The sequence below is a fragment of the Lysobacter sp. TY2-98 genome (assembly GCF_003367355.1).
GTDB lineage: Bacteria > Pseudomonadota > Gammaproteobacteria > Xanthomonadales > Xanthomonadaceae > Cognatilysobacter.
In genome coordinates, this window is the sequence record NZ_CP031413.1 from 1813234 (window position 1) to 2267657 (window position 454424).

Below are 454424 nucleotides of genomic sequence, written 5' to 3' on the forward strand. Positions count from 1 at the left end.
GGGGTCATGGCTCCAGTCAGCATGGGACCGTCGCCGAAAAAGGTGCGTGGAGGCCACGCCTGGCCCTTAATGGGGCTCGACAGGGGTGTTGCAAGCGTCATACCACGCCCCGATGCGGCAAACGTGGCTGATTGCTGAGCGCCATCGTCCAGCGGCCGGCGGATTTCTGTCGGCCGGTTCCCGTTGTCCCGCATCGTCACGCGACCGCTCGTCGCCCCCCGTAGCCGGCGCGCGACCCCGCAATGGACGGTGGTTCTTTGCGACGTCCTGAAACGCGAACGGGCGGCCATGGCCGCCCGTCGTGATGCCGAACCGCGATCCGGTTACTCGCCGGATGCGGCCTTCGCGGGCGGTGCAGGCGTCTGGTAGATCAGGTAAGGCTCGGCCTTGTGTTCGATGACCGTCTCGTCGACCACCACCTTGCTGACGTTCTCCTGCGACGGCAGCTCGTACATGGTGTCGAGCAGCACGGACTCGACGATCGTGCGCAGACCGCGTGCACCGGTCTTGCGCTTGAGCGCCTTCTTCGCGATCGCCGACAGCGCGTCCGGACGGAACTCGAGCTCGACGCCCTCCATCTCGAACAGCTTCTTGAACTGCTTCGTGATGGCGTTCTTCGGCTCGGTCAGGATCTTGATCAGCGCGGGTTCGTCCAGCTCCTCGAGCGTCGCAATCACCGGCAGGCGGCCGACGAACTCGGGGATCAGGCCGAACTTGATCAGGTCTTCCGGCTCGACTTCCGCAAGCACCTTGCCGATGTCCGCCTTGCGCTCCTGGCTCTTCACCTTCGCGCCGAAGCCGATGCCACCGGAATCGGTACTGCGCTGCTGGATGATCTTGTCGAGCCCCGCGAACGCACCACCCACGATGAAGAGGATGTTGCGCGTGTCGACCTGCAGGAACTCCTGCTGCGGATGCTTGCGGCCGCCCTGCGGCGGCACGCTGGCAACCGTGCCCTCGATGAGCTTGAGCAGCGCCTGCTGCACGCCCTCGCCCGAGACGTCACGCGTGATCGACGGGTTGTCCGACTTGCGCGAGATCTTGTCGATCTCGTCGATGTAGACGATGCCCTGCTGCGCCTTCTCGACGTCGTAGTCGCACTTCTGCAGCAGCTTCTGGATGATGTTCTCGACGTCCTCGCCGACGTAGCCGGCTTCGGTCAGCGTCGTCGCATCGGCCATGGTGAACGGCACGTTGAGCAGGCGCGCGAGCGTTTCGGCGAGCAGCGTCTTGCCCGAGCCGGTCGGGCCCACCAGCAGGATGTTCGACTTCGCCAGTTCGACGTCGTCGTTGCGCTGGCGGCTTTCGATGCGCTTGTAGTGGTTGTAGACCGCGACGGCGAGCGTGCGCTTGGCGCGCGACTGCCCGATCACGTACTGGTCCAGCACCTCGAGGATCTCGCGCGGCTTCGGCAGGTGACTGCGCGTGGACTGCGCCTTCTCCTGGAGTTCCTCGCGGATGATGTCGTTGCAAAGCTCGACGCATTCATCGCAGATGAACACGCTGGGGCCGGCGATGAGCTTGCGCACCTCGTGCTGGCTCTTCCCGCAGAACGAGCAGTAGAGAATCTTGCTGCTTTCGCCCGTGCGGCCCTGTCGGTCGTCGCTCATGTTCTGCCTGGCTTACCTTGGATCGCAGTGTGGGAGCACACCGCTGAATGGCGGCCCGAGGATAGCACGGCATCCCGCGGCCCTGCGGGGCCCGGGATGCCGGTATTTCGGGAGGATGTGAAGGCGGTCCGCACGCGTTGCGGACGGGTCCTCAAGTCGCCTGGATCGACTCGTCCGGACGACGCTCGAGCACCTGGTCGACCAGGCCGTACTCCTTGGACGCCTGGGCGCTCTTGAAGTTGTCACGCTCGGTGTCGCGGGCAATCGTCTCGATCGGCTGGCCGGTGTGTTTGGCCAGGATCTCGTTGAGGCGCTGACGCAGGGTGAGGATCTCGCGGGCGTGGATGTCGATATCCGTCGCCTGACCCTGGAAGCCACCCAGCGGCTGGTGAATCATCACGCGCGAATTCGGGAGCGCAAAGCGCTTGCCGGCCGCGCCCGACGCAAGGAGCAGCGCGCCCATCGACGCGGCCTGGCCGACGCAGATCGTGCTCACGTCCGGCTTGATGTACTGCATGGTGTCGTAGATCGCCATGCCCGCGGTGACCACGCCACCGGGCGAGTTGATGTACAGGTTGATGTCCTTCTCGGGGTTCTCGGCCTCGAGGAAGAGCATCTGCGCGACGATCACGTTCGCCATGTGGTCGTCGATCGGACCGACCAGAAAGATCACCCGCTCCTTGAGCAGGCGCGAATAGATGTCGTACGCGCGCTCGCCGCGGCTGGTCTGCTCGACCACCATCGGCACGAGATTGAGAGCGTGGGGGCGGTTGTCCATGGGTCCGTGGATCTCTGCTGTGTGTTCGGTCCGACCTAGCGTGGGGCCGGCCGGACCGTCGCACAAGGCCTTACTGGCGGATCGCCTCGGCAAAACTCAGCGACTGTTCGGTGTGCTGGGCGCGCTCGGCGATCCAGTCGATCACCTGCTCTTCCATGACGCGGTTCTGCAGGCTCTGCATCAGGTTCGCGTCGTTGCGGTAAAGCTCGATGACCTGCTGCGGCTCTTCGTAGGTCGACGCGATGAGACGCATCGTCTCGTTCACGCGACGCGGGTCGAGGCGCAGGTCGTTGCGACGCGCGATCTCGCCGACGAGCAGGCCGACCAGCACACGCTTGCGCGCCGGGTCCTGGACCTGCGCGATGACCTCATCGTTCAGCTCGGCCGGCTGGCCCTGGCGACGCGCGTTGTCGACCGCCTGCGCGGCCACGGCGCGGGCTTCGTTCTCGACCAGACGCGGCGGCAGTTCGACGTGCTCGTACGCGGCGATCAGCTGGTCGCCGACTTCGCGACGCAGGCGGTTCATCAGCGCGCCCTTGAGCTCACGCTCGAGGTTGCTGCGAATCTCGGCGCGGAACTGCTCCGGGTCACCGCTCTTCACACCGAAGCTCTTGATGAAGTCGGCATCGATCTCCGGCATCACCGCCTCGGCGACGCGGCTGACCGTGATGTTGACCTGCACGGTGCGCCCGGCGAACTCGGCGACGCGCCAGTCAGCAGGGAAATCGACGTCGAACTGCTTGCTCTCGCCGGCCTTCATTCCGGTGAGCTGCTGTTCAATGGTTTCGAACATCATGCCCGAGCCAATCACGTCGGCGCCGTGCTCGACGCCTTCCGCCGGCACGCGTTGGTCACCGGCCTGGGACCACGTCTGGAATTCGACGAGATCGCCGACCAGCGAACCGCGCTCGACGGTCTGCCAGCTGCGGCGCTGCATGCGCAGGTTCTCGATCATCGTGTCGATGTCAGCGTCGGTGACTTCCGCGGTGTGACGGATGACGTTGAGCTTGGCGACGTCGATATCGCCGAAGTCCGGCACCACTTCGAAATTCGCGACGAACGCAATCTGGCCGTCATCGCCGGTCGAGGGCTCGATGCGCGGCTGACCGGCGATCTGAAGCTTGTTGTCGCTGACGGCGCTGCGGAAGCTGTCGCCGAGCATGCGGTCGAGGATCTCCGAGCGGACCTGGCCGCCGAAACGCTGCTCGATGACCTTTGCCGGCACCTTGCCCGGACGAAAGCCCTTGAGCTTCGCCGTGCGGGCGATCTCGCGCAGGCGCGCGTCGACGGCCGAGTCCAGCTGGTCAGCCGGGAGGCTGAGGGTCATGCGGCGCTCGAGGTTGCCGACGGATTCGACCGAAACTTGCATATCCACTCCTGCGACCGCAGCTCCGCCGCGGCACGTGTCTGACGTTCGGGACGGCGGCGGAAGCGCCGGCCGTCGAGGTTAAGAACGGGATAGTTTGGCGGATCGGGCGGGGCGGCGCCAGCTGGGGTGGCGTTTTGCATGGACAGGCGCTGGCGTGTTCCATGGCCGCCAGGCCGGCCCCCGAGTTCCAACGCCCTGGGCGACACACGCCTCAGCGCTTCGGGATCGGCCAAGGATTCGCCGACGCGTCAGATATGCATCCGCCACTCGGAAGCGCACCGCGGCGGCGGGCGCGAACGCGAACGCGAAGCGGGTGTCATCCCGCGTGACGACGCATTGGCAGCTGTCGCATGCGCATTTCCGTACGGCGTGGTGCGAAAGGCGGGACTCGAACCCGCACGCCTTGCGGCGCTGGAACCTAAATCCAGTGCGTCTACCAATTCCGCCACTTTCGCAACAACGGCAGGCGTCACCTGCCGCAAAAGAAAAAAGCACCCGGCGAACCGGGTGCTTTTCAATTTGGTGGGCCGTCAAGGATTCGAACCTTGGACCTATTGATTAAGAGTCAACTGCTCTACCAACTGAGCTAACGGCCCGTGCTGCAAATCTTACCAGCTATCGCGATTCACGCAACCGCAACAGCGAAACTGGGGTGGCTGAGGGGACTCGAACCCCCGACATCTGGAATCACAATCCAGTACTCTAACCAACTGAGCTACAGCCACCGTAGAACGTTTTTAGTGGCTGCAAACCGCAACAGCTCACCGGCATCTCACTATCGTAACGCGCGGCAGCGCGTTCATCTGCGCCGACGCTGGAACATCACCGCTGCGTGGCGCGCCCGGCAGGAATCGAACCTGCAACCACCGGCTTAGAAGGCCGGTGCTCTATCCGGTTGAGCTACGGGCGCGTATTCCCGAGCAGTTCCGTGAGCAGGTCCGGCAGCGCCGGAATGGTCGGGGCAGAGGGATTCGAACCCCCGACCCTCTGGTCCCAAACCAGATGCGCTACCAGACTGCGCTATGCCCCGGCCGGACCTTCCGTCGCGCGCCAGCGCCGCGAAAGGGTGGGCATTCTCGACTGCGGCCGCCATCGTGTCAATGCGACCACTGGCGTGATCGCGACGCTATGCTCGCTCGATCCCATCCATGCGGAACGACCCGATGCGCAGCGGCAATCCAGCCCTCAAGCCATCCACCTTCCTCGACCTCGGCACCGGCGCACTGGTCGGTTCACCCGACCGCACGATGACGCTGAACGGCACCGTCCACCGGACGGCCATCCTCCTCATCCTTCTGGCCGGCGCGGCGATCTGGCCGTGGACGCGCTTCTTTGCCAATCCCGAGACCATGAACCCGCTGCCGTTCCTCGTCGCGGGCGGACTCGGCGGCTTCATCGTCGCGATGGTCACGATCTTCAAGAAGTCGTGGGCGCCGTACACGGCCCCCGTCTACGCTGTACTCGAAGGCCTGTTCATCGGCACGATCTCGGCGGTGTTCGAAGCGCGCTATCCGGGCATCGTGATCCAGGCGGTCGGGCTCACCTTCGGCACGCTCGCCGCGCTGCTGATGGCCTATCGCAGCGGCCTGATCCGCGCGACCGAGAACTTCAAACTCGGGATCGTCGCGGCCACGGGTGCGATCGCACTGCTCTACCTCGTCAACATCGTCGCGCGCCTGCTCGGCTTCTCGGGCCTCGGCTTCATCCACGAGAGCGGCACGATCGGCATCCTGTTCTCGCTGTTCGTCGTCGGCATTGCGGCATTGAATCTCGTGCTCGACTTCGACTTCATCGAGCAGGGCGTCGAACAGCGCGCGCCGAAGTACATGGAGTGGTACGGCGCATTCGGCCTGCTTGTGACACTGGTCTGGCTCTATCTCGAGATGCTGCGCCTGCTGTCGAAGCTTTCGCGACGCTGATCCACCGCGCATAAAAAGGGCCGCCTTTCGGCGGCCTTTTTCTTTGCGGCAACGACACGGTCAGATGCGACGCGCGATCGCCTCGGCGAACGTGGTCGTCGTGCCGGTCCCACCGAGATCCGGCGTCAGCGAGTCCTTCGCTTCGAGCGTCGCGATGATCGCCTTGCGCAGGCGTTCGGCCTCTTCGACCTTGCCGAGGTGGTCCAGCATCTGCGCGGCGCCAAGCAGCAGCGCGCACGGGTTGGCCTTGCCCTGCCCCGCGATATCCGGCGCGGTGCCGTGCACGGCTTCGAAGATCGCCGCGTCGGTGCCGATGTTCGCGCCCGGCGCAAGGCCGAGGCCGCCAACCAGGCCGGCGCAGAGGTCCGAAATGATGTCGCCGAACAGGTTCGTGGTGACGATGACGTCGAACTGCTCCGGCTTCATGACCAGCTGCATGCAGCAGTTGTCCACGATCATCTCGTTGCATTCGATATCGGGATATTCCTGCGCGACGATGCGGGCCGTCTTGAGGAACAGGCCGGACGTCGACTTCAGGATGTTCGCCTTGTGCACGACGGTCACCTTCTTGCGACCGGTGCGGCGGGCGAGCTCGAACGCATAGCGCACAATGCGCTCGGAGCCGCGGCGCGTGACCTTCTGCGTCAGCAGGGCGGTCTCGCCGTCTTCGCTCACCGACTGGCCTTCACCGATGTACGCGCCCTCGGTGTTCTCACGGACGGTGATCAGGTCGACACCCGATGCGAAGCGCGACTTGGTGTTCGGGAACGACTTGGCCGGACGCACATTGGCGTACAGGTCGAAGCGCTTGCGCAGCTCGACATTGATCGACGAGAAGCCCTCGCCGACGGGCGTGGTCAGCGGGCTCTTCAGCGCGATGCGGTTCTTGCGGATCGAGTCCATCGTGGCGGCCGGCAGCAGCTCGCCGGTCTTCTCGAAGGCGACGAGGCCGGCGTCGGCGAATTCGTAGGACAGGCCCAGGTTCATCGAGTCGAGAACCTTGAGCGTGGCATCCATGATTTCCGGGCCGATGCCGTCGCCGCGGATGACCGTGATCGTTTGCGTCATTTCTGATTTCCGGGAAATGGCGGCCGAACGTGGCTGTACGGCGCCGAATTGAGCCGCCCATTATGCCGAAGGCCCGGGTTCAGCGCCCGGGCCCTCGTCGCAAACGGCCGCCGTGCGCGGCTCAGCCGTGGTCGTGCGCGGCCGGTGCGCCCTCGCCCTGCTCCAGTCGGTCGAGGAAGTCGACGGCACGGCGCAGGTGCGGGATGACGATGGAGCCGCCCACCACCAGCCCGACCGAAAACGCCTCGAACATCTCGTCGCGATTGACGCCCGCTTCCTTGCACTGGGCGACGTGGTAGCTGATGCAGTCGTCGCAGCGCAGCACCATCGACGCGACCAGGCCCAGCAGCTCCTTGGTCTTCACGTCGAGCGCGCCGGCCTGGTAGGTCTGCGTGTCGAGCGCGAAGAAGCGGCGGACGACCTGGTTCGGCTCGGCGAGGATCCGCTCGTTCATGCGCTTGCGGAAGGCGGTGAACTCGGCGACGCGGTCCTTCTCGGTGCCGGTGCTCATGCGCGGCCCTCGAGCAGCGGCTCGAGCCCACCCTTGCGGTGCAGCGCGATCATGTCGTCGTAGCCGCCGACATGGGTCTCGTTGATGAAGATCTGCGGCACGCTGGTGCGGCCGGTCGTCGCCACCATCTTCTGCCGCTCGGCGGGATCCATGTCGATGCGGACTTCGGTCCACGTCTGGCCCTTGCTCTGCAGGAAGTTCTTCGCCGCCACGCAGTACGGGCAAACGGCGGTGGAATAGATGACGATGTTGGCGCTGCTCAAGACGGTTCTCCCGGAGATCGACCGAACTATGGCTGCCCCTTCCCGGCATTTCCACCCCGGGCACTGGAACACAGCGATGGAACGAACGGCCGTCGCGCGGGTCGAACCTGCGACTTAACACGCGATTCACGCCGTCCGGCCGCTACCGCGGCATGCTCGCGATGCGCGGCACGGGCCGCGCCCCCAGGGGACTTCCGCTTTGCGTCGCATCTCGCTGCTCACCGCTGCTCTCGTCGTCGCCCTCGGCGCGCTGCCTGTCGCCGCGCAGGAAAGCCGACTGCCGGACATCGGCTCGTCCGCGGGCGAACTGATCACGCCCGCACAGGAATCCGCCTACGGCGCGATGACGCTCGCACAGCTGCGTCATTACGACTACGTGCTGGAAGACCCACTGATCGACAGCTGGCTGGACACGCTCGGACACCGCCTTGCCGGCGCCAGCGATGATGCGAAGCGCAGCTATACGTTCTTCATGCTGCGCGAGCGCGAGATCAACGCGTTCGCGACGTTGGGTGGCTACGTCGGCGTCAATTCCGGGCTGGTGCTCGCCGCCGATCGCGAGGACGAAGTCGCCGGCGTACTCGCGCACGAGATCTCGCACATCACGCAGCAGCACGTGCTGCGCGCCGTCGAAAAGCAGAAGCAGGACCAGTTGCCGACCTTGCTCGCCATGCTCGGCGCGATCGTGATCGCGCAGCAGGCCCACGGCAATTCAGCCGATGACGCCGCGCAAGCCGCGATGGTGACGGCGATGGGCCTGGCGCAGCAGCGCGCGATCAACTACACGCGCGCCAGCGAATCCGAGGCGGACCGCGTCGGCATGCAGGTGCTCGCGCGCAGTCATTTCGATCCGCGCGGCATGGCGGATTTCTTCAGCAAGCTGCAGGCGCGCATGCGCACCAACGAAGCGACCGCCGACGGCGAGAGCTACGACTACCTGCGCAGCCATCCGATGACGCTCACGCGCATCACCGAAGCCAAGGAGCGCGCGGAACGCCTGCGCGCGCAGCCGACCTACAGCGGCAGCTTTGCCACGGACAATCCGCTGCTGCCCGGCGGTATGCGCGTCGACGCCAGCGCCGGTACCGGCCCGACCGGCCTGTTCGACTACGCCCGCGAGCGGCTGCGCGTCATGAGCGCGCCGACGCCGGTCGAGGCCGTGCACGAATACGACGGCCTGCGCCATTCGCGTGCGCTCAACGACGCCGAACAGTACGGGCTGGCTGTTGCCTATCTGCAGGCCGGTCAGGCGAAGTCGGCCCTGCCGCTGCTCACTGCCGTCACCGGCAAGCGTCCGGGCGACATCTGGCCACAGCTGGCCCTGGCCGAGGCCGAAGCCGCGACCGGCAACGGTGCCGACGCCGATGTGCGCTTCGAGGCGATGGTCAAAAAAGCGCCCACCAGCCCGGGGGTCGTGCTGACCTACGCCAAGGTGCTGGGCGAACGTGGCAGCGCGGCCGCCGGCAAGCGCGCGCAGGCGATCCTGCGGCCGCTGATGGCCACGCTGTCGGATGACCCGGTGTTCCAGCGCACCTTCGCGCGCGCCAGCGAACTGGCCGGTGACCCGGTCCGCGCGGGCGAAGCGCATGCCGAGGCCGCCTACCTCAGCGGCCGCCCCGAACTGGCGCTGGCCCAGCTGAACAACCTCAAGAAGCGCGACGACCTCGACTACTACGCCCGTTCGCGCATCGACGCCCGCATTGCGGCGATCACCCCGACCGTGCTCGAGCTCAAACGCCAGGGCGTCCGCGACGACGACCTCAAGCGCTGATCTCCGCCGCTGTCACAGCGATGTAACCAAACGGTAGTGTAGTGCCGGCATCCGATGGACTCCGGTGGCCGCGTGCACAAACGCATCCTGATCGTCGAAGACGAGCCTGCGATCCGCGACATGGTCGCCTTCGCCCTGCGCAAGGGCGAGTTCGATCCGATCCATGCCGGCGACGCCCGGCAGGCGCAGGAAGCGATCGCCGACCGCGTCCCCGACCTGATCCTGCTCGACTGGATGCTGCCCGGCACCAGCGGCCTCGACCTCGCCCGCCGCTGGCGTCGCGAGGCGCTGACCCGCGAAGTCCCGATCATCATGCTCACCGCGCGCGGCGAGGAGAACGATCGCGTCGGCGGACTCGAAGCCGGCGTCGACGATTACGTCGTCAAGCCGTTTTCCGCCCGCGAACTGCTCGCCCGCATCCGCGCCGTGCTGCGACGCACCCGCGAGGACGACGAGGACGGCTCGATCACGGTCGGCACGCTGCGCATCGACGGGGCGGCGCATCGCGTGCTTGCCCGGTCGGATGCCGGCGAACAGCCCGTGCAGATCGGCCCAACCGAATACCGCCTGCTGCACTTCTTCATGACGCATCCCGACCGCGTGTACTCGCGATCGCAGCTGCTCGACCACGTCTGGGGCGGCTCGGTCTACGTCGAGGAACGCACGATTGACGTGCACATCCGCCGCCTGCGCAAGACGCTGGAGCCGTTCGGCCTGGACGGCATGGTGCAGACCGTGCGCGGCGCGGGTTACCGGTTCTCCGCCTCGCCCGAACTCTGAGTCGTGGCGGCGGTGCGCCACGCCGCGGCCGGCCGACGGCCGTCGCCGTTTAGACTGCACGGCATGACGTCCAGCGCCCGCTCCGCGTGGTTGCGCACGCTCGGTCTGGTCGGTGTGCCGACCGGCGCGGGCCTGCTGTGCGGCGCGATCGCGCATCGTCCGGAGCTCGGCCTGGCGATCGGCGCACTTGCCGCGGTGGGCTGGCAGATGTGGCGCATCGCGAGCCTCGTCGCACGGCTGACGCAGGGGCGTCATGCGCGACCCGATGCCTCCGCCGACATCTACGGCGAGATCGAACGCCTGCTGCATCGTCGCCAGGCCAGCACGCGCCTGCGCAAGCGCCGTCTCGTCGGCATGCTGCGTGCGTATCGTGCCGCCGCGACCGTGCTGCCCGACGCGGTGATCGTCGTCGAGCGCGACAGCCAGCGCATCGTCTGGTTCAACGAGGCCGGCACGACGCTGCTGGGCTTGCGCTATCCGAACGACATCGACGCCTCCGTCGTCGAGCGCCTGCCCGGCCTGCCGATGGCGTCGTGGCTCACGCGCGGCCGTCATGCGGAACCGCTGGAGATCGCGTCGCCGCTCAACGGCAACATCACGCTGAGCCTGCGTCTGCTGCCCTATTCCGACGAGCTCTGGCTGCTGGTCGCGCGCGACGTCAGCCGGCTGCTGCAGCTCGAGCAGATGCGCCGCGACTTCGTCGCCAACGTGTCGCACGAACTGCGCACGCCGCTCACCGTGCTGCACGGCTACCTCGACATGCTCGATCCGTCCGAGCAGCCCGAATGGGCACCGATGATCGCGGAGATGCAGCGCCAGTCGTCGCGGATGACGCAGCTGGTCGAAGACCTGCTGACGCTGTCGCGCCTCGAATCGCGCGTCGACCTGCCGTCGGAAGAAGTGATTCCGATGGCGGGCATGCTCGCAGCGCTGCGCCGCGAAGCGCTGGCGCTGAGCCAGGGCCGCCACGAGATCGACGTCGACGATCGTGCGGACGTCGATCTGTTCGGGTCGCCGAAGGAACTGCACAGCGCGTTCTCGAACCTCGTCGCCAATGCGGTGCGCTACACGCCGGCGGGCGGTCGCATCCGCGTGACCTGGGAAACCGAGATCGACATGGACGGCGCCACTGGCGCCGCGCTGTCGGTCACCGACACCGGCTACGGCATTCCCGCCGCGCACCTTCCCCGCATCACCGAACGCTTCTACCGGGTGTCGACCAGTCGCTCGCGCGAGAGCGGCGGCACCGGCCTGGGGCTGTCCATCGCCAAACACGTGTTGAACCTCCACCAGGCGCGGCTCGACATCCGCAGCGACGTGGGTGTGGGCAGCACGTTCTCCTGTCATTTCGGCGCTGCGCGCGTGCGCGGGCGGCAGCCTCTGGAGCAGATCGCATGACCGATAACGAGGCCGCCGACGAGCTGCTGCGCGACCCGTCGCTGTACTTCAACCGCGAGCTGTCGCAGCTCGACTTCAACTTCCGCGTGCTTGCGCAGGCGCAGGACGAGTCGGTACCGCTGCTGGAGCGGCTGCGCTATCTGTGCATCAGCTGCACCAACCTCGACGAGTTCTTCGAGATTCGCGCCGGCACGCTGCAGCACGCGCAGGAACTCGGCCTCGCCGCCGGCCCCGACGGGCTGGTGCCGTCCGCCACGCTTGCACGCATCCACGAACGCGCGGCGCACCTCGTCAAGTCGCAGTACGAATGCTGGAACGACGTGCTGCGGCCCGCGCTCGACACCGCCGGCGTGCGCGTGTTGCATCGCGACAGCTGGACCGATGCGCAGACCGCGTGGCTGCGCGCGTACTTCCGTGACGAAATCCTGCCGGTACTGTCGCCGCTGGGCCTCGATCCCGCGCACCCGTTCCCGAAGATCCTCAACAAGTCGCTCAACATCGTCGTGGTCCTCGACGGACGCGATGCTTTCGGTCGCGCCGGCCATCTCGCGATCGTGCGCGCGCCGCGCTCGCTGCCGCGCATCATCCAGCTGCCGGAAGGGATATCCGGCGGCCCGAGCGATTTCGTGTTCCTGTCGGCGGTGTTGTCGGCCTTCGTCGACGAACTCTTTCCCGGCATGACGGTGAAGGGCGCGTACCAGTTCCGCGTGACGCGCAATTCCGAACTGCTCGTCGACGAGGAGGAAGTCGAGAACCTCGCACTCGCGCTGAAGGACGAACTGCTCGGTCGCGGCTACATGCGCGCGGTGCGCCTGGAGATCGCCGAGCAGTGCCCCGACGACATCGTCGGCCTGCTGCTGCAGAACTTCGAGCTGGACGATTCCGCGGTCTATCGCATCAACGGCCCGGTGAACCTCAACCGCGCGATCCAGGTGTACGACCTCGTGCGCCGTCCGGACCTCAAGTTCGCGCCGTTCACCCCGCGCATGCTGCCGGGCGTGGAGTCGATGTTCGAGACGATCGCCGCGCGCGACGTCGTGCTGCACCACCCGTTCGACTCTTTCATGCCGGTGCTCGAGTTGCTCCGGCAGGCCGCCGAAGATCCGAACGTCCTCGCGATCAAGCAGACGCTCTACCGCGCGGGCAAGGATTCACAGATCGTCGAACACCTGATCCAGGCGGCGCGCAACGGCAAGGACGTCACCGTCGTCGTCGAACTGCGCGCGCGCTTCGACGAGGAGGCGAACCTCGGCCTCGCCGATCGCCTGCAGGCTGCGGGCGTGCAGGTGGTGTACGGCGTCGTCGGCTACAAGACCCACGCGAAGATGATGCTGATCGTGCGTCGCGAAGGCTCGAAGCTCGCGCGCTACGTGCACCTCGGCACCGGCAACTACCACTCGGGCACGGCGCGCGCGTACACCGACATCGGCCTGCTGACGGCCGACGCGGACATCGGCCACGACGTGCATCTGATCTTCCAGCAGATTTCCGGCCTCGCGCCGTCGCTGGAACTTCGCCGAATGCTGCAGGCGCCGTTCACGCTGCACAGCGGCATGCTGATGCGCATCGAGCGCGAAGCGCGCAATGCGCGTGCCGGCAAGCCGGCGCGCATCATCGCCAAGATGAATGCGCTCAACGAGCCGCAGGTCATCCGCGAGCTGTACAAGGCATCGCAGGCGGGCGTGCGCATCGACCTCATCGTGCGCGGTGCGTGTTCGCTGCGCCCGGGCGTGCCGGGCGTGTCCGAGAACATTTCGGTGCGGTCGATCGTCGGCCGCTTCCTTGAGCATTCGCGCGTGTACTGGTTCGAGAACGGCGGCGAGCACGAACTGCTCTGCGGCAGCGCGGACTGGCTGGAGCGCAACCTGCTGCGCCGCGTGGAGACCGGCTTCGTGATCGTCGATGCGCGCGTGGCGCGTCGCGTGTTCGCCGAGGCGCTGGAGAATTACCTCGCCGACAACTGCAACGCCTGGGAGTTGCAGCCCGACGGCCACTACGAACGCGTGCAGCCTGCGGACGGCGAAGCGCCGTATTCGGCGCAGACCAAGCTGCTGTCGAAGTTCTGCGGGTGACGCGATGAACGGCCTGCTGCACACCGCGCGACTTCCGCTCAAGGACGGCGACCTGCTCGCCGCCGTCGACCTCGGCTCCAACAGTTTCCACATGGTGGTGGCGAGCTACGTGCTCGGCCAGCTGCGCATCGTTGACCGCATCAAGGAAACCATCCGCCTGGCCGAAGGCCTCACCGCGGCGGGCGAACTCGCGGCGCCCGAACGCGAACGCGCGCTCGAATGCCTGGCGCGCTTCGGGCAACGCGTGCGCGACATCCCACCGCAGCGCGTACGGGCCATTGCGACGAACACGGTGCGTCGCCTCGCGGTGCCGCAGTCGTTCCTGGCGCCGGCGGAAAGCGCGCTGGGCCATCCGATCGAAGTCGTGGCGGGCCGCGAAGAGGCGCGTCTGATCTACCTCGGCGTGGCGCACGAGCAACCGCCGAAGGCCGGCCATCTGCGCCTCGTCATCGACATCGGCGGCGGTTCGACCGAATTCATCATCGGCAGCGGCTTCGAAGCGATCGAGCGCGAGAGCGTGCAGGTCGGTTCGATCGCCACCACGCGGCGCTTCTTCGGCGACGGCAAGCTCTCGCGGAAGGCGTGGCGCGCGGGCGTGTCGGCGGTCAGTGCGGAGCTGCAGCAGTTCGCCGGCACATACCGATCGCTGGGCTGGAACGAAGCCTTGGGTTCGTCCGGCACCGCGCGGGCGATCGGCGAGATCTGCGCGGCGATGAAGCTCACCAAGGGCGCGATCACCGCCGAGGCGCTGCCGCAGGTGCGCGACCGCCTGCTGCAGGCCGAGCGCATTGCCGACATCAACCTGCCCGGGCTGTCGTCGGATCGGCAGCCGATCATCGCCGGCGGTCTGCTGGTGATGGAGGCCGCGTTCGAAGCGCTGGGCCTGTCCCGCGTGGCGGTCAGCAAGGCGGCGATGCGCGAAGGCATCCTCTACGACATGATCGGCCGCGGCGGCCTGGACGATCCGCGCGAGGGCTCGGTCATCGCGTTGATGGAGCGTTACGGCATCGACCGCGCGCAGGCCCAGCGCGTCGAAGACACCGCGATGCTGCTGTTCGAACAGGTGCGCGACGACTGGTCGCTCGATGACGACGACCGCCTCATGCTCGCCCGCGCCGCACGCCTGCACGAACTCGGGCTGACCATCGCGCACAGCAAGTACCACCTGCATGGTGCCTACGTGATCGAGAACTCGGACATCGCCGGTTTCTCGCAGCAACAACAGCAGTTCCTCGCTTCGCTGGTGCGCACCCACCGCCGTCGCGTGCACAAGAGCGATTTCGACGCCCTGCCCGATCGCCTGCTCGCGTCCGCACGCCGGCTTGCAGCGTTGCTGCGTGTTGCCGTGGTGCTGCATCGCGGTCACGATCCGGCGCCGATCCCGCAGCTCGACGCGCGCGCCGACGGCGATCGCCTCGTGCTTACACTGTCGGCCGACTGGTTCGACAGCCGTCCGTTGCTCAAGGCGGACGTGCGTGCGGAGCAGGACTACTTCAGCGGGCTCGGTATCGAGCTGGTGATCGAAGCCGCGTGACAACGGAAAGGCGCGGCGACCGTGGCCGCCGCGCCTTTTCGACGTCCCATCAGGCGGTTCGCGTCGATGCGACCTGTGAGCCGAGCCGGTACCAGTCGAGGCGGCGCGTCGCGATCATTACGGCGGCCAGGATCGCGAACAGCAGCAGCGAGCCGAGCACGAGGGCATTGTCCTCGGAGATCAGCAGGCCGTAGAGCGCGGCGTACAGCAGGCCGAGCGTCGCGCCGAATGCCGCCCCGCGCAGTGCACTGCGAAGGACGGCGCTCAGGTAGAAGCCGATCAGTCCGATGCAGCCGCCACTCGCCGCTGCATAGGCGACCGGGAACGGAACGTGCTCGCTGAGGCTCACCAGCAGCAGGAAGAAGATCACGAGCGCGAGTCCGACCAGGCCGTACTGGATCGGGTGGATCGGCAACTGGCGGATCACTTCGAACATGAAGAAGCCGACGAAGGTGATCGCGACGAACAGCACGCCGTACTTCGTCGCGCGGTCGGCCAAGGTGTAAGCGTCGATCGGATCGTCGAGCACGACGCCTAGGGTCGGTAGCGTGACGTCACGTGCCGCTGATGGGCCGGAGCCCGTGGTGGTGTTCTGCGGCAGACGCGCGAGGTACTGGCGTTGCGCGTCCGTCGCGATGGATGCCACCTGCCACTGCGCCGCGAAGCCGGTGTCCGAAATCTCGCTCTGCCACGGCGACAGGCCCTGGAAGCTCGGATGCGGCCACTTGGAACCGAGCGCGATGTGGTTCTGCTTGCCCAGCGGCACGAAAGCGATGGACTGCGTGCCCGCGAGCTTGAGCTGGAGCTGCGAGATCAACGCGAAATGCGCGCCCGGCGCGGGGACTGGGAGCGCTGCATGCATGCCGGCGTCGTCCTGCGTGCCCGCGCCTTCCAGCAGCGCGACTTCCCGACCATCGATCTGCAGCTTCGGCGCGCCGTGCAGGCCGCGCACGTCCGTCACGCCATAACCGAGCACCGGGGTGCCGATGACACGATCCGCACCCGCGACGTCCCCTGGAATCTGCACGTCGAAGTCCGCTTTCACCGTGCCCGCCCATTCGTAGACCGGCACGCGGTATAGCCCGCGACGGCGTGTCGCCGTGGCGACCGTGCCCGACGCGTCGAGGCGCGTTGGAAAGAACGTCCATGCCGAGGCTTGGCGCTTGCGCACGGTGCGCACCACGCCGTCACCACCGGTCTCCTGCAGATCGACCGATTCGGTGTACGGCACGGTGAGCACCGGGCCGAAAACCGTCTGGGGCGATGCATACATCCGCCCGATGTCGGCCACCGCCGCGTCGCGGTAGCGCTGTCGCTCGCCGATCAGCCCGTTCACCATCGCCAGTGGGATGAGGATCAGCATCGTCATCACCGCAACCAGCACCAGCTTGAATCCGATGCGCATGTCGTCCGCCCGCATGAAGGTGCGACGAGGCTCGCGCGGTCACGTGGTCCGGCGATGGCCGTACGGTGAAGTGAACATGAAGTCAGGCCGGCAGGACGATCGCGGCCTCGGCGCCGCCGCCGTCGCGATTGCGCAGCGACGCGCTGCCGCCGTGCAGGTCGGCGACCTCGGCGACGAAGCACAGTCCCAGCCCGCTGCTGCGGCTGGCACCGCCCGGGCGTGGCAGCGAGTAGAAGCGCTCGAACACGCGCTCGGCGGCGTAATCGGGCACGCCGTCTCCGCGGTCGAGCACGCGCAGCGCGACGCCCTCACCTTCGCGCGCGACCTGGAGTTCGATGGTGCTGCCGTCCGGTGCGAAGTCGGAGGCATTCTCGACGAGGTTGGCGAGCGCCTGACGCAGCAGAAAGGCGTCGCCCGAGGGCGCGGGCAGATCGGCCGCGAGCTTCACCTCGGCCGTTTGCCCCTTCGCGCGCAGACGTTCGCGGCAATCGGCCAGCACGGCATCCACCAGCACGGCGATATCCACCGGCTGCGGTGACTCGAGCCGCTGGCGATGCTCCACCGCCGCCAGCGCGAGCAGCTTGTCGATCATCTGCGCCATGCGTTCGCTCTGCGCCCGGATGCCCGCCGCGAACTGCGCCCGGTCGTGATCGGACAGGGGCTGTTCGAGCAATTCGGCACTGGCGCGGATTGCGGCCAGCGGGCTTTTCATCTCGTGCGTGAGGGAATGCACGTACTGCTCGACGTACTGCTTGCCTTCGAGCTTGGTGCGCATCGTTTCCAGCGCGCGCCCGAGCTCGGCGAATTCGCCTGCGGTCGCGGGCAGCGTCGCGCGCTCACCGGCGGTCACGGCCTGCGCGTAGCGACGCAGCAGCCCGAGCTGTCGCGACAGCCACCACGCTGCGGCGAGCCCCGTCAGCAACGCAACGCCGAGCAGTACGGCGCCCCAGCGCGTGATGATTCCCTGGCTGCGGTCGATGAAGGGCTGCAGCACGCGGTTGGGTTTGGCGACGGTGAGCACGCCGATCAGCCGACCCTGCGCATCGCGTACGGGTGCCGCGACGTGCATCACCGTCGACGTCGGATCGTTTGGGTTCTCCGCGGTCGAGCGCGCACCGTACTGGCCGCGCAGCGTGCGCAGCACGTCGTTCCACTTCGAATAGTCGCGCCCGACGTCGCGCCCGGTGCTGTCGAAGACCACGATGCCATGGGCGTCGGTCACGTAGATCCGATAGGTCGCGGCACGCTTCGAGAAGCCCCAGATCGCCGCACCCGGATCGCGCCCGTGCAGTGCGCGCACGTGTTGCGCGAAGCGGCCGTCGTTGATGTGGCCGGAGGCTAGGTCGTCAGCGGCCAGTTCGGCCAGCACGTTCGCGCTGTCGACCAGCGTGTCCTCCATCGCCTGCCGCACACCGGGCTTCACCTGCGCGACGAACACCTTCGTCACCAGCAACCCCGCGAGCGCGACGATCGCGAAGTAGCCGAGGAAGATGCGCAGACCGATGCGCATGTCAGTCGACGTACAGCGAATAGCCGAGGCCGCGCTGCGTGCGGATCGGGTCGGCGTCCGGATCGATGTCGCGCAGCTTGGCGCGCAGCGTCTTGATGTGCGTGTCGACGGTGCGGTCGGTGCTGTCGCTGTCCATGCCCCAGACGCGGTCCATCAGCTGCGCACGCGACAGGATCGCGCCCGGTCGCTGCAGCAGCGCGGCGAGCAGGCCGTATTCGTAGCGCGTGAGGTCCAGCGCACGGCCGCGCCAGGCGATGCGATGGCCTTCGGCGTCGTGCACGAACGTGCCGGTGGGCGCGGCGCCGCGGCTGCGTCGCAACACGGCGCGCACCCGTGCGGCGAGTTCACGCGGTGAGAAGGGTTTCGCGACGTAGTCGTCCGCACCAATCTCGAAACCGAGCACGCGATCGGCTTCGGCATCGCGCGCGGTGAGGAAGATCACCGGCAGCGCAGGCGCGTGGCGGCGAAGTTCACGGCACAGCGCGAAGCCGCCGATGTCGGGCAAGCCGACGTCGAGGATCGCGAGGTCGTGCATGCCGGCCGCGGCGAGCTGCAGTGCGTCGCCGCCGGTAAGCGCGTGCTCGACCTCGAAGCCCTCCTCGCGCAGCGCGAACTCGACCGTCCGCGCGATCGCGCTCTCGTCCTCGACCAGCAGGATCCGCCCCATGTGCCCCTCCGACTCGGCCGCCAGTGTGCCACCGCGTACCCTATCCCCATGAACTACCGACACGCCTTCCACGCCGGCAACCATGCCGACGTGCTCAAGCACGCCGCGCTGCTCGCGCTCTGCGATGCCCTCGTCGCCAAGCCGGCGCCCCTGTTCGCGCTCGATACGCACGCCGGGCGCGGGCTCTATTACCTCGACGCCGCGCAGGCGAAGCGCACGGGCGAGGCGGCCGGCGGCATCGAGGCGATCGACCGCCTGCAGCCGGGCACCGCACCGGCGCCGCTGCGCGCCTACGTCGATGCGATCTCCGCGTGCCGCCAGGTACACGGCCCGATGGCGTATCCGGGCTCCCCGTGGCTGCTCGCGCACGCGCTGCGTGCGCAGGACCGCATCGCCTGCTGCGAACTGCAGCCGGAGGAGGCGGACGCACTGAAGGCGTCGGTCGGTGCGGATCCCCGCGTGGCCGTGCACGCGCGCGACGGCTATACGGCGATGCACGCCCTGTTGCCGCCGCGCGTCGGCAACGAACGCTTCGGACGCGGACTGGTGCTGATCGACCCGCCGTTCGAGGCGCAGCTCGAGGAATTCACCACCGCGTTCCGTGCGCTGCGCGATGCGCTCGAACGCTGGCCGCAGGGCACCTACGCACTGTGGTATCCGATCAAGCAGCGACGTGCGCTGCAGCGCACCTATCGGTCGATGGCGACGATGCCGGCGAAGTCGGTGCTGGTCGCCGAATTGCTGGTGCGCCCCGACGATTCGCCGCTGCGCATGAACGGCAGCGGCCTGATGCTGCTCAACGCGCCCTGGCGTTTCGACGAACGTCTGCGCGAGCTGGTGTCGGCGCTCGCCAAAATCCTCGGCGAGCCCACCGGCGCGTCGTGGCGCGTGGAGTGGCTGAAGGCCGCCGACTGATCAGTCGTTGGTCGGCGCGCTGCCCTTGTCGGCCAGGTCCGGCTCGAAGAAGCTCCAGCGCACTTCCGGGAACGCTGCCTTCATTTCGCGTTCGACCGTGTTGATCGCATGCACCATCGCGACCGCGGACCCGGTTTCGCGCATCTGCGCCTGCACCGACACCACCGAATGATTGCCGAGCTGCACGGTGATCAGGCTGAGCACGCGATCGATCTCGGCGCGCGCTTTCAGGAAGTCGCAAAGTTCGCGTTCGCGTGCCGGATCCATGCTCTGGCCGATCAGCATCGCCTTGATGCCGACACCGACCATCGCCGCGACCACGATGAGCAGCACGCCGATGCCGATCGTGCCGATGGCATCCCAGATCGGGTTACCGGTGATCACCGACAGCATGACCGCGACCAGCGCGAGCACGAGGCCGGCCAACGCTGCGAGGTCCTCGCCGAAGATCACCAGCAGCTCGCCCTGGCGCGTTTCGCGGAACCACTGCGTCAGCGAGCGATCGCCACGGGCCTTGTTCACTTCCTGCATGCAGGCGCGCATCGAAATGCCTTCGGCGATCACGCCGAAGGTGAGCACGCCGGCAGCCCACCACCACTGCCTCAACGGCTCGGACTCGCCCAGCTTGTGGATGCCCTCGTACAGCGAAAACATGCCGCCGATGGTGAACAGCATGATCGCGACGAGGAACGACCAGAAGTAGATCGCCTTGCCGTAGCCCAGCGGATAGTTCGGCGACGGCGGCTTCTTGGACTGGTTGACGCCGATCAGCAGCAGCACCTGGTTGCCGCAGTCGGCCAGCGAGTGCACGGTCTCGGCGAGCATCGCGCTCGAGCCGGTGAAGAACGCCGCCACGCCCTTGGCGATCGCGATCGCAAGGTTCGCGCCAAGCGCAAAGAAGATCGCGCGAGTGGAATCGCCGCCGCCAGCCATGGACCGTCCCGTTTCGTGTGAAGCCGGCGAGTCTACCAATGCCGGTGCGATGGCCCGCGTCAGCGCAGCGCCATGTCCAGCAGCATGCCGATGACGCCGCAGGCCGGCACCAATGCGTACACCGCCATGCCGCGGCGCGTGCCGACGAACACGCCGGCCGCGAGCACCACGGCGACGACGCCATGCGCGACGTCCGATCGCGACAGCAGCGTCGCGCCGAACCACAGCGCCAACTGCGCGATCACACCGACCACCGCGGCGGTTATCCCCGACAACGCCGCCGCGGCCGCACGCCATCGCCCGACGCGATCCACCCAGGGCGCGAGCGTCAGCACCAGCAGCAGGCTGGGCATGAAGGTCGCCCACACCGCCACTGCAGCCGTGAGCAGCGCGGAGCCGGTGGTCGACGGCAGATCCGGATGCGACCAGCCCGCGGCGAAACCGACGTATTCGAGCACCAGCACCAGGGGTCCCGGCGTGGTTTCGGCGAGCGCAAGGCCGGCCATCATCCGCTCGGTCGACAGCCAGCCATAGGTGTGGACCGCCTCGCCGGCGACATACGGCAGCACCGCGTATGCCCCGCCGAAGGTGAGCAGTGCGGCGCGCGAGAGGAAGCTGCCGACCGCGGCGCTGGTGCTGTCGCGCCCCAGCCACGCCGCGAGTGCCGCGAGCGGTGCGAGCCAAGCGGTCGCGAGCAGCGCGAACACGCCGGCGCTGCGGGCGATCGAGGGGGACGGCGCGTCGGACGCGGGCGGCGCATCGACTTCCCGCTTCCGCCCCATCCACCAGCCGATCAGCGCGGCAGCGAGCATCACCCACGGAAACGCGACGTGCGCGGCGGCCACCGCGATCAGCGAGCCCAGCGCGACGAGACGCGACGTCGTCGTCTTCAGCACGCGACGCCCGAGTCGCTCGAGAGCGGCCGCCAGCAGGCCCAGCACCGCTGCCTGCAGACCGAATACGACGCCGCCCACGAGCGGGATCGACTGCCCCGCGAAATACATCCAGGACAGCCCGGCGAGCAGCAGCGAGGCCGGCAGCACGAACAGCCCACCTGCGACCAGGCCGCCACGCAGGCCGTGCAGGCGCCAGCCGATCCAGGTCGCCAGCTGCATGGCCTCGGGGCCCGGCAGCAGCATGCAGACGTCCAGTGCGCGGGTGAATGCGTGCTCGTCCACCCAGCGCCGGCGGTCCACCAGCTCCGTGTGCATGATCGCGATCTGCCCCGCCGGCCCGCCGAAGCTGATGCAGCCCAGCAACAGCCAGAAGCGCAGCGCGGCGGCGAAACGGGGGCGTTCGGGCGTGTCGCTCATGCGTCGCGATGCCGCACGGGCAAGCGGCAATATCGGGCGGCGTCGGGCACGCGGACTCCAGTCGACGGAAGGCTCACGCCCATTCTGGAATGATCGGCCGATGGCTGCGCGCGATCGTCTTCCCCCTTGGCATGAACGCCACCGTCTTCCGAATGGTCGCGAGGTGCTGATCCGGCCGATCCGCCCCGAGGACGCCGAACCGCTCCGCGCGGGCTTCGGCCTGCTCGAACCGGAAGCCGCGCGGGCGCCGCTGTCGGGCAACCGCGAGCTGTCGACCAACGACGCCGATCGCCTGTCGCGCCCCAATCCGCGCACCGAGTTCACCTTGGTCGCGACCGATCTCGATGCGCCAGGCGAAGCCGTCGTCGCGGCGATCGCCTACATCCATACCGACGCCGCCGCGCACGAAGGCGACTTCACCCTGCTGGTCAGCCGCTTCGTCGCGGGCATGGGCATGCGCCGCTACCTGCTGACCCGCGTGGCCAAATGGGCGCGCAGCCGCGGGCTGGGTGTGCTGCGCGGCGAGCTGCCGCAGGACGCGGACGTGCTCGCGCTGGCCGGCACGCTGGGCTTCCGCACCGTCGAGGGCGCGAACGATCCGTCGATGGCGCGCGTCGCCCTCGAACTGCCACGCCGATGACCCGGCGCAGGGCGTGCGACGCGGTTCAGTAGAATCGCGCGCCTCATGCCCGCCCCCCTTCTCCCCATTCCGCCGCTGCCCAAGGCCGGCCAGCAGCGCGCCTGGTGGCGCGCGCCGGCTTCGTCGTCGGCGCTCGCCTTCCACATCGCCGCCGCGGCCACGTCGCACGACGGCCCGCTGCTCGCGATCACCCGCGACAACCAGACCGCGCACCAGCTCGAAGGCGACCTGCGCACCTTGCTCGGCGCGCGCAGCGGCGTCGATGGCGACATTCCGGTGCTCGCGTTTCCCGACTGGGAGACGCTGCCCTACGACGCCTTCAGCCCCCATCCCGACATCGTCAGCCAGCGCCTGGCGACGCTGCATCGCCTGCCGCAGCTCACGCGCGGCGTGGTGGTGCTGCCGGTGCAGACGCTCATGCAGCGCCTGGCGCCGCCGAAGCATGTCGTCGGCGGCAGTTTCGATGTGCGCGTCGGCCAGCGACTCGATCTCGATGCCGAGAAGCGGCGCCTCGAAGCTGCAGGCTACCGCCACGTCCCGCAGGTGCTCGATCCCGGCGACTTCGCGGTACGTGGTGGCCTGCTCGACGTGTATCCGATGGGCGCGGACCAGCCCTTCCGCGTCGAAATGCTCGACGACGAGATCGACACCATCCGCGTGTTCGATCCGGAATCGCAGCGTTCGCTGGAAAAGATGGAACGGATCCATCTGTTGCCCGGCCGCGAACTGCCGCTGGACGACGCTGCCCTCAAGAGTGCGCTCGAACGCCTGCGCGATCGCTTCGACGTCGACACGCGCCGCAGCGCGCTCTACCAGGATCTGAAATCCGGCCTCGCACCGGCCGGTGTCGAGTACTACCTGCCGCTGTTCTTCGACGACACGGCCACGCTGTTCGACTACATGGTCGACGGCGTGCTGCCCATCGTCACCGAGGGCAGTTTCGAAGCCGCCGACCAGTTCTGGTCGCAGACCGGCGAGCGCTACGAGCAGCGCCGCCACGACGTCGAACGCCCCGTGCTGCCGCCGGCCGAGCTCTACCTCGCGCCGGACGCATTGCGCGGCATTTTCAACGAGACCTCGCGCGTCGAAGTCTGCGGCGCGAACCATGCGCAACTCGATCGCGCCCAACCGCTCGGCGATCAGCCCGCGATGCCGCTGCCGCTCGCGCCGCGCGACCCCGCCGCCAGCGATTCCCTGAAGTCGTTCGTCACTGCATATCCGGGCGACATGCTGATCGCGGCGGATTCCGCGGGCCGACGCGAGGCGCTGATCGAGCTGCTCGAAGCGGTCGAGCTCACAGCGACCGTGCTGAGTGACTGGACGACGTTCTACGAACGCGGGCCCGCCGCGCGAAGCGCCGCGAGCGGCAAGCTGTTTGCGATCGCCGTCGCCCCGCTCGACGACGGCTTCTCGATCTCGACGCCGACCTTCACCGTCCTCACCGAGCGCCAGCTGTTCCCCGAGCGCGCGTCCCAGCCGCGCCGCCGCAAGCGCGTCGGACGCGAGCCGGAAGCGATCATCCGCGACCTCGGCGAGCTCACCGAAGGCGCGCCGATCGTTCACGAGGATCACGGCGTCGGCCGCTATCGCGGACTGGTGACGCTCGACGTCGGCGGCACACCCGGCGAATTCCTCGACATCGAATACGCCAAGGGCGATCGGCTGTACGTGCCGGTCGCGCAGCTGCACCTCATCAACCGCTATTCCGGCGCGTCGGAAGAAACGGCGCCGCTGCATTCGCTCGGCGGCGAGCAGTGGCAGAAGGCGAAGAAGAAGGCGGCGGAAAAGGTCCGCGACGTCGCCGCCGAACTGCTCGAAATCCAGGCCAAGCGCCAGGCGCGCGCGGGCCTCGCGATCGATGTCGATCGCACCATGTACGAGCCGTTCGCCGCGACGTTCCCCTTCGAGGAAACGCCCGACCAGGCCGCTGCGATCAGCGCGGTGGTGCGCGACCTGCAGTCCAGCCAGCCGATGGATCGCGTGGTCTGCGGCGACGTCGGCTTCGGCAAGACGGAAGTCGCGGTGCGCGCGGCGTTCACCGCGGCCGCCGGCGGCAAGCAGGTCGCGCTGCTGGTGCCGACCACGCTGCTGGCCGAACAGCACTACCGCAACTTCCGCGACCGCTTCGCCGACTGGCCGATCCGCGTCGAAGTGCTGTCGCGTTTCAAGTCGAAGAAGGAGATCGCGGCCGAACTCGAAAAGGTCACGGAGGGCACCATCGACGTGATCGTCGGCACGCACCGGCTCTTGCAGCCGGACGTGAAGTTCAAGGACCTCGGCCTCGTCATCGTCGACGAGGAACAGCGCTTCGGCGTGCGCCAGAAGGAGGCGCTGAAGGCGCTGCGCGCGAATGTGCACTTGCTGACGCTCACCGCAACACCCATTCCGCGCACACTCAACATGGCGATGGCGGGCCTGCGCGATCTCTCGATCATCGCGACGCCACCCGCGCATCGCCTCGCCGTGCAGACCTTCGTCGTTCCTTGGGACGACGCGCAGCTGCGTGAAGCCTTCCAGCGCGAGCTCTCGCGTGGCGGCCAGGTCTATTTCCTGCACAACGACGTCGAATCGATCGGCCGCATGCAGCGCCAGCTGCAGGAACTCGTGCCCGATGCCCGCATCGGCGTCGCGCACGGCCAGATGCCGGAGCGCGAGCTCGAGCGCGTGATGCTCGACTTCCACAAGCAGCGCTTCAACGTGCTGCTGTCGACGACGATCATCGAGTCGGGCATCGACATCCCGAACGCGAACACGATCATCATCAACCGCGCCGACAAGTTCGGCCTGGCGCAGTTGCACCAGCTGCGCGGTCGCGTCGGTCGTTCGCACCATCGTGCGTATGCGTACCTCGTCATCCCGGATCGCAAGGCGATCACGGCGGACGCCAGGAAGCGGCTGGATGCGATCGAGGCCATGGACGAGCTCGGTGCCGGCTTCACCCTTGCGACGCACGATCTCGAGATCCGCGGCGCGGGCGAGTTGCTGGGCGAGGAGCAGAGCGGCCAGATGGCGGAGGTCGGCTTCAGTCTCTACACCGAGCTGCTGGAACGCGCCGTGCGCTCGATCCGCCAGGGCAAGCTGCCCGATGTCGACATGGTCGAAGCGCGCGGTGCGGACGTCGAACTGCACGTTCCGGCCCTGATCCCCGATGACTACCTGCCCGACGTGCACACGCGCCTGACGCTGTACAAGCGCATCAGCAGCGCGCGCAATGCGGACGAGCTGCGCGAGTTGCAGGTCGAGATGATCGACCGTTTCGGCCTGCTTCCGGATGCGGCCAAGAACCTGTTCACCGTCGCCGAACTCAAGCTCGAGGCGACACGCCTGGGCATCCGCAAGCTCGAGCTCGGCGAAAAGACCGGGCGCGTGCAGTTCGTCGAAAAGCCGAACGTCGACCCGATGGCGGTCATCAAGCTGATCCAAGGCCAGCCCAAGCTGTACCGGATGGACGGTCCGGACAAGCTGAAGCTGTCGCTCGATCTGCCCGAGGCGGCGCAGCGCGTCGCTGCCGCGCGCGGGCTGCTGATCACCTTGGCGGCGCGCTGACATGACCAGCTGCACATGCGCGACACCCGGCGGCACGCTGTGATGCGCCGATTCCGGTTAGGGGAAACCGTCGCCATGCGCAGCCTGTTCCTGCGGCTCGCCGCGTTGTCCATGCTCGCCGTGCTCGGCGCCTGCGCGACCACGCATGGCGACGACGCGATCCCGGGCGCGACCTTCGTGCTCGTGCGCCACGCCGAGAAGGCGGACGACAACGCGCGCGATCCGTCGCTCTCGCCGGCCGGGCAGAAGCGCGCCGAAAAGCTCGCCAAGCGCCTGCGCGATACGCCGCTCGTTGCGATCTACGCGAGCAATTTCCGCCGCACGCAGCAGACTGCCGCTCCGGTCGCGGCGTCGCAGCATCTGACGGTGACCACCTACGACGCCGCGCGCCCCGCCGCGGACTTCGCCGCCGAGCTGCGCCGCAAGTACATGACGGGCACCGTGCTGGTGGTGGGCCACAGCAATACGATTCCGCCGCTGGCGCAGGCGCTGTGCGGCTGCGACATCGGCCCCACCGCCGACAGCGAGTACGGCCGCCGCATCACCATCCACGTGCTGAACGACGGCCGTGCCACGGTCGACGATCGCCGCGAACCGTGAAGCGGCGACGACATGCGGCCGGCTAGGCTCGACGCCTTCCTTCGACCGGAGTCCGCCATGCGCCGTTTCGCCACCGCGTTCCTTCCGATGCTCCTGCTCGCCGGCTGCGCGTCCGCCGGCGCGGGCGGCGGCCGCAGCCTCGCCGCGGGCACGCCGGCCACGCTCGCGACGGGCGACACGGTGACGCTGCCCGACGCGAGCACCCTCACCTATGTCGGCGTGACCAGCGATTCGCGCTGCCGGCCGAACGTGCAGTGCATCCAGGCCGGTACCGCGATCGTCGCGTTCAAGCACGCGATGGGTGGGATGACCCATGACGTGGTGCTCGACTCGGGCAAAGCGCCCGCGGCCGATCTCGGCGACACCTGGCGGCTGGTGCTGGTCTCGCTGGATTTCGCCTCCCCGCCGAACGCGACGATCCGCGTCGATCGCCGTTGAGACGGGTTTTCAAGGCATGCGCGCCGCGGCCGGGTGACGCGGCGCGTCCCCTTGTGACGCAGTGCGCCATAGCGGCCTGAACAGGGCCCAGCCTGAAGCAAAGTCATTTGTCAAGCGCTCTGGAACGGACTATGTTCGGGCCGTGGTCGCGGTCGTCGCCGCGGCACGCAGGGGAAACACATGGTCAAGACCATTCGCGTATCGATCGGCTTCATGCTGCTCGCGATGGGGAGCTACGCGCACGCTCAGGCCGCTACGACCTGCCCGACGCTTCCCGCCGACAGCGGACTTACGTGGGAAACCAAAACCGCAGGCGGCACGCAGTTCTGCCGCGCCATGCGACCGGACGGCAGTGAAGCGTTCGGCCTGTACATGGCGGCGCAGAGCGCGTTCAAGCCGAACCGCGGCGATCGCGCCGAGGAAGCGCAGATCGACGGGCGTGCGACCTACTGGTACCGCAGCGAACTCGCGGGCCAGCCGGACGTGCAGGCCCGCGAAACGCTGATCCCGCTGCCCGACGGCCGTGTCGCCTACCTGTGGATCCAGGCCCCGTCGAAGGAAGCGCTGACGCAGGCGATCACGCAGACCAATGCCTTGCACTTCGGCACGGGCGGCAGCGCCCAGCTCACCAGCAAGTGATCGAACGGCCGGGCACACGCCCGGCCGTTTCATGTTTCAGAACCGGCCGGCCTGGTAATCCGCGAAGGCCTGCTCGAGTTCCGCGCGCGTGTTCATCACGAACGGCCCGTAGCGCGCGACCGGCTCACGCAGCGGCCGACCGGCGACCAGCAGTACGCGCGCCGCATTCTTTGCCTCGAACGACACCACCTCACCGTCGAGCACGCCGAGCTGCTTGACGCGCACGGTCTGGTCACCGACGTCGACATCGCCCTCATACGCGTAGACGAAACCCGCATGCCCCTCGGGCAGCGTGTACGACCACGACGCCCCCGGCTCCAGCGCAATGTCGAGATATACCGGCGACGTCGCCGGCTGCACGATCGGGCCGACCGATCCGTCGACTTCGCCCGCGATCACCTTCACGATCACGCCCGCGGCCGGCTGCGCAACCGGAATGCGCTCGGGCGCGAATTCCTGGTACTTCGGCTCGCCCATCTTGTCGCGCGCCGGCAGGTTCACCCACAGCTGGAAACCGCGCATGCGGCCTTCCTGCTGTTCGGGCATTTCCGAATGCACGAGCCCGCGACCGGCCGTCATCCACTGCACGCTGCCCGGCACCAGCACGCCTTCGTTGCCGTGGTTGTCGCGATGACGCATGCGGCCATCGAGCATGTAGGTGACGGTTTCGAAGCCGCGATGCGGATGGTCGGGGAAACCCGCGAGGTAGTCCTGCGGCCGGTCGGTGCCGAACTCGTCGAGCATCAGGAACGGATCGAGCGCATCGAGCTGTGGCGTCCCGATCACGCGCGTGAGCTTGACGCCGGCGCCGTCGGAGGCCGGCATGCCGGTGGAAAGACGGGTGACACGGGCGGGACGGGACATCGGAGACTCCATCGAATTGCGATGCGCAAAGAATGGCGACGTGGCGGCCGAACCGAAGTGCGCACGGAGCGCACGTTTCGTTCCATCCGTGATGCCGGGCAGTGTCAGCCGCGTGCCGTGATTTTCCAGCAGCGATGGATGCGCGCATCGCGCTCGAAGTCCGGCGGAATGGTCGATTCGCTAATGTCTTCGACGTGCGCGAATTCGCCCACGGCCGCTTCATCCATCTTGAAGCGACGGAAATTGTTCGAGAAGTACAGCACGCCGCCGGGCGCGAGACGCGCGACGGCCGCGCGCAGTAACCGGACGTGCGAGGCCTGCACGTCGAAGTCGCTGGCGCGCTTGGAGTTCGAGAACGTCGGCGGGTCGCAGAACACGAGGTCGTACTGGCCGGTGTCGCTTTCCAGCCATGCGATCGCATCGGCCTGCACCAGACGATGGCGCGAACCGCCGATGCCGCTTTCCTGCAGGTTGTCGGCGCACCACTGCAGGTAGGTCGCCGACAGATCGACCGTCGTCGTCGAGCGCGCGCCACCGAGCGCCGCGTGCACGGTCGCTGCACCGGTGTAGGCGAACAGGTTGAGAAAGCGCGCGTCGTTCGCCTCCGCGAACAGGCGCATGCGCATCGGCCGGTGGTCGAGGAAGAGGCCGGTGTCGAGATAGTCGAACAGGTTCACGCGCAGGTGCGCGCGACCTTCGCGCACGACGATGAATTCGCCGCGACGGTCGAAGTGCCCGTACTTGCTGCCGCCCTTGCCTCGCTCGCGCGTTTTCACCGCGACGTTGTCACGCGACACGCCGAACACCTCGCGCGCCGCGGCCAGCAGCTCATTGCGACGACGACGCGTATCGGCTTCGGGAATCTCCGCCGGAGCGGCGTATTCCTGCACGTGCAGGAAGGTGCGCGGCTCGTGTTCGTCAGTGGTGTAGACGTCGATGGCCGCGGCGTATTCGGGCAGGTCGGCGTCGTAGGCGCGGAAGCACGTGATGCCTTCGCGCTCGCGCCAGGCCTTCAGACGCTTGAGGTTCTTGCGCAGACGATTCGCGACCATCTCCGCGCCGGGCGTCAACACAGCCGGCGTTTCGGTGTTCGCGGCCTCGCGCACCGGCCCGATCGGATCGACGGTGAGCAAAACCGTCTCGATCGCGCCGTTGAACAGGCGGTAGGTCTTCTTCGCGCGCAGGCCAGTCGCGCGCGCCAGCGATTCGTCGCCGCAGAGCAGGCTCGCGCGCCATGTCGGCAGGCTGCGACGCAGCGCATCGCCGAGTGCGCGGTACAGCGCGGGATCGGCGGCGAGGCGCGCGTCGTACGGCGGATTGCAGGCGACGAGGCCGCTGCCGGCCGCGATGTCCCCAGGCAGCGCGAGATCGCGCACATCGCCCTGCTGCCAGTCGATCACATCGACCAGGCCCGCAGTGATCGCGTTGTCGCGCGCGGCGCGAACCGCCAGCGGATCGAAGTCGCGGCCAAAGAACACCGTACGCAGCGCGGCACGACCTTCGGCTTCGCGACGGATCGCATCCACGCGGATATCGGCCCACCTCGTCGCGTCGAAACCCGGCCAGCGCGTCGGCGCGGCATCGCCATGGCGCATCAGGCCCGGCGCGACGTCCGCGGCCATCAGCGCGCCTTCGATCAGCAGCGTGCCGCTGCCACACATGGGATCGAGCAACGCCCCGCCGTCGCGATAGGCGTCCATCCAGCGACCCCGCATCAGCACCGCAGCCGCGAGGTTCTCCTTCAGCGGCGCATCGACCTGCTTGCGACGCCAGCCACGGCGGTGCATCGGTGCGCCCGACAGATCGATCGACAGGATCGCGCGGTTCTTGCGCACGACCAGATTGATGCGCACGTCCGGCACGTCGAGGTCGACGTCCGGACGCGAACCGGTCTGCGCGCGCATCGTGTCGACGACCGCGTCCTTCACGCGTTGCGCGGCGTACTGCGCGTGCTTGAGCGCGGTACCGCCGACGTGCGCATCGACCGCGATCGTCGCGTGCGGCGGCACGTGCTGCGTCCAGTCCACCTTCGACGCGCCGGCGTAGAGCGCATGCTCGTCCGCGCAGTCGAATTCGGAAATCGGCCACAGGATGCGGCTGGCCAGGCGCGACCACATCACCGCGCGCTGCGCATCGGCGAGCGTGCCTTCGACGTTGGCGCCGGCGGTGGTCGCGGTCGCATGCGCGCAACCGAGCGCGATCAGCTCGTCGACGAGCAGGTATTCCAGGCCCTTGCCGCAGCTGGCGAAGAAGCGCATCAGTCAGAGTCCTTCGAGCAGCGCGGAGAACGCACGCGCACTCAGTTCGACGTGGTTCGACAGCCGATGTGCGTCGTCGACCATGAGCAGCGTGGCGCAGCGCGCCTTCGCCCAGCCGACGACGTCATCCGCCGGGATCAGCTCGTCACCCCAGCCGTGGACGATCGACGTCGGCACGTTGGCCGCCTGCAGCGGATGTGCGGCATCCAGCGCGACCGGCGGCGCCATCAGGAACAGTGCGCTGACGTCGAACTCGAGCGAGACGCGGCCGCTGATCCACGCGCCGAGGCTCGAGCCGGCGAGCACCACCGGACCACGCGCTGCCGCGGCACGCACGCGCTCGCGCAGGCGTTCGAGGCGCGCGGCGACATCGCCGAGCGGGCTGACGTCGCGCATCGCGTCGAGGTCGGTGTAGTCGGGGCGCTCGTGGCTGAAACCGAGGCGCTCGGCGACGTCGGCGAGCGCGGTCACCTTGGTGGCGTCCGGGCCGCTTTCGAAACCGTGGGAAAGGATGCAGTGGCCGCGCATGGCGCTCGGAAGGCAGGGAAGACGGCCATTGTCGCCGGTCCGCGCGTCTGGCGCGTCGCGGGCGGCCGTCGTCGCCCCGTCACGCTACGATCGCCGCATGCTGCCCGACCTGCCGCCCCTGCCCATCGACGTCGATCCCCTGCCCTACGAGGCGCGCCTGGAGGCGCGGCCGCTGTCGCAGGTCGACCTCGTCGTCATCCACTGCACGGAAGTGCCGACGCTCGCCGAGTCGCGGGCGTTCGGCGAGAAGGTGCTGTACGAAGGCAGCGGCACCGGCAACAGCGGGCACTTCTACATCGACCGCGACGGCTCGCTGCACCAGTACGTCGCCATCGAGCGCGTCGCCAACCACACGCGGGGCTACAACCCGCGGTCGATCGGCATCGAACTCGTCAACACCGGCCGCTATCCGCGCTGGCTGGACGCCGACCATCAGGCGATGGACGAGCCCTATACGCCCGCGCAGATCGACACGCTGGTTGCGTTGCTGAAGCGGCTCGCGGCGGACCACCCTGCACTGCGCTTCATCGCCGGCCACGAGGACCTGGACACCACGGTCGTCGCGGCCAGCGACGACCCGACCCGCCAGGTTCGCCGCAAGCGCGACCCCGGCCCGCTGTTTCCGTGGCCGCACGTGCTGACCAACGTCCGGTTGCAGCGCCTGAACGCGCCCGCGCCCTGAACCGGGCGGACGGGGACCGGCCGCTATAATTCGCGGCCATTCCGCAGGAAATCCGCGCATGACCTCCCCGGTTTCCGAGCTGGTCGACCTGCTCGCGGTCGAACGGCTCGAAGACAACGTGTTCCGCGGCCAGAGCCGCGACATCGGCACCAAGTACGTCTTCGGCGGCCAGGTGCTCGGCCAAGCGCTGTCAGCGGCGCAGAACACGATGGATTCGGCCAAGGACGAGCGCGGGGCGCATTCGCTGCACGCCTACTTCCTGCGTGCCGGCGACATCGAAGCGCCGATCCTGTACATGGTCGACCGCACGCGCGACGGTGGCAGCTTCTCGGTGCGTCGCGTGACGGCGATCCAGCACGGCCAGCCGATCCTGTTCCTGGCCGCGTCGTTCCAGCACCAGGAAGAAGGCAACGAACACCAGCTGTCGATGCCCGAAGTGCCGAAGCCCGAGGACGTCGAACACGATCACACCGTGCCGCCGGAAGTGCTGGCCAAGCTGCCGACCAAGGTGCAGCGCTGGCTGTCCCGCCAGGGACCGTTCGAGTTCCGCCACGTCTATCCGCGCGACGAACTGCGTCCGCCCAAGCGTCCGCCTTACCAGCAGGTCTGGTTCCGCCTGAGCGAGAAGGTCGGCGACGATCCGGAACTGCATCGCGCGCTGCTGACGTATGCGTCCGACTTCCATCTGCTCGGCACGGCAACCTTTCCGCACGGCATCAGCTACTACCAGCCGAACGTGCAGATGGCCTCGCTCGATCACGCGCTGTGGTTCCACCGCCCGTTCCGCGCGGACGACTGGCTGCTCTACACGATCGACAGCCCCAGCGCGCAAGGCGCACGCGGCCTGGCCCGCGGCATGATCTACGACCGTGAGGGCCGCCTGGTCGCCAGTACCGCACAGGAAGGCATGATCCGCGTGCTGCCCGAAAGCGCCGGCCGCGCGCCGCAGGTGGGCTGATGCGCCAGGTCTTTTCCAGTGCACGGCTCGAGAACGTCGAGCGCGTCGCCGAGATGCTGCGCGAAGCCGGCATCGAAGTTCGCATCACCGACGGCCGCTCGTACAAGGGTGGCCGTCGTTCGACCGTCAGCTATCGGGACAAGGGTGAAGCGTCCCGCCCGGCGGTATGGGTCGTGCATTCGAGCGACGGCAGCCGTGCGCGTGAAATCCTGCGCGACGCCGGCCTGCTCGATTCGACGCGTCCCTCCGACGCCAAGCTGAGCTTCCGCTCCGAATTTGGCGACGAAACCACGCGCACACCGGCGCAGCGCCGCGCGACCAAGGTCAAGGTCGCACTGCTGTTCGGCATCGTCATCGTGGTGGTGATGGCGTTCTTCCGCGCCGGCCGCACACCCGCACCACCGCAGCTCGCATCGGGCCCGTTCGACGGGCACGTCGCCGCAACACTGCTGCCGGTCGCACAGGCGGTGCTGCAGAAGGAGCTGCCTGATATCGATACGCCGGTCGCGTGTCTCGCCGTCGATCATGCCGACGCACCGCGCGAAGTGCGCGACGTGCTGCGCCCGCAGCCGGGCCTGACGCTGGTGCCGGCGTCGCACTGCGAGCGCATCGCCGACGAGGACACGGGCTCGGTACATCCGCCGTCGAAGAAGAAGGCGACGATGGTCGACGTCGATCATTTCCGCCCGACCGCCCCCGACGTCGGCACGATCGAATACAGCGCCTATCACCACCGCATGTGGGCGAAGTACAAGACGCTCGAGGTCAAGCGCGTGAACGGGGTCTGGCAGGTGACGAAGACACTGAAGGTCGTTGCGCCGTAAGCGGGTCGTTCGCACGGCGCGGCAAAGCAGGCGGCGTTGCAGCGTCCGCCTGTGGACGCACATTGCGCCGCGCGCCGGCGTCGTCACGACCGGCGGCTCACAGCATTACGCGAAAGTGGAAGCAGTTCACGCCTAGCCCTTCGCGGAAGTAGAACCGGTGCGCGCTTTCGCGCTGCACACCGGAATCGAGATGCAGCTGCGTGCAACCACTGCGCCGTGCTTCCGCCTTCAGCCAGTCCAGCAATGCCCGGCCGTGGCCTCGCGAGCGGACGCGTCCGTCGGTGCTGAGGTCATCGACGTAGAGAATCGGCCCGCCGGTGTAGAGCATTTCGAAGATGCGGAAGCCGGCCACCGCACGGACGTCGCCGTCTTCGACCAGTGCGACCTGACGATATCCGGCATCCATCATGCGGCGCACGGTGGTCACGTAATCGGCTTCGGCGACGCTCGGGCGCAGCTGCCGCATGACGTCGCGCGTCGCGAGAATCTCGGCATCGGTTGTGGCTTCGGTGATCGTCACGGTCATACCCGTCGCGTCGCGTTGTTCGCCCGCGACCGACGATAGGTCGTCCACGCAGCTTCACTCGCTGCCCGAACGGGCAATCGGATGAGCGGTGGACGACATGCGCGTTGTCGCCTCGAAAACGTCGCGAGATCGCCTGCGAGCGCAGCACGCGCAGCGTGCCCGACAAAAAAATGGCCCGCGTCGGAGAACGCGGGCCAGGTCATGCAACTTGGGGAAATCAGGAGCGGCCGGTGCCGCCGGAGCCGACGCCGTTGTCGCGCTGCGGATGCATGCGCTTGAACGCGGCGCGCATTTCCTCGCGGTCGACGAAGCCGTCCCTATTCGTGTCGACGTCGTTGAACTTCGCGGCGAACGGCGAGTTGGCGGCTTCCGCGCGGCTGAGGCGACCGTCCTTGTCGGCGTCAAGCTTGGCGAGGCCGCCGCGGCCTTCGTGCTGCGGGCGCTCGGAGGCGTCGATGCGGCCGTCGCGGTTCTTGTCGAGCTGGTCGAACTTCTGCGCGAACTGCGGGATCTTCGCGGCTTCGGTGCGATCGATCGCGCCGTCGCCGTTCGCATCGAGCTTGGCGAAACCGCCGCCGTGGCGCATGCCATCGCGGCCGCCCCACTGCGGGCGCTCCGACGCGTCGATGCGGCCGTCCTTGTTCTTGTCGAGCTGGTCGAACTTCGCCGCGAACTGCGGGATCTTCGCCGCCTCGGCGCGATCGATGGCACCGTCGTTATTGGCGTCGAGCTTCTTCCAGCCGCCTTCGTGGCCGCCGCGCATGCCGTCGTGGTGCGGACGCTCGCCGGCGTCGATGCGGCCGTCCTTGTTCTTGTCGAGCTCGTCGAATTTCTGCGCCAGGCGCGGATTCTTCGCCGCTTCGGTACGGTCGATCACGCCGTCGCCGTTGGCGTCGAGCCGGGCGTGCGGGCGCGCGCCGGTCGGAGCGGCGGTGGTGGTCGCCGGCGGGGCCGCGAACGCCGCGCCGGCGGCGAGCACCGAGGCCACGGCAAGGGCGAGGATCTGGGAATGCTTCACGTGCGTACTCCGGGATGCAGGCGTTGCCGCCGATGCAAGGGAAACGTCCGGACCGTTCGGCGGTTGACGTCGCCCCGTCCGCGTTCAGCCGCGGGCCAGCCGCAACGGGCGGTATGCTCCGGGCCATGGGCAACACCCCGTCGCGCGAAGGCGAAGACCTCCGCCTGTTCCACACGGGCCTGCACGAGTGCGGCTACTGGCCGGGCCGGCAGGCGCGCGACCTCGTGCTCGATCCGCGCGACCCGCGCCTGCCCGAGTGGTACGCGCTGGCGTTGGGCTGGGGATTCCGCCGCTCCGGCGACATCGTCTACCGCCCGCACTGCGCCGCCTGCCGCGCCTGCACGCCGGTGCGCATCCCAGTCGCGGGCTTCCGGCCGAACCGCACGCAGCGCAAGAACCTGCGTCGCAACAGCGACCTCGTCATGCGCATCTGCCCGGCCGAGCGCACGGACGAACACCTCGATCTCTACCGACGTTACCTGTCGACGCGCCACGCTGGCGGCGGCATGGACGGCCACGGCGCGCCGGAGTTCGACCAGTTCCTCGTCGGGCGCTGGAGCCGCACGCGCTTCCTCGAATTCCGCACCGCGACCGCCGACCACAGGTTGCTCGCCGTCGCCGTCACCGACATGACGCCCGAAGCGCTGTCAGCCGTGTACACGTTCTACGACCCCGACCACGCCGATCGCAGTCTCGGCACCTACGCCGTGCTTCGCCAGCTGCAATGGGCGATCGACGAAGGCCGCGACCACCTCTATCTCGGCTACTGGATCGCCGGTCATCCGAAGATGGATTACAAGCAGCGATTCCGACCGCTCGAAGCCTTCGACGGCCGCCAGTGGCTGGCCTTTCCCGACGAGACCCCATGACCCGATTCCTGACGACCGCGCTGCTGATCGCAGCGCTGATCCTGCTTGCCGCCTGCGTGCGCGTCCGCGTGCAGGGCGACCGCGACGCCTGGGCACGCGACGTGCGTGCGAACGGCACTGCCGCGGTACGCATCGCGACCTACAACACGTCGCTCAACGACGATCGCGCCAACGGCCTGATCGAACGCCTCGAAGCGGGCGATGCGAATGCGCGCAAGGTCGCGGCCGTGCTGCAACGCGTGCGTCCCGACATCGTGCTGCTCAACGAGTTCGACTACGACGACGCGCATCGCGCCGCGGATCTGTTCCAGCAGCGCTACCTCGGCGTCGCACAGCCGGGCGGTGGCGACGCGCTGACGTATGCGTATCGCTACCTCGCGCCGGTCAACACCGGTGTGCCGAGCGGATTCGATCTCGATCGCAATGGTGTGATCGGTGGCGAAGGCCGCAGCGCGGGCAACGACTCGTGGGGCTTCGGACTGCACCCCGGCCAGTACGGCATGCTCGTCCTATCGCGTTATCCGATCGACACGAACGACGTCCGCACCTTCCAGCACTTCCTCTGGAAGAACCTGCCGAACGCACGCGCGCCGCGCGATCCCAAGACGGGTGAGCCGTGGTATTCGGCCGCCGCGTGGGCGAAGTTTCCGCTGTCGTCGAAGTCGCACTGGGACGTGCCGGTCCGCACGCCGCCCGGTCGCATCCACGTGCTCGCCGCGCATCCGACGCCGCCGGTCTTCGACGGCACGGAAAACCGCAATGGCCTGCGCAACTACGACGAAATCCGTCTGTGGTCGGAGTACCTGTCAGGCGGCGACAAGCCGTGGCTCTGCGACGATCGCGGCCGCTGCGGCGGCCTCGCGCAGGACGCTTCATTCGTGATCCTCGGCGACCACAATGCCGACCCGGCCGACGGTGACGGCGAGCCCGGCGCCATCCTGCAGGTCGTCAACCATCCGCGCATCAACAACGCGGTCGCGCCGACGAGCGAAGGCGGCCCGGAACGCGCCGCGCAGTACGGCATCGCGCGCAGGGGCAACGTCGCGCAGCACACCGGCGATTTCGGTCCGCAGGCCGGCACGATGCGACTGGACTACGTGCTGCCGTCGAAGGACCTGCCCGTGCGCGGCGGCGGCATCTTCTGGCCGAAACAGGGCGCGCCCGGCAGCGAACTGCTCGACGCCAGCGATCACCACCTGGTCTGGTTGGACATCGCGCCGCGCTGACGCGGCTCAGCCTTCGGGGGGTCGACGGCGGTCGTCGTCGATCGCCGCATTCGCAGCCGGCGACTGCGCGGTATGCGGCATGGCCGCCGACGATTCCTGCGCCGGCGGCGCGTTCGGGCCGACCACGGGCAACGCGTTCTGGCGCGGCTCGCGACTGCGCGCGAAGCCGAACGCGATGTCGCTGTGCATCGACACGATCATGCGCACCATCGCCATCGGAATCATCAGCTCGACTTCGGCGGCCGCGCCGTTCTCATCCTTGGCCGGCAGCGTCATTTCGACGAACGCACCGCCGGTATCGACGATGTGACAGGGAATGTGCGGACCGCTCGGGCCTTCCTGCACATAGGGCTTGATCGCGTCGCCCAGCGCTTCCCACGCCTGTTCGAACAGGAAAACGGCGTAGCCGCTGGTGTGCTCGGTCATGCGCAAGTCCTCACTTCAGATCGATGGCGATGGCGGCGGCGGACTGTCGAGCCCGCTCGCGGGCATCCTCCACATCCGCGCCGAGAGCGAGTGTGACGGCCACGCGTCGCTGTCCCGCGACACGCGGCTTGCCGAACAGGCGCAGCGCGGTATCGGGATGCGACAGCGCGTCGCCGAGGTTGGAGAAGACCGGCACGCCGTGGCCCTCGGCCAGCACCGCGCACGATGCGGCGGGCCCGTACTCGCGGATCGCCGGAATCGGCAGGCCGAGGACGGCGCGCGCATGCAGCGCGAATTCGGACAAGTCCTGCGAGATCAGCGTCACCAGGCCCGTGTCGTGCGGGCGCGGGGAGACCTCGCTGAACCACACGTCGTCGCCACGCACGAACAGTTCGACGCCGAACATGCCCCAGCCGCCGAGTTCGTCGGTGATCGCGCGCGCGATGCGCTGCGACGTCGCCAATGCCTTGGTGCTCATCGCCTGCGGCATCCAGCTCTCACGATAGTCGCCATCGCGCTGCAGATGGCCCACCGGTGCGCAGAACGTGGTGCCACCGACGTGACGCACGGTGAGCAGCGTGATCTCGTAATCGAAGTCGATGAAACCCTCGACGATGACGCGCCCTGCGCCCGCGCGGCCGCCGGTCTGTGCGTACTCCCACGCCTCGTCGATCTCGCCTTCGATGCGAACCGTCGACTGGCCCTTGCCCGACGACGACATCACCGGCTTCACCACGCACGGCAGCCCGATGCGCGCGACCGCGGCGCGGTATTCCTCGATCGTGTCGACGAACGCGTACGGCGATGTCGGCAGCTCCAGCGTTTCCGCGGCGAGGCGGCGGATGCCTTCGCGGTCCATCGTCAGCCATGCGGCGCGGGCGGTCGGGATGATGCGCGTGGGCGTGCCGTCCTGCTGGTACTGCAGCTCCAACTCGACCAGCGTCGGGGTATGGATCGCCTCGATCTCCGGCACGACCAGATGCGGCTTCTCGAGGTTGATCAGCGCGCGGATGGCGTCGCCGTCGAGCATGTCCAGCACGTGGCTGCGATGCGCGACCTGCATGGCCGGCGCGTCGGCATAACGGTCCGCGGCGATCACCTCGCAGCCCAGGCGCTGCAGCTCGATCGCGACCTCCTTGCCCAGCTCACCCGAGCCCAGCAGGAGCACGCGCGTGGCGTAGGGAGAGAGCGGCGTTCCGATCGTGGGCATGGCGCGGCATCCTGCGGGAAACGCACAGTCTAGGCGCGCGCCGTGGCGTCGGCATCGCCGCCGCACCGCAGTGTGCGCGCGGCGTGGTCGAACGGCGGACGGGTGCATGCGATCCTTGCTGGGATGCATCGACCGGGGCTCCCCATCCGACTCCTTGCCGCCGTCGCCAGCGCGCTGGCGATCGCGCTCGCCGCGTGCTCGCAGCAGCCCGCGCACGGCGACGCGCGCGTGAGCGGCCTGATGCTGGATTCGCAGTTGAGCGAGATCAGCGGGCTCGCGGTGTCCAACCGCCACGACGACACGCTGTGGATGCATGACGACGGTGGCAATCCGCCCCGCCTGTTCGCGGTGGATCGCGAAGGCGAGCGCGTCGCGACCTTCCGCGTCGAAGGCGTGCCCAAGACCGACTGGGAGGACATCGCGGCGTTCCACCAACAGGGCCGCGACTACCTGATGCTGGCCGACACCGGCGACAACGGCGGCCTGCGTCGCACGCTGCAGCTGCACGTGATCGAAGAGCCGGCAAAGCTGGAGAACGCCCGGCTCAAGCCGGCGTGGTCGATCGTTTTCCGCTGGCCGGACGGGCCGCGCGACTGCGAGGCCGTGGCCGTCGACGAGCGCCGCGGTGAGGTGCTGCTGATCTCCAAGCGTCGACAGCCGCCCGAGCTGTTCCGGCTGCCGCTGACCGCGCAGATCGATCCGCCCGCCGTCGCCGAACGCGTCGCGCGGTTGCGCATGCCCGCCGCGCTCGCGCCGCAGAGCGGCACCGACGAGCGCGCACCGCTGTCGGCGCAGGTCACCGCCGCCAGCATTTCGCCGGACGGTCAGCGCCTCGCGGTCCTCACCTACCGCTACCTGCTGATCTACGCCAAGCACCCGGCCGAGGACTGGGCGCGCGCCGTCGTCCGGCCACCGCGCGTGCTCACGCTGCCGTGGCTGCCGCAGGCCGAGGCCATGGGCTGGGACCGCGACGGCCGGCACGTCTACACCACCGGCGAGTTCGTGCCCGCCCCGCTCTACCGGATCGACGTGGACGCCGATGCCGACAAGCGGTGATAGACGGTGATATCGATCTGATATCGTTTCCTCACCCTGGAGGAAACGTCCATGAAAGAGATCCAAGCCCGTTCGCTGCCCGGTATCCCCGTCCTGCTCGCCTTGCTGGTGGCCGGCCTTGCCGACGGTGCGTTCTTCATCAACGCCGCCGCGGCCGCCGAGCCCTCGCGCATGGTGATCGCCGCCGTCGTCGGCGCCCTGCTCTTCGTCTGCCTGTTCGGCCTGTACATGCTCGAGCCGAACCAGTCGGCGGTGCTCAGCCTGTTCGGCCGCTACGTCGGCAGCGACCGCCATAACGGCCTGCGCTGGAACAACCCCTTCTATTCGAAGAAGAAGGTCAGCCTGCGCGTGCGCAACTTCGAGAGCGGCAAGCTCAAGGTCAACGAGCTGGACGGCTCCCCGATCGAGATCGCGGCCGTCATCGTCTGGCAGGTCGCGGACAGCGCTGAAGCGGTGTTCAACGTCAACGACTACGAAAGCTTCGTGCACATCCAGGCGGAATCCGCGCTGCGTGCGATGGCGACGAGCTATCCCTACGACCAGCACGAAGAGGGCCAGCTCGCGCTGCGCAGCCACGCCACCGAGATCAGCGCGCACCTCGCGCAGGAACTGGCCGAGCGCCTCGCCGACGCCGGCGTGCAGGTGGTCGACGCGCGCATCAGCCATCTGGCGTATGCACCTGAAATCGCGCAGGCCATGCTGCAGCGCCAGCAGGCGAACGCGATCATCGCCGCGCGCACACGGATCGTCGCCGGCGCCGTCGGCATGGTGCAGATGGCCCTCGCCGAACTCGAGAAGAACGGCGTCGTGCACCTGGACGAAGAGCGCAAGGCGCAGATGGTCAGCAACCTGCTGGTCGTGCTCTGCGGCGAACGCGGCACACAGCCCATCGTCAACGCCGGTTCCATCTACTGATGGACGGCACCGGCATCGCGCTCGCCTTCGCGCTGACCAGCGTGCCGGCGTTCCTGGTCGCGCAGTCGCTGGCGAAGAGCAGCCAGCGGCGCGATCCGGATGCGCGCGAGTCGCACCTCGCACTGGTGCTGGTGCGCTTCATGCGCGTGGTCGGCATCACGATGCTGGTCGGCGCAGGTGCCATGCTTTGGGCGCGTGGCGACGTCAGTCGCATCGTGATGGTGGCGCTCGGTGTCGCGCTCGCGGTCAACGCGCTCGCGGTGGCGATGCTGGTCGCCGTGCTGCGCGGGCGCCGTCGATGAGCGAGAAAAAGGCCTATCCGCTGCGCATCAACGCCGAAGTGCTGTCGGCGGTGCAGCGCTGGGCCGACGACGAGCTACGCAGCCTCAACGCGCAGATCGAATACGTGTTGCGCGACGCCCTGCGCAAGGCCGGCCGGATGCCGAAAGCCGGCGTTCCTGAAGAGACGCCCGTGGAGGGCGATGAGACATGAGCGGTCGTCGCTGGTCGTACAAGGTCGTGCAGGTGAAGCCGCGCATGCTGGGGCTGCGCACGGAGGACGTCGAAGCGACGCTCGCGCAGCTCGGCCAAGCGGGCTGGGAACTCGTCAACGCCGTGCAGGCCGGTCTCTACACCTGGCTCTACATGAAGAAGGAGATCTGAGATGAAGCGTCGCAATGCATCCTTTGCCACCGTCGCGATCGTCATGTTGATCGTTCTCGCGGCCGCGATACACGCCGCCTGAGCGATGGACGCACCGCTGCGCACTTTCGAAGTCGAACCGCCGTCGCAGACCGCCGTGCTGCTGCTCGGCGCCACCGCGGCGCTGCCGGTACTGGCTCTTCTGGTCGCGCTGGCGCTGCTGGCGCACGCGTCTCGACCGGTTGAGGCAGCAGCGGCATTCGCGGTCGCGCTCGTGGTCGGACTGGTCGCCGCGTCCTTCATGCTGCTGTCGCTCCGACGTCGTGCGATCGAACTCACGTCGACGCAGCTGATCGTCAAGGCGGGCCCGTTTACCCGCCGCGTGCCGCGTTCGGATATCGATGTCGATGGCGCGCGCGTCTCGCCACTCGGCGAGCATCCGGACTCGCACGCTCGGCTCAAGCTGTTCGGCGCCGCACTGCCCGGCTATCGCGCGGGCTGGTTCCTGATGCGCGACGGCCAGCGCGCGTTCCTCATGACCACCACCGGCCGTGCGCTGCGCCTGCCGGTGCGCGATCAACCCGCGCTGGTGGTCACCCCGGTGCAACCCGAAGCCCTGCTCGACGCGCTGCGCGGCGTGGCGAGCGCGCAGGCGTCCCGCTAACCTGCCGCGATGCGCATCCGTCCGACCGTCCTCGTCAACACGCCCGAGATCGAACTCTGGCCCGCGCATCTGCTGCGCGCGCGTTCCAATGCCAACGCGCGCGTGATCGCACGCGCCACGCACGTGTTGCGACGCAAGCGCGACGGCCGCTTCCTCGCGGCGTCGACTGCAGCGGGGCTCGAAACACTCGCGTGGAACTGGCGACGCGAAGCCGGCGTCGACGCCGCCCTCCGCGCACTCGCCGCACCCGCGCACGGCACGCATGTCGACGATCACGACCTGCCGCTGGCACGCATCGAACATCGCCTGCATGCACTCGGGCTCGACGCCGAGGCCTACGGCGCGCGCACCGGTCTCGCACTCGTCGCCGAACCGGCCGCCCTCGCCTTCGCCGGTTTCGATCGCTATCGCCGCCCGCTCTGGCTGCGTCCCGCTGCCGCGCGCGCCTGGCACGTCATGCAGGACGCCGCGCGCCGCGATGGCATCGCGCTCGAAGCGATCTCCGGCTACCGCAGCCACGACTACCAGCTCGCCATCTTCGAGCGGAAGCTCGCACGCGGTCAGACCGTCGACGACATCCTCACCGTCAACGCCGCGCCGGGCTACAGCGAGCACCATGCGGGCCGCGCGCTCGATATCTCCTCGCCGGGCGAACCGCCGGCGGAGGAGTCGTTCGAACGAACCGCCGCGTTCGAATGGCTGCAGGCGAACGCGGGCGCGTACGGCTTCGTCATGAGCTACCCACGCGACAACCCGCACGGCATCGTCTACGAGCCGTGGCACTGGTGCCATCGCGGTTGAGCGCGCGCGGTGGAAATCATGTCGGTGCGCCGCTGTCGTCGCCGGCGATTCGCGCCGTGCTGTTCGACTTCGACGGCGTGCTGACGACGCATCCGACCGGCTCGTTCACCACCGTCGGATACATGGCGCAAGCGCTCGAGCTGTCCGAGTCCGTCATCCGCGAGGCGTTCGCGCCGTTCAACGAAGGCCTGCTCACCGGCCATACGACCTATGCGGCGATCTGGCCCGCGTTCTGCGCGCGGCTCGGTCGCGACGTCCACATGAGCGTCCTGCACGCCGCGTTCGACGCGACGCCGATGAACCATCCGATGTTCGCGCTCGCACGCCAGCTCGCGACGCGGCTTCGCGTCGGCATCGTCACCGACAACTGGCGGGAGCGCATCGACCATCTCGCCGCTGCGTGGAACCTCGCGGCGCTGTTCGATCCGATCGTGGTGTCCGCGTCTGTCGGCAGCGGCAAGCACGATGCGCGCATCTTCGAATTCGCCCTTCAGCAGCTCGCGGCGGCGCCCGCCGAAGTCGTCTTCATCGACAACAGCCCGCGCAATCTCCATGCATCGGCGATGCTCGGCATGCACGCGATCCATTTCGACGATGCACTCAACGACGTCGATGCGCTCGCGGCGACGCTCCGCACGCGATTCGGCCTCGACTGCGAGGGGTTGACGCTCAGCTCTGCGAGCGCTTGACCGGCGCGGACGCCGGCGTCGCGAAGTCTGCGATGCGCCAGAGATAGAAGCTCGCGTACGTGCGGTACGGCCCCCAGGCCTCACCGCGTTCGGCGAGTGCGCGCGGCGGCAGCATCGCGTCGAGTTCGTCGAGCACCTGCGCACCCTTGCGGATGCCGAGATCGTCGACGGGCAGCACGTCCGGCCGACCGAGACGGAACATCAGCATCATCTCGACCGTCCAGCGCCCGATGCCGCGGATCGGCACCAGCGCCGCGATGATCGCGTCTTCGTCCATCACCGACATCTGCCGCAGCGTCGGGATCTCGCCGAGTTGTTCGCGGCGTGCGAGATCGCGCAGCGCGAGCAGCTTGTTGCCGGACACGCCACAGGCGCGGAGCGTGGGATCGTCGCAGCGGCCCAGCGTGTCGAAATGCAGGCGGTCGCTTTCGATCGCCGCTTCGACGCGCGAGACGATCGTCGCCGCGGCCTTGCCCGACAGCTGCTGATAGAGGATCGCGCGGGCCAGCGCGTCCACCGGATCGAACGGACGGCGCCACTGCGGATTCGCCTCGATCGGGCCGATGCGGCGCATCCATTTGCCCAGCTCACGATCGGCACGCCGCAGATGTTTGGCGGCGGCGTCGACATCGAATCCCCGTGACCAACGCGGCATCTTCAGCGCCTCGACGAACGTTCGACCGCGGCGAACAACCAGCCCGCGATCAGGATCATGCCGCCTGCAGGTGCCAAGCGCGTCGGCCAACCCAGAACATGCGCGCCGACGAGGCTCCCGGAGAACAGCAGCACGCCGAGGGCGAACGCGAATTGCGCGAGGCTCCCCGCGCGCGAACGCCCCGGCGCATAGCTCACCAGCGCGACGGCATGCACCAGCGCCATCGCGGCCGCGGTGTAGAGCGCGTGCTGCGCGTCACCCGTGGCCGCGTGCGCGGCGTACGCCGACAGCCCGACACCGCAGGCGCCGTACAGCCCGCCGATGACGCCCGGCCAGCGCGCGTCGCGGCTCACGTCCGCACCTTCGCGCGCCCCAACGAAAAACGCGCCGCAAGCGGCGCGTTTTCGAAGTCGGTCGGGATTACTTGACCGCCCACTGCAGCGTGTACTGGCCCTGCTCGGTGAAGCCGGCATCGATGCCGCCGGTCCAGAGCTCGTACGGGCGGTCCACGGTGGCGTAGCCGTGGGTCAGCGACCAGGCGCGGATCGCGTCGCGCAGGCGCTGCAGGTTGCCCATGTCACCCGTGAACGTGGTGCCGACGACCTTGGACGCGTCGTTGTAGGCGACCTTCACCGGCGTACCCGAGGTGCTGATGTTCTCGATCTTGTCGCCCGCGCCGGCCTTCTTCACCGGAACCGCGACGTCGAACGAGTAGTTCGCCGAGCCCTGCTCGTTGGTGATGATGCGGACCGGACCGGCCTGTTCGAGACCGTTCGAGGCGATGACCTTCTTGATCCACTCGAGGTTCGAGTTCATCTGCGCCTTGATCTTGTCGCGATCGATCGGCACCACGGCGCCGACGGTCAGCAGCGTCTCGGCCGGGCGGTTGCCCAGGGTCGGCAGCGGCGACTTGTACTGCGCCGGCAGCTGGCTGTAGTCGATGTTCGGGACGCCGGCGAGTGCGTTGGTCAGGCGACCGAGGCCCAGCTTGATGTCCTCACCGACGCTGTTGCTCACGTACAGGCCGGCGTAGCGCGCGATCGGATTGAAGCCGTAATCGACGTCGTAGGTCTGCGTGATCTGCGTGTTGCGGCCACGGTTGCCGACGGCCTGCAGGGTGAACTCGCTGCGCTTGTTGCTGCCCGGCGAATCGGTGGTGATCGCGTACTCGATGCGCTTGTTCGGCTCGGCCTGGGTGATTTCCCAGCTGCCGTTGCCGACGCCCCGAACCTTCGACTGGTAGCTGATCTTCGCGCCGACGCCTTCATCCTTGCCCGAGGTCTGGATCGACGCCGCCGGGTCGTGCAGCAGGATGGGGTTCCAGTCGGTGAAGCGACGGGTGTTGTTGAGCAGGTCGTACGCGATCGCAATCTTGCGATTCGACTGCACCGACTCGGAAAGGTGACGACTGCTGGGCAGGAAAATGCCCACGATCACGAACAGTGCGAAGACGATCGCGATGGAAATCAGGATCTCGAGCAAACGGGTCATTCAGGAGTTCTCCGGGGCCTGGCCCGCGCCACCCGTTGGCAGGGCCGAGGCGCAGACCGCCAATCGTAGCAAGACAGCGGCACTGGCGTGAACGCCGACGGACGGGTGCTGCCCCACGGCGTGAAGCAGACCCCGGTTTCGTCAACTGGCTGGCCGGCCCTCCACGATTGGCGCGTTGACTCTGCTAGGGCTGCGGTGTCACGGCCGCCTTCACGCAGCACGGACTTGCCGGCGCGGGCCGGCCGGGCCCCGAAACCCCTTGGACCCGCTCAAGCGGGAACGCTTCCAGCGCGGCGCGTGCGCGGACGCGGACGCGGATGCCGAACTTCGACGGCGTGAATGGACACCGCTCTCGGTGCATCCCCGCGTGCACCCGCGGACGCCCGGTCCGCCGAGCGGAGCCGGGCAGCCTGCCTCTCAGACCAGTTGCAGTTCGAACGCCTTCAACACGGCGCGGGTGCGGTCGCGAACGCCGAGCTTGGACAGGATGTTCGACACGTGGTTCTTGATCGTCCCCTCGGCCACGCCCAGCGAATTCGCGATTTCCTTGTTCGAGAAGCCGCCGGCCATCAGGCGCAGGATCTCGGTCTCGCGCTCGGTCAGCGGATCCGGACGGTCCAGGCTCACGAAGTCGTTGCGCATGTGCTCCAGGCCCGACAGCAGGCGCTGAGTCACCGCGGGCTGCACCAGCGATCCGCCGTCCGCGACGGTCTGGATCGCACCGACGAGCTGGTCCAGCGAGACGTCCTTGAGCAGGTAGCCCTTCGCACCCGCCTTGATGCCCGCCAGCACGAGCTGGTCGTCGTCGAAGGTGGTGAGAATGATGGTCGGCGGCAGCTGGCCGAGGCGCGCGAGGGTCTGCAGCGCCTCGAGGCCGGACATCACCGGCATGCGCATGTCCATCAGCACGACGTCGGGATTGACCTGCGGGATCTGCTCGACGGCCTGGCGCCCGTCGGCCGCCTCGGCGATCACGTCGATGCCCTCGGCCAGCCCGAGCAGCGAGCGCACGCCCTGGCGGACGAGGTTCTGGTCGTCGACCAGCATCACGCGGATGCGGCGATCGGATGGCGCGGTCATGCGGCGACTCCTTGGACGGCCGGGGCGGCCGCGATGGGTAGGACCAGCCGGAGACGGAAGCCATCCCCGGGGCGAGTATCGATATCGAGGGTGCCGCCCTGCTGCGCGAGGCGTTCGCGCATGCCGCGCAGCCCGTTGCCCGCCACGAGCAGGTCGGCGCCGCGACCGTCGTCGCGCGCGGTGACGACGATCGCGCCGTTGTCGCGACGTGCGTCGATCCACAGGTGGCGCGCGCCGGAGTGGCGTACCGCGTTCGTGATGATTTCCTGCGTGCAGCGCAGCAGCACGTGCGCGCGCTCGGGGTCGTCGATCGTCAGCGGCGACTCGATGTCCATGTGGATGTCGAGCGACGGCACGTTTTCGGCGAGCGGGCGCAGCGCGACGGACAGGTCCATCGCCCCGCCCTCGCGCAGTTGACTGACCGCCTCACGCACGTCGGTAAGTAACAGACGCGCGAGGGTATGCGCCTGCGAAACGTGCTCTTTCGCGCGCCCTTCGGCGAGATGGCCCGCGACTTCGAGATTCAGGCTCAGCGCGGTGAGGTGATGGCCGAGCAGGTCGTGCAGCTCGCGAGAGATGCGCGTGCGCTCGTTGACGCGCGCGCTTTCGGCGAGCAGCAGGCGCGTCGCGCGCAGTTCGGCGTTGAGTCGACGCTGCTCCTCGCGCGCGTCCGCCTGTTGGCGTGCGATCAGGCTGGTCGCGAACACGAACACCGAAAACCCGGTGTACAGCAGCGACTGCATCAGCGCTTCGAACACCGGGAAATGCAGACCGTAGACGAAGACCGGCATCACGGCGAACTGGCTCGCGATCAGCCAGGCGATGCCCGCGCGCAGGCTGAGCAACCAGGGCAGCAGGCAGGCCGCGGTCATCAGCAGCACGCTGCCGAGGCCACTGCGGTTGTAGTAGCTGACGCCGATCGCACTCGCGGTCAGCAGGAGCAGGCCGAGGATCTCCACCGGTCGCGCGCTGCGCCGGCCCAGGCCGTGCGTCAGCCAGGCATAGCTGAGGCCGAACAGGAGGTAGGCCGCCCAGCCCAGATAGGACATCGACTGCGGGCCGAACGAGTCCTCGCTGAGATCGTCCGGCGAAACCCCTGCGCCGAAGGCGACGTAGAGGAGAGGCAGGCCGACCATCGCCCACGTGGACAGGCCCGCGTAGCGCAACAGTCGGGTGTGATTCAGTTGGACCGGCATTCGGGCATCGTACGCCCCGTTTTCGTGACGCCATCCCGCCGAAAGTCATGCCAAGCGGCGCTGGCCCCGCCCGGTCGCCATGCGATAATCGCGCGCCGCGCCGCACTGGCGGGCTGCACGACCCCGGGAGCCGGAAAGAATGTCGATCGTCGTCCGCGACGTGCGCGAGCACGAGCTGGATTCCGTCCTAGCGCTGAACAATGCCGCCGGCCCCGCGATCCTTCCGCTGGATGCGACCCGTCTCCAGCACTTCTACGAAACCGCTGAATACTTCCGCGTCGCCGAGCGCGACGACTCGCTCGCGGGCTTCCTGATCGGCGTGGGCGACTCCGCGGAGCACGACAGCTCCAACTTTCGCTGGTTCCGCGAGCGCTATTCGGAATTCTTCTATATCGACCGCATCGTCGTCGCGAGCCGTCGCCGTGGCGGTGGTGTCGGCCGGGCGTTCTATGCCGACGCGCAGACCTACGCCGAACTGCGCTATCCGCAGATGGCCTGCGAGGTGCTGATGCAGGGCGGCAACGACCCGGTGCTTCTGTTTCACGGCACCTTCGGCTTCAACGAAGTCGGTCAGCACGTCATGGAGGAAACCGGCCTGCGCGCGTCCATGCTGATGAAGCCGCTGTGCAGCTATCCGTGGGTGCGCGACACCTACGGCCGCGACCTGCCGGACCAACCCTGGATCCACACCCCGCGGACGCGCGACGTCGCCCGTTCGCGCGCCGCCGGAGGCCGCGCATGAGCGCGCAAATGGATTTCGAACCCGCGGGCGAGCTGAAGATCGGCCAGGTCGGCATCGCCAACCTGCGCGTGCGCACGCTCGACGTCGCCAGGCTCGCCGACGAGATGCGCGGTCGCGTGCAGCGTGCGCCGAACCTGTTCGCACGCGCCGCCGTGGTGCTCGATTTCGGCGGCCTGACACGCACGCCGGACGTCGCCACCGCGCAGGCGCTGGTCGATGCGCTGCGCGAGGCGGGCGTGCTGCCCGTCGCCCTCGCCTACGGCACGACCGAGATCGAGCGCCTGTCCGAGCAGCTCGGCCTGCCCCTCCTCGCCAAATTCCGCGCGCAGTACGAGCGCGCCGACGGTGCTCCGGCGGAAGCCCCACCGCCGCCGCGTCGCGAACGCGCAGCGGAGCCCGCACCCGCTCCCGCGCCGGTCGCTACTGCCGCAGCTGCGAGCACGAATGCGCAACCCGGCCTCGTGCAGTCCGCGCCGGTGCGTTCGGGTCAGCAGGTCTATGCCGGCGAGCGCGATCTCACCGTTCTGGCGACGGTTGGCGCCGGCGCGGAAGTGATGGCCGACGGCTCGATCCACATCTACGGCGCGCTGCGCGGTCGCGCGCTCGCCGGCGCGCAAGGTTACGAACAGGCCCGCATCTTCTGCCGCGAGTTCCACGCCGAACTCGTCGCGATCGCGGGCCACTACAAAGTGTCCGAAGACATCCCGGCCCACCTGCTCGGCAAACCCGTGCAGGTGTGGCTCGAAGGCGGCCAGCTGCGCATCGAAGCGCTGGACGCCTAATCCGTCACACATCCGCATGCTTTAGGGCATGCTGTCGCCCGCACCGGCCTCGCCGGGCGGGGGCCTGAGCAACGAATCCGGAGGAACCTCAGTTGGCCGAAATCATCGTCGTCACGTCGGGCAAGGGTGGCGTGGGCAAGACCACCACCAGCGCCAGTCTCGCCTGCGGGCTCGCACGCCGCGGCCACAAGGTCGCCGTCATCGACTTCGACGTCGGCCTGCGCAACCTCGACCTGATCATGGGCTGCGAGCGTCGCGTGGTGTACGACTTCGTCAACGTTGTGCACGGCGAAGCCTCGCTGAAGCAGGCGCTGATCAAGGACAAGCGGTTCGAGACGCTCTACGTGCTCGCCGCCTCGCAGACGCGCGACAAGGACGCGCTGACGAAGGAAGGCGTCGAGAAGGTGCTGAACGACCTCGCCGCCGACGGTTTCGACTACATCGTCTGCGACTCGCCGGCCGGCATCGAGAAGGGTGCGTTCCTCGCGATGTACTTCGCCGACCAGGCGGTCGTCGTGGTGAACCCGGAAGTGTCGTCCGTGCGCGACTCCGACCGCATCCTCGGCCTGCTCGCGTCGAAGACGAAGCGCGCCGAGAACGGCGAGCGCGTCAAGGAGCACCTGCTGCTGACCCGCTATAGCCCCAAGCGTGTGGAAACCGGCGAAATGCTGAGCATCGGCGACGTCGAGGAAATCCTCGGACTCAAGGCGGTCGGCGTGATCCCGGAATCGGGCGACGTGCTGAATGCGTCGAACAAGGGCGAGCCGGTCATCCTTGAAACCCAGTCCGACGCCGCGCAGGCGTATGACGACGCGGTGGCGCGCCTGCTCGGCGAAAACCGTCCGATGCGCTTCGTGCAGGTCGAAAAGAAGGGCTTCCTCAGCAAGCTCTTCGGGGGTTGATCCATGGGCATCTTCGATTTCCTGACCGTCAAGAAGCCGACCGCGTCGGTCGCGAAGGATCGCCTGCGCATCATCGTCGCCCACGAGCGCGTGACGCGCGGTGGCCCGGACTACCTGCCGATGCTGCAGCGCGAGCTGCTCGAAGTGATCCGCAAGTACGTCAACGTGGACGCCGAAGCGGTGAAGGTCGACCTGATCGGCGACGGCGACAACAAGGTGCTCGACATCTCCGTCGCGCTGCCGGAAAACGGCGCGCAGGCCTGATCGTTTCCATGTTTCACCTTCTTCGATGCCCTCGCCCGTGCGGGGGCATCGTCGTCTCACGACCATGCTGACGCTCGCCGACATCGATTTCGACGCCGCTGCCGCGCTGCTGGCGCGCTACGGCCTCGTACTTGCGCGCGTGGCCGACGGCGAGACGATTCCGGGCAGCTACTGGGGCGAGTGCGAAGCCGGCCTGATCGGCTCGACCGTCTACGTGCGCAGCGACACGCCGGTGCACTCGATGCTGCACGAGGCCGCGCACCTGATCGTGCTGCCGCCGGAACGTCGCGAAGCGGTGCATACCGATGCGACCGATTCGATCGACGAGGAAAACGCGGTCTGCGTGCTGCAGTCGCTCCTCGGCGATGAACTGCCCGGCGTCGGCGCCGATCGCGTGCTCGCCGACATGGACACTTGGGGCTACACGTTCCGCCTCGGCTCCGCCAAGGCCTACGTCGAACTGGACGCGGACGACGCCTGGGCGTGGCTGCAACGCGCGGGCCTCGCCGACGCCACCGCGCGGCGACTCGTTCCTCCGGCCTGAACGGCGCGCGCCGCAGTGCGCCTTGCACCGACCCGGGGCGGCCTCTAGCCTGCGACGACGCCCTTCCCCGGAGTGCCCGCCATGAAACCCGCCCGCGCCCTGCTCACCATGAGCATCGTCGCCGTCCTCGGCCTGTCCGGCTGCAAGGCGCCGCCCGGAGCGTCCACCTCGACCGGCACCACGCCGCCCACCACGGCCGCGACGCCGCCGGAAAACGAAACCGCCGACCAATTCGTCAAGCGCGTCAACGACGAATACCGCGCGATGTATCCGGAGCTGACGTCGGCCCAGTGGCTGTCGTCGACCTACATCAACGACGACAGTGAACTCGTGTCATCGAAGGCGAATGAGCGCTACCTCGCGCAGCTCAACGCGTGGATCGAGCAGTCGCGCAAGTTCGAAGGGCAGAAGATGTCGCCGGATACCGCACGCGCGATCCAGCTGCTGAAGCTGCAGGCCGCGATGCCGCCGCCGAAGAATCCGAAGGACCTCGCCGAACTCACGCAGATCGCGACGCGCATGGAAGGCGCGTACGGCAAGGGCACCTATTGCACGGGCGAAGGCCCGGCGAAGACCTGCCGCCAGCTCGGCGATCTGGAAGAGGTGCTGGCGAAGAGCCGCGACTACGACGAGCTGCTCGACGCGTGGCAGGGCTGGCATTCGACGGCGTCCGCGCAGCGCAAGGACTACACGCGCTTCGTCACGCTCATCAATGAAGGCGCGCGTGACATGGGCTATGCCGACGCCGGCGAGCTGTGGCGTTCGGGCTACGACATGACGCCAGCGGAACTCTCGGCAGAAACCGATCGTCTCTGGGGCCAGGTGAAGCCGCTCTACGAGCAGCTGCACTGCTACGCCGGCACCAAGCTCGACGCGAAGTACGGCGCGCAGCGCGGCCACGTCGCCGGGCACATGCTGCCGGCGCACCTGATGGGCAACATGTGGCAGCAGGACTGGGGCAACCTCTGGGACATGCTGGCGCCGTATCCGGGCGCGGGCAGCCTCGACGTCAATTCGTCGCTGCAGGCGCAGTACGACAAGAACCTTGCCGCCGAGACCGCGAAAATTCCCAGCGACCACTCGCCATCCGCGATGTCGCAGGCCGAGCAGGATGCACTGCTCGCCACGGCGAAGCAGATGAACGAGCGCGCGCAGGATTTCTACACGTCGATCGGCATGCCCAAGCTGCCCGAGTCGTACTGGGAGAAGACGCAGTTCATCAAGCCGCGCGATCGTGACGTGGTCTGCCATGCGTCCGCGTGGGACATGAACATGTCGGGCGACGTGCGCGTCAAGATGTGCACGAAGCCGACGGAAGAAGACTTCACGACCATCTATCACGAGATGGGCCACGTCTATTACTACCTGGCCTACAACAAGCAGCCGCCGCTGTTCCAGGCGGGTGCGAACGACGGCTTCCACGAAGCGATCGGCGACACGATCGTGCTGTCGATGACGCCGGCCTACCTGCACCAGATCGGTCTGGTCGACGCCCCGGCGCAGAGCAACGAAGCCCTGATCAACGCGCAGATGCGCATGGCGCTGGCGAAGGTCGCCTTCCTGCCGTTCGGCCTGATGATCGATCGCTGGCGTTGGGGCGTGTTCGACGGCTCGATCAAGCCGGAGAACTACAACACCGCGTGGTGGCAGCTGAAGGCGAAGTACCAGGGCGTCGCGCCGCCGACGCCGCGTAGCGAAACCTTCTTCGACCCGGCCGCGAAGTACCACGTGCCGGCGAACACGCCGTACACGCGTTACTTCCTCGCCGACATCTTGCAGTTCCAGTTCTACAAGTCGCTGTGCGATGCGTCGGGCTACAAGGGTCCGTTGTACGAGTGCAGCTTCTACGGCAATCCGGAAGCGGGCCGTCGCTACCTGACGATGCTGTCGCACGGCGCGAGCCAGCCGTGGCAGAAGACGCTCAAGGAAATGACCGGCAGCGAGAAGATGGACGCGTCGGCCGTGCTCGAGTACTTCGCACCGCTGCAGCAGTGGCTGAAGCAGCAGAACGAGGGCAAGACCTGCGGCTGGGAGCCGAATGCGGTGACGTCGGCGCCGCCAGCACCGGCAAAACCCGCCGCGCCCGCCAAAGCGTGATCGATCGAAGGGCCGGCACTGCCGGCCCTTCTTCGTTATGGCTTACGGCGTCGGTACGTCCGCACCTTCGCAACGCAGCGCGTTCTTTCGCGACATCGCGTTCTCCCAGCCCCAGAACGCGAAAGCGATCAGCGTCATGGCGGTGGCCGCAGCGGCGAGCCACAGCGTGTGATGCGACAGGAGCGGCGACAGCACACCGGCGACCAGCGCGTTCATCACCAGGCTGGTGAACGCCTGCAGCGACGACGCCGAACCGCGCTGGCGCGGATACATGTCGAGGATCGCGAGGGTCAGCACCGGAAACACCAGCGCGATGCCGAACGCATGCAACGTCATCGGCAGCACCGCCCACGGGATCTCCGGGATCGGCACGATCGCGTTGTAGGCAACGTTGAAGGCCATCGCGATCGCCGTCGAAACGAAGCCGATGCGCACCAGCCGATCGCCGCTGAGCTTCCCCGCCGCGCGTCCTGACACGAACGCGCCGAGGATCATGCCGCCGATGGTGGGCACGAAGAACCACGCGAACTCGGTCTGGCCAAGATGGCGGCCGTGCAATCGCAACATCTCCAACACGAACACCGGCGCCGACGCGATGTACAGGAACAGCGCGCTGAAGTTGAACGACGACGCCGCGGCGAGGCGCTGGAAGCGCGGGTTGACGAAGATCGCGGCGTAGTCGCGCAGTAGCGACTTGGGGACGAAGGGAAGTCGCGACGCCGGGGGATGCGTTTCCGGCAGCACGACCCACGTCGCGATAAGCAGGACGACGGCGAACGCGACCAGGAACCAGAAGATCATCGGCCAGCGACTCCAGCCCAGCAGCCATCCGCCGATGACGGGCGCGATCGCCGGTGCGATGCCGAAGATCATCGACACCTGGCTCATCAGGCGTTGCGCGTCGGGGCCGTGCAGCACATCGCGGATCACCGCGCGGCCGACGATGAGGCCGACACCCGACGACAGCCCCTGCAGGGCGCGGAACGCCAGCAGCGTCGGCAGGTCCTTCGCGAGTGCGCAGCCCGCCGACGCCGCGACGAACACCACCAGCCCGCCGAGGATCACCCGCCGGCGCCCGATCGCATCCGACAGCGGCCCGTGCACCACGCTCATCAGCGCGTAGGCGATCAGGTAGACGCTGATCGTCTGCTGCATCGCCACCGCGTCGGCGCCCAACTGCGCACCGATCTGCGGGAATGCCGGGAAGATGGTGTCGATCGAGAATGGGCCGAACATGGCCAGTCCGCCCAGCAGCAGGGCAAGGCGTCGCGTGGACGGGCGGAGGGTCGGCGTCATGGATCGGGCCGCGGCGGGGCGCACTAGGGTAATCGCTGCGGCCACCCGCTCTTGGCGTCGATGACGAACACCACGTTGCACGGGACATACGGCCGCTTCGTCATGACCAATGGAACGCGCCATCGGCCCGGCGACGGTTGTTCCGTCACGACCCCGGCCTTACGTTGGACGCATGGCCTCCCCCGATCCCCTGAGCGTCGCCGTGCGCGGCACGCAACGCAGCGATTTCGGCATCGTCCGCTCGCTGTTCCCCTACCTCAAGCCGCACATCGGCCGCATCGCGTTCGCGATCGCCTGCCTGCTCGTCGCCAAGCTGCTCGGCCTCACGGTGCCGATGCTGCTCAAGCGCATCGTCGACTCGCTCAACATCGAGGCGACGCTGCGTGTGCTGCCGGTTCTGCTGCTCACCGCGTACGGCGCGGCGCGCGTTGGCGTCAACCTGTTCACCGAATTGCGGCAGGTGGTGTTCGCCCGCGTCATGGCGCGCACGGCGCGCGAGGTCACGTTGAAGGTGTTCCGCCACCTGCATGCGTTGAGCCTGAAGTTCCATCTCTCGCGCCGGACCGGTGGAGTATCGCGCGACGTCGAACGCGGCGGCACCGCGATCACCGACCTGCTCGACTGGACGATCTACACCATCATCCCGACGATTCTCGAGGTCACGCTGGTTACGGGTTTCCTCGTCATCCATTACGGCTGGTCGTTCGGCGTGATCACGCTGCTGACGCTCGCCGGCTACATCGGCTGGACGTTCGCCGTCACCGAATGGCGCACGCGCTACTACCGGGCGAAGGTCGAAGCCGACACCAAGGCGAATGCGCGCGCGGTCGATTCGCTGCTGAACTACGAGACGGTGAAGTACTTCAACAACGAGGAACACGAAGCGGGTCGCTACGACGAGAATTTGCGCACCGTCGAGGAAGCGACGGTGATGAGCCTCAAGTCGCTAGCCGTGCTCAACGTCGGCCAGACCGCGATCGTGTCGCTGGGCGTGACCGCGCTGATGTGGCGCGCGGCGGCGGGCGTGGTGGCGGGGCAGTACACGCTGGGTGACCTGGTGCTGGTGAACGCGTACCTGCTGCAGCTCGCAGCGCCGTTGAACTACCTCGGCATGATGTACCGCGAGATCAAACAGTCGATCACCAACATGGAGCGCCTGTTCGGCCTGCTCGACGAGAAGCTCGATGTGCAGGACAAGCCCGGCGCGCTGCCGCTGCACACGCGCAAGGCGCACGTTCAATTCGAGGACGTGCGCTTCGCCTACGACCCGCGTCGCGAGATCCTCAAAGGCGTGAACTTCGAGATCCGCCCCGGGCAGACGGTCGCCGTGGTCGGTCATTCGGGCTCGGGCAAATCCACCCTCGCCCGGCTGCTCTACCGCTTCTACGACCCGGATTCCGGCCGCATCAGCATCGACGGCCACGACTTGCGCGATCTCACGCAGGGCTCCGTGCGCGCCGCCATCGCGACGGTGCCGCAGGACACCGTGCTGTTCAACGACACGATCTACTACAACATCCACTACGGTCGCCCCGACGCGACGCGTGAGGAAGTGGAAGCTGCCGCGAAGGCCGCACACATCCACGAATTCATCCTCGCGATGCCCGACGCGTACGAAACCGAAGTCGGCGAGCGCGGCTTGAAGCTCTCGGGCGGCGAGAAGCAGCGCGTGGCGATCGCGCGTGCTCTCTTGAAAAACCCCGCCATCATGATCTTCGACGAGGCGACATCCGCACTCGATTCACGCTCGGAGAAGGCGATCCAGGCCGAACTCGAACGCATCGCCGAAGGCCGCACGACGCTCGTCATCGCGCATCGCCTGTCGACGGTGATGAATGCCGACCGCATCCTGGTGATGGACGCCGGCCGCATCGTCGAACAGGGCACGCACGAGGAGCTGATCGCCTCGCTCGGCCATTACGCGCAGCTGTGGCAGCTGCAGTTGCAGGCGGCGGACGAGGCGGCCGTCGCCTGATCGCTAGTCGGCGGGAATACCGGGGTCGAACTCGTCGTTGACGGCTTCGAGGCACACGGGCGCGCGCGCCTTGAGCGTGTAGCGATGCTGCACCGACCCGTCGACCTCCATGTTGCCGATCGCGCGCGTCGCCTTGCGCGTGAGCAGGTTGACGCTGGTGTCGGTGGTTTCGCCGCTGCCGCGGTTCAGCACGCCTTCGTCGAATCCGATCAGGCGCATGCAGCCGTCCTGCCAGCGGAACCTGTAGGTCGTGTGGCTCGCGGTCCACGAGCCCGCGTTGGCGAAGAAGCCGACGGTGACCCCCAGGACGCGCTTGTCGAGCGTCAGCCCGCCGCTCTCGTACGCGTCGGACAGCGTGGGTATGTCGTTGCGGCGGATGACGGTGTCCGACTGCGCCACGCGTCGCCAGCCGCCTGCCGGATCGGCGAGGAGCACGACGAGCACGCGCGGATTGGTATCGAGCTCGGGCACGCCCAGCCCTTCGTTGTGCAGCACGTTGCGTGGATCGGCGTCGCGCAGCAGCAGGACGTCGTCCGGCTTCGCGTCGGCGTCGACCGCGCCCGTCAGGCGCTCCTCGATCGTCCAGCCTTTGGGTACGAACGCTTCGACGGTCGCGGCGTGCTCCGGCAGCTGCGGGGTCGGCACGTCGGGGACTTCGAGCTCCTGCGCGTGAACCAGCCGCGCGGCGGCGAGCAGCAGCAATGGCACGGCGGTGCGGATCATGTGCGTCTCCCCAGCGAGCGGCCGCCAGCCTAGCCGCCGGACGCCGCCGCGCCCACCCCACGGGCTACAATGCGCATCGAAGCACCGGTGGGAGAAGCGGGCCCCGGCCCGCTGCCGAAGGCGCAATCGCCCGGAATCGCTCAGGCCCCCATACCGCCGGCTGCACACACTCTGGAGAGACCGGTTCGATCCGGCGCCGAAGGGGCAAGAAGCGCATCCTCCCCCGCGCTTCCAAACTCTCAGGCAGAAGGACAGAGGGGCGAGCGGGGCTTTCGAGCAGCGCAAGCTGCGAGCCCGCGAGCGCCAGACGGCCGCGAGGCCGGCTGGCCGGGTGTTCGGTCGGCGACGCACGTCGCCGGAGCGATCACCACGCCGCCCTCCTTCGCCGCCAGAGTTCCCATGACCCAGCCTGCCGCTCCCTCCCTTCGCGCCCTCGAGCACCACGACGGCTTCATCGAACGCCACATCGGCCCGAACGACGCCGAGATCGCGCAGATGCTGCAGGTCGTCGGCCATGAGTCGCTCGATGCGCTGACCCAAGCGATCGTCCCCAGCTCCATCGCGTCCGGCAATCCGCTGGCGCTGCCCGAGCCGATCAGCGAAGTCGAAGCACTCGCGAAGATCCGCGCGATCGCGTCGAAGAACACCGTCGCGCGCAGCTTCATCGGCCAGGGCTACTACGGCACGCACACGCCGAACGTCATCCTGCGCAACATCCTCGAGAACCCTGCATGGTACACGGCCTACACGCCGTACCAGGCGGAGATCTCGCAGGGCCGCATGGAAGCGCTGATCAACTTCCAGACCATGTGCGCCGAGCTCACGGGCATGGAGATCGCAAACGCGTCGCTGCTCGACGAGGCCACCGCCGCGGCGGAAGCGATGACGCTGGCGAAGCGTTCGGCCAAGTCGAAGTCCAACACGTTCCTCGTTTCGGGCGACACGCATCCGCAGACGCTCGAAGTGCTGCGCACGCGCGCCGAGCCGCTCGGCATCGCGATCGAAATCGCGATGGGCGCCGACGACTGGAAGGCCGCGCTCGCCAAGGGCGACTTCTTCGGCGTGCTGATCCAGTACCCGGCGTCGAGCGGCTGGCTCGCCGACTGGTCCGCCGATGCGGAAACGATCCATTCACAGGGCGCGCTGGTCATCTTCGCGACCGACCTGCTCGCGCTGACGCTGCTCAAGCCGCCGGGCGAGATGGGCGCGGACATCGTGATCGGCAACAGCCAGCGTTTCGGCGTGCCGTTCGGTTTCGGTGGTCCGCACGCGGCGTTCATGGCCTGCCGCGATGCGTACAAGCGCTCCATGCCGGGCCGCCTGATCGGCGTGTCGATCGACAGCGAAGGCAAGCCGGCGTATCGCCTGACGCTGCAGACGCGCGAACAGCACATCCGCCGCGAGAAGGCGACGTCGAACATCTGCACCGCGCAGGTGCTGCTGGCGGTGATGGCGTCGATGTACGCCGTCTACCACGGCCCGGACGGCCTGAAGCGCATCGCATCGCGCGTGGCGCGCATGACGGCGATCCTCACCGCGGGCCTCGCGCAGCTCGGCTTCGATCGCTACCACCACGGCACCGCGTTCGACACGATCTGCCTGAAGACGGGCGACCGCACCGCCGAGCTCGCCGCGCGCGCCGCGAAGATGGGCGCGAATCTGCGCGTCGCATGGGACGAGTACCTGTGCATCTCGCTCGACGAAACGACGACGCGCGCCGACCTCGAACTGCTGTGGCGCATCTTCGGCGGTGACGACGCGAAGCTTCCCGACATCGACACCCTCGACGCCAGCGCGCCGTCGCTGATCCCGGCGGAACTGCAGCGCACCAGCGCGTTCCTGTCGCACCCGGTATTCAACACGCATCACAGCGAGCACGAACTGCTGCGCTACATGCGCACGCTGTCCGACAAGGACCTCGCGCTCGACCGCACGATGATCCCGCTGGGCTCGTGCACGATGAAGCTCAACGCCACCGCGGAGATGATCCCGGTGACGTGGCCGGAGTTCGGCAACATCCATCCGTTCGCGCCGGCCGACCAGGCCGCGGGCTACCAGGAACTGATCGCCAGCCTCGAGCAGATGATGGTCGAGTGCACCGGCTACGACGCGGTGTCGCTGCAGCCGAATTCCGGCGCGCAGGGCGAATACGCCGGCCTGCTGGCGATTCGCGCGTACCACCTGTCGCGCAACGAAGGCCATCGCGACATCTGCCTGATCCCCGAGTCCGCGCACGGCACGAACCCCGCGTCAGCGCAGATGTGCGGCATGCAGGTCGTGGTCACCAAGTGCGACGCGAACGGCAACGTCGACGTGAACGACATCCGCGCCAAGGCCGAGAAGTACAGCGACCGGCTCGCCGCGATCATGATGACCTACCCGTCCACGCACGGCGTGTTCGAGGAAGACGTCGTCGAGATCTGCGAGATCGTGCACAAGCACGGCGGCCAGGTGTACACCGACGGCGCGAACATGAACGCGCTCGTCGGCGTCGCGAAGCCGGGCAAGTGGGGCTCGGACGTCTCGCACCTCAACCTGCACAAGACGTTCTGCATTCCGCACGGCGGCGGCGGCCCGGGCGTCGGCCCGTGCGCGGTGAAGTCGCATCTCGCGCCGTTCCTGCCCGGTGCGCTGAGCAAGGACGGCGTGCGCACGCCGGGCCTCGGCACCGGTGACGTCGGCATGGTGTCGGCGGCGAGCTTCGGCTCCGCGTCAATCCTGCCGATCAGCTGGATGTACGTGACGATGATGGGCGCATCCGGCCTGCGTCGCGCCACGCAGGTCGCGCTGCTCAACGCGAACTACATCGCGAAGAAGCTCGCGCCGCACTACGAGACGCTCTACACCGGCCGCAACGGCCTGGTCGCGCACGAGTGCATCCTCGACCTGCGCCCGATCAAGGACGCGACGGGCATCTCGGCGGAAGACGTCGCCAAGCGCCTCATCGACTTCGGCTTCCACGCCCCGACGCTCAGCTTCCCGGTCGCGGGCACGCTGATGGTCGAGCCGACCGAAAGCGAATCGCTGCACGAACTCGATCGCTTCATCGACGCGATGATCCAGATCCGCGACGAGATCCGCGCGATCGAGGACGGTCGCCTGGATCGGGAGGACAACCCGCTGCGCAACGCGCCGCACACCGCGACGATGGTCGCTGCGAGCGAGTGGACGCACGCGTATCCGCGCGAACTGGCCGCGTTCCCGTTGCCGGTGCTCAAGCAGCACAAGTACTGGCCGCCGGTCGCCCGCGTCGACAACGTCTACGGCGACAAGAACGTGTTCTGTTCGTGCGTGCCGATCGAGGCCTTCGACGGCGAGCCGGAAGCCTTCAGCGAACCGAACGTGATGTAAGCCGGCCCTCGCGCCGCGACGAAGCCCCGCCCATGCGGGGCTTTTTCGTTGCAGGGATCAGTGCAGGTCGCCCATCAGCGGGTCGGCGTGACGCTCGCCCGTCGCGACGGCGACATCGGCCTCTTCGGCCGGGCGCCGGGCGCCGCCGTGGCTGGCCTCGCCGCCCAGGCGTCCGATATGCGCCATGTGCGCGCGATCGCGACTCACGGCCTCGCCGCCCTTGCGGCCGGCTTCACGCGCTTCGTTCGAGTCGAATTCGTGGGCGTGCCCGCTCTGGTGCGCGGCGCGTCCACCCATGGACGAAATCGCACGCTGCTTCGCCGGGTCCATGCTGCCGAAACCGCCCCCGTGGCGGCCGCCTCGGTTGCTGTTCGCCATGTCCGCTTCCTCCGTTGCGTCGGCGCCGCTGGCGGACGCCGTCCATCCTGTCGCTGCGCCAGCGCCGCTTGCAGCAACCGGCCCGCGCCCGGTGGCATCGTGCCCGACCGGAGCAACGCCAGATTACCGGCCGCCGTGTTATCAGAACGATAACCGGGCTCGGCGCACACTGTCGTCACACCGCGGGCGTTATGTGCGCTGGCGTACATACGGCCTTCGCGCGTGCGGTCGACAATCTTCCTGAATAGGGAGACCCCGTGCCCACGACAATCGCCACACCCTGGAGGGCCCGTAACGGGTTGCTCGAGACGCTCTCCGACGACGAGTGCGATCGCCTACGTGGCGATCTGCAAGTCGTCGAGCTCACGCAGGGCAAGACGCTCTACGCCGCGGGCATGCCGCAGACGACGATGTATTTCCCGCGCAGCGGCGTGGTGTCGATGACCTACAACACCCAGAACGGTGAAAGCACCGAGATCGCGATGATCGGTCGCGAAGGCATGGTGGGCACCTCGGTGTTGATGGACAGCATGACGACGCCGTCGAGCGCCGTGGTGCAGGTCGGCGGCGAGGCGCTTGCGCTGCGCGCCGACGTGGCCGATCGCGAATTCCGCAAGGGCGGGCACTTCCAGTTCATGGTCGTGCGCTACATGCAGGTGCTGCTCGCGCAGATGGCGCAGACCGCGGTGTGCAACCGCCATCATTCGGTCGAGAAGCAACTCTGCCGTTGGCTTCTGCTCTGCCACGACCGCATCGCCACTGACGAATTGCAGGTCACGCAGGAGACCATCGCGACGCGGCTGGGCGTGCGCCGCGAGGCCGTGACCGAAGCCGCGGGCCGCCTGCAGGCGCTGGGCCTCATCCGCTGCGCACGCGGGCGTATCTGGATCGTCGACCGCAAGGGACTCGAGCGCCAGTCCTGCGAGTGCTATTCGGTCGTGCGTCGCGAATACGATCGTCTGTTGCCGCCGCACGCCGGCTGCTGATCGATGGAACTTGCCATCTTCGCGTCCGCGAGTGGCGGCGTCGTGCTGGTGCCGACGCCGTTCCGTCCGCCCGATGACGCGATCACGTTGCATGGACCGCTGGTGCCGCGCGGCTTCCTGCGCGTGATCGATGCCGAAGCCGCACCGTGGCCCGAACTGGTGCTGCAGCTCGAGCGCCATCTGTTCGCGGCGCTCGGTGCCGCGGAAGCCGGCGTGCTGCTGGGCTCGTCGGCCGCACGCACCACGCTCTGACGGCACGAACGCATCGCCTCCACAGTCACCGGCTAGGCTGGTGATCGATCCGGAGGCAATGATGTCCCCCCGTCACAATCTCACCGAAGGCCCGATCGCCCGCACGCTGTTCCTGTTCGCGCTGCCCATCCTCGGCGGCAACGTGCTGCAGTCGCTCAATGGCTCGATCAACGCGGTGTGGGTGGGTCGCTTCCTCGGTGAGCAGGCGCTGACGGCGACGGCGAACGCCAACAACGTGCTGTTCCTGGTGCTGGGCGCGGTGTTCGGCGTCGGCATGGCGGCGAGCATCCTCGTCGCGCAGGCGATCGGTCGCAACGACCTGACGCAGGCGCGTTGCGTGATCGGTACCAGCGCGACGTTCTTCATCAGCCTGTCGGTGCTGATCGCCGCGGTCGGCCTGCCGTTCTCGCGCCACCTGCTCGCCGGGATGGACACGCCGCCGAGTGCGTTGCCGTTCGCCGAGGCCTATCTTCGGATCATCTTCCTCGCGTTGCCGTTCCTCTACGCCTTCACCTTCATCACCGCGATCCTGCGCGGCTCGGGTGACACGCGCACGCCCTTCATCTTCCTCCTGCTCACGGTGGCGCTCGATATCGGCTTCAATCCGGTGCTGCTGTTCGGCCTCGGTCCGTTCCCGAAGATGGGCATCGCCGGCGCCGCGACCGCGACGTTGATCGCGAATGCGACGGCGCTTTCCGCGCTGCTGCTGTGGCTGCGTCACAAGAAGCATCGCCTGTGGATCAGCCGCGGCGAGCGCCACCTCTACAGGCCGAACCTCACAGTGCTGAAGTCGCTGATCGGCAAGGGCATCCCGATCGGACTGCAGATGATGCTGATCTCGGTCGCCATGCTCGCGATGATAACGATGGTCAACAAGCTCGGTGTCGAAACCACGGCCGCATACGGCGCGTCTCTGCAGTTATGGACCTACGTGCAGATGCCGGCGATGGCGATCGGCGCGGCGTGTTCGTCGATGGCGGCGCAGAACGTCGGCGCAAACCGCTGGGATCGCGTGCATTCGATCGCAAAGTCGGGCGTACTGTTCAACTTCCTCATGACCGGCGCGCTCATCGTGCCGCTGGTCGTGTTCAGCCACGCGACGCTGTCGCTGTTCCTGCCCGCCACCAGCCCCGCGCTGGTCATCGCGCAGCACCTGGATCCGATCGTCATCACCTCGTTCCTGTTCTTCGGCGTGACGTTCGTGCTTTCGGGCGTGGTGCGCGCGACGGGCGCGGTGATCCCGCCGCTGGTCATCCTCGCGTTTGCCCTGTGGGGTGTGCGCGTGCCGTACGCCTCGTTGCTGCAGTCGCGAATGGGCGCGGACGCGATCTGGTGGAGTTTCCCGGTCAGCGCGGTGGTCGCGATGGCGCTGTCGGCGCTGTACTACGTCTACGGTGGCTGGCGGAAGGCGAAGATGCTTCCGGTCGCGCACGACGAGGTCGCGGTGCCGGCCGAAGTGCCCGCGATGCCGCCATCGCCGGTGGCCGACGTGGCGAGCTGCGATGAGGAGCGGACGGGCGTCGGCGGCCCCTGATGCTTGTCGCGAACGCGCGGCCGTCCTAGATTCGGCGCACCACAGGGGAATGGGGACGCCATGCGCCGTCTGTCGACGCTGCTGATCGCGGTCGCGCTGCTCGCGGGCTGCGCAACGACGGGGCCCGCGCCCACGCCTGTCCCGGGCGCGGAGGCGCCGCCTCCGCCACCGCCTCCTCCTCCCCCGCCCCCACCGCCTCCGCCACCTCCCGTGGCCACGACGGCGGTGCCGGTGCGTCCGAGCATCGATCCGAAGAAGAACTACGCGCGCGTCCGCGTGTTCTACGGCACCGATCGCGCGATGGCCGCGAACGCGCCGAAGCGCCCGCCGTCGGAACGCTACCTCGGTGGACGTGGCGCGCTGACCTATGGCATCGCGGACGTCAGCATTCCGCGCGGCCACGTCGCGGGCGAGCTCGAAGCGCCATCGTGGCTGAAGCTCGAGTTCCGCGAAGATCCGGCGCGCCACGTCGTGCTGCTGTCGACGGTGCCGCAGACGCGCGACGCCTTCCTGCAGGGCGTGCGCGCGCGCGTCGCCGCGTCGAAAGGACGTAGCGCGTTCGTGTTCGTGCACGGCTACAACGTTTCATTCGCCGACGCCGCACGCCGCACCGCGCAGATGAGCTACGACCTCGGCTTCGATGGCGCGCCCGTGTTCTACAGCTGGCCGTCGCAGGCGAGCCTGTCGGGCTACACGGTGGACGAAGCCAACATTGAATGGGCGACGTCGCACATCAAGCGTTTTCTCATCGACATGGCCGACCGCTCGGGCGCGGACAACCTGGTCGTGGTCGGCCACAGCATGGGCAGCCGCGGCCTGACGCGCGCGATCGCCGCGCTGATGCAGGAGCGCCCGGACCTGCGCGGTCGCTTCCGCGAAGTGATCCTGGCGGCGCCGGACATCGATGCGGACGTGTTCCGCAGCGACATCGCGCCGGCGCTGGCGAAGGCCGGTCGGCGCGTCACGCTGTACGCCTCGTCGAAAGACCTCGCGCTGCGTGCGTCAAAGGAAGTGCACGGCTATCCGCGCGCCGGCGATACCGAAGGCGGCGTCGTCATCGTGCCGGGCATCGACACCATCGATGCGTCCGCGGTGGACGACAGCATTCTCGCGCACTCGTATTTCGTCGAATCGATTCCGGTGATCCGCGACATCGCGATGATGATCCGCACGCGGCTCGCGCCGCAGCGGCGGCCGTCGCTGCAAGCGGTGAATGCGAACGGTGGCGTGTACTGGCGACTGGCGCAGCAGCCCTGACCGGCCATCGCCTGCGGCGATCGCGGGCCATGCGATGACAGCGCCGGGGCGCGCTCTGGTCTAATGCGGGCTCCCGGTTCACGCCCCGCTGCCATGCGCCCGCCCCACCGTGTTCTCGTCGCGCTGCTGTCGCTGCTGGTGAGCCTCCCCGCGTTCGCGGCGTCGCCGATCACGGTGTTCGCTGCGGCCAGCCTGAAGGAAACGCTGGACGAAGCCGGCGCGTTGTACCAGCGCGATCACGGCGCGCCGGTGCGCGCGCCGGTGCGCGCGTCGTACGCGGCGAGTTCTGCCCTCGCGCGCCAGATCGAGGACGGCGCACCGGCCGACGTTTTCGTTTCCGCCGATCGCGACTGGATGGACGCGCTGCAGGCGAAGCACCTTATCGATGCGAAGACGCGTCGTGACGTCGCCGGCAATGCGCTGGTGCTGGTCGCCCCCATCAAAGCAAAGACGCCCACGATCGTACTGAAGCAGGGTGTCGACCTGCGACCTGCACTCGGCGCCGACGGCCGCCTCGCACTCGCACTGACCGCGAGCGTGCCCGCCGGGAAGTACGGCCGCGCTGCACTGGCCTCGCTGGGCGCGTGGTCGGACGTGCGGTCACGTGTGGTGGAAGCGGAGAACGTGCGCGCCGCGTTGCAGCTCGTCGCGCGCGGTGAAGCCGTGCTCGGCATCGTCTACGCCAGCGATGCGCAGGCCGAGCCGCGCGTGCGCGTGGTGGCGCGCTTCCCGCCGTCGACGCATCCGCGCATCGTGTATCCGGCCGCGCGCGTCGCGGCGAGCACGAATCCGCAGGCCGCCGCCTTGGTCGCCTGGCTGTGTTCACCCGCTGGCCAAGCCGTGTTCCGCAAACACGGCTTTCTCCCTCCGAAATGAGTGCCCTCAGCGCCGACGAGCTGTCCGCGGTCCTGCTGAGCCTGAAGGTCGCGACGGTCGCGACGTTGGCGAGCCTGCCGTTCGCGATCGCCATCGGCTGGTTGCTCGCACGCCGACGTTTCCCCGGTCGCCTGCTCGTCGACGCGCTGGTGCACCTTCCGCTCGTGTTGCCGCCCGTCGTGACCGGTTACGCCTTGCTGGTGACGCTCGGACGTCGCGGCACCGTCGGCGCATGGCTGCACGACGTGCTCGGCATCACCTTCGCGTTCCGCTGGACGGGCGCTGCGCTCGCGTGCGCGGTGATGGGCTTCCCGCTGATGGTGCGTGCGATCCGGCTGTCGATCGAAGGCGTTGATCGACGCCTCGAAAACGCGGCCTCGACACTCGGTGCATCGCCGTGGCGTGTCTTCACCGGCATCACGCTTCCGCTCGCATGGCCGGGCATCGTCGCTGGCGCGGTGCTCGGCTTCGCGAAGGCGGTCGGCGAATTCGGTGCGACGATCACGTTCGTATCCAGCATCCCCGGCGAAACCCAGACGCTGTCGTCGGCGATCTACGGCCTGCTGCAGGTGCCGGGCGCGGAGTCGCGCGTCTGGCTGCTGTGCGGCGTGTCGGTCGCGATCTCGTTCATCGCTCTGCTCGCCGCGGAAGCGCTGGTGCAGCGGCGTCGCAGTGAGCCAGCGACATGAGCGACGTCGTGCATCGCATCGACGTGCGTTTGCGTCGCGGTGGCTTCGAACGTCGCATACGGGTCGAGAGTGCGTCGCGCGTGGTCGCAGTGGTGGGCGCGTCGGGCAGCGGCAAGACTTCGCTGCTGCACGCAGCAGCCGGCCTGGTACGCCCGGTGGAAGGCCGCATCGAAATCGCCGGTGACGTCCTGTTCGATTCTGCGCACCGCATCGACGTCCCGGCGCACCGCCGCCGCATCGGCTACGTGTTCCAGGATGGGCGACTGTTTCCGCATCTCGCTGTGCGCGCGAACCTGCTGTACGGCGCCGCCCACGCACCGCGTCCGACCGGCACGCACTTCGACGACGTGGTCGAACTGCTCGCACTCGAACCGCTGCTTGCGCGTCGCACTGCCGGACTCTCGGGCGGCGAGATCCAGCGCATCGCGCTGGGCCGCGCTCTGCTCGCACAGCCGCGCCTGCTGCTGCTCGACGAGCCGCTGTCGATGCTCGACCCCGATCGTCGCGACGAGCTTCTGCCCTACCTGCAGCGCGTGCGCGACGAGAGCGGCTTGCCGATGATCTACGTCAGCCACGTGCCCGCGGAGGTCGCGCGCATTGCGCAGGACGTGCACCGCATCGACGCGATCTAGCGGCGTTCGGCCTTGGAAAACAGGAACGCGATCGCGGCAACGAGGACGATGCCCGCGACGATCCCGCGGAACGTGTGCACGTCGAACAGCGCGCCCAGCATGTGGCAGCCCGTACACATCACTGGAACGCTCGCGGCGATAGCGGCACGCGGGAGGAAAGCCGGGAATGCGCGCATGGTCGAGGCGTCCGTGCGGGATAGCGACAGCCTAGTCCGGCCGCGTTAGCCGCGGGTGCAGGGGTCAGACAGGGTTCGTTGTCTTCGAAACGCCGGCGGCGCCAACGATGCGCTCGGCCTCCGCGAGCCGCAGCAGATCCCGCTTCTCGTCGACGATGCGCCGCCGCAGACCGGGCCACAGCGCGCGCGAATGCGCGAACAGCGTCTCGAGATGCGCGAGCTTGTAGTCCTGCACGGCGGTGACAATCTGCGTGTCGCTCAGGGTCGACGCATCGGCCGTTGCACCGAATGTGCCGTGGAGCGCCCTGCTGATGATCGACAGCGTCAGCGCGCCGTACTGCACCGCAGTGCTCCATAAGAGATCCTGCACGGCGCGCCCGGCGTGGCTGAGGTCGATACCGGCATCGCGCAGCCGTGCGAGTTGCGTGTCGTAGTGCGTGCGACCAATGAAGTCGTGCTGCTCGGCCGCGAAGGCCGCCTCGGTGCGCACGAGGCGCCGCCACATCGCGTCGAACGCGTGCGTCGCGGGCTTCATGCCGGCGAATCGCGACGCGAAGCGCGACTGCGCGAGGTAGGCCTGCAAGGTGCCGGCCTTCGATGAGAGCTGGTATTCCCCGTAGGACACGCCCCCGGGGTCGCCGTGCCCAGTGGAGATGGTCGCGGCGCCGCGTCCGCCGGATTCGTAGCGACTCGACGTGAGCCCGAGCCGCCATTGCGACAGACGCTTGCGGGCCTGCCGGAGTGTCATCGATGCCATGCGTCGCCTCCCTGCGTCTCAGCGGGCGGTCGTCTGCCGCCCAAGTCGTCTTCCTCGCACATCGCCTGTGCAGCCACCTTTCACAGAGTCGGCGGCTCACTCGATCACTCACCAATGCCGCGACGCTTGAAGAGATCCTGCAGCACGGTCATCAACACCGCCGTGGAGACGCCGATCATCAGCGCGCCGTTGATCGCTTCGATCGGGCCGAGCAGGCGACGGTGTTCGGACATGACGATGTCGCCGTAGCCCAGCGTCGCGAAGTTCACGCCCGAGTGGTAGACGGCGGTTTCGATGACGTCGAACTCGCCCAGCATCCGGAACACCAGCGCCCAGATGATGACCTGCGCGATGTTGCCGAGCACCAGCAGCGTCATCACCCCGTTGACCCGGCGCAGCTGCGCCCAGCCGATGCCGTGGACGCCGCCTTTCGGTACGTGGCTCATGTAGTAGCGCAGCGCCGCCACGACCAGCATGGACTGCAACAGCAGGCAGACCGCCATCGTCAGCAGGCCGATCACGATATTGCCGAGCATCGCGTACCTCCCCGCTATGCGGCGCTGGTGCGCTGCACGCGACGCGCACGCAGCCATTCCAGCACCAGGATTGCGCCCCACGCGTACAGCGTGACCAGGACGAACAGCACGAAGCGCTGCACGAAGGCCGTGTAGACGTCGCCACCCGAGCTGTCCTCGACCGCGGGGCCGATGAGAATCAGCATCGTCGTGCCGACGTTGAGCCAGAACGACGGCGGCTGGCGGCTGCGCGCCACCCCATACATGCGACGACCGAAGTGCATCCCGAACAGCAGCATCCACAACACGAACATCCACAGCGACGGCCACAGCGTCAGCCCGAACCAGAACGCGAACGCGTAGACGCCCGCGAGCAGCGTCGAGCCGATCAGCTGCTGGCCTGCCATCACCGCGCTGACGCGACCGCCCTGCTGCCCGAGCAGCGCCGCCTTCATGATGATCGCCATGTACGCGGAGGGATTGACGAAGGCGAGCAGCACCGGCGGCATGACAATCACCATCGTGCGCAGCGCGAGCCAGAGCGACTCGCGCGAGTCGTCCGGCGTTGGCTTCGCGGCGCGCGCGCCGATCGGATCCTCCGGGAACCACGGATACACGAGCCACTGCGCAACGATCGCGACGCCGAGGCCGATCAGCAGCGCCTGCACGACCGACACCGCGACCGTGTGGGCCATGAGCCCGGCCGCGGGAATCATGGTCAGGCCGATCGTCAGCAGGGTCGACACCGCAGCCTTGCCCTTTCCCACGCCGAGATACGTGCTGACGAACACACCGACGGCAACCAGCATCACGCCGGTCAGCGGGTAGTAGCGCAGCATCGGCGCCATCACGAGGCCGACGCCGAGCGTGATTGTCACGACGACGAGCAATCCGAGCAGCTGCTTCGTCCGCATGGGCGGGCTCGGCGTCGCCGTCATGATCAGCGCGAGCAGCGGCGCGAAGAACGGCAGCGGCAGGGCGAAGCCGTAGGCCAGCGCCAGCGCGACGGCCGCGACGGCGCCGAGTCGGAACGTGCGTCGTGCGGGCAGCGGCATCAGCGGGGTCGCGTGCATGCGGGCAAGCTCAGTACGCGTACGTCAGCAGGCTGGCAATGCGGATGTAGAGCTTGCCGAGCAGGCGCAGCACGCCGCTGCCCTCGCCGTACGCGAGTACCGCGGCTTGGCCGCCGACGCGCAACTGCGGCGGCAGGTCGCTGTCCTGCGCGGGATCGAAACCGATGATCACGGGGAAGCGCTGCGACTGCCGTAGCCAGTCGCGGTTGTTCTCGATCGACGGCAGCGAGCCTTCCGGCTGGTTGCTGCCTGCACTCACGCCAAGGCCGATGCTGCGCACGGTGCCCTTGAACACGCGACCCGGCAGTGCGTCGAACACGATGTCGACCGGCGTGCCGACCCGCATGTGGCCGAGGTTGTTCTCGGTGTACTCGGCGTTGATCCACACGTCGCGCACCGCGACCAGCGTGAGCACCGAGGAACCCGTGGGCGCGTACAGGCCGACATCGGTGCGCAGGTCGGTGATTACGCCGTCCGCCGGTGCGCGCACGACGGTGTTGGACATGTCGAGCTTCGCCTTGTCGACGGCGGTCAGCGCGGTGGCGAGCACGGTGTTGTGTTCGACGTCCTCACCGCCCATCGCGCCGATGGCCTGGCGGATGCCCGCCTCCGCAGCGACCACCTGCGCCTGCGCCGCTTTGAGGTTGGCTTCGGCGATTTCCTGCCGTCGCACCGACACCGTTCCAGGATCTTCTTGGCGGAGATGGACGAGTCGCGTCGCGTCCTGTCGCGCCGCCAGCTCCGCGGCCCGCGCCGCCTTGAGATTCGCACGCGCCGCATCAACCGCCGCGCCGCCCGCCCCGACCTGCTTGCGTGCATTGGCGACGTCGGACTCCGCCTTCGCCAGCGCGATGCGGTACTGCGAATCGTCGATCTGGATGAGGCTCTGTCCGGCCTTCACGGACTGGTTGTTGCCGACCTGCACCTTCGTCACCATGCCGGCGACCTTCGGCGCGACGCCGACGACGAAACCCTCGACGCGCGCCTGCGAGGTGTACGGCGTGTAGCGATCGGCGAGCAGGTACAGGACCAGGCTGGCGACGATCACGCCCGCCACGATGCGCCCGCCCTTCCTCGCGGACTTGCCCGCGGCGTCCGGCGCACCGGCCTTGTCGGCGGCAGACGCGTCGTCGCTCATCTGTGTTCCCCGGTCTTGTTGTCTTCCGGTGACGTGGATGCGGCCGCCGAGGGCAGCGGCGCGGTGAGCAGATCGCCCCAGTTCGTGCGTGACTGCATCTGCGCACGCGCCGGCGCGCCCACCATCTCGCCCATCGGCATCTCCGTCCAGCCGCCGCCGATCGCCTTGTACAGCGTGATCACGGCGCTGACGTGCGCGCTCTGGTTGAGCAGTTCGCGTTCGCTCTGCGAGAACATCACGCGTTGCGCGTCGAGTACGCGCTCGAAGCCGGCGTAGCCTTCGTTGTATTGCGTGTTGGCCAGCTGCAGCGAGCGCTCCGCTGCGCGCGCCGCCGCGCTGAGCGGCACCTGTTCCTCGCCGGTCTTGATCACGGTGATCGCGGCGTCGTCGATCTCCTGCGCGGCCACCAGCGTGCTGTTCTGGAAGTGCTCGATCGCCTGCTGCAGGCGTGCATCCTGCAGGCGCACGTTGTTGCGGATGCGGCCGTAGTCGAAGATCGGCCAGTTGAACGCCGGGCCGGCGCCGATGCTGTGGACCACCGGGCTGCCCTCCTGCGACGTCGTCGACCAGCGCAGACTTCCGAGCAGCGTTATCGCCGGAAAGTAGTCGGCCTTGGCGACACCGATCTGCGCCGACTGCGCCGCCACCTGCCACGCCGCGGTGCGTACGTCGGGACGGCGCATCAGCAGGTTCGCAGGCAATTCGCTGGTAATCGCCGTCGACGCGATCGTCGGCAGCGGCTGGTCCCGCGACGTCAGTTCCGGCACGTCGCCCGGCATGCGCCCGAGCACCACCGCCATCGCGTTGCGGAGTTTCGTGGCGTCGGCTTCGAGATCCGGGATCAACGCCAACGTGCCGAGGTATTGCGACTTCGCCTGCTGCAGGTCGAGTTCGGATTCCTCGCCGCTTTTGAACAGCCTCTCGGTGATTTCCAGGCTGCGCTTCTGGATGTCGGCGTTCTTGTGCGCGATGTCGATGCGCAGTCGCGTCGTCCGGTAGGCGTAGTAGAGGCTCGCGACCTGTGCGCTCAGCAGTACCTGCGCGTCCTGCTGATTGGTGATCGACGCGAAGAACCCGGCCTCGGCGGATTCGATGCTGCGACGAAACCTGCGCCAGAAGTCGAGTTCCCAGCCGAGGTCGAAACCGAAGCCGTAACTTGCGAAATGCTGATCGCGATCAGAGACCTTGCCGTCGGTGCGACTCTGCTCGACGTACGAAGCGCTGCCGCTGAGCTGCTGCACCTGCGGATAGAGCGTGGCACCCGCGATGCCGAGCACCGCGCGACTTTCGAGGATGCGCAGCCCGGCGATGCGCAGCGACGGACTCTCGCGGCGCGCCGTTTCGATCAGTCCATCGAGCACCGGATCGTTGAACGCCTTCCACCAGAAGCGCAGGTCGACCTGCGTCTGCTGGTCCGGACTTCCCGACAGGCCGTACAGATCGGACTGCCAGTCCTTGAGCCAGGCGACGTCGGGCTCCTTGTAATCGGGGCCGAGCGTCGCGCACGACGCCAGCAGCATCGCCGCCGCGAGGGCGGACGCGTGGACGAAGCGCCTTGTTATGCACCTGTCCATGGCGGACGCGCGCGCGTGTCAGGCAGTGGTGGTGTCGGTGGAGATCGCGGATGCAGGCGGCGGCCCCGCGGCAGGTCGGGTCTCGCCGCTGTCCACCCAGTCCTGGAAGATCCGGTAGAACACCGCCAGCAGCACCGCGCCGAGGAATAGTCCCGTGATGCCGGCGGTGGCCATGCCGCCGAGCGCACCGATCAGGATGATCAGCATCGGTGCCTCGACGCCGCGGCCGAGCAGCAGCGGCTTCAGCACGTTGTCCGCCATGCCGGCCACGATGAAATAGACCGTGAAGACCACCTTGATGACGGTCGAACCCTCGCCCATCCACCACAGGTAGCCGACGACGGGCAGCGAGATCAGCAGCGCCGGCAGCTGCAGGATGCCGAGGAACATCACCAGAAGCGCGAGCACGCCCGCGCCCGGAATGCCGGCGAGGATGAAGCCGACGCCGAGCAGCAGCGCCTGGATGAAGGCGACGCCGACGACCCCCGTGGCGACGGAGCGCACGGTCGCGACGATGAGCGTGAGCAGACGCGGCCCGTGCAGCGGATCGGTCAGGCGGATGAGGATGCGTTCCGATCCGCGCCTCAGGGTTTCCGCGAAGCACATCATCACGCCTGCCACGGCGATCGCCGCCAGGAACAGCAGCGCCGCGCCGGCACCGCCGGCGGCGATCGAGACTGCCTTGCCGGCCGCCTTGAGTACGAGCTGCTTGTTCTTCGCAAGGAACGCCGGAAGATCGTTGGCCGCCGCGCTCCACCCCGCATAGATCCGCTCACCGACGATCGGCCACTCGGCGACCTTCGGGTTCGGGGGTTCCAGGCCCAGCGTGCCGGCCTCGAGCGCGTCGTGGAAGCCGCCCAGCTGAGTCGCGACCGCACCGGCGAGCATCAGCAGCGGAACGCCGACCAGCACCAGCGTCACCAGCACCAGCAACGTGGCGATCAAGCCGCGCTTGCCACGGAAGACGCGCTGCGCCAGCCAGTCGAACATCGGAAACAGCGCGATCGCGAGGATCATTCCCAGCGTCAGCAGGCTCGCGAACGGCATGAACACACGCCCGCACAGGTACACGAGAACGAGGATCAGCCCGAGGCTGACCAGCGTTTCCAGCAGATCCTCGCGAACGATCCTGCGCAGCGTCGATTCGTCGGTGTCCATCTGCGGCGACCTCCGGGCGTTGGCGACGCCCATCAGTGGATCGGCCGGAACACGATGCGATCGCGTCCGGGCATGCCCCTGCTCGCTGCTTGGAGCTCGCGAGGCTCCGTGCGCCGCTGATCGGTTGCGGGCGTTGCCCGGCGACCTGCCTGCGCCGGGCTTCGGCCGACGGGCCGCATCCCGGATCCCGATCTCGCCTTCCGTAGGAGGCCATCCGGGAGGCGTTCGGACTCGCGCCGTCGTCACCATGCGTGATGGCGGGCGGCTAAGAAATTGCACCTTGGGGCAGCGCGGCGGTCCATGGGTTCACGTGGCGCCGTGCGCCGCCACGGGGCGTCCGGAAAGTCGGCTGCGGTTGCCGCTCGTCAGCATGCGGCCCGCGCATCGGTCGAACGCGTCGTCACAAAAGAAAAAGCCCCGCATTGCGGGGCTCTTTCGGGAACACGCTGCGCGCGAGATCAGGCGAACGGATCCTGCAGCACGATGTTCGCGTCGCGATCGGGGCCGGTCGACACGATGGCGATCGGGCAACCGGCAAGTTCTTCGAGCGAGCGCAGGTAAGCACGCGCGGCGGCCGGCAGCTTGTCCCATTCGGTGATGCCTGCGGTGCTCTCGTTCCAACCCGGGAACTCGAGGTAGACCGGCGTGCACTCGTCCCAACCCGCGGCGTCGAGCGGCGCGTACTCCGTGCGCTTGCCGCGGTACTCGTACGCGATGCAGATCTTCAGCTTCTCCATGCCGTCGAGGATGTCGAGCTTGGTGATGCACAGGCCGCTGATGCCGTTGATCGCCACCGCGCGCTTGAGCGCGACGATGTCCATCCAGCCGCAGCGACGCGGGCGACCGGTCGTCGCACCATATTCCTGGCCGCGATCGCGGATGCCCTGCCCGACTTCGTCGTCGAGTTCGGTCGGGAACGGGCCACCGCCGACGCGCGTCGCATACGCCTTGGCGATGCCGAGCACGTAGTCGATCGCGTCCGCACCCACGCCGGTGCCGGCAAGCGCGCCGCCCACCGTCGTGTTCGACGAGGTGACGTACGGATACGTGCCGTGGTCGATGTCGAGCAGCGAGCCCTGCGCACCTTCGAACAGCACCTTCTTGCCCTGCTTGCGCAGCTCGTGAAGGATGCCCGCGACGTCAGCCTTCATCGGCTCGACGTATTCGCCGAACGCGAGCGCCTCGTCGAGCGTCTGCTGGAAGTCGACGCCTTCGACGCCGAGGTACTTCGTCAGCACGAAGTTGTGATAGTCGAGTGCCGCGCGCAGCTTCTCGGCGAGTTCCTGCGGATAGTGCAGGTCCGCCACGCGGATGCCGCGACGCGCGACCTTGTCTTCATACGCCGGGCCGATGCCGCGCCCCGTCGTGCCGATCGCCTTGCCGCCCGCGGCTTTCTCGCGCGCCTGATCCAGCGCGATGTGGTACGGCATGATCAGCGGCGTCGCCGGCGAGATCTTCAGGCGCGAACGCACTTCGACGCCGTTGCCTTCGAGTTCCGCGATTTCCTTCTGCAGCGCGCCCGGATGGAGCACGACGCCGTTACCGATCAGGCACAGCGCATCGTCGCGCAGGATGCCCGACGGAATCAGGTGCAGCACCGTCTTCTTGCCGGCGATGACCAGCGTGTGGCCGGCATTGTGGCCGCCCTGGAAGCGCACGACCGCGCCGATGTCCTGCGTCAGCAGGTCGACGATCTTGCCCTTGCCCTCGTCGCCCCACTGCGCGCCGAGCACCACCACTGACTGACCCATCACCACTCTCCGAACCGGCTGCATGCGTAGGAGCGTCCGTCGCGACGACACGCGACATCGAGGGCGCACGGCAGCGCGTGCAGCGGCGCAGCAAGCGCCTCCATCGACCGCCCCGCCGTAGCGGAACGCAGACACGGAAAAAGCCGGAGGGTGTCCCCGTCCGGCTTTTGTGCATTATCCGGGTTTCGGTGCGGCGGGGCCACCCCGCCGGTCGCTTCGTTCAGGCCCGCACCGCCCATAGCGACACCAGACCGACCAGCACGATGACCGCGCCGAACGTGCGCAGCTGCGGTGTCGTGAGCGAATACAGCCGCTCGGCAGTGCGTTTCCAGCCGTCAGGCGTGAGGAACAGGAACAGCCCTTCCAGCACCGCCACGAGGCAGAGCGCCGACAGCAACTCCCGCGCCATCAACGATCCGACTTGAGGTACTGCAGGAACGGATCGTTCTTGTCGACGACGATCACGGTCTGGCCCGAACCGAACGCATTGCGATACGCCTCCAGGCTGCGCTGGAACGCATAGAAGCCGGCGTCCTTTTGCGCAGCGTCGGCATACAGGCGCGCGGCCGCGGCGTCACCCTGGCCGCGCAGCTGCTGCGCGTCCCGCTCCGCCTCGGCGACGATCACCGCGCGATCGCGGTCGGCGTCCGCCTTGATGTGCTGCGCCTGCTCCGCACCTTCCGCGCGCAGCTGGCTTGCCACCTGCTGGCGCTGCGCGCGCATGCGGCTGTACACGTCGCCGATGACCTTGCTGTCGGTCGGCAGGTCGATCTGCTTGATGCGGAGGTCGAGGATGCGCACGCCCAGCGTCGACGCGCCCTGGTTGATGGTGGCGAGCTGCGCCGCGACGATCTTGCTGCGATCGCCCGACACCACTTCCGACAACGTGCGCGCGTTGATCTCGTTGCGCAGTGCGTCCTTGATGATCGGCGCGAGACGCTCGATCGCGACCGATTCCTCACCGCCCGTCGCGCGATAGAACGAACGCAGGTTTTCGATGCGGCCCACCGCGAAGAAGTCGACGCTGATGTCCTTGCGCTCGGAGGTGAGGTAGCGCTCCGGCTCGGCCGGCAGCACGTCCAGGCGGCGATCGAACGTCAGCTGGGTTTCGACCAGCGGGAACTTGAAATGCAGGCCGGGGCCGAGGTCGGTGCGATCGAGGCGACCGAGGTTCAGCACGATCGCGCTGTGACCCTCGGGCACGACGAATATCGACCCCATCAGCGCGAGCAGCGTCGCGACGACCAGCGCGATCCAGGCGGGATATCTCATCGTTCGTCTCCTGCACTGCGCGGTGCCCGAGGCGCGCGCGGCCCACGCCCCCCGCTGTCACCCGTCGCGGTTACCGGCGCGAGCACGTCCGGGACGATCGCCGGCGCGTTCTGCGGCGCGGCAAGCAGCGGCGGCGTGACGGGCTGCGTCGCGGTCGTGGCGTCGTTCATCGGCACGTAGATCAGCTGACGCGAATCACCGCCGACGATCGTGCGGTTCTCCGACAGCACCTGCTGCACAGTCTCGAGCCAGAGGCGCTTGCGCGTGACCTCCGGCGCGGCCTTGTACTGCTCGACGAGCAGCGAGAAGCGCTGCGCATCGCCCGTCGCCCGTGCGATCGCCGACTCCTTCTCGCCTTCCGCGATGGCGCGAACGCGCGCCGCCTCGCCGCGCGCTTCCGGGATCACCTTGGCCGCATACGCGCGCGCTTCGCTGATCACGCGATCCTTGTCCTGCTGCGCACTGTTGACGTCGTCGAAGGCCGGTTTCACTTCTTCCGGCGGACGCGCGTTCGGCAGATTGAGCTCCGTCACCGTCAGGCCGGTGCGATACGCCTGCAGCGACTTCTCCAGACGCGTGCGCGCCGCCACCGCCAGCGCGTTGCGCGAGCCGAGCACGGTGTCGAGGTTGGAACGGCCGACCATCTCGCGCACCGTCGACAACGACGCTTCCTTCAGCACTTCGTCGGCGTCGCGCGTGCCGAACAGGTAGAGCTGCGGATCGGCGACGCGGTACTGCACGTTGAGGTCGACGTTCACGATGTTCTCGTCGGACGTCAGCACCGGCACCGTCTGCGTATAGGTCTTGATCTCGGTCGCGTTGACCTTGATCACGCGCTCGATCGGCCACGGCGCCTTCAGGTGCGGGCCGGGCGCCATGATCCGTGCGAACTGGCCGAAGCGCAGGACGACGCCGCGCTGCTGCTCGGACACCAGCTCGAACGTCGACCAGACCAGCCACAGACCCAGCACGAGCGCCAGCCAGCGCCACGGGCCGTTGCCGTCGGACATGTCCTTCAGGCGATCGAGCAGGTCGTTCGGCGCGAAGCCACGGCCCCGGCCGCGGGGTCGCGGTTCGCGGTCGCCGTTCTCACTGCCGGGCGTGTTCCAGGCCATGCGGACTCCTGAGGGGGCACCGTCGGCGGCCGCGGCGCGGATTTCGCGCCATTGCGGACGGCAGAAACGCCGGCGCGGGGGAAGTGTCGGGATTCTAGGTGGGGGGTCCGGCCGCCTCAACCAAGGGGCAGGTCGTCATCGGGCGGTGGCAGCAAGGACGTGAGCAGATGCCCGCCCGCCCCCGCCGCAATCCGGCGGGCGTCGGTCTGGGGGAGATCGACGTCGAGCCACCACCCGTCGTCCTCGGCGCGCTCGGCGCGAATCGCACCCAGTTCGTAGAGCCGGCCGCGCAGCCGCGCGGCGGTGGTCGGCAGGTGGATGCGTCCGGTCACGCGCTCGAGGCCGAGCATCTGGCCGAGCGCGTCACGCAGCAGGTCGAGCCCCGTCCCGTCGCGCGCCGACAGCCAGACGCGGGGGCGCTCCTCGACGAACCGATCGAACCGCGGCGCCGTGTCTTCGAGTCGATCGATCTTGTTGAAGACCAGCAGCTGCGGGATCTCGCTCGCGCCGATTTCCTTGAGCACCGCATCGACCTGCGCGATGCGATCGGTGCGCAGCGGATCGGCAGCATCGATCACGTGGATGAGCAGATCGGCCTCGCGCGCTTCCGACAACGTGGAGCGGAACGCGGCAACGAGATCGTGCGGCAGGTCGCGCACGAAGCCGACGGTATCGGCCAACACCACGCCGCCACCGGCGAGATCGATGCGGCGCACGGTGGGATCGAGCGTCGCGAACAACTGGTCCGCGGCGTACGCCTCAGCGCCGGTCATCGCATTGAACAGCGTCGACTTGCCGGCGTTCGTGTAACCCACCAGCGCCACGCGCGGCAGCTCGCCCTTCAGGCGCGCACGACGCATCTGCGCGCGCTGCACCTCGACCTTGTCGAGGCGCTTGGACAGCTGTTCGAGCCGCTTCTGCAGCAGGCGACGGTCGGTTTCCAGCTGCGTTTCACCGGGACCGCGCAGGCCGATCGAACCGCCGCGCTGGCGTTCGAGGTGGGTCCAACCGCGCACGAGGCGCGTCGCCATGTGCCGGAGCTGCGCCAGCTCGACCTGCAACTTGCCTTCGTGGCTGCGCGCACGCTGCGCGAAGATGTCGAGGATCAGTCCGGTGCGATCGACCACGCGACGCTTGAGCGTGCGCTCGAGGTTGCGTTCCTGGCCCGGGGACAGCGGGTGATTGACGATGATGAGGTCAGCGCCGCTCGCCTCGGCGGCGGCCTGCACTTCCTCGAGCTTGCCCGAACCGATCAGCGTCGCCGCATTCGGGCGGTCGATGCGCGCGGTCACGACGGTGGCGATGGTCGCCCCGGCGGACCGCGCCAGTTCCTGGAACTCCTCCAGCACCGACTCGTCGAGCGGGCCGGCATGCGGCTGGATCAGCAGCGCGTTCTCGCCCTTGCGTGAGCGTTCAAACACTCCGCACCTCCAACCACGCTTGCGTCATTCCGATACGGGCTCCGACGAGGCATCGCCGTCGCTGGGCTGCACGTAGCCACCGCCCGGCCCCACACGCACGTTGCGCGCCGGCACGACCGTCGAGATCGCGTGCTTGTAGACCATCTGGCTCACGGTATTGCGCAGCAGCACCACGAACTGGTCGAAGGACTCGATGGTCCCCTGCAGCTTGATGCCGTTGACGAGGTACACCGACACCGGCACGCGTTCGCGACGCAGCGCATTCAGGAACGGGTCCTGGAGAGATTGCCCCTTCGACATTGCGTGTTCCCCACCTTCTTGATCTTGTTGTTATGGGCGGTTCCGGCAGACCGGACCGTGTCGCCGCGGTTGTCCCCACGGCAGCGACGGCTCGATGTTAACGCAATGTGCCTGACTTCCCGTCGGGGCCGCGTCGATGAAAGCGATTTCAATGCGGTTCGACGAAATCCGTCACGAGTCGGTCGAGGCGGGCGCGGCCTTCGAGCGGGTCGCCCCACAGCGCATCGAGCTCCCCGCGCAGCCAGGTGAGCTGTCGCTTCGCCAGCTGGCGGGTGGCGAAGACGCCGCGATCGCGCAGCGTGGCGGCGTCGAACAGGCCGTCGAGGTGCTCCCAGGCCTGGCGATAGCCGACCGCGCGGATCGCGGGGAGGTCGAGGGGCTTGGGATGCGCAGCGAGTTGCGGCAACGCCCGCAGGCGTCTCACCTCGTCGAGGAAACCCGCCTCGAGCATCGCGTCGAAACGCCGCGCGATCCGTTCGTGCAACACCTCACGCGACGGCGGCGCGACCACCAGCTTCAGCACGCGGCACGGAAAGCGATGCACGGGGCGCTCGCGTCGCCAGTCGGAGATCGTGCGTCCACTCAGACGCCACACCTCGAGCGCACGCTGGATGCGTTGCGCGTCGGTCGCATGGATGCGTGACGCCGCTTCGGGATCGATCGACGCGAGTTCGGCGTGCAGCGCCGCCCAACTGCGCTCGCCCGCTTCTGCCTCGATCGCCGTGCGCGTGTCCGCATCGGCTTCGGGCATCGGCGCAAGGCCGCGCAGCAACGCGTGGAAATACAGCCCGGTGCCGCCCGCGAGGATGGGCAGGCGACCACGCGCGACGATGGCTTCGACCGCGGCGAGTGCATCCGTCGCGAACTCCGCGGCGGAATACGGTTGCCACGGGTCGCGCACGTCGAGCAGGTGGTGCGGCACACCCGCGCGTTCGTGCGCCGTCGGCTTCGCCGCGCCGATGTCGAGTCCGCGATAGACGAGCGCCGAATCGACGCTCACCACTTCGCCGTTGAATCGCTGCGCCCACTCCACCGCGAGCGCCGTCTTGCCCGACGCAGTCGGGCCCATCAACGCGATGGCGAGCGGGCGACGGTCGGCCATCGGCGGCGATGGGTGCCTCAGGCGTGCTGGCCGCGCGCCAGCAAGCTGCCGCGTCGGCCGAAGACCAGATAGACCACGATGCCGATCGCGTTCCACAGCAGGAACCACAGCTGCGTCTGGTGCTTGAGGCTGAGGAACAGATAGATGCAGCCGCCGATCGCGGCCGGGCCGACGACCCATGCCGCCGGCGTGCGGAACGTGCGCGGACGATTCGGGTCGCGACGTCGCAGCACGAGCATGCACACCGCGACAGCCGTGAACGCAGCGAGCGTGCCCGCATTCGCCAGCGAGGCGATCTCGTCGAGGCTCGCCACGCCGGCAAGCGCGGCGACGATGACTGCAGTGAACAGCGTCACCGCCGTCGGCGTGCCGCTGCGCGGATTCACCTTCGACAGTCCGTGTGGTAACAGGCCGTCGCGCGACATGACGAAGAAGATGCGGCTCTGGCCATAGAAGAAGGCGAGCAGCACGGTCGGCAGCGCGACCACCGCCGCACCCGCGACGATCTTCGCCGCCGCGCCCTGTCCCAATTCGCGCATGATCAGCGCGAGCGGCGCCGGGCTCTGCGCGAACACGGTGAAATGCATCGCACCCACGGCGGCGACCGCGACGAGCAGATAGATCAGCGTACAGCCGACCATCGAACCGACGATGCCGATCGACAGATCGCGCCCCGGGTTCTTCGCTTCTTCCGCCGCGGTCGAAATCGCGTCGAAGCCGTAGAACGCGAAGAAGATGATCGCGGCCGCAGCCATGACCCCATGCTCGACGCCGTCAGCACCCGTCGATTTGACGAAGCCGTACGGCATGAACGGATGCAGGTTGGCGGAATCGAAATGCGGCATGGCGATCGCGACGAACACGCCGAGTGCCACCACCTTCACCGTCACGAGGATCGCGTTGAGGGTCGCGCTCTCGCGCGTACCGAGCATCAGCAGTCCGGCGACGACGAACACGATCACCACGGCGGGCAGGTTCACCAAGCCGCCCGCATGCGGGCCCGCGACAAATGCCTGCGGCAGCGCGACGCCGAGGCCACGCAGAAATTCCACCACCGAGCCCGACCAGCCCACCGCCACCGCACTGACGACGAGCGAATACTCGAGGATCAGGCTCCAGCCGACGACCCACGCGATGCCTTCGCCGAGCACGGCGTAGCTGTACGTATAGGCGCTGCCCGCGGCGGGCATCATCGTCGCCATCTCGGCATACGCGAGCGCAGCGCACGCGCACACGACGCCCGCGACCAGAAACGACAGAAGCACTGCAGGCCCTGCGAGGTTCGCGGCGACACCGACCAGCGTGTAGATGCCCGTGCCGACGATCGCGCCGATGCCGAGCGCGACCAGATGCGGCCAGCTCAGCGTTCGCACCAGGCGCCGGCTCTCCTCGTGCTCGGTGATGCGGTCGATGTCCTTGCGACGGAGCCAGGTCTGCATGCGTCGGTCATCCGGAGGGCGGGGAGCGCGCAGTGTCGCTCATGTCGCCGGTGCGTGCGACGCACCCGTTTCGACCGCCGGGATCGCTGGCCAAAAGTTGGCCAGAACGTCGCGAATGCCCGGCCCGACGGGCATCGTGATCGTTATCCACATCGATTCCCCACCGGTTATCCACAAGCGCTGTCGATAACCCGACGATTGACGAGCCTGCCTGCGTTGTCGTAGCGCGTGTGCGACGCGCGACCGCGACGCGCACGACATGCACGCTCGTGTTCGTCTGTCGTCGAGTTCGATGCGACGCTCAGTCGTCGTCAGGCCAGCGGATCGTCGGCGCGGCATCGCGCGCTTTCGGGCGCGGTTGCGCATCGACCGCCGCCCACACCTTCAGTGCATCCACTGTCGCGGCCACGTCGTGCACGCGCACGATGCGCGCACCACGCTGCACCGCGATCAGGTGTGCGGCGACGGAACCGATCGCGCGTTCCGCCGGCTCCTCACGCCCGGTGATGTCGCCGATCGTGCGCTTGCGCGACAGCCCCGCAAGCAGCGGAACGCCGAGATCAGTGAAGCGATCGAGTCGAGCGAGCACCTGCAGGTTGTGATCGCGCGTCTTGCCGAAGCCGAAGCCGGGGTCGACCACGATGTTCTTCTTCGCGATACCCGCCATTTCCGCGGCGAAAATGCGCTCGGCGAGGAAGCGGTGCACATCGGCGACGACGTCGTCGTACTGCGGATCATCCTGCATCGAACGCGGCTCGCCGAGCATGTGCATCAGGACGACTGGGACACCGAGTGACGCCGCAGTGTCGAGCGCGCCCTCGCGCCGCAGGCCGTAGACGTCGTTGACCATGCCGGCGCCCGCCGCGACCGCGGCACGCATTACCTGCGGCTTGGAGGTGTCGATGCTCACCGCCACCGCAGTCTCCCGCACGAGTCGCTCGATCACCGGCACGACGCGGCGGATCTCCTCGTCGGCGTCGACTTCGTCTGCACCGGGTCGGGTGGATTCACCGCCGATGTCGAGCAGGTCGGCGCCTTCGTCGACAAGCCGACGCCCGTGTGCGACCGCGGCCTCGACGTCGAAATGGTCGCCACCATCGGAAAACGAATCCGGCGTCACGTTGACGACGCCCATCACGCGCGCACGATCGAGCACGAGCTCGCGGCCGTTGCAGTCGAGGCGGAGCGCGATGTCGAACATCAGCGACGTTCCCGCCGCGCCGCGAAGGCCATCAGGATCACGCCGAAGGCGACTCCGATCGCTACGCCGACCGCAACGTTGTGCAGCGCCACGCCGATCGCGACACCGGCACCGATACCGATCGCGAGAAACGCACCGCCCCCGTTCCTGCGCATGCCCACTCCAAAAGAAAAAGGCCAGAGCGAACTCTGGCCTTTTCGGGTGTCACTGGCAACGCGGGATCAGGTACCGGTCGGCTGCGGTCCGCCCAGCGTCAGACGCTTCGGCTCCTCCGCTGCCGGACCCCCGCGGCCCCAGCCGGTCGGCGGCGGCGGATCGCGACCCTCCATGATGGCGTCGATCTGCGTGGCATCGATGGTCTCGTACTCCAGCAGCGCCTTCGCCATCGCGTGCAGCTTGTCGATGTTGTCGGTGAGGATCTTAGTCGAGCGCGCGTAGGCACGGTCGAGGATGTCGCGCACGACCTCGTCGATCTTGCGTGCGGTCTCGTCCGAGACGTTCTTGTGCTGTGTGACTGAGCGGCCCAGGAACACTTCGTCCTCTTCCTCACCGAAGGTGATCGGACCGAGCTCGGACAGACCCCACTTGGTGACCATGTTGCGCGCCATCTTGGTCGCACGCTCGATGTCGTTCGACGCACCGGTGGTGACCTTGCCCGGCCCGAAGATCAGCTCTTCGGCGATGCGGCCGCCATAGAGCGAGCACAGCTGCGACTCGATGATCGTGCGGTTGTAGCTGTAACGGTCGCCCTCCGGCAGGTACATCGTTACGCCCAAGGCACGGCCGCGCGGAATGATCGTCACCTTGTAGACCGGATCGTGCTCGGGCACGAGGCGGCCGACGATGGCGTGGCCGGCTTCGTGGTACGCCGTGTTGGTCTTCTCTTCGAGGCTCATCGCCATCGAACGACGCTCGGCGCCCATCAGGATCTTGTCGCGCGCCTTGTCGAAGTGCTCCATGTGCACCTGCTTGGCGTTGTCGCGTGCCGCGAACAGCGCGGCCTCGTTGCAGAGGTTCGCGAGGTCCGCACCCGAGAAGCCCGGCGTGCCGCGCGCGACGACCATCGCGTCGACGTCCTCGCCCAGCGGCAGCTTCTTCATGTGCACCTTGAGGATCTGCTCGCGACCGCGCACGTCCGGCAGGCCGACGGTGACCTGCCGATCGAAACGGCCCGGGCGCAGCAGCGCGGGATCGAGCACGTCCGGACGGTTGGTCGCCGCGATGACGATCACGCCCTCGCCGCCCTCGAAGCCGTCCATCTCGACCAGCAGCTGGTTCAGGGTCTGCTCGCGCTCGTCATGGCCGCCGCCGAGACCGGCGCCGCGATGACGACCGACCGCGTCGATCTCGTCGATGAAGATGATGCAGGGCGCGTGCTTCTTGGCCTGGTCGAACATGTCGCGGACGCGGCTCGCGCCGACGCCCACAAACATCTCGACGAAGTCCGAACCGGAGATCGAGAAGAACGGCACCTTCGCTTCGCCTGCGATGGCGCGCGCAAGGAGCGTCTTGCCGGTACCCGGCGGGCCGACCATCAGCACGCCGCGCGGAATCTTGCCGCCGAGCTTCTGGAAGCGCGACGGATCGCGCAGGAACTCGACGAGTTCGCCCACTTCCTGCTTCGCCTCGTCGCAACCCGCGACGTCGGCGAGCGTGACCTTGACCTGGTCCTCGCCCTGCATCTTCGCGCGCGACTTGCCGAAGCTCATCGCACCCTTGCTGCCGCCCTGCTGCATCTGGCGCATGATGAAAATCCACGCGGCCACGATCAGAAGAATCGGCAGGAAGTTCAGCAACAGGCCGACGAACGAGAAGCCCGGCGGCGGGCGCTGCGTGATCGACACCTTGTGATGCATGAGGTCGTACATCATCCCGGCATCTTCGGGCGCATACGTCACGAACTTGGTGTTGTCGGTGCGCTCGCCGGTGATCGTCGTCTTGTCTTCGCTGATGACGACGTCTTTGACGCGATCCGCCTGCACCTGCTGGATGAACTGGTCGTAGGCCAGCGTTTCCGTCTGTCCGCTGCGCGGGCCGAAGGCCTGGAAGACCACCATCAGCACGACGGCGACCACCACCCACAGCAAGAGATTCTTGGCCAAGTCGTTCATCTTCATACCTTGTGATGTCATTGAAGCACGTACAGCCTGTACGCCCCTTCAAGCCGCGTGCCGGAAACATCCGGCCCGCCGCGGCGCAGCCGCTTGTGCGGTCGCCGCATCGCCGCGTCCTGGCGACGCTTGCACCTTACTTCATCTGCGCACGCCGACTCTGCGCGAGCGCATACACCTCGGGCGACCGTTTACGTGAAGCTGCCGGCTTACGGATGACGACCTTGTCGTATCGCCGCCGAAGCTCCTTCACGTACTCATCGAACCCCACGCCCTGGAACAGCTTGATCAGGAAATTGCCCCCAACCCGCAGGTGGTGGTCGGCGAAGTCCATGGCCAGCTCCGCCAGGTGCATGGCCCGCGGCAAATCGACCGCATCCATACCGCTCATGTTGGGGGCCATGTCGGACAGCACAAGGTCCACGGGCTGACCGCCGAGGCTGGCTTCGAGCTGTTTGAGAACTTCGTCCTCGCGGAAGTCGCCGAGCAGGAACTCGACGCCCGCCAGCGGCGGCATGGCGAGGATGTCGAGCGCGATGACCCGACCGCTGTCGCCCAGGTTCTGGCGGACCCACTGGGACCACCCGCCCGGCGCGGCGCCGAGGTCCACGACGACCATGCCGGGCTTGAGCAGCCGGTCACGCTCGACGAGTTCTTCGAGTTTGTACGCCGCACGCGAGCGAAGGCCTTCGGCCTTGGCCTTCTTCACGTACGGATCGGAGAAATGTTCCTTGAGCCAGCGATGGCTGGACTTGCTGCGCGTCGGCATCGGCGTGTGCACGCGCCGGAAAAGGCGGCGCAAGGCCGCATGATACCCTGCGCCTCCCCACGCTCCCGGAACGTCCGCTTGACTTCGCCCCGCCTCACCAACGCCCAGATCCGTTTTCTCCGCGGCCAGGCCCATGGCCTGAAGGCGATGCTGCAGGTGGGCGGCAAGGGCGTGACGCCGGCGGTGGTGGCGGAAGTCGGCCAGGCCCTCGAGGACCACGAGCTGATCAAGGTCAAGGTGGCCGCCGAAGATCGCGAGGCACGCGACGCGCTGGTCGACGAACTGGTCAAGGGCACCGACGCCGCGCTGGTACAGCGCATCGGCCACACCGCCGTGCTCTACCGCCAGAGCCGCGAGAAGCGGCAGATCGTCCTGCCCCGCGCCTGACGCCGCCCCGACGGCGACGGGTCGACACTCCCCGGCGAGGCGCCGACATGCAGCTCACGCTCGAGAACCCGGATCACAACTACGTACTGCGCGGCGCCGACGGCCGCTCGGCGCAGGTGAACGACCGTCGGCTGACCACGAGCTTCGTCGTCTCACCGGAAGCACTGGTCGAGGATTGGCCGGTCGCCGCGGTCGGCCTGCTGACGCCTGAACTGCTCGAACCGCTGCTTGCGCTCAAGCCCGATGTCATCGTGATCGGCAGCGGCGACCGTCAGGCCTTCGCGCCCGCCGTCACCCAAGCGGCCTGCCTGCAAGCGGGCGTGGGTTTCGAAGTGATGAGCAATGGCGCCGCGGCGCGTACGTATGCGGTGCTGGCCGGCGAAGGACGTCGCGTCGTCGCAGGATTCATTCTCGGCGGGTGATCGCGGCGAAGCGGCGCTTGTTCGCATTCTCGCTGCGGCGAAAAGCTGTCGCGCAGTGGAAGCGGCAGCAGAGATCCGTCGCGGATCGAGGCAGGCGTGCCGCCTGAGCGACATGGCATCGCGTCGTCGACGCATGGATGCCGAGCAACCGCCCTCGCGGATCGAGCGGGCGGCGCGCGCCGCCAAGCGTCTGCCCGCTGCGGCCGATCAGCGCGCCGGCAGATACAACAGCGGATCGACCGGCTTGCCCGCGTAACGGATCTCGAAGTGCAGCATGTCGCGCGGCGCGCCGCTGTGGCCCATCTCCGCGATCGCTTCGCCCGACTTCACGATCTGGCCTTCGTTCACCAGACGCTTGCGGTTGTGGCCGTACGCAGTGAGCCATTGATCGTTGTGCTTGATGATCACCAGCTCGCCGTACCCGACCAGGCCCGCGCCGGAATACACCACGGTACCGTCCGCGGCCGCACGTACCGGCGTGCCTTCGGTACCGCCGATGTCGATGCCCTGCTTCGTCGGCTCACCCGGCACGTAGCGCGACACCAGCCCGCCTTCGGCCGGCCAGCGCCACGCGAAGCCGCTCGCCGGCGGCGCGATGACTACCGGCGGCGGTGCAGGACGCGGAACGGTCGGTGACGTCGTCGTCCCGGTCGATGGACGCGGCGTCGACGTCGTGCCGTTGCGCGGGGGCGCAGTCGGCACCGATGTCACGCGGGCAGCGCCCGGATACAGGCGCAGACGCTGACCCGGATAGATCGTGTACGGCGGTGGCAACGCGTTCCACGACGCGAGATCGAGCACGCTGATGCCGTTACGCGTGGCGATCGAATACAGCGTGTCGCCGCGTTGAACGACGGTGGTCGCGCCCGGCTTCGGCGTCGACACGCGCACTGCCCCGGCGGTATGTGCCGACGGCTCGCGCACGACGGTGCTCGAACAACCCACGGTCAGCGCGAGCGCGCCGACCGTGAGCAGCGGAACGATGCGGTGCTTCGTCATCCCCCGTGCGCCCTCCACGCCAGCACGCCGATCCCGATCACCACGAGGCCGGTCGCGATCCAGCCGACCGGTTCGATGTAGCGACGCAGCGCGGCTTCCGCACGTTCGCCGCCGGCGCGGATCAGAAAGGCGAGCAGGAACACACGCTTTCCGCGTCCCACCGCCATCGCCAGAATGTATTGCAGCATCGGCACGCCGACGATGCCCGACGCCCACGTAAACACCTTCATCGGAATCGGCATGAAGCCGCCGAGCACCAGGAACGTGAAGACCGCCCACGGCGACTTCGCCATCTCCGCCTGCACGGTGCGGATGCCCGATTCGATCGCCGGCAGCATGCCCATCGCGGCAAACAGCGGCTTGACCGCTTCGAACGCGTAATGCCCGAGCGCGTAGCCGACCAGTGACCCGAGCAACGAGAACGCCAGGCTCAACGCCGCGAACCGGAATGCGCGACGCGGCTGGCCCACGCACATGGGTGCCAGCATCACCTCCGGCATCACCGGAAAGATGATCGCTTCGAAGAAGCTCAGCACCGCGAGATAGCGCACGGCGTGCTTGTGGCGGGCCCATCCGATGGCGCGGTCGTACAACGGGGCGAAAAGCTTCAAGCGGTTCTCCGTATCAGTCCACGATGCCCGACAGCAGCGGCACGAATACCACCGGCGCCAGCACCTGCTCGTCGAAGCTTCCGTCCTCGCGCTGGCGGATGCGTACCAGCGCCTGCGCGTTCGCGGGCCCGACCGGCGCGATCAACGTACCGCCCGGTGCGAGCTGCGCCTTCAAAGCATCGACCAGCGCGGGCGCCCCGGCGGTGACGAGGATGGCATCGAACGGTGCGTTCTCGGGCCAGCCGATGCGGCCGTCGTCGTGCTTGGTGCGAATCGTCAACCCGAGCTGGCGAAAACGCTTGCGCGCGGTGCGCAGCAGTTCGCCGATGCGTTCGACGGTGTGTACCTCGAGTCCGAGCGCGGCGAGCACCGCGCCCTGGTAACCCGACCCGGTACCGATCTCCAGCACCTTCTTCGGGTCGTTTTCGAGCAGCGCTTCGGTCATGCGCGCGACCACCCACGGCTGCGAGATCGTCTGCCCGTGCCCGATCGGCAGCGCCGTGTCTTCGTACGCGCGCGACGCCAGCACTTCGTCGACGAACATGTGGCGCGGCACGGTGCGGATCGCGTTGAGCACGCGCTCGTCGACGATGCCATTGGCGCGCAGCCGCTCGACCAGTCGATCGCGCACGCGCTGCGAGGTCAGGCCGCTGCCGGTCGCCTCGGGCTTCAGGTGCATGCGCATCAGGCGTCCGCCTTCCGGCGCAGCGTATCGGCCAGCCCATCGACCCAGCCCGCGACCTGCTCCAGCGCCTGGAAGCGCGTCAGGTCGACATGGATCGGCGTGATCGACACGCAACCGCGGCGCACGGCATGGAAGTCGGTACCGGGGCCCGCGTCCTGCTCCGCACCCGCCGCACCGATCCAGTACCACTGGCGGCCGCGTGGATCGACCTGCGAGACGCAGGCTTCGGCGCGATGTCGGTTGCCGAGCCGACCGACTTCGAAACCGGCCAGCGCGTCCCACGGCACGTCGGGCACGTTGACGTTGAGGATGGTGTCGGCGGGCAGCGGATCGACCGCCAGCCGCGCGACCAGTTCGACGGCCGCGCGCGCCGCAGTCTCGTAATGACGGCCGATGTGGTCCGCCGTCGCGAGCGACACCGCGATCGCCGGCAGGCCCAGGAAACGGCCTTCCATCGCCGCCGCGACGGTGCCCGAATAGATGACGTCGTCGCCGAGATTCGCGGTGTTGTTGATGCCGGAGACGACGATGTCCGGCTCTTCGTCGAGCATGCCGGTGAGCGCGACATGCACGCAGTCGGTCGGCGTGCCGTATACACGCCACGTGTTCGCGTCCTGCTGGATCACGCGGACCGGCATGTCGAGCGTGAGCGAATTGCTCGCGCCCGAGCGGTCGCGATCCGGCGCGACGGTGATGACCGTGTGGCCGGCGGCGCGCAGGTGGTCCGCGAGGACGCGGATGCCCGGCGCGTCGACGCCGTCGTCGTTGCTGATCAGAACTCGCATTCGAACTCGGAGCGCCGGGTGGAGGAACCGCCGGCGACGGCGGGGACTCATGATAGCCGAACGCACCCGTTGCCCATTCGCGTCATGAAGACGCCGTCGCAGCGAAGCCCGCGCCGGCCCGCTACGCTGGCGACATGGGCGAGCACGATCTACGCGACGACGACTCAGAGCTGTTCCGGCAGGCGATCGGCCCGGTGCGTCCGCTCGACGCCAAGCCGTTGCCCCCCGCCGCGCCCAAGCCCCGCCCACGCGCGCGCATGGCCGAACGCGACGAAGCCGCCGCCGCGCAGGAATTCCGGCTTGCACTCGATGAACAGCTGCTGGGCGCCGGCGACGTGCTCAGTCATCGCGACGAGCGCCTACCGCCGGCTGCGTTCCAGCGTCTGAAGCGCGGTGAACTGTCGGCGCAGGAAGAGATCGATCTGCACGGACTCGATGCGCGCCAGGCGCAGTCGCTGCTACGCGCGTTTCTGGCGGACGCGCGCAAGCACGGCGTCGGCTGCGTGCGCATCATCCATGGCAAAGGGCGCGGAGCTGCCGAACTCGACAGCAGCGGCGCGCCGGTGCTCAAGAACATGGTCGACCGCGTACTCCGCCAGCGCGCGGACGTGCTGGGCTTCCATTCCGCCCCGCCCGCTCAGGGCGGGACGGGCGCGGTCGTGGTCGTGCTCGCGAAGCGTTAACGCGGCGTCGGGTGCCGATGCTTGATCGGCGGATTGATCCAGGTCACGCCAGCGCCACGGATACGCGCCTGTTGCTCGACGCGGGCGATGTACTCGTCATCCTGCTGCACCGTGGCGACGCTGTGGGACGGCGCCGGAACGTAGGCAGCGGAGTCGTGCATGCTCGCGCAACCGGCAGCACTGCCGGCGAGGAGAACGACCAGAAATGCGGAACGCATTGCGGACATAAACCCTCCTTCGGACATCAACGCGGCGCCCGCCCCCGTGGCGAGCGTCGTCTTTGCTTATACGCCCGGCAGGTTCAGGTCGCGCGTGCAGAAGGTCCGACTTCGACGAACGGTCAGACGGAGCGACCGGCTGCCGACGTGACGTCGCCCAGGGCATCCAGAACGCAGGTGGCGTAGGCGCCCGGCGGTAGGCTGAAACGCAATTCCAGCGTGTATTCGGCCGGCCAGCGCCAGCCCATTGCATCGGGCCGCAGGCGCAGTGCGCGACGCTCCTGCTCGAGGCCCGCGCGCTCCAATCCCTGCTGCAGGGCCGGGCCGTTGTCGGCGTCGACGCAGGCGCGTTCGAGCTCGCGGCATGCGCCGGTCGTGCGCAACTCACCGCGTCCCCACAGCGGTCCGGTCGGATGGATATCGAACGCAGCCAGCCGCGCAGCGAGTGCATCGTCGAACGATTCGGGTCCGAACACGCTGCGACGGCCATCGAGCATCCAGACCTCGCCGTCGAGTGCGCCATCCCACGATCCCGTGCGCACGCGCTCGGCCAGTACGCGGTTGAAGAGTTCGGAGCGCGCCGCGGAGAGCAGCAGGCTGCGCTCCTCGCGGCGCACGCGCCGTCCGGCGAACATCGCCAGTGCCTGCGCGACGTTGTCGCCCGCGCGGCCGAATCGCTGCTCGCCGAAATAGTTGGGCACGCCGCGTTTAGAGATGCGGGACAGGCGCGCTTCGATCGCCGTGCGGTCGCCATCGACATCGCGCAGCGTGATCGTGAAGCGATTGCCGGCCAGCGCACCGCGCGGCAGTTTGCGCGCATGCCGCGTCGACGACAGCACGCGCAGCGATGCGTCCTCGAGAGCAGAGACGTCCGGCGATTCGCGTCCCGGCAGATGCACGGTGAATCGCTGTCGCGTCACCGCATGCCGATCCTTGAGCCCGGCGTAACCGATCGCGACTTCCTTGACGCCTGCCCACTCGGCGATGCGACGTGCGACGAAGGCGGTGTTCTGCCCGCGCTTCTCGATCTCGAGCAGCAGGTGCTCGCCGCTGCCCGTCGGTTCGAAGCCCGGGATCTCTTCGACGATGAAATCGTCCTGCTGCGTGCGGAACGTCGCCGTCAGTACGGGCGCGCCATGCGCCTGCGGAAGTGCGGTGGACATCAGACCGACTCGAGCAGGCAGACCGCCATGGCCGCGATACCTTCCTCACGCCCGGTGAACCCGAGGCGCTCGGTGGTCGTCGCCTTGACGCTCACCGCGTCGATATCGATGCCCAGGTCAGCGGCGATGCATTCGCGCATCGCCTGCGCGTGCGGCCCGACCTTGGGGCGCTCGGCGAGCACGGTGGCGTCCACATTCGCCACGCGGAAACCGCGCTCCGCCGCGAGTGCAACGCAATGGCGCACGAAGGCGCGGCTGTCGGCATCGCGCCAGCGCTCGTCACTCGGCGGGAAGTGGCGGCCGATGTCCCCCAGCGCAAGCGCACCGAGGATCGCATCGCAGAGCGCGTGCAACACGACATCGCCGTCGGAATGCGCGAGGACGCCGCGCGTGTGCGGGATACGCACGCCGCCCAGCATCACGTGGTCGCCGTCGCCGAATGCGTGAACGTCGAAGCCCTGGCCGATGCGCAGGCTCATTTGCTCAGCAACGCCTTGAGTACGCGCTTCTGGTCAATGCGCTCGCCCACCGCAGCCGAAGCCTTCGCGACGTCTGGATGGGTGAGGAAGTCCTGCATCGCGAGCTTGCCCAAGGCCTCGAATGCGGAACTGAAGCCATTGGTGCCGTCGGCCACCAACGCCGTCTTGACCTCGGCCGCGCAGTCGTCGGCGATCAGCCGCTCCATCACGCGCGCGGCGTCGGCTTCGAGCGTGGTGCGACGTTGCGGATCGATCGCGGAGAGGTCCGCGAGGTCCGGATGCGAAGACATCACGCTGTAGATCCAGCGCACCAGAACACGCCGGTCACCGGTGGAAGCCGAACGCCCGAGGCATTGCGAGAGCGCGTCGGACGTATCGCTCGCGAATGCCACGGAACTGGCCAGCAGCAGTGCGATACCCGCGATGACGGTCGTGATTTTCATGGACTCCCCTGATGTCCGTGTTGAAGCAGGAACTCGACCAGCGCCCGATCCCCCGGCGCGGTCAGCTTGATGTTGTCTTCGCGGCCTTCCACGAGGCGCGGTCGCAGGCCGGCGCGTTCGAGCGCCATGGCCTCGTCGGTTACGGCGACACCGGCGTCCCGCGCGGAACGTAGCGCATCGCGCAGCACATTCAAGCGCGCTGCCTGCGGCGTGAGTGCGCGCCAGAGCTGCTCGCGCGGGACGGTGCCTTCGCTGTGGCCGCTGGCATCGACGCGCTTGAGGGTGTCGCGTACGGGCGAAGCTAGCAGCGCGCCGTCCGACTCGTCGCAGGCGACGGCTACGAGACGATCGAGATCAGCGAACTGCAGGTTCGGTCGCGCTGCGTCGTGCACGAGCACCAGCGTGTCGTCGCCAGCGATCAGCGCTAGCGCATCTAGCGCGGCAAGCACGGACGCCGCACGATCGGCACCGCCAACGCATGTGAGCACCCGCTTGCCGCGCAGCCCCGTCCAACCTGGCCAGCGCGCGTCATCCGGGCCCAGCGCGACCATCGCGCCGTCGACGCGTGGATGCGCGAGCAGCGCGTCGAGCGTGTGCGCGATCAGCGGACGACCCGCGATCTCGACATATTGCTTCGGCACATCGCCGCCAAAGCGGCTGCCGGTGCCGGCGGCGGGCACGACGGCCCAGACGCGCGTCATGGCGCCGGAGGCGCCGCAGCGGTGTCGGCGGGCTTCTGCACCGGGCGCGTGTTCTCGACGACGCGGTAGAACACTTCGCCCGGCTTGATCATTCCGAGTTCGCTGCGCGCACGATCCTCGACCGCGGCCTCGCCGGATTTCAGGTCCTCGACTTCGGCCGCGAGCGCCGCATTGCGCTGCTGCAATCCGCCGTTCTCGTGCACCTGGGCATCGACCTGGCGCTGCAATGCATCGACCGCCTCACGGCCGCCCTCGCCGCGCCACAGCCGCGTCTGAAGGCCCACCAGCAGGACTGCCAGCAGGCCGATCAGGATCAGCAGGCCGTAGCGCGCTCGCGCCATCCGTCAGCGCGCCAGCGAGACGAACGCGTTGCGACCGGCGTAACGCGCGGCCGAACCGAGCTGCTCTTCGATGCGCAGCAGCTGGTTGTACTTGGCGACGCGGTCGCTGCGGCAGAGCGAACCGGTCTTGATCTGCGTCGCGGTCGTCGCGACGGCGATGTCGGCGATCGTGGTGTCCTCGGTCTCGCCCGAGCGGTGCGAGACGATCGCCGCGTAGCGGTTCGCATCGGCCATCGCGATGGCTTCGAGCGTTTCGGTCAGCGTGCCGATCTGGTTGACCTTGATCAGGATGGCGTTGGCGACGTGCTGGTCGATGCCTTCCTTGAAGATCTTCGGATTGGTAACGAACAGGTCGTCGCCGACCAGCTGCACCTTGCTGCCGATCTTCTCGGTGAGCAGCTTCCAGCCGGCCCAGTCGTGCTCGGCCATGCCGTCCTCGATCGTGATGATCGGGTAGCGCTGCGTCCAGTCGGCGAGGAAGTCGACGAACTGCTCGCTGGTCAGGCGCTTGCCTTCGCCGGTGAGGTTGTACTTGCCGTTCTCGAAGAACTCGCTGGACGCGACGTCGAGACCGAGCAGCACGTCCTCGCCCGCGCGATAGCCGGCCTTGCCGATCGCTTCGAGGATGGTTTCCAGCGCCTCTTCATTGCTGCGCAGGTCTGGCGCGAAACCGCCTTCGTCACCGACCGCCGTCGACAGGCCGCGGCCCTTCAGCACGCTCTTGAGCGCGTGGAAGATCTCCGTGCCGGCGCGCAGCGCCTCGCGGAAGCTGTCGAAGCCGACCGGAAGCACCATGAATTCCTGCAGGTCGACGTTGTTGTCGGCATGCGCACCGCCGTTGATGATGTTCATCATCGGCACCGGCAACACCGCTTCGCGACCGGTTGCAAGGTGCTGCCACAGCGGCATCTTCTTCGACGCCGCCACCGCATGCGCGTTCGCCATCGACACGCCGAGCAGCGCGTTCGCGCCGAGACGACCCTTGTTGTCGGTGCCGTCGAGATCGATCAGTCGACGGTCGAGGCCGGTCTGGTCATTCGCGTCGAAGCCCACGAGCGCCTGCGCGATCGTCGTGTTGACGTTGTTGACCGCGTGCGTCACGCCCTTGCCGAGGTAACGCGTCTTGTCGCCATCGCGCAGCTCCACGGCTTCCTTCGTGCCGGTCGACGCGCCCGACGGCACCATCGCGCGGCCGAAGCTGCCGTCGGCGAGCGTGACTTCCGCTTCGAGCGTGGGGTTGCCGCGGCTGTCGAGGATTTCGCGGGCGTGGATCTTGGCGATCGTGGTCATCGTTGGAACATCGTCCTTAGACAGTGGATTCGAGGAAACCGTTGCGCTTCGTCACTTCGTCGAGCGTCTTCAGCGTCTCGAGCAACGCGCGCATCTTCGGCAGCGGCCAGGCGTTCGGGCCGTCGGACAGCGCCTTCGACGGATCGGGATGCGTCTCCATGAAGATGCCGGCGATGCCCACCGCCATCGCCGCGCGCGACAGCACGGGCACGAATTCGCGTTGACCACCGGACTTTCCGCCCGCGCCGCCCGGCAACTGCACGCTGTGGGTGGCATCGAACACGACCGGGCACCCGGTGTCGCGCATCACGCTGAGGCTGCGCATGTCGCTGACCAGATTGTTGTAGCCGAAGCTCGCGCCGCGCTCGCACACCATGATGTCGCGATTACCGGTGGCCAGCGCCTTCTCGGCGACGTGCTTCATCTCCCAGGGCGACAGGAACTGGCCCTTCTTGATGTTCACCGGCTTGCCGGCGCGCGCGACGTTCTGGATGAAGTCGGTCTGACGGCACAGGAACGCCGGCGTCTGCAGCACGTCGACGACACTCGTGACCTCGTCGAGCGGCGTGTACTCGTGCACATCCGTGAGTACCGGCAGGTCGAGCTGGCGCTTCACTTCCGCGAGCACCTTCAGGCCCTCTTCCATCCCAGGGCCGCGAAAGCCGGAGATAGAGGTGCGGTTCGCCTTGTCGAAACTCGACTTGAAGATGAAGGGAATGCCGAGCTCGGAGGTGATCTCCTTGAGCCGGCCTGCCGTCTCCATCTGCAGCTCCATCGATTCGATGACGCAGGGACCGGCGATCAGGAAGAACGGCTTGTCGAGGCCGACCTCGAATCCGCAGAGGTTCATGGATAACTCCGGAACGTGGCGACGCGCGCATCGCGCATCGCACGGAAAGACGGAACGCAGGCGATGCGCATCAGTTGCGCACTTCCTTCAGCAGCCGGCCGCCGGCCTGCGCCTTGTGCTCGCGCGCGGCGCGGATGAAGCCGATGAAGAGCGGATGGCCGTCGCGCGGGGTGGACAGGAATTCCGGGTGCGCCTGGCAGGCCAGGAACCACGGATGACGATCCCGCGGCAGTTCGACCATCTCGACGAGCAGGTCATCCATCGACTTGCCGGAGATGACCAGACCCGCGTCCTCGAGCTGCGTGCGGTAGCGGTTGTTGAACTCGTAACGATGGCGGTGGCGTTCGCCGACCACGTCGCGGCCATACGTCTCGCGCGCCAGCGTGCCGGGCTTGAGGCGCTGGTCCTGCAGGCCCAGGCGCATGGTGCCGCCGAGGTCACTGCCCTCGTTGCGACGCTCGATATCACCCGCCTGCGTGCGCCACTCGGTGATCAGGCCGATCACCGGATGCGGCGACGCCTTGTCGTTCTCCGTGCTGTTCGCGCCGGCGAGGCCACAGACGTTGCGTGCGTAGTCGACCACCGCGGCCTGCATGCCGTAGCAGATGCCGAAGTACGGGATGCCGTGCTCGCGCGCGAACTTCGAGGTGATCACCTTGCCCTCGAAGCCGCGATCACCGAAGCCGCCGGGCACGAGGATGCCGTCGACGCCATCGAGCAGCGACACGCCCTCCTTCTCGATGTCGCTCGACTCCAGCCACTTCAGCTTGACGCGCGTGCGCTGGCGAATGCCGCCGTGCTTGAGCGCCTCGGCAACAGACTTGTACGCGTCCTGATGGTCGACGTACTTGCCGACCACGCCGATCGTGACTTCGTCGACCGGATGCTCGCTGGCATCCAGCACCGCATCCCATTCGGCGAGATTCGCCGCGCCCGCCTGCAGGCCGAGGCGCCGGATGACGATGTCGTCCAGCCCCTGCTCGTGGAAGAAGCGCGGCATCTTGTAGATGTTGTCGAGGTCGACGGCCGAGATCACCGCGCGCTCGGGCACGTTGGTGAACAGCGCGATCTTCCGACGCTCGGAATCCGGCAGCGGTTGTTCGCTACGGCAGAGCAGCACGTCCGGCTGGATACCGATAGAGCGCAGTTCCTTGACGGAGTGCTGCGTCGGCTTGGTCTTGAGCTCGCCGGCGGCGGCGATCCACGGCACCAGCGTGAGGTGCATGAACAGCGTCGACTCGGGGCCGCGCTCGCTGCGCAGCTGGCGGATCGCCTCGAGGAACGGCAGCGATTCGATGTCGCCGACCGTGCCGCCGATCTCGACCAGGCCGATGTCGTAGCCGTCGGTGGCGTCAACGATGCAGCGCTTGATCTCGTCGGTGATGTGCGGGATCACCTGCACGGTGCCGCCGAGGTAGTCGCCGCGGCGCTCCTTGCGGATCACGGATTCGTAGATGCGGCCGGTCGTGATCGAGTTCTTGCGCGACAGGCGGGTGCGGACGTAGCGCTCGTAATGCCCGAGGTCGAGGTCGGTTTCGGCGCCGTCGTCGGTGACGTACACCTCGCCGTGCTGGAACGGGCTCATGGTGCCCGGATCGACGTTGATGTACGGGTCGAGCTTCATCATCGTCACGCGCAGGCCGCGCGCTTCGAGGACGGCTGCGAGCGAGGCCGCCGCGATGCCCTTGCCGAGCGAGGACACCACGCCGCCAGTGACGAACACGAGCGGCGTTACATGGCTTGCGGAAGTCATGGGCAGAGGTGCGCTGGAAAGCCGTAGTTTACAGACGTCGCGCGCGGGGCGCGAACCGCCCGGCGTTGCGCGCAACGAAAAGCGCCCCGGACGAGCCGGGGCGCAGGGTGTCGCGGTGACTTCGGTTACTTGCGCTTGTGCGCGTCGCGCTTGGCCTTGCGCTCTTCGGCGGCCGCCTTCTTGTCTTCCTTGTCCGCAGCGATCTTGGCATCGGCATCGACGCTGGCGTCGACATCGCCGGTCAGCTGCCCGGTGCCCGCCAGCGCGTCGTCGGCCGCGGTCGTGCCGGCCGTGACCACCGAACGGGTGGCGGCCGTCGCGTTGCCGGCGACCGATTCAACCGCCTGCCCGGCCGCATTCACTGCGCCCTGAGCATTCGCACGCGCCGGCGTGGCGGCATTGACCGCGCCATTCGCGTTCGCGCCCGCCGCGACGTTCGCACCGCCGACCGCGGCCGAACCCGCGACGCTGCCATTCGCATCGACCGAGCCGGCGGCCGTTGGCGTCGTCGGCAGCGCAACCGGCAGCGGCGCCTTCGCGCCCTGCGACGTGCCGCGGGCGGCCTCACGGACGGCCGGGCCGACCTTCGAGCCGGTGGCCTGCGCGGTGTCACGCGCCGTCTTCACGGCGGTCGACCGCGCCTTGGACGTGGTCTTGTCGATCGCACCCGTGTCGACGCCCACCGCGCCGCTCACGCTGGCGCCGCCGTTGGCCGTTGCGCCCACCTGCGGCAATGCCGGGGTGCTGACCGGCACCTGCGGGACCGCCACGGGCGGCAGGCCGACCTGGGCGAACGCCGGAACGGCCAGCGCGGTGAGCAGCGAGAAGGTGAGAATTCGATAGGTCATGGAGCCTCCTTACATGGGGGATATCGAACGAGCGGCTGTGCACCGATCGTCGGCCGTGGACCGTACGTGCCGGGCCCGTTCCCGATCCGTGAAGAGTTTGGAAGGGCCGAGTGGGCCGATTCAGGCGCATCGCCTCAGTCCATGCGACGCGCTCTGTTAGCATTTCGACTAATGAACAAGCGATATAACGCCGCCGACATCGAGGTGCTCTCCGGGCTGGACCCGGTCAAGCGCCGCCCGGGCATGTACACGGATACCGCCCGCCCCAACCATCTGGCGCAGGAGGTCATCGACAACTCGGTCGACGAGGCCCTGGGCGGCCACGCGAAGACGATCGAGGTCACGCTGCACAGCGACGGCTCGTGCTCGGTGTCGGACGATGGCCGCGGCATGCCGGTCGACATCCATCCGGACGAACAGATTCCCGGCGTCGAGCTGATCCTTACGCGCCTGCACGCGGGCGGCAAATTCAGCGGCAACAACTACACGTTCTCCGGCGGCCTGCACGGCGTCGGCGTCAGTGTGGTCAACGCGCTATCGAAGCTGGTCGACGTACGCATCAAGCGCGACGGCAACGAATACCGGATGACGTTCAAGGACGGCTTCCGCGACTCCGCCCTGGAAGTCATCGGCACCGTCGGCAAGAAGAACACCGGCACCCGCGTGCACTTCTGGCCGGACCCGAAGTATTTCGACACGCCGAAAATCAACGCACGGGCCCTGCGCCATCTGCTGCGCGCCAAAGCCGTACTGTGTCCCGGCCTCACCGTGCGTCTCCTCGACGAAACCACCGGCGAGCGCGACGAGTGGTATTTCGAGGATGGCCTGCGCGATTACCTGCGCGGCGAACTCGGTGAGCGCGAAGTTCTGCCGCCGCAGCTGTTCGTCGGTTCGCTGGCGAAAGAAACCGAAGTCGTGGACTGGGCCGCTGCATGGGTGCCGGAAGGCGAGCTCGTGCAGGAAAGCTACGTCAACCTGATTCCGACGGCGCAGCACGGCACGCACGTCAACGGCTTGCGCACCGGGTTTACCGACGCGCTGCGCGAGTTCTGCGACTTCCGCAACCTGCTTCCGCGTGGCGTAAAGCTCGCGCCGGAAGACGTGTGGGATCGCGTCGCGTTCGTGCTGTCGATCAAGATGACCGACCCGCAGTTCTCCGGCCAGACGAAGGAACGCCTGTCATCGCGCCAGGCCGCGGGCTTCGTCGAATCCGCCGCACACGACGCGTTCTCGCTGTGGCTCAACCAGCACGTCGATCTCGGTATGCGCATCGCGCAGCTCGCGATCGAACGCGCAGCGGCGCGCCTGAAGAGCGAGAAGGTGGTGCTGCGCAAGAAGGTGACGCAGGGGCCGGCGCTGCCGGGCAAGCTCGCTGACTGCGCATCGCAGGATCTTTCGCGTACGGAGCTGTTCCTCGTGGAAGGTGATTCGGCCGGTGGCAGCGCGCGCCAGGCGCGCGAGAAGGATTTCCAGGCGATCCTTCCGCTGCGCGGCAAGATCCTCAACACGTGGGAAGTCGCGTCCGGTGGCGTGCTCGCCTCGCAGGAAGTGCACGACCTCGCCGTCGCGATCGGGTGCGACCCGGGCAAGGACGATCTCTCCGGCCTGCGCTACGGCAAGGTGGTGATCCTCGCCGACGCCGACTCCGACGGCCTGCACATCGCGACGCTGCTGTCCGCGCTGTTCCTGCGCCACTTCCCGGCGCTGGTGCGCGAGGGCCACGTGTTCGTGGCGATGCCGCCACTGTTCCGCGTCGACATCGGCAAGCAGGTCTTCTACGCGCTGGACGAAGAGGAAAAGCGGATCCTCATCGACCGCATCGAGCGCGACCGCGCAGCGAAGAAGAAGGGCACGCCGACCGGGGCCATCTCGGTGACCCGCTTCAAGGGCCTCGGCGAGATGAATCCCGACCAGCTTCGCGAGTCGACGATGCATCCCGACACGCGCCGCCTCGTGCAGCTCACCGTCGACGACAATGACGCGACGCTCGCGCTGATGGACATGCTGCTGGCCAAGAAGCGTGCGTCCGACCGCAAGGCATGGCTGGAGAGCAAGGGCGATCTGGCGACGCTGGAGGTTTGAGGCGAAGCCATCACGATCTCGAACCGGCCCGAGTCGCGCGGCCCTTGTCTTGAGGTGACCCATCGCGCGGAACGTTTTGCGATCGTGCCTTCCGTCTGCGTTTCGTTGGATGGACACCTCCGCGGCAGTCGCGCAGCCGGTAGTTCTTTGCTTCGTAGATCGACGTGAACGGTCCATGGTCCGTGCGCCGGACCATCAACATCCCGTCGCGGATGAGCCCGCCGTGTACTCCATCGTCATGCGCGGTCGTGGACGGTAGCGGCATGAACGCGAACCCGGATCTCGATGCTGTGCATGTTCACCGCGGTGATGCGCGCGTGTCGGCCGAAGCGCTGGCGCTTGACGCGCGGCGGGCGATCGCCGCATTAGGACTGCGCAGCGGCGAAGTGCGGGCGCTCGCCGGCACCGACGATGTCATGGCGTCGGGAATTCTCGCCGGCACCGCGCGCATCGCACCGACCAGCGAGGTCGCCCAACGCTTGCTGCTCCTCGTGCGCCTGCATCGCGCCCTCGGTGATGTCTACGGGTCGACCGACCGGATGGATCGCTGGCTCGACGCCGAGGAACCGGCGCTGCGCGCGCGGCCGCGCGATCTCATGCGTACATCCAACGGCCTCGCACGTGTGGTGGCGAACGTCGAAGGGCGGTGCAAGGACTGCCTCTGGTAGCGATCAGCCGCGCGCGAATTCGATCGACGCGCGAAGCAGGCGTTCCAGGACTGATTGCAGACCGGTGGCACGCGCGTGGTCGTACACGAAGCTCGCTTCATCCATGTAGGTGCGCTGGCTGGTTTCGAGCTGCACGGCGTGGATGCCGTCGTCGGGTCGGCCGTAGTGGCGGGTGATGTAGCCGCCCTTGAAGCGTCCGTTCGCGACCCAGTCGAACGCGGCTTGATCACCCAGCACCTGTTCCAGCGACCGCTGCAACGCGGGCGCGCAGCTCGCGCCACCGGAAGTACCGACGTTGAGGTCCGGCAGTCGCCCTTCGAAGAGGAACGCAAGGTCGCTGCCACGAATCGAATGCCCTTCCCACAGCACGACACGACCGTGCGTGTCGCGCAGGCGCACGAGTTCGGCCTGCAGCGCCTCGTGATACGGGCGCCAGTACGTTTCGACGCGCGCACGCACTTCGTCTTCGTCCGGCTGCGCGCCTTCGAGATAGACGTCGTCGCCGGTGAAGCGGCGTGTCGGGCACAGGCCGGTGGTGTTCTGGCCCGGATACAGCGAGGTATCGTCCGGCGGACGATTGAGGTCGACGACGTAGCGCGAGTAGCGTGGCACCAGCAGTGACGCGCCGAGCACGTCGCGCGCGAACGCGTAAAGGCGCGAGACGTGCCAGTCGGTATCGGGCGTGCGGCGCGCCTCGTTGGTCATGCGCGCGGCGAGCCCATCGGGAATCGCGCTGCCGTCGTGCGGCAGGCTGACCAGCAGCGGCGCGCGACCGCGATGCAGCGTGAACGTGTCGGTGGTGAGGACGTCGTCGGTCATGGCGTTCGCGCGATGCTCAACGCATCAGCACGACCTCTTCGGCGCTGGTCGGATGGATGGCGATCGTATCGTGCAGGTCGTCGAGCGTGAGACCGCGACGCATCGCGACGGCGAAGCCCTGCAGCATTTCGTCGGCGGCGTCGCCCAGCAGATGCAGGCCGACGACACGACGCTCCTCCCCAGTGCAGACGATCTTGAACAAGCTGCGCTGCGGCGATTCAGACAACGCATTCAGCATCGGCCGGAAGCCCGACCGCAGCACCTGCACGTCGTCGCCGTACATCGCACGGGCCGCACGCTCGGAGAGACCGACGCGGCCGATCGGTGGATGCGAGAACACCACCGTCGGAACGTCATCGAGCGCGAGCGCCGCGCGTTCGCGACGGCCGAAGACGCGATCCATCAGACGGCGCGCAGCGGCGATCGCGACGGGCGTGAGCGCGGGCGACGGCGTGACATCGCCGACGGCGTACACGCCCTCCACCGACGTGCGGTTGAACGGATCCACGGGAACGAAGCCCTGTAGATCGACCGCGATGCCGGCGGCGTCGAGCCCCAGCCCGGTCGTGTTGGGCTGCCGTCCCGTCGCAAACAGCACCTGCTCGACCGGCTCGCTCCATGCACCATCGGCACCGCGCAAGCGGATGCCACCCTCGGTGCGTTCGAGCGCGAGGGTCGGCGTCGACAGGCGCACGTCGACGCCCGACTGCCGGTAGTCGGCGACGAGTTGCGCCGTGATGTCGTCATCGAAACCCGTCAGCGGTTGCTCGCCGCGCACGCGCAGGCTGACGCGGCTGCCCAGCGCCTGCAGCACGCCGGCGAGTTCGACCGCGATGTAGCCGCCGCCCACCACCGCGACGCTCGCGGGCGGTGCGCGCCACGCGAAGAAGTCGTCGGAGACGCTGCCGAGTTCCGCGCCGGGTATCTCGGGTTTGATCGGATGGCCACCGGTCGCAATCAGCACGTGCGATGCACTGAGCGTGACGCCTTCGCTGGTGCGGACGCGGCGCGCATCGACGAAGGCGCCGCGCGTGGGCATCAATGCGATGCCGGCCTCGTCCAGGCGCCGCCGGTAGCTCGCATGGATGCCCTCGATGTAACGCTCGCGATGCGCGATGAACGTCGGCCAGTCGAGCGTGCAGTTCGCGGCGGGAAAGCCGAGCGTGCCGGCCTGACGCAGCTTTCCCGCGACTTCCGCCGCGAGCCACATCGCCTTCTTCGGCACGCAACCGACGTTGACGCAGGTGCCGCCGAGCGCGGATGGCTCGAGCAATGCGACACGCGCGCCGTGACTCGCCGCGCGGAACGCACCGGCCAGCCCGCCGGACCCTCCGCCGATGACGATCAGGTCGAAGTCGGTGCGTGTGTCGGACATGACGGGCTCGCTCCAGGGGGACGGTGCATTACGCCGTCGCGTGCGTTATGCGGCTGCGCTCAACGGACGAACCGGTCCGGACGGTAGGGCGATGGATCGATCGCGGTGGTGCGACCGCTGACGAGATCGGCGAGCAGCTGGCCGGTGCCCGCGCTCATGCCGACCCCCATCATGCCGTGGCCCGTCGCGAGCCAGAGGCCACGTCGACCCGGCACTGCGCCGATCAGGGGCACGTCGTCCAGCGACATGGGGCGCCAGCCGAACCAGCGTTCGCGCACGCGCGGGCCGACGGGATCACGCAGGTATTCACGCGCGCCGCGTTCGAGCGCGCCGAGGCGGCGTTCGTCGAGGGTTTCGTCGTAGCCGGAGAATTCCATCGTGCTGCCGAGTCGATACCCGCTCGCCCACGCCGTCACGCAGACCGCGCGTTCGCGAAGTACGAGCGGGCGTCGCGGCGCGAGGGCCGGCGGGTCGTAGGTGATCGAGTAACCCTTGCCAGGCTGGATGGTTTTCGCGAGCCACGAGAGGCCGAGCGCATCGGCGAGTCGTGGCGACCACGCGCCTGCCGCAACGATGACTTCGCGCGCGGCAATCGCACCACGCGGCGTGTGGACGACGTAGCCGTCGCGCGCGGTCGTCAGACCCGTGAACGGACGTTCCTCGTCGATGACAGCGCCACGTTCGCGTGCCACGCGCGCGAGTTCGTCGACATAGACATCCGGACGCAGCGCCGCATCACCCTGGAAGCGGATCGCACCGGCGACGCCGGATTGCATCGCCGGCTCGTCGCGCTCGTATTCGGCGCCGTCGAGCACCTGCACATCGACGCCGAATTCGCGCAGGAACGGGATCTCGTGCTGGCCGTGGTCGAAGCGGCGCGCGTCGCGGAAGACGTAGTCCTCGCCGACCGGCTGGAATTCGCAGGCCAAGTCGTACTGCGCAATCCACGCTTCGAGACGCGCGCGCGAATCGTTGAGCAGCGCGGCCTTGGCGATCGCGCTTTCGCGCCAGTCGCGTGCATTGCAGCGGCCGCGCAACGTCCACAGCCAGCGCCACAGCGCGGGATCGAAGCGCGGACGGATGTACAGCGGCGCGTCGGGCGTGAGCATCATCGACAGCGCGCGCGTCACCATGCCGGGCGCGGCCAGCGGCGGCGCATGGCTCGGGGTGATGGTCCCGCAGTTGCCGTGCGAGCTGCCGCTGCCGATGCGGCCGGCCTCGATCACCTGCACCGCGCGGCCCGCTTCGGTCAGCGCCAGCGCGGAGGCGAGCCCGATGACGCCGCCTCCGATGATGAGCACGTCCGTCGTCGGGTCCTGCGTCGTCGGGGTCACGGGTCGAACGTCCTTCGGGGTCGGGCCGCGCGTCAATGCGCGGCGGCGTGGACAGCCGCGGGCTGTCGTCCACGACGACAAGTCTCGCATGCGGACGACGACCGACTTGTTTCGGGCCGCGCATCGACGCGTTCCGTCCGGTCGTGACTCCCCAACGCAGACGTCCGATCGATGCTCGATGCCCGCCGGCCACTACTTCCGACGGACGGACGCGGAAATGCGCTTGCGCCCGGTTCGCGCCGTTGCAGAAGGGTTTATTTTTTGACGCGCGTCACACTCCCGGATCGTCTGGCGTCCGGGCCTGCCCGGACTGGAAGCACACGGACGTTCCCGGCAGGTCGCTCGCAGGATGCCCTCGGGACTGGGTCGCCGTGCCGGCATGAAGCCGGCGCGTCCCACATCGCGTCCGCCCTCCCCCGAACCCACAGGTGACCGTCATGTCGAACACCCGAACCTTCCTCAGCCTCGCCGTCGTCGCGGCGCTGGGCGCATCGGCCTGGGCCGTGATCGCGGCCGATGCCTCGCCGGCCGCCAGTCGCGCCCGCGCGCTGCTGGATGCGCACCACGCCGAACTCGCCGCGAACGACGGCGACACGTTCACCGTGCGCAACGTCGTGGTCGACCGCGACGGCACCGAGCACGTGCGTTTCACCCGCAGCTACCTCGGCCTGCCCGTCGTCGGCGGTGACTTCGTCACCCACTCGCGCAACGGCCTGCTGCGCGGCGCGACGTTGAGCCTGGCCACGACGCTGCGCCCCGACATCGCCGCACGCATCGGTCCGAACGACGCGATCGTCGCCGCCGGTGCGGACTTCGGGCCGGGCTTCCAGGGCATGCCGATGACGCGCAAGGTGGTGTTCGCACGCGACGCCGTGCCGGCACTCGCCTGGGAGGTGACGATGCGCGGCTTCAAGGCCGACCGCACGCCGACCGAAATGCACTACTTCGTCGACGCGCGCACCGGTCGGCTGCTCGATCGCTGGGACGCGATCCAGACCGCGGCTGCGACCGGTACCGGAAACTCACTGACGCTGGGCAGCGTCTCCATCGCCACCGATTCGGTCACCGGCGGCTTCGAGATGCGCGACACCACGCGCGGCAACGGCACCACGCTCGACAACCACAACGGCTCGACCAGCTCGACCACCGGCACGATCTTCAGCGACGCCGACAACCTGTGGGGCAACGGCGCGACCAGCGACCGCGCGACCGCCGCGGTCGACGCGCACTACGGCGTCGCGGCGACGTGGGATTACTACAAGACCACGTTCGGCCGGAACGGCATCAAGAACGACGGCAAGGGCGCGAAGAGCCTCGTGCACGTCGGCACGAACTGGGTGAATGCATCGTGGGACGACTCCTGCTTCTGCATGCGCTACGGCGATGGCGATGGTTCGACCTATCGCCCGCTGGTCGCGCTCGATGTCGCGGGCCATGAAATGACGCACGGCGTGACCAGCGCGGTGAATGGGCTTGCGTATTCGCGCGACGCCGGCGGCCTCAACGAAGCCTCGTCCGACATCATGGGCACGATGGTCGAGTTCTCCGTCGCCAATCCGAACGATCCGGGCGACTACCTGATCGGCGAGGAGATCTACAACTCGAATCCGGACAACACCAAGGCGCTGCGTCGCATGTTCAAGCAGGACATGGATGGCGCCTCCTACGTCTGCTATCCGCGCAACCGCCGCTTCAACTTCTTCGACGATCCGCACTACACCTCGGGCGTCGCCAACCGCTTCTTCTATCTGTTGGCCGAGGGCGCGGTGGTGCCCGCCGGGTTCGGCGCGGGCACCAGCTACAACCTCACCCCGGCGAACCTGGTCTGCAACGGCGATACCGGCATCGTCGGCATCGGCCGGACCAAGGCCGCGGCGATCTGGTACCGGGCGATGGACATCTACTTCACGTCCAGCTCGACCTACGCGCAGGCCCGCACCAGCACACTGAATGCGGCCAAGGATCTCTACGGCCTGAACTCGCCGGAGTACAACGCGGTCAATCGCGCCTGGGCCGGCGCGAACGTCACCTCGTCGACCCGCTGACTTCCTGAGCGGATCTGAACACCCGAAACGCGAAAGGCCCGCTTCGGCGGGCCTTTCGTTTGCACATATATATGTATGCGCGGCGGATCAGTGCTGGTGGCCGCCCTCGCCGTGCACGTGGCCGTGCTCGAGCTCTTCGGCGCTGGCTTCGCGCACGTCGTCGATCTCGATCGCGAAGTGCAGGTCCTTGCCCGCCATCGGGTGGTTCAGGTCGACGTCGACCACCGTCATGCCGACCTTCTCGATCGTCACGGCGCGCGGGCCGAAGTTCGTGTTGAGCACGACCTGCATGCCCGGCTGCAGCGGCTGGCCTTCGAAGTGCTTCTTCGGAATGCGCTGGCTCAGGCCGTCGCGGCGCTCACCGTAGGCCTGCGCGGCCGGGACGTCGACGTCGAACTTGTCGCCTGCTTCGTGACCCATCATCGCCTCTTCGAGGCCCGGGATGATGTTGCCGTGGCCGATGAGGATGGCCAGCGGCTCGCGGCCCTCGGACGACTCGATCGGCTCCTGGCCCTGCTCGGACACCGTGTAATGGAAGCGGACGACGCTGTTCTTTTCGATCTTCATGGGAATCCTGATGCCGCCGGCGGCGGATGAGCGATGCCGGCGACGCGCGGACGCAGTAGCTGGCGGGACGAGCGGCATTGAAGCGGCGTGATCGAGCCGTCAAGCTTTGCCGACATGGAACCGCGGCATTATCCCGACAAGCGTTTCCCCGCGCCAGCGAGCGCGGCGCTCGCGCTTTCGCTTCTCCTCACCGCCTGCGGCGGCAATGCGCCCGTGGTGCGGCATGCGCCGTCGGTCACGCACACCGTCTTTCCTGCGGTGTGGCCGGCGGTCACCCCGGAGAACCCTGACGCCGCGAACGCCGTGCTGATGCGTGCCCTCTCGCTGGTGGGCACCCCCTACCGTTACGGCGGCAACACGCCCGAATCGGGTTTCGACTGCAGCGGTCTGGTCGGCTACGTCTTCCACGACGTGCTCGCTCGCCAGCTGCCGCGCAACTCCGGCGAGCTCGCGCGCCTGGGCCAGGGCGTGGGCTTCGAACGCATGGCGACGGGCGATTTGGTGGTCTTCGGCGACGCCGCCGCCGTCAGCCACGTCGGCATCTACGTGGGCGAAGGGCGCTTCGTTCATGCGCCCAGCACCGGCGGAACCGTGCGTCTGGACCGCCTCGACGGCCCGTATTGGCGCGATCACTTCCGTGGCGCCCGGCGCGTCCTGATGTGACGACCCAGCGGCTGGACACCGATTTCCCGACACAGCCGCCGTCACAACGCTGAAGTCCGTTTCTGGGACACCGGCCCCGCGAATTAACGGTCACCTAACGTTCTGCTAACCAAACGCCTCCGTTCGGCGGGCATGATGCCCCCGTGACGAAATCGTGAGGCCCCGGTGATGACCGGCAAGAACTTCAACCGTTCCTTCATTCGCGCCGCTCTGGCCGCCGTTCTGGCGCTGGCGGCCATCCCGGCGTTCGCCGATCCGGCGACCACCGCGGGCATGGGAGCAGACAGCGCCGACGCGCCGAGCGACTCGCGCGCCGCGCTTCCCGAATCCATGAGCCTGTCCGACCGCGCGCTGATGCTGGCGTCGGACATCAACCGCCTGATCGTGCCGGGCAGCCGCCCGGCCAACGCCACGGCGACGCCGGTCACCGGTCGCGCCCAGAGCGTGCTGGCCCGCGCCTTCGCCCTGCTCGGCACGCCGTACCGCTGGGGCGGCACGTCGACCGAAGGCTTCGATTGCAGCGGTCTGGTCGGCTATGTGTTCCGCAACGCCCTGGGCGTCGAGCTGCCGCGCGTCGCTCGCGAGCAGGCGCAGACCGGCATGCAGGTCGAGCGCAGCCAGCTGACCGCGGGCGACCTCGTGTTCTTCAGCACCCACAGCAGCGGCGTCGACCACGTCGGCATCTACATCGGCGACGGCAAGTTCCTGCATGCGCCGCGCACCGGCCGCGACGTCACCGTGTCGCAGCTCGACTCGGGCTACTGGAACGGCAAGTTCGTGCAGGCGCGCCGCGTCGCCGGCATCTGAGTTCGACGCTTCGCTTCGGTGTTCGAAGGCCGCCTCCGGGCGGCCTTCTTCGTTTCAGCCGCGTGAGGCCTTGACCACGTCCTCGAGCAACGGCTCGATGCCGCGACTCAATGCCATCACCTGTTGCGCGTATTCGGCCAGGCGGCGGTCTTCCTCGTCGGTCGGCGTCCACGGGGGCACCGGCACCGGCTTGCCTTCCGGCTGGTCGAGGGCCACGAACACGATCACGCAGTGCGTGCACAGGCGATCGCCGGACTCGGGATCCTTCGGGTCGCGTGCGCGCACCTCGACAGCGAAATGCATGCTCGTCGTGCCCGTGTGCACCAGCGTCGCCGTCAGGGTGACGAGGTCGGAAATGCGGATCGGCGCGAGGAAGCGGATCCCGCCCACTGCCACCGTCACCGAGTAATGCCCGCTCCACGCGACCGCCGCCGCATAGCCGGCCTGGTCGATCCACTTCATCACGGCGCCGCCGTGGACCTTGCCGCCGTAATTGACGTCGGTGGGTTGCGCGAGAAAGCGCAGGGTGAGTTCGCGGTCGCTCATGCGCGACGGTGTACCACAGTCGAGACCGTCAGGCGGGCTCGGTTTCCGCGTCGAGACCGCCGACGTCGGTGCGGCCCGCGTTGTAGACCGCGGTATCGAGCAGACCGGTTTCGCGAGCGACCAGCACCGGCACGAGCACCTGCCCCGTCACGTTCGTCATCGTGCGCATCATGTCGAGCACGCGGTCGATCGCGTACAGATAGCCGATGACCTCGAGCGGCAGGCCCGCCGCACTCAGCACCACCGTCGCCATCACCACCGCCGTACCCGGCACGCCCGCGGTGCCGAAGCTGCCGAGCACCGAGGCGATCAGCACGATGAAGTACTGGTCGGGCGTCAGCGGCACGCCGGTGTACTGCGAGATGAAGATCGCGCACAGCGCCGGGTAGATCGCACCGCAGCCGTCCATCTTGATCGACGCGCCCAGCGGTACGGCGAACGCCGCGTAATCCTTGTCGACGCCGAGGTTGCGCGTCGCCGCATTGAGCGACGCCGGCATCGCCGCGAAGCTCGACGAACTGACGAACGCCACCTGCATCGCGGGGAACGCGCCCTTGAAGAAGCGCAGCGGATTCAGGCGATGCAGCAGCAGCAGGCCGCCGTAGCTCAGCACGATATGCAGGCCGCAGGCGAGGTACAGCGCGATCACGAACTTGCCGAGCGGCAGCAGCTTCTCGAAACCGAATTCGCCGACGAGTGCAGCGATCAGGCCGAACGTGCCGATCGGCGTCATCTCCAGCACGAAGCGCGTGACCTGCACCATCAGATCGCGGCCCTCGCCCATCAGCTCACGCATGCGCGGCACGCGATCGCCGAGCTTCACCATCGCGAACCCGAGCAGGCCCGCCCAGAAGATCACCGGCAGGATGGAGCCCTTGCCGAAAGCGAGCACCAGTTCGCCCGCGGCGTTCTTCTTTTCACCGATGCCGGTCATCGCCGCGAACGGGTTGTCCGGCACCACCGAGAGCAGCACGTTGGCCACGCTCGGTACGTACTTCGGCACGTAGTCCGGATCGACCGCCAGCCGCGCGACCCCCACGCCCGGCTGCAGCAGCGTGCCGACGCCGAGCCCGATGCCGACCGCGATCACCGCCGTCACCGCGAACCAGAGGAAGGTTCGCCCGCCCAGCGCCGCCATCGACTTCTGCCCGTGCAGCGCGCTCACCGCGTTGACCACGGCAAAGAACACCAGCGGCACCGCGATCATCTTGATCAGGCGAACGTAGAGATCGCCGAGCGGGCCGAACCATGTCGCCGCGGCGGGGCCCATCAGCCAGCCTGCCAGTGCGCCGAGCGCGAAGCCGAGCAGCACGCGCTTCCAGAAGCGGATCTTCAGCCAGGCGTGGACAAGGGACATGGGACGGGCCGGAAAGGTCAGACACGCACCATAGCGAAGCGCGCGTCATGGAACGATGCCCCGCGTGACGCCGCAGCGTCCCGCCAGCGTGACCGACTGCCCAGGTCCGAACGGCAGGCGCGAACGGTCAGATCGGATCGGCATAATCGGCCGCCTTCGCCCCTGCCGTGTCGTCCATGCATCGCCTTCTTCCCGCGGGCCTCGCGCTCGCCACCACGCTGCTCTGCGCGGCATGCGCCACGTCCGTTCCGACCGCTTCGCCCCGCTACGCCATCGACATCCCCACCATCGACCATCCGAGCGGCGAGACCACCGCCTGGTGGTTCCGCAACGGCGCCTCCCAGGCCGCCGCGCGCGGTGCGATGGGCGGCCACGCGAAGAACGTCATCGTCTTCCTCGGCGACGGCATGAGCCTGACGACCGTCGCCGCCGCGCGCATCCTCGAAGGCCAGCGCAACGGGCATCCGGGCGAGGAGAACCGCCTGAGCTGGGAGGACTTCCCGTACACGGCGCTCAGCAAGACGTACAACACCGATTCGCAGACGCCGGATTCGGCGGGGACGATGAGTGCGATCGCGACGGGCGTGAAAACGCGCATCGGCGTCATTTCGGTCGGCCCCGAAGTGCCGCGCGGCAATTGCGAACAGGCGAAGCTGCATCCGACCACGACGTTGTGGGAACTCGCGGCGTCGCAGGGCATGGACGTCGGCATCGTGACGTCGACGCGCGTCACGCACGCCACACCGGCCGCGACGTTCACCCACGTGCCCGACCGCAACTGGGAAGTCGACGAGGAGATGCCGGAGGAGGCACGCGCCGCGGGCTGCATCGACATCGCGCGCCAGCTCGTCGAATCGCCGCTCGCCGACCGCGTGAAAGTGCTGATGGGCGGCGGTCGTTCGAACTTCATGCCGGCCGCGGACGAGGACCCGGAATACGGCGACAAGCACGGCCTGCGACTCGACGGTCGCGACCTCATCGGCGAATGGCGCGCGAAGCATCCGGGTGGCGCATACGTGTGGAACGCGAAGCAGCTCGCGGACGCACCGGCCGCTGCGCCGCTGCTCGGTCTGTTCGATCCCAGCCACATGCATTACGTCGCCGACCGCGACACCGACAAGGGTGGCGAGCCCGATCTGGCGACGATGACGCGCGCAGCGATTTCGCGGCTGTCCAGGAGCGGCACCGGCTATGTGCTGCTTGTGGAAGGCGGCCGCATCGATCATGCGAACCACGAAGGCAATGCGTATCGCGCGCTCACCGAAACCGTCGCCTTCAGCGATGCCGTGCGCGCGGCGATGCAGGCGACGTCGGCCGACGACACGCTGATCCTCGTCACCGCCGATCACTCGCACACGCTGAGTTTCGTCGGCTATCCGCAGCGCGGCAATCCCATCCTCGGCAAGGTCAAGGGCAGCAGCGGCGAGGGCGACGGCAAGACCGAATACGCGCTCGACGCGACCGGTCGCCCGTACACCACGCTGAACTACTCGAACGGCCCGGGATACACGGGCGCGACCGACCAGCAGCCCGAGGGCACGAAGCACTATCCGCACCTCGTCAGCGGCGCGCGCGAAGCCGGCAAGGGTCGCCCCGACCTGACCCGCGTCGACACCACCGACAAGGACTACATGCAGGAAGCGCTGGTGCCGATGGCATCGGAAACGCATGGCGGTGACGACGTCGGCATCTGGGCGCGCGGTCCGGGCAGCGAAGCGGTGCGCGGTTCGCTCGAGGAGAATTCGATCTTCCACGTGCTGCTGCAGGCGACGCCGCGTCTTCGCAACGCGGTGTGCAAGGCCGGTGGCTGCGACACGCACGGCGTGCCGGTGACGATGCCGGCGACGATCGTCCCGCGACTCTGATGTTGGCTCCCGACCGCCTCGCACGTGCGTCGGCGGTGGGGCTCTGTGCGTTCGCGATCGCCTGCGTTTCGCACGAAGCGATCGGACACGGGCTGGCGTGCCTCGCCTCGGATGGCGCGATCGAACGGCTCAGCGCCGTTGTTTTCCAGTGCTCGCGCACGGCGTGGTGGATCGATCTCGGCGGTCCACTCGGCAGCCTTGCCTGCGCGGTGATCGCGCTCGCGATGTTGCGGCGGGGTCGCTCGTCACCGCTCATCCCTTTCGTGTTCGCGTTCGCTGCGCTGTGGTTCGCGGGCCAGCTCATCTATTCCGCGCTGGTCGACCGCGACGACTTCGCCTTCGTCGCCGACGCGATGCCGCCGTCGATGCAGATCGTCGTGCGCTGCGCGCAGGTGATCGCAGGTGCGCTGGTGTATCGGTGGGCACTGCGCGTCAGCGCCCCGTGGATGCCCGCGCGTCGCGAGCGCTTGCTCGCGTGGGCGACCGCCGGCATCGCCGTAGCGGCGAGCACGCTGCTGCAGGGTGTCGATGCTGCAGCGCTACGCGATGCAGTGCTCGAAAGCAGCGTCACGTCGGTCGGCCTTCTGTTGTCGTCCGCCGCGCGACGCGATGCGTTTGAAGGCGGCGCACCCACCGCGCTGTATGCGGCGGTGGGCGCCGCACTCCTGATCGCACTCGGACTGGGCGTCGCCTGATCAGAACGGCTTCGCGAGCACCAGATAGACGATCACGACGAGCAGCAGCACCGGCAACTCGTTGGCGATGCGCAGCGTGCGCGACGTCGGAATCGCTTCCCCACGCGCCGCGCGCTTGAGCCAGCGCCCGCTCATGATGAAGAACACGAGCATCAGCACGACCAGGCCGATCTTCGCGTGCAGCCAGCCGTTGCCCGGCGCGAACCACACCGGCATGCCGGCGATCACCTTGCCGCCGAGCGCGAGCAACAGGCCGAGCACGAAGGCGAAACCGAACATCATGTGACCGAAGCGGTAGAGCCGACGCCCCATCAGCACGAGGCGTTCGCGTACCGCCGGGACGTCGCCGGCTTCCGCGATATTGATGAGGATGCGCGGCAGGTAGAACACCGATGCCATCCACGCCATCACGAACACGACGTGGGCGGTCTTGATCCAGAAATAGGCCATGGCGGAGCGCGCGATGCGAAGAGGCCGGTAGGATGCCACGCGCCCCGCATTGCGTCCCTCGACACCATCGCCATGACCAAGCATTACGACCGCGACTATTTCGAACGCTGGTACCGCGACCCGGCGCTCAAGCGCGAAGCGATCGGCGGCACCGCGCGGCTGTCGCGCAAGGTCGCGATGGCCGTCGCGACCGCAGAGTACTGGCTGGAGCGTCCGTTGCGCAGCGTGCTCGACGTCGGCTGCGGCGAAGGTGCGTGGCAGCCCGCGCTGAGGAAGCTGCGCCCGAAGGCCACGTACATCGGTTTCGACAGCAGCGCCTATGCGGTGGAGCGCTACGGGCGCCGACGCAACGTGCACCTCGCGACGTTCGGCGACTTCGCCTCGCTGCGGCCCTGTCCGCCCGTCGATCTGCTCGTGTGCAGCGACGTCATGCATTACCTCGAAGCGCGCGAACTCGACGCCGGGCTGCCCGGCCTCGCCGAGCTGTGCGGCGGCGTCGCGTTTCTCGAAACGTTCACGCGCGAGGACGATATCGAGGGCGACACGGCAGGCTTCAGGCGTCGCCCGGCGCGCTTCTATCGCGCGCGCTTCGAGGCCGCGGGATTCATCGCGCTCGGCTCGCATCTCTGGCTGTCGCCGGCCCTCGGCGACGAGGCGGCCGCGCTGGAAATTCCCGCCTGAACGAGGCGGACGCGCTTCACATTCCGGCGTCGAGACCCTGCGTTATGCTGCGGTGCAACGGGGGATCCGAATGCTCTATCAGATGCATGAACTCGGCCGGGCCTGGCTCGCGCCGATGACCTACTGGGCCGACGCGATGAGCAAGGCCTTCGGCGCACCGGGCAGCTGGCTGTCGTCGATGCCGGGCGCGTCGCAGATGGCGGCGGGCTCCGAGCTGTTCTACCGCCTCGGCAAGGATTACGAGAAGCCGCGCTTCGACATCCGGGATGTCGAGGTCGATGGCCGCAGCTATGCGGTGATCGAACGCGAGGCGCTGCACAAGCCGTTCTGCCGACTACTGCACTTCAAGCGCTATGCGGACGACGCCGTGAGCGTCGAAGCACTGCAGGGTGCGCCGACGGTGCTCGTCGTCGCCCCGCTCTCCGGCCACCACGCCACGCTGCTGCGCGACACCGTGCGCACGCTGCTGCGCGACCACGACGTCTACATCACCGACTGGGTCGATGCGCGCATGGTGCCGGCCGCGGAAGGCCCATTCCATCTCGACGACTACGTGCTCTACGTCGAGGAGTTCATCCGCCACATCGGCACGCACAACCTGCATGTGATCAGCGTCTGCCAGCCGACGGTGCCGGTGCTCGCCGCGGTGTCGCTGATGGCCGCGCGTGGCGAGCCGACGCCGAAGTCGCTGGTGATGATGGGCGGCCCGATCGATACGCGCGAGAACCCGACGCAGGTCAACGATCTCGCCACGCACAAACCAATGTGGTGGTTCGAGACGCAGCTGATCCATCCGGTGCCGCTGCCGTATCCGGGCGCGGGGCGTCGCGTGTATCCGGGCTTCCTGCAGCACATGGGCTTCGTCGCGATGAATCCCGAGCGGCATTTCCAGTCGCATTGGGACTTCTACGAGAACCTGCTGAAGGGCGATCTCGACGACGCCGAATCGCATCGTCGCTTCTACGACGAGTACAACGCCGTGCTCGACATGCCGGCGGAGTATTACCTCGACACCGTGCGCATCGTCTTCAAGGAACACCTGCTGCCGAAGAGCGAGTGGGAAGTGCACGGGCAGCGCGTGGATCCGTCGAAGATCCACGACACCGCGCTGCTCACCATCGAGGGCGAACTCGACGACATCTCCGGCCGCGGCCAGACGCGTGCGGCGCAGAAGCTGTGCAGCGGTATTCCGGAGGCGGACCGCCAGCACCTCGTCGTCGAAGGCGCGGGCCATTACGGCATCTTCAGCGGGCGTCGCTGGCGCACGCAGGTGTATCCGAAGGTGCGGGACTTCTTCGCGACGTATTCGTCGAAGTGATCTGATCGACGCAACGCAAAACGGGCGCCTCGAAGGCGCCCGTTTCGTTTTGGTGCATCGCGTTACGTCAGGCCGGCGACGACTTCACCAGCATCGTCTTCGCGATCTGGCCGTGCAGCTTGCCGACGCCGCGGGCGAGGTGCAGCGTCGCGAACAGCAGCACGATGCCACCCACGAAGACGAACGGCAGGGCCCAGTAGTTGACGCCACTGATGGTGAACTCGTCGAACGGTGCCCAGCCGGCCCAGGCGAACAGTGCGAGCACCGGCGCGGCGATGAAACCGGCGGCGATCGACAGCAACGTCACCGCGACGGTGAAGTAGATGATGCCCAGCGGCAGCATCAGCAGCATGTAGAGCATCGAGCCCCACGTGCGCGGATCGACGAACAGCTCGCGCACGCGCTCCAGCAACGTACCGTCCTTCGCGACATAGGTCGGTCGACGCGGCATGCGTTCGCCGAGCATCACTTCGACCAGTCGTCCTTCGACCAGCGAGAGCACGCGTACCGAGCCGAAGAACAGGATCACGAACGGAATGCCGATGATCAGCACGGCGAGACCCGCACTCATCGAAAGCCCCGTCACCACCCACGTGAAGTAGAAGATGCCGGTGGCGAGCGAGAGCAGCATGTAGAACAGCGCGGCGTAGGTGCGCGGCTCGGCGGCGACCCCGAAGAAGCGCGCGAGCAGCGAACGGCCCGCAGGCCGTTTCGGCGGCTGCAGCGCGGTCTGCACGCGCACTTCTGTGTCGCGGTAGATGTCGGCGACCTCGTTCGGTGCGCCGTAGCTGCCGGCGACTTCCGCGATGACTTCGGCTTCCGAGCGACCCGGATTCGCCGCCATCTCCGAACGCAGGTAGTCCTCCGCGTCGTAGAGCGCATCCTGGATGAGCGCGGGATCCGCGCCGGTGAGGGCGACGCGCAGGCGGTCGAGATAGTCGGCGATCGTGGCCGGCGGGCGCGGCAGGTCGGTGAAGGACGTGACGGCGTTCATGCGAGGTCTCCCCGGGAGACGGACGAGTCGGTGGATGGGTGGGCGGCCAGCGGGCCGAGGACGGCGTCGACGGAGTCGCGCGTGGCGCGCCAGGCGTCGGCCCAGCGCGCGAGCACGACGCGGCCGGCGTCGTTGATGCGGTAGTAGCGGCGCGGCGGGCCGGAAACGGAGGGCTCGACGAAGCTTTCGAGCAGGCCGCTGCCTTCGAGGCCGCGAAGGACCGGGTACAACGCGCTCTGCTTGCCGGACAGCACGCCCTCGAGCTGCTCCAGCCGCTTGGCGATCTGGTAGCCGTACATGGGCTCGGTGGCGTCGCCCAGCACGGCCAGCAGCGCCAGCGAGACGGTGCCCGCGCTCAGCTCCTTCTGGAACTTGCGCAGCTGCAGGTCGAGGTCGGGTTCTTGCTCGGGTTGGGCGGACATGGCGGAGGCTCGTCCTAGGGTCGAGTTCACTCTAGTGCGAACTCCGCTATAGCGAACCTGCCGAACGTCATGGGGACCGTCGTCATGGCCGCTTTGCCGCGCCGGGCACGGCGCGGGCGCTATCCCGGAGGTCCCAAGACGGAGGCATCCACGTGACCCAGGGCGATAAATCCAGCTACACCGACAAGCAGAAGCGCCAGGCCGCGCACATCGAGTCCAGCGAGAAGAAGGAAGGCCGGTCCGAGAAGGACGCCGAACGCATCGCCTGGGCGACGGTCAACAAGCAGGACGGCGGTGGCAAGAAGTCGGGCTCCGGGCGCGAGCACCACTGACGTCGCGAAGAGCGCGCGCCGCGAAGCCTGATCGCATCGCGGCGTGCAGTGCGAGCGGGCGCTGCGCCAGAATCGGCGGACCACATAGGGGAAATCCGCCATGCCGACGCTGCGCCCGCTCGCCGTTCCGCTGTCCTGCGCCCTCGCTGGCCTCGCCCTCGCTGCGCAGGCCGCCCCGCCCAAGACGCCCGCCGCGCCAGCGAAGCCGCGCTCGATGCAGGAAATCATCGATGGGTCCAAGCCCACCGACTGGCGCCCGCTGGATCCGCAGAACACGCTGTACATGGACCTCGCGAACGGCCATCGCGTCGTCATCGAACTCGCGCCGCACTTCTCGCCGCAGCACGTCGCCAACGCGCGCACGTTCGCCAAGGAAGGGTATTGGAACGGGCTGGCGATCATGCGGTCGCAGGACAACTTCGTCGTGCAGTGGGGTGACCCCGAGGAAGACGCCGCGAAGAAGAAGCCGCTCGGCAGCGCGCAGAAGAAGCTGCCCGCCGAGTTCACCAGTCGCGATGCGTCACTGGCGAAGACGTGGACGCGCCTTCCCGACGTCGACGGCTGGGCGCCGCAGGTCGGTTTCGCCGATGGATTTCCGGCCGGCCACGACGCCAAGGCGGGCACCTACTGGATGGCGCACTGCTACGGCGCGGTCGGCGCGGGCCGCAACGAAGCCGCGGATTCCAGCGACGCGACCGAGCTTTACGTCGTGACCGGCCAAGCGCCGCGCCAGCTCGACCGCAACATGTCGATGATCGGCCGCGTCGTGCAGGGCATGGAATGGCTGTCGACGATTCCGCGCGGCGCAGGCGCGATGGGTTTCTTCGACAAGCCCGAACAGCGCGTCGCCATCACATCGATCAAGCTCGCCGCCGACGTGCCCGCCGCCGAGCGCACCAAGCTCGAACTGATGCGCACCGATTCGAAGGTGTTCAACGAGCTCGTCGAGTCACGCCGCAACCGTCGCGACGCGTTCTACAAGGTGCAGGCGCACCACATCGACCTGTGCAACGTGCCGTTGCCGGTGCGCGAGGCGAAGGGCTGACGCTCAGCGCGTGAGCATCGGCGGCGCGGTCGACGCACGCGCCGCCGGTTCCGCCTTCGCGTCCCTCGCGATCTTGAGCGCAGCCTGGGCGGCGGCGGCGGGATCGTTCTTCGCGCCACTCGCCGACTTGGCCGACGCCGCAGCAGACGGCATCGGCACGATGTCCGGTGTCACGTTCGACAACGCGACCGCCTTGCGTGTCACCAGCGGGCCGGCGTCCATCGATTTTGGCACCGGCGGCGGATCGTTCGGCTTGCCGTCGCCCGCAAGGCGCGGCTCATCGCTCTCGGCGGCAATGCGTTCGGCTTCCTGGCTCAGCACGACGAGACTGATGCGGCGGTTTTTCGGATCCGCCGGATCATTGCGATTGAACGGCACGGACGACGACAGACCGACGACGCGCGCGAGTTTCTCTTCGCGCATACCGCCCTCGATCAGCGCCCGACGCGCCGCGTTCGCGCGATCCGCCGACAGTTCCCAGTTGCTGTAGCCGATCTTCGCGGCATAGCGCGCGGTATCGGTGTGGCCGCTGATCGCGACACGGTTCGGCACCTGGTCGACGTACCTCGCCAGTTCCACCAGCAGCGACCGGGTATACGACTTCAGCTCCGGCGAACCCGAATCGAACATCGGCCGGTTCTGCGCGTCGATGATCTGGATGCGCAGGCCTTCCGGCGTGATGTCGATCAGCAGCTGGTCCTTGAACGGCTTCAGCGCCTGGCTCTGGCCGATCGCCTTCTGCAGGTCCTGCTTGAGGATCTCGAGCTTCTTCTTGTCGGCCTGTTCGAGCGATTTGCGCGCGGCTTCCATGTCGGCGTTCTTGCCGTTGCCGAGGCCCGGAATCTTCGCCGCGCCCGCGCCCGGCGGATTGCGCACCTGCTGGAACATCTTGATCGGCGTATCGCCGGCGCCGCCCGGGCCCATCTTGCCCTGCACCATCGTGCTGGTTCGGCCACGCACGGCGCTCGGATTCTTGAAGTAGTCGGCGATGCCACCGAGCTGCTCCTGCGGCATCTGCGCGACCAGCCACATCACCATGAAGAAGGCCATCATCGCGGTCACGAAGTCCGCGTACGCGACCTTCCACGATCCGCCGTGGTGCGCGCCGCTGCGCTTCCTGCGGCGCTTGATGAGGATGATCGGCGCTTGCGGCTGGGCAGCCATGGCTCAGCCCTTCGCGGCCTTGAGGTCGGCCTCGAGGTCCTGGAACGACGGACGCACGTCGGAGAACAGCAGCTTACGGGCGAACTCGATCGCCACGCTCGGCGCGTAGCCGCGAAGGCTTGCGATCAGCGCCATCTTCACCACTTCGAACGCCTTGCCTTCCTCGTGCGCGCGGTTTTCCATCGCGCTCGCGATCGGGCCGACGAAACCGTACGAGACCAGGATGCCGAGGAACGTACCGACCAGTGCCGACGCGACTTTCTCGCCGATTTCCGACGGCGATGCGCTGCCGACGATCGACATCGTGTTGATGATGCCGAGCACCGCGGCCACGATGCCGAAACCCGGCAGCGCGTCGGCGACCTTCTGCACGGAGTGCGCCGGTTCCAGCGTCTCGTGGTGGTGCGTTTCGAGTTCGTATTCGAGCAGCGACTCGAGTTCGTGCGGCGCCATGTTGCCGCCGACGATGAGGCGCAGGCAGTCGGTGATGAAATCCAGGATGTGATGGTCCGCGAGAACCTTCGGATACTTCTGGAAGATCGAGCTTTCCTGCGGCGCCTCGATGTGCGACTCGATCGCCATCATGCCTTCGCGCCGCATCTTGACCAGCAGCTCGTAGATGAGCTTGAGCAGGTCGACGTAGTCCTCGCGCTTGTACTTCGGGCCCTTGAGCACGCCCTTCATACCGGCGAAGGACGCCTTGATGACCTTGATCGGCGTCGCGACCACCCACGAACCCATCGCCGATCCGCAGATGACGATGATCTCGTTGACGTGCCAGAGCGCAAGGATCTTGCCGCCCACCATCACGAAGCCGCCGAGCACACTCGCGATGACGACGAACGCGCCGATGATCAGGTACATCCGTGTGCTCCAGAAACGCGGGGACTGCGGGACGCTTGTTCTATCGGCCCCGGGTCGGCGCGCTTGAGCCAGGCTTAACAGGGCGGCCATGCCCACGGCCGCTGGAGCGTGACCGCGGCCACGCAACGGCCGTTGCCGAATCGCTCACGGGCCGCGGCCGACGATCGTCGTCAGTCCCACGCAGGAGCCCGACCATGAACCGCCCCACCCCACACGGCCCCAACCGCGACGCCGGCGCGCGCCTTTACGAGGACATGCCATCGGTGACCGACCACGGCTGGGTGGGAAGCGGCCGCCCCGACGGCTCGTTCGGCCCGCCCGAGCTCGGAGGCCCCGAAGAGCCGCGCTACGGCCGCGACCTGCTCAGCCGCGAAGGCCGCGCGATCGATGCCTCGACCCGCCGCGCCATGCACGCGCGCCGCGCGCCGAAGAACGCCACCCGCTCCGATGCCCTGATTGCCGAGGAACTGAGCGAGCGGCTGCGCGACGACGAACTGCTCGATGCGTCCGAAATCCTCGTCGGCGTCAAGGACGGCCACGTGCTGCTGACCGGCGACGTGCCGAGCCGCTGGATGAAGCACCGTGCCGAAGACATCGCCGACGGCATCCGCGGTGTCGTCGATATCGAGAACCGGCTCCACGTCGACGACGGCATCGCCTGGTTGGGCAAGGGCGGAGCGGTGCGGACCGGACCGGGCGCGCCTGGCAGCGGGTTCTCCAGCGGATCGCCGAACGCGTAGCGCGAGGCGCGCGACACGCGCTGATCGCCCATCACCGGGAACGAAAACGAAAACGCCCGCATCGCGCGGGCGTTTTCGCATCACACGGGGCGATGTCGATCAGAAGCCGTACCAGAACCTCGCGAAGTACGCGCGACCGTTCAGGCCGAACTGCACGCTCTCGTAGATGTGGCCGTTGTCGGTCTCGTTGGGGTCCTGCCGCGTCGGGAACACGTCGAACAGGTTGGTGACGCCCAGCGTGAACTTGGCCTTCGGCGTGAACGCATACGTGCCACTGATATCGGCCGACGTCTTCGCGTCGTAGTGCTGGTTCGGCACGCCCGCGGCGGTGCCGGAGAACGTACCCAGTTCCTGCGGACCGAAGTGGATGATCTTCAGGTTCGCGTTCCACTGTGCACGGTTCCAGTCGAAGCCGAGCACGGCCTTGCGATCCGGCGCGCCGTTCTCGACGAACAGGCGATCACGTTCCGGCAGCAGTGCGTCCTCGCGGCCCGCCAGCGACGGCGGCGCGTTGACCTTCGTCACTTCGGTGCGGCCGAAGTTCGCCGCGAGGAACGTATCGAGCGAACCGCCCCACAGGCCCGAGTGGTAGGCCGCGGTGAGGTCGAGGCCCGTCGTTCTCGTGTCGACGGCATTGACGAAGAAGCGCGCGCTGCCGATGTCGCGTGCGGCGAGGATCGCGCCGATGTTCGGATCGTCCGTACCGAATTCACCGGTGAGGATGACGCGGTCGTTGATGTCGATGCGATACGCGTCCGCGGTGAACGTCAGCGCACGCGTCGGCGTCCAGGTGAAGCCCAGCGTCGCGCTCTTCGACGTCTCTTCCTTCAGCGCCGGAATGCCCGCGGCCTGCGCGAGCGCACTGTCGTTCGCCGCGATGACGATGTCGACCGGCTGACCCGAGATGAAGTCGGTGATCGTGGACGAGAAGTACTTCTGCTGCAGCGACGGCGCGCGGAAGCCGGTGCTGTACGAACCGCGCAGCAGGAAGGTGTCGGTGGCCTTGAACGCCATCGCGATCTTGCCGTTTACCGTCGAACCGAAGTCGCTGTAGTCCTCCCAGCGCGCGGCGAGATCGGTGGTCCAGCGTTCGGTCAGGTCGGTTTCGACGTCGACGTAGAGCGCATCGCTCGAACGGCTGCGGTTGGTGACGTCGCCCGGCTGGAAACCCGGGAAGCCCTGGCTGCCCGCGTTGCCGCCGGTGCCTGCACCGTCCGCGTCGATGTACGAATTCGGCTCGCCCGCACGGATGCGGTAGCGCTCCTCGCGATGCTCGGCGCCGAACGCGACGTTCATGCCCTGCAGCACGCCGTCGTAGAAGCGCGAGAGGTCGAGGTTGGTGGTGTTCTGCTCGAACGAGAAACCGCCCGCATCGAAGCGGTCCTGGCTGACCGCCGGACGGCCCGCAAGCGCGTTCGCATTCGCGATCGACGCATTGAGCGTGTGGTTGATGTCGTAGCGCAGCTCGTTGTAGCCGTGCGTCTGCGACACGTCCCAGTGCCACAGGCCGGCATCGCCGCGCAGGCCGAGGATGCCGTAGCGGTCCTGGATATTGCCGTCGATGAAGGGCACGAAGCCATCGGGGTACATGTCGGGCGAGTTGCGCGACGGGATGTCGTCGCTGCCGACGCCGCCACGCGCGAACGCGGCGGACGACGCGGCACGGCTCTGCATGCCGGCGGTGAAGTAGGCGGTCACCGACTCGCCCAGCGGCTGGTCGCCGTTGAGATAGAACGTGCGGTTGAGGACCTGCGAGTCACCGATGATGCGCAGCGGGTTCTCGGCGGTGGCGCGGTTCGAACGACCGCGGTCCTGCCATTCGCCGGTGACCGACAGCGTGCCGCCGGTGGCGAGCTTCATGCCGCAGTACGCCGACGCCAGCCAGTTCTCGCCATCGCCGCGCGAATACTGGCCCCAGCCCAGCGCGGTTTCGCAGCCTTCGCGGCGCTTGAACGCGATGTTCATGACGCCCGCGATGGCGTCCGACCCGTACTGCGCCGCGGCGCCATCGCGCAGCACTTCGACGCGATCGATCGCCATCACCGGGATGGCGTTGAGGTCGGTGCCGGTGTTGCCGCGGTCACGCGCGCCGTAGATGTTCACCAGCGACACCGTGTGGTGACGCTTGCCGTTGATGAGCACCAGCGTCTGGTCGGAACCGAGTCCGCGCAACGCGGCGCCGTCGACGAGGTCGGCGCCGTCCGCGCCGGTCTGGCGCGTGGAGATCAGGGACGGCACCGTGGCCTGCAGCGATTGCGCGAGGTCGAACTGCGCACCGGCCTCGGCCTGGCGCTGCATCGGCAGCACGTCCACCGGTACCGGCGTGGTCGTCTCCGAGGAGCGCTGCACGCGGCGCGAGCCGATCACCGACACGGTGTCGAGCTGCTTCGCGGTCGGCGCGCTGGTGGAGGTGGCGTCCTGCGCGTGGGCGCGCTGCGGCGCGGCGAGCACGAGCACGGCGGTGATCGCCGAGCACAGCACGGCCCGACGCGGTTGGTCGATTGGTCCCAGCATCTAGATGTCCCCGAAGAGTGAATCCCCCGCGCGAATCTAGCGGGACATCGCTCACGCGTCCACGCAATGAACGACTCAGGCGCCCTGCGAATCCATCACGCCGCCTTTGCCGTGGCCGGCCTAGCTTCGAATTCGCCCTACGAGAGGAAGTCCCCACCATGCCCGTGATGCGAATGCGAGTGACCGGAAGCGACCACCACGCCCGCGCCATCGGCAACCTGCTTTCGAGCATCGACGGCATCGAGCACGTCGAGGAGGTCGCCGATCTGACGCCGCATATGGACGACGAGGATTCGAGTTCCGCCGGCCTGCCCGACGACCAGGGCCCCGGCATCCACGAACTCGAGGTCGATGCACCGAACGACTACACCGTGCAGCGGGTCAAGAGCGCCGTCGAAGCGCTGGCCTATGACCTCGACGTACTGGTCGAGTTCGAGCACGACGAAGACTGGAACAGCTGAGGCCCGACGTGTACCGCGCACCCCGCCATTCGCCGCCCGACCATCGCCACCCGGCACGCGTGCCCGGGTCCGCGGAGGGAGCGTGACGTGCAAAGCCGACCGACCGAGATCCTGCTCTCCGACGGAACGCCACGGACCCGCGCGTTCCTCGCGAACGCACCGGCGGTGTTCGGCAGCGGCGTGCCGGCCGTGGACGGTATCCGCGTCGGCATCGGCGGCTGGACCTACGCGCCGTGGCGGCACACGTTCTATCCGCAGGGGCTGGTGACGCGGCGCGAGCTGGAATACGCGAGCCGGCGTTTCTCGACGCTCGAGATCAACACCACCTTCTACGGCGCCCGTCGCGCGTCCGAGTACGCGCAATGGCGCGAGCAGACGCCCGAGGGCTTCGTGTTCTCGGTCAAGGCGCCGCAGCACATCACGCAGCGCGGTCCGCTGGCCAAGTGCGGCAAGGCGGCCTGGGCGTTCCTCAACGGCGGCCTGGCCGAGCTCGGTGACCGCCTTGGCCCGGTGCTGTGGCACATGCCGCCCAGCCGCGTATTCGATGCCGACGACCTCACGGCCTTCCTCGACCTGCTGCCGCGCACGCTCGACGGACGCCCACTGCAGCACGTCATCGAGCCGGGCCATCCGAGCTTCGTCGACCCGCGCTACATCCAGATTGCCCGCGAGTTCGGCGCGGCCACCGTCTTCAGCGACACGCCGGATCTGCCGACGTTCGGCGACGTCACCGGCCACGTCCTCTATCTGCGGCTGATGCGCTCGCGCGTCGATCTTGCCGAAGGCTACGAAGGCGATGAGCTCGACGCCTGGCTCGAACGTGCGCGCCTGTGGGCGGAAGGCAACGCGCCGGGCGACATTCCGCGCCTGCTCGAGCCCGCTTCGCCGCCGCGCCCGCGCGACGTCTTCGTCTACTTCATCAGCGGTGCGAAGCAGCGCAATCCCGCTGCGGCGATGTCGATGATCTCGCGACTGTTACGCCGCTGACGCGACGCGCCTGTGCGCCTCGGCCACGACGCGCACGTTCGACAGCACCACCGACCCGACCATCAGCAGGCGCATGTCCTCGACGATGCGCTCGGCCAGCCACGACTCGTGGATCGCATCGCCCGGGATATCGAGGCGGAAATCCCAGCCGCACAGGCCGCCGCCGTTGCTGAAGGCGATTTCGAAGTCGAAGACGGCGCGGTGCTGGGCGTTGCTCATCTGGCCTCTTCGGCGGCCGCGAGGCGCACCGGGGCAGCGTGCGGGCGGCTCGCTATCGATGAGAGCGAACGCAACCGCGCACCGAAATTCTCGACGAGCCGCTTGCGACTGCTCGCCAGATACTCCGGCGGCGCGAACGGCATCGCAGCGTCTGCGTAGATTGCGAGCAGGGTCTCCAGCGGTGCGATGTCGCGCGCTTCGATGGTGGCGAGCGCCGCGTAACGCGTGAGGTGTTCCTGCAGCAGCTCCTTGCGCGCGATCGACGCCACCGAGCCGCAGTCGCGAACGCAGAGGCCGAAGGTGCCGTCCATGAGGGCGTTCCATGCCACGTCGCAACGCGACTGGATCGCTGTCGGGTTGGCCGTGCCGTCCGGTGCGAAACAGTCTTCGATGCGGAGCAGTTCACGATCGATGCGCCGCAGCACCGCCACGAATCGAACGTTGAAGCGACATCGCAACTCGACACCGGCATCCGCCAGGCCGACGCGCGCGATCACCTGCAGCGCACGCCGCAACCAGCGCGCCGTGGCCGGGTGGAAGTACGCGCCGGGTGCAGCGTCCGTATCCGCGAATTTCCCGAAGACCACCGACGTCAGCACACCCTGTGCGTCGACGTGATACGACGGTGCCGGTGCGAGTCCGGCATCGACCAGTGAAGCCAGCGTCGCTTCGCTGATGCCGCACGTGGCGGCGAATTGTCGCGACGTGCGGTAGTGCGCTGCGAGGTAGCGCGCGACCGACATGTCGATCACTTCGCGCGTTGGCTCATCGCGACGCTGCCAAGGATCAACGTGGCGGCGATCACCATGCGCAGCGTCGGCGCCTCGCCCAGCAACATCCACGCCCATGCCACGCCGAACAGCGGCACGAGATAGGTCACCGTCGACGCACGGCCCGCACCGATGCGCGCGATCAGCCGGTAATACATGACGAACGCGATGCCGGTGCACATCACGCCGAGCAGGGCGACCGACAGCCACGCATGCGCGGACGGCATCGTCGCCGGCCACTGCGCGATGCCGAACGGCAGCACGAGGATCGCGCTGCACAGCAGCGTGGCCGGCGCCACGGCGGTGGCGGGCAAACCGGTGAGATGGCGGCGCACGAGATTGATGCCGATGCCGTAGAGCAGCGCCGCGGCGGAACCTGCCATCACCGCGGGCCCGATGTCGGCGCCCGCGATGCGACCGCTCGCCAGCACGACCACGCCACCGAAACCCACTCCCAGCGTGACGCTGCGCGCGAGGCCGATCTTCTCGCCGAAGAACAGCGCACCGACGAGTGCAGTGAACAGCACGGTCATCGCATTGCAGATCGCGCCGACGCCCGCCGGCGCGCGTTCGGCGCCCCAGGCGAACAGCAGGAATGGAATCGCCGAATTGATCGCACCGATCACCGCGAGCTTGGGCCACAGGCGCAGCGGAAACGACGCGCGCGCCTTCCACAGGAACGGCAGCAGCACCAGCGCACCGAGCGCGAGGCGCAGTTCAACCAGCGCCGCCGGCCCGAACTCCGGCGCAGCGACGCGCATGAAGAGGAACGACGCGCCCCAGATCGCACCCAGCACGCCGATCTCTACGGGCGTGGCCCAGCGGGCGGTAGTCGACGGGGCGATCGGTGCATCGCAAGCATTCACGGCCATGGTCATCCTCCGGAAGACGCAGGCTCGGCCGGGCGCGCGATCGACGCTATCCGCATCATGCGCACCGTCGGCCATGAGCCAATTTGGTGTCGGGACCCATTGTCCGCACCGCCCGAGCCTGCACAAGCGCATACTTTCGCGGTCCGACACAAATCTGGCTTGAGGCTGCGATGAGCACCCGCGCGGAATGGCTTTCGGCGCTCGCCGCCTTCGAATCGGCGGCGCGCCACCAGAACTTCGCCCACGCCGGTGAGGAGCTGCACCTCACCGCCAGCGCGGTCAGCCACCACGTGCGCAAGCTGGAATCGCGGCTCGGCCTGCCGCTGTTCCAGCGTCATGCGCGCGGGGTCGCGCTGACCGCCGCGGGTCGCCAGCTCGCGGACGCCGCGAGCAGCTCACTGGCCGATCTCGAAGACGTGCTGCGCGCGCTCAAGGCCTCGAGCGAAGACCGCGATGTCGTGCGCATCGCCACCCTGCACTCCTTCACCTGTGCCTGGCTGATGCCCCGCCTGCCTCGCTTCGCGGCCGCGCATCCGGGCGTCCGCCTCAGCATCGAAACCGGCTTCGCCCTCGCCCGCTTCGATGACAGCGGCCCCGACCTCGCGATCCGCCACGGCGGCGGCGAGTGGCCCGGTACGCAGGCGACGCGGCTGCTCGACGAACATCTCTTCCCGGTCGCCGCACCGACGATGCCCGGACTGGCCGACACGAAGACCGCGCGCGACGTCGCCCGCCTCCCGCTGGTGGCCGACAACGCGCGTCAGGGCTGGCATGACTGGTTTCGCGCCGCGAAGGTGCTCGGCGTGACGCCGGACGAACGCTTCCGCTTCACCGATTCCACCGGTGCACTCGAAGCCGCGGCGACCGGCCTGGGCGCCGTGCTCGCGCGCGAGCACATCGTCGCGCCCTACCTCGCCAGCGAGCGTCTCGTGCGACTGCCCGGGCCCTCGCTCACTGCGCGCTGGTCGTACTACATCGCGGTGCCGACACACCGCCGCCTGCGTCCGGCCGCGCAGACCTTCGTCGACTGGGTGGTCGAGGAAGCACGCGCGCAAGTTGCATAGCGCGAATGTGCGGAGACAGGCCGCGTTCCGGCGTCGTTTCGAAGACGAAGCGACGCGATAATGACGCGATGTCGCCCCCCGAAACCCGCCGCGCGTTCCTGCAGATCCACGTCTGCGTCGCCCTCTGGGGCTTCACCGCGATCCTCGGCAAGCTGATCAGCCTGCGCGCGCTGCCGCTGGTGTGGTGGCGCATGCTGTTCGTCGTCGCGGTGCTCGCCTGCGTGCCGCGCGTGTGGCGTGGGCTGCGCGCCATGCCGATGCGGCTCATCGCCGCGTATTCCGGCATCGGCGCCCTGGTCGCCCTGCACTGGCTGACGTTCTACGGCTCGATCAAGTTGTCGAACGCCTCCGTCGGTGCGACCTGCATCGCGCTTGGCACGGTGTTCACCGCGATGGCGGAGCCGTGGCTGGCGAAGACACGATTCCAGCCCCGCGACTTCCTGCTCGGCGTCGCGGTGCTCCCGGGGGTTGCGCTCGTCGTCGGCGGCATTCCGCATGGCATGCGCGCGGGCGTTGCGGTCGGCACGCTGTCGGCGATCTTCGTCGCGCTGTTCGGCTCGCTCAACAAGCGCCTGGTCGAACATGGCGACGCACTGACCGTCACCGCGATCGAACTGGGCGCCGGTGTGCTCACGCTCACGCTGCTGTCGCCGCTGATGGCGATGGCGGCACCGGGCGAAGCGCTGACGCTCGCGCTGCCCTCGCTGCGCGACACCGGCCTGCTGCTCCTGCTCTCGATCGGCTGCACGCTGGTGCCGTACGCGCTGTCGCTGGTCGCGCTGCGTCACATGAGCGCGTTCGCGGCGCAGCTCGCGGTGAACCTCGAACCCGTCTACGCGATCGTGCTCGCCATCCTGCTGCTCGGTGAGCAACGCGAACTCAGCCTCGCGTTCTACGGTGGCGTCGCGATCATCCTTGGCGCGGTGCTCGCGTATCCGCTGCTGCACCGGCTGCGCCGCATCGAGCATCCGGAGATGCTGGCGGCATCGGAGTCGAAGGGCATGGTCGACTGACTGTTATTTCGACGCACGCTTGCGCCCCGGGCCTTTCGCGTCGCCATCGCGATCGAACGCCGGCGGGTAGTAGAAGTTGAGCGTGCGCAGCAGGCGGTCGCCCGTATTGCGCACCTCGTGGCGCTCGCCCTTCTCGATCACGATCAACCGGCCGGGTTCGAGTTTGACGCGACGCTTGCGTCCGTCGACTTCGACCGTCGCCACGCCGTGGCCGTCGACGACGTAGAGCCACTGGTCCGCACCGCGATGGTCATTGTCGTCGCCGCCTTCAGCGTCACCGGGTGGAATGACCATCTCCGCGCACTGCGCCTTGCGCACTTCGAACGCGACGCGGAAGCCCTCGCCGAACCTGAGTTTCTTGGTGTGCATCGCCGCCTCCTGCACGCAGGCTGGCACCGCCCACGTCGAGGTCCGGTCAGGCCCAAAAAGACGAAGGCGCCGCGGGTGGCGACGCCTTCTGCTCAACACGAGGGGCTGCGCGCGGTCAGGTCGGCGCGTGTTCCGACTGGTCGAACGTCATGTAGCAGATGTTGAGCTTGTTGCCGTCGAGGTCGCGGAAGTAGGCCGCGTAGAAGCCCGGGAACCGCTCGCCCGGCGCGCCCTCGTCTGTGCCGCCGAGTTCAATCGCCTTCGCGTACACGGCATCCACCTGCGCGCGATCCTTCGCTTCCAGCGCAACCATCGTGCCGTTGCCGACGGACGCGGCCTTCTTGTCGAACGGCACGGTGACGCCCAGGCCCGCACCCGGACCACCATTGCCGTAGGCGATGAAGTAGCCGGGCTGCTCCATCTCGCGCTTGCCGCCGATGAGGGCCAGCAGCGCGTCGTAGAACGCGGCGGCGCGCGGCAGGTCATTCGTGCCAAGGGTGGTGTAGGCGATCATCGATGGTGTCCGGAGTCGGAGTCGGGCCGGGATGCTAACCAATTCACACGATCGTGATGCCGCCGTCCGCCGGCGCAGACAGCGAAGCGACGTTGCGTCTATGCTCGCCGCGATCGACAGGGGGACGCCATGAACGCCAATACCCAGCACGACATCGCCAAGCTGCTGCTGCGCATCACGCTCGGCGTGCTCATCCTGTTCCACGGCCTAGCCAAGCTCAACGGCGGCATGGGCGGCATCGTCCACATGGTGGAGGCGCACGGCCTGCCCGGCGCGCTCGGCTACGGCGTGCTGCTGGGCGAAGTGATCGGCCCGCTGATGCTCATCGCGGGCTTCCACGCGCGCATCGGCGCGGTGCTGGTCTTCATCAACATGGTCGTGGCCGTTCTGCTCGTGCACATGGGCCAGATCGGCGCGTTCAACGACCAGGGCGGCTGGGCGCTGGAGCTGCAGGCGATGTACATGGCGTCGGCGCTGGCGCTCGCGCTGCTCGGCCCGGGCCGTTTCAGCGTCAACGAGCGTTGATCCGGATGCAGGTCGTCGACTTCGAACTCGAAGGTGATTTCGTCGAGCTCAACCAGCTGCTGAAACTGGTCGGCCTGTGCGACAGCGGCGGCGCGGGCAAGCAGCTCGTCGCGAGTGGTGCCGTCAACGTCGACGGCACCGTGGAGCTGCGCAAGACCGCGAAGATCCGCGCCGGCCAGGTCGTGCGCGTGGGCCACGTCGAAATCCACGTGGCCTGAAACTCAGCGCAACATCGGCGCCAGTGGGCGCCAGACGTGGTCGAGCAGGCGCGGCTGCACCGCCGCGGTCGGATGCAGGTTGTCGCGCTGGAATGCGGCGCGGTCGAGCATGATCGGCTCGAGGAAGAACGGCAGCAGCGTGACGCCGTTCGTACGGGCCACCGTCGCGTACGCGTTCGCGAAGCCCTCGGTATAGGCACGACCGAGGTTCGGCGGCATGCGCGTGCCGATCACCAGCACCTTCGCGCCCGACGCCTTCGACAGCTTCACCATGCGATCGAGGTTGGCCTGCATGTCGCGCACCGGCAGGCCGCGCAGGCCGTCGTTCGCACCGAGTTCGATCACGACCACGCCGGGCTTGGCACGCGCGAGCGCCGCAGGCAGTCGCGAAAGGCCGCCGGCCGTCGTCTCGCCGCTCACGCTGGCGTTGACCACCGCCCAGCGTGCGTTCGTCGACTTCAGCCGCTGGTCCAGCAGCGATACCCAGCCCTGGCGTACGTCGATGCCGTACCCCGCCGACAGTGAGTCGCCCATCACCAGCACGGTCTTCGTCGTTGCCGGCGCGCGCACGGGCGCCTTGGCCTGCACGGGCGCAACCAGTGCCATCGCGACCAGAAGTACCACCCACCAAAGACCCTGTTGAATGCGCGCGCTCACGCCGTCATATGCCAGTTTCATGCAGTCCTCCGGCCGGACGCCCGGCCCCTCTGGAGACATGATGCTCGACGCCACCGTGAACCCCACCGGAAGCCGCACGTCCAACGTGCCTTCCGCACTCGTCGCCGAGGGCCTCGGCAAGCACGTGCCCCTGCCCTCCGGCGACCTGGTGATCCTCCGCGACGTCGGCTTCGCGATCGCACCCGGCGAGGCGGTGGCGATCGTCGGCGCCTCGGGCTCGGGCAAGAGCACCCTGCTCTCCCTGCTGGCCGGGCTGGACGTCCCGTCGAACGGCCGGGTGATGCTCGACGGCGCGGCGCTGTCCACGCTCGACGAGGACGGCCGCGCGCGCGTCCGTGGCGAGAAGGTCGGCTTCGTGTTCCAGAACTTCCAGCTGCTGCCATCGCTCACCGCACTGGAGAACGTGATGCTGCCGCTGGAGCTGCGCGGCGATGCGCAGGCCGAACCACCTGCCCGCGCCATCCTTCAGCGCGTCGGGCTGGGCGAACGCCTGGGTCACTACCCGCGTCAGCTCTCCGGCGGTGAACAACAGCGCGTCGCGCTTGCGCGTGCATTCGTCACCCGTCCCGGCCTGCTGTTCGCCGATGAACCCACCGGCAACCTCGACACGCGCACTGGCGCCGCCATCATCGACCTGCTGTTCGAGCTCAACGCGCAGGCCGGCACGACGCTGGTGCTGGTGACGCACGACGACGCGCTGGCCGCGCGCTGCAGCCGTCGCCTGCGCCTCGACGCCGGCCGCCTCGTCGACGACTCGGCGACCGCCTGATGCCGACCGCGCTCGTTCTCGCCTGGCGCCAGCTCCGCCGCGACCTGCGCGCGGGCGAAGTGCGCATCCTCCTCGCCGCGATCGTGCTCGCAGTGTTGGCCGTGACCGCCGTCGGCTTCGTCACCGATCGGGCGGATCGTGCGCTCGCGATCGAAGCGAACCGCCTTGTCGGCGGCGACGCGGTGCTGCGCGGCGATGATCCGCCATCAGCGCGGCAGCGCGCTGCGTCCCGCGCCGGGGGACTGCGCTCCACCGAGACCCGCGAACTCACGACCATGGCGTCCGTCGGCGAGGGTGACGCACAGCGGCTCAAACTCGCCGACCTGCGCGCGCTCGGCGACGGCTTTCCGCTGCGCGGCAACTTCCGTCTCGTCGATGCGAAGGGACGCGAATCCACGGCGACGCACGGCCCCGCGGCGGGCACGGCGTGGATCACCCGCAACGGCGCGCAGGCGCTGGACGCGAAACTCGGCGACATCGTCACGCTCGGCGATGCGCAATTTCCGATCGCCGCGATCGTGGCGCAGGAGCCCGATGCGTCGACGGACCTGTTCAACATCGCGCCGCGCGTGCTGATCCCGCTGGGCGACCTCGCACGGACCGGCTTGGTACAGCCCGGAAGCCGCGTCGCCTACAAGCTCATCGTTGCCGGCGACGCCGGTGCGGTCGAACGCTTCACCGCAGTCGCCAAGTCTTCGCAACTGCGCGGACAGCGCCTCGACACCATCGGCAGCGCGCGTCCCGAGGTGCGATCGGCATTGGACCGTGCGGGCCGCTTCCTGGGTCTCGCAGCGATGGTGTCGGTGATGCTCGCTGCGGTCGCGGTCGCGATGGCCGCACGCCGACACAGCGAACGGCATCGCGCGGGTGCCGCGGTGATGCGCGCATTGGGCGCGACGCAGCGACGGATCGTAGCGATCCACGTCGGCGAATTACTGCTGCTCGGCCTGGGTGCGAGCCTGATCGGTGTCGTGCTCGCGTTCGCGATGCAGTGGGGTGTCGGCATCTGGCTCGCGCAGAAGCTCGCGATCTCCATTCCGCCGGCGAGTTTCATGCCGGCGCTGCAGGGCCTGATGCTCGGTCTGGTCGTGCTGATCGCATTCGGTGCACCGCCCGTGCTCGCACTGCGTCGCGTGTCCGCGCTGCGTGTGCTGCGTCGTGACCTCGACGCGGTCGAGCCGAGTGCCTGGCTGGTGGGCGCACTGGGTCTGGCGGCGCTGGGTGGCCTGCTGTGGTGGAAAGCAGGTTCGGCGACGTTGGGGGTCGCGATGCTGGTCGGTGTCGTTGCGACGCTGGCGGTGCTGGCCCTGCTGGCGGCCCTTCTGATTGTCGCCGTGCGCGCACTGCGGACGCGCCTGCGCGGCCCGCTCCGTTACGGCCTCGCGAATGTCAGTCGACGTGCCGGCGCCAGCGTCGCGCAGGTGTGCGCGCTCGGGCTCGGGCTGATGGCGTTGCTGCTGCTCACGTTCGTGCGCACCGACCTGCTCGATCGCTGGCAGCAGTCGCTGTCGGCGGATGTGCCCAACCGTTTCATCATCAACGTGCAGCCCGAACAGGTCGGCGACGTGCGCGCTTTCATTCGCGGCGAAGGCCTGGAAGCGCCGGTGCTGTTCCCGATGATCCGCGCGCATCTCGTCAGCCGGAACGGCACGCCTGTCGATCCGAAGACGTATGCCGACGAGGACGCACGACGATTCGCCGAACGCGAATTCAATCTCTCGGTCGCCGACAAGCCCGAGGCGAGCAACCGCATCGTCGCCGGGCACTGGTGGACGGGGGTGCCGCGCGCGCCTGAGCTGTCGGTCGAAAAGCGCTTCGCCGACCGTCTCGGCTGGAAAGTCGGCGACCGCGTCGGCTTCGACGTCGCGGGACAGCCGTTCGAGGCGCGCATCACTTCACTGCGCGAAGTCGACTGGGAAAGTTTCAAACCCAACTTCTTCGTCGTCGCCTCGCCGCATGCGCTCGATGGCTATTCGGCGAGCTGGATCACCGCCGTGCGCGTGCCGGCATCCCAGCCGCGCTTCACCGCGCGCATCGTCGACCGCTTCCCCAACCTCACCGTGATCGACGTCGACGCCGTGCTCGCGCAGGTGCGCGCCACTGGCGACCAGGTGTCGACCGTGGTGCAGGTGGTCTTCTGGTTCTCGCTCGCTGCGGGGGTTTTGGTGCTGATGGCGGCAGTGACGGCGAGCCAGGACGAACGCCTGCTCGAAGGCGGCGTGATGCGCGTGCTCGGCGCAAAGCGCGGTCAGCTGCGGCTCGCGCAGGCATCGGAGTTCGTCGCGATCGGCCTGCTGTCGGGACTCGTCGCCGCGGTCGCGGCCTCGGTGCTGTCCGGCGTCGTCGCCACGCGCGTATTCGACCTGCCGTGGCATTTCGATCCCACGCCCGCCATCGCCGGCGCGTTGATCGGCACCATCGCTGCACTCATCGCCGGCCTGTGGGCGACCCGCCGCGTGCTGGATGCACCGCCGTCGACGACGTTGCGGGAGTTGCAGGCCTGAGGTCGATTGACCCGCCTTCTCCCGGCCGCTAGCGTGGCGGCAGATCGTTTCGGGAAACAGGGAATGTTCCGGATGCCATCGGGCCGCGTCACGGCGACGCCCCGCTTCTCCCCAGCGATTTCTTTCGCGATCGACCCGGTCGCACAGGTGGCGGTCAGGCGCGACGCGCCCCTTGTTGCGAGGGTGCCGACCTCCGGGATTACCGCAATCCGTTTCCCGACGGCGAAGCGCCTGTGCTCCCCCGCGACGGGGATCGCAGCATGAGGTCGCTCCCGCAACTTCTCGCCTGCGCGCCCTTTCTTCTTGCCTCAGGATGCCTGCCTGTGCACGACGCGAATTCGTCCAACCTGCCGGTCGTCACCGCAGCAAACGGCCAGCACTTCCGCAACCACACGTTCGGCGCGTACTGCTACGACACCCGCAGCTGCAGCGTGACGTATGCCGGCATGGAACACGTCGTACCGAGCGAACGCGCCGCGACGCAGGCGTTCACGGGCGACGCCGACATCAAAGGCTGGGAAGCGAACGCGATCATCGACAGGACGTTCGGCGGCCCCGTCATCGTGCGCTGGACGTCGAAGGACGGCACGCCGCTCGAAACGACGGTCGATCTCGATCGCGTCTTCCCCGACCACAGCATCCTTCATCGGGTTCCTGCCGATCAGATTCCCCGGAACGCCGTCATCGGCGACCCGGGAATCATCGTGGTCGTCGACGACCGTACTGTCGCCGTCTACATGAAGGCGTTCGTCCCGACACGCGAGCCGCAGGTCGCGGGCAACCCTCACAGCAGTTTCCGTGCCGAACCCGTGCGCGCCTGGTCGCACACCTACTGAGGCCACGCTTCGATGACGGAACATCACAAGGTTGGCCAGGACGGCATTCTCGAGGACGGTGTGAGCTTCCGCCCCGCCACGCAGGCGGACATCGAGACCTATCACCGTGCGGAGCAGCAGCTGGCGTCGATGCGCACGCCACGCTTCCTCCCGACGGGAGATGCGAACGCGCGACTGTTCGTCGCGTGCTTCGACGGTACCGGGAACGACATGCGCCACGATCCCGAGCACGCTACCGCGGTCGCGCGCGTGTGGCAGGGCGTCGAGGACGCCCGTCGCCGCGACCCGCGCATCGGCTCGGGGTACGTCGAAGGAATCGGCACGCAGAGCAACGCGGTCATCCGGCTCGCCGATGGCGCTGTCGGGTTCACTTACGACGACCGTATCGAGCGCATGTACCGCCTGTTCACCGAAAAGGCGGCGCAGTGGAAAGCGGAGAACCCGAATGTCGAGGTCCGTCTCGCGGACCTCGGCTTCTCGCGTGGCGCCGAAGAGGCAGCCGCGTTCGCGCGGATCGTGCACGAACGCGGCATCCAGGATCCGCGCGGCCTGCGGCAGGAACGCGGTGAACTGCATTACACGCTTCCGCCGTTGGTTCCGCCGGGACGCGTGGCGCAAGCGCTGGACCTCATCGATCCCGTGGGCACCGGAATGCCACGACTCTCGGACCGGCGGCCACCCGCGTCGGTGATGACCGGTTTCCAGATCGTCGCCGCGGACGAGCGCCGCAATCTGTTCCAGTCGACGAGCATTCTCGATGCGGGCGCATCCGCGGATGGCCGCTTCCTCTCGGTGACCGTCGCCGGCGCACACTCGAACGTGGGCGACAGCTATCACCACGACGGGCTCGGCACGCTGTCGTACAACCTCGTCGTCGACTCGCTCAATGGCCTGTCCGACACGCCGCTCGCGCAGAAGCGCGAGCTGCCGGTGGATCCCGGCCGATACGTCATCCACCGCTCCGAAGAAGGCGCGTTCTTCTATCGCACCTCCGTGTTCGACCGACACGGGGAACGTGGCCGGGTCGATGAGCTCGCGCCTCGCGGCTCGCCGGGCGACCGCTTCCATGCCCAGCCGCGCGACGAAGCACTCGCGTCGCAGTTCGAATTCCGGCCGGTCGCCATCGAGCGCGTTCCTGCCCAGTCGAACGCGGGCCTGCAGGCCGGTGCGACGCTGCAATCGGAAGCAGAGCCGGCGATGCGCCCCGCCGACGCCGCATTGCTTGCCCAGGCGCTGGACGGCGTGCATCGCCTCGACGCGCAGTTCGGTCGCACGCCCGACGCGGTCAGCGAGCGCGTCGCGACGGCATTGCTTCCGGTCGCGCGCGAGGCCGGGCTCGAACGCATCGACCGCGTCGTGCGGAGCGATGACGGCCGCCACCTGTTCGCCGTGCAGGGCGAGCTGATCTCACCGACGAATCGATGGGCACGCGTGGACGCATCGATCGCGGCGAACACGCCTGTGGAAACAAGCCTGCAGGCGCTGCATACGTTGAACATCGAGCTCGATCGGCGACGCGCGCTCGCGCCCGAAACGCCGGAACGTACTGCATCGCAACAGACGCAGACCGCGCCCCTTCGCACCATCGGCGCGTTCTGACGCTCAGCAGGTCTGCATCGAGATCGCCGAGCGGATCAGCAACGCGTCTTCGCCGCGCGCGATCGCCCAGGCATCGAGGCCGATGCCGAGTACGAGATTGGGGCTGAGTTGCGCAAGGTCGACTTCGGCCACACCCATGTCGTGGGCGTCGAGCTCGCGGTGTGCGTCGAGTGTGGCGGCGAGGCGTTCGGCCACGACGTGCATCGTGCCGTCGGTCATCTGGAATGCATGAAGTCGCATGCATGCCTCGCGGGCGACGCGAGCCGCCGAACGCAGTCGCAGCGGGCGACCACCGATTCGAGAGCCACCTACGAGGAGTCCCCGGCCGACGACGCCGGGGACTCATGCCTCACAGGAGGCGGCATCCGCACGGGGGCGGATCTGCGACGGAGAGCCGCCGCGCCATCACGCTGCGCCCACATGCGTTAGCCGTGCGTGAGGGCAAACGCGCACAAAAAACCCCGCGCCAGACGGTGCGGGGTGGAGAGGAATGTCGCGACCACGGTGATGCAAACCACGATCGCAGGATGTGCGAGCAGCTGTGAGATCGTCGTGATGGCCGCTTGCGACATCGACAAAATCGGTGCCGCACTGCAAAAAAAAGAAAGCCCCGACAAGGCCGGGGCAGGCAAGCGTCGTCGCCGCGCGACATCGATGCACTGATGTGCGGGGGCCGCGGTCGGTGCCGAAGCTTTGCTTGTCGGCGGCCTTGCGGCAAAGGTGCGGCGTCGCGGATTAACCGCTCCTGATTCGAGCGCGCGATGACGGCAGCGCATCTGTCGGCCATCGTCATGAGGAGGCGTCCGCATCCTCTTCCCAATGGAAGCGGTGCAGCAGTCGATGCGCGATCGGCGCAACGATCAGCCCCGCTGCAACGATGAACACCAGCCCCGCGTACAGCGCATAGAAGCCGGCGAAGAGCTTTGCGTGCTCCTCGCTCAGCGTGCCCACCGGCCCCATGCCGCCCAGCAGCATCGACGAATTGAGGAACGCGTCGACTGCCGATGTATTCGGCTGAAAGCGCATGAAGCCGGCCATGCCGATGCCTAGCGACAACGCAAGCAGGGCGACTGCGGCCAGAACGTGGCGGGCCACGCGTTCAAGGAACTGCGCGCGGCTGAGGAGCGGGGTTCGGCGGCTTTCGTACATGGCGCCGATGCTAGCGCGGCATGATCGGCCCGCCTACGATCGCGGACCATGGCCGACGAACGCTTCCTGCTGCGCGACGTGCGCGCCGAGGATCACCCCGCCCTGCTTGCGCTCAACGCGGCGTCGGTCGCGGTGTTGAGCCCGATGGATGCCACGCGGCTCCGGACGCTGCTGGCGCAGTGCGCGCTGTGCCGCGTGGTCGAAGAAGCGGGCGCCGTGCGCGCCTTCGTGCTCGCGCTTCGCGAAGGTGCGCCCTATGGCAGCGTCAACTACCGGTGGTTCGACGCGCGCTATTCGCGCTTTCTGTATGTCGACCGCGTGGTGGTCGACGCCCGTACCCGCGGTGCCGGGCTGGGCCAGCGCCTCTATGCCGACGTGTTCGATCGCGCGCGCTGCGACGACGTGCCCTGCGTTACGTGCGAGTTCGATCTCATTCCACCGAATCCGGCATCCGAGCGATTCCACGCGCGACAGGGCTTCGTCGAAGTGGGGCGGCAGACATTGCCTGGTGGCAAGCAGGTGAGCCTGCAGGTCGCCGATGTCGCCGCTCAGTCGATGCGGTAGACACGCGCCTTCGGGTGGTCCTCGTCGAGCTCGAGGAACCACCGCCCTGCGATGCCGGGCACCAGGCGGACGCTCGGCGCGTCGACCGGCTTCCGCAACGTCACCGTGCCCTTGAGCACCTTCCACTGCTGGCCGTTGTCGAGTTCGAACACGGTGCCCGGCGCCCATCCCGCGACGCTGCCGCGCACCGTGGCCGTCATCGCTTCGCTGTCGAGGCCGATGTACTGCATCGTGGCGGCCAACGGCGCACTACTCTCGCTCACCGCACCGCCCTGCATTCCGGCGGACGCAGTCGCGACGACTCGGGCATCGGCCTCACGCAGCAGCGCGTTCAGGCGGGCGAGCTGTTCGGGCGTCAGTCCGACCGACACGAGCTCTTCAGGCGTCAGCCGCTTCTCGATCGCGACGTAGCGATCGGCGGCGAAAGACTGCAGCGGGAGGAAGGTCGCCAGCAGGGCTACAAGCAAGGCGCGGCGCAAGGTCATGGCGGTCGGACGCGAACGGGGCGGCGACTACGTTATGACCGTGGTGTTGCAGTTCGGCGACAAGGCCGCGCTCAGGCATCGACGGGAAACGCAGGTCCGCGGCGGAGGCGGATCGGTCCGGAGGCCATCAACACCTCGGCGGACGGCACCACGCGCTCGCCCTGCGTCGCGACGATTAAACGCGCTTCGGCCATTGCCGCCGCCACCTGACGCACCTGCGGCATCAGCGTCCGCCATGCGTCTTCGGTTGCCTCCAGCGAGCGCGCGACCTCGGACGGGCAGACCGACGCGTCAGGCGATCGCGCGGACAGCAACGCGACGATGCTTTCGCGGATCGTCGCGTCGCCGGTCACCTCAACGGCCCTGCATCGGCAGCTTCAGGCCCTGCTCCACCGCGCACTGCTGCGCGATCTCGTAACCGGCATCGGCGTGACGCATCACGCCGGTGCCCGGGTCATTCCACAGCACGCGCGCGAGTCGCTTGTCCGCGGCTTCAGTGCCATCGCAGACGATGACGACGCCCGAGTGCTGCGAATAGCCCATGCCGACGCCACCGCCATGGTGCAGCGACACCCACGTCGCACCACCGGCGACGTTGAGCATGGCGTTGAGCAGCGGCCAGTCGGACACGGCGTCGCTGCCGTCCTTCATCGATTCCGTTTCGCGGTTCGGCGACGCGACGGAGCCGCTGTCGAGATGATCGCGGCCGATCACGACCGGCGCCTTCAACTCGCCGTTGCGCACCATCTCGTTGAACGCGAGCGCGAGCTTGTGGCGCTGGCCGAGGCCGACCCAGCAGATGCGTGCGGGCAGGCCCTGGAAGCTGATGCGCTCGCGCGCCATGTCGAGCCAGCGGTGCAGGTGCGGATCGTCGGGGATCAGCTCCTTCACCTTGGCGTCGGTCTTGTAGATGTCCTCCGGGTCGCCGCTGAGCGCGACCCAGCGGAACGGGCCCACGCCGCGGCAGAACAGCGGGCGCACGTACGCCGGCACGAAACCCGGGAAATCGAACGCGTTCGTGCAGCCTTCGTCGAACGCCATCTGGCGGATGTTGTTGCCGTAGTCAAAGGTCGGAATGCCCTGCTTCTGGAAGGCGAGCATCGCCTCGACATGCACGCGCATCGACTTCTTGGCTTCGTCGCGCACGCGCTGCGGGTCGGTCTTCTGCGCGGCGAGCCACTCGTCGACGGTCCAGCCGATCGGCAGGTAACCATGCACCGGATCGTGCGCGGAGGTCTGGTCGGTCACGGCATCCGGGCGCACGCCGCGACGCACCAGTTCCGGCAGCACGTCGGCGGCGTTGCCGAGCAGCGCGATCGACTTCGCTTCACCGGCCTTCGTGTACTTCTCGATGCGTGCGAGTGCGTCGTCGAGATCGGTCGCCTGCTCGTCGACGTAGCGCGTCTTCAGGCGGAAATCGATGCTCTTCTGCTGACACTCGATCGTGAGCGAGCACGCGCCGGCGAGCGTCGCCGCGAGCGGCTGCGCGCCGCCCATGCCGCCGAGACCTGCCGTAAGAATCCACTTACCCGTCAGGTTGCCGCCGTAGTGCTGGCGCCCCATCTCGACGAAGGTTTCGTACGTGCCCTGCACGATGCCCTGCGAGCCGATGTAGATCCACGAGCCGGCCGTCATCTGGCCGTACATCATCAGGCCCTTCTTATCGAGCGCGTTGAAGTGCTCCCACGTGGCCCAGTGCGGCACGAGGTTCGAGTTCGCGAGCAACACGCGCGGTGCATCCGCATGCGACGGAAAGATGCCGACGGGCTTGCCCGACTGGATGAGCAGCGTCTCGTCGTCGTTCAACTCGCGCAGCGACTTCAGGATCGCGTCGAAGCAGTCCCAGTCGCGCGCGGCGCGGCCGATGCCGCCGTAGACGACGAGCTCGGCGGGGTTCTCCGCCACCTCCGGATCCAGGTTGTTCTGGAGCATCCGGTACGGGGCTTCGGTGAGCCAGGACTTGCAGGTCAGCTGCGTGCCGCGCGGGGCGCGGATCACGCGGGACGGATCATTGCGATTGGACATCGGCGCGTCGGCAGTCAGGCGAAGGCCCGATTATCGCCGCTCGCGCCGATCGGCGCCTCAGCGCTCGGCGACGCCACACTTGGCGCGGATCTCGGCGGCGCGCGCGAGTGCCGCGCTACTCGGACGCCGCGCGTCGTAGTAGTCGTGATAGAAGCGCGAGCCGTTCGACTCCGTGTAGCCGACGTGCGAGAAACCGTCGACCTCGAGGGCCGCACGTCCGCCCTTGGTGCCGTAGTCGCCTTTCCCGCCCACGACCTCGTAGGTGTCACCGCCGGCGCCGTCGTCCCCGCTGTCGGTGAAGTCGTAGAAGCGAAGGCTGCCGAAGACGACCGACGCCATGCGGTAGCCGCGCACGGTGGACAGCAGGCACCTCGATTTCTCGTCCTCCTTGTCGTACCACGCGCTCACCTCGCTTCGCGCCGGGTGGTAACCGCCGTCGGCCGACGCCTCGAGGAGCGCGAGCGCCTTCCTGTCGTCCTGCGGCAGTCCGCCGCTACCTGCGAGGTAGTGCATCCCGACGTGATACATCGACTCCGGATCCTTCAGATCCGCCGCGTACTGGAACCACTTCAGCGCCATCGCGTCGTGGTTCGCGATCGACGGCGTGCCTTCGTAGAGATGACCGAGCTTGTGGGCCATGGCGCCACTGTGGGCGGCCTGCGTGGCCTCGCCGAGGAGCTCGAACGCCTGGTCGTAGTGGCCCTCCCCCGCCGCGGCCTGCGCCGCTTCGACCTTCGCCTTGACGAGCGCCTCGACGGCGGGGCTGGGCGCGTCATCCGCAAGCGCGACGGCGGGCGCAACGGCGAGGCCGAGAGCAAGGGCGAGCAGGCGGGTGCGCATCATGCGGATCTCCGGGCGCCCGACGGCGCGTCGCCGGATTATCGGCGTGTAACGGCCGCTTCTTGAGCCGGACGCGAAGACGCCCGGCCGGAGCCGGGCGTCGGGTCACACGTCGAAAGCGGTCAGCGGATCGCCGGGTCGAGCATGCGCAGCGCGCTGGCGATGTCGGTCTGGCCGGTGCCGCGCAGGTCGTCCTGCGTATAGGACCGTCCATTGGCGCCGGGGATGCAGCCCCTGGCATCGCGCGAGGAACGGCTGCGGATCAGCGTGCCGGTTTCGCGCAGGCAGTAGCGGTCGGCGACCTCGTCGTGCGCCACCACCTTCCTGGCATCGGGGACGACTTCCGGCGCGGGCGCCGGTTCGGCGTCGGTCGCGGGTGTCGGTGCTGGGGCGGGTTCGGGCGTCGCCTGCTGGGCGAAGGCCGGCAGCGCGGCGAACAGGAGGGTGAGAAGCAGCGGTCGGGCATTCATGGCGGGTCTCCCGGACGGGTCGACACCGTCACGATACGCCCTGCGAACCGCGCCGACGCGAGCATTCGTCGGCGGGTTCAGGCCCGGCTTACGCGCCCGGGCAAGCGGCCGGGCGCGCCTTGCGGAAGGCGTCGGCCTCGGCGGGCTGGACCTCGTGCGGCGGCGTGCCGCCGTCGAACACGACCTGCCACGTGCCTTCGGCGTTGCGACGCCACACCGACTGGAACGTACTCAGTCTCAGGTGTGTCACGCCCTTGTCGGTTTCCTCGAACAGCGCGGGGCCGGTCGACCACGCGATGTCGCCCACCGCCGTCGTGCGCACCGGATACCACTCCAGGCGGATGCCCTCGCCCTTCACGATCGGCGCCCAGGCTTTGACGATGGCGTCGCGGCCACGTTGCGGACGCGGTGAGCCCGCGGCGAAGGCGGCATCCGGCGCGACGTGCTGCGCGAATGCCGCCGAATCATGATCGGCGACGGACTTCGCGAACGACAACTCGCGTGCGAACACCGCACATTCGTCCGCCGAGAACGGCGCGGGCGGCGGCGGGGTCGGCGCCGTCGCGGTGGCCGCGAGCAACGGGACGAGCACAAAGGCGAGGGCCATGACGGAACTCCGATGAAGTCCTGCGATGCTCGACGCATCGTGGGTTCATCGCGAGCGGCTAAAGTCACGGTTCCCTTCGACCTACGCGCCGTTCGTGATCCGACCGCTCGTTATCGCCCTCGCTGCGGCCACGCTGGCCGCCTGCGCTTCGACCTCCGCTCCGATCACCGCGCCCGCGACGGCGCCGGTCGCGACGATCCTGATCTCCCTCGACGGCTTCCGTCCCGCGGCGCTGCAGCGGGGCCATACGCCGAACCTCGACTCGCTCGCCCGCCACGGCGTGCGCGCCGAGTACATGCGGCCCTCGTACCCGAGCCTGACGTTCCCGAACCACTACACGCTGGTGACCGGCCTGCGTCCGGACCACCACGGCATCGTCCACAACACGATGGATGATCCGCAGCTCGGCCACTTCAACATGGACGACGACGTCGCCACCGGCACCGCCGCGTGGTGGGGCAGCGAACCGATCTGGGCGACGGTGGAAAAGGCCGGCCAGCACGCGGCGACGATGTTCTGGCCCGGCAGCGCGGCACCGATCGGCGGCGTGCGCCCCAGCGAATGGCGTCCGTTCGACGACAAATTCCCGGGGGAATCGCGCGTCGACACCGTGCTCGGCTGGCTCGACCGCCCGGAAGCCACGCGCCCCAAACTCGTCACGCTGTACTTCGAACATGTCGACCACGAAGAACACGAGCACGGTCCAGGCTCGCCGGAAGACATCACCGCGGAAGAGCGTGTCGATGGTTACATCGGTCGTCTGCGCGCGGGGCTTGCATCACGCGGCCTGGCCGATCGCGTCAACGTCGTCGTGGTCTCCGACCACGGCATGGCACCGGTTGCACCCCGTCATACGGTGACCATCGAAGCCATGGCCTCGCCGGACATCGCGACCAACATCACGACCGGCCAGTCGGTCGGTTTCCGTCCGCTGCCCGGCCGCGAAGCGGAGGCGAACGCGAAGCTCATCGGCCGCCATGATCACTACGAATGCTGGACGCGCGAAACGATTCCCGCACGCTGGCATTACGGCAGCAACGTGCGCGTACCGCCGATCGTCTGCCAGATGGACGAGGGTTGGGATGCGGTGGCACGCGCCAAGCTCGCGACGCGCAGCAAGGGGCCGCGCGGTTCGCACGGTTTCGATCCCGCACTGCCGTCGATGCGTGCGCTGTTCGTGGCTGACGGTCCGTCGTTCCGCGATGGCGTCGTGCTGCCGCCGATCGAGAACGTCGACGTCTATCCCATGCTCGCGCGCGTGCTCGGCGTGACACCGATGCCGAACGATGGCGATCCGGCGGCACTCGCGGGAGCGCTGCGCCCCGCGCCCTGAGCATGGACACCGCGCCCGCGAAACCGACACCGCGCACGGACGATCGCCGCGTGCGACGCATCGCGCTCGCGAGCTTCGTGATCACGTTCCCGATCGCGCGCCTGCTGGTCTACATGATCATGGCGCGCACGCTGCCCGACCTGTACCTGAATCTCGGCGGCACGCACGTCCACCATCTCAACTACGGCATCTTCGCGCTGGCGATCGTCGGCGCCGCGCTGCTGTTCTGGACGCCCGGCCGACGCGCGCGTCGCGTGCTCGCCGTGCTCTACGGCGTCGGCATGGCGTTGACCTTCGACGAATTCGGCATGTGGCTGCACTTGGGCGGCAGCTACTGGCAGCGTTCGAGCTTCGATGCCGTCGTCGTGGTGCTCGGGTTGCTCGCGTTGCTGGCGTATGGCGGCTCGCTGCGCAGCCTGCGTCGACGCTCCGCGCTGATGCTGATCACCGCCGCCTGCCTCGCCGTCTATTTCGCCTACGTCTACCGCGACTACGCGAACCTGCTTGCCGCGAGCAGTGCGCAGCGCCTGCATCGACTGGAAGCCGACGGGCCGCAGTGACGTCCGCTTACGCGAGCAGGCGGGACATCGCGAGCCTGTAGCGCGCGCCGATCGCTTCGGCATCGAGATGGCGACCGTCGCGCACCACGGTTCGACCTGCAACGTCGACCTCGCGCACCACCGGACGATTGCCCGAGAAGATCCAGCGATCGACGACGTCCTCTGCGGTCGCGCCGGCGAGGATGGGGGCGTCGGCGTCGAGCACGACGCGGTCCTGATGCGTGGCCTGCGCCGACGCATCGAATGCGGTTTCGAGCACACCCGAGAGTAACGTCTCGCCAACACTCGTTGATTCCCGCACCGCGACATTGCGGCGTCGCGTGACGAGGCGCTGTCCGTACTCGAGCCAGCGCAGCTCTTCGACCGGCGAGGTCGAGACATGCGAGTCCGAACCGATGCCGAAGCGTCCGCCCGCCTCGAGAAACGCACGAAGCGGGAACAGGCCGTCGCCCAGGTTGCCCTCGGTGGTCGTGCAGATTGCGACGGTCGCGCGTGAACTCGCGATGCCCGCGATTTCGCTTTCGTCCAGATGCGTGGCATGCACCAGCGTCCAGCGCGAATCCACCGGCGCATGGTCGAGCAGCCAGCGCGCCGGTCGCGCACCGCGCACCGCGACGCATTCATCGACCTCCGCCATCTGCTCGGCGATGTGGATGTGGATGCGCGCATCGACCGGCAACGCGGCCAGCACCTCACGCATCGCCGTCTCCGGCACCGCGCGCAGGGAATGCAGTGCGCAGCCGATATGCAGGCTGTCGTTGCGCATATCGCGCAACGTGTCGAGCAGGCGCAGGTAGGCATCGACGTCGTGACCGAAACGGCGCTGCCGCTCGGCAAGCGCGCGGCCGTCGAAACCGCCGGTCATGTAGAGCACGGGCAGCAGCGTCAAGCGGATGCCGGTTTCGCGCGCCGCGTCGATCAGTGCGCGCGACATCGCCGCGGGATCGTCGTACGGACGACCATCGCCGGCGTGGTGCACATAGTGGAATTCGCAGACCGCCGTGTAGCCGGCTTCCAGCATCTCGACGTAGAGCTGCGCAGCGACGTCGCGCAGCGTGTCCGGATCGAAGCGCGCGGCCATGCGGTACATGGTGTCGCGCCAGGTCCAGAAGCTGTCGGCCGGATCGGTCTGGCGCTCCGCGAGGCCGGCCATCGCGCGCTGGAACGCGTGCGAATGCAGGTTGGCGACGCCGGGGAGCTCCCAGCCGCGGGCGGTGCGCTGGACGGGCAGATCGGACATGGCGGGTAACGCACGCTTGGGGTGCGCTAGGCTACCGCGGTCGCCGGACGGAGGGGCCGCGCATGCGCATCGTCGAATTCGTGGGCCTCATCGTCGCGTTGATCGGCCTGTTCGCATGGCTGCTCGGCCGCCCGCATACGCTCGAATCCGTCGAGCGCGAGCGCGATGCCGCCGCGCGCGTGCATGAAGCTCCCGACGACAGCGACACCTGACCAGTCCGCACACGTCGCCATGCGAGAATGCCGCATGGGCCGATTCCATCACGACGAAGCCGGGCTTTCGGTGCTTCTCTCGGGCGAAGGCTGGTCGCGCCGCCTCGCGCTCTGGGGTGGCGGCATCGCCGTCGCACTTGCGGCGATCCTGTTCACCAAGGCGGCGGACGCGGCATTCGCCGTGTTCACTCGCATCCTCGCGTTCTCGCCGTGGCTCGCATTCGTCGTGACGCCCGCGGTGCTCGCGGGCTGCGCATGGGCGACGTCGCGTGGCCTGCAGGCCACACGCGGCAGCGGGATTCCGCAGGTCATCGCGGCACTGGACCTGCCGGACGAAAAACGCTCGCAGCACGTATCGTTGCGCATCGCCGCGGCGAAGTTGCTGTTGACTGTCGCCGGACTCGCCGGCGGTGCATCGATCGGTCGCGAAGGCCCGACGGTCCACGTGGGCGCAGGGCTGATGTACGCGATCGGTCGCGCGCTCGGCTTCCGTGATCCCGACCAGGGCGCGCGTTTCCTGCTCGCGGGCGGCGCCGCGGGGATTGCGGCGGCGTTCAATACCCCGCTTGCCGGCGTGGTGTTCGCGATCGAGGAATTGAGCGGGACGTTCGAGCATCGCTTCTCCGGCACGCTGCTCACCGCGGTGCTCGTCGGCGGTGTGGTGTCGCTTGGCCTGCTCGGCAGCTACACCTATTTCGGGCACGTCAGCACCGCCCTGCCGCTGGGCCTGGGCTGGCTCGCCGTTCTGGTGTGCGGTGGCATCTGCGGTCTTGCCGGCGGCCTGTTCAGTCGATTGCTGCTTGCCGCCGTCGATGGACGCCCGCGCTGGCTTGGCCATCTGCGCACGCGTCATCCAATCCTGCTCGCCGCGCTGTGCGGCCTCGCACTCGCCGGCCTCGGCGTCGCGTTCGGCCAAGGCATGTTCGGCACCGGCTATGCGCAGGCCCGCGCGCTGTTGCAGGGCGGCGCGGTCGACCACGCGTTCGGTCCCGCGAAGCTCGCGGCGAACCTCGTGTCGTACATCGCGGGGATTCCGGGTGGCCTGTTTTCGCCTGCACTGGCGGTCGGCGCCGGACTCGGCCACGACCTCACGCCGTTGCTTCCCGGCGTGTCCCCCACCGCGGTCGTGCTGCTCGGCATGTGCGCCTACCTCACGGGCGTTACGCAAGCGCCGCTGACCTCGGCGGTGATCTGCATGGAACTCACCGACAACCGGCTCATGCTGCTGCCCATCCTCGGCACGGTGCTCATCGCGCGAGCCGCGTCGTCGCTGGTGTGCCACGTGCCGGTGTACAAGGCGCTCGCGCTTCGACTGACCCATCCCGCACCCGCCGCGACATGACGACCGCACCGTTCGATCATCTGATACTGGGCGCATCGCTCGCGACGCTCGATGGCGCCGACTACGGCGCGATTCGCGACGGCGCGATCGCGTGGCGCGACGGTCTGATCGCCTACGTCGGTCCGCGCGCCGAGTTGCCGGGTGAACCGTCGTCGATCGCGCGCGTCGTCGAACGCGTGGAAGGCTGGATCACGCCCGGCCTGGTCGATTGCCACACGCACGCGGTATTCGCCGGCGATCGCGCCGTCGAGTTCGAGATGCGACTGCAAGGCGCGACGTACGAGCAGGTCGCGCGCGCCGGCGGCGGCATCCTGTCGACCGTACGCGCTGTGCGCGAAGCGTCCGAAGAGGTGCTGTATGCGCAGTCGAAACCGCGCATCGACGCGCTCCGCGCCGACGGCGTAACCACGCTCGAAATCAAATCCGGATACGGCCTCGACTTCGAGAACGAACGCAAGATGCTGCGCGTGGCGCGTCGCTTCGGCGACGAAAGCCTCACGGTTCGAACGACCTATCTCGCAGCGCACGCATTGCCGCCGGAGTACGCGGGGCGCGCGGACGATTACATCGACGCCGCCATCGACTGGCTGCCGAAGCTGCACGCGGAAGGCCTCGTCGATGCGGTGGATGCGTTCTGCGAAGGCATCGGCTTCTCGCCCGCACAGACACGTCGGCTCTTCGAGCGCGCGCGCGCGCTCGGGCTACCGGTGAAGCTGCATGCCGACCAGCTCAGCGACCTCGAGGGCGGTGCGATTGTCGCGGAGTTCGGCGGGCTGTCGGCCGACCACGTCGAACACACCAACGACGCCGCGGTGCGCGCGATGGCGCAGGCCGGCACCGTCGCCGTGCTGCTGCCCGGCGCGTTCCACGTGCTGCGCGAGACGAAGCTGCCGCCAATCGATGCATTCCGCGCGCATGGCGTACCGATGGCGATCGCGACCGACTGCAATCCCGGCACCTCGCCGCTGCTGTCATTGCGTCAGGCGATGCAACTCGCCTGCACACATTTCCGCCTCACGCCGGAAGATGCGCTGCGCGGCGCGACCGTGCACGCAGCGCGCGCGCTCGGCCTGGCCGATCGCGGCGTGCTGCGGGTCGGCCTTCGCGCGGATCTCGCGCTCTGGCGCGTGAACCACCCCGCCGAGCTCTGCTACTGGCTGGGCGGCGACATGCTCGACACGCGCTGGGTCGCCGGCCGGCCCCACTGATTCCGACACCGAAATGGAGCACGCCATGCGACGCACCGCCCTGCCGGTCCTCCTGCTGCTGCCGACGCTCGCGTTCGCCGCCCAACCGCGTCCCACTCCGGCGGAATTCGCGAACGATGCCGTCATCGTCGACACGCACATCGATGCGCCCAGCGAACTGCTGAAGTCGTGGCGCGATCTATGCAACGAAACACCGGATCGCGAATTCGATGCGGAGAAGGCCCATCGCGGCGGACTCGATGTCGCCTTCATGTCAATCTACACCTCGCCCGAGGAAGACACTGCCGGCACCGCCCGGCAGAAGGCGCACATGGAGATCGACGCGGTCGAAGCGATGACGGCGCGCTGCAGTTCGGAGTTCGCGAAGATCACCGAACCCGGCGACTACCTGCGCCTGCAGGAGCAGGGCCATCGCGTGCTGCTCGCACTCGGCATGGAGAACGGCGCACCGATCGGCGACGACCTGTCGCAGTTGCAGGTTTTTCATGACCGCGGCGTCCGCTACATCACCCTCGCACACAGTCACAGCAATCGCATCGCCGACGGTTCGTATTCGCTCGATCGACCGTGGCATGGGCTCAGCCCGTTCGGCGAAAAGGTCGTCGCGGAGATGAACCGACTCGGCATCATGGTCGACGTCTCGCATCTGTCCGACGAATCCGTCGAAGACGTGCTGCGCGTGACGAAGACGCCGGTGATCGCCAGCCATTCGGGGCTACGGCACTTCACCCCGGACTTCGAACGCAACCTCAGCGACGCGCTCGCGAAGAAGATCGCCAAGGCCGGCGGCGTCGTGCAGATCACCTTCGGCAGCGGCTTCATCGACGCACGCGCCGCCGCCGATACCACGGCTTACTTTCGTGAACTCGCGAAGTTCCAGCACGCGCAGAACGAGGCAAAGGCGCGCGGCGAAGCGGTGCAATCGTTCGAGGACTGGGACGCCGCTTGGGACAAGTCGCATCCGAAGTACGCGACGAAGCTGTCGCAGGTGGTCGATCAGATCGACTACGCGATCAAGCTGATCGGCGAGGATCACGTCGGAATCGGCTCGGACTTCGACGGCGTGTCGGGCGCACTGCCCGAAGGCCTCCGGAGCATCGCCGACTACCCCAACCTGATCCAGGCGCTGCGCGATCGCGGTTATTCCGACGCGACCATTCGCAAGGTGCTCGGCGGCAATCTGATGCGCGTGTGGAAGGACGTGGATATGGCCGGCGCAAAGCTGCGAGGGGAGATGCGCTGAGCAGTGGGCACGGTGGGGATCGCCGCGGTAGCCGGCGTATCCGCAGCGTCCGCGCTGCAAGCACGTGCCCGGCGGCCCGCGCCTCCGCCCTCCCCGGCCTGATCGACCTGGCACGCGGTCGTCGGCCGCATCCTGAGACCAAGTCAACCGCCGACGCGACCACGCGTTGGCGGTGACGGTTTCCATCGGTCGAGGTCGCCATGCGTCACTGGCGTTGGTTCGTAGTCGCGTTGCTGTTCGTCGTCGCCATCGATGTGCTCGCGCAGGTGCGCGAGGGCCGCTTCGCGCAGATCCTGCGTGCACGCGCGGCGCAGCGTCATGCGAATGCGGAAATGGTGACGGGCGGTGATCCGCGCGCGCCGATCACCGCACCCGGCGACTATCGATACGAGATCCAGCACGACGGCATCACGCGGTTGTATCGCGTGCATGTGCCGCACGGCTATCGCGCCGGCCAGCCGATGCCGATGCTCGTCGCACTGCATGGCGGCGGTGGCGATATGGATTGGCAGGCCGACGATTCCAAGTACGGACTCATCACCGCGTCTGAAGCGCATGGGTTTATCGCGGTCTTTCCCAACGGCTTCAGCCGCATGCCGGGCGGTCACCTCGCGACATGGAATGCGGGCCGCTGCTGCGCCGCCGCGCGCGATCGCAACGTCGACGATGTGGGCTTCATCCGCAGCGTCGTCGACAACGTCGAACACCAGCTCGACGTCGACCACTCGCGCGTCTACGCGACCGGCATGTCGAACGGCGGAATGATGGCGTACCGCCTCGCCTGCGACGCCGCGGATGTGTTCCGCGCGATCGCACCGGTGGCGGGCACCGACAACACCGCGCGCTGCGCGCCATCGCGTCCGGTCGCGATCGCGCATTTCCACGCGCGCGACGACGACCACGTGCTGTTCAACGGCGGTGCGGGCGCCGAGGCGTTCCGCGATCGGTCGATGGTCACCGACTTCACGTCGGTGCCGGCGACGATCGATCGCTGGACGCGTTACGACGGGTGCAGTGCACCGCCACGTCGCGTGCTCAGCGTGCCGGGCGCGTACTGCGAGCTGCGCGCGCCCTGCAACGGTGGTGCCCAGGTGCAGCTTTGCGTCACAGAAACCGGCGCGCACTCCTGGCCGGGCGGCCACAAGGATCGCGGCGAGCCGGCTTCGCAGGCGATTTCCGCGAACGACGTGATGTGGCGATTCTTCGAATCGCTGCCACCGCGGTCGTGACGTCAAGACGCGGGATGCCGCCGACTCCGTCAACGAAAAAGCCCCGCTTTCGCGGGGCTTTTCTGCATCAGCCGAAGCCGGTGCTTATTCCTTCGACGCCGCCTTCTTCACCGCGACCTTCTTGGTCGCCGGCGCCTTGGCCACGGTCTTGGTCGCCTTCTTCGCCACCGGCGCGGCGGCCGCGCCCGTGCTCACGGTCGTCGCCTTGCTGCTGCGCGCGTTGCCGTAGCTGGAGTTGTAGCGCTTGCCCTTGGCGGTCTTGCGGTCGCCCTTACCCATCGTGGTGCTCCTGGAATCTGAGAAGTGAATCGGCGCCGCGATCGCGGGCCTGCGGACGAGCCGCGTGAAAGATCGCGCCTGCGCGCGAGGCTGCGAAGCCTAGCACAGCCGGCGCCGCCGCCGGCCCGTCAGGGCGTGCAGCAGGTCGCGTCGTGGCGGTTCTGCAGGCGCAGGTTGAGCACGTGGGCGACACCCACCAGCGTGCCGCCGATGGTCATCGACACGGCGTGCAGCAGCGGCGATGCGTGCAGCGGGGCGTAGAGCACGCCCAGCCACAGCGCGACGAGGCCGGGCACCAGCAGCCTCAACGCCCGCAGCACGCCATGCCGGCGGTAGCCACGGATCAGGCTGTAGAAGCCCAGTGCGCTGGCGAACAACACGAAGCCCAGCTCGAAATCGTCGTCGAGCCAAGCCGCGAGCCCCAGCGACGGCAGCAGCGCGATGATCAGAGGCAGCGCCGCACAATGCACCGCACACAGCAGCGACCCCGTGGCGCCGATCCGGTCCAGGATCGGCGTTGCAGGGGGATGCGGAGTCGCGTGCGGAGGCGAGGCGGCCATTTGAAACACTATAACATTGCGGGGCGAACGCCCCGTCAATGCTCCAGCGCCACCGCCGCGCGGGCCGCATGCGCACGCCGCACCGACGGCACGGCCTGCGCCAGGATCGCCGCCACCGCCAGCATCCACACGATGAGCGCGCCGCTCGGCAGGTCGAGCACGGCCGAGACGGCGAGCCCGAGCACGTAACCCGCGATGCCGATCAGGTAGGCCGCGACGAGCTGTTTGCGCCCCACCATGCCCGCCGTCGCCAGCGCCGGCACGATCAGGCTCGCGAACACGAGGTAGACGCCGACCAGCTGCACCGACGCGGTGATCGCCAGCGCGAACAGCGCATAGAAGACGAGGCCCTTCAGCTGGCCGCGGCGCATCCACATGAAGGCGAGCAGCACGACCGACAGGATCAGCGCCGGGATCAGCTGCGCGTAGCTCACCCACAGAATCTGCCCGACCAGAAGATCCTTGAGGTGCTCACCGCCCTGCGGATTGTTCGCGAGGAGCAACAGTCCGCCGGTCGCGGCCAGCGCGAACAGCGTGCCGATCAAGGGCTCCTGGTACTGCGGCCAGCGCTTGTCGGTCCACGACAGCAGGCCCGCACCGAGCAGCGCCGCGGCCGCCGCCGCGGCCTGCACACCGTAACCGTGCTCATCGATGCCGAGGAACTGCGCGAGGATGACGCCGAGCCCCGCGATCTGCGCGATCGCGAGGTCGATGAAGATGATGCCGCGCGACAGCACCTGACGACCCAGCGGAACGTGCGTCGACAGCACGATCAGGCCCGCCGCACAGGCGGGCCCGAGGATGCTGAGATCGAGCCCTTCCCAGTTCAGCGTCACTTGGCGACCTTCAGCAGCTTGGAGATCGTCGAGTCGAACAGGCCGAAGAGATCCTTCGACTGGGCATCACCGCCCACGGTGAGCGGCAGCGTCACCGCCGGCACGCCGGTGCGGTCGGCCAGCCAGTCGGCCGGCTTCGGATCCTGGTAGGCCGCACGAACGATCGCGAGCGTGTTCGCGCTCTTCGTCGTCGCGATCAGGCTCGCGAGATGCGCGCTGGTCGGCGGCACGCCGGGCTTCGGCTCGAGTGCACCGATCTGCTGCATGCCGAGCCAATCCCACAGGTAGACCCAGCTGATGTGGTGCACGACGACCTTGCGACCCACGAGCGGCGCGGCCTGCGCCTTCCAACGCACCATCGCCGCTCTCCAGCGGTTCTGGAAGTTCGTCAGGTTCTGCTGGTACGCGGCGGCGTTCGACGGATCGAGCTGCGCGAGGCGCGCATCGAGGCGTTGCGCCACGATCAGCACGCGACGCGGATCCATCTGGATGTGCGGATTGCCGTCCGGATGCACGTCGCCGTTCGCCCGATCCAGTGCCGACGGCTTCTCGAGCGTCTTCACCTGCTTCGCCGCTTCGAAGTAGCCGGGGCCCGACGCCACCTTGGTGTTGCCCGACTGGCGGATCAGCTGCGGCAACCAGCCCACTTCGAGTTCGGCGCCGGTGCAGACGACCATGTCGGCCGCGCGCACCTTCGCGATCAGGCTGGGCTTCGCTTCGATGACGTGCACGTCCTGCAGCGCGGACGTGCCGACGTCGACGTCGACCTTGTCGCCAGCAAGCTCGTGCACCAGCGAACCCCATTCGGGCTCGCACGCGAAGACGCGCATCTTGGCCTGCGCGGGCGCGGCGACCGCACCGGCGAGCAGGACCGCGGACATCAGCAGGGACTTCATCGATCGAATCCTCAGAACTTGTGGGCGCCGTGGGCGCCGAGGCTGGTCTGGTACTGCACGGTCACGGCGTTGTCCGTGTCGACCGCATTGGGCTTGTCATGGCTCAACTGCAGCCTGAACAGGCTGAACTCGCTGTTGCGCCAGGTCGCTTCGATCGTGTGGCGGGTGGGATCGGTGTCGCTCGCGAACGGGCCGTCATTCGCCGCCCACAGGCGATCGAAGCGATAGCCGACGTCCCACTGGCGGTTGATGCGATACACGGCTTCGGCGTACGCACCCCGACGCTTGCCGCTCCAGTCGAATACGACCGACGGATCCGCCGCATCGACCACCGTGCCATCGCGGTGATCGATCATGTATTCGCTGCGCAGCGTCAGGCCGCCGTCCTTGAAGTTGCCCTGCGGGGCCCACTTCCAGGTGCCGTCGACGATGTACAGCGTGCCGTCGCCGGTGAAACCGTCTTCGCCGCCGATCGCGCTCGTGCGCAGCGCCGAAACGCCCGCGAGCCATTCGTTCTCGTCTCCGACGTCGCCGCCGACGTGCGCGAACAGCGTCTTGGTGCCGACGCCGCCATGGCCCGCGCCGGCGGCCGGGTAGCTCTCGCCGCGGAAGGCTTCACCACCGACTTCGAAGAACAGCGACGTCGGCGCGACCCAACGCACCTGCACACCGTCGTCGCCGTACTGGTTGCCGAGGAAGGCCTGGTAGGCGAGCGGGCGATCGAAGAAGTTGTCGGTGTGCGCGTGGTGGCTGTTGAGGTAGCCGATGTTCGAATAGAACCGGCCCAGGCGCATGTTCCAGCCTGCCGGCAGAGCGGTGGTGTCGATGAACGCTTCTTCGACGCCGATGTGATCCTGACCGTTCTCGCTCGCCGCGGTCAGCGTGAGCTGACCGTAGAACTTCTCGTCGATGTTCGCCGCGAACGAGATTTCGCTCTCGCCGAGCGAGAAGCCATCCGGTGCGGGACCACCCTCGCCCACGATCGGGAAACCCGCGCGGATGTAGTTCGCCGGATCGAGCGAGTGATGCGTGTAGCTGCCGTTGAGGATGATCGAGATCGCAGGATTGAACGCGTTCGGGTTCGAACTCGAGCCGCCGCCGTCCGCGCTCGCGACGTTGTCGTTGGACTCTCCGGTCGCGACGGGTGCAGGCGCGGCAGCGCTCGCGGTGTCGTCAGGCACGGCGAGGTCGTCGTTCGCGGCGAGATCCGACGTGTCGGCCGCGGCGGGTGCGGATGTCGCGGCACTGCCGCCGGGCGTCGGCGCGGCCGGCGCTGCGACGTTCGCGGTCGACGCGCCCTTGAGTCGCGCAACCTCTGCCTGAGCGGCCTCCGCTTCGGCGCGTGCCTTTGCAGCGTCTGCGCGCGCGGCCTTGGCGTCGGCTTCGAGCTGCGCCATGCGCGCTTCCAGCGCCTTGAACTGCGCCTGCGAGACGCCTTCGGCCGCGTGGGCGGTGCCCAGCGCGACGGCAAGCGCGAGGGCCAGGAGGGTTTTGGTCATTGAGGCCGGGTCCGAAGTTCGGAAGGTTATAACATTACGTTACGGGCCCGGCGGCCGCTCGCTCAATAGCCCGGAAGTCAGGGATTCAGTCGCCGTCCGGGTGGGCGGCGCAATCGGCGCAGAGGCCGTGGACCTCCAGCGTCTGCGCGCGCGGGGTGAAGCCGAGGGCACGGGCGCGAGCATCCAGCGCACCGACGATCTGCTCGTCTTCCAGTTCGGTCGCCGCGTGGCAGCGGTCGCAGATCAGGAACGGCACCGCGTGCTGCGCGCCACCCGGATGGTGGCAACCGACGAACGCATTGATCGACGACAGCTTGTGGATGAAGCCGTGTTCGAGCAGGAAGTCGAGCGCGCGATACACCGTCGGCGGCGCCGCGCCTTCGTGCGTCGCCTTCATGCGATCGAGCAGGTCGTACGCCTTGAGCGGTCGGTCGGCATCGGCGATCAGCCGCAACGCGCTCGCACGCAACGGCGTCAGGCGCAGGCCGCGTTGTTCACAGGCACGTTCGACCTGCGCGACGAACGCATCGCCCGTGTGGACGTGATGACGCGGATCGGTGCAGGTCTCGTGGTGTGCCATGGGGACCTCAGGCGTGCGCGGGCACTTTCGCGAGCGCCGCGTCGATGCGACGCAGTGCTTCGTCGTGACCCGCAAGGTAGATGGTGTGCGCGATATCCGGACTCACCTGCGTGCCGGTGATCGCAACGCGCAGCGGCTGCGCGACCTTGCCCATGCCGACTTCGCAGGCGGTGGCGACATCGTTCAACGTCGCGTGGATCGCTTCGGGCGTCCATGCGGCGAGCTGCGCGAGGCGCGAGCGTGCTTCTTCGAGCGGTGCGCGCGCGCCCGCGTTGAGATGCTTGGCGACGGCGGCGGCGTCATAGGTTTCGAGCGGCTGGAACCACACCGCCGCACGCTCGGCCATGTCGCTGAGCGTCTGCACGCGATCACGCAGCGCGACGACGATGTCGGCCGGCGCCGGACCGCGCGACAGGTCGTAGCCCTTGCGCTCGAGATGCCAGACGAGGTGCTTGGCGACGTCGGCCGCATCGTCGCTCTTGAGGTACTGCTGGTTGAGCCAGCCGAGCTTCGCCGAGTCCAGGCGTGACGCCTTCGGATTGACGTCCTTGAGATCGAACAGTCGCGTGAGTTCGGGGATCGAGAAGATCTCCTGATCGCCGTGCGACCAGCCCAGGCGCGCGAGGTAATTGAGCAGCGCGTGCGGCAGGTAGCCGATCTCGCGGTACTGCATGACGTCGGCCGCACCCGTGCGCTTGGACAGCTTGGCGCCCTGCTCGTCGAGGATCATCGGCAGGTGCGCGAAGTGCGGCACCGGCGCGCCGAGCGCCTTGTAGATGTTGATCTGGCGCGGCGTGTTGTTGACGTGGTCATCGCCGCGCACCACGTCGGTGATGCGCATGTCGATGTCATCGACGACGACGGCGAAGTTGTAGGTCGCGTAGCCGTCGGAACGGAAGATCACCAGGTCGTCGAGCTCGCTGTTGGCGAACTCGATGCGGCCCTTGACCTTGTCGTCCCACACCACCGTGCCGTCCTGCGGATTGCGGAAGCGGATCACGCGGTTCGGATCGTCGCGGTACGGCAGGTTGGCGTCGCGCGCGGCGCCGTTGTAGCGCGGCTTGACGCCCTCGGCCATCGCCTTCTCGCGCGCGGCCTCGAGCTCTTCCCTGGTCTCGTAGGCGTAGTACGCCTTGCCGTCGGCGACGAGCTGCTCGGCGACCTCGCGATACCGATCGAGCCGCTGCGTCTGATAGATCGGGCCTTCGTCGTAGTCGAGGCCGAGCCAGTCCATCGCTTCGAGGATCGCGTCGATCGCGCCCTGCGTGCTGCGCTCGCGATCCGTGTCCTCGATGCGGAGGACGAACGCGCCACCCTGGCGGCGGGCTTCGAGCCAGCAATAGAGCGCGGTGCGGGCACCACCGATATGGAGGTAGCCGGTGGGGCTCGGCGCGAAACGGGTACGCGTACTCATTGCGAAGCTCGGACGAACGTGGGGGCGATGATTTTACGCCTGCCGTCGAGCGGCCCGTTCAGCCGTCGGGCGTGATGTCGACCATCAGCCAGAAGCCGTCGTCGTCATCGGGTTGCCGCGGCAGTGCTTCGAGGCGTGTGGGCACCGGCCAGCCCGCCGTGCGCACGTGCTGCATGACGGCTTCGCGGACCGCGCGATTGAGCGCGACGAGCCGCTCGGCCTGCGCGCTGCAGCCCGGGAAGTCGGGCAGCGTGGCGTGATAGTGGCGCTCGGCGTCGCGCCGGACGAACGCGAAGTAACCGCGATTCAAGCGGGCACCCGGGCGTCCGCGCCCTCCATCTGCGTGTACATCCCCATACCGTCCGCCCCCCGGCCGTGATCGGTTCGGATCGACTATACGCCCGCCGGTCGGCGCGTCACCGGCGCGGCGTCGCGGACGTGCGGCCCGTCGCATTCGTAAAGGCCGCTTGAGGTGGAAGACGCCGTTTCGGCCCGGGCCGGCCGCGCGGAACGGCCGCCTACAATGAGCCCATGGCGACTCTCTTCATCTCCGACCTGCACCTCGACGCCGAGCGTCCGCAGGTCACGGACCTGTTCCTGCGCTTCCTGCGCGATGAAGCACGCGGCGCATCGGCGCTGTACATCCTCGGCGACCTGTTCGAGGCGTGGGTGGGCGATGACGATCCGTCGGAAACGGGCGCTGCCGTCGCGCGCGGCGTGCGTGAACTGGTCGACAGCGGAACGCCAACGCATTTCATCCGCGGCAATCGCGACTTCCTGCTGGGTAGCGAGTACGCGCGACGCGCCGGCATGACGATCCTGCAGGATCCGTCGGTGGTGATGCTGGACGGCCGTCCCGCACTGATCCTGCATGGCGATCTGCTCTGCACGGCGGACACCGGCTACATGGCGTTTCGCGCGCAGACGCGCGATCCCAAATGGCAGGCGCAGTTCCTGTCGCAGCCGTTGGCCGCGCGCATCGCTTTCGCGCAGCACGCCCGCGCGCAAAGCCGCGATGCACAGGCCGCGCTGAAGAGCGCCGGCACGATGGAAACGATTACCGACGTCGCGCCGTCGACCGTGAACGAATACTTCGTGCGCTACGGCGTCGACCTGATGATTCATGGCCACACGCATCGCCCGGCCATCCATCCGCTGGACGTGGGCGGTCGCGCGCGTCGTCGCGTCGTGCTCGGCGACTGGTACGACCACGGTTCGGTATTGCGCGTCGACGGCGATCGCGTGGAGCTGCAGGGCTTGGCGTGAAGCGGCGCGCTCGCGCGGACGTCAGTTCGCCAGCGTCTCCAGTGACGCGAGTTCCCCGGCGTCGAACCCGGCTTCCAATCGCGCCTCGCGATTGAACGGGCCGTAGAGCACGGCGCGGGCGTATTCGGCGAGCAGCGCCTTGAACGTCGCCTGCGGTTCGATGCCGCGTTGCGCGCAGTGCCAGCGGAACCAGCGACTGCCCGCAGCGACGTGCCCGACTTCCTCGCGCAGGATCACCTCGAGGATGTCGGCGGTGGCATCGTCGCCGCGGGCGCGCAGTTTCACGATCATTCCCGGCGTGACGTCCAGGCCACGCGCCTCGAGCACGCGCGGTACCAGTGCCATCCGCGCGAGGCCGTCGTGCGCCGTCTTCTCGGCCATTTCCCACAGGCCGTTGTGCGCGTCGAAATCGCCGTAGTCAAAACCGAGCTCACGCAGACGGCCGCGCAGCATCATGAAGTGGCGCGCTTCATCGTTCGCGACCGACGCCCAGTCGACATAGAACTGCGCCGGCATGCCGCGGTAGCGATACACCGCGTCCCAGGCCAGATCGATCGCATTGAATTCGATGTGCGCGATGGCGTGCACGAACGCGGCGAGGCCTTCGGTGGTGCCGAAGCCGCGCTTGGGCAGGTCGCGTGCATGCACGAGTCGCGGACGCGCGGGTCGGCCCGGCATACCGATCGGTTCAGGTGCATCGGCGTCATCGCGCGGCGTGAGTTCGCCGCGCGAGAAACATGCGAACACGTCGAACGTGCGCTCGACTTTGGATTCGGGGGTGGCCGCACGCAGGCACTCCCGCGCAGCAGCGTGCAGATCGCCGCGCATCACGCGACCGTGTCGTCGTCCCCGTCGACCGGACCCGCGGCGCGCGAGCACTCCCAGCCGTCGGGATAGCCGCCGAACGATTCCGCAAGCACCGTGAGTTCCTGCTCGAGCCGGGTGATATCGGCGTGCTTCGGCGCCATGTGGCGGCGCGCGACGACCTGCCAGATGCCTTCGTCGTCCACTTCCGGGGTGAACACCACGACCTCGGGCAGCGCATTCGCGCCCTCGACGAACGCCTTCGCCGCCGCCTCGTCGCCGAACACGAGCAGGAAATCGACATCGCGCGGAAGGGTTAGGTCGTCACCGTCCTCGAGCATCGCGCGCAGAACCTGGCCGTTCTCGTCGTCCGGCAGCATCGCGAATTGCAGCGACTTCATATCAGGCGACCTTGCGCGCCTGCTTGGCGGCATCCGAACGCAGTTGCTTGATGCGTTCGAAATAGCCGGGCTCGACGCCCGTCACGTAGTCGCCATTGAAGCAGGACGAATCGAAGGCTTCGATGCGGTGCTTCGGGCCCGACACGGCCTCTTCCAGGTCTGCGAGATCCTGGTAGATCAGCCAGTCACACCCGAGCAGCTCCTGTACCTCATCGTCGGTGCGATCGTGCGCGACCAGTTCGTCGGCCGAAGGCATGTCGATGCCGTAGATGTTCGGATACCGCACCGGCGGCGCCGCGGAGGCGAGATAGACCTTGTTGGCACCCGCATCGCGCGCCATCTGCACGATCTGCTTGGACGTGGTGCCGCGCACGATCGAATCGTCGACCAGCAGCACGTTGCGGTTGCGGAACTCGAGCGGAATCGGATTGAGCTTGCGACGCACCGACTTCGCGCGTTCGCCCTGCCCCGGCATGATGAAGGTGCGGCCGACGTAGCGGTTCTTGATGAAGCCCTCGCGGTACTTCACGCCGAGCACGTTGGCGATTTCCAGCGCCGCATCGCGAGACGTATCCGGGATCGGGATGACGACGTCGATGTCGTGGTCCGGCCGCAGGCGCAGGATCTTCTCGCCGAGCTTCTGGCCCATGCGCATGCGCGCCTTGTGCACCGACACGTCGTCCATCATCGAGTCGGGACGCGCGAAGTAGACGTATTCGAAGATGCATGGCGTCGGCTCGCGCTCACCGGCGCACAGGCGCGTGTGCAGCGTGCCGTCGGCGGTGACGACCACACCCTCGCCCGGGCGCACGTCGCGCAGGCGCTCGTAGCCGAGCAGGTCGAGCGCGACGGATTCGGACGCGATCGCGTATTCGTCGCGACCATCACGTACGCGCTTGCCCAGCACCAGAGGGCGGATGCCGTGCGGATCGCGGAACGCGACGAGGCCAAAGCCCAGCACCGTCGCGACCACCGCATAGCCGCCGACGCAACGACGATGCACGCCCTCGATCGCCTTGAAGATCGATTCCGGGGACAGCACGCCCTGCACGTCCAGCTCGTGCGCGAACACGTTGAGCAGCACTTCCGAATCGGACTCGGTGTTGACGTTGCGCTTGTCCTGCTCGAACACCTCGCGGCGCAGCGCATCGGTGTTGATGAGGTTGCCGTTGTGCGCGAGCGCGATGCCGTAGGGCGAGTTCACGTAGAACGGCTGCGCTTCGTCGCAGCCCGCGCTGCCGGCGGTCGGGTAGCGGCAGTGGCCGATGCCGAAATGGCCTTGCAGCAGCTGCATCGCCGCTTCGTCGAATACATCGCTGACGAGGCCGTTGCCCTTGTGCACGCGGATCTTGGAGCCGCTCGCGGTGGCGATGCCCGCGGCGTCCTGCCCGCGGTGCTGGAGCACGGTCAGCCCGTCGTAGAGCTGGCCGGCGACGTCGCTGTGGCCGACGATTCCGATGATGCCGCACATGGTTCGATGTCCTGCAGAAAAATCAGGCGGGGAGCTGCGGAAGTGGGGGCAGCGCGGGAAGATTTCGAGCGGGCGTAACGCCGTCGAGGTCGAGGTGGGCACGCACGCCGACCGGAAGCCAGGTCGACAGCCAGAGTGCGCCCGGCTTGAACACCGGCACGAGCGCCGAGGCCTGCCACGGCCGCTGGCGCGGCACGGGCGTGAAACCGAGCAGCAGCACGACCGCGCAGGCCATCGCGACGCCACGCAGGCCCCCGAGTGCGAGCCCGAGCATGCGATCGACGCCGTCGAGTCCCGCCGCCTTGAGCGCACGTCGCATCAGGTAGGCGATGACGGCGACGACGAGCGACGTCGCGACGAAACACAGCGCATAGCCCATCAACATCTGCACGGGCGACGCGTTCGGGCCGCCCGCGATCATGTGCGCCGCGCCGCCGCCGAACAGCAGCGCCGCGCTACCGCCCAGCAGCCACGCCGCGAACGACGCGACCACGCCGACGAAGCCGCGCATCAGGCCCGTCAGCGCGGAGACGCCGAGGATCGCGATCAGCAGCCAGTCGATCGGGCTCATCGTCGCCTAGGGATGCGGACGGACGATGCCGTTTACGCCGAGCTTGGCCGCCACCTGCGTGCGCAGCGTGTCGGCCGCCGCGCGATCCGGCACCGGGCCGACGCGCACGCGACTGAGATCGCCACGATCGGTGTGGACCTGTTCGACGAACGCAGCGAAACCGGCGGCGCGCGCGCGATCACGCAGGTGCGTGGCTTCGTTCGCGTCGGCGAACGCGCCCAGCTGCACGGCGAAGCCGACGTTCGATGCAGCCGGTGCGGCGGATGCGGTCGTTGGCGCTGGCGGTGCGGGCGGCGTCGCGGGCTTGGCGGGCGCGCTCGCGGCAGTTGCCGGGCGTTGCGTGCCTGCGGTGACAGTGGTGGTGGTTGACGCTGCGGGCTTCGGCACCGTCGCGACCGGGCCGGTCGGCGTCGAAGGCAGCGGCGCGACCGCAACGGCCGGCGCTGTGGGCGCCGCGGTCGTGCTCGCCGCGGGCTTGGCCGGCGTCGAGGCGTCGGCGTCGAGTACGACCACCTTGGCGTTGACATCGCTGCGCACGCGCCCCGCGGCAAGACGCGCGGCCTCGGCGTCGGCGGACGTGGCGAACGGGCCGATGCGCACGCGATGCACAGTGCGGACGCCGAGTGGCGCGGGTTCCTGGTACGCCGGCAGATGCGCGGCGGCGAGCGCTGCGATCACGCGTCCCGCATCCGACGGCGTCGCATAGCTGCCGAAATTCACCGCGTAATTGCCGGCGGCGGTGGTCGGGGTGGTCGGAACCGCAGGCGCGGGCGCGCTCGTCGCGGCGGCCGTGGTCGACGCCTCGACCGGCGCGGACAGCACCGGCTTGCCGGTCGGTTCCGGCGCGAGCGGCAGATCGAGCGTGCGGGTGTCACCCGCGGACGCTTCGGGCGCCGGCGGCACCTTGAGCGGAACGCGCGACGCGCCGCTGTCGGGCGCGGGATCCATCACAAGGAGGGGGAGGAAGACCACGGCCAGGGCAACAAGCACCGCCGCGCCGAGCAGCCGCTGTTTCAGGGCAGGTTCCATCGCGTCCGCATGCGGCGGGGGCGGCCCGCCTTGTCGCGGCGAATTATACCCGCCGGGTCGAATCGCCCCGCCCGGCGTGTTCCGCGTTCAGCGGCCGGTCGCTCCCAGCGCGTGCAGCGCGTCGGCGGCGGTGTGGAACGAGCCGAAGATCAACACGCGATCGCCCGCCTGCGCGTCGATGCCAGCAATCGCGCGGGCGACGTCGGGCCAGCGCGTGGCGACGGAAGCGGCGGTACCCGCCAGGCGGTCGGCGAAGGCGTCGACCTCCAGTGCTCGCGGCCCATGCCCCGGCAGGCCCGCGACGTGCCAAATGTCGACCGACGCCGCCACGGCACCGACCACGCCTGCCACGTCCTTGTCCCCGAGCGCGGCGAACAGCGCGATCGTGCGGCCGCGGACCGGCGTGCGAGCCAGCCACGTGGCGAGCTCACGCGCCGCCTGCGGGTTGTGCGCGACGTCGACGACGTAGTCGACGCCACCCCGTTCGATGCGTTGCAGCCGCGCGGTGATGCGCGCTCCGGCGACGCCTTCGGCGATCGCACGTGCGTCGATGTCGAGCGGACTCGAGCGCAGCGCGGCGATCGCGACCGCTGCATTGCGCAGCTGGGACGGAGCCGCCAGCGCGGGGCGCGGCAGGTCGTACTGCTCGCCGACCGCGCGCCATCGCCACGTGTCGGCGTCGTGCTGCGGGTCGAAGAAGAAGTCACAGCCGATCCGCAGCGCCGTCGCACCGATCGCGTAGGCATGCCGCAGCACGCTCGATGGCGGATCGTCGTCGCCGAGGATCAGCGGCGTCCACGCACGCGCGATGCCGGCCTTCTCGAAGCCGATCGATTCGATATCGGGGCCCAGCCAGTCCGTATGGTCGATGTCGACGGTGGTGATCACCGCGACATCGGCGTCGACGAGATTCGTCGCGTCGAGCCGGCCGCCGAGGCCGACCTCGAGGATCGCCAGATCGAGGTTCGCGCGCTCGAACAGCCATAACGCCGCGAGGGTTCCGACCTCGAAATAGGTCAGCGTCGTCTCGCCGCGCGCGGCTTCGATCGCCTCGAATGCCTCGACGATCGCCGCGTCCCCTGCGTCTTGGCCATCGATGCGGATGCGCTCGTTGTAGCGCAGCAGATGCGGCGAGGTGTACGCGCCGACGCGCAGGCCCTGCGCCCGCGCGATCGCTTCGATGAACGCGACTGTCGAGCCCTTGCCGTTGGTGCCGCCGACGGTGATCACCACCGGTGCAGGCTTCGTCAATCCAAGGCGCGCGTGCACGGCGCGGATGCGGTCGAGGCCGAGATCCACGCTGCGCGGGTGCTGTTGCTCGAGGCGGGCGAGCCAGTGGTCGAGGTCGGACGTCATGCGGAAATTGTAGGCGGCCCGTCACCCGCCATCGTCCCGGCCGGGACAACGACGGGTGCCCGAATCGACCTACAGCGCGCGGTGCACGGCTTCGCCGAACAGTGCGGTGTGGTGGCTGCAGTCATTCAGGCGAACGACGTCCAGATGATCGACGTCCGGGCCTTCGAGGAGGTTCAGCGTGGTCGGTGCCTGGCGGAAGCGCCAGAGGTTCGCGAGCGGCAGGCCGAGCACGCGGCACAGCAGCACGCGGTTCACCGCGTCGTGCGCGACGATCAGCAGCGTGTCGTCCGCATCGAGGCCTTCGCAGGCGCGCGCGAACGCGGGCCACGCGCGATCGAGCACGTGCTGCAGCGATTCGCCGCCGGGCATCAGCACGTCATGCGGCGTGTCGCGCCATGCGGTCAGGCGTTCGCCGTCGCGGTCGCGGATTTCGGCGGCGAGCAGGCCCTCCCACTCGCCGTGCGCGATCTCCATGAGGCCCGCGTCGGTGCCGAGCATCGGCGCGCGATCGCCGAGTGCGATTTCCGCGGTGCGACGCGCGCGCGTGAGCGGCGACGCGATGGCGCGCGTGATCGGCACGTCGTGCAGGCGCTGCGCGAGTGCGCGCGCCTGCCCTTCGCCGACCGACGACAGCGGAATGTCGACCTGTCCCTGGTAGCGACCTTCTGCGTTCCACGGCGTTTCGCCATGACGGGCGAGGATGATCTTCATGGGATGTCGTCCTGCCGCGGTCAGATCTGCTGGATCGACAGCACGCCCGGCGTCGCACGCAACGCGCCGAGCTGGGCGTCGTCGATTTCGCGATCGATGGTGATCGCGGCGCGCGCATAGCCGTCGCCCGCGGCACCGAGTGCGAAATTGATGATGTTGATGCCGGCCGCGCCGAGCTGCGACCCCACCGTGCCGACCATGCCGGGGCGGTCCTCGTTGCGCATGAGCAGCACGTGCGCGAGCGGGTCGAATTCGATTTCAACGCCGTCGAGCGCCACCACGCGGGGTGCGCGGTGCAGCGTCGCATCGATCTCGCGTCGCACGGCACGATCCCCGTTGTCGCCCTCGATCGTGAGTCGCACGAGACGGTCGTAGCCATCACCTTCGCCGCCGATCGTTTCCGACACTTCGAGCCCGCGCGCTGCGGCTTCCTGCAGCGCATTGACCGGCGTCACGCGTCCTGAAGCTGCACCGAGGAGTGATGCGACGAGCAGGCGCGTCAGCGGCCGCGTATCGAGTCCGTCGGTGCGGCCCGCGTAACGGATCTGCAGGCGCGTCGGCGCGGGGACGAGACGCGACGCGACGCGACCGAGCGCCGTCATCAGCGGCATCCATGGCCCAACTTCGCGTGCGGCTTCCGCGGTGAGTGGCGGCAGGTTGACGCAGCCGGCGACGGCACCGGTCGCGACGAAATCGATGATCTGGCGCGCGAGGATCGTGCTCACGGCCTGCTGCGCTTCACTGGTCGACGCGCCGAGATGCGGCGTCAGCACCAGGTTCGGATGCGCACGCAGCGACGAATCGGACGCGAGCGGCTCGGTCACGAACGTGTCGAGGGCCGCGCCGGCGAGGTGGCCCTCGTCGAGCAGGCGCAGCAACGCCGCTTCGTCGACGAGACCCCCGCGCGCCGCGTTGATCAGCATCGCGCCCGGCTTCATCGCGCGCATGCGCGCTTCCGACAGCAGGTTGGTCGTTTCCTTGGTGCGCGGGATGTGCAGCGTGATGATGTCGGCCCAGGCGAGCAGGTCGTCGAGCGCCATCAGCGGCACGCTGCCCTTGCCGGCCGCGGACGCCGGGAGGAACGGGTCGTACGCCGCGACCTCCATGCCGATGCCGCGTGCCTTGCGCGCGACCGTGCTGCCGATGCGCCCGAGGCCGATCACGCCGAGCCGCTTGCCTTCGAGTTCGAAGCCGGTGAGCCCCGCCTTCGGCCACTCGCCGGCCTTCATGCCGGCATCAGCGCGCGGGATGTGACGCGCGAGCGCGAACAGCAATGCGATCGCGTGCTCCGCCGCGGCGAGCGTGTTGCCGTCGGGCGCATTCATTACCGCGATGCCGCGTGCGGTGGCGGCGTCGACGTCGATCGTGTCGACGCCCGCGCCGGCACGGCCGATCACCTTCAGCTTCGACGCCTGCGCCAGGGCGTCGGCCGGCACTTTCGTGGCCGATCGCACGAGCACTGCATCGACGTCGGCCAACGCCAGCGCGAGCGTGTCGGTGTCCTTGATCGGTTCGGGGGCGACGAGAACGTCCCAGCCCGCATTGCGGAACAGGGTCAGGCCGTCGTCATGGATTCCATCGCATGCCAGCACTCGCATCGTCGTCGCGCTCCGTGTGTAGGGGATGCGCGGATGTCCTGCCAGCCGGCCGTCGGTTGCGTGAAACGCGCGACGGTAATGCGGTCCTGCGGTGCCACGTGCATGCAGCGCATGCGATCTTGCGGTCGGGAGACGGGGCCGGCTGGCATGGGAATCCGCGACGCGTTGGAGCCTAGCAGACGCCTCGTTATCGACAAGCGCTGGCCGACCGGCGGCATCGGCGCGATGATCGGACCTCGACTTCCACGGAGACCGCCATGCCCGTCGCCCACGGACGCTTCGACGTCAAACGCGCCCCGCAGGGCATGCTGGATCTGGGTGGCGACGCGCAGGCCATGCACCTGCGCTTCGACAAGACGTTCGAGGGCCCACTGCGGGCAACCAGCGTCGTGCACATGGTGGCGGTGGGAACGGCGGTCGAAGGTTCGGCCGGTTATGTGGCGGTCGAACGCGTCGACGGCACGCTCGACGGCCGCAGCGGCGCGTTCTCGATGATGCATGTCGGCGTGATGGATCGCGGGCAGCCGTCACTGCGTGTGGAGGTGGTGCCGGATTCCGGTATGGGCGAGCTCGCCGGTCTGCGCGGTTCCATGAAGATCGACATCACCAACGGCGAGCACGCCTACACGCTCGACTACACGCTGCCTACCGCCTGACCCGCTCACGTGACGCAATGAAAAAGGCCGGCGATTTCGCCGGCCTTTTCGCGTCCGAAGCCGTCACTTCTTCTCGGGAACGTTGAGCTCCTGCAACAGCTGCGGCGCCGGGTAGACCTCCTGCATGATCCAGCGCATGTAGCGCTGGTCGACCGAAATCATGCGCGTCATCGCGGGATCGAACACCCAGTTGCTGCTGACCGACTCCCAGTTGCCGTCGAACGCAAGACCGACGAGCTTGCCCTGCGCGTCCAGCACCGGTGAGCCCGAATTGCCGCCGGTGATGTCGAGGTCGGACAGGAAGTTCACCGGCACCGTGCCGAGGCGCCGATCGGCGAGCCCCCCGTAGTTCTTCGCGCGGATCGCATCAAGTTCCACCTGCGGCGCGTCGAACGGCTCCTTGCCCGTCGCCTTCTCCGCGACCTGCTCCAGCGTGGTGAACGAGGGCTGCTTGGCGCGGTCAGGCTTCGTGTAGCCCGTCACGTGGCCATAGGTGATGCGCAGCGACGAGTTGGCATCCGGATACACCGCCTGCCCGTGCGACTTGCGGTAGTCGGCAATCGCCTGCAGCACGGCCGGACGAGCGACCAACGAATCGCCCGCGCGCGTCTTGGCTTCTTCTTCCAGACGCAGCACGTCCGGCATCACCGCCACGGCGAACTGGATCGCCGGATCCTTCGACTTCTCCAGCGACGCGCGATCGGCCGACAGCAGCGCGACGCGTGCCTGCGTGTCGCCGAGGCGCGTCTTGGCGAGGCGGTCGAGCGCTTTGTCGACCGCCTTGGCATCCGTCCCGCCCAACCACTTGTCGAGCGAGGCGATGTGTTCCGCCGCCGGCAACTTCGCGTATTCGCGCAGCCAGTAGCCGATGAGCTCACGGTCCATCTGCGGCTGGTAACGACGCTCCATCTGCCGCAGCGCACCTTCCAGCGACGGCATGTCGCGCTGCATGTAGCCGGCTTCGCGATCGTTGTCGGGCTTCTCGCGTTCGATCGACGTGCGATAGATCTGCATCGCCGCGCCGAGGACGCCCGTGCTGCGCAGCTGGCCGAAGGCAATGTCGCGCTCGCGATGGGCACGCGCTTCCTCGCCGAGCTGCTCCAGACGCTCGTACGCGGCGAGACCCGCTTCGCCGCGCGCGCCCTGGCCGCGCAGCCATGCGAGCACCGCTTCGTCCTCGCGATGCTTGCGCGTGCCGGCGTCGATGCGGCGGAAGCCTTCGAGCTGGCCGTCGTAATTCTTCAGCGTGTTCTGCCAGCCGCGCACCGTCGCCGCGTACTTCACGGCGATATCCGGATTGCGGCGACCGGCGTTCTCCACCAGCGCGACGAGGTTCTTGTAGTGACGGCTGACGGTCGGATACGTCCAGTTCGACGTCGCATCGAATTCGCTCGCGAGCGCGTAGCGGCTGGTGCTGCCGGGATACCCCGCCACCATCACGAAGTCGCCCTCGCCCAGCGGCTTGTCGGCGATCTTCAGGAAATGCTTCGGCGTATACGGCACGTTGTCGGGCGAGTACGCGGCCGGACGACCGTCCTTGCCGACGTAAGCGCGATAGAACGAGAAATCGCCGGTGTGGCGCGGCCACATCCAGTTGTCGACCTCGCCACCGTAGTTGCCGACGCTGCGTGGCGGCGCGTAGACGAGGCGGACGTCCTTGATCTCGAGATTCTTGAACAGGCGATACGTGTTGCCGCCGCTGAAGCTGTACAGGCGGCAGCGGTACCCGGTCGGCGCTTCGCAGTCGGCGACAAGCTTCTTCTCGATCGCATCGAGCGCCTTCGTCCGGCCCAGCGCATCCGGCGCATCGGCGATCGCTGCCTTCACCGTCTTGGTCACGTCCTGTATCGAATCGAGCGCGTAGATGCGTGCGTTCGGGCCGGCGGAGAGTTCCTCGCCCGGCGTCGTCGCGTTGAAGCCGGTTTCGATGAGGTTCTTCTGGGCTGAGGAATTCAGCTGGATCGCGCCGTAGGCGCAGTGATGATTGGTGACGACGAGACCCTTCGGCGAGACGAAGCTCGCCGTGCAGCCACCGAGCGACACCACCGACGCCATCGGATCGCCCGTCAGATCCGCGAGCTGGCGCGCGTCGAGCTTCAGGCCCACCTTCTTCAGCTGCGCGGAGATTTCCGGCAATTGCTGCGGCACCCACATGCCTTCGACCGCGACCGCGCTCGTGGAAATGGCCGCGAGCGCGGCGAACGTGGCGAGGGCGAGGCGGTGCATGCGCATGAAGAAAACTCCGTTGATGCGTGTGGGCGGTCGAGTCTAGCCAATGCGTGCGCTGCAACACGCAGGACGCGTGTCACAGCGCGCGATGTTCATTCCGCGGGCAGGCCCATTTCCGCGAGGAGCTGCGGCGCCGGATACACCTTCGCCATCAGCCAGCGCATGTAACGCATGTCGACATGAATGGCGCGCTTGTAACGCGGGTCGTACATCCAGCTCGCACTCACCGCTTCCCAGTTGCTGTCGAAGTTCAGCGCGATGAGCTTGCCATCCGCGTCGAGCACCGGTGATCCCGAATTGCCGCCAGTTGTGTCGAGATCGGTCAGGATGTCGACGGTCTGCGTGTTCAGCTTGGGATCGGCGGTGCTGCCGAAATCGCCCTTGGCGATCGCGTCGCGGAGCGGCTTCGGCGCATCGAATGGCTTCACGCCGGTGTGCTTTTCGGTGATGCCGGCCACCGTCGTCACCGGGACGTAGTGCACGCCGTCGCGCGGATCCATGCCACGCAGGTTGCCGTAGCTGACGCGCAGCGTGGAGTTCGCGTCCGGATACACCGCACGGCCCTGCGACTTCCGGTACGCGATCAGCGCCTTCATGTACGACGGCCGCAGACGCAGCAGCTCGCCATCGCGCACCTTCGCCTCGTCCTCGATGCGCAGGAGCGCGGGCTGCAGCGTTGCCGCGGCGCGCAGGAGCGGATCGGGGTCGGTGGACAGCGACGCCGCGTCGCTCGACATCGCGGCCAGGCGTGTCGCCTCGTCGCCGAGCTTGGTGCCGGCGTAGAGGGCGTCGAGGCGCGTACGCAGCTCGTCCGGTGTACGACCGAATACCGCATCGACTTCAGTGACGTGCTGCGCCGCCGGCAGCGTCTGGTACTGCGACACAAGATACGTCAGCACCGCCTTCTCGACCGCCGGATCGAATCGACGCTGCACCTGCTTCATCTGCCCGGTAATCAGCGCTTCGTCGCGCTGCTGATAGCCGAGTTCACGTTGCGCGTCCGGCTTGGCGCGTTCGTGTGCGAGACGCTGCAGCGTGATGGCAGCGCGCATCAGCTGCGTCTGCGACCGGATCATGCCGAGCAGCTGGTCGCGGTCGCGCACGGTGGCGGCCTGGTCGAGCAGCGCCTGCACCGCGGCGATGTCGGCGCGCGTCGCCTTCGCGGAAGGCTGCTTCGCCAGCCACGCGAGCATCTGCGCTTCGTCGTTCTTGCGCACGGTGGCCGCATCGCTGCGACGCAGGCCATCCAGTTCGCCCTGCGCGCGCTTCAGCGTGTTCTTCAGGCTCTGCACCTGCGAGGCGTAGAGCACCTTCGCCTCGGGTGTCGCGGCGGATTTGTCGATCGTGTCGATGACGCCCTGGCTCAGCGCGACGCGCGTCGGCAGCTGCCAGCCGATCTGCTGCACGAATTCGCTGGCCATGCGATGGCGGTAAGTGATGCCTGGATAGCCCGCGAGCATCGCAAAGTCGCCCTCGCCGACGTTACGCGTCGACACCTGCAGATGCGCCGGCGGGTTGTAGGGCACGTTGTCCGCGCTGTAGTCGGCCGGCTTGCCGTCGCGACCGACATAGGCGCGCAGCACGGTGAAGTCGCCGGAGTGACGCGGCCACACGAAGTTGTCGACCTCGTCGCCGTAGTTGCCGATGGAATCCGGCGGCGCGTAGACGAGGCGGATATCGCGCAGCTCGAGCTGGCGGATCAGGTAGAAGTCGGTGCCGTAGTACATGTTGGCGACGCTGCAGCGGATGCCCGCCTCGCGCTCGCAGTCGGCGATCGCGGCCTTCGTCGCGGCGTCGACAGCGTCGTAGTACGCACGGCCGCTCTTGCCCTTCGCGCCGGCGAGGATGCGGTCGGTGATGCGATCGAAACCGGTGGTCACCAGCACACGGTAGTCCGGCGCGGCGGGCAGTTCCTCGGCGCGGGTCTTGGCGACGTAGCCGTTGCCGATCAGGTCGCGATCGGCTCGACTGTTGTACTGGATGACCGGGAACGCGACGTGGTGGTTGGTCAGCACCAGACCGTCCTTCGACACGAACGCGCCGGTCGCACCGCCCACCTTCACCACGGCACTGAGCGGCGGACGCGTGAGGTCGGCGAGCGCGGCGGGGTCGCCTTCGAAGCCGGCGGCCTTCAGCTGCGGTGCGAGGTCGGGAAGTTGTGACGGCATCCACATGCCTTCCGACGCGACGGCCGGGGCGATGGACAGGGACAGGGCGGTAGCGAGCAGACGGCGGCGCATGGTGGTTCCCTTCGATCGGCCGCCGACCATAGCGGCAGCGACGCGGGCGCGGCAATCCGGCAAGGCCTTCAGGCGGGCGTCCGTATAATTCGCGCTCCATCGCGCACCGCGCGTCGCAGGCCTTCCGCAATGTCCGAGACCGCCACCCTCTCCCCCACCGCGCCGACGATGCGCGCCCTCGTGAAGCGCGAAGCCGCCAAGGGCATCTGGATGGAGGAGGTGCCGGTGCCGGTGCCCAGCCCGAACGAGGTGCTGATCAAGTTGGAGAAGACCGCGATCTGCGGCACCGACCTGCACATCTACATGTGGGACGAGTGGAGCCAGCGCACGATCAAGCCGGGCCTGGTGATCGGTCATGAATTCGTCGGCCGCATCGCGGCGCTCGGCACCGGCGTGACGGGCTACAGCGTCGGCCAGCGCGTGTCGGCCGAAGGCCACATCGTCTGCGGCCACTGCCGCAACTGCCGCGCGGGCAAGCAGCACCTCTGCCCCAACACGGTCGGCATCGGCGTGAACCGCAACGGCGCGTTCGCGGAATACATCGTGATGCCGGCTTCGAACCTGTGGCCGATCCCGGACCAGATCCCGAGCGAGCTGGCCGCGTTCTTCGATCCTTACGGCAACGCCGCGCACTGCGCGCTGGAATTCGACGTCGTCGGCGAAGACGTCCTGATCACCGGCGCAGGCCCGATCGGCATCATCGCCGCGGGCATCTGCAAGCACATCGGCGCCCGCAACGTCGTCGTCACCGACGTCAACGACTACCGCCTGAAGCTCGCCGCGGACATGGGCGCGACGCGCGTGGTCAACGTCGCGAACACCTCGCTCAAGGACGTCATGAAGGACCTCCACATGGAGGGCTTCGACGTCGGCCTCGAGATGAGCGGCAATCCACGCGCGTTCAATGACATGCTCGACTGCATGTACAACGGCGGCAAGATCGCGATGCTCGGCATCATGCCCAAGGGCGCCGGCGCCGACTGGGACAAGATCATCTTCAAGGGGCTCACGCTGCACGGCATCTACGGCCGCCGCATGTACGAGACCTGGTACAAGATGACGCAGCTCGTGCTCAGCGGCTTCCCGCTCGGCAAGGTGCTGACGCATCAGTTGCCCGTCGACCGTTTCCAGGAAGGCTTCGACCTGATGGAAGCCGGCAAGAGCGGCAAGATCGTCCTGAGCTGGAACTGAGGACGCGACGATGGGTTTCGTGCTCATCGTCCTCGTCATCGTGATCGCGGGCTGGGTGTTCCTGGCCCGCAACGGCAGTACTGGCACTGGGACGTCGAGCTCGATGTCCGACGACTACGTGCCGGTGAACGCGTACGACAATCCGTACGACACCAACGAAAACAACGATCGGCCGTTCGAGCCCGATAGCTGCGAAGACACGTCCGACGACTCGTCGTCGAGCGACACGTGCGACAGCGGCGACAGCGCCAGCAGCGACTGATCCCATCGCCCGAGGGCAGGAACCCGCATGTCACTCACCGAACGCTACGAAACCACCCTCGACGAGATCCGCGACGCCGGCCTGTTCAAGTCGGAGCGCATCATCACGTCGCCGCAGTCGGCCGAGATCACGCTCGCCGACGGCCGCACGGTGCTGAACTTCTGCGCGAACAACTACCTCGGTCTCGCCGACCATCCGGACATCATCGCGGAAGCGAAGAAGGCGCTGGACACCCACGGCTTCGGCATGGCCAGCGTCCGCTTCATCTGCGGCACGCAGGACCTGCACAAGGACCTCGAACGGACCATCGCGACGTTCCTCGGCAAGGAGGACACCATCCTCTACGCCGCCTGCTTTGACGCCAACGGCGGCCTGTTCGAGCCGCTGCTCGACGAGAACGACGCGATCATCTCCGACGCGCTCAACCACGCCTCGATCATCGACGGCGTGCGCCTGTGCAAGGCCAAGCGCTACCGCTATGCGAACTGCGACATGGCGGATCTGGAGAAGCAGCTGCAGCAGGCCAAGGCCGATGGCGCGCGCACCATCATGATCACCACCGACGGCGTGTTCTCGATGGACGGCTTCATCGCGCCGCTCGACGAGATCACCGCGCTCGCCGCGAAGTACGGCGCGCTGGTGCACATCGACGAATGCCACGCGACGGGCTTTCTCGGCGCGACCGGCCGCGGCTCGGCCGAGGTGAAGGGCGTGCTCGAGAAGATCGACATCATCACCGGCACGCTCGGCAAGGCGATGGGCGGCGCGCTGGGCGGCTTTACCACCGCGAAGCGGGAAGTCATCGAGCTGTTGCGCCAGCGCTCGCGTCCGTACCTGTTCTCGAACTCGCTGCCGCCGCATGTCGTGGCCGCGGGCATCAAGGCGTTCGAGATGCTCGACGCCGCGGGCGACCTGCGCACGCAGCTGCAGGAGAACACGCGCTATTTCCGCGAGCGCATGACGGCCGCCGGCTTCGACATCAAGCCGGGCGTGCATCCGATCAGCCCGGTCATGCTCTACGACGCGCCGCTCGCGCAGCGCTTCGCCGAGCGCCTGCTCGAGGAAGGCATTTACGCGATCGGGTTCTTCTTCCCGGTGGTGCCGAAGGGCCAGGCGCGCATTCGCACGCAGATCTCGGCGGCGCATACGCGCGAACACCTCGACCGCGCGATCGACGCGTTCACGCGCATCGGTCGCGAGCTGGGCGTCATCAAGGCCTGACCGACGCACACGCCATCGGACGCAGCGTGCCGATGGCGTCGACGCGCGATCGGCCCCACCGCGCGTAGGCTCTGCGCACCGCGGCCGACGAGCCGCCGTTGCGCGGAGCCGCGATGAAAGCCCTCACGTTCGATCGCTTCGGCGGTCCCGACGTCCTCGTGTATCGCGACGTCGCGGATGCGACGCCGGGTGCGGGGCAGGCCCTCGTGCGACTGCGCGCGATCGGCCTCAACTTCGCCGACATCTATCGCCGGCAGGGCCACTACCACCTGGCCGGCGATCCACCGTGGATCGCCGGTTACGAAGGCTCGGGCGAGATCGTGTCCGCGCCGGAGGGTTCGGGTTTCGCCGTTGGCGATCGCGTCGCGTTCGCCGATGCGCCGTTCGCGAATGCCGAACTCGCCGCCGTCGATGTGGATCGCCTGATTCCCCTCCCCGACGACATCGAGCACGACGTCGCCGCTGCGCTGCTTCTGCAAGGCCTCACCGCGCAGTACCTCGTGCGCGACAGCTTCGCGCTGCGCAGCGGACACGTCGCGCTCGTGCACGCCGCAGCGGGCGGCGTCGGCCAGCTGCTCGTGCAACTTGCAAAGGCGGCTGGTGCGCGCGTGATCGCATTGGCATCGACGGCTGCGAAATGCGAAGTCGCCCGTCGTGCTGGCGCCGACGAAGCAACCACCTATGAGGGCGACTGGGTCGCGCGTGTGCAGGAGTTCGCGCCTGGTGGCATCGACGTCGCGTACGACTCGGTCGGCCGCACGCTGCACGATTCGCTATGCGCGCTGCGCACGGGCGGCGCCGTCGTGTTCTACGGCATGGCAGGCGGCGACCCTGACCCCGTCGATCCGCGCGTGCTCATGGACGGTTCGAAGACGATCACCGGCGGCGATCTGTGGAACGTCTTGCGCACGGCAGAGGATCGCCGCACGCGCGCCGCGGAGCTCTTCGACGCGGTTCGACGCGGCGATCTCAACGTCGCGATCGATGCGCGTTTCCCGCTCGCGGACGGCGCTGCCGCGCATGCGCTTCTCGAAAGCCGACGCGCGCTCGGCAAGGTGCTGCTGATTCCCTGATGCGCCCTGCCCTGCGCCGCCTGTTCCTGCTCGCGCTCGCCACCTATCGCGAGGCGCAGCTCGACGGCGAGGTGTGGAGCACGCGGTGTCTCCACTGCCGCACGCGTCTGCAGGTCGCAGTCGACGGTGCTGCACTCGGCGCGAGCTCGCTCGAACACGTCGTGCCGCAGGCATGGTTCGGCAAACGCGCGGCCGCGGGTCTCACCGCCCGTGTCGGCAACGCGCCGGACGACGCGCGCAATCTCGCCGTCGCGTGCGTGCGCTGCAATCAGGACAAGGGCAAAGGCCCGGACGCGCGCGGCCCCGCCGATGCGCGCGCGCACGACGTGGTCGCGTCGTTGCTCGACACGCGGCTCGCGCGCTGGCGTGCACCGTGCGGGGATGAGTGAGGAAACGGCGGCACGACGTGTCCCATGACGACCGCCGGAGCGGTCCTCACACCTTCACTTCGTCGCACGCTCGCGCGCGTCGACGGACGATCGCCAAACGGCGGCTCAGTACGAGCAGCGATTACCGCAGACGCGCGGCTTGGCGTCGGAGCCGCCGTCGCTGGGATCGGTGGTGCCGTCCGCGGTCAGCGCCGCCGTGGTCGGCGGCGCGCCGGTCGCGTCCGGCGATGGAATGAGCCCGAAGTACAGGAGGATCGCGAACAGGATGTCCAAGGTGGCGCTCCGTGGTGCGTAGCGGTGACCGCCGGGCGCACCGGCCGCGGCGGTCGACGGACGCTACGCCCGCTGGCCTGAAGACGGCGTCGACGCGGCCTTCACGTCGGCGGCCCGGCTCGGGCCGAGGGACGCCGCTTCGTCGGCGGTGAGCAGCCGCCATGCACCCTTCGGCAGATCGCCAAGCACCAGCGGGCCGATCGCGACCCGCACCAGTCGCAACACGCCAATGTCGAACGCCTCGAGCAGCCGACGGATGTGGCGGTTGCGACCTTCGTCCAGCACGACCTCGAGCCAGGCGTTACGCGCGCCCTCGCGCAGCAGCGCCACCGCCGCAGCGGCAAGGTGCTCGCCGTCGACCTCGACACCCACTTCCATCGCACGGAGCGTCGCCTCGTCCGGAATGCGATCGACCTGCACGTGATAGGTCTTCGGCGGGCCGGTCTCCGGGTCGGTGATCGACGCCGCCCAGCGCGGATCGTTGGAAAACAGCAGCAGGCCTTCACTCGCCTTGTCGAGCCGCCCGACCGGCGCGATCCACGGCAGCCCGGCGCCGTCGAAGCAGCGATACACGGTGTCGCGACCGCGCTCGTCGCGCACGGTCGTCACCAGCGCGCGCGGCTTGTTGAGCGCGAGGTAGATCGGCGTCGTCGCATCGACGTCGAGATCGCGTACATCGACGCGATCGACGTCCATGCGCACCGGAAATTCAGGGTCGCGAACGGTGCGGCCATTCACTGCGACGCGCCCGTCCCGGATCCACGTCGCCGCCTGCGTGCGCGAACACAGCCCGCGCTTGGACAGCACGCGCGCCAGCCCGTGCCGGGGCACCGCCGGCGGCATGCGCGATTACTTCTTGTCGGCGTCGGCCGGCGGAGGCGGCGGCGGAGGCACCGGCTGCGCGCCCTTGGCGACACGCACGCCGCGCGCCTTCATCCAGGCGTCGAATTCGTCGGCCGTCATGCGCTTGCCGTTCTGGTTCATGTCGAACCGCCACGGCGTGTTGTCGAACTGGGTCTGCGGCTTGTACGACGCCGGATCCATGCCCGGCACGAACTGCCCGGCGTTGCCGACGTTCGCCGTGGACCGGCACTTGTCTATGCGCATGCGCAGCAGCACGGCGTCGACCGTCTGTGTCTGATCGAACGCCTGCGCGAGCACGCCGCTGGGCGCGCCGAGTTGCGGCGCGGGCGCGACGAGTTCAGGTGCGAGTGCAGGCGCCGAAACGGGCGCCGTCGCCGAACGCGCGAGGCCGGTGCAGGCGTCCTGCGCGAACGCGCTTCCACTGGCGAGCACGAGGGACAGGAGGACGAAGCGACGCATGGCGATCTCCGACGGCCGAATTAGACGGACAGCATACGTCGCGTTTGGTGAAAGCGTGTATGCGGGCTCGATGGTTTGAAGCGGCACCTGCGTCGGTGCCGCATCGCAGGCGTCGTGGGCTGGTCAGAGCGCTTGCAGCGCTGTCGTCCTTCTTCGCGGAACACGGTGAAAGGTGCGACGCCACGGCTCGCGTGCGTGGTGCGTGGTGCGAAAACCTCACTCGCCCCAAGAAAAAACGAAGCCCGGCGCAAGGCCGGGCTTCGGATTACCGCAATGGAACCGAACGCTTACTGGTTCTGGACGTTCAGCTCGGTACGACGGTTGCGCTCGCTCTTGCACGCCGGCAGCGTCTGCGGCGTCGTCTCGAGCGGACGGCTCTCACCGTAACCGGTCGGGCCGACGAGGCGCGACGCGTCGATGCCGTGACCGGTCAGGTAGTCGTACACCGCGCGGGCGCGGCGCTCCGACAGCGACTGGTTGTAGGCGTCGGTGCCGCACAGGTCGGTGTGGCCGGCGACTTCAACCTTCAGCTGCGGGTAGCGGCCGAGGATCTGCACGGCCTCGTCGAGGATCGCGATCGAATCCGGACGCAGCGTCGACTTGTCGAAGTCGAAGTTCACGCCCTTCAGGTCGATCGTGAGCGGCACGGCGCAGCCGTCCGGACCCACGGCCTGACCCGCCGTCGAACCCGGGCACTTGTCGTCGCAGTTGTTCACGCCGTCGCCGTCGTCATCCTTGTCCGCGCAGGTCACGACCGGCGGCGGGGTGACCGGCGCAGCAGCGGCGCCGAGCGGGATGATCACGCCGACCGAAGCCAGCAGGTCACCGAAGCCGCTCTTGTCCGGAGCCGCGTGGCTCTGGTCGTCGAACGTCGTGCGCCAGGCGAGTTCGCCACGGATGCGGACCGGACCGGCGTCGGCCTCGAGACCCGCGCCCACCTTGGCGGCGAAGTTGCCGTCCTTACGCTGGCCCGGCGAGTTCGGGCTCGGGAAGGCGTCGTACTCTTCTTCCGACTCCTGCCAACCGGCACCGACCAGCACGTACGGGTTCCACGAACGGCCTTCCGCACGGAAGTGGCGACGGGCATCGAACGAGATGCCGTACTGGCTCCACCACAGATCCTGGTTCGCGTCGAAGCGCGGGTTCTGGTAGTTCAGCTGGGTCTCGAACGACCAGTTCGCGTTGATGGGCTTGCCGATGCCAATCGCGCCGAACGGCGCGTTGCGCGTGCCACGGGCGTTGTCCTGGATGTTGAAGCCAACGTCGCCGGACAGGTACCAGCGGTCGTCGAACGCCTGCGCCTGCGCGACTTGGGCGAAGGCGAGGCCGGCGAGCAGAGCGGTGCTCAGCATGCGGATCTTCATGTGCAACTCCAAAAGAAGGTCGGAAACGGCAGCCAGGCCGTAACGCTCCTGAACAGGCCGAGCTGAATGATTGCACGATCGTCAGGTTTTTTTAACAACCCTGAACGAAGTGCCGACCAGCGGCCGTAGATAAAGACGAAGCCCGGCGCGAGGCCGGGCTTCGAGGTACTGCGGGAAACCGAACGCTTACTGGTTCTGGACGTTCAGCTCGGTACGACGGTTGCGCTCGCTCTTGCACGCCGGCAGCGTCTGCGGGGTGTTCTCCAGCGGACGGCTCTCGCCGTAGCCATTCGGGCCGGCCAGACGCGAAGCGTCGATACCGTGGCTCGTCAGGTAGTCGTACACCGCACGGGCGCGGCGCTCGGACAGCGACTGGTTGTACGCATCGGTGCCGCAGAGGTCGGTGTGACCCGCGACTTCGACGCGCAGCGCCGGGTAACGGCCGAGGATCTGCACCGCCTCGTCCAGGATCGCGATCGCGTCCGGACGCAGCGTCGACTTGTCGAAGTCGAAGTTCACGCCCTTCAGGTCGATCGTGAGCGGCACGGCGCAGCCGTCCGGACCCACGGCCTGACCGGCCGTCGAACCCGGGCACTTGTCGTCGCAGTTGTTCACGCCGTCGCCGTCGTCATCCTTGTCCGCGCAGGTCGGAACCGGAGCCGGGGCGACCGGGGCCGCCGGCGGCGGGCCCAGCGGGATCACGACGCCGACCGACGCCAGCACGTCCTGGAACCAGTCTTCGCCGTCGTTGTGGTCGTTGTCCTGCAGCAGGGCGCCGACGCTGTCGTTGTCGGCGTCGAGGCGCAGCGCGAGCTCGGTGCGGATCTTGACGCGGCTACCGACGTCGCCCTGGAGACCGACGCCGATCTTGCCGGCGACGTGGCTGTCTTCGCGCTGGCTCGGCGCACCGTTACGCTCGAAGCGCGCCGGGATCAGCGGGTTGGACGGATCGAACTCCTCTTCCGACTTCTGCCAGCCCAGACCCATCACGACGTACGGGTTCCAGTTGCGGCCTTCGGCGATGAAGTGACGGCGAGCGTCGAACGACACGCCGTACTGGCTCCACCACAGGTCCTGGTTGTAGTCGGCACGCGGATTCTGGTAGTTCGCCTCGACGTCGAACGACCAGTTCGGGTTCCACATCTTGCCGAAACCGATGGTGCCGAACGGCGCGTTGCGCGTGCCGCGATCGTTGTCCTGCAGGTTGAAGCCAGCGGAACCGGTGATGTACCAGCGATCGTCAAACGTCTGGGCCTGAGCGGCCTGCGCCAGCGACAAACCGCCGAGCAGGGCGGCGCAGAGGAGTTTCTTGTTCATCTTGTACGTGCTCCTAGGGGAATCGGGAGAGGGGAATGCGCGTCAGCGTTTTTTCCGACCGTGCGAGACGGCTAACTGAACAAAGCCATCGGCGCGGAGCCTAGAAGCGGCGCTGTGAAGGCGCTGTTAACTACCCACTAACAATTTTCGAAGTTCCCGAAACGGCTTTTTTTAGTGGGTTTTGATTAATCGGCGTCGTTGGGGTGTCGACGCAATCGGGCTCCGGGCGCGTGGTTGCGTGACGCTCGGCGTCACCTGATGGCAGAGCCGCGCGCCGTTTCGCATGCCCAAGCGTCCCGCGACTTGCCGGCTGCTTCGATTCCCGGCATGGTGCGCCCACCGTACGCAAGCGTATCCACGCATGACTGCCGCGCCCCACCCGCGCTTTCCCCATCTTTTCGCCCCGCTCGACCTCGGCTTCGTGACGCTGCGCAATCGCGTGCTCATGGGATCGATGCACACCGGCCTCGAAGACCATGCGCGTGACTTTCCCAAGCTCGCTGCGTACTTCGCCGAACGCGCGGAAGGTGGCGTCGGGCTGATGGTGACGGGCGGCTTCGCGCCCAACGTGCGGGGTTGGCTGAAGCCGCTCTCGGGCACGCTGTCGATGCCGTGGCAGGTGCGACGCCACCGCCAGGTGACCTCCGCCGTGCACGCGAACGGCGGGCGCATCTGCCTGCAGATCCTGCACGCCGGTCGCTACGGGTATCACCCACTGCAGGTCGCGCCGAGCGCGATCAAGGCGCCGATCAATCCGTTCTCGCCGAAGGCGTTGTCGGCGTCCGGTGTCGAGCGTCAGATCCGCGCATTCGCGCGCAGCGCGAAGCTGGCGCGCGAGGCGGGGTACGACGGCGTCGAAGTGATGGGCTCGGAAGGTTATCTGCTCAACCAGTTCACCGCGTCGCGCACCAACAAGCGCAGTGACGCATGGGGCGGCGACGCGACCAAGCGCATGCGCTTCGCGGTCGAAATCGTGCGCCGCATCCGCGAAGCCTGCGGCCCCGATTTCATCGTGATCTACCGGCTTTCCATGCTCGACCTCGTCGACGGCGGCCTCGCCTGGGACGAGGTCGTACAGCAGGCGCAGGCGGTCGAAGCGGCGGGCGCAACCATCATCAACACCGGCATTGGGTGGCATGAGGCGCGCGTTCCCACGATCGCGACATCGGTGCCGCGTGCGGCGTTCGTCGACGTCACTGCGCGCCTGAAGCCGCACGTGAGCGTGCCGCTGGTGGCGACCAATCGCATCAACATGCCCGACGTCGCCGAGCGCGTGCTCGCCAGCGGCGCCGCGGACATGGTGTCGATGGCGCGACCGCTGCTCGCCGATCCGCGCTGGGTCGCGAAAGCGCGCGACGGACGCGTCGACGAGATCAATACCTGCATCGCCTGCAACCAGGCGTGTCTCGATCACGTGTTCGAGAACAAGCGCGCGAGCTGTCTGGTCAATCCGCGCGCCTGCCACGAAACCGAACTCGTCTATGCGCCGACGTCGGCGCCGAAGCGCGTCGCAGTCGTCGGTGCGGGTGTTGCGGGTCTCGCCTGCGCGACGGTCGCCGCACAGCGCGGCCACACCGTGACACTGTTCGAAGCAACCGACGACATCGGCGGACAGTTCAACCTCGCGCGTCGCATTCCCGGCAAGGAAGAGTTCAACGAGACGATCCGCTATTACCGCCGCCGCATCGAACTCGATGGCGTCGATCTGCGCGTGTCGTCGCGCGTCGACGACGCCACACTCACCGGCTTCGATCGGGTCGTGCTCGCTACGGGCGTGGTGCCCCGCCCCGTCGAATTCCCCGGCCACGACGATCCGCGCGTGTTGCGCTATGACGACGTGCTCGCCGGGCGCGTTGCGGTCGGTCCGCGCGTTGCGATCGTCGGTGCAGGCGGAATCGGTTGCGACGTCGCCGAGTTCCTCGCACACGAAGGCGTGTCGCCGTCGCTGGACATCGATGCGTGGCGCCGCGAATGGGGCGTCGATGTCGACTACACCGACGTGCCGGGCGGCCTGCGCGCGCCGGAGAAGCCGCCGGTCGCCCGCGCGATCTGGCTGTTGCAGCGCAGTGCGGGCAAACCCGGTGCGCGCCTTGCCAAGACCACGGGCTGGATCCATCGCGCCAGCCTCAAGACGCGCGGCGTGCAGGCGCTGGGCGGCGTGCAGTACGTGCGCTTCGACGATGCCGGCTTCCACATCACCGTCGACGGCGAACCACGCACGCTCGAGGTCGACAACGTCGTCATCTGCGCCGGCCAGCTGTCGAACAATCCGCTGGAAGCGCCTCTGCGCGCGGCGGGTCGCGACGTGCAGGTCATCGGTGGTGCGGACGTCGCGGCGGAGCTCGATGCCAAGCGCGCGATCGCACAGGGCAGCCGTGTCGCCGCCGCGCTCTGAGGGCCGTCGGCCCACGGATGGAACCCTCCATCGCAGCCATCGCGTCGCCGTGAGGCGGCGCGTGGCCCGATAGTCGCGCCTTTCGTCCGCCGGAGTCGTCCATGAAGCTCTACACCAAGCCCGGTGCGTGCTCGACCGCGTGCCACATCTCGCTGCACTGGTCCGGCGCGCCGTTCAGCGTGCAGGTGCTGACGGCGGACGAGATGAAGTCGCCGGCGTATCTGGCGATCAATCCGGTCGGTGCGGTGCCGGCGCTCGAGGACGGCGACTTCGTGCTGACGCAGAACGCTGCGATCGTCGGCTACATCGCCGACCTGTATCCGGCGTCGGGCCTTGGCGGCGACGGCAGCCCGCGCGAGCGTGCCGAAGCGAATCGCTGGCTCGCCTACTGCAATGCCGACCTCCACCCCGCCTTCCACCCGCTGTTCGGACCGGGCCGTTTCATCGCCGACGAGTCGCAGTTCGACGCGGTGAAGGCGATCGCGCGCAAGCGTCTGCGCGACATGTATGCGCGCGCGAACGCGCAGCTCGACGGCCGCGAGTGGATCGCCGGCTTCCGCAGCTACGCTGATCCGTATCTCTACATCACGCTGCGCTGGGCGGCGAAGACGGGCGTCGACCTGTCGGGCTACGACAACCTTGCCGCATTCGTGCGCCGCATGGATGCGGATCCGGGCGTGCAGGCCGCACTCGTCGCCGAGGGCCTGGCCTGATGTGAGCGCGACCGGTGCATCGTGCCGGTCGCTGGTGGATTCAACGGAGATCGTCGCGCCAGTGGCGCGACATCTCCATGAAGGCGAATGACGCGGACCAGGCGATCATCATCAGCCCGACCAGCGCTTCGGCGCCCGCCAGCCAGCGGATGGGACCTTTGGGCACCAGATCGCCGAACCCGACCGTCGAGTACGTCATCGCCGACAGATAGAACGCGTCGAACATGCCCGCGTGATGCGCGCCATCGATGCTGCCGGCTTCGGGCACCTGCAACAGCGCCCAGAAGCCGACGCCGAACACCAGCATCGATGCGACGTGCAGGCACAGCAGCCCGAACACCATATGCAGCATCGAGTGATGCCCCACCGGCCCGCCGACGCGCTCGCGGTGCCGGTTGTACAAGCCACCCAACCATTTCATGCCGACGAAGTTGAGCGAGACGGTGGCGACGATCGCGATGATCGCCGCCCCGATGGCGAGCGCATGGATGCCGTAGGGCGCGCCCGCCTGCATTGATCAGCGCTTGTCGATCGCCACGTACTCGCGATCTTCCGGCCCGATGTAGTTCGCGCTCGGGCGGATGATCTTGCCGTCCTCGCGCTGCTCGATGACGTGCGCGCTCCAGCCGGTGGTACGCGCGATCACGAACAGCGGCGTGAACATCGGCGTCGGAATGCCCATCATGTGATAGGCCGACGCGCTGTACCAGTCGAGGTTCGGGAACATCTTCTTGGTGTCCATCATCAGATTCTCGATGCGCTCGGACACGTCGAACAGCGTCATGTTGCCGCCGTCCGCGCAGAGCTTGCGCGAGATCTCCTTGATGATGGGATTGCGCGGATCGCCGATCGTGTAGACCGGATGGCCGAAGCCGATGACGATCTCCTTGCGCTCCATGCGCGCGCGGATGTCGGCTTCCGCCTCGTCCGGAGTCGCGTAGCGGCTGATGATGTCCATCGCCACTTCGTTCGCGCCGCCGTGCTTCGGGCCGCGCAGCGCGCCGATCGCACCGGTGATACACGAATGCAGGTCCGAGCCCGTGCCGGCGATGACGCGCGCGGTGAACGTCGACGCGTTGAACTCGTGCTCGGCGTAGAGGATCAGCGACTTGTCGAGCGAGTCGGCGTGCAGCGACGACGGGCGCTCGCCGTGCAGCAGGTGGAGGAAATGCGCGGCGACAGAATCGTCGTCGGTCAGCGTCTCGATGCGCTCGCCGTTGCGGGTGAAGTGCCACCAGTACAGCAGCATGGAGCCGAAGCTCGCGATGAGCTTGTCGGCGATGTCGCGCGCCTCCGACGCCGGATGACCTTCGCGCTCAGGCAACACGGTGCCGAGTACCGAGCAACCGGTGCGCAGTACGTCCATCGGGTGCGCATTGGCAGGCACGAGCTCGAGCGCTTCCGCCACGATCGCCGGCAGGCCGCGCAGGCGCTTGAGCTTGGTCTTGTACGCGCGCAGCTGGGCCGTGGTCGGCAGCGTGCCGTGCACCAGCAGGTGCGCGACCTCCTCGAACGTCGACTTGGTCGCGAGGTCGTGGATGTCGTAACCGCGGTAATGCAGGTCGTTGCCGCTGCGGCCGACCGTGCACAGCGCGGTGTTGCCCGCGGCGGTGCCGGACAGCGCGACGGACTTCTTGGCCTTGGGAAGCACTTGCTCGCTCATGTCATTTCTCTCATTGCGACTTCCGCGACGCGGAAGCGGAGTGCGCGGCCGTGTGGCCGCGCTGGATTCAATCGTTCTTCGACGACGCGAAGAGTTCGTCGAGCTTGTCCTCGTAGGCGTGGTAGCCGAGGAAGTCGTAGAGCTCCGCGCGCGTCTGCAGCGTGTCGACGATGTTCTTCTGCGTACCTTCGCGACGCACGGTCTCGTAGAAGTTCAGCGCGGCCTTGTTCATCGCGCGATACGCGCCGCAGCAGTAGAGCGCGATGTCGACGCCGGCGTCGCGCAGCTCGTCCGTGGTGAAGAACGGCGTCGAACCGAACTCGGTGAGGTTGGCCAGGATCGGCACCTTCACCGCGGCCTTGAACTTGCGGTAGTCGTCGAGCGAGTTCATCGCTTCGGGGAAGATCATGTCGGCACCGGCCTCGACGTAGGCGAGCGCGCGTTCGATCGCCGAATCCACGCCTTCGACCGCCGCGGCATCGGTGCGCGCCATGATGACGAACGACGCGTCGGTGCGGCCGTCCACCGCCGACTTCACGCGGTCGACCATTTCCTGCGTCGACACCACTTCCTTGCCGGGGCGATGGCCGCAGCGCTTCTGCCCGACCTGGTCTTCCATGTGCACCGCAGCCACGCCGACGCGCTCGAAGTTGCGGATGGTGCGCGCGATGTTGAACGCACCGCCCCAACCAGTGTCGATGTCGACGAGCAGCGGCATCTGCGTGGCGTCGACGATGCGACGCGCGTCGGTCAGCACGTCCTCCATCGTCGAGATGCCGAGGTCCGGCATGCCCAGCGAATTCGCGGCGACACCGCCGCCGGAGAGATACAGCGCCTTGTAACCCGTGCGCTTGGCCATCAGGCCGGCATAGGCGGTGATGGCGCCCATCACCTGCAGCGGAGTTTCCTCGGAGAGTGCGGCGCGGAAGCGCGCGCCTGCGGACTGTTGCGTCATTGCGGCCTCATCGAATGCGGCCCGCGACGTGCGCGAGCGATGGCGGGCTCATGCCTCGCCGGACCACCAAAGCGACGAAGGCGACCAAGGCCGCCTTCGTCATCGTGCGTGATGCGTTACAGCAGATGCGCGACGCCCTGCCGCTCTTCCTCGAGCTCGGCCAGCGTCTTGTCCATCGCGGCGCGGCTGAAGTCGTCGATCGGCAGGCCTTCGACGCGCGTGTACTCGCCGTTCGCGCAGGTCACCGGCACGCCGTAGATCACGCCTTCCGGAATGCCGTAGCTGCCGTCCGACGGCACGCCCATCGTCACCCACTTGCCGTTGGTGCCGAGCACCCAGTCGCGGATGTGGTCGATCGCGGCATTCGCCGCCGACGCCGCCGACGACAGGCCGCGCGCTTCAATGATCGCCGCGCCGCGCTTGCCGACCTTCGGAATGAACTCGTTCGCGTTCCACTCGGGGTCGTTGATCATGTCCTTCAGCGACTTCCCGTTGACCGTCGCGAAGCGGTAGTCCGGATACATCGTCGGCGAGTGGTTGCCCCACACGACGAGCTTGTCGATATCGCCGACCGGCACGCCCGCCTTGTTCGCGAGCTGCGACAGCGCACGGTTGTGATCGAGGCGCAGCATCGCGGTGAAGTTCTTCGCCGGCAGGTCCGGCGCCGACTTCATCGCGATGTAGGCATTGGTGTTCGCCGGGTTGCCGACGACCAGCACCTTCACGTTGCGCGAGGCGACCTTGTTCAGCGCTGCGCCCTGCGCGGTGAAGATCTTCGCGTTCTCGAGCAGCAGGTCCTTGCGCTCCATGCCCGGGCCGCGCGGACGCGCGCCGACCAGCAGCGCGATGTCGGCGTCCTTGAACGCGACTTCCGCATCATCCGTGCCGACCATGCCGGCGAGCAGCGGGAACGCGCAGTCCTCGAGTTCCATCATCACGCCCTTGAGCGCGGCCTGCGCCTTCTCCATCGGCAGCTCGAGCATCTGCAGGATCACGGGTTGATCCTTGCCGAGCATTTCGCCACTGGCGATGCGGAACAGCAGCGAGTAACCGATCTGGCCGGCTGCACCGGTGACGGCGACGCGGACGGGGGTCTTCATGTACGAACTCCGTGGATCAAGCGTGGGGTTGTCGGACGAATCTTCCTGGATGCCGTCGCGTTTGCCGGACGGCTTGGACGCGGAGCTGAGCGCTTCCGCGTCCATGGATCACACGAGCTCTGCGAAGAATTCGCGGAAGCGCTCGAGGCCCGGCTGCAGTTGCGGCGTCGGGCAGGTGTAGCTGATGCGCAGCGCGCGCGGCTCGCCGAATGCCGAGCCCGGCACGCAGGCCACGCCCTTGGCTTCGAGCAGCGCATTGCAGAAGTCGGCGTCGTTGCTGATCGCGAGACCCGTCGGGCCGTGCGTCTTGCCGAACGCGGCGCTGATGTCCGGGAATGCGTAGAACGCGCCCTGCGGACGCGGGCACTTCACGCCGGGGATGCTGTCCATCACCGCCATGACCTGGTCGCGCTTGGCCTGGAACTCGAGGTTCTTCTGCTGCGGCACGTCCTGCGGACCGGTGAGCGCGGCGATCGCGGCGGCGGTCGTCACTTCGGGCAGGTTGGTGATGTGGTTCGAGTTCATCGTCACGCAGGCCTGCGCGATGACTTCCGGCCCGGCCATGAAACCGACGCGCCAACCCGGCATGCCGTACGTCTTCGACAGCGAGTCGATGAAGATCACACGCTCGCGCAGTTCGGGGCGGGCATGCACGAAGTTGTGATAGCCGATGCCGTCGAACACCATGCGGTTGTAGATGTCGTCGGTGATGACCCACGTGTCGGGGTACTTCACCAGCACGTCGGCGAGCGCGTTGATCTCGTCCTTCGAATAGACCATGCCGGTCGGATTCGAGGGGTTGTTGAAGAGGAACACGCGCGGCTTCTTCGCGAGCGCGGCATCGAGCTGCGCGGGCGTGAGCTTGTAGTTCTGCTCGGCCGGGCACGGCAGCAGGTCGATCTTCGCGTTGACGATCTCGGCGATGTCGACGTAGCTGGTCCAGTACGGCGTCGGGAACGCGATCGTGTCGCCTTCGTCGAGCAACGCTTCGGCGAGGTTGTAGATGACGTGCTTGGCGCCGATGCCCGTCGCGCAGTTGGCGCGCGTGTAACCGGTCAGGCCGATCTCGGCCATGTGCGCGAGGAACGCATCGATCAGCGCGTCGGCGCCGCGGTTGCTGCCGTACTGGCCGCTGTCGTGCTTGAGCGCGTTGGCCGCCGCTTCGTACACATGCGGGCCCGGCAGGAAGTTCGGGACGCCGATCGAGAAGCTGATGATGTCGCGGCCTTCGGCCTTGAGACGCTTGGCCTTTTCGGCGACCTGCATGATCGCGGAGGGCTTGGCGCGACCGATGCGCGAGGCGAGACGGGGCATCGCGGAACCTCGAAAAATACGGCGGTGGAGGCCGGCCGAGGCGCAACGGCGCAGGGGCCGGAACAGGGCCGAAATGGTATCACGTGAAACTATCGGGCCGCGGCGGCCGGCCCGGACGCGACGACGCCCGCCGGATCCCGGCGGGCGTCGCGAAAACGAGTCGCTTACGGGCGCGCGTTGGCGTCGAGCGTCTTGTTCCACTCGGCGACGCGGTCGGCCTTGGCGGCCAGCACGGCGTCGCTGTCACCCTCGATCTTGACCGAGCGGATGATGTCGCCCTGCTTCACCGAGTCGACGATCTCCTGGCCTTCCAGCACCTTGCCGAACACGGTGTGCTTGCCGTCGAGCCACGGCGTGGCGACGTGGGTGATGAAGAACTGGCTGCCGTTGGTGTTCGGGCCGGCGTTGGCCATGGAGAGCACGCCGCGGTCGTGGGTGAGGCCGTTGCGCGCCTCGTCCTCGAACTTGTACCCCGGGCCGCCGGTGCCGGTGCCCTTGGGGCAGCCGCCCTGGATCATGAAATCGTTGATGACGCGGTGGAACGACAGGCCATCGTAGAAGCCGCGCTTGGCGAGGTTCACGAAGTTGGCGACGGTCAGCGGCGCCTTGTCGGCGGCGAGTTCGACGCGGATCGGGCCGCGGTCGGTGTCGAAATGGGCGACGAGGGACATGGAAGCTCCTGGGGGAGTGTTAGCGGGACGATTTTGACGCGTTCGCCGTGCGGACGAATCGCATGATCTGGATGGCGGTGCCCAGCATTGCAAGGCCACCGAGCGCGAAAAGCAGCAGGTGCGTGCCGGGCGGAATCCCTGGCAGATCGATCGCACCGGTGTGGATTAGCAGCCCGGCCAGCACGCACAGGGCGCCGGCAGCGTCGATGGCGATCAGCCACATCGGAAACGGCAGTACGGACGGCTGTTCAGACATGGCGGGCGTCCGCGGCGGCTCGCTGGCTATAATAGCCGGCTTCCCTTCCCTGCTTGCGCCTTAAGGCGTCTCTTCGCATGTCCATCGAACGCCTGCGCAACATCGCCATCGTCGCCCACGTCGACCACGGCAAAACCACTCTGGTCGACTGTCTCCTGAAGCAGTCCGGCACGCTCAACGAGCGCACCGTGCTCGCCGAACGCGTCATGGACAGCAACGACCAGGAAAAGGAACGTGGCATCACGATCCTCTCCAAGAACACTGCCATCACGTGGCAGGGCAACCGCATCAACATCGTCGACACCCCGGGCCACGCCGACTTCGGCGGTGAGGTCGAGCGCGTGCTGTCGATGGTCGACTCGGTGCTGATCCTCGTCGACGCGATGGACGGCCCGATGCCGCAGACCCGCTTCGTCACGCAGAAGGCGTTCGCGATGGGCTTCAAGCCGATCGTCGTCGTCAACAAGATCGACCGCCCGGGCGCGCGTCCGGACTGGGTCATCGACCAGGTGTTCGACCTGTTCGACAAGCTCGGCGCAACCAACGAACAGCTCGACTTCCCGATCGTGTACGCGTCCGCGCTGCACGGTTACGCGAGTCTCGACGACTCCGCGCGCAGCGGCGACATGACCCCGCTCTACGAAGCGATCATGAAGCACGTCGAGCCGCCGAAGGTCGACCTCGATGGCCCGTTCCAGATGCGCATCAGCCAGCTGGACTACAGCAACTTCGTCGGCCTGATCGGCATCGGTCGCGTGCAGCGCGGCAAGGTGCGCACGAACATGCCGGTGAGCGTGGTCGACCGCGAAGGCAAGAAGCGCCAGGGCAAAGTGCTGCAGGTGCTGGGCTTCATGGGCCTCGAGCGTATCGAAGTACCGGAAGCCGGAGCGGGCGACATCATCGCGATCTCCGGCGTGCAGGATCTGAGCATCTCCGACACGGTCTGTGCGCTCGATGCGCCGGAAGCGCTGCCGGCGCTCACCGTCGACGAGCCGACGATCTCGATGACCTTCCAGGTCAACAACTCGCCGTTCGCGGGTAACAAGGATCTGTCGGGCGGCAAGTTCCTGACGAGCCGCCAGCTGCGCGAGCGCCTCGAGCGCGAGACGCTGCACAACGTCGCGCTGAAGGTCGAGGAAGGTTCGGATCCGGACAAGTTCCTGGTCTCGGGCCGCGGCGAACTGCACCTGTCGGTGCTGATCGAGAACATGCGTCGCGAAGGCTACGAGCTCGCGGTGTCGCGCCCGGAAGTCATCATCAAGGAAATCGACGGCCAGCTCATGGAGCCCGTCGAGCAGCTCGTCGTCGACATCGAGGAGCAGCACCAGGGCGGCGTGATGGAAAAGCTGGGCACCCGCAAGGCGCAGCTCAAGAACATGGAATCCGACGGCAAGGGCCGCGTGCGCCTGGACTACATGATCCCGGCGCGCGGCCTGATCGGCTTCCAGAACGAGTTCCGCACGCTCACGCAGGGTTCGGGCCTGCTGTTCCACGTGTTCGACCACTACGGCCCGAAGGAACAGGGCGCGATCGCCAAGCGCATCAACGGCGTGATGATCGCCAATGCCGCGGGCGCGACGCCGGCGTACTCGCTCGGCCCGCTGCAGGAGCGCGGTCGCCTGTTCGCGGCGGAAGGCGACATGGTCTACGAGGGCCAGCTGGTCGGCATCCACTCGAAGGACAACGACCTCACCGTCAACGCGATCAAGACCAAGCCGCTCACCAACATGCGCGCTTCGGGCAAGGATGATGCGATCCAGCTGAGCCCGGCGATCAAGTACTCGCTCGAGCAGGCGCTGGACTTCATCGAGGACGACGAACTCGTCGAAGTCACGCCGAAGGAAATCCGCCTGCGCAAGAAGCTGCTCACCGAGAGCGAGCGCAAGACGGCGTCGCGTCGCGGCTAAGGCGTTAGACTCGCGCCGGTGACGGACCACCCCCGCCCGTACGACACGAATCCGCGCGCCCATCCCGGGTTGCGCGCGATCGCACTGGTCGAAGGCATCAAGGGCCTGCTCGCCCTGTTGGCTGCGAGCGGGCTCGAGATTCTCGGGCCCCTGCCTCTGCGCAATGCGGTGCATGCGCTGATCCGCCATTTCGAACTCAGCTCCACCGATGGCCCGCTCGCCTGGCTTGCCAGCGCGATCAGTTCGGGCACGGTGCATGCGACCGCCGCGATCGCCGCGGCCTACGGCCTGCTGCATCTCGTTGAAGCCTGGGGCCTGTGGCGCGACAAGGCTTGGGCGTCGTGGCTGGGCTGCATTGCCGCGGCGATCTATCTGCCCGCGGACGTGTTCGCGCTGTCGCGCCACTGGGGCTGGGTGACGATGACCGTGCTCGTCGTCAACGTGGTGGTCGTCTACGTGCTCGCACGCGATCTCCTGCGCCGTCGAGCTCGCTTGCCCGGCTGATCGCTTGGGCGGATGCTGGCGCGTCGCCCCACGGAAGACCGCCATGCGCCGCGCCCTGCCCGCCCTCGTCGCCGTACTGGCCGCGGCCGGTTGCGCAACGGTGCCTCCCGCCGAGCCCGATACGGGCGGCCCGACGATGACCGTCACCGCACCCTCGGCCATCAACTTCCACTTCCCGTTTGAAGACGCCGACATCGCGACGCTGTCGGCGCGCATGGCCGATGGCCAGCTCACCAGCCATTCGCTGACGCAGTCCTACCTCGACCGCATCGCCGCGCTCGACGACGGCGGCCCGCGGCTCAACGCCGTGCTGGCGCTCAATCCCCAAGCGCTGCGTGAAGCCGACCAGCGCGACGCCGAACGCCGCGAAGGCCACATCCGCGGCCCGCTGCACGGCATCCCGATCCTGATCAAGGACAACATCGACGCCACGCCGATGGCGACCACCGCCGGTTCGCTCGCGCTCGCCGACCACCGACCCTCGCGCGACGCCGTGCTCGTCGCACGCCTGCGCGCTGCCGGCGCGGTGATCCTCGGCAAGGCCAACCTCAGCGAATGGGCGAATTTCCGCTCGACGCGTTCGATCTCCGGCTGGAGCGGCGTCGGCGGGCAGACACGCAGCCCGTACGCGCTGGATCGCAATCCCTGCGGCTCGAGTTCGGGCAGCGGCACCGCCGTCGCCGCCAGCCTCGCCGCTGCGGCGATCGGCACCGAGACCGACGGCAGCATCATCTGCCCCGCGGCGGTGGCGGGCGTCGTCGGCATCAAGCCGACCGTGGGCCTGGTGAGTCGACGCGGCATCGTGCCGATCTCCTCCAGCCAGGACACTGCAGGGCCGATGGCGAGATCGGTGGCCGACGCGGCGACGCTGCTGTCGGTCATCGCCGCGGCCGACGCGAAAGATCCCGCGAGCGGCGGCAAGGCGCGACCGAAGCCGGTCGACTACACCGCGCATCTCAAGCCCGGCGCACTCACGGGTGCGCGCATCGGCGTGCTGCGCCGGACCGCGAACTATCCGCCGGAAGTCGACGCCGCATTCGATCGCGCGATCGAAGCATTGAAGGCCGCCGGCGCGACCATTGTCGACACCGCCATTCCTACCGCGGGCAAGTGGGACGACGCGGAAAACACGGTGATGCTGGCTGAGTTTCGTCCGAGTCTCGAGTCGTATCTCAAGGACACGGACGCGCCCGTGCGAACTCTGAGCGACATCGTCGAATTCAATCGCACGCACGAATCACAGGAAATGCCCTACTTCGGACAGGACCTGTTCGAGCAGGCGTTGAAAGCACCGGCGTTGTCGTCAGCGGCGTACAGGAAGGCACGCGACGCCGCGCGACAGCTCGCCGGTCCGCAGGGCATCGATGCCGCGCTGAAGAAGCAGAAGCTCGATGCACTCGTCGCACCGTCGACCGGCCCGTCGTGGCGCATCGACACCGTGCTCGGTGATCACTTCAGTGGCGCGGGCTACGGTGCGGCGGCGGTCGCCGGCTATCCGAGCATCAGCGTGCCGATGGGCGATGCGCACGGCCTGCCACTGGGCATCGTCTTCCTCGGCAAGAAGTGGAGCGAGCCGCGACTGATCGAACTCGCGTACGCGTTCGAACAGGCGACGCATGCGCGCACGCCACCGAAGTTCCTGCCCTCGGTCGACGACGCGATGGCGGGACGCTGAGCGGCATCATCGACGGCGCGATCTCCACATCGTTTTCGATCCGCGCATAAACGAACGGTCCGCGCTCTTTCGATCGCGGACCGCGTGATTCGTGTCGCCATTCGACAACCCGCGACTTACACCGGCGCCGTGATCTGCGTCTGCTTGCGCACGATCAGCATCGCGACTTCCAGCGCCTGCTCATAGTTGAGACGTGGATCGACGCAGCTGCGGTACGCGCGTTCAAGGTCGGTCTCGGTCAACTCGCGTGCGCCGCCGAGGCACTCCGTCACGTCCTCGCCAGTGAGTTCGAGATGCACGCCACCGAGGCGCGTGCCCGCCGCGGCATGCAGGTCGAACGCCTGCTCGACTTCGCCCGCGATGTTCGCGAAGCGACGCGTCTTGTAACCGTTCGCGGTCGACTCGGTGTTGCCGTGCATGGGATCGCAGACCCACAGCACGCGGCGACCGTCGCGACGCATCGCCTCCAGCAGGGGCGGCAGCTTCGTCGCGATCTGGGACGCGCCCATGCGATGGATGAAGGTGAGGCGTCCCGGCTCGTCTTCCGGATTCAGCACGTCGACGAGCTTGAGCAGCATGTCGGGCGTCACCGACGGCCCGACCTTCACCGCGATCGGATTGCGAATGCCGCGCAGGAATTCGACGTGCGCGCCATCGATCTGCGCGGTGCGCATGCCGATCCACGGGAAGTGCGTGCTGAGATCGAACCAGCCCCAATTGCGCGGCACCTGGCGCGTGATCGCTTCCTCGTAGGGCAGCAGCAGCGCTTCGTGCGACGTATAGAAGTCGACACGATTGAGGTTGTGCACCTCCTCGCCCGACAGCGTCTCCATGAAGCGCACGGCATCGCCGATCGCGGCGACCATGCGGCGGTATTCGTCGGCGAGCGGCGAGTGACCGACCCAGCCGAGATCCCAGTATTCCGGGTGATGCAGGTCGGCGAAACCGCCGTCGATCAGCGCACGGACGAAGTTCATCGTCATCGCCGAACGCGCATGCGCCTTGATCATGCGACGCGGATCCGGACGTCGCGCATCCGCAGTGAATGCAGGGCCGTTGACGATGTCGCCGCGATAACTCGGCAGGCTCACGCCCTCGATCGTCTCCATGTCGGCGGAGCGCGGCTTGGCGTACTGGCCCGCGAAACGACCTACGCGCACCACGGGCTTTCGCATGCCGTGCACGAGCACCAGCGACATCTGCAGCAGCACTTTCAGGCGATTGGAAATCACCTCCGACGAACACTCGTCGAAGCTCTCTGCGCAATCACCGCCCTGCAGCAGGAAGCGCTTGCCGTCCTGCGCCTCGGCAAGCTGCTGCTTGAGACTGAGGATCTCCCACGACGTCACCAACGGCGGCAGGCGACGCAGCTCGGCGAGTGCGGCTTCGAGCTCGCCGGCGTCGGCGTACTGCGGCATCTGCGTCGCGGCGCGCGTGCGCCACGACTGCGCGCTCCACTCACGTGGAAGCGTTACAGCCTGCAGGTTGGGATCATTCGTTGCCATGCATGTCACCTACGACGAAACGCTGCGAATGCGATCCACAGCGCGAGCACCACCAAACAGACCAGCGTCCAGACCGGCATCGACTGGCCGAGGAACGTCCACTCGATCTTCGCGCACTGGCCGTCGCCGGTCAGTACTTTGCGGATGAGCTTGATGAACGGCAGCGTCTCGCGCAGGAACGCGAACGGCGGGCCGCAGGACGGGATCTGATCCGGCGGCAGATGCTGGATCCACACGTGGCGTCCGGCGACACCGATGCCCGCCAGCGCCGGAATCAGCGCGAGCACGCCCCAGGCGCGACGTCCGCCCGGCCGCTTGGGTCCCACCAGCCCACCGATCAGGAAGACGACGCCGAGCGACATCACCGCGATGCGCTGGAAGATACACAGCGGGCACGGCTCGAGCCCGAGCACGTGCTCGGCATAGAGCGCATACGCCATGAGCGCGACGCAGGCGGCGAAGCCCAGCAGGAACTGGGTGCGGAATGACGCGCGGAACGGATTGAGAGTCATGTGACGACGTGAACCCCGGATGCGGCCATGGTCGCAGGGCGGCGCGCGCTAAGCAAAGCGCGGAAGGTCATGACGGTCGCGGATTTCGGCCGAGCTGGCGCAGACGAATGGCTTTCGACGCTGCGCATCACCAGTTCCGCGGCGCACTGCGCCTTCACTCGGTTCGCCGTCGTTCTGGCCACGGCATCCACCCAACAAGGCAACCGGCACGCATGCCCGGGAAACGAAAAACCCCGGCATCGGCCGGGGCTTCCGTGCGATCGGCAGCGCAAGCCACCGATCGAAAACTCAGCAACGCTTACTGCGCAGCGTCCGGACGGTCGACGAGCTCGACGTACGCCATCGGGGCGTTGTCGCCGGCGCGGAAGCCGCACTTCAGGATGCGCAGGTAGCCGCCCGGACGCTCGCGGTAACGCGGGCCGAGCTCGATGAACAGCTTGCCCACCGCTTCCTTGTCGCGCAGGCGCGAGAACGCAAGGCGGCGATTGGCGACGCCGTCGGTCTTGCCGAGCGTGATGAGCGGCTCAGCGACGCGGCGGAGCTCCTTGGCCTTCGGGAGCGTGGTACGGATCAGGCCCGTCTTGATCAGCGACGCGGCCATGTTGGTGAACATGGCATCGCGGTGCGCGCTGGTGCGGCTGAACTTGCGGCCGGCTTTCTGGTGGCGCATGGCGTTGGATTCCTAGTGAATGTTGGAACTGCTGGATTTCGCTGTCGCCATCCCGGCGCTGGAGCTGTGGACTGCGGATGGTCCGATTCCGATCGTCCTGACCGGATGGCCGCGCACTTCTGGGTGCGTCGGCGGGTGGTGCGGTGCTTCTGTGTCGACGCCACGACCGGTGAGGATCGTGGCGTCATTTCAAGCGAAGCGACTCGAAGCGCCTTGACGTTTCTCGTCGCCCTGCCCGCGCCAGCGGCGCGGGCCTGATCTCAAGCCGCGCGGCGGTGCCGCGCAAGCTTGGCTTGTGATCAGCCCATCATCCCGTGCGAGGCGACACCGGCCGGCGGCCAGTTCTCCAGACGCATGCCGAGGGCAAGACCGCGCTGCGCGAGCACTTCCTTGATCTCGGTGAGCGACTTCTTGCCCAGGTTCGGGGTCTTGAGCAGCTCGACTTCGGTCTTCTGGATCAGGTCGCCGACGTAGTAGATGTTCTCGGCCTTGAGGCAGTTGGCCGAACGCACCGTCAGTTCGAGATCGTCGATCGGACGCAGCAGCAGCGGGTCAACGCCACCGGTCGCCGGCTTCGCCGCACCGCGCTCGCGGTGGGTGAAGTCGCCGAACACCGACAGCTGGTCGGTGAGGATGTCGGCCGCGGTGCGGACGGCTTCCTCGGCATCGATCGTGCCGTTGGTTTCGATGTCGAGCACCAGCTTGTCGAGGTCGGTGCGCTGTTCGACGCGCGCAGCTTCCACAGCGTAGGCAACGCGACGGACCGGCGAGAACGACGCATCCAGCATCAGGCGACCGATGGCGCGGGTCTCCTCGTCCGGACGGCGACGCGCGGCGGCCGGCTGGTAGCCATAGCCACGCTCGATCTTCAGACGCATGTTGAGCGCGGTGTCCTTGGTCAGGTGCGCGACAACGTGTTCCGGATTGATGATCTCGACGTTGTGGTCGGTGCGGATGTCACCGGCGGTGATGACGCCCGGGCCCGACTTGTTGAGCGACAGCATCGCGCTGTCACCCGTGTGCATGCGAATCGCGACGTCCTTGAGATTCAGCAGAACCTCGAGCACATCCTCTTCGAGGCCTTCGACCGTGGTGTACTCGTGGAGCACGCCATCGATCTCCACCTCGGTAATTGCGAACCCGGGGATCGACGAAAGCAGGACGCGGCGCAGCGCATTGCCGAGGGTGTGGCCGTAGCCGCGCTCCAGCGGCTCGATCACGACCTTGGCGCGATTGCCGGTCAGGCGCTCGATCTGGGGACCACGCGGGCGCAATACCTGGTTGGCGGTAACCGTCATGTTGTGGCTTCTCCTGGGGGCCGACGTCGTCACGCCGGCCCGGATGAAATTACTTCGAGTACAACTCGACGATGAGCGCTTCGTTGATGTCGGCCGGCAGGTCTGCACGGTCCGGAACCGACTTGAAGACGCCGGCGAACTTCTTCGCGTCGACTTCGATCCACGACGGCGACAGGTCCATCTGCTGGGCGACCGTCAGGGCCTCCTGCACACGGAGCTGCTTCTGCGCGCGCTCGGCGAGAGCGATCGCATCACCGGCCTTCACCTGGTACGACGGCAGATTGACGATCTTGCCGTTGACGGTGACACCGCGGTGGCTGACCAGCTGGCGCGCGGCAGCGCGCGTCACGGCAAAGCCCATGCGGTAGATGACGTTGTCGAGACGCGTCTCGAGAAGCTGCAGCAGGTTCTCGCCGGTGTTGCCCTTCCGGTTCGAAGCCTTCTTGTAGTAGTTGCGGAACTGACGCTCCAGCAGGCCGTAAATACGCTTGACCTTCTGCTTCTCGCGAAGCTGGGTGGCGTAGTCGGACAGCTTGCCCTTGCGGGCGGTGGCGCCGTGCTGGCCGGGCTTCTGCTCGAGCTTGCACTTCGAGTCGAGGGCGCGGGCCGGCGACTTCAGGCTGAGGTCGGCGCCTTCGCGGCGCGCGAGCTTACAGGTAGGACCGATATAGCGTGCCATGTCTTATTCCTCCTCAGACGCGGCGCTTCTTCGGCGGACGGCATCCGTTGTGCGGGATGGGCGTCACGTCGATGATGTTGAGGATCTTGTAGCCGACGTTGTTGAGCGAACGTACGGCCGACTCACGACCCGGACCCGGGCCCTTGATGCGGACTTCCAGCGCCTTGACGCCGTAATCCATCGCGGCGCGACCGGCCTTTTCGGCGGCGACCTGCGCGGCGAACGGGGTCGACTTGCGCGAACCGCGGAAACCCGCGCCGCCCGACGTCGCCCACGAGAGCGCGTTGCCCTGGCGGTCGGTGATCGTGATGATGGTGTTGTTGAACGAAGCGTGGACGTGCGCGATGCCGTCGGTGACGACGCGCTTGATCTTCTTCTTCGGAGCTTTCGCGGCAGGCTTGGCCATGTCGGTTCCTTACTTCTTGATGGCCTTGCGCGGACCCTTGCGGGTGCGTGCATTGGTCCGGGTGCGCTGGCCGCGCAGCGGCAGGCCGCGGCGGTGACGGAGGCCGCGGTAGCAACCGAGGTCCATCAAGCGCTTGATCGCCATACCGATCTCGCGGCGGAGGTCACCCTCGACCACGAACTTGCCGATCTCGCCACGAAGGCGCTCGACTTCCGGCTCCGACAGGTCGCGGATCTTGGTCGTCGGCTTGACGCCGGCCGACTCGCAGACCTGCTTGGAACGGGTACGGCCGATGCCGTAGATGCTCTGCAGCCCCACCCAGACGTGCTTCTGGGCAGGCAGGTTTACACCTGCAATACGCGCCATGAGGCGATCTCCAAACTGAAATGCGCCAGGCTCGCGCCCGGCGGTGAACTCTCGAGAAAAACCCGAAATTGGTGTGTCCCGGCTTGCTTGGAGCCGACGCGATGACCCGCTTCGACCCGGCATGGGGAGTGTGCCCATGCTCCGGCGACGAACCCCGGCTGTACCGGACAGCGCGGCGAACCGCCCTGCCCGGCCCCGCGCGCTCCTCAGGCGCGCGTATGGCCAAGGGTCCACCCGTGCGCGGGACTGCCGCCCGGGTCGCCCATGTGCGGCCGCCGACTCAGAGGTCAACGCACCGCGTCGTGTTCCGTTTCGCCGTCCAGGCCGGGGTTCAAACCGATCGGCCGTCCTGGCCCTGAAGCAGCTGAGCGCTACTCAGCGCGCCATTATGCCACCAAAGTGGGGGCTGTGCAGCCCGCGTGACGCCGCCAGCCTCAGCGGCCGCGATTGCCGCCGCGCAGGTTGGCCTTCTTGAGCAGGCTTTCGTACTGGTGCGACATCAGGTGCGCCTGGATCTGCGCGATGAAGTCCATCACCACCACGACCACGATGAGCAGCGACGTACCGCCAAAGTAGAACGAGGTACCGAGCTGCGTGCGCATGATTTCCGGCAACAGGCAGACCAGCACCAGATACAGCGCACCGGCGGCCGTGAGGCGGGTCAGCACGCCATCGATGTAGTCGGCGGTCGAGCGACCCGGGCGAATGCCCGGAATCAACGCGCCGGACTTCTTCAGGTTCTCGGCGGTTTCCTGCGAGTTGAAGACGAGCGCGGTGTAGAAGAACGAGAAGCCGATGATCAGCGCCGCATACAGGATCATGTGCAACGGCTCGCCCGGCGACAGCATCTGGCTGACTTTGAGCAGCCACGACTGCGAATTGTTCTGGCTGAACCACGTCGCCGCGGTCGCCGGGAACATCACGATGCTCGACGCGAAGATCGCCGGGATGACGCCCGACATGTTGAGCTTGAGCGGCAGGAACGACGACTGGTTCTGGTACGCGTTGCGACCGCCCTGGCGGCGCGCGTAGTTCACCGTGATGCGGCGCTGGCCGCGCTCGACGAACACCACGAAGTACGTGAAACCGAGCACCAGCGCGACAGTGACCAGCGCGGAGGGCGCGCTCATGTCGCCGTCGCGGATCTGGCCGAGCATGTTGATCACTTCGGCCGGGATGCGCGACACGATGCCGGCGAAGATCAGCAGCGAAATACCGTTGCCGATGCCCCGCTCGGTGATCTGCTCACCGAGCCACATCAGGAACAGCGTGCCGGCGGTCAGTGCGACCACGGCCGTAATCACGAAGCCGGGACCGCCGGCATAGACGACCGGCGTGCCGCCCGGAGCCGTCGCGGTCTGCAGCCACGTGGCAATGCCCCAAGCCTGGAAGACGGCCAGCGGAATCGTGCCGAGGCGCGACCACTGATTGATCTTGCGACGACCCGACTCGCCTTCCTTCTGGATGGCCTTCAGGCTCGGCACGATCTGCGTCAGCAGCTGGACGACGATCGACGCCGAGATATACGGCGCGACGTTGAGGGCAAACAGGCTGAGGCGGTGCAGCGCACCGCCCGAGAACATGTTGAACATGTCGACGATCGTCCCCTGACGGGTCGACATGAAGTCGACCATCGCCTGGGGATTCACGCCCGGGACCGGGACGTAGCAGCCAATTCGGTAGACGATCAGCGCCGCGACGACGAACAGCAGTCGCTGGCGGAGCTCGGTGAACTTGCCGAGACCGCCACCGAGGCCGGCCATCGAATTGCTGCTACGCGCCATCAGGCCCTTACTCCGAGATCGAACCGCCAGCGGCTTCGAGCGCCGCCTTCGCGCCAGCCGTAGCCGACACACCCTTGAGGGTGAAGGCCTTGGTGACGTCGCCCTTCTTCACCACCTTCACCTTCTTCGCGTTCGGCGGGACGAGGCCCGCTTCCTTCAGCGAGGTGATGGTGATTTCGCCGGCTTCAAGACCGTCGAGTGCGTACAGCAGCACCTCGGCGGATTCCTTGGCCGTCGTCGAGCGGAAGCCGATCTTCGGCAGGCGACGCTGCATCGGCATCTGACCGCCTTCGAAGCCCGCCTTGATCTTGCCCTTGCCCGAGCGCGCGAACGAGCCCTTGTGGCCGCGGCCGCAGGTCTTGCCCAGGCCGGAACCGATACCGCGACCGACGCGCTTGGGCTCGGTACGCGCGCCCTCACCGGGCTGCAGAGTGTTGAGACGCATGGTCGATTACTCCTCGACGCGAACGAGGTAGTGAACCTTATTGATCAGACCGCGCACCTGCGGGCTGTCCTTCAGTTCACGCACATCGTTGAGCTTGTTGAGACCCAGCGCGCGCACCGACAGACGATGAATCGACTGCGTGCCGCGAAGACCCTTGACCAGACGGACCTTCACGGTGCCGCCCTCGACAGACTGGTTCTTAGCCATGGACCAGGTCCTCCACCTTCTTGCCGCGCTTGGCCGCGATCTGCGACGGCGACCGGATGTCGGTCAGGCCGCGCATCGTGGCGCGCACGAGGTTGATCGGATTGCGCGAACCGACGGCCTTGGCGAGGACGTTCTTGACGCCCGCCGCTTCGAGCACGGCACGCATCGCGCCGCCGGCGATCACGCCGGTACCTTCGGACGCGGGCTGCATGAACACGCGAGCCGCGCCGTGGCCGGCCTTGACCGTGTGCCACAACGTGCCGTTGTTCAGATCGACATTGGTCATCGACTTGCGCGCGTGCTCCATCGACTTCTGGATCGCGACCGGCACTTCGCGCGCCTTGCCGTAACCGAAGCCGACCTTGCCATTGCCGTCGCCGACCACCGTCAGTGCGGTGAAGGTGAACTGGCGACCACCCTTGACGGTCTTGCTGACGCGATTGACCGCGATCAGCTTCTCGATCATGCCGTCGTCGATTTCTTCGCGGTTGCGATCACGATCGCGGCCGCGGCTCTGACGCTCTTCTGCCATTTGAGTATCTCGGTAGTTGAAAGGACTTGCGGCTTTGCCGCTTATCGTTGTGATGTACCGCGGGCGTACCGACGGCGCGGAAATCCGCGCCGACGTCCGATGCTCAACCGCACCGGCGGGGTGAACGGCGAACCGTTCTTAGAACTGCAGGCCACCTTCGCGGGCAGCATCGGCGAGCGCCTTGATGCGGCCGTGGTAGCGGTAACCCGACCGATCGAACGCGATCTTCTCAATGCCTGCGGCCTTGGCCTTCTCGGCGATCGCGCGGCCGACCTTGGCGGCGGCGTCGGCGTTCTTGCCGTTCTTCAAGCCGTCCTTGATGTCCGACTGGAGGGTCGACGCCGAAGCGAGGACCTTCGACCCGTCGGCCGAGAAGATCTGGGCGTACAGGTGCTGACCGGTGCGCAGCACCGACAGGCGCGGCACGCCGAGCACACGGATGTGCGAGCGAGTCGACTTGGCGCGGCGAAGGCGGGCGATTTTCTTAAGCATGGTCTTGTCCTCGAAAGCTGAAGGCGGAAGGTCCGGCGCCGCGTTCGGCGGCGCCCGGCCGGATTAGGCCTTCTTGGCTTCCTTACGAATGATCACTTCGCCCGCGTACTTCACGCCCTTGCCCTTGTAGGGCTCCGGCGGACGGAAGCCACGGATCTTGGCGGCGACTTCGCCGACGCGCTGCTTGTCAGCGCCCGTCACCACGATTTCCGTCTGCGACGGCGTGGCGATGGTGATGCCTTCCGGCGCCGGGAACAGGACCGGGTGCGAGAAACCCAGCGACAGGTTCAGGTCCTTGCCCTGCATCGACGCGCGGTAACCGACGCCGACCAGCTCGAGCTTGCGCTCGAAACCTTCCGAAACGCCCTTCACCATGTTGGCGAGGATGGCGCGCAGCGTGCCGGTGAGCGGAATCAGCGCGGCGTCTTCGGTGGTGAACACGGCGGTGCCGTCTTCGACCTTGACCTGGATCGCGGCCGGCTTGGCGACGCTCAGCGTGCCCTTCGGACCCTTGGCGCTGATCGATTCGGCCTGGACATTGAGCTCGACACCCTTCGGCAGGGCGATCGGCTTCTTGGCAACTCGGGACATGTCTATTCCTCCCTTAGGCCACGAAGCACAGGACTTCGCCGCCGACGCCCTGCTGGCGCGCCTGCGAGTCGGTCATGATGCCCTTCGAGGTGGAGATGATGGCGACGCCGAGGCCGTTGAGCACCTTCGGCAGCTCCGACTTGCCGCGGTACTGGCGGCGGCTCGAACGCGAGAAGCGCTCCAGACGCTCGATCACCGGACGGCCTTCGTAATACTTCAGCGCGATCTCGAGCTCGGTCTTGCCGGCGCCCGCTTCAGCGGTACGGTAGTCGAGGATGTAGCCCTCGTCCTTCAGCACCTTGGCGATTGCGACCTTGACCTTCGAGGACGGCAGGGTGACCGACTGCTTGCGCACGGCAGCCGCATTCTTGATGCGGACCAGCATGTCGGCGATGGGATCAGTCATGCTCATGAGAGTTTCCTTATGAGAAGCACCGATATCCGCGGGATTGCGAATTTCAGTTGTAAGCCGCGGCGGATCGCTCCGCCGCGGTGAAGCCGGCTAGTTTACCAGCTTGCCTTGCGCAGACCAGGCACGTCGCCGTTCATGGTCGCCTTGCGAAGCATGTTGCGGCCGAGGCCGAACTTGCGATAGACGCCGCGCGGACGGCCCGACAGCTCGCAGCGGTTGCGCTGACGGCTCGGCGAGGAGTCACGCGGAAGCTTCTGCAGCTTGACGACGGCGTCCATCTTGTCGTCATACGAAGCGGTGGTGCTGGCGATGATCTTCTTGAGCTCGATGCGCTTCGCGCCGTAGCGCTTGGCGAGCTTCGCGCGCTTGATCTCGCGGTTGACCATGGAGGTCTTGGCCATGTGTGTCGTCCTGTGGGATCAGTTGCGGAACGGGAAGCGGAACGCTTCGAGCAGCGCCTTGGCTTCGGCGTCGGTCTTCGCGGTGGTGGTGATCGCGATGTCCATGCCACGCAGCGCGTCGACCTGGTCGAAATCGATCTCCGGGAAGATGATCTGTTCCTTGACGCCCATGTTGTAGTTGCCGCGGCCGTCGAACGACTTGCCCGACACGCCGCGGAAGTCGCGGACGCGCGGCAGCGAGATGTTCACGAGACGGTCGAGGAACTCGAACATCTTGGCCCGACGCAGCGTGACCTTGGCGCCGATCGGCCAGCCGTCGCGGATCTTGAACGAAGCGACCGACACGCGGCTCTTCGTCACGATCGGCTTCTGACCAGCGATCTTGGTCATGTCAGCGACGGCGTTTTCGAGGATCTTCTTGTTCGTGGCGGCTTCGCCCACGCCCATGTTGATCGTGATCTTGCTCAGGCGCGGCACTTCCATCGGGTTCTTGTAGCCGAACTTCTGGATGAGCTGCGGGACGACTTCGTCCTTGTAGAACTTTTCGAGACGGGTGGTCATTTCTGCATTCCTCAGGCGTCAACCGCCTCACCGCTGGAGCGGAACACACGCAATTTGCGTCCATCCTCCAGCACCTTGAAAGCAACGCGCTCGCCCTTGCCCGTCGCCGGGTTGAAGACCATCACGTTGGACGCGTGGATCGGCGCTTCGCGCTCGATCACGCCACCCGGCTGACCCGCCTGCGGGTTCGGCTTGGTGTGGCGCTTGACCACGTTGACGTTGGACACGACGACCTTGTCGCCGAGCACGCGGACGACTTCGCCCTGCTTGCCCTTGTCCTTGCCGGTAATGACGACGACCTGGTCGCCCTTGCGGATACGGTTCATGAGTCTTCCTCCGCTCAGAGCACTTCAGGGGCGAGCGACACGATCTTCATGAACTTTTCGGTACGCAGCTCGCGCGTGACCGGTCCGAAGATGCGGGTGCCGATCGGCTCCTGCTTGTTGTTGAGCAGCACGGCGGCATTGCCGTCGAAACGAATCAGCGAACCGTCGGGACGACGGACGCCCTTGCGGGTGCGCACGACGACGGCGTCGTACACGTCACCCTTCTTCACCTTGCCGCGCGGAATGGCGTCCTTGACGGACACCTTGATGATGTCACCGATGCCGGCGTAACGGCGCTTCGAGCCGCCCAGCACCTTGATGCACATCACTTCCTTCGCGCCGGAGTTGTCGGCCACGTCGAGGTAGCTCTGCATCTGGATCATGTTTCGCTCCTCCTCTTAGCCGGCCGCGCGGGTGACGATCTGCACCACGCGCCAGTTCTTGGTCTTCGACATCGGCGCGATTTCCTGCAGGCGAACGACGTCGCCCTCGTTGCAGGAGTTGTCAGCGTCGTGCGCGTGCAGCTTGGTCGAGCGGCGGATGTACTTGCCGTACAGCGCGTGCTTGACCTGGCGCTCGATGAGCACAGTGACGGTCTTGTCCATCTTGTTGCTGACGACGCGACCTTCGACCGTGCGAATCGCCTTCTCTGTATTGTTGTCGGTCATGGCGGGTCCTTACTTGTTCTGGCCCAGCAGCATCTTCGTGCGAGCGATCTCGCGACGGACGCGGCGGACGTCATGGCTCTTGGCGAGCTGGCCGGTGGCCTGCTGCATGCGGAGCGCGAATTGCTCCTTGTGCAGGTCGGTCAGGTGGGCATTCAGCTCGTCGGCCGACTTCGTGCGGAGTTCCTTGAGGTCCATTAGCGCACCGTGCGGGTAACGAAAGTGGTGGTCACGGAGAGCTTCGCCGAGGCAAGACGGAACGCTTCGCGCGCAACTTCCTCGCTGACGCCCTCGATCTCGTAAATCATGCGGCCCGGCTGGATCTGCGCGACCCAGTACTCGACGTTGCCCTTACCCGAGCCCATTCGGACTTCGATCGGCTTCTGGGTAATCGGCTTGTCGGGGAACACGCGGATCCACATCTTGCCGCCACGCTTCACGTAACGGCTGATCGCACGACGTGCCGCTTCGATCTGACGCGCGGTGAGCTGGCCGTGGGCGGTTGCCTTCAGACCGAACTCGCCGAAGCTGACAGCGTTGGCGCTCCACGCCAGGCCGTCATTGCGGCCCTTGTGCATCTTGCGGAATTTGGTTCGCTTGGGTTGCAGCATGGCGAATTACCTCTGCTCGCGGTCGCGACGATCACGACGATCGCCCCGGTCACCGCGCTCGGAGCGCTCGCCGCGCGGCGACGAGTTCTCTTCCTGCTTCTCCTGGCCCACCTGGGAGAAGTCGAACACTTCGCCCTTGTAGATCCAGCACTTGATACCGATGATCCCGTACGTGGTCTTCGCTTCGGCGAAGCCGTAGTCGATATCGGCGCGAAGGGTGTGCAGCGGCACGCGGCCTTCGCGGTACCACTCCGAACGGGCGATTTCCGCACCGTTGAGGCGGCCAGCCACGTTGACCTTGATGCCCAGCGCACCGAGGCGCATCGCGTTGCCGACCGCACGCTTCATCGCACGACGGAACATGATGCGGCGCTCGAGCTGCTGCGCGATCGATTCGGCGACGAGCTGCGCGTCGAGCTCCGGCTTGCGGACCTCGGACACGTTGATGTGCGCCGGAACGCCCATCACGTCGCTGACTTCCTTACGCAGCTTCTCGATGTCTTCGCCACGCTTGCCGATCACCACGCCCGGACGGGCGGTGTGAATCGTGACGCGCGCGTTGTTCGCGGGACGCTCGATCAGGATCTTCGAGATGCCGGCCGCGGCCAGCTTCTTGCGAAGCAGTTCACGGACCTTGAGGTCGGCGGCCAGGTAGCCGGCGTACTGCTTCTTGTTGGCGAACCACTTCGAGTTCCAGTCCTTGGCGATGCCGAGACGGATACCGGTGGGATGAACTTTATGACCCATAGTCAGTCTCCGCCTTACTTGCCCGCGCCCACGACCACAGTGATGTGGCTGGTGCGCTTGAGGATGCGGGTGCCGCGGCCTTTGGCCCGCGCCATGAAGCGCTTCAGCGTCGGACCTTCGTCGACCATGATGGTCTTGACGCGCAGGTCGTCGGCATCCGCGCCGAGGTTATTCTCGGCGTTCGAAGCAGCGGAGAACACGACCTTGTAGATCATGCCCGCGACCTTCTTGTCGGAGAACTTGAGGAGGCTGAGGGCGCGCTCGACCGGCAGGCCACGGACCTGGTCGGCGACGAGGCGGGCCTTCTGGGGGGAGATGCGCGCGCTGCGCAGGATGGCTTTCGCTTCCATGGTCATCTCCTTACTTCGACTTCTTGTCCGCGACATGACCCTTGAACGTCCGGGTCATGGCGAACTCGCCGAGCTTGTGACCGACCATGTTCTCGTTGACGAGAACCGGGATGTGATTCTTCCCGTTATGGACGGCGATCGTGAAGCCGATCATTTCCGGCAGCACGGTCGAACGACGCGACCAGGTCTTGATCGGCTTCTTGTTGTTACCCGCGGTCTCCACCTTCTTGATGAGGTGGTGGTCGACGAACGGGCCCTTCTTGAGTGAACGTGGCATGGCCGATTAGCTCCTGCGGTCGCGGACGATGAACTGCGCGGTCCGCTTGTTCTTGCGGGTCTTGTAACCCTTGGTCGGGACACCCCAGGGGGTGACCGGATGCGGATTACCCTGGCCTGCCTTCGCCTCACCACCACCGTGCGGGTGGTCGACCGGGTTCATGGCGGCGCCGCGGACGGTCGGCTTGACGCCGCGCCAACGCTTCGCACCGGCCTTGCCCAGCTTCTCGAGGTTGTGCTCGTCGTTACCGACTTCGCCGATCGTGGCGCAGCATTCGGCCGGCACCTTGCGCATCTCACCGGAGCGAAGACGCAGCGTGGCGTAACCCTGCTCACGCGCAACCAGCTGCACGCCAGCACCCGCCGCACGCGCGATCTGCGCGCCCTTGCCCGGCTTCATCTCGATGCAATGCACCGTGGAGCCGACCGGAATGTTGGTGAGCGGCAGCGTGTTGCCCGCGCGGATCGGCGCATCACGGCCCGCGATCACCTGATCGCCGGTCTTGAGGCCCTTCGGCGCGATGATGTAGCGGCGCTCACCATCGACGTAGCACAGCAGCGCGATGTGCGCGGTGCGGTTCGGATCGTATTCGATCCGCTCGACACGGGCCGGAATACCGACCTTGTCGCGCTTGAAGTCGATGATGCGGTAGTGCTGCTTGTGGCCACCACCGATGTGACGGGTGGTGATGCGGCCGTGGTGGTTACGACCACCGGTCTTGCCCTGCTTCTCCACGAGGCCCTGGTACGGGTCGCCCTTGTGGAGGCCGGGGGTCACCACGCGGACCGCGCTACGGCGACCGGCAGAGGTGGGCTTGAAGGTCATCAATGGCATCGATCTATCCTCAGGCCGTGGCCATCACGTCGATGGACTGGCCTTCGGCCAGCGTGACGTAGGCCTTGCGCCAATCGCTGCGGCGGCCCATGCGGAACTTGAAGGCCTTGTTCTTGCCCTTCACGTTGACCACGTTCACCGCACGGACATTCACGCCGAAAATCTTCTCGACGGCTTCCTTGATCTCGATCTTGTTGGCTTCCGTCGAAACCTCGAACACGTACTGGTTCGAGACTTCCTGCAGACGGGCCGTCTTTTCCGAGATGCGCGGCGCGCGGATGATGCTGTAGAGCTTGGCGTCGTTCATGCCAGCCACTCCTCGATCTTCTTGACGGCCTCGGTCGTGAACACGACGGAGTCGGCGCCGACGAGCGCGACCGGATCGAGGCCCTGGACATCACGGACTTCGACGTACGGCAGGTTGCGCGCCGACAGGTACAGGTTCTCCGTCGCGTCCTCGGTGACGATGAGCGGACGGCGGCCGGTGCCGAGATCCTTGAGCTTGGCGATCAGACCCTTGGTCTTCGGCGCGTCCAGCTCGAGCGTCTCGACGACGGACAGACGGCCCTGACGGTTGAGCTCCGACAGGATCGACGCCATCGCGGCGCGATACATCTTGCGGTTGACCTTCTGCGCGAAGCTGCGCGGCTTGGCCGCGAACGTCACGCCGCCGCCGACGAAGATCGGAGCGGTCAGGGCGCCGTGACGTGCACCGCCACCCTTCTGCTTCTTCGACTTCTTCGTGGTGCCGTTCACTTCGGCGCGCGTCTTCTGCGCCTTCGTGCCCGAGCGACCGGCGTTGCGGTAGGCGACGACGACCTGATGCACCAGGTCTTCGCTGAAATCACGGCCGAAGACGGCGTCGGAGACCGAGAGCGTCTTGCCGCTGTTGTTAATGGCGAGTTCCATCGTCTTCTCCTCAGCCCTTGGTGGTCGGGCGAACGATGACGTCGCCACCCGGAGCACCCGGGACCGCACCCTTGACGGCGATCAGGCCGCGCTCGGCGTCCACGCGGACGACCTCGAGGCCCTGCACGGTCTTGGTCTCGGCGCCCATGTGGCCGGACATCTTCTTGCCCGGGAACACGCGGCCCGGCGTCTGGCGCTGGCCGATCGAACCCGGCGAGCGGTGCGAGAGCGAGTTACCGTGGGTGGCGTCACCCATGGTGAAGTTCCAGCGCTTGATCGTGCCCTGGAAGCCCTTGCCCTTGCTGACGCCCTGCACGTCGACCATCTGGCCCGGCTGGAAGATGTCGGCCTTGATTTCGCCGCCGACTTCGAAGCCGTTGATCTGGTCGTTCTCGACGCGCAGCTCCCACAGGCCACGGCCGCCTTCGACCTTCGCCTTGGCGAGGTGACCGGCTTCCGGCTTGGTGTGCAGCGACGCGCGGCGCACGCCGGCAGTGACCTGCACTGCGGTGTAGCCGTCGGTATCGAGCGTCTTGATCTGGGTGATGCGGTTCGGCGTCGCTTCGATGAGCGTCACCGGCACCGACTTGCCGTCTTCGAGGAAGACGCGGCTCATGCCGGCCTTGCGACCGACAATGCCCAACGAATATTTCTTCGCGGTCATGGTGGGAGGCCTCAGGTCAGCTTGATCTGGACGTCAACGCCCGCCGCGAGCTCGAGCTTCATCAGCGCGTCCACGGTCTTGTCGTTGGGGTCGACGATGTCGAGCACGCGCTTGTGCGTGCGGGTCTCGTACTGGTCGCGCGCATCCTTGTCGGCGTGCGGCGAAACGAGAATGGTGTAGCGCTCGGTCTTGGTCGGCAGCGGGATCGGGCCGCGCACTTGCGCGCCGGTCCGCTTGGCCGTCTCGACGATCTCGCTGGCCGAGCGGTCGATCAGTCGGTGATCGTACGCTTTCAGCCGGATTCGGATCTTCTGGTCCGCCATGGCGGTGATTTCCTTCGTTTAAAGAGCGACGGGCACGGCGGCTTCATGCGCCGAACCCCACGGTGGCCACGTATCCACGCCTTGCGGCCGCTAACACGCGTAAAACAAAACGAGCCGGTTTCCCGGCTCGCCTGACAGAAAGTACAAAGCGCGTGCAGCACTGCGGCAAGCAGCGGTGGCTGCGGCCGGTGCGACACACGACGTTTCCCTGTCGGGCGAATACGAGGAGCGTCCTGCCCCACATTTCGCTGTCGATCCCCTCGACGGATCGAAGGGACCGCGATTCTAGCCTGTATGCGAAGACCGCGTAAAGGGCCGGGCTCCACAAATTCAGACCGGGCGACGTACGGCTGCGCCCGCCGGCTATTGCCGGCCGAGAGGCGACGTCCGTTGGAAGCCGTCGTACGGCCGCCGGAGGCGAGTGGACGTCCCTCATAAATAAGGAAAGGGCGCCGAAGCGCCCCTCCCTGAGCCAGCACCGCCCTCAGGCGATGGCGGCAGGTCTTACTTGATGATCTTCGCCACCACGCCGGCGCCGACCGTACGGCCGCCTTCGCGGATCGCGAAGCGCAGGCCCTCGTCCATCGCCACCGGGTTGATCAGCGTCACCACCATCTTGATGTTGTCGCCCGGCATCACCATCTCGACGCCTTCCGGCAGCTCGATCGAACCCGTGATGTCCGTCGTGCGGAAGTAGAACTGCGGGCGGTAGCCCTTGAAGAACGGCGTGTGGCGGCCGCCCTCGTCCTTCGACAGCACGTACACCTCGGCCTCGAAGTCCGTGTGCGGCTTGATCGAACCCGGCTTGCACAGCACCTGGCCACGCTCGACGTCGTCACGCTTGGTGCCGCGCAGCAGCAGACCGGCGTTGTCGCCCGCCTGACCTTGGTCCAGCAGCTTGCGGAACATCTCGACGCCGGTGACCGTCGTCTTCTGCGTCGGACGGATGCCGACGATTTCGATTTCGTCGCCAACCTTGATGATGCCGCGCTCGATACGGCCCGTGACCACCGTGCCGCGACCCGAGATCGAGAACACGTCCTCGACCGGCATCAGGAACGGCATGTCGATCGCACGCTCCGGCTCCGGGATCCAGGTGTCCAGCGCGTCGACCAGCTTGATGATCGCCGGCACGCCGATCTCCGACTGGTCGCCTTCCAGCGCCAGACGGGCCGAGCCCGCGATGATCGGGGTGTCGTCGCCCGGGAAGTCGTACTTCGACAGCAGCTCACGCACTTCCATCTCGACCAGCTCGAGCAGCTCGGCGTCGTCGACCATGTCGGCCTTGTTCAGGAACACGACGATGTACGGCACGCCGACCTGGCGCGAGAGCAGGATGTGCTCACGCGTCTGCGGCATCGGGCCGTCCGCGGCCGAGCACACCAGGATCGCGCCGTCCATCTGCGCCGCACCCGTGATCATGTTCTTCACGTAGTCCGCGTGGCCCGGGCAGTCGACGTGCGCGTAGTGACGATTCGCGCTTTCGTATTCCACGTGCGCCGTCGAGATCGTGATGCCGCGCGCCTTCTCTTCCGGCGCCGCGTCGATCTGGTCGTAACCCTTGAACTCACCACCGAAACGCTCCGCACCGATCTTCGTCAGCGCCGCCGTCAGCGTCGTCTTGCCGTGGTCCACGTGACCGATCGTGCCCACGTTCACGTGGGGCTTGGTGCGCTCGAACTTACCCTTGGCCATTGCAAATACCTCAGTCTTCAGTTGATCCGTGCCCCGGACTTGAGTCCGGGGCGATTGGTTTTTGATCAGTTCTTCTTGATCACCGACTCGGCGATGTTCGTCGGCGCTTCGGCGTAGTGATCGAATTCCATCGTGAAGGTCGCACGACCCTGCGACATCGAACGCAGCGACGTCGCGTAGCCGAACATCTCACCCAGCGGAATCATCGCGTTGATGATCTTGCCCGACGGGCTGTCGTCCTGACCCTGCAGAATGCCGCGACGACGGCTGACGTCGCCCATCACGTCACCGAGGTAATCCTCCGGCGACACGATTTCGACCTTCATCATCGGCTCGAGCAGAACCGGCGACGCCTTCATGAAGCCTTCCTTGAAGGCCATCGAGCCGGCGATCTTGAACGCCATTTCCGACGAGTCGACTTCGTGGTACGAACCGTCGACGAGCTTGATCTTGACGTCGACGATCGGGTAACCGGCAAGCACGCCATTGGCGACGGCTTCCTTGATGCCCTTGTCCACGGCCGGGATGTATTCCTTCGGAATCACACCGCCGACGATCGCGTTCTCGAACTCGTAACCCTTGCCCTGCTCGTTCGGCTGCAGCTCGATCCACACGTGACCGAACTGACCCTTACCACCGGTCTGGCGCGCGTACTTGCCTTCGACCTTGACGTTCTTGCGGATCGTCTCGCGGTAAGCAACCTGCGGCTTGCCGACGTTGGCTTCAACGTTGAACTCGCGCTTCATGCGGTCAACGATGATGTCGAGGTGCAGCTCGCCCATGCCGGCGATGATGGTCTGACCGGACTCTTCGTCGGTACGCACGCGAAACGAAGGATCTTCCTGCGCCAGGCGGCCCAGGGCGATACCCATCTTTTCCTGGTCCGACTTGGTCTTCGGCTCGACGGCCATCGAGATGACCGGCTCCGGGAACACCATGCGCTCGAGCGTGATGATCGCGTCCTGCGCGCACAGCGTGTCGCCGGTCGTGACGTCCTTCAGGCCGACCGCCGCGGCGATGTCGCCGGCGCGGACTTCCTTGATTTCGTCGCGGTTGTTGGCGTGCATCTGCAGGATGCGGCCGACGCGTTCCTTCTTCGACTTGACCGGGTTGTACACCTGGTCACCCGAATTCAGGACGCCCGAGTACACGCGGAAGAACGTGAGCGAACCCACGAACGGGTCCGTCATGATCTTGAACGCCAGCGCCGAGAACGGCTCGGTGTCCGACGCCTTGCGGCTGTCTTCCTTCTCGTCGTCGTCGATGCCCTGCACCGGCGGACGATCAGCCGGCGACGGCAGCAGGTTGATGACGCCGTCGAGCATCGCCTGGACGCCCTTGTTCTTGAACGCCGAACCGCAGAACACCGGCACGATCTCGACGCGCAGGGTGCGCTCGCGCAGGCCCGAGATGATCTCGGCCTCCGACAGCTCGCCCTCGGTGAGGTACTTGTCCATCAGCTCTTCGGACGCTTCCGCGGCGGCTTCCATCATGAAGCTGCGCGCTTCCTCAGCCTTGCTCTGCAGCTCGGCCGGGATGTCCTTGTATTCGAACTTCGTGCCCTGCGACGCGACGTCCCACTGGATCGCCTTCATCTTGAGCAGGTCGACGACGCCTTCGAAGCCGTCTTCAGCGCCGACCGGCACCTGCATCGGCACCGCGTACGCGCCAAGACGCGACTTCAGCTGCTCGACGACCTTGTCGAAGTTCGCGCCAGTGCGGTCCATCTTGTTGACGAACGCCATGCGCGGCACGGAGTACTTGTTGGCCTGACGCCACACGGTCTCCGACTGCGGCTGCACGCCACCGACGGCGCAGAGCACGAACACCGCACCGTCGAGCACGCGCAGCGAACGCTCGACTTCGATGGTGAAGTCGACGTGGCCGGGGGTGTCGATGATGTTGAAGCGGTGTTCCGGCAGGGACTTGTCCATGCCCTTCCAGAACGCGGTCGTCGCGGCCGACGTAATGGTGATGCCGCGCTCCTGCTCCTGCTCCATCCAGTCCATCGTCGCGGCACCTTCGTGCACTTCGCCGATCTTGTGGCTGACGCCGGTGTAGAACAGGATGCGTTCGGACGTGGTGGTCTTGCCGGCATCGATGTGGGCCATGATGCCGAAGTTGCGGTAACGCTCGATGGGAGTGGTGCGAGCCACGGGACCCTCTCGTATGTTTTCGGATTCTCAAATGGCCGGACGCCGCCCTTGAAGGCGGCCTCCGGTGGGAGGGCGGCCGGAGGCCGCCCCGTCAGCGCTCGAAGCGCTGGATCACCAGCGGTAGTGCGCGAACGCCTTGTTGGCCTCGGCCATACGGTGCGTCTCTTCGCGCTTCTTGATCGCGCCGCCGCGGTTCTCGCTGGCGTCGAGCAGCTCGGCCGCGAGCTTGCGCGGCATCGAGTTCTCGCCACGCTTGCGCGCGGAATCGATCAGCCAACGCATGGCGAGGGCCGAACGACGCGAAGCGCGCACTTCGACCGGCACCTGGTACGTCGCACCGCCGACGCGGCGGGACTTGACCTCGACCGCCGGAGCGACGTTGGTCAGGGCCTTCTCGACGAGCTCGAGGGCGTTCGGATTCTTCTGGCCGATGACATCCATCGCGCCGTACACGATCTTCTCGGCGACCGACTTCTTGCCGCTCTGCATGACCATGTTGATGAAGCGGGCGATCGTCTCGCTTCCGTGCTTCGGATCGGGCAGCACCGAGCGCTGCGGGGTGGAACCTTTACGCGACATTGGCGTGTACCTCTCGTATCAGTCGGCGGCGCGGAAAGCGCCCGCCGGAATCAGGACTTCGGACGCTTGGCGCCGTACTTGGAGCGGCTCTGGCGGCGCTTGGTGACGCCTGCGGCGTCGAGCGAGCCACGCACGGTGTGGTAGCGCACGCCCGGGAGATCCTTGACGCGACCGCCGCGGATCAGCACGACCGAGTGCTCCTGCAGGTTGTGGCCTTCGCCGCCGATGTACGAGATGACCTCGTAGCCGTTGGTGAGACGCACCTTGGCGACCTTGCGGAGGGCCGAGTTCGGCTTCTTCGGGGTCGTGGTGTACACGCGGGTGCAGACGCCGCGACGCTGCGGGCAATTCTGCAGGGCCGGGGACGTGCTCTTGTAGGTTTCAGGGCTGCGCGGCTTGCGCACCAGCTGATTGATGGTCGCCATCTGGAGCTCTTCGTGTGGGCCGAGGCCCGTGGAAAACGGAAGGCCAGCCCCGAGGGACCAGCCAAGACGAAAAAGCCTAGCCCGCGTCCGGATCGGCCGGTCGCGGGCTCGCTTTGTGCGTCGCGCAGATGCCCGGAGGCGCGCGCGTCGCGAGATCCCACCCTGCCTTGGGTCCAATACGAGGCACGTCCTGTGACCTCATTTGGTGATCTGGGGCTTGCCCGAAGGCCGCCCGGGTAATGCTTAGCCGGGAGAGTATAGCAGGGCGCGCCTGCCCCGAGGCAAGCGCGCCCGGCGCCTCACTCTTCCTCGCCGCCCTCGACCGCTTCGGCAGCGGCCGGAGCCTCACCGACCGTCGCGGGCGCCGAGAGCGTCTCGAGTTCCTGATCGGTCAGGCCCGAGGCGTTCTTGCGGCGCTGGCTGTGGTACGCCAGACCGGTACCGGCCGGGATCAGGCGACCGACGATCACGTTCTCCTTGAGCCCGCGCAGCGTGTCGCGGGTGCCGCGGACGGCCGCCTCGGTGAGCACGCGGGTGGTCTCCTGGAACGAGGCCGCCGAGATGAACGACTCGGTCGCCAGCGAGGCCTTGGTGATGCCGAGCAGCACTGGCTCGTACTTCGCCAGGATCTCGTTGCGCGTCGCGAGGCGCTGGTTCTCTTCGATCAGACGCTGACGCTCGACCTGCTCGCCGGCCAGGAACTTGCTGTCACCCGCGTCGACGATCTCGACCTTGCGCAGCATCTGGCGAACGATCACCTCGATGTGCTTGTCGTTGATCTTGACGCCCTGCAGGCGATAGACGTCCTGGATTTCCTTGGTCAGGTACACGGCCAGCGGCTCGACGCCGAGCAGGCGCAGGATGTCCTGCGGGTTAGGCTCGCCGTCGACGACCGTCTCGCCCTTCTCCACGTGCTCGCCTTCGAACACGATGATCTGGCGGTACTTCGGGATCAGCTCTTCGTGCTCGCTGCCGTCGGCCTGCTTGATGATCAGGCGCTGCTTGCCCTTGGTGTCCTTGCCGAACGAAACGATGCCGGAGACTTCGGCGAGAATCGCCGGATCCTTCGGCTTGCGCGCTTCGAACAGGTCGGCCACGCGCGGCAGACCACCGGTGATGTCGCGGGTCTTCGAAGCTTCCTGCGGAATCTTCGCGACCACGTCGCCCACGCCCACCGGCGCCCCGTCCTGCAGGTTGACGATCGAACGCGGCGGCAGCATGTACTGCGCCGGCAGGTCGGTACCCGGGATCTGCAGATCCTTGCCGTTCGCATCGACGATGCGCACCAGCGGACGCAGATCCTTCGCCTGCGTACCACGACGCTTCGGATCGGTGATCTCGCTCGATGCGAGGCCGGTCAGTTCGTCGGTCTTCTGGATGACGGTGACGCCGTCGACGAAGTCGATGAAGCGCATGAAGCCCTTCACTTCCGACACGATCGGGTGGTTATGCGGATCCCAATTGGCGACCTGCTGGCCCGCCTTGATCTCCGCACCGTCACGCACGGTGATCGTCGCGCCGTACGGCAGCTTGTAGCGCTCGCGCTCGCGGCCGTGCGCATCGAGCACCGACAGTTCGCCCGAACGCGACACCGCGACCAGGTGGCCGTTGGCGTGCTCGACGTGCTTGAGGTTGTTGAACTTGATCGAACCCGTCGTCTTGACCGTGATGTTGTCGATCGCCGCCGCTCGCGATGCCGCACCACCGATGTGGAACGTACGCATCGTCAGCTGCGTGCCCGGCTCACCGATCGACTGCGCCGCGACGACACCGACCGCTTCGCCGTGGTTGACGAGGTGGCCGCGGCCGAGGTCACGGCCATAGCACGATGCGCAGACGCCGAACGGCGTTTCGCAGGTGATGGTCGAACGCACCTTGATCGACTGCACGCTCGCTTCTTCGAGCTTGGCGACCCAGGCTTCGTCGAGCAGCGTATTGCGGGTGACGATCGGATCCTCGTCGTTGCCCGGCAGGAACACGTCCTCGGCGACCACGCGACCGAGCACGCGCTCCTTCAGCGGTTCGACGACATCGCCGCCTTCGACGATCGGGGTCATGGTCAGGCCTTCGAGCGTGCCGCAATCGCTCTCGGTGATGACCACGTCCTGCGCGACGTCGACCAGACGACGCGTGAGGTAACCCGAGTTCGCCGTCTTCAGCGCGGTATCCGCGAGGCCCTTACGGGCACCGTGGGTCGAGATGAAGTACTGGAGAACGTTCAGGCCTTCGCGGAAGTTCGCGGTGATCGGCGTCTCGATGATCGAGCCGTCCGGCTTGGCCATCAGGCCGCGCATACCGGCGAGCTGACGGATCTGCGCCTGCGAACCACGCGCACCCGAGTCGGCCATGATGTAGATCGAGTTCATCGACTTCTGCGCGACCGGCTTGCCGTCCGAACCTTCGACGGTCTCGGTGCCGATGGCGTCCATCATCGCCTTCGCGACGCGCTCGTTCGTGCGCGACCAGATGTCGACGACCTTGTTGTAACGCTCGCCGGCGGTGACCAGACCCGACTGGTACTGCTCCTGGATCTCCAGCACTTCGGCTTCCGCCTCGGCGAGGATGCCCTTCTTCTCATTCGGGATGGTCATGTCGTCGATGCCGATCGACACGCCGGCGCGCGTGGCGTACGCGAAGCCGGTGTACATCAGCTGGTCGGCGAAGATCACCGTGTCCTTGAGGCCCAGCTGGCGATAGCAGCTGTTGATCAGGCGCGAGATGTTCTTCTTGGTCAGCTCGGTGTTGGCGAGCTCGAACGACAGGCCTTCCGGCAGGATTTCCTGCAGGAGTGCGCGGCCGACGGTGGTGTCGACGATCGACGTCTGCTTCGAACGCGTGCCGTCTTCCGCGATCACGGTCTGCGTGATGCGGACCTTGACCTTGGCGTGCAGCTCGACGACGCGGTTGTCGTACGCGCGCTTGACCTCGGCGACGTTCGCGAACGCCATGCCCTCGCCCTTCTTGTTCACCAGGGCGCGCGACATGTAGTACAGGCCGAGCACGACGTCCTGCGACGGCACGATGATCGGCTCGCCGTTCGCCGGCGACAGGATGTTGTTCGACGACATCATCAGCGCGCGCGCTTCCAGCTGGGCTTCCAGCGAGAGCGGCACGTGCACGGCCATCTGGTCACCGTCGAAGTCGGCGTTGAACGCCGTACACACGAGCGGATGCAGCTGGATCGCCTTGCCTTCGATCAGGACCGGCTCGAACGCCTGGATGCCGAGGCGGTGCAGCGTCGGCGCGCGGTTGAGCATGACCGGGTGTTCGCGGATCACCTCTTCGAGGATGTCCCACACCTGGGCCTCTTCGCGCTCGACGAGCTTCTTCGCCGCCTTGATCGTCGTGGCGAGGCCACGGCGCTGCAGCTTGGAGAAGATGAAGGGCTTGAACAGCTCGAGCGCCATCTTCTTCGGCAGGCCGCACTCGTGCAGACGCAGCGTCGGGCCGACCACGATGACCGAACGGCCCGAGTAGTCGACGCGCTTGCCGAGCAGGTTCTGGCGGAAGCGACCCTGCTTGCCCTTGATCATGTCGGCGAGCGACTTCAAAGGACGCTTGTTGGTGCCGGTGATGGCGCGGCCACGACGGCCGTTGTCCATCAGCGCATCGACCGACTCCTGCAGCATGCGCTTCTCGTTGCGCACGATGATGTCGGGCGCATTGAGTTCGAGCAGGCGACGCAGGCGGTTGTTGCGGTTGATGACGCGGCGGTACAGATCGTTGAGGTCCGACGTCGCGAAGCGGCCACCGTCCAGCGGGACGAGCGGACGCAGATCCGGCGGTAGCACCGGCAGGACGGTCATGACCATCCACTCCGGGCGGTTGCCGGACTCGATGAAGGCCTCGATCAGCTTGATGCGCTTGGTGAGGCGCTTGAGCTTGGTCTCCGAACCCGTCGACGCGATGTCCTCGCGCAGCGTGACCATCTCCGACTGCAGGTCGATCGTGCGCAGCAGCTCGTAGATCGCCTCGGCGCCCATCGCGGCTTCGAAGTCGTCGCCGTGCTCCTGGCGTGCCTGCAGGAACTGCTCTTCGGTCAGCAGCTGGCCACGCTCCATCGGCGTCAGGCCCGGCTCCGTCACCACGAAGGCTTCGAAGTACAGGATGCGCTCGATGTCACGCAGGGTCATGTCGAGCATCAGGCCGATGCGCGACGGAAGCGACTTCAGGAACCAGATGTGCGCCACCGGCGACGCGAGGTCGATGTGGCCCATGCGCTCACGGCGCACCTTGGCCAGCGTGACTTCGGTGCCGCACTTCTCGCAGACCACGCCGCGGTGCTTCATGCGCTTGTACTTGCCGCACAGGCACTCGTAGTCCTTGATCGGGCCGAAGATCGCCGAGCAGAACAGGCCGTCACGCTCGGGCTTGAACGTGCGGTAGTTGATCGTCTCGGGCTTCTTCACTTCGCCGTACGACCAGGAGCGGATCAGGTCCGGCGAAGCCAGACCGATCTTGATCGCGTCGAAGTCGATCGTCGTGCGCTGCTGGTTGAACAGATTGAGCAGGTCTTTCATTTCAGTCTCCTAGGGAGCGATTCGCAGTTGAGAACGTTCCGTGCAGCAGGCCGGCGCGATGTGCGCCGGCCGCGCGGTTCTCAGTGCTCCTCAAGCTCCATGTTGATCGCCAGCGAGCGGATTTCCCTCACGAGAACGTTGAAGGACTCCGGCATGCCCGCGACCATCTCGTAGTCGCCGTCGACGATGTTCTTGTACATCTGGTTGCGGCCCTGCACGTCGTCGGACTTCACCGTCAGCATTTCCTGCAGGGTGTAGGCCGCGCCGTACGCTTCCAGCGCCCAGACTTCCATCTCGCCGAAACGCTGACCGCCGAACTGCGCCTTGCCGCCCAGCGGCTGCTGGGTGACGAGCGAGTACGGACCGGTCGAACGCGCGTGCATCTTGTCGTCGACCAGGTGGTTCAGCTTCAGCATGTGCATGTAGCCGACGGTGACCGGACGTTCGAACGCTTCGCCGGTACGACCGTCGTGCAGCACGGTCTGGCCGCTCAGCGGCAGCTCGGCGAGCTCGAGCATCTTCTTGATCTCGGTCTCGGCCGCGCCGTCGAACACCGGCGTCGCCATCGGCACGCCGTCGGTCAGGTTCTTGGCGAGGCGAATCAGCTCCTCGTCGGAGAACTGCGACAGGTCGACGCGCTCACCGACCACGCCGGTGTCGTGGTTGTAGATCTCACCGAGGAACTTGCGCAGATCCGACACCGCGGCCTGCGCCTGCAGCATGCGATCGATCTTCTTGCCCAAGCCCTTCGCCGCCCAACCAAGGTGGACTTCGAGGATCTGGCCGATGTTCATTCGCGACGGAACGCCCAGCGGGTTCAGCACGATGTCGACGGTGGTGCCGTCGGCGCTGTACGGCATGTCTTCGACCGGAACGATCGTCGACACGACACCCTTGTTGCCGTGGCGGCCGGCCATCTTGTCGCCCGGCTGGATGCGGCGCTTAACGGCGAGGAAGACCTTGACCATCTTGAGCACGCCCGGCGCGAGGTCGTCGCCCTGGGTGATCTTGCCGCGCTTGTCGGCGAAGCGACGCTCGAATTCCTTCTGGTATTCGTCGATCTGCTTCTGCGCGCGCTCGATCGCCTCGACCGCGTCGTCGTCCTTCATGCGCAACGTGAACCAGTCCTTCTTGGACAGGCTGTCGAGCACCAGCGACGTGACCGTGTCGCCCTTCTTGAGGCCGGCACCGCCGTTCGCCACCTTGCCGAGCAGCTGGCCACGCAGACGGTCGTAGATCGCCGCCTCGAGGATGCGGAACTGGTCGTCGAAGTCCTTCTTGACCCGACGGATTTCGCTCTCTTCGATCTGACGCGCGCGCTTGTCCTTCTCGATGCCGTCGCGGGTGAAGACCTGCACGTCGATGACGACGCCGTCCATGCCCGGCGGCACGCGCAGCGAGCTGTCCTTAACGTCGGACGCCTTCTCGCCGAAGATCGCGCGGAGCAGCTTCTCTTCCGGCGTCAGCTGGCTCTCGCCCTTCGGCGTGACCTTGCCGACGAGGATGTCGCCCGCGCGCACTTCCGCACCGATGTAGACCACGCCCGACTCGTCGAGACGGCCGAGCGCCTGCTCGGACACGTTCGGGATGTCGGCGGTGATTTCCTCCGGTCCGAGCTTGGTGTCGCGCGCCTGGACGGTCAGTTCTTCGATGTGGATCGTCGTGTAGCGATCTTCTTCGACGACGCGCTCGCTGAGCAGGATCGAGTCTTCGAAGTTGTAGCCGTTCCACGGCATGAACGCGACCAGCATGTTCTGGCCGAGCGCGAGCTCGCCGATGTCGGTCGACGGACCGTCGGCCAGCACGTCGCCGCGCTCGATGCGATCACCGACCTTCACCAGCGGACGCTGGTTGATGCAGGTGTTCTGGTTCGAACGCGTGTACTTGACGAGGTTGTAGATGTCGACGCCGGCGTCGAGGCCTTCGTTGACTTCACCTTCGTTGACCTTGACGACGATGCGCGCGGCGTCGATCGCTTCGATCACGCCACCGCGGCGCGCATTCACGGTCACGCCCGAGTCGCGTGCCACGGCGCGCTCGATGCCCGTGCCCACCAGCGGCTTCTGCGCACGCAGCGTCGGCACCGCCTGGCGCTGCATGTTCGCGCCCATGAGTGCGCGGTTCGCGTCGTCGTGCTCGAGGAACGGCACGAGCGCGGCCGCGACCGACACGGTCTGCATCGGCGAGACGTCCATGAAGTGGACTTCGCTCGGCGGCTTGAGCAGCGATTCGCCCTGGTAACGGCAGGCGACGAACTGCGCCGTCATCGTGCCCTTCTCGTCCTGCGGCGCGTTGGCCTGGGCGATGACGTACTCGTTCTCTTCGATCGCCGAAAGGAACTCGATCTCTTCGGTCACCTTGCCGTCGACGACACGGCGGTACGGCGTCTCGAGGAAGCCATAGCGGTTCGTACGTGCGAACACGGCGAGCGAGTTGATCAGGCCGATGTTCGGGCCTTCCGGCGTTTCGATGGTGCAGACGCGACCGTAGTGCGTCGGGTGCACGTCGCGCACTTCGAAGCCGGCACGCTCACGCGTCAGACCGCCCGGGCCGAGGGCCGACACGCGACGCTTGTGCGTGACTTCCGACAGCGGGTTGTTCTGGTCCATGAACTGCGACAGCTGCGAGGAGCCGAAGAACTCCTTGATCGCGGCCGCGACGGGCTTGGCGTTGATGAGTTCCTGCGGCGTGAGGCCTTCGGACTCCGCCATCGACAGGCGCTCCTTGACCGCACGCTCGACGCGCACGAGGCCGACGCGGAAGGTGTTCTCCGCCATTTCACCGACCGAACGCACGCGACGGTTGCCGAGGTGGTCGATGTCGTCGACCACGCCGCGACCGTTGCGGATTTCCGTCAGCACGCGGATGACGTCGAGGATGTCGGACGTCTGCGCGTAGATGCCGCGCAGGCGTGCGGACTCTTCGTCCTTGCGATCCTGGAAGTACTTGGCGTCGTACAGCACCGCCGCGCCTTCGGTTTCCTTGCGGCCGAGGCGACGGTTGAACTTCATGCGACCCACGCCCGACAGGTCGTAGCGCTCGAACGTGAAGAACAGGTTGTGGAATAGGTTCTGCGCGGCGTCCTTCGTCGGCGGCTCACCCGGACGCATCATGCGGTAGATCTCGACCAGCGCTTCGAGCTGCGTCTTGGTCGGATCGATGCGCAGCGTGTTCGAGATGTACGGACCGCGGTCGAGGTCGTTGACCCACAGCGTGCCGACCTGCGCGATGCCCGCCTTGCGGAACGCTTCGAGGTGCGCGTCGTTGAGCTCTTCGTTCGCGTTCGCGAGCAGCTCGCCCGTCTTCGGATCGACGACGTCGTGCGACAGGATGCGACCGGCGAGGTAGCTGTCCGGCACGGCGAGTGCGGAGATACCGGCCTGCTCGAGCTGGCGCACGTGACGCGCGGTCACGCGACGACCGGCTTCCACGATGACCTTGTCACCGTCGGCCAGGTCGAAGTCCAGCGTTTCACCGCGCAGACGCTCCGGCACGAGCTCGAGCTGCACGCCTTCCGGCTGGATGTGGAACGTGTTGATGTCGAAGAACGACTTCAACATCTCTTCGTTGTTGTAGCCGAGCGCGCGCAGCAGGATCGTCACCGGCAGCTTGCGGCGACGGTCGATGCGGCAGAACACCGCGTCCTTGGGGTCGAACTCGAAGTCCAGCCACGAACCGCGGTAAGGAATGATTCGCGCGCTGTACAGCAGCTTGCCCGAGCTGTGCGTCTTGCCACGGTCGTGGTCGAAGAACACGCCCGGCGAACGGTGCAGCTGCGAGACGATGACGCGCTCGGTGCCGTTGACGATGAAGGTGCCGTTTTCGGTCATGAGCGGGATCTCGCCCATGTAGACCTCCTGCTCCTTCACGTACTTGATCGCCTTGGTCGACGACTCGCGGTCGTAGATCACCAGGCGAACGGTCACCCGGAGCGGCGCGCCGTAGCTCATGCCACGCGTGCGGCACTCGCGCTCGTCGAACGCGGGCTCGCCGAGCTTGTAGCCGACGTATTCGAGTGCGGCATTGCCGCTGTAGCTCGCGATCGGGAAGACCGACTTGAGCGCGGCGTGCAGGCCCTTGTCCTCACGCTTGGCGGGGTCGGTGTGCTCCTGCAGGAACTCGCGGTACGAGTCGACCTGGATCGCAAGCAGGAAGGGCACTTCGAGGATCGCGCGGCGCTTGCCGAAATCCTTGCGGATGCGCTTTTTCTCGGTGAACGAGTACGTCGTCATGGGCTGCCTCTGAGAAGCTGGAATGCGGGACTCGGGATTGCTCATTCGCTACAGCCGCATGCGGCCGGACGTCGTCTACGCGAACGGTCAATCCCGAATCCCGGACTCCCGATTTGAATGAACTGTCAGTTGGAAGCCGCGGGTATTGCCGGCACCCGCACGCCTTCTGAAGCTGCTTCCAACTACCAACTCGGTTGGTTTTTTCTACTGCCGGATCCGGGGAACGGAAGAGGCTCGATGCCGCGATCGCCACCGGGGCGATGTTGGACAGCGGGCCGGTCGAAACGTTCCGAAGAACCGGGTCCGTCTACAACGACCAAAGGCCGGGGGCATTTCGCCCCCAGCCTTCAGTGGGTCGCCGATGAAATCCGGCGACGCAAAGCTGCTTACTTGACCTCGACGGTCGCGCCAGCTGCTTCCAGGTCCTTCTTCATCTTCGCGGCGTCGTCCTTCGACACGCCTTCCTTCACGGTGCCGCCGGCCTCGGTGAGGTCCTTGGCTTCCTTCAGGCCGAGGCCGGTGATGGCGCGGACCGCCTTAATCACTTCGACCTTCTTGTCGCCAGCCGACTTCAGGATGACGTTGAACTCGGTCTGCTCTTCGACCGGAGCCGCGGCGGCGGCCGGGCCGGCAGCCATGACCGGAGCGGCGGCGGAGACGCCGAACTTCTCTTCGATCGCCTTGACGAGGTCCATGACTTCCATCAGCGACTTGGTGGCGATGGCGTCGACGATCTGCTCGTTGGTAACGGACATTTGAAATTACCTCTGGAAATTGATTTCTAAAGCGGATTCAGGAAAGAACGTCGACGATCAAGCCGGTTCGGCTTCAGCCGGAGCTTCCTCAGCCGGCGCGGCATCGCCGCCACCCTGCTGATCGGCCACGGCCTTGACGGCGCGCGCGAACATCGCGGCCGGCTCGGCGAGCACGCGGGCGAGCATCGCCAGCGCCTGTTCGCGAGTCGGAAGCGAGGCGAGCACATCGACGTGGGCGGCCGGCAGCAGCTTGCCTTCCACCGAGACGACCTTCGCCTTGAGCTTGTCGTTACCCTTGGACGCATCCTTGATGAGGCGACCGGCCGCGCCGGGTTCCTCGAGCGAGAACGCGTACAGCAGCGGACCGACCAGGGCGTCCTGGACACACGCGAAATCGGTGCCTTCGACGGCACGCGACGCGAGGGTGTTCTTGACGACCCGGAGGTACACACCCGTTTCGCGAGCCTTCTTGCGCATCTCGGTCATCTGACTGACCGTGGTGCCCGCGTACTCGGCCGCGACCAGGGAGTGTGCCTTGCCGGCGATTTCCGCCAGCTCCGCGACGACTTCCTGCTTCTGGGACAGATTGAGAGCCATTGCACTCCTCCAATTGAACTCCGCGACCGGCTTGCACCGGGAGCGGGACGGGGCGGCGCCTGTCCATGGCACCGGGGATACGCGAGGTATCCCGGTGGTGGCCGTCCAGAAACGAATTTCCAGAAGGGCACCATCTACGCAGGCGGTGGATTAAGCAGCCCCGCTTCGACCGACGGCGATTCCCTTGCCGTGTTGAGCATCCATTGCCCGTCGCCGGTCGGCGCTGACCGCACCTGCGGTCTTTGACGGTCACTGCCGCCGAAGCGGCAGCGCCTTCAAAAGAGTCGGCCGGCGGCGCGAGCCACCGGCCTTGAAACGATTACTTCAGAGTGAGCGACGACTGGTCGACGATCACGCCCGGACCCATGGTCGAGCTGATCGCGATCTTCTGCAGGTACTGGCCCTTCGAGGTCGACGGCTTCGCCTTGATCAGGTCGAGCAGCAGCGCCTGGAGGTTGTCCTTCAGCTTGTCGGACTCGAAATCGGCCTTGCCGATCGTGCAGTGGATGATACCCGCCTTGTCGGTGCGGTAACGGACCTGGCCGCCCTTGGCGTTCTTGACCGCTTCAGCCGGATTCGCCGACACGGTGCCGACCTTCGGGTTCGGCATCAGGCCACGCGGGCCGAGCACCGTACCGAGCTTGCCGACGACGCGCATGGCGTCCGGCGTCGCGATCACGACGTCGTAGTTCAGCTCACCGCCCTGCATGCGCTCGGCGAGGTCGTCCATACCGACGGCATCCGCACCCGCGGCGAGGGCCTCGTCGGCCTTCGCACCGGCCGGCGCGAACACGGCGACGCGCACCGTCTTGCCGGTACCGGCCGGCAGCACGGTCGAGCCGCGCACCTGCTGGTCCGACTTCTTGGCGTCGACGCCGAGGCGGACGGCAACGTCCACGGACTCGACGAACTTCGCCTTGGTGGCGGTCTTGACGATCTGGATGGCGTCCTCGAAGGCATACGCCTTACCCGGGACGACGGCGGCCTGAATGGCCTTCTGACGCTTGTTCATTGCCATGTTCTTAGCCCTCCACCACGAGGCCCATCGAACGGGCCGAGCCCGCGATGGTCTTCACTGCCGCATCGAGATCCGCCGCCGTCAGGTCGGCTTCCTTCTGCTTGGCGATCGCCTCGAGCTGGGCGCGAGTGACCTTGCCCACCTTCTCGGTGTTCGGACGCTTGGAGCCCGACTGGATGCCGGCGGCCTTCTTCAGAAGCACCGAAGCCGGGGTCGACTTGGTGACGAAGGTGAAGGTGCGGTCCGAGTAGGCCGTGATGATGACCGGGGTCGGCAGACCCGGCTCGAGCTTGGAGGTCGCAGCGTTGAACGCCTTGCAGAACTCCATGATGTTGAGGCCGCGCTGGCCGAGCGCCGGACCGACCGGCGGCGAGGGGTTGGCCTGACCGGCCTTCACCTGCAGCTTGATGTAACCAACAACCTTCTTTGCCACGATCTTTCTCCTGGAGTTCGAACGTCAGCGGCTCGCGCCGACTCCTCCTTTCGTTGAAATGCGAAACAGGCCTTCGGCCTGTTTCGTTCCCCCGGCGTTATCCGGCCGCAAGGCCGGATGGACGGCGAGAGTTATCCGAACGGAATGCTCGGGTAACGCTTACTTGGCCTTCTCGACCTGACCGAACTCGAGTTCGACCGGCGTCGAGCGACCGAAAATCAGCACCGCCACGCGCAGGCGGCTCTTCTCGTAATTGATCTCTTCGACGACGCCGTTGAAGTCGTTGAAGGGGCCGTCGGTGACGCGGACCATCTCGCCCGGCTCGAACAGCACCTTCGGACGCGGCTTCTCGACGCCTTCCTGCACGCGCTGCAGGATCTGGTCGGCCTCGCGATCGGAGATCGGCAGCGGGCGATCGGCGGTGCCGCCGATGAAGCCCATCACCTTGGAGGTCTCCTTGATGAGGTGCCAGCACTCGCTGTCGATGCGCGGGATGCCGTTCTCGTCGTGGACCGCGATCTGCACGAGCACGTAGCCCGGGAAGAACTTGCGCTCGGAACGGCGCTTCTGGCCGGAGCGCATCTCCACCACTTCTTCGGTCGGCACCAGCACGTCGCCGAACTTGTCCTGCATCTCTTCGCGCGCGATGCGATCACGCAGCGCCTGCGCGACGGACTTCTCGAAGCCCGAGTACGCATGCACGACGAACCAGCGCTTGTTGACTTCAGTCATCTCAACGCCCCATCAGGAACTTGACGAGCCACTGGATCACCACATCGAAGCCGGCGAGCAGGAGGCTGAGGATGAGCACCGCGAGCATGACGACCCACGTGGTGCGCATGGCTTCCTGGCGGTTCGGCCAGACCACCTTGCGCAGCTCGAAACGCGATTCCGACAGGAATTCGCGCGTGCGACCGCCCTGTGCGGACGTGGCGAAAAGCACACCGCCAGCGAGGATGCCGGCCACGACCATCAGCGCGCGCACGCCCGTGGCGAGATCGGCGAACCAATAGAAGGCGAACACGCCGGCCGCCACCAGCAGCACGGCGACCACGTACTTGGCGACATCGCCCGCGGACGAGCCGCCGGCCTGTGCACCGCGATTTTGTACGACCTTGCTATTCACGTCCCGCGAGTCCCTCGCGAAAGCCCCTGCATCCCTGCGCGGACTTCGATGATGTTCGGATCGACGGGCATCCGGATGGCCGTCGAGGTGGCACGCCAGGAGGGACTCGAACCCCCAACCTGCGGTTTTGGAGACCGCTGCTCTGCCAATTGAGCTACTGGCGTATCGACTTGTAGGCGTTTCCCGAAAAGGCAACGGCGGCTTGCGCCGCCTGCCTTTCCCGCCCGGTTGTGCGACCCCGGCCAAGCCGGCTTCGCGTCCCGTGGGCCGGCATCGCGTGCCGGCCGCGGGTTGCGCCACCGCCCTCAGGCGATGGCGGCAGGTCTTACTTGATGATCTTCGCCACCACGCCGGCGCCGACCGTACGGCCGCCTTCGCGGATCGCGAAGCGCAGGCCCTCGTCCATCGCCACCGGGTTGATCAGCGTCACCACCATCTTGATGTTGTCGCCCGGCATCACCATCTCGACGCCTTCCGGCAGCTCGATCGAACCCGTGATGTCCGTCGTGCGGAAGTAGAACTGCGGGCGGTAGCCCTTGAAGAACGGCGTGTGGCGGCCGCCCTCGTCCTTCGACAGCACGTACACCTCGGCCTCGAAGTCCGTGTGCGGCTTGATCGAACCCGGCTTGCACAGCACCTGGCCACGCTCGACGTCGTCACGCTTGGTGCCGCGCAGCAGCAGACCGGCGTTGTCGCCCGCCTGACCTTGGTCCAGCAGCTTGCGGAACATCTCGACGCCGGTGACCGTCGTCTTCTGCGTCGGACGGATGCCGACGATTTCGATTTCGTCGCCAACCTTGATGATGCCGCGCTCGATACGGCCCGTGACCACCGTGCCGCGACCCGAGATCGAGAACACGTCCTCGACCGGCATCAGGAACGGCATGTCGATCGCACGCTCCGGCTCCGGGATCCAGGTGTCCAGCGCGTCGACCAGCTTGATGATCGCCGGCACGCCGATCTCCGACTGGTCGCCTTCCAGCGCCAGACGGGCCGAGCCCGCGATGATCGGGGTGTCGTCGCCCGGGAAGTCGTACTTCGACAGCAGCTCACGCACTTCCATCTCGACCAGCTCGAGCAGCTCGGCGTCGTCGACCATGTCGGCCTTGTTCAGGAACACGACGATGTACGGCACGCCGACCTGGCGCGAGAGCAGGATGTGCTCACGCGTCTGCGGCATCGGGCCGTCCGCGGCCGAGCACACCAGGATCGCGCCGTCCATCTGCGCCGCACCCGTGATCATGTTCTTCACGTAGTCCGCGTGGCCCGGGCAGTCGACGTGCGCGTAGTGACGATTCGCGCTTTCGTATTCCACGTGCGCCGTCGAGATCGTGATGCCGCGCGCCTTCTCTTCCGGCGCCGCGTCGATCTGGTCGTAACCCTTGAACTCACCACCGAAACGCTCCGCACCGATCTTCGTCAGCGCCGCCGTCAGCGTCGTCTTGCCGTGGTCCACGTGACCGATCGTGCCCACGTTCACGTGGGGCTTGGTGCGCTCGAACTTACCCTTGGCCATGGCTCTGTCTCGTTGGGGCGCTTCGCGAGAAGCGTTCGGTGGATTGCGAAATGGTGCTCACGAAAGGAATCGAACCTTCGACCTCCTCCTTACCAAGGAGGTGCTCTACCGACTGAGCTACGTGAGCGAAAACTTTGCGGTGTCTGTCGCGGCGTTCAATGGAGCGGGAGACGGGAATCGAACCCGCACCATCAGCTTGGAAGGCTGAGGTTCTACCGTTGAACTACTCCCGCGCCGGACGAACCGCTTGGGTATTGCGCCGCAGGTTGGTAACGCCCGCGGTGTGAAACGAACAACTGGTGGAGGGAGGTGGATTCGAACCACCGAAGGCGTGAGCCAGCAGATTTACAGTCTGCCCCCGTTGGCCGCTTGGGTATCCCTCCGGAGAGCCCGCAATTCTGGCGGACGGTTCGGGGCAAGTCAACGTTGCGTTCACTTCCCCGACCGGACGCCGAACCGGCGGTCAGACGTTGAAGCGGAAGTGGAGGACGTCGCCCTCCTGCACCCGGTACTCCTTGCCCTCCAGGCGCAGGCGGCCGGCGTCGCGGGCGCCCGATTCGCCCTTGTACTTGACGAAGTCGTCGAACGAGATCGTCTCGGCGCGGATGAAGCCCTTCTCGAAATCCGTGTGGATGACGCCCGCGGCCTGCGGGGCCGTGGACCCGGCCTTGACCGTCCAGGCGCGGACTTCCTTGACGCCCGCCGTGAAGTACGTCTGCAGGCCGAGCAGTTTGTAAGCGGCGCGGATCACGCGATTCAGGCCCGGCTCGTCGAGGCCGAGGTCCGTCAGGAACGCGTCGCGGTCGGCGTCGTCCAGCTGGCTCAGCTCTTCCTCGATGGCCGCCGACACCGGCACCACCTCGGCACCCTCGGCCTTGGCGCGTTCGCGCACGGCGTCGAGATGCGGATTGTTCTCGAAGCCGTCCTCCAGGACGTTGGCCACGTACAGCACCGGCTTGATCGTGATCAGGAACAGGTCGCGGACGGCCGCCTTGTCGTCGTCCGACAGGCCCAGGGCGCGGGCAGCCTTGCCGGCGTCGAGCCCCGCGCGAATGCGGCTCAGCACCTCGACCCGCACTTTCGCGTCCTTGTCGCCGGTCTTCGCCGAGCGCTCGGCGCGCTGAAGGGCCTTGTCGACCGACTCGAGATCCGCGAGCGCGAGCTCGGTATCGATCGTGTCGATGTCGGCGATCGGATCGACCTTGTTGTTGACGTGGATGACGTCGTCGTTCTCGAAGCAGCGCACGACGTGCGTGATCGCGTCGACCTCGCGGATGTGCGCGAGGAACTTGTTGCCGAGGCCCTCGCCCGACGCCGCGCCGGCGACGAGGCCCGCGATGTCGACGAATTCCACCGCGGTCGGGATGACCTTCTGCGGCTTCACGATGTCCGACAGCTGATTCAGACGCGGATCCGGCACCGGCACGACGCCGACGTTGGGCTCGATCGTGCAGAACGGGAAATTCGCCGCGGCGATGCCCGCCTTGGTCAGCGCGTTGAAGAGGGTCGACTTGCCGACGTTGGGCAGGCCGACGATGCCGCATTTGATGCCCATGGCGTGGCTCCGGTGATTCGAACGGTGATGCGGAAGCGGCCGTGGTGCAGCCGCTTCCGCATGCCCGCTCAGGCTTTGGCGGTGTTGAGGCGCTTCATCGCCTCGTTGATGTCGCCCGCGACGGCGAGCGGCATGACGTCGATCGCATCGTCGATCGAACGCAGGATCATCGATTCGTCCGCCGGCGACGGCTTGCCGAGCACCCAGCCGACGACCTTGTCCTTGTGACCCGGATGGCCGATGCCGACGCGCAGCCGATGGAACTTCGCGTGGCCGAGCAGTCGGATGGTGTCGCGCAGGCCGTTCTGGCCGCCGTGGCCGCCATCGAACTTGAGGCGCGCGATGCCCGGCGCGAGATCGAGTTCATCGTGCGCGAGCAGCGCTTCGTCCGGCTCGATCTTCCAGAACCGCAGCGCGGCCGTGACCGACTTGCCGGAGAGATTCATGAAGGTCGACGGCTTGAGCAGCCACACGCTCTGCCCTGCGATATCGATCTTGCAGACCTCGCCGAACAGCTTCGATTCGATGCGGAAACTGCCGCCGAACTTGCGGGCGAGCTCGTCCGCGAACCAGAACCCGGCGTTGTGCCGCTGGCGCGCGTGCTCGGCACCGGGGTTGCCCAGTCCGACGATGAGTTTCAAACCGGCCATTGCGTGGTCCGCAGACGCGAACGGGCCGGCCACGAAGGCCGGCCCGTCCGGATGACGCGATTACTTCTTGTCGCCTTCCGCGGCCGGCGTCTCGTCCTCGTCGGACGTGCGCGCTGCCTTGGCGATGACGACCGCGACGTCGTGCTCCTTGCCGAGCTTCAGTTCCGGGAGCTCGACGCCCTTCGGAAGCTTGATGTCGGACAGGTGGACGATGTCGCCCTGCTTGAGGTTCGACAGATCGATCTCGATGAACTCCGGCAGGTCCTTCGGCAGGCAGCTCACGGTGACTTCGTTGAGCTCGTGCGTGACGACCACTTCGGCCGACTTGCCAGCCGGCGACTTTTCCTGGTTCAGGAAGTGCAGCGGCACCGACGCGCGCAGCGTCTGGTTGGCGTCGACGCGCTGGAAGTCGAGGTGGACGATCTGCTGCTTGTACGGGTGGCGCTGCATGTCACGCAGCAGCACGCTCTCGACCTTGCCGTCGATGTCGAGCGACAGGATCGACGCGTAGAACCACTCGTTCTGCTGGGCCAGCCAGACCGCTTCGTGGTCGAGCTGGATGGACTTCGGCTCGGACTTGCCGCCGTAGACGATGGCCGGAATCGACGCTGCACGACGCAGGCGGCGGCTCGCACCCTTCCCTGCGTCATCGCGGCCGGTGGCCTTGATGGTGTGTTCGGACATTTGAATTACTCACTTCTGTTGCAAGAAATCGCCTCGCGGCGATGGTGTGACTCACCCGCGACCAGGTGAGCCGGAGAGCGGTCTTTCGACCGCAAAACTCAATCGACGTACAGCGAGCTGACCGACTCGCCGAACGCGACGCGACGGATCGTTTCCGCCAGCAATTCCGCAACGCTGAGTTGACGGATCTTGCCGCACTCGCGCGCGGCGTCCGACAGCTTGATGGTGTCGGTGACGACCAGCTCGTCGAGCGCCGAATTCGTGACGTTCTCAATTGCCGCACCGGACAGCACCGGATGCGTGCAGTACGCCACCACCTTCGTCGCACCACGTTCCTTGAGGGCACCCGCCGCCGCGCCCAGCGTGCCCGCGGTGTCGACGATGTCATCGACCAGCACGCAGGTCTTGCCGTTCACGTCACCGATGATGTTCATCACCGTCGCGACGTTCGCCTTCGGACGACGCTTGTCGATAATCGCGAGGTCCGCGTCGTCGAGGCGCTTCGCGATCGCTCGCGCGCGCACCACGCCGCCGACGTCGGGCGACACCACCACCATGTTGTCCGTGCCGTGCGCGCGCCAGATGTCGGCGAGCAGCAGCGGCGACGCGTAGACGTTGTCGACAGGAATGTCGAAAAAGCCCTGGATCTGGTCGGCGTGCAGGTCGACGGTCAACACGCGATCGGTACCGACAGCGCTGAACATCTTCGCCGCCACCTTCGCCGTGATCGGCACGCGCGAGCTGCGCGGGCGGCGATCCTGGCGGGCGTAGCCGAAGTACGGCACCACCGCGGTGACGTTGCTGACGCTGGCGCGCTTGAGCGCGTCGATCAGCACCAGCAGTTCCATGAAGTTTTCGGCCGTCGGCGCGTTCGTCGGCTGGATGACGAACACTTCCTGGCGTCGAACGTTCTCCTCGATCTCCACCTGCACTTCGCCGTCGGAGAACCTGCCGACCAGCGCCTTGCCCATCCGAACGCCGAGTTCCTTGCACACCGCGTCGGCGAGCGGACGGTTCGCATTACCGCTGAAGACGAGAAGATTTCGATCTTTGTGCATGGCGGCCGGCGTCGGAAGGGGTTCGGAATTCGGTCTGATGCACATCACACGCGTCGGCGCGCATCGCGCGGCCGTTCGCGTTCGTCGCTAATGGCAGGGGCGGAAGGATTCGAACCTTCGCGTGCCAGGATCAAAACCTGGTGCCTTAACCGCTTGGCGACGCCCCTGTCGTTGTCGAACGTGGCGACGCGTTTTAAGGCGACACCTGGAACCTTTCGAGTGCCCGGTGCAGCGGCGACATCGCGGCGCCGGCAACGATCCGGCATCGCAATGTCGACGGCAGCCGACGCAGCGCGGCCTCGGCGGATTCACGCGTGGCGAATTCGACGAAGCACCCGCTGCCCGAACCGGTCAGCCGTGCCGGGCCCACCTGCGACAGCGTTCGGAGCGTGGCGTCGACCACCGGCTCGCGCGCGCGCAGGACGGGCTCGAAGGCATTCCCGAGCCGGTCACTCCGGGGGTCGCCCCCCGCAACGAAGTCCGCCATTTTCAAGGGCGGTGAATCGCGCGTCAAATCGGGAGATGCGAAGAGAGCGGCAGTCGGGCAATGCACGCCCGGTTCCGCGATGAGGTACCAGGCGGGACGCAGGTCGAGCGGCTGCAGGATCTCGCCGACGCCTTCCGCCCACGCATTGCGACCGAGCACGAAAACCGGCACGTCGGCGCCGAGCGTCAGGCCGAGCTCGCACAACCGCTCGAGTGGCCAGTCGATGCCCCACAGCCGGTTGAGCGCGACCAGAACCGTTGCCGCATCCGAGGAGCCGCCGCCGAAGCCACCCCCCGCCGGGATCCGCTTTTCGATCGCGATATCAACACCTTGGGCGACGTTCGCAGACTTTTTCAGCGCGATCGCGGCACGGATTGCAAGGTCATTGGAAGGTTCGACACCCGGCAGCGACGTCCCCATACGCTCGATGCGGCCGTCGTCACGCAGCCGCAGTCGGATCGTGTCGCCCCACTCCAGCAACCGGAAAACCGTCTGCAGCCGGTGATAGCCGTCCTCGCGGCGGCCGGTGATGTGGAGGAACAGGTTGAGCTTGGCAGGTGCCGGCCAGACGCTCCACGCGACGGTCATGGCGCGTCGGCGCCGTCCGTCCAGCGGTCGACGACGAGGCGGACGCGCGCGTCGTCGCGGCGGGCCTCGATCCGCGACGGTCGCAATGCCGCGGCGTCGGCCGGCCAGGTGTAGTCGATGGTCCAGCCGCTTTCCGCGAGGCGCGCGAGGCGGCCGTCGGCGCCGAACTGGACGGTCGCCGCGCGCGGATCGGCACGCACGCCGCGCACCCACGCCGGCAGCGACGCCACGGGAATCGACCAGCCGGTCGCTTCGCGCAGCAGGCCTTCGGCGTCGGCGCCCTCGCGCGGGCCGCCGGCAAGGCCATCGAGAACCGCGCGGCCGGGCTCGCCGTGCAGGCGCCAGCCCTGATGCGTGATCGGCGCGGTCAGTTCGATGTCAAAGCGTGAGCCGTCCTGCCGCCATTCGATGCGGCCGCTGCCGGCATCGCGCGCATTGGAGATGGCGATCCGGCCGTCGAGGCCCCAGCGGGTCTGCGCGGCGAGGTCCTGTTCGCGCTGCGCGAGTGCGGCCTCTGCCACGCCCGCGGCGGCGGGCGTGACCGGCGTAACTCGCGTGGTCGCGCAGCCGGCGAGGAGCAGGAGCGCCAATACAGGCGCCATCAGGCCGACGCGTCGCCCGGTCGGCGCGCAAAACACGTTCACTACGGACCTCAACGTGTCGCCATCACCCGGGAAAATACTCGGAACGCACCGATCGCGAATCACGCGTCGCCACCCTTTCCGCCCGATCGCGACGGCGCCGCAGCAGGCGCGGGCGCGGCCACCGGCGCATCCGCGGTCGCGCCGGCAGACGTCGGCGCATGGGTTCCGACCGGCGCAACCGTCGTGCCTTCACCCGCCGGCTTGCCTGCCGCCGGCACTGGCGGCAGCGTCGCCCCGGTCTTCTGCAGCGCGCGGGCCAGTGAGCGATTTTCCGGATCGATGCGACGCGAATCCTCGAAGTAGCGGCGCGCCTCGTCCTTGCGGTCGAGCACCCACAGCACCTCGCCGACATGCGCGGCGATCTCGGCGTCCTTCTGCAAGGTGTAGGCGCGTTGCAATTCCGGGAGCGCGTCGGCGGGCTTGCCGAGGCGGTAGAGCACCCAGCCATAGCTGTCGACGATGGCCGCATTGTTCGGCTCGGCGGCACGAGCGCGATTGATCAGTTCCAGCGCCTCGCGGTAGCGCGTGGTGCGATCAGCCAACGTGTAGCCGAGCGCGTTGAGGGTGGCGACGTTGTCCGGCTGCGCGACCAGGATGCGGCGCAGGTCCGCCTCGGCGCGGGGGATGTCGTCGCGGCGTTCCCACGCGAGCGCGCGGGCGTACAGCAGGTCCGGATCGTCCGGGAACGCGCCGAGGCCGCGCGCGTAGGTGTCCATCTCGCGGGCGTCGTCCTTGTCCTTCTGCCAGAGACCCGCCTCGAGGTTGTAGGCCATGCGGCGCACGTCGTCGTCGGCCGAGGCGTCCTGCTGCAGATCGCGCAGGTTGTCGATCGCCTCCTTGCCGCGACCGAGCTCGTGCAGCACGTTCGACGTGCGCAGCTTCGCGGTCCAGCGCTGCGGGCCGCCCGGCACCGAGCGGTACCACTCCAGCGCGGCGTCGTAATGCTTGAGGTACTCGGCGAGCTGGCCGAGCAACAGGCGGCGATCGGGTTCCGGACGCTGCGCATTGCGCGAGAGCTCGTCGTAGAGCTGCTGCAGGCGGACCTTGTCGTCGACGCGCGCGTACAGCGACGCCCGCAGCATGTAGGTCTGGTCGTCCTGCGGACCCGTGGCGAGCGTGTCGGCGGCCGCGGCGCTGTCGCCGAGCGCGTCGTATTCGCGGGCGACCATCAGGCGCAGGTCGGCGTCCGTGGCGGCCGCCGACCGCAGGGTGTCGATCGTCGCCTTGGCCTCGGCGGTCTTGCCGTCGTCGCGCAACTGGCTGGCCTTGAGCAGGGTGACGCGCGGGTCGCGCGGGAAGCGCTCGATCACCTGCGCGACGATGCGGTCGGCCAGCGCGGATTCCTGCAGGCGCTGGGCGAGCCCCCCGAGGGCGAGCCACGCCGGCAGCTCGTTCGGCACGGCATTGGCGTCGAGCAGGCGTTTCACGATCGACGCCGCCTGCTTGGGCGTCTTCGCGCCGCCGGCCAACGCACCGATCGCAAGGCGCCAGCCGTCCTTGGGCTGCGCGAAGAGCGCAGTGAGCTCGCGCGTCGCCGCGGCTTCGTCGCCGCGGTGCAGGTCGAGCGTGGCCTGGGCAACGCGCACGTCGGGGCGGTCGTTGGCCTCGGGGCCGAGCAGGTCGCGCCAGAGCTTCAACGCCTCGGCGGCGCGGCGGTCGTCCTTGGCGACCAGTGCGATGCCGGTCGCGCGCTCGGCCAGCGCCGGATCGCGCGCGGCGCGGGCGGCGTCGACATAGCCCTTGGCGGCCTCGTCCAGCTTGCCGGCCTGCAGGGCGAACTCGCCGGACAGCAGCGGCTGCAGCGGCAGCGCTGCGGCGGTGGACGGCCTGGCCGCAGGCGCGGCCACGGCCGGCAGCGCGAGGGTGACCGCGAGCGCCAGGCTGAACCGCTTGATCGAACGCAAAACGTGAGGCATGCGCACCCGGGACAATGAGTTCTCGATGGTCGCGGCACCCGCACCGGTAGAATGCCGGGCCTGCCGCCGCAGCTTAGCGCACGCCCCTGTAACGAATGAGTTTCCACGTCATCGGCCTGAATCACGCCACCGCGCCCGTCGACGTGCGCGAACGGGTGGCGTTTGCCGGTGACGCGCTCAATGGCGCGCTCGACGAGTTGCGCGCGATGCCGACGGTGAACGAAGTCGCGCTCCTGTCGACCTGCAACCGCACCGAGCTCTACGCCGAGACCGACGACGACGGCACGTCGCTGGCCGACTGGCTGGCGCGTCGGTCGATGGTCGGCGCCGACCTGCATGCGTATCTCTACCGGCATGGAGACGCCGACGCTGTGCGCCATCTGTTTCGTGTCGCGACGGGTCTCGACTCGCTCGTGCTCGGCGAACCGCAGATCCTCGGCCAGGTGAAGGACGCCTGGGCGACCGCGCGCGCGGCCGGCACGCTCGGCACCCGCCTCGATCGCCTGTTCCAGCACGCCTTCACCACCGCCAAGCGCGCGCGCACCGATACGCGCATCGGGGCGAACCCGGTGTCGGTCGCGTCGACCGCGGTGAAGCTCGCGCAGGAATCGTTCGCGCCGCTCGATGCTTCGACCGTGCTGCTGATCGGCGCCGGCGAAACCATCGAACTCGCCGCGCGCCATCTGGTGCAGGCCGGCACGAAGCGCCTGCTCGTCGCCAACCGCACGCTCGGGCACGCGCAGGATCTTGCGCAGCGCCACGGCGGCTACGCACTGCCGCTCGCCGATCTCGACAAGCACCTCGCCGAAGCCGACATCGTGATCAGCGCGACCGCCAGCCGCGAACCGATCCTGCACGCGCCGCAGGTTGAGGCCGCGCTCGCCGCGCGCCGTCGTCGTCCGATGCTGTTGCTCGACCTGGCCGTGCCGCGCGACGTCGCCGCCGATGTCGGCGCCCTGCGCGACGTATTCCTGTACACGGTCGACGATCTCGAGCGCGCCATCGAAGACAACCGCCGCAGCCGTCGCGAGGCCGCGGACGAAGCCGAAGCGATCGTCGAGCTGCAGGTCGCGCGCTTCCGCGAAAAGCTCGATGCCAGCGCGCGCACCGAACCGGTGAAGCGCATCCGCACGCACGGCGAAACGGCGCGCGCCGACGTGCTGGCGAAGGCGAAGCAGCAACTCGCGGCGGGCATGGCGCCGGAAGACGCCCTGGAGTTCCTCGCGCACACGCTGACCAATCGCCTGCTGCACGCACCGACCGTGGCCGTGCGCGATGCCGCGGTGCAGGGCGATGCGGAGCTGGCGCGTGCGGTCGAACGCCTGTTCCCCGAAGCGCCGGGTAACGACGCGGAGCGTTAGCGACGCCGACGTCGCTTCGCACGATCGCGTTCTGCGATCGCCCTGCTCCGTCGTCCGGTCCGTCGCCATGAATCCTTCCCTGCGCCGCAAACTCGAAGCCCTCGCTGAACGTCGCGAGGAGCTGGAACGCCTGCTCGCCGATCCCACGCTCATCAACGACGCCGAGCAGTTCCGTCGCCTCTCGCGCGAGTTCTCGCAACTGGAGCCGGTCGCGAACGCACTGGCCGACGAGCAGCGCGCACGCGACGACCTCGCGGCGGCGCAGGCGATGCGCGATGACCCGGAGCTGCGCGAACTCGCGGACGAAGAGATCGATGCCGCATCGCAGCGTCTCGAACGGCTCGAAGGCGAGCTGCTCGCGCACCTGATTCCGAAGGATCCGCGCGACGAAGGCGATCTCTATCTCGAGGTTCGCGCCGGCACCGGTGGCGACGAGGCCGCGATCTTCGCGGGCGACCTGTTCCGCATGTATTCGCGCTACGCCGAGCGCCAAGGCTGGCGCATCGAAGTGGAATCGGCGAATCCCGGCGAGCACGGCGGCTTCAAGGAGGTGATCGCGCGCGTCGAAGGGCGCGGCGCGTATTCGCGCCTGAAGTTCGAATCGGGCACGCATCGGGTGCAGCGCGTGCCGGCGACGGAATCGCAGGGGCGCATCCACACGTCGGCGGCGACGGTGGCGATCATTCCGGTCGAAGCCGACGAGGCACCGATCGAGATCAACGCCGCCGACCTGCGTGTCGACACCTATCGCTCCTCCGGCGCGGGCGGCCAGCACGTCAACAAGACCGACTCGGCGATCCGCATCACGCACATTCCTTCGGGGCTCGTTGTCGAGAGCCAGACCGAGCGCAGCCAGCACGCGAACCGCGACAAGGCGATGAAGCGCCTGCGCGCGATGCTGGCCGAAGCGCAGGAAGCGAAGGCCGCGGCGGCGCAGGCGGAGACGCGCAAGCTGCAGGTCGGCAGTGGCGATCGAAGCCAGCGCATCCGCACCTACAACTTCCCGCAGGGCCGCATCACCGACCACCGCGTCGAAGGCCTCACGCTGTACGACCTGCCGAACGTGATCGAAGGCGCGCTGGATCCGCTGCTCGATCGCCTGCAGCAGGAACACCAGGCGGACGAACTCGCGCGGCTGACCTCCGCGGGCTGACAGGGTGTCGCACCGCGCGGCGAGCGGCGACAATCGGGAACGCCCGACTGGACGCCGCGCCATGGACTTCCGCATCCGCCCCGCCACGCCCGATGACCTCGACGCCGCCGCGGCGTTGTTCGATGCATACCGCCAGTTCTACGGGCAGCCGAGCGACATCGCCGCTGCACGCGCGTTCCTCGCCGAGCGCATCGCGCGGGGCGAGTCGACGGTCCACCTGGCCTGGCACGGCAATGACGCCGTCGGCTTCGTGCAGTGCTATCCGATGTTCTCGTCGGTGCGGATGAAGCCGATCCGCGTGCTCAACGATCTCTATGTCGATGCCAGCGCACGTCGCGGCGGCGTTGCGCGCGCATTGCTCGACGCCGCCGCCGACACGGCGCGCGATGCCGGCGCCGCCCGCATCGTGCTAGAGACCACGCGCGACAACATCGCCGCGCGCGCGCTCTACCGCGCCGCGGGCTGGGAAGAAGAATCGACGCAGTGGTACGCGCGGACACTGGTCTGACGTGTCGATCGACGAACGCCAGCTCGCGCGACAGCAGGTCCAGCGCACGCCGCAGGACGCGATCGCATGGGTCGTGCTCGCGGAAGCGGAACTCGACGCCGGCGACGCCGTGGCGGGCGAACTTGCCGCTCGACACGCGCTGACGCTGCGCCCCGGCCATCCGGAAGCGCTCGCGCGCTTGGGGCGCGCGCAATCGGTACTCGGTCAGGCCGAGGCGGCGGCTGAAACGCTGATGCAGGCCGCACGCGCCGCGCCGGGTCATCCGGGCATCGCCGTGTGGCTGGGTCATGCGCTTGAGGACGTACAGCGTGTCGAGGAAGCGGCCGACGCGTTCGCGCACGCGTATCGCGTCATGCCCGACGAACCGATGATCGCCTCCTATCTGCTGGCCGCGCGTCGTCGCCTATGCGACTGGCGCGATGTGGATGCGCTGTCGGCGCAGGTGCGCGACGCCGTGCGGCGTCGGCAGGCGCCAGTCGAACCGTTCGCGTTCCTCAGCGAGGACGCGACGCCGGCCGAACAGCTGCTATGCGCGCGGTTGCGGGCGGACGTCATCGCGAATTCCGTGCGTCCGATGCCGGCGGTCGATCGCGCGTCGCGCAGCGGTGAACCGGTGCGCCTCGGTTTCCTGTCCAACGGCTTCGGCGCGCACCCGACCGGCCTGCTGACCGTCGCGTTCTTCGAGGCGCTCGCGTCGATCGCGGGCATCGAAGCGCACACGTTCGCGCTGTCGCCCGACGACGACAGCCTGATCCGTCGGCGCCTGGCCGCGGCGACCACACTGCACGACGTCGCGCACCGCGCGCACGGCGACGTGGCCGGCGCCATCCGCGAGGCACGCATCGACGTGCTGTTCGACCTGCGCGGCTGGGGCGGTGGCGGCGCGCCGGAGGTTCTGGCGATGCGGCCCGCACCCGTACAGGTGAACTGGCTCGCGTATCCCGGTACATCGGGCGCGCCGTGGATGGACTACGCGCTGGCCGATCGGACGGTGCTGCCGGCTGCACTCGCGCCGCATTTCAGCGAGCACGTCGCGTGGCTGCCACAGGCGTTCCAGCCGTCGGATACGACGCGCGAACCCGAAGCCGCACCGACGCGCGCCGAATGCGGGCTGCCGGAAGACGGCGTCGTCTACTGCTGTTTCAACAACAGCTACAAGCTCAATGCTTCGAGCATGCGCCGCATGTTCGAGGTGTTGCGCGCGGTCGACGGCAGCGTGCTGTGGCTGTTGCAGGGCCCGGGTCGCGCCGACGATCGCCTGCGCGCCGCCGCGAATGCGGCCGGGATCGATCCATCGCGCTTGGTATTCATGCCCAAACAGCCGCAGCTGAAATACCTCGCACGCCTGGCCATGGCCGACCTGTTTCTCGACACCCTGCCCTACAACGCGCACACCACCGCATCGGACGCGCTGTGGGCGGGCTGTCCGGTGCTGACGCGCGCAGGTGACACGTTCGCGTCGCGCGTCGCCGCCAGCCTCGTTCACACGCTCGGGCTCGACGAGCTGATCGCCGCGGATGACGAGGCCTTCGTCGCGACCGCGATCAGCCTCGGTCGCGATGCCGACGCGCGTGCGGCAGTGCGCGATCGCCTGCACGCGGCACGCCGCACGTCGCCGCTGTTCGACATGCCGCGGTTCGCGGCGTCGTTCGCCTCGGTGGCGAGGCAGATGGCGACGCGCTGGCGCGACGGACTGCCCCCGCAGGCGATCGTCGACTAGCGCGCGTTCTCGCGTTCGACGAGGCGACGGTTGCGCCGGTAGATCAGCTGCCCGACGACGCCGGTGAGCAACAGCACCGCGTTCGTGAATACGAAGACGCGATTGCCGAGCATCCAGCTGTAGATCACGAAGCCGACGCTCGCCGCCATCTGGCCGATGAAGAGCCAGCGCGACACGCCTTCGGTCGTGCGTTCGCGCCACTCCGTATAGACCTGTCGCGCCAGCGTGGCGATCAACACGGCGGACGCACCCCAGCCGATGAAGTCGGCCGGGGTCATGGGCAACAAGTGTTCGTTCGCATGCCGCGAGCGTCGCGGTCGCGGCGTCGGAGCGCGGTGAAGCGACGTCAACCGATGGTGAAAATGTCGGGTGTGGACGTCGCGTCGTGCGACTCGCGGTGCACCGCGTCCACGCGTGCCAGCGCCGGGCCGTGCGCGAGCCATGCCGCGAACTCCTCGAGCACCGCTGCATCGCCATGCGCGATCACTTCCACGCGCCCGTCCGGCAGGTTGCGCGCGTGACCGGTCACGCCGAGATTCTGCGCCTCGTGCCGCGCATGCGCGCGGAACGCCACGCCCTGCACGTGGCCCGACACCAGGAAGCGCGCCGCACTCATCCCTTCGACCCCTTCACGACCTCGTCGATGGCGGCAAGCGTGACCGGACCGAGGAACTTCTTGGCGACGTGGCCATCCGGCGCGACGACCACCGTCATTGGCAGGCCCTGCGGCGCGTCGAAATCGCGCGGCGGGTTGAACGTGTCGAGGATCGCGATCGGATACGACGGCGTGTGCGTCTTGAGGAACGCCTGCATGTCGGCTTTGGTGATGTCCTCGTAGGCTAGTCCAATCACGTCGACGTCGCCGCGCTGCGCAAGCGTCGACAACTCGGGCATTTCCTTCAGGCACGGCCCGCACCAGGTCGCCCAGAAGTTCACGACCACCCACTTGCCGCGATGCTGCGTGAGGTCGTACCGCGCGCCATCGACGAGCTCGATCTGCAGCTGGGGATGTTCGCGATCGGGCGGCGTCGCCGCCGCGGGCTTCGCTGACGCGGGCGTCGACGGTTTGGATGGCGTCGACGCTGCCGTCGGCGTGGTCGCGCGCTCGCCACACGCAGCAAGGCCGAGCGCGAGCAGCAACGGGAGGAGGCGGCAGGTCATGTCGAGTCTCCGGACCAGACGGTGTTGACGCGACGCTTGAGCAGGTCGCGTACCGGAATGCGCAGGTCGTCGATGGTGCGCGTGACCTGCGCGCCCAGCGCGTCGTCCCGGCACGGCAGGTGCGCCTCCGCGATCGGAATGCGCAGGTGGCAGGCCTCGTACAGCTCGGCGAGCGTGAGGTGGTCGAGATCGCGCGCGAGCAGCCATTCGCCCGTCTCCGCGCGCTGCACGACGTTGATCGAACACAGCTGCGCGAGGAACTGCTGGATCAGCGCATCGGTCAGCATCGGCTCCATGCGCTGGATGCCGTCGACGTGCAGCCCCTGCCCCGCGTGCCGTGCCTCATCGAAGCGCGCGAGCATGCGCAGCAGGCCGTAGATCTCGTAACCGGGCGGTAGGCGCTGGCTGGCGGGCTGGTAGCGGAACGCGGATACCGACGCCGCGAACGACGCGCCGAGAAGGATCGCGACCCAGCCCACGTACACCCAGAGCAGGAAGATAGGGATGATCGCGAGCTGCTGGTAGATGCGCGCATAGCTGTTGAAGCTGGTCAGGTAGGCGCCCATGCCCCACTTCGCGAGCTCGAAGCCGAACGTCGCCAACGCCGCGCCACCGAGCGCGTGCCGCCATTTGACCGTGCGATGCGGCACCACACGGTACATCGTCGCGAACGCCGCCATCTCGATCAGCAGCGGCGTCAGCTGCAACAGGAAGGATTCGAGTACGTGGCCGGCGCGCGTCGCGAACATGGCCATCGCGAAGAAGCGCGCCGATACCGCGAGACTCGCGGCCGCGAATACCGCGCCCAGCGTCAGCACCGTCCAGTAGACGAGGAAGCGCCCGAACTTGGGACGCGCTGCCTTGACCCGCCAGATGTTGTTGAACGTCGACTCGACGCTGGTCAGCGTGACCAGCACCGACACCACCAGAGCGACCACGCCGGTGGACGTCAATTTGCCCGTGTTGGCCGCGGCGGTCTGCAGCAGGTAGGTCTGCGCCGAACGGGCGACACCGGGCACGTAGTTGGAGAACACGTAGTCGGCGAGCTGCTGCGACAACGGACGCAGCGATTCGAACGCCGACAGTGCGCCGAACACCACCATCGACAGGGGCAGCAGCGCGAACAGCGTGGTGAACGACAGCGCGCCCGCGGCCTGGAACAGCTCGTCGTCGAGGAAGCGGCGCCCGAGGAAGCGGAAAAACGCCAACGCCCGCGCGCGGTCGCGCAGGCGCGGGCTCACGAGACTCAAGAGGTAGGGCAGCTCCATCGCGGCGCAGCCTACCGGATCGGGCGACGCGGTGGCGTCGGCGTCGCGAAGTCGTGCCGGGCCGCGCGCGGGGACGCGTTATCCTCCCCGTCCACCCTCGTTTTCGAGCGCCGATGCCCGACGTCCTCATCGTGTACTACAGCCGCAACGGCGCGGTGGCGCGCCTGGCGCGTCAGGTCGCGCGGGGTGTCGAGGAGGTCGCGGGCATGCAGGCGCGTCTGCGCACGGTGCCCCCGGTGGCAGCAGTGACGACCACCGCGTCGCCGCCCGTGCCCGACGACGGCGCGCCCTACGTGGAATCGCGCGACCTGCAGGAATGCGCGGGCCTGCTGATCGGCAGTCCGACCCGTTTCGGCAACATGGCCGCGCCGCTCAAGCACTGGATCGACGGCCTCGGCGGCGACTGGGCCAGTGGCACGCTGGTGGGCAAGCCGGCGGGCGCGTTCACCTCGTCGTCGACGATGCACGGCGGCCAGGAGTCCACGCTGATTTCGATGATGTTGCCGCTGCTGCATCACGGTTGCGTCGTCGCCGGCATTCCGTACACCGAACCGCGTCTGAGCACGACGCGCACGGGCGGCACGCCCTACGGCGCGAGTCACGTCGCCGGTGTGCGCGACGACCAGCCGGTCGACGAGGACGAAGCGCACCTCGCACGCGCGCTCGGCCGACGCATCGGGACGCTCGCGGCGAAGCTGGCATGAACGCACGCCTGATTCTCGCCCTCGCGCTCACCGCGCTCGCGCTCCTGTTCGCGGCGTGGTTCGGCCTGCGCGCCGAATGGGTCGCGGTCGTCGTGTTCGCGCTGCCCGCGCTTGCGTGTGCCGCCGGCGTGTTCGCGCGTCGACGCACCGCGGGTTTCTGGTCCGGCGTGCTGGCGCTGCTGTGGTTCAGCCACGGGGTGATGGTGGCCTGGACGCGCCCCGGTGAACGGGGCTACGCGTTGGCGGAAGTCGTGCTGGCGCTGGTGATCGTGGCCGCATCGAGCGTGCCCGGATTGCGCGCCCGCTTCGGCGCGCGGAGCGGAAAGACGTCGTGACCGCCGAGCCGCGGATGGCGGGGCTCGACGCGGCGCAGGTCGCCGAGCTGCACGCCGCCGCGCGCGCGATCCGCGACAACCGACCCGACGAGGCACGTCGCCGCATCGACGCGGTACTCGCCGCGGTGCCGGGTCATGCCGAAGCACTGCGCCTTTCCGGCCTGCTCCACGGTCGACGCGGTGACCGCGGGAAGGCACTCGAAGTTTTCCTGCATGCGGTCGCGCTGCATCCCGACGACGCGCTGTTGATCTGCGATCTCGGCAGCGCCCACGCCGCGAGCGGTGATCCCGACGCCGCGCTCGCGAGCTGGCGTCGCGCCTGCGACCTCGCCCCGCAGGAACCGATGCCGTGGTTCAACCTCGGCCGCAGCCTGCAGCAGCGCGGCGACAGCGAGGAAGCGGTCGGCATCCTGCAGAAGGCCGCGTCGCTCGCACCGGCGATGCTGCCTGCGCGCATCCTGCTCGCCGATGCCCTCGTGCATCTCGGCCGTTTCGACGAAGCCATGGCGCAGTACCGCGACGTGCTGCGCCAGTACCCGGCCTGCGGCGACGCTTGGCGTGGCCTGTCGAGCATTCGCACGCGCGCATTGACCGACACCGAGGCGACGCAGCTGCAGGCTTTGCTGGCGCGGCACGACATCGCCGACACCGATCGCATCGCGATGGGCTACGCGCTCGGTCGTCTCGAGGAAGATCGCGGGCGCCATCCGCAGGCCTTCGCCGCGCTCTCGGCGGCGAATGGCGCGCTGCGTGCCCGCGCACCGTGGAGCGCGAACGCGCTGCGCGGCTACGTCGACGCTGCACTCGCCGCCACGTCGGAGCTGCCCGCGCCGCTCGACGCGACGCTCGGCCGCGAAGTCATCTTCATCGTCGGCCTGCCGCGCTCTGGTTCCACGCTGTTCGAACAGATCCTCGCCGCGCATCCCGAGATGGAGGGCGCGAGCGAATTGCCCGACCTCGGGCAGCTCGTGCAGGAGGAATCGTTGCGTCGCGGTCAGCCGTATCCGCAATGGGTGCCGCAGGCGACGGCCGAAGACTGGCAGCGCCTGGGTCGGGACTACCTCGCGCGCACCGCGCGCTGGCGCACGAGCCGCCCACGCTTCACCGACAAGATGCCGGAGAACTGGAAGCACGCCGGCATCCTGCGCGCGATGCTGCCCGGCGCCACCGTGCTCGAAGTGCGTCGCGATCCGCTGGAGACCGGCTGGTCGTGCTTCCGCCAGCAGTTCTTCCAGCTCCCGCACTTCTCCTGCGACCTCACGGACATCGGCGCCTACCTGCGCATCTGCGGTCGCGCCATGGACGCCTGGCGCGCGCGCGATCCGCAGCACATCCTGCTGCAGCGGTACGAGGACCTCGTCGCCGCGCCCGAAGCACGCATCCGCGCCCTGCTCGACGCCTGCGGCCTGCCCTTCGACGCTCGCTGCCTCGACTTCCACGCCGCGTCGCGCAGCGTGCGCACCGCGAGCGCCGCACAGGTCCGTCAACCCGTGCGGGGCGACACCGCGCGTGCGGCCGCTTACGGCGCGCTGCTCGACCCGCTGCGCCGGGCGCTGGCCGCGGACTGACCGGGCCGGCGCGACTTCGCGCAAAATAGCGGCATGGACCAGCTCTGCATCGTCACCACCGGCGGCACGATCGACAAGATCTACTTCGACGACAAGTCGGATTTCCAGGTCGGCGATCCGCAGATCGGCCGCATCCTCGAAGAGCTCGGCGTCGCGTTCCGCTTCAGCGTCATTCCGATCCTGCGCAAGGATTCGCTGCACATCACCGATACCGACCGCGAACTGCTACGCGCGACCATCGCCGCGCAGCCGTCGCGGCACGTGCTGGTGACGCACGGCACCGACAGCATGGTGCAGACCGCGCAGGTGCTGGCCACGCTGACCGACAAGACCATCGTGCTGACCGGCGCGCTGAATCCGGCGCGTTTCCGCGGTTCGGACGCCGAGTTCAACATCGGCACGGCGGTCGGCGCGGTGCAGTGTCTGCCGCCGGGCGTCTACATCGCCATGAATGGCCGCATCTGGGATCCGACGAAGGTGCGCAAGAACGTCGAGGCCAACCGCTTCGAATCGATCGACTGACGTTACCCGCGCTCGACCAAGCAATAAGCGTTACGCAATAAAAAAGACCCCGGCCGAAGCCGGGGTCTTTCGTTTTCTGCGTCCGTGCGGAAAACGCGCCGGGCGGACCCGGCGCGCATCACCATCAGTTGATGGTGCCCTTCAGCGAGACACCCGAGTACGCCGCGTAGGCGCGGACGTTCACGTAGTACGTGCCGGCGGCCGGCGCGTTGAACGTGCAGGTCTCGGCGTTGCCCGAGAGGTACGGACGGCAGTTGTACGTCGTCGTCGTCGGCGCGGAGCCGATGCGGACGTACATGTCGGCATCACCCGTGCCACCCGAGATCGTGAACACGACGCTGGTCTTGCCGGCCGGAACCGTCAGCGTGTAGTTCGACGACACACCACCGGTCGCCACGCTCGGCAGGGTCACCGGCACGCCGCTCGTCAGCACGGTGCCGCCGCCACCGCCGCCGGTCGTGTAGCTACCGGTCAGCGTCACGCCCGAGTACGCGGCATAGCCGTGCAGCAGGACGTAGTAGGTGCCGGCCGACGCCGTCGCGATCGAGCAGGTCTCGGCGGTGCTGCTGCCTTCGGACTTGCAGTCGTTGGTCGTCGTGGTCGGGTTCGAGCCGAGCTTGGCGTAGACGTCGACGTCGCCGGTGCCGCCCGAGGTCACGAACTTGAGGTTCGTGGCGCCCGCCGGAACCACCAGCGAGTAGTACTTGTCGCTGCCCGCGGCACCGGCGATGCCGGTGACCGGCGTGCCGTTGGTGAGCGCGGTCGTACCGCCGCCACCGCCACCGCCCGAGCACGAGACGCCGACGGCGTTGAACGCCGCGGTGACGTCCGCCACGTTCAGGCCAAGGTCGGTCGCCGCCGTCTGCACGCCGCAGGCGCCGGAGTTGAACGTGCTGCTCGCCGTCCAGTACAGGGCATTCGCGCGAGCGAACACCTTGAACGCCGTCGGCACGCTCCAGCCGGTGGTCTTGGCCAGGGTGCAGAACGCCTTGTTGTAGACGCCCGAGCTGTAGTGCACGTCGAGGCTCGACGTGTAGTTCGCGGCGTTGTCGATCGACGCGCCGTCAGCGGTCGGGTTGCACATGTAACGCAGCGCGCCCGTGTTCTTGAAGATCTCGGTACCGACGTTGAAGTCGGACGAACCCTTCCAGTAGTACTCGGTCGCTTCGCCGCCCATGTCGGAGAAGGCTTCGTTCATGCCGCCCGACTGGCCGGAGTACGTCAGGTTCGAGTGCTGCTCGGTGAAGCCGTGCGACACCTCGTGGCCCGCGACGTCGGCCGACACCAGCGGATAGAACGTGCTGGCGCCGTCACCGAAGGACATGGTCGAGCCGTCCCAGAACGCGTTCTCGTAGCTCGTCTTGTAGTGCACGCGCATGACGAGCTGGAAGTTCAGCGCGTTGTAGCCGGTGTACGCCGGATACATGTTGGTGATCACGCCGCCGAAGTAGTGGGCGTCGTTGATCGGCGAGTACGCGCCGTTGATGGCCTTGTACGTGTTGCGCGGGCAGGTGTACGAGTACGCCGTCGTGCCCGTCGTGCCACCGTTGAGGTTGACCGACTTCACGTTGGTGTTGTTCATCGTGCACGTGGTGCCCGACTGGGTGACGTCGAGGTAGCCGTAGCGGCCGCCCGAACCCCATTCGTACTGGCCGGTCTTGGCGTTGCCGCCCGGGCCCGTGCCGACGGCGGCGCTCGTGAGGCCTTCCCAGCGCTTCAGCACGGTGCCGTCGTTCGCGTCGACGATGACGAACGGACGCGTCGCCGCGACGCCGTTGCCGTCCGCGAAGTACGACACGACGTACGCGCGGTGCGCGTGGCCGGCGTCGTCGACGTAGATCATCAGGTCCGACTTCTCATTGCGCGTCGCCGCCTTTGCGATGCCCTGGCCGAGGCCGACGCGCTTGCCGACGTCGAGCGCCTGCGCGCTGGAGAGCTTCACGGCGCCGGCCGGGATTTCGGCGGCGAGGCCGTCGACCTTGCGGCCGAACATCGTCTTGACCGCGCCGTTGTTCTCGGCGACGGCGATGTTTTCACCGAACACCGGGATGCCGCGGAAGGTCTGCTGGTAGCGGTAGTGCTTGGTGCCGTCGCGATCCTGGGCGTAGCCGATCTGGTTCAGCGCCGACAGCGAATCCATGCCGATCAGTTCGGCGTGGCGATCCTTGGCGACCGAGGCGGCGCCGAGGCTGGCGACGGCGGCCTTGTACTGGCCCTGCGCCTTGTTGAGCGACATCTTGTTCAGATCGATGCGGGTCGCGGCACCTGCGCTGCCAGCGGCGAGCGCGAGCACCAGCGGGGACAGCGCCATGAAACACAAACGCGTATTCGAGTGCGACATCGAGAATTCCTTGACGTGGGAACGCCGGATAGGTGGACGGCGAAGCCCCGGGGTCACAGCTTGCGAAGCGACTGGGGCACGGTTGGACGCGATCCGTCTGCGTCCAGTCACGCAAGGTGGAACCCTGTCGGGCCCTTCACGCAAAATTTTTTGAAATTTTTTGGCCGGTCCGATGAGCGGTTTACGTTTACGGGTGTAAGCCGCTGATTTATCTAGGACTCAGCCAAGAGGCCGGTGCGGATGTCCTGTCCTGCCACCGGCATCTATGGCGCGGCGCAGCATGGAATTGCGACAGGAGCGTGTCCGGTGTCCACAAATTTTGCCGTTGCCATCGCATTCCGTTCGACCGCGCGTCCGGGCCCGGCGACCTGCCGACGAGCGGCAAATACAGCGTCGGTGCGCGTGCTGCCGAAGCCGCCCGAAACCCGGCATTCCGCGTCACGATGTCGTGGTTCCACCGCCGAACGCACGCGCGCGAACACCGTGCAGACAGCATGCGCCATCGCATCAGGGTCGAATTTCGGAAATGAGGAGAGCCCGGCCGGCGGAGTCGCGACGCGGGAAGAACCGCGCTTCAGAGCATCCCGGTCTCGAGGCGCGCCACTTCGGACATCATCGAACGGTTCCACGGCGGGTCGAAGACCAGTTCCACGTCCGCGTCCGCGACGGTCGGGATCAGCTCCAGCTTGTCGCGCACGTCGGCGACCAGCACGTCGCCCATGCCGCAGCCGGGGGCGGTCAGCGTCATCTCGACGCGCACCTGCCGCTCACCGGCCTTCTCTTCGTGGGCGAGCACATCGACGTTGTAGACGAGGCCGAGGTCGACCACGTTGATCGGGATCTCCGGGTCGAAACAGGTCCGCAGCTGCTGCCAGACCAGCTTTTCGACGGCCGCGTCGTCAGCGCCGGCCGCCAGCTCGAGCGGGGCCGGCGGCTCCTTGCCGATGGCGTCGGCGTCGCGGCCGGCGATGCGGAACAGGTTGCCCTCGACGAACACCGTGAAGCTGCCGCCCAGCGCCTGCGTGATGTAGCCGACACTGCCCGCAGGCAGCGTCACCGCCTCGCCTTGCGGGACGAGCACGGCCGCGCAGTCGCGCTCAAAGCGGACGGGTTCACTGGATCGGGAATACATCGGACGGAGCACCTCTCAACTCCGACCATTTTAGTCCAGTTTCCCGGCCCTTCCCTGTCCGCCGGCTATCCTGTGCAGCCGCTACAGCGTTCTGTTCCGATGCCCTCGACCCGCTCCGCCTGGCTCGTCTGTTTCCTGCTGCCGCTGGTCATCGCCGGGTTCGCCGCGCTCTGGGTACTGGCCTCGCTCTATTCCGAGCGGCAGTGCAGCTTCATGGCGATCGTCGGCGCGGTGGATGTGCTGTGGGTGCTGGGGCTCGCGCCCGCCTTGCGGCCCGGCGTGCGCGCGGTGACGGCGCTGCTGTCGACGACCGCGCTCATCGTGCTCGCGAACTGGTCGATCATCGCGATCAATATCGGCGTGCCGCTCGGCAGCGGCACGATCGAAGCGCTGGGCAAGCTGGGCGCGCACCACGCCTGGACGGTCGCAGGCATCGCCAACGACTGGCGCGATGCGGTGTGGGTGGTGCTGGCGCTATGTGTTGCCGGCGGCTGGCCGCTGGTCAGTGCCCGCCGCCGTCCAGCGCCTTCAGCTCACTGACGAGGGCCGCCGCCATCTCCGCGCCGTCGCCGAACAGCATGCGCGTGTTGTCGGCATAGAAGAGCGCGTTCTCGATGCCGGCGAAACCGGTGCCGCGACCGCGCTTGATCACCACGACATTCTTCGCATCGACGACATCCAGAATCGGCATCCCGTAGATCGGACTTGCCGGATCCGTCTTCGCGACCGGATTCACCACGTCATTTGCGCCGATGACCAGCGCGACGTCGGTGTTCTTGAACTCCGGGTTGATGTCGTCCATGTCGGCGATGAGGTCGTAGGGCACGCCGGCTTCGGCGAGCAGCACGTTCATGTGGCCCGGCATGCGGCCCGCGACCGGATGAATCGCGAACTTCACCTTGACCCCGCGATCCATGAGCTTCTGCGTCAGCTCCCAGATCTTGTGCTGCGCCTGCGCGACGGCCATGCCGTAGCCCGGGACGATGACGACGCGCTCGGCATAACCCATCAATGCGGCGACGTCGCCGGCTTCGATCGGCTTCTGGCTGCCGGTGATTTCCTGCGCTTCGCCGCCACCACCGAACGATCCGAACAGCACGCCACTGATCGGGCGATTCATCGCCTTCGCCATCAGGCGCGTCAGCAGCATGCCGGCCGCACCGACCATGGTGCCCGCGATGATCAACGCTTCGTTGCCGAGCACGTAGCCTTCGAACGCGACCGCCAGACCGGTGAACGCGTTGTACAAGGAGATCACGACCGGCATGTCGGCGCCGCCGATCGGCAGCGTCATCAGCACGCCCACCGCGAGTGCGGCGATGAAGAAGCCGAGCACGATCATGCGCACGTCGTTCGGCGTCGAGATCGGTGCGATCGCGATCATCCACACCGCAGCGGCGCCGAGTGCGAGCGCGACGAGGAACACGACCGCGTTGAACGCCTGCTGGCCGGGGAACACGTAGCGCTTGTCCATACGCCCGTCGAGCTTCGCCCAGGCGATGACGGAACCCGACAGCGAGACCGCACCGATCAACGCACCGATGACGGCGAGCACGAGCGCCGTCGTCGACGTATCGCGCGACCCACCGGACAGGCGCAACAGTTCGACCGCGCCGATCGCCGCCGCAGAACCGCCGCCCATGCCGTTGTAGAGCGCGACCATCTGCGGCATGTCGGTGATCGCCACCTTCTTGCCCGACACCCACGCCGCCGCAGTGCCGATCGCGAGTGCGAGCACGATCAGCGGCAGGTTGTGCAGTCCCGGCAGCAGGAAGCTCGCGGCGGTCGCGATGAGCATGCCGGCACCGGCCCAGCGGATGCCGCTGCGCGCGGTGACCGGCGAGGCCATGCGCTGCAGGCCGAGCAGGAACAGCGTGGCGGCGACGAAATAGCTGGCGGCGGCGAGCAGCGTGCGCGGATCCATTGCGCCGCTCACGCCTTCTTCTCCGGCTTCCTGGACGCCTTGAACATGTCGAGCATTCGTTCGGTGACGACGTAGCCGCCGGCGGCATTGCCCGCGCCGAGCAGCACGGCGACGAAGCCGATCGCCTTCTCGAGCGTGGTATCGGCCTCGCCCAGCACCACGATCGCGCCGATCAGCACGATGCCGTGGATGAAGTTCGACCCCGACATGAGTGGCGTGTGCAGGATCACCGGCACCCGCGAAATGATCACGTGACCCGCGATCGCCGCGAGCATGAAGATGTACAGCGCCACGAAGCCGTCCGTCATGCGCCCCTCCCCGAGTTCGGGTCCATCATAACGACGGCTGAATTCTTGCGGGCGGCCGTCAACCCGGCCGCGTGCCGGGCGTTTCCGGATGTGCTGCGCAGCACGCCTCCGGGACGCCGGGCCACGACACGACCTAAGGAGAGACCCGCCATGAGCAAGATCGTCGCTTACGCCCTGCCCCTGCTGCTGACCGCCGCACTGCCGACCGCCCACGCCCAGTCCACCGAGGACCGCGGCGACCGCGTCGAGCAGCGCCTCGACCAGCGGGGTGACCGCATCGAAAATCGCCTCGACAACCGCGGTGACCGCATCGAGGACCGCCTGGACGCCAAGGGCGACCGCATTGACGAGCGCTACGACGCCCGCGCCGACAAGGCCGAGGCAGCCGGCCATGAACAGCGCGCTGCCCGCCTGGAACGCGAAGGCGACCGCATCGAGCACCGCCTCGACGCACGTGGCAACCGCATCGACAACCGCCTCGACCACAGGGGCGACCGCATCAACGCGCGCCTCGACCACAAGGGCCAGCGCTTCGACCGCCGCTGGGATCGTCGCCACGGATGACCCTCGCGATGGCGCAGGCCGTGGAGGCCCCGGGCGGTGACGACCCACCGCAGACGCTCGATGCCTTCCTCGCATCGATCTCCGGTCGTGCGTTCCGCTTCGCCGAACTCGGCCTGCGCCATCGCGACGACGCACTGGATGCGGTGCAGGACGCGATGGTGAAGATGCTCGCCTACGCGCACCGGCCCGCCGCGGAATGGACGCCGCTGTTCTGGAGCGTGCTGCGCAGCCGGATCATCGACCTGCAGCGCCGCCGCACGTTCCGCCTCAAGTGGCTTGCGCCACCGCCGGCGGACGACGAAGGACCGATCGACTGGGCGGATCCGGGACCGGATCCGTCGCGGGCGAACGACTCGCGCGAGGCGTATGCACGCCTCGCCGAGGCGTTGCAGCGTCTGCCCGCGCGCCAGCGTGAGGCATTCACGCTGCGGGTGCTCGAAGAGCTGGACGTCGAGACGACGGCACGGGTGATGGGCTGCAGCGACGGCTCGGTCAAAACGCATCTGTCCCGCGCGCGCGAGGCGCTGCAGAAGCAATTGGAGGATTTCCGATGAACATGCACGACGACGACTTCGACGCGCGCGCCCGCGCCGTCCACGCGGCGTCGCTCGACCAGCTGTCGGCCCGCGTCAATGCGCAGCTCGCGCAACGGCGCCGCTTGGCGCTGAAAGGTGAAGCGCGCGGAACGTCGCGCCGGTTGCTGCCCTGGGCTGGCGTCGCCACCGCGGGCCTTGCGCTCGCGCTGGTGGTGCAGCTGCGTCCGCCGGGCTCCGGGCCGGCGGCGCCGCAGTCGACGGGTCGCGAGGTCGTCGCGACAGCGACGACGCCCGCGGCGCCCACCAACACCTCGACGACAGCGCGCGTCACACCGTCGACCGCACCGCGCATCGCCGCGATCACACCCAAGCCCGTTTCGCGTCTGCCGGGCGCGAACGACGCCGAAGCCGTCGCACCCGACCTATCGGAAGACCCCGAGTTCTACATGTGGCTGGGCGACGAACGCTCGGCCCAGCCGGAGTAAGTCATGAAGCGTTTGTTTCTTTCCGTCCTCACCGCCCTAGTGTTCGCGATTGCGCTGCCGTCGCAGGCGCAGACCGCGCCCGCGACCGCGGCACTGCCCGACTGGGATCACCTCACGCCGCAGCAGCGCGAAATGCTGATCGCGCCGCTGCGCGAACGCTGGAACTCGAATCCGCAGACGCGTGAGCGCATGTTCGACCACGCACAACGCTGGAAGACGATGACGCCGGACGAGCGCGCGAAAGCGCGTCGCGGCATCGCCAAGTTCCAGGACATGTCGCCGGCCGAACGCGAACAGGCGCGCGCGGCGTTCGAGAAATTCCGTCAGATGTCGCCCGAGGACAAGAAGGCGATGCGTCAGAAGCTGCGCGCGATGACGCCGGAGCAGCGCAAGGCGTGGCTGCAGTCGCAGTCGGCGACGCATTGAGGTCGCGCGGCACGGCGTCGATCGCCGCGTCCGCCAATGAATCAGGACGAAGCCTGATGCGCGTCGCGACGGATCACGTCGCGACGCGAATTTGAACGATCACGCCGCTGCCGGCGCTGCCTCTACCGCACGCTCCGGCCATACCGTCTTCGCGAGCAGCTCGTCGCTCCAGTCGAACGACAGCGCGCCGCCGTCGAGGAACAGGCTGACGAAGTTCAGCACGTTGCGCGCGTACATCTCGCTCGCGTGCACGGCGCCCATGCTCGCGAGGCCGAGCGGACCCGCGACGGTCACGCCGTTGGCATCGATCGTTTCGCCCGGCACCGTCGCCTCGCAGTTGCCCCCGCTTTCGGCGGCGAGGTCGACGATCACGCTGCCGGGCTTCATGCCGGCAACCATCGACGACGTGACGATCTTCGGCGCCGGACGCCCCGGCACCGCAGCCGTGCACACGACGACATCGACAGAGCCGAGATGCGCGCCGAGGCGCTTCTGTTGTTCGGCGCGTTCTTCGTCAGTGAGCGCGCGCGCGTAACCGCCTTCGCCCGCTGCACTGACGCCGAGGTCGAGGAACTTGCCGCCCAGTGATTCGATCTGCTCGCGCGTTTCCGGGCGCACGTCGAAGCCTTCGACCTGTGCGCCGAGACGCTTGGCCGTCGCGACCGCCTGCAATCCCGCGACGCCCGCACCGATGATCAGCACCTTGGCCGGACGGATCGTGCCGGCGGCCGTGGTCAGCATCGGGAAGAACCTCGGCGCCAGCGTCGCGGCGATCAGCACCGCCTTGTAGCCCGCCATGCCCGCCTGCGAACTCAGCACGTCCATTGCCTGCGCGCGGGTGGTGCGCGGCAGGCGTTCGAGCGGGAACGCCTGCAGGCCGCGATCGCGGATCACCGCCTGGCGTGATTCGGACGCCTGCGGCGCGAGCAGACCGACGACTGTCGTGCCGGGCTTGAGCGCCGCGAGCACATCGTCGGCCGGCGCCTGCACCGCGAGCAGTGCGTCGGCATCGCGAACGATCGATGCGGCGTCGGCGGTCGTCGCCCCCGCCTGCAGGTAGGCATCGTCGACGAAGCCCGCGCCCACACCCGCACCCGGCTCGATGCACACCTGCGCACCGCGCGCGACGAGTTTGCGCACCGTCTCGGGCGTCGCCGCCACGCGGCGCTCGCCGGGCGCGCGCTCGCGCAGGATGCCAACCGTCACTGCCGTCATGCGCGTGCTCCATCGGGGGCGTCGACGCATCCTAGCGGCGAATCGCGGCCGGCGGCAGTTGCGTCGAGATCACCCAAACAAAAGGGCGGCCGAAGCCGCCCTTTCGCGTACCACTCCAATCCGATCAGTTGCCGCCGACCGCGCGCAGCTGCTGCTGGAGCTGTTCCATCGCCGCGTCGAACGGCGACTGGCCGCTGGCGATCGTCAGGCGACCCTCGACACCGAGCACCGCGAGCTCCTCGACGCTGGCCGCGAGCACGCGCATGCCGCGACGGTTTACCAGCAGCAGGCGCGAGGTGAGCGGGCTCACCCAGGCGACCTTCGCCGAGATGGGCTCGCCCTGCGCATCGGACAGGCGCACCCACGAGCCGACCTCGAGCTTGCGCACCTTCGCCATCCACTGCGGGTCGGCGCGCATCGTGTCGGTACCGCCCGCGAGCCAAAGACGCGTTTCCTGCTCGGGCTCATCACGCACCGGCGCGGGCATCGGACGCACGCGACGCGCGGCGTCCGGATCGGCCAAGCCGCGGACGATGCCGGCGAGGCCGTGGCTGGCCGCGGTCGCGTCCAGGCCCGACGAGGCCAGGCATTCCGTCAGCGGCTCTTCGAGATCGAGCAGCTGGCGCACCAGCGAATCCCCTTCGGCACGCGAAGCCAGCACGTCGGCATGCGCGAGCGCGTCGCCCATCGCGATCGCATCGCGGAACCGCACGCTGTCCTCGCCGTCGCGCAGAAGCGTCTGCACGAGGTGGTGACGCCACGGTGTGATCAGGAAGTCGCCCACGGCCTGCGTCAGCGGCGTCTGCGCGAGGCGGCGCTGCAGCACGGTGTCGGCACGCGTACGGGCCTGCGCGAGGCGCTCGCGGCCGTAGCTCGCTTTCGCCGCGCGCTGCTCCTGCAGCTCCACGCGACGACGCTGCTGCGACAGCAGGTCCTCGAGCTCCGCGTAGGCCATCTCGAACACCGAGAGGTCTTCGTTGAACTCGGCGACGATGCGCTGCGACACCGCGGACGCGCGCTCCAGAAGCTCGCGCTCCTGCGGCGTGGCGCCGGTGTTGTCTTCGCATGCTTCGGTCAGCGCGTCGAGCAGGCGACGGGCCGGATGCTGGCTCTCGACGAACATGGAGTCGTCGTTGATCGCCACCTTCAGGTACGGCAGCACGAGGCGCGCGTAGACGCGACGGGCGCGGTCCTGCAGCGCATGCGTACGGAACAGCGATTCGAACAGCAGCGCGACCATGTCGACGGCGTCCTCATCGTCCGCCGACAGCGCGGTGTATTCCGGATGCAGGCCCATGCGACGCGCACCTTCGGCGAGATAGCCGCGGATCGCATCGGACAGCTTGCCGTTGACGCCGAGCGCACGCGCGAAAATATCCGGCGGCTCGGCCTGCAACACCGAGGCGATGCTCGTGAGCTCGCGCGGCTGGAATTCGCGAAGCACGGGCGCGGCGCCATAACCGCCACCGCCCATGCCGCCTGCGGAACCCGCGCCCATGCCGCCGGCGCCCATTCCGCCCGCACCACCGCCGGCCGAGCCATAGCCCGGCACGCCGTACTGCAGGCCGACCGGCGCCTTCGCCAGCGTGCGCACGCCGCCGTGCTGGCGCTCCATGCGCCACAGGCGGAGCTGCTCGCGCAGCGGCTCGAGCTCGGTGGAATGGCGATGACTGCCCGTGCCGTCGCCCAGCGAACGAGCGAGCGGCGCCTGCTGCGGATACGACGGGGCCTGCGGTGCGTACTGGGGTGCGTACTGCTGCGGTGCGTATTGATGCGGCGCATGCTGCTGCGGTGCCGGCGCGCCGTAGTACGGCGTCTCGTTCTGCGGCAGCACGGCCTGGGCGTCCGCTTCCGGGAGCGGGGCGCGCGGGGTTTCGATCTCGTCGCGATCGAACTTCGCGATCGCCGCTGGCGACCACGCCGACGTGCCATAGCCCGCGCGCGTCAGCACCGCACCCAGGTTCGGGTACAGCGCGTCGAGCATCGGCACGAGCTGCTGCTGGAACTGGCGGAACAGCACGCGGCCGAGCGGTTCCGAAATGCCCGCATTGCCGATCGCGCTGATCAGCGTCGAGCACAGCTTGCTCGGCGACACCGGATTCGGGCCGGCCGGCACGCGCATGGCGAGCGCGAGCTCCTCCATCTGCGTGCGCAGCGACTGCAGCTGCTGCTGATAGCGTTTGTCGAGAATTTCGGTGAGGGCTTGCGCCTGCAGGTGCAGGTCGATCACCTCTTCCTCTATCAGGCCCAGCGTCATGCCGGACCGGATGAAGGGGTTGCGGAATTCGTCGAACGCCTGCGCGATCTGCTGGCGGAAATTCATCGTGTCCGACGCGCTGCGCGCGCGCAGCACGTTGACGCCCGCGAGTTCGTGATAGGCGTCGGGGCCGGCCTCGGCGAGTTCCTTCTCGGCGGTGACGTAGAGCGAGGTCGGGAAGGTCCCGAGGCGCTCCACGGCGAGCCGCTTCAATGCTTCGAGCACGCGCGCGGGGTCGTGGCGCGAGTCGATTCCCTGATCAAAAAACGGGCTGGTCACGGTACTTACTCCAGCGGGTGTCGCTGCTGCCGCAGGTTCGACTGGATTTGCAGGATAGTGGCAATCTGCGTCACTTCCTGCCTCCATTCACTGATCTGTGCGCCATGTCCCAAGCGACCGAAACAACGCCGACAGGCGGCAATTTCCCGGCGTTGAATGCGCTCGACGCACGACGTTCCGTACCTGCAACCCAGTTATGTGACCCCGGTCCTGGTCACGCCGAGGTGATGCGCATGCTGCAGTCCGCCGTGCGTGTCCCCGATCACGGAAAACGGGTGCCGTGGCGCTTCATCCGCATCGAAGGCGCGGCCCGGGAGGCGCTCGGCGAACGCCTCGCTGCGCGAAGCCGCGAGCGCGATCCGGGCGCCAGCGACGCCGTGGTCGAGAAGGACCGCCAGCGCTTCCTGCATGCCCCGGTGATCCTCACCGTCGTGGCCAACCAGGGCGAGGACGCGAAGATTCCGGCCAGCGAGCGTCTGCTCAGCGCGGGCTGCGTATGCTTCGCCCTCCTCCAGGCCGCGCAGGCGCTCGGGTTCGGTGCGGTCTGGCTGACGGGCTGGGCGGCCTACGACCCGGTGATCCGTCGCGTTCTCGGCGTGGCGGACGACGAAGTCGTCGCCGGCTTCATCCACATGGGATCGATCCGCCAGCCCGCGCCCGAGCGCGACCGCCCCGATCCCGCGCTCCTGCTGACCGACTGGACACCCTGATGACCGCTGCGTCGACGACGCCCCGCACGCTGCACCTCGTCGATGCGAGCGTCTACGTGTTCCGCGCCTGGCATTCGATGCCGAACGAATTCACCGACGTGGACGGTCATCCGACCAACGCGGTGCACGGCTTCGCGCGGTTCCTGCTCGAGCTGATGGAGCGGGCCCAACCGGAGCACATCGTCGTCGCCTTCGACGAAGCGCTGGACAGCTGTTTCCGCAATCGCCTCTACCCGGCCTACAAGGCCAATCGCGAGCCGGCGCCGGACGAGCTCAAGCGCCAGTTCGCGGCGTGCAAGGACCTCTGCGTCGCGATGGGCCTCACCATCCTCGCGCACACCGACTACGAAGCGGACGACCTGATCGGCAGTGCACTGCACGTGGCGCGCGCGCATGGTTTCCGCGGCGTGATCGTATCGGCGGACAAGGACCTGTCGCAGCTGCTTGGCGATCACGACGAGCAGTGGGATTTCGCGCGCGGCCAGCGTTGGGGCGCTGCGGGCGTCCCCGCACGACACGGTGTTCGCGCCGACCAGATCGCCGACTACCTCGCACTCACTGGCGACGCGGTCGACAACATTCCCGGCGTGCCCGGCATCGGCTCGAAATCGGCGGCCGCGCTGCTCGCGCACTTCGGGACGCTGGACGAACTGCTGCGCCGCGTCGACGAAGTGCCCTACCTGTCTGCACTGCGCGGTGCCGCCCGTTGCGCGCAGCAGTTGCGCATGCATCGCGAGCAGGCCCTGCTCTGCCGCGCGCTCACCACGATCGCACTCGACGCGCCCTGCGAAGGCAGCGATGCGCAGTTCCGCCGCGGCACGACCCAGCGCGAAGCGCTATTGGATCTCTGCGAGCGCCTGCGTTTCGGCCCGCTGACGCGCCGACGCATCCATGCGGCCTGCGGCATCGACTTCATACCGGTGACGTCCGAGACCGTCTAGCATCGACGGCAACGCCGTTCGCCTGCCGCCATGACGCCCGATCACGACGCTCCGCTCGAAACCCTGCACGAAGGCCGCTGGCTGCGCCTCGTCAAACGCGGCCGCTGGGAGTATGCCGAGCGCGTGCACGGCCACGGCATGGCGGTGATCATCGTCGCCGCGACGCCCGACGATGAAGTCGTGTTCGTCGAGCAGTACCGCGTGCCGCTGGGCAAGGCGACGATCGAAATGCCCGCGGGCCTCGTCGGCGATGTCGACGACGACGACACGCTGATCGACGCCGCGCGGCGCGAGCTCATCGAGGAGACCGGCTGGGAAGCCTCGCAGCTTGAAGTGCTGCTGATCGGCCCGACCACCGCCGGCATGAGCAGCGAACGCATCGCCTTCGTTCGCGCGACGGGCCTGGTGCGCGTCGGAGAAGGCGGCGGCATCGACGACGAAGGCATCACCGTGCACCACGTGCCGCGTGCCGAAGCGCCGGCGTGGCTGATGCGCAAGCACGCGGAAGGCTACGAGGTCGACCTCAAGCTCTGGGGTGGCCTGTGGATGCTCGAACGCAACCCGGACGGCACGCCGCTGGATCCCGCGCGCTTGGGCGGCGAGCGCATCGCCTAAGATTCCCCGGCCTTCCCGGGAAGCGATCATGCACATCCTCGTCTGCGGTGGCGCCGGCTATGTCGGCTCGCACGCCTGCCTCGCGCTCTCGCGCGCGGGCTTCGACGTCACCGTCCTCGATAACATGCTGACCGGCCACCGCGAAGCGGTGCGTTGGGGACGACTGGTCGACGGCGACCTCCTGCGCCCGGAGACGCTCGACGCGGCGTTCGATCGCAAGGTCGACGCCGTCATGCACTTCTGCGCGCGCTCGCTGGTCGGCGAATCGGTCACCGATCCGTACGCGTACTACCAGAACAACGTGACCGGCACGCTCAACCTGCTGGAAGCGATGAAGCGCCATGGCGTCGACAAGCTGGTTTTTTCGTCGACCGCGGCGGTGTTCGGCAATCCGGTCAGCGACGTCATCGACGAAACGCATCCGACGAATCCGATCAACCCATACGGCGCGTCGAAGCTGATGGTCGAGCGCCTGCTCGCAGATGCCGCCAACGCGTACGGACTGCGCTCGGTCGCACTGCGCTACTTCAATGCGGCCGGCGCAGCGGCGGATGAAGGCATCGGGGAATCGCACGATCCGGAAACACATCTGATCCCGAATGCGCTCAAGGCGGCGAACGGCGAAGGCACGGGCCTCAAGGTATTCGGCAACGACTACCCGACGCACGATGGCACCTGCGTGCGCGACTACGTGCACGTGCTCGACCTCGCCGACGCGCACCTGCGTGCGCTCGACTGGATGGACCGCGAGCCCGGCGCGCACCGTTTCAACCTGGGCAACGGCAATGGCTTCTCCGTGCTCGACGTCATCGAAGCAGCACGCCGCGTGACCGGCATCGACATTCCCTACGAGATCGCACCGCGGCGTGCCGGCGATCCGCCGGTGCTGGTCGCATCGAGCGCGCGTGCGCGCGAACATCTCGGCTGGACGCCGCGATTCGATCGCATCGAGCCGATCATCGAGACCGCCTGGGCCTGGCATCGCGCGCCGGCGTACTGATACGAAAAAGGCGAGCCGAGGCCCGCCTTTTTTTTCGACAACTGCCAATCAACCCGCGAAGCGGTCCGTCGCATTCACCAGCGCGTCGATGTTCTCCGCCTCGAACGCCGAATGTCCCGATGCGGGTGAGATCACCAGTTGCGCCTGCGGCAGCGCCTGCTTCAGGTCGTAGGCGTTCTGCACCGGGCAGACCACGTCGTAACGCCCGTGGACGATGAACGTCGGGATGTGCGCGATGCGCGGGGCGTCGCGCAGGAGCTGGTCGTCGACTTCGAAGAAGCCGCTGTGAACGAAGTAGTGGTTCTCGATGCGCGCGAAGGCGAGCGCGAACTCGGCTTCGTCGTGCGCCGCGGTGAAGTCGGGGTCGTAGTGCAGGAATGACGTCGCGCCTTCCCACACGCTCCAGGCGCGCGCGGCGGCGAGGCGCGTGGCCGGATCGTCGCTGGTGAGGCGGCGATGGAAGGCGCTGATCAGGTCGTGGCGTTCGACCGGTGGAATCGCCGCGAGGTAGTGCTGCCACGCTTCCGGGAACAGGCGCGACGCACCTTCCTGGTAGAACCATTCCAGTTCCCAGCGCCGCAGCATGAAGATGCCGCGCAGCACGAGTTCGGTCGCGCGGTGCGGATGCGTCTGTGCGTACGCCAGCGCGAGCGTCGAACCCCAGGAGCCGCCGAACACCTGCCACTTGTCGATGCCCAGGTGCTCGCGCAGGGTTTCGATGTCGGCGACGAGATGCCAGGTCGTGTTGTCGACGAGGTCGGCATGCGGCGTCGAACGCCCGGAACCGCGCTGGTCGAAGAGCACGATGCGGTACTTCGCCGGATCGTGGAATTGCCGCATCTTCGGGCTGCATCCACCGCCCGGGCCACCGTGCAGGATGACCACCGGCTTGCCGTTCGGATTGCCGCACTGCTCGTAGTACAGCGTGTGGCGGTCGTCGACCTGGAGCATGCCGCTGTCGAACGGCTCGATCTCGGGATAGAGGCTGCGCATGGCGTCGTGGATCCGGGAGCAGTCGGCAGTCTAGGCGTGGGCGTCGCGCGGCGGCATGTGCCGTCCGGGCTACGGTGAGCGACCGAGCGTGACGCGATCGCGATGTTCCAGATCCTGCGCGGTCGCGACGTCGAGCAGACCCGCATCCGTGAATACCTGGCGCACGGCGGCGCCCTGGTCGTAGCCGTGTTCGACCAGCAACCATCCGCCTTCGACCAGATGCGCGGTCGCGCCGGCGGCGATGACGCGGATCGCATCCAGCCCGTCCGCCCCGGATGACAGCGCCGACGCCGGCTCGTGGCGAAGATCGCCGTGTGCGAGGTGCGGATCACTTGCCGCGATGTAGGGCGGATTGCTGACGATCACGTCGAAGTGCTCGTCCGCCACGGGCGCGTACCAGCTCCCTTCGCGGAAGTCGACGCGCGACAGACCGAGCCGCTTCGCGTTGCCGCGCGCGACCGCGAGCGCGTCCGCACTCGTGTCGGTGGCGATGACGTGCGCGCGCGGTCGCTCGGTCGCCAGCGCCAGTGCGATCGCACCGCTGCCGGTCCCGAGATCGGCGACGCGCGCATCGCCGGACGGAATACGCTTCATCGCCAATTCGACGAGGCGCTCGGTTTCCGGCCGCGGAATCAGCGTCGCGGGCGTGACGTCGAGATCGAGCGTCCAGAAACCACGGCGTCCGACGAGATAAGCGACCGGCTCGCCGGCGATGCGGCGATCGACGAGTTCGCGAAAACCTTCGCGCGCGTGGACGTCGATCTCGTCGTCGCCGTGCGCGTAGAGCCACGCCGGTGAATGACCGAGCGCATGGGCGAGCAGAATTTCCGCTTCACCATCGGGAAGACGGGCGCGCGCCTCGCGCAGCAGCGCATCGATCCGCATGCGGACGCTCCGGAATGACGAAGGACTATGGTACGTCGAGCAACGCGTCGATCGACGCACCGACGCCGGCATCGTCCGCGCGGGGGGCAGGCATCGCGACCACGCGATTGCGCCCTTCGTCCTTGGCGCGATACAGCGCGACGTCGGCACGGTGCATCGCCGCTTCCCAGTCCTCGCGGCCGCGCTGCAGCTCGGAGACACCGAAACTCGCGGTGACGGCGCGACCGATCGCCGCGATCGGTGTGTCGCACACCGCGGTGCGCAGGCGCTCGGCGACCGAAGTGGCCTCGACCATCGAGGTTGACGGCAGCAGCAGCAGGAATTCCTCGCCGCCGAGGCGGAACGCGGTATCGACGTCGCGCAGCCCGCAGGCCACACGCAGTGCGGTCTCGCAGATGACGTCGTCGCCGGCCGCGTGGCCATACGTGTCGTTGACCGATTTGAAACCGTCGATGTCGACCATGACGAGCGCCAGCGGCGTGCCATAGCGCTCACTGCGCGCCTGCTCGCGTTGTGCGTACTCGTACAGCGAGCGGCGGTTGAACAGGCCGGTCAGCGGATCGGAATGCACGAGGCGGCGCAGCTCCAGCTCCTTCGAACGGAACATGAGCAGCGCCAGGCCCATGGTCAGCACCGAGATGAAGACCAGGCCGAGCACGAACACCAGCGTCTGGAAGGGCTCGCGGGCGAATGCGCCGTCGGGCGTGTCGAACAGCAGGGCGTGGGCGATGCGGACGACGAGCACCGCGCTGTTGAACAGGAATGCGGCGGCGGCAAGGTTCTGGAAGCGCTCGCCGCGCGACGAGCCCGCGCGCCAGAGCATGAAGCCCGCAGCGGTGTCGAGCACGAGATAGATCGGAGCGAGCATCAGCACGCGCACCCGCAGTACGCCCCACACGTCCGGGACGATGTAGCTGGCGCTGCCGGTGACCAGGGCCAGCACGGCCATTGGCATCCAATACGACCGGCGCCCGAGAAACACACGCACGCCCGCGAGCAGCAGCACGTGGACAAGCGTGACCATCCCATTGGCGACCGCCAGGGACTCGCGCTTGGGCAGGTCCAGGCCGAGGCCCAGCGTGAGGTGCGCCAGCAGATGCGCGATGCCCGCGGCCAGACCTGCGGCGCCCCAGAACACCAGCGCGCTGCTGCGCATGCCGGCCAGCCGGATGCCCCCCATGGTCCCGGCCAGCAGCAGCCCTGCCAGGCCGGTGACGAAGGCGAGCGTCGCGGTGTCGAGTTGGCCGATCAGGTCCATCGCGGATCCGGCAGTTCCCCAACCGAACTCATTGCAATTTTTGTGCCGTCAAGGTGTTGACGCGGACTCGAGCGGCCCTCTTTGCGACATGGGCCGCATTTTTCTTGGAGCCCCTCCCCCGAAACGGCAGCGGGCGACCCGAAGGCCGCCCGCTGGGTTTCCGGAGACGAGGTATCAGCGCGACGCGACGTCCAGCGGCAGGCCGGCCCGTGCCTTCTGCTGGGCCGCGCAAAGGCGGATGCCTTCCACTGTCTGCTCGAGCTCGCGCGGGCCGCCTTCGACCTTCTCCATGCGCGGCGCGAACTTGGCCTGCAGGGCGTCGGCCTCCTCGTTGCTGCACATACCCGACGAATAAAGACTGACCAGTGCCGCGCCGGCCGGGGCAAGGCGCGCCTCGAGCTCGGCGAAGTGCGTGTCGGTCCACTCCCGCAGTGCGGTCCGGCCGATCGCGTTGTCGAGCTGGCCGCCGACGACCGGGAAGATCTCGTTCCGGCGCAGCAGGCCCTTCTCGAACACCAGTGCGCGGGCGCGGGCGTCCAAGGCCGGCACGTGCGTCGCGCCCATCGCGCCCAGCAGCTCGCTGCGCAGCACCGCATCCTGGCTCGCGCGGAACTGCTTCTCCGCGGCGTCGAACGCGGCGGCGCCGCCGTCCTGCAGGGCGACGACCAGTGCGGTATCGCGCAGGTCCTTCGCCACCGCGTCGGCATGCAGCTGGCCGTCGCTGTCGAGGCCGAGCACCTGGCGACCGAGGCGATTCATTTCCTTGCGCACTGCCGGGTGCTTCAGCTCGGTCGCGAAGAAATCGACCAGCGTGCTGCGCAGCAGCGCGTCGTCATCGGATTCGCCGGCCTTCGCCGCGAGACCGAGCGACTCGAGGCGCGGACGATAGATCGCCGCGACCCCGGCGTGGAACGCATCGCGCGCCTTGTCGTCGGCGAGCAGGTGCTCGCTCATCCAACCCGTCGCGCTCATGCCGGCGGTGGCGGTCTGGCGCACGTTCGCGTTCGCGAAGCGCGGAAGCGCAGCGAGCAGTTGCGACGGCGTGAGCGTGCCGGCGCCGTAAGCGGCAACGACCGAGTCGGCGACCATGCGCTGTTCGCGTTCGTCGAGCGACGCGAACGCGTCGTTGAGGCCGGTCTGCAGCTTCGGCGACAGCGCGAAGCGGTAGTAGCCCGCGCCGTAACCGTTCGGCATGACCCACTTCGGGCAGCTCGTTGCCTCGGTCAGTTCGAGGTGCGACTGCGCACCCGTCACCAGCGCCTTCTGCTCGCGCACCGTCGTGCCATCCGCGTAGCGGATGGTCATCGGGATGCCCCATTCGCCGGTCGCGCTCGCGGTCGAGCCGATCGGCAGATAGCGCTGCTGCGCAATGACCAGCTCGGACTTCTTGCCGGAGCAGTCGACATCCACCTTGACGTACGGCACACCCGGCTGGTCGATGAAGCCGAAGAACGCCTTCGACACCGCCGCCGGATCATCACTCTGAGCAGCGACCGCATTGATCAGGTCCGCACTCGTCGCGTTGCCGCGCGCATGCGCCTTCAGGTAGTTGCGGATGCCCTGCCGGAACTTTTCCTCGCCGATGTAGCGCTCGAACATCGCGAGCGTCGCGCCACCCTTCTGGTAGGTGATGCCGTCGAATGCGGACTCGATGTCGCGGTAGTCGCGGATCGGCTCGTGCACGCGACGCGTCGACGCCAGGCTGTCCGCGCCCATCGCACCGATCGCGCCTTCGAGCAGGCCGCGATCCGTATGCGCCTGCGGCTGCACCTGGCCGTGGATCTTGTTGCCCATCCACGTGGCGAAGCCTTCGTTGAGCCAGATGTCGTCCCACCAGCGCGTGGTGACGAGGTCGCCGAACCACTGATGCGCGAGTTCGTGCGCGCTGGTGCCGTAGAAGGACTGGCGGCGGCCGACCGACGAGGTTTCATCCGGGAACATCAGTGAATCGCGGTAGACGATGAGCCCCGCGTTCTCCATCGCGCCCGCCCAGAAGTCGGGTGCGGCGAGGTTGTCGAGCTTGTCGAACGGATACGGGATGCCGAAGTAGTTCTCGAGCGCGGTGACGATCTCGGGCGTATGCGCGAGCGAGTACTTCATCTTGCCGCCCTGCCCGTTCGCGGCGACGCCGCGCAGACGGATCGGCGTGGTGCGCTCACCGTTCGGCGCGATGTCCGGACCAGCGACGACGTCCCACGGACCCACGGCGAACGCCACCAGATAGCTCGGCAGCGCCTCCGTGCGGTTGAAGGTGATCTTCTTCCAGCCGCCCGCGACGTTTTCGGTCTTCTTCTCAAGCGCATTGGCCACGCCGACGTCGTCCTTCGGCACGATCAGCGTGATGTCCCAAGGCTGCTTGAAGCTCGGTTCGTCGAACGATGGAAACGCCGTGCGCGCACCCAGCGGTTCCATCTGCGTCATCACGTAGTCGCGGCCGTCCGGCTTGACCTTGTAGGCGCCCTGCAGCTCGCCGTAGGGCGCGTTGAATGCGAGGTCGATGCTCGCCTTGCCGGCGGGAATCGGCGTCTTCGAGACCAGCTTCAGGACGCCCGACGGATCGACTTCGCTCACCGTCAACAGGAACGCCTTCTTGCCGACGTGCGCGGTGGCACTCGAAATCTTCAGGCCGCGACCGTGCATCCAGATCGTGCGGGTGGCTTCGGCGACGTTCGCATCGATGTGCGTCGAGCCGCTCATGCCCGTCTGCTTGGGATCGATCTTCAGCTCCAGCTTCACCAGCGTCGGCACGACGGTGCGCGGCAGCGGGCCGGTGGGAACGCCCGTTTCGGCAGCCTGCGCCGCGCCACTACCGGCGAGCGCGAGAGCGAGGGCAAGGACGTGGCGGCGCGGTCGGTGCATCGGTGGAGCTCCCCGGGGGTGACCATCGAGCGTAAGCGGCGGGGCCCGCGCGGGCCCTAGGTCGAAAGTCCCGGTCCCGTCGACTGATCGCGTGCTATCGATTGCCTTTGCCTATCGTGTAAATCGGATAGATCGATTTGATCTACCGCTTGTCGGCCGATAGGATGAGCCCTGTTCATTCACCCCTCCCCTCACAGGAATCCGCATGTCCCTGATCAACAAGAAGGTGCCGGCGTTCACGGCCCAGGCGTTCCACGACGGCAAGTTCGTCGAAGTCTCCGACAAGAGCCTGCAGGGCAAGTGGTCGGTCATCGTCTTCATGCCGGCCGCCTTCACGTTCAACTGCCCGACCGAGGTCGAGGACGCGGCCGAGAACTACGCCGAGTTCCAGAAGAACAACGCCGAGGTCTACATCGTCACGACCGACACCCACTTCTCGCACAAGGTCTGGCACCAGATCTCGCCGGCCGTGGGCAAGGCGAAGTTCCCGCTGGTCGGTGACCCGACCCACGCGCTGACCAAGGCGTTCGACGTGCACATCGACGAGGAAGGCCTCGCGCTGCGCGGCACGTTCATCGTCAACCCGGAAGGCGTCATCAAGGCCTACGAAGTGCACGACAACGCGATCGCGCGCGACATGAAGGAAGCGCTGCGCAAGCTGAAGGCCGCCAAGTACGTCGCCGAGCATCCGGGCGAGGTCTGCCCGGCCAAGTGGAACGAAGGCGCCAAGACCATCGCGCCGTCGCTCGACCTCGTCGGCAAGATCTAAGGCGCCACCGGAGCGCCGCGCGCAGGTCGCGCGGCGTTCTCCGGAGGTTGTCGACAGCGGCGTCGCGGCGCGATCGCGATGATGCTGTCGACAGCATCCGAACCCGCAGTTCGCAAGCGCAGTCATCGACCGCTTGCGGGCCGTGCGTGCCCGCCATTCCGTTAGCAATGGAACCCGCCATGCTCGACGAAAGCCTGAAGTCCCAGCTCGCCGCCTACCTCGAACGCCTGCAGCAGCCGATCCGGCTAGAAGCGTCGCTCGACGAGTCCGACGCCGCGCGCGAACTCGAAGCGCTGCTGCGCGACATCGCCACGCTGTCCGACAAGGTCGAGTACGTGCGCACCGACGACGACGCGCGTAAGCCGTCGTTCGGCATCGTGCGCGCCGGCACCGACATCGACGTGCGCTTCGCCGGCATTCCACTCGGCCACGAATTCACCTCGCTGGTGCTCGCGTTGCTGTGGGTTGGTGGCCATCCGCCGAAGATCGAGGACGACGTCGCGCACCAGGTGCGTGAGCTCGAAGGCGAGTTCCGCTTCGAGACCTATATGTCGCTGTCGTGCCAGAGCTGCCCGGACACCGTGCAGGCGCTGAGCCTGATGAGCGTGCTGAATCCGAACATCAAGCACGTCGCGATCGACGGCGCACTGCATCAGGCCGAAGTCGAAGCGCGCGGCATCATGTCGGTGCCGACGATCTTTCTCAACGGCGAGCAATTCGACCAGGGCCGCCTGACGGTCGAGCAAATCCTCGCGAAGCTCGACACCGGTGCGGCGTCGCGCGCGGCGGAGTCCATTGCGAAGAAGGACGCGTTCGACGTGCTCGTCGTGGGTGGCGGCCCCGCCGGCGCCGCAGCGGCGATCTACGCGGCGCGCAAGGGCATCCGCACCGGCGTCGCGGCCGAGCGTTTCGGCGGCCAGGTGCTCGACACCATGGCCATCGAGAACTTCGTCTCGATGTCGTACACCGAAGGCCCGAAGCTCGCGACGGCGCTCGAGCAGCACGTGCGCGACTACGAAGTGGACGTGATGAATCTGCAGCGCGCGTCGAAGCTGCATCCGGCAGGTGCCGACGGGCTGATCACCGTGGATCTCGAAAACGGCGCTTCGCTCAAAGCGAAGTCGGTGATCGTCACCACCGGTGCCCGCTGGCGGCAGATGGGCGTGCCCGGCGAAGAGCAATATCGCAACAGGGGCGTGGCCTATTGCCCGCACTGCGACGGCCCGCTGTTCAAGGGCAAGCGTGTCGCGGTGATCGGTGGCGGCAATTCCGGCGTGGAAGCGGCGATCGATCTCGCAGGCCTCGTCGCGCACGTGACGCTGATCGAGTTCGATTCGAAGCTGCGCGCGGACGACGTGCTGCAGCGCAAGCTGCGCAGCCTGCCGAACGTCGACGTCATCACCAACGGCCAGACCACCGAAGTGCTGGGTGACGGCGCCAAGGTGACGGGGCTCGTCGTGAAGGATCGCGCGTCCAACGAATCGCGCACGATCGAGCTCGAAGGCGTGTTCGTGCAGATCGGCCTGCTGCCCAACACCGAGTGGCTCAAGGGCAGTATCGAACTCACCCCGCGCGGCGAGGTCGTGATCGACGATCGCGGTGCGACCAGCGTGCCGGGCGTATTCGCCGCGGGCGACGCCACGACCGTGCCGTACAAGCAGATCGTGATCGCGATGGGTGCAGGTGCGACGGCGGCGCTGAGTGCGTTCGAGCACCTGATCCGCTCGTCGGCGCCGGCGGAGCAGGCGCAGGCTGCGTAAGCGGCTCCGGCTCGTCCCCGTCAAACGCGCGCGCCACACCGTGCGCGCGCTGACGCGACTATGGCTGTTGCCGTTGCCGTTGCCGTCGCCGTTGCTCACGTTGCATCACAACCGCTGATGCGAACCGTAAAGACCCCGAAGGGGCGGCCGACACGATGTCGGCTGTCGCCACCCGAGGCAGGATGCCGAGTGTGGCGATCCCGAGAGTGCTGCCCGATCGCGAGCTGTAGATCCGTCGAGGAAGGTGCTTTCTTTTGGTTACTTTTCTTTGCACCAGCAAAGAAAAGTGACTCGGGCGCGACAGCGCACGAAACGCTCCAGGCGGCTGTCATGCACGGCGGCACAACGGCCCGCCAAGGAACACCGCTCATCAACCGGGTGAATCAAAAACCCGGTCTCGATGGAAAAGCGCACACCGCGCCCCTACCATCCCCCCCCATGAACCTGCGTGACCTCAAATACCTCGTCGCCCTCGCCGATCACCGCCATTTCGGCCGTGCCGCGCAGGCCAGCTTCGTCAGCCAACCCACGCTCTCCACGCAGATCAAGAAGCTCGAAGAAGAGCTCGGCGTCGCCCTGGTCGAACGCGCACCGCGCCGCGTGATGCTGACGCCCGTCGGCCGCGACGTCGCCGAGCGGGCGCGCGGCGTGATCGCCGAAGTCGACCAGATGGTCGAAGTCGCGCGCCGCAGCCGCGATCCGGAAGCCGGTAGCGTGCGCCTCGGCCTGTTCCCGACGCTCGGCCCTTACCTGCTGCCGCACGTCCTGCCCGGCGTGCGCGAGCGCTTCCCGCGCCTCGAACTGCTGCTCGTCGAGGAGAAGACCGACCAGATCCTGCAGCGCCTGCGCGATGGCCGGCTCGACGCCGGCATCCTCGCGCTGCCCGTGCACGACGATCAGCTACGCGTCGAACCGCTGTTCGACGAACCCTTCGTGCTCGCCGCGCCGAAATCTCATCCGATCGCGAAGCATGAATCGCTGCACGGCGACGACCTGCGTGATGCCGACCTGCTCCTGCTCGAGGAAGGTCACTGTCTGCGCGACCAGGCGCTCGACGTCTGCCGGCTCGCGGGTGCGGGCGAACGCGCGGGCTTTCGCGCGACGTCGCTCGAAACGTTGCGGCAGATGGTCGCCGCCGGCGTCGGCATGACGCTGCTTCCGATGCTGGCCGTGCAGCCGCCGGTGCCGCCGTCGTCGGATCTCGCGCTGGTGCCGTTCTCGGGCGACGTGCCGCATCGACGCATCGCGATGGTGTGGCGACGCAGTTCGGCGATGGGCGATTTCCTCGAGCGCCTCGCCGCGGAATTCAAGCGTCTGCCGGACGAACTGCTCGCACCACCGGCGCCGAAGAGCGCGTCAAAACGTTCGCGGCGCGCGGACTGATCGCGTGCGTCGGATCGTCCTTGCGGCCCTGCTGATCGCCGCGATCGGCTGGTGGTTTTCGCCGGCGGGTCCGCATCGTCACCGCGCCCACGTCGCAGCGGCCGTGGGCGCGGTGAACTGCCCGATGCCGCCCGAGGTGTCGGCGTTCGGCGATCCGCTGCAGAGCCACCTTCCGTCCGGCATCGGTCCGTTCCGCCTGCAGGCGGCGACGCTGCGTCCGCTCGCCGGTTTCAGCGTCGATGCGCGCGTGCTCTCGCGTCAGGATTATTCGAGCGGTCGCGAATCGGATCTCTCGCCGACCGACCTCGCGTTGGGCTGGGGCCGCATGCGCAACGACGCGGTGCTCGATCGACTCGACATCTCGCAATCGGGTCGCTGGTACATGTATCGGTGGTCGGACGACCCGCCCATTCCGCCCGACGAGATCGTGCGATCGAGCGCGAACATGCACATGATTCCCGCGAATGCGAGCGCGGCGAGCGCCCTGTCGGATGTGCGCGAAGGCGATCGCGTGCGCGTAGACGGCTGGCTGGTCGAAGCCGACGCGCCGGACGGCTGGACATGGCGCAGCTCGCTGTCGCGCGAGGATTCGGGCGACGGTGCCTGCGAAGTCATCTACGTGTGTTCGTTACGGACTGTCGGGCGCTGACCGCCGCGCCACACGCGAGCATCGGCGTTCGCGTTGATCAGCCGGCGTCGATACCCGCTCCGATGGGGCAACTCACGCCCGTTCCACCCAGTCCGCAATACCCGTTCGGAATCTTCGACAGGTATTGCTGGTGCTCGTCCTCCGCGTAATAGAACGTCGGCGCGGGGTAGCGGATCTCGGTGGTAATGGTGCCGAGGCCCGCCTCGTCGAGACGTTGCTGGTACGCGTCGCGACTGGCGGTCGCCGCGTCGTACTGCGCCTGCGTCGTGCAGTAGATGGCGGAACGGTACTGCGTGCCGGTGTCGTTGCCCTGGCGCATGCCCTGCGTGGGGTCGTGACCTTCCCAGAACGCCTTGAGCAGCGCGTCGAACGTGACCTGCTTCGGGTCGTAGACGACGAGCACGGCTTCGGTGTGGCCGGTCATGCCGCTGCAGACCTCGCGATAGGTCGCGTTCGGCGTCTCGCCGCCCGAATACCCGACCGCCGTCGTGTAAACGCCCGGGATCTTCCAGAACAGCCGCTCGGCGCCCCAGAAGCAGCCGAGGCCGAACTGCACCTGCTCCATGCCGGCGAATTCGCCCTGGATCGGGCGGCCGTGCACGTGGTGCGCGTTGCGGATCGGCATTGCGGTCTCGCGGCCCGGCAATGCTTCGCCGGCACGCGGCATGCGCTGCTTGTGGGCACCGATTCCGAGCAGTTTCTCGAGCATTGGATCTCCTCGACCGGCTGTACCGGCGGATGATGGATTGCGCAGCACCCGCGTTGCGAACGCGGCGTGGCGATAGGTTTACGTCGCGGCGGTGACGACGGATGCGTCAGGCCGGCGCGAGGCCGCCGTCCCAGTCGGGTTCGGCGTCATCCGCGAGTTCGGGCGCATGGCCGAAGTCGAGCTCGCGCACCACCGCATCGGCTTCGGGCCAGGCGACGTCCGGCACGCACACCTGCACCATGCCGTGCACCGGCAGCTCGCCCATCCCGCCGGTCAGTGCCTCGCCGCTGATGAACACCGGAATGCCCGCGTCCTCGAGCGCATGGCGCACGAGATGGGCGTCGATGAGGTTCGCGGCGTCGTAGACGGGCTTCATGGCGGTCTCCCGCAGGGCCGGAGCGGCCTTCTTCGTTAAACTGCGGGCTTCCCCACGTGGTTGCAAGCCCGCATGTCCGCATCGCCCGAGAACGCCGCGCCTGAAACCGGCGTCAAGAACGACTTCATCCGCCAGATCGTCCGGGAGGACCTCGCGGCCGGGAAGCACCAGGCGATCCGGACGCGCTTCCCGCCCGAGCCGAACGGCTACCTGCACATCGGCCATGCGAAGGCGATCTGCCTGGATTTCGGCGTCGCGGCCGAGTTCGGCGGCAGCTGCAACCTGCGCCTGGACGACACGAATCCGGCGAAGGAAGACCCGGAGTACGTGCGCGCCATCCAGGACGACGTGCGCTGGCTGGGCTTCGACTGGCATGCGCTGCGCCATGCGTCCGACTACTTCGAGGTGTTCTACCTCGCGGCCGAGAAGCTCATCACGCAGGGCGACGCCTACGTCGACGATCTCACCGCCGAGGAAGTGCGCGCGTATCGCGGCTCGCTCACCGAGCCGGGGCGCCCGTCGCCGTATCGCGATCGCAGCGTCGAGGAGAACCTCGACCTGCTGCGTCGCATGCGCGCGGGTGAGTTCGCCGACGGTGCGCGCACCGTGCGCGCGAAGATCGACATGTCGAGCGGCAACATCAACCTGCGCGATCCGGCGATCTACCGCATCAAGCACGTCGAGCACCAGAACACCGGCAATGCGTGGTGCATCTATCCGATGTACGACTACGCGCATTCGCTGAGTGACGCGATCGAGGGCATCACGCACTCGCTGTGCACGCTGGAGTTCGAGGATCACCGTCCGCTGTACGACTGGTGTGTCGACAAGGTCGACCTGGTCAACCATCCAGAACTGCTGAAGCCGCTGCTCGACAAGGGCCTGCCGAAGGAAGCCGCGAAGCCACGCCAGATCGAGTTCTCGCGCCTGAACTTCAACTACCTCGTGATGAGCAAGCGCAAGCTGCTCGCGATGGTGAACGACGGCCTGGTCGACGGCTGGGACGATCCGCGCATGCCGACGCTGCAGGGCATCCGCCGTCGCGGCTACACGCCGGGCGCGCTGAAGCTGATGGTCGACCGCGTCGGCATCTCCAAGCAGAACTCGCTGCTCGACATCTCCATCCTCGAAGGCGCACTGCGCGATGATCTCGACGCCGCGGCGCAGCGCCGCATGGGCGTGGTCGATCCGCTCAAGCTCGTCATCACCAACCTGCCGGACGCCCACGAGGAATCGCTGACGTTCTCGAACCATCCGAAGGACGAATCCGCGGGCGAGCGCCGCGTGCCGTTCTCGAACGTGCTCTGGATCGAACGCGAGGACTTCGAGGAAGTGCCGCCGAAGGGTTTCAAGCGCCTCACTGTCGGCGGCGACGTGCGCCTGCGCGGCGCCGGCATCGTCCGTTGCGACGAAGTCATCAAGGACGCGGACGGTCGCGTCGTTGAAGTGCGCTGCACGCTGGATCCCGAATCGCGCCCTGGCATGGACGGCGCGAACCGCAAGGTGAAGGGCACGATCCACTGGGTCAGTGCGAAGCATGCGGTCGAAGCCGAGATTCGTCTCTACGACCGTCTGTTCACCGTGCCGGACCCGGACACCGATGAAGGCGGCAAAACGTATCGCGACTATCTCAATCCCGAATCGCGTCGCGTAGTGACCGGCTACGTCGAGCCATCGGCCGCTCAAGCTACTCCCGAGACGTCGTTCCAGTTCGAGCGCATCGGCTATTTCGTCGCCGACCGCTACGACCACACGGCTGAGCGCCCGGTGTTCAACCGCAGCGTCACGCTGCGTGACACCTGGTCGGGCAAGGCTTGACGTTCCCCCTCCGGAGAGCCGCCATGCGCGTGTCCATGTTCGCTCCGATCCTCCTTGCGCTCGGGCTCGTCGCCGGCTGCGCGCGTCCGCAGTCCACGACCGATACGCAGGCCGCGATGACATCGAACGATGCGTCGTCGGCGGTGCACGACGACGCACCGCCGGCGCATTCGACGCCTGTCAACGCGAATCAAGACGCGATGGCGGGTCGCGATCGTCCGCCGCCGCCGAAGAGCCAGGGCCTGCCGCCGCAGCGCGTCGAGTTGCCGAACGCGCCGAAGCTGGTGACGAGCTGTGCGAGCGATGGCGACTGCGCGGTCAAGAACGTTGGCAGCTGCTGCGGCGCCATGCCGGCCTGCGTCAACAAGAACTCGCCGGTGGATCCGGCAGCGGTGCAGGCCGAGTGCGCGCGCAAGGGCATCTCGTCGATCTGCGGTTTCAAGGACATCCAGAGTTGCAGCTGCGTGGCCGGCACGTGCCAGGACGCCGGCGGCAACTCCACACCGGTGGCTCAATGACGATGATGCTGTACGCCCAGGTGCACCTGACGCTGCCGGCGTGGGTGCACGACGCGGTCGACACGACGCGCACGTATGAAGGCGACGACGCGAAGGTCGCGCTCGCGATCGATCTCTCGCGTCGCAATGTCGACGCGCGCAGCGGTGGGCCGTTCGGCGCCGCGGTGTTCGGTCCGGACGATCGCGTGATCGCCGTCGGCGTGAACCGCGTGCTGCCGCATACGTGCTCGGTCGCACATGCGGAAATGATGGCCTACATGCTCGCGCAGCAGCGCACGCAGCGCGCGCGCCTCAACGAATCGCCCGACGGCAGCGCGATCGGCCCGATCACGCTGGCGACGTCCGCGCAGCCGTGCTGCCAGTGCTACGGCGCGACGGTGTGGGCGGGTGTCGACCGCCTGCTCATCGGGGCGCGCAGCGAGGATGTCGAAGCGCTGACCGAGTTCGACGAGGGCCCGCTGCCGGCCGACTGGGTGGGCGAGCTCGAAAATCGCGGCATCGAAGTCGTGCGCGACGTACAACGCGACGCCGCCTGCGACGTGCTGCGCCACTATTCGGCCTCCGGCGGCGCGCGGTACTGACGCCTCGATGGCCGCATCCACCACGACTGCGATCGCGCAGCCCGCGCTGCTCGGCTACTGCCGCGCGGGCTTCGAGCCCGAACTCGCAGCGGAGTTCACCGAGCGCGCCGGCGCGCTCGGTTTCGCCGGCTATGCGCGCACCGAGCGCGGCACCGGGTTCGTGCGTTTCATCTGCGACGACGCCGAGGCGCTGTCGCATGCGCTGCCGTTCCGCGACCTGATCTTCGCGCGACAGAAAATGATCGCGTTCGCCGAGTTGCCGTCGCTCGGCGCGACCGGCCAGGCCAAGCCCGATCGAGTCGGTGCGATGGTCACCGCGATGGCCGCCACGCTCGGCACGCCGACACTCCACTTCGGCGACGTTCGCGTCGAACACGCCGACAGCGACGAGGGCAAGCCCCTCGCCGCGCTGGCGCGCGCGCTCGGCAACGCGCTTCGCCCGGCGCTGCGCGAAGCCGGCTGGCTGACGCACATCGACTCCCCGGATCGTCCGCGTCTGCACGTGCTGTTGGAGACGGGCGACCACGCGCACCTCGGCATCGTCGATCCGCAGGACGGCAGCGAGTGGCCGATGGGCATTCCGCGCCTGCGCATGCATCCGCAGGCGCCGAGCCGTTCCGCGCTCAAACTCGAGGAAGCATTTCTCACGCTACTCGATGCCAAGGAGCGCGAAGCCTGGTTCAAGGAGAACATGCACGCGGCCGACCTCGGCGCGGCGCCGGGCGGTTGGAGCTGGGTACTGATGCGTAACGGCGTGCGCGTGATCAGCGTCGACAACGGACCGCTGGCCCAACACCTGCTCGACAGCGGACGCGTCGAACACCTGCGTGCCGACGGCTTCGTCTGGCATCCGAAACGCACGCTCGACTGGATGGTCTGCGACATGGTCGAGCAGCCGCGTCGCGTCGCCGAACGCATGGCGACGTGGCTGCGCGAAGGCTGGTGCCGTCGCACGGTATTCAACCTCAAGCTGCCGATGAAGAAGCGTTGGGACGAGACGCGACAGTGCCTCGCGCTCTTCGAACGGGACGTCGGACAGCCGGTCGAATGGCGTGCGAAGCAGCTCTATCACGACCGCGAAGAGATCACGGTCTTCGCGCGTCTACGCGGCTGACACATCCCTGTCCCGCAGCTGACGAAGCGACTGCGGACTAAGGAAAAGTGCACGCGCGGTTGATGCAGCCGCTTCTAGCGTCGTCCTGTTTTCCCGACACAGGGCACGACCATGACGATTCTCCGCACCAGCACGCTCGCCATCGCGCTCGGCCTTTCGCTGGGCCTTGCCGCACCCGCATACGCACAGAGCGCGACCGAAGTCCGCGCGAAAGTCGAGGCGGAAGCCTCGAAGGACGCCGCAGCCCAGGCGGCCAAGGACGCGCGCCATCACGCCAACACAGCCAAGACCGCGGCCAAGAGCGCCGCGGCGTCGGGCGATGCGGTTGCGGCCGACCAGGCGCACCGCGCAGCCGTCGCGGCCGAAGCCGCAAAGAACGATGCCGTCGACAGCACGGCCACCGCAATGGGTGCGGCCGCGGGTGCACATGACGGCATGAACAAGGTGACCGCCGCCGGCGAAGCCGCGGAAGCGGCGGGCGAAGCGAGCAGCGCTGCGTCGATGGCCGCTGACGCCAGCGCCGCTGCGCAGGCCGCCGCCAATCCGCCGCCGCCCGCCGCTGTGGTGGCACCCGTCGCACCGATGGCCGCCGACACCGCAGTCGTCGCCACGACGGGCGGCGCCGCCGGCAGTCGCTTCAGCATCGATACCGCGGTGCTCGATACCAACCACGACGGCTACCTCAGCCGTGACGAAGCCGCCGCGAACCTGACGCTCAACTCCGACTTCGCGACGATCGATGGCAACAGCGACGGCCGCATCGGCATGGACGAACTGCGCGGCTGGATCTCCTCGGGCGGCCTGGCGAAGAACTCGCTGCCAGTGCATGACGCGCTGTCGGGCGTGGCGTCGGCATCGGCGTTCCAGATGCTCGACGTCAACAGCGACGGCATGATCAGTTCGAAGGAAGCCGCGGTGCAGGCCAACCTGAAAGCACGTTTCCGCGCGCTGGACACCAACCGTGACGGCAGCCTGTCGCAGAGTGAATACGACGCGATGCCGCGCAAGAAGTAATCAGCCGGCGTCACGTCGCAAACGAAACGCCCCGCTCGAAGCGGGGCGTTTTTTTCAGAGCCCGGCCGCCTCGCGCCAGAGCGCGTGCTGCAGCGGTGGCAGGCGACCTGCGAGACCGAGCAATGGTCCGCGCAGCAGGGTCGGAAGCGCGGCGTCGTTCGAGAACGCGCGATTGATCGTCTCGAACGCCATCGCCGCGCGCGTGCATGCGCTGCGACGCGCGCGCGCCCAACGCTGCAGCCGCGACGTCGCGGGATCCACGTCGCGACCCGGTCGCGGCAACGCCGCACGCAGCGCGGCGACATCGCGCAGGCCGAGGTTCACACCCTGCCCCGCCAACGGATGTACGACGTGCGCCGCATCGCCGACCAGCAGCAGGCGCCCTTCGCGATAGCGCGCCGCCAGCTGGCGACGCAGCGGGAACACCGCGCGCGCAGACACGGGCCGCACCGTCCCGAGTCGCGCCCCGGAGGCATCGGTCAGTGCGCGCGACAGCGCATCGTCATCGAGTTCGCGCAGGCGCTTGGCTTCGTCGATCGGCGCCGACCAGACAATCGAGGCGCGGTGCGATCCGACCGGCAGCAACGCGAGCGGCCCGGTCGGCAGGAAGCGCTGGTAGCAGGTCGCGCGCAGCGGCTCGTCGGTATCGACGTAAGCGACGAGACCGCCCTGCGCGTAGTCGTGCACGGGCGCGTCGATGTCCGCGAACGCGCGCAGCGCCGATGCCGCGCCATCAGCGGCGACGACCAGGCGCGCCTGCAGGCGCCGGCCGTCTTCGAGCCGCAGCGTCGCGCGCGTCGCGTCCTGTTCGAGGCCGGCGACCGAGGCGGGCACGTGCAGGGCGACGTCCTCGCGCTGCAGCGCCTGCCACAGACGATCGACCAGCAGGCCGTTCTCGACGATCCAGCCGAGCTCGCGACGCGCGAAGCGGTCGGCATCGAAGCAGAGCCTGCCGTCGCCCGCGGCATCCCAGACTTCCATGCCGCGATACGGATATGCGCGCGCATCGCGGATCGAGGCGCCGACATCGAGCGTGTCGAACAGCGCCATGCCGTCGGGTGCGAGTGCATAGACGCGCAGATCCGGGGCGTCCTCGCGCCATCGCGGCGGTTCGCGCGCTTCCAGCAGCGCAACGCTCCAGCCGTCGCGTGCGAAAGCCAGTGCGGCGGCGGCACCGACCACGCCACTGCCGACGACGGCGATATCGACCAGATCGCGACGGCTCATGCGCGACGGCGTCCGTCGTCCCCGCGGCAGAGCGCAGGCACATCGCCGCGATAGCCCATCGCGCCGCAGACCAGCCATGCCTGTAGCCAGGACGGGTGATCGAGCGCGAGCAGCGCGGCCGAACGCAGCGGGCGCATCAGCAGTCCGCGCGCGGTGCCCAGTCGCAGCAGGCGATCGGAAAACGCGAGCGTGCGTTCACGATCTTCGACGCGGCGTTCCGCGTAGCGATGCAGCATCGCATCGTTGCCGATCGCATCGCGACCGTCGCGCAGTGCCGCGCCGACTTCTTCCGCCAGGGTCAGCGCATCGCGCAGGCCGAGGTTGAAGCCCTGCGCGCCGAGCGGGTGAATCGTCTGCGCGGCGTTGCCGACCAGCACGGCGCGCGGTGCGACCGTCGCCTGCGCGATCACACGACGGCCCGCATAGCGACTGCGCGTGCCGCAGGCGAGCAGGCGTCCGTGACGCCAGCCCAGGCGCGATTGCAGACGCGCCAGGAACGCTGCTTCGTCCATCGCTTCGACCACGTCCGCTTCGTCGTCCGCCACACCGTGCACGAGGCCGAAATGACGATCCGCGCGCGGCAGCAGCGCCGTGGGGCCGTCGTCGGTAAGACGCTCGTAGGCGGTGCCGTCGGGCGCACGTTCCGTGCGCAGGCGTGCGACGAACAGCGTGTGGCCGTAGTCGGTGGCGTCGCTGCCGATATCGAGTGCGGTACGAAGTGCGCTCATCGTGCCGTCGGCCCCGACGACCAGCTTCGCGGCGAGCTCGACCATGCCACCCGGCGTCTGCAACGTGACGCGGCGCGCGTCGCCGTCGAACGACGTCGCGACCAGCCGCGCAGGCCGGTAGCGCGTGAGGCTGCGCACCGTGTCCAGTTGCGCCTCGAGCGCATGGCCGAAATCGCGCGCAACCACCACCTGCCCGAACGCGGTGCGTCCGTAGCGTTCCGCCTCCAGCCGTGCCTGCCCGAAATCGCCGGCGCGACTGACGACGATGCGACGGATCGGCCCACCGGCTGCGCGCAAGCGCGGCATCACGCCGAGCGCGTCGAGCGCGTTGACCGTGGCTTCGGCAAAGGAAAGCGAGCGCTCGTCGAACACGGCGGGCATTTCGCCGGCGGGCGCGGCGTCGACCAGCGCGACGTCGAGGCCCAGCGGTTCCAGCGCCAGGGCGAGACTCGCGCCGACCAGGCCGCCTCCGACGATGACGAGGTCGTGCGTGCGCGGGGCGGCATCGTTCATGCGGCCATGATACGGCCGGCCCCGCGGGCTCCGTTAGAATGCGGGGCTCGCCGGTCCCGTGCCGGCCCGCCTTTCCGGAGCGACCATGACCGCCACTTCCCAGCGCACCCTGATCTTCACGCTGCTCGCCGCGCTGATGGCGGCCACGCGCATCAATCATTTCGCGCCGATCCCGGACGCTTCGTGGGCGGTGTTCTTCGTCGGCGGCTTCTACCTGTCGAAGTCGACGCGCTGGGCGTTCCCGGTGCTGATGGCGCTGGCCGTCGTCATCGACTACGCCGTGATCACCCGCAGCGGCCAGAGCTTCTGGAGCGCGTACTGCGTGTCGCCCGCGTACTGGTGCCTGGTGCCGGCGTACTTCGCGATGTGGGCGGGCGGCATGTGGCTGCGCCGTCGCAACGTCGCCAACGATGTGCGCTCACTCGGCCTGCTGGCCGCGTCGCTGGTGCTCTCGGTCTGCGTCTGCCAGCTGATCGCGCAGGGCAGCTTCTACTGGGTGTCTGCTTCGGTCGCCGCGCCGTCGCTCGCCGGCTGGTGGCAGAACTACGTGCGGTGGCTGTTGCCGTACATGCAGACCGCGGCGATGTACGTCGGCGGCATCGCGCTGGTGCACGCCTTGGCGACGTCGCTGTCGCGCGGCCGCGCGCTCGCCGCGCACTGATGGGGAACCGCCTCTCGAAGATCTACACGCGCACCGGCGACGACGGCTCCACCGGCCTCGGCGACGGTTCGCGCACCGGCAAGGATTCGCCCCGCGTCGACGCCTACGGCACGGTCGACGAGGCGAATTCCTGCATCGGCCTGGTCCTCGCGAGCGATCTGCCCGACGACGTCGCCAAGCTGCTGACGTCGATCCAGCACCAGATGTTCGATCTCGGCGGCGAGCTGTGCATTCCCGGCCACGCCGCGATCTTCGATACCGACATCGAGCGGCTCGAAAACGAGCTCGACCGCTTCAATGACCCGCTACCGCCGCTGAAGGATTTCATCCTGCCCGGCGGTGGCGAGGCTGCGGCGCGTTGCCACATCGCGCGCACCGTGGTCCGTCGCGCGGAGCGCGAATGCGTCGCGCTGTCGCGCGTGGAAACAGTGCGACCGGAAGCGATCCGCTATCTCAATCGCCTGTCCGACCTGCTGTTCGTCCTCGCCCGCGTGCTCGCACGCGCCAGCGGCCACGGCGAAGTGCTGTGGCGGCACGAGCGGCGCCACGGCTGAAGCCGATCCGATCCCGCGAGGCGACGTCATGAGCGGTCCCGCACGCGCCGGCGTCTTCATCTACGCGAAAGATCTCGAACGCGTCGCCGCGTTCTACGAGCAATTGCTCGACATGCGGCGCCTGCACGCGCGCGACGAGATCGTCGTGCTCCAATCGCTCGACCTGCAGCTGCTGGTGCACGCGATCCCCGAGCGGTACGCCGCGGACATCACGATCACGACGCCACCTGTGCGTCGCGAAAACTGCGCGATAAAGTTCTTCTGCACGGTGCCGCGCCTCGATGCAGCAGCGGGCATCGTGGCCTCCGGTGGTGGCACACTGTTTCCGGAGCGTTGGGACGGCCCGGGCTTCGTCGCCTGCAATGCGATGGACCCCCAGGGCAACGTCTTTCAGCTGCGCGAACCGGCCGATCACGGTTGATGACGCCGGTCGTGCGATGCGGCGTCGGCAGCGTAATGGGGTAAGAATTCGGCCATGACCGACATGCTCCCGCTGCTGCTGCTCACCCACCCCGCCTGCGCCGCGCACACGCCGCCCGCCGGCCACGCCGAGCGTCCCGAGCGGCTGGCGGCGGTCGTCGACGCGATCCGCGATACCTACCCCGACCTGCCCTGGGCCGATGCACCGCTCGCGACGCGCGAGCAGCTCGCGCGCGTGCATGACGATGCGCTGATCCGGCAGGTGCTCGATACCGCGGTCGCCGACGGCACCGTGCAGCTCGATCCCGACACGTTCCTCTCGCCTGGTGCAGCGGAAGCCGCGCTGCGCGCTGCCGGTGCGGGCGTCGCGGCGGTCGATGCCGTGATGAGCGGCCGCGCGCGACGCGTGTTCTGCGCGGTGCGCCCGCCCGGGCACCACGCGACACGCGACACCGCGATGGGTTTCTGCTTCTTCGATTCGATCGCGGTCGCGGCGGCGCACGCGATGGACGCGCATGGCGTCGAGCGCATCGCGATCGTCGACTTCGACGTGCACCACGGCAATGGCACGCAGGCGATCTTCGAACGTGATCCGCGCGTGGTGTTCTGCAGTTCGCACCAGTCGCCGCTGTATCCGGAGACCGGGCACGCGGACGAACGCGGCATCGGCAATATCTTCAACGCGCCGCTGCCGCCGGGCACGAGCAGTGAAGGTTTCCGTCGCGCATGGAGCGAAACGCTGCTCCCCGCCGTCGATGCGTTCGCGCCGCAGCTGCTGCTGATCTCGGCGGGTTTCGATGCACACCAGCGCGATCCACTCGCGCAGCTCGAACTCGATGCGGTCGACTACCTCTGGATCACGGGTCAGCTGCGCGAGATTTCACGACGCCACTGCGACGGTCGCATCGTGTCGATGCTCGAGGGTGGCTATGACCTGCAGGCGCTCGGCGAATCCGCGGCAGCGCACGCCGGCGCCCTCGTCGCGGACGGCGCCAGCTGGTGACGCTCAGTCCAGCGGCTTGATGTACTTCATCCACTCGGGCGTGTAGCCCGACCGCTCGTACAGCGCACGCGCCGGCGCGTTTTCCGGCAGCACGTAGAGCTGGATCAGCGGGTGGCCCTGAGCCTTCGCCCAAGCCTCGGCGGCCGTCATCAACGCGCGTCCGACGCCCCGGCCTTCCGCATGCGGCGCGACGACGACATCCGACACATGCGCGATCTCGCGCTGCGTGTAGTAGTCCTGCACACGACGCACATGGATGAACCCGGCGAGCCCGCCGTCGATCTCCGCGATGAAGCATGCGCAGCGTCCGTCGCTCGCGCGCAACGCCTCCCCGACGCTTGCGAGATCGGCAGCACAGACCTGTTTCGCGTCACGCAGCGCCGGCGTTCCCGTGGCGGCGAGCCGCGGAACCAGCGCGAGGATCGCGTCGTGATCGTCCTGTGTTGCGGCACGGATCGCGATGCCCATGCGAATCAGCCGCGGGCATCCGCCATGAACGCCTCGATCTCGTCCGCCGAACGCGCCAACCCGTCGGTCAACACCCGTGGCGCGGCCTTGGTGATGAGCACGTCGTCTTCGATGCGGATACCGATACCGCGCCACTTCGCGTCGACGGTCGGATCATCCGCATCGACATACAGCCCCGGCTCGATGGTGAACACCATTCCGGCCTCCAGCACCCGCGACTGTCCGTCCACGCGGTAGTCGCCGACGTCGTGCACGTCGAGCCCGAGCCAGTGCCCGGTCTTGTGGCGATAGAAGCGCTTGTAGCTGCCGTCGGCGATGATCTTCTCGAGCTTGCCGCGCAGCAGGCCGAGGCGCAGAAGTCCTTCGCTCAACGTCGCGACCGCCGCCTCGTGGATCGCATCCCAGTGCGTGCCGGGGCGTGCCTGCGCCAGTGCGGCGGCCTGCGCATCGCGCACCAGGTCGTGCAGCGCGCGCTGTGCCGGCGTGAAGCGTCCGTTCGCCGGGAACGTGCGCGTGATGTCGGACGCATAGCCGTCGACTTCGGCGCCGGCATCGATCAACACGAGATCGCCGTCGCGCGCGGTGCCGTTGTTCGCGTTGTAGTGCAGCACGCACGCGTTCGGGCCGGCGCCGACGATGCTGTTGTAGGCGGGCACCGCGCCATGGCGACGGAACACGTATTCGAGTTCCGCCTGCAGCTGGTATTCGGCCACGCCGGGACGCGCCGCCCGCATCGCGGCCTGGTGCGCGGCGACGCTGATGTCGGCGGCCCGTTGCATCAACTTCAGTTCGCCCGCGTCCTTGAACAGCCGCAGCTCGTCGAGCAGATGGCCGAGCTCGAGGAATTCGTGCGGCGGCTGCGCACCGCTGCGCACCTGCGCGCGCACGCGGTTGAGCCAGCCGATCAGCTTGAGATCGAACTCGGCGTCGCGACCGAAGTGGTAGTAGACGCGCGAACGGCCTTCGAGCAGGCCGGGAAGAATGTCGTCGAGATCGGTGACGGGATAGGCGTCATCGACGCCGAACGTTTCCACCGCACCTTCCGGCCCGAACCGCGGGCCGTCCCAGCCTTCGCGCTCGGGATCGCGCTCGCGACAGAACAGGATGGCTTCGCCGTGGCGACGTCCTGGAATCAGCGCGAGCACCGCGTCCGGTTCGGGGAAGCCGGTGAGGTAGAGCAGGTCGGAGTCCTGCCGGTACGGGAAGTGCGTGTCGCGGCTGCGCACGCGTTCGGCGGCGGCGGGCACGATCACGATCGCGTCCTCGCCGGCCATGCGCATCAACTGCTTGCGGCGGCGGGCGAACGGCGAAACCGGGGCGCGCGGCGCGGCTTTGGTCGTGCTGGTTCTGGACGTTCGAGCCATTGCGCCGATGGTAGGACGAGCGCGGCGTCGATGGATACGCGCCGGCGTGTCAGTTCAGGCGCTGGCGATGCTCGCGCGCGAGCACGCAGTCGCCATGCAGCAGCAGCGCGGCGACACGCACGAACTCTTCGATCTCGACCAGCGCTTCCTCGTCTTCTTCGTCGCCCTCGTCCTGCGGCTGCGCGGCGGCGAGCTTGGCGAGGTCGGCGAGCGCCTCGTGGCTTTCGTCCGACAGCGGCGGCTTCGCACCCGAGGCCAGCCCGAAGGCGCCGACGAAGCCGCGGCACCAGTCGAACACGGCGCCACTGCGCTCCATCAGCGGCGCGTCGGCGTCGGGCAGCAGCAGTTCGAATTCGAAGCTGCGGTCGGACAGCTGGGCCGACGTGGCCTCGCGCAGGCGATCCAGCGGCGTGCCGGCAGTGGGCGCCGACAGCGCCGGATCGGCGAAGGCGCCGGCAAGCCAGCCCCGGTCGTCGCCACCACCACCACCGGCCAGCCAGCCACACAGGGCACCGTGAAGCTCGAAGGGCGAGGTCGCCAGGCCAAGGCGCACGGCTTCGGCGTCGATGTCGGCAACGGACGGCAGCTCGGATTCGGTCACGGATCTCTGGAAACGCGATGGGGTTCGCGAGTGTATCAATCGGGGTGCGCCGCCCGGTTGAGGCCGCAAGCTCGCGATGCCTACACTGGCCCCCTCTTCCCGGTCGCGAGTCCCGTGCGCGCCCTCGTCACCGATCGACTCCGGGCCGTACTCGCGCCGCTGCTTATCGCCGCGTTGCTGACTGTGCCGGGCGGATACGCGGCCGGCGCCACACGCGACTTCTATTTCGAGGCGGTCGGCACCGAACGCGGGCTCACGCAGAGCTCGGTCAGTTCGATCGTGCAGGATCCGCTCGGCTTCATCTGGGTCGGCACGCAGGGCGGCCTGCACCGCTATGACGGCCAGCGCTATCGCGTCTACCGCCATGATCCGCAGGACCCCGCCAGCCTGCCGGACAGCTTCGTTACCGCGCTGGATGTCGACGCGTCGCCCGCGCTGTGGGTCGGGACGTTCTCGCAGTACGTGGCGCGGCTCGATCTGCGCACGGGCACCATCCGCCGCTACCTCGACGCCGCGCCGGACCGTCGCGCGGACCGCCAGGTCCTGACCCTCCATGCGGATCGCGACGCGATCTGGATCGGCACGGTCAGCGGCCTGGATCGGCTGGACCCCGCCACCGGACGGCGCCAGCGCGTGCTCGACCTGCCGGCGCGCGCAGCGAGCGGCGCACCCAACCAGCAGCTGCGTCGCGATCGCGCGGGCAATCTCTGGTACGCCACCGGCCAGGGCCTGTTCCGCGTCGACGGACTGCACGCCACGCGGGTCGGTTCCGCGGAACCGGCGTATGCGCTGCAACAGGGGCAGGATGGCCGACTCTGGCTGGGCGGCGAGCATGGCCTCGAGCAGGTCACGACCGCTGGACGTGTGCACGCGTGGCCCACCGACGGCGGGGCGGCGCAAATCCGCGCCATGGTGCAGACGCGTGACGGCCGACTGTGGCTATCGGTGTACCCCGATGGCCTGCGACGCTTCGATCCCGCCACGGGTGACGTGGTCGCGCTGCGCGAGGACCGCGCGGTCGCCGGCACCCTGCCCGAGAACAGCGTCAACACGATGTACGTCGACCGCAGCGGCCTGCTGTGGCTCGGTGGGCAATTCCGCGGCGCGGCGGTGGGCGATCCGCGCGGCGCGCAATTCGCCTTCATCACCGACACCGGGCCGCACGTCGGGGCGAACCCGGCGGCGGACGACAGCGTCCGCGCGGTGACCGGCACGCCGGGCGCGCTCTGGTACGGCACCGATGGCGATCGCCTCGTCCGCTACGACCTCGCCACGCAGCAGTTCGAGGATCTGTCGGATCGCCTGCCGGGTGGCCGCACCCGGGTCGCGGGCTTCCTCCACCAGCCCGACGGGCACCTCCTGCTCGCGACGTCGAACGGCCTGGCCGAACTCGATCCTGCGACGCGCGCCATCCGTCGCGTCGACCTGCCGACCGGCGTGAAGGTGGTCGCGCGGTCGATCGCACGCGATCTCGACGGCGCGATCTGGATCGGCACCTCGGGCCACGGCGCCTATCGCTACGACGCCGCGCGCGGCACGCTCGATCATTTCGAGGCCGGAAACGGCGCAGGCGCGACGGTCTCGCATCCGAACGTGCATGCCTTGCTCGTCGACCACGCCGGACGCGTCTGGTTCGGCACCGGCGACGGCCTCGACGTGCACACGCCGGACGGCCGCATGCGCCACTTCCGCCATGCGGTGGACCGCGCGGATTCGCTGCCCAGCAACGTCGTGCGCGCGCTGTACGAAGGCGCGGACGGCCGCATCTGGGTCGGCACGCACGCCGGGCTCAGCGAGGCGGTGGCATCGGGCAGCGCGGGCGATCTCGTGTTCCGGCGTCCGCTCGACGCTGCTCTGCCCGACCACGCGACGCTGACCGTGTTCTCGCTGCGCGAAGGCCCGCGCGGCACGCTGTGGGCCGGCACCGACGCCGGCCTGTTGCGCTACCGCCCGGCGACGCATGACGCGCGCCTGTTCGGGACCGGCGAAGGCCTGCAGGATCTCGAATTCAACGGCGGCGCGGCGGGAACGCTGGTCGACGGCCGCCTCGCCTTCGGCGGCGTGCGTGGCATCAACCTGGTCGATCCGAAACGCGCGGATGCGCCCGCCTATGGCGCCCCGCTGCGCCTACTGACGGTGCGCGCCGGCAACACCGGAGGTGGCGCGCCATCGCTGTGGCCGCCCACGTCGCTGCACGTCGGCGCGAACGACGAAGTCGTGCGCCTGAGCGTCGGCGCACTGGACTTCGCGCCGTCCGCGCAGCCGCGCTACCGCTACCGCATGGACGGCTTCGATGCCGACTGGATCGACAACGGCACGCAGCGCGACATCACCTACACGCACGTGCCAGCCGGGCACCACGTGTTCCGCGCGCAGGCGACCGATCGCAACGGTCGCTGGTCGCCCGTCGAACTGACGTTGCCCATCGAGGTCGAGCGCCCGCTATGGCGTCATCCGCTGGTGATCGCGCTCGTCGCTCTCCTGCTGCTCGCGCCGCTGGTTTTCGCCGCCTACCAGTGGGTGCAACGCCGCCGGCGCGAGAGCGTGCATCTGGCCGACCTGCGCGAACGCGAAGAGCGGCTGACGCTCGCGCTGTGGGCATCGGGCGAGGTGTTCTGGGACTACGACCTCGATCGCCGCGTGCTTCGGCGCATGCAGGCGCGCGCAGCCGACCGCGACGAGCCGGACATTGACGTCGACACCCGCGAGGAGCCCAACCACCGCATCCATCCCGAGGATTTCGAACGCGTGCTGACGCAGCTGCGCCGTCATCTGCGCGGCGAGACGCCCGTGTTCGAGTCGCAGCATCGCGTCCTCGATCCCGACGGCGAATGGATATGGGTGCGCGCGCGCGGCCGCGCGGTGGAGCGCGACGATGAGGGTCGCGCCATCCGCATCGCCGGCACGGCACGCGACGTCAGCGCCACACGTCGCGCGGAGCGCGATCGCCGCGTCGCCAGCGAAGTGCTGCGCAGCATGGCGGAAGCGGTCGCCGTGTTCGACGATGACTTCCGCTTCATCTCGGTCAATCCCGCCTTCACCCGCATGACCGGCTACACCGAAGGCGAAGTCGCCGGCCAGCAGACCAGTCTCATCGACAGCCGCCAGCACGACGAAGTCGTCTATCGCCAGATGCGCGAGGAATTGCAGCGCGACGGGCGCTGGTCGGGCGAGTTGTGGCAGCGTCGCAAGGACGGCAGCGAATTCCTGTGCTGGCTGCAGGCCAGCGTGGTGCTCGACAACGCGGGCCAGCGCGGCCACTGGGTCGCGGTGCTATCGGACATCACCGACCAGAAACGCGCCGAGCAGGAACTGCGTTACCTCGCCAACTACGACACGCTCACCGGGCTGCCGAATCGCGCCCTGCTGCTCGAGCGCCTGTCACGCGCGATCGCGCGCGCGCGCCGACAGGAGACGCGCATCGCCGTGTTGTTCCTCGACCTCGACCGCTTTAAGGACATCAACGATTCGCTGGGCCACGCGGCGGGCGATGCGATCCTCCGCGCCACCGCGGGCCGCCTGCGTCATGCACTCGGCGGACGCCACGTCGTCGCGCGTCTCGGCGGCGACGAATTCACCGTGGTGATGGAGCACGTCGAAGACCTCGACGAAGCGGAGACGGTCGCGCGCCAGTTGCTGGCTTCGTTCGAATCACCGCTCGACGCCGGTGACCTGCGTGACGTGATCATTTCGCCGTCGATCGGTGTCGCGCTGTATCCGGATGACGCGGATACGCCGTCGGACCTGCTCAAGCACGCCGACACCGCGATGTACCAGGCGAAGGCGCAGGGCCGTCGCACCTACATGCGCTACAGCGGCACCATGGATGTCGACATCCGTCGTCGCGCCACGCTGTCGGCCGCGCTGCGCAAGGTCATCGATCGGGACGAACTGCACCTCGTGTACCAGCCGCGCCTGTCGCTGTCGCAGCAGCGCATCGTCGGCGTGGAGGCGCTGCTGCGCTGGAATTCGTCGGAATTCGGTGCGGTTTCGCCCGCGCAGTTCATTCCGCTCGCCGAAGAATCGGGACTGATCCTCGAGATCGGCCAGTGGGCGCTGCACACCGCCTGCGAACAGTTGCAACGTTGGCGCGATGCCGGCCTCGACATCGCGATGGCGGTGAACGTATCCGCACTGCAGTTGCGACGCGGCCACCTCGCCGGCGTGATCGAACGCCTGCTCGCGGATACCGGGCTGCCGCCGGATCGCCTCGAACTGGAACTCACCGAGAGCGTGATCATGGCAGAGGAAACCTGGTCGGCCCTGCAGGCCATCCGCGACCTCGGCGTGCACATGTCGATCGACGATTTCGGTACCGGCTACTCCTCGTTCGCGTACCTGAAGCGCCTGCCGATCAACGCGCTCAAGATCGATCGCGAATTCATCGGCGATCTCACGCGCGACCCCGACGACGAAGCCATCACCAGCGCGGTCATCGCGATGGGGCATTCGCTCGGCCTGAACGTCGTCGCGGAGGGCGTCGAGACGGAAGGCCAGCTCGACTTCCTGCGCCGGAATGGTTGTGACGAGATCCAGGGCTACTGGCTTGCGCGCCCGCTCGACGCCGAAGCCTGCGAGCAATTCATGCGTGAATGGCGATGGGAGTCGGGTATTCCGGGTGCGCCTTGATTCGGGCGGTCGCGCTGCTATCGTGGCGGCATGGACGACAGGCCCCAGACGCTCGAGTTGATCCACCAGCTGGCGCGGCGCATCGACGAACTCGGTGATCGCCTGCGTCGGCTGCAGGACGAAAACCGCAGCCTGCGTCATCAGCAGGGCGAGCTCGCGACCGAGCGCGCCGCGCTGCTCGCCAAGAACGAACAGGCCCGGGTGCGCGTCGAGGCGATGATCGCCCGTCTGCGTTCGCTCGAGCAGCACACCTGAGCGATACGCCATGAGCACGAACAGCGAGCCGGTCAATATCCGCGTGCTCGATCGCGAGTACATCGTCGGCTGCACGCCCGAGCAGCGCGAAGGCCTGCTCGCCGCGGCCAAGCTTCTCGACAACCGCATGCGCGAGATCCGCGGCAGCAACAAGATGGCCGCGATCGATCGCATCGCCGTACTCGCGGCGCTGAACTTCGCGCACGAGCTGCAGCAGTCCAAGCACGACACGCATCGCGAGCGCGACATCGCGCATTCGCTCGGCATGCTGAACCGCCGGCTCGATGACCTGCTCGATCTTCCGGCCGGTTGACCGCCCGTCGCAGGCACTGCACCCGATCACGACACGACTGAATTGCACCCCAGCCGTGACGACGAACGCACGATCGATCGAGAACTCGCGCGCTATACTCCGTGCACGTCCTCTGCTGTGTTCGACGGCGTGTGCAAACATTCGCCTTGTCCCTTAAAAACGACACCGGGAACGTGACCGCCGCCCGGAGCGCATGCCCGCCCACGAGCGGGAAGCCCGAAGGTGGCCGAGCGTTCCCACTTGAACCCCGGGTTCAAGGTCGTTTCGCACGCATCGGCATGGTGGAGGACACTTTTTTCTTCCCGTCGCGTCGCGCCCATCGGGGCGACGCGCGATGACGGTTGCCACCAACGACCTGCGTCAGCTCCGTCGCGATATCCGCGCACGTCGCGCCGCACTCTCGCCCGCCCATCGCATCGCCGCTGCGCAGCAGGTGGCGGCGCGATTGCAGGCGTTGTCCGCGATCCCGAAGGCTGGCTACGTCGCTGGCTACTGGGCGGTCGACGGCGAGATGCCCTTGCACGTCTGGCAGCTTTCATTGCCGGCCGACTGCATCTACTGCCTGCCGGTGCTCGGCGACGATGCGCTACTGCGCTTCGCGCCGTGGCGGTCGGGAGATGCGCTGGTCGCCAATCGCTTCGGCATTCCCGAGCCTGATGTCGCGACGTCGTCCCTGCTCGAACCCGCCGATCTCGCCGCGATCGTGATGCCGCTCGTCGCGTTCGACGCCGCGTGCAACCGCGTCGGCATGGGCGGCGGCTGGTATGACCGCAGCCTCGCAGGCCTGAGCGATCGAACACCACGCCCGCTGCTCGTCGGAGCCGCCTACGAACTCCAGCGCGTGGACGCGCTGACGCCCGCCGAATGGGACATTCCGCTCGATGCGGTGTGTACCGAATCCGATACCTACCTGGCCACCGCATGACGCCCCGACGCCGCTACTGGCTGATGAAGTCCGAGCCCGACGCCTTCTCGATCGACGACCTCGCCCGCGTTGGCACCGAGCCGTGGACCGGCGTGCGCAACTACCAGGCACGCAACTTCATGCGCAACGGCATGCACGTCGGCGACGGCGTGCTGTTCTACCACTCCAACTGCACACCGCCAGGCATCGTCGGCACGGCGACCGTCGCAACGGCGGCGTATCCGGACCCGACGCAGTTCGATCGCAAATCGCACTACTTCGATCCGAAGGCGACGCAGGAAGAGCCACGCTGGTTCAACGTGGACGTGCGCTTCGAGCGCAAGTTGTCACGGATCATTCCGCTCGAGGAAATCCGCTCACATGCGGACGAACTCGAGGAATTCGAACTGATCCGTCGCGGCAGCCGCCTGTCCGTCCTGCCGGTCTCCGCCGCGCAGTGGAAATACCTTCTTTCCCTCGAGTGACGTCATGACCGAAGCGAAACGCCTGGCCGCCGAGAAGGCGATGGACTACGTCGAAGACGGCATGATCGTCGGCGTCGGCACGGGCTCGACCGTCGCGTATTTCATCGACGCAATGGGCCGCGAGCCCGATCGCATCAAGGGTGCGGTTTCGAGCTCGGAGCAGAGCACCGAACGCCTGCGCAAGTTCGGCATCGAAGTGCTCGACCTCAACGCGACCGGCCCGCTGTCGCTCTACGTCGATGGCGCCGACGAATGCGATCCATCCAAGCGCCTGATCAAGGGCGGCGGCGCGGCGCTCACGCGTGAAAAGATCATCGCGCAGGCGAGCCAGCGCTTTGTCTGCATCGTCGATCCCAGCAAGCAGGTCGACGTGCTGGGTCGCTTTCCGCTGCCGATCGAAGTGATCCCGATGGCGCGCAGCCTCGTCGCTCGCGAAGTCGTCGCTGCGACCGGCGGCCAGCCCGTCTGGCGCGAGGGCGTCGTCACCGACAACGGCAACTGGGTGCTCGACGTTCACGGCCTGCGCATCACCGATCCCGTGGCGATGGAAACTGCAATCAACCAGATGCCTGGGGTTGTCAGCGTCGGACTGTTCGCGCGCCGCGCGGCGGACGTCGTGATCGTCGGTGGCGAAACGCCCCGCGTGCTGTGAGCCAACCGCCGGTCGGGACGGCTGCCTGCCCTCTCCCCGGCGTCGCTATGCTCGCCTGACGCCGCCGACGGGAAGCTTCGGATGATTCGCACCAGCGTTCTGATCGTCAGCCTCTTCGCCACTTTCCTCGCGAGCGCGCAGACACCGCTTCGCGCGACGGTCGCGACTCCGGCAATGCCGTCGAAAGCGGCGCAGGTGCAGCCTGACTATCAGGCGCTCTACCAGCGCGAAGTCGAGAAGAACAGGGATCTGAAGGGTCAGGTGGCGTCGCTGACGGATCGCATCAGCCAGATGACCCACCCGGGCGGCAGCGCGGTGCAGGCCTACTGCGAAACCCCGACGATGAGCCGGAACACTGCGGGCGCCAGCAACGATTGCGCAAAGAACGGCTTCGGATGCGAACCCGTCAGCGGCCTGTGCCGCACCTCGGCGCGCTCCAGTGACGAGTGCGCGGCGACGTACATCTACTGCGCAACGACCGGCGGCTGCGTACGTGACGCCAACGCGTGTCCCTCCGGCTGAGCACGCGTTCCTTATTTCAGTAGCGCTTGGGTCTACGGGCGACTCCGCACAAGCGAAATCGCCTACTGGTGCGTGCTGATCGCAGCCGCGCTTCCGTACGTGTGGACCGTGGCTGCCAAGGCGCGCGGAGGCGAACGTTATGACAACCGCGATCCGCGCGGCTGGCTGGCCCGGTACAGTGATCCGCGGGTCCAGCGTGCGAACGCGGCGCAGTTCAACGCGTTCGAAGCGCTTCCGGCCTTCGCGGCGGGCGTGATCTTGGCCCACCTCGCGGGCGTGCTGAACGCACGGGTGTCGCTGCTGGCGATCTTGTTTATCGTCGCCCGTGTACTTCACGGCGGGTTCCACGTCGCCGGCGTTCCGCTGGCCCGCAGCGGCAGCTGGTTTGTCGGCATCGCATCCGTGTTGACATTGCTGGCGCCGGCGGCGCTGGCAGCGACCGACGAGTCAGGTCAGACAAATACGATTGTCCGGGTGATCGCCGAGCGCGTGGGCCACCTGCGTCGACGGCGGACAACGCACGTTCCCAGACGCCGGCACCCTGTTCGCGCTGCCCGATCCAGCAGATCGCCGGACTGCAGGCCATGCCGGCATGGGCGTCCGCGGTTACCCCGGCCGACGCGGCTGACGATTAGCTGCAAATTACCTTGGCCGCAAAGACAAACCCCCGCCAGCGTGAGCTGGCGGGGGTTTGCGGGATAAGACCCTGGCGATGACCTACTCTCGCATGGGCTAGTGCCACACTACCATCGGCGCGGGTGCGTTTCACTTCCGAGTTCGGGATGGGATCGGGTGGTTCCACACCGCTATGGTCACCAGGGAGAGGGTGGAGGGTCGCTTGTTAAAGCGCCACGCTCTCGACGGTTACCGGACAAACCTTTCGGTTTGAGCGGAATAAGGGGATGTAGCGAGCAGTGAATGTCGTGACGTGTCACGAGGGTAAGGTGCTTCGATTACTCGAAGCGACTTGAGGTTATATGGTCAAGCCGCACGGATCATTAGTACAGGTTAGCTCAACGCATTGCTGCGCTTACACACCCTGCCTATCAACGTCGTAGTCTTCAACGTTCCTTTAGGGGAGTCAAGCTCCCGGGAGATCTCATCTTGAGGCGCGCTTCCCGCTTAGATGCTTTCAGCGGTTATCGCTTCCGAACATAGCTACCCGGCAGTGCCACTGGCGTGACAACCGGAACACCAGAGGTTCGTCCACTCCGGTCCTCTCGTACTAGGAGCAGCCCCTCTCAAATCTCCAACGCCCACGACAGATAGGGACCGAACTGTCTCACGACGTTCTGAACCCAGCTCGCGTACCACTTTAAATGGCGAACAGCCATACCCTTGGGACCGACTACAGCCCCAGGATGTGATGAGCCGACATCGAGGTGCCAAACACCGCCGTCGATATGAACTCTTGGGCGGTATCAGCCTGTTATCCCCGGAGTACCTTTTATCCGTTGAGCGATGGCCCTTCCATACAGAACCACCGGATCACTAAGACCTACTTTCGTACCTGCTTGATCCGTCGATCTTGCAGTCAAGCACGCTTATGCCTTTGCACACAGTGCGCGATGTCCGACCGCGCTGAGCGTACCTTCGTGCTCCTCCGTTACTCTTTGGGAGGAGACCGCCCCAGTCAAACTACCCACCATACACGGTCCCCGCGCCGGATAACGGCGCCAGGTTAGAACGTCAAGCACATCAGGGTGGTATTTCAAGGTTGGCTCCACCGAAGCTAGCGCCTCGGTTTCACAGCCTCCCACCTATCCTACACAGACGAACTCAACGTTCAGTGTAAAGCTATAGTAAAGGTTCACGGGGTCTTTCCGTCTTGCCGCGGGAACGCTGCATCTTCACAGCGATTTCAATTTCACTGAGTCTCGGGTGGAGACAGCGCCGCTGTCGTTACGCCATTCGTGCAGGTCGGAACTTACCCGACAAGGAATTTCGCTACCTTAGGACCGTTATAGTTACGGCCGCCGTTTACTGGGGCTTCGATCAAGAGCTTCGCCTTGCGGCTAACCCCATCACTTAACCTTCCAGCACCGGGCAGGCGTCACACCCTATACGTCCACTTTCGTGTTTGCAGAGTGCTGTGTTTTTGATAAACAGTCGCAGCGGCCTGGTCACTGCGGCCCTTCTCAGCTATTAACCAAAAAGGGCGCACCTTCTCCCGAAGTTACGGTGCTATTTTGCCTAGTTCCTTCACCCGAGTTCTCTCAAGCGCCTTAGAATTCTCATCCTGCCCACCTGTGTCGGTTTACGGTACGGTCTGCGTAAGCTGAAGCTTAGGAGCTTTTCCTGGAAGCGTGATATCAGCAGCTTCGCCCTAAAGGGCTCGTCCTTAGTCTCAACGTTGCCCCCCCGGATTTGCCTAAGGGGACCGCCTCAACTCTCTCACCCGGACAACCAACGCCGGGCCTGCCTAACCTTCTCCGTCCCTCCATCGCACTTACGCGAGGTGCTGGAATATTAACCAGCTTCCCATCGACTACGCTTTTCAGCCTCGCCTTAGGGGCCGACTCACCCTGCGCCGATTGACGTTGCGCAAGGAAACCTTGGGCTTTCGGCGTGCGGGGTTTTCACCCGCATTATCGTTACTCATGTCAGCATTCGCACTTCCGATACCTCCAGCAACCTTCTCAAGTCACCTTCAACGGCTTACGGAACGCTCCTCTACCGCGCACAACAAGTTGTGCACCCCAAGCTTCGGTTCATCGCTTAGCCCCGTTAAATCTTCCGCGCAGACCGACTCGACCAGTGAGCTATTACGCTTTCTTTAAAGGGTGGCTGCTTCTAAGCCAACCTCCTGGCTGTCTGTGCCTTTCCACATCGTTTTCCACTTAGCGATGAATTTGGGACCTTAGCTGTGGGTCTGGGTTGTTTCCCTTTTCACGACGGACGTTAGCACCCGCCGTGTGTCTCCCATACAGTCCGTCTCGGTATTCGGAGTTTGCAATGGTTTGGTAAGTCGCAATGACCCCCTAGCCATAACAGTGCTCTACCCCCGAGAGGATACATATGAGGCGCTACCTAAATAGCTTTCGAGGAGAACCAGCTATCTCCGGGTTCGATTAGCTTTTCACTCCTAATCACACCTCATCCCCTACCTTTGCAACGGGAGTGGGTTCGGGCCTCCAGTCCGTGTTACCGGACCTTCACCCTGGGCATGACTAGATCACCCGGTTTCGGGTCTACTGCCCGCGACTATGCGCCCTTATCAGACTCGGTTTCCCTTCGCCTCCCCTATACGGTTAAGCTCGCCACGAACAGTAAGTCGCTGACCCATTATACAAAAGGTACGCCGTCACCCTTGCGGGCTCCGACTGCTTGTACGCACACGGTTTCAGGGTCTATTTCACTCCCTTCACCAGGGTTCTTTTCGCCTTTCCCTCACGGTACTGGTTCACTATCGGTCGGTCAGTAGTATTTAGCCTTGGAGGATGGTCCCCCCATGTTCAGACAGGGTTTCACGTGCCCCGCCTTACTCGATTTCACTGAAAGAGCCCTTTCGCATACCGGGCTATCACCGTCTATGGCCGTCCTTTCCAGAACGTTCCGCTAGAACTCTATCAGCTTAAGGGCTGGTCCCCGTTCGCTCGTCACTACTTAGGGAATCTCGGTTGATTTCTTTTCCTCCGGGTACTTAGATATTTCAGTTCTCCGGGTTCGCTTCCAGCAGCTATGTATTCACTGCAGGATACCTATTGCTAGGTGGGTTTCCCCATTCGGACATTGCGGGATCAATGCTTGTTGCCAGCTCCCCCGCACTTTTCGCAGGCTGCCACGTCCTTCATCGCCTCTGACCGCCAAGGCATCCACCGTGTGCGCTTATTCGCTTGACCATATAACCCCAAGTCGCCTCGGGGTCGTATTTGTGTCCAGGGGTACAAAGCCCGGACGCGAATTCAACGACTCAATTTTTAGGGACCTCGAGGGTCCCCGCCTTAGCCTCACGACACGTCTGTAGACATTCGTCTAAAACGCTCGCTACATCCGTATTTTCAAAGAACACCCGGCCGGCTTCAGCGCCCGTCGGGTTCTAATCTTGTGTGTGCAGACATTCGAAGTGTTGGGAGCAATGGTGGGTCTGGGAGGACTCGAACCACCGACCTCACCCTTATCAGGGGTGCGCTCTAACCACCTGAGCTACAGACCCGATGTTGCTATCCGCCGACATCGGCCGTGACTGAGATGGTGGAGCTTGTCGGGATCGAACCGACGACCCCCTGCTTGCAAAGCAGGTGCTCTCCCAGCTGAGCTAAAGCCCCATCGAAACGGGACGCTCCCGTGAAAATCCCCCAGGGATTTTCCGGAACTTCGAATGCAGGTGTCTTGTGCGGGCGCCTGGCAGCAGTGCTGCCGGTTCTCTAAAGGAGGTGATCCAGCCGCACCTTCCGATACGGCTACCTTGTTACGACTTCACCCCAGTCATCGGCCACACCGTGGCAAGCGCCCTCCCGAAGGTTAAGCTACCTGCTTCTGGTGCAACAGACTCCCATGGTGTGACGGGCGGTGTGTACAAGGCCCGGGAACGTATTCACCGCAGCAATGCTGATCTGCGATTACTAGCGATTCCGACTTCATGGAGTCGAGTTGCAGACTCCAATCCGGACTGGGATGGGGTTTCTGGGATTGGCTCACCGTCGCCGGTTTGCAGCCCTCTGTCCCCACCATTGTAGTACGTGTGTAGCCCTGGCCGTAAGGGCCATGATGACTTGACGTCATCCCCACCTTCCTCCGGTTTGTCACCGGCGGTCTCCTTAGAGTTCCCACCATTACGTGCTGGCAACTAAGGACAAGGGTTGCGCTCGTTGCGGGACTTAACCCAACATCTCACGACACGAGCTGACGACAGCCATGCAGCACCTGTGTTCTGGTTCCCGAAGGCACTCCCGCGTCTCCGCAGGATTCCAGACATGTCAAGGCCAGGTAAGGTTCTTCGCGTTGCATCGAATTAAACCACATACTCCACCGCTTGTGCGGGCCCCCGTCAATTCCTTTGAGTTTCAGTCTTGCGACCGTACTTCCCAGGCGGCGAACTTAACGCGTTAGCTTCGATACTGAGTGCCAAGTTGCACCCAACATCCAGTTCGCATCGTTTAGGGCGTGGACTACCAGGGTATCTAATCCTGTTTGCTCCCCACGCTTTCGTGCCTCAGTGTCAGTGCTGGTCCAGGGTGCCGCCTTCGCCACGGATGTTCCTCCCGATATCTACGCATTTCACTGCTACACCGGGAATTCCGCACCCCTCTACCGCACTCTAGTAAGCCAGTATCCAATGCAGTTCCCAGGTTGAGCCCAGGGCTTTCACATCAGACTTAACAAACCACCTACGCACGCTTTACGCCCAGTAATTCCGAGTAACGCTTGCACCCTTCGTATTACCGCGGCTGCTGGCACGAAGTTAGCCGGTGCTTATTCTTTGGGTACCGTCAGAACCCCCGAGTATTAATCGAAGGCTTTTCTTCCCCAACAAAAGAGCTTTACAACCCGAAGGCCTTCTTCACTCACGCGGCATGGCTGGATCAGGCTTGCGCCCATTGTCCAATATTCCCCACTGCTGCCTCCCGTAGGAGTCTGGACCGTGTCTCAGTTCCAGTGTGGCTGATCATCCTCTCAGACCAGCTACGGATCGTCGCCTTGGTGGGCCTTTACCCCGCCAACTAGCTAATCCGGCGTCGGCTCATCTTTCTGCGTGAGGCCTTGCGGTCCCCCACTTTCACCCGTAGGTCGTATGCGGTATTAGCGTAAGTTTCCCTACGTTATCCCCCACAAAAAGGCAGATTCCGACGCATTCCTCACCCGTCCGCCGCTCGCCGGCATCCCGAAGGACCCGCTGCCGCTCGACTTGCATGTGTTAGGCCTGCCGCCAGCGTTCACTCTGAGCCAGGATCAAACTCTTCACTTAAGTCTTGCAACCACTCCCGAAGGAGCAGCTAAAGCTTTGAAGTGCAGAGCCCGTCCAGGCATCAAAAACTCGCTTGCATTTGCATGCTTTTGAATCTTTGTGCTTGATACGAGACATCTGCGATGGACAGTCATCCACCACCAGACGCCCGCACAAGTCACCTGCGCACACTGTCAAAGATCTGCGAGATCGGCCTCAGCGCCTCTCCCTTTTCATCCCCTCGAACCAGACCTCAGTCCGTCCGAGTGAGCCGCCCATTTTAGGGCATTTCCGATCACTGTCAACACCCTGTGAGCGGAGATTTTTTGCTCCGTTCCGGTTCCGAATCGCGTTGCGATGCGTTGCCGTCAGCGGGGCCGCGCATTGTGCACATGCGCTTCCGGTTTGGGAAGAGGAAATTTTCGAAGTGTTCGTCGCCACTTGACCGCACCGGGTGCGTACCGGAACGTCGTCCGCACTTTCGGAGAGCACACGATGAACAAAGGATGGATGCTGGCGTTCGTACTTCTGCTGGTTAGCGGCTGCGCGACCGGCTCGGGCACGTGGGTGGAACTCGGCGGCAAGCGCTACGCGGTGGAAATCGCCGATACCGAGGAAGCACGGGCGCGTGGGCTGATGTTCCGCGACGAAATGGCCGCTGACCACGGGATGCTCTTCCTGCACGACCGCGAAGAGCCGCTCGCGTACTGGATGAAGAACACCAAGATTCCGCTGGACATCCTGTATTTCGACACCGGCCGCAAGCTGGTCTCGCAGCAGCGCGATGTGCCGCCGTGCACGCTGGGCGATGCCTGTCCGCCCTACCCCAGCACCGCCTCTGCGCGCTACGTGCTCGAGCTCAATGCCGGCCAGGCGGAGCAGCTGAAGCTGCAGAACGGCGTGGAGCTCAAACTGGGGCCCGGGATCACGCCGCTCAAGTAACGATCAGACGTCGGTCATCTCGAAGTCGTCCTTGGTGACGCCGCAGTCCGGGCACGTCCACGTGTCCGGCACGTCCTCCCAACGCGTCCCGGGGGCGATGCCCTCTTCCGGCAGGCCCTTCGCCTCGTCATAGATGAAGCCGCAGACGACGCACATCCAGGTGCGGAAGGGAGCGGCGTTTTCGGCGGGCATCGACATGGGCGGATAATGCGCGGATTGCGGGTCTGCATTGTCCCACCCGCCCACTTCCGCGCAAAGCATGCCCTCCATCAAGCCGCTGTGGCCGCGTCGCGGCCTGTACGCGATCACGCCGGACGAGTCCGACACCGGTCGGCTCGTCGCCCGCGTAGTGCCCGTGCTCGAGGCCGGCGCAGCGGTGCTGCAGTACCGCAACAAGAGTGCCGACGCCGCGCTTCGTCGCGAACAGGCACTGGCGATGCAGTCGCTGTGTCGTAGGCATCGTGTGCCGCTGATCGTCAATGACGACTGGCGGCTCGCGGCCGACATCGGTGCCGACGGCGCACATCTCGGTGGCGACGATGGCGATCTTCGCGACGCACGCGCCGCGATGGGCGACGCGGCGGTACTCGGTGCGTCCTGTTACGACGATCTCGATCGCGCGCGCGAGGCGGTCGACAACGGCGTCGACTACATCGCATTCGGCGCGTTCTTTCCCTCCGGCACCAAACCGAATGCGCGACGCGCGACACCGCAGCTGCTGCACGATAGCGCGGACTTCGGTGTTCCCCGCGGCGCAATTGGCGGCATTACGCCTACAAACGCGCCTCTTCTCATCGACGCCGGCGCCGATCTCATCGCAGTGATCGGCGGTCTCTTCGATTCGCCCGACCCTTACGCCGCCGCGCGCGCTTACATCGACTGTTTCGAGGACCTCACATGAACCACGCCACATCCGAGCGCCTGTTCGCACGCGCGTCCGAACTCCTCCCGGGCGGCGTCAACTCACCCGTGCGCGCCTTCCGCTCCGTCGGTGGTACGCCGTTCTTCGCGCAGCGCGCGGAGGGCGCCTACCTGTATGACGTCGATGGCAACCGCTACGTCGATTACGTGGGTTCGTGGGGGCCGATGATCGCCGGCCATGCGCATCCACGTGTGCTCGAAGCCGTCGAGCGCACGATGCGCAGCGGCCTGAGCTTCGGTGTGCCGAACCCGCTGGAGGTCGAGATGGCCGAAGCGATCACGCGCATCGTGCCGAGCTGCGAAATGGTGCGCATGGTGAACTCGGGCACCGAGGCGACGCTGTCGGCGATCCGTCTGGCGCGTGGCGCCACCGGCCGCACGCGCATCGTCAAGTTCGAAGGCTGCTACCACGGCCACGGCGACAGCTTCCTGGTCAAAGCGGGCAGCGGCGTCATGACGCTCGGCCTGCCGAATTCGCCGGGCGTGCCGTCCGCACTCGCGGATCTCACGCTGACGCTTCCCTACAACGATTTCGACGCCGCCACCGCCCTGTTCACCGAGGTCGGCCACGACATCGCCGCACTCATCATCGAACCCATCGTCGGCAACGCGAACTGCATCCTGCCGCGCGACGGCTACCTGCAGCACCTGCGTCAGCTGTGCACCCAGCACGGCGCGCTGCTGATCTTCGACGAGGTCATGACGGGATTCCGCGTTGCGCTCGGCGGCGCGCAGCAGCGCTATGGCATCACGCCGGATCTTTCGACGTTCGGAAAGATCATCGGCGGCGGCATGCCCGTGGGCGCGTACGGTGGACGTCGCGATCTGATGCAACAGATCGCGCCGGCCGGTCCGATCTATCAGGCGGGCACGTTGAGCGGCAATCCGGTCGCGATGGCCGCGGGTCTCGCGACGCTCGAGCTGATCGAAGCGCCCGGTTTCCACGATGCGCTCGGGCGCAGCACGCATGCGCTGTGCGACGGACTGGAAGCGGCCGCGCGTGACGCCGGCATCGCGTTCCACACCACGCGCGCGCCGGGCATGTTCGGCCTGTATTTCCGCGGAGGGCCGGTCGAAACGTTCGAGGATGCGAAGGCTTCCGACACTGCGCGCTTCAACCGCTTCTTCCACGCGATGCTCGAACGTGGCGTCTACCTCGCGCCGTCGGCGTTCGAAGCGGGCTTCATGTCCAGCGCGCACGGTGACGCCGAGATCGCCCATACGATCGCCGCCGCGCGCGAGGCGTTCGCGACGCTGTGACGACGAACACGCCGTCGCTGGTGCTGTTCGACCTCGACGGCGTGCTCGCCGCGTACGACCGCGGTGCGCGCGTGGCGCGCCTGGCGGACCAACTCGACGTGTCGCTCGATGCCGTGTGGTCGGGCCTGTTCCACAGCGGGCTCGAGGATCGCTTCGACGCGGGCGAGGTCGACGCTGACACGTACCTCGCCGAGCTCGGCCGTTCGCTGGACCGCAACGTCGATCGCACGCAGTGGGCTGATGCACGACGCACCGCGATGCACGTCGACGCCGGGCTGCCGAAGCTCGTTGCGAACGTGCGGCGGCGCGCCGATGTCGCCGTACTCACCAACAACGGCGGACTGCTGGTCGATCTGCTGCCCCGTATCGCGCCGTCCATTGCGAGCGCGTTCGGCGAACACGTCTTGTGCAGCGCGCGGCTTGGCGCGCGCAAACCGGACGCGGCCGTCTACCTCGAAGCGGTGCGCTCGCTCGGCCATGCGCCGTCGTCGACGCTGTTCCTCGACGACGCCATCGCGAACGTCGAGGGTGCGCGTCGCGCGGGGCTGCAGGCGGCGCATGTCGCGACGCCCGCCGACCTTTCACGCGTGTTGGCGACCTACGGCTTCGGCTGAGCGACGAAGTCGCGCAGCGCGGCGTCGAGGCGACGCAAGCCGTCGGCGATATCGGCATCGCTGATGTTGAGCGCGGGCACGAAGCGCAGCACGTCGGGGCCGGCCTGCAGCAACAGCAGGCCGTGGTCGACGCAGCGATCGAGGATTTCCGCGGCACGGCCGGCGAACTCGGGACGCAGTTGCGCGCCGATCATCAGGCCGCGACCGCGGATGTCGACGAACAGACCGAGCTCGCGATCGAGCGATGCGAGCGCACCCCGGATCACCGCCGCCTGCTTGGCGACGTTGCCGAGTACCGCATCCGACGACAGCTCGTTGAGCGCGGCGAGCGCGACGGCCGCCGCGAGCGGATTGCCACCGAACGTGGTGCCGTGCGCGCCGAACTGCAGCGTCTCGGCCGCTTTCGGGCCGGCAAGCATCGCGCCGATCGGAAAGCCGCTGCCCAGCGCCTTCGCCAGCGACACGACGTCCGGCTTCACGCCGAAGTCCTGCCAGGCGAACAGCTTGCCCGTGCGGCCCATGCCGCACTGGATCTCGTCGAACATCAGAAGCGCGCCGTGCGTGTCGCAGAGTTCGCGCAGCGCGCTGAGGAATTCCGGCGTCGCGGGCATCACCCCGCCCTCGCCCTGCACGGGCTCGACGAGCACCGCGCAGACGTCGCCCGCGGCCATCGCGGCGCGTGCGCCGTCGACATCGTTGAACTTCGCGTAGCGGAAGCCCGGCGGCAGCGGCTCGAAACCTTCCTGGTACTTGGGCTGCGCGGTCGCGGTGACGGTGGTCAGCGTCCGGCCGTGGAAACTGCCTTCGAACGTGAGGATCGTGCGGCGCGACGGCTCGCGGCCCTGCGCGGTCGCCCAGCGACGCGCGAGCTTGATCGCGGCTTCATTCGCTTCTGCGCCGGAATTGCAGAGGAAGACGCGCTCGGCGAAGCCCGAGGCTTCGACCAGCGCTTCCGCCAGGCGCAGCGGCGGCTCGGACACGAAGACGTTGCTGGTGTGCCAGAGCTTGCCGGCCTGCGCGGTGAGCGCTTCGATCAGCGGCGGATGCGCATGACCCAGGGCGTTGACGGCGATGCCGGCACCGAAGTCGACATACTCGCGGCCTTCGCGATCCCAGACGCGCGCGCCGCGCCCGTGGTCGAGCACGATGCGGCGCGGGCGGTAGACGGGGACGTAGTAGCGGTCGGCGAGGCCGAGAAGCGAGGTGGAGTCGGACATCGGAGTGGCGGGCAGGCGCCGGTGCGGCGCGACGCTATTGTCGGGCATTCACCAGCGGCCGGACGCGACGTGCGACGCGTTCCGTCGAACGCTGCATTGCGAACCGCGTCAGCCGGGCGCGCGATCCGCACCGCTCCGCAGCGTCACCAGACGCCGGTATTCGCCATCGACTGCCACGGCTCCTGCGGCGCGAGCGGTGTGCCCTTCTGCAGCAGCTCCACCGAGATCAGGTCCGGCGAGCGCACGAATGCCATGTGGCCGTCGCGCGGCGGGCGGTTGATCGTGTAGCCCATCGACAGCAGGTGCTCGCACTTGGCGTAGATGTCGTCCACCGCAAACGCGAGATGGCCGAAGTTGCGCGCCGTGCCGTAGTCCTCGCCGTCGTAGTTCCAGGTGAGTTCGATTTCCGACTCCGGGTTCTCCGGCGCACCGAGATAGACCAGCGTGAAGCGGCCCTGCGGGTAGTCGCGGCGGCGGTTCTCGCGCAGGCCGAGACCGTCGCACCAGAAGCGCAGTGACGCGTCGAGATCACGGACGCGGACCATGGCGTGGAGGTACTTCATCGGGTCACCTCAGAGGAACAGGTCGGGCAGCAGCGGCTTGGAAGGATCGACCGCGTAGCGTGCGAAATCGGTGACGCCGGCCTCGCGCAGCACGTCTTCGTCGATGAAGAAGCGGCCGGTGACTTCGCGCGCGGGGCGCGTCAGGATCGCCTGCGCGGCGTCGGCGACGATCTCGGGGCGACGGCACATCGTCACGTCGACGCCGGGAATCATGTTGATCGCGTCCGTCGCGATCACCGTCTTCGGCCACAGCGCGTTGATCGCCACGCCCTGCTCGCGGAACTCGGCGGCCAAGCCCATCGTCACGAAGCTCATGCCCATCTTCGCCAGCGTGTAGCCCGTGTGCGGCGCCCACCACTTCAGATCGAGCGTCGGCGGCGGCGCGAGTGTCAGCACGTGGGGATCCGGCGACTGCAGCAGATAGGGCAGACAGGCCTGGGTGACGAGGAAGGTGCCGCGTGCATTCACCTGCTGCATCAGGTCGAAACGCTTCATCGGCGTCTCGAGCGTGCCGCGCAGCCAGATCGCGCTGGCGTTGTTGATGAGGACGTCGATACCGCCGAACGCATCGGCCGTCGCCGCTACCGCGGCGCGCACTTCGTCTTCCTCGCGGATGTCGCACTGGAGCGCGAGCGGCTGACCGCCGGCTTTCGCCACCTCTTCGGCGACGCTGTGGATCGTGCCGGGAAGCTTGGGATTCGGAACACCCGACTTCGCGACAATGGCAACGTTCGCGCCGTCCGCCGCCGCGCGCAGCGCGATCGCACGCCCGATGCCGCGCGAGGCACCCGTAATGAAGACAGTCTTGCCGGAAAGAGTGGTCATCGGATCGTCCGTGCGGTGATCAGGGCTTCGGGCCCTGGCCTTCGTTGTCTTCCCAGCGCAGGACGCGCCGGGTGATGAAGCGGTAGCCGTGCTTGCCGGTCGCGAACCAGAACTCGCGCACCCACGAGCGACGCTTGAGCACGCGGCGCTCGATCGGCGTCAACGCATGCGGACAGTACGTGCGCTTGTGCTTGAGCAGGTGACGCAGGTCCTCGCGCGCGAGCAGGCGCATCCACGGCGAGCGCGCATGGCCGCGACTGGCGAGCTGGAAGTCGATGATCGCGGGTGAGCCATCGTCGAGCACCAGCCAGTTCGCTTCCTTGGCGAGGTCGTTGTGCGCGAGGTCGCGACGGTGAAGCTGCTGCAGCAGCCTGCGCGCCGCGTGGAAATAGGCGACGTCGCCGTGCGGCGGCCGCTGATACATCGCGGCACCGCTCATGTAGCTGCGGTCGAGGCGTCGACCGTCCCAGCGCAGCAGCTGCGGTACCGCGTCGAGCCCGCGCACCGCCTCGAGCCCCCGCGCTTCGCGTCGCGCCAGCCACCATGCGGGCAGGCGCAACCACAGCGGCACGTGCGCGAGGTCGCGACGCACGAACACGCCTTGGGCGTCGCGCATCAACGCGATACGGCCGAAGCTGTCGGCTTTGAGCGCGGCGATTTCGACGGGCGCGACGGCGGTCGGTGCTGAATCCATCCTGCGAAGTGTACGGGCCGCCGCGTCGCAGCCGCTTCCGCTGTTGCGGCCGCTGGGGATAATCGGCGCGATGACATCCACCTGGCTCGACTCTGCCACCGCCTGGATCAGCGCGCACCCGCTCGCTGCCGGCGCGTTGATTTTCCTCGTCGCGTTCTGCGATGCGGTCATCGTGCTCGGCATCGTGGTGCCGGCGATGCCGCTGCTGTTCGCGGTCGGCACGCTGATCGGGCTGGGCCATGTCAACGGGCCGTACGCCGTCGCGAGCGCCGCGCTGGGCGCGTTCATCGGCGATGGCATGAGCTACTGGATCGGACGCCGCTTCGGCCCGCAGCTGCGCACGCGGGGGCCGTTCGCGCGCTGGCCGCAGTGGCTGGAGCGCGGAGAAGGCATGTTCCGCAAGCACGGCACCAAGAGCATCTTCATCGCTCGCTTCGTCGGGGCGGTGCGGCCGTTCGTGCCCGCGATCGCCGGCATGCTGCACGTGCCGACGCTGCGCTATCTCGTGCCGAGCGCGGTCGCGTGCGCGGGCTGGGCCGTTGCGTTCCTCGCGCCGGGCTGGGTGCTGGGCGCGTCGTACGAGGCGGTCGAGGCGGTCGCGGATCGACTCGCGCTGGTGCTCGGCGGCCTGCTGGTTGCGATCGCCGTCGCCTGGGCGGTGGTGCTGTACACGTGGCGCTGGTTTGCGGGCCACGCGGATTCGCTGCTCGCGCGCCTGCTGCGCTGGTCGCGACGGCATCCGTTCCTGGGGCGATACGCCGTCGCGCTGGTCGATCCGAATCGGCCGGAAGCGCCGTCGCTCGCGGTGCTCGCGGTCTGCCTGCTCGCGATCAGCTGCGTGTGGTTCTCGCTGATCGCACTGCTGGTGGCGAACGGCGGACCGCTCGGCATCGACTACCGCGTGCACGACATCATGATGGCGTTGCGCAATCCGCTGGCCGACCACCTCATGGCCGCGCTCGCGAGCCTCGGTGACGCCGAAGTGCTGGGCCCGGCGTCGGCGGTCGCACTGCTCTATCTCGCATGGCGACGCCGGTGGATGGCGGCGGCGCACTGGCTCGCGGCGGTCGTGTTCGGCCTCGCGCTCACCGCGATGCTGCAGGCCGTCGTCGAGATGCCGCGTCCGCCCACCGCGCCACCCGGTTTCGGCTTTCCCTCGGGTGCGGTGACGATGGTGACGGTCGTGCTCGGCTTCTTCGCGGTGCTGATCGCGCGTGAACTACCCGGTCGCCAGCGCGTGTGGCCCTACCTGCTCGCTGGCGTGCTGACGACGGTGGTTGGCGTTGCGCGCATCTACCTCGGTGCGCACTGGACCAGCGATGTCGTCGGCGGCACGGTATTCGGCATCATCTGGCTGCTCGTGCTGGGCCTCGCGTATCGACGCCATATCACGCGCTCGTTCTGGATGCGCCCGCTGGCGACGCTGTTCTACGTCGTGCTGCTGATCGGAGCGCTGTGGCATACGCCGCGCGCGTCGTCGCCGTTGCTCGCGCGCTTCACGCCGCCGGATCCACCACGGGTGCTCCGGACGCAAGACTGGTGGGCGCACGATTGGCGACTGCTGCCCGATGTGCGCGACGCCGACATGCGCCACGGCGGATCACCGCTCAACGTGCAGGTGGCGGGCGACATCGGCGCCGTGCGGCGCGCATTCGAGGCGCGCGGATGGCGCGTGCAGCCGCAGGCGGACTGGAAAGCCGTGCTCGGCCTGCTCGACGACGACACGCCCGCGCAGCGCCAGCCCGTGCTGCCGGCCAGTTTCAATGCGCGCGCGGAAACGCTGCTGCTCGTGCACGACGGCACGCGTTTCGACGAACGTTTCGTGCTGCGCCTCTGGCCCGCGCCGGCGCGCCTCAGTGATGGCACGCCGCTGTGGATCGGCAGCGCGCAAAGGCTGGTGCTCACGCGGCCGTTCGATGTGCTCGCGCTGTGGCGCCCGCAGCCCTTCGTCGCACCGGACGCAGCGCCTGCATTCGATGCGCTGCAAAGCCTGCCGGCGGTGCAGGCCACGACGGCACACGGCACGACGGTGATGCGCGTCCACGCATCGCGTTGAGATCGGAACGGGTTCCTGCGCGACGTCGAGCGACGCGCGCCGTGTCGATCAACCCGCCGGCTTAACGCCTTCCGCGCGCAGCAGTTCGACGAAGCGACGCGGTGCGCCGTCGAAACCGCCGTTCGACATGAAGACCACGTGGTCGCCGGGATGCACGCGGCCGTGCAGCTCACGCATCAGCGTGTCGACGTCGGCCACGGTCATGCCGTCGCCGCGCAGGGCGCCGACGACCTTCGTCGCATCCCACGGCAGCTCCGGGCGATGCAGGAACACCACGACATCGGCCTGCGCCAGCGACGGCGCGAGCGCCTCCGAGTGCGCGCCGAGGCGCATCGAATTGCTGCGCGGTTCCATCGCGACCGCGATGCGTGCGTCCCCGACCCTGCTGCGCAGGCCTTCGAGCGTGGTTTCGATCGCAGTGGGGTGGTGCGCGAAGTCGTCATACACGGCGACGTCGCCGACGACACCGACCACTTCCATGCGCCGCTTGACGCTCTTGAACGCCGCGAGCGCCGGGATCACCTTGCGCGGCTCCACGCCGACCGCATGCACCGCCGCGAGTGCCGCCAGCGCGTTCATCACGTTGTGGCGGCCGAGCAGCGACCACATCACCTCGCCCTGCTCCTTGCCCTTATGCAGCACGACGAACTTCGAGCCGTCGGGCTGGGTCAGGCGCGCGGTCCAGTCAAATGGTTTGGCGTTGACGTCGGCATCGGCGAGGCCGAACGTCTCGACCGGCGTCCAGTAGCCCATCTCCAGCACTTCGGCGATGCGCGCGTCCTCACCGTTGACGATCAGGCGGCCGCGGCGCGGCACCGTGCGCACGAGGTGGTGGAACTGGCGCTGGATCGCCTGCACGTCCGGGAAGATGTCGGCGTGGTCGAACTCGAGGTTGTTGAGGATCGCGACCGTCGGCCGGTAGTGCACGAACTTGCTGCGCTTGTCGAAGAACGCGGTGTCGTACTCGTCCGCTTCGACGACGAATTCCTTGCCGGTGCCGAGGCGCGCGGACACGCCGAAATCCTCGGCGACGCCACCGATCAGGAAACCCGGATCGCGGTGCGCGGCTTCGAGCAGGAACGAGAGGATCGTCGTCGTGGTGGTCTTGCCGTGCGTGCCGGCGACGGCGAGTGTCTCGCGACCCGGCAGCACGTTCTCGGCGAGCCACTGCGCGCCCGACGTGTAGTCCATCTGCGCATCGAGCACGTGCTCGACCGCCGGGTTGCCACGCGAAAGGGCGTTGCCGACGACGACCTGGTCGCAGTCGGCGTCGATCCATTCCGGCGAATAGCCCTGCGCGAGCTGGATGCCGAGCTGCTCGAGCTGCGTCGACATCGGCGGATAGATCGCCTGGTCGGTGCCCTGCACGTCGTGGCCGAGCTCGCGGGCGAGCGCGGCGACGCCGCCCATGAAGGTGCCCGCGATGCCGAGGATGTGGAGTTTCAAAATCGGACGCTCCGGAGTGCTACGGGCGTGAATCCTGCTCCGTGGCGGATCGCCGCGCCGTCGATGCGGTGTCGATGGACGCGGCGCCGCGGGCGCCGCGATGAATCAGCCGACCTCTTTGACCGGCGCGATCGTTTCGACGATGCGGTTGAACACGTCGTCGAGCGAGCCCACGCCATCGACGACCTTGAGCTGGCCGTGCTGGCGGTAGTACTCGACGACCGGCGCGGTCGAGTCGTTGTAGATCTGCAGGCGCTTGCGCACCGACTCGGGCGTGTCGTCGGCGCGGCCTTCGGCCTTGGCGCGGCCGGCGATGCGCTCGACCAGCAGTTCGGTCGGCACGTCGAGAAATACCGCGTGGTCCATCGGCTGGCCGATGCGCTCGAGCAGCGTACCCATCGCGTCGGCCTGCGCCAGGTTGCGCGGGTAGCCGTCGAGGATGAAGCCGTTGCGGGTATCGGGACGCGAGAAACGGTCTTCCAGCATGCCGAGCAGGATGGCGTCGCTGACGAGCTCGCCGCGCGCCATGATCTCCTTGGCTTCGAGACCGAGCGGGCTGCCGGCGGCGACTTCGGCGCGCAGGAGGTCGCCCGTCGAAATGTGCGGTACCTGCAGGTGCTCCCTGAGCCGCGTGGCCTGCGTGCCCTTGCCCGAGCCCGGGGCTCCCAGAAGTACCAATCGCATTCGTCGCTCCTGATGGATCTTTCGGCACGTTCGCGGCCGCTCTGCGCGGCCCGACGCCGTTACCGGCATGATGGCGGCAGCTTACCGCATACCGTCCCGAATCCTCGACTCCTATGGCCGCCGGAACCCTGCTCTACGCCCAGTCGGGCGGCGTCACCGCCGTCATCAACGCCACCGCTTCGGCTGTCATCCAGGCCGGTCGCCGCCACGGACTGCGGGTGCTCGCCGGCCGCAACGGCATCCTCGGCGTGCTGCGCGAGGAACTGATCGACACGACGCCCCTGCCCGCCTCCACCGTGAAGGCGCTGGCGCATACGCCGGGCGGCGCGTTCGGCTCCTGCCGCTACAAGCTCAAGTCGCTCGACGCCGACCGCGCCAGATACGAGCGCCTGATCGAGGTCTTCAAGGCGCACGACGTCCGCTACTTCCTCTACAACGGCGGCAACGACTCGGCGGATACCGCGCTCAAGGTGTCACAGCTCGCCGCCGAGTTCGGCTATCCGCTGACCTGTGTCGGCGTTCCGAAGACGGTCGACAACGACCTTGCGGTGACGGACACCTGCCCGGGCTTCGGCTCGGCCGCGAAGTTCACCGCGGTATCGGTGCGCGAGGCGGCGCTCGACGTCGCCGCGATGGCGGATACGTCGACCAAGGTGTTCGTGTACGAAGCGATGGGGCGCCACGCCGGCTGGCTTGCGGCGGCGGGTGGACTCGCCGGGCACGGCGCGGATGACGCGCCGCACATCATCCTGTTCCCCGAGCGCGCCTACGATGAAACGGCGTTCCTGGCGAAGGTGCGCGAGGTCGTCGAACGCGTCGGCTATTGCGTGGTCGTCGCGAGCGAAGGCATTCGCACGGCCGACGGCACGTTCGTCGCCGATGCCGGCGCCGGCAAGGACGCGTTCGGGCACACGCAGCTCGGTGGCGTCGCGTCGCTGCTCGCCGCGCGCGTCAAGGATTCGCTCGGCTACAAGGTGCACTGGACGCTGCCCGATTATCTGCAGCGTTCGGCGCGACATCTCGCGTCGGAAACCGATCTCAAGCAGGCACTCGCCGTCGGTCGCGAAGCCGTCGAATACGCGGTGAAAGGCCGCAATGCGGTGATGCCGGTGATCAAGCGCATGAAGGATCGCCCGTACCGCTGGACGATCGAGCCCGCGCAGCTCGCCGATATCGCAAATCACGAGCGCACGATGCCGGCGGATTTCATTCGCGACGACGGCTACGGCATCACCGATGCGGCGCGTCGCTATCTCGAGCCTTTGATTCGTGGCGAAGCGCCGCCGCCGTATGGGCGCGACGGCATACCCAAGTACGTGCGCATCGATGCGCAGATGGTCGACCGCAAGCTGACCGCGTTCTCCATCTGAGGGCTTGCACGGCCGCTTGGACTCGCGGACACTCGCCGCGCCGACGTTGGGGGTCCGCTGGGGAGCGGAGGTGTCGGCAACAGGGGAAATCGATGTCTTTCGAAGTTGCGCGCGCCCCGGTGCGCGCGTGCGTTGGCGCGTCGCTGATTCTGATCGCGACGTCGATGCCAATGGTCGTGCACGCAGCGGATCCGACTGCACCCGCTCAAGTACCTGCTAGCGCGACTGACGCTGTCGCGCCCGCAGCTACACGGAGCGAAGTACATGCGACCGCGCCAGTGCCGTGTAATTGCGCGCCGGTGGGAACGCCGGTCATGGTCGAGATCGCGCAGCGGCTCGTCTCCGATGAGGACAAACCGGGCGCGACGTTCGCGATCCGCCTCGCCGAGCCGATCGTCGTGAATGGCTTCGAGCTGGTGCCCGCGGGCACGCCCGGCCAGGGCGAGATCATCCACGCCGCGAAGGCGCGTGGTGGCGGACAGCCGGGTGAGCTGCTGCTGGCTGCGCGTTATCTCGAATTCAATGGCCACCGCATCCCGCTGCGCGGACTGAAGCTCGGCGCGGCCGGCAAGGACCACACCGGCGCTGCGCTCGCGACTGCGGTCGCCGTCGGCGTGTTCGCCGAGTTCATTCACGGCGGCGAAATGATCGTCGAAAGCGGGACGCGCGCGCCGGCCAAGCTCGCGGGCGCGATCGACGCCGCGCTGCTCGCATCACCCGCATCCGAATCGACTGCAGCCGCGGCGTCGCCGACGGCCGCATCCGCAGCACCATCCACCCAGGAGTAATCCATGTCGAAGTTCGCTCGCCTCGCTCTCTCGCTCGTCCTGATGTCGCCGATCGTGGCGCTCGCCGACGATGCCCCGACCGCACCCGCTGCGCCTGTTGCCGCGCCGGCGAACACGCTCATCAGCGCTGCGCCCGCCGACAAGGGTCAGATCGTCTTCTTCCGCGAGTCGAAGTTCGCCGGCGGCGCGATCGGCTTCAAGGTGCGCGAGGGCGAAACGGAGTTGGGCAAGCTGCGTAGCGGCAACTATTTCGTCGCGGTCGTCGAGCCGGGCAAGCACGAGTACAACGTGCACGGCGAGACCAAGGACATCCTGACGATGGAAGTCGAGCCGGGTGAGACGTACTACGTGAAGGCGACGATCTCGATGGGGTTCCTCGCAGGCCGCCCCAACATCGCACCGTCCGACGAGGCGGCGTTCCTCGCGGTGTCCGCGAAGCTCAAGCGGTCCGAATGATTCGCGCTGCGACGCAACGAAAAACGGGCCGCATATGCGGCCCGTTTCCATTGCAGCACCCGGGATGCGGTCAGCCGCCGCAGGGCTTGCCTTCCGTCGCGACGGTCGCGGTATACGCCGCCATTGGCGCTTTGCCGGCGCTCGCCTTGGCATCCTGCAGATACAGCCGCGCGCGGCCCTGCGCGTCGAGCTTCAACGACTTCTCGTCGACCGGCAGGCGCCAGACCGTGATCACCGCCTGCAGGCCGGGGCAGTCCTTCGACGGAATGCGCACGATGTCGTTGAGCTTCCAGCCCGTGGCTTCGCTTGGCTTGGCCTTTTCAGGATTCAGGAGACGCGCGCGTGCCTGGCACGTCGGGCTGCTACGCACCGGCGCGAATTTGTAAGGCAACGCGGGGTCGCCGGTGAACGTGCCTTCCAGCCACGCGCAGGCCTCGGGTATGCCGCGCGCGAGATGGGTGACGCCGTTGGCCTGGGGTGCGCCGACAGGACGCTGGACTTCGGGCGTCGCGGCGGACGCGAAGCCCGCGGCGAGCGCGAGGCTGGAAGCAAGGACGGCAACGCGCATGGATCGGGTCTCCGGTCGATTGGCGGCGAGCCTCGCACGTCGGCACTGAACCGCGCTTTCACCTGACGCCGCGGCCGCTCGCCGTGCGTTCCGCGCGCCGCGATCACGCAGCGCAACATTCGTTGTCGCAATCCCTGTGCCATAGTCCGGCAGTCCGCGCGGTCGAGGCCGCCAAGGGCTTCAAACACCGTTGTCCGATGTCCACTTTTCTGGTTTGGGGAGGGGGTTCATGCTGGAGCAGTACGGTCTTGTCCTGGCGCTGGTCTGCGCCGTAATCGCGATCCTTTACGGGGTCATCTCCGCGCGCTGGATCACCGCGCAACCCGCCGGCAACGAACGCATGCAGGAGATCGCCGGCGCGATCCAGGAAGGCGCACGGGCGTATCTCAACCGCCAGTATTCGACGATCGCGATCGCGGGTGTGGTGCTGTTCGCACTGATCGGTTTCTTCCTGTCGTGGCCGAGTGCGATCGGCTTCCTCATCGGCGCCGTGCTTTCCGGGGCGGCGGGCTACATCGGCATGAACGTGTCGGTGCGCGCGAACGTGCGCACCGCCGAAGCGGCACGCCGGGGCATGGGCCCGGCGATGAACGTCGCGTTCAAGGGCGGCGCGATCACCGGCATGCTGGTGGTGGGCCTTGGCCTGCTCGGCGTCGCCGGCTACTTCGCGATCCTGCACTTCCACATGGGCTACAGCGAGGAGCAGGCGCTGCACGCGCTGGTCGGTCTCGCCTTCGGCTCGTCGCTGATCTCGATCTTCGCGCGTCTCGGCGGCGGCATCTTCACCAAGGGTGCGGACGTCGGCGCGGATCTCGTCGGCAAGGTCGAAGCCGGCATTCCGGAAGACGACCCGCGCAACCCGGCCGTGATCGCCGACAACGTCGGTGACAACGTGGGCGACTGCGCGGGCATGGCAGCCGACCTGTTCGAGACCTACGCGGTGACGATCATCGCCACGATGCTGCTCGGTGGTCTCGTCTCCGCAGAAGCCGGTGCGCACGCGGTGCTGTATCCGCTGGTGCTCGGCGGCGTGTCGATCATCGCGTCGATCTTCGGCACGATGGTGGTGAAGGTCGGCAGCGGCGGGTCGATCATGGGGGCGCTGTATCGCGGCGTGATCGTGTCGGCGGTGCTCGCCGCGATCGCGTTCTTCTTCGTCACGCAGCAGTTGATGGGCGACTCGAAGTACGGCGCGATGAGCCTGTACTACTGCGCGCTGATCGGCCTCGCGCTCACCGGCGCGATCGTCTGGATCACCGAGTACTACACCGGCACGCAGTACAAGCCGGTACGCCACGTCGCGCAGGCGTCGACCACCGGCCACGGCACCAACATCATCGCGGGGCTCGGGGTGTCGATGAAGTCGACGGCGATGCCGGTGGTGGCGGTGTGCCTCGCGATCTGGGGTGCTTACGCGCTGGGTGGGCTGTACGGCATCGCGATCGCAGCCACGTCGATGCTGTCGATGGCGGGGATGATCGTCGCGCTCGACGCGTACGGTCCCATCACCGACAACGCCGGCGGTATCGCCGAGATGAGCGAGCTTCCGCCGGAAGTGCGCGCGGTCACCGATCCGCTCGATGCGGTGGGCAACACCACGAAGGCGGTCACCAAGGGCTATGCGATCGGCTCGGCCGCGCTCGCCTCGCTGGTGCTGTTCGCCGACTACACGCACAACCTCGACGTCGCCAACGCGGCGAAGGCCGCGGCGGCGGGCGTGGCGGCGATGCCGATCACGTTCGATCTCTCCGACCACTACGTGATCATCGGTCTGCTCATCGGCGGCCTGATCCCGTACCTGTTCGGCGCGATGGCGATGGAAGCGGTGGGCCGTGCCGCGGGCGCGGTGGTCGAAGAAGTGCGCCGTCAGTTCCGCGATATCCCCGGGATCATGCAGGGCACCGGCAAGCCGCAGTACGACAAGGCGGTCGACATGCTGACCAAGTCGGCGATCAAGGAAATGATCCTGCCGTCGCTGCTGCCGGTCGCCGTGCCGGTCGTGGTCGGCCTGCTGCTCGGGCCGAAGGCACTCGGCGGCGTGTTGATCGGCACCATTGTCACCGGCCTGTTCGTGGCGATCTCGATGACCACCGGCGGCGGCGCCTGGGACAACGCGAAGAAGTACATCGAGGACGGCCACTTCGGCGGCAAGGGCTCCGAAGCGCACAAGGCGGCCGTCACCGGTGACACCGTCGGCGATCCCTACAAGGACACCGCGGGCCCGGCGATCAACCCGCTGATCAAGATCATCAACATCGTCGCGCTGTTGCTGGTGCCGCTGCTCGGCAGCTGATCCGGCCGGTCAGGTTCCAAGGCGAAGGGCGGCCCTCGGGTCGCCCTTCGTCGTTCCGGGGAGCGGCGGGGCCGGCCCGTCGGGGTCTCAACCCGCCCCGCACCGGCTGCTGCAGCGCAGCACGGAGACCGCTAAAATCCGCAGCCCGCGCCCGCCGACCGGCGGGCGCATCGCTATCTGGAGCACATCGTCATGGGTCTGGACCTCGTTCCCACCGGCAAGAATCCGCCGGACGAGATCAACGTCATCATCGAGATCCCGAAGGACTCGGAACCGGTCAAGTACGAAGTCGACAAGGAAACCGGCGCGATCTTCGTCGACCGCATCCTGTCGACGCCGATGCGCTACCCGTGCAACTACGGCTACGTCCCGCACACGGTCTGCGGCGACGGCGACCCGGCCGACGTACTGGTCATCCTGCCGCTGACCCTGGTGCCGGGCTCGGTGATCCGCTGCCGCCCGGTCGCGGTGCTGAAGATGACCGACGAAGCGGGTTCGGACGAGAAGATCCTGGCCGTACCGGTCACCAAGGTATTCAACGGCTACCAGCACATCGAGGACATCGAGCAGGTGTCCCAGCACTGGCTCGACCGCATCGGCCACTTCTTCGAGCACTACAAGGATCTCGAGAAGGGCAAGTGGGTGAAGGTCGACGGGTGGGGCAATGCCGCCGAAGCCAAGGCGATCATCGTCGACGCGATCAAGCGCTATGACGACTCGGCGGAAAAGCCGAATTACTGATTAGTCGTCGCGATGATCAAAAAAAAGGCCGCCTTCGGGCGGCTTTTTTTTGCTGACACCGGTCAGGCTATGGCGTCGAGCAGGTGGCGCGCGCGCGCATCTGCCGACGCGGCGATCGACCACACCCGTTCGATCGCCTGCTCATGACGCCGCCATTTGTCCGGATCCGGCGGCGTCAGTGTGTGGCGCGAGAGCGGCAACGTATCGAGCGTGCGGTCCCAGGCGAGGTCCGCGAAGTCGCAGATGCGTGCCGCCGTTGCGCGCGGCGCGGCGACGAGATCGTCGTAGCGGACCATTAGGCGCGAGTCGGCCGGCAGCCGCTCCAAGTCATCGAGAACGCACTGCGTGGTCGTCGCCCATTGATGCGCGACGATCATTTCCAGCGGTTGGCCGATGAGATCCCGCCACCCCGGTACCAGCAGCAGCGACCATGCCGGGCCCGTCCAACCCGGCAGATTCGGATACGTGTGGAAGCGACCCGACTGCCAGGCTTCGATCATGCTCGCCAGCACGCTACGCGGCTCGCGGTAGAGATACACGAACCGGGCATTCGGAAATGCCGCGCGCATGAAGTCGACGCGCAGCGTGTTCTTAGGCGTCTTCTCGAGCAGTCGCACCGCTGCACCCGGCACCGGCGGTCGTCCGTCGCGATCGCGCAACGCGGATCCGAAGTTGCGATGCAACCCGGCAACGATCGCGGGCGTGGCGTCGGCGGCCGTGAGCCGGTTCGATTCGAAACCACGCGTCGACGGATGCAGACCGGGCAGCGTCTCGATGTGCCGATGGCTTTCGTGCCCGATCGTGTACAGGCCCGGCGCCTGCGCGAGCGTTTCGAACAGCAGCGTCGAGCCTGAGCGCGGTGCGCTGAGCAGCACGAGCGGGCGGTCGAATGAGACCTGTGCCGGGGCGCTCGCGGCCGGTCGCGCCATCGACGCGGCAGGCGACGCGGTACGCACGAACATCGGATTGAATCCACCAGCGATCGTCTGTGGCCGCGGCGACGCTGCCCTGGGACCTCCACTCGCAACTGGTGCCGACTGCGCACGAGGTGATTCTGTGGACGCTGCACGCTGCGCCACGAGGTTGCTCGTGACGATCGCGTGCAAGGCGGTGACCACGGCGACGTTGTTGCGCATGCGCAGGCTATCGAACGGCGCCGCCATGGCGCGCAGGCGCTCGCGTGCGGCGCGATAGGCGTCGAGCCCCTTCCCACTGTCACCGTACAGGGCCCACAGCGCCTGCCAGTCGCGCAGGAACGGGCGCATCACGTCGCGAATAAATCGATCCACGTGCTCGGAAGGCGGCGTCTCGCCAACGAGGAACTCGATATGGGTTCGCGCCTCCCACGGCGTCATCACCATCGGCAGGTTGTACGACTCCAGCTGCAGCGACACCGGCGTCGCCTGCGGCGCGATGCGGCGCGGCGTCCAGCCATCACGCACTTCGTCATGCGGACGCGCATCGCGCATCAGTTCCCAGAAGCCGGGGCCGCCCACCGTGTCGGCGACGAGGTGAATGCGCTGCCGATGATCGTCGTTGTGCACGTTGTGCCGACGCCAGGTATCGAACGTCCAGCATTCGCCCTCGGCCATGTTGAGTTCCTGGCCATCACAGACGAAACGCACGGTGGGCTGCGTCACGATCGGCACATGGATGCGCATGTGCTCGCGCCAGTAGTAATTGATGTCGACGTGCGGCGTCACCTCCGCCTGGCCGGCGAGACGCATCAGGCGCGAACGGCCCCAGACGGCGCCGAGGCTGTGCATCACCTGCATCAGGTACGGACACGCGAGCAGATGCGGCGTCGGGCGCATCGCGCCGTGCACCGCATCACTCTCGGGATCGCCGTCGACGCTGATCAGCGTGAGCGCGTCGTTGCCGGGAAAGCCCTGCGGGTGCGGACGCCAGACCTCGGGGCCAAGGGCCTCGATCTCGCGCGCGAGGACGCCGGCATCGAACGACACCGGCAATTGCAGGAAAGGGTGATCGAGCTTCATCGGGACGTCCGGACCGCGGTCCCGGCCATTCTAGGCCGGGCCCGTCGCGCGGAACCGGGGCGGACGTCCTGCCTGAGCGGGTCAGGCCTTGTGATAGACCTCCGCGCCCGTCGCGCGGAACTCGGCCGACTTCTCCGCCATGCCCTGCTCGATGTCGGCGACCGACTCCGGATGCTCCTTGGCGTAGTCGCGCACGTCCTGCGTGATTTTCATCGAGCAGAAGTGCGGGCCGCACATGGAGCAGAAGTGCGCGACCTTGTGCGCGTCCTTGGGGAGCGTCTCGTCGTGGTACTCGCGGGCGCGCTCCGGGTCGAGGCCGAGGTTGAACTGGTCTTCCCAGCGGAACTCGAAGCGCGCCTTGCTCATCGCGTTGTCGCGTGCCTGCGCACCGGGATGTCCCTTCGCGAGGTCGGCGGCGTGCGCGGCGATCTTGTAGGCCATCAGCCCTTCGCGCACGTCGTGCTTGTTCGGCAGGCCCAGGTGCTCCTTCGGCGTGACATAGCAGAGCATGGCGGTGCCGAACCAGCCGATCATTGCGGCGCCGATCGCGCTCGTGATGTGGTCGTAGCCGGGCGCGATGTCGGTGGTCAGCGGGCCGAGCGTGTAGAACGGCGCTTCGCCGCACTCGCGCAGCTGCTTGTCCATGTTCTCCTTGATCAGCTGCATCGGCACGTGGCCGGGGCCTTCGATCATGGTCTGGACATCGTGCTTCCACGCGATCTGCGTGAGCTCGCCGAGCGTTTCGAGTTCACCGAACTGCGCGGCGTCGTTTGCATCGGCGATCGAGCCCGGACGCAAGCCGTCGCCGAGCGAGAAGGCGACGTCGTACGCCTTCATGATTTCGCAGATGTCCTCGAAGTGCGTGTAGAGGAAATTTTCCTTGTGATGCGCGAGGCACCACTTCGCCATGATCGAACCGCCGCGGCTGACGATGCCCGTCACGCGATTCGCGGTGAGCGGCACATAGCACAGCAGCACGCCGGCGTGGATGGTGAAGTAGTCGACGCCCTGCTCCGCCTGCTCGATCAGCGTGTCGCGGAAGATCTCCCAGGTGAGTTCTTCGGCGCGGCCGTCGACCTTCTCCAGCGCCTGGTAGATCGGCACCGTACCGATCGGCACGGGCGAATTGCGGATGATCCACTCGCGCGTCTCGTGGATGTGCTTGCCGGTGGAAAGGTCCATCACCGTGTCCGCGCCCCATCGGATCGACCAGACGAGCTTCTCGACTTCTTCGGCAATGCCCGACGACACCGCGCTGTTGCCGATGTTCGCGTTGACCTTGGTGAGGAAGTTGCGGCCGATGATCATCGGCTCGCTTTCCGGATGGTTGATGTTGTTGGGGATGATGGCGCGACCGCGCGCGACTTCATCGCGCACGAACTCGGGCGTGATCAGCTTCTGGATGTTCGCGCCGAAGGTTTCGCCGGCGTGCTGGCGCAGCAGGTGCGCCTCGCGGATCGCCTCGATGCGCTGGTTCTCGCGGATCGCGATGAACTCCATCTCCGGCGTGACGATGCCCTTCTTGGCGTAGTGCATCTGCGAGACGTTCGCGCCGCTCACCGCGCGACGCGGCAGCGCGCGATTGCCGAAGCGGATATGCGCGAGCTTGGGATCGTGCTCGCGCGCGCGACCGTAGTCGGACGACAGGCCCGGAAGCACTTCGGTATCGCCGCGCTCGGCGATCCACTGCGCGCGCAGCGACGACAGGCCCGTCGACAGGTCGATCGTCGCGGTTTCATCGGTGTACGGGCCCGAGCAGTCGTATACCGCGAGCGGTGCGTTCTCCTCGCCGCCGAACAGCGTCGGCGTGCGCGCCAGCGCGATCTCGCGCATGGGTACGCGGATGTCGGGCCGCGACCCTTCGACATGGATCTTCTTCGAGCCCGGGATCGGACGGACGACATCGGCCGAAAGCTTTTCGGCCTGCTGGAGGAGTTCGGTGGCGACTGCGTTCATCGGATCGTCCGCTGCATGAGGGGTCGAACGTCGACATCGACGTTCACTGCGAGCGGGCGGCGCGCGGACGCAATGCGCCCCGCGAAGCTTCCCTACGGCGGTCTCAACCGCATCAGGTTCGAAGGGTCTGTCTCAACCGGCCTCGGCCGGTACCCCCGCTTCGAGGCGCATTTCACCATGCGCGGCCCCGCGGGGCCACCGGCCGTACCGCGAACGCGTCGACGAACGGCTTTGACAGGCACCGCGCCACGGGCGTTTACTCGGGTCATGACCTTCCGGGCCTCCCCTGCCGTCGTCTCGACCCTCGCACCGCGAGTGGCGGACGTCTGCACGCGCAACGGCCTCGGTACCAGCACCCGCACCACCACGACCACGTCGTGGAGGATGCGGTTGCGCGTGATTCCGGACTGACCGTCCGCCACCCGCCCCGCATCCGATCGGATGCGGGGATCGCATCCGAACCGGACACGGGGCTCCTGACAGGGAGTGCTCCGCCATGTCCGCCGTCCTGACCGAACGCCGAATCGCCCCGTTTCCGCCGCACATCGCCGCGCGCGGTGCCTGCGCGCGCACCGCGACCACGACGATCGCGCTCGGCCTGATCGGTCCCGGCAAGGTCGGCCGCGCGCTGCTCGCGCAGTGGGCGGACGTCGCGCCGCGCCTGCGGGCGCAGGGCGTCGACGTCGTGCTTCGCGGCGTGATGGATCGTCGCCGCATGTGGCTGGGTGCCGCACGCGGGTCGCTCGATGCGGTGATGGAGGGTTTCGAGGCCGCCTCCGCACCCGATGTCTACCGCTTCGGCCCGCACCTCGTCGACGAAGGGCGCGTGCAGGCGGTGGTCATCGACTGCTCGGGCAGCGACGACGTCGTCGACCACTACGCGCGCTGGCTCAGCCAGGGACTGCATGTGGTGACGCCGAGCAAACGCGCCGGCAGCGGCCCGATCGAGCGCTGGCATGCGATCCGCAACGCGACGCGCAACGGCGCGCGCTTCCGCCACGAAGCCAGCGTCGGTGCCGGCTTGCCCGTCATTCAGACGCTGCGCAGCCAGCTCGACACCGGCGACGACCTGCTCGGCGTCGACGGCGTGCTCTCGGGCACACTCGCGTGGCTGTTCCATCGCTTCGACGGCAGCCGGCCGTTTTCGCACCTCGTTCGCGAAGCGCACGACCTCGGCTACACCGAACCGGATCCGCGCGACGACCTGTCGGGTCTCGACGTCGCCCGCAAGCTGGTGATCCTCGCGCGCGAAGCCGGGCATTCGATCGCGCTGGACGATGTCGAGGTCGAAAGCCTAGTGCCGGCGCACCTGCGCGACGTCCCGCGCGACGCGTTCCTCGCCAAGATCGACGCGCTCGACGCGCCGATGCAGGCGCGCTTCGACACCGCCCGGGCCTGCGGCCGCGCGCTCCGCTACGTCGCGAGCTTCGATGGCCACAAGGCGCACGTCGGCCTCGCGATGCCCGGCCCCGACGACGCCACCGCGCACGGACGCCTCACCGACAACCTGATCCGGTTCCGCACCCGCCGCTACGCGGATAATCCGCTGGTGGTGCAAGGGCCCGGCGCGGGCCCCGAGGTCACGGCGGCCGGCGTGTTCGGCGACGTCCTCGCGATCGCCCAGTATCTCGGAGCCCGCCTGTGACCCGACTCGATGTAAGCCCTCGTGATGTCCAGCCGCTCGACAGCGAAGCGGGTCGCAGCATCCGCGCATTCGCGCCGGCGAGCATCGGCAACATCGGCGTCGGCTTCGACCTGCTCGGCCACACCATCCAGGGCCCCGGCGACGCCGCGACGGTGCGCTTCATCGATGAACCCGTCGTGCGCATCGACGCAATCGACGGCGAGGTGCCCGGCCTCGCACGCATTCCGCTGATCGCCGAACGCAATACCGCCGGTCGCGCGCTGATCGAACTGCGCGCGTCACTCGGCCTCGCGCACGGCTTCGCGGTGACGTTGCACAAGGGCATCGCATTGGGTTCGGGTCTGGGCGGCTCCGCGGCGTCATGCGTGGCGGCGCTGGTCGCAGCGAATGCGCTGCTCGACGCGCCCCTGTCGCGCGAGTCGCTCTACCCGTTCGCACTGGCCGGCGAATCGGTCGCCAGCGGCAGCCTGCACGGCGACAACGTCGCACCCATGTTGCTCGGCGGGGTGGTGTTGGCGACGGAGACGCGCGCGATCCGCCTCGATGCGCCGGACCTCTACTGCGCCGCGGTGCACCCCGCGCATGTGCTGGAGACGCGCGAAGCCCGCGCCGTGCTCGCCGCGCCGTATCCGCTGGGCGACGTCGTGCACCAGACCGCGCACCTCGCTCAGTTTCTCACCGGCCTCGCGCGCGGCGATCGCGAGCTCATCGCTGCCGGTCTGCACGACGTGCTGGTCGAACCGCGTCGCGCTGCGCTGATTCCGGGCTTCGATGCCGTGAAGCAGGCTGCACTCGATGCGGGCGCGCTGGGCGCGAGCATCTCCGGTGCAGGTCCAACCGTATTCGGCTGGTTCGACACGCGATCGGACGCGGAGACCGGCGGCGCGGCGATGGTCGCAGCGTTCCGTCGCGCCGATCTCCACAGCCGTGCCTACATCTCGCCGGTGAACGGCCCGCGCGCCGAGATCGTGGCGTGAGGTTCGTCAGCACGCGTGGCACCGCACCCGCGGTCGACATCGACAGTGCGCTGGCTTCGGGACTTGCACCAGATGGCGGCCTCTACGTTCCGGAAACGATTCCCGCCGCACCGGCGATCGATCCGTCGGAGGGACTCGCACGCACCGCTGCGACCCTGCTCGCACCGTATTTCGAAGGCTCGCGCATCGCCGAAGCACTGCCTGCGATCTGCGATGACGCATTCGATTTCCCCGCACCGCTGCAGGCGCTCGCCGCCGACACCTTCGTGCTCGAGCTCTTCCATGGCCCGACGGCCGCCTTCAAGGATTTCGGCGCGCGCTTTCTCGCGCGCGCCCTCGAAGCGCTGCGTCGCCCGGACGATCCCGAGGTCACGATCCTCGTCGCGACATCCGGTGATACCGGCGCCGCCGTTGCGGCGGCGTTCCATCGGCGCCCCGGTTTTCGCGTGGTCATCCTGTACCCCGATGGTCGCGTCTCGCCGCGCCAGGCTCACGGACTCGGCTGCTGGGGCGACAACGTGCGGGCGTTGCGCGTGGCCGGCACCTTCGACGACTGCCAGCGCCTGGTGAAGCAGGCGCTGGGCGACACCGCGCTGCGCAACGAGATCGCGCTCGGTTCGGCGAACAGCATCAGCCTCGGCCGCCTGTTACCGCAGGCCGCCTACTACGCACAAGCCGCGCTCCAGTTCCAACGCGATCACGGCGAGCGGCTGAACTTCGTCATTCCTACCGGCAACCTCGGCAACGCGACGGCGTGCTGGCTCGCACGTCGCATGGGGCTGCCGATCGGCGACATCGTGCTCGCCTGCAACGCCAACGACGTGCTGCCGCGTTACTTCGACGGCGCCGACTACCGGCCGGCGGAAACGCGCGCAACGCTGGCGAACGCCATGGATGTCGGCGCACCGAGCAATTTCGAGCGCCTGCGTCACGCACATGCCGACGACGCCGCACTGCGCCAGGCGATGCGTGCCGCCAGCGTCGACGATGCGCAGATCCTCGCGACGATCGAACGCACCGACCGCGAGCTCGGCTACGTGCCCTGCCCGCACACCGCGACCGCGATCGACACGCTGCACCACCTGCGCGGCGCCGGTGACACGCGGCCGTGGGCGGTGGTCGCGACGGCGCATGCGGCGAAGTTCGAGACCGTCGTCGAGCCGCGCATCGGCCGGCTGATCGCGCCGCCACCCGCCTTGGCCGACTGCCTCGCGCGCCCCGCGCACGCCGACCCGCTGCCGGCCGATTACGACGCCCTGCGCGCGGTGTTGCGCCCCTGACCCGTGACGCCGCTACCATGCGGCGTCACGTTCGCGATGGGGAGATCGTCGATGGCACAGGGACTGTTGCACTGGACGCGCTGGCGGGGTCGCCTGCGTCGCCGCGATTTCCTGCTCCGGCTGGTCATCGCCACGGCCGTGTTCACCGTGCTGTTCGTGTTCCTCGACCGCGTCGTCAGCGAGAGCAGCACGCTGCTGCTGTATCCGCCCTATTTCACCGTGCTCGCCTCACTGTTCGCCCGCCGCCTGCACGACCAGGCGCGCTCGGCGTGGTGGCTGCTGGTGCCGATCATTCCGGTGCTGGGCCCGCTGATCCTCGCGTGGCGCCTGCTGATCACGCCCAGCACGCACGGCGCCAACCAGTACGGCGACGATCCGCGCCTGCGCGGCTACGACTACCTGCAGGTGGCGATCCATGAACCGGCCTGACGGTCCCGCGATCGACGCTGGCGTGATCGTCAACGACGTCACGCGCTTGAATCCCGTGCGGGTGTGGGCGGTGGCGACGCCGATGTCGGTCGATGAAGTCGTCGACGCCGTTCGCCGCAGCGACGGCGCGATCTCCGTGGGCGGCGGCCACTTCAGTATGGGCGGCCAGACCGCCAGCCCGGGCAGCCTGCACCTCGACATGCGCCGCATGAATCGCGTGCTGCATTTCGATCCGGTCGACCGCACCATCCGCGTGCAGGCGGGCATCCGCTGGTGCGACATCCAGCGTTTCGTCGATCCGCATGATCTGTCGGTGCGGATCATGCAGACGTACGCGAACTTCACCGTCGGCGGCTCGCTCAGCGTCAACGTGCACGGGCGTTATATCGGGCTGGGTCCGCTGATCTTGTCGGTACGGTCGATCCGCATGGTGCTGGCTGACGGCAGCATCGTCGATGCGAGTCCGGACACGAATTCCGAACTCTTCTACGGCGCGGTGGGCGGCTATGGCGGGCTGGGTGTCATCGTCGAAGCCGAGCTCTCGCTCGACGACAACGTCCGCGTCGTGCGCACGCATGCCTGCATGCCGACGTCGTCGTATGCGGCGTGGTTCCGCGAACATGTCCGCAACGATCGCGACGCGATCTTCCACAACGCCGACCTGTATCCGCCCCACTACCGCCGCGCCCGTGCGGTGACGTGGCGTCGTACCGAGCGCGCGGCGACGGTGACCGATCGCCTGCAGCCGCTGCGCAAGCATTTTCCGCTGCATCGCTATTTCTTCTGGGCGTTCACCGAAACGCCCGGCGGCAAGCTGCGTCGCGAACGGCTGCTCGACCCGCTGATCTACCTGTCCAGGCCCGTGCACTGGCGCAACTACGAGGCCGGTTACGACGTCGCCGAGCTCGAGCCAGCGTCACGCCGCAAGTCGAGCTACGTACTGCAGGAATATTTCGTACCGGTCGAACGCTTCGACGAGTTCGTGCCGCGCCTGGCCGAGATCCTCGCGCGTCATCGCGTCAACGCCGTCAACGTCTCGGTGCGCCATGCCTTCACCGATCCGGGCTCGATGCTCGCCTGGGCGCGCGGCGAAACATTCGCCTTCGTGCTGTATCACAAGCAGCGCACGCGCGAGAACGCGAAGGCGCGCGTCGCTGTGTGGACGCGTGAGCTGATCGATGCGGTGATCGCCTGCGGCGGCACCTACTACCTGCCCTACCAGCCGCATGCCACGCCCGAGCAGTTCCATCGCGCCTATCCGCGTGCAAAGGAACTGTTCGCGCTCAAGCGCCGGCTGGACCCCGATTTCCGCTGGCGCAACGTCCTCTGGGACACCTACTACGCGCCCGCACTTTCCGAGACGCCGATGACCACCACAACCGCGCCTGCCGGCGACTTCCACGCCGTCTACGGCACCGCCACCGGCAGCGACGCGTTCTACCGCTTCCTGCAGAACATCTACCGGCTTTATCCGGAAGACCGCTTCCACACGCTCATCCGCGACGCCGTGCGCGAGCATGCCGACGACGAGGCGATCTATCGCGCATTGCAGGCCAAGCTGCCAGGCATCAAGCCTTTCCTGTCGGAGCTGACGTACGCGCTGCCGTCGCTCTCCAAGCAGAAGAAGGAGATGTCGCGGCAGATGCTGCAGCTGCTCGGCTGCCGTCGAAGCTTCGATGGGCACATGGAGATCGGCAGCACCGGGCGCTACGCCAGCGACCTGCGCAAGCACGTCGACCTGCGCGGCGATCTCGTCTTCCTGCACGACGCGGCGCCGACCTACTCGCCCGTGGACATCGTCGAACGCGGCGGCTTGCGCAAGCTCGGCCGTTTCGTGCCGTTGGACGACTACGCGCCCATTCCGCAGAGCGCCGTCGCCGACGCGAGCCTCGACCTCGTCACCTGCCTGATCGGCCTGCACCACGTGCCGCTCGACCGCCTTGATGCGTTCATCGCCTCACTGCATCGCGTGCTGCGCAAGGACGGAGTGCTGATCCTGCGCGACCACGACGTCGCCGATGCGCCGATGAATGCGCTGGTGAACCTGGCGCACGCGGTGTTCAACGCCGGGCTCGGCGTGCCGTGGGCGACGAATGCCAAGGAGCTCCGCCACTTCCGCACCGTCGCGGAGTGGATCGACATCCTGCGGCGCCATGGCTTCGAATTGATGGGTGATGGCCTGCTGCAGGATCACGATCCGACGCTCAACACGCTTCTCGCGTTCCGTCGCACATGAGGCGCGCACTCGCCAGCGCGGCGCTGATGCTGTGGCTCGGCCTCGCGCCGGCCGTGGCGTCCGACGCGCCTGCAGCGACCGACCCGCTCGCGATTCCGGCCGCGGAACAGCGCACGGGCGACCAGACCTTCCTGACGTTTCCGGAATGGTTCCTGGTCTTCAGCCCCGACGAATACGCCGACATGCTCGAAGCGCACCAGTCGCCGAGCCGCTTTCCGTTCTACGCCCATATCGCGCAGTTCTGGCAGGCCTACGGGCGCGTGATCGACTCGGTGCGCGGGCGCTGGCCGTTCAACGGCGAGTACCACACGATGATCATGGTCATCGGCGCGAGTACGACGGTCGAATACGGGCTCAAGGGCACCTACGAGACGTTGATCGGTCGCCTGAGCGAACTCGGCACGGCGCCGCTGTCGACGCCGGAAGATCGCCTCGCCGCGAAACAGGCGCGTGACTACGTGGAATTCGTGCGCGTGCGCCCCTGGTACGAGTTCGACTTCATGACGCCGCTCAAGTCGCTGTGGCGCGACACGCCGGCGACCGGCCCGCACCTCGTGCGCAAGTGGGAGCGTCGCTATCTGCTCACCAGCGAGTGGTTGATCAAGGCGGGGTACGCGGCACTGATCGAGAAGGCGACCCACACCGCCTTCAAGGTCGCCAAGCCGACGACGGCAACAGTGATCGACGCGATGCCCGATAACCTCGCGGCGCTGCCGGAAATGCACGTCGATGCGCGTGTCGGCACTGCGGCGCGCGTCGACCTACCGCGCTACCAAGCGTTCACGCCGTACGCGACGTCGATCGCGCGCGCTGGCGGTACGTTTCGCGAGATCGCCGGCAATCGCGGCGACCTGCTTGTCAGCGTGGTGATGCCGCAAACCAGCGACACGCCGACGGGCACGCGCCTGCTGTTCCGCCAGCCCATCCTCACGCGACCGGGCTACGAGCGCCGCGCGTTGGTGACCTCGGTGTTCGGCCTCGCACCGTTACTCGCCGAGCGCGAAGCGGCGGGCGACGAAGTCGAACACGTGTTCGACTACTGACATGCCGTTCCTGCGTCTCGTGCGTCGCGTGGTTTTCGTGGTGCTGGCGACGGCGCTCCTCTACATCTGCGCGAGCGTGGCGTGGGTCGAGTACCACGAGCGCGTGTCGCCGCGCACCGCGGCGCCCGCGGGCGGACGTTTCATCGACGTCGACGGCGTGTCCGTCTTCGTGCAGGTCAGCGGCCCGGCGAGCGGCGCCCCGGTACTTCTCGTTCACGGCACCGGCGCATGGAGCGGCACCTGGTTCTCCCTGGTGCCGGCGTTGACCCACGGGGGCTACCGGGTGATCGCCGTCGACCTGCCGCCGTTCGGCTATTCGTCGAAATCGACCCGTGCCGACTATTCGCGGCCCGCGCAGGCGATGCGACTGCAGCGCGTCCTCGATGCACTTCGCATCCCGAAAGCGCGCGTGGTCGGCCATTCCTTCGGCGGCGGCCCGGCACTGGAACTCGCGCTCACCGCGCCGAAGCGCGTGGAGCGCCTGGTGCTCGTGGACGCGGCGCTCGCACTTGATGCACCGCCCAACGATCCCGACACGGTGGCATGTCGCCTCCTCGCGCACGGCGGCCGCCAGGCGTTGCTTGCGTCGACCGCCACCAATCCGCTCTGGAGTCGCGCACTGCTGCGTAGCTTCGTGGCGCGCAAGGACGCCGTCACCGATGCGCGACTCGCCGCCTATCGCGAACCGCTGCAGCTGCGCAACACGACAGACGCGCTCGGCGCATGGGCGCACGCATTCGCCTGCGACGCGCGGACGGGCCTCAGCACACACGCTGACAACATTGCGGGACTGACGCCGCCGCTCACGCTCATCTGGGGCGACGCCGACACCATCACCCCGATCGCGCAGGCCGAACACCTCAAGACGCTGGTGCCGGGCGCACGACTCGAGGTGCTGCATGGCGTGGGCCACATCCCGCACCTCGAGGACCCCGCGTCCTTCGAACCCGCGCTGCTGCGCGCGCTGGCGCAGGCGCCCGCGACATCGCGATGACCACTGCGGCCGCTCGGGCGCAAGGGAACGATGTCGCGATTGCGGCCGTCCGATCGCGCGTCGGGTGGATACGGCCGTCGTATCAGTCGGTCTGCGTATGATCCCCGCATGACGCCCGCCTGCCTCGTCTGCGAATCTCCGACGGACCATTTCGCGGCCCACCGCGTGCTCGGTCGTCACGACGCCGAATACCGTCGCTGCACGAAATGCGGATACGTTTTCGTCGTCGCGCCGCACTGGCTCGATGAAGCCTACGGAACCGCGATCGCGGCGTTGGACACGGGGATCGTCGTTCGCAATCTATGGCTTGCCGACGTCACCACCGCATTGCTTGGACTGACGTTCCGCGACGTCGAACGCACGGTCGACTACGGCGCCGGCACCGGCCTGTTCGTGCGCCTGATGCGCGATCGTGGACATGACACGTACTGGCATGACGCCTACAGCCCGAACCTGCTCGCGATCGGCTTCGAGGCGGACATGAGCGAGCGCTACGATCTCGCCACTGCATTCGAGCTGGTGGAGCATCTGCCCGACCCTCGCGCAGGATTCGAAACGCTCGGTAGTCTGGCGCCGCGGTTGCTGATCTCGACCGACCTGTTGCCCGATCCCGCGCCTGCCATTTCGGACTGGCCTTACTACGCGCCCGAAAGCGGGCAGCACATTGGCTTCTTCACCCGCACTGCGCTCGACGTGATGGCCGAACGGCTCTGCCGACGGGCGTCGAGCAACGGGCGCAACCTGCACGTACTGGCCGAGGAACCGGTGAGCGAGCGCCTGTTGCGCCTGCTGCGTCGCCCCAAACGGGCACGATGGCTAGCGCGCTTCGGCCGGCGCCCGGGACGCACCTATACCGATGCAGACCTCATGGCCGATCGACTGCGGGCTGCGCAGTCGACCAGCCTCTGACGCGCATCACGCGGGCTCGGGTTCCAATCCGTCGACCTGCGTCGCGGTCACCGCGGCATCGGCGGGCACCTTCACCCGGAACCACGCCGCATACAGCGCCGGCAGGAACAGCAGCGTCAGGAAGGTGGCGACCAGCAGGCCACCCATGATGGCGACGGCCATCGGGCCGAAGAACGCGCTGCGCGAGAGCGGAATCATCGCGAGGATCGCGGCGAGCGCGGTGAGCACGATGGGGCGGAAGCGGCGCACGGTCGCCTCGACGATCGCTTCCCATGCCTCGCGGCCGTCCATGCGGTCCTGCTCGATCTGGTCCACGAGGATCACCGAGTTGCGCATGATCATGCCGGCCAGTGCGATCGTGCCGAGCATGGCGACGAAGCCGAACGGCACGCGGAACACCAGCAGGAACAGCGTCACGCCGATCAGTCCCAGCGGTGCGGTGAGGAACACCATGACGCTGCGTGAGAACGAGCGCAGCTGCAGCATCAGCAGGGTGAACACGACGAACACGAACAGCGGCATCCCGGCCTTGATCGAATTCTGGCCCCGCGCGGAATCCTCCACCGTGCCGCCGACGTCGATCGAATAGCCGTCCGGCAGCCGCGCGCGCAGCGATTCCACCGCCGGCATCAGTTGCTCGACCACGGTCGGCGGCGTGAGCGCATCGCGGATGTCGGCACGTACCGTCATCGTCGGCAGGCGATCGCGGTGCCAGATGATGCCGTCCTCGAAGCCGTAGTCGAGCGTGGCGACCTGCGTCAGCGGAACCGCACGACCATTCGCCGTCGGCACCATCAGCGAACTCAGCGCCTGGAGATCGCTGCGATCGCGGGCGGAACCGCGCACGTCGATGCCGATCAATTCGGTGCCTTCGCGGTAGGTTCCGACATTTGTGCCCGACAGCGCGCCCGACAGCGCCTGCGCAAGCTGCGCCGAGCTGATGCCGAGCGCGCGCGCACGTTCCTGGTCGACCTTCAGCCGCACGACCTTGCTCGGCTCGTCCCAGTCGAGATTGACGTTGGTGACGTGCGGATTCGCGAGCACCTTTTCGCGCAGCTGGCCAGCGAGACGACGCACTTCGTCGATGTGCTCGCCGGAGACGCGCAACTGCACTGGATATCCCACCGGCGGGCCGTTTTCCAGGCGCGTCACGCGCAGCTGGAGCTCGGGAAAACGCGGGAACACGTCGTCGATCAACCAGCCGCGGATCGCTTCGCGCGCCTTGATGTCCTTCGGCGTCAGCACGAACTGCGCGAAGTTCGCTGACGGCAGCTGCTGGTCGAGCGGCAGGTAGAAGCGCGGCGAACCGGTGCCGACATAGTCGACGTAGCTCGCGAGGTCCTTGCGTGTGTCCAGAATTTTTTCGAGCTTCTTCACCTGCGCCGCGGTCTGGCGCAGCGAGCTGCCTTCGGCGAGCTCGACGTCGACCATCAGTTCCGGACGCACCGAGTCCGGGAAGAACTGCTGCGGCACGAAGCGGAACAGCAGGATGGACGCGACGAACGCGGCCGCGGTGATCGCCAGCACGGTCTTGCGACGCCGCACGCACCACAGCACCCAGCTGCGGAAGCGCGTGTAGAACTTGGTCGCGTACGGATCATGCGCGTGTGCGTCGTGGGGTTTGGGCGCGACGACGTCCGCAAGCGCGGGCACGCGGCTGGCGAGACGCTGACGGAACGCTTCCCAGCGTGCCGCGATCCAACCGGGCTTGGGCGGGCCCGCGTGACCGTAATCGGGCAGCAGGCGATCGCCGAGGTACGGAATGAACATGACGGCCGCGATCCACGACACCAGCAGCGCGATCGTCACCACCTGGAACAAGGAGCGCGTGTACTCGCCGGTGCTCGACTGCGCGGTCGCGATCGGCAGGAAACCTGCCGCGGTGATCAGCGTACCGGTGAGCATCGGAAACGCGGTCGATTCCCACGCAAACGCCGCGGCTTTCAGACGACTGAAGCCCTGCTCCATTTTGATCGCCATCATCTCGACGGCGATGATCGCGTCGTCGACCAGCAGCCCGAGCGCGAGCACCAGCGCACCGAGCGAGATCTTGTGCAGGCCGACGTCGAAGTAGCTCATCACCGCGAAGGTCATCGCGAGCACGAGCGGAATCGACAGGGCGACCACGAGGCCGGTGCGCAGGCCGAGCGAGAAGAAGCTGACCAGCAGCACGATCGCCACGGCTTCGGCGAGTACGCGCACGAATTCACCGACCGATTCCTCGACCGCCGCCGGCTGGTCGGACACCTTGCGCAGCTCCATGCCGATCGGCAGCGTCTTCTGCAACTTTTCGCGCTCGGCCTCGAGCGTCCTGCCGAGCGAGAGGATGTCGCCGCCGTCCTTCATCGCCACACCGAGGCCGATCGCGTCCTCGCCCATGAAGCGCATGCGCGGTGCCGGCGGATCGGCGAAGCCGCGATTCACCGTCGCGATGTCGCCGAGATGGAAGGTGCGGTCGCCAACGCGGATCGGGAACGCGCGGATGTCGCCGACGCGATCGAAGCGGCCGTCGACACGCAGGGCGATCCGCGACGAGCCGGTCTCGAAGAAGCCCGCAGGCGCGACGGCGTTCTGTGCATTGAGCGCGTCGAACACGGCCTGCGCCGGGATGCCGAGCGTCGCCAGCTTGGTGTTGTCGAGGTCGACCCAGACCTTCTCGTCCTGCACGCCGAACAGTTCGATCTTGCCGACGTCGGGCTGCTTCTGCAGTTGCAGCTGCACGCGTTCGGCGTAGTGCTTGAGCACCGCGTAATCAAAGCCCTTGCCGGTGATCGCGTAGATGTTGCCGAAGGTGTCGCCGAACTCGTCGTTGAAGTACGGGCCCTGCACGTCACGCGGCAGCATCGGCTTGATGTCACCGACCTTCTTGCGCACCTGGTACCAGAGCGGCGGAATCTGGTCGGAATGCAGCGAATCCTTCGCCATGAAGATGACCTGCGATTCGCCCGGCCGCGAATACGAGCGGATGAACTCGTACTGCCCGGTTTCCATCAGCTTCTTTTCGATCCGGTCGGTGACCTGCGACGAGACTTCGTCGGCAGTCGCACCCGGCCACATCGTGCGCACAACCATCACCTTGAAGGTGAAGCGCGGATCCTCGCTGCGACCGAGCTTCATGTAAGCCAGCGCGCCAGCGATCGCGAGCACGATCATCGCGTAGACGACCAGGCTGCGATGGCGCAGCGCCCATTCGGAGAGGTTGAAGCGCATGGCGGGCCTCAGCGCACGGGATGGTTGTCGCGGTCAACGGGCTTCACCGGCTCGCCGTCGCGGAGCAGGTGGCCACCGGCGGCGACGATCCAGTCGGATGCCGCGATGCCGCGCGTGATCGGCACCCGGTCGCTACTGAACGCGCCGGCCTGCACGGGGCGCAGGTGCACGGTGGACGTGCGCGGGTCGATCACGAACACGGCGTCGCCGCCGCCCGCACCGCGCTGCAGCGCCGCGAGCGGCACGCTGACGCGCGCATCGTCACCCGGCTGGAGATAGACGCGTGCGCTCGCGCCGAGTTCGGCGACGGGCGCGTCGTCAAGCGTCGCGCGCACGGCGAAGGTGCGCGACGCGGGATCGGCCGCGGGCGCAACCTCGCGGACACGCCCCGCGATGCGCGAGTCCGGCGCGGACCACAGTTCGACCTGCACCGGGTCGCCCGGCCGCACATGACGCACCAGCCCCTCCGGCACCGCGAACGCGACTTCGCGCCGACCGTCCGCCGCCAGCGTGAAGACCGGCTGCCCGGCACCAACGACCTGCCCGGCTTCGGCCTGTCGCGTGGCGATTGCACCGTCGCGCGGCGCACGCAGCTGCGTGTAGGCGGCCTGGTTGCGCGCGACCTGCAGGCTTTCGCGCGCAGCGTTGACCTCGCCCTGCGCGGCGGCCGCGGCGGCGTTCTGTGCATCGATCGCCGAGCGACTCACGAGCTGGTCGTGGCCGAGCTTCGCGTAGCGCGCCTGATCCGACCGCGCGCGTTCGAGCTGGGCCTGCGCGGCGGTCAGCTGGGCCTGCGCGGCGCGGGCCTGCGCCTGCAGGTCGCCGGCATCGAGCACCGCGAGGAGGTCGCCGCGATGCACGCGGTCGCCCACGTCGACCCGGCGCTGAAGCAGGTTGCCGCCGACGCGGAAGGACAAGGTCGTTTCTTCGGCGGCGCGGATCTCGCCCGCGAAGGCGGTTGCGGCGGCGTCGGCCGTGTCGGGGTGGACGACCAGCACCGGGCGCGGGTGTTCGGCCGCGGCGGGGGCCGGACCGCAGCCCGAAAGGAACACGGCCGACGTCGCGATGGCGAGCGCAGCGACAACGGGGGCGGAACGCATGGCAGCCTCAGGGTCAATTAATGAACCGGTCGGTACTGTAAAATTACCGAACGCCGCGGTCCAGTATTTCGAGTAGGATTCCGACCAATGGCCCCGATCCGCCCCTATCGCTCCGACGACGCCGCGACCCGTGCGGCCGGTCCCGGTCGCCCCAAGGATCTCGCCAAGCGCGAGGCCATCCTCGAAGCCTCCAAGAAACTGTTCGTGCAGTTGGGTTTCGACTCGGTCTCGATGGACCAGATCGCGTCCGCGGCCGGTGTCAGCAAGCTGACCGTCTACAGCCACTTCGGCGACAAGGAGACGTTGTTCGCCGCGGCCGTGGAGTCGCACTGCGCGAACGGGATGCCGTCCTCACTGTTCGAGGATCGGCCCGAGACCCCGGTGCGCGAGCGCCTGATGGAGATCGCGACCGCGTTCTACGCGATGATTTCCTCGCCCGAGGCGATCGCCGGCCACCGCATCCTATGCAGCCCACAGCTCGCGAACTCGCATCTGCCGCAGCTGTTCTGGGAGTCGGGTCCGCGTCGCGTGCAGGACAGTTTCGCGACGTTGCTCGCTGCACGTGTCGCAGCGGGTGAACTCGATATTCCCGACGCGGCACTCGCATCGTCGCAGTTCTTCACCCTGCTCAAGGGCGAGCCGCACGCGCGCATGGTGTTCGGCTGCGGATGCGGTGATGAGGTCAACCTCGAACCTGCCGCGCACGTTGCCGCATGTGTCGACATGTTCCTGCGCGCGTATGGACGGCGATGAGGCCTGAAGGCGTGACCACCGTCCCGGTGACTTCCGGCACTCGGGCCTTCACATGCCCGCACGCGATCCTGAACACCCCGGGCGCCTGCGCCCATCCCGGTAGAATTGCGGTCCTTTTCCCCACCGATCCACGCCGATGACGCCCGACTACGCCCACGCCCGCGAACTCATGGTGGAACAGCAGGTCCGCCCTTGGGACGTGCTGGACCCGCGCGTGATCGACGTGCTCGCCACGGTGCCGCGCGAGCGCTTCGTGCCGACGCCCTACCTCGGTGCTGCATACGCCGACGTCGCGTTGCCGCTCGCGCATGGCGAATACATGTTCAAACCGGTGATCGCCGGACGCGCGCTCGAAGCGCTGCGTCCCATGGACACCGACGATGTGCTGGAGATCGGCACGGGCAGCGGTTACGTCACCGCCTGCCTCGCCAAGCTCGCGCGCGAAGTGACCACCATCGATCGCCATGCCGATTTCGTCGACGCCGCGTACGGGCGCCTGGAACAGCTCGGCATCGCCAACACGCGTTTCGAAGTCGCCGATGCACTGACGTGGTCGACCGACCGCCGCTTCGACGCGATCTGCGTCAACGCCGCGGTGGACACGATTCCGTCGCAGTTCGTCACGATGCTCAAGCCGGGCGGCCGCATGTTCATCGTCCGCGGCCATGCGCCGGCGATGGAGGCCGTGCTGGTGCGCAACGAAAACGGCGCTTCGCGCATTGAATCCCTGTTTGAGACCGATATTCCCTACCTCGTCGGCGCCGCTCCGGTGCCGGTGTTCCAGTTCTGACTCCGACGCCCGCGGGGGGACCGCGCGGGCGTCGGATCCCGGTTTTGCCATGACGACGCCGCGCCGAACGCGCGGTTTTCCAGGAAAACTTCCGACATGATCCGCCGTCCGCTCGTTCTCGCCCTCGTTATTGCCCTAGCCCCCGCCGCCGCGTCCGCGGAAGACCTGATGCAGGTCTATTCGCTGGCGCGCGAAAACGATCCGCAGCTCGCGGCGTCGCAGTCCAATCGTCTCGCCACGCGGGAAGGCGAAGTGCAGGCGCGTGCGGCGATGCTGCCGCAGATCGGGGGTACCGCATCGCTCAACAAGTCGCGCAGCGAAGGCCCGTCCTCGCAGACGCAGTTCGATCCGTCGACGGGCGAGCCGGTGCGCTTCAGCGGCGACACCCAGACCAACACGACGACGCGCTCGCTCGGCGTCGATCTGCAGCAGATGCTGTTCGACCGCTCGCGTTTCACCGTCCTCAAGAGCCAGCAGGCGTTGAGCCGTGCCAGCGACTTCAGCGTGGAGGCCGCGGACGATTCGCTCATCACGCGCACGTCGGGCGCCTACTTCAATACGCTGGTCGCGATCGAGACGCTGACCGCCGCCGAGGCGTCGGAAGCCGCGCTCAAGAAGCAGTTCGACGCCGCGTCCAAGCGCCTCGAAGTCGGTCTCGCGCCGATCACCGACGTGCATGAAGCACGTGCGCAGTACGACAGCGCGCGCGCCAACACGATCGTTGCCCGCAACGCGGTGCTCGATGCGTATCAGGCGCTCGCCGAAATTACCGGCAAGCCCGTGGGCGCCCTCAAGGCGCTGCCTGAAGATTTCCAGCCGACGCTTGCGGAAACGGGTACGGCGGCATCGTGGGTGGCACGCGCGCTCGAGAACAATCCGTTACTGCACTCCGCCGAGGAGCAGCTGGCGTCCGCCAACGAGAACATCGAGACCGCGCGTTCCGGCCATTGGCCCACGCTGTACCTCAATGGTTCGTACGGCGATCGCAAGACGACCGGTGACAGCACCTTCAGCGCCGGCAGCCTGTCGTCGACCAACCCCATCGACAGCCAGAGCCGCGGCCCCGCCGTCGGCGTCACGCTCAACGTGCCGATCTTCTCCGGCGGCGCAACGTCCTCGCGCGTGCGCCAGGCGATCGCCAGCCGCGACGTCGTCGCCGATCAGGTCGAACAGCAGCGTCGTGCGCTGATCCGCAACACGAATGCCGCCTACCAGGCGCTGGCCGCGGGCATCACCGAAGTCGAATCGCGCCGCGCGGCGCTGACGTCAGCGCGCGCCGCGTTCGAGGCCTCGCAGGTCGGCCTCGAAGTCGGCACGCGCACCGTGCTCGATGTGTTGAACAACCAGCAGAACGTGCTCGTCGCGGCGCGCCTGTACTCGCAGGCCCGCTACAGCTTCCTGCAGGCGCGCCTGCTGCTCGACCAGTCGGCCGGCACGCTAGACGTCGCCGACGTGCAGGACGTGAACCGCCTGCTGACGGTCACCGCACCGACGCCGGTGCCGGTCGCTCCGTAAACGTCGAGACTCGCATTACGAAAAAAGGCCGTCGGAAGCGACGGCCTTTTTTCTTTGCGGCGAGCGGCGGCAGCGCGGCACATCGTCCTTCGCTAACTCGCTGGGCAGCGGCGTGGCTGTAGTGCGCTGGCATGATCGTTGGAGATCGCGGCGTTGGCGCGCCGTCGTGCGCGCTACGTGATTGATCTACGCGACGCGCATCACTGACCCGCAGGAAGATCCGCGCCGACCAGCGCCAGCGTGCGCTCCAACGCGCCACGCCCAGATTCGACCAGCGCGCGGCCGGCATCCGCCATCGACGCACGCAACGCCGGGTCCGCGAGCATCGCGTCGAGCGCCTCGGCGACACCTGCCTCGTCGTTCGCGATGCGCAGCGCGCCCGCGGCTGCGAGGCGATGCGAGATGTCGGCGAAGTTGTGCAGGTGCGGGCCGGTCGTCGTCGGCGTGCCGGTTGCCGCCGGCTCGAGCAGATTGTGTCCGCCGATCGCCTGCAGCGAACCGCCGACGAACGCGACGTCCGCGCAGGCGTAGAAGTTCAGCAGCTCGCCCAGCGTATCGATCACGAACACGCCACTGTCCGGCGTGGCCCAGCGCTCATCGGACCGACGCGCAGTCCGGAAGCCCGCCGCGGTTGACTGTTCGTACACGGCGCGGAAGCGCTCGGGGTGACGCGGCGCCCACATCAGGAGCAGATCGGGCCAGCGGCCGCGCAGGCGCCGATGGATCGACAGGACCGCTGCTTCCTCATCGGGATGTGTGCTCGCGGCGATCCAGGCAAGACGCCCCGCACGACGCGCGCGACAGTCGCGTCCGAACGTCTCGACGGTCGGCGGCAACGCCAGGTCGTACTTGAGGTTGCCGGTTTCGTGCACACGCTCCGGCCCGGCACCGAGGGCGATGAAGCGGCGCGCATCGGAATGCGATTGCGCACCGACGCCGCGCAACGTGCGCACCGCGCGACGCACCAGCGGCGCGAGCACCTGGTAACCACGCAGCGAACGCGCGGACAGTCGCGCATTGAGCACGTAGGCGGGCACGCCGTAATCGCGGCAACCGAACAGCAGGTTCGGCCACAACTCGGTTTCCATGATCAGTGCCGCGTACGGGCGGAAGTGATGCAGAAAGCGGCCGACGGCGCCCGGCAGATCGTAGGGCAGATAGACGTGATCGACGCGATCGCCCCACAGCGCGCGCACGCGCGCGGAACCAGTGGGCGTGATCGTGGTGACGAGCAAGCGCAGGTCGGGACGTCGCTGCAGCAGCGCATCGACCAGCGGGATCGCGGCATTCACTTCACCGACCGACACCGCATGCACCCACAGCACGCGGTGATCACGCTGCGGACCGAAGCTCGCGTAGCGCTCGCTCCAGCGCTCGAAGTAGGCGGACTGCCGGAAGCCGCGCCAGATCAGGTGATAGACCGTGATCGGCGTGAGCAGGTACAGCGCGAGCGAATACAGCACGCGCAGCGGCAGCTCCAGACGGTCGCGGGTCGCGTCGGCCATCAGTACTGCGCGGCCTCGCCATCCGGCCGGCGCTTGAAGCGTCGATGGATCCACAGGTACTGCGTTGGCGCTTCGCGCACCATCGCTTCGATCGCCGCGTTGACGCGCGCGCTGTCGGACGCCGCGTCCTGCGACGGAAAGTCCTCGAGCGGCGGCGCGACGCGCAAGACGTAGCGATCACCTTCGCGACGGTGGAAGAACGGCACCACCGCGCACCCCGTGAGACGTGCGAACTGATGCGTCGCGGTGATCGTCGCGGCGGGCACGCCGAAGAACGGCGCGAACACAGTGTCTTTTCCGCGCATGTCCTGGTCCGGCGCATACCAGAGGAAGCCGCCCTGCTTGAGATGGCGCATCGCCGCGCGGATTTCGTCGTTGGCGAACATCGCCGCGGCGTAGCGCAGGCGCCCCTGCTTCACTGCATGCTCCATCACCGGATCGCGATAGCGGCGATACATGCCCGCCAGCGGCACGTGATCGCAGAGCAGGCGACCTGCCATTTCCAGCGTCATGAAGTGGCCGGAGATCATCAGCACGCCGCGCTTCTGCGCCTGCAGCTCGCGCAGGTGTTCGAGCCCTTCGATCACGACGTCGCGACGCATCGGTGCGATGTCGCCCCACCATGCACGCGCGAACTCGAACAGGCCGATGCCGAAGTCGCGGAATGTCCCGCGCAGCAGGCGCGAGCGCGTCGCGTCGTCGAGCTCGGGGAAACACAGGCGCAGGTTGATGCGCGCGGCATGACGGCGCGACGGCGCGAGCACGAACGCCAGTGCGCCGAGCCCGCGGCCGAGCGCACGCTGCACCGGCCACGGCAGGCGCGCCGCACCGACCAGCAGCGCGATGCCGGCACGCATCGGCCAGTGCCGGATACCACGCGGCACCGGTCCGGCCGAGGTCGGGCTCACGGCGTCGCTCATGCCGCCTTCGCCGCGCTCCGGTCGCGGTCGGTGGCGTAGAGGCTGCCGGCGTACAACGCGAACAGCATCAGCGTGAGCCCACCCCAGAACGTTGAATAGAACGCGAGGTGCGTGTTGAACGGGAAGACGGTGACGACCAGCGCATACATCGCCGGCCGCGCATGCGCACGCGCTTCCGGGTCCGCGTACCGCCATGCGCGCCACGCCTGCGCGGCGCCCGCAAGCCACAGGATCAGGCCCAAAAAGCCCGTTTCGCTCAGGATCTCCAGCACGATCTGGTGCGCATGCAGTGCGGGACCCTCGCCCCACTCCGCGCGCTGGCCGGGCAATGGGTCGCAGGATGGGAACGCCAGGCGGAAACGACGCACGCCGACGCCGTTGAACGGATGTTCCTTGATCATGCAGGTCGCCGCCGACCAGATGCGGCCGCGTCCCGACAGCGCACTGTCGACGTCGCGATGGTCGCCGGCGAGAACCAGCGTCGTGCGCTCGATGCGCTCGCGCACCTGCGGCACGCTGACCGTGAGCAGCGCGAGCGCGACGGCGCCGAACGCGAACACGCCGAGCAGGCGCTTCCAGCCGAGCAGGCGCCAGCCCGACAGCAGCAGCACCAGCCCGTAGGTGATCCACGACGCGCGCGAACCGGCGAGCACGATGACCATGCCGACGCCCGCGGCCGCGACCAGCCATCCGGTTGCGCGGAAACGGCGCGCGGCCTCGTACAGCAGGAACGGCGACAGACTCGCGACGACCTGCCCGAGCTTGAGGTTGCACGGCCCGAGGAAACCGCTGAGGCGATCGACGACCAGCGAGGCTTCCGCCGGGCACATGCCGCGCCCGTCGATCGCGTGCTTGGCGTGGTCGATCATGTTGAAGATGGGGCTGTTGCCGGTCATCGCCTGCAGCAACGCGTCGGCGACCCACACCAGCACGATGATGCCGAGGCCGGCGAATGTCTTGCGGCGGTTTTCCGCATTCGCGACCGCCGCCGCGACCAGCCACAGGAAGGGCAGATGGCGCAGGTCGGTAGCGGCGTCGAGCAGTGAGCGCAGCGGATCGAAGGTGTCGAACGTCGAGACCAGGCGCGGCACCCAGTACGCCGCGAACATCAGCGTCGTCAGCGCCCACGCCTGGCCGCTGAGCAGGCGCGTGCCGCCGCGGAAGCGCGCGCGGATCAGCATGTACATCGCGATCAGCGCGCCGACCACCAGCACCGCCTCGGCGTAGCCGGGCGCGGGCCACAACGCGACGAACGCGAGCACCCAGGCCGGCGCCCAGCGCCAGCCGGTCTCGGGTACGCGGTCAGCCGGCGAGTTCGTGATAGACGCCAAGCGTCGCCTCCTGCATGGCCTGCAACGTGAGCGGAATGCTAGCCGGCAGTGCCGGGGGCTGCGCGAGAAGATCGCGCGCCGTGGCATGCAGGCGATCGAGGTCGAACGGCGCGACCGCGCCGGCCGGCTCGAAGTCCTCGAGCAGTTCACCGACGCCGCCGTGCGCCCAGCCGAGCACCGGGCGACCAACCGACAGCGCCTCGATCACCGTGCGTCCGAACGACTCGGGCTTGCGGGAGAGCTGCAGCACCAGGTCGCTCGCGGCGTAGGCGCGCGCGATCGCATCGGTCGGCGGCGTGAACGCGATCGCTTCGGCGATGCCGAGCTGCGCGGCTTCGCGTTCGAGTTCGGCGATGTAGGCCTCGCGACCGGCTTCGCGCGCGCCGGGCAGCCACAGGCGTGCGTCGATGCCGTCGGCGCGCAGCTTCGCGAGCAGTGCGAGGCCGTCGCCATGACCCTTCAGGCGCGTGCCGCGGCCGGGCAGCAACAGCAGCGGCCCGTCGCCCTGCAGCGCGGGATGCTGCGACGCCGCCCAGGCGCGCGCGTCACGATCGGGATACGCCGCGCGTGGAAATGCGCCCGCGTCGATGCCGCGCGGGATCACGCGCAGCTTGGAGGGGTTCGTGCTCGGGTAATGCTTCAGCACGTAGTCGCGCACGGTGCGCGACACGCAGATCACGCGTTCGCCGCGGGTCATCACTGCGCTGTAGCGCGACGGCGAATTGAGCCCGTGCACCGTAGTGACGAAATGCGGGCGTCGCGCGGCGGGAAGCCCACGCAGCGCCATGAGGCCGATCCATGCCGGCAAGCGTGAACGCGCATGGACGATGTCGGCGCCTTCCAGCGCGCGTCGCAACGTGGCGACACGACCCAGCACGCGCAGCGACTTCGCGCCGACGTCGAGCGTCACGTGCTCCGCGCCCAGCGCCTCCAGGCGCGGGACCAGACGTCCACCGCGCGACACCACGACCGCGCGATGCCCGGCGTTGACGAGGGCCTGCGCGATCTCGAGGGTGGAACGTTCGACCCCGCCCGACTCCAGCGCCGGCAGCAGCTGGACGACGGTGAGGCGGCGTTGCGGGGCGGGCGTCATGCCGGGCGCGGGGCCGCGGAGCGCCTCAGTCCTCCAGCACGAAGTGCGCGCCGCAGTACGGGCACTGGCACTCGCGCTCGGCTTCGATCGGCAGGTAGACGCGCGGATGCGAGTTCCACAGCGCCATCTCCGGCAGCGGGCAGCTCAGCGGCAGGTCCTTGCGACCGACGACGTAGCGCTGGCGGGCATTGGCCGGCTCGGCGGTCTGCGGGGCGCTGGTGGCGGTGCGGTCGGTCATGGACGGGGGAACGTTGCGGTGAGGCGGCGAATTCTACCAGCCGCCCTGCGCAGGCCCGTCAGTGCGGCAGGTCGAACAGCAGGACTTCGGCGTCGCCGTTGGCCTCGATCACCAGCGGGCCGCCCTCCTCCACGAAGCCCAGCGCATCGCCGGCGCGAAGCACGTGGTCGGCAGCCATCACCGTGCCGCGGGCGACCTGCAGCCAGTAGCGGCGGTCGCTGTCGAGCGCGCGGTGCAGGTTGGCGCCCGGGGCGAGCGCCGCGCGCTGCAGGCGGGCGTCCTGACGGATGGCGATGCTGCCGTCCGCGCCGTCGGGCGAGGCCAGCAACACCCAGTCGCCACTGTCGTCACCGGGCTGCGGGGCGCGCTGCGCGTACGCCGGCGGCGCGTTGACGCGGTCGGGCTGGATCCAGATCTGCAGGAAGTGCACGGCGTCGGTCTTGGACGCATTGAACTCGCTGTGCTGCACGCCGTGGCCGGCGCTCATCCACTGCACTTCGCCCGGACCAATGGTGCCGCCGCCGCCCGCGCTGTCCTGATGCGCGAGCTGGCCGTCGAGCACGATCGACAGGATTTCCATGTTGGCGTGGCCGTGCGGCGGGAAGCCCCCACCGCCGGCTACGCGGTCTTCGTTGATCACGCGGAGCGGCCCGAAACCCATCCATTGCGGGTCGTAATAGCTGCCGAACGAGAACGTGTGGTGGCTGTCGAGCCAACCGCCGTGCTGCGCATGGCCGCGCGAATCGCCCGGGCGCTCGATGATCATCGTCTTTACTTCTTCTTCGGCGGCTGCGGCGCGCCGTCGGCCTTGGGCACCATCGCCTCGGTGGTGATGCGGATCTGGATGTCGTCGCTCACGTTCGGCACGTACTTGTCGACGCCGAACTCGCTGCGCTTGATGGTGGTGACCGCATCGAAGCCGATCGCCTCGCGCTTGCTCATCGGATGCGGGCCGGCGCCGTTGAGGGTGACGTCCAGCACCGCCGGCTTGGTCACGCCGTGCACGGTGAGATCACCGGTGACGCGCAGCTTCTTGTCGCCGACCGATTCGACCTTCGTGCTGTTGAAGGTGATGGTCGGGTACTTCGCGGCGTCGAAGAAGTCGTCGCTGCGCAGGTGTTCGTCGAGCGCCGGCACGGTGGTGTCGAGGCCCGCGAGCGGCAGCGTCACCTTCACCGACGAGGCGCCGACGTTCTTCGCGTCATAGACGATCGTGCCGTCGGCCTGGCCGAAGTTCGCGAACGGATGCGAATAGCCGAAGTGGCTCCACGTCGCGGTGACCTGCGTGTGGTTGGCGTCCATCTTGTAGGTGAGCGGCGCGGCGAAGGCGGCGCCGGCAAGACCGGCGAGGGCGAGGCCGAGAGCAATGCGCTTGAGCATGGGTGCAACTCCGAAGGGGTGACGCGTTAGAGGATGCGCGCGGCTTCGTCGAACGACAGGCGCGGCGAGCGGGGAAATACCTGGCTGAAATCGCCTTCCCCGAGATTGACGAGGAAGTTGGAGCGGATGCGGGTGCCGCCGAAGAACTCGGCGTCGACCTTCGCATTGTCGAAACCCGACATCGGGCCGGTGTCGAGGCCGAGCGCACGGGCGGCAAGGATCAGGTACGCGCCCTGCAGCGAGCTGTTACGGAGCGCGATCGTTTCCAGATGCGCCTCGGGCTTGGTGTCGAACCAGCCCTTCGCATCGGTGTGCGGGAACAGGTAGGGAAGCTTCTCGTAGAACGCGAGGTCATGGGCGACGATGACCGTCACCGGAGCTTCCAGCGTCTTCGCACGATTGCCTTCGTCCAGCGCCGGCGCGAGCCGCTGCTTGGCGGCCTGCGACTTCAAGAACACGAAGCGCGCGGGCGTGGTGTTCGCCGTCGTCGGGCCCATCTTCACCAGCTCGTACAGCCGATGCAGCGTCTCGTCGCTGACCTCGCCGGTGAAGCGGTTATGCGTGCGGGCGGTGACGAACAGCTGGTCGAGCGCCTCCTGCGACAGCGGCTGCGACATCGGCGTCTCCATAACGTGGGGTGGGCGCAGTGTAGAGTCACGCCCGCTAAACGGCCGTCGTCGGCCAGAACGGATCGATCCGGCTCGTGCAACGTTCGACACCCACCCGAATCCTCGTCGTCACCGATGGCCATGCCGGCAACGTGCGGCAGGCGCGCGCCCTCGCCGATGCCCTGAAACTGCCGACGACCGACCTCGTCCTCACACCGCGCCTGCCATGGCGCTGGTTCGCGCCGCGCATCGTCGGCAACGCGGCGCGCGCGTTCGGGCCCGAGTTCGAGCGCCTGCTGCGCGATCCGGCGCTGGCGAGCACACTGGCGATCGGCTGCGGTCGGCAGGGGGCGCTGGCGACGCGACTGTTGCGCCAACACGGCGCGCATGCCGTGCAGATCCTCGACCCGCGCATCCGCACCACGCATTGGGACGCGGTGATCGCACCCGCGCACGACCGGCTGCGCGGCCCGAACGTGATCGAGCTGCAGGGCTCGCTCAATCCCGTGCAGGACCACTGGCTGGGCGCTTCGCGCGCCGCGTTCGCGTCGTTCGGCGCCCTGCCCGGCCCGCGCACCGCGCTGCTGATCGGCGGGCCGACGTCGAACATGCGGCTGTCGGTGCGCGGGTTCGATCGCTGGCTGCGTGACGTGCGCACACTGGTCGAACGCGAAGGCGGCAGCATCCTCGCGACGACGTCGCGCCGCACGCCGCCGAAGATGGTCGAACGGGTCAGGAAGCGCCTGCGCGGCATGCCGGGGATCGTCTGGACAGGGTCGGTCGATGGCCGCAATCCGTATGCGGCACTGCTCGGCTGGGCCGACCGCATCATCTGCACCGCGGACTCGGTGAACATGCTGTCGGAAGCCTGCGCGACGCGCGCGCCGGTGTACGTCGCCGGAGATCGCAGCGTGCGCGGTCGGCCGCGCCGATTCATCGAAGCGCTGCGCCGGGCCGGGCGTATCCGTCCTTTGACGAAAGAGCTGGAAGCGTTTGAAGCGGAGCCGATGCGCGAAACGCAGCGCGTCGCCGCCGTGCTGCGCGAGCGCTTCGGACTTCCGGCGCCTACGCGCTAGCTGTCCGACGCAGCTCCGATCGCCCGCCGATAGACGTGCTGGGTCTTGCTTCGTGCGAAGCCGATGCCGGCGTAGAACGCATGCGATTCCTCGCGAACGATGTTCGATCGCACGATCAGCGCCGAGGCGCCGCGGTCACGCGACCAGGCTTCCGCCGCGTCCACTAGCGCACGCCCCGCACCGGTGCGACGCCGCGTCGCGTCGACGACGAGCCCGGTGATTTCGAACGCGATGCCGGATTCGAGCGTGATCCGGCGTTCGACCGCGATCCAGCCCATGAGCATGTCGTCGAGCTCTGCAACGAAGACTTCGCCGTCGAGATCGGCAAGCCAGGCCAGTCGCTCCGAGATCGCCTGCGCGGTGGCCGGATAGCCGAGCTGCGCAGACAACATCGCGATCCGTTCCGCGTCACTGCCGCGCACTTCGCGGACGGACACACGCGCCGCGTCGCCCATCGTCATTCACCGAAATCCAGCGAGACGGCACGCGCCGTTTCCCGCACGATCGCACGCGCGGCTTCGATCGCCGCGTCGAACGGCACGCGCCGCGCGCGACGATCGAGCGTGCAGTCGAGGCCGCGCGCGAGCATCAGCGCATGCGCCTCGGCGAGCGGGCCGGCGATGGCGCGATCGAGGACGCCCACATCGCGACAGGCCTCGATCAAGGCATGCGTATTGCGTGGATGCAGCAAGGCCGGAACACGCGCGCCGTGCGCGAGCACGAGCGCCTGCAGCACGAACTCCAGATCGACCAAGCCGCCCTCGCCCTGCTTGAGGTCGAAACTCGCGGCGTCCGAACGGTCGAGCTCCGCGCGCATGCGCAGGCGCATCTGCGTGACGTCGGCCATCACCGCGGCGGTATCGCGCGGGCGACCGAGCACCTCGGCGCGCACGCGTTCGTAGTCCGCACACAGCGACGCGTCGCCACCGATGCAGCGTGCACGCACCAGTGCCTGGTGCTCCCAGGTCCACGCGCGCTCGCGCTGGTACGCGGAAAAACTCGCGAGGCTGGATACCAGCAGGCCCTTCGCGCCGTCGGGACGCAGGCGTACGTCGACATCGAACAGCCGGCCTGCGCCGGTCGCCGCGCCGAGCAGCGCGACCACCTTCTGCGCGAGTCGCGCGAACCAGCGCTGCGCGTCGAGCGGGCGCGCGCCGTCGGATTCCGCATCGGCAGGCGCGTCGTAGAGGAAGACGAGGTCGAGATCCGAACCGAACCCCAGCTCTTCACCGCCGAGGCTGCCGTAGCCGAGCACGGCGAAGCGCGCTCCGGGAAGTTCGCCATTCGTGGCGCGCACCTCGGCCTGCGCGATGCGCACGACCACATCGACCACGGCATCCGCGAGCCACGCGAGCTGACGTGCGCTGTCGTCCGCCGGCTGGCGACGGTCGCGCACCGCCATCGCGATGCGGAAACTCAACGCCTGTCGCACCTCGTTGAGCGCACGCAGCGCGTGTTCGGTGTCGTCGATGGCGGCGACGGCATCGTTGCAGGCCGCATGGAGGTCGGCGCGATCCGGCAACGCGCCGGCGACGCGCGCGTCCAGCAGTTCGTCGAGCAGCAGCGGATACATCGCCAGCCGTTCCGCCAGCAGCGCGTTGTGCGCGACGACGTCGACCATGCGCTCCAGTGCTGCAGGCTGCTCGTCGAGCAGGGCGAGGTATGCGCTTCGGCGCAGCACATTGGCGACGAGCGCGACGAGGCGACGCATCGCCAGAAGCGGCTCACGCGATTGCGCTGCACCGTGCAGCAATGCAGGCATGACGCGATCGAGACGTGCGCGCGTCGCGTCCGACAGCGCCTGCACCGCCGGCGAGCGCGAGAAGTCGCGCAACAGCGCGTCGGCCTCGCCCGCCGCGGCAAAGCCGGCGTCGGCCAAGGTCGCCGCCTCGCCGGCGTTCGGCAGCGCGCTCCAGTACGCGGCGAGCGCATCCGGTGCAGCGGTGCGTTCGCGCGGCGCCAGCAGCGCGTTGAATTCCGTGGTGACACGCGCACGCACCGCGTCGAGCGCATCGCGGAACTCATTCCAGTCGCGATAGCCGAGTCCGGTGGCGATGCGCTCGCGCGATTCCGCGTCGTCCGGCAATGCGTGGGTCTGCGCGTCGCGGAGCATCTGCAGGCGGTTCTCGACGCGCCGCAGCGTGCGATAGGCGGCAGTCAGCGCGTCGCCGGTTTCGGCATCGACGTGGCCGGCGTCGACCAGCGCGCGCAGCGACGGCAGCAGTCGGCGGTCGCGCAATGCGGGCTCGCGACCGCCGCGGATCAGCTGCAACGCCTGCACCAGGAATTCGACTTCGCGGATGCCGCCGGGTCCACGCTTGATGTCGTCGACCAGTTCGCGCCGCGCGACTTCCGCGGCGATCGACGCCTTCATCGTGCGCAGGCCGTCGAGCGCGCCGAAATCGAGATAGCGGCGATAGACGAACGGCCGCAGCGTCTCGAGGAAGCGCTCGCCTGCCACGATGTCGCCCGCGACCGGTCGCGCCTTCTGCCAGGCGTAACGTTCCCAGTCGCGACCTTCGCGCTGGAAATACTGCTCGAGCGCGGCGAACGACCATGCGAGCCGTCCCGCGGTGCCGAACGGCCGCAGGCGCAAGTCCACGCGATGCGAGAAGCCGTCGGCGGTGACGTCGTCGAGCAGCTTCGCGAGCTGCTGGCCGAGCCGGGTGAAGTAGCCCTCGGCATCGAGCGGTCGAGCACCGTCGGATTCGCCGCCGGTTTCGTAGGCGTAGACGAGGTCGATGTCGGAGCTGAAGTTGAGCTCGCCGCCGCCGAGCTTGCCGAGGCCGAACACGACCAGCCGCTGCGCACGACCTTCGCCATCGCGGACCACGCCATGGCGTTGCGCGAACTGCGTTTCCAGCGCGTCCAGCGCCAGCGCCAGGCAGCGCTCGGCAAGCTGCGTGCTCCCTGCGAGCGTGGTGTCGACATCGTCGAGGCCGAGTACGTCGCGCCAGATCAGCCGCGTGGACGCGGCCGTGCGATAGCGACGCAGCTGCGCGGGCCAATCGGCGGACGTCGTCGGATCGAGCAGCGGTTCCGGTACCGGACGCGCGCCATCGTCGGCCAGCAATTGCGCGAGCAGCGCACGGTCACGGGCGAGCACGTCGATGGCGAAGTCGCTGGCGCGCGCGACGGCGGCCACGCGTTCGCGGTCGTCGGCGGCGATGTCGAGGCGTCGCAGCGCGCGGTCCACCGCGGCGTCGATCGCCTGCGCGGCGGCTATCGTCTCGCTCATGCGCCGCATTCTGTCATGCGGCTGCTGCGCGGCCCGGGCAAAAAGAAAGCCCGCTGCCGTTGCCAGCAGCGGGCTTTTGCTCCCTCCCCCACGTCGGGATGCAGGTCTATCGTTAAAGAGACGTGATGGGGATTGCACGCTGCATCGCAGCAAATACTGACCGGTTCAGGCGGCCGTCCCTGGCCGCCTGCGTAAGCCCGCACCGGATCACGGGTTTTCTTACCGCGCGACTGTGATGACCGGCGAGGTCCACATCTCCCAGTGCGCCGGGTTGCTCGGGTCGCCGTTGGCCTTGAGCACCTGCAGTAGCACCGTGTAGCGCCCGTTCGGCACGACGTAGGTGTTGCGGCCCTGCGTCGTGGTGCCGTCCCACGAGAACGCGTAGAAGCCGGTCGCCGACGAGTTGCGGCCGAAGAACTCCGTCCGGAAGGCGCTATGCCACGAGCGACCCGTCGTCGCATCGCGCACGTCCATGCGGATGGCGGCGGACTGATGGTCGAAGTGGATCAGGAAGAACGGGATGTCGTTGCCGGCCATCGAGTAGGTCGCGCCGGAGGGCTGGTTGAAGTACGAGCTCCCGCTGAGCTTCGCCAGCCACGGGAAACCGTTCGCAGTCGGCACCAGCACCTGGCGGGCCTGGTAGTCGCCGATGTAGCCGGAGAACGGCACGCGCAGCGTGTTGCTGCCGTCGTTCGGCGTGGCGACGAGGTATCCGCCGTAGATGCCGCCGTCGATGCTCGTGCCGGTCGGGAACGGCGTGATCGTGGCGTTGACCGTCGCCGAGCCGTGGGCGGGCACCACAACGCTGGGCGCCGAGAACGAGACCCCGCCGCCGGCGTTGTAGAACGCGAGCGAGAACGTGTTGGGGCCGGTCGCCAGCGAGTTCACCGCGCTGAGCGTGTACGTGACCGGCGTCGAGCCGCCGTTGGTGAACGTGAGCGTGCGGGTCTGCGGACCGGCCTGGCCTTCGCCCAGCGAGATCTTGCCGGGGTCGAGGCGTGTGGCGTTCACGATGGCGCGGTCGATGTGCAGCATGCCGGCGCCCTGGCGATGCGTGGGCTCGAGGTACGGACCGGCGGGAATGCCCGACCAGAACGCCGGCTGCGCCGTGTTCTGCAGGATCGAGCGCACCGCCTGCGACGGCGTGTGCGGCAACGCCTGCAGCAGCAGCGCGGCGGCGCCCGCCACGTGCGGCGACGACATCGATGTGCCGCTCAGCGACGCATAGCCGCCCTTCTCCAGCGGGTACGTGGAATAGATCGAGCCGCCCGGCGCGCCGATGTCCGGCTTGAGCGTCAGATCCGGGGACAGGCCCCACGACGAGAACGACGAGATCAGGCCGCCGGTCGGATTGGGCTGCGACACGTGGAAGTCGCCCCACGTCAGGCTGGTGCCCGCACCCGCGACACGGCCATCGATGGTCGCGCCGTCGGCCTGGCTGAGGCCCACCGTCGGGATGTTGACCGACGGCGTGCCGGCGACGGTCGGGTTCAGCGCGCCCGCGACGTTGTTGTAGAGCAGCACGCCCGACGCACCCGCGGCCTCGGCGTTCTTCGCCTTGATGTAGAACGAGCACGTGCCGCGGCGGATCAGCACGATCTTGCCGGCGAGGCTGCCGGCGGGAAGTGCCGAACATGCGTCGGCCGTGGACGACGTCGTGCCGGTGCGCGCGATCGGCGCGGTGCCCGAACCCGGCGGCGGCGGTGCGCCGGTAGCGGCGTTGTAGCCGATCTTCATCGCGTCCGGCGAAATCGCGAAGGCCGGCTGCGCGATGCCGATGTTGTCGAACGACGCGACGCTGATGACCTTCTCGCCGACGCTCGGCGCCGACGATCCGTAAAGACCGAGCGCGGCGTCGTTGCCCGCCGAGGCCACCACGACCATGCCTTGGTTGACCAGTCGCGAGGCGGCTTGCGCGGTCGGATACTGCGGCCATTGCAATGCCGAACCGATGCTCATGTTGAGCACCTGCATGCGATCGGCCTGCGCCCGCTCCATGGCCGCGAGCATGATGTCCGACGACGTCGAACCTGCGCAGCCGAACACGCGATACGCACCGAACGACACCTTGGGCGCGACGCCCTTGACCTGGCCGTTCGCGCCGATGATGCCGGCGACGTGCGTGCCATGGCCCGCGCAGTCATCCGGCCGCGCGTCGGGCACCGGCACGGGATTGGTTCCGGCGTCGTACGCGTCGCCGACGAAATCCCAGCCCGCCACCACGCGCGCGCTCGGGAACGCGGTGCCGCCGTTGACGCCCCCACCGCCGAATGCTGGATGGTCGATGTCGATGCCGGTGTCCATCACCGCGACGCGGATGCCCGTGCCGTCGAGGCCGAGGCTGTTCTGCGCGACATCCGCGCCCGTCATCTGCAAGGCCGTGTAGAGCTCGGGCGACGACGTCGGATCCGGCAGGCTCTGAGGCATCGGGACGGTGTCGACCGGATAGATCGCCTTGACGCCCGGCATGCGTGCGAGGGTGCTCAGCTGCGCGCGCGACACCGTCACCGAGAAGCCATTGAACAGGTTGTCGTACGCGTAGTTCTCGATGTAGTTCACGCCCGCGCTGCGTGCGGCCGCGCGGAACGACTGCTTCTCGCTCGACAGTGCCGCGGCGGATCCGCGATCGGCCAGCGGCGTGGCGCTGAGTTCGACGAACCAGCGGCCCGGGGTTTCATCGGCGGGCGTGCCGTCATTGTCGGCGACCGGATACGGCGTTTCAGGTTGCAGGGGCGTAAGCACGACATCGGATGCGATCGCGGCCATACACGCGCATGCGAGTACGGACAGCGCCAGGGTGGAAGACTTCTTCACGGCAAACCTCGTCAGTTCGGGGGGAGGGGAGCCACTGGACGGTGGGTTGAACGCAACCCCGGCACGGGACAGGACCGGGCAGGAGTCGGGGTTTAGCCTATCTTCACGAAACGCGACTTGGGTCACATTCCGGTCGCCGAACGACGAGCGGTCGGGGCGGCTTCCGCACAAAGAAAAAGCCCCGCTTTCGCGGGGCTTTTCGTGTTGCGGTGCAGCGGGAAATGGATCGGCGGGACAGAGCCGGGACGGCGGCCGTCCGGGCAAAAAAGAAAACCCCGCCGAAGCGGGGTTTCCGGTGCAATCGCGGCGCGACTCAGAAGTCCATTCCGCCCATGCCACCCATGCCGCCGGCGCCGCCCATGGCGGGCTCGTCCTTCTTCGGCAGCTCGCCGACCATCGCTTCGGTCGTGATCATCAGACCGGCGATCGACGCGGCGTTCTGCAGCGCGGTGCGGGTGACCTTGGTCGGATCCAGGATGCCGGCCTCGATCATGTCGACGTACTCGCCGGTCGCGGCGTTGTAGCCGAACGAACCATTGCCCTCGACGACCTTGTTGACGATGACCGACGGCTCTTCGCCGGCGTTCGTCACGATCTCGCGCAGCGGCGCTTCCATCGCGCGCAGGGCGATCTGGATGCCGTGGTTCTGGTCTTCGTTGGCACCGGTCAGGCCCTTGATCGCGGCCTTGGCGCGCAGCAGCGCGACGCCGCCGCCCGGGACGATACCTTCCTCGACGGCCGCACGCGTCGCGTGCAGGGCGTCTTCGACGCGCGCCTTCTTTTCCTTCATCTCGATCTCGGTCGACGCACCGACCTTGATCACCGCAACGCCGCCGGCGAGCTTCGCCACGCGCTCCTGCAGCTTCTCGCGGTCGTAGTCCGACGAGGTCTCTTCGATCTGCGCCTTGATCTGCTTGATGCGGCCTTCGATGGCCGCGGTGTCGCCGGCGCCGTCGATGATCGTGGTGTTCTCCTTCGAGACCAGCACCTTCTTGGCACGGCCGAGATCCTTGATCGTCGCCTTCTCGAGCTGCAGGCCGACTTCCTCGGAGATCACGGTGCCGCCGGTGAGGATCGCCATGTCCTCGAGCATCGCCTTGCGACGATCACCGAAGCCCGGCGCCTTGACCGCACACACCTTGACGATGCCGCGCAGCGTATTGACGACGAGCGTCGCCAGCGCTTCGCCCTCGACTTCCTCGGCGATGATCAGCAGCGGCTTGCCGGCCTTGGCCACGCCTTCGAGCACGGGCAGCAGGTCGCGGACGTTCGAGATCTTCTTGTCGTGCAGCAGGATGAACGGGTCGTCCAGCTCGGCCTGCATCGACTGCTGGTTGTTGATGAAGTACGGCGAGAGGTAGCCGCGGTCGAACTGCATGCCTTCGACGACGTCGAGCTCGTTCTCCAGGCCCGAACCGTCTTCAACCGTGATCACGCCTTCCTTGCCGACCTTGTCCATCGCCTGCGCGATGAGGTCGCCGATGTTCTGGTCGGAGTTGGCCGAGATCGCACCAACCTGCGCGATTTCCTTGCTCGTCGACGACGGCTTGGAGATGTTCTTCAGCTCGGCGACGGCCGCGGTGACCGCCTTGTCGATGCCGCGCTTGAGGTCCATCGGATTCATGCCGGCCGCAACGGCCTTCATGCCTTCGCGGATCAGCGCCTGCGCGAGCACGGTCGCGGTGGTGGTGCCGTCACCGGCGTTGTCGGAAGTCTTGGACGCGACTTCCTTCACCATCTGCGCGCCCATGTTCTCGAACTTGTCGGCGAGCTCGATCTCCTTCGCGACGGACACGCCGTCCTTGGTGATCGTCGGCGCGCCGAAGCTCTTCTCGAGCACGACGTTGCGGCCCTTCGGGCCGAGCGTCGCCTTGACGGCGTTCGCGAGCACGTTCACACCGCGCAGCATCTTGGTGCGCGCGTCTTCGCCGAAGCGGATTTCCTTGGCTGCCATGTGCAGTTACCTCAAAAAAATTTCAGTGGGAATGGGTGGTTCGAAGGAAGGCCGCGATCAGCCGAGGATCGCGAAGATGTCGTCTTCCTTCACAACGAGAAGGTCGTTGCCGTCGAGCTTCACTTCGGTGCCGCTGTACTTGCCGAACAGCACCTTGTCGCCGACCTTGACCTTCGGGGCGCGCACGGTGCCGTTGTCGAAGGCCTTGCCTTCGCCGACCGCGATGACTTCGCCCTTGATCGGCTTTTCGGTCGCCGAATCCGGGATCACGATGCCACCGGCCGAAACCTTTTCTTCTTCCATGCGCTTGATGACCACGCGGTCGTAGAGCGGCTTGATGTTCATGCACGAACCTCCGGCTGGATTGCTAAGTGGTTGAAATAACAGCGAAAGACGGGAAATTTTAGCAGTCGCTTGTCCCGAGTGCCAAACACGGGACGCGCTGCGCCCGCATCGCGGACGGGGCGGGATATGGGATGGCCCGGCGGACTTTCAAGGGCCAGGCACGAAAAAAGTCGAACGCGCGTGATGACGCGCCGGCGGCCTCAGCCGGGGCCGCTACGAATCGCGGAGACAAAAAAAGAGCGCGTCCCGAAGAAACGCGCTCTTTGGTTTTCGAGGACGGCCATCCAAGCTCGCGCGATCCGGCGCGCCTCCCCAAGAACCCGTGACCCCATGTCCTGTCGACGTTCCGTGTCGACGTGGGGCGATTGTGGGCGGTTCACGTCACCTCCGCTACCCCGCCGCTACCGAAAGAAACGTCCGCTTCCGGTAGCGGATGGAAAACGGACATTTATGAAATCGTATTCATTGCCGGGTTTCAGCCCACCTTCACCCGGTACTGTGACCTGAAGCGCACCTCATCACGGTTTTATTGGTAGCGAGGTGACTTCCGGTAGAGTTGGTCAAATAACGTCCATTCTGCTGACGCGGAGCGTCACTTGCTATGAATTCCCAGCAGCGGATCCGCCTCGCCCGACGCCACGCCGGCCTGTCCCAGTCCGCGCTCGCCGAGGCGGTCGGCGTGCAGCGCAGCGCGGTCAGCCACTGGGAAGCCGTGCAGGGCAAGAGCCCGAGCATGTCGAACCTGCGACGCGTCGCCACAGTCACCGGGGTGCAGTTCGAGTGGCTGGCCACCGGCCGCGGGCGCATGGCGTTGTCGAACGAGGACGCACTGGAAGGCGTGGCGGCAGTGGACGCGACCATGGTCGACGAACCGCTTGAGCTGCGCATGCTCACCGCCTTCCGTAGCCTGCCGCCGCGCAGCCAGGCGCCGCTGGTGGAGCTGATGGAGCAGATGGCCGCGCTGCGCACCGGCCGATCGCGCGGACCGCGACGCGAAACCTGAGGCGCTCCGCAGCCGCTCGCTACAATCGGCGGATGCGCGCCGCCGTCCTTCACTGCACCTGCCCGGACGTCGCGACGGCCGAGCGTATCGCCACCGCGCTGGTCGAGGAACGCCTCGCTGCCTGTGTGCAGCAGCTACCGGGCCTGCGCTCGACCTATCGCTGGGAAGAGCGTGTCGAAACCGCCGAGGAAGTCCTGCTGCTGATCAAGACCGCGGACGATCGCATCCCTGCCGCCATCGCCCGCGTACAGGCGATGCACCCCTACGACGTGCCGGAGCTGCTCGTGCTCGAAGTCCGCGACGGCGCGCCCGCCTACCTCGACTGGGTCCACGCCCAGAGCCGTCCCGATGCCTGACACGTTGCGCCGGATCGCCGGCACCTGTTTGTTCGTCCTCGCCACATGGGCGCTGCGTGCGCACGCGATCACGCCGGACCAGCTTCCGCCGGTCGACAGCGTGTTCGTACCCAGCGCGCAGTACACCGACGGCGCGATCGAAGTGCGCTGGACGATCGCGAAGGGCTATTACCTGTATCGACATCGCATCGGCGTGCAGTCGGATTCCGGCTTCGTCGCCGACGCGCTGCGCATGCCCAAGGGCGATGCGCATCACGACGAATTCTTCGGCGACGTCGAGACGTATCGCGGGTCGCTCGTCGCCACGCTGCCGGGTACGCCGCAGGCCGCGAGCACGGTGGTCACCATCAAGTACCAGGGTTGCGCCGACGCGGGCGTGTGCTATCCACCGCAGACGCGCAAGCTCACCGTCGCATTGCCCGCGGATGCAACGCCCGCACAGACCGCACCCAGCCGTTCGCCGTTCGCGCTTGCGCGCGGCGCCGCGACTGCGGGTGTTGATGCCGCACCGCTGCCGCAGGATGAAGCCTTCCGCTTCGAAGCGATTCCGGACACCGGCAATCGCGTGCTCGTGCGCTTTACGCCCGCACCGGGCTACTACCTGTATCGCGATCGCACGACATTCCGCCTCGACGCCGCGTCGCGCGCTGCGGGCTTTGCGCTCGGCACGCCGCACTGGCCACCGGCGCGCAAGCATCACGACGAACACTTCGGCGACGTCGCGGTGTATTTCGACGAGGCGGATCTCACGCTGCCGCTGACGCGCACGACGACCGCGGCGCGCACGATCAAACTCACCGCGCGCTTCCAGGGCTGCCAGACGGACGGCATCTGCTATCCGCCGATGGAACGCACGGCGGACGTCGATTTGCCGGTGGGCGTGGTGGGCGCAGTCGCCGCGCAAGACGTTGCGCCGACACCATCGTCCTCCGGTGCTGCAGACAACGCGTCGATGACCGCATCGCCGGACACCGCGTCGACTGCATCGCCTGCGACGACGTCCGCCACATCGGTCGCGATGCCCGCGCGCGAAGCACCGCCCGCGCCGCGCAGCGTCGCCGCTGGCGGCGCGTTGTCCGCACTGATGCTCGCGCTACTCGGCGGACTTGTCCTCAACCTCATGCCCTGTGTGTTGCCGGTGCTCTCGCTGAAGGCGCTGTCGCTGGCGGAGAGCGGTTCGCCGAGCGTCGCGCGTCGCCATGCGTTCGGTTACACGTCCGGTGTCGTGCTGAGCTTCCTCGCGCTCGGCGGACTCGCACTTGCACTGCGCCACGCCGGCCGCGCGCTCGGCTGGGGTTTCCAGCTGCAGGAGCCGATCGTCGTCGCCCTTCTCGCGCTGGTGATGTTCGCGCTCGGCCTCAGCCTGTCCGGCCTCTGGTATGCGGGTGGACGCTGGACCGGTGCGGGCCACTCGCTGACGCAACGCGGCGGTTTCGCCGGCGACTTCTTCACCGGCGTGCTCGCGGTGGTCGTGGCGACGCCCTGCACGGCGCCGTTCATGGGGGCGGCGCTCGCCTGGGCGTTTCTCGCGCCGACCCCGCTGGCGCTGGCGGTGTTCGTCGCGCTCGGTATCGGACTCGCCCTGCCCTTCATCCTCATCGGCGCTCTGCCGGGTCTCGCCGCGCTGCTGCCGCGCCCGGGCGCATGGATGGAGACGCTCAAGGAGGCGCTGGCGTTCCCGCTCTACCTCACCAGTGCGTGGCTGCTGTGGGTGCTCGGCCGCCAGCGCGGGCCGGATGCGATCGCGTGGACGCTCGCCGCCGCGGTCGCGATTGCGTTCGCTGCGTGGGCGTGGAGCCGCACGCGTCATCGCGGTCGCGCGTGGGGCGCGGTCGCGCTGGTGCTCGCGCTCGCCGGTGCAGGCGCGGCGCTCGCCACCGTGCATCGCCTGCCGCGGCCGACTGCGAGCGTCGCGGCCGACGCGAGCCACGAAGTCTTCAGCGAGGCGAGGCTTGCCGCCCTCCGGGCCGAAGGCCGCGTCGTCTTCGTCAACATCACCGCCGACTGGTGCGTGAGCTGCAAGGCCAACGAGCGCGCCGTGTTCGCTCGCCCGGCCTTCGCCGAGGCGATGCGCGCCACGAACGCCGTCTATCTGGTCGGTGACTACACCGACGTCGACCCCGTGCTGACCGCGTTCCTGCAGCGTCATGGCGCGGTCGGCGTGCCGCTGTACGTCGTCTATCCGCGCCGGGGCGAGTCGAAGGTGCTGCCGACCCTGCTGACACCCGCCATGGTCACGGGCGCACTCGCCGACGCGGCGCGATGAGGACGCGAACGGTCGTCATCGTCGCGGTTCTTGCCGGCGCCATCGGCGTGGTGGCGAGTCTGGCGACCGACCCGGGCTGGCGCACCCGACTGGATCAGGCGCTCGATCGGATCCCCGCCTCGCGTGCTGGCCAGGCCGTGCCGGCGATCGACCTGCCCGCGCCCGACGGCGGCCGCCACACGCTGAGCGCACTGGCCGCAGGGCGGCCCGTCCTGATCAACCTCTGGGCCAGCTGGTGCGGCCCCTGCCTCGAGGAAATGCCGGCGCTCGACCGCTTCGCCAAACAACAGGGGGCGAACGGCGTGCAAGTGGTCGGCATCGCGCTGGATGACGCCGCCGCCGTGCGCGCTTTTCTCAAGGCACATCCGGTCAGCTATCCCGTACTGGTCGACGCCGCCGGCCCGGCGGACACGGGCGTTCGCCTCGGCAACAGCCGCGGCGTGCTGCCCTACAGCGTGCTGGTCGGCGCCAATGGCCGCGTGCTGCGCCGCTGGGCGGGCCCGCTGCAGGCCGCCGATCTCGACGACTGGGCCGCCGAGGCGCTTCGAACGCGCGATTGAATTTCGCCCAACGTCGGCGATACGGTAGCGAACGTCTGGACAGCCTTTAGCGCAAAGCGCAGACTGCCGGGCTCCGACGACGGAAGGGTCCGCTATGGCGAAGCTGCTGGTGCTGCACGGCCCGAACCTCAACCTGCTGGGCGAGCGCGAACCCGCGGTCTACGGACGCACCTCGCTGGCCGCCATCGATCGCGCCCTCAAGCTCGACGCCGAGTCGCACGGCCATACGCTCGAGTCGATGCAATCCAACGCCGAGCACGAGCTCATCGACCGCCTGCACGCCGCGCGTGCCGACGGGACGGCGTTCCTGATCATCAATCCGGCCGGCCTCACGCACACGAGCGTTTCGTTGCGCGACGCCGTCGCCGCGGCGGACCTGCCCTTCATCGAAGTGCACCTGTCCAACCCGCATGCGCGCGAGCCGTTCCGCAAGCAGAGCTATTTCAGTGACCTCGCCATGGGCGTGATCTGCGGCTTCGGCGCGGACAGCTACCGCTTCGCGATGGACGCCGCGATCACCTGGCTCGACAAGCGCGCTGCGGCGCAGGCCAACCGCTCCTGATATCTCCGCGATCGGCGCGGAACACGCGGCGATCGCCCCCGAATCCACACACGAGGCCCGACATGGACCTGCGGAAAATCAAGAAGCTGATCGACCTGCTCGAGGCGAGCAACCTGTCCGAGATCGAGATCAAGGAAGGCGAGGAAACCGTCCGCCTGGCGCGCACCACGACTCGCGAGGTCACCTACGCGCCGCCGCCGGCCTATGCGATGCCGCCGCCGCAGGCTGCGCCCGTGATGCCAATGGCGAGCCCGACCGACGCCGCGTCCGGTGGCGCGCCCAAGGCGGCTAGCGATCTGCCGGCCGGCCACGTCGTGCGTGCGCCGATGGTGGGCACGTTCTACACCTCGCCCGCGCCGGACAAGCCGGCGTTCGTGAGCGTCGGCCAGGCGGTGAAGGCCGGCGAGACGCTCGCGATCATCGAAGCCATGAAGATGTTCAACCCGATCGAAGCCGACGTCTCCGGCACCGTGCTCAAGGTGCTCGTCGAGAGCGGCCAGCCGATCGAGTTCGACCAGCCGTTGTTCGTCATCGGCTGAGGCTTCGTCGCGAACCGACACCGCCGTGCGGCGTCGGTCGTGACGTAACTCCGCTACTGCTGCGTTTCCCGCGGACGCCCGAGGCGTCCGCCTGCTGGAATCCGTCATGCTCGACAAAGTCGTAATCGCAAACCGGGGCGAAATCGCGCTGCGCATCCTGCGCGCGTGCCACGCGCTCGGCATCCGCACGGTCGCCGTGCATTCCACCGTCGACCGCAACCTCAAGCACGTGGCGATGGCGGACGAGTCCGTCTGCATCGGCCCGGCGCCGAGCACGCAGAGCTACCTCAACATGGCGCAGATCATCGCCGCCGCCGAGGTGACCGACGCGCAGGCCATCCATCCGGGTTACGGCTTCCTCAGCGAGAACGCGGACTTCGCTGAGCGTGTCGAGCAGAGCGGTTTCATCTTCATCGGTCCCAAGGCCGACACGATTCGCCTGATGGGCGATAAGGTGGAAGCGATCCGCGCGATGAAGGCTGCGGGCGTTCCCTGCGTGCCCGGCAGCGGCGGTCCGCTCGGCGATGACCCGGCGGAGAACACCAAGATCGCGCGCGAGATCGGCTACCCGATCATCGTCAAGGCGGCGGGCGGCGGCGGTGGCCGCGGCATGCGCGTGGTGCACACCGAAGCCGCGCTCGTCACCGCAATCCAGACCACGAAATCGGAAGCCAAGGCCGCGTTCGGCAACGACATGGTCTACATGGAGAAGTTCCTGGAGAACCCTCGCCACGTGGAGATCCAGGTGCTCGCCGACGGCCAGGGCAACGCGATCCACCTCGGCGAGCGCGACTGCTCGATGCAGCGTCGACACCAGAAGGTTGTCGAGGAAGCGCCGGCGCCGGGCATCACGCCCGAACTGCGCGCGGAGATCGGCAAGGTCTGCGTCGAAGCCTGTATCCGGATTGGTTATCGCGGCGCAGGTACGTTCGAATTCCTGTTCGAGAACGGGCGGTTCTATTTCATCGAAATGAACACGCGCATCCAGGTCGAGCATCCGGTGACGGAGCTCGTCACCGGCATCGACCTCGTAACCGAACAGCTGCGCATCGCCGCGGGCGAGAAGCTGCGCCTGAAGCAGGACGACATCGTCCTCGAAGGCCACGCGATCGAATGCCGCATCAATGCGGAAGATCCCGACACCTTCATGCCCTGCCCCGGCCTGATCCAGCACTTCCACGCACCGGGCGGCCCGGGCGTGCGCGTCGACAGCCACATCTACGAGGGCTATCGCGTGCCGCCGAACTACGACTCGATGATCGGCAAGCTCATCGTGCACGGGCCGACGCGCGACATCGCCATTGCACGCATGCGCGTGGCACTCAACGAGATGGTCGTCGACGGCATCAAGACGAACATCCCGCTGCAGCAGCGCATTCTGGCCGACGCCGGCTTCCAGCAGGGCGGCCAGAACATCCACTACCTCGAGAAGCGCCTGAAGGAACAGAAGGAAAAGGCGATCTCGATCGGTTGATCCTCGACGCGTGCGCCGCGGTCATCCGATCGCGGCATCGTGCGTTGTTCCCGCTTTCCATCGGAGTCCGTCATGAACAAGGGATTGGTTGCCGTCTCCCTCCTCAGCCTCGTCGCGATCAGTGCGTGCAAGAAGCACGACGACGCGCCGACCGTCGACGACGCCGCGCAGCCTGCGGCCGCCGCGCCGACCACGCCGGTGCCGACCGTGCAGGCCGCGCCTCCGGGCCCGCCGCCGACCGAGTCCGCGGGCACCGGCCCGGCCGATGCCGACGCGCAGGCCAAGCTCGCGTACGCCGAGATGGAAGATCGCTACGTCAACGACGCGCACGGGCAGTGGGCGGCGTCGGCGAAGGCGAGCTCGTCGTTCGGCGACGCGGACAAGCTGCCGCCGGAGTCGACGGAACCCAACACGCCGGTGCATGCCGCAGGCGCGCCGGACGGCACCACCTGGCTCAACAACCACCAGGACATGGGCTTCGACTGGATCGAAGCGAAGTTCGCGAAGCCGGTGAATGCCACGACCGTGCGCGTCGCATTCGAAAAGGGCGTCAAGACGGCGCACCAGATCGATCTGATCGACACGACCGGCGCGAGCCACACCGTGTGGACCGGCCTGAGCGACGCGCAGGACGAAACGCGTGGCCCGCGCAGCTGGTTCGTGCGTTCGTTCGACACCACGCCGTACAAGGTTGCAGCGGTGAAGGTAACGCTCGCGAATGCCGTCGAACCCGGCTACAAGGCGATCGACGCCATCCAGCTGGTCGGCCAGTAACCCATGCCCTTCCTCGAGCTCGCCCTCCCCTGCACGGAAGCGCAGCAGCCGCGCTACGAGCGCGCGCTCGAGGATGTCGGCGCACTGGCGGTCACGCTCGTCGACGCGCATGCCGATGCACCCGACGAGCAGGCCATCTTCGAACCCGGTGTCGGCGAAACGCCGCTGTGGGGCGAGATGGTGCTCACCGCACTCTTCGAAGCGGGCACGCCGCGCGATGCGCTGCTGCACGCGTTGAGCGCGCAGGACGATGGTCTCGACTGGTCGCGTGCGGAATTCCGCGATGTCGAGGACCAGGACTGGGAGCGCGCGTGGATGGACCAGTACGCGCCGCTGCAATTCGGCGCGCGTACTTGGATCGTGCCGTGGAATCACGAACTGCCTGAAGGCGCTGACGCGCCGGATGCGGCGGTCGTGCGACTCGATCCCGGCCTCGCGTTCGGCAGCGGCACGCATCCGACGACCGCGCTCTGCCTTCAGTGGCTGGACACCCTCGCCTCCGAAGGCGTGCTGCGCGACGCACGCGTGCTCGACTTCGGCTGCGGCTCGGGCATCCTCGCGCTCGCCGCGCTCAAGCTGGGTGCGAAGGACGCGGTCGGCGTCGACAACGATCCGCAGGCCGTCACCGCGACGATCGACAACGCCGAACGCAACGGCGTCGGCGATCGCCTTGCAGTCTATCTGCCGCAGGACGAACCCGTCGCGACGTATCCGGTCGTGGTTGCCAACATCCTCGCCTCGGCGCTGATCGAACTGCGCGACGTCATCGCCGCGCGCTGCGCACCGGGCGCGCGGCTCGCCATGTCCGGCATCCTCGCCGGGCAGGAAGACGAAGTCGCCGCGGCCTATGCCGACGTTCTGGACGACATCCGCGTCGAGCAACTCGACGACTGGATGCGCGTGAGCGGGCGTCGCCGCTGAGCGGCACTGCGACACCTGTGAACGGCGTCGCATTCCGCCTGCGAGGCGTGGTGGAATAGCCGGCATGTTCATGCCCTGCCCCAACTGCGGATTCCTCGTCGCGCTGATCGCCGGCCGCGAAATGAGCCAGCGCTGCCCACGCTGCGGCAGTGCGCTGCTCTCCGAAGGCGATGCGATGGATGTGCCGCCGGAGGCGCCGCGGCAACAGCGCGAAGCAGCGCCGACCGAAGCACCGGCTCAGGTCGAATCGATCGCTGCGGTGCCGGTCGACGCCGTGCCGCCGCAACGCGACGCCCTCATCGCGGCACCGCCTGCCGTCGAGCGCGCTGAGCCGCGCCCCGTTGCGCCAACGATCCACAACGCGACGATCGACGCGACCGAAGATGAATCGGATGCAGCCGCCGATTCGGATATCGACACCGGTATCGGAACCGACCTCAACGGGACGCGCGACGACCACCTCGAAGTCGACGCGAGCGCCGACGACGATGCGGATCCCACCGCCGCAGCCGCGGCCACCCGCACCTCCCACGACGGCCCCAGCTTCGTCCGCCGCCGCACTGCGCGTCCGCGCGGCCGACGCTGGCCGCTGGTCGCGATCGTCGCCACCCTCGCGGTCGTCTTCGGCCTGCAGTTGCTGCTCGCGCAGCGCGGCGCGCTCGCGGCCGATGCACGCTGGCGCCCGCTCGTGATGCAGACCTGCGGCGTGCTCCGCTGCGAGGTGCCCGCGTGGCATGAACCCGAGGCCTACCGGATGCTGACGCGCAACGTGCGTCCGAATCCGGCGCGACCGGGTGTGCTGCACGTCACCGCCACGGTGCGCAACGACGCACGCTGGCCGCAGCCTGCGCCGGTCATCGTCCTGAGCCTGTCCGATCTGGACGGCCGCCTCGTCGGTGCACGCGCGGTCGCCCCGCGCGAGTACGGGCAGCGCGTCGCCGCGCTCGTCGCGCCGGGCGACAGCCTCGATGTCGCGTTCGACGTGCGCGAACCCGCCAGTCGCGTGGAGTCCTACGACTTCCAGCTGCAGTAATTCCATGCGGCCATGAGCCGCGGCGGCCGTTCGTCCGCACGTTTGTCGGCCGCGGTGTGTCGCCCCGTTGTGCGCGACGTGGTCGGGCTAGACTCCGCGTCCGCCTGCGCAGACCGCGGGCTGTCGACACGCCCATGAGCGCTGCTGCATCCGATCTCGCCCCGTCCGTCGTTACCGACATCCGCCCCGGCGCACGCACGCCGCTGCGCGAGCACGTCGCCGTTTCGATCCGTCGCTTCCTGCGTGACCTGGACGGTTGCGACACCTGCGATCTCTACGAAGTCGCGTTGCGCGAGCTGGAAATTCCGCTGTTCCAGGAAGTGCTGCGCCATTGCGACGGCAACCAGAGCCGTGCGGCGCAGCTGCTCGGCATCCATCGCGCCACGCTGCGCAAGAAGCTGCGCGAATACGGACTCGCGCAGAGCTGAGTCGCCGGCCCGTTCGGGGGCGGCCGGTATAATTCGCGCTTCCCCACGTCGCACGAAATCGCCATGACCGCAGCTCCGAACGGCCCGTCGGTGAAGCTCCGCCGCGCCCTGTTGTCCGTCTCCGACAAGACTGGGCTGCTGCCGCTCGCGCAGGCACTCGCGCGCCACGGCGTCGAACTCGTGTCCACGGGCGGCACTGCGAAGGCGTTGCGCGATGCGGGCCTCGCGGTGCGCGACGTCAGCGAACTCACCGGCTTCCCGGAAATGATGGACGGCCGCGTCAAGACGCTGCATCCGCTCGTGCACGGCGGCCTGCTTGGTCGCGCCGGCACCGACGATGCGGTGATGGCGCAGCACGGCATCGGCGCGATCGATCTGCTGGTGCTGAATCTCTATCCGTTCGAGAAGGTGTCGGCCGATCCGTCGAGCACGCTCGAGAACATCGTCGAGAACATCGATATCGGCGGCCCGGCGATGCTGCGGTCGGCGGCGAAGAACTTCGCGCGCGTCGCCGTCGCTACCGATCCGTCGCAGTACGACGGAATCGTCGCCGAACTCGATGCACACGACGGGGCACTGTCCGCCGCGACGCGTTTCGCGCTGTCGGTCGCCGCGTTCAATCGCGTCGCACAGTACGACGCCTGCATCAGCGACTACCTGTCCGCGATCACCGACATCGCCGAGGGCGGCACGGTCGAGCGCAGCCCGTTCCCGCAGCAGAACAACGGCAGCTTCATCAAGGTGATGGACCTGCGCTACGGCGAGAACCCGCACCAGCTCGGCGCGTTCTACCGCGACCTGTATCCCGTGCCGGGCACCCTCGCCACGTTCACGCAGCTACAGGGCAAGGAACTCAGCTACAACAACCTCGCCGACGCCGATGCCGCGTGGGAGTGCGTGCGCCAGTTCGAGAACACCGCCTGCGTGATCGTGAAACACGCGAACCCGTGCGGCGTCGCCGAAGGCGCGAGCTGCGCCGACACGTACGAAGCGGCCTACGCGACGGATCCCACGTCCGCGTTCGGCGGCATCATCGCCTTCAACCGCAAGCTCGACGGCGCGACGGCGAAGACCATCCTCGACCGCCAGTTCGTCGAAGTGCTGATCGCGCCGGATTACGACGACGACGCGCTCGCCTACGCGAAGAAGAAGGCGAACGTGCGCGTGCTGCGGATTCCGCACGGCGACGGCCGCAACAACATGGACGTCAAGCGCGTCGGCTCGGGCCTGTTGATGCAGACCGCCGACATCCGCGAAGTGACGCGCGACGAGCTGAAGGTCGTGACCAGGCTCGCGCCCACCGAGGCGCAGATGGCCGACCTGCTGTTCGCCTGGCGCGTCGCCAAGTTCGTGAAGTCGAACGCGATCGTCTACGCGAAGGACCACCGCACTATTGGCGTGGGCGCAGGCCAGATGAGCCGCGTGTATTCGGCGCGCATCGCCGGCATCAAGGCGGTCGACGCCGGGCTCGTGGTGCCGGGTTCGGTGATGGCCTCGGACGCGTTCTTCCCGTTCCGCGACGGCATCGACGCCGCGGCGGAGGCCGGGATCAAGGCGGTGATCCAGCCGGGCGGCTCGATGCGCGATGCGGAAGTCATCGCCGCGGCGGACGAACATGGGCTCGCGATGGTCTTCACCGGCATCCGGCACTTCCGCCACTGACGCCGGCTTCGCGCGGCGGCTGGAGACTTCCCCGGATGCGCCGCGCCCCCGCCCTGCTCCTCATCGCGATCTCCACCGCTGCGGCGCGCCCGCCGGCGCCCGCACCAATGCCGGTCGCGGAACCGGTCGTGACCGATCGCGACGCGGCGCGCCTGCTCTCCGGCGAATACCCGCACGAGACGGCGCGCATCAAGGGCGACTGGAAGGCCGCGGACGACGCCGGCACGCGGCGCATCTGCGCGGACTCCGGCCCACAGTCGCAGGAGCGCCGCATCGCCGTGTGCACGTCGCCGCCGACGCACGCCACCGTCGAACCGCAGATCGACCTGTTCGTGCTGCGCGCCGGCGGCACACGTCGCGATCCGACCCAGCTGCGCACGCGCTATCGCGGCATCGACGCACGCGGGGTGGATGCGCGCATGGGCGACGTCGGCTTCCTCGCGCTCGGTCCCTCCGATACCGGCTTCGTGGTGACACGCCACGACGTCACCTCGATGCCGCGCCGCGCCACGCAGACGCTCTATGCCGAGATTGGCGGCGAGCTGCGCGACCTGCTGGTCGTCACCTCGGTCGTGAGCAACCGCGGCAGCTGCACGCCGGCGACGTCGCGGCACTGCCGCAAACGCCTGCTCGAACTCGAATGCACGCTGCAGGCCGACGCCACGACGGTCGACAACGGTTTCTATGCGCTGCAGGTGCAGGTGAGCGGCACGCGCCGCGGCGATACGGTCGAGCGCAGCATCCCGATTCCGCGCGACGCCTACGGCTATCGCGTGTCCGCGCGTGAACTGAAAACCCGCGGCTGCGACGTCGACAGCTGACCGGCGTTACCCGCCGCGCGCGCTGCGTCCCGTAAAATGCCGCGTCCCCCGCTTCCCGATTGGCGCATGAAGATCCTGGTTATCGGCTCCGGCGGCCGCGAGCATGCGCTCGCCTGGAAGATCGCGCAGTCCGCGCGTGTGTCGGAGGTGCTGGTGGCGCCGGGCAATGCCGGCACCGCGCGCGAGGCGAAGTGCCGCAACGTCGATGTCAAGGTCACCGACATCGACGGGCTGCTGGCGCTGGTCGGGCGCGAGGGCATTTCGATCACCGTAGTCGGCCCCGAGGTGCCGCTGGTGGCAGGCGTGGTTGACCGCTTCCGCGCCGCGAACCACCGCATCTTCGGGCCCACGGCCGCGGCGGCCCAGTTGGAAGGCAGCAAGGCGTTCGCGAAGGATTTCCTCGCGCGCCACGGCATTCCCACCGCGTATTACGCAGTGCACACCGATGTCGACGCCGCGCTCGCCTACGTGCGCGAGAAGGGCGCGCCGATCGTGATCAAGGCCGACGGCCTCGCGGCAGGCAAGGGCGTGATCGTCGCGATGACGCTGGCCGAAGCCGAAGCCGCGGTGCGCGACATGCTCGCCGGCAACGCGTTCGGCGACGCGGGCTCACGCGTCGTCATCGAGGAATTCCTCGAAGGCGAGGAAGCCAGCTTCATCTCCATGGTCGACGGCCGCACCGCGCTGCCGATGGCCACGAGCCAGGATCACAAGCGCGTTGGCGACGGCGATACCGGCCCGAACACGGGCGGCATGGGCGCGTATTCGCCCGCACCCGTCGTGACGCCCGAGGTGCATGCACGCGTGATGCGCGAGGTCGTCGAACCCACCGTGCGCGGCATGGCGGCGGACGGCGTGCCGTTCACCGGCTTTCTCTACGCCGGCCTGATGATCGACGCCAGCGGCGCGCCCAAGGTCATCGAATTCAACGTGCGTTTCGGTGATCCGGAAACGCAGCCGGTGATGCTGCGTCTGCAATCCGATCTGGTCGACCTCGTCGAAGCCGGCATCGCGGGTCGACTCGATGCCGTGGAAGCGCAGTGGGATCCGCGCGCCTCACTCGGCGTGGTGATGGCCGCGGCGAACTATCCCGACACGCCGCGTACCGGCGACGTCATCAACCAGTGGGACGTGCCGGACGAAGAACCGGGCGCCAAGGTGTTCCACGCCGGCACGAAGCTCGTCGGCGCACACATCGAAACAGCGGGCGGTCGCGTGCTGTGCGCGTGTGCGCTGGGCGGCACCGTCGCCGAAGCGCAGCAGCGCGCGTACGCACTGGTCGCCGGGATTTCCTGGGACGGCGAATTCCATCGCCACGACATCGGCTGGCGCGCGATCGAACGCGAACGCGCCGCGCGCTGAGGCGGTCAGCCCGCCGTAACGACGACGGGATCCAGCGGTAGTCGCAGTTCGAACGTCGAGCCGAGTCCCGGTCCGGCGCTCGACGCCGTCAGGTTGCCGCCATGCAGCTGCGCGAGGCTCCGTGCCAGGGCGAGACCGATGCCGAGCCCACCATGGCCGCGTTCGGGCGTCGCCTCGGCCTGTTCGAACAGACCGAACACACGTGCGAGCAGCGCGTCGTCCATGCCGACGCCGGTGTCGTGCAGGCGCACCACGGCATGGCGGCCTTCGATGCCCACGTCCACCGTCACCGTACCGCCGGGCGGCGTGTACTTCGCCGCGTTGTTGAGCAGGTTGGTGAGGATCTGCGTGAGGCGCACGGGATCAGCGTCGAGCGTGAGGTCGCCGGTCGCGTCACGCACCTCGAGCCTGTGCGTGCGCCGCTCCATCAGCGGCTGCGTCTGTTCGACCGCACCGGCGACCACGTCCGACAGCCGCACCTCGCGCTTCTGCAGCGACGTGAGGCCGCGCGTCACGCGCGACACGTCGATCAGGTCTTCGACCAGGTTGCGCATGTGCGTCGACTGGCGATCGATGATCTCCGCGGCCTGGCGCACCGTCACCTCGCGGTCGGGCGCCATGCGCAGCAGCTGCACCGCGGTGACGATCGGCGCCAGCGGATTGCGCATCTCGTGCGCGAGCGTCGCGAGGAACTGGTCCTTCTGGCGATCCGCCGCGCGCAGCGCGTTCTCGCTGCGCTCGAGCGCCTGCTGCGTGCGCTTGAGGTCGTCGATCTCGGTGCAGGTGCCCATCCAGCGCACGATCGTGCCGGTCTCGTCGCGCACGGGCAGCGCGCGGCCGAGCACCCACTGGTAGACGCCGTTGCGATCGCGCAGGCGGTATTCCACTTCGTAGGGCTCGCCGGTGGCGAGGCTGTGGCGCCAGCGGGCCCATGCACGCGGCTGATCCTCCGGATGGAACATGCCCGCCCAGGCTTCGCCGTCGGTCGAGCCGACCGGCACGCCGGTGAAGTCGTACCAGCGCTGGTTGTAGTAATCGTGATAGCCGTCCGGCAGCGTCGACCAGATCATCTGCGGCAGCAGCTCGGTGATCGTGCGGAAGCGCGCTTCGCTGACATGCGCGTCGGCGAGTGCGGTTTCACGATCGGTGACGTCGGTGCCCTGCACGAACACCGTGTCGGTGCGGCCCTGCGTATCGCGGATCGGCTGGTAGACGAAGTCGACGAAGCGGATGACGCGCCCGCCGGCGCCGTCGTCCAGCTCCACGCTCACGCCGCGGCCCACGAACGGCTCGCCGCTGCTGCACACGCTGTCCAGCAGCGCGATGAAGCCCTGCTCGACGACGTTCGGCACGACGTCGCGCAGCGCCCACCCCACCAGCCCCTTGCGGCCGACCAGCGCTTCGTAGGCTTCGTTGGCGCGCTCGAACACGTAGTCCGGCCCGCGCAGCACGGCCATGAAACCCGGCGCCTGCGCGAAGAGGCCATCCACGAAATCCAGCTGTGCGCTCAGGCGATCGTTGTGGCGCTGCACGACCGCGGCGCGCGACAGCACGCCTTCCTCCGCCTGTTCCTGCGTCAGGCCGGTGGCTTCGCGCGCGCGACGCAGTTCCTCGCGCAGGTGCTGCACTTCGGTGACGTCGGTGGTGTGCTGCATGACCGCCACCACCGCACCCGATTCATCGCGAATCGGCGTATGCGTCGCACTCCAGTAGCGGACGTCGGTAATCGGCCCGTCAGCCGTATCGATCGTGATGGCGTACGGGATCAACGCGAGCACGTCGCGCTCGCCGCTGTCCAGGGCGCGCTGCAGCGAGCGGCGCACGACATCGGCCTGCGACGAACCGTCGTCGTTCTCCGAACCCGGGAATACGTCGAACAGTGCCCGACCGATCAGCTGCTCGCGCGGCAGCCCGGTCAGCAGCTCATAGGCCCGGTTCGCCTCGAGATAGCGCAACTCGCGATCCAACACCATGTAGGCGTTGGTCGAGTGCTGGAACAGCGCGTCGAAGCGAATGGACACGGGAATCCCGCCGGTATAGACGGGACAGTATGGACCTTCGCGGCCGCCCGTGTCGGTGGCCTGTCGCGCCCTCGCGGGCCGCTCAGTACCCGCCGAAGCTGCCCATCGGCCCCGGGAACACCACCGGGCTCTCCGTGCCGTCCTTCGCCACCGCCGCCACGCCGAAGAAGTAGTTATCGATGACCACGTTCTTCAGGGTGAACTGGGTGACGTCACCGACCCAGCGCGAATGCGTCCACTGCGGGTCGGTGGTGAGGCGCCAGTACACCTTGTATCCGGCCAGGTTCGGTGCCTGCTTGGCTGACGGGCGCGACCACTTGAGCGTGGTGTCGGCGGTAACCGCGCCTTCGATCTTGACGTCCGCCGGCGGCGGCGGCGCCCAGGCCATCCCGGCGAGGCTCACCGCGTTGAGCGCGGTCAGCTTGGCGGCGTAGCCGAAGTCGACGCCCTCGACCACGTCGCCGTACTGGCGGCCGTTCTCGGTGCGCAGGTCCTGGTGCTGGCGGTCGTAGTTCTCGTTGGTCTCCATGACCCGCACGCCCGGGTAGCCGGCCTCGTTGAACGGGCGGTGGTGGCCGCCGCGGCCGAAGCGGTCGAGCCGGTAGACCATCATCACGTCGAGGTTGGGCACGTAGTCGGCCATGCGGTCGATGTAACGGCCGAGGTTGCGCGACGGCGAATCCAGCTCGCCGCCTTCGAAGCGACGCTGCTTCGCCTCGTCCGCCGTCTCGACGATGCGCACGCCTTCGGAGAACACGCGCGCCGTGGTGTTGTCGACCACGCCATTGATGCCCGACGAATTGCCGATCATGTCGTTGTTGAGTTCGGCCTCGAGGCGCCAGCCGTTCTTCTTCGCCTCGGCCGCGACGAACTTGCCGCCGAACAGGCCCTGCTCTTCGCCCGACAGTGCGCCGTACACGATCGACGCCGGAAATTTGTACTTGGTCAATACGCGCGCGGCTTCGATCGTGCCCGCCATGCCCGACGCGTTGTCGTTCGCGCCCGGCGCATCGGCCGTCGCGTTCATCACGTCGGTGACGCGCGAATCGATGTCGCCGCTCATCATCACGTAGCGGTTCGGATCGCTCGTGCCGCGCTGGATCGCGATCACGCTGATCACCTTGAGCGGCCCCGGAATGCGCGGCTCGCCCTGCACCGTGCCCTCGACGTAGCGCACGTCGAGACAGCCGCCACAGTCCTTCGAGATCTTCTGGAACTCCGAATAGATCCACCGCGTCGCCGTGCCGATGCCGCGCGTGTCCGACACCTGGTCCGACAGCGTGTGCCGCGTGCCGAAGGAGACGAGCTTGCGGACGTCGGCTTCGATGCGCGCCGCCGAGGGGGCGGTCGCGATGTCGTACAGGGCGGGGTTGCCGGCAGGCGGCGGCGCGTCAGCGGCGAAGGCCGGCGCGGCGAGGAGGATTGCGAGGGCGAGGGGCGTGCGGCGCATGGCGGACTCCGAGGCGATCGGCCAAGCGTAGTGCGTCGGTAATTCGCGTGCTGCGACGGACGCCACGGCGGGCGACTAGGCGCCCGCATCGGCGTCACGAGCCGGGATGGCGTAGTGCGGGAAGGTCGCAGACGCAACTCGCAGCGCGCCGTAGACGAACCCGCGTGCGCTTCGCTTGCCGCGCCGCGCGGCCCGACGGCCACGCGGTCACGATGCTCGTCAGCTGCCGCCTACCAACAGGCGGCGTCGATCATGCCCTCGTCAAACAGCGCGCATCGTTACGACGCGGCGTCGCAATCAGTACAGATCACCACGCTTGCGCCTCGGATACGTGTTTTCCGTCTTCGCCTTCGCAACGATCTTCTTCGCGTAGTCCATCGCGACCTTGCTCACCTCGGATTCGGCGGAGGAGATGCCGGACCGCAGCGCGGCCAGCGCGGGCGGTGGCGCTTCCTGCCTCTGCGTGCGCTCCCTGATGCTGCGGGCCTTGTCGCACTGCCAGTTCTCGTCGGTGACGCCCGTGTCCCACCGGCTTTCGCCGCGCGCATCGAACGCCGCGCATTGCGCACGGTAAGCCGCGGGATCAGCCGCCAGACGCTCGGCAGCGAGTCGCTTGAGATCATCCGCGCGCTGACTGCAGGCCATGTAAAGGGCGGGATCGCGGTCCTTCATCGGCGTCGCAGCGCAGGCCGCATCGAGTGCGGTCGGATCCAGCATCCACCTGGCTGCGCCGCGCGTAATGCGATCCTGCTCGGCGCCCCCGCACGCGACCGAGGCATAGGCCGCGCGGTCGGGCGGCTGCCTGCCGTTGGAGCACACGATCGCGTAGCCCGCATCGTCCTCCACCAGCAGCCTGCGCAGTGCGGATTCCAGGTAGCTCCGGTAGCCGATACACGCGTGCCACATCGGCCCATTAGGTTCGCCCCGCTGCGCCGTCGGCTCGCACTGCGCCGCCACCTGGGCGGGATGCTGCATAAGCAGTTCCTCACCTTCGTCCTTGCCCCGCTGCATGTCCTGGAAACGGCAGGCCTGCGCCAGACCCGGTTCGCGCTCGTTCTCGGGCGTCGCCGCGCAGCGCTGATCGAGGGCCTTCGGATCCCGTAGCAGCTGGTCGACCGTCGCCGACGTCGTGGCCGCCTCCTGGCGATGCGCCTCACGCCGCTTGCAGGCGGCGCGCGCGTTCGCCGTCATCGGGCCGTAGGGCGCCGGCATGTCCTGCCCGCTGCACATCTGGCTCGCCCATCGGCTCGATGCCAGGTCGACCGGAAAACGGTCGTCATCGTGGAAGCCCACCACCTCGTGCATCGACGCGATCGTGCTGGCGACATCGTTCGCGAGATCGCGGTCGGTGACGTCCGCATCCTCCGGGATCGCCGTCCCGATCGCCGCGAGTTCCGCGTCCGCTTCCTCGAAGCGACCCAGCTCGCGCAATGCATTCGCAACACGTACCCGCAGCGCCAGCTTCTCAAGTTCGGGGCGCGTGGTCGCCGCGATGAGCTGCGGGCCTTCCGCCGCCAGCCGGGCCACCAGGCGCTTGCGATCCACAGGCTTCACGGTCGCCCAACTCGCGCGCATGAGCGTCTGCAACCGCGTGTAGGCCGGCATGTCCAGTTGTCGCGCGATCCACTCGGCGCGCTCGTATCGGCCGCGCTTGCGCAGCGCACGGAACTCGTCGGTCTTCACGAGCGTTGCCAGCTTCGCCACCTGCTCCGGTGTGTACGCGGGATAGAGCAGGTCGCCCGCGTCCGTGTGCGTTTCGAAGTCCGGAATGAGCACGAGCCCGTCCTTCGGGCACTCCGGAAGCTGCGCATCGATCAGGTGGTCACCGAGCCAACTGCCATCGGGGAATTGCACGAGCGCGAGCGCGGGGTAGTTGATGCTCTGCTCGAACACCTGCCCGCCGATGGGGCACGCGAACTTCTTCGCCGCATACGGATCATCGTCCGGCGACTGGGCATGCACGACGGAACCGAACGACGCAATCGACATCGCCACGCACACGAGTGCGCCGCGCAACAACGTGGAATTCAATGCTCTCTCCCCCTGGAGCCGCGACGCGAGCGAGGAGCGGTCGCCGGCATGTGGCGACGATGCTAGCACCGGTCTTCGCGGTGATCGGCGTGTCAGGTCGGCGCAGCGCGTACGGCTTCTGCATCGATGTCGACCTCGATGCGGTACGTGAATCCGCGCAGGCGGCGAGCACGCCCGTCAACGATGATGCGCACGGCCGCATCGGTGTGATCGTGGTCGGCCACGGATACGGAAGGTGCTCTATCGCTACAACGGCTTAGCTTTCCCGCCGCACCGCCCCGTCCGTCACATCGACAACGCGATCAGCTGCGTCACGCCAAAGATCAGCCCACCGATCAGCGCACCCACCGCAGTGCCGTTGTAGCGGATGAACTGCAGGTCGCTGCCGACTGCCAGCTCCAGCTCGCGCGTCATCTCCTCGGCGTTCCAGCGGTGGATGCGGTCGACGATGAAGCGTCGGATCGCATCGCGATGCTCGTCGATCAGCGGCTCGACCGTCTCGCGCACGCTGGACGACACCCAATCGCGCAGGTCGGCATCCTCGAGCAGACGCTCGCCGACCGCGTGCAGGCCCTGCGCCACCCGCGTCGCGATCACCGAGTCGTCGCGCGCCGCGTCCTGCTCGACCCAGCGCACCAGGTCGGCCAGGAGCAAACGCACGTAGGCGCGGAAGTCGTCGCTGTCGAGCAGGCGATCGCGGAACGCATCGACCTCCGCGCGCAAACGTTCGTCGGTGCGCAGGCGCGCGGCGAATCCCTGCACCTGCGTTTCGATGTACTGGCGCAGCTCGTGATCCGGATCTTCCGCCATCTCGCCGATCAGCTCGATGCCCGCCGAGATCAGGCGGTTCGACGCGTACTCGTCCGCGCCCAGCCAGCGCAGCACGCGGCCGACCTCGCGCGCCACGCGGCGCTTCACCTCGTCCTGCACCGACGGCGACTGCAGCTTGTCCGACAGGAAACGCAGCACGTCCGTGACCAGCGCCTGATGGCGGCCGTCCGCGGTGAACCGCTCGATGCCGAGTGCGGCCAAGCCGGAGAGATCGAGGCTGCGCAGCCGCTCGCGCGACATGTCGTGCGCGAAGCGCAACAGGCGCTCGTCCGACAGCACGTCGAGCACCCGCGCGAGCCCGCGCGCCACCGCACGCCCCACCGCGCGCGACGTATCGGCGTCCGTCAGCCGACGCGCGAGCGCCGCCCCGATGTCGACCTCGCGCAGCTTCTCCGCGACCTGCTCGCGCCCGAGGAAATGATTCGCGATGAAGTCTGCCAGGCTCTCGCCGATGGCGTCCTTGCGCGTCGGGATGATCGCCGTGTGCGGAATCCAGCGCTGGCCCAGCGGATGGCGGAACAACGCGACGACAGCGAACCAGTCGGCGAGTCCGCCGACGAGGGCGGCCTCGGACATCGCGGCCAGCAGCGCCAGCGACCAATGGTGCAGGTGCTGCTCGGCGATGCGGGCGGCGAGGAGGACGAGCGCGGCGAAGACCAGCAGCGCCGCGGCGATGCGCTTGCGGCGGTTTAGGGCGGTGATGCGGGGGTCGATGGGCGTGTCGGACAAGATCGCCAATTACTGCAATGGCCGGAGGCTCATCACCCTACTCGACCGGTACACGAAGCATGTCGACGCGGCTCTAGCCCGCCAGCGCGACAAAGACGACCTTGCCCTGTCCATCGGGCGCCGCGCGCTCCTCGAGCCGAAATGCCGCTGGATGCATCTTCAGCAAATCACTCAATTTCTTCTTGCCGTACAAGCGCGGATCGAAGTCCGGACGCACCTTGTTGAGGTAGTTGCCAACCGCGCCCAGGTTTGCCCATCCCGACTCGTCGGATGCCTGGTCGATCGCCTGCCTGATCAAATCCACCGGCACTGATGTCGGCGTCGAAGCTGGCGTCACCCCGGCAGCCTGCGCCTTCGCTGGCTGCACTTGGGGCGTTGGCGTTGCCTTCTTTGCGACACCCTTGGACGCCGACTTTTTCGCCACGGGGGTCGGCACCGGCTCGGCGCGCAAGACTTCCGTATAGACAAACTTGTCACAGGCCTGCACGAACGCATCCGGCGTCTTGCGCTCGCCGAAGCCGTACACCGTCAATCCTTCCTCGCGCAGACGCTGGGCGAGGCGCGTGAAGTCGCTGTCGCTCGACACCAGACAGAAGCCATCGAACCGACCCGTGTACATCAGGTCCATCGCGTCGATGATCAGCGTCGAGTCCGTCGCGTTCTTGCCGCTCGTGTAGGCGAATTGCTGCATCGGCTGGATGGAATGCTGCAGCAGCACCTTTTTCCAGCCCGACTGCTGCGTCGAGGTGAAGTCGCCATAGATGCGGCGCACGCTGGCCGTGCCGTACTTCGCCACCTCGTCCAGCAGCCCACCAATAACGGACGGCTGCGCGTTGTCGGCGTCGATAAGGATGGCGAGGCGGCGGGTGTCGATAGTCTTCGAGCCATTCCTACTAGTCATTGCCCTTTGTTCTCAGATCAAAGATCAGGTTTGTTGCCAGGCAGCTAATGCTCACAGGAATGCAACCCGACCCAATTTCGCTTCATTGCCTCGCAACGTTTCCTTGCCGTTGCCCCAGAAAGCAGTGTCTAGTCCACTTTGAACGCCGCCTTGAGCCGGTCAACCGTGGTTGGCCAATCCGGCGATTTTGGCTTGGCAGCCGAGTTCTGATTGCCAAACAGCCCCGTTTCGCGCACGGCTTGTGCCTCGGAAACAGTGGCTATCCACTCGACGGGAACGAAGTACTCAGTGCGCTCGGGATCGTCAGCGGTTGCTCGCATCGCATCCGAGACGCGCCCCACGTCAAGATACTTGCGCATGCCCTGCGAGGTCGAAACTTCAAACTCACGGGCTGGGACAGGACGGCCGCGGACTACGCCGACTCCGAGGTATCCAACGCCCGGTGAATTCACCCAGACGCGCCCACCTGGCTCGAGAAGATTCAGCGTTCGCGAGAACCACGAGCCGCCGCCTGCGCTGATGAAGCCGTAGTTGCGTGCGTCATCCCAACAGCGATGTGAGAGATCGCCGTAGTTGGCGTAGTACTCCTTGTTCCAGGGCACCTGCGCACGCCGCGCGGTTTCCTCGACCTGCTGCTTGTTGCGGACGCGAACCTGGTAGTCCTCGGCCTCCTTGAGCGGAATGATCTGCTGAAACTCGAGCAGTAGCCGTTGATCGACCCGATAAGCGCCGACACGGAAACAAGTGATGTCCAGGCGCCGCTCGTTGAGCCACAGAATCGATGTGGTCAGTTCGCGTGAGAAGTCCTCTGAGAAGAGGACGATACGCACGTCCTGTGCGAAGTCATCCTCGTTGGGCTCGCTCCAGGCGAGGTGATCGAGGAGCCTTTGACGCGCTTCCGTGGGCGTCGCCCCGACGTTCACCAGATGGTGCTCGAATGCCACCACGGCCTGTTCGAACGTCATCGTGGACACCATGGCGGCATAGCGGATCGCCTGCAGCTCCATGTGCGCGCCCGTATCGCCACGCTTGAGCTCGATCACAACCAATGCCCCGGAACGGTGAACACCTAGCAGGTCAATGCGCCGCTTGGAGTCGTCCCAATCTCCGAACTCCTCTGAGATCACCAGAACGTCCGACATCAGTTCCGCGACATGGCCACGGAGCAACCGCTGGAAATCGCGACGCTCGTGTATAGCCACCTCCGCAAGACTCACGCGCGTCAAGCGCTGCAGTCGATCGCACCCCACTTCAAAAAAAGCCATGGTTGTTACCTCCTCGCGCAGCTCGCATCGCCGCCAACCTGTTTGATCCGAGGTCTGCCCACAACGATCCGTCCGGCAATAGGATCCAGCCCCAATTTTCGAAGCTGAATTGACACCGATACAAGCACGGGCAAGCTCGCGGAAATGGATCCGTTTGCCCCATTCTTCCGTGCCGTTTCAACTCGCACGTCAGTCTGACGCCGCTCGTCAAAGCTTTTCTTCAATCCAGTTCCACTGCTTATTCTTCAGCATGACAAAGCGACAACGTCCTTCAGACAGACTCTCCCATAGTCCACCGATAAGCCGATCGTCCTCAGCTGCAGCCCAACGATCGGCGCCCTTGTATTCAACGATCAGAATCGAGCGTGGCTGCTCAGTGGTGCCCGGCAACTGACACAAGAAGTCTGGATAGAAGCGCCCATCAGCCTTTTGTAGAAAGAACGAACTGCCTTCGCGTCGAACGAGGTTGCGCACCCAGAACTGGATGCGTCCCTGCTGCGCTTGAATGTCCAGCCAGCAAGCGCACTCGAACTCCTCCTTGCTATCGAAGTCGCCGATGCGGCCGTAGAAGTGCTTGCGGAAGTCGAAGTGCCCGAACCGGCCGTCGTAGTCACGACTGGGCGCGTACGCTTGGGGGTGGAACTCAAAAGCGTACTGATCCGTCACCGCGACGCGCGATGCCGCATCGTCGCCGAACAGAGTCTGTTGGAACGCCTTGCCGACAGCCAGTCTGCGCAGCTCACGAATGCGTGCTTCCAAAAGGTTGCGCAGCATGAACTTCTGCAGATTCGCACGGGCGAGCGTGAAGCTCTCGCGGCGCAACAGTTCGGTCAGCCACTTGGCCACAAAGGCTTGCTTACTCGCGTGGGTGAGTGAAGGTTCCGGGAGATTCCGGCACAGCCACGTCGCGAGGCGCACCTCGTCCCAGTGCTCTGGCTGATAGACCAGCCCTAAGTCACGCTGCAATTCGGGCAGGAATCGCGAAACAACCTTGCCGCCGTCGACATCGATCTCGCCGCCTTCGGACACTTTGAGGCCCGCGCCAAGCGCGGTGATGTCCTCATCTGTCGGAGCCGCGTCATACGTAGACAAGTCCCATGGATAGTCGAGAACCTCTGGATCGTCGAACAGCTGCAGCTCATCCTGCACGCGCAACGCCAGCTGCGGAACGCGGAAGCGCTCACCCAACTCGGCTGGCGTCTGGAAGAACTCGATAGCCGTTGTGCGGCTGATCTCAGCCGCCTCGACGATGGCCACCGCCGCCGATTCGCTGGTGACTGAGCTCTTGAGCACCTCCGCCTCATCCTCGGTCAGCGGCGTGGTGATGGTCAGCGTGTTGAGCTTGCCGTTCCAACTCACCTTGTCGCGCACCGGCTTTGGCACGCTCTTGAGATCCGGTTTCTCTGTCAACGTGATCGCCACCGGCCGAACCACCACGCGCCCGGCGTGGCCTTCCAAGTCCAGCCGCGCTTGCTCGGCCTTGACAGCGGTGACGAACTCGGTCACCTCGCGTCGTTCAAAGCCCGCGCCCGCCACCAGGCGGTCTCGTAGCGCGCCTGCCGTCTCGGAAAAATTGCGCGACACCACGAAGGCATAGGACTGATTAAGGGCCTTGGCCTGCCGATGGCTGGCGTCGGGTTGACGCAACACGCGCCCTAGCAGCTGCTCTACCGCTGTGGCTGATGACAGCGAGGCCATGCTCACCAGGATGTACGCGAATGGGCAGTCCCAACCCTCGGCCAGCGCTTTCTGGGTGATGACGAACTTCACTGGGCATGCTGGATCGGCAACGCCCAGCTTGTAGTTGGCGTCGATCTGCTCCAGCCCCTTTTCCTCGCCGGTGGCCACAACGATCTCGCTGGCCGGAATGCCGTGGTTTGTGATTAGTTCGTTCTTGACGCGCTCGACATCCAGCGTCTCCACCCCAGCACGGCGGGGCTCCGATTGAATCAAGACCAGCGGCCGGAGGTAAGCGCTGCCCAAGCGTCGTTCCTCTTCAGCCAACTTGTGCAGGGCGTCGCGCCGGCCGATGGCGTCAGCCAGGCACTGTTGCCAGTTCGGCTCGGTTTCCAGCACCACGGGCAGCTTGATCATTTCCTCCGCCTTCAACTCGGCGGCTGAGACGCTGTGCAGCACGTTGCTGGGCGTACGTTCCATGTCCGGCGTGGCGGTCAGTTCCATCACGCCGCTGGGGCGGAAGCGCGCCAGCATGTCGAAGGCGAGTTCGGTGCGGCTGTTGTGCGCCTCGTCGACCACGACGAAGGGTCGACGAAGGCGCAGCACGTTTGCCAGCGAGCACGGCGTCGTGCGCTCGGCACCTTCGCCTTCGCTCAACAAGCCATCGCGCTGTGTGGGCGACAGGTTGTCGAAGTGGTGCATCAGCGCGCCACTGCTTTGATACACCTTGCGGGACTCCTCGTCCTCCACCTGAAACGCCTGTCGGGTAGCGACGATGATCGTGGTCGACGTGTCCAGCGTCGCGCGGGTCACGCTCTTGGCTTCGTCGAGATCCATCACCGCGATGGGACCGGCCTCGCGCAGCGCCGCGTGATACGGATGCTGGCGGTCGCGAAGCGCGCGCAACGTTTGCTCGCGAATAGGCTTGCTCGGTACCAACCACAGAATCACGCTGTGCTCGCAGTGCAGTAGATGCGTATTGACCAACGCCACGCTCTTGGCCGCCAGCCAGGTCTTGCCGCCGCCAGTGGGTACGCGGAGACAGAAATACGGCATGTCGGAAGGAAAGCCCGACAGCGGGTTGTACGCATTGCCACGGCCCCACAGGCGCTCCGTGGCGGCGGTAAAGGCGATCGAGGGCGACGGCAGCTCATGGCAGGATTTGAAATAGACCTCGATGCTGTCGAGCACCTGCTGCTGATAGGTCTTGGGGGTGAACGTCGTCATCGTTTACACCTGCAACGCGTAAGGGGTTTGCTTGAAGGTGATTCCCTCGCGTGCAGCGCGACCACCCATGCGGTTGGCCGCTGCGTAAATCACTTTCGGGCCGGCGAACTTCGGAAGCATGTCCAATACCGTGCCGGTAAGCACGTTACCGCCCGCGACAGAGCGGTCCTTGAGAATGCCGTTGTAAAGCAGATAGATGGCGCGGCTCTCGTGGACGCCCAGCAGCGGCGAATCGGCGCAGCCCGTGTAACCCACACCGGTCTCGGCGAACCAGACGAATTCGGCCAGTTGAGCAAAGGTAACGTCACGGCGAATCTGGCCTTCAGCATCGAACAGCGGTTCCGGCGAAAGACGACAGAACTGGAACCCACCACCGAGACCCGCGACTGCTTCCCCTTTTGCACTGGTGTATCCGCGTGCAATGCGCCGCACACGCTGAGCGGTGACGCCAGTCGCGATTTCGTCCTTCATCTCCACCAAGATAAATCGGCGCGAGTGGCCATCCGCCCGGTTTAGCTTCAGCACAGCATTGGCCGTCGTTCCCGACCCGCCGAATGAATCTAGGATCAAGTCGCTACCACTGGTAGTGAAGCTCAACAACTCCTCGATCAGTTCCGTTGGCTTGGGGAAGTCAAATGGCCGCTTGTCTTCCGGAAAGATTGCTTTGATTTCGTTTGTCCCGATGCGGCCATCAAGTTCAAAGAGGCTTGAGAGTTTGGCTCGATAGTCCTTAGCGTAGACCTTGAGTTCGACCAGCTTTGTCTCGTCATCTCCGAAGATTATTCGCCCCTCGTCAATCAGACGGCGCATCGACTCCTCAGGAAACCGATAGCCCATTAGCGGCTGCTGGCATGCCCGACCCGTGACTGGGTGAAGGATGTCGTAGCGGTAGCCTTCCTTACCCGGATTGTGAACAGAGCGCATTCCGGTATAGACGCCGCCGCCGTCGATGAACTTGTAGTCCTCGAAGGGCCACAGCTGGGACTTATTCTCCCGGTACCATTTCGTGTAGGCGGCTTGAAGAGCCGATTGGTCAACGTGCTCGTTGATAAGTTTCTCGCCAACCTCGAGCAAGCGTGTCTTTATCTCGAGAGTCGACGCCTTCCACTCGCTCGGAACCTTACGTTTGTCTTTGGCGTAGCAGAGGATGTACTCATGCTCGCTGGCAATTTGGGTGGGATTGTTGTCTGTGGCGTTCTTCCAGACGATTACCCCGATGCGATTAGCAGCACCGAAAATCTCGTCGAACAGTAAGCGCATGCTTGCGACCTCGACGTCGTCAATGCTCGCAAATATGACACCGTCGTCGCGCAGAAAGTCTCTAAGAAGCCTTACTCGCGGGTACATCATGCAAAGCCACTTGTCGTGCCTGCACAGGTCGTCAGCCTCAGCGCCGACGACTTTCCCAAGCCATTCCAAGATTTCGGGGCTCTCAACTCGATCGTTATATATCCAGCCGGCTCTCTTGCCGTCTGCACCCCGGTCGTCCTGCCCAGTGTTATACGGCGGGTCAATGTAGATGCACTTCACTTGCCCGGCATAGCGGGGCAACAGAGCCTTTAGCGCGTGCAGGTTGTCGCCCTGCACGATGAGGTTGCCGCCTGTATCTACACCGCAGGCAAGATCGGGCACCGGTTCCAGTAGGCGGAAAGGAACTTCCTGGTGATGTTTGACGACAGCTTCCTTCCCAATCCAGTTCAGTGTTGGCATGCGCCTAGTGATCCTCAATGCTCTTCCCGTTTAGTGTGTCCTGAAGTCGGAAGCTTTGCGCGCCCGGGACACTAGCCAAGACACCCTGCCGCTACCATGTCGCATGACCTCCCCCCTCGAATTCACCGACCTCCCCCTTGAACCCGCCCTCTTCGCCGGCCTCGACGCCCTCGGCCACGTGCAGATGACGCCCGTGCAGGCGCAGAGCCTGCCGGCGCTGATCGAGGCGCGCGACGTGATCGCGCAGGCGCCGACCGGCAGCGGCAAGACGGTCGCGTTCGGGCTCGGATTGCTGCATCGCATCGAGGCGTCGCGCATCGAGGTGCAGGCGCTGGTGCTCTGCCCGACGCGCGAGCTGGCCGAGCAGGTGGCGCGGCAGGTGCGCAAGCTCGCGACGGGCGTGCCCAACCTCAAGCTGCTCACGCTCACCGGCGGCGTGGCGCTGGCGCCGCAGCTGGCGTCGCTGGATCAGCACGCGCCGCACGTGATCGTCGGCACGCCCGGCCGCGTGCAGGAGCTGCTCCGCAAGAAGGCGCTGAAGCTGCGCGACGTGCGCGTGCTGGTGCTCGACGAAGCCGACCGCATGCTCGACATGGGCTTCGAGGAGCAGATCCGCGAGATCGTCGGCGCGACGCCGCGCACGCGGCAGACGCTGCTGTTCTCGGCGACGTTCCCCGACGCGATCCGCGCGGTGGCGCAGGCGACGATGCGCGAGCCGGTGGAGGTGAGCGTCGAGGCGCACGTCGACCAGCCCGCGATCGAGCAGCGGTTTGTCGAAGTGGAGCCCCCGCAGAAGACGGCCGCGCTCGCCGGCGCGCTGCTCGCGCACCACGATGGCCGCGCGGTGGTGTTCTGCAACATGCGGCGCGATGCGGATGAAGTCGCGTCGTCGCTCGCGCACCTGGGCTTCGATGCGCTCGCGCTGCACGGCGATCTGGAGCAGCGCGACCGCGAGGAAGTGCTGGTGCGCTTCGCCAACGGCAGTTGCGACGTGCTGGTGGCCAGCGACGTCGCCGCGCGCGGGCTAGACATCGAGGATCTCGGCCTGGTCGTCAATTACGACGTGCCCAGCGATGCCGACACCTACACGCATCGCATTGGCCGCACCGGGCGTGCGGGGCGTGGCGGCGTCGCGCTGACGCTGTGCACGGGTCGCGAACGTTCGCGCCTGGCGGCGATCGAAACCGCGCTCGGCGTCGACGCGGTGCTGCGCAAGCCGACGCTCGCACCGCTGCGCAATGGGGTCGGCCGGCATGCGTCCATGCGCACGCTGCGCATCGACGGCGGCCGCACCGACAAGCTGCGCCCCGGCGACATCGTCGGCGCGCTTACCGGCGAAGCCGGCCTGCCCGCCACTGCGCTCGGCAAGATCGACGTGTTTCCGACGCGCAGTTATGTGGCGGTGCGTCGCGAGGATGCGGCGCGCGCGCTGTCGCGCCTGCAGGAAGGCCGGATCAAGGCCAAGCGCTTCCGCGTGCGCAAGCTGTGAGCGAGCCGTCGCGGATCTGGGTGGACGCGGATGCGTGTCCGGGCGTGATCCGCGACATCCTCGTGCGTGCGGCGAACCGCGCGAAAGTTGAGACGATCTTCGTCGCGAACCAATGGATCAAGTTGCCGACGTCGCCGTGGTTGCGCGCGATCCAGGTGCCGCAGGGGCCGGACGTCGCTGACGAAGAGATCGCGGCGCACGTGCGTGCGGGCGATCTGGTGGTGACGCAGGACATCCCGCTCGCGGCGAAGGTGATCGAAGCGGGCGCGACCGCGATCAATCCGCGCGGCGAGCCGTACACGAAGGACACGATTTCCGAGCGGCTGTCGATGCGCAACTTCATGGACGAGCTGCGCGGTTCGGGTGTGCAGACGGGTGGGCCCGCGCCGTTCCATGCACGCGATCGGCAGACGTTCGCGGCCGGCGTGGATCGCTGGCTGGCGCGACGTCCGCGTGCGTCGTAAGCGCTAGGCGATCAGCTCCGCGAGCTGCGCGCTGCCGGCCATCAGCAGGCCGATCACCGGCAGGCAGGCCGCCATCGCCCACGGCGTGCGCATCGGCGACACGCCAGCCTGCGCCAGCAGCGCGCCGAGGAACACCGCCGGGAACAATTGCAGCGCGATCGCCACGCCGCTGCCGAGCGCGAGGCCCAGCAGCGCGGTCATGCCGCTGATCGCGCCCGCGGTGACGAGGGGCGACACCGCGTCGGACACGGCGATGGGATGGACGTCGGCATCAAGGAAGCGCATGGACCAAGGGTCTCCCGCGGCCGTGCAGGCCATGTGACGCGCGCCTGTTCAGGGTGAACGCGCCTCATCCATCGCCGGCGCCGTCGTCGCATTGGGCACCCGACGGAACAGGTTGACCGCGAACAGCAGCAGCGCGAGCAACGTCAGCACCGAACCACTGCCGACGACGGGCACGGCCCAGGTCGTCCCGGCGATCGAGCCGTAAATGCCCGCCGGCAGCAGCACGGCACCCAGTGCATGCGCGACGTAGTGCGCGCTGACCATGCGGCCGGAGAGATCCGGGCGGGCGTTGTAGAACAGCCCGGCCACCATCATCAGCACGCCGCCGACGAGGTTGAGGTGCGCATGGACGGGCGCGTAGGTGAAGTCGTGCTGTCCGCCCATGACCATGCCCATTACGACGCCGACGAGCAGCAGCAGGATGCCCGTGCGCAGAAACAGCGTGCCCTTCATGGAGACCCCCCGTCGCGCGGAAGTGCGCGCGCCGGATGATGGGCGGACACGGCGCCGCAGCACGCGCCGCCCATCGGCCCGGACCACGACTCTGGTGCCGTGGTCCGGGTGCAGCGAGGTACCAAGGGCTCGCGCGAACGCCCCCCGGCTCAGACCCGCGGCGGGTCGGTCTCGCGGTCCCAGTGGCGATGCTGGGAGACGGCCGCGACGAACGCCTCGAGCGCCGCATCGGTGTCGTCGCCATCCATCACCAGCAGGCCCGGGTCCGGCGTGCCGTCCGGCAGTTCGGTCGGCAGCCCCGCCGCCTCGACCAGTCGCTGCGACGCGCCGAGCGCGAGGATGGTCTTGCAGTGGCGGTACTGGTCCTTGAGGCCTTCGAGCATGCGACCGTTGGCGAGCAGCGCGTCGACCGCCTGGTCGCCGTCGGGCAGCACCATCGCGTCGAACAGGAACGCGGGTTCGTTCTCGAGCGAGGCGTCGGCGTCGAGCACTTCGCCGTCGGCGGTGCGCACCGGCCCGATGCGCGGGCCGACCAGGCGCGGCACCGCACCTTCGTCGAGCAAGGCCGATTGCAACGCCGTGACCGTCGCGCCGTCGACGCCATCGGCCACGACGATCGCGATCTGGCGCGTGCGGATGCTGCCGTCGCCCGGTCGAGCGAGCAGCGACAGCGCATCGGAGACCGCGACTTCCGGTTTCGGCGGCTTCGCCAGCACCGGCGGCATCGGCGCGGGCACGTCCATGCCCAGCCCACTCGCGACACCTTCGGCAAGCACGTCGGACACGTTCGCCAGCATCGACACGACGCGTTCGCGCACCGCCGGCACCGTCACCTTCGACAGCTCGAAGCGGAACGCCGCGATGATGTGCGCCTGTTCGATCGGCGTCTGGCTGTCGAAGAACAGGCGCGCCTGGTTGAAGTGTTCGGCGAACTTCTCCGGCTTGCCGCGCACTTCATTGGCGTCGATCGGTTCGGGGAACGCGACGAAACCGGCCGCGCCCGCCTGGAACGGACAACCGCCCGCAAGACTGTTGGGTTCGTACGACACGCGGCCGCGATGGATCGCCTGTCGGTGCAGGCCGTCGCGCTGGTTGTTGTGCACCGGCGCGATCGGCGCGTTGATCGGGATCTCGTGGAAGTTGGGCCCGCCGAGCCGAGTGATCTGCGTATCGACGTAGGAATGGATGCGCCCGGCGAGTAGCGGATCGTTCGTGAAGTCGATACCGGGAACGACGTGGGCGGTGCAGAACGCGACCTGCTCGGTCTCGGCGAAGAAGTTGTCCGGATTGCGATCGAGCACGAGGCGGCCGACGGTGCGCAGCGGCACCAGCTCTTCGGGCACGAGCTTGGTGGCATCGAGTACGTCGAAGCTGAAGCTTTCGGCCTGTTCTTCGGTGAACACCTGCAGGCCGAGTTCGTACTCGGGATACGCGCCGGCTTCGATCGCTTCCCACAGATCGCGACGGTGGTAGTCGGGATCGGCACCGGAAATCTTGACGGCTTCGTCCCACACCAGCGAGTGCGTACCAAGCACCGGCGTCCAGTGGAACTTCACGAATACCGCGCGGCCCTTCGCGTTGACGAGCCGGAACGTGTGCACGCCGAAGCCCTGCATGGTGCGATAGCTGCGCGGAATCGCCCGGTCGCTCATCTGCCACAGCAGCATGTGCGTGGACTCGGGCATCAGCGACACGAAATCCCAGAACGTATCGTGCGCACTCGCCGCCTGCGGCATCGCGTGGTGCGGCTCGGGCTTCACCGCATGCACGAGGTCGGGGAACTTCATCGCGTCCTGGATGAAGAACACCGGGATGTTGTTGCCGACGAGATCCCAGTTGCCCTGCTCGGTGTAGAACTTCACCGCGAAGCCGCGCACGTCGCGCGCCGTATCCTTGCTGCCGCGCTCGCCCGCCACGGTCGAGAAGCGCACGAAAACCGGCGTGCGCTTGCCTTTCGCCTGGAACGGCGCGGCGACGGTGAGGTCGGTGAGCGGCTCGTAGCACTCGAAGAAGCCGTGCGCCGCAGAGCCGCGTGCATGCACGACGCGCTCGGGAATGCGTTCATGGTCGAAGTGCGTGATCTTCTCGCGGAGGATGAAGTCCTTGAGCAGCGCGGGACCGCGCACGCCTGCCTTCAGCGAGTTCTGGTTGTCGGCGACCGGCACGCCCTGGTTGGTGGTGATGGCCTGTCCGGTGGAGTCGACGCGCACGCGGTCGAGCGGATCGACGGTCGGATTCTCGCCAAGCGCCGCCGGCGCGCCGGTCTTGTCGCTGACGTTGACTTCGCTGAGCGTGCTGGCGCCGACGATGGGTTCGATGCCGACGTGATCGCCTTCCGGCGCGACGGGCAGCGCGCCACGTTTCGCGTACTCGCTGGCCTTCGCGGTGTTGGTCGGCATCGCGGCGGCGACCTGCTGCGTCTGCGCCATCTTCTCCGCCGCTGCGTCGCCCGTGCCCGGAGGCGGGGCCTTCGCACTGCCGCTGTCGGTCTTGCGCGCGGCGGCCTTGCCGCCCGTTGCGCGGCTGGAGGCGCTCTTGCGTGTCGGTGACGCCTTGCCGGCCGACTTCTTCGTAGCCATGGAATGTCCTGTCATGCGGAGGGGCCGCCGCAGGCTAGGTGCGGTTCCGTGATGGCCGGTTCATAGCGACCGCATGCATGGCGGACGGGCTCTGCAGTGCCGGGCGACGCGGACTATGAGCCGGACACCGCGGAGAGCGACGCCGCACGCGGCGCGCCCGCCATTGGTTCGAAGCGCGGCTCTGCTAGATTCGCGGCGTCCCGGGGGAGACCGAAGCCGCATGGCGCACAACCAATTTGCACTGCTGGGCCAGCGACGCTTCGCGCCCTTCTTCGCCACGCAGGCGATCGGTGCGTTCAACGACAACGTCTACCGCCAGGCCATCATCGGCCTGCTCGCCTTCCTCGCCGTGGGCACGGCGGAGACGACGCTCTACGCCAACCTCGCGCCGGCGATCTTCATCGTGCCGTTCTTCCTGTTCTCCGCGCTCGCGGGGCAGATCGCGGAGAAGTACGAGAAGTCGCGACTGATCCGCGCGATCAACCTGTTCGGCATCGCGGTGATGGCGGTGGCGGCGGTCGGTTTCGCGCTCAAGAGCCTGCCGGTGCTGATGGTCGCGCTGTTCCTCACCGGCCTGCATGCGACGTTGTTCGGGCCGGTGAAGTATTCGATCCTGCCGGCGGTGCTGGAACCGCGCGAGCTCACCGGCGGCAATGGCCTGGTGGAGATGGGCACGTCGGTGGCGATCCTGCTCGGCATGCTCGCCGGTGGCGGCATCTTCGCGCTCGGTCATGCGCAGGCGCCACTCATCGCAGCCGTCGCGGTGTTCGCGCTGGCCGTGCTGGGCTACATCGTGTGTCGCGCGATTCCGCGCTCGGATGCGAATGCGCCCGACCTGCAGGTCAGCTTCAATCCGGTGCCCGAATCGCTGCGCATCCTGCGCATGTCGCGCAAGCAGCTCGCGGTGCGCAATTCGATCCTCGGCGTGTCGTGGTTCTGGTTCGTCGGCACGGTGCTGACGTCGCAGCTGCCGGCGTATGCCGAAGTGAATCTCGGCAACGGCCATCTCTATCTGTTCGCGCTCGCGTTGTTCTCGGTCGGCACCGGCGTGGGTTCGGTGCTGTGCGAGAAGCTCTCGGCGCGCACCGTCGAAATCGGCCTCGTGCCGGTCGGTGCGTTCGGCATCACCGCGTTCCTGCTCGACCTGTACTTCGCACGCACCGGCGCGCCGCCGGCGACGGGCCTGTCGCTGCGCGAATTCCTCGCCGCGCCGGGTGGGCTGCGCATCGCCATCGCGCTGGCGGGGGTTGGCCTGTCGGTCGGCATCTTCGTGGTGCCGTTGTTCGCGCTGATCCAGAGCCGCACGCCGAGGGTGGAGCTGTCGCGTGTGATCGCGGCGATGAACATCCAGAACTCGGTGTTCATCGTGATGGCCGCGCTCGGTGCGATCGCGCTGCAGCGCTACCTGCACTGGACGGTGCCGCAGCTGTTCCTCGCACTCGCGATCGCAAATGCGCTGGTGATGCTGTGGATTCTCAGCATCGTGCCGGAGTTCGCGATGCGCTTCGTCAGCTGGGTGCTGGTGCGCTCGCTGTACAAGCTGCGCCCGCGCGGTATCGACGCCATTCCGGACGAAGGCCCCGCCCTGATCGTCTGCAACCATGTCAGCTACATGGACGCGCTGATCCTCGCCGGCACCATTCCGCGGCCGGTGCGCTTCGTCATGTACTACAAGATCTTCAACGCGCCGGTCATGCGCTGGATCTTCAGGACGGCGAAGGCGATTCCGATTGCCGGGGCGCGCGAGGATCCCGTGCTGATGCAGAAGGCGTTCGACGAGATCGATGCGGCGCTCGCCGAAGGCGAGCTGGTCGGCATCTTTCCCGAAGGCGGACTGACCAAGGACGGCGAGATCGCCGCGTTCAAGTCGGGCGTCGAAAAGATTCTCGAGCGGCGCCAGGTGCCGGTGGTGCCGATGGCGCTGCGCGGCATGTGGGCGAGCATGTGGAGCCGTCGCGACGGCCGCCTCGGTCGCGCCCGCGTGCCGCGTCGCTTCCGCGCGCATGTCGACGTCGTCGCCGATGCGCCCGTCGACGGCGCGAATGTCACCGCCGAATCACTGGAAGTGCAGGTGCGCGAGCTGCGCGGCTCGGCCGCCTGACCGATGCGCCTGCTAGCATCACCCAAGTTTTCCGTTTCCCGACCCAACCATAAGGACGCCGCACCATGAGCACGCCGCCGCCCGTCATGCCGCCCCCGTCACCGATGCCGCCGCAGGCCGGTGGCGTTCCCGTTCCGAACTACATGGTGTGGTCGATCATCATCACCGTCGTATCGCTCTGCCTTTGCTGCGTGATCGGCACGATCCCGGGCATCGTCGCCATCGTGTTCTCGAGCAAGGTTAACGGCGCACTCGATCGTGGCGACTTCGCCGAAGCCAAGCGTTCGTCCGACGCCGCCAAGCTGTGGTGCTGGATCACCACCGGCCTGTGCGCACTGGGCCTGCTGATCAACATCGGCATGATGGCCACTGGCGGCATGGCGCGGTACACCGAGCGCCTGCAGCAGATCGAGCACATGCAGGGCCGATGATCGCGCTCGACGCCCGTCGCAAGGTGATCGCCGCCGCGCTCGGCGCGACGGCGGTCGCGGGCGTCGCCCTGCTCTATCGTTTCGATCCCAACTCGGCAGCAAGCCCGCTGCCGGGTTGCATCTTCCACGCACTCACCGGCCTGTACTGCCCGGGCTGCGGCATGACGCGCATGCTGCATGCGCTGGTGCATGGCGACATCGCGGGCGCAGCGTCGATGAACGTGCTTGCGCTGCTCGGGCTGCCGGTGCTCGCGCTGTTCGCGTTCGAGCAATTCGCGCAGCGTCGTGTGCTTGAAGGCGCCGTGCGACGCATCGCCTTCGACGGCCGCCTCTGGATCATCGCCGCCCTTCTGTTCGGCGTGCTGCGCAACCTGCCCTGGGCGCCTTTCAGCGCGCTGGCGCCGGGCTGAGCGCCGCCGTCGCGTCCAGCCACTCGCGCACGAGCCAGTGTGCGATCGAAATCCGGGACGGCATTAGCAGCGGCGCGTCCGCGGTATCGCCGCGCTCTTCCGCCGCGAGCGCCTCGACGATCTCCTCGCGCTCGAACCAGCGCGCATGCTCGAGCTCTTCGCTGTCGCGCACATCGCCAGGCTCGGCGACTGCGATGAAGCCCAGCATCAGCGACGTCGGAAACGGCCACGGCTGCGAGCCGAGGTAACGGCTCGCGACGACTCGAACACCGGTCTCTTCCATCACTTCGCGCGCGACCGCCTGCTCCAGCGTCTCGCCCGGCTCGACGAAACCCGCGATCACCGAGTGACGTCGCGCCGGCCATGCCGCCTGCCGACCGAGCAGCAGACGCGAGCCCTCGCCCACCGCGACGATCACCGCCGGATCAGTGCGTGGGTAGTGCTCGCGCGTGCAACGCAGGCAGCGACCGAGCCAGCCGGCGCGCACGAATTCGATGTCACCGCCACAGAAGCCGCAGTAGCGATGACGCAGATGCCAGTGATGCAGCGCGTGCGCGGTCGCGTAGGCATTCGCTTCGAGCGGTGACCACGATGCCGCGGCCGTGCGCAGATCGATATGCGCGTCGCCCAGATCTGCCCGCGGGAGCGCGAACCAGGCTTGGCCGGTGGCGTCGAGCCCGAGGAAATAGGCGTCGTCGCTCGACGCCGCCAGCGCATCGCCGCGCACGACGACGGGATAACCGGAGGCATCGGCAGCGGCACGCCCTTCGCTGTCCAGCCGCAGCACGCGCGCTTCGGGCCACAGCGACGCAAGCGCCTTCCCGTCACCACGCAGATGATCGGCGCGATCGAGCGGCGCGAATCCGCTTGCATCTCCGACGAGCGAGTACGGCGCGTCGGAAGCGGACGTCATGCGGAGAACGAGGATCCGCAGCCGCAGGTGGTCTTCGCGTTCGGATTACGGATCACGAACTGCGCGCCATGCAGCGATTCCGTGTAGTCGACTTCCGCGCCCATCAGGTACTGCAGGCTCAGCGGATCGACGACGAGCGTCACGCCATCGGTCTCGACCGCGAGGTCGTCGTCGGCGCGCTCTTCGTCGAATTCGAAGCCGTACTGGAAGCCCGAACAGCCACCACCCTGGATGTAGACCCGCAGGTTGAGGCTGTCGTTGCCTTCTTCGTCGATCAGCTGCCGCACTTTCGCGGCGGCGGCCGAGGTGAACGCCAGCGGTCGCTCCAGCGACTGGTAACCGGGCGCCGTCGGCAGGTCGATCATGTTCATGTGCGCAGGATACCAGCGGGCCTCGCAACGCCCGGCCAACGGCGCCGCGACGCTGGGTTCAGCGCGGGGCGCCCGCCTCTTCGGTGGCCTCGGCCCAGGTCAGCGGATGCTCGACCACGGCACCGCCGCGCGGTTGCAGTCGGACCGTGACCCGCGCCGGGGTAAAGCCCGCGGGCAGGAAGACATCGCCATCGATCTGCTGGAAATAGCGGAACGAATACGGCGCGCCCGGCGCCGCCGGTTGCTGGCGCAGCGTCGGCCAGTCGAGCGTCTCAAGCTTGCCCTGGCGGCTGCCTTCGATCGCGAGCGTGAGCGTGCCGGTGCTGACGGCCGCGCGGTCGAGGTTCTGCGTCAACACCGCGCTGAAGTGCCAGGCCCCGCCCGGCTGACGGTGCAGCTGCAGCGCATGCACGCTCAGGCCGTGGCGCTGGCCCGTCGCGCCGACCAGCCGTTCGTAGAAGTCGACGTCGGCCTTCAGCTGTGCGATCTGCTCCTCGCGCTCCGCGAGCGTGGACTGCAGCTTGGCGTTGGCAGCGCGACTGATCTCATCCGAGCGCGACAGCGTGGCGACACGCTGCGCGAGCGCGTCCGTAGCGCCTGCATCGCCGGGCGCTGCGTGCCCACCGCGCGCGACCTGCCACACGCCCCAGGCGCCGAACACCAGCGCGAGCAGGAAGACGAGCAGAGCGGCGATGAGTCCGAACCCGGTGCGGGCGACGGCGGAGGGCGTCGGTCGCGTGGACATGGCGGCCTTTACGAAGCGGCAGTGCCCGCAGTATGCCCACGCCGCCTGCACGCGGGCGGTCGTTCCATTGCCGGTGGCGTTCTGGAGATTCCCCCATGTCCGATGCCCCGCTGTTCGCGCTTGGCCTCGTTCTCGCCTGGTTGGCGGGAATCCGTGTCTACCTGACGGTCTTTGGCATCGGGCTGGCGGGCGCGCTGGGCTGGCTGCATCTGCCACCCGCGCTCGAGGCCGCGCAGTCACCGTGGGTGATCGGCGTCGCCGGCGCGCTCGCGCTGGTCGAATTCTTTGCCGACAAGATTCCGGGCGTCGATTCGGCCTGGGACCTCGTGCACACGCTGCTGCGCGTGCCGGTCGGCGCCTTCCTCGCTGCGGCCGCGCTGTCGCCGGACGGGCATCTGGGCGCGGGCGCACTGGCGATGGGCGCGGGCGTCGCGCTCGCCAGCCACGGACTGAAATCCGGAACGCGCGCGCTGCTCAACATCTCTCCGGAGCCCGTGACCAACTGGGGCGCATCGCTGGGCGAGGACACCGCGACGGTCGGACTGCTGGCGCTGCTCGTCGCCCATCCGGTCGCGGCGCTCGTCGTCGTGCTCGCGATCAGCCTGCTCGTCGCGCTCGCGATCGGCTGGCTGTGGCGTCGCGTGCGCGGCGTGGTGCGACGGGCCGTCGGCACGCCGCGGCCCGTCGCCTGACGTCGCGGATCAGCTCTCGATCTTCGACTGCAGGTAGAGCGCGTCGCCGAGGCGATCCATCAGGCCGAGCTGCGTTTCGATCCAGTCGATGTGCTCTTCCTCGGATTCGAGGATGTCGGCGAACAGCTGGCGGCTGACGTAGTCCTGCACCTGCTCGCAGTAGGCGATCGCTTCACGCAGCAGCGGCAGTGCCTCGTATTCGAGCGCCAGATCGCAGCCCAGCACTTCGCGCGGGTTCTCGCCGATCTTGAGCTTGCCCAGCGACTGGAAGTTCGGCAGCCCGTCGAGGAAGAGGATGCGTTCGGACAACTTGTCCGCGTGCTTCATCTCGTCGATCGACTCGTGGTACTCGTGGTCGGCGAGCTCTTTCAGCCCCCAGTTCTTCAGCATCTTGGCGTGCAGAAAGTACTGGTTGATCGCGATCAGCTCGTTGTAGAGCGCGCGATTGAGGAATTCGATGACCTTGGCATCGCCCTTCATGGGCTGGCTCCGTGACACGGAGCGGGCACTCTAAACCGGTGCGCCGTCGTGCGGCGTAATGCGAATCGCCTGCGTTGCGGTCACGCCGCGACGGACAGCATCTCCAGCGGCACCGGCTGCAGCTGCGCGGCCGTCTCGTCGAGGATCGACGTCGCCATTTCGATGCAGCTGCCGCAGCTCGCGCCAGCGCCGGTGCGCATCGTCAGCTCCGTCATGCCCCGGCACCCGGACTCCGCCGCCTGGCGGATGTCGCGATCGGTGACGCCATTGCAGATGCACACGTACATGAGGACCGGGTCGTTCGGTGGGACGCCCACAGTCCAACACGAATGAGAATGATTGTCAATTAGAGGCGGGTTCAGGTGTCCCGACCGATGGCGCGCCGAACCCGCCCGACCGCGGTCGCGAGCGGTGCGGCGACCGGCCGCCACGGGCGTCGCAGGGGTCAAGAACCGGCGTCGGGATAGCGGTGGCGCCGGCGAGCTGCCGGGCGGTGGGCGCCAGATGGCGCAGCGCCCGCGAATAGACGCCCCGCTTGAACGTCACCACGTGGTCCAGCGGGTACCAGAAATCGACCCAGCGCCAGTGGTCGAACTCCGGCTTCTCGGTCAGGTCGAGGCGCACCTCGGACTCGGCACCTTTCAGGTGCAGCAGGAACCACACCTGCTTCTGGCCGATGCAGACCAGCCGGTCACGGCGGCGGATCGCCCGCTGTGGCAACCGGTAGCGCAGCCAGCCGGGCGTCGCCGCCAGGACATCGACGTGCTCGGGCAGCAGACCGGTCTCCTCGCGGAGTTCCCGGTACATCGCCTCGATGGGCGTCTCGTCGGTATTCATCCCGCCCTGCGGGAACTGCCAGCCATCGCGATGGACACGACGGGCCCAGAACACCTGGCCGCCGGCATTCATGATCACGATGCCCACGTTGGGGCGGTAGCCGTCCGGATCGATCACGATGCGGACCTCGATTGCTTAGGCACGAAGCCACTGCGATCGACTCTGCCACGGGGACCGGTGGACAACAAGCGAACGCCGTGTCGACGTGACGGACATTGACAGCCAGCGGCCGAACCGGAAGAATTCGCGGTTCACCGCATGGCTATGTAGCTCAGCCGGTTAGAGCACAGCACTCATAATGCTGGGGTCGGTGGTTCGAGTCCACCCATAGCCACCACGCGGTCGACCATCAAACCCTGCGACTTCGCGGGGTTTTTTGTTTCCGATGAGGTCGCGATGCGACCGGTCGCCTACGCGCCGGAATCCGCGCTCCCGGCCTCCGGTGCATCATCGAAATCGACCACCTGGTCACGACCCAGCGCCTTCGCCCGATAGACCGCCTTGTCCGCACGCGCGAGCCACGCCGCCGCGTCGTCGCCGGCGCGTTTCCCGGCTAATCCCACCGAGCAGGTGACCCGCACTTCGCGCAGTCGGACGTCCCGCCGCACCGCGGCGTTGAGGGCGAGCAGACGTGCATGCGCATCGACACGATCCACGTCGCGCATCACGATGACGAACTCTTCTCCGCCCAAGCGATACAGCGCGCCGGTGTCGCCGAGCTGAAGATGGATGGTCGCGGCGGTCTCGCGCAGCACGCGATCGCCGGCCGCATGGCCGTAGGCATCGTTGATCTTCTTGAAGTGGTCGAGGTCGACCACGGCGAGAACCGCAGGATCACGCGCGCGCAGCGCCTGACGGATCGCATCGTCCATCGCGCGTCGGTTGCCCGCATCGGTGAGCGGATCGCGGGTGGCCATTCGCTCGAGCAGGATGCGCAGCCGCTGTACATGCGTCGCGGCGACGTAGGACAGCACGGTGACGAGCACACCGCACAAGGCGAACGCGACCTTCTCCTCCACGCTGTCGAAGGGCGCCGTCAACAGGAACGCATTGGCCAGCATGGCGGCGGACACGCCGATTGCGAGTGGCGCGCGGCTGATCGCGAACGACGCGATGATGATCGGGAACACCCAACTCAGTCCGGTGACGCCGACGAGATGGACGTTGATCGAGGCGAACAGCGCGTTGACCAGCACCAGCGCATCGCCGGCGCGCGAGCTCGTGCGGAACCGGTGGATGGCGCCCAGGACGACGAACAGGCACACCGCCCAGACTGCGTCCATCAGCGCGATCTCCCGCCGTCCGCCCTCCAGACGAAGCGCCGCGACGACGAGCAGTTGCACGATGAACACACGACAGAACCACATCCGCATGCGATAGCGGAAGCGTGCGTCGATGTCGTGCAGCGTCTGGAACATGTCGGGCTCCGACGAAGCATTGGGACAACCGGGTCGGTCAACGTCTGTAGACGTCATCGAACTGCACGTTCGTCCGCCTCCGAGGCGGTGCGGTGCCATGAATGCGCCACGTCTCGATGTAACGACACTCTCGCTGCACTGCACGACGACCACGACATCCATCGACGACCGTTCGTCGGGACGAACAACGACGCGATCCGCACGCATGGCGGCGTCGGCATGCGACCCGTATGTCGTTGCCGACGGGTTCAGCTCCGGCCGCCGTGGGCCATGCGAGCATGCGTCCATGGCCGGCCGCCCGCGGACCCACGACGACCTCTTTCTCGAGCTCGAGATGTTGCAGCATGCGCAGGCGCAATGTCGCGAGGCCGAGCGTCGCGTGTGGGAACACGTGCGGGCGCGATCACCCGAGCTGGCGGCATTGCTGCTCGATTTCTGGAAACACGACGAAGTGGCCTTGGCGCGTTGGCTGTGCGCGCGGCGCGGCGATGCGTCGCCGGCGGAACTCGTCGAACGCGGCCGGGTGAAGGAAGTGATCGCCCAGGTGAAGTGGGCGGCGAGCAGCGCCTACCTCTGAGTTCGACCGCAGCGCGCGGCAGACTGGTACGTAAGGTGTCCAATCGACCTGCGGCCTGCGGTGACCGCGATACGGCGCTTCACAGGCGCACCGCTGCCCGATGGTGCAGGCGCGACCGACGGTCGCAGCGTGTGCGATGGCGTCTTTACGATCGCGTGTGGAGGTCACGATGCAGACCGACGTGCGCATCGCCGGCGACACCCTGATCCTGCGCATCGAAGGCCACGCGACGCTCGCCGATGCGCGCGCGGCGGCGTTCGACGCGGTGATGCTCTGCCGCGATCGCGGGCTGCGCCGACTGCTGCTCGATTTCCTCGACGCCGCGGTCGAACCGCCGCCCTTTTATGTGCAACGCATCGACATCGTGCAGGAGTGGGCGGAGGCCGCGCCCGATGGCTTCTCGCTCGCGCTGGCCGCACCCGAAGCGCTGCTGCGACCCGACCGCGCGGGGTTGTACGTCGCTTCCCGACTCGGCCTCGACGCGCACGCGTTCACCGATCGTGTCGAAGCCGATCGCTGGCTCCGACAAGTCCGTCCCGAGGAGACTCCGCATGAACGTCGTCCAGCACCTTGATGACGACTGCCTCATCGTCCACGTCGACGGTCCGCTGTCGCTGGGCCAGGCGCGCGCGATCGCGCTCGATGCGATCAGCCAGACGCGGGAGGGCCACGTGCGCCGTCTCCTGCTCGACTTCACCGATGCCGATCTCGCGGCCGCGCCCACACTGAGCGAGCGGTTCGAGATCCTGCGCGAATGGGCGGATGCCGCTCCGGAGCCGCTGTCGCTCGCGGTGGCGGCGCGCGAGGAGATGCTGGACCCCGACCGCATCGGCGAGATCATGGCGTCGCGGCTCGGGCTGCGCGCGCACGCGTTCAACGATGCCGTGGACGCTTTGCTGTGGGTGAAGCGCCATCGCGTGCCGCAGGACGTGCTGATGCGGCGGCCGATGTACCACTAGCGCGAGTGCAATCGGCAACCTCGGCAGCGCGACCGAGGTGCAACGTCGGATTATTCCTACGCAGCGGCGGGATATCGCCGGATAGCGGCCGTAGCGGGTCGGCGCGACTCTTTCGCTGCCCCGGCGCTCGCTACCGAGCCGCACGGACCGACGGCGAAGGACGGCAGGAGCAGCGCGCCGGCGCCGGGGCCATTTCCTGGACCCGCCATGTCGACCTACCGAACGCGCCGCAATCGCTCCGCCCTGCTGATAGGCCTCGGCATCGCGTTCGCGCTCGCCAATCTCGTCGCGGCGTTCGCGCTGGCGATGCGGTGACAGCGGCGGTGCGTCACCAGCGCGCATGGATCAACCAGCACCGACGCGTCAACTGACTGCGCCTGCCGTCGACACACACGTCGATAAAACTGCGATTCCGAATATCGGCGCATGAATGACGGTGAGCGAACGCACCGCATCGTCATCAACCGCCCCGCCTCGCCGATCCACACCCGCAGAACGGCCGCGCCAGCACGACGCGGCCGTCGCACGATCACTTCACCTCGAACTCGCCGACGAAGATCGTCTCCTTGCGATCACGCAGGCGCAGGGTGACGCGCTGGTCCTTCTGCTGCGGCGTGCCGAAGTGCGTGCTCAGCCACAGCTGCAGCGTGGTCGCACCGGTCACCACCTGCTGGCGGTCGCCGAAGTAGTTGGCTTCGACCTTGTACTTGCCCGGCTTGGCGAGACGCAGTGCGAATTCCTCCGGCCCATAGCCGCCGGTGAAATCGGGCGACATCTGTCCGCCCTGGTACGTGGTGCGGTGCGCGTAGTACGCCTTCTCGCCGTTCGGATCGGTGACCCAGAGATCCATGTCGCTGTTGTCGGCGTCCCAGCTGAGGACGACGCGCAGGTCGAGCGGCAGGTTGCGGACGAGATCCGCCGGGATGCGGTGCGTGTCGATCGGCTTCGGCGATGTCGCGACCAGTGCATTGAGTTCGGCGAGCGCCGTGATTTCGATGCCCGGGAAGCGACCGTCCCACGTGCCGGCGACGACTTCGTACAGCAGGTCGACCGCCTTCTGGCGATCACCGATCGCGGCGTAGGCATGCGCGAGATCGCGATAACTCTGGGGTTCGTCGTCGCTCATCGCGAGCACCTGCTCGAGCACCGGCACGGCCAGGTCGGCACGGCCCGCCTGCATCAGGCGATAGCCGAGCACGCGCAGCACATGGCGATTGTCGAGTTCCATCTCGGCGACGTTGGACAGCACGCGCAGCGCGAGATCGGCACGCTTGTGTTCGAACAGCGCGTCGGCGACGTCGAGATAGAACGCGGTGCCGGGTTCGGCGCGCGCACGTTCGTCGAGATAGGCGGCGTACGCGGCATCGGCGTCGAGACCGCGGATGCGTCGCGCGAACGGCGAGTCCGGGGTCCACGGCTGTAGCTGGACGCCGATTTCCGTAGCACCGGACTCGGCGTCGGCCCGCAGGCGGCTGCCCGTGACCGCGACGCGATCCAGCGACGCCGCCTCGCGGCGCTGGCTGTCCTGCGCCTCCGCGGCGCTGGAGGCGCGCTCCTGTGCGGCGCGCTCATTGGCGGCCGCCGCTTCCATCATTCTCATTTCGGCAGGCGGCTCCGGCGCGGCCATCGGGGCCGGCGGTGGCGGTGGCGTGCCCACCGCCGCAGCACTCGCGATGCGCTCGGCCTTCGGCTTCGGCGGCGCGCCCTTCGGGAATTTCATCGACCACCATTCGACGCGTTGCTTCCACTGCGTGCGCACCGAGTCGAGTTGCTTCGCGCGGGCTTCGTCGCGCTGGGCCGCCTCCTCGGCGACGAGGCGGTTGTAGTCCGCACGCAGTTCGTCCGGCGGCGCGATCGAATAGCGCACGTAGTCCTCGACGTTCTCGAGCACGATCAGCGAACTGCCGGGCGTCACCACGCTGAAGTCCGCGCCCATCTTCGCGATCGCGGCGCGATTGCGCTCCGGGGCCTCCAGCAGGCGGGCGACGCTGTACTGCGCCCAGAGCGGCGCCGCGGCTTCCCCTTCGACAGCGGTTGCCAGGGGAACGTCCACGCGCTCATGCGTGGCGCCGCGCACGACATCGACGGTGACGCGCGCGTCCGCATCGGTGAGTCGGCCGGCGAGGCGCAACACGCCGTCGCGCACGACCATCGATTCGGCGACGACGTCCGCTGCGCCCAATGCGTCGATGCGCGCGATGCGTGGCAGGTCGCGAAGCAGTTCGTCGCGCGCGGCCGCAAGGTCGCGAATGGAATCGAGCGTGATCGCGACGCCGTTGCGTGCTTCGGCGAGCGCCTTCAGGCGGCCGGCGTCACCGGCAACGCCAGCGCGCACGGTGTAGAGACGCTGGCGTGCATCGAATGCGGGAAACGTGATGTCGCCGTAGTTGAACAGCCCTTCGCTGAAAAGCAGCACTTCGCCGGCGTCGGCGGGCGGCGACCAGCCGCGCAGCGTGGTCGCGCCGTCGTAGACGGTCGATTCCAGCGCCGCTCGCAGTGCGCTCCAGTCGCCGGTGCGGATGGCGAAATGCACCGGTGCTTCGGTGGTGTCGCGGAAACGCACGAGGTCGACGTCGATCGAACGCGTCGAATGGAAGTAGGCGTCGAGCAGCTGCAATTCGAGGTCGTGTGCGCGCCGCGCGCCGGAGGCCGAACTGTCCCAAAGCAGCACCATCTTCGTCGGCAACGCACGCGCTTCGGGCTGCAGCGTGACGGGCACGTCGGCTGCGAAGTAGCGATCGCCGCGCCAGCTCTGCACCTGCGCCAGCGGTGTCGCGACCTTCGGGAACGCGAGGCGCAGGACACGACCGCGCGCGATATCACCGGCGCGCAGCGTCGTCTCGTAACGGCCGCGCCCGTGGCGGGTAAATGCCGGCGTCTTCAATGCACCTTCGATGCGCGGCATGTCGGTGGCACGCACCGTCAGCGGCAGCGTGTCGATGCCGCTGGCGAAAGCCGTCGGCAGTCGCACCGTCGCGCCACCCGCGGGCAGCGCCTCCGACAGGACGATGCGCACGCTGCGCTGGCCGCCGGGCACGAAGGGGTAGATGCGCAGACGGAAATGATTGCCCTGCGACTGCTCGAGCAGGCCAGGATCCGCACCGCGACGCTCGATCGCTTCGAGTACCTGCCGGCCGCGCTGCTTCTCGATCGGTACCGCGTTGCGCAGCGTGCCTTTGACGTCGAGGGCGAACGCGACGACCTGCTGACCCGGCTGCAAGGGAAAGTCGAGATTGCCTTCCAGCGTTCGCGACGACGGATTGCGGAAGGTCATGTCGAGCGTGGTACGGACGGTGCCGCCGGCCTGTTCGACCGACATGGCGGCGCGCTCGAGGCGCACCGGTGCATTGCGTTCGCCGGTCGAGACCAGCGGTGCGGTGAGGTCCCGCTGTGCCTGCGCGAGGCAGGGCATGGCGGCGAGCGCGCAGGCAAGCAGAGCGACGAGCGATCGCATGGCGTTTCGGATTCCGTTGATTGTCCCCGGCTACAACGTACCCGACCACCGCGCGGGGTTACAGCCGCTTGGGCTGGGTGCGTGCCCGCAGCCCTGACGCGCCAGACCCGTCCCCGACACGACGCCGATGAACGACCACGCACGTGGGGCTTCGCCTCGACATTGCGTGCAGCTCCGCCATGCAAGGCTCGAATCCCCGCCTGCGAGGCCCGCATGGTTCGCAATCCACGAATGCTGATGATGTGCGGCCTCGCCGCGGCGGCGATGGGCGCGGCGCTGGGGAGCCGCGCAATGCCGATGCCCGCGGACACCGGACTTTCGATGCTCGCGCTGATGCCGGGTCTGGCGGCGCTCGGCGCGTTGGACACGCGTGTGTGGACAATGACCTCGCCGGTCGCGGGGTCGCCCCCCGCGGTGGTCGATCATCCGTCCGAGGGCCATCGGCAGCCGCGAGCTTCGCGCGAGTCACGCGAAACCCTGGACCGTCCGACCCGCTGATCAGACGCGCACGTCCTCCGCGCGCGGAAACACCGCGGGCTGCGGAGCCGTCACCTGCAGCAGCACTTCCAGCGCCTCGCGCAGCGGTTCGCCGGGCGGCGGACCGTCGTGCTCGTCGTCGGCCAGCGCGGCATCGGCGCGGCGCAGCCATTGCGGCACGACCACGTCCCGCACGTGCGCATAGCGCGCCAGCAGCAGTTCGTCGTATTGACGCACCAGACGCAGATGGGCGATCGCGATGTCCCACGAGCTCAGCAGCAGGGTGAGGTGGTCGAGACGACGCCCCATCGCATCGGGACGTGCCCCGCTCTCGCAGGCGAACGCGTCGAACGCTTCGCGCCCACGTTCGGCGGTCTCGGCCAGACGCGCGCGCTGACGGGCGATGTGGGTGCTGGCCTCGTCGAGTTCGCGAACGTGTGCGAGCACGTCGTGGGCGCGGCGCTCGGCCAGTTGCAACCGGATGCGCACGTGTTCGTAGGCCTGGCGCGCGCGGGCCTGGGCCGACAGGTCGCGGCCGAGCAGGCGCCCCACGATCGTTCCGCGGCGCGGCACGGTGCGCGAGTCGGCGACTTCGAGCGACTGCACGATGCCCGCCAGCTCGTCGAGCAGGCCGGAGGCACTGCGACGCTCGATGAGCGCGGTGGCGCGGTCGAGGTCGACCTGGCGAATGATCTCCCGATCGACCCGACCCACCGGGTCGAGGTCGCTCCCCTCGGTCGCATCGGCCGCGGTCTGGAGCTGCTGGGACGTCACTTCGACTCCTGGGTTGCGCGGCGCCCGCAGCTGCCCCCTCAGGCATGCGGGCGCGGACCGTGATGGCGCGCACAGTCCGGAGTGTATACCCAGTGATGACCGCGCGGAGTGCGCGGCGTCGCGATCCTCAGTGCAGGGTCGCGCCTTCGATGTGCCCGCGCTTCATGAGGTCCAGCAGGAGCCGCGCGCCTTCACGCACGCGCTCGCCGACCAAGCGAGCGACGAACTCGCAGTCGTCGTCCGTCAGCCCCGGGCCCGGCGCGGGAAGCGTGTCCGGCAATGGCACGGCGCGATAGCGCCCGCGCCCGTTGCCGCGCAGTGCCACCACGGTGACGCCCGAGCTGTGCGTGGCGGTGGCGTGGGCGGGATCCAGGGTCCAATCGGACGACAGGGTCGTGGCGGACATGGCGAAAGAGCTCGGCGGGGACACGTTCGGTTCTACTCAGCGATCCATGAAATCGGGATCAACACGGCGTGACGACTGCGGGTCAGCCCGCGATCGCGAGCTTCCGGGCGCGTGCGATCGCGGCCTGTATCGCTTCGACACTCACCGGCTTGGTGAGGTGCAGGTCGAAGCCGGCGTCGGCGGCGTCCTGCTTGTCGGCTTCGCCGCCCCAGCCGCTCACCGCGACGAGCATCATGCCCTCACCGTCGGCGCGCCCGCGCAGGCGGCGCGCGAGCTCGTAGCCGTTCATCACCGGCATGCCGATGTCGAGGAACGCGATCTCCGGACGGAACTCCTCGACCAGGCGCAGGCCGTCGAGCGCGGAATAGGCGACGCAGGTCGCGTGGCCATCCAGCTCTAGCATCATGCCCAGCGTCTCGGCCGCGTCCTGGTTGTCGTCGACCACCAGCACGCGGCGGCGCGACGCCATCGGGGACACGTGCGTGTCGGCGCCCGGCAGCGCCGGGTGGTCGACCGCCAGCGGCAGACGCACGACGAAGGTGCTGCCGCGACCGAGCCCTTCGCTGTCCGCGACGATCGATCCGCCGTGCATCTCGACGAGGCGTCGCGCCAGCGCCAGGCCGATGCCGAGGCCGCCCTGCGCGCGATCCAGGGTTCGGTTCACCTGCGCGAACATGCCGAACACCGCGCCGAGCGCGTCGGGCGGAATGCCCAGCCCGTTGTCCGCCACCGACACGCAGGCCGCACCGTCGCATTCGAAGACGCGCAGCCTGACCTCACCGCCATCGGGCGTGTATTTGGCCGCGTTGGTGAGCAGATTCGAAATCACTTGCGCGATGCGTGTCGGGTCGGCATCGATCCACAGCGGTGCCGACGGCAGGTCGACATGCAGGTGGTGGCGTGCACCTTCGATCATCGGTCGCGCCGATTCGATCGCGGCGTGCGCCGCATCCTGCAGCGAAATGCGATCACGCTGCAGTACCACCTTGCCACTGGTGATGCGCGATACATCGAGCAGGTCGTCGATCAACCGCACCATGTGTCCGAGCTGCCGCTCCATCATGGCGCGGGTGCGTCGAGCGGTTTCCGCATCCTCGGTGCGATTGAGCACCTGCAGGCCGGTGCGGATCGGTGACAACGGATTGCGAAGTTCATGCGCGAGCGTGGCGAGGAACTCGTCCTTGCGACGATCGGCTTCGCGCAGGGCGTCCTCGGCATCGCGACGCTCGGTGACGTCCATCACCGCGCCGACGTAGCCGAGGAATTCGCCGGCTGCCCCGAAGCGTGGGCGCGCGGAGACGTGCAGCCAGCGCCAGGCGCCGTCCCACCGCAACCCGCGGTATTCGGTGGCGAATGCACGCTGCGCGTTCGCCGCGTCACTGACGGTGTCGGAGTAGGCCGGCAGGTCGTCCGGATGCACGACGTCTTTCCAGCCGTAGCCGAGCTCCGTCTCGGGCGCGCGTCCGGTGAACTCGGTCCAGCGCCGGCTGACGTAACTGCAGCGTCCGTCGGCCTCGGCCACCCAGACCATCATCGGCGTGATGTCGGCCATCTGCCGGAAGCGCGCTTCGGACTCGCGCAGCGCCGACACGGACTTCGCGCGCTCGATCGCTGGCCACAGGCGCGCGACGACTTCGCGCAGCAGCTGCAGTTCGTCGCTGCGCCAATCGCGCGGTTCGCCCGCGGCGGCGGTGAGCGTGCCGGCCAGGCGACCTTCGATCACGTACGACGTCGCCGCCAGCGCGACCGTTCCGTAGGGGCCGTAGTTGTCGGCGAACTGCGCGGTGAGCGGATCGCTGCGCAGGTCGCGGATCGCGACCGACTCACCGGACGCGAGCGTCGCCCCGAGTTCGCTGGTGAAGAATTCGCGCGCGTCGAATGTTCCGGAAACGCGCGGCGCGCCGTCGGTCCATTCGTGCAACGTGCGGATGACGCCCTGCTCGATGTCGATGTCCGACAACGTGCAACGCAGCAGGCCGAGGTGTTCACCGAGCAGGCGCAGGCCGATGTCGGCGACGTCGTCGGCGCTCGATGCCTGCGCGATGTGGCGATCGAGGTGGACGAGAAATGCTGCCGCAAGATCGGCACGCTTGCGATCGGTGATGTCGGTATGCGTCTGCATCACCGACTGCGGCTGGCCAGTGCCATCGCGCGTGAGCACCCAGCGCGCGTGGATGGTGCGCGGCTCGCCGTCCTTGCGGTAGTGCACGACTTCGCCCTCCCAGCGATCGCGATCGAGCAACGTGCGCGCGATATCGCCGAGCGATTTTGGAAAGCGCGTGCGCAGCAGGTCGCGTGCGACGCGGCCGATCGCCTCGTCGCGGCGGTAGCCGTACAGACGCTCCGAGCTGTCGTTCCAGTAGGTGATGCGGCCCGTGAGATCGCGGATCAGGATCGCGTCGCTGGTCAGGTCGAGCAGGCTCGCCTGTTCGGCGAGGCGACGCTCGTTGCGACGCTGCTCGGTGATGTCGCTGATGGTGCCTAGCATCGAGCTGGGCAGGCCGTCGGCGTCGTAGAGCGCCCGGCCGCGGGCCTCGATCCACAGCTCGCTTTCGTCGGGTCGGCGCACGCGGAACTGGCTTTCGAACAGCACGCGACGCTCGATCGCATCGGCCAGCGTCGCGCGCATCCGCACCAGATCATCTGGATGCAGCAGCGTGGCCACGCCCTCGCGCGTGTGCGAGATCGCGCGTTCGTCGATGCCGGTGACGCGCGCGCATTCGGGCGAGAAGGTCATGCGGCCGGTGCGCAGGTCGATCTTCCACAGCCCGGTGTCGGAGGCTTCCAGGGCAAGACGCAGCCGCGTCTCGCTCATCATCAGTGCGTGCTGTGCGCGGCGTTCGTCGGCCACGACCGCGAGCACCAGCGTGGTCGCCGCCATCACCGCGATGAAGACCTGCAGGTCGAGGTAGCGCGCATTCACCTCCAGCGATGCGAAGGGCCCGTAGCCCAGCGTCGTCCCCGCGACCGCGGTCAGCGCGATGAACAGGCAGGCGGCGCTCGCCCCGCGCAGGCGCAGCGACAATGCCGCCCACATCAATGGGCAGTACACGAGGAACGTGTACATGCGCTCGCCGCGATTGAGGAATACGTAGGCGGCGATCGCTGCGGACATGGCGAGGCAGACCGCGAACTCCGTCCACCAGCGCATCGTGCGCGGCCAGCCACCGCGCGCCCAGGCGAGCAGCATCGTGCCGACGATCAGCACACCGGTGACGTCGCCGAGATACCAGTGGCTCCACATCAGCCAGACGCGATCGGAATCCAGATGCAGCGGCGCGGCGATCGCGAGCGAGCCGATGGTGGATGAGAGCGCGGCGATCGACGCCGACACCAGCGCGAACAGCACGAAGTCGCGGAAGGTTTCGAACGATGGATTGAAGCGGGTGCGTTCCAGGATGATCTGGCCGACGATCGCCGCCGCCGCGTTGCCGCCTGCGACGATCAGCAGTACCCAAAGCGGGCTCGGCGAGGCATTGAGAAGCGCGCCGACGACGTAGCCCAGCACGACGCCCGGCCAAAGCCGGCGCCCACGCAGGACGAATGCGGCCAGCGCCACGCCCGCCGCCGGCCACATCGGCGAGGCGACGCCGCGGGTCATGCCCCAGCGCAGGCTGGCGAAGGCGAGCGGGGCATAGACCGCGGCAAGCAGCAGGCAGCCCACGAGCGTCGTCCAGGCGGTCGGCAACCGCGAGACGAGGCGGCGATGGACCGACACGTTGCTCGGGACGGAATCGGACACGTGGTACCGGTCGAAGCCGCGACGACCTTACGTTAGCAGAGCCCTGCCGCCGCCCAGCCGGCCGGAAAGGCCGCCCGTACAATGGCGACGATGGACATCTTCAAAGTCTTCACCCTCGAGGCGGCGCACCGGCTCCCCAACGTGCCGCCGGGCCACAAGTGCGCGCGCCTGCACGGCCATTCGTTCCGCGTGGAGATCCACGTCTCGGGAGAGCCCGGTCTCGAAACGGGCTGGGTGATGGACTTCGCGGACCTCAAGGCCGCGTTCCGACCGCTCTACGACCAGCTCGACCATCACTACCTCAACGACGTCGAGGGCCTCGACAACCCGACCAGCGAGCGCCTCGCTGCCTGGATCTGGGACCGGCTCAAGCCCGAGCTGCCGCTGCTGTCGGAAGTCGTGGTCCATGAGACCTGCACGTCGGGATGCCGCTACCGCGGCCCGGGCGTCTGACACCTAACGCCGGCCGCCGCGCGACCTGCCGCTCACGACGGACGCTCTTGGTGCGTGGGCTGGACGCTTTACGGCGCGGTGCCTGATTCCGTTCCGGCCGCTGAAGCCGACGCGGCCGCTCACGTCCCTGAAAGCCCTACAACGGCCGACGAGCGGTTGTTGCACTGCACAATGGACGGGCATATGCTGCAACGCACCATCCACGCAGTCTCGGCCGATTCGGCCTAGGAGCCCGCCATGTACGCACAGTTCAACGAGCAGTTCGCCGCGGCCACCCGTCAGTTCGCCGACACCGCCGCCCGCATCAACCGCCTCGCCCTCGAGAACGCGGAGGCCATCGTCGGCCTGCAGCTCTCGGCCATCGAAGAGCGCGCCTCGGCCACCCTCGCCTTCTTCGGCGAAGCCACCGACGTCCGTGACTTCGACGGCGCCAAGAACCTCTGGCCGCGCGGTGCGCAGGTCGCCCGCGAGAACGTCGAGCGCGCCCTGACCACGGGCCAGGACGTCCTCGGCCGCTTCGTGAAGGTCCAGGAGTCGGTCGCCCAGATCGCCAAGGGCCAGTTCGAAGCTGCCGCCCGCAGCGCGAACGAGACCGTTCGCCAGGCGCAGGACCAGTTCGAGCAGGCCACCAAGGGCGCGACCAAGACCGCCGAGCAGACGGTCAACGCCGCCGCGGGCAAGCCCGGCAAGTAAGTTCTCTCTCCAGTTCCCACTGGAACCCGAACCCGGCCGCTCACGCTGCCGGGTTTTTTTGTGTCTGCGATTGCGGCGTCGACGCGTCGAAACCGAGCGTGGCAAGGCGACGCATTCGCGCATGGCGTCGGCGGCGACAGAACTCGCCGCGGCCAGCAACACGACATCCGGCATGGGCGCGTGCGGCCGTATCGCTTGTTGCGGCTTTGGGAATGGACGCGTGGTTTCACGACGCACGACGTAAAGCCTGGCCATCGCGCCCATCGAACAGCGGACGAGCGCGCCATCGCAAAATCGGGCCACCTCGACTGCGACGCCAACCGTGAGACCCGAAGGGCGGCGCGCAGGACGCGCGCCGTCCGCACCCGAGCCAGGATGGCGAGTGTGCGGATCGTGTGGAACGTCCACGTCGCGAGCGGTAGATCCGTCGAGGACGGTGCCTTCTTTCGGTTACTTTTTTGAACCAGCAAAGAAAAAAAAAGTGACTCGGGCGCTTCGGCGCACGAAACGCCCTTGCTCCTGCACTCATGCAGCGGCGGCGCACAGCACGCAGAAGCAAAGGCAATCGCTCCCATCGCGATCACCCCGAACAAAAGAAAAGGGCGCCCGAAGGCGCCCTCTCCACTCAAATCACGTCCTCGACATCAAAGCGGAATGCGGTGATGCGCATCATTCGGATCGAGCTTCGGCGGCTCGTCCAGCGAATCACCCAGCACACGCCGCACCGCGACATAGAACACCGGGATCAGCAGCAACCCGAGGAACGTCGCGAACAACATGCCGCCGATGACACCCGTACCGATCGCATGCCGCGAGTTGGCGCCTGCACCGGTCGAGATCGCCAGCGGCGTCACGCCCATGATGAAGGCGAACGACGTCATCAGGATCGGCCGCAGTCGCAGCTTCGCTGCTTCCACCACCGCCTGACGCAACGGCTTGCCGAGCTGACGCTCCGCGATCGCGAACTCGATGATCAGGATCGCGTTCTTGGCCGCGAGACCGATGACCGTGATCAGGCCGATCTTGAAATAGATGTCGTTCGGCAGGTCGCGCATCATCGACAGCACGATCGCACCCAGCACGCCGAGCGGCACCACCAGCAGCACCGACACCGGCACGGACCAGCTTTCGTACAGCGCCGCGAGGCAGAGGAACACGACGACGATCGACAGGACCATCAACATCGTGGTCTGGCTGCCCGACAGGATTTCCTGGTGCGACTGGCCGGCCCAGTCGTAGCCGAAGCCCGGCGGCAGGTCGTTGTTGACGATGTTTTCCATCGCCTTCATCGCTTCGCCCGAGCTCTTGCCCGGCGCCTGCGAGCCCACGATCTCCACCGCGGCGAAACCGTTGTAACGGGTGAGCGACGGTTCGGCGACGGTCCACTTCGAATGCACCACGTTCGACAGCGGCACCATCGCCGGCGTTCCGTTCGTCGTGGTGCCCGGCGCCGGGGTATAGAAGTGCGACAGCGACTCGGGCCCGGTGCGATACGGCGCGTCCGCCTGCATGGTGACGCGCTTGACGCGCCCGCCCTGCAAAAAGTCGTTGACGTACACCGGCGACAGCATGATCTGGATCGCGTTGTAGATGTCACCGACCGACAAGCCCATCGCCTGCGCCTGCACGCGATCGACGTCGAGCTTGAGTTGCGGTGACGGCTCCAGCGAGTTGGGACGCACGCCGACCAGCGTCTTGTCCTGCCCCGCCTTCGCCAGCAGCGTGCCCATCGCCTGCTGCAGCGCTTCGCGGCCCTGGCCGCTGCGATCCTGCAGGTACATGTCGAAGCCACCGAACGCGCCGAGGCCATTCACCGTCGGCAGGTTGATGACGAACATCTGCGCGTCGCGGATCGGGAACAAGGCACCGTTGGCCTGCTGGATGAATTCGGTCGCGGTGATCTTGCGCTCGTCCCACGGCTTGAGCTTGATGAACGCCATGCCGACGTTCTCGCCCTGGCCGATGAAGGAGAAGCCGGCGACCTGCATCATGCCGTCGAAGCCGTCGATCTTCTTGACCGACTCGCGCATCTGGTCGAACACCGCTTCGGTACGACGCAGCGTCGCGCCCGGCGGCAACTGCACGATCGCCAGCGCGTAGCCCTGGTCTTCTTCCGGCAGGAACGAGCCCGGCATGCGCCAGAACAGGAAGCCGGTCAGCAGCGCGAGCGCGGCGAACACCGCCATCCAGCGCGGTGCATGCTGCACGGCGCTGCGGATGTGGCCGACGTACGTCTTCGCCATCCGGTCGTAAACGCGGTTGAAGCCGCGGAAGATCGGATTGCGCTTGTCGTGATGCGCGCTCGGCTTGAGCAGGTTCGCGGTCAGCGCAGGCGTGAAGCCCAATGCGAGGAATGCCGAGAACAGCATCGCCATCGCGATGGTCAGCGCGAACTGGCGATACACCGCGCCCGCCGAACCCGACTGCAGCGCCGACGGCACGAACACCGCGGCGAGCACCAGCGTGATCGCGATGACCGCGCCGGTGATCTGCTGCATGGCCTTGTACGTCGCCTCGCGCGGCGACAGACCTTCTTCGGTCATGATGCGCTCGACGTTCTCGATCACCACGATCGCGTCGTCGACCACGATGCCGATCGCCAGCACCATGCCGAACAGCGACAGCTGGTTGATCGTGAAGCCGAGGATCTTCATGCCCAGGAACGTGCCGAGCAGCGCGACTGGGATGACCAGCGTCGGGATCAGCGTGGCGCGGATGTTCTGCAGGAACAGCAGCATCACGAGGAAGACGAGCACCATCGCCTCGATCAGCGTCTTGATGACTTCGTCGACGGAGATCTGCACGAAGTCCGAGCTGTCGTACGGCGAGAACCACTGCACGCCCTTGGGGAAGCTGGGCTGCAGTTGGTTCATGCGCTCCCTGACCGCAGCGGCGACCGCGAGCGCGTTCTCGCCCGGCGCGAGCTGCACGGCGAAGCCCGCGGCCGGCTGGCCGTCCCACTTGAGGTCGAAGCCGTGCGCGGAGCCGAGGATCTCGACGCGCGCGACGTCGCGCAGGCGGACCGTCGCGCCATTCGGGTCCGAGCGCAGGATGATGTTCTCGAACTCCCGCGGCGTGGAGAAGCGACCTTCCGCGGCGACCGTCGCCGTGAACATCTGCGTGTCGGGCGACGGCTCACCGCCGACCTGGCCCGCCGAGAACTGCACGTTCTGCGCGCGCACCGCACTCAGCACGTCACTCGCCGACAGGCCGTAGGCCTGCAGCTTGTCCGGGTTGAGCCAGATGTGCATCGCGTATTCGCCGCCGAACAGCTGCGTGCCGCCCACGCCGGGTACGCGCGAGATCTGGTCGAGGACAGTCGATGCGAGCAGGTCGGACAGCTGGTCCTTGCCGATCGCGGGATCGGACGACTTCAGCGCGACGACCGACAGGAAGCCGGAATTGGCCTTCGCAACGGTGATGCCGTTGCGCGTGACGTCCGATGGCAAGCGCGGCGTCGCCTGCGAGACCTTGTTCTGCACCTGCATCTGCGCGATGTCGGGATCGACACCGGGCTTGAAGGTCAGGTTGACCGAGGCGGAGCCCTGGCTCGACGACGCGCTGAAGTAATCCAGTCCGTCGATGCCGGTGAGCTGCTGTTCGATGATCTGCGTGACCGCGCGTTCGACGGTCTGCGCGTCCGCACCCGGATAGCTCGCGAATACGCCGACCTGCGGCGGTGCGATGTTCGGATACGACTCGACGCCGAGGCCGCGGATCGAGAGCAGGCCCGCGATCACCACCATGATCGCGATCACCCACGCGAATACGGGGTGGTTGATGAAGTAGCGGGACATGGCGAATCAGCCCTTGCGCGCGGTGGGAGCAGCGGCCGCCGGCTTCGCGTCGGCGGGGCCTTCGGTCCACGGCGTCGCCTTGACCTGCGCACCCGGCTGCGCGCGCTGGATGCCGGACACGATTACGCGATCACCCGGTGCGAGGCCGTGGTCGACCACCCACTTGCCGTTCTGCTGCGTATCGGCGCCGACATCCTTGCGTACCACCTTGTTGTCGGCACCGACGACGTAGACGTACGCGCCCTGCGCATCGCGCAGTACGCCGGCCTGCGGCACGAGGTAGACCGCATTCTGCAGACCCAGCGTCGCGCGAACGCCGACGTAGGTGCCCGGCAGCAGGCGACGTTCGGTATTCGGCACGCGCGCGCGCAGCGACACCGCGCCCGTTGCGGGGTCGACGACGCTGCCTTCGAAGTCGAGCGTGCCGCGCTGCGCGTAGACGGTGCCGTCGGGCAGCACGATCTGCACGTCGCGATCGGCCGGCTCGCCCTTGCCTTCGCCACGACGCAGCTGGTCGAGTTCGGCGACGGAAATCGAGAAGTTCGCGTACAGCGGATCGATCTGGTCGACCGTCGCGAGCAGCGTCGCACCGCCCTGCCCGACCAGCGCGCCTTCGGTGACCTGCGCACGACCGGCGCGGCCCGAGATCGGCGAACGCACTTCCGAGTAGCCGAGGTTGATGCGCGAACTCGCCAGCGCGGCGCGCGCCTGCTGCACGGCGGCGGCGGCGGAACGCTCGGCCGCGAGCGCGTTGTCGAGATCGGCCTTGGAAATGTACTGCGTGGGGCCGAGGCGACGCGCGCGTTCGGCGGTCGCGCGCGCAGTGGTGTACGTGGCTTCGGCCTGCGCGACTGCGGCCTGCGACTGGCTGGTCGCCGCACGCAGTTCGGACGGATCGATCACGAACAGCACCTGGCCTTCGTGCACGTCCGCGCCCTCCTCATACAGACGCTTCTGCACGACGCCGGTCACGCGTGCGCGCACATCGGCGCTGCGGAACGGCGCTAGGCGGCCGACGAGGTCCTTGCTCACCGGCAGCGACTGCGGGCGCACTTCGACGACACCGACTTCCGCCGGCGGCATCGCGCCCCCCGGGCCCTGCTGGGATGCGTCACCGCCCTTCTTGCAGGCGACGAGGCCGAGCGACAGGACGCCGGCCGCGACGATGAGGCGCGTGGTGGAGGTCATGCGGGGAGGGCTCCGGGTCGGGGGCGACGCGACGTCGCGGGCGGCAGGGCCAATTTGTGCACCGCGGAGTATAGCTATGGCCAAAGCGGCTGCCCGGGCGAAAAGTCATGTCGGATCAGGACAGGCGACGCACGGTCGCTGCGGCGGTTGCATGCATGAGACAGAGAACGCACTGAAGCGGCGCATCCGGCCGAAACATCGCGCGCTAGACTTCGCGCATGACCTTTACCGCTTCCACGCTCACCGGCGCCAAGCCCGAGCAGTACGCGCAACTGCTGGAGCAGGCGCAGGGCCTGCTGCATGGCGAGCGCGATCGCATCGCCAATGCGGCGAACATCTCCGCGCTCGTCTACAACGCATTGCCATCGCTCAACTGGGTGGGCTTCTATTTCTTCGACGGCACCGAACTCGTGGTCGGCCCGTTCCAGGGCTTGCCGGCGTGCGTGCGCATTCCGCTCGACAAGGGCGTCTGCGGCGCGGCGGCATCAACGCGCGAGACGCAGCGCGTGCCCGACGTGCATGCATTCCCGGGACACATCGCCTGCGATTCCGCGTCGCGTTCGGAAGTCGTCATTCCGCTGATCGCGAACGACGGCACGCTGATCGGCGTGTTCGATCTGGACAGCCCCGAACCCGACCGTTTCGACGTCGACGACCAACGCGGTCTCGAGGCGATCGCGCACGCGTTCGTCGCGTCGCTGGGCTGATGCGATGACCGACGCGCCCAAGGCCCTCAACATCGGCGGCAAGTCCGCGGCATGGCTGCGCCAGGTCGGGCTGCGCACGTGGGACGACGTCAACGCGATCGGTCCGGTCGAGGCGTTCCTGCGCGTCAAGCGCGCCGGCTTCAAGCCCAGCCTCAATCTGCTGTATGCGCTGGAAGGCGCGATGATCGGCTGCCACTGGCAGCAGGTCGATCCCGACCGCCGCGCGCAACTTGCCGCGGAAGCACAAGCCGGCGCGGCGTTGCTGCCGTCGGCCAAGCGCATGCCGCCGGCCTCAGCAGTCACCACGACGATGGGCGATGCGCATGAGGCGCACGACGAGGCCGAAGCGCCTGATGCGCTTTCGTTCTGACGCGGCCCGCGCGCCGGGCCCGTCTTTCCCGTAGACTTCGCGCCGCTTTCGGGTGACCTGGCGGTTGATCGCCGCAGGTTGAAACGGGAAGCCGGTGACGCGCGCTGCGCCAGCCCGGCACTGCCCCCGCAACGGTAAGCGAGTCGATCCGCGGCATCGGCCACTGTGACGTGACGTCACGGGAAGGCGCCTCGGAGGGATGCGAATCCGCATCCACTCGCGAGTCCGGAGACCGGCCCGATCGTCGACTGGTTGCGATGCGGAGGGCATTGTGGCGGCCTACGTCGCGTCGCTGCGCCGTCGTCCCGCTTCCGCCTTCTCCTCGCGATTCCTTATGACCGCACGACGTGGGGTCGTGCACGCCGGAGAAGTACCGCAATGACGTATCGCCTCATTACCCTCGCCATCGCCGCGTCGCTGGCCACGCCCGCGTTCGCCGACGAAGCGTCCACGCTCGACCGCGTCGTCGTCACCGCCAACCGCGCGCCGGTCGCCGTGCGCGACGTGCTCGCGCCGGTCGAAGTCATCGATCGTGAAGACATCGAACGCAGCCAGGCACGCTCGCTGCCCGACCTGCTGCGCGGCCGCGCCGGCATTTCGATCGGCAACCAGGGCGGCCTCGGCAAGCTCACCACGATCTTCATGCGCGGCAGCGAGTCCGACCACGTGCTGGTGCTGGTCGACGGCGTGCGCATGGGTTCGGCGACTTCGGGCCTGGTCGCGTTCCAGGACATTCCGGTCGAGCTGATCGACCGCATCGAAATCGTGCGTGGCCCGCGCTCGAGCCTGTACGGCAGCGAGGCGATCGGGGGTGTCATCCAGATCTTCACCAAGCGCGACACCGGTGCGCTCGCGCCGCGCATGGCCATCGGCGCAGGCAGCCGCGACACCTACGAGGCGAGCGCGGGTTTCGGTGGTCGCGTCGGCAAGGGGTGGGTCGGTGCGGATTATTCGCACCAGGAAACGCGCGGGTTCGATTCGTGCCGCGGCGCGGGCTTCCCGATCTTCGCCGGCTGCTTCGCCGATGAGCCGGATCGCGACGGCTACACCCGTGACGCGCTGTCGGTGCGTGGCGGTGTGGCGTTCAACGACGCGTGGAAGGCCGACGCCAGCGCCATGCGCGCGGAAGGCGACAACGAATACGACGGCTTCTACAACCGTTCGAAGGTCGTGCAGCAGGTCGTCGGCGGTGGCGTGACGTGGACGCCGTCGACGAACGCATCGCTGCGTCTGCAGGCCGGTCGTAATCGCGACGCGTCGGACAACTTCCACGACGACAGCTTCCTGGGCGACTTCGCGAGCAATCGCGACACCGCATCGCTGCAGGGGGACTTCACGGTCGCTGCGGGCCAGCGCATCAGCGCCGGCACGGAATGGCAGCGCGACGAGGTCAGCAGCACCACCAACTACGTACTCAAGCAGCGCATCGACCGCGCGGCATTCCTGCAGTACCAGGGCGACTTCGGTGCGTTCGACGTGCAGGCCAGCGCACGTCATGACGACAACGAACAGTTCGGCGGGCATTCCACCGGGAACCTCGCGTTCGGCTACGAATTCGCACCTTCCTGGCGCGTGACACTCGGCGGCGGCACGGCGTTCAAGGCACCGACGTTCAATGAGCTCTATTACCCGTTCGGCTTCGGCAATCCCGACCTGCGCCCGGAGAAGTCGCGTTCGATCGAAGCGGGGCTTGCGTGGGACACCGACACCGCCGGTGCGCGACTCGACCTCTACCAGACGCACGTCGACGACCTGATCTCCTACAGCGCGGTGTCGTTCCGCCCCGAGAACATCGATCGCGCACGCATGCGCGGCGCTGAGCTGTCGGGTCATGCGACGTTCGCCGGCTGGACGACGGCAGGCAGCGTGAGCTGGGTCGATCCGGAGAATCGCAGCAGCGCTGCGTCGCTCGACCTGCCGCGTCGCGCGCGTGAGAGCGCACGCCTGGACGTGGATCGCGAATTCGGTGCGTTCCGCTTCGGCGTGACCGCCGCGGGCGAAGGCGCGCGCTACGACGACCTGGCGAACACGCGCCGCCTCGGTGCGTATGCGACGTTCGACCTGCGCGCCGAATACGCATTCACGCCAGCGCTCCGCCTGCAGGCGCGCCTGGAGAACATGTTCGACCGCACCTACGAGACGGTCGAGTACTACCGCCAGCCGGGTCGCGGCCTGTTCGTCACCCTGCGCTACGCGCCTACGCCGTGATCGATGCGACGCGATCGCCGACGGAGGTCGGCGATCGCGTCAGTGGTAACCCGGTGCGGCGACGAGCCGCCCAAGGCGAGCATCGCTGATGGCTGGTGTTTCCGGCCGAAGTGCGCGCAGCGTGTGCACCAGTTCGCCGTAACTCTCGGCGAGCTGCGCGAACAGCGTCGTATACGCGGATCGGCCGACTTCCGCGACACCGCGATACGCACTGCGCCCGATGTCGATGAAATAGCGCACGTCGACATGGCGGCGCTGCGCCAGCGCGGGATGCAGCCCCGCGATCAACAGACAGCGATCGCCGACATCGCGCAATGCGTCTTCCTGCATGCGTCCGCCGAGCGATTGCGCATGCAGCCACTCCAGCGCCTGCGTGCGTGCGAGCAGCTGGCCATCGCCTTGATGCCGCAACAGCACGAAGACGAGATAGCTCTCGCGCGATTCGTCGAGTGCGCAGCCCGCGCGCTCGCCCGCCTCATGCACCAGCGCCTGCCACAGTTCGGCGGGCGCACCTCGACGCAGCTCGACCATCGCGGACCTCCGATCACCCTTCGGCCATGCCTCGTCTATCGACCGGTTCGCGGTCGACTGGAGGTGCGAAAGGAGCGAACTGCGATGCGCGGACCGAGCCGCGACGAACGTCAGGGTCGATAGACCCAGTGGCGCGACAGCAGGAAGCCGATCACGCCGAGCACGAACTCGACGCCCGGCTTCGCCAGCCACGCCCAGTGCAGGCCGACGTACTGGTCGATCGCGCCGAGCGACCACGTGCTGACGATGGTCGTCGACACCCACATGACCATGTAACGCGTGAACTGCGGGCCGCCCGGCGCCGTGTCGCCGTCGCCGAAGGTGAAGCGCCCGTTCATGCGGAAGCCGAGCAGCGCCCCGGCGATGCGGCCGATCACGTTCGCGATCTCGATGGTCATGCCGGCGTGGCTGAGCGCCACCACCACCGCCCAGTCGACCAGCCACTGGATCAGGCCGATGGTGAGGTAGGCGCGGCTCTGTCGACTGAGGCTCATCGGGTTCCGGGTCGGGGCAAACGCCAGCACTCTACCGGGCCGACGGTCAGCAGCGGGTGGGCGCCGGACTGGACCAGCCCGGCGCGCCGCGCGGGCGTGGCGTCCGCTGTGCGCATGAGCACCACATCGATGCCGGCATCGCGCAGCAGGTCCGCCCAGGTCGCGCCGGTGGGGTCGCGGTCCGCCCCGAGCGCCGCCGTATTCAGCGACGGCGCGTACCAGAGGGTGGTGCGGCCACGGCCGGCCAGTTCAGCGTGCGTCGCTGCGCCGAGGTCGAGTACCGTCGCCTGAGGCGCGAGCACGCGCAGCCGCTCGATCGCCAGGCGCTCGGGTGCGTAGCGCGCGAACAGCGGCGCATCGCGGCCACCCGCCACCAGCGCGCGCTTGATGCCGCCGGTGTGCGGGATCCAGTGCGCGTTCGCCTGGAACGCGAGATCGAGCGCGCACAGGGCGATGCCGAGCAGCGCCGCCCGCCACGGCGGCAGCACGTTCGCCATTGCCACCACCGCGATCGGTACGAGCACGACCAGGCCGGGCACGACGTAGCGCGCGTAGGCGATCAGCGCCATCGGCGCCACCACGGCGAACAACGCGCACGCGGCGAGCGCGCGGGTGCGGCGGTCGATCAGCGCAACCATGGCCGCGCCGGACAGCGCAATCAGCGCAAAGCCGAGGCCGCCGTTCCAGCCTTCGAGATGCGCGCTTGTCAGGAACGTCATCGACCATGGCAACGGCACGCCGGCGACCCTGTGCCAGCGCGGATCCTCGAAATTGGTCGTCGCGAAACACGGCGAGTGGAAGACACCATTGAGCAGCGGCAGTACCGGGTTGCCGCAGGTCAACGTGGCGTAGGTGTAGCTGGAGGCGGCGACGAGCAGAAATCCGAATGCTGCGACGGCGAAGGTGTTCGCGCGCGCGCCACGTCGATGTCGCCACGCCGCCAGCGCGACCAGCGGCAGGCCCGCGACGAAATGGATCGACTTGAGGCCAGCGAGGAAACCGGCGAGCAGCGCGATCGCGATCAGTGCGCGACGACTGTCGCGCGGCGCAACAGCCAGCGTCGCCAGTGCGAGCAGCGCCGCCGAGGCCGGCAACTCGGTGTGCATGCTGCCGGCGAGTGCGGCGATCGGCGGCAGCGTCGCGACCATCGCCACGGCCAGGGCACGCATCGTCGCGCTGGCGCCGAGCGACGCGGCGAGTCGATACGCCCCGATCGCGATCGCCAGCAGCCACACCGCATCGACCGCGCCGCGCGCCTCCTGCCGCGCCATCAGCTGCGCGAGACCCTGCAGCACGTCGCCGGCCCACGGCGCCAGCGCCCACACCTGCTGCGACGCATCCAGCGCATAGCGGCCGTGTTCCATCAGCTGCCACGGCAGGCCGAGGTGGTAGGCGAGATCGTCGTACTGCAGGGTCGGCAGCCACGTCCCCGCGGACGCGAGCGCGACCGCGAGTGCCGCCGCGCTCCATGCACGCGGCGCGGCGTCAAGCGACGCGCGCCAGTCGTGGAAACCGGTCTGGACGGCGGCCCGCACGGCGCGTCGGCGCAGCACCGTGATCGCGCCAAGCACAACGACATACAGCCACGTCGAATGGATCGGCAACGGCAACAGCCAGCCAACGACACCCGCGATCGCTGCGGCACCGACGACGAACGCCGTCGCGACGTCGTCGATCAGGCAGGTGCCGATCCCGATCGCCGCCGCGACCAGCAGCGCCGTCGCAAGCACCGGCAGCGGGCCTGCCATCGTCACCAGCGCAACGAGTCCGACCAGTGCGATGCCGTCCGCGACGCGGCGTCGGGCAACACGCGCCACGCCCCATGCGAGCGCGAGCCACAGCAGCGCGAGCACCAGCGACTCGCCGAAGCGTGCGGCCGGCAACCACTGCCACATGCGATGGCCGACGAATCCCAGCGCGCACGCGAGCATGCCCGCCTCGACGAGGCGGCGCTGGACAGGGACGCCGGGCGTCGAGGGTGAAGTTGTCGGAGACACGGGCCGGCATGGTAGAGGCTCGCCGCGCGGTTTCACATCGACCGCCACGGCCGCCACGAGGCGACGGCTAGAATCGCGGCTTCCATCCCTGTCCGTGATCGCCATGTCCGCGCCCCTGCACGTCGTCATCCTCGCCGCCGGTGAAGGCAAGCGCATGAAGTCCGCGAAGCCGAAGGTGCTGCAACCGGTGGCGGGCGTGCCGATGCTGCAGCACGTGATCGAAACGGCGCGCGTGCTGATGCCGGCCGGGATTCACGTGGTGTACGGGCATCGCGGCGAGCAGGTGCGCGGCGCATTCGATGATTACGTCGATCTCGACTGGGTGGAGCAGACCGAGCGCCTCGGTACCGGCCACGCCGTGCTGCAGGCGATGCCGCAGATCGAGCAGGACGCACGCGTGCTCGTGCTCTACGGCGACGTGCCGCTGATCCGCACGCACACGCTGCAGCGTCTGCTCGAGGGGGAAGGCCGCATCGCGATGCTCGCTGCGGAACTCGAGAACCCGAATGGCTACGGCCGCGTGATCCGCGACGCCGCCGGCAAGGTCGCCCGCATCGTCGAGCAGAAGGACGCCACCGACGACGAGCGCGAGATCACCACCATCAACACCGGCATCCTGGTCGCCGACGCCGAACCGCTGCGTCGCTGGCTGGGCCACCTGGGCAACGACAATGCGCAGGGCGAGTACTACCTCACGGACGTGTTCGCCGCCGCCGCCGATGAATTCAGTCCGGCCGAACTGGTGCTGGTCGAGGATCCGATCGAAGTCGAAGGCGCAAACGATCGCTGGCAGCTGGCGCAGCTCGAACGCGCGTTGCAGCGCCGCTGCGCGAATGCCCTGTGCGTCGCCGGCGCGACGCTCGCGGATCCGAACCGTTTCGACCAGCGTGGCACCGTGCGCGTCGGCATGGACGTGTCGATCGATGTCGACGTCATCCTCGAGGGTGATGTCGAACTCGCCGACGGCGTGCATATCGGCCCGTTCTGCCGGCTCAAGAACGTCAAGCTGGGCCCGGGCACCGAAGTGCGTGCGCACTGCGACCTCGAAGGCGTGGTCGTCGAAGGCGCTGCGCAGATCGGCCCGTTCGCGCGGCTGCGCCCGGGCACGGTGCTCGCCGACGGCGTGCACATCGGCAACTTCGTCGAAACCAAGGCGACGACGATGGGCGTCTCGAGCAAGGCCAACCACCTCGCGTATATCGGCGATTCCGTCGTCGGCAGCCGCGTCAACATCGGCGCCGGCACCATCACCTGCAATTACGATGGCGCGAACAAGCACCGCACGACGATCGGAGACGAAGCCTTCATCGGCTCGAACAGTTCGCTGGTGGCGCCGGTCACGATCGGCGCAGGCGCGACGATCGGTGCGGGCTCGGTGATCACCAAGGACGCACCGGCGGGCGAACTCACGGTGGGCCGTGCACGCCAGGCCACGCTGGAAGGTTGGCAGCGTCCGAAGAAGGCACCGAAGTGAGCGACGGCTTCGTCGTCCGTACCGATCGCGAGGCGGTCGACGTCGATCTTGTTCACCACTGGCTGTCGACCGAGTCGTACTGGGCGGCCGGCATTCCACGCGACACCGTCGCCCGCGCGATCGCGAACTCGCTGTGCTTCACCGGGCTACTCGACGGTCGTCAGGTCGCATTCGCTCGCGTCATCAGTGACTTCGCGACATTCGCCTACCTCGCCGACGTATTCGTGCTCGACGAGGTGCGCGGCCGCGGCTATGCAACGCAGTTGATGGACGCCGTGTTCGTGCATTCCGACCTGCAAGGCCTGCGCCGCTTCATGCTCGCAACCCGCGATGCGCATGCCCTGTATGCACGTTATGACTTCACGTCGCCAGCGAAACCGGCATCGCTGATGGAACGTTACGCGCCGGACATCTACCGCAGCGCGTAATCGCGCTCAGGCCGGCAGTGTCATCGACACGCAGAGGCCGCCGTCAGTGCGGTTGGCCAACGACACGCGACCGCCGTGCGCTTCCGCAATTTCGCGCACCAGCGCAAGACCGAGGCCGGTGCCGTTGCGCTTGGTCGAATAGAACGGCAGCAGCGCGTTCGCGAGTACCGCGTCGTTCATGCCCTGCCCGCGATCGAGCACATCGATGCGCCAGGCGTCAGGCAGCCGCCGCAGCACGAGTTCGACGTCCGCATGCTCCGAGCCCGACTCGTGCGCGTTCTTGAGCAGGTTGAGCAGCGCCTGCTCCATCTGTGCGAGATCGATGCGCACCACGCCGTCGACATCGGTCTCGCCCTTGAACGGCACCTGCGCATGGAGCTGCGCGAGAAAGCGCGACCACTCCACGGGCTCGGTACGCGGCGCGGGAAGCTTCGCGAAGCGCGCGTAGTCGCGGATGAAGCCTTCGAGATGACGCGCGCGCTCTTCGATCGTCGCCAGCGCAGTTGGCAGGCGATCGTACTGGCCGCGCCGCACCAGTTCCGCGCCGGAATGCGCGAGCGAGGCGATCGGCGCCAGCGAATTGTTGAGCTCGTGCGAGATGACGCGGATCACCTTCTTCCACGTCTGCACTTCCTGTCGGCGCAGCTCGGCGGTGAGCTGGCGCAGCAGCACGAGTTCGTGGCGTCGGCCGTTCAGGCGGAACTGGCGACGCGAGAGGTGGTAGACGTCCTCGTCGTCGTCATCGTCATCGCCCACGGTGAACATCGCGTCGCCGCCGCGCTCGAAGGCGTCGCGCAGCGCTTCGGGCGCATCGGTCAGCAGATCGGTAAACGTGCGACCTTCCAGGCGCCGCCCCTCGCCGAGCATGCGGCGCGCGGCTAGATTCGCATGCACGACGTGCCCGGACGGCCCGACCAGCACCATCGAGACCGGTGTGTTCTGCACCATGGTGTCGAGCAGGAGCTCGCGCTGCACGAGCGCGACGCGCTGGTCGCGAAGCACGTCACCGAGCGCGTTGTGGCTGTCGACGAGTTCACGGAGTTCACCGTCCCCATCCCACGTAAGGCCAAAGCTGAAGTCGCCATCGCGATAGCTCGCCACCGTGCCGGCGAGTGCGCGGAATAGCGAATGCATCGGCGCGAGAAGGCGCCGCACGTGGTAGGCGAGCAACGGAAGATCGAGCACGACGGCGAGCACGACCGAGGTACCGACGTGATGCAGGACGAACAGGTCCAGCACGATCGCGAGCGTCGCCGTGAACAGCGCATGCAGCGCTGCGACCACCGTAAACGTGGCGGTCAGCGGCAGGCGGCGCAGCGCACGCATGGCATCGAATCCACGAAAGGCCGCTGCGAACTCACGGCCGCGCGATCCCCAGCCGCTCCATGCGGCGGTACAAGGCCTGACGGCTCAGGCCGAGATCGGCCGCGGCCTGTGCGACCACGCCGGCGTGGCGCGTCAGCGCGGCTTCGATGCTCGTGCGGTCGGGCTCGTCGACCGACACCGGCGCGACCGCGTGCTCGGGCAGACCGAGATCACGCGCCTCGATCGCGTCGCTCCGTGACAGCAGCGCCGCGCGCTGCACCACGTTGCGAAGCTCGCGCACGTTGCCCGGCCATACGTGCGCGAGCAGCGTGCGCTCGGCGTCGGCGGCGAACCGCTTGCCACGCGGCAGGAAATGGCGCGCGAGTGGAAGGATGTCGTCGGGGCGCTCGACGAGCGCGGGCACGCGCACCTCGACCGCGTTGAGTCGATAGAACAGGTCCTGCCGGAACTGGCCTGCGGCGATCATCGCGTGCAGGTCGGCATTCGTCGCACTGATTACGCGCACCTTGACCGTGCGTTCGCGATTGCCACCAAGGCGCTCGAAACGCCCGCTTTCCAGCACGCGGAGCAGCTTCACCTGCCCCGCCGGCGACAGCGTGCCGATCTCGTCGAGGAACAGCGTGCCGCCGTCCGCGGCTTCGAACTTGCCCTCGCGCGCGCGGTTGGCGCCGGTGTAGGCGCCCGCTTCGGCGCCGAACAATTCGGCCTCGATCAATTCGCCCGGCAGCGCGCCGCAGTTGAGCGCAACGAACGGGCCATCCTTCACCGCCGAATTCGCATGAACGATCTCGGCGAACTTCTCCTTGCCCGCGCCGTTCGGCCCGGTAATCAGCACCGGCAACTCGGAGCGCGCGACCTGGCAGGCCAGCGACAGCGCGGCTTCGGTCGCGGCGTCGGCGAATACGACGTCGCGCAGATCGAACTCGCGGGCCAATGCTTCGCGACGACGACGCTCGGACGACAGGCGACGCCCGATCTCCTGTCGCGCCTGCGACAGCTCCAGCAGGTTGTTGACCGACGCCATCAGTCGGCGGTCGTCCCAGGGCTTGCCGAGGTAGTCGGCGGCGCCGGCGCGCACGAGGTCGACCGCGGCGTCGAGATGGGTCCACGCCGTCAGCAGGATCACCGGCAGATCCGGGTGGCGCGCGCGGATCTCGGCGAACAGCGCGCGCCCCTCCTCGCCCGACGTGGTGTCGGCATGGAAGTTCATGTCCTGCACGACCATGTCGACCGCTTCGCGATCCAGCACCGCGAGGCCGGCGTCCGGCGACTCCGCGCGCAGCGTCTCGATGTCGTGCAGCGAGAACAGCACGTCGAGCGCGGTGGCGACCGCGGGGTTGTCGTCGATGACGAGCACGCGCGCCATCAGGCCACCGTTTCGTCAGAAGCCGCGCACATCGATCGACGTGCGCGGCGATGGAGGTCGGACATGGTTTCCCCTGCGGACATCAGGCGCTGCGCGTGGCGATCGCCGGCGGGACCGCGGCCGCGCGCGAGGCCGGCCCGTATACCGCCAGTATGCCCAAGCCCCACAGCGTCAGCATGCCGTAGCCGAGGTAGGCCAGCGGCAGGCGCGGCAACTCCATCGTGCTGACCAGCACCTGATTGAGCGCGAGCGCCAGCGCGATGCCGACGACGATCCCGATCGTGCTGATCATCGCGTTCTCGACGAGGAAGTAGCGCAGGATGTCGACCTTCGTCGCGCCCAGCGCACGGCGCACGCCGATCTGCTTGCGACGCTGCGTCACCCAGAGACTGGCGAGGCCGACGATGCCGCTGCCGGTGACGAGCAGCAGGCCGACCGTCACCGCGATGAGCATGCCGGCGATCGAGCGTTCGCCCTGGTAGCGGCGCGCGCGTGTCTCGTCGGCCGAGCGGTTCGACGTCAGTACGCGGTCGTTGCGCAGCTTCACCAGCGCGTCCTCGGCCGCGCGCATCACGCGGTCGCGCTGCCCCGGCGCCGCGTGCACAGCGTACGAGCCCTGGCTGGCGATGTAGCGCACCGGCAGCACGAAGCTGCTGTACGCGTTGTCGCTGCGCTGCGCGAACGGCGTCATCAGCGTATCGATCACGCCGACCACGCGCATCGGCACGCCGTCCGCACCGCTGCCGAGCGACACCGGGCGGCCGACGTACGAGGTCGCGTCCGGCCACAGCTTCTTCGCCATCGCCTTGGTGATGAGGACGCTGTCGGCGCCGAGCTGGCCGGCGTCGGGATCCACCGTGCGCACATCGTCGGCCGTGAAGTCGCGGCCTTCGACGATCTTCAGGCCCAGCGTCTTCACCACGGAATCGGGCGAGAAATACGCGGCGCCACTGACGCCCGACGACGGATCCTGCGGCGTCGTGGTGAGGCCGAGGCCCCAGCCGTTCTGCGTCATCGGGAACTGGTTGACCCACGCGGCGTCGACGACGCCGGGAATCGCCTTCAGCACTTCGACGTCGCGCTTCTGCATCGCTTCCTTGTCGGCCATCTCGCCGATGCCATCGAAGGTGATGAAGAACGTGTTGGGCTCGTCGACGCCACTCGGGCGATTCGACCGCGCGACGCGATCGTTCACGATGTACAGCGCGTTCGCGATGATCGCGAGCGTCAGTGCGATCTGCGCGGCGATCAGCACGGCGCCGGTCTTGCTGCGCAGGAGCGCGGACAGGATGGGACGGATTTCCATGACGTTCTCCGCTTACTGCGACTTGAGCTGGACGGCCGGACGCACTTGGCAGGCACGCCAGGTGGGCAACAGGCCGGCGAGCAGGCTGGCAAGGATGGACAGGCCGATCGCGGTGCCCAGCATCACCCAGTCCATGTGCGCGAGCGTCTTGATCTGCTCGGACTGATGCGCCATCAGCGCGAGGATGCCGAACGTCAACGCGACGCCGAGCGCACCGCCGACGATGCCGATCACACCGGCCTCGGTGAGGTATTGCTTGAACACCTCGAGGCGCGGCGCGCCCAGTGCACGCCGCACGCCGATCTCGCCGCTGCGCGCGGTGAACTTGGCGAGCAGCAGGCCGATCACGTTGACCAGGCAGACCAGCAGGAAACCGAACGCAAGCCAGGTCTGCAGGCGGCTGTCGTCATTGACGACTTCCTGCTTGTCCAGCCATTCCATGACGTTATACGTGCGGTTGTTGAGCGGGCGCTCGAAGCGGCCGAGCTTCTTCTGCTCGCGCACGTAGTCGTCGAGGTACTGCGAATAGGCTACGCGGTCGCCCGGGCTCGCGAGCTCGGCCCAGAACTGCACCCACACGCATTCGGAGTCCATCAGGCCCTGGTAGCCCGGCTTGATCTCGCCGTTGGTGTTGCACTCCACGCTGCCGTTCGGATCCATCTCGTTGCTGATGGCGTTGTTGAACGGAATGAATACTTCTTCGAAACCGAGCGTGTTGCCGCCGACCAGGCGATAGAACTTCGGCAGCGGTTCCCAGCGATTGATGACGCCGGTGATGCGGTAGTCGCGGTTCTCGAAACGCAGTGTGCGGCCGACCGGATTCGCATCGCCGAATACCTTGTCCGCGAGCTTCTTCGAGATCACCGCCACGTTGCCGCCACGGCTGTCGTCCGCCGCGCTCCAGGCACCGCCCTGCGCGAACGGCACGTCGAACATCGAGAAGAAGTCGTTGTTGACGGCTGCGCCGTCGACGAGCTCCGGGCGTGCGTCCGGCTTGCTGCTGCTCACCGCACCGCCGATGCCGAGCACGGCCGTCGAATGCGCGCTCTTGCCGGAGGCGCGCAGCGCCACCGCATCGCGGTACGTCAGCTGGTTCGGCGGATCCTTGCTGGGGTTGGGCTGCTGCAGCGGCGCATTGTCGAGCAGTGGCACGATCAGCCGATCGGACTTCTGCGGAATCGGATCACCGCTCATCGCGTACAGCAGCGTGAGCGAGGACATGCTCGCCGCCACGCCGACCGCGAGCGTCAGCACCATCAGCGCCGTCAGCACGGGATTGCGCCGCAGGTTGCGGACGCCCAGTTTCAGATAGTAGGTGAACATGGCGGCGACCTCAGGCCGAAGCCTGCACGGACGGATGCGTCACCGCGTGCAGCGCGCTGGCCGCGCTGATGTCGGTGACCAGGCCGTCCATGATGTGGATATTGCGCTGCGCACGCGCCGCAAGTTCGGGATCGTGCGTGACCATCACGATCGTCGTGCCCTTGGCGTTGATGTCCTCGAGCAACTCCATGACGCCACGCGCCATCTGTGAGTCGAGGTTGCCGGTCGGCTCGTCGGCGAGCAGCAGCCGCGGGCTGCCGGCGAGCGCGCGGGCGATCGCGACGCGCTGCTGCTGGCCGCCCGACAGCTCCGCCGGGAAATGCTTCATGCGCGACGACAGACCGACCTGCCCCAGCGCATCCTCGATGCGCTTCTTGCGATCGGCCGAGCCGAGGCCGCGGTAGCGCAGCGGCACGTCGACGTTGTCGAAGAGATTGAGATCGGGAATCAGGTTGAAGCCCTGGAAGATGAAGCCGATCTTCTCGTTGCGCAGCTTCGAGCGCTGGCTATCGTTGAGCCCGCGCGTGTCGACGCCGTCGAGCTTGTAATCGCCGCCGGTGAAGTCTTCGAGCAGGCCGGCGATGTTGAGGAACGTGGTCTTGCCCGAACCCGACGGCCCCGTCACCGCAACGAACTCACCTTCGCGGACGTGGATGTCGAGCCCGCGCAACGCGTGCGTCTCGATCATGTGGGTGCGGTAGACCTTGCTGAGCTGGGTCATGCGAAGCATGCGGACGTCCTCGGGCTGCGATTATTGAGAGAGGGAGACTTTTTCGGCGTCGCCGAAGAGGTCGCTGCCGGCGACGACGATGCGATCGCCCGGCTTCGCGCCATCGAGCAGTTCGACGGCGGAGATACTGGTGGCGCCGACGCGGATCGGGCGCTTGGTCGCGCTGCCGCCATCGACGAAGTAGGCGTAGCGGCCGCCGCCGTTGTCGACGAACGGACCGCGCTCGACCATCAACACGTTCGGGCGTTCCTCGATCAGCACGCGTGCGGTGACGCGCTGGTTCTGGCGCAGGCCCGGCGGCTGCTTGCTGCCGGCGAAGCGCACACGCGCCAGCACTTGGCGGTTCACGACTTCCGGCGAGATCGACGAGATCGTTGCGTCGGCAGTGTTCGCGCCGACCTGCACCTGCGCGGTCATGCCGAGGCCGAGGTCTTCGGCGTACGTCTCCGGCACTTCGAGTTCGACTTCCAACTTGGAGAGATCGACGACCGTGAGCAGCGCTGCATTCGCCGGCACCACCGCGCGGTCGGCGACCAGCTTCGTGCCGATCACGCCGTCGATGGGCGATCGCACGTTGAGCTCGTCGACGCGGCGCTGCGCTTCGGCCACGACCAGGCGCTGGCGCTGCGCTTCCTGCGCGCTGGTCTGCACGCTGTAGCCGGCGCTCGTGCCCGTCAGCTGCGCAGCCTTGATCGCGTTCTGCGAGCGGATCTGCGCAGTCTTGAGCGCGTCCTGCGCACGCAGATAGTCGATCTCGGCCAGCGCGCCGCCGCGGAACGCATGCTCGATGCGTTGCAGGTCGCGCTGCGCGGCGAGCAGGCCGATCTGCGCTTCGTCGGCTTCCTTGCGCGCATCGAGGCGCGAGCGCGAAGCGGCGATGCGCGCGGTGCCGGTCTGCGCTTCGAGCTGCTGCAGCGTGGACTGCTCGCGCGCGAGTTCGCTCTGGAGTTCCGGCGAGACCAGCCGTGCGATGACATCGCCCTTGGCCACCTTGTCGCCGGCGTGCTTCTCGAACACGACGGTCGACGCGACCGGCGCGTACAGCGTCGGGCTAACGGCCGCGACCACGCGGCCGTTGACCTGCGCATCCCGCACCAGCGTGCCGCGGGTGACTTCCGCGATGCGCAGGCGCTGCACGTCGACCGAGCGCGAGCCGGTGAAGCGCGCGGCGACGCCGAAGGCGAGCACGAGCGCGACGGCGGCGGCCCCGCCGATGAGGAGCAGGCGGCGCCGGCCCCGGCCGGGTTCGGTGGTGGAAACCTGCACGTCCTGTGCGGAGGTGTCGCGGATGGCCATGGGCGGATGGGATGCTGAGGTTCTGAAGCGGCTTTAAGCACGCATCGTGCCAACCGCAAGCCGTTGATCCGTATGGCCGAAACCCGAACGGACGCCGTCCGCGGACACCGCCCGCGTCCGCCGGACGGACACCCCGGCCGCTACACTAGGCGCCTTATCGGAGGAGCTTCCCTATGTGCGGCATCGTCGGCGCGATCGCGGATCGCGATGTGGTCCCGGTTCTCATCGACGGCCTCAAGCGACTCGAGTACCGCGGCTACGACTCGGCCGGCATCGCGGTGATCGACGGCGACGACGTGCGCCGCGTGCGCCGCACCGGTCGCGTCGCCGAAATGGAGAACGCGGCGGCGCAGGAGAACTTCCACGCGCGCCTGGGCATCGGCCATACGCGCTGGGCGACGCATGGCGGCGTCACCGAGACCAACGCGCATCCGCACATCTCGTTCGGCGAACTCGCCGTGGTGCACAACGGCATCATCGAGAACCACGAGCAGCAGCGCGACCGCCTGCGCGCCGAAGGTTATGTGTTCGAGTCGCAGACCGACACCGAAGTCATTGCACACCTCATCCACTTCCACCAGAAGCGCGGCCTCGACCTGCTCGCCGCGACGCAGATCGCCGTGCGCGAACTCGAGGGCGCGTACGCGATCGCCGTGGTGAGCAAGCGCGAGCCGGGCCGCCTGGTCGCCGCGCGCATGGGCTGCCCGCTGCTGGTCGGGCTTGGCGATGGCGAAAATTTCGTCGCCAGCGATGTCTCCGCGATCGTGCAGGCCACGCGCCGCGTGATCTTCCTCGAGGAAGGCGACACCGCCGACGTGACGCGCGAGTCCGTGCGCATCTTTGACGCGAGCGCCACGCCGGTCGAGCGCGACGTGCACGTCTCCGACGTGTCGCTGGCGTCGCTGGAACTGGGCCCGTACCGCCACTTCATGCAGAAGGAGATCCACGAACAGCCGCGCGCAGTCGCCGACACCATCGAAGCACTGATGGACGACGGCACGTTCAGCGCCGAGTTGTTCGGCCAGGATGCGGCCGAGGTACTGCGCGACGTCGAGGGCGTGCAGATCCTCGCCTGCGGCACGAGCTACTACGCCGGCTTGACCGCGCGCTACTGGATCGAAGCCATCACCGGCCTGCCCTGCTCCGTCGAGATCGCGAGCGAGTACCGCTACCGCGACGTCTACGCGAATCCGAAGAACCTGATCGTCACCATTTCGCAGTCGGGCGAAACGCTCGACACGATGGAAGCGCTCAAGTACGCGAAGTCGCTCGGCCACACCAAGACGCTGTCGATCTGCAACGTCCCGGAAAGCGCGATCCCGCGCGCCAGCCGACTCGTCTACTACACGCGTGCGGGCGCCGAGATCGGCGTGGCGTCGACCAAGGCGTTCACCACGCAGCTGGTCGCGCTGTTCACGCTCACCTGCACGCTCGCCAAGTTGCAAGGCCGCCTCGACGGCGCGCAGGAACTCGCCTACATCGAGGCGCTGCGCCAACTGCCGGGCAGCGTGCAGCATGCGCTCAACCTGGAGCCGCAGATCATCGCGTGGAGCGAGCGCTTCGCGCCGAAGCAGCATGCGCTGTTCCTCGGCCGCGGCGTGCACTACCCGATCGCGCTCGAAGGCGCGCTCAAGCTCAAGGAAATCTCGTACATCCACGCCGAGGCGTATCCGGCCGGCGAGCTCAAGCACGGCCCGCTCGCGCTGGTGGACGAGGCGATGCCGGTCGTCGTCATCGCGCCGAACGATGCGCTGCTGGAGAAGGTGAAGTCGAACATCCAGGAAGTGCGCGCGCGCGGCGGCGAGATGTTCGTGTTCACCGACGCCGACAGCCATTTCGGCGAGTCCGAACAGGTGCACGTGATCCGCACGCCGCGCCATGTGGGCGTGTTGTCGCCGATCGTGCACGCGATCCCGGTGCAGTTGCTGGCGTACCACGCGGCACTCGCCCGCGGGACCGACGTCGACAAGCCGCGCAACCTCGCCAAGTCGGTCACCGTCGAGTAATCGCACGCGGGGCTTGACCCTCACGCGACGTCAGCCCCGATGCTGGCGTCGACGGATGGAGCGATGTCGATGCGTCGAACGGTCAAGCAACTCGCGAAGGTGTCGGGCGTCAGCGTCCGCACCCTGCACCACTACCATGCGATCGGACTGCTGGTGCCGGCGGAAGTCGGTACGAACGGTTACCGCTGGTACGGGCAGGCGGAGCTGCTGCGCTTGCAGCAGATCCTGTTCTTCCGCGAGCTCGGCTTCGAACTCGCCGCGATCGCCTCGGTGCTCGACGACGCGGCGTTCGACCTGCGCACCGCGCTGCTCGCGCATCGCGCGCAGTTCGAGGAACGCCTCGGGCAGCTGCATCGCCTCATCCGCACCATCGACCACACGGTCGCCACCCTGGATGAGGACAAGACAGTGAGCAACGACAAGGCACTATTCGACGGCTTCGATGCCGAAAAGCAGGCTGCCTACGAGGCGGAGATCAAGGCGAAGTACGGGGAACACGGCGAGCGCGGCGTCGAGCATGCGCAGCGCACGATGGCGACGTGGGGCGACGACGACAAGGCGAACTTCCTTGGCGAATTGCGCGAGATCGAACGTGGTCTGGCCGATGCGATGGTCGCGGGCGATGCGATGGATTCGCTACGCGTCGAAGCGTTGATCGCACGCCATCGCGACTGGGTCGGCCGCAGCTGGCCGCGTCCGCCGGATGCGGCGGCCTATGCGGGCCTCGCCGACATGTACACGGGGCATCCGGATTTCGTTGCGCGTTACGAAGCTATCCGCCCGGGTTTTGCCGACTGGCTGGCCGATGCCATGCGGTCGTTCGCGCACACCCGGCTGACCTGACGTCGCGCCTCAGTGGCTATCGATCGACGGCATTGTCGCGAGCGCCTGCTTCAACGCGTCAAACTCCACCCGCAGCACCGCAGGTTGCGCCACGGCGTCGGCGACGCGTCGCGCTCGCACTTCGTCCGCGAGCGCTGCAAACGCCTGCCGTGATTGCGCGATCGCCGCAGCCGCGAGCGGCGGGCCGCTCGGACCCGCGGACTCACGCGACCACGCGATCGCCAGCACGCGATAGGCCAACCGCTCTGCGGCGGCGACCACGGGCCACGCCTGCTCGGCGACGCGACGCCGCCCCGTCGAACCGTTGAGGCCCTCCTCGTACGCCTGCGCGAGCGCGAAGGTCGAACGCTGCAGGCGCGCGCGGGCCTGGCGTGCGTTGCGACCGGTGACGTCCCCGGCTTCGACGTGTTCGAGCACCGAGGCCGCGGCGTCGAGCACGTTGGCGACGAGCGTCGGCAGGCGCTCCGCCGTCGGCTTGGGCGGAATCAGCGCATAGACGACGAGTGCACCGAGGCAACCGATCGCCGTGTCGACACCGCGTGCGATCAGGTAACTGCCATGCACATCCGGATGACCGCCACTCGCGATCGTCAGCGCGGAAGCGGTAATGAAGATGCAGGCGATCGCGTAGTTGCGGACCACCAGCATTTCGATCGCGAACTGCAGCGCCATCGCGACCAGCGCGAGCACGAGCCCGTCCGGATGCAGCTTCAGGATCGCCGCGGCCAACAGCAGCCCGATCCAGGTACCGAGTGACCGCTGCAAGGCGCGCTGCAGTGTGCGCGTCCAGTCGAAGCCCACGTGCAGCATCAGCACGGCCGCGGCGACGGCCCAGTACGCGCGCTCGAGATGTGCGCCGGTCGATCGCGTCGAGGCGGGCCTTCAAGGCATCGGATGGGGACGCAGGCTCGGCCGCTACCGCGTCGGCGAACAGCGTGTGCAGCTCGCGATTGAGCGTGCGCAGCCGGCCGACCGTCGCGTCGCCGCGCGAACGCGCGGGCTGCTGCGCCACGAGCGCGATCCACGCCTGCTGGAGCGCGAGCGCCGCGCGACGACGCGCACCGTCGGCGTCCGCACCGTCGCGTGCGTCGATGAACGCCGCGACCGCGCGTCGCGCCGTGTCCAGCGCACGCCGTTCCGGTCCGTGCGGATCCATCAGCCCGCCGGCCATCTGCACGATCCATGCGAACGCGCCGCCGGCGAAGATCAGAAGGGCCGAATGCAGCGGCGACAGATGCGACGCGCGCATCGCCGTGCCCGACGCGCAGGCCAGCACGATGATGTAGGCGCCGGGTGGCCCGGTCTGCAGCGCGTTGCACAGCCACGTCGCCAGCGTCGCCGTGAGCGCGACCGACAGGATCGTGCTCCACACCGCACCCCCCGCCGCGATGCCGACGCCCACCGCCAGCGCCTGCGCGAACGCGATCGAGGCGAGCAGCCACGCCCGGCTGCGATACGGCCGCCCACTGCCATACAACGCGGTGTAGCCGCCGATGGAGGCCATCAGGCCTGCAGCCATATCGCCCGCCAGCCAGCCGACCACGATCGGCACGCCGACGCACAGCGCCGCGCGCGCCGAGAAGCGCCAGCGCTGCGGGGGCGGCGCCTGCTGCTGGAACAGGCTGCGGATCAGCGCCCACGGCGTGCGGAGGACGGGGCCGGACACGGTGCTCATGCGAGGCGGCGGAGCTCGCATGCTAGGCGCCGACGCGACCGGCGGCCGTCAACGCCGTCGGCAGACGCATAACGAGCGCACCAGTACGCTTCGCCGATCCGTCCGGAGACATCCATGACCACGTCATTCCCCCGTCGCACCCTCGGCCAGGGCCTCACCGTTTCGGCGATCGGCCTGGGCTGCATGGGCATGTCCGACTTCTACGGCCCCAGCGAGGAAGCGGCCAACCTCGCGGTGCTGAACCACGCGCTCGATATCGGCATCAATTTTCTCGACACCGCCGACATGTACGGCGTCGGCGAGAACGAGAAGCTGCTCTCGAAAGTGTTGAAGACGCGACGCGACGAGGTGGTGCTCGCGACCAAGTTCGGCAACGTGCGTGCACCCGACGGCCGCATGCTGCGCGTCGACGGCTCGCCGGCGTATGTGGCCGAGGCCTGCGACGCGAGCCTCAAGCGCCTCGGCGTCGACACGATCGATCTGTACTACCAGCACCGCGTCGACCCGACCGTGCCGATCGAGGACACCGTGGGCGCGATGGCGCGACTGGTCGAAGCCGGCAAGGTACGGCATCTCGGCCTGTCCGAGGCCTCGGCCGCGACGATCCGTCGCGCGCAGGCGGTGCATCCGATCACCGCGCTGCAGAGCGAGTACTCGCTGTGGACGCGGGATGTCGAAGCGGAAATCCTGCCCACCTGCCGCGAACTCGGCATCGGCTTCGTCCCGTACAGCCCGCTGGGCCGCGGCTTCCTTACCGGCGCGTTGCCGTCCGCGCAGGATCTCGCCGCGAACGACACGCGCCGCAATCACCCGCGCTTCCAGGACGCGAACGCCGAGCGCAACCAGGCGCTGGTCGATGCGGTGAGGGAACTCGCGGCCGCCCGTGGCTGTACGCCCGCGCAGCTCGCGCTCGCCTGGCTGCTCGCGCAGGGCGAGGACATCGTGCCGATTCCGGGCACGCGCAAGATCGAGCGTCTCGACGAGAACGCGCAAGCGGTCTACATCACGCTGGACGTCAACGAGATCGCGCGCATCGATGCGGTGCTCGATGCGCATCCGGTCGCGGGTACGCGCTATCCGGCGGACGGCATGACCAAGGTGAATCTGTGAAGGGCCGCTGCGTGTCGCTGCGTATCATCGCGGACCTCCCGGGGAATGCCGATGTCCACGCACACGCAGGAAAGCAGCGCGCAGGTGTTTGCCCGTCTCGCCGACGGCGGCGGTAGCGGTACCGATGACGCGGTATTCCGGCAGGCGGTGATGACGGCGCGCGATGGCGTCGTCATCGCGCGTGTCGTCCCCGGTGCGCCGGAGCATCCGATCATTTTTGCCAACCCGGCGTTCGAACAGCTCACCGGCTACGGCGCCACGGACATCCTCGGACAGGACTGCCGCTTCCTGCAGCGCGAGGATCGCGACCAGGCGAGCGTGGCCGAGTTGCGGCGTGCGATCACTCGCGGCGAATCCTGCCTTGTCGTGCTGCGCAACTACCGCAAGGACGGTTCGATGTTCTGGAACGAACTCAGCCTTGCGCCCATGCGCGGCGCGGACGGTCGCGTGTGGCGCTACGTCGGCATCCAGAAGGATGTCAGCGACCGCATGCCGGCGCCGTAGCGCACTCAATGGAAATCGCGGGAGCTCGTCGACAGCGCGCCGAGCAGGTGATCGAGATTCTCGAGTCGATGGGCGATGAGGTGCTGCACACCGTCGCCGGCTTCCATGTGTCCGCGCACCAGCAGCAGGCGTGATCCCAGCAGCGCGCGCCGGTCGCGATCGGCAATGCGCTTCCAGACGACGATGTTGGTCAGGCCGTCCTCGTCCTCCAGCGTCAGGAACGTCACGCCGCTCGCGGTTCCGGGGCGCTGACGCAGGGTGACGATGCCGGCGAACGCCACCTTCGTATCGTTCGGTAGTGCCTTCAGTTCGCGCGACCGCCGCAGCCCGCGCTTCGCCAGTGCACCGCGCAGCAGCGACAACGGATGACGCCCGAGCGTGAGGCCCAGCGTCGCGTAGTCGGTGCGGATCTCCTCTTCGACGCTCGGCAATGGCAGCGCGACGCGCCCCTCCTGTGCGGTCACGGTTTCATCGAGCAGCGGTGTCTTCGATTCGACGCCCGCCATCAGCCAGCGTGCCTTGTGGCGATGGCCAAGCAGGCCGCGCAGTGCGCCGGCATCGGCCAGCACGTTGCGCTCGCGCGCGTTGAGGACGGCGCGCTTGCAGAGATCGGCGGCATCGGTGAACGCACGTTCGTTGCGCGCTGCGACGACGCGATGCCCACCGGCCTCGTTGAACCCGTCGATCAGCCGCATGCCGAGACGCAGCGCAGGCGGCTGTGTGCGCTCGTCGGGTGCACCGCGGAATTCCAACGTGCAGTCCCAGTCGCTGAAGCGGATATCGACCGGTCGCACGTCAATGCCGTGACGACGCAGGTCCTGCACGATCTGACTGGGCGAGTAGAAGCCCATCGGCTGCGAGTTCAGCAGGCCGGCAGCGAATGCTGTGGGCTCGTGGCACTTGAGCCACGCGCTCTGCCAGCACAGCAGCGCGAAGCTCGCCGCGTGCGATTCCGGGAAACCGTAGCTGCCGAAGCCTTTGATCTGTTCGAAGATGCGTGCGGCGAACGCTTCGTCGTAACCGTTGCGTAGCAGGCCCTCGGTCAGCTTGAGACGGTGTTCCTCCATCTTGCCGCTGCGTTTCCACGCCGCCATCGATCGCCGCAACTGGTCGGCGTCGGCCGGTGAATAGCCCGCGGCGGTGATCGCGATCTGCATCACCTGCTCCTGGAACAGCGGAACGCCCAGCGTGCGCTCGAGGATCGGTCGCAACTCGTCCTTCTCGTAGGTGACCGCCTCCACGCCCTTCTTTCTTCGCAGATAGGGCTGCACCATGTCGCCCTGGATCGGCCCGGGCCGCACGATCGCGATCTGGATCACCAGGTCGTAGAACGTCGATGGCTTAAGGCGCGGCGCCATCGTCATCTGCGCCCGCGATTCGATCTGGAACACGCCGATGCTGTCCGCGGCCTGGATCATCTCGAACACCTTCGCGCCTTCGTCGGAGCGGTGATCGCAACGCGCGATGTGCGCCATCGAGATGTCCCGCCGACCGCTGTCACGCAACAGATCGAGCGTCTTGCGGATGCAGGTGAGCATGCCGAGCGCAAGGCAGTCGACCTTGAGCATGCCCATGTACTCGATATCGTCCTTGTCCCATTGCACGACGGTGCGATCGTCCATCGCTGCGTTCTCGACCGGCACGATGGTGGAAAGATCGTGCTCGGAGATCAGGAACCCGCCCGGGTGCTGCGACAGATGCCGCGGCATGCCGACCAGCTCACTGGTCAGCTCGACCAGCTTGCGCATGAGCAGCGTGTCGGGATCGAAACCGTTCTCGCGCAGATAGCCGGGAAGCGGCGCATCGTTGCTCCAGCGGTCCAGTGTCTTCGCCAGTTCCCCCGCCTGGTCTTCGGGCAGACCGAGCGCGCGGCCGACATCGCGCACCGCACTGCGCCCGCGGTAGGAGATCACCACCGTCGCCAGCGCGGCACGTCGGCGGCCGTAGTAGTTGAAGACGTACTGCAGCACCTCCTCGCGACGCTCGTGTTCGAAGTCGACGTCGATGTCCGGCGGCTCGTTCTTGCGGTTCTCGGAGATGAAGCGCTCGAACAGCATGTTCGACTGTCCCGGACGCAGCTCGGTGATGCCGAGCGCGTAGCAGACCGCGGAATTGGCGGCAGACCCGCGCCCCTGGCACAGGATCTTGTTGACGCGCGCGAACCGCACCACGTCGTGCACGGTGAGGAAGAACTTTTCGAACTCGAGCTTCTCGATCAGCTCGAGTTCCTTCTCGATCAGCTTTTCGGTGAGGCGCCGATGCCCTTCCGCCGGCGGCACTTCCTTCCAGCGCCGGCGGATGCCGATCTTCACCAGCTGCCGCAGCCACGTCGCCGGTGTATGCCACGACGGCACGAGTTCGCGGGGATACTCGTAGACTAGGTCGCGCTTGAGATGGAACGTGCAACGCGCGGCGATCGCCAGCGTCTCGTCGAGCATGTCGGGCGGATAGATCGCCGACAGGATCGCGCGACTGCGCAGATGGCGTTCGCCATTGGGAAACAACGCATAGCCCGCCTCCTTCAGTGACGTGCGCAAGCGGATCGCCGTCATCACATCCTGCAGCTCGCGTCGCGCACGCACGTGCATGTGGACGTCACCGCTGGCCACGCAACGCAGGCCCAGCGCGCGCGCCGCATCGCGCAGGGTGCGCAGGCGGCCGGAATCGTTCGGCCCGCAGTGCAGCTCGACCGCCATCCAGCAGCGCGACGGAAAGCGTTCGCGCAACCAGCGTCCCTGCTCGAGGTCCGGCGTGTCGCCGGGCAACCACAGCGCGAGCAGGCCTTCGAGCGGACGGTCGAAATCGCTCGCAAGCAATCGATACTCGCCTTTTTCGGCGCGGCGGCGCGCATCGGTGATGAGACCGCACAAGGCGGTATAGCCGGCCTTCGACTCGACCAGCAGTACGCAGCGCGGGCCGTCCTCGACACGCATCTCGCTGCCGACGATCAGCGGCAGCTCGAATTTCTCCGCCGCCATGAGCGCACGCACGGCGCCGGCGAGCGTGCACTCATCGGTGATCGCGAGGGCGGTGTAGCCCTGCTCCTTCGCCCGCGCGAACAGTTCGTTCGCCGTCGATGCGCCTCGCTGGAAGCTGAAGTCCGACAGGCAGTGCAGCTCGGCGTAGTCCGGTGGCGCGTCGTCGTTGGCCGCGCGCATCACGCGAACCATCCGTGCAGCACGAACGGTGGCACTGGATCGCCGAAGCGGCGCAGCGGGCGATATACCCAGGCGCGCTGGCCGTGCACGGTCTCGACGACGTAGTAGTCGCGGCGCACGTCACCACCATCCCACCAACCGGACTCGATGCGCTCGGGGCCGGTGACGAGGCGCGCAATCGGTTCGCGCAAGGTATGCGGCGTCGACACCAGCCAACCGGGACGCGCCAGCATCGGCGCTTCTCGCGGCATCGCCACGATCGCGTTGTCGGCCACCCGCTCGGGACGGTGATCGGCATTCCACGCGACGTCGTGCACCGCGGCGTCACCCAGCCTCGCGCGCAAGCGTTCGCGCAGCTGCGTCCACGGCATGCCCTGCTGCGCACGCGTATCGAACAGGTCGCGCGCGGCGGGCACGAAGCGCGGCAGCTCGCGCGCCTCCAGCCGGATCGCACGCACCGGTGCGGGCAAGGCCGCCTGCTCGACGCGGCCGCGTGCGAGTTCGAACAGCATCGCCGCATCGCGTTCGGGTGCGAGCAGACCGACGCGGACTTCGCTCGGCGGCAGGAACTCGTGCTCCATCCACAGCGAGAAACGCTGCACGCCGTCGTCGCGACTGACGAGGAACGCCGCGAGATCAGCGGTGAGACGCCGCAACGGGAACAGCAGGGCGAGGCTCGACTCGATCTCAGCCTCAAACTCCATGCGCACTTCGAAACGATCGGGCGGCTGGTACATCGTCAACGGCCCCGCGCCACCACGCAGGCGATCGAGGTGCCGCAGCAGCGTCGGCGGAAACCGCTTGTTCAACGAGGCGCGCGGCAAGGCGAGTACCTGCCCGAGCTTGCGCAGCCCCATGCGCGAAAACGCCTGCGCCATGTCGGGCGGCAGACCGGCGCGCGCGATCGGCACGTCACCGAGTGCGCGATCAAGACTGCGCTCGTCGACCGCCAGACTGTCGTGCACGTTCGCCAGCACGCGCGCGGCATGCGGATTCGGTGCGGCGACGATGCGATGGCGGATGCGCTGCGCATTCAGGCCTTCGCGCAGACGCGCCTCGAAGCGCGGCCATTCACCGAACAGGCGACGGCTGCGACGCACTTCGAGCACGATCGCGTGCGACAGATCGAGGCTGACCTGCGAACTGAAACCATAGGCCCAGGCCGCAATGCGTTCGCGCGTGCGTTCGACCGTGGCGATATCCAGCACGACGAAGCGGCACGGCACGCCCAGTGCCTGTGCCGCGGCGAGCTTCATCCCGGGGCGCAGTCCCGATGCGCGTGCCGACGGACTGACCGAATGCAGCACGCGCGCATTGGGCGCGCCATCGAGCAATGCCATCGGCGCGTCGGCGTCCTCGACATCGCGGAGGACGGCGTCGAGTGCCAGTTGCGGCAGGAAAAGGCAGGCCCAGTCCATTGGACGCTCACCGGGCGCGACGTGCGAGCAACGACCGTCGCGCAGACGGTGCACGTACGACGGAGGCGCGGGACGTCGTCATGCCGCTGCAGCGCGATCGAGCTTCCGACGGTGAATAGACGATCTCCATCGCCGACTCACTGCACCGCACGCGGAAACGACACGGGCTGCGACGGCGGATTCGCGCCGCGGCACTTGAGCACGCGGATCTGCCGCGGCTGGCCTTCGACAACCAACCGCAGCGGCGCCGGCGACGGATTGCGCGCGGCCGAGAGCGGCCGGATCGCGACACCGCGGCAGCGTCCGCTTTCCGCCGCGACCTGCAGACGGCGCAGCGGGCGGTCGTCGCCCATGCCCTGCGGCCAGCACAGCACCGCCGCGCATGCACCGGATCGCATGCACTGCTCGGCCGCCCACAACGCATCGCGGGGCGCAGCACGCACCAGATGCAGGCGATCCAGGCGCACGCCGGCCGCATGCCAGGCCGGCGCATACGGCAGATGCGGCGGTGCGACCAGCACCACCGGCGCGTCCTGCGAAGCCTGCGCGAGCATCGGCCACAGCAGCTCGAGCTCGCCCATCCCATCGCCCGGAACCAGTACTTCGTTGAGGCCGGCCGCCACCCAGCCCTGTCCAGGCAACACCGCATCCAGCGACGCCAGCCCGGTCGGTACGCCGTCGCGGGCGGGCGAAGCAGGCGTGCGGCCGCGCCAGATCGGCCGTTCGCGCAGCAGCCGGTCGAGGGCATGCACCTCCCCCATCGGCCCGTCCGGCGCGGCATTCGAAGGTATGAGGGGGTGAGGCACGACCATTCTGTTAGCAATATTACTAACAGGATGACGGAGGCGCGCATGCCGCCGGTCGTCTCAGCGGGGTCTGCACTCCCGTGTGCGCGCCGTCACCCGCAGCCTGCGCGCGGCGCATCGCAGCGGCCGAGACCGCCTGCGCAATACGGCGATCCGCAGATGACGATTCCGACGACGCGCGCATCGCGCGATGCTGAAGGCCCTACTTCGGAAGTACGCATGCGTCCCTTCGACCTGCAACGCATCGACCATGTCGTCCTGCGCGTCACCGATCCCGCGCGCAGCATTCGCTTCTACCGCGACGTGCTCGGCTGCACGATCGCGCGCGAACGGCCCGACCTCGGGCTCACCCATCTGCGCGCCGGCGCATCGATGATCGATCTCGTCGACATCGCCGGACGTCTCGGCGCACGCGGTGGTGACGCGGCCGGCGACACGCGTCGCAACGTCGACCACATCGCACTGCGCATCGAACCGTTCGACGACGCGGCGATCCGCGCGCATCTCGCCTCGCACGGCGTGGATGTACCCGAAGCGACGTCCGACAACTTCGGCGCCGAGGGCGACGGGCCGTCACTGTACCTGCGCGATCCCGACGGCAATACGATCGAGCTCAAAGGCCCCGCACGCTGACCGCCACCATGCGATTCGAAGCGCTCCAGGCCGACATCACCACGCTGCGCGTCGACGCGATCGTCAATGCGGCGAACAGTTCATTGCTCGGCGGTGGCGGTGTCGATGGTGCGATCCATCGCGCCGCAGGCCCGGGCCTCGTCGAAGAATGCCGGCGCCTCGGCGGCTGCAACGTCGGCGATGCGCGCATCACGGGGGGCCATCAACTGCCGGCGCGTCATGTCGTGCACACCGTCGGGCCAGTCTGGCGTGGCGGTGACCGGGGCGAGCCCGAAGCCCTCGCGTCCTGCTATCGCCGCAGTCTCGCGCTCGCCGACGCCGCGAACTGCACGTCGATCGCATTCCCCTGCATCAGCACCGGCATCTACGGCTATCCGCTCGCACCCGCGGCCGAAATCGCGATTCGTACGGTGTCGACGTTCGACGCCGCGCATCTCGAACTCGTCGTGTTCAGCTGCTTCTCCGCCGGAGATCTCGACGTCTATCAGCGACTGCTTGCAGCGCTCGAGTGAACCCGCCGCTTTGCGCGCGGCATCATCGGCACGCGCTCAACGTCATACGACGGCGGAAAAACGCTGCCCGCGATCGCCTTCACGTGATCCAAGAGATCCATGCCTGCGTCATCGCTGATCGGCGATGGACGTCGAATCCCCGAAAACGAAAACGCCGGCACGGGGCCGGCGTTTCGTGATGCGATCGCAACGAACCTCAGTGCTTGAGGGTCTTGCGCAGACGCTCCAGCGCCGACAGCTGCGCGATCGACATCGCGAGCTGGTTCTGCGCCTGTTCGAGCGACATCTTCGGATCCTTCTGCGCGAGGATGCGCTCGGCTTCGTCCTTCGCCGCACGCACCGCCGCCTCGTCGATGTCTTCGGCGCGGATTGCGGTGTCGGCCAACACGGTCACGACGCTCGGCTGCACCTCGAGGATGCCGCCGGAGATCGCGAAGTCGAGCTTCTCGCCGCCCGGCAGCGTCACGACGACCTTGCCCGGCTTCAGGCGGGTGATCAGCGGCGCGTGCTTCGGCGCGATGCCGAGCTCGCCGAGTTCGCCGGTCGCGACGACCATTTCGGCGTCGCCGTGGAAGATCTCCTGCTCGGCGCTGACGATGTCGCAACGGATGGTGGATGCCATGGTGTTCTCGCTTGATTCGGAAGACGGCGGCGCCGACTCACATCGACGCCGCTTCGATCAGTCGGCTCAGCCGGCGATCTTCTTGGCCTTCTCGACCGCTTCCTCGATGCCGCCGACCATGTAGAACGCCTGCTCCGGCAGGTGGTCGTACTCGCCTTCGACGATGCCCTTGAAGCCGCGGATCGTGTCCTTCAGCGGGACGTACTTGCCCGGCGAACCGGTGAAGACTTCCGCCACGTGGAACGGCTGCGAGAAGAAGCGCTCGATCTTGCGGGCGCGCGACACGGCCTGCTTGTCTTCTTCCGACAGCTCGTCCATGCCGAGGATCGCGATGATGTCCTTGAGCTCCTTGTACTTCTGGAGCGTCGCCTGGACCTTGCGCGCGACGTCGTAGTGCTCGGTGCCGATCACGTTCGGATCGAGCTGGCGCGAGGTCGAGTCCAGCGGGTCAACCGCCGGGTAGATGCCGAGCGAGGCGATGTTTCGCGACAGCACGACGGTGGCGTCGAGGTGGGCGAAGGTCGTCGCCGGCGACGGGTCGGTCAGGTCGTCCGCGGGGACGTACACGGCCTGGATCGAGGTGATCGAACCGGTCTTGGTCGAGGTGATGCGCTCCTGCAGCACGCCCATTTCCTCGGCGAGCGTCGGCTGGTAACCGACGGCCGACGGCATGCGGCCGAGCAGTGCCGACACTTCGGTACCGGCCAGCGTGTAGCGGTAGATGTTGTCGACGAACAGCAGCACGTCCTTGCCCTTACCCGACGCGTCCTTCTCGTCACGGAAGTACTCGGCCATGGTCAGGCCGGTCAGCGCGACGCGCAGACGGTTGCCCGGCGGCTCGTTCATCTGGCCGTACACCATCGCGACCTTGTCGAGGACGTTCGAGTCCTTCATCTCGTGGTAGAAGTCGTTGCCCTCGCGGGTACGCTCGCCCACGCCGGCGAACACGGACAGACCCGAGTGCGCCTTCGCGATGTTGTTGATGAGTTCCATCATGTTGACGGTCTTGCCGACGCCGGCGCCGCCGAACAGGCCGACCTTGCCGCCCTTCGCGAACGGGCACATCAGGTCGATGACCTTGATGCCGGTTTCGAGCAATTCGTTCGCCGACGACTGGTCTTCATACGACGGAGCGGCGCGGTGGATTTCCCAGTGATCCGTCGCCTGCACGTCGCCGGCTTCGTCGATCGGGCGACCCAGCACGTCCATGATGCGGCCCAGCGTGCCGGCGCCGACCGGCACCGCGATCGCGCGGCCGGTGTTGACCGCCACGAGGTTGCGCTTCAGGCCGTCCGTCGAGCCGAGCGCGATCGTGCGCACCACGCCGTCGCCGAGCTGCTGCTGGACTTCGAGCGTGATCGCCGTGCCTTCGACCTTCAGTGCGTCGTAGACCTTCGGCACCGCATCGCGCGGGAACTCGACGTCGACGACCGCGCCGATGATCTGGACGATGGTGCCCGTGGTGCTGGGAGAGACCTGAGCGTTCATGGTTGTTTCCTTGGTAAATCGATTCGTTGGATGCGAGCGCGGGTGACGCGCTCAGCAGGGATCAGACTGCCGCGGCGCCGCCGACGATCTCCGAGATTTCCTGGGTGATCGCGGCTTGGCGGGCCTTGTTGTAGACGAGCTGCAGGGTGCCGATGAGCTTGCTCGCGTTGTCGGACGCAGCCTTCATCGCGACCATGCGCGCCGCATGTTCAGACGCCACGTTCTCGAGCACGGCCTGGTAGACCAGCGACTCGATGTAGCGCGTCAGCACGTGCGCGAGCACCGTCGGTGCGTCCGGCTCGTAGATGTAGTCCCAGTCGTGCTGCGCGACCTTGGTGGTCGACGCCGGCAGCGGCAGCAGCTGGTCGAACGTCGCCTGCTGCGTCATCGTGTTGATGAAGTGGTTGTAGCAGACGAACACGCGGTCGACCGTGCCGGCCTCGTAAGCGTCCAGCACCACCTTCACCACGCCCACGATCTGCTCGAGCTTCGGCACGTCACCGATGTGCGTGACCGACGCGATCAGGTTCACCTTCAGGCGACGGAAGAACACCGACGCCTTCTGGCCGATCGTGACGATGTCGACTTCGACACCCTGTTCCTGCCAGCGGCGGAACTCGCCCACCAGCTTGCGGAACATGTTGTTGTTGAGGCCACCCGCGAGGCCGCGATCGCTCGACACGATCACGTAGGCGACGCGCTTCACGTCCTTGCGCTCGACCATGTACGGATGCTGGTAGTCGGTGCTCGCCTGCGCGAGGTGGCCGATCACCTGCTTCATGACTCGCGCGTACGGACGCGAGGTCTTCATGCGGTCCTGCGCCTTGCGGATCTTCGACGCGGAGACCATTTCAAGCGCGCGCGTCACCTTGCGGGTGTTCTGCACGCTCTTGATCTTCGATTTGATTTCGCGTCCGCCTGCCATCTCTCGCTCGCTCTCGTGCTGCTACCGGGATCGGGCGCGGATATCACCGCGCCCGGATGACCGCTGGAATTACCAGCTGCCCGTCTGCGTGAACTCGCCGATCACCTGCTTGAAGGTGTTCTCGATCGAGTCGTCCCACGCGCCGCTCTGGTCGATACGCTTGGCGAGTTCGCCCTGCGTGTTGACGAAGTGCGCATGCAGGCCGGCTTCGAACGCACCGATCTTGTTGACCGGAACGTTGTCCATGAACCCCTTGTCGACCGCGTAGATCGACAGCGCCTGCAGCGAGATCGGAAGCGGCGCGTACTGCTTCTGCTTCATCAGCTCGGTGACGCGCTGGCCGCGCTCGAGCTGCTTGCGGGTCGCTTCGTCGAGGTCCGACGCGAACTGCGCGAACGCCGCGAGTTCGCGGTACTGCGCAAGCGCGATACGGATACCGCCCGACAGCTTCTTGATGATCTTGGTCTGCGCGGCGCCACCGACGCGCGACACCGAGATGCCGGCGTTCACGGCCGGGCGGATGCCGGCGTTGAACAGGTCGGTCTCGAGGAAGATCTGGCCGTCGGTGATCGAGATGACGTTCGTCGGGACGAACGCGGACACGTCGCCTGCCTGCGTCTCGATGATCGGCAGCGCGGTCAGCGAGCCGGTCTGGCCCTTGACGGCGCCATTCGTGAACTTCTCGACGTACTCCTCCGACACGCGCGAAGCGCGCTCGAGCAGACGGGAGTGCAGGTAGAACACGTCGCCCGGATACGCTTCGCGGCCCGGCGGGCGGCGCAGCAGCAGCGAGATCTGGCGGTAGGCGACGGCGTGCTTGGACAGGTCGTCGTAAATGATTAGCGCGTCCTGGCCGCGGTCGAGGAAGTACTCGCCCATGGCGCAGCCGGCGTACGGCGCGATGTACTGCATCGCAGCCGATTCCGACGCCGTGGCGGCGACGACGATCGTGTGCGCGAGCGCACCCTGTTCTTCGAGGCGACGCACGACGTTCGCGACGGTCGAGTTCTTCTGGCCGATCGCAACGTAGATGCACTTAATGCCCGTGCCCTTCTGCGCGATGATCGCGTCGACGGCCATCGCGGTCTTGCCGGTCTGGCGGTCGCCGATGATCAGCTCGCGCTGGCCGCGGCCGATCGGGATCATCGAGTCGACCGACTTGTAACCGGTCTGCACCGGCTGGTCGACCGACTTGCGCCAGATCACGCCCGGCGCGACGCGCTCCACAGGCGCCGACATGGTCGTGCCCAGCGGGCCCTTGCCGTCGATCGGCTCGCCGAGTGCGTTGAGCACGCGACCCAGCAGCTGCTCGCCGATCGGCACTTCGAGGATGCGGCCCGTCGTCTTGGCGACCGCGCCTTCGCGCAGGTGCTCGTAATCGCCGAGGACGACCGCGCCGACCGAGTCGCGCTCGAGGTTCAGCGCGAGCGCGAACGTGTTGCCCGGCAGCTCGATCATTTCGCCCTGCATGACGTCGGCCAGGCCGAAGATGCGGACGATGCCGTCGGAGACCGACGTGACCGTGCCTTCGTTGCGGGCTTCGGCGGCCAGACCGACCTGCTCGATGCGGGTCTTGATCAGCTCACTGATTTCGGACGGGTTGAGCGTGTTCTGCATGGGAGTTTCCCTGGTTCCGACGCGGGCGCCGGGAGTAGATGAATTCGTGGGCTTACGCGGCGAGCGCCGACTGCAGGCGCTCGAGCTTGCCCTTGACCGAGCCGTCGATGACGACATCGCCGGCATCGATCACCGCACCGCCGATCAGCGACGCATCGACCGCGGATTCCAGCTCGACCTCGCGCCCGAAACGGCGCTTGAGGCCATCACGGATCGCGGCGAGTTCGGCGTCACTGAGCTGCGAAGCGGACGTCACGCGCGCCTTGACGACGCGCTCGGCTTCCGCGCGCAGCTGCTCGAACAAGCCGGCGATTTCCGGCAGCAGCTCGAGGCGACGGTTGTCGGCCAGCATCGTCAGGAAGCGCTGCACGCTGGCGTCGCTGCCTTCGATCGCGAGCAGGCGCGTGGCCTTCTCGGACGTCAGCTGCGGATGCTTCAGCACCGCCTGCGCCTGTGGATCGGCAGCGACGCGGGCAGCGAAGGCCAGCGCCTGCGACCACGCGGTGACACGGCCTTCGTCCCGCGCGGCGTTGAACGCGGCGCGGGCGTAGGGACGGGCAAGGGTCAGGGCCTGGCTCATCGATGCGTCTCCGTCAGAGCTGGGCGGCCAGCTCGTCGAGCAGCGCGCGGTGGGCGTTGGCGTCGATCTCGCGACGCAGCACCTTCTCGGCGCCGACGACGGCGAGCGACGCGACCTGGCCGCGCAATTCCTCGCGGGCACGATTCGCGGCGGCATCGATCTCGGCCTGCGCGACATCCTTCTGGCGGTTGGCCGTGGCCACCGCTTCGGAATGCGCCTGCTCGACGATCTGGTTCGCGCGCTGGTGCGCCTGCTCGATGATCTCGTTCGCCTTCGCACGCGCATCGCGCACGACGGAATCGGCGCTGGACTGCGCCTGCTCGAGCGCCTTCTGGCTGTTGTCAGCCGCAGCGAGGCCTTCAGCGATCCTGCGCTGACGCTCTTCGATGGCCGCGTTGATCGGCGGCCAGATGAACTTCATGGTGACCCAGATCAGCACCGCGAAGGTGATCATCTGGCCAAAGAAGGTCATGTTGATATTCATGACAGCTCCGGTGATCGCATATCGGGCGGAATCGCCCGGTCAGCCGCCCGCTGGTGCGGGCGGCTTTGCAACGGATGACGCAGCGATCAGCCCGCGTTCGCGGCGGCCGTGACGGCGCCGAGCAGCGGGTTGCCGAACGCGAACAGCAGGCCGACGGCGAGCGCGATGATGAACGCCGCGTCGATCAGGCCGGCGAGCAGGAACATACGGCCCTGCAGCATCGGAACCAGTTCCGGCTGGCGCGCGGCCGACTCGAGGAACTTCGAGCCCATCAGCGCGATGCCGAGGCAGGCGCCGATCGCGCCCAGGCCGACCATCATGCCGATCGCGATCGCGGTCATGCCCTGCAGATGAGCGATGAATTCCATGGTGTTTCTCCTGCGGATTTAAGTGAAGTTTGAAGGGTGGAACGAAAGGGTGGAGCGGTACCGCGACAGCGGAATCGGGATCAGTGGCTCTCGTACGCGCCGGCGATGTAGACGACGGTGAGAATCATGAAAATGAAGGCCTGCAGCAGCACGATCAAGATGTGGAACAGCGCCCACGCGACGTTGAACGCCACGCCTGGCACGAACATGTAGATGCTGCCGCCGAGCAGGCCCGCGATGAGCATGAAGACCAGCTCGCCGCCGTACATGTTGCCGAACAGTCGCATCGCGAGGCTGACCGGCTTGACCGCGTACTCGATTAGGTTGAGCAGCAGATTGAACGGGGCGAGCACGAACGCCATGAAGCCGTGGCCATGGAACGGCGCGGTCAGCAGCTCCTTCCCGAAACCGCCGATGCCCTTCGCCTTCATCGAGTGATACAGGATGATGAAGAACACCGGGATCGACAGGCCGAACGTGGTGTTGAGGTCGGCGGTCGGAACCCAGCGGAAGTACGTGTGGTGCGCGACTTCGGCGCCCTGCGTCGTCTTGACGATCCAACCGGGCATGTCGAGCGGCAGCAGGTCCATGCAGTTCATCAGCACGACCCACATGAAGATCGTGAGCGCGAGCGGCGTGATCGAACGACGGTCACCGTGGAAGGTGTCCTTCACCTGGCCGTCGACGAATTCGAGGATCAGCTCGACAAGCGCCTGACCCTTGGACGGTACGCCCGGTGTCGCGCGGCGCGCGGCCAGGCCGAACCACAGGATGAAGATCAGGCCGAGCACCAGCGAGACGACCCACGTGTCGATGTGGAAACCGCCACCGCCCAGCTGGATGGTGTTCTGGGTCAGATGGTGCTGGATGTATTCGTTCAGGCCGCCGCCGGAACCGGTCTGCTCGCTCACTGAAAACACCTATCGATTCAGAAGTTGGGCCGGGACGGCCGCTACTGTCGCCACCAGCACGCCGATCAACAGCGGGAGTGCAGGCAGGCGCCACGCAACGAGGCCGAGCAACAACACGATGGCGACCGTGGCCCACTTGGCCGCCATGCCCAACAGGAGTCTCGCCATCGCGACGCCGGCGGTGCCGATGCCGCCACCGAGGGCGATGAGCATCGACACGAGTGCCGCCGCGACCACCGCGCCGCCGCCCACCGCCGTCGCGAGCGCATCGCGCACACCGAAGGGGAAGACGGCCAGCGAGGCCAACGCCGTCGCGCCGGCTTGCCAGACGATCGCGCGCGACGCCAGCCGGCGGCCTGCGGACAATGGATCGTGCACGCGGGATTCCGTCGGTCTGGAGACTGGCGCGAAAGCGCCCTGTGGAGCCCCAAAAGTATAGAACGCGTGAGTTTTCCGGGCAACCGGCGGAAGCCATGTCGGCCGGGAATTCGGCCCTGCGCCGTGGACTCCATCGATCGGGCAGCGGCACCGTGATCACGATCACCGATCGGGCGGCGTGTCCGCGCCCTCGCTGCGGCCGATTCGCCAAGCGATGCGGCACCGCTGGTGGCGCGACCCGAGGCGGCCGTCGAACACCCGACGTGCCCCGGAACCTTTTCGCCGCGACCCGGTCGGACTCTATGTCCGCGCCGGTCATGACGCCTCTCCTCGTCGACGGTGGCCTGCGACGGACCACGCCCCGGCCCCGGCCGGGGCTTTTTTTTGGCGCCGCGACGCCTTCGCGAGGCGCCCTACTTCTTCTTCGGGATGTAGAGGTCGGTGATCGTGCCTTCGAACACTTCGGCGGCCATGCCCACCGACTCGCTGAGGGTCGGATGCGGATGGATCGTCATGCCGATGTCGGCGACCTCGCAGCCCATTTCGATCGCGAGCGCGACTTCGGCGATGAGATCGCCCGCGTGCACGCCAACGATCCCGCCGCCGATGACGCGATGGCTGGCTTCGTCGAACACGAGCTTGGTGAAACCTTCGGTGCGACCGAGACCAATCGCGCGACCGCTCGCCGCCCACGGGAACTTGCCGACGCCGACCTTCAGGCCCTTCGCCTTCGCTTCGGTTTCGGTAACGCCGACCCACGCGATCTCCGGATCGGTGTAGGCGACCGACGGAATCACCCGCGCGACCCATTCGCGCTTTTCGCCGGCGGCGACTTCGGCGGCGAGCTTGCCCTCGTGCGTCGCCTTGTGCGCGAGCATCGGATTCCCGACGACGTCGCCAATCGCGAAGATGTGCGGCACGTTCGTGCGCATCTGCCGATCGACCGGAATGAAGCCGCGGTCGGTGACCTGCACGCCTGCGGCTTCGGCGCCGATCTTCGCGCCGTTCGGGCTGCGACCGACTGCAACGAGCACGCGATCGTAAGCGGTCGGCTGCGGCGCACCCTCGCCTTCGAACGTCACTTTGATGCCGGCCTTCGTCGCTTCGACACCGGCTGCCTTGACGTTGAGATGCACGGCAACGCCCTGCTTCTTCAGGCGATCGGCGAGCGGCTTGACCAGGTCGACGTCCGCACCCGGCATGAGCTGCGAGGCGAGCTCGACCACGGTGACCTGCGATCCCAGCGCGCGATACACCGTCGCCATTTCCAGGCCGATGATGCCGCCGCCGACGACGAGCAACGACTTCGGCACGTCGGCGAGATCGAGCGCGTCGGTGGAATCCATGACGCGCTTGTCGGCCCATGGGAAGTTCGGCAGCTTCACCGCCTGCGAGCCCGCGGCGATGATGCATTGCTCGAAGCGGATGAGCTGCGTACCGGCCTCGCCCTGCACTTCGACTTCGTTCGGCGAGACGAACCGACCGGTGCCCTGCACCGTGCGCACCTTGCGCTGCTTCGCCATGCCGGCGAGGCCCTTGGTCAGCTGGCCGACGACCTTGTCCTTGTACGTGCGCAGGGCGTCGAGTTCGATCTTGGGTGCGCCGAAGGTGATGCCGTAGTCCTTCGCATGCTGCGCTTCGTCGATGACGGCGGCCGCGTGCAGCAGCGCCTTCGATGGGATGCAGCCGACGTTGAGGCAGACGCCGCCGAGCGACGCATAGCGTTCGACGAGCACGGTGTCGAGGCCGAGATCCGCAGCGCGGAATGCGGCGGTGTAACCGCCGGGACCGGCGCCGAGTACGAGCATCCGGCATTCGACGTCGGCCTTTCGAGCGGTCGAAGCGGCGGCGTTCGGCGCGGACGCAGACCCGTGCGCCGCCGGTGCAGGAGCCGGGGCGGCTGCGGGTGCGGCAGGCGCGGTCGCCGCTGCCGGGGCGGGTGACGCTGCCTTCGCGTCCGCTCCCGCGGCGGCCTCGGCCTCGAGCACGACGATCACCGCGCCTTCCGACACCTTGTCGCCCAGCTTGACGCGCAGCTCCCGCACGATGCCTTCAGCGGACGACGGCACTTCCATCGTCGCCTTGTCGGATTCGAGGGTGACGAGACCCTGATCCTTCGCCACGCGATCGCCGACCGCGACCAGCACCTCGATCACAGGCACGTCATCGAAGCCACCGATATCGGGGACTTTCACTTCGATCGGGGTCGCCATCACTCGTTCTCCGGGCTCGTTCCGGCGCCCGCGGGGGCGACCGGTGGATCTTCATGGATCTCGCGTTCGACGTCGCGCTGGGCGTCGTTCTCGGCGAGTGCCGCGCGCTCGCGCGGCGTGGGCAGCGGCGCGTCGGGCGTCGCCTCGTTGTCTTCCGGCACCACACGACCGCTGAGCATCGCGATGGCCTCGACGCCTTCGTGACCGAACAGGCTGCGCACGTGCAGGTCGCGCTGCGGAAACGGGATGTCGATGCCGTAGCGCTGCAATGCGGTGTGCAACGCCCAGTTGTACGCCGCCTTGACTGCCGACGGACGACGCGTGGCCTCGGCGTTGAGCCACACGATCAGCTGGAACTCGAGGCGACTTTCACCGAACTCGACCAGCCACACCTGCGGGCCGCGCGGGCCGTCGTGCGCCAGCGTGAACGGCACTTCGCAGGCCGCTTCGATCGCCGCCTTCTTGACTGTTTCCTTGTCGGCCCCATAGGCGACGCCGAAGGGAATGCGCATGCGCCGCGACGCTTCGAGCAGCGTCCAGTTCACCACGCGCCCGCTGACGAACTCCGCGTTCGGCACCAGGATGTTCAGGTTGTCGTTGGTGCTGATGCGCGTCGCGCGGATCTTGATGTCGCGCACCACGCCGTGCACGCCGGATTCGAGTTCGACGAAGTCGCCGATCTTGATCGAGCGGTCGAACAGCAGGATCAGGCCCGACAGGAAGTTGTTGAAGATCGCCTGCAGGCCGAAACCGAGGCCGACCCCGATCGCACCCGCGAACACGGTGAACTTCGACACCGGAATGCCGGCGACTTCCAGCGCGATCAGGAAGCCGACGAACATCAGCGCATAGCGCAGCACGCGGCTGACCGTGTAGACCGACGCCGCGTTCCCGCCCTCGCGCGCGCCGTAGCGCATCAGCGCACGGCCGACCAGCCGCGACATCGCGAAGAACACGACGAGCAGGAAGATCGCGGAGGCGAGATCGCCCACCGTCAGATCGAGCCCGGCGACGCGCACGAGCTCATAGTCGAGGAACGGCTGCACGCCCTGCCAGCCGTCCTGCGCGGCGTCGCGGACGCGCGCGCTGGCGTCGTGCAGTTCGCGCGCCGTCTGCGCGTGCGGCATCGTCAGAGCAGCACGCGCCGCATGTCGGCCATCAGCTGCGCGAGATACGTGGTGAAGCGCGCGGCGGACGCACCGTCGATCACGCGGTGGTCGTAGCTCAGCGAGAGCGGCAGCATCAGGCGCGGCTGGAACGTGCCGCCGTCCCACACCGGCTTGATGGCCGACTTCGACACGCCGAGGATCGCGACTTCCGGCGCGTTGACGATCGGCGTGAAGCTCGTGCCGCCGATGCCGCCGAGCGAGCTGATCGAGAAGCAGCCACCGGTCATCTCCGCCGGCGACAGCTTGCCGTCGCGCGCCTTCTTCGCGAGTTCACTGGTCTCCTGCGCGAGCTCGACCACGCCCTTCCTGTCGACGTCGCGGATCACCGGCACGACGAGGCCGTTCGGCGTGTCGGCCGCGAAGCCGATGTGGAAGTACTTCTTGAGAATCAGGTTCTCGCCACTCGCATCGAGCGAGGCATTGAAGTCCGGATACTTCTTGAGGGCGGCGACGACCGCCTTCATCAGGAACGCGAGCATCGTCACCTTGACGCCGCTCTTCTCGTTTTCCTTGTTGAGCGCGACGCGCAGCGCTTCGAGCTCGGTGATGTCGGCGTCGTCGTGCTGCGTGACGTGCGGGATCATCGCCCAGTTGCGCGCGAGGTTCGCGCCGGAGAGCTTCTTGATGCGCGAGAGTTCGCGCGTCTCGATCTCGCCGAACTTGGCGAAGTCGACCTTCGGCCAGGGCAGCAGATTCAGGCCGCCGCCGAGCGATGCACCGCCGCTCGACGGTGCAGCAGCAGCGCCGGACATGACCTGCTTGACGTGACCCTGCACGTCTTCCTTGGTGATGCGGCCGCCCTTCGCGCTGCCCTTGACCCGCGCGAGATCGACGCCGAGTTCGCGCGCGAACAGGCGCACCGCGGGGCTCGCATACGGCACCGCATCCGGCATGAGTTCGTTGGCGTCGAACGTCACCGGCGGCGTGCGCGGCTCGGCGACGGGCATGGCCGCGGTCGCAACGGGCGCCGTCGCAGCGCCAGTGTGCGCGGCGATGTCGCGCTTGGTGAGGTTGTCGGCATCGCCCGATACGGCAACCGGCTCGACGCGCGTCGGCGTTTCCGCCGGACGCGGCTGCGCGGGCGAGGTCGCGACCTGCGAGGTATCGGCTTTTGGCTGCGCGCCATCCGATGACGGGCCGGAGGCAGCTGCGGCCGCGTCCGCCGGCTCGATCATGGCGACCACGGCACCCTCGCCGATCTTGTCGCCGATCTTCACCTTCAGCTCGCGGATGGTGCCTGCGAACGGCGCGGGCACTTCCATCGTGGCCTTGTCGGATTCGAGCGTGACCAGGCCCTGGTCGGCCTTCACCGTGTCGCCGACCGCGACGAGCAGTTCGATCACGGGCACGTCGTCATGCCCGCCGATGTCGGGGACGCGCGCTTCCTTCAGCTCAGCCATGCAGGGCTCCGCAAGTGATGGTGCCAAACCGCCATTCTCGCCCGCCGTGGACGATCGCGCCAATCGCGTGACGTGGACGCCGCGTGCACATGCGACTAGCCGAAGCGATGTCGCGTACGTGTCGAAGCGACCGTCCGCGGGGCAAGGGAGGTTCAGTGGCCAGAGGTTAGGTTGACTGCACCGGTCAGTGGCGCTGTCCGGTCCTGCAAACGATTACACGATTATTAGGAGGCCACTCCATGGCACGTCACCTTTCTCTTGCCCTTCTGGGCACCCTCGCCCTCGCTCCGTGCGCGTTTGCACAGGACGCGGGAACCTCGTCCGCCAGCGGCAAGCATGTCGCGATCGTCGGCGGCGTCGCACTGAACAACCCGACCGGCAACGCTGACATCAACGGCGCGCGCACGAATCTCGACGGCGAGGCCGTCGGCACGCTGGGCGCAAGCTGGTTCATCAACGACAACATCGCCATCGAAGGCTGGGGCGCCAGCAAGGCCGGCTATCGCATGACGACGGCCAACGGCAAGGTCGGCAGCGTCGATGCGCAGCCGTACGCACTGAGTGGCCAGTACCACTTCGGTTCGCCCGACAAGACGGTGCGCCCGTTCGTGGGCTTGGGCTACTACCAGATGAACTATGACAACGAGTCGGCGCAGGCGGGCGCGGCGCTGGCGGGTCAACGCATCGGTGTTGAAACCGCGCAGGGCCCGATGGCGACCGTGGGCGCCGATCTCAACCTCGGCGAGCACTGGTTTGCGCGCGGCGACGTGCGCTATCTGCACGGCAACTCGGATCTCTCGGTGAACGGCGTCAAGGCCGGCGAGGTCAAGGCCAACCCGGTCGTTGTCGGCGTCGGTATCGGTACACGCTGGTAAGTCACGCGACAGCGGGAACGCAACGGGCCCTTCGGGGCCCGTTTCGTTTCGGGCGTGCGGATTCACGCGTCGCGCGGGTTGAGGTGATTAGCCTTCAGATGGACCGTTCGGAGTTGTTTGATGACGACGAAACTCGAGGGCCCGTTGCGTCGCGAGATCGACGTTGGCGGGCAGCCCTATACGCTGACGATCGACAAGGACGGCCTGCGTCTGGTCGCGAA

At 67.6% G+C, this 454424-nt stretch carries 444 protein-coding genes, 13 tRNA genes, 3 rRNA genes, 1 other RNA gene, 3 pseudogenes and 3 riboswitches (1 of these 467 running past the window's edge); of the genes and pseudogenes, 188 read left to right on the forward strand and 276 right to left on the reverse strand.

Features of this window, described 5'->3' with window-relative positions:
* Positions 1-323: 323 nt before the first annotated feature.
* The 8 genes from clpX to DWG18_RS08710 all read right to left on the reverse strand — a co-directional run bounded on the left by clpX (position 324) and on the right by DWG18_RS08710 (position 4787).
* On the reverse strand, positions 324-1610 hold the full coding sequence (clpX, locus tag DWG18_RS08675) for an ATP-dependent Clp protease ATP-binding subunit ClpX (RefSeq protein ID WP_115646829.1): 1287 nt from the start codon (positions 1608-1610) through the stop codon (positions 324-326).
* 151 nt (positions 1611-1761) lie between these two features.
* Positions 1762-2388 carry an ATP-dependent Clp endopeptidase proteolytic subunit ClpP gene (clpP, locus tag DWG18_RS08680; RefSeq protein WP_115646830.1) on the reverse strand — a complete coding sequence of 209 codons (627 nt, stop codon included), beginning with the start codon at positions 2386-2388 and terminating at the stop codon, positions 1762-1764.
* 70 nt (positions 2389-2458) lie between these two features.
* Positions 2459-3757: a trigger factor gene (gene tig / locus DWG18_RS08685; RefSeq protein ID WP_115648108.1), complete on the reverse strand. Its 1299-nt coding sequence runs from the start codon at positions 3755-3757 to the stop codon at positions 2459-2461.
* Between the two features lie 370 nt (positions 3758-4127).
* Positions 4128-4212, reverse strand: a tRNA-Leu gene (locus DWG18_RS08690).
* A gap of 65 nt (positions 4213-4277) precedes the next feature.
* A tRNA-Lys gene (locus DWG18_RS08695) sits at positions 4278-4353 on the reverse strand.
* Positions 4354-4405: 52 nt separating this feature from the next.
* Positions 4406-4482, reverse strand: a tRNA-His gene (locus tag DWG18_RS08700).
* 108 nt (positions 4483-4590) lie between these two features.
* Positions 4591-4667: transfer RNA gene (locus DWG18_RS08705), tRNA-Arg, on the reverse strand.
* A gap of 43 nt (positions 4668-4710) precedes the next feature.
* A tRNA-Pro gene (locus DWG18_RS08710) sits at positions 4711-4787 on the reverse strand.
* A gap of 133 nt (positions 4788-4920) precedes the next feature.
* Here DWG18_RS08710 and DWG18_RS08715 point away from each other — a divergent pair.
* Positions 4921-5676 (forward strand): Bax inhibitor-1/YccA family protein, encoded by a 756-nt coding sequence (locus tag DWG18_RS08715; protein WP_115648109.1) that lies wholly within the window; start codon positions 4921-4923, stop codon positions 5674-5676.
* A gap of 60 nt (positions 5677-5736) precedes the next feature.
* Here DWG18_RS08715 and DWG18_RS08720 read toward each other — a convergent pair whose 3' ends face one another.
* From DWG18_RS08720 to grxC, 3 genes are all read right to left on the reverse strand, one after another.
* Positions 5737-6744 (reverse strand): isocitrate dehydrogenase, encoded by a 1008-nt coding sequence (locus DWG18_RS08720; protein ID WP_115646831.1) that lies wholly within the window; start codon positions 6742-6744, stop codon positions 5737-5739.
* Positions 6745-6865: 121 nt separating this feature from the next.
* On the reverse strand, positions 6866-7255 hold the full coding sequence (locus DWG18_RS08725) for a carboxymuconolactone decarboxylase family protein (protein ID WP_115646832.1): 390 nt from the start codon (positions 7253-7255) through the stop codon (positions 6866-6868).
* Positions 7252-7518 (reverse strand): glutaredoxin 3, encoded by a 267-nt coding sequence (grxC, locus tag DWG18_RS08730; RefSeq protein ID WP_240318495.1) that lies wholly within the window; start codon positions 7516-7518, stop codon positions 7252-7254. The genes DWG18_RS08725 and grxC overlap by 4 nt, the downstream gene beginning before the upstream one ends.
* A 199-nt stretch (positions 7519-7717) precedes the next feature.
* Between grxC and DWG18_RS08735 the strand changes: the two genes are divergently transcribed.
* From DWG18_RS08735 to ppx, 5 genes are all read left to right on the forward strand, one after another.
* Positions 7718-9289, forward strand: coding sequence for a M48 family metalloprotease (locus tag DWG18_RS08735; RefSeq protein WP_115646833.1), 1572 nt, complete (start codon positions 7718-7720; stop codon positions 9287-9289).
* Positions 9290-9361: 72 nt separating this feature from the next.
* Entirely contained in the window at positions 9362-10069 is a 708-nt protein-coding gene (gene phoB / locus DWG18_RS08740) for a phosphate regulon transcriptional regulator PhoB (RefSeq protein WP_115648111.1), read from the forward strand.
* A 63-nt stretch (positions 10070-10132) separates the two neighbouring features.
* Positions 10133-11467: a phosphate regulon sensor histidine kinase PhoR gene (gene phoR, locus DWG18_RS08745; RefSeq protein ID WP_115646834.1), complete on the forward strand. Its 1335-nt coding sequence runs from the start codon at positions 10133-10135 to the stop codon at positions 11465-11467.
* Positions 11464-13539: a polyphosphate kinase 1 gene (gene ppk1, locus DWG18_RS08750; protein WP_115646835.1), complete on the forward strand. Its 2076-nt coding sequence runs from the start codon at positions 11464-11466 to the stop codon at positions 13537-13539. Before phoR ends, ppk1 begins: the two co-directional genes overlap by 4 nt.
* A gap of 4 nt (positions 13540-13543) precedes the next feature.
* Positions 13544-15073, forward strand: a complete 1530-nt coding sequence (gene ppx, locus DWG18_RS08755; RefSeq protein ID WP_115646836.1) for an exopolyphosphatase — start codon at positions 13544-13546, stop codon at positions 15071-15073.
* Positions 15074-15122: 49 nt separating this feature from the next.
* On the opposite strand, the gene creD is transcribed toward ppx, so the two are convergent.
* The 3 genes from creD to creB form a co-directional block, all read right to left on the reverse strand.
* A complete protein-coding gene (gene creD / locus DWG18_RS08760; RefSeq protein ID WP_205289328.1) occupies positions 15123-16478 on the reverse strand; it encodes a cell envelope integrity protein CreD in 1356 nt (451 codons plus the stop codon).
* Between the two features lie 82 nt (positions 16479-16560).
* Positions 16561-17988 (reverse strand): two-component system sensor histidine kinase CreC, encoded by a 1428-nt coding sequence (gene creC, locus DWG18_RS08765; protein WP_115646838.1) that lies wholly within the window; start codon positions 17986-17988, stop codon positions 16561-16563.
* A 1-nt stretch (position 17989) separates the two neighbouring features.
* Complete coding sequence (gene creB / locus DWG18_RS08770; protein ID WP_115646839.1) at positions 17990-18655, reverse strand: two-component system response regulator CreB; 666 nt, start codon at positions 18653-18655, stop codon at positions 17990-17992.
* A gap of 48 nt (positions 18656-18703) precedes the next feature.
* On the opposite strand from creB, the gene rlmJ reads away from it, so the two are divergent.
* Positions 18704-19570: a 23S rRNA (adenine(2030)-N(6))-methyltransferase RlmJ gene (rlmJ, locus tag DWG18_RS08775; protein ID WP_115646840.1), complete on the forward strand. Its 867-nt coding sequence runs from the start codon at positions 18704-18706 to the stop codon at positions 19568-19570.
* Here rlmJ and DWG18_RS08780 read toward each other — a convergent pair whose 3' ends face one another.
* The gene (locus tag DWG18_RS08780) at positions 19571-20503 is read right to left on the reverse strand and encodes a cation diffusion facilitator family transporter (protein WP_115646841.1); all 933 of its coding nucleotides are present in this window, start codon (positions 20501-20503) and stop codon (positions 19571-19573) included.
* Positions 20504-20562: 59 nt separating this feature from the next.
* Complete coding sequence (gene chrA, locus DWG18_RS08785; RefSeq protein WP_115646842.1) at positions 20563-21816, reverse strand: chromate efflux transporter; 1254 nt, start codon at positions 21814-21816, stop codon at positions 20563-20565.
* Positions 21817-21916: 100 nt separating this feature from the next.
* On the opposite strand from chrA, the gene DWG18_RS08790 reads away from it, so the two are divergent.
* From DWG18_RS08790 to DWG18_RS08810, 5 genes are all read left to right on the forward strand, one after another.
* Positions 21917-22456, forward strand: a complete 540-nt coding sequence (locus DWG18_RS08790; RefSeq protein ID WP_115646843.1) for an N-acetyltransferase — start codon at positions 21917-21919, stop codon at positions 22454-22456.
* A gap of 45 nt (positions 22457-22501) precedes the next feature.
* Positions 22502-26002 carry a transcription-repair coupling factor gene (mfd, locus tag DWG18_RS08795; RefSeq protein WP_115646844.1) on the forward strand — a complete coding sequence of 1167 codons (3501 nt, stop codon included), beginning with the start codon at positions 22502-22504 and terminating at the stop codon, positions 26000-26002.
* Between the two features lie 75 nt (positions 26003-26077).
* A complete protein-coding gene (locus DWG18_RS08800) occupies positions 26078-26602 on the forward strand; it encodes a phosphoglycerate mutase family protein (RefSeq protein ID WP_162823774.1) in 525 nt (174 codons plus the stop codon).
* 57 nt (positions 26603-26659) lie between these two features.
* Complete coding sequence (locus tag DWG18_RS08805) at positions 26660-27040, forward strand: hypothetical protein (RefSeq protein WP_115646846.1); 381 nt, start codon at positions 26660-26662, stop codon at positions 27038-27040.
* Between the two features lie 180 nt (positions 27041-27220).
* Positions 27221-27679, forward strand: a complete 459-nt coding sequence (locus DWG18_RS08810; RefSeq protein ID WP_115646847.1) for a hypothetical protein — start codon at positions 27221-27223, stop codon at positions 27677-27679.
* A gap of 36 nt (positions 27680-27715) precedes the next feature.
* Here DWG18_RS08810 and DWG18_RS08815 read toward each other — a convergent pair whose 3' ends face one another.
* The 3 genes from DWG18_RS08815 to DWG18_RS08825 all read right to left on the reverse strand — a co-directional run bounded on the left by DWG18_RS08815 (position 27716) and on the right by DWG18_RS08825 (position 31329).
* A complete protein-coding gene (locus DWG18_RS08815) occupies positions 27716-28543 on the reverse strand; it encodes a pirin family protein (RefSeq protein ID WP_240318496.1) in 828 nt (275 codons plus the stop codon).
* Between the two features lie 104 nt (positions 28544-28647).
* Positions 28648-30801: a bifunctional 23S rRNA (guanine(2069)-N(7))-methyltransferase RlmK/23S rRNA (guanine(2445)-N(2))-methyltransferase RlmL gene (gene rlmKL, locus DWG18_RS08820; protein WP_115646849.1), complete on the reverse strand. Its 2154-nt coding sequence runs from the start codon at positions 30799-30801 to the stop codon at positions 28648-28650.
* A 3-nt stretch (positions 30802-30804) separates the two neighbouring features.
* Positions 30805-31329, reverse strand: coding sequence for a YqiA/YcfP family alpha/beta fold hydrolase (locus tag DWG18_RS08825; protein ID WP_115646850.1), 525 nt, complete (start codon positions 31327-31329; stop codon positions 30805-30807).
* Between the two features lie 100 nt (positions 31330-31429).
* On the opposite strand from DWG18_RS08825, the gene DWG18_RS08830 reads away from it, so the two are divergent.
* The 3 genes from DWG18_RS08830 to DWG18_RS08840 are packed head-to-tail and all read left to right on the forward strand — an operon-like array spanning position 31430 to position 33793.
* A complete protein-coding gene (locus tag DWG18_RS08830; RefSeq protein ID WP_115648112.1) occupies positions 31430-32011 on the forward strand; it encodes an N-acetylmuramoyl-L-alanine amidase in 582 nt (193 codons plus the stop codon).
* 58 nt (positions 32012-32069) lie between these two features.
* Positions 32070-32969, forward strand: coding sequence for an acyl-CoA thioesterase II (locus tag DWG18_RS08835; RefSeq protein WP_115646851.1), 900 nt, complete (start codon positions 32070-32072; stop codon positions 32967-32969).
* The gene (locus DWG18_RS08840) at positions 32969-33793 is read left to right on the forward strand and encodes a hypothetical protein (RefSeq protein WP_115646852.1); all 825 of its coding nucleotides are present in this window, start codon (positions 32969-32971) and stop codon (positions 33791-33793) included. The genes DWG18_RS08835 and DWG18_RS08840 overlap by 1 nt, the downstream gene beginning before the upstream one ends.
* A 97-nt stretch (positions 33794-33890) precedes the next feature.
* On the opposite strand, the gene DWG18_RS08845 is transcribed toward DWG18_RS08840, so the two are convergent.
* Both DWG18_RS08845 and DWG18_RS08850 read right to left on the reverse strand, forming a co-directional pair.
* Positions 33891-34319, reverse strand: a complete 429-nt coding sequence (locus tag DWG18_RS08845) for a GNAT family N-acetyltransferase (RefSeq protein WP_115648113.1) — start codon at positions 34317-34319, stop codon at positions 33891-33893.
* 217 nt (positions 34320-34536) lie between these two features.
* The gene (locus DWG18_RS08850) at positions 34537-35337 is read right to left on the reverse strand and encodes a calcium-binding protein (protein ID WP_115646853.1); all 801 of its coding nucleotides are present in this window, start codon (positions 35335-35337) and stop codon (positions 34537-34539) included.
* Between the two features lie 125 nt (positions 35338-35462).
* On the opposite strand from DWG18_RS08850, the gene DWG18_RS08855 reads away from it, so the two are divergent.
* Positions 35463-36206, forward strand: a complete 744-nt coding sequence (locus tag DWG18_RS08855) for an arginyltransferase (RefSeq protein ID WP_115646854.1) — start codon at positions 35463-35465, stop codon at positions 36204-36206.
* Positions 36203-37432, forward strand: a complete 1230-nt coding sequence (locus DWG18_RS08860) for an endonuclease/exonuclease/phosphatase family protein (protein WP_115646855.1) — start codon at positions 36203-36205, stop codon at positions 37430-37432. The genes DWG18_RS08855 and DWG18_RS08860 overlap by 4 nt, the downstream gene beginning before the upstream one ends.
* 6 nt (positions 37433-37438) lie before the next feature.
* On the opposite strand, the gene DWG18_RS08865 is transcribed toward DWG18_RS08860, so the two are convergent.
* Together DWG18_RS08865 and purT are read right to left on the reverse strand one after the other, a co-directional pair.
* A complete protein-coding gene (locus DWG18_RS08865; protein ID WP_115646856.1) occupies positions 37439-37858 on the reverse strand; it encodes a hypothetical protein in 420 nt (139 codons plus the stop codon).
* 10 nt (positions 37859-37868) lie between these two features.
* Positions 37869-39068 (reverse strand): formate-dependent phosphoribosylglycinamide formyltransferase, encoded by a 1200-nt coding sequence (gene purT, locus DWG18_RS08870; protein ID WP_115646857.1) that lies wholly within the window; start codon positions 39066-39068, stop codon positions 37869-37871.
* Between the two features lie 123 nt (positions 39069-39191).
* Here purT and DWG18_RS08875 point away from each other — a divergent pair, with 123 nt between their 5' ends.
* The 8 genes from DWG18_RS08875 to DWG18_RS08910 all read left to right on the forward strand — a co-directional run bounded on the left by DWG18_RS08875 (position 39192) and on the right by DWG18_RS08910 (position 43835).
* A complete protein-coding gene (locus tag DWG18_RS08875) occupies positions 39192-40124 on the forward strand; it encodes a hypothetical protein (RefSeq protein WP_162823775.1) in 933 nt (310 codons plus the stop codon).
* 51 nt (positions 40125-40175) lie between these two features.
* Positions 40176-41039 carry an SPFH domain-containing protein gene (locus DWG18_RS08880; protein WP_115646859.1) on the forward strand — a complete coding sequence of 288 codons (864 nt, stop codon included), beginning with the start codon at positions 40176-40178 and terminating at the stop codon, positions 41037-41039.
* Positions 41039-41341, forward strand: coding sequence for a hypothetical protein (locus tag DWG18_RS08885; RefSeq protein ID WP_115646860.1), 303 nt, complete (start codon positions 41039-41041; stop codon positions 41339-41341). Before DWG18_RS08880 ends, DWG18_RS08885 begins: the two co-directional genes overlap by 1 nt.
* Positions 41338-41532 carry an Arc family DNA-binding protein gene (locus DWG18_RS08890; RefSeq protein ID WP_115646861.1) on the forward strand — a complete coding sequence of 65 codons (195 nt, stop codon included), beginning with the start codon at positions 41338-41340 and terminating at the stop codon, positions 41530-41532. The genes DWG18_RS08885 and DWG18_RS08890 overlap by 4 nt, the downstream gene beginning before the upstream one ends.
* Positions 41529-41702 (forward strand): DUF4177 domain-containing protein, encoded by a 174-nt coding sequence (locus tag DWG18_RS08895; protein WP_115646862.1) that lies wholly within the window; start codon positions 41529-41531, stop codon positions 41700-41702. Before DWG18_RS08890 ends, DWG18_RS08895 begins: the two co-directional genes overlap by 4 nt.
* Before the next feature lie 85 nt (positions 41703-41787).
* Positions 41788-42345, forward strand: coding sequence for a PH domain-containing protein (locus DWG18_RS08900; protein ID WP_115646863.1), 558 nt, complete (start codon positions 41788-41790; stop codon positions 42343-42345).
* Between the two features lie 9 nt (positions 42346-42354).
* Positions 42355-43146 carry a M15 family metallopeptidase gene (locus tag DWG18_RS08905; RefSeq protein WP_115646864.1) on the forward strand — a complete coding sequence of 264 codons (792 nt, stop codon included), beginning with the start codon at positions 42355-42357 and terminating at the stop codon, positions 43144-43146.
* A gap of 56 nt (positions 43147-43202) precedes the next feature.
* Complete coding sequence (locus DWG18_RS08910) at positions 43203-43835, forward strand: HAD-IA family hydrolase (protein ID WP_205289330.1); 633 nt, start codon at positions 43203-43205, stop codon at positions 43833-43835.
* Here DWG18_RS08910 and DWG18_RS08915 read toward each other — a convergent pair.
* From DWG18_RS08915 to DWG18_RS08935, 5 genes are all read right to left on the reverse strand, one after another.
* The gene (locus tag DWG18_RS08915; protein ID WP_115646865.1) at positions 43816-44490 is read right to left on the reverse strand and encodes a DNA-3-methyladenine glycosylase; all 675 of its coding nucleotides are present in this window, start codon (positions 44488-44490) and stop codon (positions 43816-43818) included. The two genes, DWG18_RS08910 and DWG18_RS08915, sit on opposite strands and share 20 nt — an antisense overlap.
* A 2-nt stretch (positions 44491-44492) precedes the next feature.
* On the reverse strand, positions 44493-44843 hold the full coding sequence (locus DWG18_RS08920) for a DUF423 domain-containing protein (RefSeq protein WP_162823776.1): 351 nt from the start codon (positions 44841-44843) through the stop codon (positions 44493-44495).
* 67 nt (positions 44844-44910) lie between these two features.
* Positions 44911-45981: an SRPBCC family protein gene (locus DWG18_RS08925; protein WP_115646867.1), complete on the reverse strand. Its 1071-nt coding sequence runs from the start codon at positions 45979-45981 to the stop codon at positions 44911-44913.
* Positions 45982-46398: 417 nt separating this feature from the next.
* The gene (locus DWG18_RS08930; protein ID WP_115646868.1) at positions 46399-47061 is read right to left on the reverse strand and encodes a response regulator transcription factor; all 663 of its coding nucleotides are present in this window, start codon (positions 47059-47061) and stop codon (positions 46399-46401) included.
* A complete protein-coding gene (locus tag DWG18_RS08935) occupies positions 47058-48257 on the reverse strand; it encodes a sensor histidine kinase (protein WP_115646869.1) in 1200 nt (399 codons plus the stop codon). Before DWG18_RS08935 ends, DWG18_RS08930 begins: the two co-directional genes overlap by 4 nt.
* Positions 48258-48396: 139 nt before the next feature.
* On the opposite strand from DWG18_RS08935, the gene DWG18_RS08940 reads away from it, so the two are divergent.
* The 6 genes from DWG18_RS08940 (at position 48397) to DWG18_RS08965 (ending at position 53588) form a co-directional block, all read left to right on the forward strand.
* Positions 48397-48999 (forward strand): GNAT family N-acetyltransferase, encoded by a 603-nt coding sequence (locus DWG18_RS08940; protein WP_115646870.1) that lies wholly within the window; start codon positions 48397-48399, stop codon positions 48997-48999.
* Positions 48996-49781, forward strand: a complete 786-nt coding sequence (gene minC, locus DWG18_RS08945) for a septum site-determining protein MinC (RefSeq protein WP_115646871.1) — start codon at positions 48996-48998, stop codon at positions 49779-49781. Before DWG18_RS08940 ends, minC begins: the two co-directional genes overlap by 4 nt.
* Positions 49782-49873: 92 nt before the next feature.
* A complete protein-coding gene (gene minD / locus DWG18_RS08950) occupies positions 49874-50683 on the forward strand; it encodes a septum site-determining protein MinD (protein WP_115646872.1) in 810 nt (269 codons plus the stop codon).
* Between the two features lie 3 nt (positions 50684-50686).
* Positions 50687-50947 (forward strand): cell division topological specificity factor MinE, encoded by a 261-nt coding sequence (gene minE / locus DWG18_RS08955; RefSeq protein WP_115646873.1) that lies wholly within the window; start codon positions 50687-50689, stop codon positions 50945-50947.
* Between the two features lie 64 nt (positions 50948-51011).
* Positions 51012-51491, forward strand: a complete 480-nt coding sequence (locus DWG18_RS08960; protein ID WP_115646874.1) for a hypothetical protein — start codon at positions 51012-51014, stop codon at positions 51489-51491.
* Between the two features lie 81 nt (positions 51492-51572).
* Positions 51573-53588: a M2 family metallopeptidase gene (locus DWG18_RS08965; protein ID WP_115646875.1), complete on the forward strand. Its 2016-nt coding sequence runs from the start codon at positions 51573-51575 to the stop codon at positions 53586-53588.
* 42 nt (positions 53589-53630) lie between these two features.
* Here the strand turns inward: DWG18_RS08965 and DWG18_RS08970 are convergent, their stop codons facing one another.
* The gene (locus DWG18_RS08970) at positions 53631-54884 is read right to left on the reverse strand and encodes a multidrug effflux MFS transporter (RefSeq protein WP_115646876.1); all 1254 of its coding nucleotides are present in this window, start codon (positions 54882-54884) and stop codon (positions 53631-53633) included.
* Positions 54885-55056: 172 nt separating this feature from the next.
* Here DWG18_RS08970 and DWG18_RS08975 point away from each other — a divergent pair, with 172 nt between their 5' ends.
* Positions 55057-56859: an ABC transporter ATP-binding protein/permease gene (locus DWG18_RS08975; RefSeq protein WP_115646877.1), complete on the forward strand. Its 1803-nt coding sequence runs from the start codon at positions 55057-55059 to the stop codon at positions 56857-56859.
* A gap of 3 nt (positions 56860-56862) precedes the next feature.
* On the opposite strand, the gene DWG18_RS08980 is transcribed toward DWG18_RS08975, so the two are convergent.
* Positions 56863-57582, reverse strand: a complete 720-nt coding sequence (locus tag DWG18_RS08980) for a hypothetical protein (RefSeq protein WP_115646878.1) — start codon at positions 57580-57582, stop codon at positions 56863-56865.
* Between the two features lie 161 nt (positions 57583-57743).
* A riboswitch (glycine riboswitch) is annotated at positions 57744-57847 on the forward strand.
* A 134-nt stretch (positions 57848-57981) separates the two neighbouring features.
* Between DWG18_RS08980 and gcvP the strand changes: the two genes are divergently transcribed.
* Positions 57982-60933 (forward strand): aminomethyl-transferring glycine dehydrogenase, encoded by a 2952-nt coding sequence (gcvP, locus tag DWG18_RS08985; protein WP_115646879.1) that lies wholly within the window; start codon positions 57982-57984, stop codon positions 60931-60933.
* A gap of 57 nt (positions 60934-60990) precedes the next feature.
* Here the strand turns inward: gcvP and DWG18_RS08990 are convergent, their stop codons facing one another.
* Positions 60991-61311 (reverse strand): KGG domain-containing protein, encoded by a 321-nt coding sequence (locus tag DWG18_RS08990; protein WP_115646880.1) that lies wholly within the window; start codon positions 61309-61311, stop codon positions 60991-60993.
* A 257-nt stretch (positions 61312-61568) separates the two neighbouring features.
* Between DWG18_RS08990 and DWG18_RS08995 the strand changes: the two genes are divergently transcribed.
* The 7 genes from DWG18_RS08995 to DWG18_RS09030 all read left to right on the forward strand — a co-directional run bounded on the left by DWG18_RS08995 (position 61569) and on the right by DWG18_RS09030 (position 67537).
* Positions 61569-62297: a Crp/Fnr family transcriptional regulator gene (locus DWG18_RS08995; protein ID WP_240318498.1), complete on the forward strand. Its 729-nt coding sequence runs from the start codon at positions 61569-61571 to the stop codon at positions 62295-62297.
* Between the two features lie 3 nt (positions 62298-62300).
* Positions 62301-62549: a hypothetical protein gene (locus DWG18_RS09000; RefSeq protein WP_115646881.1), complete on the forward strand. Its 249-nt coding sequence runs from the start codon at positions 62301-62303 to the stop codon at positions 62547-62549.
* Between the two features lie 61 nt (positions 62550-62610).
* Positions 62611-64083, forward strand: a complete 1473-nt coding sequence (locus tag DWG18_RS09005; protein ID WP_115648116.1) for an MATE family efflux transporter — start codon at positions 62611-62613, stop codon at positions 64081-64083.
* A 210-nt stretch (positions 64084-64293) separates the two neighbouring features.
* Positions 64294-65340 (forward strand): alpha/beta fold hydrolase, encoded by a 1047-nt coding sequence (locus tag DWG18_RS09015; RefSeq protein WP_205289332.1) that lies wholly within the window; start codon positions 64294-64296, stop codon positions 65338-65340.
* A gap of 93 nt (positions 65341-65433) precedes the next feature.
* Positions 65434-66216 (forward strand): molybdate ABC transporter substrate-binding protein, encoded by a 783-nt coding sequence (gene modA, locus DWG18_RS09020; protein WP_115646882.1) that lies wholly within the window; start codon positions 65434-65436, stop codon positions 66214-66216.
* The gene (modB, locus tag DWG18_RS09025) at positions 66213-66905 is read left to right on the forward strand and encodes a molybdate ABC transporter permease subunit (protein ID WP_115646883.1); all 693 of its coding nucleotides are present in this window, start codon (positions 66213-66215) and stop codon (positions 66903-66905) included. Before modA ends, modB begins: the two co-directional genes overlap by 4 nt.
* A gap of 8 nt (positions 66906-66913) precedes the next feature.
* The gene (locus DWG18_RS09030; RefSeq protein WP_115648118.1) at positions 66914-67537 is read left to right on the forward strand and encodes an ATP-binding cassette domain-containing protein; all 624 of its coding nucleotides are present in this window, start codon (positions 66914-66916) and stop codon (positions 67535-67537) included.
* Here the strand turns inward: DWG18_RS09030 and DWG18_RS15275 are convergent.
* From DWG18_RS15275 to rlmE, 19 genes and pseudogenes are all read right to left on the reverse strand, one after another.
* A complete protein-coding gene (locus DWG18_RS15275) occupies positions 67534-67713 on the reverse strand; it encodes a hypothetical protein (protein ID WP_162823778.1) in 180 nt (59 codons plus the stop codon). The two genes, DWG18_RS09030 and DWG18_RS15275, sit on opposite strands and share 4 nt — an antisense overlap.
* Positions 67714-67777: 64 nt before the next feature.
* The gene (locus DWG18_RS09035; protein ID WP_115646884.1) at positions 67778-68470 is read right to left on the reverse strand and encodes a hypothetical protein; all 693 of its coding nucleotides are present in this window, start codon (positions 68468-68470) and stop codon (positions 67778-67780) included.
* Between the two features lie 104 nt (positions 68471-68574).
* A complete protein-coding gene (locus DWG18_RS09040; protein WP_115646885.1) occupies positions 68575-69006 on the reverse strand; it encodes a potassium channel family protein in 432 nt (143 codons plus the stop codon).
* Positions 69007-69020: 14 nt separating this feature from the next.
* Positions 69021-70058: a DUF2955 domain-containing protein gene (locus tag DWG18_RS09045; RefSeq protein ID WP_205289333.1), complete on the reverse strand. Its 1038-nt coding sequence runs from the start codon at positions 70056-70058 to the stop codon at positions 69021-69023.
* Positions 70059-70068: 10 nt separating this feature from the next.
* The gene (locus DWG18_RS09050; RefSeq protein WP_115646886.1) at positions 70069-71196 is read right to left on the reverse strand and encodes an HlyD family secretion protein; all 1128 of its coding nucleotides are present in this window, start codon (positions 71194-71196) and stop codon (positions 70069-70071) included.
* The gene (locus tag DWG18_RS09055; RefSeq protein ID WP_115646887.1) at positions 71193-72716 is read right to left on the reverse strand and encodes an efflux transporter outer membrane subunit; all 1524 of its coding nucleotides are present in this window, start codon (positions 72714-72716) and stop codon (positions 71193-71195) included. The genes DWG18_RS09050 and DWG18_RS09055 overlap by 4 nt, the downstream gene beginning before the upstream one ends.
* A gap of 72 nt (positions 72717-72788) precedes the next feature.
* On the reverse strand, positions 72789-73928 hold the full coding sequence (locus DWG18_RS09060; RefSeq protein WP_162823779.1) for an AI-2E family transporter: 1140 nt from the start codon (positions 73926-73928) through the stop codon (positions 72789-72791).
* Positions 73929-74386: 458 nt separating this feature from the next.
* A complete protein-coding gene (locus tag DWG18_RS09065; RefSeq protein ID WP_115646889.1) occupies positions 74387-75679 on the reverse strand; it encodes an adenylosuccinate synthase in 1293 nt (430 codons plus the stop codon).
* A 220-nt stretch (positions 75680-75899) separates the two neighbouring features.
* Complete coding sequence (locus tag DWG18_RS09070) at positions 75900-76088, reverse strand: DUF2065 family protein (protein ID WP_115646890.1); 189 nt, start codon at positions 76086-76088, stop codon at positions 75900-75902.
* A complete protein-coding gene (locus tag DWG18_RS09075; RefSeq protein WP_115646891.1) occupies positions 76088-76951 on the reverse strand; it encodes a protease modulator HflC in 864 nt (287 codons plus the stop codon). Before DWG18_RS09075 ends, DWG18_RS09070 begins: the two co-directional genes overlap by 1 nt.
* Entirely contained in the window at positions 76948-78066 is a 1119-nt protein-coding gene (hflK, locus tag DWG18_RS09080; protein WP_115646892.1) for an FtsH protease activity modulator HflK, read from the reverse strand. The genes DWG18_RS09075 and hflK overlap by 4 nt, the downstream gene beginning before the upstream one ends.
* A 116-nt stretch (positions 78067-78182) precedes the next feature.
* Positions 78183-79487, reverse strand: a complete 1305-nt coding sequence (hflX, locus tag DWG18_RS09085) for a ribosome rescue GTPase HflX (RefSeq protein WP_115646893.1) — start codon at positions 79485-79487, stop codon at positions 78183-78185.
* A 24-nt stretch (positions 79488-79511) separates the two neighbouring features.
* Positions 79512-79787: an RNA chaperone Hfq gene (hfq, locus tag DWG18_RS09090; protein ID WP_115646894.1), complete on the reverse strand. Its 276-nt coding sequence runs from the start codon at positions 79785-79787 to the stop codon at positions 79512-79514.
* 148 nt (positions 79788-79935) lie between these two features.
* Positions 79936-80889 carry a tRNA (adenosine(37)-N6)-dimethylallyltransferase MiaA gene (gene miaA, locus DWG18_RS09095; RefSeq protein ID WP_115646895.1) on the reverse strand — a complete coding sequence of 318 codons (954 nt, stop codon included), beginning with the start codon at positions 80887-80889 and terminating at the stop codon, positions 79936-79938.
* A 17-nt stretch (positions 80890-80906) separates the two neighbouring features.
* On the reverse strand, positions 80907-82328 hold the full coding sequence (locus tag DWG18_RS09100) for an amino acid permease (protein WP_115646896.1): 1422 nt from the start codon (positions 82326-82328) through the stop codon (positions 80907-80909).
* Positions 82329-82629: 301 nt separating this feature from the next.
* Positions 82630-83529, reverse strand: a complete 900-nt coding sequence (gene folP / locus DWG18_RS09105) for a dihydropteroate synthase (protein WP_115646897.1) — start codon at positions 83527-83529, stop codon at positions 82630-82632.
* The gene (locus tag DWG18_RS15415; protein ID WP_205289334.1) at positions 83529-83684 is read right to left on the reverse strand and encodes a hypothetical protein; all 156 of its coding nucleotides are present in this window, start codon (positions 83682-83684) and stop codon (positions 83529-83531) included. The genes folP and DWG18_RS15415 overlap by 1 nt, the downstream gene beginning before the upstream one ends.
* Before the next feature lie 132 nt (positions 83685-83816).
* Positions 83817-85640: pseudogene (gene ftsH, locus DWG18_RS09110) on the reverse strand (ATP-dependent zinc metalloprotease FtsH); the annotation flags it as partial.
* A gap of 136 nt (positions 85641-85776) precedes the next feature.
* A complete protein-coding gene (gene rlmE, locus DWG18_RS09115) occupies positions 85777-86409 on the reverse strand; it encodes a 23S rRNA (uridine(2552)-2'-O)-methyltransferase RlmE (RefSeq protein ID WP_115648120.1) in 633 nt (210 codons plus the stop codon).
* A 78-nt stretch (positions 86410-86487) separates the two neighbouring features.
* On the opposite strand from rlmE, the gene yhbY reads away from it, so the two are divergent.
* Together yhbY and DWG18_RS09125 are read left to right on the forward strand one after the other, a co-directional pair.
* Positions 86488-86796, forward strand: coding sequence for a ribosome assembly RNA-binding protein YhbY (gene yhbY / locus DWG18_RS09120; protein ID WP_240318499.1), 309 nt, complete (start codon positions 86488-86490; stop codon positions 86794-86796).
* A gap of 47 nt (positions 86797-86843) precedes the next feature.
* A complete protein-coding gene (locus DWG18_RS09125; RefSeq protein WP_115646899.1) occupies positions 86844-87218 on the forward strand; it encodes an MTH938/NDUFAF3 family protein in 375 nt (124 codons plus the stop codon).
* Positions 87219-87425: 207 nt separating this feature from the next.
* Here DWG18_RS09125 and DWG18_RS09130 read toward each other — a convergent pair whose 3' ends face one another.
* Genes DWG18_RS09130 through surE form a run of 4 tightly spaced genes read right to left on the reverse strand, consistent with a single transcriptional unit; the run spans position 87426 to position 90298 of the window.
* Entirely contained in the window at positions 87426-88217 is a 792-nt protein-coding gene (locus DWG18_RS09130) for a peptidoglycan DD-metalloendopeptidase family protein (RefSeq protein WP_115646900.1), read from the reverse strand.
* Entirely contained in the window at positions 88214-88828 is a 615-nt protein-coding gene (locus DWG18_RS09135) for a DedA family protein (RefSeq protein WP_115646901.1), read from the reverse strand. Before DWG18_RS09135 ends, DWG18_RS09130 begins: the two co-directional genes overlap by 4 nt.
* A 13-nt stretch (positions 88829-88841) precedes the next feature.
* Positions 88842-89513 carry a protein-L-isoaspartate(D-aspartate) O-methyltransferase gene (locus DWG18_RS09140; protein WP_240318500.1) on the reverse strand — a complete coding sequence of 224 codons (672 nt, stop codon included), beginning with the start codon at positions 89511-89513 and terminating at the stop codon, positions 88842-88844.
* The gene (surE, locus tag DWG18_RS09145; protein ID WP_115646902.1) at positions 89513-90298 is read right to left on the reverse strand and encodes a 5'/3'-nucleotidase SurE; all 786 of its coding nucleotides are present in this window, start codon (positions 90296-90298) and stop codon (positions 89513-89515) included. Before surE ends, DWG18_RS09140 begins: the two co-directional genes overlap by 1 nt.
* A 134-nt stretch (positions 90299-90432) precedes the next feature.
* Between surE and DWG18_RS09150 the strand changes: the two genes are divergently transcribed.
* Positions 90433-90981 carry a Smr/MutS family protein gene (locus DWG18_RS09150; RefSeq protein ID WP_115646903.1) on the forward strand — a complete coding sequence of 183 codons (549 nt, stop codon included), beginning with the start codon at positions 90433-90435 and terminating at the stop codon, positions 90979-90981.
* Here DWG18_RS09150 and DWG18_RS09155 read toward each other — a convergent pair.
* The 10 genes from DWG18_RS09155 to DWG18_RS09200 all read right to left on the reverse strand — a co-directional run bounded on the left by DWG18_RS09155 (position 90978) and on the right by DWG18_RS09200 (position 99067).
* Positions 90978-91142, reverse strand: a complete 165-nt coding sequence (locus tag DWG18_RS09155) for a hypothetical protein (protein ID WP_162823781.1) — start codon at positions 91140-91142, stop codon at positions 90978-90980. The two genes, DWG18_RS09150 and DWG18_RS09155, sit on opposite strands and share 4 nt — an antisense overlap.
* 179 nt (positions 91143-91321) lie before the next feature.
* Positions 91322-92362, reverse strand: a complete 1041-nt coding sequence (gene truD, locus DWG18_RS09160) for a tRNA pseudouridine(13) synthase TruD (protein ID WP_115646905.1) — start codon at positions 92360-92362, stop codon at positions 91322-91324.
* Positions 92362-92841, reverse strand: a complete 480-nt coding sequence (ispF, locus tag DWG18_RS09165; protein ID WP_115646906.1) for a 2-C-methyl-D-erythritol 2,4-cyclodiphosphate synthase — start codon at positions 92839-92841, stop codon at positions 92362-92364. The genes truD and ispF overlap by 1 nt, the downstream gene beginning before the upstream one ends.
* Positions 92838-93284 (reverse strand): hypothetical protein, encoded by a 447-nt coding sequence (locus tag DWG18_RS09170; RefSeq protein ID WP_115646907.1) that lies wholly within the window; start codon positions 93282-93284, stop codon positions 92838-92840. Before DWG18_RS09170 ends, ispF begins: the two co-directional genes overlap by 4 nt.
* Positions 93281-93985 carry a 2-C-methyl-D-erythritol 4-phosphate cytidylyltransferase gene (ispD, locus tag DWG18_RS09175; protein ID WP_115646908.1) on the reverse strand — a complete coding sequence of 235 codons (705 nt, stop codon included), beginning with the start codon at positions 93983-93985 and terminating at the stop codon, positions 93281-93283. Before ispD ends, DWG18_RS09170 begins: the two co-directional genes overlap by 4 nt.
* The gene (gene ftsB, locus DWG18_RS09180; protein ID WP_115646909.1) at positions 93982-94326 is read right to left on the reverse strand and encodes a cell division protein FtsB; all 345 of its coding nucleotides are present in this window, start codon (positions 94324-94326) and stop codon (positions 93982-93984) included. The genes ispD and ftsB overlap by 4 nt, the downstream gene beginning before the upstream one ends.
* Before the next feature lie 3 nt (positions 94327-94329).
* Positions 94330-95616: a phosphopyruvate hydratase gene (eno, locus tag DWG18_RS09185; protein WP_115646910.1), complete on the reverse strand. Its 1287-nt coding sequence runs from the start codon at positions 95614-95616 to the stop codon at positions 94330-94332.
* A gap of 16 nt (positions 95617-95632) precedes the next feature.
* Positions 95633-96466: a 3-deoxy-8-phosphooctulonate synthase gene (gene kdsA, locus DWG18_RS09190; protein ID WP_115646911.1), complete on the reverse strand. Its 834-nt coding sequence runs from the start codon at positions 96464-96466 to the stop codon at positions 95633-95635.
* A gap of 70 nt (positions 96467-96536) precedes the next feature.
* The gene (locus DWG18_RS09195; RefSeq protein ID WP_115646912.1) at positions 96537-98219 is read right to left on the reverse strand and encodes a CTP synthase; all 1683 of its coding nucleotides are present in this window, start codon (positions 98217-98219) and stop codon (positions 96537-96539) included.
* A 125-nt stretch (positions 98220-98344) separates the two neighbouring features.
* Positions 98345-99067: a hypothetical protein gene (locus tag DWG18_RS09200; protein ID WP_115646913.1), complete on the reverse strand. Its 723-nt coding sequence runs from the start codon at positions 99065-99067 to the stop codon at positions 98345-98347.
* 171 nt (positions 99068-99238) lie between these two features.
* Between DWG18_RS09200 and parE the strand changes: the two genes are divergently transcribed.
* Positions 99239-101149: a DNA topoisomerase IV subunit B gene (gene parE, locus DWG18_RS09205; RefSeq protein WP_115646914.1), complete on the forward strand. Its 1911-nt coding sequence runs from the start codon at positions 99239-99241 to the stop codon at positions 101147-101149.
* A 263-nt stretch (positions 101150-101412) separates the two neighbouring features.
* A complete protein-coding gene (locus tag DWG18_RS09210) occupies positions 101413-101817 on the forward strand; it encodes an antitoxin Xre/MbcA/ParS toxin-binding domain-containing protein (RefSeq protein ID WP_162823782.1) in 405 nt (134 codons plus the stop codon).
* A 3-nt stretch (positions 101818-101820) separates the two neighbouring features.
* Here DWG18_RS09210 and hutG read toward each other — a convergent pair whose 3' ends face one another.
* From hutG to DWG18_RS09225, 3 genes are read right to left on the reverse strand one after another with little or no spacing between them, the layout of a single operon-like run.
* On the reverse strand, positions 101821-102636 hold the full coding sequence (gene hutG, locus DWG18_RS09215; RefSeq protein WP_115646916.1) for an N-formylglutamate deformylase: 816 nt from the start codon (positions 102634-102636) through the stop codon (positions 101821-101823).
* Between the two features lie 16 nt (positions 102637-102652).
* Positions 102653-104011, reverse strand: a complete 1359-nt coding sequence (gorA, locus tag DWG18_RS09220) for a glutathione-disulfide reductase (protein WP_115646917.1) — start codon at positions 104009-104011, stop codon at positions 102653-102655.
* 59 nt (positions 104012-104070) lie between these two features.
* Positions 104071-105345: an FAD-dependent oxidoreductase gene (locus DWG18_RS09225; protein WP_240318501.1), complete on the reverse strand. Its 1275-nt coding sequence runs from the start codon at positions 105343-105345 to the stop codon at positions 104071-104073.
* Between the two features lie 437 nt (positions 105346-105782).
* On the opposite strand from DWG18_RS09225, the gene DWG18_RS09230 reads away from it, so the two are divergent.
* Positions 105783-107390 (forward strand): M4 family metallopeptidase, encoded by a 1608-nt coding sequence (locus tag DWG18_RS09230; protein WP_115646919.1) that lies wholly within the window; start codon positions 105783-105785, stop codon positions 107388-107390.
* A gap of 87 nt (positions 107391-107477) precedes the next feature.
* Here the strand turns inward: DWG18_RS09230 and DWG18_RS09235 are convergent, their stop codons facing one another.
* Positions 107478-107957, reverse strand: coding sequence for a peptidylprolyl isomerase (locus DWG18_RS09235; RefSeq protein WP_115646920.1), 480 nt, complete (start codon positions 107955-107957; stop codon positions 107478-107480).
* A gap of 114 nt (positions 107958-108071) precedes the next feature.
* Between DWG18_RS09235 and DWG18_RS09240 the strand changes: the two genes are divergently transcribed.
* Together DWG18_RS09240 and DWG18_RS09245 are read left to right on the forward strand one after the other, a co-directional pair.
* A complete protein-coding gene (locus DWG18_RS09240; protein WP_115646921.1) occupies positions 108072-108620 on the forward strand; it encodes a C40 family peptidase in 549 nt (182 codons plus the stop codon).
* Between the two features lie 168 nt (positions 108621-108788).
* A complete protein-coding gene (locus DWG18_RS09245; RefSeq protein ID WP_115646922.1) occupies positions 108789-109427 on the forward strand; it encodes a C40 family peptidase in 639 nt (212 codons plus the stop codon).
* Positions 109428-109481: 54 nt separating this feature from the next.
* Here the strand turns inward: DWG18_RS09245 and DWG18_RS09250 are convergent, their stop codons facing one another.
* Together DWG18_RS09250 and DWG18_RS09255 are read right to left on the reverse strand one after the other, a co-directional pair.
* On the reverse strand, positions 109482-109973 hold the full coding sequence (locus DWG18_RS09250) for an acyl-CoA thioesterase (RefSeq protein ID WP_115646923.1): 492 nt from the start codon (positions 109971-109973) through the stop codon (positions 109482-109484).
* A 28-nt stretch (positions 109974-110001) separates the two neighbouring features.
* Complete coding sequence (locus DWG18_RS09255) at positions 110002-111330, reverse strand: dicarboxylate/amino acid:cation symporter (protein ID WP_115646924.1); 1329 nt, start codon at positions 111328-111330, stop codon at positions 110002-110004.
* A gap of 176 nt (positions 111331-111506) precedes the next feature.
* On the opposite strand from DWG18_RS09255, the gene DWG18_RS09260 reads away from it, so the two are divergent.
* Positions 111507-113195 (forward strand): alkaline phosphatase, encoded by a 1689-nt coding sequence (locus tag DWG18_RS09260; RefSeq protein ID WP_115646925.1) that lies wholly within the window; start codon positions 111507-111509, stop codon positions 113193-113195.
* Positions 113195-113890: a hypothetical protein gene (locus DWG18_RS09265; protein WP_115646926.1), complete on the forward strand. Its 696-nt coding sequence runs from the start codon at positions 113195-113197 to the stop codon at positions 113888-113890. Before DWG18_RS09260 ends, DWG18_RS09265 begins: the two co-directional genes overlap by 1 nt.
* Here DWG18_RS09265 and DWG18_RS09270 read toward each other — a convergent pair whose 3' ends face one another.
* The gene (locus tag DWG18_RS09270; RefSeq protein ID WP_115646927.1) at positions 113891-114340 is read right to left on the reverse strand and encodes a CopD family protein; all 450 of its coding nucleotides are present in this window, start codon (positions 114338-114340) and stop codon (positions 113891-113893) included. It abuts the gene before it with no gap.
* Between the two features lie 72 nt (positions 114341-114412).
* Here DWG18_RS09270 and DWG18_RS09275 point away from each other — a divergent pair, with 72 nt between their 5' ends.
* A complete protein-coding gene (locus DWG18_RS09275) occupies positions 114413-115021 on the forward strand; it encodes a class I SAM-dependent methyltransferase (RefSeq protein ID WP_115646928.1) in 609 nt (202 codons plus the stop codon).
* A gap of 70 nt (positions 115022-115091) precedes the next feature.
* Positions 115092-116339: a polyhydroxyalkanoate depolymerase gene (phaZ, locus tag DWG18_RS09280; RefSeq protein ID WP_115646929.1), complete on the forward strand. Its 1248-nt coding sequence runs from the start codon at positions 115092-115094 to the stop codon at positions 116337-116339.
* Positions 116340-116406: 67 nt separating this feature from the next.
* Here phaZ and DWG18_RS09285 read toward each other — a convergent pair whose 3' ends face one another.
* Both DWG18_RS09285 and DWG18_RS09290 read right to left on the reverse strand, forming a co-directional pair.
* The gene (locus DWG18_RS09285; RefSeq protein ID WP_115646930.1) at positions 116407-117333 is read right to left on the reverse strand and encodes a sensor domain-containing protein; all 927 of its coding nucleotides are present in this window, start codon (positions 117331-117333) and stop codon (positions 116407-116409) included.
* A complete protein-coding gene (locus DWG18_RS09290) occupies positions 117330-117755 on the reverse strand; it encodes a PadR family transcriptional regulator (RefSeq protein ID WP_115646931.1) in 426 nt (141 codons plus the stop codon). The genes DWG18_RS09285 and DWG18_RS09290 overlap by 4 nt, the downstream gene beginning before the upstream one ends.
* 152 nt (positions 117756-117907) lie before the next feature.
* Here DWG18_RS09290 and DWG18_RS09295 point away from each other — a divergent pair.
* A pseudogene (locus DWG18_RS09295) lies at positions 117908-118078 on the forward strand (HupB); the annotation flags it as partial.
* A gap of 223 nt (positions 118079-118301) precedes the next feature.
* Positions 118302-119132, forward strand: a complete 831-nt coding sequence (locus tag DWG18_RS09300; RefSeq protein WP_240318648.1) for a peptidylprolyl isomerase — start codon at positions 118302-118304, stop codon at positions 119130-119132.
* Between the two features lie 3 nt (positions 119133-119135).
* Here the strand turns inward: DWG18_RS09300 and motB are convergent, their stop codons facing one another.
* Complete coding sequence (gene motB, locus DWG18_RS09305; RefSeq protein ID WP_115646934.1) at positions 119136-120296, reverse strand: flagellar motor protein MotB; 1161 nt, start codon at positions 120294-120296, stop codon at positions 119136-119138.
* 3 nt (positions 120297-120299) lie between these two features.
* On the reverse strand, positions 120300-121160 hold the full coding sequence (gene motA, locus DWG18_RS09310) for a flagellar motor stator protein MotA (protein WP_115646935.1): 861 nt from the start codon (positions 121158-121160) through the stop codon (positions 120300-120302).
* A gap of 263 nt (positions 121161-121423) precedes the next feature.
* Between motA and DWG18_RS09315 the strand changes: the two genes are divergently transcribed.
* On the forward strand, positions 121424-121900 hold the full coding sequence (locus DWG18_RS09315; RefSeq protein ID WP_162823783.1) for a BON domain-containing protein: 477 nt from the start codon (positions 121424-121426) through the stop codon (positions 121898-121900).
* A 99-nt stretch (positions 121901-121999) separates the two neighbouring features.
* On the opposite strand, the gene DWG18_RS09320 is transcribed toward DWG18_RS09315, so the two are convergent.
* Positions 122000-124414 carry a TonB-dependent receptor gene (locus DWG18_RS09320; RefSeq protein WP_115646937.1) on the reverse strand — a complete coding sequence of 805 codons (2415 nt, stop codon included), beginning with the start codon at positions 124412-124414 and terminating at the stop codon, positions 122000-122002.
* Between the two features lie 158 nt (positions 124415-124572).
* Here DWG18_RS09320 and DWG18_RS09325 point away from each other — a divergent pair, with 158 nt between their 5' ends.
* Positions 124573-124875, forward strand: coding sequence for a hypothetical protein (locus DWG18_RS09325; RefSeq protein WP_115646938.1), 303 nt, complete (start codon positions 124573-124575; stop codon positions 124873-124875).
* 87 nt (positions 124876-124962) lie between these two features.
* Entirely contained in the window at positions 124963-125862 is a 900-nt protein-coding gene (locus tag DWG18_RS09330; protein WP_343195062.1) for a DUF72 domain-containing protein, read from the forward strand.
* On the opposite strand, the gene DWG18_RS09335 is transcribed toward DWG18_RS09330, so the two are convergent.
* The 3 genes from DWG18_RS09335 to DWG18_RS09345 are packed head-to-tail and all read right to left on the reverse strand — an operon-like array spanning position 125851 to position 127723.
* Positions 125851-126081, reverse strand: coding sequence for a cyclase (locus tag DWG18_RS09335; protein ID WP_115646939.1), 231 nt, complete (start codon positions 126079-126081; stop codon positions 125851-125853). The genes DWG18_RS09330 and DWG18_RS09335 overlap by 12 nt on opposite strands.
* Positions 126078-126824, reverse strand: a complete 747-nt coding sequence (locus tag DWG18_RS09340; protein WP_162823784.1) for a DUF6058 family natural product biosynthesis protein — start codon at positions 126822-126824, stop codon at positions 126078-126080. The genes DWG18_RS09335 and DWG18_RS09340 overlap by 4 nt, the downstream gene beginning before the upstream one ends.
* Before the next feature lie 5 nt (positions 126825-126829).
* Complete coding sequence (locus DWG18_RS09345; protein WP_115648124.1) at positions 126830-127723, reverse strand: DMT family transporter; 894 nt, start codon at positions 127721-127723, stop codon at positions 126830-126832.
* Positions 127724-127893: 170 nt separating this feature from the next.
* Between DWG18_RS09345 and DWG18_RS09350 the strand changes: the two genes are divergently transcribed.
* Positions 127894-128787 carry a LysR substrate-binding domain-containing protein gene (locus DWG18_RS09350; protein WP_115646941.1) on the forward strand — a complete coding sequence of 298 codons (894 nt, stop codon included), beginning with the start codon at positions 127894-127896 and terminating at the stop codon, positions 128785-128787.
* A 68-nt stretch (positions 128788-128855) separates the two neighbouring features.
* Entirely contained in the window at positions 128856-129800 is a 945-nt protein-coding gene (locus DWG18_RS09355; RefSeq protein ID WP_115646942.1) for a DMT family transporter, read from the forward strand.
* A gap of 3 nt (positions 129801-129803) precedes the next feature.
* On the opposite strand, the gene DWG18_RS09360 is transcribed toward DWG18_RS09355, so the two are convergent.
* Both DWG18_RS09360 and DWG18_RS09365 read right to left on the reverse strand, forming a co-directional pair.
* Positions 129804-130169 carry a cupin domain-containing protein gene (locus DWG18_RS09360; protein ID WP_115648125.1) on the reverse strand — a complete coding sequence of 122 codons (366 nt, stop codon included), beginning with the start codon at positions 130167-130169 and terminating at the stop codon, positions 129804-129806.
* A gap of 115 nt (positions 130170-130284) precedes the next feature.
* Positions 130285-130683, reverse strand: coding sequence for a VOC family protein (locus DWG18_RS09365; RefSeq protein ID WP_115646943.1), 399 nt, complete (start codon positions 130681-130683; stop codon positions 130285-130287).
* A 129-nt stretch (positions 130684-130812) separates the two neighbouring features.
* Here DWG18_RS09365 and DWG18_RS09370 point away from each other — a divergent pair, with 129 nt between their 5' ends.
* Complete coding sequence (locus tag DWG18_RS09370; protein WP_115646944.1) at positions 130813-131208, forward strand: DoxX family protein; 396 nt, start codon at positions 130813-130815, stop codon at positions 131206-131208.
* Positions 131209-131213: 5 nt separating this feature from the next.
* The gene (locus DWG18_RS09375; RefSeq protein WP_115646945.1) at positions 131214-131426 is read left to right on the forward strand and encodes an RNA-binding S4 domain-containing protein; all 213 of its coding nucleotides are present in this window, start codon (positions 131214-131216) and stop codon (positions 131424-131426) included.
* Positions 131427-131429: 3 nt separating this feature from the next.
* On the opposite strand, the gene DWG18_RS09380 is transcribed toward DWG18_RS09375, so the two are convergent.
* Entirely contained in the window at positions 131430-132104 is a 675-nt protein-coding gene (locus tag DWG18_RS09380) for an arylesterase (RefSeq protein WP_205289335.1), read from the reverse strand.
* 40 nt (positions 132105-132144) lie between these two features.
* Between DWG18_RS09380 and DWG18_RS09385 the strand changes: the two genes are divergently transcribed.
* From DWG18_RS09385 to DWG18_RS09405, 4 genes are all read left to right on the forward strand, one after another.
* On the forward strand, positions 132145-132873 hold the full coding sequence (locus DWG18_RS09385) for an ABC transporter ATP-binding protein (protein ID WP_115648127.1): 729 nt from the start codon (positions 132145-132147) through the stop codon (positions 132871-132873).
* Positions 132873-135377 carry an FtsX-like permease family protein gene (locus DWG18_RS09390; protein WP_115646946.1) on the forward strand — a complete coding sequence of 835 codons (2505 nt, stop codon included), beginning with the start codon at positions 132873-132875 and terminating at the stop codon, positions 135375-135377. Before DWG18_RS09385 ends, DWG18_RS09390 begins: the two co-directional genes overlap by 1 nt.
* Positions 135378-135700: 323 nt before the next feature.
* On the forward strand, positions 135701-136213 hold the full coding sequence (locus DWG18_RS09400) for a hypothetical protein (protein WP_115646948.1): 513 nt from the start codon (positions 135701-135703) through the stop codon (positions 136211-136213).
* A 12-nt stretch (positions 136214-136225) separates the two neighbouring features.
* On the forward strand, positions 136226-137812 hold the full coding sequence (locus DWG18_RS09405; RefSeq protein ID WP_115646949.1) for an XVIPCD domain-containing protein: 1587 nt from the start codon (positions 136226-136228) through the stop codon (positions 137810-137812).
* 3 nt (positions 137813-137815) lie between these two features.
* Here DWG18_RS09405 and DWG18_RS09410 read toward each other — a convergent pair whose 3' ends face one another.
* Positions 137816-138052, reverse strand: a complete 237-nt coding sequence (locus DWG18_RS09410; RefSeq protein WP_115646950.1) for a hypothetical protein — start codon at positions 138050-138052, stop codon at positions 137816-137818.
* A 267-nt stretch (positions 138053-138319) separates the two neighbouring features.
* Here DWG18_RS09410 and DWG18_RS15280 point away from each other — a divergent pair, with 267 nt between their 5' ends.
* Entirely contained in the window at positions 138320-138475 is a 156-nt protein-coding gene (locus DWG18_RS15280; RefSeq protein ID WP_162823785.1) for a hypothetical protein, read from the forward strand.
* A gap of 126 nt (positions 138476-138601) precedes the next feature.
* Here DWG18_RS15280 and DWG18_RS09415 read toward each other — a convergent pair whose 3' ends face one another.
* Positions 138602-138961: a hypothetical protein gene (locus DWG18_RS09415; RefSeq protein ID WP_115646951.1), complete on the reverse strand. Its 360-nt coding sequence runs from the start codon at positions 138959-138961 to the stop codon at positions 138602-138604.
* Positions 138962-139009: 48 nt separating this feature from the next.
* Between DWG18_RS09415 and DWG18_RS09420 the strand changes: the two genes are divergently transcribed.
* The gene (locus DWG18_RS09420) at positions 139010-139525 is read left to right on the forward strand and encodes a GNAT family N-acetyltransferase (RefSeq protein WP_115646952.1); all 516 of its coding nucleotides are present in this window, start codon (positions 139010-139012) and stop codon (positions 139523-139525) included.
* Here DWG18_RS09420 and DWG18_RS15420 read toward each other — a convergent pair.
* The 6 genes from DWG18_RS15420 to DWG18_RS09450 all read right to left on the reverse strand — a co-directional run bounded on the left by DWG18_RS15420 (position 139510) and on the right by DWG18_RS09450 (position 143952).
* Positions 139510-140010 (reverse strand): hypothetical protein, encoded by a 501-nt coding sequence (locus DWG18_RS15420; RefSeq protein ID WP_205289336.1) that lies wholly within the window; start codon positions 140008-140010, stop codon positions 139510-139512. The two genes, DWG18_RS09420 and DWG18_RS15420, sit on opposite strands and share 16 nt — an antisense overlap.
* A gap of 71 nt (positions 140011-140081) precedes the next feature.
* On the reverse strand, positions 140082-140363 hold the full coding sequence (locus tag DWG18_RS09430; protein WP_115646953.1) for a DUF3253 domain-containing protein: 282 nt from the start codon (positions 140361-140363) through the stop codon (positions 140082-140084).
* Position 140364: 1 nt separating this feature from the next.
* Positions 140365-142035 (reverse strand): urocanate hydratase, encoded by a 1671-nt coding sequence (gene hutU / locus DWG18_RS09435; protein ID WP_115646954.1) that lies wholly within the window; start codon positions 142033-142035, stop codon positions 140365-140367.
* A 57-nt stretch (positions 142036-142092) separates the two neighbouring features.
* Complete coding sequence (locus tag DWG18_RS09440; protein WP_115646955.1) at positions 142093-142878, reverse strand: SEL1-like repeat protein; 786 nt, start codon at positions 142876-142878, stop codon at positions 142093-142095.
* A 119-nt stretch (positions 142879-142997) separates the two neighbouring features.
* Positions 142998-143345 carry a hypothetical protein gene (locus DWG18_RS09445; protein WP_115646956.1) on the reverse strand — a complete coding sequence of 116 codons (348 nt, stop codon included), beginning with the start codon at positions 143343-143345 and terminating at the stop codon, positions 142998-143000.
* A gap of 88 nt (positions 143346-143433) precedes the next feature.
* Positions 143434-143952, reverse strand: coding sequence for a DUF4440 domain-containing protein (locus tag DWG18_RS09450; RefSeq protein WP_115646957.1), 519 nt, complete (start codon positions 143950-143952; stop codon positions 143434-143436).
* Between the two features lie 94 nt (positions 143953-144046).
* Between DWG18_RS09450 and DWG18_RS09455 the strand changes: the two genes are divergently transcribed.
* Together DWG18_RS09455 and DWG18_RS09460 are read left to right on the forward strand one after the other, a co-directional pair.
* On the forward strand, positions 144047-145285 hold the full coding sequence (locus DWG18_RS09455; protein ID WP_240318502.1) for an ectonucleotide pyrophosphatase/phosphodiesterase: 1239 nt from the start codon (positions 144047-144049) through the stop codon (positions 145283-145285).
* Positions 145286-145287: 2 nt separating this feature from the next.
* Positions 145288-145845 carry a hypothetical protein gene (locus DWG18_RS09460; RefSeq protein ID WP_115646959.1) on the forward strand — a complete coding sequence of 186 codons (558 nt, stop codon included), beginning with the start codon at positions 145288-145290 and terminating at the stop codon, positions 145843-145845.
* Between the two features lie 7 nt (positions 145846-145852).
* Here DWG18_RS09460 and DWG18_RS09465 read toward each other — a convergent pair whose 3' ends face one another.
* Positions 145853-147085: a formimidoylglutamate deiminase gene (locus DWG18_RS09465; RefSeq protein ID WP_115646960.1), complete on the reverse strand. Its 1233-nt coding sequence runs from the start codon at positions 147083-147085 to the stop codon at positions 145853-145855.
* Between the two features lie 62 nt (positions 147086-147147).
* Here DWG18_RS09465 and DWG18_RS15285 point away from each other — a divergent pair, with 62 nt between their 5' ends.
* From DWG18_RS15285 to DWG18_RS09485, 5 genes are all read left to right on the forward strand, one after another.
* Complete coding sequence (locus DWG18_RS15285; protein ID WP_162823786.1) at positions 147148-147297, forward strand: hypothetical protein; 150 nt, start codon at positions 147148-147150, stop codon at positions 147295-147297.
* A gap of 34 nt (positions 147298-147331) precedes the next feature.
* Entirely contained in the window at positions 147332-148639 is a 1308-nt protein-coding gene (locus tag DWG18_RS09470; protein WP_240318503.1) for a chloride channel protein, read from the forward strand.
* Positions 148636-149847, forward strand: coding sequence for an imidazolonepropionase (gene hutI, locus DWG18_RS09475; RefSeq protein ID WP_115646962.1), 1212 nt, complete (start codon positions 148636-148638; stop codon positions 149845-149847). The genes DWG18_RS09470 and hutI overlap by 4 nt, the downstream gene beginning before the upstream one ends.
* 25 nt (positions 149848-149872) lie before the next feature.
* Positions 149873-151090 (forward strand): dipeptidase, encoded by a 1218-nt coding sequence (locus DWG18_RS09480; RefSeq protein ID WP_162823787.1) that lies wholly within the window; start codon positions 149873-149875, stop codon positions 151088-151090.
* 200 nt (positions 151091-151290) lie between these two features.
* The gene (locus DWG18_RS09485; protein ID WP_115646964.1) at positions 151291-152319 is read left to right on the forward strand and encodes a PHB depolymerase family esterase; all 1029 of its coding nucleotides are present in this window, start codon (positions 151291-151293) and stop codon (positions 152317-152319) included.
* A gap of 84 nt (positions 152320-152403) precedes the next feature.
* On the opposite strand, the gene DWG18_RS09490 is transcribed toward DWG18_RS09485, so the two are convergent.
* From DWG18_RS09490 to DWG18_RS15290, 8 genes are all read right to left on the reverse strand, one after another.
* Positions 152404-152598 (reverse strand): 30S ribosomal protein THX, encoded by a 195-nt coding sequence (locus tag DWG18_RS09490; protein ID WP_115646965.1) that lies wholly within the window; start codon positions 152596-152598, stop codon positions 152404-152406.
* Between the two features lie 128 nt (positions 152599-152726).
* Positions 152727-153158, reverse strand: coding sequence for a MerC domain-containing protein (locus tag DWG18_RS09495; protein ID WP_115646966.1), 432 nt, complete (start codon positions 153156-153158; stop codon positions 152727-152729).
* Positions 153159-153193: 35 nt separating this feature from the next.
* On the reverse strand, positions 153194-153994 hold the full coding sequence (locus DWG18_RS09500) for a metal ABC transporter permease (protein WP_205289337.1): 801 nt from the start codon (positions 153992-153994) through the stop codon (positions 153194-153196).
* Positions 153991-154890: a zinc ABC transporter substrate-binding protein gene (locus DWG18_RS09505; RefSeq protein WP_115646967.1), complete on the reverse strand. Its 900-nt coding sequence runs from the start codon at positions 154888-154890 to the stop codon at positions 153991-153993. The genes DWG18_RS09500 and DWG18_RS09505 overlap by 4 nt, the downstream gene beginning before the upstream one ends.
* Positions 154891-154901: 11 nt before the next feature.
* Complete coding sequence (locus DWG18_RS09510; RefSeq protein WP_115646968.1) at positions 154902-156389, reverse strand: hypothetical protein; 1488 nt, start codon at positions 156387-156389, stop codon at positions 154902-154904.
* An 85-nt stretch (positions 156390-156474) separates the two neighbouring features.
* Entirely contained in the window at positions 156475-156969 is a 495-nt protein-coding gene (locus DWG18_RS09515) for a transcriptional repressor (protein ID WP_115646969.1), read from the reverse strand.
* Between the two features lie 7 nt (positions 156970-156976).
* The gene (gltX, locus tag DWG18_RS09520; RefSeq protein ID WP_115646970.1) at positions 156977-158383 is read right to left on the reverse strand and encodes a glutamate--tRNA ligase; all 1407 of its coding nucleotides are present in this window, start codon (positions 158381-158383) and stop codon (positions 156977-156979) included.
* 58 nt (positions 158384-158441) lie between these two features.
* A complete protein-coding gene (locus DWG18_RS15290; protein ID WP_162823788.1) occupies positions 158442-158693 on the reverse strand; it encodes a type II toxin-antitoxin system HicB family antitoxin in 252 nt (83 codons plus the stop codon).
* Between the two features lie 221 nt (positions 158694-158914).
* Here DWG18_RS15290 and lpxH point away from each other — a divergent pair, with 221 nt between their 5' ends.
* Positions 158915-159649, forward strand: a complete 735-nt coding sequence (lpxH, locus tag DWG18_RS09530) for a UDP-2,3-diacylglucosamine diphosphatase (RefSeq protein WP_115646972.1) — start codon at positions 158915-158917, stop codon at positions 159647-159649.
* A 21-nt stretch (positions 159650-159670) separates the two neighbouring features.
* Here the strand turns inward: lpxH and DWG18_RS09535 are convergent, their stop codons facing one another.
* The 8 genes from DWG18_RS09535 to serA form a co-directional block, all read right to left on the reverse strand.
* The gene (locus tag DWG18_RS09535; protein WP_115646973.1) at positions 159671-160477 is read right to left on the reverse strand and encodes a ferritin-like domain-containing protein; all 807 of its coding nucleotides are present in this window, start codon (positions 160475-160477) and stop codon (positions 159671-159673) included.
* Positions 160477-160854: a ribonuclease E inhibitor RraB gene (locus DWG18_RS09540; protein ID WP_205289338.1), complete on the reverse strand. Its 378-nt coding sequence runs from the start codon at positions 160852-160854 to the stop codon at positions 160477-160479. The genes DWG18_RS09535 and DWG18_RS09540 overlap by 1 nt, the downstream gene beginning before the upstream one ends.
* Before the next feature lies 1 nt (position 160855).
* On the reverse strand, positions 160856-162325 hold the full coding sequence (gene purF, locus DWG18_RS09545; RefSeq protein ID WP_115646974.1) for an amidophosphoribosyltransferase: 1470 nt from the start codon (positions 162323-162325) through the stop codon (positions 160856-160858).
* A gap of 22 nt (positions 162326-162347) precedes the next feature.
* Positions 162348-162896, reverse strand: a complete 549-nt coding sequence (locus tag DWG18_RS09550) for a CvpA family protein (protein WP_115646975.1) — start codon at positions 162894-162896, stop codon at positions 162348-162350.
* 6 nt (positions 162897-162902) lie between these two features.
* Entirely contained in the window at positions 162903-163925 is a 1023-nt protein-coding gene (locus DWG18_RS09555) for an SPOR domain-containing protein (RefSeq protein ID WP_115646976.1), read from the reverse strand.
* Between the two features lie 87 nt (positions 163926-164012).
* Complete coding sequence (gene folC, locus DWG18_RS09560) at positions 164013-165281, reverse strand: bifunctional tetrahydrofolate synthase/dihydrofolate synthase (RefSeq protein ID WP_115646977.1); 1269 nt, start codon at positions 165279-165281, stop codon at positions 164013-164015.
* Positions 165282-165350: 69 nt separating this feature from the next.
* Complete coding sequence (locus DWG18_RS09565; RefSeq protein ID WP_115646978.1) at positions 165351-165992, reverse strand: histidine phosphatase family protein; 642 nt, start codon at positions 165990-165992, stop codon at positions 165351-165353.
* 20 nt (positions 165993-166012) lie between these two features.
* Complete coding sequence (gene serA / locus DWG18_RS09570; protein ID WP_115646979.1) at positions 166013-167590, reverse strand: phosphoglycerate dehydrogenase; 1578 nt, start codon at positions 167588-167590, stop codon at positions 166013-166015.
* Positions 167591-167847: 257 nt separating this feature from the next.
* Here serA and DWG18_RS09575 point away from each other — a divergent pair, with 257 nt between their 5' ends.
* Positions 167848-168246 (forward strand): DUF3224 domain-containing protein, encoded by a 399-nt coding sequence (locus DWG18_RS09575; protein WP_115646980.1) that lies wholly within the window; start codon positions 167848-167850, stop codon positions 168244-168246.
* 63 nt (positions 168247-168309) lie between these two features.
* On the opposite strand, the gene DWG18_RS09580 is transcribed toward DWG18_RS09575, so the two are convergent.
* Both DWG18_RS09580 and DWG18_RS09585 read right to left on the reverse strand, forming a co-directional pair.
* The gene (locus tag DWG18_RS09580; protein ID WP_115646981.1) at positions 168310-170478 is read right to left on the reverse strand and encodes a S46 family peptidase; all 2169 of its coding nucleotides are present in this window, start codon (positions 170476-170478) and stop codon (positions 168310-168312) included.
* Positions 170479-170567: 89 nt separating this feature from the next.
* Positions 170568-172715, reverse strand: a complete 2148-nt coding sequence (locus DWG18_RS09585; RefSeq protein ID WP_115648131.1) for a S46 family peptidase — start codon at positions 172713-172715, stop codon at positions 170568-170570.
* Positions 172716-172883: 168 nt separating this feature from the next.
* Between DWG18_RS09585 and tdh the strand changes: the two genes are divergently transcribed.
* From tdh to DWG18_RS09610, 5 genes are all read left to right on the forward strand, one after another.
* Complete coding sequence (gene tdh / locus DWG18_RS09590; RefSeq protein ID WP_115648132.1) at positions 172884-173906, forward strand: L-threonine 3-dehydrogenase; 1023 nt, start codon at positions 172884-172886, stop codon at positions 173904-173906.
* A gap of 10 nt (positions 173907-173916) precedes the next feature.
* Entirely contained in the window at positions 173917-174168 is a 252-nt protein-coding gene (locus DWG18_RS09595; RefSeq protein ID WP_115646982.1) for a hypothetical protein, read from the forward strand.
* Between the two features lie 27 nt (positions 174169-174195).
* Positions 174196-175389: a glycine C-acetyltransferase gene (gene kbl, locus DWG18_RS09600; protein WP_115646983.1), complete on the forward strand. Its 1194-nt coding sequence runs from the start codon at positions 174196-174198 to the stop codon at positions 175387-175389.
* A gap of 113 nt (positions 175390-175502) precedes the next feature.
* Positions 175503-176462, forward strand: a complete 960-nt coding sequence (locus DWG18_RS09605; protein WP_115646984.1) for a quinone oxidoreductase — start codon at positions 175503-175505, stop codon at positions 176460-176462.
* Positions 176462-176851 (forward strand): HNH endonuclease, encoded by a 390-nt coding sequence (locus tag DWG18_RS09610; RefSeq protein ID WP_115646985.1) that lies wholly within the window; start codon positions 176462-176464, stop codon positions 176849-176851. Before DWG18_RS09605 ends, DWG18_RS09610 begins: the two co-directional genes overlap by 1 nt.
* Before the next feature lie 105 nt (positions 176852-176956).
* Here DWG18_RS09610 and DWG18_RS15295 read toward each other — a convergent pair whose 3' ends face one another.
* The 5 genes from DWG18_RS15295 to DWG18_RS09630 all read right to left on the reverse strand — a co-directional run bounded on the left by DWG18_RS15295 (position 176957) and on the right by DWG18_RS09630 (position 181128).
* A complete protein-coding gene (locus tag DWG18_RS15295; RefSeq protein WP_162823789.1) occupies positions 176957-177124 on the reverse strand; it encodes a hypothetical protein in 168 nt (55 codons plus the stop codon).
* A 63-nt stretch (positions 177125-177187) separates the two neighbouring features.
* Positions 177188-177967, reverse strand: a complete 780-nt coding sequence (locus DWG18_RS09615) for a pseudouridine synthase (RefSeq protein WP_115646986.1) — start codon at positions 177965-177967, stop codon at positions 177188-177190.
* Between the two features lie 6 nt (positions 177968-177973).
* Positions 177974-178447: a hypothetical protein gene (locus DWG18_RS09620; protein ID WP_115646987.1), complete on the reverse strand. Its 474-nt coding sequence runs from the start codon at positions 178445-178447 to the stop codon at positions 177974-177976.
* A gap of 287 nt (positions 178448-178734) precedes the next feature.
* Entirely contained in the window at positions 178735-179811 is a 1077-nt protein-coding gene (locus tag DWG18_RS09625) for an OmpA family protein (protein ID WP_115646988.1), read from the reverse strand.
* A 186-nt stretch (positions 179812-179997) separates the two neighbouring features.
* Positions 179998-181128, reverse strand: a complete 1131-nt coding sequence (locus DWG18_RS09630) for an OmpA family protein (RefSeq protein WP_115646989.1) — start codon at positions 181126-181128, stop codon at positions 179998-180000.
* Between the two features lie 361 nt (positions 181129-181489).
* On the opposite strand from DWG18_RS09630, the gene DWG18_RS09635 reads away from it, so the two are divergent.
* Positions 181490-183523, forward strand: a complete 2034-nt coding sequence (locus DWG18_RS09635; protein ID WP_115646990.1) for an NADPH-dependent 2,4-dienoyl-CoA reductase — start codon at positions 181490-181492, stop codon at positions 183521-183523.
* Positions 183524-183624: 101 nt separating this feature from the next.
* Positions 183625-184236: a glutathione S-transferase N-terminal domain-containing protein gene (locus DWG18_RS09640; protein WP_115646991.1), complete on the forward strand. Its 612-nt coding sequence runs from the start codon at positions 183625-183627 to the stop codon at positions 184234-184236.
* Positions 184237-184276: 40 nt separating this feature from the next.
* Here DWG18_RS09640 and DWG18_RS09645 read toward each other — a convergent pair whose 3' ends face one another.
* From DWG18_RS09645 to DWG18_RS09675, 7 genes are all read right to left on the reverse strand, one after another.
* Positions 184277-184750: a potassium channel family protein gene (locus DWG18_RS09645; RefSeq protein WP_115646992.1), complete on the reverse strand. Its 474-nt coding sequence runs from the start codon at positions 184748-184750 to the stop codon at positions 184277-184279.
* A 3-nt stretch (positions 184751-184753) separates the two neighbouring features.
* Positions 184754-185899 (reverse strand): 2-methylcitrate synthase, encoded by a 1146-nt coding sequence (gene prpC, locus DWG18_RS09650; RefSeq protein ID WP_115646993.1) that lies wholly within the window; start codon positions 185897-185899, stop codon positions 184754-184756.
* A 67-nt stretch (positions 185900-185966) separates the two neighbouring features.
* On the reverse strand, positions 185967-186854 hold the full coding sequence (gene prpB, locus DWG18_RS09655; RefSeq protein WP_115646994.1) for a methylisocitrate lyase: 888 nt from the start codon (positions 186852-186854) through the stop codon (positions 185967-185969).
* 116 nt (positions 186855-186970) lie between these two features.
* Complete coding sequence (locus DWG18_RS09660) at positions 186971-187954, reverse strand: malate dehydrogenase (RefSeq protein WP_115648133.1); 984 nt, start codon at positions 187952-187954, stop codon at positions 186971-186973.
* 108 nt (positions 187955-188062) lie between these two features.
* Positions 188063-189268: an aminotransferase class I/II-fold pyridoxal phosphate-dependent enzyme gene (locus DWG18_RS09665; RefSeq protein ID WP_115646995.1), complete on the reverse strand. Its 1206-nt coding sequence runs from the start codon at positions 189266-189268 to the stop codon at positions 188063-188065.
* A gap of 164 nt (positions 189269-189432) precedes the next feature.
* Positions 189433-189939: a peptidylprolyl isomerase gene (locus tag DWG18_RS09670; RefSeq protein ID WP_115646996.1), complete on the reverse strand. Its 507-nt coding sequence runs from the start codon at positions 189937-189939 to the stop codon at positions 189433-189435.
* 19 nt (positions 189940-189958) lie between these two features.
* On the reverse strand, positions 189959-190162 hold the full coding sequence (locus DWG18_RS09675; protein ID WP_115646997.1) for a hypothetical protein: 204 nt from the start codon (positions 190160-190162) through the stop codon (positions 189959-189961).
* 110 nt (positions 190163-190272) lie between these two features.
* Here DWG18_RS09675 and typA point away from each other — a divergent pair, with 110 nt between their 5' ends.
* From typA to DWG18_RS09690, 3 genes are read left to right on the forward strand one after another with little or no spacing between them, the layout of a single operon-like run.
* A complete protein-coding gene (gene typA, locus DWG18_RS09680; RefSeq protein WP_115646998.1) occupies positions 190273-192102 on the forward strand; it encodes a translational GTPase TypA in 1830 nt (609 codons plus the stop codon).
* Positions 192103-192120: 18 nt separating this feature from the next.
* Positions 192121-192606 (forward strand): DUF2127 domain-containing protein, encoded by a 486-nt coding sequence (locus DWG18_RS09685; RefSeq protein WP_115646999.1) that lies wholly within the window; start codon positions 192121-192123, stop codon positions 192604-192606.
* 43 nt (positions 192607-192649) lie between these two features.
* Positions 192650-194281 carry an amidase gene (locus tag DWG18_RS09690; protein WP_115647000.1) on the forward strand — a complete coding sequence of 544 codons (1632 nt, stop codon included), beginning with the start codon at positions 192650-192652 and terminating at the stop codon, positions 194279-194281.
* Positions 194282-194397: 116 nt separating this feature from the next.
* Here the strand turns inward: DWG18_RS09690 and DWG18_RS09695 are convergent, their stop codons facing one another.
* From DWG18_RS09695 to DWG18_RS09960, 54 genes are all read right to left on the reverse strand, one after another.
* Positions 194398-195786, reverse strand: a complete 1389-nt coding sequence (locus DWG18_RS09695) for a 3-deoxy-7-phosphoheptulonate synthase class II (protein WP_115647001.1) — start codon at positions 195784-195786, stop codon at positions 194398-194400.
* Positions 195787-195791: 5 nt separating this feature from the next.
* The gene (locus tag DWG18_RS09700; protein ID WP_115647002.1) at positions 195792-196298 is read right to left on the reverse strand and encodes a disulfide bond formation protein B; all 507 of its coding nucleotides are present in this window, start codon (positions 196296-196298) and stop codon (positions 195792-195794) included.
* Between the two features lie 298 nt (positions 196299-196596).
* Positions 196597-196968 carry a 50S ribosomal protein L17 gene (gene rplQ / locus DWG18_RS09705; RefSeq protein ID WP_115647003.1) on the reverse strand — a complete coding sequence of 124 codons (372 nt, stop codon included), beginning with the start codon at positions 196966-196968 and terminating at the stop codon, positions 196597-196599.
* 299 nt (positions 196969-197267) lie between these two features.
* Positions 197268-198266, reverse strand: coding sequence for a DNA-directed RNA polymerase subunit alpha (gene rpoA, locus DWG18_RS09710; RefSeq protein ID WP_115647004.1), 999 nt, complete (start codon positions 198264-198266; stop codon positions 197268-197270).
* A gap of 49 nt (positions 198267-198315) precedes the next feature.
* Entirely contained in the window at positions 198316-198945 is a 630-nt protein-coding gene (gene rpsD, locus DWG18_RS09715; RefSeq protein ID WP_027082430.1) for a 30S ribosomal protein S4, read from the reverse strand.
* A 13-nt stretch (positions 198946-198958) separates the two neighbouring features.
* Entirely contained in the window at positions 198959-199351 is a 393-nt protein-coding gene (gene rpsK, locus DWG18_RS09720) for a 30S ribosomal protein S11 (RefSeq protein ID WP_027082429.1), read from the reverse strand.
* Positions 199352-199360: 9 nt separating this feature from the next.
* Entirely contained in the window at positions 199361-199717 is a 357-nt protein-coding gene (gene rpsM / locus DWG18_RS09725; protein ID WP_115647005.1) for a 30S ribosomal protein S13, read from the reverse strand.
* A gap of 434 nt (positions 199718-200151) precedes the next feature.
* On the reverse strand, positions 200152-201501 hold the full coding sequence (gene secY, locus DWG18_RS09730) for a preprotein translocase subunit SecY (RefSeq protein ID WP_115647006.1): 1350 nt from the start codon (positions 201499-201501) through the stop codon (positions 200152-200154).
* A 7-nt stretch (positions 201502-201508) separates the two neighbouring features.
* The gene (rplO, locus tag DWG18_RS09735) at positions 201509-201946 is read right to left on the reverse strand and encodes a 50S ribosomal protein L15 (RefSeq protein WP_115647007.1); all 438 of its coding nucleotides are present in this window, start codon (positions 201944-201946) and stop codon (positions 201509-201511) included.
* A gap of 6 nt (positions 201947-201952) precedes the next feature.
* Positions 201953-202153, reverse strand: a complete 201-nt coding sequence (gene rpmD / locus DWG18_RS09740) for a 50S ribosomal protein L30 (RefSeq protein WP_115647008.1) — start codon at positions 202151-202153, stop codon at positions 201953-201955.
* Entirely contained in the window at positions 202146-202685 is a 540-nt protein-coding gene (gene rpsE / locus DWG18_RS09745) for a 30S ribosomal protein S5 (protein ID WP_115647009.1), read from the reverse strand. The genes rpmD and rpsE overlap by 8 nt, the downstream gene beginning before the upstream one ends.
* Before the next feature lie 138 nt (positions 202686-202823).
* A complete protein-coding gene (gene rplR, locus DWG18_RS09750) occupies positions 202824-203177 on the reverse strand; it encodes a 50S ribosomal protein L18 (RefSeq protein ID WP_115647010.1) in 354 nt (117 codons plus the stop codon).
* A 63-nt stretch (positions 203178-203240) separates the two neighbouring features.
* Positions 203241-203768 carry a 50S ribosomal protein L6 gene (rplF, locus tag DWG18_RS09755; protein ID WP_115647011.1) on the reverse strand — a complete coding sequence of 176 codons (528 nt, stop codon included), beginning with the start codon at positions 203766-203768 and terminating at the stop codon, positions 203241-203243.
* 13 nt (positions 203769-203781) lie between these two features.
* Complete coding sequence (gene rpsH, locus DWG18_RS09760; protein WP_115647012.1) at positions 203782-204180, reverse strand: 30S ribosomal protein S8; 399 nt, start codon at positions 204178-204180, stop codon at positions 203782-203784.
* A 95-nt stretch (positions 204181-204275) separates the two neighbouring features.
* Positions 204276-204581: a 30S ribosomal protein S14 gene (rpsN, locus tag DWG18_RS09765; RefSeq protein ID WP_115647013.1), complete on the reverse strand. Its 306-nt coding sequence runs from the start codon at positions 204579-204581 to the stop codon at positions 204276-204278.
* An 18-nt stretch (positions 204582-204599) separates the two neighbouring features.
* Complete coding sequence (gene rplE / locus DWG18_RS09770) at positions 204600-205142, reverse strand: 50S ribosomal protein L5 (protein ID WP_115647014.1); 543 nt, start codon at positions 205140-205142, stop codon at positions 204600-204602.
* 11 nt (positions 205143-205153) lie between these two features.
* The gene (rplX, locus tag DWG18_RS09775; protein ID WP_115647015.1) at positions 205154-205468 is read right to left on the reverse strand and encodes a 50S ribosomal protein L24; all 315 of its coding nucleotides are present in this window, start codon (positions 205466-205468) and stop codon (positions 205154-205156) included.
* A gap of 14 nt (positions 205469-205482) precedes the next feature.
* On the reverse strand, positions 205483-205851 hold the full coding sequence (gene rplN / locus DWG18_RS09780) for a 50S ribosomal protein L14 (RefSeq protein ID WP_027082417.1): 369 nt from the start codon (positions 205849-205851) through the stop codon (positions 205483-205485).
* A 15-nt stretch (positions 205852-205866) separates the two neighbouring features.
* Positions 205867-206136, reverse strand: a complete 270-nt coding sequence (gene rpsQ, locus DWG18_RS09785; protein ID WP_115647016.1) for a 30S ribosomal protein S17 — start codon at positions 206134-206136, stop codon at positions 205867-205869.
* Positions 206137-206145: 9 nt separating this feature from the next.
* Positions 206146-206331 (reverse strand): 50S ribosomal protein L29, encoded by a 186-nt coding sequence (rpmC, locus tag DWG18_RS09790; RefSeq protein ID WP_115647017.1) that lies wholly within the window; start codon positions 206329-206331, stop codon positions 206146-206148.
* Positions 206331-206744, reverse strand: coding sequence for a 50S ribosomal protein L16 (gene rplP, locus DWG18_RS09795; RefSeq protein WP_115647018.1), 414 nt, complete (start codon positions 206742-206744; stop codon positions 206331-206333). Before rplP ends, rpmC begins: the two co-directional genes overlap by 1 nt.
* 6 nt (positions 206745-206750) lie before the next feature.
* Positions 206751-207491 (reverse strand): 30S ribosomal protein S3, encoded by a 741-nt coding sequence (rpsC, locus tag DWG18_RS09800; RefSeq protein WP_115647019.1) that lies wholly within the window; start codon positions 207489-207491, stop codon positions 206751-206753.
* Positions 207492-207505: 14 nt separating this feature from the next.
* Entirely contained in the window at positions 207506-207841 is a 336-nt protein-coding gene (gene rplV, locus DWG18_RS09805; RefSeq protein WP_027082412.1) for a 50S ribosomal protein L22, read from the reverse strand.
* Positions 207842-207851: 10 nt separating this feature from the next.
* Positions 207852-208118 (reverse strand): 30S ribosomal protein S19, encoded by a 267-nt coding sequence (gene rpsS / locus DWG18_RS09810; protein WP_027082411.1) that lies wholly within the window; start codon positions 208116-208118, stop codon positions 207852-207854.
* 6 nt (positions 208119-208124) lie between these two features.
* Positions 208125-208952 carry a 50S ribosomal protein L2 gene (rplB, locus tag DWG18_RS09815; protein WP_115647020.1) on the reverse strand — a complete coding sequence of 276 codons (828 nt, stop codon included), beginning with the start codon at positions 208950-208952 and terminating at the stop codon, positions 208125-208127.
* A 10-nt stretch (positions 208953-208962) separates the two neighbouring features.
* Positions 208963-209259: a 50S ribosomal protein L23 gene (gene rplW, locus DWG18_RS09820; protein ID WP_115647021.1), complete on the reverse strand. Its 297-nt coding sequence runs from the start codon at positions 209257-209259 to the stop codon at positions 208963-208965.
* Positions 209256-209861 carry a 50S ribosomal protein L4 gene (rplD, locus tag DWG18_RS09825; RefSeq protein ID WP_115647022.1) on the reverse strand — a complete coding sequence of 202 codons (606 nt, stop codon included), beginning with the start codon at positions 209859-209861 and terminating at the stop codon, positions 209256-209258. Before rplD ends, rplW begins: the two co-directional genes overlap by 4 nt.
* A 10-nt stretch (positions 209862-209871) precedes the next feature.
* Entirely contained in the window at positions 209872-210525 is a 654-nt protein-coding gene (gene rplC, locus DWG18_RS09830) for a 50S ribosomal protein L3 (RefSeq protein ID WP_115647023.1), read from the reverse strand.
* Between the two features lie 11 nt (positions 210526-210536).
* Positions 210537-210848 carry a 30S ribosomal protein S10 gene (gene rpsJ / locus DWG18_RS09835; protein WP_115647024.1) on the reverse strand — a complete coding sequence of 104 codons (312 nt, stop codon included), beginning with the start codon at positions 210846-210848 and terminating at the stop codon, positions 210537-210539.
* Positions 210849-211352: 504 nt separating this feature from the next.
* Entirely contained in the window at positions 211353-212543 is a 1191-nt protein-coding gene (gene tuf, locus DWG18_RS09840; protein WP_115647025.1) for an elongation factor Tu, read from the reverse strand.
* A gap of 65 nt (positions 212544-212608) precedes the next feature.
* On the reverse strand, positions 212609-214699 hold the full coding sequence (gene fusA, locus DWG18_RS09845) for an elongation factor G (protein WP_115647026.1): 2091 nt from the start codon (positions 214697-214699) through the stop codon (positions 212609-212611).
* A 111-nt stretch (positions 214700-214810) separates the two neighbouring features.
* The gene (rpsG, locus tag DWG18_RS09850; protein WP_115647027.1) at positions 214811-215278 is read right to left on the reverse strand and encodes a 30S ribosomal protein S7; all 468 of its coding nucleotides are present in this window, start codon (positions 215276-215278) and stop codon (positions 214811-214813) included.
* Between the two features lie 50 nt (positions 215279-215328).
* A complete protein-coding gene (gene rpsL, locus DWG18_RS09855; protein WP_115647028.1) occupies positions 215329-215703 on the reverse strand; it encodes a 30S ribosomal protein S12 in 375 nt (124 codons plus the stop codon).
* A gap of 299 nt (positions 215704-216002) precedes the next feature.
* Complete coding sequence (rpoC, locus tag DWG18_RS09860) at positions 216003-220223, reverse strand: DNA-directed RNA polymerase subunit beta' (RefSeq protein ID WP_115647029.1); 4221 nt, start codon at positions 220221-220223, stop codon at positions 216003-216005.
* Between the two features lie 80 nt (positions 220224-220303).
* On the reverse strand, positions 220304-224455 hold the full coding sequence (rpoB, locus tag DWG18_RS09865) for a DNA-directed RNA polymerase subunit beta (protein WP_115647030.1): 4152 nt from the start codon (positions 224453-224455) through the stop codon (positions 220304-220306).
* Positions 224456-224841: 386 nt separating this feature from the next.
* Entirely contained in the window at positions 224842-225210 is a 369-nt protein-coding gene (rplL, locus tag DWG18_RS09870; protein WP_115647031.1) for a 50S ribosomal protein L7/L12, read from the reverse strand.
* Between the two features lie 57 nt (positions 225211-225267).
* Positions 225268-225807 (reverse strand): 50S ribosomal protein L10, encoded by a 540-nt coding sequence (gene rplJ, locus DWG18_RS09875; protein WP_115647032.1) that lies wholly within the window; start codon positions 225805-225807, stop codon positions 225268-225270.
* A gap of 319 nt (positions 225808-226126) precedes the next feature.
* Positions 226127-226825, reverse strand: a complete 699-nt coding sequence (gene rplA / locus DWG18_RS09880; protein WP_115647033.1) for a 50S ribosomal protein L1 — start codon at positions 226823-226825, stop codon at positions 226127-226129.
* Between the two features lie 4 nt (positions 226826-226829).
* A complete protein-coding gene (gene rplK, locus DWG18_RS09885) occupies positions 226830-227258 on the reverse strand; it encodes a 50S ribosomal protein L11 (protein WP_115647034.1) in 429 nt (142 codons plus the stop codon).
* Positions 227259-227417: 159 nt separating this feature from the next.
* Positions 227418-227990, reverse strand: coding sequence for a transcription termination/antitermination protein NusG (gene nusG / locus DWG18_RS09890; protein ID WP_115647035.1), 573 nt, complete (start codon positions 227988-227990; stop codon positions 227418-227420).
* Between the two features lies 1 nt (position 227991).
* Positions 227992-228384, reverse strand: a complete 393-nt coding sequence (gene secE / locus DWG18_RS09895; protein WP_115647036.1) for a preprotein translocase subunit SecE — start codon at positions 228382-228384, stop codon at positions 227992-227994.
* Between the two features lie 88 nt (positions 228385-228472).
* A tRNA-Trp gene (locus DWG18_RS09900) sits at positions 228473-228548 on the reverse strand.
* Positions 228549-228709: 161 nt separating this feature from the next.
* Positions 228710-229900, reverse strand: coding sequence for an elongation factor Tu (gene tuf, locus DWG18_RS09905; RefSeq protein WP_115647025.1), 1191 nt, complete (start codon positions 229898-229900; stop codon positions 228710-228712).
* A gap of 51 nt (positions 229901-229951) precedes the next feature.
* Positions 229952-230027, reverse strand: a tRNA-Thr gene (locus DWG18_RS09910).
* Between the two features lie 32 nt (positions 230028-230059).
* Positions 230060-230133: transfer RNA gene (locus DWG18_RS09915), tRNA-Gly, on the reverse strand.
* Between the two features lie 64 nt (positions 230134-230197).
* A tRNA-Tyr gene (locus DWG18_RS09920) sits at positions 230198-230283 on the reverse strand.
* Between the two features lie 80 nt (positions 230284-230363).
* Positions 230364-231455, reverse strand: a complete 1092-nt coding sequence (gene ychF, locus DWG18_RS09925) for a redox-regulated ATPase YchF (RefSeq protein WP_115647037.1) — start codon at positions 231453-231455, stop codon at positions 230364-230366.
* A gap of 68 nt (positions 231456-231523) precedes the next feature.
* Entirely contained in the window at positions 231524-232105 is a 582-nt protein-coding gene (gene pth, locus DWG18_RS09930; protein WP_115647038.1) for an aminoacyl-tRNA hydrolase, read from the reverse strand.
* A 60-nt stretch (positions 232106-232165) separates the two neighbouring features.
* Complete coding sequence (locus tag DWG18_RS09935) at positions 232166-232789, reverse strand: 50S ribosomal protein L25/general stress protein Ctc (protein ID WP_115647039.1); 624 nt, start codon at positions 232787-232789, stop codon at positions 232166-232168.
* 98 nt (positions 232790-232887) lie between these two features.
* Positions 232888-233847, reverse strand: coding sequence for a ribose-phosphate diphosphokinase (locus DWG18_RS09940; RefSeq protein WP_115647040.1), 960 nt, complete (start codon positions 233845-233847; stop codon positions 232888-232890).
* 91 nt (positions 233848-233938) lie between these two features.
* Positions 233939-234014, reverse strand: a tRNA-Gln gene (locus DWG18_RS09945).
* A 26-nt stretch (positions 234015-234040) separates the two neighbouring features.
* The gene (gene ispE / locus DWG18_RS09950; RefSeq protein WP_115647041.1) at positions 234041-234922 is read right to left on the reverse strand and encodes a 4-(cytidine 5'-diphospho)-2-C-methyl-D-erythritol kinase; all 882 of its coding nucleotides are present in this window, start codon (positions 234920-234922) and stop codon (positions 234041-234043) included.
* Positions 234919-235524, reverse strand: a complete 606-nt coding sequence (gene lolB / locus DWG18_RS09955; protein WP_115647042.1) for a lipoprotein insertase outer membrane protein LolB — start codon at positions 235522-235524, stop codon at positions 234919-234921. The genes ispE and lolB overlap by 4 nt, the downstream gene beginning before the upstream one ends.
* 101 nt (positions 235525-235625) lie before the next feature.
* A complete protein-coding gene (locus tag DWG18_RS09960) occupies positions 235626-237482 on the reverse strand; it encodes a tetratricopeptide repeat protein (protein WP_240318505.1) in 1857 nt (618 codons plus the stop codon).
* Between the two features lie 95 nt (positions 237483-237577).
* Between DWG18_RS09960 and hemA the strand changes: the two genes are divergently transcribed.
* The 4 genes from hemA to DWG18_RS09980 all read left to right on the forward strand — a co-directional run bounded on the left by hemA (position 237578) and on the right by DWG18_RS09980 (position 242224).
* Positions 237578-238843 (forward strand): glutamyl-tRNA reductase, encoded by a 1266-nt coding sequence (gene hemA / locus DWG18_RS09965; protein WP_115647043.1) that lies wholly within the window; start codon positions 237578-237580, stop codon positions 238841-238843.
* A gap of 67 nt (positions 238844-238910) precedes the next feature.
* Positions 238911-239996, forward strand: a complete 1086-nt coding sequence (gene prfA, locus DWG18_RS09970) for a peptide chain release factor 1 (protein ID WP_115647044.1) — start codon at positions 238911-238913, stop codon at positions 239994-239996.
* 61 nt (positions 239997-240057) lie between these two features.
* Positions 240058-240504, forward strand: a complete 447-nt coding sequence (locus DWG18_RS09975) for a GNAT family N-acetyltransferase (protein WP_115647045.1) — start codon at positions 240058-240060, stop codon at positions 240502-240504.
* Between the two features lies 1 nt (position 240505).
* The gene (locus DWG18_RS09980; protein WP_115647046.1) at positions 240506-242224 is read left to right on the forward strand and encodes a tetratricopeptide repeat protein; all 1719 of its coding nucleotides are present in this window, start codon (positions 240506-240508) and stop codon (positions 242222-242224) included.
* Here DWG18_RS09980 and DWG18_RS09985 read toward each other — a convergent pair.
* The 4 genes from DWG18_RS09985 to DWG18_RS10000 form a co-directional block, all read right to left on the reverse strand.
* A complete protein-coding gene (locus DWG18_RS09985; protein WP_115647047.1) occupies positions 242221-242502 on the reverse strand; it encodes a hypothetical protein in 282 nt (93 codons plus the stop codon). The genes DWG18_RS09980 and DWG18_RS09985 overlap by 4 nt on opposite strands.
* 68 nt (positions 242503-242570) lie before the next feature.
* Complete coding sequence (gene yccX, locus DWG18_RS09990) at positions 242571-242840, reverse strand: acylphosphatase (protein ID WP_115647048.1); 270 nt, start codon at positions 242838-242840, stop codon at positions 242571-242573.
* On the reverse strand, positions 242837-243385 hold the full coding sequence (locus tag DWG18_RS09995; RefSeq protein WP_115647049.1) for a TlpA disulfide reductase family protein: 549 nt from the start codon (positions 243383-243385) through the stop codon (positions 242837-242839). Before DWG18_RS09995 ends, yccX begins: the two co-directional genes overlap by 4 nt.
* On the reverse strand, positions 243382-244653 hold the full coding sequence (locus DWG18_RS10000) for a YihY family inner membrane protein (protein WP_115647050.1): 1272 nt from the start codon (positions 244651-244653) through the stop codon (positions 243382-243384). Before DWG18_RS10000 ends, DWG18_RS09995 begins: the two co-directional genes overlap by 4 nt.
* A 113-nt stretch (positions 244654-244766) precedes the next feature.
* Here DWG18_RS10000 and wrbA point away from each other — a divergent pair, with 113 nt between their 5' ends.
* Genes wrbA through DWG18_RS10020 form a run of 4 tightly spaced genes read left to right on the forward strand, consistent with a single transcriptional unit; the run spans position 244767 to position 247782 of the window.
* Positions 244767-245357 carry an NAD(P)H:quinone oxidoreductase gene (gene wrbA, locus DWG18_RS10005; protein ID WP_115647051.1) on the forward strand — a complete coding sequence of 197 codons (591 nt, stop codon included), beginning with the start codon at positions 244767-244769 and terminating at the stop codon, positions 245355-245357.
* Entirely contained in the window at positions 245354-245692 is a 339-nt protein-coding gene (locus DWG18_RS10010) for a DUF2069 domain-containing protein (protein ID WP_115647052.1), read from the forward strand. The genes wrbA and DWG18_RS10010 overlap by 4 nt, the downstream gene beginning before the upstream one ends.
* Entirely contained in the window at positions 245689-247260 is a 1572-nt protein-coding gene (locus tag DWG18_RS10015; RefSeq protein WP_240318506.1) for a tetratricopeptide repeat-containing sulfotransferase family protein, read from the forward strand. Before DWG18_RS10010 ends, DWG18_RS10015 begins: the two co-directional genes overlap by 4 nt.
* 33 nt (positions 247261-247293) lie before the next feature.
* Positions 247294-247782, forward strand: coding sequence for an asparaginase domain-containing protein (locus tag DWG18_RS10020; RefSeq protein WP_115647054.1), 489 nt, complete (start codon positions 247294-247296; stop codon positions 247780-247782).
* A 124-nt stretch (positions 247783-247906) separates the two neighbouring features.
* Here DWG18_RS10020 and DWG18_RS10025 read toward each other — a convergent pair whose 3' ends face one another.
* The gene (locus DWG18_RS10025) at positions 247907-250123 is read right to left on the reverse strand and encodes a M4 family metallopeptidase (RefSeq protein WP_240318507.1); all 2217 of its coding nucleotides are present in this window, start codon (positions 250121-250123) and stop codon (positions 247907-247909) included.
* 574 nt (positions 250124-250697) lie between these two features.
* On the reverse strand, positions 250698-251255 hold the full coding sequence (sufT, locus tag DWG18_RS10030; protein ID WP_115647056.1) for a putative Fe-S cluster assembly protein SufT: 558 nt from the start codon (positions 251253-251255) through the stop codon (positions 250698-250700).
* A 99-nt stretch (positions 251256-251354) separates the two neighbouring features.
* On the opposite strand from sufT, the gene DWG18_RS10035 reads away from it, so the two are divergent.
* Positions 251355-251795 carry a hypothetical protein gene (locus tag DWG18_RS10035; RefSeq protein ID WP_115647057.1) on the forward strand — a complete coding sequence of 147 codons (441 nt, stop codon included), beginning with the start codon at positions 251355-251357 and terminating at the stop codon, positions 251793-251795.
* Here the strand turns inward: DWG18_RS10035 and DWG18_RS10040 are convergent.
* Positions 251758-253179, reverse strand: coding sequence for an NAD(P)(+) transhydrogenase (Re/Si-specific) subunit beta (locus DWG18_RS10040; protein ID WP_115647058.1), 1422 nt, complete (start codon positions 253177-253179; stop codon positions 251758-251760). The two genes, DWG18_RS10035 and DWG18_RS10040, sit on opposite strands and share 38 nt — an antisense overlap.
* Positions 253180-253187: 8 nt before the next feature.
* The gene (locus DWG18_RS10045; protein ID WP_115647059.1) at positions 253188-253487 is read right to left on the reverse strand and encodes an NAD(P) transhydrogenase subunit alpha; all 300 of its coding nucleotides are present in this window, start codon (positions 253485-253487) and stop codon (positions 253188-253190) included.
* A gap of 150 nt (positions 253488-253637) precedes the next feature.
* Here DWG18_RS10045 and DWG18_RS10050 point away from each other — a divergent pair, with 150 nt between their 5' ends.
* Genes DWG18_RS10050 through DWG18_RS10065 form a run of 4 tightly spaced genes read left to right on the forward strand, consistent with a single transcriptional unit; the run spans position 253638 to position 255498 of the window.
* On the forward strand, positions 253638-254051 hold the full coding sequence (locus DWG18_RS10050) for a hypothetical protein (protein WP_115647060.1): 414 nt from the start codon (positions 253638-253640) through the stop codon (positions 254049-254051).
* A complete protein-coding gene (locus tag DWG18_RS10055) occupies positions 254048-254605 on the forward strand; it encodes an RNA polymerase sigma factor (RefSeq protein WP_115647061.1) in 558 nt (185 codons plus the stop codon). Before DWG18_RS10050 ends, DWG18_RS10055 begins: the two co-directional genes overlap by 4 nt.
* Entirely contained in the window at positions 254602-255072 is a 471-nt protein-coding gene (locus DWG18_RS10060; protein ID WP_115647062.1) for a hypothetical protein, read from the forward strand. The genes DWG18_RS10055 and DWG18_RS10060 overlap by 4 nt, the downstream gene beginning before the upstream one ends.
* A 3-nt stretch (positions 255073-255075) precedes the next feature.
* Entirely contained in the window at positions 255076-255498 is a 423-nt protein-coding gene (locus DWG18_RS10065) for a DUF3106 domain-containing protein (RefSeq protein WP_115647063.1), read from the forward strand.
* A 99-nt stretch (positions 255499-255597) separates the two neighbouring features.
* Here the strand turns inward: DWG18_RS10065 and DWG18_RS10070 are convergent, their stop codons facing one another.
* Positions 255598-256713 (reverse strand): NAD(P) transhydrogenase subunit alpha, encoded by a 1116-nt coding sequence (locus tag DWG18_RS10070; protein WP_115647064.1) that lies wholly within the window; start codon positions 256711-256713, stop codon positions 255598-255600.
* 124 nt (positions 256714-256837) lie between these two features.
* A complete protein-coding gene (locus tag DWG18_RS10075; protein WP_162823790.1) occupies positions 256838-259249 on the reverse strand; it encodes a DUF1631 family protein in 2412 nt (803 codons plus the stop codon).
* A gap of 104 nt (positions 259250-259353) precedes the next feature.
* On the opposite strand from DWG18_RS10075, the gene DWG18_RS10080 reads away from it, so the two are divergent.
* From DWG18_RS10080 to galE, 4 genes are read left to right on the forward strand one after another with little or no spacing between them, the layout of a single operon-like run.
* Positions 259354-259959 (forward strand): nitroreductase, encoded by a 606-nt coding sequence (locus DWG18_RS10080; RefSeq protein WP_115647066.1) that lies wholly within the window; start codon positions 259354-259356, stop codon positions 259957-259959.
* Positions 259959-260900: a 5'-3' exonuclease H3TH domain-containing protein gene (locus tag DWG18_RS10085; RefSeq protein ID WP_115647067.1), complete on the forward strand. Its 942-nt coding sequence runs from the start codon at positions 259959-259961 to the stop codon at positions 260898-260900. Before DWG18_RS10080 ends, DWG18_RS10085 begins: the two co-directional genes overlap by 1 nt.
* Before the next feature lie 30 nt (positions 260901-260930).
* A complete protein-coding gene (locus DWG18_RS10090) occupies positions 260931-261515 on the forward strand; it encodes an NUDIX hydrolase (protein ID WP_115647068.1) in 585 nt (194 codons plus the stop codon).
* Positions 261516-261543: 28 nt separating this feature from the next.
* Positions 261544-262515, forward strand: coding sequence for a UDP-glucose 4-epimerase GalE (gene galE, locus DWG18_RS10095; protein WP_115647069.1), 972 nt, complete (start codon positions 261544-261546; stop codon positions 262513-262515).
* A gap of 48 nt (positions 262516-262563) precedes the next feature.
* On the opposite strand, the gene pip is transcribed toward galE, so the two are convergent.
* The 4 genes from pip to DWG18_RS10115 all read right to left on the reverse strand — a co-directional run bounded on the left by pip (position 262564) and on the right by DWG18_RS10115 (position 268510).
* Positions 262564-263508 (reverse strand): prolyl aminopeptidase, encoded by a 945-nt coding sequence (gene pip / locus DWG18_RS10100; RefSeq protein ID WP_115647070.1) that lies wholly within the window; start codon positions 263506-263508, stop codon positions 262564-262566.
* Between the two features lie 69 nt (positions 263509-263577).
* Entirely contained in the window at positions 263578-264393 is an 816-nt protein-coding gene (prmC, locus tag DWG18_RS10105; RefSeq protein WP_115647071.1) for a peptide chain release factor N(5)-glutamine methyltransferase, read from the reverse strand.
* Between the two features lie 25 nt (positions 264394-264418).
* Positions 264419-265651, reverse strand: coding sequence for a GGDEF domain-containing protein (locus DWG18_RS10110; RefSeq protein ID WP_115647072.1), 1233 nt, complete (start codon positions 265649-265651; stop codon positions 264419-264421).
* A 174-nt stretch (positions 265652-265825) separates the two neighbouring features.
* Complete coding sequence (locus tag DWG18_RS10115; RefSeq protein ID WP_115647073.1) at positions 265826-268510, reverse strand: M1 family metallopeptidase; 2685 nt, start codon at positions 268508-268510, stop codon at positions 265826-265828.
* A 205-nt stretch (positions 268511-268715) separates the two neighbouring features.
* Here DWG18_RS10115 and ahpC point away from each other — a divergent pair, with 205 nt between their 5' ends.
* From ahpC to DWG18_RS10135, 4 genes are all read left to right on the forward strand, one after another.
* Positions 268716-269279: an alkyl hydroperoxide reductase subunit C gene (gene ahpC / locus DWG18_RS10120; RefSeq protein ID WP_115647074.1), complete on the forward strand. Its 564-nt coding sequence runs from the start codon at positions 268716-268718 to the stop codon at positions 269277-269279.
* Between the two features lie 179 nt (positions 269280-269458).
* On the forward strand, positions 269459-271039 hold the full coding sequence (gene ahpF, locus DWG18_RS10125; protein ID WP_115648135.1) for an alkyl hydroperoxide reductase subunit F: 1581 nt from the start codon (positions 269459-269461) through the stop codon (positions 271037-271039).
* Positions 271040-271477: 438 nt separating this feature from the next.
* Positions 271478-272422: a LysR substrate-binding domain-containing protein gene (locus DWG18_RS10130; protein WP_115647075.1), complete on the forward strand. Its 945-nt coding sequence runs from the start codon at positions 271478-271480 to the stop codon at positions 272420-272422.
* Between the two features lie 4 nt (positions 272423-272426).
* Complete coding sequence (locus tag DWG18_RS10135) at positions 272427-273071, forward strand: hypothetical protein (RefSeq protein ID WP_115647076.1); 645 nt, start codon at positions 272427-272429, stop codon at positions 273069-273071.
* 37 nt (positions 273072-273108) lie between these two features.
* Here the strand turns inward: DWG18_RS10135 and msrA are convergent, their stop codons facing one another.
* Positions 273109-273768, reverse strand: a complete 660-nt coding sequence (gene msrA, locus DWG18_RS10140) for a peptide-methionine (S)-S-oxide reductase MsrA (RefSeq protein ID WP_115648136.1) — start codon at positions 273766-273768, stop codon at positions 273109-273111.
* A 118-nt stretch (positions 273769-273886) separates the two neighbouring features.
* Positions 273887-274156 (reverse strand): DUF2007 domain-containing protein, encoded by a 270-nt coding sequence (locus DWG18_RS10145; RefSeq protein WP_115647077.1) that lies wholly within the window; start codon positions 274154-274156, stop codon positions 273887-273889.
* Positions 274157-274228: 72 nt separating this feature from the next.
* On the opposite strand from DWG18_RS10145, the gene DWG18_RS10150 reads away from it, so the two are divergent.
* The 5 genes from DWG18_RS10150 (at position 274229) to DWG18_RS10175 (ending at position 279201) form a co-directional block, all read left to right on the forward strand.
* The gene (locus DWG18_RS10150) at positions 274229-275974 is read left to right on the forward strand and encodes a glutamine--tRNA ligase/YqeY domain fusion protein (RefSeq protein ID WP_115647078.1); all 1746 of its coding nucleotides are present in this window, start codon (positions 274229-274231) and stop codon (positions 275972-275974) included.
* 23 nt (positions 275975-275997) lie between these two features.
* Positions 275998-276492 (forward strand): hypothetical protein, encoded by a 495-nt coding sequence (locus DWG18_RS10155; protein WP_115647079.1) that lies wholly within the window; start codon positions 275998-276000, stop codon positions 276490-276492.
* Positions 276493-276497: 5 nt separating this feature from the next.
* On the forward strand, positions 276498-277073 hold the full coding sequence (locus DWG18_RS10160) for a nucleoside deaminase (protein WP_115648137.1): 576 nt from the start codon (positions 276498-276500) through the stop codon (positions 277071-277073).
* Between the two features lie 7 nt (positions 277074-277080).
* Positions 277081-278187, forward strand: a complete 1107-nt coding sequence (rlmM, locus tag DWG18_RS10165; RefSeq protein WP_115647080.1) for a 23S rRNA (cytidine(2498)-2'-O)-methyltransferase RlmM — start codon at positions 277081-277083, stop codon at positions 278185-278187.
* Positions 278188-278298: 111 nt separating this feature from the next.
* A complete protein-coding gene (locus tag DWG18_RS10175) occupies positions 278299-279201 on the forward strand; it encodes a hypothetical protein (protein ID WP_162823791.1) in 903 nt (300 codons plus the stop codon).
* A gap of 54 nt (positions 279202-279255) precedes the next feature.
* Here the strand turns inward: DWG18_RS10175 and DWG18_RS10180 are convergent, their stop codons facing one another.
* Positions 279256-280428, reverse strand: a complete 1173-nt coding sequence (locus DWG18_RS10180) for an FAD-dependent oxidoreductase (protein ID WP_115647083.1) — start codon at positions 280426-280428, stop codon at positions 279256-279258.
* Entirely contained in the window at positions 280425-281669 is a 1245-nt protein-coding gene (gene ubiH / locus DWG18_RS10185; RefSeq protein ID WP_115647084.1) for a 2-octaprenyl-6-methoxyphenyl hydroxylase, read from the reverse strand. The genes DWG18_RS10180 and ubiH overlap by 4 nt, the downstream gene beginning before the upstream one ends.
* An 85-nt stretch (positions 281670-281754) precedes the next feature.
* Here ubiH and DWG18_RS10190 point away from each other — a divergent pair, with 85 nt between their 5' ends.
* The 4 genes from DWG18_RS10190 to DWG18_RS10205 all read left to right on the forward strand — a co-directional run bounded on the left by DWG18_RS10190 (position 281755) and on the right by DWG18_RS10205 (position 284307).
* Positions 281755-282330, forward strand: coding sequence for a hypothetical protein (locus DWG18_RS10190; protein WP_115647085.1), 576 nt, complete (start codon positions 281755-281757; stop codon positions 282328-282330).
* The gene (locus tag DWG18_RS10195) at positions 282330-282884 is read left to right on the forward strand and encodes a cob(I)yrinic acid a,c-diamide adenosyltransferase (RefSeq protein WP_115647086.1); all 555 of its coding nucleotides are present in this window, start codon (positions 282330-282332) and stop codon (positions 282882-282884) included. The genes DWG18_RS10190 and DWG18_RS10195 overlap by 1 nt, the downstream gene beginning before the upstream one ends.
* 28 nt (positions 282885-282912) lie before the next feature.
* The gene (locus DWG18_RS10200) at positions 282913-283305 is read left to right on the forward strand and encodes a VOC family protein (RefSeq protein WP_115647087.1); all 393 of its coding nucleotides are present in this window, start codon (positions 282913-282915) and stop codon (positions 283303-283305) included.
* A gap of 72 nt (positions 283306-283377) precedes the next feature.
* Complete coding sequence (locus DWG18_RS10205; protein ID WP_115648138.1) at positions 283378-284307, forward strand: histone deacetylase family protein; 930 nt, start codon at positions 283378-283380, stop codon at positions 284305-284307.
* 3 nt (positions 284308-284310) lie between these two features.
* Here the strand turns inward: DWG18_RS10205 and DWG18_RS10210 are convergent, their stop codons facing one another.
* From DWG18_RS10210 to DWG18_RS15490, 3 genes are read right to left on the reverse strand one after another with little or no spacing between them, the layout of a single operon-like run.
* Positions 284311-284775, reverse strand: coding sequence for a GNAT family N-acetyltransferase (locus DWG18_RS10210; protein WP_115647088.1), 465 nt, complete (start codon positions 284773-284775; stop codon positions 284311-284313).
* A 5-nt stretch (positions 284776-284780) separates the two neighbouring features.
* The gene (locus tag DWG18_RS10215) at positions 284781-286139 is read right to left on the reverse strand and encodes an aminopeptidase P N-terminal domain-containing protein (RefSeq protein WP_115647089.1); all 1359 of its coding nucleotides are present in this window, start codon (positions 286137-286139) and stop codon (positions 284781-284783) included.
* Between the two features lie 49 nt (positions 286140-286188).
* Complete coding sequence (locus DWG18_RS15490) at positions 286189-286740, reverse strand: UPF0149 family protein (RefSeq protein ID WP_240318508.1); 552 nt, start codon at positions 286738-286740, stop codon at positions 286189-286191.
* 114 nt (positions 286741-286854) lie between these two features.
* Here DWG18_RS15490 and DWG18_RS10220 point away from each other — a divergent pair, with 114 nt between their 5' ends.
* From DWG18_RS10220 to DWG18_RS10260, 9 genes are all read left to right on the forward strand, one after another.
* Entirely contained in the window at positions 286855-291369 is a 4515-nt protein-coding gene (locus DWG18_RS10220) for an EAL domain-containing protein (RefSeq protein ID WP_240318509.1), read from the forward strand.
* A 30-nt stretch (positions 291370-291399) separates the two neighbouring features.
* Positions 291400-291624: a TIGR02449 family protein gene (locus DWG18_RS10225; RefSeq protein WP_115647091.1), complete on the forward strand. Its 225-nt coding sequence runs from the start codon at positions 291400-291402 to the stop codon at positions 291622-291624.
* Positions 291625-291634: 10 nt separating this feature from the next.
* Positions 291635-291937, forward strand: a complete 303-nt coding sequence (locus DWG18_RS10230) for a cell division protein ZapA (protein WP_115647092.1) — start codon at positions 291635-291637, stop codon at positions 291935-291937.
* A 106-nt stretch (positions 291938-292043) separates the two neighbouring features.
* Positions 292044-292229, forward strand: a non-coding RNA gene (ssrS, locus tag DWG18_RS10235) — 6S RNA.
* A gap of 42 nt (positions 292230-292271) precedes the next feature.
* The gene (locus tag DWG18_RS10240) at positions 292272-292862 is read left to right on the forward strand and encodes a 5-formyltetrahydrofolate cyclo-ligase (RefSeq protein ID WP_115647093.1); all 591 of its coding nucleotides are present in this window, start codon (positions 292272-292274) and stop codon (positions 292860-292862) included.
* On the forward strand, positions 292859-293326 hold the full coding sequence (locus DWG18_RS10245) for an EVE domain-containing protein (RefSeq protein ID WP_115647094.1): 468 nt from the start codon (positions 292859-292861) through the stop codon (positions 293324-293326). The genes DWG18_RS10240 and DWG18_RS10245 overlap by 4 nt, the downstream gene beginning before the upstream one ends.
* A 4-nt stretch (positions 293327-293330) precedes the next feature.
* Complete coding sequence (gene rpiA, locus DWG18_RS10250) at positions 293331-293978, forward strand: ribose-5-phosphate isomerase RpiA (protein ID WP_115647095.1); 648 nt, start codon at positions 293331-293333, stop codon at positions 293976-293978.
* An 81-nt stretch (positions 293979-294059) separates the two neighbouring features.
* The gene (locus tag DWG18_RS10255) at positions 294060-294500 is read left to right on the forward strand and encodes a hypothetical protein (protein WP_115647096.1); all 441 of its coding nucleotides are present in this window, start codon (positions 294060-294062) and stop codon (positions 294498-294500) included.
* 57 nt (positions 294501-294557) lie between these two features.
* Complete coding sequence (locus tag DWG18_RS10260) at positions 294558-295202, forward strand: MAPEG family protein (protein ID WP_115647097.1); 645 nt, start codon at positions 294558-294560, stop codon at positions 295200-295202.
* Between the two features lie 2 nt (positions 295203-295204).
* On the opposite strand, the gene rrf is transcribed toward DWG18_RS10260, so the two are convergent.
* The 5 genes from rrf to DWG18_RS10285 all read right to left on the reverse strand — a co-directional run bounded on the left by rrf (position 295205) and on the right by DWG18_RS10285 (position 300408).
* A 5S ribosomal RNA gene (rrf, locus tag DWG18_RS10265) occupies positions 295205-295320 on the reverse strand.
* Positions 295321-295477: 157 nt separating this feature from the next.
* A 23S ribosomal RNA gene (locus tag DWG18_RS10270) occupies positions 295478-298342 on the reverse strand.
* Between the two features lie 237 nt (positions 298343-298579).
* Positions 298580-298656 (reverse strand) — tRNA-Ile (locus DWG18_RS10275).
* Positions 298657-298692: 36 nt separating this feature from the next.
* Positions 298693-298768, reverse strand: a tRNA-Ala gene (locus tag DWG18_RS10280).
* Positions 298769-298869: 101 nt separating this feature from the next.
* Positions 298870-300408: ribosomal RNA gene (locus DWG18_RS10285) — 16S ribosomal RNA — on the reverse strand.
* The 16S, 23S and 5S rRNA genes sit together here with 2 tRNA genes alongside, the layout of an rRNA operon.
* A 474-nt stretch (positions 300409-300882) precedes the next feature.
* Between DWG18_RS10285 and DWG18_RS10290 the strand changes: the two genes are divergently transcribed.
* The gene (locus DWG18_RS10290; RefSeq protein WP_115647098.1) at positions 300883-301329 is read left to right on the forward strand and encodes a DUF192 domain-containing protein; all 447 of its coding nucleotides are present in this window, start codon (positions 300883-300885) and stop codon (positions 301327-301329) included.
* Between the two features lie 3 nt (positions 301330-301332).
* Here the strand turns inward: DWG18_RS10290 and DWG18_RS10295 are convergent, their stop codons facing one another.
* Entirely contained in the window at positions 301333-301527 is a 195-nt protein-coding gene (locus tag DWG18_RS10295; RefSeq protein ID WP_240318511.1) for a rubredoxin, read from the reverse strand.
* Between the two features lie 61 nt (positions 301528-301588).
* On the opposite strand from DWG18_RS10295, the gene thiE reads away from it, so the two are divergent.
* From thiE to DWG18_RS10310, 3 genes are read left to right on the forward strand one after another with little or no spacing between them, the layout of a single operon-like run.
* Entirely contained in the window at positions 301589-302230 is a 642-nt protein-coding gene (gene thiE, locus DWG18_RS10300) for a thiamine phosphate synthase (RefSeq protein ID WP_115647099.1), read from the forward strand.
* Complete coding sequence (hemL, locus tag DWG18_RS10305) at positions 302227-303510, forward strand: glutamate-1-semialdehyde 2,1-aminomutase (protein ID WP_115647100.1); 1284 nt, start codon at positions 302227-302229, stop codon at positions 303508-303510. Before thiE ends, hemL begins: the two co-directional genes overlap by 4 nt.
* Positions 303507-304124: an HAD family phosphatase gene (locus tag DWG18_RS10310; protein WP_115647101.1), complete on the forward strand. Its 618-nt coding sequence runs from the start codon at positions 303507-303509 to the stop codon at positions 304122-304124. The genes hemL and DWG18_RS10310 overlap by 4 nt, the downstream gene beginning before the upstream one ends.
* Here the strand turns inward: DWG18_RS10310 and DWG18_RS10315 are convergent.
* The 4 genes from DWG18_RS10315 to DWG18_RS10330 all read right to left on the reverse strand — a co-directional run bounded on the left by DWG18_RS10315 (position 304109) and on the right by DWG18_RS10330 (position 307423).
* A complete protein-coding gene (locus tag DWG18_RS10315; protein WP_115648140.1) occupies positions 304109-305341 on the reverse strand; it encodes an acetylornithine/succinyldiaminopimelate transaminase in 1233 nt (410 codons plus the stop codon). The genes DWG18_RS10310 and DWG18_RS10315 overlap by 16 nt on opposite strands.
* A 143-nt stretch (positions 305342-305484) precedes the next feature.
* On the reverse strand, positions 305485-305904 hold the full coding sequence (locus DWG18_RS10320) for a VOC family protein (RefSeq protein WP_115647102.1): 420 nt from the start codon (positions 305902-305904) through the stop codon (positions 305485-305487).
* A 9-nt stretch (positions 305905-305913) separates the two neighbouring features.
* The gene (locus DWG18_RS10325; RefSeq protein ID WP_115647103.1) at positions 305914-306729 is read right to left on the reverse strand and encodes an NAD(P)-dependent oxidoreductase; all 816 of its coding nucleotides are present in this window, start codon (positions 306727-306729) and stop codon (positions 305914-305916) included.
* A 19-nt stretch (positions 306730-306748) separates the two neighbouring features.
* Entirely contained in the window at positions 306749-307423 is a 675-nt protein-coding gene (locus DWG18_RS10330) for a serine/threonine protein kinase (RefSeq protein ID WP_115647104.1), read from the reverse strand.
* A 70-nt stretch (positions 307424-307493) separates the two neighbouring features.
* On the opposite strand from DWG18_RS10330, the gene DWG18_RS10335 reads away from it, so the two are divergent.
* Positions 307494-309479, forward strand: a complete 1986-nt coding sequence (locus DWG18_RS10335) for a bifunctional DedA family/phosphatase PAP2 family protein (protein ID WP_115647105.1) — start codon at positions 307494-307496, stop codon at positions 309477-309479.
* 48 nt (positions 309480-309527) lie between these two features.
* Here DWG18_RS10335 and mpl read toward each other — a convergent pair whose 3' ends face one another.
* Positions 309528-310928, reverse strand: coding sequence for a UDP-N-acetylmuramate:L-alanyl-gamma-D-glutamyl-meso-diaminopimelate ligase (mpl, locus tag DWG18_RS10340; RefSeq protein ID WP_115647106.1), 1401 nt, complete (start codon positions 310926-310928; stop codon positions 309528-309530).
* Positions 310929-311030: 102 nt separating this feature from the next.
* The gene (locus DWG18_RS10345) at positions 311031-311609 is read right to left on the reverse strand and encodes an adenylate kinase (protein ID WP_115647107.1); all 579 of its coding nucleotides are present in this window, start codon (positions 311607-311609) and stop codon (positions 311031-311033) included.
* 113 nt (positions 311610-311722) lie between these two features.
* On the opposite strand from DWG18_RS10345, the gene DWG18_RS10350 reads away from it, so the two are divergent.
* The 3 genes from DWG18_RS10350 (at position 311723) to DWG18_RS10360 (ending at position 314223) form a co-directional block, all read left to right on the forward strand.
* Positions 311723-312979, forward strand: coding sequence for a 6-phosphofructokinase (locus DWG18_RS10350; protein ID WP_115647108.1), 1257 nt, complete (start codon positions 311723-311725; stop codon positions 312977-312979).
* A 314-nt stretch (positions 312980-313293) separates the two neighbouring features.
* A complete protein-coding gene (locus DWG18_RS10355; RefSeq protein ID WP_115647109.1) occupies positions 313294-313767 on the forward strand; it encodes a hypothetical protein in 474 nt (157 codons plus the stop codon).
* Positions 313768-313770: 3 nt separating this feature from the next.
* On the forward strand, positions 313771-314223 hold the full coding sequence (locus DWG18_RS10360) for a DUF2846 domain-containing protein (RefSeq protein ID WP_115647110.1): 453 nt from the start codon (positions 313771-313773) through the stop codon (positions 314221-314223).
* A gap of 70 nt (positions 314224-314293) precedes the next feature.
* On the opposite strand, the gene DWG18_RS10365 is transcribed toward DWG18_RS10360, so the two are convergent.
* Complete coding sequence (locus tag DWG18_RS10365) at positions 314294-314791, reverse strand: hypothetical protein (RefSeq protein ID WP_115647111.1); 498 nt, start codon at positions 314789-314791, stop codon at positions 314294-314296.
* Positions 314792-315020: 229 nt separating this feature from the next.
* Between DWG18_RS10365 and DWG18_RS10370 the strand changes: the two genes are divergently transcribed.
* Both DWG18_RS10370 and ppa read left to right on the forward strand, forming a co-directional pair.
* The gene (locus DWG18_RS10370; protein ID WP_115647112.1) at positions 315021-317084 is read left to right on the forward strand and encodes a sodium-translocating pyrophosphatase; all 2064 of its coding nucleotides are present in this window, start codon (positions 315021-315023) and stop codon (positions 317082-317084) included.
* A 192-nt stretch (positions 317085-317276) separates the two neighbouring features.
* On the forward strand, positions 317277-317825 hold the full coding sequence (ppa, locus tag DWG18_RS10375) for an inorganic diphosphatase (protein WP_115647113.1): 549 nt from the start codon (positions 317277-317279) through the stop codon (positions 317823-317825).
* Positions 317826-317887: 62 nt separating this feature from the next.
* Here ppa and DWG18_RS10380 read toward each other — a convergent pair whose 3' ends face one another.
* Positions 317888-319822, reverse strand: a complete 1935-nt coding sequence (locus DWG18_RS10380; RefSeq protein WP_115647114.1) for a sulfotransferase — start codon at positions 319820-319822, stop codon at positions 317888-317890.
* A gap of 81 nt (positions 319823-319903) precedes the next feature.
* On the reverse strand, positions 319904-321778 hold the full coding sequence (gene thiC / locus DWG18_RS10385; protein WP_115647115.1) for a phosphomethylpyrimidine synthase ThiC: 1875 nt from the start codon (positions 321776-321778) through the stop codon (positions 319904-319906).
* Between the two features lie 71 nt (positions 321779-321849).
* Positions 321850-321945, reverse strand: a riboswitch (TPP riboswitch).
* Positions 321946-322274: 329 nt separating this feature from the next.
* Here thiC and DWG18_RS10390 point away from each other — a divergent pair.
* The 8 genes from DWG18_RS10390 to DWG18_RS10425 all read left to right on the forward strand — a co-directional run bounded on the left by DWG18_RS10390 (position 322275) and on the right by DWG18_RS10425 (position 331291).
* On the forward strand, positions 322275-323423 hold the full coding sequence (locus tag DWG18_RS10390; protein ID WP_115647116.1) for a homoserine dehydrogenase: 1149 nt from the start codon (positions 322275-322277) through the stop codon (positions 323421-323423).
* 59 nt (positions 323424-323482) lie between these two features.
* On the forward strand, positions 323483-324400 hold the full coding sequence (locus DWG18_RS10395; protein WP_240318652.1) for a homoserine kinase: 918 nt from the start codon (positions 323483-323485) through the stop codon (positions 324398-324400).
* Positions 324397-325680 carry a threonine synthase gene (gene thrC, locus DWG18_RS10400; protein ID WP_115647118.1) on the forward strand — a complete coding sequence of 428 codons (1284 nt, stop codon included), beginning with the start codon at positions 324397-324399 and terminating at the stop codon, positions 325678-325680. Before DWG18_RS10395 ends, thrC begins: the two co-directional genes overlap by 4 nt.
* A 51-nt stretch (positions 325681-325731) precedes the next feature.
* A complete protein-coding gene (locus DWG18_RS10405; RefSeq protein ID WP_162823794.1) occupies positions 325732-326109 on the forward strand; it encodes a DUF805 domain-containing protein in 378 nt (125 codons plus the stop codon).
* Complete coding sequence (locus DWG18_RS10410; RefSeq protein WP_115647120.1) at positions 326096-328345, forward strand: FAD-binding protein; 2250 nt, start codon at positions 326096-326098, stop codon at positions 328343-328345. Before DWG18_RS10405 ends, DWG18_RS10410 begins: the two co-directional genes overlap by 14 nt.
* Positions 328342-329388 (forward strand): hypothetical protein, encoded by a 1047-nt coding sequence (locus tag DWG18_RS10415; protein WP_115647121.1) that lies wholly within the window; start codon positions 328342-328344, stop codon positions 329386-329388. Before DWG18_RS10410 ends, DWG18_RS10415 begins: the two co-directional genes overlap by 4 nt.
* Before the next feature lies 1 nt (position 329389).
* The gene (locus DWG18_RS10420) at positions 329390-330382 is read left to right on the forward strand and encodes an alpha/beta fold hydrolase (RefSeq protein WP_115647122.1); all 993 of its coding nucleotides are present in this window, start codon (positions 329390-329392) and stop codon (positions 330380-330382) included.
* A gap of 108 nt (positions 330383-330490) precedes the next feature.
* Positions 330491-331291, forward strand: coding sequence for a class I SAM-dependent methyltransferase (locus tag DWG18_RS10425; RefSeq protein WP_162823795.1), 801 nt, complete (start codon positions 330491-330493; stop codon positions 331289-331291).
* Between the two features lie 6 nt (positions 331292-331297).
* Here the strand turns inward: DWG18_RS10425 and DWG18_RS10430 are convergent, their stop codons facing one another.
* Positions 331298-334501: an efflux RND transporter permease subunit gene (locus DWG18_RS10430; RefSeq protein WP_115647124.1), complete on the reverse strand. Its 3204-nt coding sequence runs from the start codon at positions 334499-334501 to the stop codon at positions 331298-331300.
* 8 nt (positions 334502-334509) lie between these two features.
* Positions 334510-335601, reverse strand: a complete 1092-nt coding sequence (locus DWG18_RS10435; protein ID WP_115647125.1) for an efflux RND transporter periplasmic adaptor subunit — start codon at positions 335599-335601, stop codon at positions 334510-334512.
* 87 nt (positions 335602-335688) lie between these two features.
* Here DWG18_RS10435 and DWG18_RS10440 point away from each other — a divergent pair, with 87 nt between their 5' ends.
* From DWG18_RS10440 to DWG18_RS10450, 3 genes are all read left to right on the forward strand, one after another.
* Positions 335689-336354 carry a TetR/AcrR family transcriptional regulator gene (locus tag DWG18_RS10440; RefSeq protein ID WP_115647126.1) on the forward strand — a complete coding sequence of 222 codons (666 nt, stop codon included), beginning with the start codon at positions 335689-335691 and terminating at the stop codon, positions 336352-336354.
* 136 nt (positions 336355-336490) lie between these two features.
* Positions 336491-337144: a protein-L-isoaspartate O-methyltransferase gene (locus DWG18_RS10445; protein ID WP_115647127.1), complete on the forward strand. Its 654-nt coding sequence runs from the start codon at positions 336491-336493 to the stop codon at positions 337142-337144.
* A gap of 96 nt (positions 337145-337240) precedes the next feature.
* Complete coding sequence (locus DWG18_RS10450) at positions 337241-338659, forward strand: TolC family outer membrane protein (RefSeq protein WP_115647128.1); 1419 nt, start codon at positions 337241-337243, stop codon at positions 338657-338659.
* A 200-nt stretch (positions 338660-338859) separates the two neighbouring features.
* Here DWG18_RS10450 and waaA read toward each other — a convergent pair whose 3' ends face one another.
* The 8 genes from waaA to DWG18_RS10490 are packed head-to-tail and all read right to left on the reverse strand — an operon-like array spanning position 338860 to position 345743.
* Positions 338860-340164 (reverse strand): lipid IV(A) 3-deoxy-D-manno-octulosonic acid transferase, encoded by a 1305-nt coding sequence (gene waaA, locus DWG18_RS10455; RefSeq protein WP_115647129.1) that lies wholly within the window; start codon positions 340162-340164, stop codon positions 338860-338862.
* A complete protein-coding gene (gene lpxL, locus DWG18_RS10460) occupies positions 340164-341084 on the reverse strand; it encodes an LpxL/LpxP family Kdo(2)-lipid IV(A) lauroyl/palmitoleoyl acyltransferase (RefSeq protein WP_115647130.1) in 921 nt (306 codons plus the stop codon). Before lpxL ends, waaA begins: the two co-directional genes overlap by 1 nt.
* The gene (locus DWG18_RS10465; protein WP_240318512.1) at positions 341081-342415 is read right to left on the reverse strand and encodes an O-antigen ligase family protein; all 1335 of its coding nucleotides are present in this window, start codon (positions 342413-342415) and stop codon (positions 341081-341083) included. Before DWG18_RS10465 ends, lpxL begins: the two co-directional genes overlap by 4 nt.
* The gene (locus DWG18_RS10470) at positions 342387-343508 is read right to left on the reverse strand and encodes a glycosyltransferase (RefSeq protein WP_115647132.1); all 1122 of its coding nucleotides are present in this window, start codon (positions 343506-343508) and stop codon (positions 342387-342389) included. The genes DWG18_RS10465 and DWG18_RS10470 overlap by 29 nt, the downstream gene beginning before the upstream one ends.
* Positions 343509-343533: 25 nt before the next feature.
* A complete protein-coding gene (locus DWG18_RS10475) occupies positions 343534-343746 on the reverse strand; it encodes a zinc-finger domain-containing protein (protein ID WP_115647133.1) in 213 nt (70 codons plus the stop codon).
* Between the two features lie 58 nt (positions 343747-343804).
* Complete coding sequence (locus tag DWG18_RS10480) at positions 343805-344512, reverse strand: pirin family protein (RefSeq protein WP_115647134.1); 708 nt, start codon at positions 344510-344512, stop codon at positions 343805-343807.
* 5 nt (positions 344513-344517) lie between these two features.
* Positions 344518-345126 carry a YceI family protein gene (locus tag DWG18_RS10485; protein WP_115647135.1) on the reverse strand — a complete coding sequence of 203 codons (609 nt, stop codon included), beginning with the start codon at positions 345124-345126 and terminating at the stop codon, positions 344518-344520.
* Positions 345127-345152: 26 nt separating this feature from the next.
* Positions 345153-345743, reverse strand: coding sequence for a malonic semialdehyde reductase (locus tag DWG18_RS10490; protein ID WP_115648141.1), 591 nt, complete (start codon positions 345741-345743; stop codon positions 345153-345155).
* A gap of 86 nt (positions 345744-345829) precedes the next feature.
* Between DWG18_RS10490 and DWG18_RS10495 the strand changes: the two genes are divergently transcribed.
* Positions 345830-346810: a mitochondrial fission ELM1 family protein gene (locus DWG18_RS10495; RefSeq protein ID WP_115647136.1), complete on the forward strand. Its 981-nt coding sequence runs from the start codon at positions 345830-345832 to the stop codon at positions 346808-346810.
* Here DWG18_RS10495 and DWG18_RS10500 read toward each other — a convergent pair.
* The 5 genes from DWG18_RS10500 to groES form a co-directional block, all read right to left on the reverse strand.
* Positions 346807-347271, reverse strand: coding sequence for a GNAT family N-acetyltransferase (locus DWG18_RS10500; protein ID WP_205289340.1), 465 nt, complete (start codon positions 347269-347271; stop codon positions 346807-346809). The genes DWG18_RS10495 and DWG18_RS10500 overlap by 4 nt on opposite strands.
* Complete coding sequence (gene glnE, locus DWG18_RS10505) at positions 347268-350048, reverse strand: bifunctional [glutamate--ammonia ligase]-adenylyl-L-tyrosine phosphorylase/[glutamate--ammonia-ligase] adenylyltransferase (protein WP_115648142.1); 2781 nt, start codon at positions 350046-350048, stop codon at positions 347268-347270. Before glnE ends, DWG18_RS10500 begins: the two co-directional genes overlap by 4 nt.
* A gap of 219 nt (positions 350049-350267) precedes the next feature.
* A complete protein-coding gene (locus DWG18_RS15650; protein ID WP_205289341.1) occupies positions 350268-352862 on the reverse strand; it encodes a S8 family serine peptidase in 2595 nt (864 codons plus the stop codon).
* Positions 352863-353175: 313 nt separating this feature from the next.
* On the reverse strand, positions 353176-354816 hold the full coding sequence (gene groL, locus DWG18_RS10515; RefSeq protein ID WP_115647139.1) for a chaperonin GroEL: 1641 nt from the start codon (positions 354814-354816) through the stop codon (positions 353176-353178).
* A gap of 57 nt (positions 354817-354873) precedes the next feature.
* Positions 354874-355161: a co-chaperone GroES gene (gene groES, locus DWG18_RS10520; RefSeq protein ID WP_115647140.1), complete on the reverse strand. Its 288-nt coding sequence runs from the start codon at positions 355159-355161 to the stop codon at positions 354874-354876.
* 601 nt (positions 355162-355762) lie between these two features.
* Between groES and DWG18_RS10525 the strand changes: the two genes are divergently transcribed.
* The 14 genes from DWG18_RS10525 to purD all read left to right on the forward strand — a co-directional run bounded on the left by DWG18_RS10525 (position 355763) and on the right by purD (position 368922).
* Positions 355763-356164: a helix-turn-helix transcriptional regulator gene (locus DWG18_RS10525; protein WP_115647141.1), complete on the forward strand. Its 402-nt coding sequence runs from the start codon at positions 355763-355765 to the stop codon at positions 356162-356164.
* Between the two features lie 32 nt (positions 356165-356196).
* On the forward strand, positions 356197-356520 hold the full coding sequence (gene cutA, locus DWG18_RS10530) for a divalent-cation tolerance protein CutA (RefSeq protein ID WP_115647142.1): 324 nt from the start codon (positions 356197-356199) through the stop codon (positions 356518-356520).
* Positions 356513-358786 (forward strand): protein-disulfide reductase DsbD, encoded by a 2274-nt coding sequence (locus DWG18_RS10535; RefSeq protein WP_115647143.1) that lies wholly within the window; start codon positions 356513-356515, stop codon positions 358784-358786. The genes cutA and DWG18_RS10535 overlap by 8 nt, the downstream gene beginning before the upstream one ends.
* Complete coding sequence (locus DWG18_RS10540) at positions 358783-359346, forward strand: TlpA disulfide reductase family protein (RefSeq protein ID WP_115647144.1); 564 nt, start codon at positions 358783-358785, stop codon at positions 359344-359346. Before DWG18_RS10535 ends, DWG18_RS10540 begins: the two co-directional genes overlap by 4 nt.
* 94 nt (positions 359347-359440) lie before the next feature.
* Positions 359441-359908, forward strand: a complete 468-nt coding sequence (aroQ, locus tag DWG18_RS10545; protein ID WP_115647145.1) for a type II 3-dehydroquinate dehydratase — start codon at positions 359441-359443, stop codon at positions 359906-359908.
* 62 nt (positions 359909-359970) lie between these two features.
* Complete coding sequence (gene accB / locus DWG18_RS10550; protein WP_115647146.1) at positions 359971-360447, forward strand: acetyl-CoA carboxylase biotin carboxyl carrier protein; 477 nt, start codon at positions 359971-359973, stop codon at positions 360445-360447.
* A 106-nt stretch (positions 360448-360553) separates the two neighbouring features.
* Positions 360554-361921, forward strand: coding sequence for an acetyl-CoA carboxylase biotin carboxylase subunit (gene accC / locus DWG18_RS10555; protein ID WP_115647147.1), 1368 nt, complete (start codon positions 360554-360556; stop codon positions 361919-361921).
* 72 nt (positions 361922-361993) lie between these two features.
* The gene (locus DWG18_RS10560) at positions 361994-362695 is read left to right on the forward strand and encodes a hypothetical protein (protein WP_115647148.1); all 702 of its coding nucleotides are present in this window, start codon (positions 361994-361996) and stop codon (positions 362693-362695) included.
* 3 nt (positions 362696-362698) lie between these two features.
* Complete coding sequence (prmA, locus tag DWG18_RS10565) at positions 362699-363616, forward strand: 50S ribosomal protein L11 methyltransferase (protein ID WP_115647149.1); 918 nt, start codon at positions 362699-362701, stop codon at positions 363614-363616.
* A gap of 64 nt (positions 363617-363680) precedes the next feature.
* A complete protein-coding gene (locus DWG18_RS10570; RefSeq protein WP_115647150.1) occupies positions 363681-364649 on the forward strand; it encodes a DUF3426 domain-containing protein in 969 nt (322 codons plus the stop codon).
* Positions 364650-364783: 134 nt separating this feature from the next.
* Positions 364784-365077, forward strand: coding sequence for a DNA-binding transcriptional regulator Fis (gene fis, locus DWG18_RS10575; RefSeq protein WP_115647151.1), 294 nt, complete (start codon positions 364784-364786; stop codon positions 365075-365077).
* Positions 365078-365140: 63 nt separating this feature from the next.
* Positions 365141-366739, forward strand: a complete 1599-nt coding sequence (gene purH / locus DWG18_RS10580) for a bifunctional phosphoribosylaminoimidazolecarboxamide formyltransferase/IMP cyclohydrolase (protein WP_115647152.1) — start codon at positions 365141-365143, stop codon at positions 366737-366739.
* 35 nt (positions 366740-366774) lie between these two features.
* Positions 366775-367560: a hypothetical protein gene (locus DWG18_RS10585; protein ID WP_115647153.1), complete on the forward strand. Its 786-nt coding sequence runs from the start codon at positions 366775-366777 to the stop codon at positions 367558-367560.
* A gap of 66 nt (positions 367561-367626) precedes the next feature.
* On the forward strand, positions 367627-368922 hold the full coding sequence (gene purD / locus DWG18_RS10590; RefSeq protein WP_115647154.1) for a phosphoribosylamine--glycine ligase: 1296 nt from the start codon (positions 367627-367629) through the stop codon (positions 368920-368922).
* Between the two features lie 5 nt (positions 368923-368927).
* Here purD and DWG18_RS10595 read toward each other — a convergent pair whose 3' ends face one another.
* The 9 genes from DWG18_RS10595 to DWG18_RS10630 form a co-directional block, all read right to left on the reverse strand.
* Complete coding sequence (locus DWG18_RS10595; protein ID WP_115647155.1) at positions 368928-370943, reverse strand: PAS domain-containing protein; 2016 nt, start codon at positions 370941-370943, stop codon at positions 368928-368930.
* Positions 370944-371025: 82 nt separating this feature from the next.
* Positions 371026-372393 (reverse strand): M28 family metallopeptidase, encoded by a 1368-nt coding sequence (locus DWG18_RS10600; protein WP_115647156.1) that lies wholly within the window; start codon positions 372391-372393, stop codon positions 371026-371028.
* Positions 372394-372690: 297 nt separating this feature from the next.
* On the reverse strand, positions 372691-374424 hold the full coding sequence (locus DWG18_RS10605) for a hypothetical protein (protein WP_162823796.1): 1734 nt from the start codon (positions 374422-374424) through the stop codon (positions 372691-372693).
* Between the two features lie 92 nt (positions 374425-374516).
* Positions 374517-374648: a hypothetical protein gene (locus DWG18_RS15590; protein ID WP_255417260.1), complete on the reverse strand. Its 132-nt coding sequence runs from the start codon at positions 374646-374648 to the stop codon at positions 374517-374519.
* A gap of 61 nt (positions 374649-374709) precedes the next feature.
* A complete protein-coding gene (locus DWG18_RS10610; protein ID WP_162823797.1) occupies positions 374710-375984 on the reverse strand; it encodes a DUF445 domain-containing protein in 1275 nt (424 codons plus the stop codon).
* A 73-nt stretch (positions 375985-376057) separates the two neighbouring features.
* On the reverse strand, positions 376058-376885 hold the full coding sequence (locus tag DWG18_RS10615; protein WP_115647159.1) for an NYN domain-containing protein: 828 nt from the start codon (positions 376883-376885) through the stop codon (positions 376058-376060).
* A gap of 128 nt (positions 376886-377013) precedes the next feature.
* Positions 377014-378150, reverse strand: a complete 1137-nt coding sequence (locus DWG18_RS10620) for a hypothetical protein (RefSeq protein WP_115647160.1) — start codon at positions 378148-378150, stop codon at positions 377014-377016.
* A gap of 207 nt (positions 378151-378357) precedes the next feature.
* The gene (locus DWG18_RS10625; RefSeq protein ID WP_115647161.1) at positions 378358-381054 is read right to left on the reverse strand and encodes a DEAD/DEAH box helicase family protein; all 2697 of its coding nucleotides are present in this window, start codon (positions 381052-381054) and stop codon (positions 378358-378360) included.
* Between the two features lie 3 nt (positions 381055-381057).
* The gene (locus DWG18_RS10630) at positions 381058-382764 is read right to left on the reverse strand and encodes a site-specific DNA-methyltransferase (protein ID WP_115647162.1); all 1707 of its coding nucleotides are present in this window, start codon (positions 382762-382764) and stop codon (positions 381058-381060) included.
* 103 nt (positions 382765-382867) lie between these two features.
* Between DWG18_RS10630 and dbpA the strand changes: the two genes are divergently transcribed.
* Both dbpA and DWG18_RS10640 read left to right on the forward strand, forming a co-directional pair.
* Positions 382868-384253, forward strand: a complete 1386-nt coding sequence (gene dbpA, locus DWG18_RS10635; protein ID WP_115647163.1) for an ATP-dependent RNA helicase DbpA — start codon at positions 382868-382870, stop codon at positions 384251-384253.
* Complete coding sequence (locus tag DWG18_RS10640; RefSeq protein WP_240318513.1) at positions 384250-384717, forward strand: YaiI/YqxD family protein; 468 nt, start codon at positions 384250-384252, stop codon at positions 384715-384717. The genes dbpA and DWG18_RS10640 overlap by 4 nt, the downstream gene beginning before the upstream one ends.
* Before the next feature lie 3 nt (positions 384718-384720).
* Here the strand turns inward: DWG18_RS10640 and DWG18_RS10645 are convergent, their stop codons facing one another.
* The 3 genes from DWG18_RS10645 to DWG18_RS10655 form a co-directional block, all read right to left on the reverse strand.
* Complete coding sequence (locus DWG18_RS10645; RefSeq protein WP_115647164.1) at positions 384721-385002, reverse strand: hypothetical protein; 282 nt, start codon at positions 385000-385002, stop codon at positions 384721-384723.
* Positions 385003-385050: 48 nt separating this feature from the next.
* A complete protein-coding gene (locus DWG18_RS10650; protein ID WP_115647165.1) occupies positions 385051-385455 on the reverse strand; it encodes a hypothetical protein in 405 nt (134 codons plus the stop codon).
* A gap of 149 nt (positions 385456-385604) precedes the next feature.
* Entirely contained in the window at positions 385605-388034 is a 2430-nt protein-coding gene (locus DWG18_RS10655; protein WP_115647166.1) for a catalase, read from the reverse strand.
* 220 nt (positions 388035-388254) lie between these two features.
* Here DWG18_RS10655 and DWG18_RS10660 point away from each other — a divergent pair, with 220 nt between their 5' ends.
* The 3 genes from DWG18_RS10660 (at position 388255) to DWG18_RS10670 (ending at position 390976) form a co-directional block, all read left to right on the forward strand.
* Positions 388255-390135, forward strand: a complete 1881-nt coding sequence (locus tag DWG18_RS10660) for an MFS transporter (RefSeq protein ID WP_115647167.1) — start codon at positions 388255-388257, stop codon at positions 390133-390135.
* An 86-nt stretch (positions 390136-390221) separates the two neighbouring features.
* Positions 390222-390566 (forward strand): CD225/dispanin family protein, encoded by a 345-nt coding sequence (locus DWG18_RS10665; RefSeq protein ID WP_240318654.1) that lies wholly within the window; start codon positions 390222-390224, stop codon positions 390564-390566.
* Positions 390563-390976 carry a DUF2752 domain-containing protein gene (locus DWG18_RS10670; RefSeq protein ID WP_115647169.1) on the forward strand — a complete coding sequence of 138 codons (414 nt, stop codon included), beginning with the start codon at positions 390563-390565 and terminating at the stop codon, positions 390974-390976. The genes DWG18_RS10665 and DWG18_RS10670 overlap by 4 nt, the downstream gene beginning before the upstream one ends.
* Here DWG18_RS10670 and nudC read toward each other — a convergent pair.
* From nudC to DWG18_RS10685, 3 genes are read right to left on the reverse strand one after another with little or no spacing between them, the layout of a single operon-like run.
* A complete protein-coding gene (gene nudC / locus DWG18_RS10675) occupies positions 390954-391889 on the reverse strand; it encodes an NAD(+) diphosphatase (protein WP_115647170.1) in 936 nt (311 codons plus the stop codon). The two genes, DWG18_RS10670 and nudC, sit on opposite strands and share 23 nt — an antisense overlap.
* Complete coding sequence (gene erpA / locus DWG18_RS10680) at positions 391886-392260, reverse strand: iron-sulfur cluster insertion protein ErpA (RefSeq protein WP_205289342.1); 375 nt, start codon at positions 392258-392260, stop codon at positions 391886-391888. The genes nudC and erpA overlap by 4 nt, the downstream gene beginning before the upstream one ends.
* A gap of 58 nt (positions 392261-392318) precedes the next feature.
* A complete protein-coding gene (locus DWG18_RS10685) occupies positions 392319-393005 on the reverse strand; it encodes a DUF6776 family protein (protein ID WP_115647171.1) in 687 nt (228 codons plus the stop codon).
* Between the two features lie 95 nt (positions 393006-393100).
* On the opposite strand from DWG18_RS10685, the gene DWG18_RS10690 reads away from it, so the two are divergent.
* Positions 393101-393697, forward strand: a complete 597-nt coding sequence (locus DWG18_RS10690; protein WP_115647172.1) for a DUF4126 domain-containing protein — start codon at positions 393101-393103, stop codon at positions 393695-393697.
* Positions 393698-393706: 9 nt separating this feature from the next.
* Here the strand turns inward: DWG18_RS10690 and bfr are convergent, their stop codons facing one another.
* From bfr to DWG18_RS10705, 3 genes are all read right to left on the reverse strand, one after another.
* Positions 393707-394177 carry a bacterioferritin gene (gene bfr / locus DWG18_RS10695; RefSeq protein WP_115647173.1) on the reverse strand — a complete coding sequence of 157 codons (471 nt, stop codon included), beginning with the start codon at positions 394175-394177 and terminating at the stop codon, positions 393707-393709.
* Between the two features lie 80 nt (positions 394178-394257).
* Positions 394258-394464 (reverse strand): (2Fe-2S)-binding protein, encoded by a 207-nt coding sequence (locus DWG18_RS10700; protein ID WP_115647174.1) that lies wholly within the window; start codon positions 394462-394464, stop codon positions 394258-394260.
* Between the two features lie 55 nt (positions 394465-394519).
* A complete protein-coding gene (locus DWG18_RS10705; protein WP_115647175.1) occupies positions 394520-395131 on the reverse strand; it encodes an RNA pyrophosphohydrolase in 612 nt (203 codons plus the stop codon).
* A 143-nt stretch (positions 395132-395274) separates the two neighbouring features.
* Here DWG18_RS10705 and DWG18_RS10710 point away from each other — a divergent pair.
* A tRNA-Met gene (locus DWG18_RS10710) sits at positions 395275-395351 on the forward strand.
* A 73-nt stretch (positions 395352-395424) separates the two neighbouring features.
* On the opposite strand, the gene DWG18_RS10715 is transcribed toward DWG18_RS10710, so the two are convergent.
* Positions 395425-396432 (reverse strand): GGDEF domain-containing protein, encoded by a 1008-nt coding sequence (locus DWG18_RS10715; RefSeq protein ID WP_162823798.1) that lies wholly within the window; start codon positions 396430-396432, stop codon positions 395425-395427.
* A 286-nt stretch (positions 396433-396718) separates the two neighbouring features.
* On the opposite strand from DWG18_RS10715, the gene DWG18_RS10720 reads away from it, so the two are divergent.
* The 3 genes from DWG18_RS10720 to DWG18_RS10730 all read left to right on the forward strand — a co-directional run bounded on the left by DWG18_RS10720 (position 396719) and on the right by DWG18_RS10730 (position 397968).
* Complete coding sequence (locus DWG18_RS10720; RefSeq protein ID WP_115647177.1) at positions 396719-397009, forward strand: hypothetical protein; 291 nt, start codon at positions 396719-396721, stop codon at positions 397007-397009.
* A 169-nt stretch (positions 397010-397178) separates the two neighbouring features.
* Positions 397179-397583 carry a hypothetical protein gene (locus DWG18_RS10725; protein ID WP_162823799.1) on the forward strand — a complete coding sequence of 135 codons (405 nt, stop codon included), beginning with the start codon at positions 397179-397181 and terminating at the stop codon, positions 397581-397583.
* Positions 397561-397968, forward strand: a complete 408-nt coding sequence (locus DWG18_RS10730; protein WP_115647179.1) for a hypothetical protein — start codon at positions 397561-397563, stop codon at positions 397966-397968. The genes DWG18_RS10725 and DWG18_RS10730 overlap by 23 nt, the downstream gene beginning before the upstream one ends.
* A 529-nt stretch (positions 397969-398497) precedes the next feature.
* On the opposite strand, the gene DWG18_RS10735 is transcribed toward DWG18_RS10730, so the two are convergent.
* Positions 398498-401422 carry a DUF2135 domain-containing protein gene (locus DWG18_RS10735; RefSeq protein ID WP_240318514.1) on the reverse strand — a complete coding sequence of 975 codons (2925 nt, stop codon included), beginning with the start codon at positions 401420-401422 and terminating at the stop codon, positions 398498-398500.
* Positions 401423-401635: 213 nt separating this feature from the next.
* On the opposite strand from DWG18_RS10735, the gene DWG18_RS10740 reads away from it, so the two are divergent.
* Positions 401636-401920, forward strand: a complete 285-nt coding sequence (locus DWG18_RS10740) for a hypothetical protein (RefSeq protein ID WP_115647180.1) — start codon at positions 401636-401638, stop codon at positions 401918-401920.
* Here the strand turns inward: DWG18_RS10740 and DWG18_RS10745 are convergent, their stop codons facing one another.
* The 3 genes from DWG18_RS10745 to DWG18_RS10755 form a co-directional block, all read right to left on the reverse strand.
* Positions 401921-402673: a hypothetical protein gene (locus tag DWG18_RS10745; protein WP_115647181.1), complete on the reverse strand. Its 753-nt coding sequence runs from the start codon at positions 402671-402673 to the stop codon at positions 401921-401923. It lies immediately after the preceding gene.
* A 127-nt stretch (positions 402674-402800) separates the two neighbouring features.
* On the reverse strand, positions 402801-403079 hold the full coding sequence (locus tag DWG18_RS10750) for a hypothetical protein (RefSeq protein ID WP_115647182.1): 279 nt from the start codon (positions 403077-403079) through the stop codon (positions 402801-402803).
* Positions 403080-403161: 82 nt separating this feature from the next.
* The gene (locus DWG18_RS10755) at positions 403162-406821 is read right to left on the reverse strand and encodes a PAS domain S-box protein (RefSeq protein WP_115647183.1); all 3660 of its coding nucleotides are present in this window, start codon (positions 406819-406821) and stop codon (positions 403162-403164) included.
* 90 nt (positions 406822-406911) lie between these two features.
* Here DWG18_RS10755 and queD point away from each other — a divergent pair, with 90 nt between their 5' ends.
* Positions 406912-407274 carry a 6-carboxytetrahydropterin synthase QueD gene (gene queD / locus DWG18_RS10760; RefSeq protein ID WP_115647184.1) on the forward strand — a complete coding sequence of 121 codons (363 nt, stop codon included), beginning with the start codon at positions 406912-406914 and terminating at the stop codon, positions 407272-407274.
* A gap of 237 nt (positions 407275-407511) precedes the next feature.
* Positions 407512-407967, forward strand: a complete 456-nt coding sequence (locus DWG18_RS10765) for a phasin family protein (protein ID WP_115647185.1) — start codon at positions 407512-407514, stop codon at positions 407965-407967.
* Positions 407968-408611: 644 nt separating this feature from the next.
* On the opposite strand, the gene DWG18_RS10770 is transcribed toward DWG18_RS10765, so the two are convergent.
* Positions 408612-411764, reverse strand: a complete 3153-nt coding sequence (locus DWG18_RS10770) for a multidrug efflux RND transporter permease subunit (RefSeq protein ID WP_115647186.1) — start codon at positions 411762-411764, stop codon at positions 408612-408614.
* Between the two features lie 6 nt (positions 411765-411770).
* Positions 411771-412952 carry an efflux RND transporter periplasmic adaptor subunit gene (locus DWG18_RS10775; RefSeq protein WP_115647187.1) on the reverse strand — a complete coding sequence of 394 codons (1182 nt, stop codon included), beginning with the start codon at positions 412950-412952 and terminating at the stop codon, positions 411771-411773.
* Between the two features lie 218 nt (positions 412953-413170).
* On the opposite strand from DWG18_RS10775, the gene DWG18_RS10780 reads away from it, so the two are divergent.
* The 3 genes from DWG18_RS10780 (at position 413171) to btuB (ending at position 416237) form a co-directional block, all read left to right on the forward strand.
* Positions 413171-413659 carry a GAF domain-containing protein gene (locus tag DWG18_RS10780; protein WP_115647188.1) on the forward strand — a complete coding sequence of 163 codons (489 nt, stop codon included), beginning with the start codon at positions 413171-413173 and terminating at the stop codon, positions 413657-413659.
* A gap of 4 nt (positions 413660-413663) precedes the next feature.
* Positions 413664-414029: a TfoX/Sxy family protein gene (locus tag DWG18_RS10785; protein ID WP_115647189.1), complete on the forward strand. Its 366-nt coding sequence runs from the start codon at positions 413664-413666 to the stop codon at positions 414027-414029.
* Between the two features lie 33 nt (positions 414030-414062).
* A riboswitch (cobalamin riboswitch) is annotated at positions 414063-414285 on the forward strand.
* 122 nt (positions 414286-414407) lie between these two features.
* Positions 414408-416237: a TonB-dependent vitamin B12 receptor gene (gene btuB, locus DWG18_RS10790; protein ID WP_115647190.1), complete on the forward strand. Its 1830-nt coding sequence runs from the start codon at positions 414408-414410 to the stop codon at positions 416235-416237.
* 39 nt (positions 416238-416276) lie between these two features.
* Here btuB and DWG18_RS10795 read toward each other — a convergent pair whose 3' ends face one another.
* From DWG18_RS10795 to DWG18_RS10805, 3 genes are all read right to left on the reverse strand, one after another.
* Positions 416277-416768 carry a hypothetical protein gene (locus DWG18_RS10795; protein ID WP_115647191.1) on the reverse strand — a complete coding sequence of 164 codons (492 nt, stop codon included), beginning with the start codon at positions 416766-416768 and terminating at the stop codon, positions 416277-416279.
* 110 nt (positions 416769-416878) lie between these two features.
* Positions 416879-417262 carry a GtrA family protein gene (locus DWG18_RS10800; protein WP_115647192.1) on the reverse strand — a complete coding sequence of 128 codons (384 nt, stop codon included), beginning with the start codon at positions 417260-417262 and terminating at the stop codon, positions 416879-416881.
* The gene (locus DWG18_RS10805) at positions 417259-419193 is read right to left on the reverse strand and encodes a hypothetical protein (protein WP_115647193.1); all 1935 of its coding nucleotides are present in this window, start codon (positions 419191-419193) and stop codon (positions 417259-417261) included. Before DWG18_RS10805 ends, DWG18_RS10800 begins: the two co-directional genes overlap by 4 nt.
* Positions 419194-419362: 169 nt before the next feature.
* Here DWG18_RS10805 and glmU point away from each other — a divergent pair, with 169 nt between their 5' ends.
* Together glmU and DWG18_RS10815 are read left to right on the forward strand one after the other, a co-directional pair.
* Complete coding sequence (glmU, locus tag DWG18_RS10810) at positions 419363-420733, forward strand: bifunctional UDP-N-acetylglucosamine diphosphorylase/glucosamine-1-phosphate N-acetyltransferase GlmU (RefSeq protein WP_115647194.1); 1371 nt, start codon at positions 419363-419365, stop codon at positions 420731-420733.
* On the forward strand, positions 420730-421161 hold the full coding sequence (locus DWG18_RS10815) for a GNAT family N-acetyltransferase (RefSeq protein WP_115647195.1): 432 nt from the start codon (positions 420730-420732) through the stop codon (positions 421159-421161). The genes glmU and DWG18_RS10815 overlap by 4 nt, the downstream gene beginning before the upstream one ends.
* Before the next feature lie 6 nt (positions 421162-421167).
* Here the strand turns inward: DWG18_RS10815 and DWG18_RS10820 are convergent, their stop codons facing one another.
* The 6 genes from DWG18_RS10820 to DWG18_RS10845 all read right to left on the reverse strand — a co-directional run bounded on the left by DWG18_RS10820 (position 421168) and on the right by DWG18_RS10845 (position 428508).
* Positions 421168-422487 (reverse strand): ATP-binding protein, encoded by a 1320-nt coding sequence (locus tag DWG18_RS10820; protein ID WP_115647196.1) that lies wholly within the window; start codon positions 422485-422487, stop codon positions 421168-421170.
* Between the two features lie 31 nt (positions 422488-422518).
* On the reverse strand, positions 422519-423853 hold the full coding sequence (locus tag DWG18_RS10825) for a sigma-54 dependent transcriptional regulator (RefSeq protein ID WP_115647197.1): 1335 nt from the start codon (positions 423851-423853) through the stop codon (positions 422519-422521).
* Between the two features lie 82 nt (positions 423854-423935).
* A complete protein-coding gene (locus tag DWG18_RS10830) occupies positions 423936-425159 on the reverse strand; it encodes an FtsX-like permease family protein (protein ID WP_115647198.1) in 1224 nt (407 codons plus the stop codon).
* A 12-nt stretch (positions 425160-425171) separates the two neighbouring features.
* Positions 425172-426482, reverse strand: coding sequence for an ABC transporter permease (locus tag DWG18_RS10835; RefSeq protein WP_115647199.1), 1311 nt, complete (start codon positions 426480-426482; stop codon positions 425172-425174).
* Positions 426483-426492: 10 nt separating this feature from the next.
* Positions 426493-427212: an ABC transporter ATP-binding protein gene (locus DWG18_RS10840; RefSeq protein WP_115647200.1), complete on the reverse strand. Its 720-nt coding sequence runs from the start codon at positions 427210-427212 to the stop codon at positions 426493-426495.
* Positions 427213-427233: 21 nt separating this feature from the next.
* The gene (locus DWG18_RS10845; protein ID WP_115647201.1) at positions 427234-428508 is read right to left on the reverse strand and encodes an efflux RND transporter periplasmic adaptor subunit; all 1275 of its coding nucleotides are present in this window, start codon (positions 428506-428508) and stop codon (positions 427234-427236) included.
* Between the two features lie 173 nt (positions 428509-428681).
* On the opposite strand from DWG18_RS10845, the gene glmS reads away from it, so the two are divergent.
* Positions 428682-430514 carry a glutamine--fructose-6-phosphate transaminase (isomerizing) gene (gene glmS / locus DWG18_RS10850; RefSeq protein WP_115647202.1) on the forward strand — a complete coding sequence of 611 codons (1833 nt, stop codon included), beginning with the start codon at positions 428682-428684 and terminating at the stop codon, positions 430512-430514.
* A gap of 63 nt (positions 430515-430577) precedes the next feature.
* Positions 430578-431357 (forward strand): MerR family transcriptional regulator, encoded by a 780-nt coding sequence (locus tag DWG18_RS10855; protein WP_115647203.1) that lies wholly within the window; start codon positions 430578-430580, stop codon positions 431355-431357.
* A 9-nt stretch (positions 431358-431366) separates the two neighbouring features.
* On the opposite strand, the pseudogene DWG18_RS10860 reads toward DWG18_RS10855, so the two are convergent.
* Positions 431367-432200: pseudogene (locus DWG18_RS10860) on the reverse strand (FUSC family protein); the annotation flags it as partial.
* A gap of 248 nt (positions 432201-432448) precedes the next feature.
* Between DWG18_RS10860 and DWG18_RS15305 the strand changes: the two are divergent.
* The 3 genes from DWG18_RS15305 to DWG18_RS10875 all read left to right on the forward strand — a co-directional run bounded on the left by DWG18_RS15305 (position 432449) and on the right by DWG18_RS10875 (position 434646).
* Positions 432449-432643, forward strand: a complete 195-nt coding sequence (locus DWG18_RS15305; RefSeq protein WP_162823801.1) for a hypothetical protein — start codon at positions 432449-432451, stop codon at positions 432641-432643.
* A 503-nt stretch (positions 432644-433146) separates the two neighbouring features.
* The gene (locus DWG18_RS10870; protein WP_115647206.1) at positions 433147-434142 is read left to right on the forward strand and encodes an aldo/keto reductase; all 996 of its coding nucleotides are present in this window, start codon (positions 433147-433149) and stop codon (positions 434140-434142) included.
* 51 nt (positions 434143-434193) lie between these two features.
* Positions 434194-434646 carry a PAS domain-containing protein gene (locus DWG18_RS10875; RefSeq protein ID WP_162823802.1) on the forward strand — a complete coding sequence of 151 codons (453 nt, stop codon included), beginning with the start codon at positions 434194-434196 and terminating at the stop codon, positions 434644-434646.
* Positions 434647-434651: 5 nt separating this feature from the next.
* Here the strand turns inward: DWG18_RS10875 and DWG18_RS10880 are convergent, their stop codons facing one another.
* The 3 genes from DWG18_RS10880 to imuA all read right to left on the reverse strand — a co-directional run bounded on the left by DWG18_RS10880 (position 434652) and on the right by imuA (position 439983).
* Positions 434652-437816 (reverse strand): error-prone DNA polymerase, encoded by a 3165-nt coding sequence (locus tag DWG18_RS10880; protein ID WP_115647208.1) that lies wholly within the window; start codon positions 437814-437816, stop codon positions 434652-434654.
* Positions 437804-439222 (reverse strand): DNA polymerase Y family protein, encoded by a 1419-nt coding sequence (locus tag DWG18_RS10885; protein WP_115647209.1) that lies wholly within the window; start codon positions 439220-439222, stop codon positions 437804-437806. Before DWG18_RS10885 ends, DWG18_RS10880 begins: the two co-directional genes overlap by 13 nt.
* A gap of 137 nt (positions 439223-439359) precedes the next feature.
* On the reverse strand, positions 439360-439983 hold the full coding sequence (gene imuA / locus DWG18_RS10890; RefSeq protein WP_115647210.1) for a translesion DNA synthesis-associated protein ImuA: 624 nt from the start codon (positions 439981-439983) through the stop codon (positions 439360-439362).
* A gap of 264 nt (positions 439984-440247) precedes the next feature.
* Between imuA and DWG18_RS10895 the strand changes: the two genes are divergently transcribed.
* Complete coding sequence (locus DWG18_RS10895; RefSeq protein ID WP_115648146.1) at positions 440248-440661, forward strand: VOC family protein; 414 nt, start codon at positions 440248-440250, stop codon at positions 440659-440661.
* Between the two features lie 8 nt (positions 440662-440669).
* Complete coding sequence (locus DWG18_RS10900; RefSeq protein WP_115647211.1) at positions 440670-441173, forward strand: O-acetyl-ADP-ribose deacetylase; 504 nt, start codon at positions 440670-440672, stop codon at positions 441171-441173.
* 196 nt (positions 441174-441369) lie between these two features.
* Here DWG18_RS10900 and DWG18_RS10905 read toward each other — a convergent pair whose 3' ends face one another.
* The 12 genes from DWG18_RS10905 to DWG18_RS10960 form a co-directional block, all read right to left on the reverse strand.
* Positions 441370-441795 (reverse strand): F0F1 ATP synthase subunit epsilon, encoded by a 426-nt coding sequence (locus tag DWG18_RS10905; RefSeq protein WP_115647212.1) that lies wholly within the window; start codon positions 441793-441795, stop codon positions 441370-441372.
* Positions 441796-441861: 66 nt separating this feature from the next.
* A complete protein-coding gene (gene atpD, locus DWG18_RS10910; RefSeq protein ID WP_115647213.1) occupies positions 441862-443283 on the reverse strand; it encodes a F0F1 ATP synthase subunit beta in 1422 nt (473 codons plus the stop codon).
* Positions 443284-443344: 61 nt separating this feature from the next.
* Positions 443345-444208, reverse strand: coding sequence for a F0F1 ATP synthase subunit gamma (atpG, locus tag DWG18_RS10915; RefSeq protein WP_115647214.1), 864 nt, complete (start codon positions 444206-444208; stop codon positions 443345-443347).
* Positions 444209-444277: 69 nt separating this feature from the next.
* Positions 444278-445825 (reverse strand): F0F1 ATP synthase subunit alpha, encoded by a 1548-nt coding sequence (gene atpA / locus DWG18_RS10920; RefSeq protein WP_115647215.1) that lies wholly within the window; start codon positions 445823-445825, stop codon positions 444278-444280.
* Between the two features lie 52 nt (positions 445826-445877).
* Positions 445878-446405 carry a F0F1 ATP synthase subunit delta gene (locus tag DWG18_RS10925; protein WP_115647216.1) on the reverse strand — a complete coding sequence of 176 codons (528 nt, stop codon included), beginning with the start codon at positions 446403-446405 and terminating at the stop codon, positions 445878-445880.
* Positions 446406-446418: 13 nt separating this feature from the next.
* A complete protein-coding gene (locus tag DWG18_RS10930; protein ID WP_115647217.1) occupies positions 446419-446889 on the reverse strand; it encodes a F0F1 ATP synthase subunit B in 471 nt (156 codons plus the stop codon).
* A gap of 86 nt (positions 446890-446975) precedes the next feature.
* Positions 446976-447257 carry a F0F1 ATP synthase subunit C gene (gene atpE, locus DWG18_RS10935; RefSeq protein WP_115647218.1) on the reverse strand — a complete coding sequence of 94 codons (282 nt, stop codon included), beginning with the start codon at positions 447255-447257 and terminating at the stop codon, positions 446976-446978.
* A gap of 80 nt (positions 447258-447337) precedes the next feature.
* Positions 447338-448168 (reverse strand): F0F1 ATP synthase subunit A, encoded by an 831-nt coding sequence (gene atpB / locus DWG18_RS10940; protein WP_115647219.1) that lies wholly within the window; start codon positions 448166-448168, stop codon positions 447338-447340.
* 9 nt (positions 448169-448177) lie between these two features.
* Positions 448178-448546, reverse strand: a complete 369-nt coding sequence (locus DWG18_RS10945; RefSeq protein ID WP_115647220.1) for a hypothetical protein — start codon at positions 448544-448546, stop codon at positions 448178-448180.
* A gap of 413 nt (positions 448547-448959) precedes the next feature.
* Positions 448960-450759, reverse strand: coding sequence for a dihydrolipoyl dehydrogenase (gene lpdA, locus DWG18_RS10950; RefSeq protein WP_115647221.1), 1800 nt, complete (start codon positions 450757-450759; stop codon positions 448960-448962).
* Entirely contained in the window at positions 450759-451886 is a 1128-nt protein-coding gene (locus tag DWG18_RS10955) for a mechanosensitive ion channel domain-containing protein (protein WP_115647222.1), read from the reverse strand. Before DWG18_RS10955 ends, lpdA begins: the two co-directional genes overlap by 1 nt.
* Positions 451887-451888: 2 nt before the next feature.
* Complete coding sequence (locus DWG18_RS10960) at positions 451889-453328, reverse strand: dihydrolipoyllysine-residue acetyltransferase (RefSeq protein WP_115647223.1); 1440 nt, start codon at positions 453326-453328, stop codon at positions 451889-451891.
* A gap of 239 nt (positions 453329-453567) precedes the next feature.
* Here DWG18_RS10960 and DWG18_RS10965 point away from each other — a divergent pair, with 239 nt between their 5' ends.
* Together DWG18_RS10965 and DWG18_RS10970 are read left to right on the forward strand one after the other, a co-directional pair.
* Positions 453568-454203 (forward strand): OmpW family outer membrane protein, encoded by a 636-nt coding sequence (locus tag DWG18_RS10965; RefSeq protein ID WP_115647224.1) that lies wholly within the window; start codon positions 453568-453570, stop codon positions 454201-454203.
* Between the two features lie 120 nt (positions 454204-454323).
* Positions 454324-454424, forward strand: the start of a protein-coding gene (locus DWG18_RS10970) for a hypothetical protein (protein WP_115647225.1). The gene runs 103 nt beyond the window's last position; 101 of the gene's 204 nt are visible here — the first part of the coding sequence; the start codon lies at positions 454324-454326; the stop codon falls past the right edge of the window.

Coding starts and splice junctions, on each gene's coding strand:
- clpX (WP_115646829.1), bottom strand. CDS start 1,610: ATGAGCGACGACCGACAGGGCCGCACGGGCGAAAGCAGCAAGATTCTC.
- clpP (WP_115646830.1), bottom strand. CDS start 2,388: ATGGACAACCGCCCCCACGCTCTCAATCTCGTGCCGATGGTGGTCGAG.
- tig (WP_115648108.1), bottom strand. CDS start 3,757: ATGCAAGTTTCGGTCGAATCCGTCGGCAACCTCGAGCGCCGCATGACC.
- DWG18_RS08715 (WP_115648109.1), top strand. CDS start 4,921: ATGCGCAGCGGCAATCCAGCCCTCAAGCCATCCACCTTCCTCGACCTC.
- DWG18_RS08720 (WP_115646831.1), bottom strand. CDS start 6,744: ATGACGCAAACGATCACGGTCATCCGCGGCGACGGCATCGGCCCGGAA.
- DWG18_RS08725 (WP_115646832.1), bottom strand. CDS start 7,255: ATGAGCACCGGCACCGAGAAGGACCGCGTCGCCGAGTTCACCGCCTTC.
- phoR (WP_115646834.1), top strand. CDS start 10,133: ATGACGTCCAGCGCCCGCTCCGCGTGGTTGCGCACGCTCGGTCTGGTC.
- ppk1 (WP_115646835.1), top strand. CDS start 11,464: ATGACCGATAACGAGGCCGCCGACGAGCTGCTGCGCGACCCGTCGCTG.
- ppx (WP_115646836.1), top strand. CDS start 13,544: ATGAACGGCCTGCTGCACACCGCGCGACTTCCGCTCAAGGACGGCGAC.
- creD (WP_205289328.1), bottom strand. CDS start 16,478: ATGCGCATCGGATTCAAGCTGGTGCTGGTTGCGGTGATGACGATGCTG.
- creC (WP_115646838.1), bottom strand. CDS start 17,988: ATGCGCATCGGTCTGCGCATCTTCCTCGGCTACTTCGCGATCGTCGCG.
- creB (WP_115646839.1), bottom strand. CDS start 18,655: ATGGGGCGGATCCTGCTGGTCGAGGACGAGAGCGCGATCGCGCGGACG.
- rlmJ (WP_115646840.1), top strand. CDS start 18,704: ATGAACTACCGACACGCCTTCCACGCCGGCAACCATGCCGACGTGCTC.
- DWG18_RS08780 (WP_115646841.1), bottom strand. CDS start 20,503: ATGGCTGGCGGCGGCGATTCCACTCGCGCGATCTTCTTTGCGCTTGGC.
- chrA (WP_115646842.1), bottom strand. CDS start 21,816: ATGAGCGACACGCCCGAACGCCCCCGTTTCGCCGCCGCGCTGCGCTTC.
- DWG18_RS08790 (WP_115646843.1), top strand. CDS start 21,917: ATGGCTGCGCGCGATCGTCTTCCCCCTTGGCATGAACGCCACCGTCTT.
- mfd (WP_115646844.1), top strand. CDS start 22,502: ATGCCCGCCCCCCTTCTCCCCATTCCGCCGCTGCCCAAGGCCGGCCAG.
- DWG18_RS08800 (WP_162823774.1), top strand. CDS start 26,078: ATGCGCAGCCTGTTCCTGCGGCTCGCCGCGTTGTCCATGCTCGCCGTG.
- DWG18_RS08805 (WP_115646846.1), top strand. CDS start 26,660: ATGCGCCGTTTCGCCACCGCGTTCCTTCCGATGCTCCTGCTCGCCGGC.
- DWG18_RS08810 (WP_115646847.1), top strand. CDS start 27,221: ATGGTCAAGACCATTCGCGTATCGATCGGCTTCATGCTGCTCGCGATG.
- DWG18_RS08815 (WP_240318496.1), bottom strand. CDS start 28,543: ATGTCCCGTCCCGCCCGTGTCACCCGTCTTTCCACCGGCATGCCGGCC.
- rlmKL (WP_115646849.1), bottom strand. CDS start 30,801: ATGCGCTTCTTCGCCAGCTGCGGCAAGGGCCTGGAATACCTGCTCGTC.
- DWG18_RS08825 (WP_115646850.1), bottom strand. CDS start 31,329: ATGCGCGGCCACTGCATCCTTTCCCACGGTTTCGAAAGCGGCCCGGAC.
- DWG18_RS08835 (WP_115646851.1), top strand. CDS start 32,070: ATGACCTCCCCGGTTTCCGAGCTGGTCGACCTGCTCGCGGTCGAACGG.
- DWG18_RS08840 (WP_115646852.1), top strand. CDS start 32,969: ATGCGCCAGGTCTTTTCCAGTGCACGGCTCGAGAACGTCGAGCGCGTC.
- DWG18_RS08845 (WP_115648113.1), bottom strand. CDS start 34,319: ATGACCGTGACGATCACCGAAGCCACAACCGATGCCGAGATTCTCGCG.
- DWG18_RS08855 (WP_115646854.1), top strand. CDS start 35,463: ATGGGCAACACCCCGTCGCGCGAAGGCGAAGACCTCCGCCTGTTCCAC.
- DWG18_RS08860 (WP_115646855.1), top strand. CDS start 36,203: ATGACCCGATTCCTGACGACCGCGCTGCTGATCGCAGCGCTGATCCTG.
- DWG18_RS08865 (WP_115646856.1), bottom strand. CDS start 37,858: ATGACCGAGCACACCAGCGGCTACGCCGTTTTCCTGTTCGAACAGGCG.
- purT (WP_115646857.1), bottom strand. CDS start 39,068: ATGCCCACGATCGGAACGCCGCTCTCTCCCTACGCCACGCGCGTGCTC.
- DWG18_RS08875 (WP_162823775.1), top strand. CDS start 39,192: ATGCATCGACCGGGGCTCCCCATCCGACTCCTTGCCGCCGTCGCCAGC.
- DWG18_RS08880 (WP_115646859.1), top strand. CDS start 40,176: ATGAAAGAGATCCAAGCCCGTTCGCTGCCCGGTATCCCCGTCCTGCTC.
- DWG18_RS08885 (WP_115646860.1), top strand. CDS start 41,039: ATGGACGGCACCGGCATCGCGCTCGCCTTCGCGCTGACCAGCGTGCCG.
- DWG18_RS08890 (WP_115646861.1), top strand. CDS start 41,338: ATGAGCGAGAAAAAGGCCTATCCGCTGCGCATCAACGCCGAAGTGCTG.
- DWG18_RS08895 (WP_115646862.1), top strand. CDS start 41,529: ATGAGCGGTCGTCGCTGGTCGTACAAGGTCGTGCAGGTGAAGCCGCGC.
- DWG18_RS08900 (WP_115646863.1), top strand. CDS start 41,788: ATGGACGCACCGCTGCGCACTTTCGAAGTCGAACCGCCGTCGCAGACC.
- DWG18_RS08905 (WP_115646864.1), top strand. CDS start 42,355: ATGCGCATCCGTCCGACCGTCCTCGTCAACACGCCCGAGATCGAACTC.
- DWG18_RS08915 (WP_115646865.1), bottom strand. CDS start 44,490: ATGCCGCGTTGGTCACGGGGATTCGATGTCGACGCCGCCGCCAAACAT.
- DWG18_RS08925 (WP_115646867.1), bottom strand. CDS start 45,981: ATGACCCGTTTGCTCGAGATCCTGATTTCCATCGCGATCGTCTTCGCA.
- DWG18_RS08930 (WP_115646868.1), bottom strand. CDS start 47,061: ATGACCGCGCCATCCGATCGCCGCATCCGCGTGATGCTGGTCGACGAC.
- DWG18_RS08935 (WP_115646869.1), bottom strand. CDS start 48,257: ATGCCGGTCCAACTGAATCACACCCGACTGTTGCGCTACGCGGGCCTG.
- DWG18_RS08940 (WP_115646870.1), top strand. CDS start 48,397: ATGTCGATCGTCGTCCGCGACGTGCGCGAGCACGAGCTGGATTCCGTC.
- minC (WP_115646871.1), top strand. CDS start 48,996: ATGAGCGCGCAAATGGATTTCGAACCCGCGGGCGAGCTGAAGATCGGC.
- minE (WP_115646873.1), top strand. CDS start 50,687: ATGGGCATCTTCGATTTCCTGACCGTCAAGAAGCCGACCGCGTCGGTC.
- DWG18_RS08960 (WP_115646874.1), top strand. CDS start 51,012: ATGCTGACGCTCGCCGACATCGATTTCGACGCCGCTGCCGCGCTGCTG.
- DWG18_RS08965 (WP_115646875.1), top strand. CDS start 51,573: ATGAAACCCGCCCGCGCCCTGCTCACCATGAGCATCGTCGCCGTCCTC.
- DWG18_RS08970 (WP_115646876.1), bottom strand. CDS start 54,884: ATGACGCCGACCCTCCGCCCGTCCACGCGACGCCTTGCCCTGCTGCTG.
- DWG18_RS08975 (WP_115646877.1), top strand. CDS start 55,057: ATGGCCTCCCCCGATCCCCTGAGCGTCGCCGTGCGCGGCACGCAACGC.
- DWG18_RS08980 (WP_115646878.1), bottom strand. CDS start 57,582: ATGATCCGCACCGCCGTGCCATTGCTGCTGCTCGCCGCCGCGCGGCTG.
- gcvP (WP_115646879.1), top strand. CDS start 57,982: ATGACCCAGCCTGCCGCTCCCTCCCTTCGCGCCCTCGAGCACCACGAC.
- DWG18_RS08990 (WP_115646880.1), bottom strand. CDS start 61,311: ATGGCGAACAGCAACCGAGGCGGCCGCCACGGGGGCGGTTTCGGCAGC.
- DWG18_RS09000 (WP_115646881.1), top strand. CDS start 62,301: ATGGAACTTGCCATCTTCGCGTCCGCGAGTGGCGGCGTCGTGCTGGTG.
- DWG18_RS09005 (WP_115648116.1), top strand. CDS start 62,611: ATGTCCCCCCGTCACAATCTCACCGAAGGCCCGATCGCCCGCACGCTG.
- modA (WP_115646882.1), top strand. CDS start 65,434: ATGCGCCCGCCCCACCGTGTTCTCGTCGCGCTGCTGTCGCTGCTGGTG.
- modB (WP_115646883.1), top strand. CDS start 66,213: ATGAGTGCCCTCAGCGCCGACGAGCTGTCCGCGGTCCTGCTGAGCCTG.
- DWG18_RS15275 (WP_162823778.1), bottom strand. CDS start 67,713: ATGCGCGCATTCCCGGCTTTCCTCCCGCGTGCCGCTATCGCCGCGAGC.
- DWG18_RS09035 (WP_115646884.1), bottom strand. CDS start 68,470: ATGGCATCGATGACACTCCGGCAGGCCCGCAAGCGTCTGTCGCAATGG.
- DWG18_RS09040 (WP_115646885.1), bottom strand. CDS start 69,006: ATGCTCGGCAATATCGTGATCGGCCTGCTGACGATGGCGGTCTGCCTG.
- DWG18_RS09045 (WP_205289333.1), bottom strand. CDS start 70,058: ATGCACGCGACCCCGCTGATGCCGCTGCCCGCACGACGCACGTTCCGA.
- DWG18_RS09050 (WP_115646886.1), bottom strand. CDS start 71,196: ATGAGCGACGACGCGTCTGCCGCCGACAAGGCCGGTGCGCCGGACGCC.
- DWG18_RS09055 (WP_115646887.1), bottom strand. CDS start 72,716: ATGCTGCTGGCGTCGTGCGCGACGCTCGGCCCCGATTACAAGGAGCCC.
- DWG18_RS09060 (WP_162823779.1), bottom strand. CDS start 73,928: ATGGACACCGACGAATCGACGCTGCGCAGGATCGTTCGCGAGGATCTG.
- DWG18_RS09065 (WP_115646889.1), bottom strand. CDS start 75,679: ATGGGTCAGTCAGTGGTGGTGCTCGGCGCGCAGTGGGGCGACGAGGGC.
- DWG18_RS09070 (WP_115646890.1), bottom strand. CDS start 76,088: ATGGCGCGGGAGTTGCTGTCGGCGCTCTGCCTCGTGGCGGTGCTGGAA.
- DWG18_RS09075 (WP_115646891.1), bottom strand. CDS start 76,951: ATGAGATATCCCGCCTGGATCGCGCTGGTCGTCGCGACGCTGCTCGCG.
- hflK (WP_115646892.1), bottom strand. CDS start 78,066: ATGGCCTGGAACACGCCCGGCAGTGAGAACGGCGACCGCGAACCGCGA.
- hfq (WP_115646894.1), bottom strand. CDS start 79,787: ATGTCGAAGGGGCAATCTCTCCAGGACCCGTTCCTGAATGCGCTGCGT.
- miaA (WP_115646895.1), bottom strand. CDS start 80,889: ATGGCCGACCGTCGCCCGCTCGCCATCGCGTTGATGGGCCCGACTGCG.
- DWG18_RS09100 (WP_115646896.1), bottom strand. CDS start 82,328: ATGCAGACCTGGCTCCGTCGCAAGGACATCGACCGCATCACCGAGCAC.
- folP (WP_115646897.1), bottom strand. CDS start 83,529: ATGTTCGACATCGCGCTCCGCCTCGACTGCAACGGCCGCGAGCTCGTG.
- DWG18_RS15415 (WP_205289334.1), bottom strand. CDS start 83,684: ATGCGCAGGAACGGGGGCGGTGCGTTTCTCGCGATCGGTATCGGTGCC.
- rlmE (WP_115648120.1), bottom strand. CDS start 86,409: ATGCCGACGCGCAGCAAGTCCAGCCATCGCTGGCTCAAGGAACATTTC.
- DWG18_RS09125 (WP_115646899.1), top strand. CDS start 86,844: ATGCAGCTCACGCTCGAGAACCCGGATCACAACTACGTACTGCGCGGC.
- DWG18_RS09130 (WP_115646900.1), bottom strand. CDS start 88,217: ATGACGAAGCACCGCATCGTTCCGCTGCTCACGGTCGGCGCGCTCGCG.
- DWG18_RS09140 (WP_240318500.1), bottom strand. CDS start 89,513: ATGCGCATGCACCTGAAGCCCGAGGCGACCGGCAGCGGCCTGACCTCG.
- surE (WP_115646902.1), bottom strand. CDS start 90,298: ATGCGAGTTCTGATCAGCAACGACGACGGCGTCGACGCGCCGGGCATC.
- DWG18_RS09150 (WP_115646903.1), top strand. CDS start 90,433: ATGGGCGAGCACGATCTACGCGACGACGACTCAGAGCTGTTCCGGCAG.
- DWG18_RS09155 (WP_162823781.1), bottom strand. CDS start 91,142: ATGCACGACTCCGCTGCCTACGTTCCGGCGCCGTCCCACAGCGTCGCC.
- truD (WP_115646905.1), bottom strand. CDS start 92,362: ATGTCCACCGCACTTCCGCAGGCGCATGGCGCGCCCGTACTGACGGCG.
- ispF (WP_115646906.1), bottom strand. CDS start 92,841: ATGAGCCTGCGCATCGGCCAGGGCTTCGACGTTCACGCATTCGGCGAC.
- DWG18_RS09170 (WP_115646907.1), bottom strand. CDS start 93,284: ATGAAAATCACGACCGTCATCGCGGGTATCGCACTGCTGCTGGCCAGT.
- ispD (WP_115646908.1), bottom strand. CDS start 93,985: ATGACGCGCGTCTGGGCCGTCGTGCCCGCCGCCGGCACCGGCAGCCGC.
- ftsB (WP_115646909.1), bottom strand. CDS start 94,326: ATGGCGCGAGCGCGCTACGGCCTGCTGATCCTGATCGGCCTGCTGGCA.
- eno (WP_115646910.1), bottom strand. CDS start 95,616: ATGACCACGATCGCCAAGATCCACGCCCGCGAAATCCTCGACAGCCGC.
- kdsA (WP_115646911.1), bottom strand. CDS start 96,466: ATGAACCTCTGCGGATTCGAGGTCGGCCTCGACAAGCCGTTCTTCCTG.
- DWG18_RS09195 (WP_115646912.1), bottom strand. CDS start 98,219: ATGACTTCCGCAAGCCATGTAACGCCGCTCGTGTTCGTCACTGGCGGC.
- DWG18_RS09200 (WP_115646913.1), bottom strand. CDS start 99,067: ATGACCTATCGAATTCTCACCTTCTCGCTGCTCACCGCGCTGGCCGTT.
- parE (WP_115646914.1), top strand. CDS start 99,239: ATGAACAAGCGATATAACGCCGCCGACATCGAGGTGCTCTCCGGGCTG.
- DWG18_RS09210 (WP_162823782.1), top strand. CDS start 101,413: ATGAACGCGAACCCGGATCTCGATGCTGTGCATGTTCACCGCGGTGAT.
- hutG (WP_115646916.1), bottom strand. CDS start 102,636: ATGACCGACGACGTCCTCACCACCGACACGTTCACGCTGCATCGCGGT.
- gorA (WP_115646917.1), bottom strand. CDS start 104,011: ATGTCCGACACACGCACCGACTTCGACCTGATCGTCATCGGCGGAGGG.
- DWG18_RS09230 (WP_115646919.1), top strand. CDS start 105,783: ATGTCGAACACCCGAACCTTCCTCAGCCTCGCCGTCGTCGCGGCGCTG.
- DWG18_RS09235 (WP_115646920.1), bottom strand. CDS start 107,957: ATGAAGATCGAAAAGAACAGCGTCGTCCGCTTCCATTACACGGTGTCC.
- DWG18_RS09240 (WP_115646921.1), top strand. CDS start 108,072: ATGGAACCGCGGCATTATCCCGACAAGCGTTTCCCCGCGCCAGCGAGC.
- DWG18_RS09245 (WP_115646922.1), top strand. CDS start 108,789: ATGACCGGCAAGAACTTCAACCGTTCCTTCATTCGCGCCGCTCTGGCC.
- DWG18_RS09250 (WP_115646923.1), bottom strand. CDS start 109,973: ATGAGCGACCGCGAACTCACCCTGCGCTTTCTCGCGCAACCCACCGAC.
- DWG18_RS09255 (WP_115646924.1), bottom strand. CDS start 111,330: ATGTCCCTTGTCCACGCCTGGCTGAAGATCCGCTTCTGGAAGCGCGTG.
- DWG18_RS09260 (WP_115646925.1), top strand. CDS start 111,507: ATGCATCGCCTTCTTCCCGCGGGCCTCGCGCTCGCCACCACGCTGCTC.
- DWG18_RS09265 (WP_115646926.1), top strand. CDS start 113,195: ATGTTGGCTCCCGACCGCCTCGCACGTGCGTCGGCGGTGGGGCTCTGT.
- DWG18_RS09270 (WP_115646927.1), bottom strand. CDS start 114,340: ATGGCCTATTTCTGGATCAAGACCGCCCACGTCGTGTTCGTGATGGCG.
- DWG18_RS09275 (WP_115646928.1), top strand. CDS start 114,413: ATGACCAAGCATTACGACCGCGACTATTTCGAACGCTGGTACCGCGAC.
- phaZ (WP_115646929.1), top strand. CDS start 115,092: ATGCTCTATCAGATGCATGAACTCGGCCGGGCCTGGCTCGCGCCGATG.
- DWG18_RS09285 (WP_115646930.1), bottom strand. CDS start 117,333: ATGAACGCCGTCACGTCCTTCACCGACCTGCCGCGCCCGCCGGCCACG.
- DWG18_RS09290 (WP_115646931.1), bottom strand. CDS start 117,755: ATGTCCGCCCAACCCGAGCAAGAACCCGACCTCGACCTGCAGCTGCGC.
- DWG18_RS09300 (WP_240318648.1), top strand. CDS start 118,302: ATGCAGGAAATCATCGATGGGTCCAAGCCCACCGACTGGCGCCCGCTG.
- motB (WP_115646934.1), bottom strand. CDS start 120,296: ATGGCTGCCCAGCCGCAAGCGCCGATCATCCTCATCAAGCGCCGCAGG.
- motA (WP_115646935.1), bottom strand. CDS start 121,160: ATGTACCTGATCATCGGCGCGTTCGTCGTCATCGCGAGTGTGCTCGGC.
- DWG18_RS09320 (WP_115646937.1), bottom strand. CDS start 124,414: ATGCTGGGACCAATCGACCAACCGCGTCGGGCCGTGCTGTGCTCGGCG.
- DWG18_RS09325 (WP_115646938.1), top strand. CDS start 124,573: ATGCCCGTGATGCGAATGCGAGTGACCGGAAGCGACCACCACGCCCGC.
- DWG18_RS09335 (WP_115646939.1), bottom strand. CDS start 126,081: ATGAGCAACGCCCAGCACCGCGCCGTCTTCGACTTCGAAATCGCCTTC.
- DWG18_RS09340 (WP_162823784.1), bottom strand. CDS start 126,824: ATGTCGGTCGCGCGCTACCTCGCAGCGCACTACCGCACGTCGCGACAA.
- DWG18_RS09345 (WP_115648124.1), bottom strand. CDS start 127,723: ATGGCCGTGAATGCTTGCGATGCACCGATCGCCCCGTCGACTACCGCC.
- DWG18_RS09350 (WP_115646941.1), top strand. CDS start 127,894: ATGAGCACCCGCGCGGAATGGCTTTCGGCGCTCGCCGCCTTCGAATCG.
- DWG18_RS09355 (WP_115646942.1), top strand. CDS start 128,856: ATGTCGCCCCCCGAAACCCGCCGCGCGTTCCTGCAGATCCACGTCTGC.
- DWG18_RS09360 (WP_115648125.1), bottom strand. CDS start 130,169: ATGCACACCAAGAAACTCAGGTTCGGCGAGGGCTTCCGCGTCGCGTTC.
- DWG18_RS09365 (WP_115646943.1), bottom strand. CDS start 130,683: ATGATCGCCTACACCACCCTTGGCACGAATGACCTGCCGCGCGCCGCC.
- DWG18_RS09370 (WP_115646944.1), top strand. CDS start 130,813: ATGAACGCCAATACCCAGCACGACATCGCCAAGCTGCTGCTGCGCATC.
- DWG18_RS09375 (WP_115646945.1), top strand. CDS start 131,214: ATGCAGGTCGTCGACTTCGAACTCGAAGGTGATTTCGTCGAGCTCAAC.
- DWG18_RS09380 (WP_205289335.1), bottom strand. CDS start 132,104: ATGAAACTGGCATATGACGGCGTGAGCGCGCGCATTCAACAGGGTCTT.
- DWG18_RS09385 (WP_115648127.1), top strand. CDS start 132,145: ATGCTCGACGCCACCGTGAACCCCACCGGAAGCCGCACGTCCAACGTG.
- DWG18_RS09390 (WP_115646946.1), top strand. CDS start 132,873: ATGCCGACCGCGCTCGTTCTCGCCTGGCGCCAGCTCCGCCGCGACCTG.
- DWG18_RS09405 (WP_115646949.1), top strand. CDS start 136,226: ATGACGGAACATCACAAGGTTGGCCAGGACGGCATTCTCGAGGACGGT.
- DWG18_RS09410 (WP_115646950.1), bottom strand. CDS start 138,052: ATGCGACTTCATGCATTCCAGATGACCGACGGCACGATGCACGTCGTG.
- DWG18_RS15280 (WP_162823785.1), top strand. CDS start 138,320: ATGCAAACCACGATCGCAGGATGTGCGAGCAGCTGTGAGATCGTCGTG.
- DWG18_RS09415 (WP_115646951.1), bottom strand. CDS start 138,961: ATGTACGAAAGCCGCCGAACCCCGCTCCTCAGCCGCGCGCAGTTCCTT.
- DWG18_RS09420 (WP_115646952.1), top strand. CDS start 139,010: ATGGCCGACGAACGCTTCCTGCTGCGCGACGTGCGCGCCGAGGATCAC.
- DWG18_RS15420 (WP_205289336.1), bottom strand. CDS start 140,010: ATGACCTTGCGCCGCGCCTTGCTTGTAGCCCTGCTGGCGACCTTCCTC.
- hutU (WP_115646954.1), bottom strand. CDS start 142,035: ATGTCCAATCGCAATGATCCGTCCCGCGTGATCCGCGCCCCGCGCGGC.
- DWG18_RS09440 (WP_115646955.1), bottom strand. CDS start 142,878: ATGATGCGCACCCGCCTGCTCGCCCTTGCTCTCGGCCTCGCCGTTGCG.
- DWG18_RS09445 (WP_115646956.1), bottom strand. CDS start 143,345: ATGAATGCCCGACCGCTGCTTCTCACCCTCCTGTTCGCCGCGCTGCCG.
- DWG18_RS09450 (WP_115646957.1), bottom strand. CDS start 143,952: ATGGCCCTCGCCTTTGTGCTCGTCCCGTTGCTCGCGGCCACCGCGACG.
- DWG18_RS09460 (WP_115646959.1), top strand. CDS start 145,288: ATGGACACCGCGCCCGCGAAACCGACACCGCGCACGGACGATCGCCGC.
- DWG18_RS09465 (WP_115646960.1), bottom strand. CDS start 147,085: ATGTCCGATCTGCCCGTCCAGCGCACCGCCCGCGGCTGGGAGCTCCCC.
- DWG18_RS15285 (WP_162823786.1), top strand. CDS start 147,148: ATGCGCATCGTCGAATTCGTGGGCCTCATCGTCGCGTTGATCGGCCTG.
- DWG18_RS09470 (WP_240318503.1), top strand. CDS start 147,332: ATGGGCCGATTCCATCACGACGAAGCCGGGCTTTCGGTGCTTCTCTCG.
- hutI (WP_115646962.1), top strand. CDS start 148,636: ATGACGACCGCACCGTTCGATCATCTGATACTGGGCGCATCGCTCGCG.
- DWG18_RS09480 (WP_162823787.1), top strand. CDS start 149,873: ATGCGACGCACCGCCCTGCCGGTCCTCCTGCTGCTGCCGACGCTCGCG.
- DWG18_RS09485 (WP_115646964.1), top strand. CDS start 151,291: ATGCGTCACTGGCGTTGGTTCGTAGTCGCGTTGCTGTTCGTCGTCGCC.
- DWG18_RS09490 (WP_115646965.1), bottom strand. CDS start 152,598: ATGGGTAAGGGCGACCGCAAGACCGCCAAGGGCAAGCGCTACAACTCC.
- DWG18_RS09495 (WP_115646966.1), bottom strand. CDS start 153,158: ATGGCCGCCTCGCCTCCGCACGCGACTCCGCATCCCCCTGCAACGCCG.
- DWG18_RS09505 (WP_115646967.1), bottom strand. CDS start 154,890: ATGAAGTCCCTGCTGATGTCCGCGGTCCTGCTCGCCGGTGCGGTCGCC.
- DWG18_RS09510 (WP_115646968.1), bottom strand. CDS start 156,389: ATGACCAAAACCCTCCTGGCCCTCGCGCTTGCCGTCGCGCTGGGCACC.
- DWG18_RS09515 (WP_115646969.1), bottom strand. CDS start 156,969: ATGGCACACCACGAGACCTGCACCGATCCGCGTCATCACGTCCACACG.
- gltX (WP_115646970.1), bottom strand. CDS start 158,383: ATGAGTACGCGTACCCGTTTCGCGCCGAGCCCCACCGGCTACCTCCAT.
- lpxH (WP_115646972.1), top strand. CDS start 158,915: ATGGCGACTCTCTTCATCTCCGACCTGCACCTCGACGCCGAGCGTCCG.
- DWG18_RS09535 (WP_115646973.1), bottom strand. CDS start 160,477: ATGCGCGGCGATCTGCACGCTGCTGCGCGGGAGTGCCTGCGTGCGGCC.
- DWG18_RS09540 (WP_205289338.1), bottom strand. CDS start 160,854: ATGAAGTCGCTGCAATTCGCGATGCTGCCGGACGACGAGAACGGCCAG.
- purF (WP_115646974.1), bottom strand. CDS start 162,325: ATGTGCGGCATCATCGGAATCGTCGGCCACAGCGACGTCGCCGGCCAG.
- DWG18_RS09550 (WP_115646975.1), bottom strand. CDS start 162,896: ATGAGCCCGATCGACTGGCTGCTGATCGCGATCCTCGGCGTCTCCGCG.
- DWG18_RS09555 (WP_115646976.1), bottom strand. CDS start 163,925: ATGGAACCTGCCCTGAAACAGCGGCTGCTCGGCGCGGCGGTGCTTGTT.
- folC (WP_115646977.1), bottom strand. CDS start 165,281: ATGACGTCCGACCTCGACCACTGGCTCGCCCGCCTCGAGCAACAGCAC.
- DWG18_RS09565 (WP_115646978.1), bottom strand. CDS start 165,992: ATGAAGATCATCCTCGCCCGTCATGGCGAAACGCCGTGGAACGCAGAA.
- serA (WP_115646979.1), bottom strand. CDS start 167,590: ATGCGAGTGCTGGCATGCGATGGAATCCATGACGACGGCCTGACCCTG.
- DWG18_RS09575 (WP_115646980.1), top strand. CDS start 167,848: ATGCCCGTCGCCCACGGACGCTTCGACGTCAAACGCGCCCCGCAGGGC.
- DWG18_RS09580 (WP_115646981.1), bottom strand. CDS start 170,478: ATGCGCATGCACCGCCTCGCCCTCGCCACGTTCGCCGCGCTCGCGGCC.
- DWG18_RS09585 (WP_115648131.1), bottom strand. CDS start 172,715: ATGCGCCGCCGTCTGCTCGCTACCGCCCTGTCCCTGTCCATCGCCCCG.
- tdh (WP_115648132.1), top strand. CDS start 172,884: ATGCGCGCCCTCGTGAAGCGCGAAGCCGCCAAGGGCATCTGGATGGAG.
- DWG18_RS09595 (WP_115646982.1), top strand. CDS start 173,917: ATGGGTTTCGTGCTCATCGTCCTCGTCATCGTGATCGCGGGCTGGGTG.
- kbl (WP_115646983.1), top strand. CDS start 174,196: ATGTCACTCACCGAACGCTACGAAACCACCCTCGACGAGATCCGCGAC.
- DWG18_RS09605 (WP_115646984.1), top strand. CDS start 175,503: ATGAAAGCCCTCACGTTCGATCGCTTCGGCGGTCCCGACGTCCTCGTG.
- DWG18_RS09610 (WP_115646985.1), top strand. CDS start 176,462: ATGCGCCCTGCCCTGCGCCGCCTGTTCCTGCTCGCGCTCGCCACCTAT.
- DWG18_RS09615 (WP_115646986.1), bottom strand. CDS start 177,967: ATGCCGCCGGCGGTGCCCCGGCACGGGCTGGCGCGCGTGCTGTCCAAG.
- DWG18_RS09620 (WP_115646987.1), bottom strand. CDS start 178,447: ATGCGTCGCTTCGTCCTCCTGTCCCTCGTGCTCGCCAGTGGAAGCGCG.
- DWG18_RS09625 (WP_115646988.1), bottom strand. CDS start 179,811: ATGAAGATCCGCATGCTGAGCACCGCTCTGCTCGCCGGCCTCGCCTTC.
- DWG18_RS09630 (WP_115646989.1), bottom strand. CDS start 181,128: ATGAACAAGAAACTCCTCTGCGCCGCCCTGCTCGGCGGTTTGTCGCTG.
- DWG18_RS09635 (WP_115646990.1), top strand. CDS start 181,490: ATGACTGCCGCGCCCCACCCGCGCTTTCCCCATCTTTTCGCCCCGCTC.
- DWG18_RS09640 (WP_115646991.1), top strand. CDS start 183,625: ATGAAGCTCTACACCAAGCCCGGTGCGTGCTCGACCGCGTGCCACATC.
- DWG18_RS09645 (WP_115646992.1), bottom strand. CDS start 184,750: ATGCAGGCGGGCGCGCCCTACGGCATCCATGCGCTCGCCATCGGGGCG.
- prpC (WP_115646993.1), bottom strand. CDS start 185,899: ATGAGCGAGCAAGTGCTTCCCAAGGCCAAGAAGTCCGTCGCGCTGTCC.
- prpB (WP_115646994.1), bottom strand. CDS start 186,854: ATGACGCAACAGTCCGCAGGCGCGCGCTTCCGCGCCGCACTCTCCGAG.
- DWG18_RS09660 (WP_115648133.1), bottom strand. CDS start 187,954: ATGAAGACCCCCGTCCGCGTCGCCGTCACCGGTGCAGCCGGCCAGATC.
- DWG18_RS09665 (WP_115646995.1), bottom strand. CDS start 189,268: ATGCCCCGTCTCGCCTCGCGCATCGGTCGCGCCAAGCCCTCCGCGATC.
- DWG18_RS09670 (WP_115646996.1), bottom strand. CDS start 189,939: ATGTCCCTCGTCGCCCATTTCGACACCGACCGCGGCCCGATCCGCGTC.
- DWG18_RS09675 (WP_115646997.1), bottom strand. CDS start 190,162: ATGTGGCTGATCGCCATCGACGCTGCCGGCGCCCTGTGCGTGCTGGCC.
- typA (WP_115646998.1), top strand. CDS start 190,273: ATGTCCATCGAACGCCTGCGCAACATCGCCATCGTCGCCCACGTCGAC.
- DWG18_RS09690 (WP_115647000.1), top strand. CDS start 192,650: ATGCGCCGCGCCCTGCCCGCCCTCGTCGCCGTACTGGCCGCGGCCGGT.
- DWG18_RS09695 (WP_115647001.1), bottom strand. CDS start 195,786: ATGGCAACGAATGATCCCAACCTGCAGGCTGTAACGCTTCCACGTGAG.
- DWG18_RS09700 (WP_115647002.1), bottom strand. CDS start 196,298: ATGACTCTCAATCCGTTCCGCGCGTCATTCCGCACCCAGTTCCTGCTG.
- rplQ (WP_115647003.1), bottom strand. CDS start 196,968: ATGCGCCACCAGAAAGCCGGCCGCAAGTTCAGCCGCACCAGCGCGCAC.
- rpoA (WP_115647004.1), bottom strand. CDS start 198,266: ATGACGGTTACCGCCAACCAGGTATTGCGCCCGCGTGGTCCCCAGATC.
- rpsD (WP_027082430.1), bottom strand. CDS start 198,945: ATGGCACGCTATATCGGTCCTACCTGTAAGCTCGCGCGCCGCGAAGGC.
- rpsK (WP_027082429.1), bottom strand. CDS start 199,351: ATGGCCAAGCCTGCCGCGAAAGCTCCGAAGAAGAAGATCAAGCGCGTC.
- rpsM (WP_115647005.1), bottom strand. CDS start 199,717: ATGGCGCGTATTGCAGGTGTAAACCTGCCTGCCCAGAAGCACGTCTGG.
- secY (WP_115647006.1), bottom strand. CDS start 201,501: ATGGCGCGTAGCAGCAATTCGATGGCCGGCCTCGGTGGCGGTCTCGGC.
- rplO (WP_115647007.1), bottom strand. CDS start 201,946: ATGCGTCTCAACACTCTGCAGCCCGGTGAGGGCGCGCGTACCGAGCCC.
- rpmD (WP_115647008.1), bottom strand. CDS start 202,153: ATGGCTAAGAACCAGTCTGTCGAGGGCGGCACCGTGAAGGTCCGTCTG.
- rpsE (WP_115647009.1), bottom strand. CDS start 202,685: ATGGCAGAAGAGCGTCAGAGCCGCGGCCGCGATCGTGATCGCAACCGC.
- rplR (WP_115647010.1), bottom strand. CDS start 203,177: ATGCTTAAGAAAATCGCCCGCCTTCGCCGCGCCAAGTCGACTCGCTCG.
- rplF (WP_115647011.1), bottom strand. CDS start 203,768: ATGTCCCGAGTTGCCAAGAAGCCGATCGCCCTGCCGAAGGGTGTCGAG.
- rpsH (WP_115647012.1), bottom strand. CDS start 204,180: ATGAGCATGACTGATCCCATCGCCGACATGCTGGTCCGCATCAAGAAT.
- rpsN (WP_115647013.1), bottom strand. CDS start 204,581: ATGGCCAAGACCTCCATGGTCAACCGCGAGATCAAGCGCGCGAAGCTC.
- rplE (WP_115647014.1), bottom strand. CDS start 205,142: ATGACCACCCGTCTCGAAAAGTTCTACAAGGACGAAGTCGTCCCGCAG.
- rplX (WP_115647015.1), bottom strand. CDS start 205,468: ATGAACCGTATCCGCAAGGGCGACCAGGTCGTCGTCATTACCGGCAAG.
- rplN (WP_027082417.1), bottom strand. CDS start 205,851: ATGATCCAGATGCAGAGCTACCTCGACGTGGCCGACAACTCCGGCGCG.
- rpsQ (WP_115647016.1), bottom strand. CDS start 206,136: ATGACCGACAACAATACAGAGAAGGCGATTCGCACGGTCGAAGGTCGC.
- rpmC (WP_115647017.1), bottom strand. CDS start 206,331: ATGGACCTCAAGGAACTCCGCACGAAGTCGGCCGACGAGCTGAATGCC.
- rplP (WP_115647018.1), bottom strand. CDS start 206,744: ATGCTGCAACCCAAGCGAACCAAATTCCGCAAGATGCACAAGGGCCGC.
- rpsC (WP_115647019.1), bottom strand. CDS start 207,491: ATGGGTCATAAAGTTCATCCCACCGGTATCCGTCTCGGCATCGCCAAG.
- rplV (WP_027082412.1), bottom strand. CDS start 207,841: ATGGAAGCGAAAGCCATCCTGCGCAGCGCGCGCATCTCCCCCCAGAAG.
- rpsS (WP_027082411.1), bottom strand. CDS start 208,118: ATGCCACGTTCACTCAAGAAGGGCCCGTTCGTCGACCACCACCTCATC.
- rplB (WP_115647020.1), bottom strand. CDS start 208,952: ATGCCATTGATGACCTTCAAGCCCACCTCTGCCGGTCGCCGTAGCGCG.
- rplW (WP_115647021.1), bottom strand. CDS start 209,259: ATGAACGACGCCAAGCTCTACAGCATCATCCGCGCGCCGCGCATCTCG.
- rplD (WP_115647022.1), bottom strand. CDS start 209,861: ATGGAACTCGCCATTAACAACAGCGGCAAGACGCTCTCGGTCTCCGAC.
- rplC (WP_115647023.1), bottom strand. CDS start 210,525: ATGACCGCGAAGAAATATTCGTTGGGCATTGTCGGTCGCAAGGCCGGC.
- rpsJ (WP_115647024.1), bottom strand. CDS start 210,848: ATGGCGGACCAGAAGATCCGAATCCGGCTGAAAGCGTACGATCACCGA.
- tuf (WP_115647025.1), bottom strand. CDS start 212,543: ATGGCCAAGGGTAAGTTCGAGCGCACCAAGCCCCACGTGAACGTGGGC.
- rpsG (WP_115647027.1), bottom strand. CDS start 215,278: ATGTCGCGTAAAGGTTCCACCCCGCAGCGCTCGGTGCTGCCCGATCCG.
- rpsL (WP_115647028.1), bottom strand. CDS start 215,703: ATGGCGACCATCAATCAGCTGGTGCGCAAGCCGCGCAGCCCTGAAACC.
- rpoC (WP_115647029.1), bottom strand. CDS start 220,223: ATGAAAGACCTGCTCAATCTGTTCAACCAGCAGCGCACGACGATCGAC.
- rpoB (WP_115647030.1), bottom strand. CDS start 224,455: ATGACGACGTACTCGTTCACCGAGAAAAAGCGCATCCGCAAGGATTTC.
- rplL (WP_115647031.1), bottom strand. CDS start 225,210: ATGTCCGTTACCAACGAGCAGATCGTCGACGCCATCGCCACCAAGTCG.
- rplJ (WP_115647032.1), bottom strand. CDS start 225,807: ATGGCTCTCAATCTGTCCCAGAAGCAGGAAGTCGTCGCGGAGCTGGCG.
- rplA (WP_115647033.1), bottom strand. CDS start 226,825: ATGGCAATGAACAAGCGTCAGAAGGCCATTCAGGCCGCCGTCGTCCCG.
- nusG (WP_115647035.1), bottom strand. CDS start 227,990: ATGACTGAAGTCAACAAGCGCTGGTTCGTCGTGCATGCGTACTCGGGC.
- tuf (WP_115647025.1), bottom strand. CDS start 229,900: ATGGCCAAGGGTAAGTTCGAGCGCACCAAGCCCCACGTGAACGTGGGC.
- ychF (WP_115647037.1), bottom strand. CDS start 231,455: ATGGGCATCAAATGCGGCATCGTCGGCCTGCCCAACGTCGGCAAGTCG.
- pth (WP_115647038.1), bottom strand. CDS start 232,105: ATGGCCGGTTTGAAACTCATCGTCGGACTGGGCAACCCCGGTGCCGAG.
- DWG18_RS09935 (WP_115647039.1), bottom strand. CDS start 232,789: ATGTCCGAACACACCATCAAGGCCACCGGCCGCGATGACGCAGGGAAG.
- DWG18_RS09940 (WP_115647040.1), bottom strand. CDS start 233,847: ATGCACAAAGATCGAAATCTTCTCGTCTTCAGCGGTAATGCGAACCGT.
- ispE (WP_115647041.1), bottom strand. CDS start 234,922: ATGACCGTCGCGTGGAGCGTCTGGCCGGCACCTGCCAAGCTCAACCTG.
- lolB (WP_115647042.1), bottom strand. CDS start 235,524: ATGGCGCCTGTATTGGCGCTCCTGCTCCTCGCCGGCTGCGCGACCACG.
- DWG18_RS09960 (WP_240318505.1), bottom strand. CDS start 237,482: ATGCCTCACGTTTTGCGTTCGATCAAGCGGTTCAGCCTGGCGCTCGCG.
- hemA (WP_115647043.1), top strand. CDS start 237,578: ATGAGTTTCCACGTCATCGGCCTGAATCACGCCACCGCGCCCGTCGAC.
- prfA (WP_115647044.1), top strand. CDS start 238,911: ATGAATCCTTCCCTGCGCCGCAAACTCGAAGCCCTCGCTGAACGTCGC.
- DWG18_RS09975 (WP_115647045.1), top strand. CDS start 240,058: ATGGACTTCCGCATCCGCCCCGCCACGCCCGATGACCTCGACGCCGCC.
- DWG18_RS09985 (WP_115647047.1), bottom strand. CDS start 242,502: ATGACCCCGGCCGACTTCATCGGCTGGGGTGCGTCCGCCGTGTTGATC.
- yccX (WP_115647048.1), bottom strand. CDS start 242,840: ATGAGTGCGGCGCGCTTCCTGGTGTCGGGCCACGTGCAGGGCGTGGCG.
- DWG18_RS09995 (WP_115647049.1), bottom strand. CDS start 243,385: ATGACCTGCCGCCTCCTCCCGTTGCTGCTCGCGCTCGGCCTTGCTGCG.
- DWG18_RS10000 (WP_115647050.1), bottom strand. CDS start 244,653: ATGGAGCTGCCCTACCTCTTGAGTCTCGTGAGCCCGCGCCTGCGCGAC.
- wrbA (WP_115647051.1), top strand. CDS start 244,767: ATGCCCGACGTCCTCATCGTGTACTACAGCCGCAACGGCGCGGTGGCG.
- DWG18_RS10010 (WP_115647052.1), top strand. CDS start 245,354: ATGAACGCACGCCTGATTCTCGCCCTCGCGCTCACCGCGCTCGCGCTC.
- DWG18_RS10020 (WP_115647054.1), top strand. CDS start 247,294: ATGGACCAGCTCTGCATCGTCACCACCGGCGGCACGATCGACAAGATC.
- DWG18_RS10025 (WP_240318507.1), bottom strand. CDS start 250,123: ATGTCGCACTCGAATACGCGTTTGTGTTTCATGGCGCTGTCCCCGCTG.
- sufT (WP_115647056.1), bottom strand. CDS start 251,255: ATGTATTCCCGATCCAGTGAACCCGTCCGCTTTGAGCGCGACTGCGCG.
- DWG18_RS10035 (WP_115647057.1), top strand. CDS start 251,355: ATGCCCTCGACCCGCTCCGCCTGGCTCGTCTGTTTCCTGCTGCCGCTG.
- DWG18_RS10040 (WP_115647058.1), bottom strand. CDS start 253,179: ATGGATCCGCGCACGCTGCTCGCCGCCGCCAGCTATTTCGTCGCCGCC.
- DWG18_RS10045 (WP_115647059.1), bottom strand. CDS start 253,487: ATGACGGACGGCTTCGTGGCGCTGTACATCTTCATGCTCGCGGCGATC.
- DWG18_RS10050 (WP_115647060.1), top strand. CDS start 253,638: ATGAGCAAGATCGTCGCTTACGCCCTGCCCCTGCTGCTGACCGCCGCA.
- DWG18_RS10055 (WP_115647061.1), top strand. CDS start 254,048: ATGACCCTCGCGATGGCGCAGGCCGTGGAGGCCCCGGGCGGTGACGAC.
- DWG18_RS10060 (WP_115647062.1), top strand. CDS start 254,602: ATGAACATGCACGACGACGACTTCGACGCGCGCGCCCGCGCCGTCCAC.
- DWG18_RS10065 (WP_115647063.1), top strand. CDS start 255,076: ATGAAGCGTTTGTTTCTTTCCGTCCTCACCGCCCTAGTGTTCGCGATT.
- DWG18_RS10070 (WP_115647064.1), bottom strand. CDS start 256,713: ATGACGGCAGTGACGGTTGGCATCCTGCGCGAGCGCGCGCCCGGCGAG.
- DWG18_RS10080 (WP_115647066.1), top strand. CDS start 259,354: ATGTCCCAAGCGACCGAAACAACGCCGACAGGCGGCAATTTCCCGGCG.
- DWG18_RS10085 (WP_115647067.1), top strand. CDS start 259,959: ATGACCGCTGCGTCGACGACGCCCCGCACGCTGCACCTCGTCGATGCG.
- DWG18_RS10090 (WP_115647068.1), top strand. CDS start 260,931: ATGACGCCCGATCACGACGCTCCGCTCGAAACCCTGCACGAAGGCCGC.
- galE (WP_115647069.1), top strand. CDS start 261,544: ATGCACATCCTCGTCTGCGGTGGCGCCGGCTATGTCGGCTCGCACGCC.
- pip (WP_115647070.1), bottom strand. CDS start 263,508: ATGCGCAGCCTCTATCCCGAGATCGAGCCGTTCGACAGCGGCATGCTC.
- prmC (WP_115647071.1), bottom strand. CDS start 264,393: ATGCGGATCGATGCGCTGCTGCGCGAGGCGCGCGCCCGTCTTCCCGAT.
- DWG18_RS10110 (WP_115647072.1), bottom strand. CDS start 265,651: ATGGACCTGATCGGCCAACTCGACACCGCGACGCTCGCCTTCGTCACC.
- DWG18_RS10115 (WP_115647073.1), bottom strand. CDS start 268,510: ATGCACCGACCGCGCCGCCACGTCCTTGCCCTCGCTCTCGCGCTCGCC.
- ahpC (WP_115647074.1), top strand. CDS start 268,716: ATGTCCCTGATCAACAAGAAGGTGCCGGCGTTCACGGCCCAGGCGTTC.
- ahpF (WP_115648135.1), top strand. CDS start 269,459: ATGCTCGACGAAAGCCTGAAGTCCCAGCTCGCCGCCTACCTCGAACGC.
- DWG18_RS10130 (WP_115647075.1), top strand. CDS start 271,478: ATGAACCTGCGTGACCTCAAATACCTCGTCGCCCTCGCCGATCACCGC.
- DWG18_RS10145 (WP_115647077.1), bottom strand. CDS start 274,156: ATGAAGCCCGTCTACGACGCCGCGAACCTCATCGACGCCCATCTCGTG.
- DWG18_RS10150 (WP_115647078.1), top strand. CDS start 274,229: ATGTCCGCATCGCCCGAGAACGCCGCGCCTGAAACCGGCGTCAAGAAC.
- DWG18_RS10155 (WP_115647079.1), top strand. CDS start 275,998: ATGCGCGTGTCCATGTTCGCTCCGATCCTCCTTGCGCTCGGGCTCGTC.
- DWG18_RS10160 (WP_115648137.1), top strand. CDS start 276,498: ATGCTGTACGCCCAGGTGCACCTGACGCTGCCGGCGTGGGTGCACGAC.
- rlmM (WP_115647080.1), top strand. CDS start 277,081: ATGGCCGCATCCACCACGACTGCGATCGCGCAGCCCGCGCTGCTCGGC.
- DWG18_RS10175 (WP_162823791.1), top strand. CDS start 278,299: ATGACGATTCTCCGCACCAGCACGCTCGCCATCGCGCTCGGCCTTTCG.
- DWG18_RS10180 (WP_115647083.1), bottom strand. CDS start 280,428: ATGAGCCGTCGCGATCTGGTCGATATCGCCGTCGTCGGCAGTGGCGTG.
- ubiH (WP_115647084.1), bottom strand. CDS start 281,669: ATGAACGATGCCGCCCCGCGCACGCACGACCTCGTCATCGTCGGAGGC.
- DWG18_RS10190 (WP_115647085.1), top strand. CDS start 281,755: ATGACCGCCACTTCCCAGCGCACCCTGATCTTCACGCTGCTCGCCGCG.
- DWG18_RS10195 (WP_115647086.1), top strand. CDS start 282,330: ATGGGGAACCGCCTCTCGAAGATCTACACGCGCACCGGCGACGACGGC.
- DWG18_RS10200 (WP_115647087.1), top strand. CDS start 282,913: ATGAGCGGTCCCGCACGCGCCGGCGTCTTCATCTACGCGAAAGATCTC.
- DWG18_RS10210 (WP_115647088.1), bottom strand. CDS start 284,775: ATGGGCATCGCGATCCGTGCCGCAACACAGGACGATCACGACGCGATC.
- DWG18_RS10215 (WP_115647089.1), bottom strand. CDS start 286,139: ATGGCTCGAACGTCCAGAACCAGCACGACCAAAGCCGCGCCGCGCGCC.
- DWG18_RS10225 (WP_115647091.1), top strand. CDS start 291,400: ATGGACGACAGGCCCCAGACGCTCGAGTTGATCCACCAGCTGGCGCGG.
- DWG18_RS10230 (WP_115647092.1), top strand. CDS start 291,635: ATGAGCACGAACAGCGAGCCGGTCAATATCCGCGTGCTCGATCGCGAG.
- DWG18_RS10240 (WP_115647093.1), top strand. CDS start 292,272: ATGACGGTTGCCACCAACGACCTGCGTCAGCTCCGTCGCGATATCCGC.
- DWG18_RS10245 (WP_115647094.1), top strand. CDS start 292,859: ATGACGCCCCGACGCCGCTACTGGCTGATGAAGTCCGAGCCCGACGCC.
- rpiA (WP_115647095.1), top strand. CDS start 293,331: ATGACCGAAGCGAAACGCCTGGCCGCCGAGAAGGCGATGGACTACGTC.
- DWG18_RS10255 (WP_115647096.1), top strand. CDS start 294,060: ATGATTCGCACCAGCGTTCTGATCGTCAGCCTCTTCGCCACTTTCCTC.
- DWG18_RS10290 (WP_115647098.1), top strand. CDS start 300,883: ATGAACAAAGGATGGATGCTGGCGTTCGTACTTCTGCTGGTTAGCGGC.
- DWG18_RS10295 (WP_240318511.1), bottom strand. CDS start 301,527: ATGTCGATGCCCGCCGAAAACGCCGCTCCCTTCCGCACCTGGATGTGC.
- thiE (WP_115647099.1), top strand. CDS start 301,589: ATGCCCTCCATCAAGCCGCTGTGGCCGCGTCGCGGCCTGTACGCGATC.
- hemL (WP_115647100.1), top strand. CDS start 302,227: ATGAACCACGCCACATCCGAGCGCCTGTTCGCACGCGCGTCCGAACTC.
- DWG18_RS10315 (WP_115648140.1), bottom strand. CDS start 305,341: ATGTCCGACTCCACCTCGCTTCTCGGCCTCGCCGACCGCTACTACGTC.
- DWG18_RS10320 (WP_115647102.1), bottom strand. CDS start 305,904: ATGAAGTACCTCCACGCCATGGTCCGCGTCCGTGATCTCGACGCGTCA.
- DWG18_RS10325 (WP_115647103.1), bottom strand. CDS start 306,729: ATGACCACTCTTTCCGGCAAGACTGTCTTCATTACGGGTGCCTCGCGC.
- DWG18_RS10330 (WP_115647104.1), bottom strand. CDS start 307,423: ATGGATTCAGCACCGACCGCCGTCGCGCCCGTCGAAATCGCCGCGCTC.
- DWG18_RS10335 (WP_115647105.1), top strand. CDS start 307,494: ATGACATCCACCTGGCTCGACTCTGCCACCGCCTGGATCAGCGCGCAC.
- DWG18_RS10345 (WP_115647107.1), bottom strand. CDS start 311,609: ATGCGATTGGTACTTCTGGGAGCCCCGGGCTCGGGCAAGGGCACGCAG.
- DWG18_RS10350 (WP_115647108.1), top strand. CDS start 311,723: ATGGCCGCCGGAACCCTGCTCTACGCCCAGTCGGGCGGCGTCACCGCC.
- DWG18_RS10355 (WP_115647109.1), top strand. CDS start 313,294: ATGGTCGAGATCGCGCAGCGGCTCGTCTCCGATGAGGACAAACCGGGC.
- DWG18_RS10360 (WP_115647110.1), top strand. CDS start 313,771: ATGTCGAAGTTCGCTCGCCTCGCTCTCTCGCTCGTCCTGATGTCGCCG.
- DWG18_RS10365 (WP_115647111.1), bottom strand. CDS start 314,791: ATGCGCGTTGCCGTCCTTGCTTCCAGCCTCGCGCTCGCCGCGGGCTTC.
- DWG18_RS10370 (WP_115647112.1), top strand. CDS start 315,021: ATGCTGGAGCAGTACGGTCTTGTCCTGGCGCTGGTCTGCGCCGTAATC.
- ppa (WP_115647113.1), top strand. CDS start 317,277: ATGGGTCTGGACCTCGTTCCCACCGGCAAGAATCCGCCGGACGAGATC.
- DWG18_RS10380 (WP_115647114.1), bottom strand. CDS start 319,822: ATGAAGCTCGATCACCCTTTCCTGCAATTGCCGGTGTCGTTCGATGCC.
- thiC (WP_115647115.1), bottom strand. CDS start 321,778: ATGAACGCAGTCGCCACCGAACTCCTCCAGCAGGCCGAAAAGCTTTCG.
- DWG18_RS10390 (WP_115647116.1), top strand. CDS start 322,275: ATGTCCGCCGTCCTGACCGAACGCCGAATCGCCCCGTTTCCGCCGCAC.
- DWG18_RS10405 (WP_162823794.1), top strand. CDS start 325,732: ATGGCACAGGGACTGTTGCACTGGACGCGCTGGCGGGGTCGCCTGCGT.
- DWG18_RS10410 (WP_115647120.1), top strand. CDS start 326,096: ATGAACCGGCCTGACGGTCCCGCGATCGACGCTGGCGTGATCGTCAAC.
- DWG18_RS10415 (WP_115647121.1), top strand. CDS start 328,342: ATGAGGCGCGCACTCGCCAGCGCGGCGCTGATGCTGTGGCTCGGCCTC.
- DWG18_RS10420 (WP_115647122.1), top strand. CDS start 329,390: ATGCCGTTCCTGCGTCTCGTGCGTCGCGTGGTTTTCGTGGTGCTGGCG.
- DWG18_RS10425 (WP_162823795.1), top strand. CDS start 330,491: ATGACGCCCGCCTGCCTCGTCTGCGAATCTCCGACGGACCATTTCGCG.
- DWG18_RS10430 (WP_115647124.1), bottom strand. CDS start 334,501: ATGCGCTTCAACCTCTCCGAATGGGCGCTGCGCCATCGCAGCCTGGTC.
- DWG18_RS10435 (WP_115647125.1), bottom strand. CDS start 335,601: ATGCGTTCCGCCCCCGTTGTCGCTGCGCTCGCCATCGCGACGTCGGCC.
- DWG18_RS10440 (WP_115647126.1), top strand. CDS start 335,689: ATGGCCCCGATCCGCCCCTATCGCTCCGACGACGCCGCGACCCGTGCG.
- DWG18_RS10445 (WP_115647127.1), top strand. CDS start 336,491: ATGACGCCCGACTACGCCCACGCCCGCGAACTCATGGTGGAACAGCAG.
- DWG18_RS10450 (WP_115647128.1), top strand. CDS start 337,241: ATGATCCGCCGTCCGCTCGTTCTCGCCCTCGTTATTGCCCTAGCCCCC.
- waaA (WP_115647129.1), bottom strand. CDS start 340,164: ATGGCCGACGCGACCCGCGACCGTCTGGAGCTGCCGCTGCGCGTGCTG.
- lpxL (WP_115647130.1), bottom strand. CDS start 341,084: ATGAGCGACGCCGTGAGCCCGACCTCGGCCGGACCGGTGCCGCGTGGT.
- DWG18_RS10470 (WP_115647132.1), bottom strand. CDS start 343,508: ATGACGCCCGCCCCGCAACGCCGCCTCACCGTCGTCCAGCTGCTGCCG.
- DWG18_RS10475 (WP_115647133.1), bottom strand. CDS start 343,746: ATGACCGACCGCACCGCCACCAGCGCCCCGCAGACCGCCGAGCCGGCC.
- DWG18_RS10480 (WP_115647134.1), bottom strand. CDS start 344,512: ATGATCATCGAGCGCCCGGGCGATTCGCGCGGCCATGCGCAGCACGGC.
- DWG18_RS10485 (WP_115647135.1), bottom strand. CDS start 345,126: ATGCTCAAGCGCATTGCTCTCGGCCTCGCCCTCGCCGGTCTTGCCGGC.
- DWG18_RS10490 (WP_115648141.1), bottom strand. CDS start 345,743: ATGTCGCAGCCGCTGTCGCAGGAGGCGCTCGACCAGCTGTTCGTCACC.
- DWG18_RS10500 (WP_205289340.1), bottom strand. CDS start 347,271: ATGACGATGGGCGACGCGGCGCGTGTGTCCGTCCGCGAAGTGCGCGGC.
- glnE (WP_115648142.1), bottom strand. CDS start 350,048: ATGAGCGAGACGATAGCCGCCGCGCAGGCGATCGACGCCGCGGTGGAC.
- groL (WP_115647139.1), bottom strand. CDS start 354,816: ATGGCAGCCAAGGAAATCCGCTTCGGCGAAGACGCGCGCACCAAGATG.
- groES (WP_115647140.1), bottom strand. CDS start 355,161: ATGAACATCAAGCCGCTCTACGACCGCGTGGTCATCAAGCGCATGGAA.
- DWG18_RS10525 (WP_115647141.1), top strand. CDS start 355,763: ATGAATTCCCAGCAGCGGATCCGCCTCGCCCGACGCCACGCCGGCCTG.
- cutA (WP_115647142.1), top strand. CDS start 356,197: ATGCGCGCCGCCGTCCTTCACTGCACCTGCCCGGACGTCGCGACGGCC.
- DWG18_RS10535 (WP_115647143.1), top strand. CDS start 356,513: ATGCCTGACACGTTGCGCCGGATCGCCGGCACCTGTTTGTTCGTCCTC.
- DWG18_RS10540 (WP_115647144.1), top strand. CDS start 358,783: ATGAGGACGCGAACGGTCGTCATCGTCGCGGTTCTTGCCGGCGCCATC.
- aroQ (WP_115647145.1), top strand. CDS start 359,441: ATGGCGAAGCTGCTGGTGCTGCACGGCCCGAACCTCAACCTGCTGGGC.
- accB (WP_115647146.1), top strand. CDS start 359,971: ATGGACCTGCGGAAAATCAAGAAGCTGATCGACCTGCTCGAGGCGAGC.
- accC (WP_115647147.1), top strand. CDS start 360,554: ATGCTCGACAAAGTCGTAATCGCAAACCGGGGCGAAATCGCGCTGCGC.
- DWG18_RS10560 (WP_115647148.1), top strand. CDS start 361,994: ATGAACAAGGGATTGGTTGCCGTCTCCCTCCTCAGCCTCGTCGCGATC.
- prmA (WP_115647149.1), top strand. CDS start 362,699: ATGCCCTTCCTCGAGCTCGCCCTCCCCTGCACGGAAGCGCAGCAGCCG.
- DWG18_RS10570 (WP_115647150.1), top strand. CDS start 363,681: ATGTTCATGCCCTGCCCCAACTGCGGATTCCTCGTCGCGCTGATCGCC.
- fis (WP_115647151.1), top strand. CDS start 364,784: ATGAGCGCTGCTGCATCCGATCTCGCCCCGTCCGTCGTTACCGACATC.
- purH (WP_115647152.1), top strand. CDS start 365,141: ATGACCGCAGCTCCGAACGGCCCGTCGGTGAAGCTCCGCCGCGCCCTG.
- DWG18_RS10585 (WP_115647153.1), top strand. CDS start 366,775: ATGCGCCGCGCCCCCGCCCTGCTCCTCATCGCGATCTCCACCGCTGCG.
- purD (WP_115647154.1), top strand. CDS start 367,627: ATGAAGATCCTGGTTATCGGCTCCGGCGGCCGCGAGCATGCGCTCGCC.
- DWG18_RS10600 (WP_115647156.1), bottom strand. CDS start 372,393: ATGCGCCGCACGCCCCTCGCCCTCGCAATCCTCCTCGCCGCGCCGGCC.
- DWG18_RS10615 (WP_115647159.1), bottom strand. CDS start 376,885: ATGACTAGTAGGAATGGCTCGAAGACTATCGACACCCGCCGCCTCGCC.
- DWG18_RS10620 (WP_115647160.1), bottom strand. CDS start 378,150: ATGGCTTTTTTTGAAGTGGGGTGCGATCGACTGCAGCGCTTGACGCGC.
- DWG18_RS10625 (WP_115647161.1), bottom strand. CDS start 381,054: ATGACGACGTTCACCCCCAAGACCTATCAGCAGCAGGTGCTCGACAGC.
- DWG18_RS10630 (WP_115647162.1), bottom strand. CDS start 382,764: ATGCCAACACTGAACTGGATTGGGAAGGAAGCTGTCGTCAAACATCAC.
- dbpA (WP_115647163.1), top strand. CDS start 382,868: ATGACCTCCCCCCTCGAATTCACCGACCTCCCCCTTGAACCCGCCCTC.
- DWG18_RS10645 (WP_115647164.1), bottom strand. CDS start 385,002: ATGCGCTTCCTTGATGCCGACGTCCATCCCATCGCCGTGTCCGACGCG.
- DWG18_RS10650 (WP_115647165.1), bottom strand. CDS start 385,455: ATGAAGGGCACGCTGTTTCTGCGCACGGGCATCCTGCTGCTGCTCGTC.
- DWG18_RS10655 (WP_115647166.1), bottom strand. CDS start 388,034: ATGGCTACGAAGAAGTCGGCCGGCAAGGCGTCACCGACACGCAAGAGC.
- DWG18_RS10660 (WP_115647167.1), top strand. CDS start 388,255: ATGGCGCACAACCAATTTGCACTGCTGGGCCAGCGACGCTTCGCGCCC.
- DWG18_RS10665 (WP_240318654.1), top strand. CDS start 390,222: ATGCCGCCCCCGTCACCGATGCCGCCGCAGGCCGGTGGCGTTCCCGTT.
- DWG18_RS10670 (WP_115647169.1), top strand. CDS start 390,563: ATGATCGCGCTCGACGCCCGTCGCAAGGTGATCGCCGCCGCGCTCGGC.
- nudC (WP_115647170.1), bottom strand. CDS start 391,889: ATGACGTCCGCTTCCGACGCGCCGTACTCGCTCGTCGGAGATGCAAGC.
- erpA (WP_205289342.1), bottom strand. CDS start 392,260: ATGAACATGATCGACCTGCCGACGGCGCCCGGTTACCAGTCGCTGGAG.
- DWG18_RS10685 (WP_115647171.1), bottom strand. CDS start 393,005: ATGTCCACGCGACCGACGCCCTCCGCCGTCGCCCGCACCGGGTTCGGA.
- DWG18_RS10690 (WP_115647172.1), top strand. CDS start 393,101: ATGTCCGATGCCCCGCTGTTCGCGCTTGGCCTCGTTCTCGCCTGGTTG.
- bfr (WP_115647173.1), bottom strand. CDS start 394,177: ATGAAGGGCGATGCCAAGGTCATCGAATTCCTCAATCGCGCGCTCTAC.
- DWG18_RS10700 (WP_115647174.1), bottom strand. CDS start 394,464: ATGTACGTGTGCATCTGCAATGGCGTCACCGATCGCGACATCCGCCAG.
- DWG18_RS10715 (WP_162823798.1), bottom strand. CDS start 396,432: ATGTTCCAGACGCTGCACGACATCGACGCACGCTTCCGCTATCGCATG.
- DWG18_RS10720 (WP_115647177.1), top strand. CDS start 396,719: ATGGCCGGCCGCCCGCGGACCCACGACGACCTCTTTCTCGAGCTCGAG.
- DWG18_RS10725 (WP_162823799.1), top strand. CDS start 397,179: ATGCAGACCGACGTGCGCATCGCCGGCGACACCCTGATCCTGCGCATC.
- DWG18_RS10730 (WP_115647179.1), top strand. CDS start 397,561: ATGAACGTCGTCCAGCACCTTGATGACGACTGCCTCATCGTCCACGTC.
- DWG18_RS10735 (WP_240318514.1), bottom strand. CDS start 401,422: ATGCGATCGCTCGTCGCTCTGCTTGCCTGCGCGCTCGCCGCCATGCCC.
- DWG18_RS10740 (WP_115647180.1), top strand. CDS start 401,636: ATGGTTCGCAATCCACGAATGCTGATGATGTGCGGCCTCGCCGCGGCG.
- DWG18_RS10750 (WP_115647182.1), bottom strand. CDS start 403,079: ATGTCCGCCACGACCCTGTCGTCCGATTGGACCCTGGATCCCGCCCAC.
- queD (WP_115647184.1), top strand. CDS start 406,912: ATGGACATCTTCAAAGTCTTCACCCTCGAGGCGGCGCACCGGCTCCCC.
- DWG18_RS10765 (WP_115647185.1), top strand. CDS start 407,512: ATGTACGCACAGTTCAACGAGCAGTTCGCCGCGGCCACCCGTCAGTTC.
- DWG18_RS10770 (WP_115647186.1), bottom strand. CDS start 411,764: ATGTCCCGCTACTTCATCAACCACCCCGTATTCGCGTGGGTGATCGCG.
- DWG18_RS10775 (WP_115647187.1), bottom strand. CDS start 412,952: ATGACCTCCACCACGCGCCTCATCGTCGCGGCCGGCGTCCTGTCGCTC.
- DWG18_RS10780 (WP_115647188.1), top strand. CDS start 413,171: ATGACCTTTACCGCTTCCACGCTCACCGGCGCCAAGCCCGAGCAGTAC.
- DWG18_RS10785 (WP_115647189.1), top strand. CDS start 413,664: ATGACCGACGCGCCCAAGGCCCTCAACATCGGCGGCAAGTCCGCGGCA.
- btuB (WP_115647190.1), top strand. CDS start 414,408: ATGACGTATCGCCTCATTACCCTCGCCATCGCCGCGTCGCTGGCCACG.
- DWG18_RS10795 (WP_115647191.1), bottom strand. CDS start 416,768: ATGGTCGAGCTGCGTCGAGGTGCGCCCGCCGAACTGTGGCAGGCGCTG.
- DWG18_RS10800 (WP_115647192.1), bottom strand. CDS start 417,262: ATGAGCCTCAGTCGACAGAGCCGCGCCTACCTCACCATCGGCCTGATC.
- DWG18_RS10805 (WP_115647193.1), bottom strand. CDS start 419,193: ATGCTCGCGTGCGCGCTGGGATTCGTCGGCCATCGCATGTGGCAGTGG.
- glmU (WP_115647194.1), top strand. CDS start 419,363: ATGTCCGCGCCCCTGCACGTCGTCATCCTCGCCGCCGGTGAAGGCAAG.
- DWG18_RS10820 (WP_115647196.1), bottom strand. CDS start 422,487: ATGCGTGCGCTGCGCCGCCTGCCGCTGACCGCCACGTTTACGGTGGTC.
- DWG18_RS10825 (WP_115647197.1), bottom strand. CDS start 423,853: ATGGCGCGCGTGCTCGTCATCGACGACAACCCCGCGGTCGCCACCGCG.
- DWG18_RS10830 (WP_115647198.1), bottom strand. CDS start 425,159: ATGGAAATCCGTCCCATCCTGTCCGCGCTCCTGCGCAGCAAGACCGGC.
- DWG18_RS10835 (WP_115647199.1), bottom strand. CDS start 426,482: ATGTTCACCTACTATCTGAAACTGGGCGTCCGCAACCTGCGGCGCAAT.
- DWG18_RS10840 (WP_115647200.1), bottom strand. CDS start 427,212: ATGCTTCGCATGACCCAGCTCAGCAAGGTCTACCGCACCCACATGATC.
- DWG18_RS10845 (WP_115647201.1), bottom strand. CDS start 428,508: ATGGCCATCCGCGACACCTCCGCACAGGACGTGCAGGTTTCCACCACC.
- glmS (WP_115647202.1), top strand. CDS start 428,682: ATGTGCGGCATCGTCGGCGCGATCGCGGATCGCGATGTGGTCCCGGTT.
- DWG18_RS10855 (WP_115647203.1), top strand. CDS start 430,578: ATGTCGATGCGTCGAACGGTCAAGCAACTCGCGAAGGTGTCGGGCGTC.
- DWG18_RS15305 (WP_162823801.1), top strand. CDS start 432,449: ATGAACGCCGCGACCGCGCGTCGCGCCGTGTCCAGCGCACGCCGTTCC.
- DWG18_RS10870 (WP_115647206.1), top strand. CDS start 433,147: ATGACCACGTCATTCCCCCGTCGCACCCTCGGCCAGGGCCTCACCGTT.
- DWG18_RS10875 (WP_162823802.1), top strand. CDS start 434,194: ATGTCCACGCACACGCAGGAAAGCAGCGCGCAGGTGTTTGCCCGTCTC.
- DWG18_RS10880 (WP_115647208.1), bottom strand. CDS start 437,816: ATGGTTCGCGTGATGCGCGCGGCCAACGACGACGCGCCACCGGACTAC.
- DWG18_RS10885 (WP_115647209.1), bottom strand. CDS start 439,222: ATGGACTGGGCCTGCCTTTTCCTGCCGCAACTGGCACTCGACGCCGTC.
- imuA (WP_115647210.1), bottom strand. CDS start 439,983: ATGGGGGAGGTGCATGCCCTCGACCGGCTGCTGCGCGAACGGCCGATC.
- DWG18_RS10895 (WP_115648146.1), top strand. CDS start 440,248: ATGCGTCCCTTCGACCTGCAACGCATCGACCATGTCGTCCTGCGCGTC.
- DWG18_RS10900 (WP_115647211.1), top strand. CDS start 440,670: ATGCGATTCGAAGCGCTCCAGGCCGACATCACCACGCTGCGCGTCGAC.
- DWG18_RS10905 (WP_115647212.1), bottom strand. CDS start 441,795: ATGGCATCCACCATCCGTTGCGACATCGTCAGCGCCGAGCAGGAGATC.
- atpD (WP_115647213.1), bottom strand. CDS start 443,283: ATGAACGCTCAGGTCTCTCCCAGCACCACGGGCACCATCGTCCAGATC.
- atpG (WP_115647214.1), bottom strand. CDS start 444,208: ATGGCAGGCGGACGCGAAATCAAATCGAAGATCAAGAGCGTGCAGAAC.
- atpA (WP_115647215.1), bottom strand. CDS start 445,825: ATGCAGAACACGCTCAACCCGTCCGAAATCAGTGAGCTGATCAAGACC.
- DWG18_RS10925 (WP_115647216.1), bottom strand. CDS start 446,405: ATGAGCCAGGCCCTGACCCTTGCCCGTCCCTACGCCCGCGCCGCGTTC.
- DWG18_RS10930 (WP_115647217.1), bottom strand. CDS start 446,889: ATGAATATCAACATGACCTTCTTTGGCCAGATGATCACCTTCGCGGTG.
- atpE (WP_115647218.1), bottom strand. CDS start 447,257: ATGGAATTCATCGCTCATCTGCAGGGCATGACCGCGATCGCGATCGGC.
- lpdA (WP_115647221.1), bottom strand. CDS start 450,759: ATGGCGACCCCGATCGAAGTGAAAGTCCCCGATATCGGTGGCTTCGAT.
- DWG18_RS10955 (WP_115647222.1), bottom strand. CDS start 451,886: ATGCCGCACGCGCAGACGGCGCGCGAACTGCACGACGCCAGCGCGCGC.
- DWG18_RS10960 (WP_115647223.1), bottom strand. CDS start 453,328: ATGGCTGAGCTGAAGGAAGCGCGCGTCCCCGACATCGGCGGGCATGAC.
- DWG18_RS10965 (WP_115647224.1), top strand. CDS start 453,568: ATGGCACGTCACCTTTCTCTTGCCCTTCTGGGCACCCTCGCCCTCGCT.